Here is a 456154-nt window from a genome sequence, read left to right as displayed (position 1 = left end):
AACCTGCAACCTTCTGATCCGTAGTGGCATGAAGGCCGTCCGTGGGGTCCATGAGGACCATGGGGCGCTCGCGCGTACCAGGCCGTAGCACAGCGTCGGGCGCCAGCAGCACGGGGTCGAACTCGTCCGGGCGCAGCTCCTGCATCCAGCGCACGCCCCATGCGACCACCTGCTCTACATTTCGGGGCGGGCCGGTGTGAGCGTGAGCCGGTTGTCGCCGCCCGGCTTCTTCCAACTGACTGCGTTGGCGTGGACGATGAATGCCTCGCTGGTGTCGTCTTGGCCCTCAACGACTATCAGACGGCGACTTCCCCTGACCGCGCCATGATCGATCTGGGTGAAGTCAGGGAAGGAACGCAGTATGGGAGTGATGTAGCGGGTGCCGAAGATGTCGAAGACCTCGTACTTCTCCGTCGTGTTGCGCTTGAGGTAGGCCAGGCGGAGGTAGCGTGCTCCGGCGCCTTGGACGATCATGCGGTAGGCGGGGTGGTCCCGGACGGTGCCGAGGGTGGCGTTCTGGACGTTGCCCTTGTTGCCGGTCATACCGAACAGGGTCAGGCCGTCGATCAGGGGGGCGATGGGCTGGGTGCACCAGGAGTCGGCGTCGGTGTAGATGCCGCCGTACTGGGCGAGGAGTTCTAGGCGGAGAAGATCGGCCCGTACGGCGGGCGGCTGGTCGGCGAGGGCGTCGTAGACCCACTGGTTGTGCAGTGCGGGGAGGTTCTTGTCCGTCCAGAGCTGGACCTGGTAGTCGGGGTTGTGCTTCTTCCAGGTGCGGAAGTTGTCCCGGTAGGGGAAGGCCTTCTTGCCGATCCATATGACGTGAATCAGTTTGGGAATGCCGGCCTGCGTGGTGTTCGCCGATGTGGCCGTGGCGGCGGCAGTGTTGGACGTTCGAAACCTGTTGCGAATCACGGCGCCTCCCAGCGGACCATGGTGTTGAAGAAGTCGGCCGCCTGCGGTGCAGCGGTGATCGGCTCATAGCACTCGGCGATCCCGGCCGGGTCGAAGCACTCGGAGTCCTTGAGCACCGCACCCGCGCTCCGATGCTGCAGCGCCTTGTTGTTGATCAGTTCGAGCAGGCCCTCGGCGATGGCCCCGACGTTGCCGACCTGGACGAGACGTCCATCCACGCCGTTGTCGGTGATCTCCCCCGGGCCGTGCGCGCAGTCCGCGGCAACGACGGGCAGGCCGCAGCGTTTGACCTCGACCGTGGAGCGGTGCTCGGCGATGCGGCGGTCGGTGAGCACGCCGCACTTGCCGTAGCGGCCCTCCCCGTATGGCACCGAGGCGATCTCGACGTCGTGCTGCTTGGCAAGGTTGCACGTCGTCCGGATCGTGCCCACGATTCCGTAATCATTGTGTAACGCAGAGGAAACTTGCATGCGTCCCCGTATCTCCGTCTCATCCAGCTAACAGTGGGCTAGACCGGGGAGTTGGCGTAATGGTTGGGCTTGCTTACCATCTTGTTCTCGAACGGTTGGCCTATTGGTAACCGCTTTCGGGAACGCTGTGGCGCCGAGACGCATCAGGGCTCGCAGAACATCTGCGGTACGTCGAAGCACTCGTTGTTCGTGTCGCCCCGGCTCACCCATTCCCGGGTGCCCCCTAGGGCCACCAAGAGGCAGGTCCTGCGGGTCTTGGGTGGTGCGGGCAGCCGCTCGTACCGGACGGCCACCAGCGGCCGTCTGCCATGTACGGCTTCCCCGAGTCCATTCCCCGCGTCGGGCTTCTGGTGGATCTCCGCGGCGTCGCGACGCCCGGGACGCGCCCCCACCATCGAACCGGCTGCGCTCGGCTCGGGCGGGAGGATCCCCTTCGGCCCGTGCGGCAGCTCACCGATGAGGACGTGGAAGGGCGCATCGACTGGATGCTGACCAGCGCCAGGCGCTTTGGCGGGACGCCCGGCACGGGACTGAGCGTGCGGACCGTGGAACTGACGCTCGGTCGGCTGCGCACCGTGCTCGACCTCGGCGTCCGGCGCCGTGTGTTCGCGCCGGGGAGGACGTAGCACGGTACGTGACCATCGGGCGTTTCCGGGCCCGTCGGGCGAGGGAGGCCCTCGCCGCGGTGATGCCTTCGAGACGTCCGGCCGGGTGGTCGTCGACGGGCTGAGGCGCGCGGTCAGGACGGACTGGCTCAGGCGCCGGGCGTACAACCGGATGCGATCCGAGGTGTGCGCCGGGTCCGGCTGTACGGCACTCGCCATTCCTGCCTGTCGTGGATGCGAACAACGGCGTCGCCGACACGGTGGTGTCGGCGTGGGCCGGTCACGCGGACCTCGGCTTCACGAAGCGGACCTACGTGCGCCCCGATCCGCAGCCCCTGATGGCGGGTTCGGACAAGCTCGCCGAGCTGCTCAGCCAGGCAAGATCAACAGCGGATGTGAGGAATTGTGAGAGATCACGACGAAGGCCCCGACCCTCCGAAGAGGAATCAGGGCCTTGGCCTGGTACTTCCGTGTGCACTCGGCAGGATTCGAACCTGCAACCTTCTGATCCGTAGTCAGATGCTCTATCCGTTAAGCTACGAGTGCCTGTGTGTTCTGTTGTGTTGGCTCTTCCTGGCGGGCTTTTGGGCCCGGTCGGGGTTGCGGGAACAACATTACATGACTGGTGGCGCCTGGCGAAATCCGTTTAGCGGACCCTGCATGACCTGCGGAAACGGCCTTGGAAGGGCCGATGAACGACCGAAGCCCCGGCCAGTCGTGACCAGGGCTTCAGGATCATGAGGCGGAGGCGGAGGGATTTGAACCCTCGATGGGATTGAAGTCCCAAACCGCATTAGCAGTGCGGCGCCATAGACCGGACTAGGCGACGCCTCCAGCACAGCCTCCCGCGCGAGCGCGAGTGGTGCGTGCAGATGATGACACAGCCCAGCGGGGTGTCACCAATCGCCCCCCACGGTACTAGGCGGAAAGGGCGAAGGGCAAAGGCGTAACGCGGCGCAACGTCGCGGGACGGGCAGCGTTAAAGGGATGGGGCCTGCGCCCCGGACCAGCGATTCGACCACAGAACCGACCACAGCCCGATCATCCCGCCCCCCACCCCGTGGAGCCCCCCATGTTCCGCCGTGTCGCCCTCACCGCAGCCGCCTCCGCCGCCGCCTCCCTCGCCGTGCTCGCAGCGGCGCCCCCGGCCGCGTACGCCGAACCGCTTCCGTCAGCGCCGCTTCCACAGATGCCCCCGCCGGCTCCCGACAGCGACCACCTCACGGTGACGATCAGCGACGCGGGGGACGGGCTGGACGGGACGTACGAGCTGGAGTGTCACCCGCAGGGCGGTAGTCATCCCGACGCTGAGGGCGCCTGCGAGCGGTTGGACAGAGGGACGGGCTGGGGTGAGGACCCGTTCGCGCCCGTCGAGCCCAAGGGGATGTGCACGATGCAGTACGGCGGTCCGGCCACCGCTCGCGTCACGGGTACGTGGGCCGGTCGGCCGGTCGACGCCACGTACGAGCGCAGTGACGGGTGCGAGATCGCGCGGTGGGACGCCATGGTGCCCGTACTTCCGGGGCTCGGTTCCTGAGTGGCCCCCGGCCTGCTGAAGGGGAGGGCCGCGGACGAGGGCTGACGAGGAGGTCACAGCTTCTGCGTCTTCTCTACTTCTCTTCTGCGTGCGACCTCCCTCTCATCCGGCGTCGCGAGCGCAACCTCTGCCCGTAGACTCCCTCGCGTGACACGTCGCGGACCGGTTGGCAAGATGGCCTCCGCGGTCGGCAAGGTGCGGTAACAGGGAGGAAGCGTCTCGTGAGCAGCAGGCCATCCCGAGGCGCTGCTCGCCTCGCAGCCATACTGGACGCGCTTCCTGATGCGTTGGTGCTGGTCAACGCCAATGGGACCGTCGTCAACGCCAACACCATCGCCCTGGAGACCTTCGAGGCCCCGGGGACGGCTCTGGTCGGGCGCGGACTGCTCGATCTGCTGCCCGAGTTCGACTCCCGGCTGATCCCCGGGTCGATGCGCCGGCCCGACAGCATCGACCCGCGCGGCGGGACCAAGCCGCGGCGGATGATGGCCCGGCGCACCGACAGCAGCGAGTTCCCGGTCGAGGTCACGAGCGCGAATCTGGAGAACGGCCAGCAGGCGTACGACAGTTCCGGCTACACCAGCGATGAGCTGCTGATGCTTGTCGTACGCGACCTCTCCGGCACCGTCGACACCGAGGCCGAGCTTGCGCGTTCGCAGCGGCAGACGGAGATGATTCTGCGCGCCGCCGCCGAGGGCGTGGTCGGGACCGACACGGAGGGGCGAGTCGTCCTCGTCAATCCGGCCGCCGCGCAGATTCTCGGCTTCAGGGCCAGCGACCTGGGCGGACAGGAACTGCATCCGCTGACGCTGCACTCGCGCGCCGACGGCACCCCCTTCCCGTACGAGGAGTCGCCACTCGCCGACACTCTCCGCTCGGGGCGCAAGCACCGGGTGCGGGGACAGGTGCTGTGGTCCAAGAGCGGCGACCAGGTGCCCGTCGACCTGACGACCGCACCCGTGCGGGACGGGGACCAGCTCGTCGGCGCGGTGATGACCTTCACCGACCGGCGGGCGTACGACGCACTTGTCGATGAGAAGGACGCGGCTGCCCTGCGGCATCAGGAGGAGCTCGCGCGGGTCGCCGAGGAGCATGCCGCGGCGCTGAACGCGCTCCGGGACGAGCACGGCAAGGAGCTCGCCGGGCTGCGCGAGGCGCATGAGGAGGAGCTGGCCGCGGGCGACGACCGGTACGCGGCGCTCGCCGAGCGGGAGAAGGACCGGTACGAGGCGCTGGCCGCGCGGCACGAGCAGTTGCTTGCCGTGCTCGGGCAGTCCCTGCGCGGCCCGCTCGACCAGCTGCGCGGCGACCTGTCCGCCCTCGCCGCCGACGACGCCGGACAGCTGTGGCCCGAGGCCAACCAGGTACTGCACCACCTCGCGGCCGGCTACTCCCGGATCACCACACTCATCGACAACGTGCTCGGTTACCAGCGGCTCGACGCCGGGGCCGAGAACGTCGTACGCACGAAGGTCATGCTCGACGCGGTCGTCACGGCCGGTGTCGACGGAGCCGTCGAGCTGATCGGGCCCGGGCGGGTGCAGTTCGCCGTGCACGCGCCGCCCATCGAGGCCGAGGTCGACCCGCAGCGGCTCGCGACCGCGCTCGCGCACCTCGTCGCGGACGTCGCGGGCGTCGACTCGACGGGCAACGCGCCGGTCTCGGCCGGTGGCTACATGGACAACACGGTCGTCGTGGCGGCCGCCCAGCGCGGCGAGGTCGTACGGATCGAGGTGCGGGGGCCGTATGCCGGGGGAGACCCGGTGCACGAGCCGATCGTGCGCGGGATCGTGCGGGCGCACGGTGGAGTGCTGCAGACGCACGAGGTGCCGGGGATGAGCGGCAGTGCGTTTGTGCTCGAGGTGCCCATCGGGGGTGGGGCCGGGGCGGTTTCCACTCAGACTCCGGCGCCGGATCTTGGTGCGGATGTGGCGGCGGGCTCGGGTGCCCCGGCGGAGGGTGGGCCTGGTTCCGCGCTTGCGTTGCCCGAACAGGTCCCCGTGCAGGCGGGTGGCGGGCGACGGCGGGCTCGGCGGGCCTCGGTGGACGCCTTCCTGGAGAGTGATGTCACGCCCTCGGCCGAGGCGGGCACAGGGACGGCAACGGAGAGCGGGGCGGCGGCGCCCACCGGGCGGCGGCGCAGGCGGGCCGCGGCGAATGAATCGCAGACGGCGCAGGTGCCCGTTCCTGCGCAGGGGACCGGTGAGGGTTCCCAGGTGTCCGGGGGGACCGGGCGGCGGCGGGGGCGGCCGAGTCCCGCGGAAAGCGGCGGCGGGGTTGCCGAGGGTGCGGTCGTGACCGCAGCCGAGCATGCCGCGGGTGCTGCGGCCACCGGGCTCGGGCCGACGGTGCCTCCGCAAGGCGTGCCCGCGCCCGAGGGGCAGCGTCCGCGGCAGGTCGGCGGTGAGCGCCAGGCGCTGCCTGCCGCGCTGCCGTCGGGCCATGGCAGTGACGGAGCCGGCCGGCCGACCGGGCGGCGTCGGCGTGCGCTGGCCGCGGCGGCCGAACGACAGGCCGCTCAGGAGGCCGGGCCGCGCTCGGTGTTCGCGCTACCGCCGGCGGAGGCGGACCGCGGCCCTGGATACGCCGTTCAGCAGCCAGCCCAGGGGCAGACGGGGCAGGTGCAGGCTAGGCATGGGCAGACCGGGCAGCAGCAAGTCGGTCACGGCCAGGCCGGTCAGGTGCAGGCCGACGATGGGCGTCATGATGCGGCCCTGCACGATCCTGCCGAGGATCACACTCCGCCACAGCCGCATCCGGTGTCGGCTCCTACCGGGCGGCGGCGGGCCCGACAGGGGGACGCCACGGGGGCGGGGCAAGGTGTTCCCGGGCAGATGGCGCCCGCGCAGGCGGTGGCTCAAGGGGCTCCCGCACAACTGACTCCCGCTCAGGGGGTCCCCGCGCAAGGTGATGCTTCCGCCCAGGGCGTTCCCGGACAGCCCGTCGCCGCGCAAGGCGTCCCGGAGCAGGGAGCTCCCGGCCAGAGCGTCGCCGTTCCGGGGGCTACCGGGCAGGTCATGCCTCAGCCGATGATCCCGCCACAGGGCGTACCTCCCCAGGGGATTCCCGCGGAGGCCGCTGCCGCGACCACGCCTGCGGGCGGTGCGCCCGCTGCGGGTACGTCGCCGCAAGGCGCCGCCGTCGCGCAGAACTCCCAGCCTCAGCCTCAGCCGCAACCCCAGCCCATGGCGGCCCCGAGCCCTCAGTACCAGTCCCAGCCCTGGCCGGGCTCGGGCGAAGCCCCGGCGCCCCAGGCCGCAGCCCCCACCGCCGCCCAAGCCCCGACCCCGGCACCGGCACCGGCACCGGCCGAAGCGGACGGGCCTCGCACGGCCCAGCCGCTCCCCGCCGAAGCCCCACCCCCCGCGGCGCCCGCTGCCGCCGCGCCCGCCGTGGACCCCAACTCAACCCAGGGCCGCGCCTTCAGCGTCCGTACTCTCGGGCAGGGCGTCCCGTTCGGTCGCCGTATGAGCGACGCCCAGCAGCCCCAGCCGAACCAGCCCACGCCCCTGGCGGCTCCCCAGCCGCAGCCCCAGGCTCAGCAACTCCAGCCGCAGACGCAGCCCCAACCCCAAGCCCCGACGCCGCCCCCTCACGCGACCAACGGCTCCGGCCGCCGCCGCAAGCTCGGCAACCGTAACGAAGCCATCCCCGAGCCCGTCCCCGCGCCCGAATCCGCCGGCGAGCACCCGGAGACGGCGGCTCGCCCGCACCCGCAGCCGACCGCGGCGCCCCAGCCCCAACCGAACACGCCAGCACCCGAGCCCCGGCCGGCCGACGCCACCGAGGGCCCCGGCCGCTCGTACGCCATAGGGGCCCCGGACGAGAACGCCGACGAAGGTCCCGAGCCGCTCGACGGCCCCGGCGGCGCGGTCGAGGTCGCGAACCAGCCCCTGCCGCAGCCGATGGACGACGAGCTGCCCCCGGAGCCCCTGGACAATCCGCGCCGGCTACTGGTCTGGCCCGCGCCGGACGTCGGTACGCAGCAGGCGCTGAGCGACCGCGGTTACCGGCCGGTGATCGTTCACTCTCGCGAGGAGGTGGACGCGCAGATCGCCGCGTTCCCGGCCGCGCTGTTCGTCGACCCGCTGACCGGGCCTATCACGCGTACGGCGCTCCAGTCGCTGCGTACGGCCGCCGTCGCCGCCGAGGTTCCGGTGCTCGTGACGGCGGGACTCGGGCAGGCCACGCGCGAGGCGGCCTACGGCGCCGACCCTGCCGTACTCCTGAAGGCTCTGGCACCCCGCGACAGCGAGCAGCACCCACCGCGTGTGCTGCTCATCGAGGAGCATGCGGAGATCGCGCTGGCGCTGACCTCGGCGCTGGAGCGGCGCGGGATGCAGGTCGCTCGGGCCTCGTCCGACTCGGACGCTGTCACCCTGGCCGCGCAGATGCGGCCGAACCTCGTAGTGATGGACCTGATGCAGGTACGCCGCCGTCGTGCCGGAATCGTCGACTGGCTGCGCGCGAACGGCCAGTTGAACCGCACCCCGCTCGTCGTCTACACCGCCGCCGTCGACCAGTCCGAACTCCCGCGCCTAGCCGCGGGGGAGACGGTTCTGTTCCTCGCCGAACGCTCGACGAGCACCGAGGTGCAGAGCAGGATCGTGGAACTGCTGGCACGGATCGGCACGAACTGATCGGTTTCGCATATGTGAGCCGGGGCGCTGTTTCACGTGAAACAGCGCCCCGGCTCACATACCGACCAACTCACATAGCGGCGCTCAAAGCCGTCGGATCTGTCAGATCTGCGTGATGTCCAGATCGCCCGCGGCGTACTGCCTGCGCAGCACCTTCTTGTCGAACTTGCCAACGCTGGTCTTCGGCACCGCCTCGATGACCGTCCAGCGTTCGGGGAGCTGCCACTTGGCGATCCTGCCCTCGTCGGCGAGGAAGGCTCGCAGGGTGTTGAAGTCTGCGGTGGCGCCCTCCTTGAGGACGACAGTGGCCAGCGGGCGTTCGCCCCACTTCTCGTCGGGTACAGCGACTACGGCGGCCTCGGCGACGTCGGGATGGGACATGAGCGCGTTCTCCAGCTCCACCGACGAGATCCACTCCCCTCCCGACTTGATGACGTCCTTGGCGCGGTCGGTGAGGGTCAGGAAGCCGTCAGGGCTGATCGTGCCGACGTCACCGGTCTTGAGCCAGCCGTCCTCGCTGAACTTGTCGGCGGGGCGCAGGGCTTCCGTGGCGCCATGGCCGCCGTAGTACGCGCCCGCAATCCATGGACCGCGTACCTCCAGTTCGCCCGCGGACTCGCCGTCCCAGGGCAGCCGCTCGCCGCCGGGGCCGGTCAGCCGGGCCTCGACGCTCGCGGGGAAACGGCCCTGCGTGAGGCGGTATGTGAACTCCTCATCCGTACCGACGACATGGGCCGGCGGCCGGGCGATCGTGCCGAGCGGGGAGGTCTCCGTCATGCCCCAGGCGTGGCAGACGCGCATGCCCAGCTCATCGAAGGCCTTCATGAGGGAGGGCGGGCAGGCGGAGCCGCCGATGGTGACCTGCGTCAGCGAACTCACGTCCCGCGGCTTGGCCTTGAGCTCCCCGAGCAGCCCCTGCCAGATGGTGGGGACAGCGGCGGCGTGCGTCGGCTTCTCGCTCTCGATCATCTCGGCGAGCGGGCCCGGCTGGAGAAAACGGTCCGGCATCAGCATGTTCACACCGGTCATGAACGTCGCGTGCGGTACCCCCCAGGCGTTCACATGAAACTGCGGGACCACGACGAGGGACGTGTCCTGGTCGGTGAGGCCCATGGACTGCGTCATGTTGATCTGCATGGAGTGCAGATAGACGGAACGGTGGGAGAAGACGACACCCTTGGGGTCACCCGTCGTCCCCGAGGTGTAGCACATGGCCGCGCCACGGCGTTCGTCCAGCTCCGGCCAGTCGTACGTCTCGGGCTTGTCCGCGATCAGTTCCTCGTACTCGTGCACCTGGACCGACGCCCCGTCCAGCAGCGAACGATCTCCAGGCCCCGAGACGATCACATGCTCGACCGACTTCAGATGCGGCAGCAACGGCGCGAGCAGCGGCAACAGCGAACCGTTGGCGATCACCACGCGGTCGGCGGCGTGGTTCACGATCCAGGCCAGCTGCTCCGGGGGCAAACGGAGATTGAGCGTGTGCAGCACCGCGCCCATGGAGGGGATCGCGAAGTACGCCTCGACGTGCTCGGCGTTGTTCCACATCAAGGTGCCCGTGGGCTGTCCCTCTTCGACTCCGAGCTCCCGCAGGGCGTGCGCCAACCGGGCGGCCCGTGCTCCGATCTCGGCGAACGAACGCCGGTGCGGCTCCCCCTCGCCGGTCCACGTGATTACCTGCGATGAACCGTGGATGGTCGACCCGTGGGTCAGGATCCTCGAGATCAGCAGCGGTACGTCCTGCATCGTGCTCTGCACGGCGTCCTCCCGGGGCGACATTGCCTGCGCGGTGGCGTGAAAGGTTTGGGGCTGATTGTGCGCACATACCGCGCGGTATGTCACTAGTACCGGGATGATCGATCACGGGGGTGTGCAGGGCTTCCCTGGCGAGGCAGGGCTTGTGAGGCGGCCGAGCGCCATTCAGCCCGTTCGTGTCAGCCCGTCGTGGCGGAGAAGCCGAGAGCGGGGAGGCGAGGTCGAGCACGAGGCCGTCAGGCCGATACGGGGGCCAGGCGCCGAGCCCTGGCGACGACGCCGCACCCGTCAGCGAACAGGGTCCAACTCCGGGTCCTCTCGCAACTTGCCGAGCGCACGCGACACCGCCGACTTGACCGTGCCGACCGAAACACCGAGCACCTCCGCCGTCTGGGCCTCGCTCAGGTCCTCGTAGTACCGCAGGACGACCATCGCCCGCTGCCGCGCCGGCAACCTCATGATCGCGCGCCACATCGCGTCGTGAAGCGCCTGCTGCTCCGCCGGATCCCCGGCAGGCGGAGCCGGCGGCTCCGGCAGTTCCTCACACGCGAACTCGTCGACCTTCCGCTTCCGCCACTGCGACGTCCGCGTGTTCAGCAGCGCCCGGCGGACGTAACCGTCGAGCGCCCGGTGGTCCTCAATCCGCTCCCACGCGACATACGTCTTCGTCAGTGCGGTCTGCAGCAGATCCTCGGCGTCGCTGGGGTTCGCGGTCAGCGAGCGCGCGGTACGCAGCAGCACGGGCTGGCGGGCCTTCACGTACGACGCGAACGACGGATACGCGAGGGTCCCCGCCCTTGGCGTAGCGGCGTTCGAGGCGCTGGTGCAGACGGGTGTGGTCATGGCTCCACGCTAGGATCGCCCCCTACTCGAGCGGATCGGCCGGAGGTCCTGAAGCCTTGTCCGCCTCAGGTTGTAGGAGTGGCGCTACCTCCACCTCCTGGAGGTGGAGGTCACAGCCCGCACCCCTGAGGGTCCACCCCTGAGAGACCCCTCCCACAGGAGTAGTACAGGGCAGCGCCGTGCGGTTCCGTAGGAGTACGGAACGCTCAAGGACTCGGCAGTGGGGAGTAACCCCCGCGGGAATCGCCCCGTTTTCAGCCTCCGTCATCCGCCCCGAGGATCAGTCCGGACGTAGGAACCCCCGTGCCCGCCGTGACCAGCACCCGGCGGGCGCCGGATATCTGGTTCACGGACGTCCCACGCAGCTGTCGTACCGCTTCCGCCACGCCGTTCATTCCGTGCAGGTACGCCTCCCCGAGCTGTCCCCCGTGTGTGTTGAGCGGCAGCCGCCCCTCAGCGACAAAGTCCGCCGCCTCACCCGGCTTGCAGAACCCGAACTCCTCCAACTGCATCAGCACGAACGGCGTGAAGTGGTCGTACAGAATCCCCACATCCATCTCGGCCGCCGTCAGTCCGGATGTACGCCACAACTGCCTCGCCACCACCCCCATCTCCGGCAGCCCCGTCAGATCGTCCCGGTAGAAGCTGGTCATCTGCTCCTGTCTCCGGCCGGCGCCCTGGGCCGCCGCCGTGATCACCGCCGGCGGATGCGGCAGGTCTTGCGCCCGCTCCACGGAGGTGACGACCAGGGCCTGTCCGCCGTCGGTCTCCTGGCAGCAGTCCAGCAACCGCAGCGGCTCGACGATCCAGCGCGAGGCGGCATGGTCGGCGAGCGTGATCGGTCTGCCGTGGAAGTACGCCGCCGGGTTGGTCGCCGCATACTTCCTGTCCACGACCGCGACCTGCCCGAACGCCTCTGACGTCAGCCCATACGTGTACAGATAACGCTGCGCCGCCATCGCCACCCAGGAGGCAGGTGTGAGCAGCCCGAACGGCAGGCCCCAGCCGAGTGCCGCGCCCTCGGCCGACGGCTCCCGTCGCTGCACCCCGGACCCGAATCTCCGCCCCGACCGCTCGTTGAACGCGCGGTAGCAGACCACGACTTCGGCCACCCCCGTCGCCACCGCGAGCGCGGCCTGCTGAACGGTCGCGCAGGCCGCCCCGCCGCCGTAGTGGATTCGTGAGAAGAAGGACAGCTCCCCCATACCGGCGGCTTGGGCAACCGTGATCTCCGGGCTGGTGTCCATCGTGAACGTCACCATCCCGTCCACATCGGCCGCCGTGAGCCCCGCGTCGTCGAGCGCGGCCCGCACCGCCTCCACCGCCAGCCGCAGCTCACTGCGCCCCGAGTCCTTGGAAAACTCGGTGGCCCCGATCCCCACGACCGCCGCCCGTCCACCGAGCGTGTCCCTCGTCCGTACGCTCATGACCGGCCCACCCCGTCCGCACCGCCTGGGACCGTCACGGTCACCGTCCCCGTGACGTGCTTGCGTATGCCGTTGGCCCCGACCACCCTCACTGTGACCGTCTTGCCCGCGGCATCGTCGCCCTCGACCTCCGTGACCTCGTCGACCGTGCCGGTCAACGCCATCGTGTCGCCGGGGTAGTTGGGCACCCCCAGTCTGATCGCCACTCGGCGGAGAACCGCCGTGGGACCGAAGTGGTCCGTGATGTAGCGGCCGACCAGACCATTGGTCGTCAGGATGTTCATGAAGATGTCCGGCGAGCCCTTCTGCCGTGCGAGCTCCGCGTCGTGGTGCACATCCTGGTAGTCGCGCGACGCGATGGCCCCGGCGACGATGAGCGTACGGGTGATCTCGATCTCCAGCGGCGGCAGCTCATAACCGACACAAACCATCTGCCCGACACCGGCGCTCATGCCTCCACCGCCCCCGTTCCCTCTCCCTCGCCCTCTCCGTGCACGATCAACTCCCCCAGCTCCTGGAGAACTTCGCTCCCGCATCCCAGATACGCGTCCAGTTGCCGCCCCCACAGAAAGTGCCGGTGCACAGGATGGTCGAGGTCGGCCCCCATGCCGCCGTGCAGATGCTGGCCCGTGTGCACCACGCGCTGCCCCGCCTCCGAGGCCCACCACGCGGCGGTCAGCGCATGACTGGCGTACTCCAGCCTCTCGTCACGTCGCCAGGCCGCCTCGTACGCCGTGACCCGTATCGCCTCGGTGTCCATGTACGCATCCGCTGCCCGGAGTTGGACCCCCTGCTTGGCCGCGAGCGGCCGCCCGAACTGCTCGCGGGTGTTGGTGTGCTCCACCGCCCGAGCCAGCGAACCCGCGCACACCCCGGCCTGCAGCCCCGCGAAGGCGGTACGCGCGGTGGCGAGCACGTCGTCGTACGGCCTGCCCTCGTTCGCCCCGTCCCGGCGCACCCGGCTCTCGTACGCCCCCTCGCCGAGCCGCTCCGCCGGCGTGCCGTCCAGCGTCAGCCGCCCCGCAGACCAGGGCGCCGTCAGCTCGACGGGAGTGCACTCGGCGTCTGTGCTCCGCACCAGCCACAGTCGGCGCTTGTCGTCCACGACCAGGACATGCGTGGCGTCGCGGAGCCACGGCACTGCGGCGACGGTGCCGCTCAGCTCCCCGGGCCTTTCCTCCCGTACAGCCGCTTCGCACAGCGCCCCGCTCACCACCGCTGTCCCGTCCCCGATGCCCGGCAACAGCCGTTCCCGCTGCTCCGCCGAACCATGTGCCGACACCGCCAACAGCCCGTACACACAGCTCGCCGCGAACGGCACCTGGGCCGTCGTCCGCCCCTGTTCCTCCAACAGGAGCACCAGCCCGAGGAGCCCTATCTCCTCCACGGCGGCCACGAGCCCGGCCTCGCACAGCGCCTTCCACAGCTCGGCATCACTGCCCGTCCCGGCGGCGGCGAGCCGCTCGGGTGTGGACAGGTCGCCAAAGATCCGCGCGGCCAGCTCACGGGCCGCCGCCTGCTCCTGTGTGGGTGTGAAGTCCATGTCAGCCCTCACTCCCCTCGACGGCTCCGACAGGACGGAAGACCGGCAGCTCCAACTCTTCGTCCGCCCGCTCGTATTCGAGGCGTACCGGCATCCCGATCCGCACCTCGTCGTGCGGCACTCCCACCACGTTGCTGATCATCCGCACGCCCTCTGCGAGTTCGATCAGCCCGACCGCATGGGGAGAATCGAAGGCCGGGAAGGGCGGGTGGTGCATCACGACGTACGAGTACACGATCCCCTCCCCGCTCGCCTCGACCGTGTCCCAATCCAGTGACCCGCACTCGTTGCACCCCGGCAGCCAGGGAAAGCGCAGGGTCTCGCACCCGTCGCAGCGCTGGATCAGCAACCGGTGCCGGGCCACGCCCTCCCAGAAACCGGCGTTGTCACGGTTGACGACAGGACGGGGACGCCGGGGCCGTGACACCGTCGAGGCATCCGAAGCCGCCGCCTCGGTCGCCGGTGACGCATCTTCCGGAGCCCTTGGTTTCCGGATCGCAGGTGCGTATTTGAAGATCCGGAAGTGATGTGTCCCCGCCGGCTGGCCCCCTGCCCGTACATCCATTCGCGTCGTGACGAAATACCCCGTGCCCAGCTTGGTCGTCTTGCGCGCGGAGACCGATTCGACCACCGAGTCGAAGGTGATCTCGTCTCCCGGCCGCAGCGGGCGCAGATACTCCTGCTCGCAGTCGGTGGCGACCACGGAGGTGTAACCGGCGTCGTCGAGCAGACCGAGCAGTTCGTCGTACGCCTTCGACCTGCCCTGATGCCCGGACAGTCCGCCCATGGTCCACGCCTGGAGCATGGTCGGCGGCGCTATGGCATTCGGCCCCGCATACGCCGGGTTTCTGTCGCCCACCGCCTCGCACCAGTGCCGGATCATCGGCTCGTTGACCGGGTCCTTGCCCACGCCCGCTACCGCTGCCGCCCGTCCCTCGTACGCCTTCAGCCGTGCGTCGAGGTCCCCGCCGGACTCCTCGCTCACCGCCGCCCCCTCGTCATCCCGAGCCGCATCGTCGCCACGATCTCCCGCTGCACCTCGCTCACCCCGCCCCCGAACGTGTTGATCTGCGCCGCTCTGTTCATCCGCTCCAGCTCGCCGTCCCCGAACACGCCCGGCGAACCCGAGCGGATCAGCCCGTCCGCTCCCACAATTTCCTGACACATTCGATACACCGCGACCGTCGATTCGGTTCCCGCGAATTTCACGCCGCTCGCATCGCCGGGAGCCAGCCGGCCGGCCCCGACATCCCCCGCCAAACGCCAGTTGAGCAGGCGCGATGCCGCCAGCCGCGCATGTGCCTCGGCCAGTCTCGATCGCACCCACGGCTCGTCAACCCTGCGCCGCCCGGTCACCGGATCGGGCGTACGGGCCGCGGTCAGTGCGGCGGCGTAGAAGTCCTCGGCCTGCATGCCGATCGCCGCGAGCGCGACCCGCTCGTGGTTGAGCTGGTTGGTGATGAGGCCCCAGCCGCCGTTCTCCTCGCCGACGAGATTGCCCGCCGGAACGCGGATCCCGTCGTAGTACGTGGCCGTCGTGGTCAGCCCGCCCACCGTCTCGATCGGCGTCCATGAGAAACCGGGGGCGTCGGTGGGCACGAGCAGGATCGAGATGCCCTGGTGCTTGGGCGCGTCCGGGTCGGTGCGGCAGGCGAGCCAGATCCAGTCGGCGTTCTGCGCGTTGGAGGTGAAGACCTTCTGCCCGTCGACGATCCAGTCCCCGCCGTCGCGCACGGCGCGCGTCCGCAGCGAAGCGAGGTCGGTCCCGGCCGACGGCTCCGAGTACCCGATCGCGAACACGACGTCGCCGCGCAGAATCCGAGGCAGGAAGAAGTCCTTCTGCTCCTCGGTCCCGTACTTCATCAGCGTCGGCCCGACCGTGTTCAGCGTGACCATGGAGACGGGTGCGCCCGCCCGGTAGGCCTCGTCGAAGAACACGAACTGCTCATCGGCACCGCGCCCCTGACCTCCGTACGCCACCGGCCAGCCCAGCCCCAGCCAGCCGTCGGCACCGATGCGCCGAAGAAGCGCCCGCTGCCGATCCGAATCGGTGGCGCGGGGCGGCCCGTCAGGCATCAGGTCCCGGAAGTACGTACGGAGTTCGGCGCGCAGCCGTCGCTGGCGCTCGGTGGAGGCGAGGTGCACGACGACGGCCCTCCCGGACCTCGTACGAACAAGGATTTCTGACTGTCCGTCAGATCCTGGGGACTGTCAAGGTCATCGGAAACACCCCGTCGAAACCGAGGCCCAACCGCCTCTACGGGGCCACCCCCTCTTCCTTTTTTCGAACACCCGTACGAACATGGAGTCATGGCCACCATCGACCGGCAGGCCACGACGCTGGCCCTTGCACACGCGCTGTCAGCCGCCGAGCGCGGACTGGCCGTCATCCCACTGTCCCGAACCAAGCTCCCGGCGCTGCGCTCCCCGCACCGCGACGACCCGACAGCGCCGCCCTGCCACGGGGAGTGCGGTCGCTTCGGGCACGGTGTGTACGACGCCTCGACCGAACCGGAACGCATTCGCGAGCTCTTCGCCGCCGCCCCCTGGGCCACCGGCTACGGCATCGCCTGCGGTCTTGAGCCACACCACCTCATCGGCATCGACCTCGACACCAAATCGGGCACCGACTCCTCGGCGGCGCTGCGCGAACTCGCCCTGCGCCACCTGTTCACGATCCCGGAGACGGTCGTCGTCCTGACCCCCAGCGGCGGCCGCCACCTGTGGCTGTCCGGCCCACCCGACGTCGTCGTCCCCAACTCGGCGGGCCGTCTCGCCCCCGGCATCGACATCCGCGGCGCCGGCGGCTACCTCGTCGGCCCCGGCTCGCGCTCCGCGCACGGCGTCTACCGCACGGCTCCTGGTACTTCCCACCTGGCGCCCGCACCCTGTCCACGCGCCCTCCTGCGCCTGCTCACACCCCCGCCCAGGACGCACCACCCCACACCCTCCTCCTCAGCCTCAGCGGGCGGGCACGGCCAGGGCCTGGTCCAGTTCGTCGCCACCGCCCATGAGGGCCAACGCAACACCCGCCTCTTCTGGGCGGCCTGCCGGGCGTACGAGAACGGCATCGGCGACGAACTCGTCGAACCGCTGGTGGACGCGGCGCTCCAGGTGGGCCTTTCGGAACGGGAGGCAAGGTCGACGGTGGGGTCGGCCCGGAGGCTGGTGGGTGGCCGACAGGGGTGAGGGAGGGGCGGGGGGCTCCCGAAGGTGCACGCAGAAGGGTGTCCCTCCCAGAGAGACACCCCTTCAGGCCTCCGGCCGCTGAGCGGTACAGCAGCGAAGTACATTGAGAATCCGCCGACCTCATATCGATGTCGTGCTCAGGTCTCGCCAAGGGCCGGCCGGTGAGGCACCACGACAACTTGGTATTGATCTTCGTAGATGATCGTTCCAGGATCCGACGACTCAGCTCGCGCGCAGCCAACACCGTGTGCTGCAAGGATCTCCAGGTACCCATCCACGCGCTTGATGAGGTCGACAGATGAAATCTTGAACCACGCGACAGCGCCGGGGTTCAGATGAGGGTCATAGACGGTCGGGTCGGTTTCTGACGGGTTGATGTAGTTGGCGTCATACCAGTCGTTGTTGGTCCGCCGAAATCGCTCCTGCTCCTCAGACAGTCTGCCCTCACGAGCCAGACCGTTGACGAGGGCGAAGACCCCGGGGAAATGACCCCGCTCGCTTCGAGTGGTCCCCTGGAACCGCACGTACAACGCTTCCTGCAACAGAATGCCTCCACCTCAGACAGTCACCGGTGCGTCGGATCATCCCGTCGGCGTGCCCCTCGCGTGCCCGAACGAGAGGGAAACCGCGGGGAACAGCGGTCGTTCACGGACACCGGCAACGACGAAGGCCCCCGACTGACTTAGCTGGTCGGGGACCGTTCATCTGCGGTGGGTGTGGGATTTGAACCCACGGTGACATCGCTGCCACGACGGTTTTCAAGACCGTTCCCTTAGGCCGCTCGGGCAACCCACCCCGCGCCGACCAGAGATCGGCGCGGGATCAAGACTAACGGGTCAGCCGGCGTGGCGGGTCAGCTGTCGCCCTCCCGTTGGCCGAGGGTGACCTCGGTCGTGTTGGTCTTGCCGTCGCGGGTGTACGTGAGCGTGACGGTGTCGCCGGGCTGGTGGGTCCAGATCTCGCCGATCAGTGCGGGGCCGCTGTCGATCGCCGTGTCGTCGATCTTGGTGATGACGTCGCCCGGCTTGAGACCGGCCTTGTCGGCGGGGCCGTCCTGCTCGACCGGGTCCGCGCCGCCCGCGCCCTCCTCGGTGATCCTCGCGCCTCCGGTGCCCTCCTCGAGGGAGACCGATGCGCCGATCACCGGGTAGACCGGCTGGCCGGTCCTGATCAGCTGCTGGGCGACGTTCTTCGCCTGGTTGATCGGGATCGCGAAGCCCAGGCCGATGGAGCCGGACTGACCGGTGCCGCCCAGGCCGTTGCTCGCGGACTGGATGGCCGAGTTGATGCCGATCACCGAGCCCTTCGCGTCCAGGAGCGGACCGCCGGAGTTGCCCGGGTTGATCGAGGCGTCGGTCTGCAGGGCGCTCATGTACGAGGCCTTGCCGCTGGAGCTGCCGTCGCTGGAGGCCACCGGGCGGTTCTTGGCGCTGATGATGCCCGTGGTCACCGTGTTGGACAGACCGAAGGGCGCGCCGATCGCGATCGTGGAGTCGCCGACGGCCACCTTCTCGGAGTTGCCGATCGGCAGCGGCTTGAGGTCCGCGGGCGCGTCGTTGAGCTTGATGACCGCGACGTCGTAGCCCTGCGCGTTGCCGACCACCTCGGCGTCGTACTTCTTGCCGTTGGGGAAGGTCGCGGAGAGCTTGCCGCCGTCGACCGCCTCCGCCACCACGTGGTTGTTGGTGAGGATGTGGCCCTGCTTGTCGAAGACGAAGCCTGTGCCCGTGCCGCCCTCGCCGCTGCCGCTCTCCGACTCGATGGTGACGGTGCTGGGCAGCGCCTCGTTGGCGATGGCCGCGACCGTGCCCGCGTCGCGTTTGAAATCGCCGCCGCTCTGGGAGGCGGACACCGTAGTCGAGCCCGTGGAGGAGTCGTTGCTGTCGGCCGCCCAGTAGCCGATGCCGCCGCCCACACCGCCCGCGACGAGCGCGGCCACGAGGACCGCGGCGATCAGGCCGCCACGGCCGCCTCCGGACTTGGGCGCGGGCTGCTGGTACGCGGATCCCCAGCCGGCTCCCGAGCCGCCGCTCGCATACGCGGGCGTGGCCGGCGGAGGCGGAGGGGGCCAGGCGCCCGGCTCCGCACCGGGGGCGGCACTTGTGCCGTCGGGCGTTCCGGAGGGCACAGGCGGCAGCACGGCCGTCGGATCGCCCTCCTGAGATTCCGGATGGGGCCCCGGCCGCGGTGGAGCCCCGTGCTCCGGATGCCTGGAAGCAGCGGGAGCGTCCACCGGCACAGGAGGGGCGGACGGGGCGGGGGGTACCGCGTTGCCCTCGTTGTTGCCCTCGTTCTCGGTGCTCACAGCTCTTCCTCTCGATCCACCACTGCTGTTTCTTCCGGTCGCGCTCGGTATCGCTCACTCATACGTGCTCATACGGGAACGCGATCCGGCGCGATTCAGCTGTGCAGGTAACTTCCTTGTATGCCGTCAGCTTTTCCCACGGGACGTCAGGGCGCCATAAGCGGTGCCTGTGGGTCCGGGACCTTCCTTTGTACCTGAGGGCCCGGACTTCCTTCCCTTACATGGGACCAGTCCGACATAACCACCGCAGCTCCTGGGTCGCCACCTTCAGCGCGTACCCACGCGCGTGGGCAGCATGACGCAGCCACGCGCGCGCGGTGGCACCATGACGCGGTGACCCACGCACGACAGCACCTGATTCAGGTGATCGCCCATCGCGGCGCCTCCGAAGAAGCCCCGGAGCACACCCTGGCCGCGTACGAGAAGGCGATCGAGGACGGGGCGGACGCCCTGGAGTGCGATGTACGGCTGACCGCGGACGGCCATCTCGTCTGTGTCCACGACCGCCGCATCAATCGCACCTCCAACGGCCGCGGCGCCGTCTCCGCCCTGGAGCTCGCCGACCTCGCCGCCCTGGACTTCGGCTCCTGGAAGAACCGAGACGAGGCGCCCGACTGGGAGCAGCAGCGGCCGCCGTCCTGGGAGCAGCAGTCCGTCCTGACACTCGAGCGCCTCCTTGAGCTCGTCGCCGACGCCGGCCGCCCCGTGGAGTTGGCCATCGAGACGAAACACCCCACGCGCTGGGCGGGCCAGGTCGAGGAGCGTCTGCTGTACCTCCTGAAGCGCTTCGGCCTGGACGCCCCGGCCTCCGCCGCCGAATCGCCCGTACGCGTCATGAGCTTCTCGGCGCGCTCGCTGCACCGCGTACGGGCGGCTTCCCCGACGCTGCCGACGGTCTATCTGCTCCAGTTCCTCTCGCCCCGGCTGCGCGACGGACGCCTGCCCGTGGGTGTCCGGACCGCGGGCCCGTCCATGCGGATCGTGCGGAACCACCCGCCGTACATCGAGCGCCTGAAGCGGGCCGGACACCAAGTTCACGTATGGACCGTGAACGAACCCGAAGACGTCGACCTCTGCGTCGAGCTGGGTGTCGACGCCATCATCACCAACCGCCCGCGCGCGGTACTGCGCCAACTGGGCCGTTGACCTGCGAGGTCCGCGGGACTCGGCCAGACCGTCGAAATCCGGCCACGCCATTACGGGGAGTGCTCCGGCGCGTTCGGTCCGTGTTCGAGAGTTACGAGTGCGTCACTGCATGTGCATTGGCCGGTTTCCGGTCCAGTCCAGGGGGGCATCCACACCGTGGCGTGGGGCGAAGGAGGTCTCGGGGGTGGCGTTGGTGGTGGCACAGGAGGTGCCCACGTCGTCGAGCATGGCCGTACCCCATGGCCCTGCGGGCGTGGGGGAAGCAAGACAGCGGATGCGCGATCAGTTGCGCACCGGTGGCGTGGCGGAAGCGGTCATCGACGATGCCGTACTGATCCTTTCTGAACTGTTGAGCAACGCATGCCGGCACGGCCGGCCGCTGGGTGACGCGCTGGCGGGGGACGGGGATGTCCGGGCCGCATGGCGGGTGGACCCGGGCGGACGGCTGACCGTCGAGGTGACGGACGGCGGTGGTCCGACCCGCCCGGTTCCGGCCACGCCCTCGGTCACCGCACACGGCGGCCGTGGGCTGAACATCATCACCGCGCTGGCCGACGACTGGGGCGTCAGGGACGACGTCCAGGGCGAGGTCACGGTGTGGGTGGTCGTCCAGAAGGACGCACATGACGCACACACGGAGCGCCGGCGCAACGACTTCGCGGCGCGCATCACGGCTCCGGCGGTGTCGGCGATACCCGACCTGGACTTCGGGGACGCATTCGACGACTTGGGCTGAGGCGCCGGTCTGGCCGAAGCAGGTGTCGACTGAAACACCGGTTACGGGACGACTCGACAGGCCGGCAGGTTGTCCACAGGTTCCCGTCGGTCCTCGTACGAGCGACTAGGCTCGCGCCCGTACGAGACAAGCCGTAACCGGGAGAAACCCACGATGGCCAAGAAGCGATCCCAGACGAAGGCCAGGCAGCCGCAGCAGCAGGACGGCGACATCCCGGTTGTGGGAGCCCGTGAGCCCTGCCCCTGTGGCAGTGGCCGCCGCTACAAGGCGTGTCACGGGCGGAGCGCGTCGCATGCCGTGACCGAGCTGGTGCAGCGCCCGTTCGAGGGGTTGCCGGGCGAGTGCGACTGGGTCGCGTTGCGCGAGCTGGTGCCCGCAGCCACGGTCGAGCTGACGCTCAAGGGGTCCCTACCGGAGGGTGTTCCTTCGGTCACGCTCGCGACCGTTCTGCCGATGGCGTGGCCCGCGCTGCGCCGCGACGACGGCTCCGTGATGATCGGCCTCCAGAACGACACCTTTTCCGGCGACATCAGCCGCGACCTCGCCGACACCCTGCAGCGAGCGCTGACCGCCGAGCCCGGCACCCCGGTCCAGGGCAGGCGCGCCCCGGCGGACGGGCCGCGGCTGCAGGATCTCCTCGACCCCAAGGGCGCGTTCGATCCCGTGGTGCATTCGGGCTTCGAGTTCTGGGTCCCGGACTCGGAGAACGCGACCCCGGACGTGACCGCGTCCCTGGAGCGCGCCAACGCCGCCGCCATCCCGACAGTGAAGCTGTCGGGCGTCGACGCCGCGTACTGGTGCGAGACCCCGGACAAGAACCATCTGCGCTGGGTCATGCCGCACGCCGAGGAGCAGCTTTTGGACGCGCTCGCGCGGCTGCACGCGGCCGGCCGGTCGAGCCTCGGGGAGGGCACCCGTCTCGTGGGTTCCTTCCGAGCGCACGGCCTCACGGTGCCGGTCTGGGATCTGCCGACCGGTGTCACCGCGGAGGACATCGAGAAGCCGGCCACCGAATTCGCCGAGCGGCTCGCCGCCGCAATGGCCACCGAAGCACCGCTCACCACGGACGAGCGCCGGGCGCGTGGCGGCCTCACCAACCGCCAGGTCACGCTGAGTTGACGCCAGTTCGACACCCCGTCTGCGGCTGACCGACCGGTCAGCGCCAGGGATCTCGCGGAACCGGTGACTCCTGTCACAACCCCCTGTCGCGGCAGGAAGTTCGGTGTCCGAATAGCCGAGATCGAATTTGCGAACCGCCGATCTCTTGTTACCGTTCAATAGCCCGGTTGCTGGTGCATCCCCCGTCGCCAGCAACCGGGTCTTTCTGTTTCCGGATCCTGGCCCGTCCTCTGCAAGCGCCCCAACCCGCCCTCCCCACAGGCGAGTTGGCCCCTACGCAGCCGAGTCGCTCCCCGAGCGCAGCAACAGAGGTCCCTCGGCACTTGCCGCGAATTCCACGACCGCCGCGTACGCCCGCGTGTCCCCCACCGTGCGCTCCCGAGGCGTCTCGCACGCCCCCGGCTCGTCGTCCGCGCCCACCGCGCAGTGCATCCGGACGGTACGGCTGCCGGGTGCCATGAGGGTCAGTACGGCGGCAAGGTCGTCGCCGGTCGCGTTGCGGTAGTACGTACGCGCCCAGGTGTCCCGTCCCCGGGTCAGCACGCAGGTCTGCGCCTCGATGCCGTCGGGGGAGGCGAGTTCGGGCCCGCAGCGGGAGGTGCTGGCGGGATCCAGGCCGAGCCACTGCGGACTCTCGGCGGGGCCGCTGCGTGATGCGGCCGCCTTGCCGTCGACGTGTTCGGATGTACGTACGTTTGCGGGACTCTCCTTACCCGCAGGCCCGGCGGAGGCCACGGCCAGCGGCAGCGTGGCCGCGAGCGCGACGACGCCCGTCAGCGCCGGCAGACGAACTTTTCGGAAGCCCGGGGGTCGCCCTCCGGAGAAACGCAGCATGAAAGGGACGATAACGACCAAGAGGGGCGCTCGGTTCGCCGCGCGCCCGATTCCCCTACAACTCGGGTGCGCTCACACCCGGACGAGTGAGAGCCTCCACCACGGCGTCCACGACGGCCTCCACATCGGGCACCCAAGGCGCCGCCGAGCCGGGCAGCGGCGCCCGCTCCCAGCGGATCTGGCCCTGTCCGGTCTCGGACGGGGGAAGCGCGAGATAGCCGCCCTCTCCGTGGAAGCGCAGTGAGCCGGGCACGAAGTCCTTCGCGTACAGCAACTCACCCAGCTGCTCGAAGGAGTACGGCTTCACGAGCAGCGCCCAGCGCGTGGGGGAAGCGATCACCGGGCCGAGTCGCATGCCCATGTGGTCGAGCGCCCCGAGCGCGCGAGAGGCGGCGAGCGTCGGCAGGCTCACCGCGCAGGGTGCCTGGCCGCCGGTGGCGAGGACGATCGGCGCCGTGGGGCGGTTCGTCCACCACCAGCGCACCATGCGCTGGTCGGTGGTCGCCGCGAGGAGAGCGGGGTCGAAGGGGTGAGCACCTGGAACTGTGCATTCCGGATCTGGGCACCCGCAGCGGGCCCGCCCCTGCGGGTCCGGCGCGACGCCGGGGAGTACGGGCCACTGCCATGCGGTCGCGAATGTCAGGGCCGCGCCGAGCATCTCAGGCCTTCCATTGTTTCGCCTGGAAAGGAGCCTGCGTCGCCTTCCGAGGATCTCGCGCATGAGCGCTCGTTCCTTTCCGTTGCACGCCTGGCAACACCGAGGACCACATCACATCATGTGTCGATCACTTCACTGTGCGTACCTACTGGCGCATCACACCCCTGTCCAGGACAAGGGGAACCCCTATGGGTCAAGCCTTGAGTGCGTCCGCGTCCATACTGCGCCTATCAACAGCATGGGCATGGCGTGGGGGTGGCGGCGCCTGGCGATTACTGTCGCGCGTATTGCTTGCCGCCTCCGCCACGGGAGGATGGGGCACGGTCGTCGGTGGTTAAGACGCCCGGGTCCGTCGCCAGGTTCCGGGACGATCCCAACCACCCCTGGCCTTCACCGAGTACGTACCCATCACGACCGCTGTGACGCTCCGTCGAACAAGGCCAGTCGACCGCAATACACCGTAACCCGAGGCAGTTTTAAGCCAACTTTGCTTTTCTCAAGCTCCCCATAGGACACCAGGAATCCCAGCAGGACAATGCTGGACATCCCCTCACGAGTACGTGTACATGTGGAGACACTGCTAGCGGCGCAGAATGACATGGGGGTTTGCGATGCTTTTGAGCAATACGCACCGGTCGGAAAGCCGGACGCCATGAACGCCCCTCACCTTCCGAAAGTGGCCGGAATCGATTCAACTGTTCCGGGACCCACACACACTGTCGCGCCCGCGCCTGCCGCCCCGGGTACCTCTTCGGCCCCTGCTCCAAACCCCCCAGGAGCCGTTCTCCAGGACCGTCTCGCCGGCTGGGTGTCCGATCTCACGACGCTGCACGAGCTGACCGAGCGGATGGTTCGCACGGCATGCCTGAGTGACGCACTTCATGAACTAATGCGCGCGGGAGCCGCCCTCGTGGGTGCCCGGCGCGGACTCGTCGTCATGGAGCCGGGTGACGGCCTCGGCCCGGACGCGACCATCGGGCTGGGCCTCGCCCGCGCCGATCTCGGTCACATCGAGACGGTCCCGCGCAGCTGTATGTCGTACGGAAAGATCCTGGACGGACTGCCTGGTGGCGAGGGCGAGATCGCACAGCCCGATCTGCTCTCCGAGGACGGGCTCGATCCTCGTCACCGCGAGGTGGCCGCCCGGCTCGGCTATGCCGCGAGCTACGCGCTCCCACTGTCCACCGAGACGGCGGGCCGCCTTGGCGCCGCCGTCTGGCTGTACGACGAGCCCGCCGAGCCGGCCGAGCGGCAGCGGCACCTCGTGGGTCTGTACGCCCGGTCCGCGGCCGAGCACCTGGCCCGGCTGGTCGAACTGGAACGCACGCGCGCGTGCATGACGACGATCACCGAGGAGCTGCTGCCCTCTCGGCTGCCCCGGGTCTTCGGCGTCCAGCTCGCCGCCCGGCATCGCACCGGCCCGCGTGGCGGCGGCGACTGGTTCGACGCGCTGCCCCTGCCGGACGCCGCACTCGGTCTCGCGGTCGGGTCCGTCACGGGGTCGGGGCCCAGCGCGGTGGCCGCCATGGGACGGCTGAGGGCGTCCCTGCGGGCGTACGCCGTGATGGAGGGCGAGGACCCCGTCGCCGTCCTGTCCGATCTGGAACTGCTGCTCAGGTTGACCGAGCCCGCCCGTAGCGCCACCGCCCTGTTCGCGTACTGCGAGCCCGCCTCGCGCAAGATCACGATGGCCGGTGCCGGGCACTGCCCGCCGCTGGTGATCGGTGAGCGGCGCACGGAGTTCGTGGAGACGTCGCTGTCGGCGCCGCTGGGCATGCTCGCCTGCTGGGAGGCGCCGAGCGTGGAGTTCCGGGCGGCGCCAGGAGAGACGGTTCTGCTGTACACGGACGGTCTGCTGCAGCGCACCGGCGACCCCACGGACCGGGCCTTCGCGCGACTGCACGCGGCGGCGGCAAGCGTGCCCAGGGCGCTGCGTGCGGATCCGGGGGCGCTCGCTGACCATGTGCTGCGGACGGTGCTGCCGCAGGAGCTCGACGCAGCCGACGGACGGGAGGACGTCGTGCTGCTGGCGGCACGCTTCGAGTGAGTGCCCGTAGGCCACGCAAAAGGACTTCCGACCCGCTGGGCCCCCTCCCGTACGACCGTACGATGGAGGGGGTCCAGTGCCGTATCTAGGAGGATGATCGTGGCCGAAGAGCTCACTCCGGAGACTGGGGACGAGTCCGAAGAGCCGATCAAGCAGCGCAAGAACGGTCTGTACCCCGGCGTGTCCGACGAACTCGCCGAGAACATGAAGTCCGGCTGGGCCGACACCGAGCTGCACGGCCTGGAGCCCATTGCCCAGGCCGAGTACACCGCCGCCCGCCGCGCCGCGCTTTCAGCGCGCTTCCCGGGCGAGCGGCTGGTCATTCCCGCGGGCAACCTGAAGACGCGCTCGAACGACACGGAGTACCCCTTCCGCGCCTCCGTCGAGTACGCGTATCTCACCGGCAACCTCACCGAGGACGGCGTCCTGGTCCTGGAGCCCAAGGGTGACGGCCACAAGGCGACGATCTACCTGCTGCCGCGCTCGGACCGGGAGAACGGCGAGTTCTGGCTCTCCGGGCACGGCGAGCTCTGGGTCGGCCGCCGCCACTCCCTGGCCGAGGCCGGGCAGCTGTACGGCATCCCCGCCGCCGACGTCCGCGAGCTGCCCGACAAGCTGCGCGAGGCGGCCGGACCGGTCCGTGTCGTACGCAGCTACGACGCCGGGATCGAGGCGGCGCTCACCGACAAGGTGACCGCCGAGCGCGACGAGGAGCTGCGGGTCTTCCTCTCCGAGGCACGGCTGGTCAAGGACGCGTTCGAGGCCGGCGAGCTGCAAAAGGCCGTCGACTCGACCGTGCGCGGCTTCGAGGACGTCGTACGGGTCCTCGACAAGGCCGAGGCGACCAGCGAGCGCTACATCGAGGGCACTTTCTTCCTGCGCGCGCGGGTCGAGGGCAACGACATCGGTTACGGATCCATCTGCGCGGCCGGCGCGCACGCCTGCACGCTGCACTGGGTGCGCAACGACGGTCCCGTCCGCTCCGGGGACCTGCTGCTGCTGGACGCGGGCGTGGAGACCCATACGCTCTACACGGCCGACGTGACGCGCACGCTGCCGATCAACGGGACGTACAGCGAGATCCAGAGGAAGATCTACGACGCCGTGTACGAAGCCCAGGAGGCCGGTATCGCGGCAGTGAAGCCGGGCGCCAAGTATCGCGACTTCCACGACGCCGCGCAGCGCGTGTTGACCGGGAAGCTCGTCGAGTGGGGCCTGGTCGAAGGGCCCGTGGAGCGCGTGCTGGAGCTAGGACTGCAGCGCCGCTGGACGCTGCACGGAACCGGTCACATGCTCGGCTTGGACGTCCACGACTGCGCAGCGGCGCGGACGGAGACGTACGTGGACGGCACGCTGGAGCCGGGCATGTGCCTGACGGTCGAGCCGGGCCTGTACTTCCAGGCGGACGACCTGACCGTGCCCGAGGAGTACCGCGGCATCGGTGTCCGCATCGAGGACGACATGCTGGTCACCGAGGACGGCAACAAGAACCTCTCGGCGGGGCTCCCGCGCCGCTCCGACGAGGTCGAGGCGTGGATGGCCTCCCTGAAGGGCTGACTTTTCCCGAGTACCGCACGAGTACGTCACGCGGGGCCGAAATGGCCTCCCGATAAGGGCTGATACGAGAGTGATGGCCGGGTGCCCTTCTGGGTACCCGGCCTTTTGGTGTGCCTAGGGGGCGGCTTTGGTGAACGACTTCTGGTCGGGCGTCGGTGTTGATCTGCATCTGCAGCCGGACGCGTGGGCAGGGCGCCGGGCGGGTCTCGAGCGGGCTCTGCGGGATGCCGTACGCGACGGACGGCTTGCTCCGGGGACGCGGCTGCCCGCGACCCGGCGGCTGGCGGCCGAACTGGGCGTCTCGCGGGGGACCGCGAAGGCGGCGTACGACCAGCTGGTCGCCGAGGGCTATCTGACGGCTCGGCAGGGTTCGGGGACCGAGGTGGCGGCGCTGCCCACGACGTCCCTGGACGCGTCCGGGAACGGTGCACGCGCGCGTGCGCCCCGTTTTGATCTGCGGCCCGGCAGTCCGGACGTCGGTACGTTCCCGGCGGCGGCCTGGCTGCGGGCGTTGCGGCGGGCCATCGCGGCGGCGCCCTCCATGGCCTACGAATACGGAGATCCGCGCGGCCGCATCGAGCTGCGGACCGCCTTGTCGGGGTATCTGGGGCGGGCGCGCGGGGTGATCGCGCCGCCCGAGCGGATCGTGATCACGTCCGGTTACGTTCAGGGGCTCGCGCTCCTCACGCGCGTGCTGGGGCCGGGGGTGATCGCCATGGAGGACCCCGGGCTGCCCTTCCACCGGGACGTGGTGCGGTACAACGGCGGATCCGTAGCCCCTGTGAGCGTCGACGAACGGGGCGCCCGCGCCGAGGAGTTGGGCGACGCGGCAGCAGCCGTCGTCACGCCCGCGCACCAGTACCCGACCGGAGTAACGCTTCAACCGGAGCGGCGGCGGGCGCTGACGAACTGGGCACGCGCGCGTGGAGGGCTGATCGTCGAGGACGACTACGACGGGGAGTTCCGCTACGACAGACAGCCCGTGGGCGCACTCCAGGGGATGGCACCGGGACAGGTCGTCTACTTGGGGACGGCCTCCAAGACGCTCGGGCCCGCGCTGCGGCTCGGCTGGATGGTGCTGCCGCCGCACTTGGTCGACGCCGTCGCCGACGCCAAACTGCACAGCGATCATCACACCGAGTCCATCGGCCAGTTGGCGCTCGCCGAGCTGATCACCAGCCACGCCTACGACCGGCACATACGCGCCTGCCGACTGCGGTACCGGCGGCGGAGGGATCAGCTGCTGGACCGGCTGGGGGCGCGTCGGAATGTGCGCGGGATCGCGGCCGGGCTGCACGCGCTGGTGGACGTGGCGGACGAGGGCGCGGTACACGCACGGGCCGCCGAGGAGGGGCTCGCGGTGGGGTGCCTCGGGGAGCACTGGCACGGGGCGCGTGAGGGGCGGCCACAAGGGTTGGTGGTCGGGTACGGGACGCCTCGGGAGCGGGTCTATCCGGAGGCCTTGGAGGTGTTGGGGCGGGTGCTGGGGAGTTGAGGCGGGGCACGCACGTGCTGGAAGGCTGAGGCGGCGGGCATGCGAGTTCTGGAGGGCTGAGCCGGGGTACGCGGTCACTGGAAATTGGGTCACGAAGTATCAACGTGATTGGTTCTGTTGAGGGATCCACTGCGTCCATAGCGTTGTCCCCATGACCAACTCGCTTCTCCCGCCCGCGGGCCCGCAGCGCGTCCTGGCCCTGGCCCAGTTGAGCAACTCCGTCGGAGACGGTGCCTTCTACGTCACCTCCGCCCTGTACTTCACCCACGTCGTCGGACTCGCCCCCGCGCGCGTGGGCCTCGGGCTCACCATCGCGTGGGCGGCCGGGTCACTGGCGGGCGTGCCCCTGGGGCGGCTCGCCGACCGGCGCGGGCCCCGTGGTGCGGCGGTGCTGCTGGCGCTGGGGACCGGCCTCGCGGTGGCTTCCTTCCTCGTCGTACGCGGCTTTGTGCCATTCGTGCTCGCGGCGTGCGGCTACGCGGCGGCGCAGTCGGGGCTCGCGGCGGCCCGGCAGGCGCTGCTGGCCGGGGTGGTGTCCCGGGAGGAGCGGACCGGGCTGCTTGCACATCTCCAGTCGACGCTCAACGCAGGCCTGGCGATGGGGGCGGGGCTCGGCGGGCTCGCGCTGCATGTGGGGACCAGGGAGGCCTACCTCGCGGTGTTCGCGCTGGACGCGGTGAGCTTCCTGCTGTGCGCGGGGGTGCTGCTCCGGCTGCCGGTCGTGAAGCCCGTGCACGCGCGCGTGGGTGCCGATCAGGGCCGCGGACAGGGCGAACGGGGCGACGCTCTCGGAGTGCTGCGCGACCGCCCATACGCGCTCGTCACGCTGCTCAACACCGTGCTGCTGCTGCGAATGCCGCTGCTCAGCCTCGGCATCCCACTGTGGATCGCGGAGCGGACCGACGCCCCGGCCTGGCTGGTCTCCGCACTGTTCGTGCTCAACACCGGTGCTGTGATGCTCTTCCAGGTGCGGATGGCACGCGGGGTGACGGGCCTCGCGTCGGCCACGCGGGCGGTGCGGCGTTCGGGGCTGGTGATGTTGGGGTCGTGCGCGGTGTTCGCTCTGTCGGCCGGCGTCTCGACCTGGGTGGCGGTGGGCGTGCTGGTCGCGGGCGCGGTGCTTCAAGTCGTTGCCGAGATGCAGCAGTCGGCGGGTTCCTGGCAGCTCTCCTTCGATCTCGCCCCGGCCGACAGGATCGGCGAGTACCAGGGCTTCTTCGGTACGGGCGTAACCGTGGCGCGCACGGCGGGCCCGCTGGTGCTGACGGCACTGCTCGTTGGGTGGGGGACGCCGGGCTGGCTGGTCCTCGGCGGACTCATGCTGGCGGCTTCGTACGGGATGGGGCCCGCGGCGAGGTGGGCAGCCGGAAGACGGGCCACCGCACCGCAGGTCAGGCAACCCGTGACGGTGAACTGACCCCCACTGGAAGGAGGTCCCCCGCTCATGGGAGGTCTTCCCGCTTGAGCGGAGTCGAGAGTGAGGGAGAAGCCGAGAGTGGGGAAGAGTCCAGGAACAGGGCCCCGGCGAGCAGCCCGCTGCTTCCGCGGGGGCTCCACGCACGCGCGTGGAGGTCGTCGTCGAAGGCGGCGAGGGCCGCGCGGCCGGCCTCCGTGGACGTACCGCCCGCTTCCAGGACGCCACGAGCGCCCGCCTGGACGTGCCGCAGGCCGTGCGGACCCGCCGTGTACAGCAACTCCGTGTCCTGAAGGGTGGACATGACGGTGAGCAGGGCGTCGAGGCGGGCGTACTGCTCGGGAGCGCCCGCCGAGCGGGCCGTTGCCAGCGCGTCCAACGCCCGCCGTACGTGCGGGAACCCGGCCCGGGCCTCGCCTCGCGCCCCAGGAGCCCCGTACTTCGCCGAGACCGAGGAGCCGCGGGAGGGGCGTCGCGGCGCTTTCCGGTCGGGGTGTGCCGTGAGCAGCTTGGCGGTCGCGGCGAGGTCCCGGCCGGTGGCCCGGGGATCCAGGGCGGCCGCGGCGACCAGCAGGCCGAGCACCCACAGCGCCCCTCGGTGGCCGCCGCCCGCGAGCCCCACCGAGTGCTCGGTGGACCGCCCGATCGCGCCCAGTTCGGCGCGGAGTCCGGGCGTCGCCGAGCCGGTGCGGCGGGCGGCGGCCGCCATTGCCGCGAGACCGGGGGCCAGCGCCTTGGCCGACCAGCGCAGGGAGTTGTGGTCCTGTCCGGTGGCGCAGGCGCCGAGATCGCGTGGGTCGGGCAGTCCGGGCTTGGGGGCCAGCGCGAGTTGTCCGGTCAGGGCGGTCACGGCGGCCTGCGCCAGCGTTTCGTCCGGGGAGTTGCTCATCGACGTAAGCCTTTGCGTGAGCGTTTACGAGGAGGTGGCGGAGGACGCCGAAGCGCTCGGGGCGTCGCTGGGTACGTCACCCGGAGGCGTACCGCCGCCACCCTCGCCACCGCCTGCGCCGGTGTTCTCGGCGTCCGGGTCGATGCCCAGCGTGATGTACCCCTTGTAGCCCTTGGAGGCGTCCTTCTTGTGCACGGGCTCCAGGATGAGCAGGCCGCTGGACGCGCCACCTCCGTCGTACACCATGTCGTCGAGCCCGGTGTAGCTGCCGGAGTGCTGGGTGTACGGCTCCAGCTTGACGATCTGCTGGGCGATGTCGTCATCGAAGAAGAGCTGGCCGGTGAAGTTGACCGTGCCGCCCTCGTAGGTGCCGTCCTCCTTCTCACCGCCAGTGTGCACCTTGACGTGGATGTGGCAGGTACGCGGGGTGTACCAGCCGGGGAAGATCGTCTCGAACTTGACGACCCCGTTGGCATTCGCGATCTGGTAGCCGCGCAGATACGTCTTGTCGTTGGCGTTCGAGCCGTCCTCGCTCTCGGCGGGCGCGGAGCCGCCGGTGTTGGCGGTCGTGTAGCCGGAGTAGTAGCCCCAGGCGTCGCAGTGCCAGATCTCCACCGCCGCGCCGGCGACCGGGGCGCAGGACTCGGTGGTGTTCTGGACTGTGATGCGGAGGGTGAGCGGGACGCCGCTCTCACCCTCGGTGATGTCCTGTGGTTTCCCGTCATGCGCGGAAACCTAGGGAGGGCAGCCGTCAGAGAGCTGATGGGCTGCTGTGAGGACCCTGAGAGCCGCACGTTCCGGTACATCGGCTGGATGCAGCCGGTTCCGAGCGCGTGGTGCGGGTCAACCCGCACTTCTGGATCGACGAGTACAACTGGTACGACGGGACCACGAACAACGGCCATGACAAATGCGGAACAACAGCAGCAAGCGAGACATCGTGGACTGCGACTCATGGGTGAGCCGGGGTGCTGTTTCACGTGAAACAGCACCCCGGCTCACCTACAGCAGCGCTACACCGCCACCAGCGGAGTGTCCTTCCTCCACTTGAGGATCTTGTCGAAGCTGACCACCGCGCCGCCTCGCCCCGGCTTGTTGGCGATCTGGACGTGGTCGGCGAGCTCCTCGATCAGGCACAGGCCCCGGCCGTGCTCGGCGTCGCTGGGCGCGGGACGGAGAGGGGGGCGCCTGCGTCCGGAGGGAAAGCCTGGGCCGGAATCGGTCACTTCGATGCGGCACTTCTCCCCATCGAGATAGGCGGTGACCCGGAAGGCCTCGGCGGACTGCCCTTCGGGGGATTCGCCACCATGCTCGACGGCATTGGCGCAGGCTTCGCTCAGGGCGACGGAGAGGTCGTACGAGATATCCGGATCCACCCCTGCTGTCTCCATCGTGCCAATCAGGAGACGTCGGGCGAGCGGGACGCTCGCGGCTTCGCGCCGGAGATGGAGGGACCACCAGATGCTCATGCTCCAGCCTCCTGGCCGCGGCTCGACATACCGTTACGTATTGCCCCAAGGGGCGGACTGTAAGCGCGAGATTGACGTGACGCCGCCCATACGGCGGATGTTCCGCCGGCTGCGATCGGTGTAGATGCGGGCGCCTCCCGCCAGAACGTGACCTTCCGGGCCGTACGGAACCTTGCGGACCTGCCGTATGGAGCGGGTGGGCCCAGTGCGATGATGAGCCCGCAATGAGTGCCCCCCGACTACGTGCACGCACCGGAGGTGATCTCCGGGTTCCGAAGGCCGCGATGTTCGCCGCGGTCTGCGTCGTGCTGGCCGGGGCCGGGCACGCGGTCGCCTCCTGCGAGGGCGTTCCGCTGTGGTCGCTGGGGACCGGATTTCTCGCTGTCTTCGCCGTCGCGGCGCCGCTCGCCGGGCGTGAGCGCTCGCTGCCGGGCATCGCCGCGCTGCTGGCGGTCGCACAGACCGTGCTGCACACCCTCTTCGGGCTCGGGCAACACGCCACGGCTGTGGAGCCCGGGAGCGTGGACGCCTCGCTCGTGGCGCGGGCCGCGCGACTCGTGTGCGGCACGTCCGTCGCGGCGATCAGCCCGGCGCAGGCCCAGCGGATCCTCAGCAACGCGGGAATCGACCCGGGGACAGGTACAGGGGCGGGTGCGGCCGGCGCGGGGCACCTGGCGCACCAACACTCCGCGGAGGCCGTCACGGCCGCCGGGGACTCCTCGATGTCGGCGCTGCCCTCCCTGCCCATGCTGCTCGGCCACGTTCTCGCGGGCGTCGCCGCCGGGTGGCTGCTGCGCCACGGGGACCTCGCGCTGCGGCGCCTGATGCAGCTGTCGGCGCACGGCGAGGGGCCGGTCCGCGCGCTGCGCCGGGCACTCGCGCTCGTACGGGTCCTGCTGGCGGGACTTCCGAGTCCGCCCGAGGCGGCGATGTGCGCACTGCGCGCCACGCAGCCCGGGCCGCCGGTCCCTCGTGCGACCGTTCTCCAGCACTCGGTGATCAGACGCGGGCCGCCGTCGGACGCGGACCTCCTCCTCGCCGCCTGACGCGACGCACCACCACTCCTAGGGGTGCCGTCATGCGGCACGCGCGCCTGCCCGTCTTTTCGCACGCGCAACCCCGTTCTTTCAACGAACCACTGCTGAAAGTGGAGTGCTCCCTGCCATGAAGGCCCCCCATATCGCCGCCGCCGGTGTACTCGCCGCATCGGCCGTCCTCGTTCTGTCCGCCCCCGCCTTCGCGCACGTCACCGTGAATCCGGAGGGAACGGCCGCCAAGGGCGGATACGCGACGGTCAACTTCAAGGTGCCGAACGAGCGCGACAACGCCTCGACCACCAAGCTCGAAGTGAACTTCCCGACCGAGCACCCGCTCGCCTCGGTCATGCCGGCGCCCGTCGACGGCTGGAAGATCGAGGTCACCAAGTCCAAGCTCGCCAAGCCCGTCGAACTGCACGGCGAGAAGATCGACGAGGCCGTCAGCAAGGTCACCTGGACCGCCGACGGCAAGGGCATCGAGCCCGGCTACTTCCAGAAGTTCCCGCTGTCCATCGGTGCACTGCCCGAGAACACCGACGAGCTGGTGTTCAAGGCGCTCCAGACGTACTCCAACAAGGACGTCGTGCGCTGGATCGAGGTCCCGCAGGAGGGTCAGGAGGAGCCCGAGGCGCCGGCGCCGGTGCTCGCGCTGTCCGCCGCCGAGGACGGCCACCACGGCTCGGCCGCCTCCGACACCGAATCCGATGACGCCGCCGACGCTCAGGCGGCCGCCAACGAGTCGACCGAGCAGGCCTCCTCCCCCTCCGACACCAGCGACACCACGGCCCGCGTCCTGGGCATCGTGGGCATCGTCGTCGGCGTGGCGGGCGTCGCGTACGGCGTTCTGGCCGGCCGTCGGCGTTCCGAGGCCTGAGGACCAACACACCCCTGGTGCGTGCCCACGGGGTCGTACATCGCCGTACGACCCCGGTGTGGGCCGCAGCTCTCACATCTGGGACATTTTCCTATGCGCAAGAAGACGTTCGCCGCCGCCCTGGTCGCCGCGGTCGCACTGACCCTGACCGCCTGCGGCAGCAGCGACAACAGCAGCAGCTCGCCCGTGGCCGAGGTGTCCGCCGAGACCGGCTCAGAGAAGGCCGCGACGGTCCTCGACAAGCCGTTCGAGAAGCCGGACCTCGTCCTCACCGACACCCAGGGCAAGTCGTACGACCTCCGCAAGGAGACCAAGGGGCAGCCGACGCTGATCTACTTCGGCTACACCAACTGCCCCGACGTCTGCCCGCTGACGATGAACAACATCGCCGTCGCCAAGAAGCAGCTGCCCAAGGCCGAGCAGGACAAGCTCCGCATCGTGTTCGTCACCACCGACCCGGAACGGGACACGTCCTCGGAGCTCGGCAAGTGGCTCAAGGGCATCGACCCCGCTGTCGTCGGCCTCACCGGCTCCTTCTCCACGATCCAGGGTGGCGCCCGCCAGCTCGGCATCACCATAAACCCGTCCACGAAGGACAAGAGCGGCAAGGTCATCTCGGAGCACGGCACCCAGGTCGTCGCGTTCTCGCCGAAGACCGATGCGGGCTACGTGCTGTACGGGGAGGACGCCACTGTCGACGACTACACCAAGGACCTCCCCAAGCTGATCAAGGGACAGACACCGTGAGGCGTCCTGTCGCACCGGCCGTCGTCGTAGCGGGCTGTCTGGCCCTCACGGGCTGCGGCGGCTCGGCCGACGGCGCCGACTCGGCCCCCGACCTGTCGGTCCGGTCCGCCTACATGCCTCAGCCCGTCACGGACTCCCTGGCGGCCGGATACCTGACCGTCGTCAACAAGAGCGACAGCTCCGACGACCTCGTCTCTGTCACCAGCGATATCGCCGAGGACGTCAGCGTCCATGAGACGTCCGGTCAGACGATGAAGGCGGCCGGCCCGCTCAAGATCCCCGCCGGCGGTCGGCTCGTCCTCGAAAGCGGCGGCAACCACCTGATGTTCGAGAAGCTGAAGCACAAGCCCAAGGAGGGCGAGACGGTGTCCGTGAAGCTGCGCTTCACCAAGACCGACCCGATCACGGTCGAGATGCCGGTGAAGTCAGCCACGTACCGGCCGACGTCCGCGCAGTCCTCGTCGACGTCGCACCACTGAGGGAGGGACCCACCGTGAGGCAGGCCATCGCTCCCCGCGTGCGGATCCTGTTGTTGCTGCTCCTCGCCGTCGCCGGCGCACTGTTCGCCCAGGCCACGCCCGTCTCCGCGCACGCCGCGCTGACGGGGAGCGACCCGCAGCAGGGAGCGGTGGTCGACCAGGCGCCCTCCCAGGTGTCGCTGACCTTCTCCGAGAAGGTCGCGATGTCCGACGGCTCGGTGCGCGTTCTCGACCCGAAGGGCAAGCAGGTCGACACGGGCAAGACCACCGACCTGGGCAGCAACACGTACGCCGTGAATCTGCACGAGGGCCTGCCCGACGGCACGTTCACCGTCACCTACCAGGTGGTGTCGGCGGACAGCCACCCCGTTTCGGGGGCCTTCACCTTCTCCGTGGGCGCGCCCTCGAAGACCACCGTCTCGCTGTCCGACCAGGAGGCGGGCGGCGGAGTCGTGGGCGGGCTCTACGGTTTCGCACGCTATGTGGCGTACGCGGGATTCGTACTCTTCGTCGGCGGCGCGGCCTTCGTGCTCGCCTGCTGGCCGCGCGGTGCCGGCGTGCGGCCGCTGCAGCGGCTTGTGGTCTCCGGGTGGCTCGCTCTCACCGCGGCCACGCTCGCCATGTTGCTGTTGCGCGGCTCCTACGCCGGCTCCGGGAAGGTCGGGGACATCTTCGACCTGAATCTGCTCAGCCAGGTGCTGCAGACCAAGACGGGCGCTGCGCTGGTCTCGCGGCTGCTGCTGCTCGCCGCGGGCGCGCTGTTCATCGCCGTACTCTTCGGAGCCTTCGAGAAGCGCGAGGACGAGAAGGAGAAGCAGGACCTCACCTTCGGGCTCGCCATCGGCGGGTCCGTCGTGGCGGCGGGCCTGGCCGGGACCTGGGCGCTTGCCGAGCATGCCTCGACCGGCATCCAGACCGGGATCGCGATGCCCGTGGACGTCCTGCATCTGATGGCCGTCGCCGCCTGGCTGGGCGGCCTGACGGCGCTGCTGGTGGCGCTCTACCGCGCGCCGTCGATCGAGTCGTCCACCGTACGCCGCTTCTCCGGCGTCGCGTTCGGCAGTGTGGCCGTCCTCGCCGCGACCGGGATCTACCAGTCGTGGCGGCAGCTCGGTTCCTGGACAGCGCTCACCGGAACGTCGTACGGGCAGCTGCTACTCGTCAAGATCGGGCTGGTGGCCGTGCTCGTCGGCGTCGCGTGGATCTCCCGGCGCTGGACCGCCCGGTTGACGTCGGCTCCTGAAGCCCCGCTTGAAACCGAAAACCCCGAAGACCCTGCAGGCCCTGAAGACGCCGAGGAGCGTACGGACGAGAAGGAACCGGCCGCCGCACACGCGGGCGGCGGGAACAGCAAGCGTGCGGCTCAACTGGCCCGGCAGCGGGCCGCCGTGGCCACCGCACGCGAGAAGCGCGCCCGCGACGCCGATCCGCGTCGCTCGGGCCTGCGCCGCTCGGTGCTCGCCGAGGCGGGTGTCGCCGTGGTAGTACTCGCCGTGACAACCGCACTGACGTCCACCGAGCCCGGTCGCACGGTGGAGGACGCCAAGGCCGCCACCGCCGCCTCACAGCCGGAGTCCGCAGCACTGTCCCTGGAGATGCCGTTCGACACGGGCGGCCAGGACGGCAAGGGCGTCGCACGGCTCGAACTCGACCCGGCTCGCGTCGGCGGCAATGACATGCATGTCTACGTAGAGCGGCCCAACGGCAAGGCCTTCGACATCCCCGAGGTCAAGGTCGCCCTCACCCTCGAGGCGAAGGACATCGGACCCCTGCCCGTGGTCCCGGACCGTATCGCCACCGGACACTGGACGGCGAGCGGGGTGCAGATCCCCATGACGGGCAGCTGGAACATCGCAGTCACGGTGCGGACCTCCGACATCGACCAGGTGACCGTCGACAAGAACGCGCAGATCGGCTGAACGACACCATGGCTGAACAGTCCACTCCGGAGACCTCTCCCAAGGGGATCATTTCGCGACGGCGGCTGCTCGGCACCGCCGGTGCCAGCGGGCTCGCGCTCGGCGCGGCGGGCGGGGCCGCCGGTTATGCCGCGGCGCCCTCCGCCGACCAGGCCATGCCCCTCAGCTCGCTCGGCGCGGACGAGGTGATGTTTCACGGGAAACATCAGCCCGGCATCACCACCCCCCTCCAAGCACGCGGTCACCTCGTCGCCTTCGACCTGGCGGCGGGCGCGGGCCGCAAGGAGGCCGCCGCGCTGCTGCGCCGCTGGTCCGCCACGGCACAGCGGCTGATGACCGGCGAAGCGACCGACAGCAAGGACACGGATGTCGCCCGCGACGCGGGCCCGTCGTCCCTGACCGTCACCCTCGGTTTCGGGCACAGCTTCTTCACCCGTACCGGACTGGAGAAGCAGCGCCCCATCGCCCTCGACCCGCTGCCCGACTTCTCCTCGAACCACCTCGACAAGGCGCGCAGCGACGGCGACCTGTGGGTTCAGATCGGCGCGAACGACGCCCTTGTCGCCTTCCACGCCCTGCGCGCGATCCAGAAGGACGCCGGCTCCGCGGCCCGGATCCGCTGGCAGATGAACGGCTTCAACCGCTCTCCGGGCGCCACCGCGCAGCCGATGACGGCCCGCAACCTGATGGGCCAGATCGACGGCACGCGCAATCCGAAGCCGTCCGAAGCAGACTTCGACCAACGGATCTTCGTACCCGACTCGGGCGAACCCCCGTGGATGGCCGGGGGCTCCTACGCCGTCGTACGCCGTATCCGCATGCTCCTCGACGACTGGGAGAATCTCTCGCTCAAGGACCAAGAGGAGGTCATCGGGAGACGCAAGTCGGACGGGGCACCGCTGACCGGCGGCACCGAGACCACCGAGCCGAAGCTGGAGAAGACAGACGCCTCCGGCAAGCTCGTCATCCCGATCAACGCACATGCGCGCATCACGCGGCCCGACCAGAACGGCGGCGCCGCCATGCTGCGCCGGCCGTTCTCCTTCCACGACGGCTTCGACGCGGACGGCGTACCGGACGCGGGCCTGCTCTTCGTCTGCTGGCAGGCCGACCCGCTGCGCGGCTTCGTACCGGTGCAGCGCAAGCTCGACCGGGGAGACGCGCTGTCGGCGTTCATCCGGCACGAGGCAAGCGGACTGTTCGCGGTGCCGGGCGGGGCGGCGGAGGGGGAATACGTGGGGCAACGGTTGCTGGAGGGATGAGAAAGCCCCCTGGGGCGGCCGGGGCCAGAGGCGTGAGCCCTGGCCGCGTACGGCCCATTAGGGTGAAGCCATGCCAGCCAGCTACGCGTATCTCGGACCCGAGGGCACCTTCACCGAAGTCGCCCTGCGCACACTCCCGGAGACCGCCACCCGGGAACTCGTCCCGATGGTGTCCGTACCGGCCGCGCTCGACGCAGTCCGAGGCGGCGAGGCCGAGGCGGCTTTCGTCCCGATCGAGAACTCCGTCGAGGGCGGCATCACCACGACGCTCGACGAACTGGTCGCCGGCGAACCGCTGATGATCTATCGCGAAGTGCTGCTCTCGATCACCTTCGCACTGCTGGTCAGGCCGGGCACGAAGCTATCGGAGATCAAGACGGTGACCGCGCACCCGGCCGCCCAGCCGCAGGTGCGCATCTGGATGAAGAACAACCTCCCCGACGTGATCTGGGAGTCGGCGGCCTCGAACGCGGACGGCGCGCGCCTGGTGCAGGAGGGGCGCTACGACGCGGCCTTCGCGGGTGAGTTCGCGGCCCAGCGGTACGGCCTGGAGCCGCTGGAGACCGGGATCCACGACGCGGAGAACGCGCAGACCCGGTTCGTGCTGGTGGGCAAGCCCGCCCGGCCCGCGGCACCGACCGGCGCGGACAAGACGTCCGTGGTCGTCTGGCAGCGCGACGACCACCCGGGCGCCCTGCTGGAACTGCTCCAGGAGTTCGCCGTACGCGGCGTCAACCTGATGCTGCTGCAGTCCCGGCCGACCGGTGAGGGCATCGGCAACTACTGCTTCGCCATCGACGCCGAGGGCCATATCGCGGACCGCCGGGTGGGCGAGGCGCTGATGGGCCTCAAGCGGAGGTGTCCGCAGGTGCGGTTCCTCGGGTCTTATCCGCGGGCCGAGGTCGACGCCGGGGAGGTACGCGCACCGGGGGCGGGCACGTCCGACGGCGAGTTCGCGGCGGCCTCCGACTGGCTGGCCCGCTGCCAGGACGGCCGGTTCTAGCCCGTCCAAGCCGGTCCTACCAGCCGCTCTTCTTCATCCACAGAAGTTATCCACAGGACCTGTTCTCGACCTGGGGACAAGTCGACAACAGGGCGTGATGCAGTCGACAAATCGCCCTACGACCCCCAACTGGGACCACAGCACAGCAGGTCGCGCTCCGTCCGCCCGTTTCCCCCAGCCGACCCTTTGGGGTGAACCATTTCCACCCGAAAGTGGACGGAGAGAGGGTCAGGTCCGGGGGTTTTTCGTCCCGGCGTGCCACGTTCGGACCGATCACCTGCGAAGTCCACAGATCTTTCGCACAGCCTGTGGATAACTCTTCGAAGGGTGTGACTCCCTGTGGACAACCCACTCCGCAAGTCTCTTTTCCCGCAGGGGAATCGGGTCAACTCGCGGTATCCCTACTGCCCCATTCCGGGGAGTTGGGCTTCTTTTATTGACAGAGTTGATTAATTCCGGCATAACGGTCAGCAGCGACAGATCGGAATACCGGGTCGTGGGCCAGAACACCGCACCGGTAGCCTTGAGGGGTGATTGACCTTCGCCTGCTCCGTGAGGACCCCGACCGTGTGCGTGCGTCGCAGCGCGCCCGTGGAGAGGACGTCGCGCTCGTCGACGCCCTGCTCTCCGCCGACGAGCGGCGCAGGTCGTCCGGCGTCCGCTTCGACGAGCTGCGCGCCGAGCAGAAGGCCCTCGGCAAGCTCATCCCCAAGGCTTCCGGCGACGAGAAGGCCGAGCTCCTGAAGAAGACGGGGCAGCTCGCCGCCGACGTCAAGGCTGCCGATGCCTCGAAGGACGAGGCCGCGGCCGAGGCCCAGGAGCTGCTGCTCCAGCTGAGCAACCTCGTGCACCCCGACGTCCCGGTCGGCGGCGAGGAGGACTTCGTCACCCTGGAGACGCACGGCACGATCCGTGATTTCGCGGCGGAGGGCTTCGAGCCGAAGGACCACCTGGAGCTCGGTACGACGCTCGGCGCGATCGACGTCGAGCGCGGCGCCAAGGTCTCCGGCTCGCGCTTCTACTTCCTCACCGGCGTGGGCGCCCTGCTGGAACTCGCGCTGGTGAACGCGGCGATGGCGCAGGCCACGGCCGCCGGCTTCACGCCGATGCTGACTCCGGCGCTGGTCCGCCCGCAGGCCATGGCCGGCACGGGCTTCCTCGGCCAGGCGGCGCAGGACGTGTACCACCTGGACAATGACGACCTGTACCTGGTCGGTACCTCCGAGGTGGCGCTCGCCGCATACCACATGGACGAGATCATCGACGGCGACCGCCTCCCGCTGCGCTACGCGGGCTTCTCGCCCTGCTTCCGCCGCGAGGCCGGTTCGCATGGCAAGGACACGCGCGGCATCTTCCGGGTGCACCAGTTCGACAAGGTCGAGATGTTCTCGTACGTCGACCCGGCGGACTCGCAGGCCGAGCACCAGCGCCTGCTGGACTGGGAGAAGCAGTGGCTGACCTCGCTGGAGCTGCCGTTCCGGGTGATCGACGTGGCTTCGGCGGACCTGGGGTCCTCGGCGGCCCGTAAGTTCGACTGCGAGGCGTGGGTCCCGACCCAGGGCAAGTACCGCGAGCTGACGTCGACCTCGGACTGCACGGAGTTCCAGTCGCGGCGCCTGGCGATCCGTATGCGTGACGGCAAGCAAGTCAAGCCGCTCGCGACACTGAACGGCACGCTGTGCGCCGTACCGCGCACGATCGTGGCAATCCTGGAGAACCATCAGCAGGCCGACGGCTCCGTCCGGGTGCCCGAGGTGCTGCGGCCGTTCCTGGGTGGCCGGGAGATCCTGGAGCCGGTCGCGAAGGCCGCCAAGTGAGCGACTCCGCTCCCGCCTTCCCCTACAAACTCGTCGCGACCGATCTCGACGGAACGCTGCTGCGCTCCGACGACACGGTCTCGGAGCGCACACGTGAGGCGCTCGCCGCGGCCACCGCGGCGAGCGCTGCGCACATCGTCGTCACTGGGCGGGCGGTGCCGTGGACCCGCCACATCCTGGACGAACTCGGGTACGACGGGATCGCGGTGTGCGCTCAGGGCGCGCAGGTGTACGACGCGGGGGCGCACCGGCTGCTCACCACGCTGACTCTCGACCGGCAGCTGGCCGGCCTGGCGCTCGCCAAAATCGAGGCGGAGGTCGGCACGCTGGCCCTGGCCGCGAGCCGTGACGGCCTCGACGGCGACGTCCTGATCGGTCCCGGCTACCAGGTCCAGGGACTGCTGCAGGCCGTCCCGTTCACCGACCTCGCGGAACTGTGGGCCGAGCCGCTGACGAAGATGTACATCCAGCACCCGCGTCTGACCGACGACGAACTCGCGGACGCGGCACGTCAGGCGGCGGGTGGTCTGGTGTCCGTCACCATGGCGGGCGAGGGCATCGTCGAGATCCTCCCCCTCGGTCTTTCCAAGGCCACGGGCCTTTCGCTGGCGGCCCGCCGTCTGGGCGTCAAGGCGGCCGAGACGATCGCGTTCGGCGACATGCCCAACGACATCCCGATGTTCGGTTGGTCCGCCCACGGCGTGGCCATGGCCAACGCCCATGAGGAACTCAAGGCGGTCGCCGACGAGATGACCCTGTCCAATGAGGAGGACGGGATCGCGGTGGTGCTGGAGCGGTTGCTGAGCTGAGCGCCCAACGCTGCCGCTGTGACCTGGCATCAGGCATGTCACAGCGACAGCGTTCCGGCGAAGTCGGGAGGGGCGGCCCGCGCGTGATGCGCGCTCGAAGCGGCCGCCCCGGGCAGCTCCCCGTGCGGGGCGGACTCGACGGAGCGGTAGCTACTCCGGAGTGCGCCGCGGGCTGCCCTGCCGGGAGCTCGACGGACTGCTACTGATGGGCATCGTCGCGCTCCTCTCCCAGAATGCGGCGCCGGAGGAACCCGGCGACCTGGACATAACCACTCTGCCCGTACGCCGAGTTGGGCGCCACCGAATAAAGGTGCGCTCCGCGAGGGAGGCCCGGGAGCGGCTACCGGTTGCGGCGCCACTTGCGTCGTCGCGCCTTGCTGAAGAACCAGCCCGCGGGCGGTTCGTCGGACCGCCAGGGCTGCGGTTCGGGACCTCCATTGCGCCAGCGGGCCGCGAGCATACGAGCGCGTGCCGACGGCTCGGCCGTCTCGGCGGACCGTATGAAGTCCTCGTCCAGGACGAGGTCGTCCCAGGTGTCCTCGGACTCCCCCTGACCGTCGCTTCGCGGTGCCTGCCGTCCCATCCCCGTTCCTCCTTGCCGTGCATCCCTTTGGACAAGTGTGCCGTTGCCCGCGTAAAACCGATCTCAAGATCAAAAGAAGCCCCACGCGCGTGGACCCCAACAGCGAGTACACGCGCGTGGGGCCGCCCCGACTCCCCGGAGTGCCTACTCCTCGCCGGCCAGCGTCAGCGACCGCAACTTCTGCCCCGCGAACCATGTGGCGGCCACGGTCACCACGATCAGCAGCACCGTGCCCGTCGCAAGGCCCACATCGGAGGTGACAAGGTCCCCACCCGTGACCTCATGGGCCACGGCGAGCGACCACTGCTGAACGCTGAGCGTGCGCGCCCCGGACACAAGGGACCCGAAGAGGGCCTCCCAGACGAGGGCGTAGACGAGCCCGAAGACCACCGCGTGCCGGGTGACCGTGCCGAGCAGCAGGAAGAGGGCGGCGTACGCGATGGAGGCCACCAGCGCGGCCACGGTGTATGCGACGGCGATCTGCTGCCCGTTGCCGTTGAGGATCATCCCGGCGAGGAATGTCGGAATCGCGGAGAACGCCATGGTCACGGCGATCGCGACGATCAGCTTGGTGAAGATGATCGTGGGCCGCTTGATCGGCTTGGCGAGCAGGTACACCACCGAGCCGTCGTCGATCTCCGGCCCGATCGCGCCCGTACCGGCGATGACGCCGATGATCGGCACCATCGTGGCGAGCGCGAACCCGCCGAGGACGTTGGCGGCCACTTGGTCGTCGGTGCCGGTGAAGGCACGGACCGCCACGGAGATCACGATCAGCAGGACGGGCAGCGCGCCCAGGATGAGGGCCCGGCGGCGGCCGAGCAGGCCCCGGTAGGTGAGCCTGGCGACTGTGGGGTCGTACATCTTCGGCCTCCTACGCCGCGACGAGATACGAGAAGACGGACTCGAGGGACTCGTCCGAGGGCGAGACCGCCAGCAGGCGGATGCCGTGATCCCTGGCCACCCGCGGCAGCAGTGCCGTGAAGCGCCCGAAGTCGACCGCCTGAATGCGCAACGCGCCCTCTTGGAGGTCCACTTCGATGCCGGAGGTCGACGGGTCGGCGATGAGCGCGGCCGCGAGCGCGCGGTCGTCGCTGGAGCGCACGAGGTAGCGGTGCGGGCGGTCGGTCATCAGGCGCCGGATGCGCCGGAAGTCGCCGCTCGCGGCGTGCCGTCCGGCGACGATCACCTCGATGTGTGAGGCGAGTTGCTCGACCTCTTCGAGGATGTGCGACGAGAACAGCACCGTGCGGCCCTCGTCGCCCATGCGACGGAGCAGTTCCATCAGCTGCATGCGCTGGCGTGGGTCCATGCCGTTGAAGGGCTCGTCGAGCAGCAGCAGGGACGGCCCGTGGACGAGCGCGGAGGCCATTTTCACGCGCTGCCGCATGCCCTTGGAGTACGTCGAGATCTTCCGGTCCTGCGCGTACTCCATCTCGACCGTGGCGAGGGCCTTCTGAGCGGCCTTCTTACCGAGGCCGTGCAACTCGGCGTTCGCGACGACGAATTCGCGGCCGGTGAGGAAGTCGTACATCGCCTCGCGCTCCGGGACGATGCCGATCTTCTTGTAGATCTGTTCGTTGCGCCAGGTCGGCTCGCCGTCGAGTGTGACGGAGCCCGTGGAGGGGGCGAGGAAGCCGCCCATCATGTTGATGAGGGTGGACTTTCCGGCGCCGTTCGGGCCGAGCAGGCCGGTGACTCCCGGACCGACCGTCATCGTGATGTCGTTGACGGCCACCACGTTGCCGAACCAGCGCGATACGTGGTCGATGTTGAGCGTGGTCACAGTCCGACCTTTCGGTAGCGGCGCATCAGGAGGCCGTAGCAGCCCGCGATGAGGCCCAGGACGACAAGGAGGTAGACGACGCCCTCGCCGTTCGACGGGCCCACTTCTCCGGGGAAGGAGGACGAGGCGCCGAGGAAGGCGGTCTGTACTCCGTCGATGAGTGTGATGGGCGAGAAGAGGCCGAGCCAGGCGATCGCACCGGTGCTGTTCTGCTCGTACGCGATGGCCTGGACGGTGGACACCGCCCCGTAGGAGATGGTCAGCGTGGCGATGACGGCCGCGATGCCGAAGCCGCGGCGCGGGGTGACCGCCGAGATGACCAGGCCGATACCGGCGAAGAGCAGTGAAAGCAGTGCCACGGAGACGAGCCCTTGTGCGAAACCCTTGGTCTGGTCGGTGAAGTCAAGTTTGGCCAGCAGTGCGCCCACATAGAGCACGAGCAAGGGTGCGGCGGTGAGGATGAACATCGCCGATGCCAGCGCCGCGTACTTGGCGCGGACGTAGTCGGCGGTCTCGATGGGGCGCGAGAAGTACAGCGGTACGGTCTTGAAGCGCAGGTCGCGCGAGACGGACTGCGGTGCCTGCGAGGCCACGTACAGGCCGATGACCGCCTGCAGGAAGATCGCATAGCGCGTGTAGTCGACCGGCAGGTCCTTCGCCGTGGTGGCGACCGCGACGGCCACCATGATGGCCGCGGGCACGCACATCACCACGAAGAGCAGCATCGGCAGGACCTTGGTCTTGACCGAGCGGCCGAGGCCGTACGAGCCGCGCAGGGACTGCGAGTAGAGCGAGCGGCGGGCGTAGGCGCGGCCCAGGCGTGGGCCGTCGTAGTTGCGGTAGCCGATGTTGTGGATCCGGGTCTGCTCGCCGGCCCGGGCCGGGGTCTGCTCAACCGCCATGGCCGACCGCCTCCTTCCGCTCTTCGTCGCGCGCGTCGTCGGCGTCCTTGAAGACCTCCGAGATGTGGTGCCTGCGCTGTTCCATACGGACCAGGCCGAGGCCGAGGTCGGCGACGATGTCGCGTACGAGGTCGTACGTCTCCTCGCCGTCTGCCGTGAGCAGCAGGATGTGACCGGCGCCCGGCAGTCCGCTGCCGTCGTGAGTGTCGATCCCGCGCGCGTGCAGCACCTCGCGCACCGCGCGGGTGCCGTCCGGGTGGTCGTCGGTGTCGGTGACCTCGATCGCGAGGGTCGTCGTGGTCTGGGTGAAGTCCGTGGTGGAGCTGGACCGCAGGAGCTTGCCGCCGTCGATGACGACGACGTGGTCGCAGGTGCGCTCCAGTTCGCCCAGCAGGTGCGAGGTGACCAGGACCGAGATGCCGAAGTCGGTGTGGATGCGGCGGATCAGGCCCAGCATCTCGTCGCGGCCGACCGGGTCGAGGCCGTTGGTCGGCTCGTCGAGGAAGACCAGCTGGGGGTCGTGGACAAGGGCCTGCGCGAGCTTCACACGCTGCTTCATGCCGGTCGAGTAGCCGCCGATGGGGCGGTAGCGCTCCTCGTAGAGACCGACGTGGCGCAGCGTGTCCGCGGTGCGCTCGCGGGCTGCCGCCGGGGGCAGGCCGGACATGCGCGCCATGTGGACGACGAACTCGGTTGCCGACACATCGGGCGGCAGACAGTCGTGCTCGGGCATGTATCCGACCCGCTCGCGGATGTCGCCGCCCTTGGTGGCGACATCGAGGCCGAGCACTTCGGCGCGGCCCTCGGTGGCGGGGGACAGACCCAGCAGGATCTTGATCAGTGTGGACTTGCCGGCTCCGTTGGCTCCGACGAGTCCCGTCACACCGGGCCCGACGTCCACGGAGAGCCGGTCAAGCGCGGTCACCCTCGGGAACCGCTTGCTCAGGCTTTCGGTCGCGATCACAGTCACGGTTCGAAGGTAGTGGCGCGGGCCACAATGGGGCGTCACCCCAGGGAGCTGTATCGGTGTCACTCTCCGGTATTACGGGCCCGTAGGGGTCCGCCTGAGGTCGAACAACCGAGGGCGGCTGTCCACCCCGGCCGGCTTTCCACATTGGGCGAATTGTCCACAGGCCCCGCGCCTGCCGTTGACGCGGCTTCCAACAATTGGAACATTCGACAGGGCCCGGCACGCGATCGCTGACGGGCCTGGCCGGCGTGCGTAATTGGGGGGCGCGTGAGCAAGCGAGACCGTACGGGCAACGGGGGTCGCGTGGCAGGCGAAGGGCTGCTCAAGGGCGCGCGCGAACGGTGGGTGTGGACGGGCGGGGTCGAGTTGTGCGTCGCCGAACTGGGGGACCCCTCGCAGCCGACCGTCCTGCTCGTCCACGGCTATCCGGACACCAAGGAGGTGTGGTCCGAGGTCGCTCCACGCCTCGTCGAGCGCGGATTCCACGTGGTGCTTTACGACGTCCGGGGCCACGGCAGGTCGACCGCGCCGCAGCCGCTGCGCGGCGGTTTCACTCTGGAGAAGCTGACGGACGACTTCCTGGCGGTCGCGGACGCGGTCAGCCCTGACCGGCCGGTGCATCTGGTCGGGCACGACTGGGGATCGGGCCAGGGCTGGGAATTCGTCACGGTCGGGCGCACCGAAGGGCGGATCGCCTCCTTCACGTCGATGTCCGGGCCTTCCGTGGACCACTTCGGGCACTGGATCAAGAAGCGCAGGTCACGCCCGACCCCGCGCAGGCTCGGTCAACTCCTCGGCCAGGGAACCAAGTCCTGGTACATCTACGCGCTGCACATCCCCGTCCTGCCCGAACTTCTCTGCCGCGGCCCACTCGGCAAGCAGTGGCCGAAGATCCTTCGGCGGATCGAGAAGATCCCCACGGACGAGTACCCGACCGCCTCGCTGCCCTCGGACGCGGCAAACGGCGTATGGCTGTATCGGGACAACATCCGGCCGCGGCTGCGCAATCCGCGCCCTGACGCGTACGCACACGCGCCCGTGCAGCTCATCACCCCCCTGGACGATGCCTTCCTGTCCGAACGGCTCTACGACGACCTGGAGCAATGGGCCCCGCAGCTGGTCCGCCGCACGCTCCCGGCCAAGCACTGGATCCCGCGCACCCGACCGGATCAACTGACCACCTGGATCACCGAGTTCGTGACCTCCATCGACAGTGGAAGGCCCGCACCAGTGGCGACCGGCAAGTACGCGGACCGCTTCGGCGGGCAGCTCGTGCTGGTCACCGGGGCAGGCAGCGGCATCGGGCGGGCCACCGCCCTGGCGTTCGCCGAGGCCGGCGCACGCGTGGTGGCCGTCGACCGGGACGCACAGAGCGTGGCCCGCACCGCGGAGCTGTCCCGTCAGGGCGGGGCGCGCGAAGCGTGGGCCGAGACGGTCGACGTCGGTGACGAACAGGCCATGGAGAAGCTCGCCGACAAGGTCGCCGCCGAGTACGGGGTGGTCGACGTACTGGTGAACAACGCCGGGATCGGACTCTCCGGCTCCTTCTTCGACACCACGACGGAGGACTGGAAGAAGATCCTCGATGTCAACCTGTGGGGTGTGATCCACGGCTGCCGGCTCTTCGGCAGGCAGATGGTCGAGCGCGGGCAGGGCGGCCATATCGTCAACACCGCGTCGGCGGCGGCCTATCTGCCCTCGAAGGCGCTGCCCGCCTACAGCACCTCCAAGGCGGCGGTGCTGATGCTCAGCGAATGCCTGCGCGCGGAGCTGGCGGACCAGGGCATCGGCGTCTCGGCGATCTGCCCCGGCTTCATCAACACCAACATCACCTCGACCGCACACTTCGCGGGCGTCGACGCCGACGAGGAAAAGCAGCGCCGGAAGAAGACCGCGCGGCTGTACGGACTGCGCAATTACCCACCCGAGAAGGTCGCCGACGCCGTCCTGCGCGCGGTGGTCCGCAACCAGTCCGTGGTGCCTGTGACCCCCGAGGCCCGTGGTGCCCACCTCATGGCCCGCTTCACACCCAGGGCGCTGCGCGCGATCGGTCGGATAGAGCCACCGCTGTGAGGACATGCCGGAGGAAAACACCGAAAGAGACGGAGAGTTGTCCACAGGTACCGTCAACTTTCCCTGTGGATAACGCACTTGGCTGTGGATCAAACCTCCGCACACAAATAAAATGCGTGATCAGCGTCTCGCCAGGCACTCTGGCGTCATGAACGAATCCAAAACCGATGCCGAGATCGATGAGGAGATCCATTCCGCGATCGACTCCAAGATCGATGCACGCCGCACCGTGAAGGTGTCGAAGTACCTCTCGAAACACCTGCGGCATCAGCCCGAGCTGATCGGGCTCACGCTCGACGAGGGCGGCTGGGTCGAGATCGAGACGCTGATGGCCGCGGCGGCAGCCCACGGCTTCCGGTTCACGCGGGCCGAGCTCGACCACGTGGTGGCCACCAACGACAAGCGGCGCTTCGCGATCGAGGGCACCCGGATCCGCGCCAGCCAGGGCCATTCCGTCGAGGTGGATCTCGGTCTGGCCCCGGCGACGCCGCCCGCGTATCTCTACCACGGGACAGTCGCCCGCAACCTGGACGCGATCCGCACCGAGGGCCTCCGGCCCATGAACCGCCACGATGTGCACCTCTCAGCGGACCGCGAGACCGCGACCCGCGTCGGTGCCCGCCGCGGTCGTCCCGTCGTGGTGTCCGTGGACGCCGCCACCATGCACCGTGACGGCCACGTCTTCCGGGTCAGCGCCAACGGCGTCTGGCTCACTGCCGCCGTGCCGCCGGGCTACATCCGGTTTCCCGAGCCGCACTGACCTGCGGCCTCGGCGGGCCCCGGGCTGGCGTGGGGCCCGTGTGTGCGGGCCGTCGCACGGTCGTGCGCGCATCTGCGGGACAATGGCGGCGTGACCTCAGCGACCCGCCGGCCCCAGACTCCGGCCTCCACCGTTCCGCCCCGGCTGATCGCAACGGATCTGGACGGCACCCTGCTTCGCGACGACCATTCCGTCTCGCAGCGCACGGTCGCCGCTCTGGCCGCCGCGGAGGAGGCCGGCATCGAGGTCTTCTTCGTGACCGGCCGCCCCGCCCGCTGGATGGATGTCGTCAGCGACCATGTCCACGGCCACGGCCTCGCCATATGCGGGAACGGCGCCGCCGTGGTCGACCTGCACGGCGGCGCCGGCAACCACCGTTTCGTCAAGGTCCGGGAGTTGGCACGGGAGAACGCGCTCGATGCCGTGCGGTTGCTCCGCGAGGCCGCGCCGGGGACCGTGTTCGCCATCGAGCAGACATACGGCTTCTACCAGGAGCCGTCGTACCCGAAGATGCACATGGAGATCCCGGACACTCTCGCGCCCGCCGAGAAACTCCTGGCGCCGGACGGCCCCGGTGCCGACGAGCCGGTGCTCAAGATTCTCGCGTTCCACCACGAGATCGACCCGGACGACTTCCTGATGACCGCCCGCCTGGCCATCGGCGACCGCGCAGGCGTGACCCGCTCCAGCCCCAGCGCACTGCTGGAGATCAGCGGCCCCGGCGTCTCCAAGGCCAGCACGCTCGCGCTGTGCTGCGCCGAGCGCGGCATCTCGCACGAGGAGGTCGTCGCCTTCGGGGACATGCCGAACGACGTGGAAATGCTCACCTGGGCAGGCACGTCGTACGCGATGGGCAACGCACACCCCGACGTGATCGCCGCGGCCTCCGGACGCACAGTCGCCAACAACGAGGACGGGGTAGCGGTCGTGATCGAGCAGATGGTGGCTCTCTCCTAGTAGAGCCGCACCCCGCGCTCGGCCAGCCATCCCATCGGATCGACCCCCGAGCCGTGATACGGCGTCAGGCGCACCTCGAAGTGCAGATGCGGTCCAGTCGAGTTGCCGCTCGTGCCCGACTGGCCGACCCACTGCCCGGCCGCCACCCGCTCCCCCTGATCGACCGCGGCGGTCGCGAGATGCGCGTACTGCGTGTAGTAACCCCCGGGGTGCCGCACAACGACCTCGATACCGAACGGACCGCCGCACGACACCTTGACCACGCGCCCCTCGCCCACTGAGCGCACCGGCGCGCCGATGTCCACCGCGAAGTCCTGCCCCGTGTGCCGACTCGCCCAGCGCTCACCACCGCTGCCGAAGCTCGCGGAGAGTTCGTACGTCTTCAATGGCGCGACCCAAGCCGCCGCGAAGCCTGGCTCCGGCTGGTCGAGCCGGACCGCGGCCCGGCACGCACCCGCCGCGACCGAGGCGTCCGCCTGCCCCTGAAGCGTCGACTGCGCCGCTTCGAGCCTCTGCTCGATTCTCTGCTTCATCTCGGCGAGTCGGGCGTTGCGCCGTTCCAGGGCCTGCCAGGCCTTCGCGGCCTTCGCCTCGTCTGCGGCGAGCCGTGCCTCGGCGCGGCGGCTCTTGGTGACGGCGTTGTTGACCGCCAGGTCCGCCTGCCACACCGCACGCTGACCGCGCATCAACTCCTCGGGACTGTCCGCAAGCAGCAACTGCGCGGTGTGCGGAAGCCCCCCACCGCTGCGGTACTGGGCGCGCGCGATCCGGCCGAGGTCCCCGTGCAGTGCGGCAATGTTCCGCTGCTCCCGCTCGAGAAGCCGCTCCAGCCGCTGCGCCCGGGCCCGCTGCACCTCGGCCTCCTTGCGCCCTTCCTCGTATCGCTGCGTCGCGGCGGACGCCTCTTCGAAGAGCCGCACCACCTCGGTGCTCAGGCCACGGGGATCGCCCGCGTCCCCCTTGGCCGCCGTGGGCCCGGCCGCCAGAAGGGCCAGCGCGCACAGCAGCGCCGGTACGAGCAGGGGATGGCGGCGAAGTGGGCGCATACAACGGATCGTGTCCCGCGCCTGAGCCGCGGTCCTGTTCAAGTCGTACGCCTGGGGGACCGAATGCCTCGGACGGACCATTCCGCTGCTCCGAACAGGAGCCTGGTCCACGGCACTTGAATGGATCGTCAGCGGGGCGGCTTCGTAGGGCCGCTCGGCCGAGTCAGCGAACCGCTGCCAGCAGCTCCGACGCCTCCTCCCGCTCCCGCATCTCCCGCAGTGGACCGTCCACGGCAGTCAGTTCGCCGTACGGGCCCCGCTGTACCACGCGTCCGTCCGCCAGCACGATCACCTCGTCCACCGCCTCCACACCCGCCAGCCGGTGGGTGATCAGCAGCGTCGTACGGCCCTCGGTCGCGGCGAGCAGATCGGCGGTCAGCGCGTCGGCCGTCGGAAGGTCGAGGTGCTCGGCGGGCTCGTCGAGGACGAGGACCGGGAAGTCGGCGAGCAGCGCACGGGCCAGCGCCAGCCGCTGCCGCTGCCCACCGGACAGCCGCGCCCCGTGCTCGCCGATCAGCGTGTCGAGCCCCTCGGGGAGACCGTCGGCCCAGTCGAGCAACCGGGCCCGTCCGAGCGCGTCGCGCAGTTCGTCCTCGGTCGCCTCCTTCCGCGCGAGCAGCAGGTTCTCGCGCACCGAGCTGTCGAAGAGATGCGCGTCCTGCGCACACAGCCCGACCAGGCGTCGTACGTCGTCACTGTCCAGGTCGTACGCGTCCACGCCGCCCAGCATGTACGTCCCTGTCCCCGCGTCCAGGAACCGCAGCAGCACCTGCGCGAGGGTCGTCTTGCCGGACCCGGACTGCCCCACGACGGCGATCCTCTGCCCGCGTGCGAGCGTCAGGTCGATCCCGGCCAGCGCGTCCCGGTCCTGCCCATGGTGGCGGGCGGACATGCCTTGAAGAACGAGCGGGAACGGCGATGCCGGTGCCTCTCGTGGCCTCTCCGGTTCGCGTACGGGATCGGGGGCGTCCAGGACCTCGTACACGCGCTCCGCGCTCTTGCGCACCCGCTGCCGGTACTGGACCGCGAGCGGAATCCCCAGGACGGCCTCGAACGCGGCGAGCGGGGTGAGGACGACGACGGCCATCAGCACGCCGCTGAGGCGGCCGTCGGCGACCGCCTGGGCGCCGACGAGCGCGGTGACCGCCACGGTGAGCCCGGAGACGAGCGCGATGAGCCCGTCGCCGAGCGCGGTGGCGGTCGCGGTGCGCGACGCGATGCGAGTCAGCGCGGCATCGGCCTGCCGCGCTTCGGCGGTGCGCGCGGGCAGCGCACCGGCGACCGTCAACTCGGCCGTTCCTGTGAGGAGATCGGCCACGCGGGTCGCCAGGACGCCGCGGGCGGGGGCCAGCCTGCGCTCCGCGCGGTGCGCGAAGGCGCCGGTCACCAGTGGGACGCCGGCTCCGGCGGCGAGCAGCCCGATGGCGAGGGCGGCCCCGGCCTCAGGCAGCAGCCATGCCGTGAATCCCACGGATGCGGCCGACACGACGACCGCGGCCGAGGCGGGCAGCAGCCAGCGCAGCCAGTAGTCCTGGAGTGCGTCGACATCGGCGACCAACCGCGAGAGCAGGTCTCCGCGCCGGGCGGTCCGCAGCCCCACAGGAGCGAGCCGCTCGAGTCGCCGGTACACGGCGACGCGAGTGTCGGCCAGCATCCGCAGCACGGCATCATGCGACAGCAGCCGCTCGGCGTACCGGAAGACGGCCCGCCCGATCCCGAACGCGCGCGTGGCCGTGACGGCGACCATCAGATAGAGCACGGGAGGCTGCTGCGAGGCCCGCGAGATCAGCCACCCCGAGGTGGCCATCAGCCCCACGGCACTGCCGAGCGCGAGGCTGCCCAGCACGAGAGCGATCGCGAGGCGACCTCGCCGAGCTCCGGCCATGGCGCGGACGCGGGCGAGGACGCTGCCTCGCTCCTCAGTGGAGAGTGGCAGCTCGTCCTGGTCGGCTGGGGGCACTGCCGCTTCTGTGCGGCGCGCCTCCGTACCACCAGGGTGCGCGGATCCGGCTCCCGCGACGGGCACTGCGGACTCCAGCCGCACCACCCGATCCGCCACCCCCAGCAACGCCGGCCTGTGCACCACGAGCAGCACCGTCCGCCCCACCGCCAGGCGCCGGACAGCCTCCACGACCTCGGCCTCGGTCTCCCCGTCCAGCGAAGCCGTCGGCTCGTCGAGCAGCAGCACCGGTCGGTCCGCGAGGAACGCCCGGGCCAGCGCGAGCCGTTGCCGCTGGCCCGCGGACAGCCCGGCCCCGTCCTCCCCGAGTACGGTCCGCATCCCGTCGGGCAGCGCGTCCACGAACTCGAGCGCGCCGGCGTCACCCAGCGCCCTGGCCACATCGGCGTCGTCCGCGTCCGGCCGTGCCAGCCGTACGTTCTCGGCGATGGACCCCGCGTACAGATGGGGACGCTGCGGCACCCAGGCCACCTGCGAACGCCACGTGGCCAAGTCGGCCTCGGCAAGGTCGACTTCCCCGATCCGTACCCGGCCCGACGTGGGCTTCACAAATCCCAGCAGCGCGTTCAGCAGCGACGACTTGCCCACGCCGCTGGGCCCGACGAGCGCCACCGTCTCGCCGGGTTCGACCGCGAAGGACACATCCGACACGGCGTCGGACGACCGCTCTGGGTACCGGACCGTCACGCCCTCGAAGCGAATACCGCCGGAGGGCGGCACGATCGCGGTCCCGGAGTCCGGCACCTGCGTCTCCAGCACCGAGAAGATCTCCTCGGCGGCGGCGAGCCCCTCCGCCGCCGCGTGGTACTGCGCCCCCACCTGCCGCAGCGGCAGATACGCCTCGGGCGCGAGAACGAGGATGACCAGCCCCACGTACAGATCCATCTCGCCATGGACGAGCCGCATCCCGATGGTCACCGCGACCAGGGCAACCGAGATCGTGGCGAGCAGCTCCAGCGCGAAGGACGAGATGAAGGCGATCCGCAGGGTCCGCATGGTCGCCCGCCGGTATTCACCGGTGATCCGCCGGATCGACTCTGCCTGCGCCTTGGCCCGCCCGAACACCTTGAGCGTGGGCAGACCCGCGATCACGTCCAGGAAATGCCCCGAGAGTCGCGACAACAGCCGCCACTGACGGTCCATCTGGGACTGGGTGACCCAGCCGATGAGGATCATGAAGATCGGGATGAGGGGCAGTGTGCCGACGATGATCGCCGCCGAGACCCAGTCCTCCGTGACGATCCGCGCCAACACCGCCACTGGCACGACCACTGCGAGCCCCAACTGCGGGAGGTAGCGCGAGAAGTAGTCGTCGAGCGCATCGATTCCGCGGGTGGCGAGTGCGACCAGCGACCCCGTCCGCTGCCCGCTCAGCCATCCCGGGCCCAGCGCGCCCGCGCGCTCCAGCAGCCGCCCCCGCAGCTCCGACTTGACCGCTGCCCCGGCCCGGTGCGCGGCGAGTTCCGTGAGCCAGGAGACGAGCGCCCGACCACTCGCGACCGCCACCAGCAGCAGGAGCGGGGCGCGGAGTTCGGCGGCCTCCAGCCCGTGCTGGAAAGCGCCGACCACTATCTCGGCGATGAGCATCGCCTGGGCGATGACCAGCGTCGCCCCGGCAGCGCCCAGCATCACGACCGCCACCAGGAAGAGGCGAGTGGCGCGGGTGTACCGGAGCAGTCGCGGGTCGATCGGTTTCACGTGAAACACACCCTCGGGTCAAGCAGGTGTGTTTCACGTAAAACACACCTTCTCCTCAACAGGCATGTTTCACGTGAAACATGCCCCTGGATTCAGTGGCGATCGAACTCAGTGCACAGCCTCAGCGATGTGCTGCGTACCGATCCGTTTCCGGAACACCCAGTACGTCCACGCCTGGTAGACCACCACGACCGGTGTCGCAATCACCGCGCACCAGGTCATGATCTTCAGCGTGTACGGACTCGACGAGGCGTTGGTGACCGTCAGGCTCCAGTCGTCATTGAGCGAAGACGGCATGACATTCGGGAAGAGAGTCAGGAAGAGCATCGCCACGGCGGCCACGATGGTGATGCCGGACAGAGCGAATGCCCAGCCCTCACGCCCGGCCTGGTTCGCCCCGATCGCCGCGACCAGCGCGATCACCGCCATGATCAGCGCGGCCAGGCTCGTACTGTCGCCCTTGTCGGCCTGGGTCCAGCCCAGGAAGACCAACGCGAGCACAGCCGTCACCACACCGAGCCGCAGCGCCAGTTTCCGCGCCCGCTCCCGGATGTCGCCCAGCGTCTTGAGCGCGGCGAACACCGCCCCATGGAAGGTGAACAGCGTCAGCGTGACCAGACCGCCCAGGATGGCGTACGGGTTGAGCAGGTCCCACAGGTTGCCGACGTACTCCATGTCCCGGTCGATCTTCACGCCCCGCACGATGTTGCCGAAGGCCACGCCCCACAGGAACGCGGGGAGCAGCGAACTCCAGAAGATCGCGCTCTCCCAGTTGCGCTGCCAGCTCTCCTCGGGCCGCTTTGCCCGGTACTCGAAAGCGACTCCACGGACGATCAGGCAGACCAGGATGAGCAGCAGCGGCAGGTAGAAGCCGGAGAAGAGCGTGGCGTACCACTCGGGGAAGGCGGCGAAGGTCGCGCCGCCCGCGGAGAGCAGCCAGACCTCGTTGCCGTCCCAGACCGGCCCGATGGTGTTGATCAGCACCCGCTTCTCGGCACGGTCACGGGCGAGCAGCCTGGTGAGCACGCCGATCCCGAAGTCGAAGCCCTCCAGGAAGAAGTAGCCGATCCACAGGACGGCGATGAGGACGAACCAGACGTCGTGAAGTTCCATGACTCTGCAGCTCCCTGGGCCTAGTAGGAGAAGGCCATCGGCTTGTCGGCGTCACGGGAGTCGCCGCCGATCTTGGTGGGCGGATTGAGGTCGGCCTCGGTGAGTTCGGGCGGCCCGGCTTTGATGTACTTCGCGAGCAACTTGACCTCGATGACGGCGAGGATCGCGTAGAGAGCCGTGAAGACGATCATCGAAGTGAGGACCTCACCCTGCGAGACGCCGGGGGAGACCGCGTCGCGGGTCTGCAGCACGCCGTACACGACCCACGGCTGGCGACCCATCTCGGTGAAGATCCAGCCCCAGGAGTTGGCGATCAGCGGGAAGCCCAGGGTCAGGATCGCGATGCGCCAGTACCACTTGGTGAGCGTCGGGCCGAGTGCCTTCTTGGGCAACAGCACCAGATGCGGCACCTCGTCGTCACCCACACGCAGGTGCTGCGGTAGCAAGAACTTCTTCCGCGTCAGCCAGAGCCCGGCCAGACCGATGGCGAAGGACGTCATGCCGAAGCCGATCATCCAGCGGAAACCCCAGTACGCGACCGGGATGTTGGGCCGGTAGTCACCCGGGCCGTACTTCTCCTGTTCGGCCTTGTTGACGTCGTTGATGCCGGGGACGTACGAGCTGAAGTCGTCCTTGGCGAGGAAGGACAGCAGTCCCGGAATCTCGATGGCCACCTTGTTGTGGCCCTTGTCGACGTCCCCGTAGGCGAAGATCGAGAAGGGCGCTGGCGCCTCGCCGTCCCACAGCGCCTCGGCCGCCGCCATCTTCATCGGCTGCTGCTCGTACATGATCTTGCCGAGGACATCGCCGCTGATCGCGGTGAACATACCACCGATGACCACGGTGACCAGGCCGAGCCGCAGCGAGGTCTTCATCACGGGGATGTGCTTCTTGCGGGCCAGATGGAAGGCTGCGATGCCGACCATGAAGGCGCCACCGGTGAGGAAGGCCGCGGAGAGGGTGTGGAAGGCCTGGGCGAGCGCCGTGTTCTGCGTCAGGACCAGCCAGAAGTCGGTGAGCTCGGCACGGCCCCGCTGCTCGTTGATCCGGTAGCCGACGGGGTGCTGCATCCAGGAGTTGGCAGCGAGGATGAAGTACGCCGACAGGATCGTGCCGATCGAGACCATCCACATGCAGGCGAGGTGGATCTTCTTCGGCAGCTTGTCCCAGCCGAAGATCCACAGGCCGATGAACGTGGACTCGAAGAAGAACGCGATCAGCGCCTCGAAGGCGAGCGGGGCACCGAAGACGTCACCGACGAAGCGCGAGTAGTCGGACCAGTTCATGCCGAACTGGAACTCCTGCACGATGCCTGTCACGACACCCATCGCGATGTTGATCAGGAAGAGCTTCCCCCAGAACTTCGTCGCCCTGAGGTACTTCTCGTTCCCTGTGCGCACCCAGGCGGTCTCCAGGCCGGCCGTGAGCGCGGCGAGTGAGATGGTCAGGGGGACGAAGAGGAAGTGGTAGACGGTGGTGATGCCGAACTGCCATCGCGCCAGGGTCTCCGGCGCCAGAGCCAGGTCCACGTCGTCAGTCTCCTTACGTCGCCGTGGTCACAGCGGCAGTTTGCCCAGCTTGTCGCAGACATACGGGATCAACCGGGCAAGCTTGTGAACGCGTTCACATTCACAAGCAATTATGACGCATGACCGTTCGAGGCGTGAGAGGTGGGGGGTCCCTAAGGTTGGACCATCCGGCCTCTGGCGCGGAGGCGCAGGTCAGAGCGTTGTGACGCGAAGAGGGGACAGGAGACCCGCCGGCAGAGCCCCGTCCCCGACGGAACCCTGCCGGCCGCGGGAGGCTAGAGCTCCTTGCGGAACCCTTCCGTCGTCCTCAGGAAGATGTCGTTCGCCTCGGTCTCGCCGATCGTCACGCGCACGCCCTCCCCCGGGAAAGGCCGCACGACGACCCCGGCCTGCTCACAGGTCGCCGCGAAGTCGACCGTACGCTCGCCGAGCCGCAGCCAGACGAAGTTCGCCTGGGTCTCCGGCACCGTCCAGCCCTGCCCACGCAGGGCCTCGACGACGCGAATTCGCTCGCACACCAGCGAGCCCACCCGGCCGAGGAGCTCGTCCTCGGCGCGCAGCGAGGCGACCGCCGCGTCCTGCGCGAGCTGGCTCACACCGAAGGGCACGGCGGTCTTGCGCAACGCCGCGGCCACCGGCTCATGGGCGATCGCGAAGCCGACGCGCAGTCCGGCGAGTCCGTACGCCTTGGAGAACGTACGCAGTACGCAGACGTTCGGCCGCTCGCGGTAGATCTCGACGCCGTCCGGCACCTGGGGATCGCGGATGAACTCGCGGTACGCCTCGTCGAGGACCACGAGGACGTCGCTCGGCACCCGGTCGAGGAAGCGTTCCAGCTCGGCCCGGCGCACCACGGTGCCGGTGGGGTTGTTCGGGTTGCAGACGAATATGAGCCGCGTCCGCTCGGTGATTGCGTCCGCCATCGCGTCAAGATCGTGCACGTCCCCCGACGTGAGCGGCACCCGCACCGACGTTGCACCGCTGATCTGCGTGATGATCGGGTACGCCTCGAAGGACCGCCAGGCGTAGATGACCTCGTCACCGGGACCGCTCGTGGCCTGCAACAGCTGCTGGGCGACGCCGACCGAGCCCGTGCCGGTGGACAGATGCGTGAGCGGCACCGCGAACCGGTCCGCCAGCTCACTCATCAGCGCCGTGCACGCCATGTCCGGGTAACGGTTGAAGGACCCCGCCGCGGCGGCCACGGTTTCCATCACCCCGGGCAGCGGCGGATACGGGTTCTCGTTGGAGGACAGCTTGTACGCCACCCGCCCGCCGGCCGCGGCGGGCTTCCCCGGCTTGTAGGTGGGAATACCCTCCAGCTCGGCGCGCAGCTTGGGGCTCGTCTCGCTCACCGCAGTCCTCCTCATGACCACCACCGGCTTCCAATACTCCTCACCTTATGAGGATTCGGCGCCGCTGCGTATGGCTCGGGACCGACCACGTAGGCGGCCCCTGGCATCGGGCCCACGGAGGCGTACGAAGCGGGGGGCGCGCCGCCGTCCGGTTCAAGCGCCGGTGGCTCACGCCGTGGCGCGCATCCCCCATGCAGGTGAGTTGAGACCTCTTCGAAACATGACCCATTCGGCAGGCTCATGCGCCCCAACAAGTGACGTACTGTCATTGAATCGCTCAACTACCTTATTTTCCAAGGAAATTGAGGGCTATCGACCATGCAGAAACGTGCCTGTCAACGAGTGAATATGCGTCCGCACTACCCCACCGCATGAGCCCTACTATCGGCTCGCCATGACAGCAGCAGGGAAGCACCAGGTGAGCCGGGCGGAGACCTCCCGTCGAGGCAGTCGGCCGGGCCGGGCGGGCATCAGAGACGTGGCCGCCGCCGCCGGAGTCTCCATCACGACCGTGTCCGACGCACTCAACGGCAAGGGCCGGCTCCCGGACGCCACCCGACGCCATGTCCGCGAGGTCGCCGACCGGCTGGGCTATCGCCCCTCCGCCGCGGCCCGCACGCTCCGTACCGGAAAGTCGGGCCTCATCGGCCTGACCGTGACGACCTACGGGGATGAACCTTTCACCTTCACGGAGTTCGCGTACTTCGCGGAGATGGCCAGAGCCGCCACCTCGGCCGCGCTCGCCCGTGGCTACGCCCTGGTCATCCTCCCCGCCACCTCGCGCCACGACGTGTGGTCGAACGTGGCCCTGGACGGAACCGTGGTCATCGACCCCTCCGACCAGGACCCCGTCGTCAGCGAACTGGTCCGCCAGGGTTTGCCGGTGGTCTCCGACGGCCGCCCGGCCGGCTCGCTGCCGGTGACCGCCTGGGTGGACAACGACCACGAAGCCGCGGTCCTGGGCATCCTCGACCACCTGGCCGACGCGGGCGCCCGCCGGATCGGCCTGCTCACCGGGACCTCGACGGACACGTACACGCATCTGTCGACGACCGCGTACCTGCACTGGTGCGAGCGCGTCGGCCAGGAACCGGTGTACGAGGCCTACCCCGCGCACGATCCCTGCGCGGGATCCGCCGCCGCCGACCGGCTGCTCGCCCGGCCCGACCGGCCTGATGCCGTGTACGGACTGTTCGACCCGAACGGCACCGACCTCCTCACGGCCGCCCGCCGCTACGGTCTGCGCGTACCGGAGGATCTGCTGCTCGTGTGCTGCAGCGAGTCCGCGGTGTACGCCAACACCGAGCCTCCCCTCACCACGCTTTCACTCAAACCGCGCCACATCGGCACGGCCGTGGTCCAGCTCCTCATCGACGCCATCGAGGGGGTCGAATCGGACCAACCGGTCGAGCAGGTGATACCGACGGAGTTGATCGTGCGGACCTCCTCCGATCGGCGGCCGTCCCGTACTACCGTCAGCCCGCCCCGTTCACCGGAGGAGAGGTGACGTCAGGCGGTGGCATCCGGTGAGAAAGCTGCTCTCAATTCGGGAGAAAACCACGATGAACTGGGGTCCTGCCCCGATTCACCACCCCTGGGTCATCACATGGCGCGATCCGCATTCCTATGATGGGCGCACGACACCGCGGGCCGCTGCGACCAGGCAGTCCCGTGCGGTGCAGATGCGGCGCGATGGTGGTGGAGGGGTCGATGACTCAGGGGGCCGGTCAGGGACCCGAGGTGCGGACGCCGACGGTGCGCGACTTCCGTGTGCCCGCGTACGTCCACGAAGCCGATCCGTATGCGCAGCCCGGCCCGTACGCCCAGCCCGGGCCTCATCCGCAACAGCGCCCTCATGCGCAGCAGATGCCTCCCGGTGAGGGCACCAGACCGGTCGAGGACGCCGAGGGTTACACGCCGACGCAGCGCGATCTGCCCGTCATCAACCGCGGTGACACCCTTCAGGTGCCGGTCAGCCCCGAAGCCGCGACGCTCCCGCAGTCCACCGCCGGGCCGGGCCCGCTGTACGTTGTCGGCGACGTACACGGCTACCTCGACGAACTCGTCGCCGCACTGCGCGAGAAGGGCCTCATCGACATCGACGGCCACTGGTCGGCGGGCACGGCACGACTGTGGTTCCTCGGGGACTTCACCGACCGAGGGCCCGACGGCATCGGCGTCATCGACCTCGTGATGCGGTTGTCCGCCGAGGCCGCCGCGGCCGGCGGCTACTGCAAGGCGCTGATGGGCAATCACGAGCTGTTGCTGCTCGGCGCCAAGCGATTCGGCGACACCCCCGTCAACTCAGGTGCCGGTACGGCCACTTTCCAGGCCGCCTGGCTGCTCAACGGCGGCCAGAAGACCGATATGGAGCGCCTCGAGGATCACCATCTGCAGTGGATGGCCCGCCTCGACGCGATGGAGCTGGCGGACGGGCACCTTCTGGTGCACTCCGACACCACCGCCTATCTCGACTACGGCGACTCCATCGAAGCGGTCAACGACACCGTCCGCGAAGCCCTCACGCGCAACGACGCGGACGAATGCTGGGACCTCTTCCGCAAGTTCACCAAGCGATTCGCGTTCCGCGACGACGGGGGCGCACAAGCCGTGCGCGAACTCCTCGACATGTACGGTGGCTCTCGCATCGTCCATGGTCACAGCCCCATTCCGTACCTTCTCGGCGAGGTCGGCTCCGAGGAGAGCGACGATTCCGCGGGCCCTGTGGTCGAAGGACCGCATGTTTACGCGGACGGGCTGGCCATCGCGATGGACGGTGGCGTGACCATGGCCGGAAAGCTACTGGTCCAGCAACTGCCCCTGGATAGCTGACCCTTTTCCGGGCAGGCGTTCTTCCACCGAGGACGGGCCCTACCGAGGGGCAATTTCTGGAAACCCCCTGTCACCTCGTACCGTCCCCGCTCTACCATCGGCTTATCCGTAGCAGGCTCCCCTCCGTTTCTGCCCGACGGCTCGTCAGCATGCCGAGCCCCAAGCCCTACGGAGCATCGGGGGATGCACATGAACAGCGTTCCGCAGCACCTGTTGAGTGAGGACCGCCAAGAGTACGAGCGGGTCCTCGATGAGGCGCTGCGCTCCGCACCACACCGTCCGGAACTCGCCGCTGTCGGCCAGCGGCTCAACCCCGAACAACTGCGCACCATGGCGCTCAACGCCTCCGCGCTCATCACGGCGGCCGCGGCGACCGAATACCAGCACTACGTAAAGGTCCGCGAGCAACTGCGCCGGCCGGCGCCGCCCACGCCACGCGTCCACGAAGGATCCGGATCCACGGACCCGGGCACGAGCTCGGTGGGGCTCGCCGCCACGGTGGGGGAAGCCACCGAGCCCGCCGGGGCGGGCGCCGTCGCCGTCGCCGCGGTACTCACTCCTGTCCTCGCCGGCACCGCCTCGGCGATCTTCCTGGTCGTCGGCTACCTCCTGAAGATGCTCAACCCCGAGCCGGCGTTCGCCCGGACCCTCCTCACCACCGGGTGGGTCTTCGGCGCGGTGACCGCGGCCGCGATCCTGATCGCCGCGGTCGGTCTGCTGCTCACCGCCCTGCGCAACGGAGAGAGCTCGCTCGAGGCCGGCACGCGGGGTGAACGAAGCGAGGAACTGAGCCGGGCCAGGGAAGCCTGGCGCGAGGCCCTCCTGGAGCGCGGCATCATGCCGTTTCTCCGAGAGGCACTCGCCGACCCGGGCTCAGCGGCCCTCGGCCGTACGACGACACCGCCGCAGCCGACCAGCCGAATCCCACATCTCGGCTACAACCGCCCGGGCTTCAGCAGCCCCGACGGCGGCCCCGCGGCAGGCCCCCGCCCCAGCTACTCGAGCCCGGACTTCTCAAGCCCGGACTTCGGGGGACCGGAGCATCAGCCGGAGTAGGGGCGCGGCCGAGGCGAGACCAGAAGCAGCCGAACCGGGACCCCGAGCTCCGGCCGGACGGACGAGCCGCACAACCGCTCCGGCCCACGACGATGAAGTCGAGGGCCGGAGTCCGGAGCGGTGCGGCTGCCGCCGCGCCCGGATCAGGTCAATCGGCGAGCGGAAGATACACCCGGTCCCCCTCAGCCGCGAACTCTGCGACTTCTGCGCCATGCCTTCCTCGATCTCCGTCTGCGTATCGCCGTGTTCGCGGCGGATGTCTTGAGAGATTTTCATCGACGAGCGTCTGAACCGCCATGGGCAACGTCCATTGCCCTCTGGGCGTGGCCGTCATCGCGGTCATTCCGCCCGCGCATGAGGCTCTCTTACGAGCCGTCCCAGACTCCCCGTCGCCGCAAGCGCCGCTGACGCGCCCTCTCCCCCCGGGCAGTCAGACCGAAGATGGCGCCCATCAGAACGCCGCCCACGAGTACCGCCACGAGGTCCGACGGACGCGTCTCGCTTGTGAGCGCCAGCAACGCGAAAGCCCCGGACGCGAAGACACTGCCCACCATGCCGACCCGAAGCGGGTACCGCGCCGCCAACCGTTGCATGCTCGTTGGCGGCTGGTCGCCACCCAACGCACGGTCCATGGCCCAGAAGATCTCTGCCGAACGTGCGCGCAGCCGCCGCAATCTCCGGCTCCCGTCTGACATGGACGCGATCGTATCCCGTAACAGCAGGTTCTCCGCAGACGCGGAGAACCTCAGAGCGGGCCCCTCCGGCGCTGACGGAGAGGGGCCCGACTGAGCATGAGTTCGACGGCTCCTCAGTCCGCCAGCGGCAGGTACACCCTGTTCCCGCTGGCCGCGAACTCCTTCGACTTTTGCAGCATCCCCTCAGCGACTTCCTCGGCCGTCGCCCCCGCAGCAGCCGTACCGCCGAACTGCTCTGTGATGCTGTGGCTGATCTTCATCGAGCAGAACTTCGGCCCGCACATCGAGCAGAAGTGGGCCGTCTTGGCGGGCTCTGCCGGGAGGGTTTCGTCATGGAACTCTCGGGCCGTGTCGGGGTCGAGGGCCAGGTTGAACTGGTCCTCCCAGCGGAACTCGAAGCGAGCATCGGACAGCGCGTCGTCCCATTCCTGTGCACCTGGGTGCCCCTTGGCGAGGTCGGCTGCGTGGGCGGCGATCTTGTAGGTGATGACGCCGGTCTTGACGTCGTCACGGTTGGGCAGGCCCAAGTGTTCCTTGGGCGTGACGTAGCAGAGCATGGCCGTGCCCCACCAGGCGATCATCGCGGCACCGATGCCGGAGGTGATGTGGTCGTACGCCGGCGCGACGTCCGTCGTCAGCGGGCCGAGCGTATAGAACGGAGCTTCATCGCAGATCTCCTGCTGAAGGTCGATGTTCTCCTTGATCTTGTGCATCGGGACATGTCCCGGGCCCTCGATCATGGTCTGTACGTTGAAACGCTTGGCGATCGTGTTGAGTTCCCCGAGCGTCCTCAACTCCGCGAACTGGGCCTCGTCGTTGGCGTCCGCGATCGAGCCGGGCCGCAGCCCGTCGCCGAGCGAGTACGTGACGTCGTAGGCGGCCAGGATCTCGCACAGCTCTTCGAAGTTCTCGTAGAGGAACGACTCCTTGTGATGCGCCAGGCACCAGGCCGCCATGATCGAGCCGCCACGCGAGACGATGCCGGTCTTGCGGTTCGCGGTGAGCGGTACGTACGGCAGGCGCACGCCCGCGTGGACGGTCATGTAGTCCACGCCCTGCTCGGCCTGCTCGATGACCGTGTCCTTGTAGATCTCCCAGGTCAACTCCTCGGCACGGCCGTCGACCTTCTCCAACGCCTGATAGAGCGGCACCGTGCCGATGGGGACGGGGGAGTTGCGCAGCACCCACTCCCGGGTGGTGTGGATGTTCCGGCCGGTGGACAGGTCCATGACCGTGTCGGCACCCCAACGGGTCGCCCAGGTCATCTTCTCGACCTCCTCCTCGATGGAGGAAGTCACCGCCGAATTACCGATGTTGGCGTTGACCTTCACCAGGAACCGCTTGCCGATGATCATCGGCTCGATCTCCGGGTGGTTGACGTTTGCAGGCAGCACGGCCCGCCCCGCGGCGATCTCCTCACGTACGACCTCGGGGTCGACGTTCTCGCGGACTGCCACGAACTCCATTTCCGGTGTGATCTCGCCACGTCGTGCGTACGCGAGTTGTGTGACGGCCGTACTGCCTGTGCCCCGGCGCGGCTGGCGCGGACGTCCTGGGAAGACGGCGTCCAGGTTGCGCAGTCCGCCACGCGGCGAGGTGTGCTTGATCCCGTCGTCCTCGGGGCGGATGGGACGGCCCGCATACTCCTCTGTGTCGCCGCGGGCGATGATCCAGTTCTCGCGCAGCGGCGTCAGGCCCCTGCGGACATCGGTGTCGATGGCTGGATCGGTGTACGGGCCGGAGGTGTCGTACAGGGTGACTGACTGCCCGTTGGTGAGGTGGACCTGGCGGACCGGCACCCGTAGATCGGGGCGCGAGCCCTCGACATATGCCTTGTGCCAGCCGATGGATTTCCCGGCCTCGCCGTTCCCGGACGAGGCTGAGTCCTCGTCCGTCTCCTTGGAGGCAGGCGTGCGTACGTCCTTGTTGGTCATGAGACCTACTCCCTACGCCGGCATTACCCGGTAACAGGTTCAGCGGTCGACGCAGCGGTTTCCGTACGGCGATGTTCCACGTGAAACATCGCTGGGACGGAGGTCAGCGCCCTCTCAGCCCGGTGCTCCGAGCTCCCGCGTGTGCAAAAGGTCCCTCCACGCTAGCGTCATAGTGGGCGCGCTGAACAGTGGGCCCCTTCCGTTCTTGCGATGATCGGTCGGTGACTACAACGCATCAGCCCCCGCTTCCCCCCTCCGAGCCGCCGCACGGGCCCGGCCCCGGCGACAACCACGGCTCTGGTGACGGTCATGGTCACAGCCATGCGCATAGCCATGGCCATGGCCCTCCAGCCCCCGTGTCCAAACACTTGCGCAAGGTCATCGCCGCGGTGCTGATTCCCTTCGCCACGGCAGTCGTCGTAGGCCTGGCCGTGCTGTGGCCCGGCGGCGCCCCACCCCACGAACGCACCGGCGTCGGCTTCGACCGGCAGACGCAAGAGGCCACGGTGACCAAGGTCGACGAGGTGGACTGCAAGTCCGTCAACGCCTCCGGGGGCACCCCGACCGGCGACACCTCGACCGCGGAGGGCTCGTCCGCTCAGCAGCAGGCGACCGGCACCTGCAAGAAGGCGACGGTCCGGGTCGACACCGGCAAGGACAAGGGCCGTACCTTCACGGAGATCGTCCAGCCGGACTCGTCTCGGCAGCTGAGCCAGGGGCAGGATGTGATCGTGGCGTACGCGCCCGACGCTCCCAAGGACCTCCAGTACTCGGTCACCGACGTGAACCGAAGGCTCCCGCTGGCGCTGCTCGCCGGAATCTTCGCGCTCGCCGTGGTCGTGGTGGGCCGGATGCGCGGTGTCATGGCGCTGATCTCGCTGGCCGTCAGCTTCCTCCTCCTGACGTTCTTTATCCTGCCTGCGATCCTGCAGGGCTCGAACCCCTTGGTCGTGGCGGTCGTCGGGGCGAGCGCGATCATGCTGATCGCGCTCTACGCCTGCCATGGACTGTCCGCCCGAACATCGGTCGCGGTGCTCGGAACACTGCTCTCGCTGCTGCTGATCGGGGTGCTCGGCTCACTGTTCATCGGCTGGTCCGCACTCACTGGCAACACGGATGACAACACCGGTCTGATCCATGGCCTGTATCCGAGCATCGACATGAGCGGTCTGCTGCTCGCGGGCGTCATCATCGGTTCGCTCGGTGTGCTCGACGATGTGACGGTGACACAGACGTCGGCGGTCTGGGAGCTGCACGCGGCCAATCCGTCGATGGGCCGACGCGGGTTGTACCGGGCGGGCATCCGTATCGGCCGGGACCACATCGCGTCCGTCGTCAACACGCTCGTCCTCGCGTATGCGGGCGCCGCGCTGCCCCTGTTGCTGCTGTTCTCGATCGCTCAGAGCAGCGTGGGGACGGTGGCCAACAGTGAGCTGGTCGCTGAGGAGATCGTGCGTACACTCGTCGGCTCGATCGGCCTGGTCGCCTCCGTACCGGTCACTACGGCCCTGGCCGCTCTGGTGGTCTCAGCGGACCGCCCCGGATCCGGATCTGAGACGCAGACGCCTACGCAGGCACAGCCTCCGGAGCAGACCCAGGCGGGCGTCAGGACGCCGGTACTCGGGGGGAGGGGCCGCCGCCGCAAGCGCTGAAGCGTTACGGCACCCTGAGCACCGTACGATTCAGCCCGCACTCTGTTCCTCCGCCAGGATGCGGTCCAGGGCCTCGTCGAGATGTGTGTCGAAGTCGGCAAGGGAGTGCTCCTGGCCGAGTGGCACCAGCTTGTCCGTGCGGTCGAGGAACGCCACGAGCGGCACCGCTCCGCAGCGGAACAGCGCCTGGTCGGCGCCCACTTGGAGCCGGATCAGCACATCGCCGAACCCCTCGGAGCCGGCGGGCGCAATGTGCACATCGCCGACCCCACACGGCCGCCCCACCCCATCGATCAGCAGCTCCCGGCCAAAGGCCCAGGTCACCGGGGCATCACCGGGCAGGTGGAAGGTCAGACGCACGGCATAGGGATCACAGGTCGCGTATCGAAGCTCCACCGGAATACGGAAGGAGAGCTCCTCCGAGACGAGAAAGCTCATCATGATCTCTGCCTGTACTACTGACTCGCGCATCGCCTACCCCGCCGTCTGCCGTCGACTGGCCAGGAACCATCCACCTGACACTGCTGGCATCTTGCTGAACGTACACACCAGATCACAAGGAGTGATTTTTCAGATGCTGATAGAGACGGCGAGCGTCCCTGGCAGCCTGCCGATCTCCTTCTGCAACTGCCGTGCCGCGGGCAGCAGTCGGTCCGCCTGGTGAGCGGGCAGTGAGATGGCCATTGAGCCGACCGTGGTGCCCGCGGTGATCGGGATCGCGGCGCAGACTGTCCCCAACGCGTATTCCTGACGCTCGATCACGGGCTTCATGCATCTGGTCCCTTCGAGACGCCGCAACAGAAGGTGATCGTCACGCACCGTGTACGGAGTGATCGATTGCACGGGATATCGGTCGAGGTGGTCGCGACGGGCCTCCTCGTCGAGCTGGGACAGCAGGCACTGACCGATTGCGTGGGCGTGTCCGGTCTCGCGGAAGTCGGCCCATTCCTCGACCGCCGGATTGGCCGGGGTGTCGGCGACACACTGGACCTCGATCTCGCCCTCTCGGTAGACGGCGTAGTACACGGGCACACCGATGGAATCGCGCCACTGGGCGAGCGCGTCGACGACCGTGCTGCGACGTTTCTGCCGGGCAGCGCTGCTGCTGAGTCGCTCGGCCGCCTCGCCGAGGAAGAACAGACCCTTCTCGCGGCGCAGATACCCTTCGTGCGCCAGGGTGCGCAGCAGGTGGTACGCCGTGGGCAGCGCGAGGTGGGCCTCGCGGGCCAGCTGCTTGGCGGGCGCCCCGTGCTCGTGCTGGGCGGCGGATTCCAGGAGGCGCATCGCACGCTGCACGGACCCGATGAGTGTCGTGGGGTGCGGCTCGGTCGAGGGGGCGTTCGGTCCTGGGGTTGCGGTGTCAGCAGTGGCCAAGGGTCACTCCCTAAGCGCGAGGGGGCCACCCGTGCAGGGGTGTCACGGGAGGGGTCTGTGCGCCGCCCGCGGGAATCAACCCCGCGTCGAATTCCGGACTCTAACCGCCCGTCACCGCTCGCGGACGGCCTGCTCCGAAACTTCCCTCCCCCGAGGGAATGGTTGATTCCTTTTATTGCCGACCCGTTGTCGGCAACCCCCGGCGGAAGCCCCTCTGCCCGCTTCCGCCGCGTGCGACCTGCTCCACCAGGCGCTCTACCAGTCGCTTCGTGACGACGAGCTCGCCATGAACTTCCGTACGACGTACATGACTCCGCCGACCAGGGCCACGAACACCAGCACCTTGAAGAGCAGGCCGATCACGAACCCGACAACGCTCGCTATCACGCCGCCGAACACGACCAGAGCGATGACCGGCACCGCGACCCACTTCACCCACCACGGCATCCCCGCGAAGATTTCACGCATCGCCCTTGTTCCTTGTCTCTCTGCCCGCCGCCCCCCTGCTGAGGGGCCGACGAGTCTCGAATGTCCTGCCTTCGATGCTAGGCGCGGCAGGGGTCACGACGGGGGCCCGGCACCCCTTGTCCTCCCCTGATCGTTCCCCTAGGGAACCCTGAGGCGGGACCTCAGCTCTCGGGTGGAGAGAAGACCACCAGAACCCGCAGATCCTCGCTGATGTGGTGGAACTTGTGGGCCACCCCCGCGGGCACATAGACGACACTGCCGCGTGCCACCTGGGTCGTCTCCATGCCTACCGTGATGGCAGCACGGCCGCTCACGACGAAGTACACCTCGTCCTGGCGGTGGGGCTGCTGCGGGTCCTGCGTGCCCGCGTCCAGCGCGTACAGGCCGACCGACATGTTCTTCTCGCGTAGAAACTGGAGATACGCACCGTCGTTGGCGGCGCGCTCCGCCTCCAGTTCGTCCAGCCGGAATGCCTTCATCGCCCTCGTCCGCACTCGTTACCGATCTCGTCTGCCACGATCAGACACATGAAGAATTTCGTAGTCAAGACGATCGCCAACGCAGGCGCTCTCGCCGTCGCCGTTTGGATACTCGACAAGATCACCCTGACCGGCGACAGCACGGGCAAGGAGATCGGCACACTGCTTCTCGTGGCGCTGATCTTCGGCCTGGTGAACTTCCTGGTCAAGCCGATCGTGAAGGTGCTCACCTTCCCGCTGTTCATCCTCACACTCGGCCTGATCACCCTGGTGATCAACGCCTTGATGCTGCTGCTCACCTCGTGGTTCGCGGACAAGCTCGACCTGAGCTTCCATGTCGAGGGTTTCTGGACCGCCGTCCTGGGCGGCCTGATCATCTCGGTTGTCTCCTGGGCGCTGAACGTCGTCCTCCCCGACAAGGACTGAGCGACCCTGATGCCCTATCGCGTGTGCTTCGTCTGCACCGGCAACATCTGCCGCTCCCCGATGGCCGAATCCGTCTTCCGCGCGCGCGTGGCGGAGGCCGGGCTCGACGGACTGATCGAGGTGGACAGCGCCGGCACCGGCGGCTGGCACGAGGGGGACGCCGCCGACCCGCGTACCGTCTCCGTCCTGGAGGCGAACGGCTACGACAGCGACCACACGGCCCGCCAGTTCCGGGCCTCGTGGTTCTCCCGGCTCGACCTGGTCATCGCACTCGACAGCGGCCATCTAGAGGCCCTGCGACGCCTCGCGCCGACCTCGGCGGACGCGGAGAAGGTCCAGCTCCTGCGGTCGTACGCCCGCCCGTCGCCCGACCACCACCCCTCAACGGGTACTTCGCACGCCCCTGCTGAATCCGCAGGCCACGACCTCGACGTACCGGACCCCTACTACGGAGGCACGGACGGCTTCGAGGAGTGCCTTGAGATGGTGGAGGCGGCGAGCGTCGGTCTGCTCGCCGCGGTTCAGAAACACCTGGAGGGAGAGGCGGCATGACGAATGCCGTTACGGGGCCGGGCGACGGCACGCGCGCGGTGCGGGCCGGGCTGCCCGACCCTGTCAAGCACGAGCCGACCCTCCCGGGGCCGGTCTTCGCCGCTTACTACCACCTGCCGGGCGACCCCACAGGCCCGTACACCTACGGCCGCGACGAGAACCCGACCTGGACCCGCCTTGAGCGCGCCATCGGCGAGCTGGAGGCGCCTGGACAGGACGGCGTCGAAACGCTCGTCTTCGCCTCCGGCATGGCGGCCATCTCGGCGGTCCTCTTCTCGCAGCTGCGCGCGGGTGACGCGGTCGTCCTGCCCAGCGACGGCTACCAAGTGCTGCCACTCGTCCGCGAGCAGCTCGAGGGGTACGGCATCGAGGTGCGTACCGCGCCGACCGGCGGCAACGCCCAGCTCGATGTGCTCGACGGCGCGAAGCTGCTGTGGCTCGAAACCCCGTCGAATCCGGGACTCGATGTGTGCGACATCCAGCGGCTCGCTGCGGCGGCACACGCGCGTGGCTGCCTGGTCGCCGTCGACAACACGCTGGCGACCCCGCTCGGACAGCGCCCCCTGGAACTCGGCACCGACTTCTCGGTGGTCAGCGGCACCAAGCAGCTCACCGGGCACGGCGACATCGTCCTGGGATACGTCACTGGTTGCGACGCCTCGGCCATGGCAGCCGTAAGGCGCTGGCGCAAGATCGTCGGAGCGATTCCCGGGCCGATGGAGGCCTGGCTCGCACACCGCTCCATCGCCACGCTCCAGCTGCGCGTCGACCGGCAGAACGCCACCGCCCTGGCCCTGGCCGAGGCGCTGCGCGACCGGGACGAGGTGACGGGGCTGCGCTATCCGGGGCTGCCCGACGACCCCTCGTACAAGATCGCCTCGCAGCAGATGAGGCGCTACGGGTGCGTGGTGTCGTTTTCGCTGCCCACGCGCGCGCGTGCCGACCGTTTTCTCGAGGCGCTGCGCCTGGTGGACGATACGACGAGCTTCGGCGGGGTACGGTCCACGGCTGAGCGGCGCGGCCGGTGGGGCGGGGATGCGGTCGGGGAGGGCTTCATCCGGTTCTCGGTCGGCGCCGAGGATCCCGGGGACCTGGTGGCGGATGTGCTGCGTGCCCTCGATGAGTCGGCGCGGTGACGGCTTCCTGAGCAACCGGCCAATAACACGGATACGGACGACGGACGGTCCGAACCTCCCCCCTCGTGGCTCGGACCGTCCCGGTTCTGCGCGCGAAGAACCGCGCCAACAAGGCTAGTTGACTCTGTGTCAGTGTCCAATCACAGTAGCGACAGAGACCTATCGACTTATTTATAGTTGAGCGCTGCCGTGGGGCTGGAGAGAGGGGCGACACACCATGGATCTGGCCTTGCTACGGACCTTCGTGACCGTGCACCGGGCCGGCTCCTTCACTCGCGCCGCCGCACTGCTCGGCCTCTCGCAGCCGGCCGTCACCTCCCAGATCCGGACCCTGGAACGTCAGCTGGGGCGGCCCCTCTTCCTGCGTCAGGCCCGCGGCGTGACCCCCACCACCATCGGCGACGAACTCGCCCACAAGGCCGCCCCGCATCTGGACGCCCTTGTGGAGATCGCCGAGACCGGCCTCGACGAAGCCTCTTCTGTACGCACCCTTCACTTGGCCGGGCCGCCGGAGTTCACGGCCGAGCTCGCCCTGCCCGCGCTGACGGAGCTGGCCGGAGAGGATGGCCAGGGCCTCGCTCTGCGAGCCTCCTTCGGCAATGCCGAGGAGACACTGGAGGGACTCGCCGCCGGACATCACGATCTGGCCATCAGTACGGCCCGTCCACGCGGTGCCCTGCTCACGGCGACTCCGCTCTGCGACGAGGAGCACGTCCTGGTCGCCTCGCCGCGCTGGGAGGCCCGTATCGGCTCCGACAAGCTGCTGTGCGAAGGCGCGCCCGCCCTGGAGAACTTCCCCGTGGTGGAGGTGCACGAGTCGCTGCCGTTCGTCGCCCGCTACTGGGCCGCCGTCTTCGACTCGCGCCCGGCAGCGTCGGGCACCGTCATCGTCCCCGATCTGCGCGCGGTCCTCGCCTGCGCGATCACCGGCGCGGGGCTCGCGGTGTTGCCCCGCTATCTGTGCGCAACGGCTTTGGAGTGCGGGGACGTGGTGGCACTGCTCGAACCCGCGGTGCCACCGCTGCGTACCTACTTCCTGGTGGTACGCACGGGCACGCTCGCCACGCCGCATATAGCGCGGGCGCACGAATGGTTGCTTCAGGTCGCCACCGACTGGTCCTGAGAGAGATGTTTCACGTGGAACCAGCTGGGCCACATTTCTCCCATGACCGTCCGACCCGTGGTCAAGCGCACCGCCCGCGCCGTCCTGCTGGACGGCGATGACCTGATCCTGATCAAGCGAACCAAGCCCGGCATGGATCCTTACTGGCTGACGCCCGGCGGAGGGGTCGAGCCGGAGGACACAACCGTCGTCGACGCACTCCACCGTGAAGTGGACGAAGAGCTCGGCGCCAAGATCACCGACGTGGTGCCCTGCTTCGTCGACACCGTCGAGCACATCGGCGAGGACGGCGGCGCGACCGGCGTGAAAGTCCAGCACTTCTTCGTGTGCCGGCTGGAGTCCATGGACCCCTCCCAGCGCCATGGCCCCGAGATCGACGAGCCGAGCGGCGAGTACGAGATCGTACGCATTCCCTTCACCCGGGTGGGGATCGCCTCCGTCCATCTCGTACCGCTGTCGCTGCGGCACTACCTGGACGGCAACATCGAGGGCGTACTGGCAATGCACGCGCCTGACCTGGGCTGACGCTCCGCTCGTCGGGTGAGCAGCGGGGTCAGTCCACGGCAGCGACGAGTTCCTCCACCGAGTCGTGGCGTATCCGCTCCGAGGGGATGCCGATGTCTCTCAGCGTGTGCACACCGCTGCGGATCATGCCGGGTGGGCCCGAGAGATACGCGTCGAATTCGTTCCACGGCCCGTACTCCCGTATGGCGTCGGGGAGCTGGACATGCGCCTGATCGTCGACGATCGGGCGGACCGCGAGCCAGGGGTGGATCTGCTGGAGCCGCAGCATCGTGTCGATGTCGTACAGGTCGTGATCGGTGCGGGCGCCGTAGAAAACCTCGACGGGGCGCCGCTCACCGTGCTCGGCGACGTCCTCGACAAGTGCCTTGATCGGGGCGATCCCGGTGCCACCGCCCAGGCAGAGCAGCCCGCTGTCGGTGGTGTGGTCGACGGTCATCGAGCCCGCCGACGGGCCGAGCCGGATGATGTCGCCGGGCCGGGCATGGTGCACGAGCGCGTTGGAGACCCAGCCCGCCGGGACGGCCTTCACATGGAAGGACAGCAGCCCGTCGGAGCGGGGTGCCGAGGCGAAGGAGTAGTGCCGCCAGATCCGCGGCCACCAGGGAGTCTCCAGGCTGGTGTACTGCCCGGCGAGGAAGGGGTACGGCTGGTCGGGGCGGACCGTGATGACGGCGACGTCGGAGGTTCTGAGGTCGTGCGAGACGACCTCGGCGTGCCACCAGGCCGGCGCGAGCAGCTCGTCCGCGGCTGCGGCATCGATCATGATCTGCGAGATCGTCGTATACGTCCGGACCCAGGCGGCCTCGGTCTCATCGTCCCAGACTGCCGAGGCGTACCGGCTCAGGGAGCCGATGAGGCACTCGCCGACGGCCGGGTAGTGCTCGGGGAGGGTGCCGTACTTGCGATGCCCGCGGCCGAGGTTCTGCAGATAGGCGACCAGGACCTCGGTGTTGTCGATGTGCTCGGCCGCGGTCAGCAGCGCCTTGAGCAGCCGGTCCCGCTGGGTGTCCATCGCGGCCGGGAACAGCGGGCGCAGGTCGGGGTGGCGCACGAAGAGCAAGGCGTAGAAGTACGAGGTGACCTTGTCGGCTATGGGGGCCACCTCCGCCATGGTGCGGCGGACACGGACGGCGTCGGGGGACGCGGGCCGGGAGGGGGCTGACATCTGTTCGGGGACGCGGGGTTGGGGATCCGGCTGCGGTGGGGTGGGTGTGTCGCTCGGGGAGGCGTTGGCCGTGTCGGCTCTGGCCTCGGTAGCGCCGGCGTCGGCCGGGCCGGCTTCCACGACGGGAGATATTCGTTTCTGCGCTGCCTCGCCGCGATTCGTCGCGGGCCTGCCCACGGGGCGCAACGCGGCCAGACGGCTGCCCTCGGTCGTCTCCTGCTCGCCGCCCGCGGGCGGTTCCGGCTGCCTGCGCGGCGTGAACCAGCCGCCCTCGCCGCTGCCCCCCGAAGTGCCGTTGTCGGCCGACGTGGTGGTCGGAGCGTCCATGGTGTGCCTCGCCTCGAACATCTTTCGGTCGGTCTGCGCACTTCCTCGGTCGGAAGGTGCCTGCTTTCCCCCGCAGACGGCTTGTTTTTCCGTTCTGTCCCGCCGGCCAATTCGGGCACATTGAAACCCGAAATCCCGCCCCCTACGGACAAGTAAGGCAAGAATGTGACAATGGCCGCACCACCGCCATGGCAGCGTCTCACCCTTCACCCACACCCTGGCCGCATTACGGAGAATGCGGTTATTCGATCTCTCCGTCCCGTTAGGCTGCGTTGACCTGCGCTCGTTCCCTGGGGGACGCGTGCACGACACGCGCACACATCACACCGGAACCGGAGTCGACCCTACCGGTCACGGTCCGCCGCACAAGTCCCCAGCTCACTGCGCTCAAAATTGCGCGGGAGCGAACCATCAATTCCTTCAATTACCGGGAATGCCGGGTCAGTTGATAGGCATCCGCCAGATCACGCCCCACATAGGAGTGCGTGGCCAGACCCGTCAGATGCTGATCCGCATTGACGGCTACCGATACCGGAACCGCCTCGAACAGGTCCTTGTCCGACATCGAGTCGCCGTACGCAACACAGTCCGCACGCCCCAGTCCGTACTCCGCGCAGAGTCGGTCCGCGATCTGCACCTTGGCGGCAGCGCTCAGAATCCCCGCCGGATCCACGGGCTCGGTGAACGGCACGGCAGGGAAGCGTGAACCGTAGGCCGCATGCGCGCCCCATTCCGTCAACCGCTCCACGAAGAACGACGGCGAAAGCGAGACGACGGCGCAGTAATCGCCGCTCCCCCTGATCTCGGCCCAGACCTCCTCAATGCCGGACAGCCAGGGAGCCCCCGCGAAGGCCGCCGCCACATGTGCCTCGGTGAGTTCTGCCCAAAGGGCATGCACATGTGACGCGTACTCCAGCGGGCTTATGCGTCCCGCGCCGATCGCCTTGTCGAGGGCCACCGTCTGGGCTTCCAGGCCGAGTTGCCGGGAGATCTCCACGGGTGCCGAGCTGCCATGCAGCAACGTCCCGTCCAGATCGAAGAGATGAAGTCTCGCCATGTACGCCGAGGCTAGTACGTGGGGTTACTCCCGCTGTCAGACGTCCTCGCTGCTCCGGCCCGGCACGGTGTTTCACGTGAAACTAACCCGCCCCGCACGCCGGGCCACCCTCGTTGTCCATGTAGCTGCCTCCGCATGCTGGCTCGGGCTCACGCTCGGCCTGCTCGTGCTCGGGATCACCGCGACCATGACCGGTTCCGCAGTGACCGTGGAGGCTTCCGTCCGCGCCATGAAGCTCTTCGCCGACTGGCTCCTGCTTCCCCTGGCGTTCCTTACGTTCCTCAGCGGTCTGGTGCTGTCCCTGGGCACCCCTTGGGGTCTTGCGAGGCACCGATGGGTCTACACGAAGTTCTGGCTGACCCTGGCCACGATGACCGCCACAGTCTTCGCGCTGCGCCCCGGGGTCAACTCCGCGGTCGCCACCGTCTCCGCGGGCGGACCACTTCCCGACGTCAGCGAGGTATTGGCCGGGCCGATCGTCTCGCTGTCCGCGTATGTCTTCATGACGGTGATCTCGGTCCTCAAGCCCTGGGGACTGACTCGCCGTGGTCAGAATCTGCGCATCGCTCCCCGGAAATCGGTGGACGTCGAGGGCGCCCGTCAGACAGCCTGACCAGCGTGCCGACTCCTTCCCTCGCCGCCCTGCCCATCCGCCGTCTGACGCCTCGTGACCTCGCCGCATGCGCCGACCTGTCCGAGAACCGGGGCTGGCCCCGTGAGGAGCACAAGTGGGGTCTGCTATTGGCGGCGGGCAGAGGCTATGGGATCGACGACCCGGACGGCGGTCTCATCAGCGCCTGCGTCGTGACCTCGTACGGACCACAGGAGCGCCCCGGTCTGGCCGCGATCGGCATGGTGCTGGTCGCCGCACGACACGCACGGCAAGGCGTCGGCCGCCGTCTGATGCGGCATGTCGTCGCGGCACTCGACACCACCCCGCTGACCCTGCACGCGACGCCGTACGGCCGCCCTCTCTATGAGGAGTTGGGCTTGAAGACCACGGGCCGGGTCGAGATGGTCCGCGGGCACTTCACGCCCGGCGGACCGGAGCCGGAGGCCACCACGCGTGCGGCGACGGCCGAGGATCTTCCCGCGATCCTCCGGCTCGACCAGGAGGTCTTCGGCACTGACCGCACTCACGTGATCACGCGACTGCCGGCTTTCGCCGACCAACTGCGCGTCGCAGAGGAGGCCGGGCGGATCACCGGGTACGCGGCCGCCTGGCCCAATATGGACAACCAAGTCGTGGGCCCGCTGATCGCCCAGGACACGGAGACTGCTAAGGAGCTCATCGCCTCGCTGGCCGCCCATACCACCGACGCACTGCGCACCGATATCGACGTACGGCACGAGGAACTGCTGACCTGGGTCAAGGCCCGTGGCCTTGCCTCTGCCGGCTTCAACGCGGTCATGACGTACGGCATCCCGGAACTCCCGGGCGACTGGACGCGCCGGTTCGCTCCGCTGACGGTGGCGGCGGGCTGAGGCCTCTGTCGGAGGCACCTCAGCCGCGGATCAGTGGTGGACGGCGGTCTGCTGTCCGGCGGGCTCCGCGGCTGCCACGACGAGGCTCGAGCGTCGGCACGGCGCTCCATAGCGGCCGAACCTATGGCGAGCAGGAGGGCCGCGGCGGCCAGAGCGGCGCCGACCCAGTTGAGGCGGTGTGTAGCCCAGGCCGCCCGCGATGACGAGGCCTCCCAGCCAGGCGGACAGGGCGTTGCCGAGGTTGAGGGCTCCGATGTTCACTGCCGAGGTCAGCATGGGGCGCCGTGTGCCTGGTCGAGGACCCGCTTCTGCAGCGGCGGTACGTACATTCACACCCGTGCCCGCCCAAGACGCGCCATCGCCTTTGACGAGCCCGAATAGGCTGCCGCCATGGGAGACCTTGAGATACGACCCGCTGTCGAGGACGACGTCCCGGTCATCGTCGCCATGCTCGCCGATGATCCGTTGGGCGCCCAGCGCGAGTCACCGGACGACCTGTCCCCGTACCTGGCCGCGCTGGATCGCCTGAACGGTGACCCGAACCAGCACTTGGTCGTCGGCGTACGCGGAGGCCGTGTCGTCGGCACCCTCCAACTCACGATCATTCCCGGCCTGTCCCGCAAGGGAGCGACCCGCTCAATCATCGAAGGCGTACGCGTTCACGCCGATGAGCGCGGCAGCGGCCTGGGTTCCCGGCTCATCGAATGGGCCGTCGACCAATCCCGGTGCGAGGGATGCCAGTTGGTCCAGCTGACCTCCGACGCCACCCGCATCGACGCCCACCGGTTCTACGAACGGCTCGGGTTCACGCCCTCCCACGTGGGGTTCAAGCTTCCTCTCTGAGGCGGTGTATGCATCCCGCTGAGGCGTCGTGTTTCACGTGAAACACGACGCCTCCCGTCGCACGGAACGCTCTTGCTGAAAAGGAGCCCTGTCGCGCCCGGCGCCGCTCGTCCGACGCTACGGCCACCGAATCCCGCGCCACCCCTCCGGATCCACCCCGCCCGGCACCGGCGCCCCCTCGTCGTACGGCTGCCGCGTGAAGACGAACGACCCCAGGTCCAGATGACTCACCGCCCCGTCGGGGCGCCGTACGGCCCGCAAGAGCTCACCCGCGTAGTAGCCGTCGAGGCCCGTCCATGTCCCATCGCCATTGGGCCGGAAGCGCGAGCGACGGCCATCGCCGGACAGGGGTCCTAGCGAGACGCCTCCCTCGGCGGTGAGACGCAGCGCGGAGGCCTGTGTGCCCCAGTACCAGGGCCCCGCCAACTCCAGTACGGATGCGTCGACTTCAGACAACGGGCGCCACGGCTCGGGGACCCGGGGTTCAGCCTCGGCGACGATGCGTACGAGGTCCGCGGCAACCGTCATCACCAGCGGGCCTGAGGTGCAGTTGGCGAGCACGACGGAGGCCAGATCGTCCTCGACGCTGATCACAAGACCGGCGAGGAAACCTGGCAGGGACCCCGAATGCCCGACAAGGATCCGCCCTCCCCGGTGCTGAATCTGCATGCCGAGGCCATACGCCGTACCTGCCGCCACCTCCGCGGCCTCGGGCGGCGCCGCGGGCGTACGCATCTCCAGCACCGACCGCGCACTCAGCACCCGGTCGTCCCCCTCGGCCAGGAACCCTGCGAAGCGCGCCAGATCGCCTGTGGTCGACCAGAGCTGACCGGCCGGCGCCATCCGGCCCAGATCCTCTGCGGGCTCCGGCAGCATCACATCCGCCCAGGGGTGCACGGCCCAGCCGCCCGCGTGCGGTTCCTGTGGACGACTGCTCGTGCGGTGCAACCCCAGAGGTTCGAGGACCTCACGCCGCAGAACCTCCTCCCAGGGGGCGCCCTTCAGCTCCTCCACCAACGCGCCCAGCAACGTGTAACCGAGGTTCGAGTAATGGTGCCGCCGCCCCACGGGGTGCCGGTACGGCTGCTCGCCCAGCACGTCGGCGAGCTCCGGGCGCAGCGCCCCCGGCGTGCGCTCCCACCAGGGCGAGGGCGACTCTGCCGCCAACCCGCCCGTGTGCGCGAGCAGTTCGGCGATCGTCGACTCCCCCGCTCCGGTGTCCGGCAGATGCTTCTCCAGCGGATCGCCGAGGTCCAGCACTCCCTCGTCCCGCAACCGAAGCACCAGCACCGCCGTGAACGTCTTGGTGATCGACCCGATCCGGTACTGCACATTCTCGTCCGGCCCGTGCCCGTCCACTGAGGTACGCGCCCCGTGCCACACCGCCTCCCCGCCCCGTACGACCACCGCCGCCATCGACGGCGCCCGTCCCTCGGCCTGAGCGGTGGCAATACGGTGCAGCAGGGCCCGACGCGTACCGGGCAGCAGCTCTTCCTGAGGTGTCGTCATGGGCCCAGTCCACCTGACCGGCCGCCCGGCGTCGAGCGCCGACAGGAGCACGGCCGCGTTTACCGCAAGTAGGGGGCGGACACCAGGTCAAGCATGCCTGCCCTGGCGTGTAGAGTCTCGCGGTTCGTGCCCTAAGGCGGCACTGTGACCTGCGGAAACCATGCGCTGTCTCACGCCGTGTCGTAGTCGGTCTGTCTCACGGTCGTATCCGAATCCTCGAAGTGGCTACGGGGATCAAGCAGCTGATCTGCGGATGGGGAAGGGCCTCCCGGTGCGTGGCCGCGGGACTGAACCTGTCACTCGAACTGGCAGCTGACCCTGCCGCAGGGCGGGGCTATCCGTTGGGTGGCGGGTGGGACAGACTGGGCCGGCCTGGGCCTGCGACTACCACTTGGAGCACGTCGGATGAGCAGCAACGTACTGACCATGTACGGCGGGCCGAGACGAGTCGACGGCCAGGGTCAGGTGAAGGTGGCGGACATGGTCAGCTTCTCCGACGGGTCGGGGCCGACGCCGTCGGCCGTGTACGTGGAGCGCGAACTGCCGCCGGGAGGCACGTCCGCGTACCTTGCGGCCCGGGGCGGCGGGGCCCGTTCCTTCACCCTGTGGGCCGACGATCAACGCCGGGAGCGGGTGGCCACCGTGGTGACCCTGTCGGCCGGCGGCGTCGCGAGGTTTCAGGTGCTCGGCGCGCACGGCGAGGTCATCGGCACGCTCATGCGCGAGAAGGCGCTCCGCGGCAGGGGCCTGCGCACCCGCTGGACCGTGCACCAGCCCGGCGGCTCCGAAGCGGTCGGCTTCAAGGGGAGGATCGTATGGTGGTGGATGTGGTGGCTCTTGCTGCCCCTGATGGCGGTGGTCCTCGTGATCAGCGTCTTCGACAGCGTCCCTGGCAACGAGGGCGGCTTCGCACGCGCACCCCGGCGCATCCGGTGGCGCGCGAACGGGCAGGTCTCGCTGGAGTTCAGGTCCAAGGGCGACAAACTTCACGTACACGCACCCGGTGTGGACTGGCGGCTCGGGGCCGCGCTGATCGCCCTCCTGCGCAGCTTCAACGCCGGCGCGTGGGACTCGGTGAAGTAATGCCCCGGGGACGACGCTCCGGCGCGGTGCGTGCTGAGGCGGCAGAAGTTGGTGTTCCGGGGCCGCGCACCGCAGAACTGGGCCTCATGTCTGATCAGCGGCCAGCCCAACGCCCGGCGCCAAGGCCCTTGCCCGGTCCGCCTGGCGGGTACGGGGAGCTGAGCCACCGAGCACGAGGACTACATGCGAGTTCAGATCGCGCACCGATGAGTTTCCCGCGCCGCGCCGGTCTGTACGCGTGAGACCGACTCACGGAAGGCTGGCGCCATGCGGAAATTGATCTACGGCATGAACCTGACCCTGGACGGCTACATCGCCGCGCCCGGCGACGACATCGGCTGGAGCGTGCCGAGCGACGAGCTGTTCCAGTTCTGGTCCGACCAGTTGCAGGCGACCGACCTGACGCTGTACGGGCGCAAGCTGTGGCAGATGATGAGCTCCTACTGGCCGACCGGCGACCAGCAGCCCAACGCCACCCCGGCGGAGATCGAGTTCGCGCGCCGCTGGCGGGACATGTCGAAGGTGGTGTTCTCCTCGACGATCGACAAGGTCGACTGGAACACCCGCCTGGTCACCGGCGACGCGGTCGCCGAGATCACCCGGCTCAAGGCCGAGGACGGCGGCCCGATGGACATCGGCGGCGCAACGCTCGCCAGGGCGGCCATGCGGGCCGGGCTCATTGACGAGTACGTGCTGGCCACCGCGCCGGTCCTGGTGGGCGGCGGCACGCCGTTCTTCACCGCGCTGGACAGCTGGGTGAACCTGAACCTGGTGGAGACGCGGACGTTTCCCTGCGGCGTGATCCTGACCAGGTACGAGACGAGGCGCTGAGCGCCCGTCACGCGACTCGACCACCTGCCGGGTCCACGCAAACGTGAACGCCACCACTGGGGTGGAAAGCCGGCAGTGCGGCTTCACATCCACCACTACCGGACCCTGCTCAGTGGTCAAGATGTAATCCGGGATGTGCTTCAGGCACTGACGGGCGGAGCGGGCCGGAACCCTGCCATCCGAAAGGGTGAGAACCCCGACCAGCGAGTCTCACGATGACGGCATAAGTGCCGCCGATGTGCCATCGGAGATGAGACTGTGCCGCGAAATCTGAGACCCTGCACCAACAGTGTGGGTCAGGCCTGCATATCCACAAAGCGCGAGTAGTGGCCCTGGAAGGCGACCGTGATCGTCGCCGTTGGACCGTTACGGTGCTTGCCCACGATGATGTCCGCCTCACCCGCGCGCGGAGACTCCTTCTCGTACGCGTCCTCGCGGTGCAGCAGGATCACCATATCCGCGTCCTGCTCGATCGACCCGGATTCACGCAGGTCGGAGACCATGGGCTTCTTGTCCGTACGCTGCTCGGGGCCACGGTTCAGCTGCGACAGCGCGATGACCGGAAGCTCCAACTCCTTGGCCAGAAGCTTCAGGTTCCGCGACATGTCGGAGACCTCCTGCTGTCGGCTCTCGGCCCGCTTGGAACCGCCCGACTGCATCAGCTGCAGATAGTCGATGACCACCAGCTTCAGGTCGCTGCGCTGCTTGAGTCGACGGCACTTGGCACGGATTTCCATCATGGACAGGTTCGGGGAGTCGTCGATGTAGAGGGGAGCAGCCGAAACATCCGGCATCCGGCGCGCGAGCCGGGTCCAGTCCTCGTCGGTCATCGTGCCCGAACGCATGTGATGCAGAGCCACACGCGCTTCCGCGGACAGCAGACGCATCGCGATCTCGTTGCGGCCCATTTCGAGCGAGAAGATGACACTCGGCATGTTGTGCTTGATCGAGCAGGTCCGCGCGAAGTCCAGCGCCAGCGTGGACTTACCCATGGCAGGACGCGCCGCGATGATGATCATCTGCCCCGGGTGCAGACCATTTGTGAGCTGGTCGAGATCGGTGAAGCCGGTCGGCACACCGGTCATCTCCCCCGAGCGCGAACCGATCGCCTCGATCTCGTCGAGCGCACCTTCCATGATGTCGCCGAGCGGCAGATAGTCCTCCGTGGTGCGCTGCTCGGTGACCGCGTAGATCTCGGCCTGGGCGCTGTTGACGATCTCGTCGACGTCACCGTCGGCCGCGTACCCCATCTGTGTGATGCGCGTACCGGCTTCCACCAGGCGACGCAGCACAGCACGCTCATGAACGATCTCTGCGTAGTACTCGGCGTTCGCCGCCGTCGGCACCGTCTGAACGAGGCCGTGCAGATACGACACGCCGCCGACCTTGGTGATCTCGCCGCGCTTGGTGAGCTCGGCGGCGATCGTGATCGGGTCGGCCGGCTCCCCCTTCGCGTAGAGGTCGAGGATCGCGCTGTAGATGGTCTCGTGCGCCGGCCGGTAGAAGTCGTGTCCCTTGAGCAACTCGACGACATCGGCAATGGCGTCCTTGGACAGCAGCATGCCGCCGAGGACGGACTGCTCGGCGTCCAGATCCTGCGGCGGCACACGCTCGAAGGACGAACCTCCGCCGTCCCAGACTCCGTTGTCCCGTCCGCGATCGTGTTGCTCGTCGCGAACCCTGCCACCGTCACGGCGACGGGAGGCGGGCAGACGATCACTGGGACCGCTGTCGGCCCACGGGTCGTCCAAGGGCTCGGAAATACTCACCGAGCCACCTCCTCCCGTCCGCCGAGCGGACCTAGCCGTGCCTCATCTTTCTACGGCACGGCACTGACAAATGAGAGGCCCAACTCCGGTTCTCGCGCGTCGGTTTTGCGAGGTTTCCGAGTCCGAAAGAGGAGCGGGGCGCCGGACCACGTTAGGCCTGCGGGCACCGTCAGCCAATCTGGTTATCCACAGGCCATGTGGACGACCGCCTTGATGCTGTGGAGAACCTCGCAAAACCTGTGCACGACTCGGTGGACAGGCCTGTGAACAAGCCCGCGCCCCGATTTCCACACCTATCCTGACCTGCATATATCCCGTCCACCGGCTGTGCAGAAGAAAAACTTCCACAGTAGAACCAAGATCGTTACGAAGACCCCGCAACGACGCTTTCCACAGAAGGAGAAGTAAGGACCACGTGATTGTTGCGCCACTTACCTGTGGAAGATTAGATTGATGCGCATGACACAGGCTTCCGCGGCACCCAAGGCCGCCCGGCGTCGGCACGACCGAGAGATCGTCGCGCTAGCCGTTCCGGCCTTCGGCGCACTCGTCGTCGAGCCTCTCTTCCTCCTGGCCGACAGCGCCATCATCGGCCATCTCGGCACTCCGCAACTCGCCGGTCTCGGTGTCGCCTCCGCCCTCCTCACCACAGCCGTCAGCATCTTCGTATTCCTGGCGTATGCCACCACAGCCGCCGTCGCGCGCCGCGTCGGCGCGGGCGATCTGCAAGCCGCGATCCGGCAGGGTATGGACGGCATCTGGCTCGCGCTCCTGCTGGGGGCAGCCATCATCGCTGTCGTCATACCGACGGCCCCCGCCCTGGTGGGACTCTTCGGCGCCTCGGACACCGCCGCCCCCTACGCCACCACGTATCTACGGATCTCGGCGCTCGGCATTCCTGCGATGCTCGTCGTTCTCGCCGCATCCGGAGTCCTCCGCGGACTGCAGGACACAAAGACACCGCTGTACGTCGCCATCGCGGGCTTCATCGCCAACGGAGCCCTCAACGTCGGCCTCGTCTACGGCGCGGACCTCGGCATCGCCGGCTCTGCCTGGGGCACCGTCATCGCCCAGTGCGGTATGGCCGCGGTGTATCTCGCTGTCGTCGTCCGTGGAGCACGAAAGCACGGCGCCCCGCTGCGGCCGGACGCCGCCGGGATACGCGCCTGTGCCCAGGCCGGAGCGCCTCTGCTGATACGTACGCTCTCGCTGCGGGCCATCCTGATGATCGCCACCGGCGTGGCGGCCCGGCTCGGTGACGCGGACATCGCCGCACACCAGATCATCCTTGGGCTGTGGAGTCTGCTTGCCTTCGCCTTGGACGCGATCGCCATCGCCGGTCAGGCGATCATCGGCCGCTACCTCGGCGCGGGTGACGGCCAAGGCGCCCGCGAGGCCTGTCGCCGCATGATGGAGTGGGGCATCGCGGTCGGCGTCGCACTCGGTGTGCTGGTGATCGTCACCCGGCCGCTCTTCGTCCCGCTCTTCACCAGTGACTCTATGGTCAAGGAGGCGGCACTGCCCGCTCTCATCGTGGTGGCCCTCTCCCAGCCGGTCTGCGGCATCGTCTACGTACTCGACGGCGTCCTGATGGGCGCCGGAGACGGCCCTTACTTGGCACGGGCGATGCTCGTGACGCTCGCCATCTTCACGCCCGCCGCTCTGCTCGTACCTGTTCTCGGCGGCGGCCTGACGGCGCTGTGGGGAGCAATGACCCTGATGATGGCCATACGAATGCTGACCCTGTGGCTGCGCTCCCGCTCGGGTCGCTGGATCGTCACGGGTGCCACGCGCTGAGCAAAGCCGAACCTGCACTGGGTGATGTCGACCGCAACCAAGCTCGCTCTGTTTCACGTGAAACGGCGGACCAACTCGGGGACCGATGCACGCCGTTTCACGTGAAACGTGCCTTCCATGTGTCCCCACCGCCCACATGTTGGCCGCCAAGAGACCCGCTCGGCAGGCGAGGGGGACAAGCGTGTGGGGCCGCGCCCCGAAAGGCACGGCCCCACAATGCACTGCTTCAGCGAGCGCAGCGCTTAGGCGGCGACGACCTCGATGTTGACCTTGGCAGCAACCTCGGGGTGCAGACGCACGGACGTCTCATGGGCGCCCAGCGTCTTGATCGGCGCGCCCAGCTCGATGCGGCGCTTGTCGACCTCAGGGCCACCGGAAGCCTTGATCGCCGAGGCGATGTCGGCGGGGGTGACAGAACCGAAGAGCCGACCGGCGTCGCCCGAGCGTACGGCCAGGCGGACCTTGACGCCCTCGAGGCGGGCCTTGATCTCGTTGGCCTGCTCGATGGTCTGGATCTCATGGATCTTGCGAGCACGACGGATCTGCTCGACGTCCTTCTCGCCGCCCTTGGTCCAGCGGATCGCAAAGTTCCGCGGGATCAGGTAGTTGCGGGCGTAACCGTCCTTGACGTCGACGACGTCGCCCGCGGCGCCGAGGCCGGAGACCTCGTGGGTGAGGATGATCTTCATGTGTCGGTCACCCTTCCCTTATCGCGCGGTGGAGGTGTAGGGCAGCAGCGCCATCTCACGGCTGTTCTTGACGGCCGTGGCGACGTCACGCTGGTGCTGCGTGCAGTTGCCGGTCACGCGGCGGGCACGGATCTTGCCACGGTCGGAAATGAACTTCCGCAGCATGTTCGTGTCCTTGTAGTCCACGTACGTGACCTTGTCCTTGCAGAAAGCGCAGACCTTCTTCTTCGGCTTGCGCACAGGCGGCTTCGCCATGGTGTATCTCCTGTGTGATCAAGAAGTGTGGGTGCGAACCCGCCCTCAGAAGGGGGGCTCGTCCGAGTAGCCGCCGCCGGAGCCGGAGCCGCCGGAGCTTCCGCCCCAGCCGCCACCGCCGCCGCCCTGCTGGCCGCCGCCGGCCGGCGCACCGGTCGCCCAGGGATCGTCGGCTGGAGCGCCGCCGCCCTGCTGCTGACCGCCACCGGGACCTGAGCCCCAGCCGCCGCCCTGCTGGCCGCCGCCACCGCCGCCGTAACCACCCTGGCCGCCTCGGCCGGTGGTCTTGGTGACCTTGGCCGTGGCGCTGCGCAGGCTCGCGCCGACCTCGTCGACGTCGAGTTCGTAGACCGTGCGCTTGACGCCCTCACGGTCCTCGTAGGACCGCTGCTTCAGCCGGCCCTGCACGATGACGCGCATGCCTCGCTGAAGCGACTCGGCGACGTTCTCCGCCGCCTGACGCCAGACCGAGCACGTCAGGAACAGGCTCTCGCCGTCCTTCCATTCATTGGTCTGACGGTCGAAGGTGCGAGGAGTGGACGCGACACGGAACTTCGCGACCGCCGCACCGGAAGGGGTGAAGCGCAGCTCGGGATCGTCGACAAGATTGCCGACGACCGTGATGACGGTCTCGCCTGCCATTGGGAACCTCTCGGCGGGTTTACTGCTGGCTGCTTGCTGCTACTCGATGCCCGAGATCAACTGAGCGGGAGAGCTCAGTGCATCTCGGGGCGGAGGACCTTGGTCCGGAGGACCGACTCGTTCAGGTTCATCTGGCGGTCGAGCTCCTTGACGACCGCAGGCTCGGCCTGCAGGTCGATGACCGAGTAGATACCCTCGGGCTTCTTCTTGATCTCGTACGCGAGACGACGACGGCCCCAGGTGTCGACCTTCTCCACCTTTCCGTTGCCCTCACGGACAACGGAGAGGAAGTTCTCGATCAGCGGGGAGACAGCGCGCTCCTCGAGATCGGGGTCGAGGATGACCATCACCTCGTAGTGACGCATGTGGAACCCACCTCCTTTGGACTCGGCGGCCACGGTCGTTCCGTGGCAGGAGGGTTGTGATGCGTTAGCAACGGTATCGGCCACCACTGACAATCGGGCTCGTCACTCAGTGAACTGAGTGGGAGTCGCGTCATGGCATGGACAGACACCGGTGCAGACGGTACAGACTACCCGGACACCGGCTTCCGGTTGAAATCCGGGGGCGGTGGCCGTCAATCTGTACACATCGGGTGTGTATGGCGCTACGATGCGCCGTTTTCCGCAGGAGGTGCCCTATGGCACAGACAGTGCGCCCCCAAGTCGCCGGATCCCTGTTCGCCACCGATCACAAGCGCCACCCGCTCCAGGACACGCTGCTCGCCGTGACGCTGGTGCTGGGGGCGACGTCCTTCATCACGGCGATGTTCCATCACCTGCATCTGATCAGCTCCTGGACGGGGCTGGTGGGGATTCTCACGGGAGCGGCCGGACAGTTCGTTTCCGTGACGACGCGGGAGCGCTTCGGTCTGATTTTGGGGCTCGGTGCGGCGGGTGTCGGCTTCATGCTCGGCATGGCGCACGGCGGTCTCTTCGGCGGGGTCATCGGCTGAGCGATTCCCCGGCGGACGGGGATGTCGGCCAACGGCCTTCCCACTACCGGCTCGAGGGCCGGACACCCCTTCCGGACCTCCCGGCCGCGCATGCGCCGGGCCCAGGTTCCGTAGGGCCAGACGGGGCGCTCGCAAGGCGCAGTAGGCTTCGGCGCGAGAGCCGGAGCCCCTGTACCCATGGGGACACACCAGCCCGAGGAGCCCCCCATATGAGCCTGACCCTGAGGACCATCAGTCGAGAGCAGCATCTGGCGTACATCCAGAGCCTGCCCGCGGCGAGCCACATGCAGGTGCCGGCCTGGGCAGACGTCAAGGCGGAGTGGCGTGCCGAGAATCTCGGCTGGTTCGACGACAGGACGGGCGACATGGTCGGGGCGGGCCTCGTGCTGTACCGGCAGCTACCCAAGATCAAGCGCTACCTCGCCTATCTGCCCGAGGGCCCGGTCATCAACTGGTTCGCGCCGAATCTGACCGAGTGGCTGGATCCGATGCTCGCGCATCTCAAGCAGCAGGGCGCCTTCTCCGTGAAGATGGGCCCACCGGTCATCATCCGGCGCTGGGAGGCCGCTTCGATCAAGAAGGGCATCCAGGATCCGGACGTGAAGCGGTTGCGCGACATCGAGGCCGACTTCATCGAGCCGCGCGCTTTCGAGGTCGCCGACCGGCTGCGTCGCATGGGCTGGCAGCAGGGCGAGGACGGCGGGGCCGGCTTCGGCGACGTACAACCCCGCTATGTCTTCCAAGTACCGCTGGCCAACCGATCGTTGGAGGACGTCCACAAAGGCTTCAACCAGCTTTGGCGGCGCAACATCAAGAAGGCTGAGAAGGCGGGCGTCGACGTCGTCCAGGGCGGCTACCAGGACCTCGAGGAGTGGCAGCGCCTCTACGAGATCACGGCCGTCCGCGACCACTTCCGGCCCCGCCCGCTCTCGTACTTCCAGCGCATGTGGACGGCCCTCAACAACGAGGACCCCAACCGCATGCGGCTCTACTTCGCCCGGCACAACGGTGTGAACCTGTCCGCCGCGACGATGCTGGTCGTGGGCGGGCATGTCTGGTACTCGTACGGTGCCTCGGACAACATCGGGCGTGAGGTCCGGCCCTCGAACGCGATGCAGTGGCGCATGCTGCGCGACGCCTACGCGCTCGGTGCCACGGTCTATGACCTGCGGGGTATCTCCGACTCGCTGGACGAGACCGACCACCTTTTCGGCCTCATCCAGTTCAAAGTGGGCACGGGCGGGCAAGCCGCCGAATACCTTGGCGAGTGGGACTTCCCGCTCAACAAGCTGCTCCACAAGGCGCTCGACATCTACATGTCCCGCCGCTGACGCATCAGAATTTGCCTTCATACCTCTGATACACCGCTGCCACGAGAAAGGTTCCAGGTCCGGCCATGGCGCTCACGCTCTACGTCGACACCGCACGCTGGCGGGCGCACCACAAGCAGGTGTCCGAGCAGTTCCCCGGACTCGTCCCTGTGTGCAAGGGCAATGGCTACGGCTTCGGCCATGAGCGACTGGCGGACGAGGCCACGCGGCTGGGCTCGGACATCCTGGCCGTCGGCACGACGTACGAGGCCGCCCGGATCAAGGACTGGTTCGGTGGAGACTTGCTGGTGCTGACGCCGTTCCGGCGGGGCGAGGAGCCCGTGCCGTTGCCCGATCGCGTGATCCGCTCCGTGTCGTCGATCGACGGGGTCTACGGCCTCGTGGGCGCCCGTGTCGTCATCGAGGTCATGTCCTCGATGAAGCGGCACGGTGTGAGCGAGCGCGACCTGCCTCAGCTTCACGCCGCCATAGAGAACGTACGGCTGGAGGGCTTCGCGATCCATCTGCCGCTGGACCGCACCGACGGCTCGGACGCCGTCGAGGAGGTCATCGGCTGGATGGACCGGCTGCGTGCGGCCCGGCTGCCGCTGCACACCATGTTCGTCAGCCACCTCAAGGCCGAGGAACTCGCCCGGCTGCAGCAGCAGTTCCCGCAGACCCGCTTCCGCGCCCGCATCGGTACGCGGCTGTGGCTGGGGGACCACGAGGCGACCGAGTACCGCGGAGCCGTCCTGGACGTCACTCCCGTCGCCAAGGGGGACCGCTTCGGCTATCGCCAGCAGAAGGCCGCATCTGACGGCTGGCTGGTGGTCGTGGCGGGCGGTACGTCGCACGGGGTGGGCCTGGAGGCCCCGAAGGCCCTGCACGGCGTCATGCCGCGCGCCAAGGGCGTCGCCCGGGCCGGCCTCGCCACGGTCAACCGAAACCTCTCGCCATTCGTCTGGGGCGGCAAGCAGCGCTGGTTCGCGGAGCCTCCGCACATGCAGGTCTCGATCCTTTTCGTGCCCTCAGACGCCCCGGAACCGAAGGTCGGCGAGGAACTGGTGGCCCATCTGCGGCACACCACCACGCAGTTCGACCGAATCGTCGAGCGCTGACCGCCCGAGCCTCAGCGGAGAGGCCGTACACGGACTCCGTGTACGGCCTTTTGTGTAGCTGTCTACGCCTTGTTCGCTCAGGGCGAACCGGCACCCGCCGACGGGCCCCGGCTGCCCCACTCCACGTGCGGCCCGTCGAAGTGCGCCGCATGCTGCGGCGGATGGGCCGCGGCTCCCAGCACGAAGGCGTCCTCCGCGCCATCGAGTACCCCGCCCGACGGATCGTCGTCCCCGGACCGGCGTACCACGTCCCGTTCCGGCATGAGGATGTCGCGTACGACGACGGCACACAGGTAGAGCGTCCCCAACAGGTGGATGACGATGACGACGTGATAGCCGTCGGTCGGCAGTCCCTTGTGAGCGTCGCCACTGGTCGTGTACGCGAGGTACATCCAGATCCCGAGGAAGTACGCGACCTCGCACGCCTGCCAGATCAGGAAGTCCCGCCACTTGGGGCGGGCCAGCGCGGCGAGGGGGACCAGCCACAGCACGTACTGCGGTGAATAGACCTTGTTGGTGAGGATGAAGGCCGCAACGACCAGAAAGGCGAGTTGGGCGAAGCGCGGCCTGCGCGGGGCAGTCAGCGCGAGTCCCGCTACCCCCAGGCAGGAGAGCAGCATCAGCACCATGGCGAGCGTGTTGACAGTGTCGGTGGTGGGCGGGCTGTCCATGCGATGAGACAGGACGAGCCAGAACGAGCCGAAGTCGACGCCACGCTCCTGGCTGAATGTGTAGAACTTCGACCAGCCCTCTGGGGCGAGCAGCATCACAGGGAGGTTCACGACCAGCCAGGCGCCCGCTGCACCGCGCAGCGCGGTGCCGAACTCCCGCCACCTGCCAGCACGCCAGCACAGCACGAGCAGCGGCCCGAGGAGCAAAAAGGGATAGAGCTTGGCGGCCGTGGCAAGGCCCAGGAGGACGCCGAAGGCGAGCGGGCGGCTCCGCGCCCACATCAGCATCGCGGCGGCCGTCAGGGCGACGGCCAGCAGGTCCCAGTTGACGGTGGCGGTGAGCGCGAAGGCGGGTGCGAGGGCGACCAGCAGACCGTCCCAGGGCCGCCGGCGGTGAGTGCGGGTCACGCAAACGGCGATGACCGCCGCGCACACCATCAGCATCCCGGCGTTGACCATCCAGTAGACGTTTGCCTGGTCCTGGATGCTGCCGCTGCCCGGTGTCAGCCAGGAGGCGACCTCCATGAACACGCCGGTCAGCACCGGGTATTCGAGGTACTCCATATCGCCGCTGAGTTTGTCGAAGTACGGCACGAGACCCTCGGCGAAGCCGCGACCCTGGTAGAGATGCGGGATGTCGGAGTAGCACGCGTGCGTGTACTGCGAGCTGGCCCCGAAGAACCAGGCGCCGTCGTAGCACGGCAGCTTCTGCACCATGCCGAGGGCGAACATGCCGATCGCGACGAGCGCGATGACACGTACAGGGGTCCACCAGGACGTCCCGAGCAGCGCGCGCCGCCCGATGGGGCCACCGATCAGCTCGCTGCCGGTTGCGGCGACCGCGTCCTCCTTGGTCGGCCGTACCGGCTCCGGCTCATGCGAGCTCGCTCGCTTCGTCTCTGCACTGGGCATGCCGACCATCCTGCCGTACATAGCTGAGAGTGTGCTGGGGCGTCCTGTCGCCGTGGCCGTGGCTGGTCGCCTGACTGAAGGCCTTCGCCTCTGAGTACGACAAGGGCCGCCGCACCGTGTCGGTGCGGCGGCCCTTGTTTCACGTGAAACAGCCTGTTTCACCTGCAACACTCACAGTGTGGGCTACCCGGTGCCTCCCCCGAAGAGGCCTCCGTTGTCGTTGCCGCCGTTGTTGCCGGGAGGATCGGACTCCGTCGGTGAAGCACTCCCACCTCCATCGACTCCGCCGTTACCAGCACCACCGTTGCCCTCTCCGCCGTTGTTGTTGCACTCGAAGTCGAAGGCGTCACAGGTGTTGCTCGGCGAGGGCGAGGGACTCGTCGTCGGCTCACTTGGCGTCGGGCTCGGCGTCGGGCTCTCCTCCTCGGGCTCGGGCTCGGGGAGCGAGGGCGTCGGAGTCGGAGTCGGGATGTCGTTGACGACCTTACCGATGGGTTCGGGTGTCGGGAACTCCTCCGCGGGCTTGCCCTTGAGCGCGTCCTCCATGTAGTCGTGCCAGATCTCGGCCGGGAACGAGGCGCCATGGATCTTCTTCTGGCCACCCGTCCCGTACATCTCCAGGAACTTGCGCTTCTTGTTGTTCGCGTCGTCGTCCATGCGATACATGGAGATCGCCGTCGAGAGCTGCGGGGTGTAGCCGACGAACCATGCGGACTTGTTGCCGTCGGTGGTACCGGTCTTGCCCGCCACCTCACGGTCGTCGAGCGCCGCCGCAGTGCCCGTGCCGTCTTCCACGACGGTCTTCAGAACGTCGGTGACGTTGTCGGCGACCTCGGGAGTGAAGGCCGTCCTGGTCTTGGCGACGTCCGCGTGCCTGAAGACGATCCCGTCCGCGTCCTTGATCTCGGTGACCGAATACGGGTCGTTCTGCTTGCCACTGGCCGCGAAGGTGGAGTACGCACCTGCCATGCGGATCGCGCTCGGGTCGGACGTGCCGAGCGAGAAGGACGGATAGTTCGCGCTGGCCAGACTGCCCTCCAGGACGCCAGCGTCCAGCGCTGCCTCCCTGACCTTGTCCAGACCGACGTCCATACCGAGCTGCACGTAGGCGGAGTTCGCCGAGACCCTCATCGCCTCGCGGAGGTCGATCTGGTAGCTCGGCGCGTTGTACGACTCACCGCCGTCGTTCGTCTGCAGCCACTCCCTGCCCTTCTTGTCCTGCCAGACGTTGCCGTCGTAATCCTCGATCTTCAGCTTGTTCTTGCCGCTGTAGAGGCTCTTCGGTGAGACGATCGTCCGCTCGTCCTGCGCCTGGGTCTCGTCACCGTCGGGATTACGCACACCCCATGACATGGCCGACGCCAGCACGAACGGCTTGAACGTCGAACCCACCTGGGCGCCGGTCTGGTCGGCGTTGTTGGTGAAGTGCTTCGTCGCGTCCTCACCGCCGTAGATGGCCTTGATGGCGCCGTCCTCCGGGTCCACGGAGGCCCCGCCGAACTGGACGTACTTGTCCGTCTTGGGACGCTCGTCCGGCTTGATGTTCTCCTTCTGGACCTTCTTCACCGCCTCTTCGAGCTGATTGACCATCTTCTTCTCGAAGGTCGTCTGGATGGTGTAGCCGCCCCGCTGGAGTTTCTCGGCGGTGATCCCGGTCTTGTCGCTGTTGTTCACGATGTACGCCTTGGCGAGGTCGACGAGATAGCCGATCTGGCCACTCAGCGCGGTGTTCAGGCGCGGGTTCTGAGTCTTGGGGAAACCCAGCTTCCTGTACTTGGCGCCTTCCGAGGCCGGCAGATGACCGTCCTTGACCATTTCGCCGAGGATCCAGCTCCATCGCTCCGTGGCCCGCTTGCTGTTGGCCTCTCGAGTGGCGGCAGGGTCGATCGATTCGGAGCCCGCCGGGTCGTAGTACGTGGCTCCCTTGAGCACCGCCGCCAGGAAGGCGCACTCGCTGGCGTTGAGGTCCTCGGCCTCCTTGTTGAAGTACGCACGCGCCGCCGCCTGGATTCCATAAGCGCCGCGTCCGTAGTAGGCGGTGTTCAGGTAGCCGGCCATGATCTCCTGCTTGTCGACCGAGGCGCCGACCTTGATGGAGATGAACAGCTCCTTGAACTTACGCGTGAGCGTCTGCGACTGGTCGCCGAGCCTCGCGTTCTTCACGTACTGCTGGGTGATGGTTGAGCCACCCTGCGTATCGCCGCCCTTGGCCATGTTGAACAGGGCACGGCCGATGCCCATGGGGTCCACGCCCTTGTCGGTCTCGAACGTCTTGTTCTCGGCCGAGATGACGGCGTAGCGCATCTCCTCGGGGATCTGGGCGTAGCCGATGATCTGGCGGTTCGTCTCGCCGCCGGTGGCGACCATCGTGGTGCCGTCGGCCCATTTGTAGACGTTGTTCTGCGCCGTCGCCGCCTCGTCGACTTTCGGGACGCCCACCATGGCGTACGCGATGCCGGCCACGGCCATCATGCTGCCGAGGAAGCCGACAAATGTGCCCGTCACAAGCCTCCATGACGGCACCCATCGCGCGGCGCCGTACTTGCCCGCGCGCGGATAGTCGATGAGGCGCTTCTTGGGCGGCTCCGCGCCGCGGCCCCTGCCACGCCCGGGCCCGTTTGGCCCGCCAGGCCCGCCTCTGCGGCCGCCACCACCGTGGCCGCCACCTCCCGCGCCGTCGGCCGCTCTGCGCCGGCCGCCGCCGCTGGTACTTCTCTGGGCAGCCCTTCGGGCCTCCGCACGGCCACCGTACGGCCGTTCCTCACCCCCCGAGCCATAGGAGGCGGAAGGAGACCCGGTGACGCCTCGCGGTGCCGCGCGGCGACCGGGGGACGAGCCGGTAAGGCCGCGTCGGGCTGCGGCACGTCCGCCGCCTTGCGGCTGCGGCGGTTTACGACGGTGCTCGCTCATCGAACGGTTACTCCTCGGGCAGGCGCACCTTTGCGCGCCTGGAAACGGCGGCTGGTTTCCCGGTCCCCCCGAAGTACGGATGCGGTCGTTCTGTCATTCACCCGTACTGCACCGAGGACGAGGACGCCCCCAAACGTCACTTGGTTCCCGGTGATGTGCATGGCGCACAGACTACGCACCGGCAAAACCCACCGAGGGCCGAAGGTCACCCCAAAACAGGCAACCTGTGTCCCACGAATCGGTGATGTGACGCCGCTCACCATGCCCCCTCTTGTCGCATACGGATGGCCGTTCTATCGTGCTGATGTATCGAGTCGATACATCAGCTCGGCATAACGACCGTCACGGCAAGACTGCTGCAGAGAGGAGGCGACGATGAGCCGGCGTTCCGGGATCCTCGAGTTCGCCGTACTCGGCCTGCTCCGCGAGTCCCCGATGCACGGCTATGAGCTGCGTAAACGGCTCAATACCTCACTGGGCGTGTTCCGTGCCTTCAGCTACGGGACGCTCTACCCCTGCCTCAAGACGCTGGTCACCAACGGCTGGTTGATCGAGGAATCGGGAGGTGCCCGCGATGAAGCAGCTGCCGCTCCACTCGCGGGACGCCGCGCCAAGATCGTCTATCGGTTGACGGCGGAAGGTAAGGAGCACTTCGAGGAACTGCTCTCGCAGACGGGTCCCGACGCGTACGAGGACGAGCACTTCGCCGCTCGTTTCGCCTTCTTCGGGCAGACGTCGCGGGATGTACGTATGCGCGTCCTCGAAGGCCGCCGTAGTCGTCTCGAGGAGCGCCTGGAGAAGATGCGCGCCTCCCTGGCCCGCACCCGGGAGCGCCTCGACGACTACACCCTTGAGCTCCAGCGACACGGGATGGAGTCCGTGGAGCGCGAAGTGCGCTGGCTGAACGAGCTCATCGAGAGCGAGCGGGCCGGACGGGACCAGCGGCGTCCCGCCGCGGACGGCTCCGCTCAGCAGGACAGCACATCTGGAGAGTCGGGCGGCCTGCCCCGGCACGGGGACACCTCCCGGCCGGATCCGTCCGACGACACCGACACGTGAAGTCCGTTCAGGGCTTCACCGAGTACACACAGGGAGCAACCGGAATGGGTTCGGTTCGCGTAGCCATCGTCGGCGTGGGCAACTGCGCCGCCTCGCTGGTCCAGGGCGTCGAGTACTACAAGGACGCCGACCCGGCCGCCAAGGTCCCGGGTCTGATGCACGTCCAGTTCGGCGACTACCACGTCAGTGACATCGAGTTCGTGGCTGCCTTCGACGTCGACTCGAAGAAGGTCGACCTCGACCTCGCGGACGCCATCGGTGCCAGCGAGAACAACACCATCAAGATCTGCGACGTCCCGAACTCCGGTGTGCCCGTGCAGCGCGGCCACACCCTGGACGGGCTCGGCAGGTACTACCGCGAGACCATCGAGGAGTCGGCCGAAGCCCCGGTCGACGTCGTCCAGGTCCTCAAGGACCAGCGGGTCGATGTCCTCGTCTGCTACCTCCCGGTGGGCTCCGAGGACGCGGCGAAGTTCTACGCCCAGTGCGCCATCGACGCCAAGGTCGCCTTCGTCAACGCCCTTCCGGTCTTCATCGCGGGCACCAAGGAGTGGGCGGACAAGTTCACCGAGGCCGGTGTCCCGATCGTCGGTGACGACATCAAGTCGCAGGTCGGCGCAACGATCACGCACCGCGTGATGGCAAAGTTGTTCGAGGACCGGGGTGTGATCCTGGACCGCACGATGCAGCTGAACGTCGGCGGCAACATGGACTTCAAGAACATGCTCGAGCGTGACCGCCTGGAGTCGAAGAAGATCTCCAAGACCCAGGCCGTCACCTCCCAGATCCGCGACCGCGACATGGGTGCGGACAATGTCCACATCGGCCCGTCCGACTACGTGGCCTGGCTGGATGACCGCAAGTGGGCGTACGTCCGTCTCGAGGGCCGCGCCTTCGGTGACGTCCCGCTGAGCCTGGAGTACAAGCTCGAGGTCTGGGACTCCCCGAACTCCGCGGGTGTCATCATCGACGCCCTGCGTGCCGCGAAGATCGCCAAGGACCGCGGCATCGGCGGCCCGATCCTCTCGGCATCGAGCTACTTCATGAAGTCCCCGCCGGTCCAGTACTACGACGACGAGGCCCGCGAGAACGTCGAGAAGTTCATCAGCGGCGAGGTCGAGCGCTAAGAGCTTCGCTCAGAGGGATGTTGAGGGTCTCCGGGTCGTGTGCCCGGGGACCCTCCTCGTATGTGAGGCTGTGCCCCATGGCTGTCGTACGTGACCTGCGCGTACTCCTGCGCTTCCGGAACTTCCGGCGCCTGCTCGCCGTACGGCTGCTGTCCCAGGGCGCCGACGGTGTCTACCAGGTCGCGCTCGCCACGTACGTCGTCTTCTCGCCGGAGCGGCAGACCTCGGCGGCCGCGATCGCCTCGGCGATGGCGGTGCTCCTCCTCCCGTATTCGCTCGTCGGCCCCTTCGCGGGGGTGCTGCTGGACCGCTGGCGACGGCGGCAGGTCTTTCTGTACGGGAACCTCCTGCGGGCGCTGCTGGCCTCTCTGACGGCCGTGCTGATCGTGAGCGGCGTCCCGGACTGGCTCTTCTACGTCTCCGCACTGAGCGTCACCGCGGTCAACCGCTTCGTCCTGGCGGGTCTGTCCGCCGCGCTGCCGCGTGTCGTCGACTCCGAGCGCCTGGTGATGGCCAACTCACTGTCGCCCACGGCCGGGACACTCGCCGCGACCGCGGGCGGCGGCATCGCCTTCGTCGTACGTCTCGTCATCTCGGACTCCGATGCCGCGGTCGTCCTCGTCGGGGCGGCGCTCTATCTGTGCGCGGCGCTCGCCTCGCTGCGTATGGCGCGGGAACTGCTGGGTCCCGGCCAGGAGTTGGTGCAGCCACATCTGAAGGCGGCCCTGGCCGGTACGGCACGTGGCCTGGTGGCCGGCGTCCGCCATCTGGCCGAGCCCGCACGCCGCGAGGCCGCCTGGGCGTTGACCGCGATGACTCTGATGCGGTTCTGTTTCGGCGCCCTGACGGTCATGGTGCTGATGCTCTCTCGGTACGCCTGGTCGTCCGGCTCCGGGGAGGACGGTCTCGCTCTGCTGGGGCTGGCCGTGGGGATCTCCGGGGCGGGCTTCTTCGCGGCGGCGGTGGTGACTCCGACGGCAGCCGGGAAACTCGGACCGGGCGGCTGGATCGTCGTCTGCTCCGGATCCGCCGCAGTCCTGGAACCTGCGCTCGGTCTGCCGTTCGCCCAAGTACCCGTACTGATCTCGGCCTTCGTCCTCGGTCTCACCACCCAGGGCGCGAAGATCGCCACCGACACCGTGGTCCAGTCATCCGTCGACGACGGCTTCCGCGGCCGGATCTTCTCCGTGTACGACGTGCTGTTCAACGTCGCTTTCGTCGGCGCCGCAGGAGTGGCCGCCCTGATGCTGCCCCCTGACGGCCGCTCAGTCCCACTGGTGGTCACGGTGGCCGTTATCTACGCGGCAGTTGCTGCGTCTATGGCCCGCTTTGGGCGGCGTCGAGTGTCACATCAGTGACACAGAGCATCTCTGGAACACTGAGTTGCCAATAGGGGCCGATAGCTTACGTGGGTCTTATTTCGCGCAACGCGCTCCTACGTTCTAGGGGGACCCTCAAGTGACCACTCCGCCGCCGCCCCAGGGGCAGAACCCATACGCTCAGGGGCAGCCGCCTCAGGGCCAGAACCCGTTCGCCCAGGGCCAGACGACACCTCAGGGCCAGCCTCAGTTCCCCGGCCAGCCCGGCTACCCGCAGCAGCCGAACGCGCCGTACGCCCCGGTCCCGCCCCAGCAGCAGAAGCGCGGCTTCAAGTTCTACCTGCGCATCGCGATCGTCGTCGCCGCCCTCATCGCCGCGGGCATCGGCTGGGTGGCGAGCCGAGACGACGCGCAAGCCGCCAAGGTCGGCGACTGCATGAGCATCGGCAACCCGGACAGCACCACCAACCCGGAGCTTGAGGTCGTGGATTGCGGCGACTCCAAGGCCGCGTACAAGGTCGAGCAGAAGAAGACCGACGACTCCGGCTGCGACCGCACCAAGTACGCCGAGTACACCGAGACCGGTGGCAGCAGCGACTTCACGCTCTGCCTGTCGGAGTACTCCGCCAAGTAGAAGCTCATCTGACGCGCGAGGACCGTTGTTTCACGTGAAACAACGGTCCTCGGCGTATCCGGATCCAGTCGGTGCCAGGTCATGTTTCACGTGAAACATCGCCCGTTTCGCGACTCAGCTCTGCGCGGCCCACCACTCCTTGAGTGCCGACACCGCCGCATCGTGCTCCATCGGCCCGTTCTCGAGGCGCAGCTCCAGCAGGAACTTGTACGCCTGGCCGATGGCTGGGCCAGGTCCGACACCGAGGACCTCCATGATCTGATTGCCGTCGAGGTCGGGCCGGATGGCGTCCAGCTCCTCCTGCTCCTGGAGTTGGGCGATGCGCCCCTCCAGGCCGTCGTACGCACGAGAGAGCGCGGCGGCCTTGCGTTTGTTGCGTGTGGTGCAGTCGGAGCGGGTCAGTTTGTGGAGACGGTCGAGAAGCGGGCCCGCGTCCCGCACGTAGCGGCGGACCGCGGAGTCCGTCCACTCACCGGTGCCGTAGCCGTGGAAGCGCAGGTGCAACTCGACCAGTCGCGAGACGTCCTTCACAAGATCATTGGAGTACTTGAGAGCCGTCATGCGCTTCTTGGTCATTTTGGCGCCCACCACCTCGTGATGGTGGAACGAGACTCGACCGTCCTTCTCGAAGCGGCGCGTGCGCGGCTTTCCGATGTCGTGCAGCAGCGCGGCAAGTCGGAGCGTGAGGTCCGGACCGTCCTCCTCCAGCTCGATCGCCTGCTCCAGCACGATGAGCGAGTGGTCGTAGACGTCCTTGTGCCGGTGGTGCTCGTCACGCTCCAGACGCAGCGCGGGCAACTCGGGCAGCACATGCGCGGCGAGTCCGGTGTCGACGAGCAGCGTCAGCCCCTTGCGCGGGTACGCGGAGAGGATCAGCTTATTCAGCTCGTCCCGAACACGCTCGGCGGAGACGATCTCGATGCGCTCAGCCATGGCCTCCATCGCGGCGACGACGTCCGATGCCACCTCGAAGTCGAGCTGCGCGGCGAAGCGGGCCGCCCTCATCATCCGCAGTGGATCGTCGGAGAAGGACGCCTCGGGAGTGCCCGGGGTACGCAGCACGCGCTGCGCCAGGTCCCGCAGCCCGTCGTGCGGATCGATGAACTCCTTCTCCGGCAGCGCCACGGCCATCGCGTTGACCGTGAAGTCGCGGCGCACGAGGTCTTCCTCGATCGAGTCGCCGTACGACACCTCAGGCTTGCGTGAGGTCCGGTCGTACGCCTCCGAGCGGTACGTCGTCACCTCGATGTCGAAGCGCTGAACTGCGTCCCCGACACGGGCGTCCTTCTGCGCCCCTACCGTCCCGAAGGCGATCCCAACCTCCCACACGGCGTCCGCCCAGGGCCGCACGATCTTCAGTACGTCCTCGGGGTGGGCGTCGGTCGTGAAGTCCAGGTCGTTTCCGAGCCTGCCCAGAAGGGCGTCCCGGACCGAGCCACCGACCAGGGCGAGGGAGAATCCGGCCTCCTGGAAACGGCGGGCGAGATCGTCGGCGACGGGGGACACCCGCAGTAGTTCGCTCACCGCGCGGTGCTGCACCTGGCTCAGGGCATTGGGATTGTCTTCGTTGGCGTTCGGCACAACAGAAAAGGGTACGTGGCGCGGGCGACGGCGAGCGCCCCCATTACGCGTGCACAGGTGCTTCCCCCGTACCTGGTGGGGCGCCTCCCTCAATACGTGCACATAGGCGACAGCTCGGCCTGGCCCCCCGATCTTGTGGGGCGGACCGCGGCACTTCCCCTCAGCGCGCATCGTTACCATGCGTGGACGCACATTCCGACGACCACTGACGACGACGAGGGACGGGCGAGCGCGTGGCCGAGGCGGCAGACTTCCAGGGGACGAGTGCCTCACCTGCCCGCCGGTGGCTTCGGCGCACCGGAGCACTGCTCGCCGGAGCGCCTCTGCTGGCCGGCCTTCTCCAGCTGCCCGCCTCGCCCTCCGCGGATGCCGCCGAGCGCACCGCCGTGGCCGAGGCCACCGGCTCGAAGACGGTTGACGTCTCCTTGGACTCGCTCAGCCCCACCGTCCCCTCGGACGGGGACACGCTCACCGTCTCGGGCCGAATCACCAACAAGGGCAAGCAGTCGGTCACGGACGCCCAGGTCGGTCTGCGCGTAGGACCGACGATGAACGGCCGCTCGTCGATCGACACGGCCGCGAAGAACAACCCGGAGGCGGGCGCCGAAGTCGGCGGCTCGTACGTGCAGGATTTCGCCAAGCTGGCGCCGGGCGTCCCACAGAGCTTCAGTATTTCTGTCCCCGTAGACGAGCTGGACCTCGGCGCTGATGGCGTCTACCAGCTCGGGGTCACGCTCACCGGGGAGACTGCCGCCCAGCCGTACGAGCGCATTCTCGGGATCGAGCGAACCTTCCTTCCGTGGCAGCCGGAAGCGGCGGAGACGAAGACAAGGACGACGTACCTCTGGCCCCTGATCTCCACCCCCCATGTGACGGCCGAGACGGGTTCGAACGAGCAGCAGACCCCTGTCTTCAAGGATGACGACCTCGCCGCGGAGCTCGCGCCCGGCGGCCGACTGCAGCAGCTCCTCACTCTCGGCAAAGAGCTGGACGTCACATGGGTGATCGATCCGGACCTCCTGGCCTCTGTGGTCGCGATGACGAGCGGCTACGAGATCCAGACCAGTGCCGAAACCACCACTCCGGGCACCCACCAGGCGGTCGCCAAGCAATGGCTCGCCGAGCTGGAGAAGGCAGTCCAGGGCAAGGAGGTCGTCGCCCTCCCCTTCGCCGACCCGGATCTGGCGTCGCTGGCCCACAGGGGCACGAAGGTCACCGGGTCGCTGAGCCATCTCAAGGACGCCACGGAGGTGGCCGCCACCACGGTGGAATCGATCCTCCATGTGACGCCAAGCACGGACTACGCCTGGCCTGCGAACGGCGCGATCGACCCGTCGATCGTCAAGGTCGCCACCTCCGCCGGCGCCGACACGGTGATCTCCCGCAGTGACAGCCTCGACGAGACCGGCGGCCTGTCGTACACGCCCAGTGCTGCCCGCCCCATCGGCGGCGGCACCACGGCGGTGGTCGCGGACGCCCGCTTGTCGACGGCGTTCCAGGGCGACATGGCGGTGGCCGGCAACTCCACGCTCGCCGTGCAAGAATTCCTCGCCCAGACCCTGATGATCACTCTTCAGCAGCCGGGGAAGCAGCGCAGCATCGTGGTTGCCCCGCAGCGCATGCCGTCCGCCAGCCAGGCCCAGACGATGGCGCAGGCGCTCACAGCCCTCCAGAACGGGAACTGGTCGCAGTCGGCGGACCTGTCCGCGGCCACCGAAGCCAAGCCCGACCCCGGCGCCACCACGCGGGTCCCCTCGGCGTACCCCTCCTCACTGCGCAAGCAGGAACTGCCGCCGGAAACCTTCGAGCAGATCGAGAGCACGCAGCAGAAGCTCGACAAGTTCCGGGTGATCCTCACCGACGAGTCCCGCGTGGTCACCCCGTTCGGGCGGGCCCTCAACCGGGCGATGTCCACGTCCTGGCGCGGCCACGAAGCCGACGAGGTCGTGTACCGCAGCGGTGTGGAGACGTATATCGACGATCTCACCCAGCAGGTTGCACTGATCAAGAAGTCGGAGGCGAAGCTGTCGGGCCGCAGCGCCACCATTCCGATCACTGTGCAGAACAACCTTGTCCAGGGCGTCGACCATCTGGTGCTGCGCCTGACATCGGAGAAGCCGACGCGCCTGCGCATCGGTGAGCGTGCCTACCGAGAACAGCAGGTGGAGGTGTCGGGCGGGCACAGCCAGTCGGTGAAGTTCACCGCCAACGGCCGGGCCAACGGCCGGTACGCGGTGACCGCCCAGCTCTACACGGAGGACGGCCAGCCTTACGGCGACTCCATCACGTTCGACGTGAACGTCACCGAGATCACCCCCACGGTGATGCTTGTCATCGCCGGCGGTGTCCTGCTGCTCGTACTCGCCGGATTCCGGATGTACACCCAGCGCAAGCGCGCGGTTGCCCGGCAGGCGGAGGAGGGGCCGGACGACGGCCTCGAGGACGACGCCGAGGAAGGTCGTGAGGATGAGTCCCGCTCGGAGTCGGGGACGGCGTCCGAAGCGGAATCGGGTTTGGCGTCGCCATTGGAATCGGGGGCAGACGACCCGGAGCAGCCGAGTGACCCTTCACCGGACACCGCACCGGAAAGCACCGACCCGTCCGCCACGGGTGAGAGAGTGGACCGTTGAGCGAAGTCGTGGCCGGTGGGCCCGGGGACGATGAGGTGGGGTAACCATGAACGCGCCGTACGACGGTGACCGCGGTCAGGGCGCGGGGGGCTCCGGCTACCCCGACGACCCGCCGCAGGGACTGCCGGAGCCCGGCCAGGTGCCGCCACAGCCCCCCGCCGACACGTACCTTCAGGACGCCTACGGACAGGATCCGTACGGGGTTCGAGATCTCGCCGCCCAGGACCCGGTCGGTGAGGCGCTGTACGACCGCGCCGCACATCCCCCGCCCCCGCCCGGCACATACCCGCCGCCGCAGCAGCTCTACGCCCAGCCGCCGCAGTCGCCGTACGCTCCCGATCCACGTGTGTGGGCGCAGACCCCGGCGCCCGAGCCGGAAGGCCTGACGCAGCATCTTCCCTACGGTGACGACGCCCGCACGACCCAGTTCGTGGGCGTGGACGACCTGGTGACGCAGGCCGGCGAGGAACGCCACGAGCCGGATGCCTTCGCGTATCTCTTCCGTGACCAGCAGCAGGGCGGCACGTACCCTCCTGCGGGTCCGCCCGGTGTGCCTTCCCCGCCTGGTGTGCCCTCCCCCACACCCGAGCCGGCTCCCGCGGCCCCTCAGTCTCCGCCGCCTGCGAGCGCATCGGCGCCCACGCCCGCGCCGAAGAAGTCCGGGGGCCGCGCGTCGAGTCTGCTGAAGTCGAGCGCGGTCATGGCGGCGGGCACGATGGTGTCCCGCCTCACGGGATTCATCCGGTCCGCGCTGATCGTCGCCGCGCTGGGTACTGCCCTCCTGGGCGACACCTTCCAGGTCACGTACCAGCTGCCGACGATGATCTACATCCTGACCGTCGGAGGCGGCCTCAACTCCGTCTTCGTACCGCAGCTCGTGCGCGCCATGAAGGAGGACGAGGACGGCGGCGAAGCCTACGCGAACCGTCTGCTGACCCTTGTCATCGTCGCCCTCGGCGCGCTGACCCTGCTCGCGATGTTCGCCGCACCGCTCCTGGTCCGCATGCTGTCGAACTCGGTTGCCACCAACCCCGCGGCCAGCGAGGTCGGCATCACCTTCACCCGGTACTTCCTGCCCACGATCTTCTTCATGGGCATCCACGTGGTGATGGGACAGATCCTCAACGCCCGCGGCAGCTTCGGCGCGATGATGTGGACTCCGGTCCTCAACAACATCGTCATCATCGTGACGCTCGGCATGTTCATCTGGGTTTACGGCACCTCCGCTAACTCCGGGATGGCCGTCGGGAACATCCCACCGGAGGGCCAGCGGCTGCTCGGTATCGGTGTTCTGCTCGGCCTGGTCGTCCAAGCCCTCGCGATGATCCCGTACCTGCGCGAGACCGGGTTCCGGCTGCGGCTGCGTTTCGACTGGAAGGGCAACGGCCTCGGCAAGGCCGCGATGCTCGCCAAGTGGACGATCCTTTTCGTTCTCGCCAACCAGGCGGGCGCCGTCGTCGTCACCCAGCTGGCCACCGCGGCGGTCACGGACACGGGCACCGCCGGCACCGGCTTCAGCGCCTACGCCAACGCCCAGCTCATCTGGGGCCTCCCGCAGGCCATCATCACGGTCTCGCTGATGGCTGCCCTGTTGCCGAGGCTCTCGCGCTCGGCTGCCGAAGAGGATTCGGGCGCCGTCCGCGACGACATCTCCCAGGGTCTGCGCACCACCGCCGTCGCGATCGTGCCCATCGCCTTTGGATTCGTCGCACTCGGCATCCCGATGTGCACCCTGATCTTCGGCTCCTCAGGCACCGACGCGGCCACCAAGATGGGTTACATGCTGATGGCCTTCGGGCTCGGCCTCATCCCGTACTCCGTGCAGTACGTCGTGCTGCGCGCCTTCTACGCGTACGAGGACACCCGGACTCCCTTCTACAACACCGTCATTGTGGCCGCCGTAAACGCCGGCGCCGCGGCTCTCTGCTACGTCCTGCTGCCGCCCCTCTGGGCTGTGGCGGGCATGGCGGCCTCCTACGGTCTCGCGTACGCGATCGGCGTGGGTGTGGCCTGGCAGCGGCTGCGCAAGCGGCTGGGCGGCGACCTGGACGGGGCTCGCGTCCTGCGTACGTACGCCCGTCTCGGCATCGCCTCGGTACCAGCGGCGTTGCTGGCGGCCGCGGCCTGTTACGGAATCACCCAGGGGCTGGGGCAGGGCGTCCTTGGCTCCCTGGCCGCCCTCCTTGGCGGAGGCATCGCCCTGCTCGGCATCTTCTTCGTCGCGGCTCGGCGTATGCACATCGAGGAACTGAACGGAATGGTCGGCATGGTCCGGGGGCGCCTCGGGCGCTGAGGCGGGGTACGCGCACAACCATCGTCCGGGACCGCGTGTCGTGCATAGCGGCGGACTGTGGGCACAATTGGCTTTGGCGTCGAACAGCGGGCAATGGAGATGGGGAGGCAGGAGCGACGGTGGCGGAACGGAGCACGGCTGCCGTCGACGTGGCAGACAACAGCGGTGATGAGCCGCTGACCGCCAAGGCGGACCAGTCCACGGCCGACGGGGTGGCCCAGAACCGGGAGCGGGACACGAAAAGCTCGGACAGCGCAGAGGCACAGGGGAGCGGCGGGGACGAGAGCCCCGGCAGGACCTCACCGCCCGAGTTGCACAGCGGCCACAAGCTCGCCAGACGCTACCGGCTCGAAGAGTGCGTCACCCGTCTGGACGGTTTCAGTAGTTGGCGTGCCGTGGACGAGAAGCTGCGTCGTGCCGTCGGCGTGCACCTGCTGCCCGCCGATCATCCGCGGGCGCGCTCCGTCCTGGCGGCGGCCCGTTCCGCTGCCCTCCTGGGCGATCCCCGCTTCGTCCAAGTGCTGGACGCGGTCGAGGAGAACGACCTGGTCTATGTGGTGCAGGAGTGGCTTCCTGACTCCACGGAGCTGACGACGCTTCTGGCCGCCGGCCCGCTGGAGGTACACGACGCGTATCAGATGGTCAGTCAGGTCTCCCAGGCGATGGCGGCCGCGCACCGCGAAGGGCTGGCGCATCTGAGGCTGACCCCGGGCGCGGTGCTGCGCTCCTCGTCCGGCCAGTGGCGCATCCGCGGGCTCGCCGTGAATGCCGCGCTGCGCGGCATCAGCTCCGACACACCGCAGCGCACCGACACGGAAGGGATCGGCGCGCTCCTGTACGCCGCCCTCACCCAGCGCTGGCCGTACGAGAGCGACGCGTACGGCCTCTCCGGGCTGCCGAAGGGCGTTGGGCTCATCGCGCCCGACCAGGTGCGCGCCGGGGTGCACCGCGGACTGGCGGAACTCTCGATGCGCGCGCTCATCAACGATGGAGCGACGGCGTCCCGCCAGGAACCGCCATGCACGACGCCGGAGGAGCTGGTGAAGGCGATCGGCGAGATGCCGCGCATCCGCCCGCCGGAGCCCGCCTTCGCCGGGCCGCCGGACTACCAGCGCACCACGTACCAGCAAGGCTCCTACGGGCGTCAGACACCGGGGCCCGGAGCCACACAACCGGTGCCGACCCCGCCGCCCCCGTTGCAGAGCCGTACCGGCAAGGCCCTCAAGTGGGCCGTGTCCGCATTGCTCATCGCCGCACTGGGCCTTGGCAGTTGGCAGTTGGCGGACGCCCTCATGGAACGGGGCGGCAAGTCGTCCGACGACACGGGCACGAACCAGACACCAGATGACGACGGGAAGAAGAAACCTGTCGCCACGAAGTCTCTTCAGATCCATGACGCGCGTGAATTCGCTCCCAGCGGCGAAGGCATACAGGAGGACGAGGTACCACTTGCCCTGGACGGGAAACCGGACACGGCTTGGATCACTCCCCAGTACCGGGGTTACGCGAATTTCGGGAATCTGCCGAACCGCAGGGACGGCAGTGGACTGATCTTGGATCTTGGAAGTGTGCAGAGTCTCTCGGGTGTCGACATCAGCATGTATCGAAGCGGCCAGACCGTGGAAGTCCTGGCTGCTGACAATGACGCTTCGAGCCCGGCATCGCTGAGCGATTTCTCCCACCGCCTCACCAAGCTGGCGAAGGTGGGTTCGGTCCTCAAGGCCACCTTCAAGGAAGAGGTCCGTACCCGTTATGTGCTCATCCACATCACCGAGTTGCCGACCGATGGATCAGCGGAACAATTCAGGGGTGGCATTTCAGAAGTCAAGCTGATCGGCTTGCGTGATTCCTAGACCATATGGCTCTCGCTCTGTGCGTGTTGGGCGGAGCAGGGCGAGAGCGTAGGTCGTCAACCGCCGACGGAGCGCGCTTCCGTGAGGAGCTTCTCATGCGCTTCTGACAGACGGTCCAGTTCCTTTCGACTTTCTTTAATCATACTCTTTTGCATCTCGGCCTCCTGCCTACTCCAGATCCTCACCAAGTGAGTCTGGGTCTTGCAATCGACATCTGCCGTCGCAGCCGATATTTCGCGCTTTGTAATCTCTTCACCGGAGTTCTCTTCCGCAGCCAATGCTCGCAGCGGCGTACTGTACGAGAAACCCCTCTTCTTCATGCACTGCGACCACTCTTTTGTCGCTTTTCCCACGCTGGGCGCGGTCAGTGACTTCTCGAAGCTGCCCAAAGCGATCGACTGCGCCACCTCGACCCCTTCCTCATAAGCGTACTTGCCGCGGAGGTTCTTCTTGGCTTGTCCCAGGCAACCGCCCTCGGGAACTTCGACCCCGTTCAGTTCCAACGAAGTTCCCGGTTTCCCGTTCAACGCGAGGACCTCTTGCTCCGTAAGTTCGAGTTCGCTCGCAGCAGCGGTTGTCTCAGGGAAGTGGTACCCGTATGTCGCCACAACATCTGCGTTCATGACTCCATACCTGCGGTTGGTTCCCGGAATGTACTTCGCAGGACTGTCCGAAGCCGCTGCCTTGTACCTGAGGCCGTACTTTCGCATACAGGAGTCGGCCAGCTTCCGCTCGGCCTTGGAGATGACGTACAACTGGTCAGCACTGAACGAGTAGGCCTCTATGGGAAGTTTCAGGTAACTTTCCAGGGGTGAAGGTCGGAGGTTAGTGGCCGAGGCGCTGGGAGACGGTGCATCGGGACCTCCGGAAGACTCCTGTCCGTCCTGACCACTGCAACCGGTGATATACACAAGTGCAGCACAGGCCAGTGCAGTAATGTGCGTCCTTCTTCCCACGCTGATCATCCGATCCCCCTTGACTCAAAGAAAAAGTGCCGGACGCATCGCCTTTGCGCCCGGCACCCGATGAACTCTCAGAATTGGTAGCAGATACCTGCCGCCTGGCTTCCGTCAAATATCTTGAGGGAAGCATTGTTGTTGTAGGTCTTGTTCAGCTTGTTGGCCTGAGCCTGCTTGGAGCCCTGAGCCCACAGCTCGTCGCAGGGGCCGCCCTGGTTGCTGCTGTAATAGATCGCCGCGGTTTCGTCTGTGGTCTTCGCGATGAAGAAGGCAGACGCAGCGTTGTTCTTGACTGAAAGCCCCTTGCCGTTACCGCTCGTGGCGAACTCGTAGCCGGCCAGGTTATTAATCTTTCCGTACCCGACAAAGTTGGCTTCAGATCCCTTGAAATTCGAGTTGTAATAGAACCTGAGGCACGGGTAGGCGCCGCTGCAGTCCTTCCCGGTGTACGTGGTCGCTCCCGCCTGCGAAACGCCGGAGAGCGTCAGCAGGGCAACCGTGGCGCCGACTGCCGCAGCCCTCTTGAAGAATTTCATGCTTCCCCCTTCAGTGGCCGAAAAGTCGACATGGATATTACTTTCACGGCACGGGAGTGATCAACAGGATAAATGGATCATCCGTTCCCATCACCTCATACCGCGCGGTGACTTGAGTCACGTTTCCTTCGGAGCCCGAGTGCCCGGAACTCTGTGGGTCGTAGTTCTCCTGGCCGCCTCCACCCATCGCGTTCTGGCGGAGAAGTCCCGTAAGGTTGCCCCGAGGGGAGGGGCAGAGTGCGAGATGAGTCTTCGCTCACAGAAGTGAGCGATCAGGATCTCCTTGCCCGCCATGTGGAGGGCGACCAAGAAGCCTTCGGTGAGCTTGTGCGGCGCCACCGCGACCGGCTCTGGGCAGTGGCTCTGCGGACTCTGGGGGACCGCGAGGAGGCCGCCGACGCGGTCCAGGACGCTCTTGTCTCCGCCTACCGCGCCGCCCACACCTTCCGCGGCCAGTCGGCCGTCACGACGTGGCTGCACCGCATCACGGTGAACGCCTGCCTCGACCGCGCACGCAAGGCGGCCTCGCGGAAGACATCTCCCGTCGACGACACGGAACGTCTTGAGCAACTCCTGGAGCCGCACGAGTCGGCGTCCGCGCCGGCCGAGCGCAACGATCTGCACCGCGAGCTCCTCGAAGCCCTCGGCACCCTGCCGTCCGATCAGCGGGCCGCCCTCGTCCTGGTGGACATGCAGGGCTACCCCGTGGCGGAGGCCGCCCGCGTGCTCGACGTGCCGACCGGCACGGTCAAGAGCCGTTGCGCACGAGGCAGAGCCAGACTCCTCCCCCTGCTCAGGCACCTGCGTACGGACGCCAGAAGTGGCGAGGACAGCAAGAAGTCGGGCGAGGGACGGAACCGCACGCAGGGGACTTCCGTCCCACCCGCAGCGGGAGTACACGATGCAGGGCCAAGCGATCCAACTGCTGTGAAGGGCGGAGGTGGGCGAGCGTGACATCGACCGACACGGCCGAGCACCCGGAAGTCACGGAGATCTCCGACCTCACCGAAGGTCTGCTCCCGCCCTCCCGTACAGCAGATGTGCGTCGGCACCTCGACGACTGCGCGCTCTGTGCCGACGTGTACGCATCGCTGGAAGAGATCCGCGGCATGCTCGGCACGCTGCCTCGCCCCTCGCGTATGCCTGGCGACGTCGCGGAGCGCATCGATGCCGCTCTCGCCGCGGAGGCCCTGCTGAATGCCACGGAGCCGGACGCCGGTGCCGCGGACGCCCAGGAGCCCGTGGGTGCCTCCCCTCTCCTGGCAGGCGAGAGTGACGGCGCGCGTGTTTCACGTGAAACATCGCCCGCGGCCGACCGCCCCGCAGGACGCCCTCGCGCCGCCACCGGACCGGGTCGTACGAAGCGCACGCGCCGGGGCCGTCGCGGCACCGTCGTCCTCGGCGCCATGTTCACGGCTGCAGCGCTCGGGCTGGGCGGCCTGCTTCTTCAGTCGATGGGCGACGACACTCCGGGCACCACTCCAGAGCAGGATCGCGTCCACTCCGCGAACACCTTCACCGAGGGGAAGCTGGAAAGCCAGGTCGCGGATCTCCTCGCCGCGAGCGAAGGCAAAGACAGCGGCGGTGGCAACGACCAGTCACCCTGGGGCTCGGCGTCCGACCCCGACGAGCCGAGCACTCTGAAGGAACCCAAAGTCACGGTGCCCCCGTGCATCCAGCAGGGCATCGGTCGTAACGAAGCCGCTCTCGCCTACAAGACAGGCACCTACAAAGACGCAAAGGCCTATCTCGTGGTGCTGCCTGACGCCTCCAACGCCACCCGGGTCACCGCCTATGTCGTCGACTCCGCCTGCGTGGCCGAGTCTCCGGACTCGGCCGGCAAGGTGCTGCTGCGGCAGTCCTACGATCGACGCTGAGCGACCTCCACTCCGGTCCATGGCATCCGTGCTGTCGCCGTGCGGTCACGCGTCGCCGTGTGCCCGGACACACCGGACACAGTCGGGAATGCACGCCCCGTAGGATCCGTTGGGTGGGGTGAGAAGTCTGAGACAGGCTCCCACCGGTCGTACGAAGCAGTCTTCAGAGACGAGGAATCAAGCCGTGAGCGACGTCCGTAACGTGATCATCATCGGCTCCGGGCCCGCCGGCTATACGGCGGCGCTCTACACCGCGCGCGCATCGCTCAAGCCGCTGGTGTTCGAGGGCGCCGTCACCGCAGGTGGCGCGCTGATGACCACCACCGAGGTGGAGAACTTCCCCGGCTTCCAGGACGGCATCATGGGCCCCGAGCTCATGGACAACATGCGGGCCCAGGCCGAGCGATTCGGCGCCGAGCTCGTTCCCGACGACGTCGTCGCTGTCGACCTCAGCGGTGAGATCAAGACGGTCACGGACACCGCGGGCACGGTGCACCAGGCCAGGGCCGTGATCATCGCCACGGGTTCCCAGCACCGCAAGCTGGGTCTGCCCAACGAGGACGCGCTCTCCGGACGAGGCGTCTCATGGTGCGCGACCTGTGACGGCTTCTTCTTCAAGGACCAGGACATCGCCGTGATCGGCGGCGGCGACACGGCGATGGAGGAGGCCACCTTCCTCTCCCGGTTCGCCAGGTCGGTGACGGTCGTCCACCGCCGTGACACTCTGCGCGCCTCGAAGGCGATGCAGGAGCGCGCGTTCGCCGACTCGAAGATCAAGTTCGTCTGGGACAGCGAGGTCGCCGAGATCCAAGGTGACCAGAAGCTCTCCGGCCTGAAGCTGCGCAATGTGAAGACGGGGGAGCTCTCCGAACTGCCGGTGACGGGCCTCTTCATCGCGATCGGCCACGACCCGCGCACGGAGCTGTTCAAGAGCCAGCTCGACTTGGACGACGAGGGCTACCTCAAGGTCGACGCGCCCTCGACCCGGACGAACATCCAGGGTGTATTCGCCTCCGGTGACGTGGTGGACCACACCTACCGCCAGGCGATCACCGCGGCCGGCACCGGCTGCTCCGCCGCCCTCGACGCCGAGCGCTTCCTCGCCGCCCTCGCGGACGGCGAGGCCGTGGCCGAGCCCGAGAAAACCACCGTCTGACCTCCAATCACCTCACCGCACCAACCAGTTAAGGAGCCCGCAGTGGCCGGCACCCTGAAGCATGTGACCGACGACTCCTTCGAGCAGGACGTCCTCAAGAGCGACAAGCCCGTCCTGGTGGACTTCTGGGCCGCCTGGTGCGGTCCGTGCCGTCAGATCGCACCGTCCCTCGAGGCGATCGCCGCCGAATACGGCGACAAGATCGAGGTCGTCAAGCTCAACATCGACGAGAACCCGGGTACGGCCGCCAAGTACGGCGTCATGTCCATCCCGACCCTGAACGTCTATCAGGACGGCGAAGTAGCCAAGACCATCGTCGGTGCCAAGCCGAAGGCTGCGATCGTTCGCGACCTCGAGGACTTCATCACCGAGTAATCGGCTATGCCCGTTGCACAGACGCGGCGTTGTTTCACGTGAAACACGAATGGGCCAACCCGAAAGGGTTGGCCCATTCGCATGAGCGTTTAGAGCGGCCGCAGAGCAGGCTCCTTCTGCACCGCCCCCAAGAGCCGGTCGAGCGCCAACTCCACGTCTTCCTTCCAGGAGAGCGTTGTCCGCAGCTCCAGCCGCAATCTCGGGTACGTCGGATGGGGCCGTACCGTCTTGAAGCCCACCGCCGTCAGATGGTCGGCGGGCAGGACACAAGCCGGTTCCTTCCACCGGGCGTCTCCGAAGGCCTCGATCGCCTTGAAGCCCCGCCGCAGTAGATCCTTGGCGACCGTCTGGACCATCACACGTCCGACTCCCTGTCCCTGATAGCCCGGCACGATGAAGGCCGTCATCAGTTGCACCGCGTCAGGGGAGACCGGACTCGTGGGAAACGCCGTGGATCGCGGCACATACGCGGGCGGCGCGTAGAGCACAAAGCCCACCGGCACCTCGTCCACGTAGACGACCCGGCCGCAAGATCCCCATTCCAGCAGGACGGCGGAGATCCACGCTTCCTTCTCCAGCTCGGGTGTGCCCGCCTTTACCGCGGCCTGACCGCTGACTGGGTCCAACTCCCAGAAGACACACGTGCGGCAGCGCTTGGGAAGATCCTGGAGGTTGTCCAGCGTGAGCGGTACGAGCCGACGCCCCATGAAGGCAGTTCCTCGCTTCCTTCGCCCGCGGCATCACGAGCGGCTGTCAGAGCGCTCCTTTCCCTGAGCAGGCTGCCGACGAACCCGCCGACCGCGCCAAGCCCCAGGCCCGCGCTCACCAGTCCGGTGCGGTTCATCGCCCGCATGGCCCCCGCCTCCCCACAGAAGGTGCTGCCAGGTGGATGCGCCATACCCGATTGCATCGTATCCGCGATTCCATCGATACCGCCAGAAAGCAAAGAGTGGGCCGTGTTCCGGTACACACCGGACACGGCCCGCTCTCATGATCGGCCGATCGGATCGTGCCCACCCCTTGAGGCTCAGGCTTCAGACCCCTCAGAATCCCCAGAGTCGTCGTCCAAGAGGCTCTTCTGGAGGACCGGCCCCTCACCCGGGGCCAGCGAGCCGAGGATTCGTTCCAGATCATCTATTGAGGCGAACTCAACGGTGATCTTTCCCTTCTTCTGGCCGAGGTCGACCTTCACGCGGGTCTCGAAGCGGTCCGAGAGGCGCGTGGCGAGGTCGGTCAGCGCCGGAGAGACCCGCGTGCCGGCCCGCGGCCCCTTGGAGCGCGGAGCGGACTGCGGCCGCGACCCCATGAGGGTGACGATCTCCTCGACGGCCCGCACCGAGAGCCCTTCGGCCACGATGCGGTGCGCCAGACGGTCCTGCTCCTCCGAGTCATCGACAGAGAGAAGGGCCCGAGCATGGCCTGCGGAGAGCACCCCGGCGGCGACACGGCGCTGGACCGCGGGCGAGAGCTTCAGGAGACGCAAGGTGTTGGAGACCTGCGGACGGGACCGGCCGATCCGGTCCGCCAACTGGTCGTGCGTGCAGTTGAAGTCCTTCAGCAACTGGTCGTAGGCGGCTGCCTCTTCCAGTGGGTTCAGCTGAGCGCGGTGCAGGTTCTCCAGAAGCGCGTCCAGGAGAAGCTTCTCGTCCTCCGTGGCCCGCACAATCGCCGGGATGGCCTCGAGCCCTGCCTCACGGCAAGCCCGCCAGCGCCGTTCGCCCATGATCAGCTCGTAGCGAGCCGGGCCCAACTGTCGTACGACGACGGGCTGGAGAAGCCCGACCTCCTTGATGGAGGTGACAAGTTCAGCGAGAGCGTCCTCGTCGAACACCTCACGGGGCTGGCGCGGGTTCGGCGAAATGGAGTCGAGGGGCAGCTCGGCGAAGTGCGCCCCGACGGGAGCCGCCGGCACTTCCGCGACACCGTTCGCCGATGGCTCCGCGGTTTCATGTGAAACATTGCCCGGCGGAAGCGCGGCGACCTTCGCCGCCGCCACTCCGCGCTCCGCGGTGAGTACGGGCACCGCGGCTGGCGAGGTCGACGCCCCGCCCGCCGCCGGAGGTGCCGTCTTCTCCCCTGCCGGGGCCGCCGGGATCAGTGCGCCGAGACCACGGCCCAACCCCCTCCGTCGCTCGCTCACTGGATCCCCTCCACCATGCTCTGATCATTTTGTGCGCCCAAATGGGCATGCTGCGCGTCATACGTCACGCCGACGCCTCGCAACGCGATTTCCCGTGCCGCCTCAAGATAGGAGAGGGCGCCACTCGACCCCGGGTCGTAGGTCAGCACTGTCTGCCCATAGCTCGGCGCCTCGGAGATGCGGACCGAGCGCGGAATGCTCGTCCGCAGCACCTCCTCGCCGAAGTGGCTGCGCACCTCGTCCGCGACCTGGGACGCCAGTCTCGTCCGGCCGTCGTACATCGTGAGCAGGATCGTCGAGACATGCAGCGTGGGGTTGAGATGCCCTCGCACCAAGTCGACGTTCCGCAACAGCTGGCCCAGACCCTCCAGCGCGTAATACTCGCACTGAATCGGGATCAGGACCTCCGCACCGGCGACCAGTGCGTTGACCGTCAGCAGGCCCAGCGACGGCGGACAGTCGATGAGGATGTAGTCCAGCGGCTGCTCGTACGCCTGGATCGCTCGTTGCAGCCGACTCTCCCGTGCCACCAGAGAGACCAGCTCGATCTCCGCACCGGCGAGATCGATCGTGGCAGGTGCGCAGAAGAGACCCTCGACATCGGGGACCGGCTGGACGACCTCGGAGAGCGGCTTACTCTCGACCAAGACGTCGTAGACGGACGGAACTTCGGCGTGATGGTCGATGCCCAGCGCAGTGGACGCATTGCCCTGAGGGTCGAGGTCGATCACCAGGACTCGCCCTCCGTGCAGGGCAAGCGAAGCGGCAAGGTTGACCGTCGTCGTGGTCTTGCCCACCCCGCCCTTCTGATTGGCGACAACCATCACACGGGTCTGCTCAGGCCGTGGCAGGCCCTCGCCGGCGCGGCCTAGAGCCTCCACCGCCAGTTGGGCAGCACGACCGATGGGAGTGTCGTCCATCGGGGGCGGTGTTTCACGTGAAACATCGTCCCCCATCGACTCGGTACGGGGACCGGGGACCGGATCGGTCATCGGTCCCGCGATGTTGGCGTCGGACCGCAAGGATTCACTCTCCTCGACTTCAGGCTCGCAATGAACAGAGCCTCCCATGTCTTCGGGGTCGTGAACCAGCGAGGCCCGTTCTTCTGTGGAGAAATCCACCTCTGTGGACAACTCTGTGCCCTCCCCGGGGGACGTGTTGTTGCCCGCAGAGGGTTTTCCTCTGAGGGATCCGAGGGGATTGCGGTCGCGCGGTTCGGCCGCAGCGCGGCCCCGACTGATGATGCCATGCAGGGGTGAGCGACGTTTCACGTGAAACACGATGCACAGCGCCTGCGACGGCGCCCGCACGACACTCCGACATGCGTAGTCATGGCAGCTTGTGTGGAGTACGTCTCACCGTCAGGACGGTTCAGCGACGACGACGTGCCCGTCCGATCCGTGCAGCTTTGGCACGCTTGGCCGCGAAGCGCACCCCTCCGGGGCTCTCCCCGACCTCGACCCGAACCACGGTGGAGAGCGGACTCACCACACCCTCGCCAACATGGAGCACGGAGGTCTCCACGGCACCGAGCTTACTCAGCGCGGCCCCGGCGCCCTTGACTTCTTCCTCCGCGGTGTCGCCCTTGAGCAGAAGCATCTCTCCGTAGGGACGCAGTAGCGGCACGCCCCATGCTGCGAGGCGGTCCAGAGGCGCGACGGCCCGTGCCGTCACGACATGGACCGGAGGCAGCTTGCCCAGGACCTCCTCAGCGCGGCCGCGGACCACAGTGACATGGTCGAGGCCGAGCAGCTCGACGACCTCGGTGAGGAAGGTCGTACGCCGCAACAGCGGTTCAAGCAGCGTGATCTTCAGGTCCGGTCGGACGAGGGCCAGTGGGATGCCGGGCAGCCCGGCACCGGAGCCGACGTCGCACACGGTCACACCCTCGGGCACGACTTCCGAGAGAACCGCGCAGTTCAGCAGGTGCCGCTCCCACAGGCGAGGCACTTCGCGGGGACCAATGAGACCACGCCGCACTCCTGCGTCCGCCAGCAGTTCCGCGTACCGAACCGCGTCTGCGAAGCGATCGCCGAATACCGCCCGGGCCTGCGCAGGCGCAGGGGGGAGCTCCGCTGCCTCCGTCACGGGGAACCGTCCTTCCGTACCGCACAAGCGCACTGGGCGCTGATCACCAGGGCCACAAGGAACCAACAGGCACTATCAGGCTGACAAAGTCCGGCCCCGCCTGCGCAACAGACGGGGCCGGAGGAACGTACGTACCGATTCAGGCGGGAAGCACGACGACGAAGCGCTGCGGCTCCTCGCCCTCGGACTCGCTGCGCAGGCCCGCGGCCTTGACCGCGTCGTGCACGACCTTGCGCTCGAAGGGCGTCATCGGCTTCAGCTTCACGGCCTCTCCGGAGCTCCTGACCTCGGCGGCGGCCTTGGCGCCCAGCTCGGACAGCTCCTCGCGCTTCCTGGCGCGGTAGCCCGCGATGTCCAGCATCAGACGGCTACGGTCTCCGGTCTCCCGGTGAACGGCCAGCCGCGTGAGCTCCTGAAGAGCCTCGAGCACCTCGCCGTCACGGCCGACCAGCTTCTGTAGATCACGGCTGCCCGTGTCGCTGATGATCGAGACAGCGGCGCGATCGGCCTCGACATCCATGTCGATGTCACCGTCGAGGTCGGCGATGTCCAGCAGACCCTCGAGGTAGTCCGCCGCGATCTCACCCTCCTGCTCAAGGCGGGTCAGGGTGTCGCCACCCTCGGTGGCGGCGGAGGTGGTGCCTTCCGTCACGGGATGGGCTCCTTCTTACTTCTTGGAGGGGGACTTGGGCCGCTGCGGACCCTTGCGTCCGGACTGGGCCTTGCTGCGTGCGCCACCCGAGGCAGACTTGCCACCCGAAGCAGGCTTGCCGCCTGAGGCCGACTTGCCGCCCGCCGGCTTGGCATCCTGTGGCCCGTCGGACTTGCTCAAGGAGGTCTTCTCCTCGGAGTCACCCGTCGTCTTGGCGCCACTGGCGCCGCCCTGCGTGCCGCCCGACTGACGCCGGGACTTGCTCTGCCGCTTGGGCTGCTGGCGCTTGGGGGTGCTGGTCGCCGGGGCACCGTCCTCGGTCTCGGCGACGGTCGTGACCTCGCTCTTCACCACCGTGCCGTCGGCCTGAGCCGCAAGGCCCGCCTTGGTCAGACCGTTGATGAACTTGCGCTCGTACTCGTTGCGGTCACGGCCCTTGGCGACGATGGCCTTCACGATGGCGCGTTCACCGCGGCCGCGGGTCCCGCCGTGGTGCGTGACGCGCTTGTACAGACGGTCCAGGTAGGAGGACTGGGCCTTGCTGCCCGGGGTCGGGTTGTTGTGGATCACGTACATCTGCTGGCCCATCGTCCACACGTTGGTGGTCAGCCAGTAGACGAGGACACCGACGGGGAAGTTGATGCCGAAGACGGCGAACATGACGGGGAAGACGTACATCAGCATCTTCTGCTGCTGCATGAACGGCGTCTTCACCGTGGTGTCGACGTTCTTCGTCATCAGCTGGCGCTGCGTGTAGAACTGCGACGCCGACATCAGCACGATCATGACCGCGGTGACGACACGGACGTCCGTCAGCGAAGCACCGAGCGCCTCGACCTTGCTGGAGCTGTCCGTGAACTTCGCTGCCAGCGGGGCACCGACGATGTGTGCCTTCTGCGCGCTCTCCAGCAGCCGCTCGTTGATCACACCGACGGTGTCGTTCGACGCGATGCTGTTGAGCACGTGGTACAGGGCAAAGAAGAACGGGGACTGCGCCAGGATGGGAAGGCACGAGGAGAGCGGGTTGGTGCCCGTCTCCTTGTACAGCTTCATCATCTCTTCGGACTGACGCTGCTTGTCGTTCTTGTAACGCTCCTGGATCTTCTTCATCTCGGGCTGGAGCGTCTGCATGGCCCGGGTCGCCTTGATCTGCTTCACGAAGAGCGGGATCAGGCAGATTCGGATCAGGATCACCAGGGACACGATGGAAAGGCCCCAGGCCCAGCCCGTGTCCGGGCCGAAGAGAGCGCCGTACACCGAGTGGAACTGGACGATGACCCAGGAAACGGGCGTCGTGATAAAGCTGAAAATACTGGCAATCGTGTCCACTAATCAGGCTCCTTGAGCATGCGACGGGGTCTCGGCGGCCGGGCTCGAGGGCTGGTCGGACATACCGTGCCCTCCAATGGCCGGTTCGGCGGCGGAGTTCCCGCCCTTGCGTGCGCGCCAGGTGTTACGCAGCATTTCGTGCCACCGCGGACGCTTGCGCGGCGGGACATGGTCCACACCGCCCAGCGACCACGGATTGCACCGCAGGATCCGCCAGGCAGTGAGTGCCGTTCCCTTGATCGCACCGTGGCGGTCGATGGCCTGGTACCCGTAGTGAGAGCACGACGGGTAGTACTTGCACACCGGCCCGAGCAGCGGGCTGATGGTCCACTGGTACAGCTTGATGAGAGCCAGCAGTGGGTACTTCATCGCGCGCCCCCTCCCAGTAGCCGCCGCAGAGCGGCATCCAGGTCTTGGGCCAGCTGTGCATGGTCGGCGTCACCCGTACCGGGCAGCGCTCGTACGACTACCAGGCTACCGGGGGGCAGCAGGGCCATTCGATCGCGCATCAGATGACGAAGTCTGCGCTTCACCTTGTTGCGTACGACAGCGCCGCCCACCGCCTTGCTGACAACGAAACCCGCACGCGACGGGGGAGCGCTCTCCCCAGGCGCGTGCGGGTCCATTGCACCACTACGCAGGTGGACGACGAGAAGCGGGCGTCCGGCCCGGCGTCCCCGGCGTACCGCGGTCGCGAAGTCCTCGCGCCGCCTCAGCCGATTCTCGGTAGGCAGCACGTCATGACCTGTGCTGCGAAATCAGGCGGACAGGCGGGCGCGACCCTTGCCACGACGGGTCGCGAGAATCGCGCGGCCGGCACGGGTGCGCATACGCAGCCGGAAGCCGTGGGTCTTGGCGCGACGACGGTTGTTCGGCTGGAAGGTGCGCTTGCTCACTCGGGGGCTCCAGAAAGAATCGGTAGTTGCGGGGTGCCGTCATGGCTGTCACCGTGCGCCCACGAGTAGCTCGCTTACGCCCGAGTGCACCGCTTCCCGATCACTCGTACGTGATCTATGCCCATCGGAGGCAGGCGGCAGCAGCCATCGACAACTCGACCTGGCAACGGTACGCGCGGCTACGCCATCCGGTCAAACCAGCGGCGGCAGGAGACACTATCCACAGGCTGGGGACAACAACTTGAACCGCAGCGGTCGCCCTGACTACCGTGACGGGACTTCGATTCGTTCCCTTCTCCTTGACCCGTCTGAATCGTTCGCCCCGCCCGAACTGCCTCGTTCCACCCGCCCACCCGAGTGACATACCGATCCGTCCCGCGAACCACCCGTTCGAGGGACCCGTGAGAGAGCGTGCCCTGTGGCTGACGTACCTGCCGATCTTGCCGCAGTGTGGCCACGCGTACTGGAGCAACTCCTCGGTGAAGGACGAGGGCAGGGCGTCGAGGTGAAGGACGAGCACTGGATCAAGCGCTGCCAACCGCTGGCCCTGGTCGCGGACACCGCGCTGCTCGCCGTACCGAACGAATTCGCGAAGGGTGTGCTCGAGGGGCGCCTGGCGCCGATTGTCAGTGACACGCTGAGCCGCGAGTGCGGCCGTCCCATCCGTATCGCGATCACCGTCGACGACTCCGCCGGCGAGCCCCCGCCGACGCCCCCCGCCCAGCGCCGGCCGCGCTACGAGGAGACCGAACTCCCCTCGCAGAGCGGCAGAGACGGATACGAGGGACGGGACGGGAGGGACGGATACGAGGGGCGCGACGAATACGAGGGATACGGCCGCCACCGCGCGGACGACCGACCGCACGACCGCAACCACGACCACCCCCAGAGCCGCCCCGACCAGCTCCCCACCGCCCGCGCAGACCAGCTCCCCACCGCCCGCCCCGACCAGCTCCCCACCGCCCGCCCTGCGTATCCCGACTACCAGCCGCGCCCAGAGCAGGGCAGCTGGCCGCGGCCCTCGCAGGGCGACGACTACGGCTGGCAGCAGCAGCGACTCGGCTTCCCGGAGCGTGACCCGTACGCGACGCCTCCGCAGGACTACCGGCCGCAGTCCCTGGAGCGCCAGCGCTACGAACAGCAGCGGTCCGACTACGAGCAGCCACGCTCCGACTACGACCAGCGCCCGGACCGCCGCGAACTGCCCGAACAGCCTTTGCCATCCGGCAGCGGCCACGTCCACCGCGGCGGCCCCGTCGGCTCGGCCCTGCCCGCCCCCAGCGGCGCCCCAGGCCCGCTGGCCGCGCAGCCGGCACCCGCCACAGGTCCGGGCGAGCCCACTGCACGCCTCAACCCGAAGTACCTCTTCGACACCTTCGTCATCGGAGCCTCGAACCGCTTCGCGCACGCCGCCGCGGTCGCCGTCGCCGAGGCACCTGCCAAGGCGTACAACCCCCTCTTCATCTACGGGGAGTCGGGACTCGGCAAAACGCACCTGCTGCACGCGATCGGCCACTACGCCCGCAGCCTCTATCCGGGCACGCGCGTGCGGTACGTGAGCTCCGAGGAGTTCACCAACGAGTTCATCAACTCGATCCGCGACGGCAAGGGCGACAGCTTCCGCAAGCGCTACCGAGAGATGGACATCCTCCTTGTCGACGACATCCAGTTCCTCGCGGACAAGGAGTCGACTCAGGAGGAGTTCTTCCACACCTTCAACACGCTCCACAACGCCAACAAGCAGATCGTGCTGTCCTCGGACCGGCCGCCCAAGCAGCTGGTCACTCTGGAGGACCGGCTGAGGAACCGTTTCGAGTGGGGGCTGATCACCGACGTCCAGCCGCCCGAGCTGGAGACGCGCATCGCCATCCTTCGTAAGAAGGCGGTGCAGGAGCAGCTCAACGCCCCACCGGAGGTCCTGGAGTTCATCGCCTCGCGGATCTCACGGAACATCCGCGAGCTGGAAGGCGCGCTGATCCGCGTCACGGCGTTCGCCTCGCTCAACCGGCAGCCGGTGGACCTCGGCCTCACGGAGATCGTCCTCAAGGACCTGATCCCGGGCGGCGAGAACGCAGCCCCGGAGATCACGGCGACGGCCATCATGGCTGCGACCGCCGACTACTTCGGGCACACCGTGGAGGACCTGTGCGGAGCCTCGCGCAGCCGTGTTCTGGTGACGGCCCGCCAGATCGCCATGTACCTGTGCCGGGAACTCACCGACCTGTCGCTCCCGAAGATCGGCGCGCAGTTCGGCAACCGCGACCACACGACCGTCATGCACGCCGACCGCAAGATCCGCGCCCTGATGGCCGAGCGGCGCTCCATCTACAACCAGGTCACCGAGCTCACGAACCGCATCAAGAACGGCTGACAGCTCCTTCCATACGTCGCCGAAGGCGCCCCGGGACACTCCCCGAGGGCGCCTTTCGCTGATCTCGTACGGCTCCTGCCCGCTTCTGGCATGCCCTCTGCGGTCGTCCTCCGCCGTTGTGGACCGTGTTCCGCATCGAACCGCGGTCACCCTGGGAGCACCCGCTGTTCGAATACGCGCCGCGTTACGGCCATGCTCCACAGATTCCGGGACTTTCTCGCGTCCACACCCTGGGGACCCGGAAGTTGTCCAGACTGTGTCCACAGGGTGCGCTGCCAAAAGCGGATCACGCCAGGTCAGCCGACTGTGGATTCGTGGACAGACGATCTCCACAGTCTGTGGACGGCGAGAAGATCCACAGGCTGTGCGGAACGTTGTCCACTGGTGGCCCACAGGCTGAGGCCAGTTGTCCCCAGCGATCTCCGACTTCTCCACATCGCTGTCCACTGTTCGGCAACGTGACGTGCACTTTCACCGCCCGGAGTGAAAGGCGTCACACCAAGGTGTCCGGTGGGGCTGTGGGGAACCTGGGCAAACCTGGGGACGCCGCTGGGGAGAACTACCCCGATCCTGTGCATCGGGTGTGCAGAACTTTTCCCCGTCCACAGAACACCCGAGTTGTCCACCGCCTCCACCCACAGGACCAGTGGACAAAAAACCGGCGCTGACCTGCGCATACGAGGTTATCCACGGTATCCACAGCCCCTACTACTACTCCCAACTAGAGAGAGCTGGGAATTCGTTTCGAAGACGGGGCTGTGCACAACTCGCGCTCGGCGCCTCAGGTGCCGCTCGGAACGACTTGACCCCGAGGGGCACCGACTGTCAGTGCTGTGCGTCAGACTGGTTCCCGGTGTCCTTCCCCTGAGCGGACCGAGCGACACCAAGTCAGACGACGAACGCGAAGCAGGGCGAGAGCGCCGGCAACAGACGGAGGCGGCAACGGTGAAGATCCGGGTGGAACGCGACGTACTCGCGGAGGCAGTGGCCTGGGCGGCACGCAGCCTCCCGGCACGACCGCCGGCGCCTGTGCTCGCCGGCCTTCTGCTGAAGGCCGAGGAAGGCGCACTGAGCCTGTCCAGCTTCGACTACGAGGTCTCGGCACGCGTCTCCGTGGACGCCGAGGTCGACGAGGAAGGCACGGTGCTGGTCTCCGGCCGCCTGCTCGCCGACATCTGCCGTGCCCTGCCCAACCGGCCGGTGGAGATTTCCACAGACGGTGTACGGGCGACGGTGGTCTGCGGATCCTCGCGCTTCACGCTCCACACCCTGCCTGTGGAGGAGTATCCGGCGCTGCCGCAGATGCCGTCGGCCACGGGCACGGTCCCCGGTGAGGTCTTCGCCTCCGCCGCCGCTCAGGTGGCCATCGCCGCCGGCCGCGACGACACGCTGCCCGTCCTCACCGGCGTACGCATCGAGATCGAGGGCGACACGGTCACGCTTGCGTCCACCGACCGTTACCGCTTCGCGGTCCGTGAGTTCCTGTGGAAGCCGGAGAACCCGGAGGCGTCCGCGGTCGCCCTGGTGCCCGCCAAGACGCTCCTGGACACCGCCAAGGCCCTCACGAGCGGCGACAGCGTGATCCTCGCGCTGTCCGGTTCGGGCGCGGGCGAGGGGCTGATCGGCTTCGAAGGCGCGGGACGGCGTACGACCACGCGCCTGCTGGAGGGCGACCTCCCGAAGTACCGCACGCTGTTCCCGACGGAGTTCAACTCCGTGGCCGTCATCGAGACCGCCCCCTTCGTGGAGGCCGTCAAGCGTGTGGCCCTGGTCGCCGAGCGCAATACCCCGGTGCGGCTCAGCTTTGAGCAGGGTGTGCTGATCCTGGAGGCGGGCTCCAGTGACGACGCACAGGCTGTGGAAAGGGTGGATGCCCAGCTGGAGGGTGACGACGTCTCGATCGCCTTCAATCCGACGTTCCTGCTCGACGGACTCAGCGCCATCGACTCCCCGGTGGCCCAGCTCTCCTTCACGACGTCCACCAAGCCGGCGCTCCTCAGCGGCAAGCCAGCCGTGGACGCGGAGGCGGACGAGGCGTACAAGTACCTGATCATGCCGGTGCGGCTGAGCGGCTGACGAGAGTCCGCAGGTGAGGGCGTACGTCTGAGCGGCTATGCCCACAGATGTGCGGGAGCGTCCGGGTTTAGGCTCGGACGCAGGTACGAAAGTGCCCCTCACGTCACGTCGTCAGTGAAGGAACAGCTTGATGGAGCTCGGTCTCGTCGGTCTCGGCAAGATGGGCGGCAATATGCGCGAGCGCATACGCCGCGCAGGCCACACCGTCTTCGGATACGACCGCAATCCGGACCTCGCCGATGTCCACAGCCTCGAGGAGCTTGTGGGCAAGCTCGACGCTCCACGCGTGGTGTGGGTGATGGTCCCGGCCGGGGCGGCGACCCAGTCCACCATCGACGAACTCGCTGATCTCCTGGAGCCCGGCGACGTCGTTGTGGACGGCGGCAATTCGCGCTGGACCGACGACGAGAGGCACGCCGAGGAGCTGGCGGCCAGCGGCATCGGTTTCGTCGACTGCGGTGTCTCAGGCGGCGTCTGGGGCCTGGAGAACGGCTATGCGCTGATGTACGGCGGCGATGCCGAGAACATAGCCAAGGTGCGGCCGGTCTTCGACGCGCTCAAGCCGGAGGGTGACGCGGGCGCCGTGCACGCGGGCAAGGTCGGCGCCGGGCACTTCGCGAAGATGGTCCACAACGGCATCGAGTACGCGATGATGCAGGCCTACGCCGAGGGCTGGGAGCTCCTGGAGGCCGTCGACTCCGTCACCGACGTACGCGAGGTCTTCCGCTCCTGGCAGGAGGGCACCGTCATCCGCTCCTGGCTGCTCGACCTGGCGGTCAACGCTCTCGACGAGGACGAGCACCTGGAGCAGCTCAAGGGTTATGCACAGGATTCCGGAGAGGGCCGCTGGACTGTGGAAGCCGCGATCGACAACGCGGTTCCGCTGCCGGCGATCACCGCGTCGCTTTTCGCGCGCTTCGCCTCCAGGCAGGACGATTCGCCGCAGATGAAGATGATCGCGGCGCTGCGGAACCAGTTTGGCGGCCACGCGGTCGAGAAGAAGTAGTCCACCTCCTGGGTTCTCCATACCTGGGATGGCCCGGTTGTCCACAAGCAGGGGACAGGCTGGGGGCAACCGGAAGCATCACGTTGGGGAGGTCGGCGAACGACCATGCACGTCACGCATCTGGCGCTGGCTGACTTCCGCTCGTATGCCCGGGTCGATGTCGCGCTCGATCCGGGGGTCACGGCGTTCGTGGGCCCCAACGGGCAGGGCAAGACGAACCTCGTCGAGGCGGTCGGTTATCTGGCGACTCTCGGAAGCCATCGCGTCTCCTCCGATGCGCCTCTTGTACGGGTGGGGGCGGATCGCGCGATCATCCGGGCGCAGGTACGGCAGGGGGAGCGCCAGCAGCTCGTCGAGCTGGAGCTGAACCCCGGCAAGGCGAACCGCGCCCGTATCAACAGGTCGTCGCAGGTCAGACCCCGTGACGTACTCGGCATCGTACGAACCGTGCTGTTCGCCCCCGAGGATCTCGCGCTCGTCAAGGGCGATCCGGGCGAGCGCCGGCGCTTCCTGGACGAGCTGATCACCGCACGCGCCCCGCGCATGGCGGGCGTGCGCTCCGACTACGACCGCGTACTCAGGCAGCGGAACACGCTCCTCAAGTCGGCCGCACTCGCCCGCCGCCACGGTGGTCGTTCCATGGACCTGTCCACGCTCGACGTGTGGGATCAGCACCTCGCGCGCGTGGGCGCCGAACTGCTCGCGCAGCGGCTCGATCTGATCGCCGCGCTCCAGCCGCTGGCCGACAAGGCGTACGAGCAGCTGGCGCCCGGCGGCGGCCCCGTTGCCCTGGAGTACAAGCCCTCCTCGCCCGAACTCGTCGGCCACGCGCGCGAGGAGCTGCACGAGCAGCTGATGGCGGCCCTCGCGGACGCCCGCAAGCAGGAGATCGAGCGGGGCGTCACCCTGGTCGGCCCGCACAGGGACGAGCTGCTGCTCAAACTTGGCCAGATGCCCGCGAAGGGATATGCGTCACACGGCGAGTCCTGGTCGTACGCGCTGGCGCTGCGCCTGGCCTCGTACGACCTGCTGCGGGCCGAGGGCAACGAGCCGGTGCTGGTCCTCGACGACGTGTTCGCCGAGCTCGACACCCGGCGCCGCGAACGTCTCGCCGAACTGGTCGCGCCGGGTGAGCAGGTCCTGGTGACGGCGGCGGTCGACGACGACGTACCGGCCGTACTGACGGGGACTCGGTACGTGGTGGCGGAGGGCACGGTGGAGCGCGTATGAGCAAAAACACACCGGAACCGGAGCAGAGCCCCAAGCCTCCCGAGCCGTCCGGCGTCGACCTCGCGCGCGTGGCCCTGCGCGCGGCGAAAGAGCAGGCACGCGCGCGTGGAGACGCGGCGCAGCAGAAGAAGCAGGCGCGGCGCGGTGGCCTGCGCTCCGGTGCGCGCGCCGACGGCCGCGATCCGATGGCGCTCGGCTCCGCCATCAACCGGCTGATCACCGAGCGCGGCTGGGAGACTCCGGCCGCTGTGGGCGGGGTCATGGGCCGATGGCCGGAGATCGTCGGCGAAGTAATTGCCCTGCACTGCCGGCCGGAGCGGTACGACGAGGAAGCGCAAGAGCTGACGGTCCGCTGCGACTCCACGGCGTGGGCCACCGAGATCAGACTGCGTGCCCCGCAACTGGTGGCCCGCCTGAACGAGGACCTCGGCCATGGCACGGTGCGGCTGATCAAGGTGCACGGTCCCGGGGGCCCCGCCCGCCGCTTCGGACCCCTGCGCGCGCCCGGCAGCAAGGGTCCCGGCGACACCTACGAGTGAGCCAGACCGGGCGGTATGCCGTTCGTAGCGCGGGGTTGGCATCCCGAAGCGCTGAGTGCCGCTGTGAGCCTCTTGGACTCCCAGTCGACGTATGGGGAGTCGGCCGAGTCCGGTTCAGGGCGGCAGATGCGGACTCAGGTACCGGCAAACGCCCATCACTGTCGGCGCTACCGGTAGACTGGAGGCTAATCCCGCCCCACTTGTGGGACTCACCGAGCAACGCTGACTAAGGCTTACCAACGCAACACGCCGCAGCCGCTCCGGCCATCCGCTGAGAGCTTGTCCTGTGCTGTGCCAGAAAGGGCGCTTCGTGGCCGATTCCGGCAACCCCAACGAGAACATCCCGTCCACCGACGCCGGCGCGAACGGCGAGGTCACAGCCTCGTTGTACGACGCCAGTGCCATCACCGTCCTCGAGGGTCTGGACGCGGTCCGCAAGCGACCCGGCATGTACATCGGCTCGACCGGTGAGCGCGGACTGCACCACCTGGTGCAAGAGGTCGTCGACAACTCCGTCGACGAGGCGCTGGCCGGCCACGCGGACACCATCGACGTCACGATCCTCGCCGACGGCGGCGTGCGGGTTGTCGACAATGGTCGTGGCATCCCAGTCGGCATCGTCCCCTCCGAGGGCAAGCCGGCCGTCGAAGTCGTGCTGACGGTCCTGCACGCGGGCGGAAAGTTCGGCGGCGGCGGCTACGCGGTCTCCGGCGGTCTGCACGGCGTGGGTGTCTCCGTCGTGAACGCCCTGTCGAGCAAGGTCTCCGTCGAGATCAAGACCGACGGCTATCGCTGGACTCAGGACTACAAGTTGGGGGTCCCGACGGCCCCGCTTGCCAAGCACGAGGCCACGGACGAGCACGGCACCACGGTCACCTTCTGGGCCGACCCGGACATCTTCGAGACCACCGAGTACTCCTTCGAGACGCTCTCTCGGCGTTTCCAGGAGATGGCGTTCCTCAACAAGGGGCTGAGGATCAACCTCACCGACGAGCGCGAGTCGGCGAAGGCCACGGCCGGGGCGGACGAGGCGGGCGAGGACGAGAAGCACGAGGTCAAGAGCGTCTCGTATCACTACGAGGGCGGCATCGTCGATTTCGTGAAGTACCTCAACTCCCGCAAGGGAGACGTGGTGCATCCCACCGTGATCGACCTCGAGGCGGAAGACAAGGACAAGAGCCTTTCCCTCGAACTCGCCATGCAGTGGAACAGCGGTTACAGCGAGGGTGTGTACTCCTTCGCCAACATCATCCACACACATGAGGGCGGTACGCACGAAGAGGGCTTCCGTGCCGCGCTGACGAACCTGATCAACAAGTACGCGCGCGACAAGAAGCTGCTGCGTGAGAAGGACGACAACCTCACGGGCGACGACATCCGCGAGGGTCTGACCGCGATCATCTCGGTCAAGCTGAGCGAGCCCCAGTTCGAGGGCCAGACCAAGACCAAGCTGGGCAACACCGAGGTGAAGACCTTCGTCCAGAAGGTCGTCTACGAGCACCTCAACGACTGGTTGGACCGCAACCCGACCGAGGCGGCGGACATCATCCGCAAGGGCATCCAGGCGGCTACCGCGCGCGTGGCGGCCCGCAAGGCGCGCGACCTGACGCGCCGCAAGGGCCTGCTGGAGTCGGCGTCCCTGCCGGGCAAGCTCTCCGACTGCCAGTCGAACGACCCCACCAAGTGCGAGATCTTCATCGTCGAGGGTGACTCCGCCGGCGGCTCCGCCAAGTCCGGCCGCAACCCCGAGTACCAAGCGATCCTCCCGATCCGCGGCAAGATCCTCAACGTCGAGAAGGCGCGGATCGACAAGATCCTGCAGAACCAGGAGATCCAGGCGCTGATCTCGGCCTTCGGTACCGGAGTCCACGAGGACTTCGACATCGCAAGGCTCCGCTATCACAAGATCATTCTGATGGCGGACGCCGATGTAGACGGCCAGCACATCAACACCCTGCTGCTGACGTTCCTCTTCCGCTTCATGCGGCCGCTGGTCGAGGCAGGCCACGTCTTCCTGTCACGCCCTCCGCTCTACAAGATCAAGTGGGGCCGGGACGACTTCGAGTACGCGTATTCGGACCGCGAGCGCGACGCACTGATCGAGCTGGGCCGCCAGAACGGCAAGCGCATCCGCGAGGACTCGGTCCAGCGCTTCAAGGGTCTCGGTGAGATGAACGCCGAGGAACTGCGCATCACGACCATGGACCAGGAGCACCGCGTTCTCGGCCAGGTCACGCTCGACGACGCCGCCCAGGCCGACGACCTGTTCTCGGTTCTGATGGGGGAGGACGTCGAGGCGCGCCGCCAGTTCATCCAGCGCAACGCCAAGGACGTCCGGTTCCTCGACATCTGAGTCGGTCTCAGCTGACCGCACCAGAAAGGATCTTCACCAGCAATGACCGACGAGAACATTCCAGTCACGCCTGAGGACGAGGGCCTGGCCCTGCGCGTCGAGCCTGTCGGGCTCGAGACGGAGATGCAGCGCTCCTACCTCGACTACGCGATGTCCGTCATCGTCTCGCGCGCGCTGCCGGACGTACGGGACGGTCTCAAGCCCGTCCACCGCCGTGTGCTGTACGCCATGTACGACGGCGGCTACCGGCCCGAGAAGGGCTTCTACAAGTGCGCCCGCGTCGTCGGCGACGTCATGGGCAACTACCACCCGCACGGCGACTCCTCGATCTACGACGCGCTGGTCCGCCTCGCTCAGCCGTGGTCCATGCGGATGCCGCTGGTGGACTCCAACGGCAACTTCGGTTCCCCGGGCAACGACCCGGCCGCCGCCATGCGGTACACCGAGTGCAAGTTGATGCCGCAGTCCATGGAGATGGTCCGCGACATCGACGAGGAGACCGTCGACTTCACGGACAACTACGACGGCCGCTCACAGGAGCCGACGGTCCTGCCGGCCCGCTTCCCGAACCTGCTGATCAACGGCTCGGCGGGCATCGCGGTCGGCATGGCCACCAACATCCCGCCGCACAACCTGCGCGAGGTCGCGGCCGGCGCCCAGTGGTATCTGGAGAACCCCGACGCTTCCCACGAGGAGCTTCTGGATGCCCTGATCGAGCGCATCAAGGGACCCGATTTCCCGAGTGGTGCTCTAGTAGTGGGCCGGAAAGGCATCGAGGAGGCCTACCGCACGGGCCGCGGCTCCATCACGATGCGTGCGGTCGTCGAGGTCGAGGAGATCCAGAACCGCCAGTGCCTGGTGGTCACCGAGCTCCCCTACCAGGTCAACCCGGACAACCTCGCGCAGAAGATCGCCGACCTGGTGAAGGACGGCAAGATCGGCGGCATCGCGGACGTCCGCGACGAGACCTCGTCCCGTACCGGCCAGCGCCTGGTCATCGTCCTGAAGCGGGACGCGGTCGCCAAGGTCGTACTGAACAACCTCTACAAGCACACCGACCTGCAGACGAACTTCGGCGCCAACATGCTGGCGCTGGTGGACGGCGTGCCACGCACACTGTCGCTCGACGCGTTCATCCGCCACTGGGTGAGCCACCAGATCGAGGTCATCGTCCGTCGTACGCGCTTCAGGCTGCGCAAGGCCGAGGAGCGTGCGCACATCCTGCGCGGCCTTCTGAAGGCCCTGGACGCCATCGACGACGTCATCGCACTGATCCGGCGCAGTGACACCGTGGAGATCGCGCGAGAGGGCCTGATGGGCCTCCTGGAGATCGACGAGATCCAGGCGAACGCCATCCTCGAGATGCAGCTGCGGCGCCTCGCCGCCCTGGAGCGCCAGAAGATCGTCCAGGAGCACGACGAACTCCAGGCGAAGATCACCGAGTACAACGAGATCCTCGCCTCGCCGATCCGCCAGCGCGGCATCATCAGCGAGGAACTCGCCGCGATCGTCGAGAAGTTCGCCGACGACCGCCGGTCCAAGCTGGTGCCCTTCGACGGTGACATGTCCATCGAGGACCTCATCGCCGAAGAGGACATCGTCGTCACCATCTCGCGCGGCGGCTACGTCAAGCGCACAAAAACGGACGACTACCGCTCCCAGAAGCGCGGCGGCAAGGGCGTACGCGGCACAAAGCTGAAGGAAGACGACATCGTCGACCACTTCTTCGTGTCGACCACGCACCACTGGCTGCTGTTCTTCACCAACAAGGGCCGCGTCTACCGGGCCAAGGCGTACGAGCTGCCGGACGCCGGCCGGGACGCGCGCGGCCAGCACGTCGCGAACCTGCTGGCCTTCCAGCCGGACGAGGCGATTGCCGAGATCCTCGCGATCCGCGACTACGAAGCGGCGCCCTATCTCGTACTGGCCACCAAGGGGGGGCTGGTCAAGAAGACGCCACTTAAGGATTACGATTCCCCGCGTTCCGGCGGCGTCATCGCGATCAACCTCCGTGAAACGGAGGGCGGTTCCGACGATGAACTGATCGGTGCCGAACTCGTTTCAGCCGAGGATGATCTGCTTCTGATCAGCAAGAAGGCGCAGTCGATCAGGTTCACGGCGACCGATGACGCCCTCCGCCCCATGGGCCGTGCGACCTCGGGTGTGAAGGGCATGAGTTTCCGTCAGGGCGACGAGCTGCTCTCGATGAATGTTGTTCGAACGGGTACGTTCGTGTTCACCGCCACCGACGGTGGGTACGCGAAGCGGACGCCCGTCGACGAGTACCGCGTCCAGGGTCGCGGTGGCCTCGGCATCAAGGCTGCCAAGATCGTGGAGGACCGTGGATCGCTCGTCGGCGCGCTGGTGGTCGAGGAGACGGACGAGATCCTCGCCATCACGCTGTCAGGCGGTGTGATTCGTACGCGAGTCAACGAGGTCAGGGAGACGGGCCGTGACACCATGGGCGTCCAACTGATCAACCTGGGCAAGCGCGATGCCGTCGTCGGTATCGCTCGGAACGCCGAGGCCGGTCGCGAGGCCGAGGAGGTCGACGCTGTGGACGTCGACGAATCGGACGAGGCCGACACGGTCGTCGGCACAACGGACGAGGGCGACGAGTCCACGGCCGAGTAGGCGAGGAGTGAGTCATCGTGAGCGGAGCCACGGGCGCCGGATCGACCGGTACGGAGACGGACGGCGGCCGTGGCCCCGCCACGGACGCGAAGGACTCCCAAGCGTCCCATGACTCCCAGGGATCCCAGGGGGGAACCGTGACGGACACTCGAGGCGCGCAGACGCCGCAGTACGCGGCGGGCGCGGCGCCAGGCGGCGCGCCGGTGCCTCCGGCTCCCGGTTCGCCGTTGCCCGGCGAGCGGCAGCCTCAGCAGCCCGCTCAGCCGTACCACCCGCCGCAGGCGTACCCGACACAGCCGCCGCCGCCGGCGACCGCCGGTGCCGTTCGCCGGCCGCGCACCGGGGCGCGTACGACGCCCCGTACCCGCAAGGCACGCCTTCGGGTGGCCAAGGCCGATCCCTGGTCGGTGATGAAGGTCAGCTTCCTGCTCTCCATCGCGCTCGGCATCTGCACGATCGTCGCGGCCGCGGTGCTGTGGATGGTCATGGACGCCATGGGCGTCTTCTCCACGGTGGGCGGCACGATCTCCGAAGCCACGGGCTCGAACGAGTCCAACGGCTTCGATCTGCAGTCCTTCCTGTCGCTGCCGCGCGTGCTCATCTTCACGTCGATCATCGCGGTCATCGACGTGGTCCTGGCCACCGCGCTCGCCACCCTCGGCGCGTTCATCTACAACCTCTCGGCGGGTTTCGTCGGCGGCATCGAGCTGACGCTTGCGGAGGACGAGTAATCGTCGTCAGGGCCTCTTGACGGTCTGAGCGCATCCTGGTCAGGGATGCGCTCCAACACTGTCCGGGCCGGCAAGAGGCCACCTCGGATATCGATTTTGGGACTGACCCGGAGGTGCGCTAATCTTCAGAGGTCAGCGCGCGGGACGTACACCGCAGAGCGCGGCGGGGCTATAGCTCAGTTGGTTAGAGCGCATCCCTGATAAGGATGAGGCCACAGGTTCAAATCCTGTTAGCCCCACAGCAGTTAAGTGCCAGGTCAGAAGCCCGGTAGGTCCACAGGATCTACCGGGCTTCTACATTTGATGATCTTCGTAATCCAATATCTGTCCAGAACTCCCTAGTGGGAGCGGATGTCAGCACGCCCGTACTGATGTCAGCTCGCTCCGTCTACTCTGGACAGCACTGCGCCCCCTGCCGACTCACACGGCAGGGGGCGCTTGCGTTCCGGTCGGGACCTCCCGAACCCGACCGGGGTCCTTGATGCCGACAGGTCACCAGTGCGAGTCACCCAGCGGCGCATCGGCACCGCTGGGGGCCTCTGTGGCTTCCTCGGAGGCCGGCGCGGTCCAGTGGGAGTCGGAGGGGGTGGTGTCCGTGTCGTCGGCAACCGCCATCGACGGCAGCACGGCGATGGGAACGGCGATGATCAGGGGTGCAATGACCTTGCGCAGGCCGAACTTCTTCATCGTGAGATTCCTCCCAGGTGTGGCCGCTCGGTCGAACGCCGATCCGGTTTGGCTGTGGAACATAAGCTTCCCTGTGCAATGTGTGTGATCAAGGGGGGTCCCGGTAGGCATTTGCATCAGAGGCATATGCCTATCGGAGGAATGGGGGGAAAAGTGTGTGAATCATCCACAGTGGAGGCGTGGGATGCTCGGCCACTGTCCGATGCGGCGCTCAAGCTCTACGCGCGTCTCTCAGAAGGGGAGCGTGATGTGGACGCCGATAGTCCAGAACTGGCCGAGCTCAAGCACTACGGGCTCGTACGCCGCGGATACCTCGATCCCGGCGCCTTTATGGCCGTCGCGCCGTGGGATGCGGAGTCGGACCTGCTCGCCGCTGAGCTTCAGCGCATGCGGCACTCCTTAGCCAGGATGGGAGCGCTCCCAACCGTCATGGCCAAAGCCAACGAGGTGTTCGCTGCCGGTGGCTACTACACCAGCACGCGGACCCGGATCATCGAGAACCGGGAAGAAGTGAACGCGGCGATCGGGCGAGCCTTCGAGGGCGCTCGCGAAGAGGTCATCACAGCGCAGCCCGGCAGTCGGACTCGTACAGCGATGTCTGTCGCCGGCGCCCGAGATACCGCCGTCTTACAGCGCGGCGTGGCCATGCGCACGCTCTACCACCCGAGCAGTAGATCGAGCGGCCACGTGCAGCGCTACGTCAAGACCACCACGGGATTGGGAGCCCAAGTACGCACGTTGGGCAGGGACTTCCCGCGCATGGTCCTCGTCGACAGCCGGGATGCCTTCTTCGCCATCCAGTTGCCTGGGGCACCCGCGCACGGCGCGGTGCACACGACCGACCCTGTCATCGTGGCGTGGATTCGGTCGATTTTCGATGCCTTCTGGCCATTGGGTGAGGTGTGGGATCCCTCGGCGCAGACACCGGGCGTGGCCGCAGCGAACACGGAAACCAAGCGCATGATCCTCCAGCTCCTGGGCGAGGGCCACGCACAGAAGGTGATCGGCCCGCGCGTCGGGCTGAGCAAGTCCGGGATCGACAAAGCCCTTGCCGAGCTCAAGCGGGACTTCGACGCGACGAGCCTTTTCCAACTCGGCATGAAGTGGCGAGAAGCTCAGCGGGCAGAAGCCGACGCCACCTGAGCAATGGGAGAGCCGCGCCGCACCCGCGGGGGATCAGGGGCGGCGCGGCCGATCAGGGAAAGAGGGCGTGAGCCCTCGCCTACACGGGTCGCGCCCGCCAGTACGTCACCCAGTCATGGGCGTGCCGCGCCATGCCCTTTTTCCATGTCTGCGGGTCCTCGTTGGCGATCTCGTCCCACAGACGCGCGTTCGCCTCAGAGAATGCCGTGACGGCGTCGCGCCGGGCAGTTCGCCACGAGGGAATCTGCCGGGCGCAAGCGTCGGCGTCGGGTGCAGTGTGGCCGGCGTCCATGAGTCGCAGGATGAACACGGCCGGGTCGATCCACGCAGCGCCGAGTGTGGGCCAGGCCCAATCGATGATGTGGGCCCGGTCCGTGATCAGGATGTTGTCCCAGGCGAAATCGGTGTGCAGCAGCGTGTCGCCGGCCAGCTGCTCGACGCCAGCCGGGCCCGCGTAGCTGGACCACCGTTGTTCAGCCTTCTTGATGGGGAGGTCGGGGCATGGTGTCTGCTGAAGTTCCACCAGGGCGTCAGCCACGAGAGGGAGGTCGAGCGACCCAGGGGTGTAGTCGGCGTGGCGTCCCTCGATGCGTTCGTACCCGAGGAGGTCCCATCCGCCTGTCTGGACGCGCCAGAGTAGCCGGGGCGAGGCGTTGGGCAAATGGGGGTTGATGGCGGCCTCTAGCTCTTGGTGGCGAGCTTGGGCGTGGTCGGTGGGGATGCCTTTGACGAACAGCGTCGCATCGGTGGTGTGGAGCGTGGCGGCGATCCCGCTGTTCATTCCGGCCCTGGCTGTCGACGCTTCCAGTACGGCGCCGGTGTGCTGCTCGACTGCGGCGCGCGTGCTGGCCGGTAGGTCGTGCCAATCGATGCGGGGCATGGGCATGTTCGGTTCCTCGGCTGAATGGCGGGGCCGCCCCGACCCTACGCGGATCGAGGCGGCCCGTGGTGCAGGTGCTAGTACGGCTGGTCGTCGCCGGCGCTGCATGAACACATGACCGTCTCGACAAGGGTGTCAAGGTCGTCAACGAGCTCGACCTCGTCCTCGGCGAGCGGGCGCGTGGTGATGGCGACCGGTACCGGCTTGCTGACGGTGGCGGTGGGTGGTGCCATGGCGTTACCTCCCTCCGTGCTGGCAGTAGGTGTTTAGTGGTGCCTTCGCCTCCTGGTAGAGCTTGGCCAGCGGTCGGCATGTCCAGCAGGTGCCGGATAGCTGACAGCCGGAGCAACCACCGGTGCGAAGCATCAGAGAATCGGCGATGTCGCCGAGTCGGCGCAGTCCCTCGACGCCTTCCTCGATGAGCCGGATGTTGGGCTCTCGTCCGACCTTGCATATCGAGGCGACGCCGAACGGGTCGGCGTGGAAGAACGTGTGTCCGGCGTTGCAGCCAGTGAAGGGCTTCCGTTGGCGTAGGAAGTCCTCGGCCTGCGTGGGCAGCGGTTCGCCGCTCCCGTCGATGGTGGGCGAGATGTTGGTGTAGGTCTGGTGCGGGAAGCCGTACCGGTCTGCTAGGGCGCGCATGTCGTCGACCTCGTGCGCGTTGGTCGACGAGATGATCAGGTTCAGGCGTACGGGCAGTTCGGCCTCACGTGCGGCGAAGAGTCCGCGCGTGAAGCGGTCGAAGGCTCCTCGGTTGCGGGTGAATCCGTCGTACGTCTCGGCGGTGGCGCCGTAGACGCTGAGCGTGATCCTGTAGGGGCGCCGTTGCGTGAGGCAATCGAGGATGAGCGGCTTGGCGAGCTGCGAGCCGTTCGACGAGATCGCGACCATCATTCCGAGTTCATGCGCGCGGGCGTAGACGGCCGGGAAGTGCCGATCGATCAGAGGCTCGCCGCCAGTGATCTGAAGCCAGAGCACGCCGGCATCGCGCATGATCTCCAGTAACCGCGCCTTGTGCTCCCAGCTGAGCCCTTCGAACTTCTTCTGTCCGAGATAGCAGTGTGGGCAGTCGTAGTCACAGCCCTTGTTGATCTCGTACGAGGCGCGAGCGTAGCCGTAGGGGGAAGGCGCGCGCACAAGGATTGCCTCGCCCGCGGGCCGGTGGGCGAGGTCGAGCCCCCACCGGCGGCGAGCGGCCTCGACCAGCCATGCCGGCGGGGCGTCGCCGTTGTCCGCGCTCTGCTTCACCTCCAGGTACCGCGTTAGCGGGATCTTGACCCCGGAGGAGTGGCTGGGGCGTACGAGTAGGAAGTCAGTCAGGAACGGGCTTGCGATCAGGTCGTACATGGTTCCTCCGGAGCTCAGAGGGGACACGGGGTGCGGCGCGGCCCCGCCAGGGCGAGGACGGGAGCGGACACTGCCGCCGCGTACGCGAAAAGCGCGACGATCTGCCTCATATGTGCTCGCCGGTCAGGTTCGCGTAGTGGTCGCACAGGGCATTGAGAACGCGCGCGAGACGCCGGGCGTGGGCGATGCTCGCCGACGGTCCGGGGCGCGGCTCAATGCCCAGCTTCATCCGCGCCTCGCCGAGACAGGCCAGAGCGCAGTACCGCGGAATGCTCTCCTTCGAGAGGCCCAGGGCAACCCGTTCGACTTCGGGCATGAGCACTTGCAGGTGTGTGCGCAGCTGGAGAGTGAGCATCTCCAGCTCGTCAGCGGCCGGGGGCAGCGTCTCGGGGGTGGCGTCCGGATCGAGCAGACGGTCCACGACGGCGCGCATCGTCTCCAGGTCCGGCGGGTCCGCCTGACCCTGGTCGTGCTCCACGGTGAAGCGGCGGGGTGCCTTCATCGGACAGCCCCCGCCTTGCGGTGCTGGGGGCAGGCACACGCGGGGTAGCCGTTCGAGCCGATCGGCGGCAACGGCTCGGGGCCGTATGGGACAGACACGGTGGCGCGGGCCTCGCTCGCGACGCCGGCACTGCTGACCGTGTAGACCCGGATAGTCATCTTGGCGCGGTGCTCGCGCTCCCCGGTCGGGGTTGTAGCTTGCATGGTGTCGGCGCTCCTCAGTCGTCGGCCACACCCCGGGAGGCCGGCCGCCTCGCCGGGGTATTGCTTTAACCCCCGACGCTATGAGCGCAGCGTGCACACTCTCCAGGAATGTGCACCTATGTACACGCGACTTGTTTGTGCCCTTGACCAGCCAACTCCCACCAATGACGGTGGTGTACATCGCTGAACACGACAAGTTGCGGAGGCAGTCATGGCCCTACAGTTCATCGGGATCGACCCCAACACCGGCGACGGTGAAAGCCCCACCGTGTGGGTCGACCAGGAGAAGAATGAACTCGTGTTCCAGGGCTGGAAGCCGGGCCCCGAACTCGAAGCGGAATGTGCCGCGTTCGAGGTTCCCGGCCACGCCAAGGGGATCCCGGACCACGAGGCAGTGATCCGCATTCCGGCCAGGATGGTGGCCACGATCAGGGAGGCGTGCGATGCCGTCGAGCGTTCCGACATGGCCTGAGCTGCTGGGGTCAGCGCAGCACTCGGCCGTCCATCTGGAGATGCGCGACTCCTACGCCGTCGACTACGAGAAAGGGCCGTTCGCCCAGTGGCGCGCCGGCTTCCGTCACGACCCCGACGACCGGGCCTCATGGTGGCGTCCGTGGCTTGACTTGATCCAAGAGACCGTGGGCCGCGGGGTGGTCGTGCGCCGTGCCCGCATCGTGTCCGAGCCCGTCAGCGAGTACACCCGGTTCCTGTACGACGGCACGTTCACCAACGTCGCCGCCGGCGAACTGGTGCGCTGGCTGCCGCGGAGGCGTGCCTCGGACATCGCGCTGCCAGGCAACGACTTCTGGCTGATCGACGGCCGCCTGATCCGGTGGAACCACTTCACTGGTGAGGGCGCCTCCGCAGGCGGTGAGATCAGCGAGGATCCGGCCGCGGTGAAGCTGTGCGCCGACGCTTTCGAAGCGGTGTGGGAGCGTGCGGTCCCGCACGAGAACTACAAGATCAGCTAGCGCGGAAGGTGCTCCGGTCAGCTCATGTCCATCTCTCCATCCTCCTCGGCGCAGGCCGCCCGCGAGGCAGTCGCCGGGCGGCTGAAGGAACTCCGCGCCGACGCCGGGGTCACGGGGCCTGAGCTGGCCGCGCGCTGCGGCTGGAGCCATCCGAAGACGTACCGGATCGAGGGCGCCCGCACGCCCCCATCAGCCGACGACATCCGCCGCTGGTGCCAGGCGTGTGGTGTGGCTGACCAGGCCGAGGACATCATCGCGCAGTCCCGCAACGCCGAATCCATGTACGTGGAATGGAGGCGCAAGGTCCGTACAGGGCTCAAGCAGCTGCAAAACAGCTACGTGCCCCTGTTCCAGTCCACGCAGCTCTTCCGCGTCTACTCGCCCACCCTCGTTCCGGGTCTGCTCCAGACCGAGGGTTACGCGACGGGCCTGCTCTCCTCCATCGCCGAGTTCCGCGACATCCCCAACGACGTCGCCCAGGCCGTCGCCGCCCGGCTGGAGCGTTCCCGGATCATCCATGAACCCGGGCACCGCTTCGTCGTTGTTATCGAAGAGGCCGTGCTCTCCTACCAGTTGGGCGACGAGGACGCGATGGCCGCGCAGCTCGGCTACCTGCTGACCGCTGGGGCGCTGCCCCAGGTATCGCTGGGCATCATCCCCAGCGCGACCCGGGAGCGCCCTGTGTGGCCGCAGGAGCTGTTCCACGTGTACGACGACACCCTCGTGTCGGTGGAGCTGCTGTCTGCCCGTGTGCAGGTCACACAGCCATCCGAGATCGCCCTGTACGTGCAGGCGTTCGAGCAACTGCGCAGCATGGCGGTGTATGGGGCCGATGCGCGCGCCCTGATCGTGAAGGCGATTGACGCGTTGCGCTGACCGCGGACACGACGAAACGGCCCCCTCCCGCCCGAAGGCGAGAGGGGGCAACGTTTCATCGGCCGCCGAGGGCTTGCCACAGGGCCACTCCGAGAGCGCTGAGCGACGTCAAGGCGGCCAGGGACGGCAGCGGCCACCGGGCGCGCTCCAGAGCGTCGATACGGGCCTCGTGCTCGTCGAGTTTCTTGTCCGTCTGATCGCCACGCTGCACCAGAAGCGCCAACTGCCCGCGCTGCTCGGTGAACCCGACCTCCATCGTCCTCCGAAGCTCGGCGAGTTCGAGAGCGACGTCGCGCGACTCCGGGGGCGTCACTCGATCACCCCGCGCGGCGTGTGCTTCGCCTTCCACCCAGAAACGAACGTGATCGCCGCCGGGACAAGCGCGAGGACGAACGGCGCCAGCGCCGAGGGCATCCAGCTGACCAGCTCGGCATGGTCCTGGACGGCCTCCAGCCCGGCGAGCAGTGCGGTACTCCCCACGTACGTGCCCGCAGTCGCCGCGGTGACCTTCTTCTCTACAGATGCAGCCATGAGTTACTCCTTGACGTCGAAGCCGCGGCGAGCGCCGAGCTTGGTGAGTGAGGTCTTGCCGGGCTTGCCGTCGGCGTCCTTGCCGGTGAAGCCGCAGCGGCGCTGCCATCCGGCGTACGCGGGCGTGGTGGCCGTGCCCCAGTGCCCATCGGCGAGGCTCTTCGCGAGGAGGCCTTCCGCCACGAGGGCCGCTTCCACGACTTTCACGCCTGTGTACGACACGGGGGTCCCCGACTTTGGGGGGTCGGTCCGCACCGCGGCGAGGAGCTTCGAGAGGGACACGCTCGGCCGCGCCGGCGCTTCCGACTCGCCGCCCCTCGGCCGGGGCGCCCCTCGCTGCACCCACGCGTACAGCGGCCCACCGGGGCAGCTGCTCGCGTAGCCGTCGCGGTGACCCTTGATCTCGGTCCCGGCGCCGTTCTTGCGGAGCAGCTCGATGCCGTCGCGGATCGCGCCGAGCATCTCGTCTGTGGGCTGGGTGAGGCCGGAGGAGCCGACCAGTCCGAGGATTGCGTAGTGGGCGCGGTTGAGGGTCTGGCTGCCGTTGGCGCCGGTCCGGCGGCCGAGGCCGCGGCCCTCGATGAGGTATCCGTGGGCGCAGGCCGCGTAGTTGTACGCCACGTCCGAGTAGTTCTCCGCTACGTTGGCGAGGTGGGCGGCCCGGATGTCCCGCCACAAGTCCAGGCACAGGCTGTGGTCCTTCAGGAGCTTCGTCGAGACTGCGCCACCGGTGTAGTGAACCTTCACACCCTTCGCCGTGGGCTGGCTGGGCGCGGCCGACGCGGGCCAGCCCAAGGTCTTACGGGTCACGAGCTGCATAGGCCCTCCAGGGCATGAAGAAAGCCCCGGCCGGGACGGCTCGGGGCGGGGAAGAGACGGTTCGATCAGGTGGCGGGCTCGACGAGGATGTCCCGCATAGCGATGTCGGGCGTGGTCCCAGCGGTACCGAACTTGATCTGCATGCATCTCGCGTAGTACTGCTGACCAGGCGTCAAGTCAGTGAGCAGGCTGGTGTGCCCGGTGGTGCAGTAGTTGCTGGGGGACGCGATGCCGTCCGTACAGACGCCGCGGAACACGGTGGGCGCCAGGACCTCGATGCCACCAGCGTTCGTCTGGAACACCTGCACCGTCACGGCGACCCTGTCCGTGTTCGCGGCGTCGTTGCGCATGCTGGCACCAACGGAGATCTTCACCCTGCCCGTGGTGGGCGCGGTGAAGGTGACACCGACCTCTGGGATCCCGGGCTGGTAGTCGGTATTGGCGACGGCCAAGTTCGGGGTGGTGTCCTGGAGATACACCGTCTGCGGCGTGTCCAGCCCTCTCACGATCGTGCCAGCGAGCAGGTCCGGCATAGAACTCCTCCTTACAGAGCGCGGACGGTGGGCTGGGCCAGCCGCACACCGGTACCGGGGGGGTGTGGCTTGACGATGCCGTTGGCAGAGCGCTTGCCCGTGAACCGCTGCGGATTCAAGACCTGGAAGTTGTCGTACGAGACGAGCAGATTCGCGTTCGTGTTCGCGGTCTGCCGCACGCTGCGGCACCCGGCCAGCAACCCGCTGTTGAGGCTGTCGTCCGTGGCGCTCACCTGCCACACCGGCGGCTCCGCGCCGGAGGCCATCCAGACCCGCGCCTGCACCCGCGTGCCGACGATCTGGAGCCGAACGCGGTAGAAGGCGAACACGGCATGCGCCAGCCCGGTAGTGAAGGCAGCGAGCTGGGATTCGGTACCAGCCACGCGCTTACGGATACTGAGAACGATGGATCCCGACGTGCTGACGGCCAGCTGGGCCATGTACAAGTTGTCGCCGTCGATAGCCCGGCCGACCAGCGCCACCAGCTGCGGGCCGCCGGCAGCGAGCGCGCCGGTGGCCACATCGACCTGGACATCGATGTCCGCACTGCCCACGGTCATCAGGTCCAGGCGCGGGACGTCCACGCCCGTCAGCAGGTGCGCGGCCTCGCTGCCCTGGGTGTAGTGGTCGCCCGGGGCGCCGCCAGTCGACGCCCACGCCTGGCCGGTGTCGGAGGTGCCCCATCCTCCGGCGGTGTTGCGGGTGAAGGTGTCCCGCACGGCCGGAATGACGCTCGTTACGGCAATCTCCTCCCCGCCCGCCTGGATACGGAAGGGGAAGTCCGCGGGGCTGCCCCCAGCCGGACGCAGGGTGACCTGGTGGGCCCACAGCACGTCTGTGGCCGGCGGGAAATTCGCCACCGTCGCGGCCACGTTTGCCGTGACGGATCCGGCCGGGGCGGTCACGGTCTTCTCGAACCACCGCCACACCCCGGCGGTCACGGGCTGGTCATTGGGGCTGGTGTCCAGGTACGTGCCACCGGGTCCGAACCAGTTGACGTTCAGCGCTACTCCCCTGGTGACGGCGCAGCGGAGCCAGCCGGAGGCGACGTACTGCTGCCCGACCGTCACGGCCATCTGCGTGGTGCCGCCGTTGGGGAACTGGGCGACGCCGTCCGGGGTGAACTTCAGCGACCATTCCCCGTTGAAGGGAGCGGGCTGCGGGGCGGGAACGCGGTCGATGATGCCGCCGAGCGCACCCCAACCGTCCAGGCCCGTCTCGAAGTCCGGGTTGCTGTTGAGCGGCGGGTTGGCCCAGGTCCACCGCGGCCCCTTGGTGGTGAGGACGCTGATCGTCTTGTCGTCTGCGCCCACGGCGCCCACCAGCTGGCTGCCAGCCGTGTCTCGATGGTCCCTGTCGTACACGCCCACCGTCCACGGGGCGCCGGGCGAGCAGTTGAAGATGATGTCCCAGGCGTGCTCGTCGAAGGTTTCCTCGTAGCCCTGGACGATCAACTCGATGTCGCCTGGGGCCAGCCAGAACGGCGGGTTCTTGATGACGATCTTGTCGCCGACGTCGACCGCGAGGATCTGCTCCAGGAGCGCGGGACCTGCCTTGTGGACCATCACGCGTACCTGTGGATACCGGCGCCCCTCGTAGGTGCCCAGGTGCATCAGCCAGTACGCGATCGGCTCCGCCTGGGCGTCGGAGTGCAGGCTCCGCTGGAACGGCTTGGGATATCGGCCCACACCGTTCGGCGGGGCCTGGATGGAGAGCGGTCCCTCCTCGAGGACCGCGCGACCGCGGGACCCGTTGGTGCGCTGTACCTCGACGTCGTTGGCCGTGGCGTCGTCGTCCCCGGTGGGCTCCAGCGGTGTCGCAAGGCCCGGTGCCTCGTAGTCCAGCGTGAGGGCGGGTGCCTGGTTGTACATCGACGCCCGGTCCCGGTAGCGCAGGGCTGCCCGTTCCCGGTCCTCGTACAAGATCCCGCCGTCGGCGTCCGCCGCTTCCTCCAGCAGGCTCAGAATCGCGTCCGGGCGCTGCGCCCCCACCCGGGTCTGCTCGGCGACGTTCCCCGTGATGAAGACGGGGAGGTTCTCCTCGCCGGCGAGACGCCGCATGCGGGCGCCGGCGGTCTCGCCGGTCCAGGCGTCGATCGCGCCCTCGTAGGCGTCCGTGAGCGTCGTGGGCCAGGCGCTGATGTGGCCGAGTGCCATTCCGTCCAGGAGCGGGCTGTAGCCGTCCGAGGGTGAGGCGACGGCGGTGGGGCGGCCGATGCGGCCCGCGTAGGTGCCGCCGCGGCCTCCGGCCTCGCCTCCGACGTCGATCCAGTCGATGCGCCATTCGACGTTGCCGCCGTTCTGGGTCATCTTGAACTCGGTCCGCACCCACTGCCCGAACAGGTCGTTGCCGGTGGCGAGGCCCTGGTCGATCACGGTGTTTCCGTCGTTGTCCCGGCCGAGGATGCGGCTGCCGATGGATCCATCGGCCTGCTGGATGTACCACTCCGCGACGGTCCCGGTGGAGATGATGCGCATGAACGTGCGCAGGGCCGAGGGCGGGGTGTCGAGCCGGTAGACGTACTCGACCCGCCAGCCGGTGAGCGTGCCGGCCGCGGCGGGGATCTTCCCGTTCATCATGGGCAGGTTGCTGCCGCTGGAGGCGAGCGCGGGCAGGGCATCGGATGAGGGCAGGCTGTCCACCTGGGCCCAGTTCGCCCGCGTCAGCTTCAGCGGGGCCACACCAGCGATGGGCGAGTACGCCTGGACGGCCGATTCGCCGTCCTCCATCGGCCAGTACGCCAGCGGATTGAAGCTGGGGATGCGGCGGCGGAGGGTGGACTCCAGAGCCTGGTTGTTGCGGCCGATGCGCCGAAGGATGCCCGCGGTCTGCGCCTCCACCCACACGTGCTTGCCGGAGGAGTGCCAGCGGGTCGGGTACTCGGCGACCTCGTGCGACAGCCTCGTTCGGCGGTTGCTGATCGCCGCGCCGCCGTTCATGGTCCAGGTGCGGCCGACGGAGTCGACGAAGCTGGCCGCCCCGATGGTCTGCGCGGTGAAATCCGGACGGGCCACAACGGTGCCGTCGATTCCGGTCCGCAGTTCGAGGGCGTGCACGCGGCCCACGGGGCCCTCGAATCCGAGCGTGCTGATGTTGCCCACGACGACAGGAGCCGTGCTGTTGAAGACGGACGTGACGCCAGGCCGGGTCACGAGGTCGCCGAGCTGCGTCCAGGGCCCGGCCATGGTCGGGGCGGTGTAGAACCGCACCTCGTGCCCTCCGGCGCCGTTGTTGATGTCCAGCGTTGCGCGGACGGCGAGACGGCGGGAGGCGGGCACGGGGGCGGGCTGGGTCGACTGGCGCGCAAGGACGTCGACCCCGTCAGTGCTCCAGCGGAACACGAGGCGGTCGTCAGTGTTCACCAGGAGCAGCCACGAGCGCTGGTTCGTGGTGCTCTCGTATTTGCCCGCTACCTCACGCATGGTGGACCGCCCGGTCCAGGGGGTGAGCGTGGCGTCGATCCTGATGTCGAGATCGGCGGTGATGTCCAGAACGGCGGTGTCGGGAGTGGACGCGAAGTCGGTCGATCTGCCCGGCAGTTCAAGGGCTGGGCTGCCTACGGCGACGGTGACGCGGAAATTGGTGTTGCGGCCGAACTGGCCGTAGTACGGGGAGAGCGGGTTGTCCGGGCTGAACTGCCCGTTCGTGTTGTTGAACAACGGCCCGGCCGTGGACGGATCCGTACGGGCGCCCTGGTCCGGGCGCCCGCGCGTGTGCTTGAGCAGCTGCCGCTTGAGGATGTCTCCAGTGACGTCCGTCCACACGCCGCCGATCAGAAGCTCCCCGCGCACGTTGACCTTCACGCGACCCTCCTGTCCCCGAACGCGGCTTGGACAGAGCCGCCGCCGTCGTCCTTCACGATCTTCCGAATGAGGCGCTTGACCGCCTCCGGGCCGTCGAGCTCGATCCGTACGACCGTGACGCCGCCGCCAGCAACCGCAGCCGGAGCGCCGCCGAGCCCGCCCAACGCCATGCCGGGCACCTCACCGGTCAGGCCCTGCAACTGCGCGCGCAGCGCCGGGGTCTGGTCCGCGATACCGGACATGAAACCGCCGATGACCAGGCGGCCCGCGGGCCGCAGGATCCGCTTATCGACGTCCTCGGGACCCTTCAAGTCCGGCAGGCTGGACGTAATCCCACCGAGCACGCTCCGCACGGAGGGGATCTTGTCCTTGATGCCGTTGATGAAGCCCTGAATCAGCGACCGGCCCGCGGACGCCAGGATGCCGCCGAGGCTGCCGAGCGCGGACCTCGCCCGACCGGGCAGACTCCGGACCAATGCGATCGCTTCGGAGCCCTTCTGCCGGATCGCGGAAACGAGTTGGCGCCCCGCTTCGCTGGCGCGTGAGCGCAGGTACCCCGGGAGGGCAGACAACGCCGAGTTGGCAAGGCCGGGCATCCCGCGCAGGTAGCCGACCGCCGTAGCGACACCCTGAGCAACCACCACACCGAGCCGTACCGCCCCATTCTTGATCAGCCCAACTGCGTTCGTGACGGCCTGCTTCGCCAGATACCAGGCGTCGGAGAAGTCACCGGACAGCAGCGCGGCGACGATCCGCAGCGCGGGAATGACGACGGTCGTGATCACCCCGGTCGCGAGCCGCAGGAGAATCGAGGCGAGCTGTACCAGGGGCGGCAGGACGGCCACGAGGGGCGGCAGGATCTGACTCAGGAAGGCGAGCCCGAGGCTCATCAGCTGAGGGAGCAGCGGGGCGAGCTCCATGAGGATCTCGCCGAGAGACTGGCCGAGTTGGATCATGAACGGTGTCAGTGCCATGGCGGCTGCCGCTACTTGCGGTAGCAGTGCGAGGAGCTGGTCCCCGAATTGGGTGACGAGCTGGACCGCGATCTCGCCGAGCCCTTCCAGGACGGGCGCGAGGGTGGCATCCGCAGTCGCGGCCAGACCAGCAAAGACGGGCGCCAACTCGTTGAAGATTTCGCCCAGTTTGATCAGGATTGGGGTGAGTGGCCGGAGGGCGATAACGAGGAGATCCGAGAGGACGGGCAGGAAGGGGCGCGCGGCGTCGATCAGTACGCCGACTGCCGCCGCTGCCGCCCCGAGGATCGGCGACAGTTCCTCGATCACAGGCCCGAGGGCTGCACCAAGATCCTCGATCAAGCGCTGGACCGGCGGCCCCAGCGCCGTCAGAACCGGGGCGATCGCGGCGAGGGCGTGGCCGAGCAGCGGCGCCGCCGTCTGCGCCAGCGTCGCCATGGTCTGAAACAGCGACGTCAGGCCGTCCTGCACGGCAGGCGACGCGAACGCGTCCGCAAGGGCCCCGGTGACCTCCTGGAGGGTGCCGATCAGGCCCCCACCGGAGACGTCAGCCGCCTTGAAGACCGAGCCCAGGATCGAGCCGATATTGGCGCCGACCTCGGCCAGTTCCCCGACCAGGTCGATCGCGGTCTCGATGGCCTCCTGCATCCGGCCCGACTCGAACGCGCCGGAAAGCTTCTCGCCGATCCGGAACCCTGCATCCGCAGCCATCCCACTCAGCCGCTCAAAACTCGGCCCGGCCGCCGCGGCGATCTGCCCCAGCGCCGTGACCACGACCTCGGGCAGGCCGGAGAGGTTACTCAGCCCCTTGGAGGCGGAGCCCATCGCCCGGCCGAGCGTGCCGTTCTCCGCCAGTTCGCTCGCCGCGCCCATCGCGCCGGCCGCCATGTCACCCAGCGCGGTGGCGGTGTTGAACAGCTCCCGCCGCAGTACCGGCAGTACGGACTCCGCGGTTCGTGTGAGGTTCTCCCCCAGGCCGCGGAAAAGCTCGTCCTGGACCTCCTGCTGGAGTTGCTTCCACGCAGGTCCCAAGTCCCGTACGGCGAGGGCGAACGTCTGCGCCTCGGGCGAGAGCTTCTTGAGGGCCTCGTTGAACTCCTCAGCTTTGGAGGGGTCCAGGGCGGCCTTGAGGGCGTCGCCCATGCCCTGCGTGCCGAGCTTCACGGCGAAGGTGGCCTGCTTCAGCGCCAGCATCGCGGTGACGCCGACGGCGCCCGCCGGGGCGATGTTCGCCAACGTCGCGACCAGCCCGGCGGCGGCAGGTGCCGCGGCGCCGAGCATCGCAGCGATGCGGCCTACCGAACCCGCGACTCCGAGGAGACCACCCGCTGCGCCCGCGATCCGGCCCAGCGAGAAGCTGAACCGCTCGCCTGCGTCGGTGCCCTGACGCAGGCCCAGTGCGATCTGCTCGCCTGTGGTGGCGAAGCGGCCGTCGAGACGGCGGAGGCGCCCTTCGGTGTCGCGCTGAAAGCCGCGCATCCGCAGCTCGGCATCGGACAGTCCGCGCTGCATGCCGGAGTCGTCCGCGCGGACGAGACCGACGAGTTCGCCGATGTTGAGGGCCACCTGAAGCACCCCCTACCGCTGTACCGCTGTTCAGTTGTGCTGGATCAGGAGTGCAAGGCGGCTCGGATCTGCTCGGGGTTGTCGATGATGCTCAGCTCGTCGCCTGCCACGCGGCGGAACGTGGCCTCTGGCGACAGGCCCGTCAGGAGAGCCCAGAACTCACGGCGCCCTATGCACGCGAGCTCTTGCGACGTGATGCCGTACTCGCGGCGGAAGTCCGCGCGGATCGCCCACCAGTACTCGTGGACCGCGACTTCGACGCGGCTCGGCGGGCCTGCCGATTCGGCCTCGACGGGGCTTTTCCCTCGCCTGCCTCCTCGGCGCGCACCATCTCGAACGCCTCCATGAAGGAGACGCCCGCGCCAGCTGAGTGCGCCATGCCCCAGGCCAGGACGGTTTTGAACTCCATCGCGCCCATACCGTTCTCGATCCACCGGCCGAAGACATCGTCACCGAACAGCAGGGCGACCAGCTCGTGAAGGTCGTCCTCGGACTCCGACTCGCGCAGGTCGTTGAGACGCTGCTCCATGGCGAGCGGCACGTCCGTGGGGATGCGGACCTCGACGCCGCGAATGGTCTCGGTGCCGCCACCGAACGCCTCGGCCAGGAATGCCTCGTACGATCCGGGCGCGGGTGCCTTACGGGCCGTCATGCCTTCCCCGCCGTCGTCGAGGCGCCGGAGCGGGTGAACGTCGCCGACCAGGACACCTTGTCGTTGTTGCCGCCGCCCTGGTCACCCAGGGTCACGTGGGCAGTCCACTGCTCCCACGAGGTGTCGTTCTTGTGCGCGAACCGGAACCCGCCGAGGCCGTCCTCGCCCAGCAGTTCCGACAGCTCACGGACCAGCTCCTGACCAGGATCCGCAGGGTTTCTGATGTGGAAGCCTTCGATGGTCAGCTGCTTGCCGATCTGCATCTTCTGTGACTCGGCCTGGCCCTTGCTGGCGTAGGTGGTGGTGTCGGTCGTCTCCTCCTCGTGGCTTTTCGAGAAGGTGTTGAGGCCGCCGATCGCGACCCAGGTTCCCGGTGTGTCTGGGTCCTGCACCTGGAACTCGACGTCGCGGGCGTTGTACTTCGGCATGGCTGTTCCTCCGGGCATGACGAAATGCCCGCAGCGATACCGCTCGGGCTACAGGAAAATGGGGGATGGGCTCAGACGCGGTGCTTGGTCACCGAGCGCACTTCGAGCCGGTAGTTCGTGACGTGCTCGTGCCTGCCGAGCTGGTCGATGCCGATCGAGGCGGGGCCGGGCTGGTTCGCGAAGCAGGAGATCAGCACGGTGCCATCGGGCAGTGTTGTGTCACATAGGCCTTCAAGCTCGTCGTAGATCGCCTTACAGCGGTTCCGGGAGACACGCGGGTCCTTTGTGCCGCGCACGCGGACCTGAAGTGACGGTTCGTCGTAGCCGAGTTTCGAGTCCGGCTCCGGACCGCCGTACAGGGTGAGGACGACCACCACGTCCGGGCTCGACGGCATGGACTCCACGAAGCAGTCGCCGCCCGCACCGGCCGCCTTGTACGTGACGAGGCCCCGCTCCTGGAGGTGACGGGCCAGCCCGTCCAAGAGGTCAGCCACGCAGCCATCTCCGCAACGGCACGGCCATCAGCTTCAGCACGACGTCCCGCTCCGAGTTCATCGGGATCTCCAGGTACTTCGCGCTCCGGCCCGGGAGGTGCTTCCAGGTCAGTTCCTCGTGCTGCCTGCGCGCGTACACGGTGTCGTACGACACGGCCCCGTTCAGGCCGTCCACGTCGACCCGCCCTGACCGCTCCAAGGTCCCCTCATCGAGCGGCACGATCTTGCGGGACTCCGCGAGGACATGCTCCAGGCCGCGGCGCAGCCCGTCTGAGGCGAGGCGCCGACCTCGCGAGGTCCATTGGCGACGCCCGTCGAAGCGGAACCGCGTGTACTGCGTCATACGAGGCTCACCTCCAGGTGGTCGGGCGTGGGCAGTCCGCCGCCGTCGTGCCGGGCCTGGGAGATGACCGTGGTCTGGCGCCCGCCGGGAAGCGTCACACGGGAGTCCGGCGGCGCGTCCACGGCGCCGAGTCGGCAGCGGAACGTTGACGACGAGGTGACCTCGCGACCGTCCTTGTCGCGTACGAGGCGGTTCTTCTCCTCGAGGAAGCACCGCACCGTGACGGGGGCGGCGTAGACCGGCCCGTAAGCGGAGTCGCCCTCGTATGGCTCCACGACCACCTCGTGCCGCAGGAGGTAGCCGGGGATCACCATGCGACCACCAGGCCGAGACGGAAGATGTCCGGCGTGAGGTCTGGCGTACGGAGTGCCTCCAGTGCCGCGTCAGCGACCGTACGGCCGCCGACCGGGGCGGAACTTCCGGATGACGAGCCGGACCGCGAGAGGCTGACGGAGCCGATACTCACGCTGCTCCACTGCCCCGCCGTGCCCAGCTCGTCGCCGGTCTCCGCCCACCACTGCACCTGAGCGCAGACCGCATCGGCGAAAGCGGCCTTCACGATCGTGTTCGACGGGTGGCCGTCCTCGTGCACCTCGTACCAGCACAGCCGAAACACCTCGGCATCGAGGAATCGGCTCGCCCGGCCGAGCCGAGCCACGATGTCCGTCGGCGCGGTCTGCCCGGTGTACGCCTGGTAGTCCGCCGACGTGGCGTAGATCCTGGCCACCGGGCACCCCCCTACTCCGCTGCGCCGTACTGCTCGATCAGCCGCTCCTTGGTCATGGAGCTGTGGTCAACCGCCTCGTCCTGCTTGTCGGCGTAGGCGACCCAGTCGGCCTTGGACGCGGAACGGGCCGGAGGCTTGATCTCCTCCGGCCCGTCGCCGCCACCCGGTGATTCCTCGTCCGGCACGTCCACCAGCTCGATGCCAAACTTCCGGGCCAGGCCCTCCAGAGCCTTGATCTGCTCGTCGGTCGCCTCGGCGAGGCCGTCCGTGAACTGGACCCTCCCGGCCGGGGTATGCACCTGCAGCTGCGGGTACTGCTCGCACTTCAGCACAGCCATGCTCATCACTCCCGTCAGGCGGCCAGCAGGCCGGTGATCTTGCCGTGGGTGCGCTCGTTGCCGTACTTCAGGCCCACCTCGCCGTACAGCTGCGTACGGTCCTTCGCGCCCGTCCGCGCGAGCGGCTCAGCGAAGAAATGGCCCTTGCCCGGGATCTCCTGGTACACGGGCATGCACTGGTCCAGCGAGACGACCGCGATCTGATCGGCCGGCATGTGCCGGTCCAGCATGATGTTGAGCGTGCCGAAGTCCGTCTCGATCGTCTGGACCCGGACACCACCCACCGTGCGGGACTGCTCCTGGTAGTTCTTGTCCGTCACGAAGATCCTCGTGAGGTTCCGCTTCTGCGTGCTGTTCGTCAGCAACGTGGCGGTTTCCTGCTCCTGGATGCCGCCGTTGTCCCACGCCATCTGGAGCAGGTCCAGGACCATGTCCTCCGTCAGCGCACCCGCCGGGGCGTTCGCGATGACGTTCGTAGTGATGGCCTGGAGCAGGCCGCGGGTCCTGCGCGCGGTCGTGTTGTCCGCGGGCTTCAGATAGGTGCCCTGAATGAAGCTGAACTCGATGTCCCGCACCATCTGCTTCAGCATCTGCTCGACCTGCCAGTCAAGCTCGTTGAGGATGGTGTTCCGCTCCGCGTTGTTGATGCCGGCCTTCACCTGCGTCGCCGCGAGCTTCGTGTACGAGACGCCCACGGTCTCGTGCTGGATCTGGACGATGTTGTTGACGCTCGCCCGGACGCGCTCGCTCTCGGCCGGGGCGTCCGCGCCTTCGAGCTTGGTGTTCTGACCGGCTGCGCGCAGATCGTAGGTCTGCCACTCGAACTCGATCGAGTCAGTCTGCCCGCCGCCCGTCAGGCCTCCGATGGCGCTGAAGAACGGGGTATCCGACGGGGTGAGCTGGTGCAGGATGCCGGTGTAGTTCGGCAGGTTGTACGTGGTGCCCAGCGCGGTAATCCCGGCCATGGCCACTCTCCTTCACTGTGATGGGGCGCGGTCATGTGCCGGCCCGGGTTACTGCTGTGCTGCCTCCGCGGCGGCAAGCTTGGAGTTCTCCAGCTGCATCACCCGCCGCCAGTTGCCATCGGCTTTCGCCTGCGCGAGCTCCTTGTCCAGGGATGTGGCCTGGTCGCCGGAGCCGCCAGACAGGTCTGCCCCCGAGCGGCCGACGCCGCGGGCTCGAAGGCCTGGGTTGCGGCCCAGAGCGGCTTGGATGGCCTGCTCGACGGCGGCCGAGAACGCCGCGGTGTCGGAGCCCGGGTCGATGGCGTCGATCTGGTCGCAGAAAGCACGGCTGTCGAGGAGCGCGTCCGCGTCGGCGCCGAGCCGCTGAGCGGTCTTGTAGACGTGCAACTCGATGGCCGAAGAGGCGGCCTCCTCCTGGGCCTTGGTGAGCGCGCCGTGCGACTGGCGGAGTTGCTCGGTCAGCTCCTCCGGCGTCGGGGCCTTGTCGCCCTCGATCAGACCGAGGGCCTTCCCGATGTCCTGCGTGAGCTGCTGCCGCGCCTCGTTGGCCGCATTCTGCTTGGCGACGGTGCGGGCCTTACCCGCTTCCGCGCGCGCGTCCGTGATGAGCTTCTGCGCCCATTCAGGCAGGGACTTCACATCCTGGCCGTCACCGGTACCAGAGCCCGAGTCGGATACGGGCGGTGCGGGCTGCTGCCCAGCGGTCGCACTGTCACCGCCTGCGCTGCCGGATTCGGAGCCGTCGCCGTCCCCTCCGTCGGCGTACAGGAACGGTGCGAAAGGGCCGTGTCCGTAGGGGTGCGCCCAACCGGAGCTGTCGAGGCGGTGGCGGGCAAGGGTGCGCTTGTGCATGAGAGTTGCCCTCCAGGGGCGTAGGCGAGGCCCGCGCCAGGCGGACCGGATTTCGACATGCAAAAGGGCCCGCACTCGGCGGGCCCTGTAGGGGTGAAGCGGTCGGGTGGCTACTCGCTCGGCAGCGGCCGGGTCTTGGCGTAGCCGCGGAGCCAGGCGGAGCGCCGGAGGTCTGCCGGCTTGTATGGACAGGCGCTCGGGCGGTCACCGCGGCGTCCGGCCTCGGCTCCCTCGTTCAGCGCTTTCACGACCTGCTCGCGCGGCCCCATCATGCCCCCAGGGTCAGAGTCGGTTTTGCTGATCGTTGCGCGACTTGCGGGCCTTCTCTCCGGCCCTGCTGCGCTGCCCAGTCAGCTGCTCCTCGTATTCGGCCACGGTAGTGCGCGGGTTGTTCTGCCACCAGCGCTTCAGCTCCTCCGACGCACGCGCGTACGCGACGTGCGACGGACCCGTGAACAACGAGATCGGGTCGATACCGGCCGCGTCTGCCTCCCGCGACAACAGCACGCCGCGCAACTCGTCCTCCGCCGCGGCGTACTGCGCGTAGACGTGCTCGCGGTACATCTCGCGGACCTGCTCGCGGGAGTACGCCGCACGCGCGGACGCCTGCGCTTCCTCCCGGTCAGCCAGCCACCGCTCGGCGGCCGTCATGCTGTCCCGCGGATCGTCTGGAAGATCCGCGGTCAGGTGCGCCCACTCGTCCGGGTTGGAGCCCAACAGTTCGTCCATCGCTGCCCGGTCGGCGAGCTGCCCATCCACCGTGCCCGATCCGGACGCCTGCGGGAACGGCGTTGGCGGGTGCCGACGGTCCATCTCCGCGGCGATCCGCTCAGCCTCTTCCGGCCGGGCGTAGCGGATCGCCCACCCGAGGGTGTACTCGTCCAGCCCGGAGAGGTCATCGGCCAGGCTGCTGTCCGGGAACACCGAAGCGATCAGCTGCCTGCGGTCAGCCTCCTCAGCGATGGCGGCCAGCTCATCCCCCGATGCATCGCGCGCTCGTACGCTCAACTCGTCGTCGGAGAGGCCGATCAGGTCAGGGCGCGCTCCGGGGAGGCTGGCTGCGACGTCGCGCCGATCCAACTCCGCAGCGACTCGTGACGCTTCTCCCGAGGCCAGTTCGGGTAACGAGCGGCCGAGTTCGTCGTCCGAGAAGCCGGTGAGGTCACGGGAGATGCGGCCGGCGGGCCGGATACGGCTCATGAGTTGCCGCTGCTCTTGTGCGCGTTCTCGTCCTGCTCTCGCCAGCTTCTGGAACGCGGATTTGCCGAATTTCTGCCGCCCGATCCATGCCGCGAGTGCCTCCGGGTCGCGAGCTCCCTGCCTTGCCAGCTTGGAGACGAACGCTTTCCCCATGGAGACCTCCTCGGCGGTGGTCAGCGGTCTGAGGTGCTCCGCGAGCAGAGCAAGCAGCGCCGTCGTACGGTTGATGCATGAGCGGTTGGGATGACCGAAAGGGTCCGCAGCCGAACCTGCTGTGTCCGGAGTGCGACGAGCCGGTCTACTACACCGGCGATGTGGATACGACGGTGTGGGGCGATGCGGGTCGATCGCGGGTCCGAGGCGCCTACGTCTGCAAGAACATGGAGTGCCGTAAGTACGAGCAGCAGGTGGAGCCACGCCCACGTTAGCGAGCTGCGCCGATCTGCTCGCGCTGCGGCTTGCGGCGCAGGTCTGGGTGCGCGGCGACGTGCTCGCGTGCGGCCTTCTGCCACTTGCGGACGTACGCGCCCGCGCGACGGCGGGTCGGCTCGTCCATCGCGGCGGCCTGGCGGCGCTTCCACGCCCGGATGGTTCGCTCGATCTCTCGCTGCCGCTGTGTGTCCTCGTACGTCGTGCCCGGGGTCGCGTGGCGCGGTGGGCGCTTGGTCACGCCGGGTAGATAAGCGGCCAGCGAGTGGCGGCAGTTGGGATGGAACAGGCCTTTCCCCCGGGCTTCCACGAGGGATCCGGCAACGTGCACCGCGACCGTGCGGGTCGGAGCGAAGAGCCTGGTGGACTGGATCGCGTGCTCCGCGACGATCGTGTGCGGCCCCGACTGCGTGCCGAGGGTGAGGATCTCGCCCTCCCACGGTCGGCACAGCGGGCACTCCAGTGGGGCATCCGAGACGATAACGAGGCCTACGCCGATCTCGGCGAGAGCGTCAATGTGGCCCTCGACCGCCGCCCGCGCCGTGACCGAGCGGACCGCCATCTCGGCGTACGCGGCAAGCTCCCAGTTCCGGCCCGACCGGTCCCTGAAGCCGCTCACCCCACGCGCGGCGAACTGATCCAAGGCCCGCTGCGAGGCCTGACGGCGGGTCATGCTGCCGAGAAGCGTGGACGCTGATGCCCGGGCCACGACGTTCCGGTAGGTGTCGACGACCGCGCGGGTGATGCGCTGATACAGCGGGCGTGTGTCATTGGCGTACGACGCGGCCAGCCGGTCCACGGCCGGAGCGTTCGGCAGGACGCGGCGGGCCTGGAGCTCGCGGCCGATGTCCAGGGCGCCCAGCTCGGCGACGGCGGCTTGCCTGCCGCGCCCGTACGCCTCCGCGAGCGCCCGCGCGACGGCTCCGTTGGCGTCGGTCTGGAGCGCGTTGGTGATCTCCTCGACAGCTTCCCGGAGATCGCCGATGGAGCGGAGCTTGATCTCGGCCCACAACGGCGACTCGATGCCCTCTGCCAGGGCCTTGCGGAGGCGTTCGATGATGGCGAGCTCAGCGTCCTCGTACAGGACGGTGATGGCGGCGGCGAGGTCCTCGGCCATCGCGGGAGAGACCGGCATCGGCTACTCCTCCGGCTCACCCCCTGGTGTGGGGAAGCCCTCGCCACCCGTCAGGACTGGGTCGGCGAGCGCGGACTCTTCCTCGATACGGGCCACTTCGGTGGCGACTTGATCGTCCTGCCAGTCCGGATGGACCATGCGGACCAGCGTCTCCCGTGACGCAGCCTCGGCCCGCTTCAGGAGCTCGGCGGTTTCGGCGAGTTCCTTCGGGGAGTCGCTGACGCTGTCCTGGAACTCCACCTGCGGCCTGTCCACCTCCAGGCCGGGCACGCGGAAGCGTGCGCCAGCCTCGACGGCGAGGAGCGCCTCGACGATGTCCGCGATCCCGGGCCCCCAGTACAGGGCTTTGCGGCCCCGGGTGGTCATCGACCGCCGCTCGCGGGCCTTGATCTCCGTCGCGGTGACTGCGGCCCCGTCGCCCGTCTCGCCGAACGTGCTCGGCGAGTAGCCGGCCTGGCGTACGGCCTGCTCGATCAGCTCGGCGCAGGTGTCGCGGTGCTCCTGGACGCGGATCTCGAACTGCACGACTTCCAAGGGCGATGGGTCGCCAGGCCGTTGGAGCATGTTGAGGCCGGAGTAGACGCGGCGTTCCTCGTTCCACGCCGTGCCCTGCCCGGGTCCGAGGTTCTCAAGCATGGAGTTCGGGACGACGATGCGGCCCTTGCCGTTCTGCACGTCCCTCATCCACGAGCTGTACGTCTCGTCGAGGGCGTCCATGATGCCTTCGATGCCCTGGTAGTCGGACTGGCCCCAGCCGCGTGCGGCCGGGATGTTCCTCCAGGCCCGAGAGGGTCGGACATTGGGCACGTACGCGGCGGTGAGATGGTCGAGGGCTCCGGTGTCGATGCCGTCCTCGTTGACCAGGCGTGCGAGCGGAGCGGTTTCGGGGCGCTCGGTGAGCGGCACCAGCCGCCCCAGGGTGCCCGCGGTGCCCTCGTAAAGGCCGTGCAGGATCCGGCCCCGCTCGTGGTGCTCCAGGTGGCGCCACACGGTCTGGCCGTCGCTCTCCAGCACGGTCCAGAAGGTGACCTCACGCAGGCGCCCGTACGAGAACGTGGGAACCGCCATGTCCGCCGCCACAATGTCGATCCATGGCCGGTCAGAGACGTCCTGGTCCCACACCACCCGCAAGAACACCCCGCCGAGCGCCGCGCACACCTCCCCGCCCTCCAGCAGCGTCGGGTGCAGCCCGGTGGCGAGCAGCTCCTCCAGGCGCTCTTGGGTGCCGAGGTGGTCCACGGCGAGCGTCGGGGGCTCGCTGAACAGGAGATCGCTGGAGGTGCGGGCGATGTCTCCGGCCAGGGGGATGTGCAGCTTGTCGCGCTTCTCACCGGGCGCCGTCGGGTTGCCCCAGAACCAGCGGGCGAGCCTGCCCCAGACGCCGCCCCGGTACTGGGCCGGCCGGTTCTCCGGGAGTTCGCGGACGCCGCGGTTCTCGTACCGGTCGGTGAGCCGGTCCGGGTCGGAGGCGTACCAGGCGTCCCAGTCGGCGAGGGCGGTCTGTACGCACGGGTCGGTGGGCGGCCAGACGATGTCGCCACCAGCGGGCAGGGGCATTACGCGGCCACCTCCAGGAGCAGCGGGATGTGTGGCCGCCACAGGGCCTCTGTCGTACGTACGCCGTACCGGAGCGCGTCACAGGAGTGGTCATCCTGCTTGATGGGCTTGTCCTCGCCCTTCTCCGCCGCCTCGTCATCCCAGCTGTAGCCGGGGAGCTCATCGATGAGGCCGGTGCAGGAGCGATGGATACGCAGCCGGTCCCCGGCGAGCAGCGACGCCACGGTGCGGATCCCGTCCAACACCGTGTTCTCCGCGGGCACGACGCCGGGCGTGTTGTCGCGGTGCAGCTGCTCGATAAACGACGCTGCGGACGGGTCGACGACGGTGAACTCCGGCCGTACACCCCGCGCGGCCAGCCACTGGCGGCGCGCTGCGGAGTACTCGGCGTCGGTCATCTGCCGGCGCGCTGTGCGGGAGTCGTGCCGGTACTCGGACGTGACGTAGATCCGCTGGTCCGAGCCGAGGCCGATCAGCAGGTCCGCGAAGGGGTTGACGGTGCCGTAGTCGATCGCGTCGCACAGCCAGCGCTTGATCGTCGGGATCTCGTCGACGACGTGCCTGGTCGCGTCGAACGCCTCGTAGATGGCGCCCTCGGACATGACCCAGTGGCCGAGGATGTAGCGCCGGTACCAGAGGCCGGTGAACGCGGCCTTCATGCGCGCGACGTACTCGGGCGAGAGCGCCGGGTTGTCATCGAGGGTGAAGTGCCAGGAACGGATGCCCAGTTCAGCGGCCCTGTTCAGCCACTCCTTGCGCAGCCAGTGCCCAGGGTTGTCCGGGTTCGTGGTGCCGAAGATCAGCGCGCCGGGGACGCTCATGCGGTCGATGAGCCGCTTGAAGAACTCCTTGGGCAGGAGCGTCATCTCGTCCACGTACGCGCCGGCCCCGGTGAGCCCGCGGAGTCGGGCCTCTGCCTTGGCGTCGTTGGCGGTGATGACCTCGATCTGCTTGCCGAGGATCCAGGCGACCGAGGCCCCACGCGTGTACTTGATCAGCTTCGCAGCCTGGCCGAACAACGACGGGTCCGTGAGCGGGCCGAAGACGTTCCGGGCCACGGTGTCGAAGGTCTTGCCGACCACGACGAGTTCGCCACCGCTTGGCGCGTTCTCCACGTACATCAGCCAGCGCAGCAACGACGCGATCGTCTTTCCGCTGCGGACGCTGCCTTCCCAGACGTTGAGCCACGCCGTTGACTGCCCGATGGAGACCTCTTGCTTATCGGAGAGCTGTACCTCAGCCGTCCCCATGGCGGTCTCGCAGCTTGTCGAACAGCGACGTCAGCAGCGAGCCGACCTCCTCGGCGTCGTCCTGGTCCTGCGGCGGGACGAGCTTCAGCGACTTCTCAACGGCGATCCCGGCCGCCGACATGAGCGCCTTCTTGTCGATGGCAGGCGGCTCGTCGACGTACTCGAAGTTGAAGCTGTTGTCCTTGCCGCCGAAGTTGTAGATCGTGGCGGGCTGCCACACCTGCTCGGTGAGCTTGAGGGCGTCGTCGGTGAGGGCATCGGCGAGGATGGCGCGCTTTTCGGCGAGCTGGGCGACGCGGGCGCGGGTGGCGTCCTCCGTCATGGTGACGTCGAAGACGAGGCTCAGTTCAGCGGCGATGACGCTGACGGTGCGCTGTGCGCGGCCGATCTCGCGGGCGATGGCGTTGCGGCCCATGTCCAGCGCGTGCAGCTCGGCGACGCGGCGGTAGTCCTCTTGGGTGACGGGCCGGTGCTGATTCGGCATGGTCACCTCCGAGCATGCGGAAAGCCCGACCGCTGGTAGGGGTGCGGTCGGGCCTGGGTGGTAGCGGGGCTACTGGTGGGGCGGGTACTGCCCTGGGGGCTGCTGGTAGCCGTACGGCTGCGTCGCGCCGGGCGGCGGACCGTACTGCGGTGGGGGCTGCTGCCCGTACTGCTGTGGGGGGTAGGCCTGTTGAGGCGGGTATCCGTACGGCTGCTGCGGCGGGATCTGCGGCGGCGGTGGCGCGTACGTCGTCGTGACGGTCTTACGTCCCATGGCTGCGGCGATCGGCCATCCCGTGATCGCCCACAGTCCGCAGGTGATGATCGTCAGGAAGACGTGGAGCCCATGGTTCGCGCCCCGTTTCTGGACGTGGCGTTGTGGCTGCGGATGCATGCCTCTCCCCCCTGGAGTTGTGGGGGTCAGAATCGCATGGGGTGTGAGTGTTCGGTGGGGAAATGGTGAAGGCCCCCCCGTTGGTGGGCCTTCGGTGCTCCTGGGTCCGGGCACGCCGGACGTGGAGCCAGGATGCGGCATGATCCACGAGATTTCAACCACGCCCATAATTGGCGGCCTGGTGGCGATGTTGTAGAAGGCAAGGTGAGGGCCGGGCGCAGCCTCTACGGTTCCTGCGTGAGTGCTGCGAATTGGGGCGATGTGCCCACGTGGATGGCCGCGATCTTTGCTGGGGGCGCCGCCCTCTTCGCCTACCTGACGATCAAGAGCCAGCGGGAACAGATTGCCGAGCAGCGCCGGTTCATCGCCGAGCAGTCAGCCAACCTCGCATTGGAGCGTTCCGAGTTGCGCGCCGCCGCGGAGGACCGGAAGTGGGCGCAGGCCCGGCAGGTGTTCATGTACCACCGTCAGGAGGGGACGGAGAGGGACAACGAGGGGAACTTCGTTTGCTATGACCACTGGATCGTCCTCGTGGAGAACTCGAGCGACGCTCCGATCCACCAGCTTGAGATGCGGTTCGGTACGGCGTATATCGCGGCGGAGGTGTGGGAGTTGCCGCGCGCGCCCCGTGGCGAGGATGAGCGCTGCACGTATCCCCTGCACCTGCTGGGCCCCAAGCGGCGAGCGCGCTTCCTGTCTCAGCGCTGGTCCGAGGCCACCGTGCACAACAACCGGCCGACGCTCACCTTCACCGATGACAGCGGCGTCTGTTGGTCGCTGGATTCGCAGGGCAAGCTGGAGGAGGTCCCGGCCGACGGGGCGTCGTGACGGCAGTCGGCAAGTGTGTCACTGCCTGGTCGGCAGCCACTCCTCGAGGTAGCCGGGACAGTCGGCATAAACCGCCTGCATGAGGAGGGCCCCGCCAGAAACCCGGCGGGGTCCTCTCGCGAGCGCTACTTTACGCTCCCCGTGAAGATCGCCGCCTCCGACTCGTAATCCGGCGATACCTCGACCTGCAACACCGTCTCCCCCTTCGGCAACTCGCAGGCCCACGGCGTCGAGATCGAACGGCCAGCGAGAAGCTTCGTCGTCGGCGACCCATCCAGCCCCTCATCAAAGATCGACTCGCTCGTCTGCCCCTCCTCGCCGTACGAGCAACTCACCGTCAGGCCCGTGGTGTCCACCGTGCTCGAAGAACTGTTGACGACCTTCACGGTGAACTTCACGTACGGCGTGTTCTCCGGTGACGCGTACTCGGACGACGTTCCGCGCGTGAACTTCGACAGGCTCACGTCGACGTCGTGCTCGTACGACACTGTGTCTGAGAGGCCGAAGACGTCGGGACCAGTGTCCTCAGGAGTCGGCTCCGGCTCCTCCTCCGCCGTCACCGTGTCCTCGTTCAGCGGCGCCGAGTCCGCGGTCTCGCTGGCGCTGCTGCCGGTGTCGTCCTTGTCGTCCCCGGACTGCGCCACGAAGACGCCGGTGGCGACGATCGCGGCGATGACGGCGGCTGCGGAGCCGATGATGACCGCGTTACTGCGGCTCTTCTTCGGCGGCTGCGGTGGCGGGAAGCCGGGCATGGGTGGTGGCGTGATGTCGGTCATGGTCCCCCCAGGGCTTTGGTATGCAGGAGGGCATCATGCGCTCGGGTGAGGGTGGCGTGAAGGTGATGTGTCTGTGTTGTGACAACCGAAGTGGATCAATCCTGAGTCTGCCGGTAGCTGCGACGGGTCGTCAGGGCCGTCGTGACGGTCGCGTAGTACCAGCGGTTCACACCGCCCTCGGTGTCGTCCGGCTCGGGCCACCGGCCCCGAGTGAGGTCCGCACGGATCGTCCCGGCCTCGATGCCGATCCCGGCATCTTCCAACTGCTGAGCGGTGTAGAGCCGGCGGGGTTCGAGCTCGACGGCGCTCGTATGCAGTAGCTCCAGGCCTGGTTCGCTGATCACGGAGACGCCGCACAAGCTGCCGCCATGCAGCGCGCCCTGGATGCGTAGCCCACCGCATGACGGCGGCCCCGCCGGGGTCCCTTCACATCACGGCGACGCAGCCGCGCTCTCCATACCCTCCTCGAACGCCCGCCGCAGATCCTCCTTCGCCTGATCACTCCCCAGGTACTCGGAGACCACCTCGCCCGTGATCCGCTTCAGGGTCGCCTCGTCCAGCCCTGTACATGACGGGGGCGCCTCAGGTGTCGGCGCGTCCAGACCGGCGGCCATGGCTTCGCGGTAGTTCTCCGCCAGCGCGGTCTTGCAGGCGGCCGGGCTCGCGACCGAGCTGCCGTCATCGTTCATGAGCACCGCCACGCCGCCGCCGAGCGCGAACGCGGCAGCCGCGGCCCCACCCACCCACGCGGCGAACCGGCCCCATCTCGGCGGACGCGGCGGTAACGGCGGCCACCCGTGCCCGCGGTGCGGCGCGTACTGCTGGTTCATGGTCCCCCCTGGACTCGTGCTGTCCCGGGAATGTAGCCGACGTGTGAGGCATGTGAGGAGATCTCGGACAAGGTGACACCTGCCCAGGGGAACGCGAAGGCCCCACCACGAGGGGGGAATTCGTGGTGGGGTCAGAGTGCCGGGCGCTACCCGGGGCGCAGCCTCCAGTCGCAGGCCCGTCACTGGTGCGGGCACCCCTCGACCCACCACCCGCACTGTCCGCAGTAGGTCTTTGGCCCGAGCCGGGTGATGAACCGGCGCAGTCGTCTCGCCATGATGGTGGTCCTGTCTCTTCGTCGGGATGGGGACCGGGGCGGCCGGCGGCTTGGCGGCATGACGGCCGCCCCGGGGTCTATGAGCGCGTGCGGCGCAGTACGTGCCAGCGGCGCGGGTTCGCCTCGTCCTGGATGATCGACATCTCCTCTCGGGGCCCCTCCTCGCCGCTGTTGTTGCTGTTGTTGTTGCTGGTCAACGGCCCTGCAACAACGCCCTTCACGGCGGCTTCTGGAGAAGGGGAGGGAAGGGGCGGAAAGTCGTCTGCCCGTACGCCCGGGGAGACGGCCACCTTCCGGCCCTTCATCCGCACTCCACCGGAGACCGGGATGCCGGCCCCGTCGAGGCCCTCCCTCACGCGCTCGTTGGAGGTGCCCAAGTGCTCGGCCAGAGCGGTGATGTGCGCGTGCGGAGAGCCGATCGCGTGCAGGGCTGCGGCGAGCTCCTCGCGGGTGGGGAGAGCAGTCTCGGCGGGGGCCTCCTGCTCGGGCTTCTGCTGCTTCTCGGCAGCGGGCGCACGGAGGCCGAGGGCGATCGCCGCGCCGAGCCATCCGATGGCGAGTACGAGCACGATGTTCGTGGTCCAGGGCAGGCCCTTCACGAACCCAGCAACCACGCCGATGATGACCAGTTTGAGGGCGACTCCCCCAGCGATCCACGCCGCGATCGCCCGGCAGATGACCGTGGAACCAGCCCAGATGGCGATCCAGATGCGCATGTCAGCCGCCGATCATCATCAGGATCGCGGCGCCCAGCTCGGACGGAACCGCCCAGATGGTGCCGTCACCTGCCGCCGGCCAGACGATCCCGGCGATGAGGCCGAGGATTGCGCCACGCAACGGGCTCATCTCCCAGCACAGGATGAGGACCAGGAGCAAGGAGGCGACGGCGCCCATGCCCACGTTCCCGAATGGGCCGCTGCCGGTGCCGACGCCGAGGCCGGTCAAGCCCTGGCTGGCGATGCGCTCGGGGTTGGCCCAGATCTGCCCGGCCGCGGAGAACGCGGTGGAGGCGATGAACCCGCAGATGATGGCTGGGTTGTCTTTGAGCTTGACGCGGCCTTTGCCCTTGACGCCGAGGACCAGCAGGGCGGTCAGGACCAGGGAGAGGCCTCCGGCGCCGAGCGCTCCCAGGGCGGCGCCTTCGGCGGCTGCGAGGTACATCGAGGGCTCCTAGTTGAGGGCGTTGGGCGCGTGCAGCGCGACGGTGAGGAGGGCGGTGGAGAAGGGGATGCGCAGCGCCCATGCGGCGGCCGGCCGGGTGCGGGACGGCAGGATGCGCACGTACCGCTCGGTGGCGAACTCGGCGCCGAACCAGCCGAACCCGGCCAGGCACAGGCCTGCTCCTGGGGCGCCGGGGCCGAGGGTGTCGAGGAATGCGGCGATGGAGTGGTAGAGGCCGAACGACCAGCCAGCGAATGCGCCGGCGCCGTGGACGAGGAACCAGCGGCGGGCGCGGGCGCGCCGGTCGTGCGCGCGGGTGTCGACGGGCTCGGGTGTCGGGGTTGCCGGTGTGATGGTGACGTTGATGCCGGGTGCGACGGGGATGGTGGCGGGCTGATCCTCGTCGTACGGCTGGTCGCCGACGGACCACCAGTGGGGTTCCTCGTCGGGCTCCCCCGGGTCGGGTGTGACGCCCATCAGACGCCCCGTCGTACGGGCGTCGTACCGGGCGGGTGGGACGTCGTACGGGGCGTCGGATGCACCCGGTACGGCTGTGGGACGCCCTGCGTCTGCGCGCGCTCCTCGGGCGTCTGACCTGCGTCATACGGTGCGACAAAGAACCGCTCGATGACCGGCTGTACGCCCTCGGGGATCCGACCGCCCGCCCATACGGTCCGGTAGGTGCCGGCCACGACGCGGGCGACGGTGCGCACGGCCTCGGTCTGCGTCATACCGGTCGACATGAGTGTGACGAGGTCGTCGTACAGCGCTTGGTCGACCTTGACGGAGAGCGTCTTACCGACGGGCGGCGGGGTGCTCACGGTGGCTCCAAGGATGGTGGCCGGGCCGCGCTGGGGGATGTGCGTGACCCGGCCGGTCGGTGGGTCAGCGGGTTCCGGTGCCGTGGCAGGAGCCGCAGCTCTTCCAGCTCTCGCGGGTCACGCCGTCGCTGCTGGTGTCCACGACCGTGCCGCCGTCGCCGCTGCATGCTTCGCAGGGCGGTGGGCTGGGCTGGTCAGGGGGCTGGTCGATACGGTTGGTCACGGCCTGCCTCTTCGTCACGGTTGAAGGCGGGTCGCCCCAGGCCCAAAGGGCGCGCCAACGCCGGGCCTGGGGCTTGTTGTTGCCAGCTTCAAAGTACAGACCTTGTTGCCACGTGGCAACAAGGTCAGACAGGATGGTGACCATGGCCGAGGCCGAAGGGGGGCCGGACATGGTGTCATTTCGCGAGCTCGCGCGCAGACTCGTCGCCGACGGGATCGTTGAGACGATCTCTCATCAGCGACTGTCGAAGATTTCCCGCGAGGATCCGGACTTCCCGCCTGTGGTCAAGGTCGGCAGTTCGAACGCCGTTGACTACCGGCTCGCCGCGCCGTACTTCCGGAAGCGGATCACTCGGCCGGGGTGGCGTACGGACGTGAAGGGGAAGCTGCCGGCGGCCGAGGAGTAGCCAGACATGGGCCCCCGCCTCCAAGAGGTGGGGGGCTTGGTCTTAGCCGGGGATGAACCCGCCCAATCAAAGAACATGATGCCCGTGTAGCGCTCACAGGGCCGAACGCGCAGGCCTGCCACTTCTGCCGACCGGACACCGGACTCTGTGTAGGAGTAGGCCCCGCGTCACCTCGTCGCGAGGCGGCGCGGGTGCCTTCTTCACCTCGTCAGTGGTGATTCCACCAGTAGAGCGCGAGCGCAGCGGCTCCGCTCAGGCTCGCCTTCACTCCGGCCCGGAAGAGTTCATCCGTGGCAGAGCTCAGAAGGCGGCGGAAGTGGCGCCGTGCTGTGCTTTCCATGACGTGAGCGCATATGCGGTCACGCTTGCGGTGGAAGTGGCGCCGTGCTGGGCGTTCAGCGATGTGAGCGCGTTTGCGTTCACGCTTGCGGGTGGTGCAGACGATCTTCGGGGTGGGACGATGTCCGAGCTTGCGCCTATGCTTCCCGTTGCTGGGAATGTTGGCCTCCCTTGGTTGGCGTTCCTGACGGTGTTGGCGGCCTCCTGCGTAGGACCAGGGGGCCGCCGCCGTTTGAGGCGGGGGCCTTGTGGCCGCGTCGAACATTCTGCGGCACCGCACTGACAGTCGGTGCCCCTCGGGGTCAAACAACCCCCCTGCGAGACAGGGAAGTCCGTCCAAAACGCCGTGGGCGTTGCGGAAGAAGCAGGTGGTGGCCGGTCGGCCTGTACGGGATCCTGAAGGTGATCCGTAGGAAGTCTTGCAACCAGTTCGCTGTGGATGACCTTCCTGACCAGCGACTATCTGCTCCTGTACTTGTAGCCCTTGGGTTCACGTCGGTTCGCGAGCATGTTTCACGTGAAACAACATCCCCAATGCGAGCTCGTGCGCCGCGTAGATGAACTTGCCGCCGATGATGAGCTGAACATGTCGATCTCGAAGTCGACGCCCTTGTTGGCGAGCTCCTTCTCGCCCGCGTTGGTGAACTCCTTGGAGCCCTTCGCGGGGAACAGCAGCTTGAGATGCGCCATGTAGTCCACGAAGAGGTACTTCGAGTCGAACGGGTGCTCGGCGACCATGACACCCGTCACGGGACGACGCTTGGCGCCTCTGTCCATGTGCGGGCCGCGGGCCTACGGCGCCCTCAGCTCGACGGGTCCGGAGGTCGGTGTTTGAATCGAACACATGACCGATCTGCCGCCTGATCCACCCCGCCTCAGGGCGATCCTGGCGCACCTCGAACAGCAGATCGCGGAGAACGAGACCGTCCACACTTATCTGGAGCTCCAGCGGGATGGCGTTCTTCAGGCGCTGGACAAGGCGGAGGGAGGGGAGCCGCAGCGCGCTGAAACGCCGCCGCTCGCAGCTCGCACGTCCAATCCGCCGGCTCCCCAGTCTCGTCGGCGGCCGTCCAAGCCGTTCAAGCTGGGGCGTTCGCATACCCCTGACGGGCCGCTGCCCTCGTCTGTGCACTTGGCGGACTGCCACATGGCGGGCGCGCTCCCTCACTTTGTGCACGCGATGGAGGCACGACTCGCGATCACCGACGCGAACCTGGAGATTTGCCAGATCTGCCGCCCGGACACACTGCTGGACTTAGATCTCGACTGACCTGCGGTAACAGGAGTTATCCACAGGTCCAAGCGGGCTTCCGGACGCTCCCTTACCGTGGCTGCCCTGTGGATCACAAGGGGGCGTTATGCACAGGCACGGCACGGTGTTCGAGGAGCTCGCCGTGGAGGTCATGGCCCAGCTGCCGAACGACGAGGCGCGGCGTGAGGTGCTCGCGCTCATCGATGTCGTACGTACGAATCCGCGGGCGTGGCCGGACGTACGCGACCCCGGCAGCGTCGAGGAGATCCGCGAGGCGTGCGGGTCTCGTTGCTGGATCCAGTTCATGCGGTCATGCCGGGGCCATCGAGGTACGCGAGATCGGGTGGGCCGGGTGAGATGACGGAGCCCCCGCACTATGTGGGCGGGGGCTCGTCGTGGATGGGGTCTGGAGCCCTGCGACAGGGGCTAGAGTCCCGACATGAGTTGGGCAGATGTCCCCGGTTGGGGCGCGCTGGGGGTGTCCGCCGTGGCGCTGGGTATCAGTATCAGGGCGCTGAAGCATAGCGATCGCGCTGCGGCTGCCGCCGAGAGGTCCGCGGCTGCCGAAGAGGCCGCTCTGGCTGACCAGCGTGCTGCCGCTGCCCCGAAGGTCGAGCTCGTGCTGGAACCCCCAGGCGGCGGCCGTAAGTGGGGTGTCTTCCAGCTCCGCAACATTGGTGAATTGACGGCCACTGCGGTCACTGTTCTCGAAGAGGGATATCCCGCCACGAGCGAACGCCCTGTGGGCGTGACGCTTGAGCCCGGGGAAGCGCATACCTTCCTGCTGTCCCCCGGGATAAACGAACCACTACCAGCGCAGCTGAAAGTCGTGTGGGATGGTCAGTCGGACCCCGTGGCGATCCGGATCCCCTGACGCCATCCCTTCCTAGTTCTACGTTGCGGCGGTCTGCGCGGCCCATGTACGCCCGCACGAGGTGCATCGGGCGACGGGTGAGGCGCCAGCGCCTCCGTGCATCTCCAGCTGGCCGCTGCACTCTGGGCAGGGGCGCGCGATCGCGGCCTTGCGGGCGGCGATGTCGAGGGCGCGCTCGACACGCTCGCACGCGCCTGCGGCCACGTTCGCGATCAGCCGGTGTTCGCGGTCAGGGAGCGGCCGGAACGGGCCCGGGGCACCCTGCACGCGGGCGAGGAGCCACAGCGCGGTGTGCGGTGCCGTGTGTCGTCCCCCGAAGCGCCAGCGTCGCGGGTCCGCGGCGTCGGCGCGCGCCAGCTGGCTGCGGCGGGCACGGTCGGCGGCCGGCCACGAGCGCGGGGCGAAGGTCATGGGGGAGCGCTGGACGACGGCGGCGACCTGGTCCGCGGTCTCGACGAGCGCGGCCTCGACTGTGCGCATGGTGTCGAGGACGGAGATACGCAGCGGGGGCCGGGTCTCGCCGATCTGTGAGGGGTCGCGTTCCAGGGTGCGCAGGGCGAGGGCGCGGTGCCGCTCGGCTTCCAGCGCCTCGGCGTCGGCCTGGTCGAGGCTGGCGAGGTAGTCGCTCATGCGGCCGGCGGGTGGCCAGGTGGCGGTGCCGGTCGAAGCGAGGGCTTCGCGGAGGTCGGTCCAGCGGGTTGCGATGGTGCGCAGGTGCGTGGCGGTGGTGGTCATCGTGGGTGCTCCTGTGGTGCGTGGGGCGGTACGGTGATCAACACCTGGGGGCGTCCTGGTCTGGGGAGACTGTGAGGGCGCCCCTTCGTCGTGCTCGTGGGTCAGTCGCGGCAGTTGGGGCAGCGTTCGCCGTACGTGCAGGTACAGATGGCGTCGCCCTGGTCGCTGGTGATCGTGTCGACGGTCACGCGCTCGCTCACGCAGGGCCCTCGGGCTCGTGGTTGGTCAGGTCGAGGCTGGCGATCAGATCGTCGAAGCGGGCTCGCTCGGAGGTCATGAGTGCTTCGTCGTCGCAGCGGGCGCAGGCCCACACGCGGCGCGGCTGGGGGCGCACGAGAAGGCCTACGACGAAGCCGACGGAGAGAGCCAGGACGGCGGCGAGAACGGTGGTCACGGGCGTCTCCAGGGCGGATACATCCAGTGGGCGAGTAAGAGGCCGGCCGCGGAGACGACCAGGAGCACGAACGCGAGCACCTCGATCACGGCCGCTCCTCGTTGGGCTGCGGGCTGGAGTCGGCGGTGAGCGTCGGCAGGTCGAGGGCGATCGAGTCGGTCATGGTCGGGGTCCTGTCTGTGCGCGTGGGCGGGCGGAACCGGATGAGACGGCGGTCAGGCGGCTGTCTGGTCTGGCTGGTCTGTGATGAGGCGGAGGTGTCGGGGGGCGTCGCCGTGGTGCCAGCCGTCGAGGGCTTCGAGGAGTTCGGCGACGTGTTGGGCTTGCTCGTCTGGCGTCCAGGGACGGGTGGGGCGTGATGAGGATTGGTCGGGTGGGAGTGCGTGGCCGAAGGTGCCGGTGGGGATCTGCTCGGCCATGAGGCGCTCGTACGGCGTCATGAGGCGGTCCTCTCCGGGGCGGGTATTGGCTGGCATCCGGGGTGGGTAGTGCGGCCGTAGCGGGGGATGAGCGGTTGCTCGCAGCGGGCGCAGCGGATCCAGCCGGGCGGCGGTTCGGCGTCCTGCGCTGCTTCGTGGGATTCGTGATCTTGAGGGTCGGGGGGCCCTACTACCTGAGGTTGTGAAAAGACCTCAGCCCGCTCATGGGTAGAGACATGGGTACTACCTGGGTTGTTCGGGGGGCGGTCCCCCGAACCATTCGGGGGGCGGTCCCCCGAACTCATTCGGGGGGCGGTCCCCCGAACTTCGGTTTCCGTACCGGCGGTAAGTTCAGGGGTCGGTCCCCCGAACTCTGAGCCGGGAAGTTCAGGGGCCCGCCCCCCGAACCCCTCGGCCCACGGAGCCGCCTTCCGAGACGTCCCCTTCCGCGCAGCCCGCTCCTGCTTCGCCTCCTCGCGCAGCTGCTTCACGCCATCGAGGTAAGCGACCGCGGCGGACCAGTCCGGGCGAGGTTCGAGGGTGACCGCATACAGCGCGGGACGGCCCCGGCGGCGCTCACCCTTGACCACGACCACCCCCGCGAGCCGAGCGGCCTCCAACCGGTCCCGGATGTCCTTCTCATCCGCGCCGGCGGCCTTGGCGATGTCCTGGATCCGGATCGGTTTCCGGTCGCCGTGGAAGCGCAGCTCACCGTTCGCGTTGGCCATCGAGCGCAGGGCGTAGAGCAACGTGTGCAGCCCGGCGCGCTTGAGCGCCGACGGCATTTCGGGCACCCATCGCCACGCGAGGGCGTTCCCGTACGCGTGCGGGACGCTGCCGCTCGCGCGGGTGTCCTGCTCCCCGTTGCTCAACTGAGGCTCTTCTCCATGATGTTGCGGAACCGATACGGCAAGATCCGGTCATGGGGCGGCCATTCAGACCGCCCCATGACCGCCGGTCAGTTGCGCATGCCGCCGCGGGGACGGAGCTTGACCCCGGCCTCCAGGAGCAGCGTCCGCGTGTTGCCGTACGAGCGGCCGATCCGGTCCGCGGTGGACTGGATGGTGCAGCCCGCGAGGTACAGCTCCTTGGCCTTCTGAGTGGTCTTCTCGCGTTCGGGGCCCTTGAGGAGGGCACCAGGGGTGGGGATGGTCATGGTCAGGTTCCTTGGGTGTGGGCCGTGCATTCGGCCTGGTGGACGCGGTGGATGGTGGCGACGAACGCGCGGACGGCGTCGCCGGAGGCCGACTCGACTTCGCCGCACTGGCCGCACCGGTAGTCGGCGGTGGGGAAGCGGAGCCAGCGGGCCGCCCGCCGATCCCAGTGCCCCATGTCGATGTGGAGGCCTGGGAGTTCAGCGGGCGGCCACAGGGCGGGCATCACGGCGCCGAGCTCCCTGTGGTGGTGAGGCATTCGCCGCAGGTCCAGCCGTCCGTGTGCACCACGCCCGCGGTGTCCTTGTCGCAGCGCGGGCACGGGTTCCAGGCCTGGGTGATGACTCCGGCGACGGGCGGCGCGGCGAACTGCGGCCGGGGGCCGAGGAGGTCGTCGAGCGGCACCTTGATGCGCTCCGGGACGACGACCGCGCGGTGACGGCCCTTGCCACGGACGAGATGGCGGGTGGTGAGCTTCACGGCTTGGCCCCCGCTCCGGGCTGCCTCGCGGCCGGCCACTGCTCCCGGCCCTCGGTCGCGGACGCCTCGTGCGTGGGCTGGCTGGCCTGCTGCTCGATCTCCCCAACCGTGACGCGCTTCTGCGGGAACTCCTCATCCACGGTGACCTCACCGCGGCGGATCGACTCGAAGATGATCTGAAGCTGAGCGACGTCGAGGTTGGTCCACTTCTCGCTGACGCGGCCGCTGCGGCTCTCTTCGAGCTGGTCGACGGTGACGCCGATGTTCTCGAAGGCGGTGATGGCGTCCGCGATGCGCTGTGCGAGGGGCTTGTCGCCCGCGCCGTTCTCGAGCGTGTAGTTGGCGACCGACTTGGCCTCTTCCCGGTACCAGTCCGGCAGCACCGTGAAGATCATTTCCCTCAGCCTGCGGGAGCCGTTGTTCGTGTTGTTCTCGTAGACGTCCCGCGGGTCCTCCAGCGACTTCCGCCCGGACGTCTTGGTGAAGCGGACGTGCGGGACGATGAACGTCGTGCTCGCGCGCTCGTTGGACTCCAGGTCCCACGCCCACGCCTGCATCTCGGACTCGCCGGCCTCGTCGTCGCGACGCAGCTCATTCAGGCCGTGGTGGATGTTGCCCCAGCAGCGGGCCAGTTCTTTGGCGAACTGGATCGTCTCGCCGTTGACGTTGCCGTCGCCGCGGTTGAAGCGGAAGAACGACCGGGCGGCGAGGCTCTGCTGACGGAACGCGGAGCGCATCTTGCGGGTGGCCGCTGCCTCGTCACGAGGGAACTGGCGGGCGACGATGACCGCGGCCTGGACCTCGGCGACCGCGCGGGACTGCTCAACGGCCGTGCCCTGACCGACGAACGACGGAGCCGGGGCCGCGGGGGCGGCGAACTGCTGCTCGGCGGGGGAGTTCACAGGTACTCCAAGGTGTCGCGGGTCTCGGCATAGCCGGGCAGGGCGATGGGCTCGATGTCGTCGCTGTAGCCGGGCCAGTAGCCGGACGCCGTGCAATCGGCGAAGGTCTCCAGCGCGCGGCGGTTGCGGGCGGCGCCGATGCGGCGGGCCGTCGCGGTCACCTCGATGACGGTGATCACGTAGGGAGCGCTTTTCTCTTGGCAGACGAACACGAACGCGGCGTCGTCTCCCGCGATGCCGAGAGCCCGGCAGGCGGCGCGGTACCAGTCGTCTTGCTGGTGGTAGCCGTACTCGTCGATGTCCTTCGCGAGCTTCTCGGGGTTCGCCGACCGGCACGTCTTGTAGTCCGGGATGATCAGCCGTCCGGACCGCGGGTTCGGCAGCCAGTCAAGGCGTGCCCGTCGCATGACGCCTGTACGGTCGTCGCGCCAGAACAGAGACTGCTCGGGGGTGCCGCGCTCGGGGTCGAACAGCAGGGAAGCGACGGGGTGTCGGCGAAGAGCGTCCGCCATGTCGTGCACCTGCTCGTACTCGGCTCGCTTCAGCGGGATCGCCCCGGCGGCGCGGGCCTCGGCCACGTCCGCCTTCGCGGCCTTGGTGTCCCACCGCTCGTAGTCGACGAGCTGGAGGGCGGGCCCGTTGCCGAGGACGAGCTTGTGGGCGGCGTTGCCGATGTCCCACACCTTCTTCGACGGCTGCGGGTGGTCCTGCTCGTACCGGAAGATCGCCGGGCACGACGGCGGCAGCAGCTTCCGCGCGCCGCTGGAGGACAGGGCGTACCGGTGCGAGTGGTACTCGTCATTGGTCATCTCGTAGATGCCGGGCCCGGTGATGGGTGCCGGGCCGGAGGCCGGGGCCGAAGCCCCGGCCTGTACGGTCGTCGTCATCAGGCGCCGCCCTTCGGGGAGTTGAGGGTGTAGAAGCGGGCACCCGGCCGGTCGTGCAGCGTCATCAGCCCTTGGCGGGCCCGGCGCGACAGGAACCCACGGGCGTGCGACCGGAGCAGGCCGCGGCCGTTGCGGGCGAGGTAGAGGCGCTGGACGCGGCGGGTGTCCCACTCGCCGCCCCATGTGTGGATCGCGGTGTCCAGGACGTCGTCCCAGTCAGCGGGCCACTTCAGGGCGGGGCTAGTGGTCTCGGAAGCGGCGTTGCCGCTCGGCGCGGTGTCGGCGGGCTGCTCGTACTCGGCGAGCTTGGCCTCCAAATTGGCGACCCGGGCGCGCAGCTCGGCCGCCTCGTCGGTCGCGGCCTTGCGGGCGATCTGCGACGCGATGGTGGCGAACAGCATGTTCTGGAGGGCTTCCTGCCCTTCACGAGCGCGGGCTGCGTAGCGATCGGCGGCGCCTCCGGCGGACAGGGCGCGGGTGCGCGACATCCGCCACGCGGTGCGGTACCGGTCTCGCTCGGTCCGAATCCGCTCCTGCTCGGCGGCCGTCTCCGGCGTCATCAGCATCTGCGCCGACTCCAACGCCAACGCGATACCAGCAGCCGTACGGTTCTGTGCCTGCGCCGCAGTGATCACGCCCGACGCACTGTTCACGAGCCTCGTGTTCACGCGGACACCGCCGCGGCATCGTCCTGCTCACTGGGCAGCGCCAGGCCGAAGCCCGTCAGCCGGACCGCGACGCCCCGGAATACGCCGTCGGCGGCCAGCCACGCGTTCGTCTTGTTGTCGTGCGCCTCCACCGAATCCGGGGCGATCTGGAGCGCGGTACGCCACTGCTCGAACGCCGACGGCGAGTCGAGCTGAAGCCCCATGCCCTGCGAGAAGCGGTTGATCGTGATGTAAGGCCTCGGCAGGTGCCCGAACATCTGGCTCAGCTCGGCCAGCGCCTCGATAGCGGGCGCCTGCTCGTCGAACCGGGCGGTGTCCGGCACGCTGACCTGCGCGGTCGGTTCGGTAATCTCAATGGTCACGGTGACCTCTTCTTTCGTGTGGGTTGAGGTGCGCTGGGGGGCCGTTCCGGGTCGCATCCGGGGCGGCCCTGCGGGTGTCAGGCGGCGCTGCGCTGCTGCCGCATCCCGTCGAGGACGGCGTGCGGGTCGAAGCGGCGGGAGCTGCCGACGTAGATCAGGCCGGGCCAGAGCTCGTCGCGCTCGCGCGCCTCCTGGATCTGCTTGTCGATCCAGCTCATGGACTTGCGCAGGAAGCCGGCGAGCTCCCTCTGGTCCATTAGCCGCTCGGGCAGCGGCGATTTCTCCAGTCCGCCTGTCTGCGATCTCCGTGTAGATGTAGATTCTCGAAGCGTGAAAACAACCGGCTCGAACAGCTCGAAGACCCCCTTGCCGAGGGCGGTCGCGATCAGTTCTGCGGCACGGTCGCTGCACTCCTCGCGGGCGCTCTTGCCGCCGCCCACGATGAAGCCGACGTATGACCCGGAAAGGCCTTCGCCCGTGGGGTCGACTTCTTTCGTCTTGGCGGCGAGGCGCGGGATGTCCAGGCCGGCCGCCTTCATGGCGGCCCGCAGCGGGGCACCTTTGTCCAGTCGTCGCATGCTGATTCCTCCGGCGCATGGCCGAATTGGGTTTCGCCGATCCCGGTGACCTGCGATATCTACAATCTACGTGTAGATGCAGATCACGTCAAGGGATGTGCACAGGGGTGTGCATGAGCTGTACAGGGGCACACAGGGGCCATGTAGGCGCGCCGGAGTGCGCGCAGAACCAAGCCATTGACGACCGATCTACTTGCGCATGTAGATGCAGATGCCCGATCCTCATCAGGTGACCAGCCACCAGAACCACCCCGGCGAGCCTGACCCCGCCGAGGACCGCGCCCACCAGGGCGAGGACCTGGCGGCACTTCTCCAACGCCTCCTCGACCAGTCCCAAGGCAAAAACCAGAAGGACCTAGCCACTGCGGCGGGCATCTCGTACCAGACACTCAACGCGTGGATGAACCGCACCCGCGGGACCTCCCGCGTCGACCCAGAAACCCTGCGGTCGATGGTGGAGGTCTTCCGCAGTTGGGGCGTGAAGACGACACCGCGGGAGTTCTTCGAGGCCGTCGGCCGGCCAGTGCCCGGCCCGACGAACGAAGAGCGTGAAGCGCGGCTGCTGCGGATCTACCGTCAGCTTCCGGAAGGCAAGCAGCGCGACCTCATCACGGACGCCGAAGCGATGCTCAGGGTCAGCCGCGTCTCGTAGCGGTCACTCAGGGTTGCCTAAGGAGAGGGGAATTCCAGGCTTTTGGTCCGGCGGGAAACAAACCTTCGCTGAATATGCCAAGCCACCTCCACAACATCAACACACACAGGTACGATCAGTCACCCGCTGTCCTCCCGTAGCGGATCATCGTGCCGTCGTGCATCCCTGGGGGGATACCTGTGTGCATCCGCATCGCCGTGGCTGACGATCTTCCGAAGATCGCCACTTGGGACCCGGACGAGGTCACCATCCTCGTATCCAGGGGAACCCACCACCACGACCTGATCAGAGAACTGCATGCGGTCCTGACGGTCGACCTCGGCGCACCGACCACACCTGGCGCCGGCGTTCTCTGCTTCTGCGGTACGCGCGTAGAGCTCCCACGCGAGCTCGTCACCGTCGGCGCCACCGCGACTCTCTGATCCCGTAGGCAGGTCATCGTGGGGCGACCCATCTCGAACAACCCGCGCCCGGTTCCAAGCAAGAACTGTGGCTGTCCGCTGTGCCTGGAGAAGTTCCCGGAACCATCGCGGCGGAAGACCAAGGATCACACCGGCACCTGGCAGGCTCGCTACACCGGGCCCGGCGGCAAGCCGCTCTCCAAGAACAAGGACACGTACGACGAGGCTGTGGCGTTCCTCGAGCGCACGCGCACCGAGTTGAGGCAGCGCACATGGATCGACCCGGCCCGCTCGGAGATCACCCTATGTGCGTGGCATGAACTGTGGTGGCCCACGCAGGTCAAGCAGGAGCCAGGCGAACTCCGGCCTCACGACTGGAGCCAGTCCCAGGTACGCGATGACGGGATGTGGCGCAACCACATCACCCCGAAGTTCGGCAGCTACCGTCTGTTCGAACTCGGCTGGCTTGAGATCCAGACCTGGGTCAACGCTCTGCACGATGAGAACGGCGGCCCGCTTGCCGCGGCCTCCGTAACGAAGTGCTTCCAGGTCCTCGATCGCATGCTGAACGCGGCCAAGCTCGACAGGCGCCTTCCCTTCAACCCGGCAGACGGGATCAAGCTGCCGACGATCAAGAAGAAGCATCCGGAGGACCGGCGGCCCCCGACGTATGCCCAGCTCTGGCTGATCCGGCAGAAGCTTCCCGAGTACTGCCACGCGTTACAGATCGTCGCCCAGGAGACGGGCCTTCGCTGGGGCGAGTTGGCCGGACTGCGCTGGTGCAACATCGACTTCACGAAGCGCGTGATCCACGTCCGCGAGGTGCTGACCGAGACCCGCGGCCGGATCCGCCGTAAGGCATACCCGAAGAGCGATGCCGGCCTTCGCACCGTCCCTCTGACCGGGTTCGCGATCCGCGTCCTGAAGGAGCTCTTCGCGGAGGAAGACCACCCGAGCCTGAACGCCTCGCAGCCCTCGGACGGTCTGTGCGAAGACGAGCTGGTCTTCCACGGACGGAACAAGGTCAGCCGGAAGACACACCACCCGTACCGAGCGCCGATCCGCCGGTCGACGTTCCGGAACCTGTGGGTGAAAGCGATCCAGGCCGCTGGCGTCGCACGGCAGACGGTTAAGAAGGTGTGGGTCACGGTCAAGGACAAGGTGACCGGGCGGAAGCGCCAGGAGCTGAAGGATCGGATCGACTGGTGGCCGGACTTCCACGACCAGCGGCACACCTACGCCTCACGACTGCACGCGCGCGGGGTGCCGGAGGTCATTGCTCAGGAGATCCTCGGGCATGAGCGGGCGGGGGAGGTCACGTGGCTCTACACACACGCGGCTGCGGACTACGCGGGCCAGGTGCTGGCTGCTCTGGAGGATGGGAAGCCGGGAATGCGCAGGCTGAAGCTGGTGGCGTGAGTCCAGGCGGAGTCCAAAACTCGTCCAAGATCACGGTAAGGGGGATAGGGGTCTCGGGATGCGTGTAGATGTAGACCGGTGTAGGGGCTGGCAAGGGGGCTTGCGTCGGGACCTGCGGCAACGCGCTGACCTGCACTGTCCCTGATAAGGATGAGGCCACAGGTTCAAATCCTGTTAGCCCCACATCTGTTGTGCCAGGTAAGAAGCCCGGTGGGTCCACAGGATCTACCGGGCTTCTCCGTTTGTGGATCTTGTTACCCCCGCTACTGCCCCGTAACTTCTCGCGGGATTCTCCTTGCTGCCGAGCATGCTGTGACGCATGGGAGTCGCAGTATCGAGTTCGGCAAGGGGGAAGCAGGGTGACGCGCTGATTGTCGCGGTGCGATGTGAGGGCAAGGGGGCTGTGTCTGTCGAAGCGCCCTCGACCGTGCGCTGGTCCACGACCATCGGCCTAGGTGAGGCGGCGGCCGAGGAAGACGCTGGTTCGGGCGACGTCTGAACGAGGACGTACCCGGGCGTGCACGTTGTTTGTTTGTTTCATATGGCAGATCAGGGTGAGGCCACAGGTTCACATGCTGTTGGCCCCACACCACGAAGACCCCCAAGCAGGCATGGTTGGGGGTCTTTTTCGTTCGGTGGCGTACGCGAGTTCGCCCGGCTGTGGGGCTTGCGAGGGGGTCTCGGCGTCTACGTCAGGTCGTGCACGGGGCGGTGGAGTCCGCTTCCTCCTCGTCCTCGGACGGTGTGTCCACGTCTGTTGGCGGGCGGTGGCGGCAGCTGGGTGAGGAGCCGTGGGCCTCGGCGTGGATGCGTTGCTTCATCGTGGGAGGCAGGGTGCGGCTGAAGGACCAGGTCCAGTGGGACATCGTGGAGGCCGTGACCGCGGGGCTCGTCTTGCGGGCGGCTTCGGTCTGGGGTACTGCGGTGGCCGCATTCGCTGTGGTGACCAGTCCGAGCGCCGTGCACAGGGCGATGACGGCGGTGATGATGGCGGTCCACAGCTTCATGACCTTGTTCCTGGCCATGGTCCCTCACTTTCGGGTTGGGCGATTTGCGTACTTTCCTCATGATGTGTATGAGGGCCGCGAAGTGGTGGACCGACGCTCGTGCCGCGTCGCTCTTCAGATGAACACCACCCGGATGGACCCAAGAGATCCGTAAAGTGGAAACAGGCGCCGAAATTTGCAGAATGTAGCGAGTTGTCACTTTGCGGTCGGAGCCGAGGCGTCCGCTTCTACGGCCTTGTGCCGGGCGGGAGTTGAGGGCCGACGCAGGTCACCGATCGGTATCGGTCGGTGTGTATAGTCGGGCGCCAGAAGTCCCCTACGTCAAGGAAAGACGAGGTCGCGCGGTGAAGAAGCTTCTCCTGGTCGCACTGGCCGCCATCGGCGGGCTCCTCGTGTACCGCCAGATCCAGGCGGATCGCGCCGAGCAGGATCTGTGGACGGAGGCGACTGACTCCGTGCCCACGGGTTCGTGAGTACCGACGACAGTCTCAGTACAGACCCCGACCGCCCTCGCGGTCGGGGTTTTTCGTTGTCTCCATGTCTTCGAGTCCGCCTCTTCGAGCCCACGCACAGGAGGAAGCGCTTGTGTCGCCGAAGCGGGGATGGCGCGGCGGCGGGCGGGGCAGGATGGTCGGGGCTTCGCGGTGTTCGGGGCGCGATGATGCCGGTCCGCGGGAGCCCGGTGGGTGACGATCCGGGGCTACGACGAGGGGTGGCGCGTGATGGGGCGGCGCACGGTGTGGTGGCGCGGCCGTATGGTCATGACCTGCCTGGCGGCGCTGTGCGCGATCGCGGTGCTGCCCGGGCCGGCGCAGGGGCAGACACACGGCCAGGCGAGGGCGGCGGGGACGCCTGATCCATACGCCTTCGCCGAGGACGCCCAGCTGGTCGAGGGCGCGTCGAACGCGACCGAGGCCAAACAGCTGGCCCCGGGCGGGACCTATCGGAGCTCCGTCCAGAACAACGAGAAGGTCTACTACCGCCTCCGGCTCGACAGCGTCTCCAACACGTACGTCTCGGCCACCGCCCTCCCCAGGACGGGGACAAAGGTCGCCTCCTCCGACGGCATCAAGGTCTCCCTCCAGGACCCCGCCGGCCGCAGCTGCTTCTCCGGAGACGCCGAAGAAGCCCGGTTCGGGCCCACCGAGAGCCCGCGCCCCCTCACCGCCTGGGCGTCGCGCAGAGTCGGCCCCGACGAGTACGCCTGCCAGACGGCGGGGACGTACTCCGTGGTCGTGGAGCGCACCAGCCGAGCCGATTCCTCGCCGGACGAGTGGAGCCTGGAGCTTCAGTACGTGTCCGAGCCCGCCCTCAAGAAGACCGGCCCGACGACCGCCCCCGAGACCTGGAACTCCGCATCCCCAGAGCCCGTCAGCGGCACGGCGAAGCCCCGCAGGGGCGGCACGAGCTTCAACGACGCGCGCGCCCTCGAGCAGGGCATCTGGAAAGACGGCATCCGGGCCGGGCAGACACGCTTCTACCGGATCCCGGTCGACTGGGGACAGCAGCTCTACGCCACGGCCGAACTGGGCGCGGCCGACGGCGACGGCTTCCTGGGCAACGCCCTCGTCATCTCACTCCACAACCCGGTGCGCGCCTCCGTGGACGACGCTCGCACCGGATACGACGGCACACCGAAGTCGGCTGCCCTGGAGCCGCTGCCCGCGGTCGCTTACGAGAACCGGTACACCCTCGACGACCAGGTCAGCGGGATGCGGTTCGCCGGCTGGTACTACCTCGCCGTGCATCTCGGCGCCGAGGCGTCCGAAAAGTTCAGCGACGGGCCGATCGACCTGATGCTGAGTGTGCGGGTGAGCGGTGCGGCCGGCGCCGAACCGGCGTACAAGGGGGCGACCAGGCCTCGCGGTGTGTTCGATGTCACGGAGGAGGACAACGAGGCGGCGGCGAGCGGGGCCCGGGCGGCGGGCGGACGTGACGGCAGTGACAGCGACGCCACGATGAAGCTGGTCGCCGCGGGCGGGATCGGCGCGGGGAGCGTGCTCGTGCTGGGACTCGGGGTGTGGACTGTGATCGCCCGGCGGCGGGCGGGTGGTACGGCGGCGATGGCCGGCGGTGCGGTCGCGCGAGGGTACGAGCCGCCGCGGACCCGGTAGTTCGCCGACGCCAGGCCGGGCCTCACCGGCTCAGTACCGGGACTTGCGGGCTGTCGGGCTCAGATCCGAGTCAGGGCCCAGAACCCGACCGCGAAGCAGACCAGCGCGAGCAGCAGCACCGGAATGGCCACCTGCGCGGGCGGCCCGGGACGCCGGAGCGCGCGCCTGCCACGGTGTCGCGCAACTGGCTGTGGCTGAGGTGGAACCTGAATGTCGCGAGCGGTGTATGAAGCAGTAGAGGCAAATGCCTGCGGCTGCGACTCGGGGGTCGCGCCCTGGGGGGAGTTCACATGCACGGGTCCGTACGACGGAGCGTGGGCGGGAGCCGGGAGCGCGAAGGACCTGGGGGAAGTGGGGGCCTGCTCCGGCTGTGGATGAGCTGGTTGCTGGGGCTTTGGAGGGCGCTGTGGGTGGACTTGCGGCCGGTGCCGCTGCGTGTGAGAGGTGGCCGTATGCGGCTGAGGCGGAGGCGGCAGGTGGAAGCTGCCGGTGTCCGACATCGTGGACGTCGGGGACGGCTGTGGGGGTACGGCATTGGGGGCGAGGGGAGGCGGTTCGGTGTCGGGCATGGGCGTGCCGTCAGGGGGTACGGCGCCGGCGTGGGCCGCAGTCGGGATGGGACCCGTCTGCGGATGCGGCGGCGCGCTGCCCACGCTGGTGTCCTGAGACGCGTTGTCGAGGCCTGGGTTGCTGTGCTGAGGAGCGCTGTTGTGCACCCGGTCAGGCGTCTTCCGGAGCGGGCCGTCCGGGCCGGACTCCGTCGCTGGCTGACCGTCCGGCTCGGACCCCGCCGGGAGTGGACCCTCCGGGCCGAACCCCGGCGGAAGCGGGCCGAGTTGGTCGAAGATCTCGATCACTTCGTCCTCGGGGCCGGGGTCCGGCAGGAGCTCCCTGGCCGAGGCAAGGGCCTTGCGCGCCCCCGTGGCGGTGCGGAACCGCGCTTGTGGGTCCGGCTGCAGCAAGGCGGCCACGACCTGCCACAGCGGCTCGGGAACGCCCTTCGGCGCACCCGGGGTGCCATGCGCCGCGAAGTACTCGATGAGTGCCTTGGCATCGGGCTTGGCGCCCTCCAGCAGATAGAGAGCGACCAGACCCACGGCGAACAGGTCGGCGGGGAAGTCCGGATCTTCACCGAGCAGTTGCTCGGGTGCAAGATAACCGGGCGTTCCCACCACGTAGTTGGTCTCCGTCAGCCGTGGCTCGCCCAGACGCATCGCGATGCCGAAGTCGGACAGCCGCAGCCGCGGGCGGCCCGTCCCGGTCGCCTCCAGCAGGATGTTGGCGGGCTTGATGTCGCGGTGCACGACCCCCTCCGCGTGCACCGCGGCAAGCCCCGCCAGCAGCTGATCGAGCAGGGTGCAGACGAACACCGGCGGCAGGGGACCGTAGTCCCCGATCAGATGGACCAGCGAGCCTCCGCCGACCAGGTCCATGGTGAACAGAACCTTGTCGTCGTCGGCCGCCCAGCTGGCGGGAGCGAGCACATGCGGATGATCGATCCGCAGCGCCTGCTCCCGCACGAAGCGCAACAGCGCATGCGCGTCGCTCTGTTGCAGGACCTTGGCGGCCACATACCGGCGCCGCCGATGGTCCCAGGCACGCCAGACCGCACCGACTCCCCCACGTCCGATCGGATCGACCAGTTCATACCGGCCGGCGAAGACCTCACCCATGGTCGTGCGTCGCTCCCTCTACGGCGGTCGGCACGGCGGCCTCATCGAGAGGCCCGGCTGCCCCGCTCCCCGCATCCAGCAAGCTCAAAGACCCTACGGACACGGGGTGTTCAACAGCCGGGCGGCGGGCTCAGCTCTGGTGGGACTGGTAGTGCGAGACCGCGTCGGAAGTGCGGCCCGCCCCATACACCCGGAGGAACTCTGCCAGCTCCGGGTGGCTCGGGGCGAGGGTGTCAGCCGCCTCGATGATGTCCCCCGCAGCCGCCACGGAACGGAGCAGCGACTGTATCTCGCGTACCACGCGCTTGACCGTGGGCGCACCCGAACTGCTCGACGACTGCGTGCTGTTGCTGAGCACCGATCCCCCCTGCGACTTCTTGATCTCCTCCATGCGCTCGGTGGCCTCGGCCGCGCTCACACTGCCGTCGGCGACCTGCCCGGAGAGGTCCTGCAGCAACTGCACTCGCTGCACCACCGCCGGGTTGCCGATCTTGGCGCGCTGACCACTCATCAGCTGCGACAGCATCGGCGCGGACAGTCCCAATACCCCCGCCAGACGAGCCTGGTTGAGCCCCAGGTCGTCTATGAGCCTACGGAAGAGCGCCCCCAGCGGCTCCCCGTACCAATTCCGCTGCAGCTCCCGCGCTCTTGCGGTTGCTTCCTGCTGTGCGGCATCCATTCGCGTCTCCCCATCGCTTCGTACCGCGGTTCGCTGAAGCGAACCACGTCGAGCATCTTATGGAGAGTGGTCGTTCGCTGGGACCCCAATCCTTTTGCAGGATCCTGGGGGTAACCCGGTACTCTGGGCTGCGGCGCTCTTCGGGAGAAGGTTCTCCCGGCGGACGCTTCCCATCCGGGGCCTTAGCTCAGTTGGTAGAGCGCTGTCTTTGCATGGCAGATGTCAGGGGTTCGACTCCCCTAGGCTCCACCCCTTGAAGGCCCCTCCGACCTGCGGAAACGCGATCGGAGGGGCCTATCTGTAACGGCTGTGCCTGATTCCATGAGCCTCAATGGGCCCGGCAGCCTCCACCGGCCCACAAGTTCCACGCGAAACACCGCTGTGGGCGGAAGACCCCAGGCCTCCCGCCCACAGCGATGTTGAAACCAAACGATGTTGAAACCGGTGGAGCAAGCCGACACCAACCGGCGGCGTCAGCCGCGCTCGTCGCGCTCCGCCGCGGCCTGCTTCGCCTGAACCTCGGGGTCGAGCGCATCCTGACCACTGCCATCGACCGAAGTCAGCTGACCGTTGTCCGGCACCTCTGTGGCCGCCGGCGGCTCCACCAGCCAATCAGGGTTGGCCTGCTTGTCCCACCACTTCCAGGCGGCGAAGGCACCGCCCGCCAGGACACCAAGAACAGCCAGACCCTTCGCCAGACGCCCGACCCTGGCCCGCCGCTGATGCTTACGGACCAGCTTCTCGATCTCCTTCGGCGAAACCTGGCCACGCAGCGCCGCCAGCGCCGCCGCGCTACGGGCCGCGGCCTCCTCACGGACAGGCCCAGCCGCAGCCCTGGCCTGCTCGATCCTCGGCCGGGAGTAGTCGGTGGCCTGCCGTGCGGCGATGCGGGCGCGCAGCGCAGCCTCGTGGGCGGCGTAGTCGACCTTCGGCGGCACATGAGTGCGCGCCTGCTCCACACGCGGCGCGAGATGGGCGTCGTACTGCGTACGAGCCTGATCGGCGGCCTGGTGAGCGACGGCCGACACCTTCGGCGCGAGCCGTACGCGTGCTTCATGCGCATAGTGCGCGGCCCGGTCCTTGGCCGTGTCGGCGTAGGGCGCCACCGCTTCCGCGGCGTGCAGCACGCTGCCCTTCGCCGAGCCGGTCGCGGCGCGCACGCTGTCGATGCGGGTCACGGGATCATCCTCCTCGGTGGCGTACGGGGGGAATTGGGGAGATCCCCCAGAAAGACACAGTTCACCTTTCCACCCTTATCCGGATCATGCCTGTCGGAGCACTCCGGGGCATACGCGAGCGAGCATCCGGGTCATGCGCGTACCGACTTCATGCGCACTCAGGCCAATAATTGATCAATACGGTGCAACAAGGGCTTGCCGACGACAATGCCATGGATTCTCCTGCCATGCGCCCCTTTGGTACGAAGCAGCTCAGAACGGCGGCGACGCACGACGGGCAGCGCCGACCATGCGAGGATCGAGAAGTCACAAAGGACAACGGAAGGCAGATCGTGGCTGAGCAGCTCTACGCCACCCTGAAGACCAACCAAGGCGATATCGAAGTGCGGCTCCTGCCGAACCACGCGCCCAAGACGGTCCGGAACTTCGTCGAGCTCGCCAAGGGTGAGCGTGAGTGGACCAACCCCGAGACCGGGGAGAAGACCACGGACAAGCTCTACGACGGCACGGTCTTCCACCGGGTGATCAGCGGATTCATGATCCAGGGCGGCGATCCCCTGGGCAACGGCACGGGCGGCCCCGGCTACCAGTTCGAGGACGAGTTCCACCCCGACCTCGCCTTCGACAAGCCATACCTACTGGCCATGGCGAACGCCGGCCCGGGCACCAACGGCTCGCAGTTCTTCATCACCGTCTCCCCAACGGCTTGGCTGACCCGCAAACACACCATCTTCGGTGAGGTCACCGACGCCGCCAGCCAGAAGGTCGTCGACGCCATCGCCGCGACGCAGACCAACCCGCGCACCGACCGCCCCGTCAACGACGTGGTCATCGAGTCGGTCGTCGTCGAAACCCGCTGAGACCCGAACCTCCGCTCCGCTCAGAACCGACCTCCGCTGACGCCGGCCGCAGCCGAGGCCGGGCCCACCCGCCCGCACCCGCCGAAGTCAGGACGCGAGTCAGGGCTGAAAACCAAGGCCAGGGAACCAATGTGCCCCGCCCGTCCGTAGAAGGAAGGGCGGGGCGGTGCATTGGGGTACGCGTCCCTGGGACACCGCCGTGTGCCCGTCGTACGGAGAATGAGGGGACCCCATGGACCAGGTGCCAGGCAGCCCGCAGGGACCGCAGGACGCCCAGAGCCTGCCTACCTGCTACCGGCACCCCGACCGGGAGACCGGCATCCGCTGCACCCGCTGCGAGCGCTCCATCTGCCCCGAGTGCATGGTCAGCGCCTCCGTCGGCTTCCAATGCCCCGAGTGCGTACGAGGCGCCTCCGGCACAGGCCACTCACCAACCGCCAGCCAGCCGCGCACCCTCGCAGGCGGCACGGTCACCGAGGACCCCCGGCTCATCACCAAGATCCTCGTCGGCCTCAACCTCGCCTTCTTCCTGGTCCAGCTCTCCATCGGCGAACGCTTCGATGAACGCTTCGAACTCCTCGGGCTCGCCTACGTGCCGGGCCTCGGCAGCGTCGAAGGCGTCGCCGAAGGTCAGTGGTACCGCCTCGCCACAGCCATGTTCCTGCACGGCAGCGTCATCCACATCGCCTTCAACATGCTCAGCCTCTGGTGGATCGGCGGCCCCCTCGAAGCAGCCCTCGGCCGCGCCCGCTACATCGCCCTCTACGCAATCTCCGGCCTCGCAGGCAGCGGCCTCACCTACCTGCTCGCCGAACCCAACCAGCCCTCGCTCGGCGCCTCCGGCGCCATCTTCGGCCTCTTCGGCGCAACCGCCATACTCATGCGGCGGCTCAACTACGACATGCGCCCCGTCATCGCCCTGCTGGTGATCAACCTGATCTTCACCTTCGGGTGGAGCAACATCGCCTGGGAAGCCCACATCGGCGGCCTCGTCGGCGGCGTGGTGATCGGCTACGCGATGGTCCACGCACCTCGCGGACGGCGGGCCCTCATCCAGTACGGCGTCTGCGCACTGGTGCTGGTCGCGGTTGTGGTCATGACACTCATCAGGACCGGTCAGCTCACCTGAGGAGCCGACGTTGTCCACAGACTGTGCCGGATCTTGTGCATGCTGTGTGGGAACAGGTGTGCCCCCTGTCGCTGACCTGGGTTTCCCCAGGCAGGACAAGGGGCGAACAGGCATCCGGATCCCGGTAGGTCTGTCACACCGGAGTCAACGCTCAATGGGTTATCCACAGATCTTCGGACGTTTTCCACCGCTGTGGATAGCTGTGGATAACTCCAGTGGACAGCTTGAGTCGGGACTTGCCGTACAGCTTTCCGACACCTTGGGGCCGCGTTACTTCCACTGCGTCGAAACGGCGAATCCCGCGGCGATGAACCCGAAGCCGACCACGATGTTCCAGTTGCCGAAGGCGTCGATCGGCAGTGAGCCGTCCGTCACATAGAAAACGACGATCCAGGCGAGGCCGATGAGGAACATGGCCAGCATGACCGGAGCGACCCAGCCGCGGCTGGTCAGCTTGATATTGGTTGCCTGCTTCGCCGGGGGCGGCGTGTAGTCGGCCTTCTTGCGGATACGTGACTTCGGCACGAGGGTCTCTCCTGTCGATGCGCTGCGTGGCCGCGCAGGGAACGTTGGCTGGCTCCGGGGCAGCGTACAAGGGGACTCTTAGCGCTCCCCCGGGCGTCCGTTAGCGTAGTGCTTCCGCGGCGCCGAAGGAGATAAGGGTACGTTGAGCAATTCTGCCGACTCGCCCCAGGCGGGTTCCAGCCCTGCACGTATGGGGCGATTTCGGCCGGTGCGTGTGCTGACGGCGGCTGTGTTCGCTCTCGCCGGGTTGATCTTCTTCACTAGTTTCAATACGGCCAAGGGCACCAATATCCGGACGGATGCCTCGTTGCTGAAGCTGTCCGATCTCATTCAGGAGCGCAGTCACAAGAACGGTCGGCTCGACGAGAGCAACGCGACGTTGCGGGAGGACGTCGAGGCGCTGGCCGAGCGTGATGACGGCAGTACGAAGGCAGAGGACGACAGGCTGGCGGCTCTGGAGGGGAATGCGGGTACGCAGAGGCTCAAGGGCAAGGCGCTCACGGTCACGCTGAACGATGCGCCGCCGAATGCCACGGCCAAGCTCCCCGGCTATCCCGAGCCGCAGCCGGACTACCTGGTCATTCACCAGCAGGATCTGCAGGCTGTGGTCAATGCCATGTGGCAGGGCGGTGCCAAGGGGATCAAGGTCATGGATCAGCGGTTGATCTCCACCAGTGCCGTGCGCTGTGTGGGCAACACTCTGATCCTTCAGGGCCGGGTCTACTCGCCGCCGTACAGGATCACGGCGGTCGGTGATCCGGAGAAACTGCAGAGGGCCCTCACCGCGTCTCCGGCGATCCAGAACTACATGGTGTACGTCAATGTCTACGGGCTCGGCTGGAAAGTGGAGGAGGAAGGGGCAGTGACTCTTCCCGGCTACTCGGGCACAGTGGATCTCCACTACGCGAAGCCTGTGGAGTAAGCGCGCCGGGAGCCGCCGATGCGAGTGATCGTCAGGACGTTAAGCGAACTGTGTATCACTGTGGGCGGCGTGATCGTGCTGTTTGTCGCGTACGTGCTGTTCTGGACGGGTGTGAAGGCCGACAGCGCGATGGACGACCAGATCGACAGTCTTCAGAACCAGTGGTCGAAGGGAGCGGTCGCGGCCGAGGCTCCCGCGGTCGAGAATCCCGAGCCGCCGGCGGCGTACGAGGATGGCAAGCCGTTCGCGGTCATGTATGTCCCGAGGCTTGGTTTCACGTGGAACAAGCCCGTGCTCGAAGGTACGAAGACCGGCACCTTGAAGAAGGGGCTTGGTCACTACGCGAGTACGGCGCAGCTTGGCCAGGAGGGTAATTTCGCTGTCGCGGGCCATCGCCGCACGTACGGGGACCCGTTCAAGGACTTCCCCAAGCTGCGTCCCGGTGACGCGGTGGTGTTGACCGATGGCACGACCTGGTTCACGTACCGGATCGACAACAGGCCGTACAAGACGCTGCCCAGTGATATCGCGGTCATTGACCCTGTGCCCAGCAAGTCCGGGTATACGCGGCCGGGTCGTTATCTGACGCTGACGACCTGCGAGCCGGAGTGGGGGCGCAGTCACCGGCTGATCGTGTGGGCGCACCTTGATGCCACACAGCCCGTGGAGGCTGGGAAACCTGAGGCGCTGCGCCGTTAGTCTGGTGTGGTACGGCGACGGAAGGGACGGCATGTACGGCTGGATCTGGCGGCATCTGCCGGGAAACGCTTTGGTGCGGGCGCTGATTTCGCTCGTGCTTGTGCTCGCGGTGGTCTATGTGCTGTTCCAGTACGTCTTCCCGTGGGCCGAACCGCTGCTGCCCTTCAACGATGTGACGGTGGACAACCAGTGAGCGCGCGGATTCTCGTCGTCGACAATTACGACAGCTTCGTCTTCAACCTGGTCCAGTACCTGTATCAGCTGGGCGCCGAGTGCGAGGTGCTGCGCAACGACGAGGTGTCGACGGCGCATGCCCAGGATGGCTTCGCTGGTGTGCTGCTGTCGCCGGGGCCCGGCACTCCCGAGCAGGCGGGTGTCTGTGTCGACATGGTGCGGCACTGTGCTGCGACCGGTGTCCCCGTCTTTGGGGTCTGCCTGGGTATGCAGTCGATGCAGGTGGCGTACGGCGGTGTCGTGGACCGTGCGCCTGAGTTGCTGCATGGCAAGACCTCGCTTGTCGAGCACGAGGGGCGGGGTGTTTTCGCGGGGCTGCCGTCGCCTTTCACGGCGACGCGTTACCACTCGTTGGCCGCCGAGCCGGGGACCGTTCCGGCGGAGCTGGAGGTCACGGCTCGTACGCATGACGGGATCATCATGGGGCTGCGGCATCGTGAAGTGCCTGTGGAGGGTGTGCAGTTCCATCCCGAGTCCGTGCTGACCGAGCACGGCCATCGCATGCTGGCCAACTGGCTGTCCGAGTGCGGTGACCGGGGGGCCGTGGCCAGGTCGACGGGGCTTGCCCCGGTGGTGGGCAGGGCCACGGCGTGACCGCCCTGCGCCCCGAGCGCGACAGTGCCGCCCCGTACGGTGAGGACACCGTGCACGGGGCCGCTGGCGCGTATGGAGGCGCTGCCGGGCCGGAGCAGGAGTGGTACGACCCCGAGGGGTATGCGCGGGACTGGTACGGGGAGCAGAGGGTCTCGTCGTACGCGGAGCCGCGGTCTTCGCCTTCGTACGACGAGCCGTCCCACGGGGAGCCGTACGGAGAGGCGTGGCAGGAGGAGGCGTACCCCCAGCGGTACGAGCCTGCTCCGACGCCCGCTCCGATGCCCCCGATCGATGAAGAGACCGTCGCGCTGCGCGTACCGGACAGCGAGTCCCTGCGGGCGGCCAGGACTGCCACGCCCGCCGGCTCCTACGCCCCCGCCGCCGGTGGCCGTGCGGCCCGGCGTAAGGCCGCCAAGCGGCATGGGCGGCATGGCGGGGACGGCGGGCCGGGGCAGGAGCACCCGGCGGAGGAGCCAGGCGCGACGCCGCTCTCGCGGGTGGAGGCACGGCGGGCCGCGCGGGCGCGGCAGCCGGGGGCGGCGGTGATGGCCAGCCGGGCGATCGGTGAGGTGTTCATCACCACCGGTGTGCTGATGCTGTTGTTCGTGACCTATCAGCTGTGGTGGACGAATATCCGGGCGGAGGCGCAGGCGGGCAGTGCGGCGAGCAGTCTGCAGGACGACTGGGCGGCCGGTAAGCGGAAGCCGGGGGCGTTCGAGCCGGGGCAGGGCTTCGCTCTCCTGCACATTCCGAAGCTGGACGTGGTCGTGCCGATCGCCGAGGGCATCGACAAGAAGCGGGTGCTGGACCGCGGCATGGTCGGTCACTACGCGGAGGACGATCTGAAGACGGCGATGCCGGAGGAGAAGGCGGGCAACTTCGGGCTTGCCGGGCATCGCAACACGCATGGCGAGCCGTTCCGGTACATCAACCGGCTCCAGCCGGGCGATCCGATTGTTGTGGAGACGCAGGACCAGTACTTCGTCTACAAGATGGCGTCGATCCTGCCGGTGACGGCGCCGAGTAACACGGCTGTCCTGGACGCGGTCCCCAAGGGGTCGGGTTTCACCACGGCGGGCCGCTACATCACTCTGACGACCTGCACTCCGGAGTTCACCAGCAAGTACCGGATGATCGTCTGGGGCAAGATGGTCGAGGAACGGCCGCGCAGCAAGGGGAAGCCGGATGCGCTCGTCAATTAAGGACAGATGAAGAGTGGCAGCGACGACCGACCACGAAGAGCAGACCGCCGCGTCGGCGCACTCGCCCGCGCGGCGCCGCCGTCGCGGCCCCGGCCGGATCGCGATGGCCGTCAGCGTCTTCGGTGAACTCCTCATCACGACCGGCCTGATTCTCGGCCTGTTCGTGGCCTACTCGCTGTGGTGGACGAACGTCGTCGCGGACCGCAAAGCCGACAAGCAGGGTGACAAGGTGCGCGACCACTGGGCCGAGGACCGCGGTCCGATCGGCCTGGACACCAAGGACGGCATCGGTTTCCTGCATGTCCCCGCGATGAAGAACGGCGAGGTTCTGGTCAAGAAGGGCACCGCCGCCAAGTCCCTCAACGACGGCACCGCCGGCTACTACACCGACCCGATCAAGTCCGCGCTCCCACAGGACAAGAAGGGCAACTTCTCGCTGGCGGCGCACCGCGACGGGCACGGCGCGAAGTTCCACAACATCGACAAGCTGAAAAAGGGCGACCCGATCGTCTTCGAGACCAAGGACAAGTGGTACGTCTACAAGGTCTACGAGATCCTCCCCGAGACCTCCAAGTACAACGTCGAGGTTCTCGCCCCCGTCCCCAAGGAATCGGGCAAGAAGAAGGCTGGCCGCTACATCACGCTGACGACCTGCACCCCGGTCTTCACCTCCACCTACCGCTACGTGGTGTGGGGCGAGCTGGAGCGGGTGGAGAAGGTGAACGATGAGCGGACGCCGCCGGCGGAGCTGCGCTGAACAGTGACAGCCCTCCTGCGAGGAGGTCTGTCGCCTACTATGACGGAGGCCCGAAGCCGCAACTACGACTTGCGACTTCGGGCCCTTGCCCGTGAGGTGCCAGCAGATCAGCTCAAGGCGGGCAGTTCAGTACCGCTGCTCCATGCCTCTAGCATGCTGCGGTCCACCGGTGTGACGCCGCCATCGGCCGCGACGTTCATCGCATCGCGAGTGAAGGGGCATGTGGCCACATAGAGTGCCACGTCCGCCTTGTACAGGACCTTCGCCGACCCGATGAACTTCTGGACGTGGGAGCTGGTCACGGATACGTAGGGCGCGAATCTCTTGCACTGTACGGCGAGGTGTCGTCCGTCGGGGGTACGTCCCGTGATGTCTACGCCCCGGTCTCCACCTCCGCCTCGTACGACGACAGCGGTGCAGCCGTCACGGCGCAGCAGTTGGGCGACGTGCTCCTCGAACTCGCGCCCGTTCATGGCGTCCATGGAGGCCATGACTCCCGCGAGGGGCCGGTTCTCTCGGGGGCCTTCCAGCCGCTGCAGTCGGGCGTTGTGTTGTTGGAGCCGGCGCTCGATGCGCTGGACGCCGGCGCGCAGGGCGATCAGTTCCTGGCGGTGCTCGCTCGATGTCTCGATCAGGGCGTTGAACATGGGGACGACGGTTTTGCCGAGGACGTGGCTGATGCGTTGATCGATGCGGTCGTCGAGGGAGGGGGAGGCGGCGTCCCTGTGGACAGGGTTATCCACAGGCTGGGTGCGCGCCAGGTACTCCATGTCGAGGAGGTACGTACGCACCTGACGTGCGACTTCGCTGTCGCGGAGGAGCATGGCGACGTTGAGGACCGCGCGGCGGGAGAAGAGGGCGAGGGATGCTGTGCGCGACTGAATCCCACTGAGCTCCTTAAAGGAGCTCAGTTCTGAACCTGTCAAAACCCGGTAGCCGTTGGCTTCCAGTTCCTCGCGGTGGTCGACCACCAGAGAACGGATGGCCTTGATACCCACCTGGAAGTACGCGGCGACCATCGCCGTAGTCACATGCATGCCGTCCGGCAGCAGCGACAGGGCTTTGACTCTGTCGAGCACGTCCGTGCGCTCCAGCGCGCTGTCGCGCAGGGTCTTCGATTCCAGTAGAGCCGCTTCGTTGATCACGTTCTGCTCCATCTGCTCGTGGTCCGGCCGTACGGCCAGGGCGGAGCTCCGATGCCCCACCTCATCGATCAACGAGTCGTCACGTATGAAGACACGATCTACGTGCGAGCAGATGTTCAGTGAGGGCGTTCGGTAACACGTCACAGCCCCGGCACCCAAGTTCAACTTGGGTGCCGGGGCTCTGACGTGTGCGGTTGTACGCGGACGGGGCGGGCGTCAGTCCTCGTTTCGGGCGGAGGCGCCGTCGACGCCGCCGAAGAAGCCGCCGCCCCCGATGTCTCCGCCGCCGTTGCCGCCGTTGCCGCCGTTGTCCTGGCCGGTGGTGGTCAGGTTGACTGCGGTGTCCTCGGCGACTTGTTGGCCGGCGTCCGGGTCCTGATCCAAGACCAACGAGTTGCCGTCTTGAGAGTTGATGTTGCCGACATTCAGGCCCGCGTCCTTAAGGATCCGCTTGGCGTTGTCGAGGGTCTGACCGACCACGTTCGGGACCGGGACCTGCTGCTCCTCGTCCTCGGCCTCCTTGCCGATCTGGATGTTCACCGTGGAGTTCGGCTCGACCTGGGAGTTGGCCGCAGGATCGGTGGCGATGACCTTGCCGATCAGGTTGTCGTCCTCGGTCTCCACCTCGACGCAGACGCCTGCGAGGTTGTTGGCCTGCATCTGTTGCGTGGCCTCGTCACAGGTCCTGCCGGTGACGTCGGGGACGGTCGACTGTTCCCTCTCCTCGGCGATGGTGAGGGTGATCTTCGATCCCTTTTCCACTTCCTCGCCGAATACGGGGTCCGTCTTCAGGACGGTCCCGGGTTCCTCGTCCGACTCCTTGGTCTTCGTCTCGACGTCGAACAGGTAACGGTCGCCCTCGAGCTCCCTCGTGGCGGCCTCTTCCTTGTCCCCAATGACGTTCGGCACCGCCACCTTCGGCGCCCCCGTCGACACCGTCAGCGTGATCGTGTCGCCCTTGCTGACCTGGGCCTTCGCCTTGGGTGCCTGTTCGCAGACACTGCCCCTCGGGGTGTTCTCACAGGCCTTCTCGGTCGTCGTCACCTCTAGGTCGACGTTCGTCGCCATTTTCCTGGCGTCGGGCAAGGTCCGGTTGACGAAGTTGGGTGCCGGGAACGACTCGTCGCCTGTGCCGCCCGATTCGCTGAACACCCACCTCCCGATCAGGATCGCGCCCACCAGGACCAGGACACCTGCGACGACCAGCAGGATCGTAGAGGCGTTGCTCTTCTTGGGGCCGCGGCGGTTGCCACCGTCGTAGCCGTAGCCGCCGTCGTCCGGGTTCATCGGGGGGAGCATGGACGTCTGCTGGCCGCCGGGGGTGGCGCGCAGGGCTGTGGTCGGCTTGTCGTCGGGGTAGCCGCCGTAGCCTACGGAGCCGAGGGCCGCGGTGGCCGCGACGGGCTGGCCGTCGAGGCAGGCCTCGATGTCGACGCGCATCTCGTCGGCGGACTGGTAGCGGTAGTCCGGGTCTTTGACCAGGGCCTTGAGGACGATGGCGTCCATCTCGGGCGTGATCTCGGGGTCGAAGTTGCTCGGCGGCTGTGGCTCTTCGCGGACGTGCTGGTACGCGACGGAGACCGGGGAGTCCCCGACGAAAGGCGGCCGGACCGTCAGCAGCTCGTAGAGCAGACAGCCGGTGGAGTACAGGTCGGACCGGGCGTCGACCTGCTCGCCCTTGGCCTGCTCCGGAGAGAGGTACTGGGCGGTGCCGATGACCGCGGCGGTCTGCGTCATCGTCATGCCGGAGTCGCCCATGGCGCGGGCGATGCCGAAGTCCATGACCTTGACCTGGCCGTTGCGCGTCAGCATGACGTTCGCGGGCTTGATGTCGCGGTGGACGATGCCGTTGCGGTGTGAGTACTCGAGGGCCTGGAGGATGCCGATGGTCATCTCCATGGCGCGCTCGGGCAGCAGTTTGCGCCCGGAGTGCAGCAGCTCGCGCAGCGTGGACCCGTCGACGTACTCCATCACGATGTACGGGATGGAGATGCCCTCGATGTAGTCCTCACCCGTGTCGTACACGGCGACGATCGCGGGATGGTTGAGTGAGGCGGCCGACTGGGCCTCCCGGCGGAACCGGGCCTGGAAGGACGGGTCGCGCGCGAGGTCGGCGCGCAGCGTCTTCACCGCCACGGTGCGGCCGAGCCGTGTGTCATGGGCGAGATGTACCTCCGCCATGCCACCACGGCCGAGCACCTGGCCCAGCTCGTACCGGCCGCCGAGGCGACGCGGCTCTTCCATAGCTACCTACCAGCCCTCTCCGTCGGTTCCGACCGCACCCAGTTGTGTGGTCCGGCGGTGTGCTGCCCGGGCATACCGTACCCGGCTCGCCTTGACTGACCTGGCCACAACCGTCACCCGATACAGGACCGGTATCGCATCGTGCACCGATGTGAAGGGGACGTGAGCGGGGTCACTTGCTTTCGAGTACTGCCTTCATCACGTCCTTCGCGATCGGTGCGGCGAGACCGCCGCCGGAGATGTCGTCACGTTCGGCCTGGCTGTCCTCGACGACGACGGCGACGGCGACCGGTGAGCTGCCGTCCTCGCCCTTCGCGTAGGAGATGAACCAGGCGTACGGCGCCAGCTCGTTGTCGACGCCGTGCTGGGCGGTACCGGTCTTGCCGCCGACCTTGACGCCTGGGATCTGCGCGCGGGTGCCGGTGCCTTCCTCGACGACCGTCTCCATCATCGACTGGAGCTTCTGGGCGTTGTCCGGGGAGAGCGGCTCGCTCATCTTCTTCGATTCGTGCTGCTCGACGACGTCCACGTTCTGGCCCATCAGCCGGTCGACCATGTACGGCTCCATGAGGGTGCCGTCGTTGGCGATGGCCGCGGCCACCATGGCCATCTGGAGTGGGGTCGCGGCGGTGTCGAACTGGCCGATGGAGCTGAGCGCGGTCTGCGGCCTGTCCATGGCGGTCGGGAAGACGGAGGCGCTGGAGCGGACCGGTACGAACTGCTGCTTGTTGAAGCCGAACTTCTCGGCGGTCTCCAGCATCTTGTCCTTGCCGAGGTCGGAGCCGACCTTGCCGAAGACGGTGTTGCAGGAGTACCTGAGGGCGTTGCGGAGTGTGGCGTCCTTACACGGGATGTTGCCCTCGTTCGGCAGCTCCGTGGTGGTGTCCGGCATGGTCCACGGGTCCGGCGAGTCCGTCTTCGCGTCGGGGTCCGTGACGAGGCCGTGTTCCAGGGCGGCGGCCGCGGTGACGGCCTTGAAGGTGGAGCCGGGCGGGTAGGTCTCGCGCAGCGCCCGGTTGAGCATGGGGTCGTCGGGGTTCTGCTTCTTCTGGAGCTTGGTCCAGGCCTTGGTGTCGGTGTCCGTGGAGTTCCCGGCGAACGTCGACGGGTCGTACGACGGCGTGGAGGCGAGTGCCAGGACCGCGCCGGTGGACGGGTCGATGGCGGCGACTGCGCCCTTCTTGTCACCGAGGCCCTCGAAGGCCGCTTTCTGCGCGGCGCCGTTGAGGGTGGTGACGACGTTGCCGCCCTTCTGCTTCTTGCCGGTGAACATGTCGAGGGTGCGGCGGAAGAACAGCCGGTCGTCGTTGCCGGTGAGGATGCCGTCCTCGATGGACTCCAACTGCGTCGCGCCGAAGGCCTGCGAGGCGTATCCCGTGACGGGGGCCCACATCTCGCCGTCCTTGTAGGTGCGCTTCCACTTGAAGTCGCTGTCCGAGCTCTCGGTGGAGCCGGTGATCGGCTTGCCGTCGACGATGATGTCGCCGCGCGGCTGGGCGTAGCGCTCGATGGAGACGCGGCGGTTGTACTCGTGTTTCTGCAGCGAGTCAGCCTGGACGTACTGGATCCAGTTGTCCCGGATGAGCAGGGCCATCACGAGGAGCCCGCAGAAGATCGCGATGCGGCGCAGGGGCTTGTTCACGGGCGGACCACCTGGGTCATTTCGGCGTCGGGGTTGGAGGCGGGGGCCGGTGCCGGACGGCGTGCGGTGTCGCTGATGCGGAGCAGGATGCCGATGAGCGCCCAGTTGGCGATCACGGAGGAGCCGCCGGAGGCCAGGAACGGCATCGTCATACCGGTGAGCGGGATGAGGCCCATGACGCCGCCGGCGACGACGAAGATCTGCAGGGCGAAGGCGCCGGAGAGGCCGGTCGCGAACAGCTTGCCGAAGGGGTCGCGGGCGGCCAGGGCGGTGCGGATGCCCCGCTCGATAATCAGGCCGTACAGCAGCAGGAACGCCATGACGCCGGCCAGGCCGAGCTCCTCGCCGACGGTGGCGAAGATGAAGTCGGAGTTGGCGGCGAAGCCGATGAGGTCGGAGTTGCCCTGTCCGAGTCCGGTGCCGAGGACGCCGCCGGACCCGAAGGACATGATCGACTGGCCGATCTGCTCGCAGGCGCCGGACGTCTCGTAGCAGCCGAAGGGGTCCAGCCAGGCGTTGACACGGACCTGGACCTGGCTGGCGAAGGTGGAGACGACGACCGCGCCGCCGGCGGACATCAGCAGGCCGATGACGATCCAGCTGGTCCGCTCGGTGGCGACGTACAGCATGATCACGAACATGCCGAAGAACAGCAGCGATGTGCCGAGGTCGTTCTCGAAGATGAGGATGAGCAGGCTCACGGCCCAGAGGGTGAGGATCGGGCCGAGGTCGCGGCCGCGTGGCAGGTACAGGCCCATGAAGCGGCGGCTTGCGAGTGCCAGGGCGTCTCTCTTCACCATGAGGTACCCGGAGAAGAAGACCGCGATGATGATCTTCGCGAACTCGCCCGGCTGGATGGAGAAGCCGGCGATGCTGATCCAGATCTTGGCGCCGTTGACGTTGGCGCCGAGGCCGGGAACGAGGGGCAGGAGCAGCAGGACGATGGCGGCGACCATGGAGATGTACGTGTAGCGCTGCAGGATGCGGTGGTCCTTGAGCAGCATGAGGACCACCACGAACAGCGCGATGCCCAGTGCCGAGTAGAGCAGCTGCTTGGGGGCGTCCGGACTGAAAGATCCGAACAGGGATTCGGCACGCTGCTGGAGTCTGGGCGACTGGTCCAGGCGCCAGATGATCACCAGTCCGAGTCCGTTGAGCAGCGTAGCCACCGGGAGCATCAGCGGGTCCGCGTACGGTGCGAACTTCCGTACGACGAGGTGGCCGACGGCGGCGAGCAGGCCGAGGCCCAGGCCGTAGCCGAGCAGGCCGGAGGGGACCTGGTCGTTGACGGCCAGGCCCACGTTGGCGTAGGCGAACACCGGGATGACGACGGCGAACACCAGCAGCGCCAGCTCGGTGTTGCGCCGGCTGGGCGCGCCGATGGCGCCGATCGTGGACGTATGGTGCGTCGATGGGTTCGTAGTACTGCTCATCGTGTAACGGGGCCTCTCACAGCGTGCGTTGCTTACTGCTTACCGCACAGCGAGACCAGCTTCTGCTCTTCCTCCGAGAGGCTGGGACCGGGTGTGGGAGTGGGTGCGGTGGGGGACGGGTCGGCGGACGGTGACTGCGACGGATTCTGGGTCGGCGCCGGTGTCGCCTTCGACGCCACGGAGGTCCTTGTGGTTCCCGTGGTGCCGCCTGCTTCGCCTTCACCCGTCTGAGAGTTATTACGGCTCTCGGCCTGCCTGCGTTCGGCGTCTTTCTTGCAAGCCGACGCCTGCGTCGCCAAGTCCTCGATTTTCGACTTGGCGTCGGTGAGGCCGCCCTCGGCGATCGTGGCCTCGACCTGCTTCTGCTGATACGGCGGCAGGTACTTGAGTTCGATCTCGGGGTGGTCCTTCTCCACCTTCGACAGCGAAACCCAGGCCAGGTCCTGGCTGATACCGCGGTACAGCGCGACGTGCTCGCCCTTGGTGCCGACGTAGTACTGCGTCTGTGTCCAGCGGTAACCGCCGTACAGCCCGCCGCCGATGACGGCGAGTGCGAGCACGCTGTAGAAGGATCTCTTCAGCCACTTGCGTCCGCGGCGGGGTTTGACGAAGTCGTCGTCGGTGTAGTCGCCGAAGCCGTCCGTGGGTACGTACCCCGTCGTGTCGCCGCTGCCGGGCGGGCCGAACTCGCCGCCGCCTCCTGAGGGCGTGGGGCGGCCGAGGTTGGAGGCGCGGCCCGCGGGCGTCTGCATCGTGCCGTCGTCGTGCAACAACTGCTGCTGCTGGTTCTCGGCGACCGCGCCCACGACGACCGGGGTGTCGGACATCTGCCCCGCGAGGGTGTCCCCGCCGTCGATGTCGAGTACGTCGGCCACGATCACCGTGATGTTGTCAGGGCCGCCGCCCCGCAGCGCGAGCTCGATCAGCTGCTGCACGGTCTCCTGTGGCCCTTGGTAGCTGGCGAGGGTGTCTTCCATCGTCTGATGGCTGACCACCCCCGACAGGCCATCGGAGCAGATCAGGTACCGGTCGCCGGCGCGGACTTCACGGATCGAGAGGTCCGGCTCGACATGGTCGCCGCTGCCCAGCGCACGCATCAGCAGCGAGCGCTGCGGGTGCGTGGTGGCCTCATCCTCGGTGATGCGTCCCTCGTCGACGAGCCGCTGCACCCAGGTGTGGTCCTGGGTGATCTGTGTCAGCACGCCGTCCCGCAGCAGGTACGCGCGGGAGTCGCCGACATGCACGAGGCCGAGCCGCTGCCCGGTCCACAGCAGCGCCGTGAGGGTTGTGCCCATGCCCTCGAGCTGGGGGTCCTCCTCGACCATCAGCCGAAGCTGGTCGTTGGCGCGCTGTACGGCCGTGCCGAGGGAGGTCAGGATGTCGGAACCCGGCACGTCGTCGTCGAGCGCGACGATGGTGGAGATCACCTCGGAGCTGGCGACCTCACCGGCGGCCTGGCCGCCCATCCCGTCGGCGATCGCGAGCAGGCGCGGACCGGCGTAGCCGGAGTCCTCATTGCCCTCGCGGATCATGCCTTTGTGCGATCCGGCGGCGAAGCGCAGTGACAGACTCATGCGCACCTCGCCCGTCGGCTCCGGGTACATCCGCACGGTGCCCACCCTCCGGTCGGGAGCGCGCCGGGGTCCACCCAGTGGACCGCCGCTGCGTGCTCGCTCCGCTCGCTCATTGTCGTACTACTTCCGCAGCTCGATGACGGTCTTGCCGATGCGGATCGGCGCGCCCAGCGGAATCGGCGTGGGGGTCGTCAGCCGGTTCCGGTCGAGGTACGTGCCGTTGGTGGAACCCAGGTCCTCCACGATCCACTGGCCGTCACGGTCCGGGTAGATCCTGGCATGCCTGCTGGAGGCGTAGTCGTCATCCAGGACGATCGTGGAGTCGTGCGCACGCCCCAGCGTGATGGTCTGCCCCTGCAGCGCGACCGTCGTACCCGTGAGGATGCCCTCGGAGACGACGAGCTTGGTGGGCGCGCCACGGCGTTGACGGCCGCCGCCGCTCGCCTGCTGGCGCTGCTGCGGGGGCGCGGCCTGCTGCCGGGCGGCCGCTTGCGGCCGTCCGCTCTCCCGGCGCGAGCCGCGCTGTGTGACACGCGTTCCGAACAGATCGCTGCGGATGACCTGCACGGCCACGATCACGAACAGCCACAGTACGGCCAGGAAACCCAGCCGCATGACCGTGAGGGTCAGCTCTGACATTGCCCCCGCTTCACCCTTCGGCTTGCCGGTAAATGATGGTGGTGCTGCCCACGACGATCCGCGAGCCGTCGCGGAGCGTAGCGCGGGTGGTGTGCTGCCCGTCCACCACGATGCCGTTGGTGGACCCGAGATCCTGGATCGTCGAGGGCGTTCCGGTCCGGATCTCACAGTGCCGGCGCGAGACGCCGGGGTCGTCGATCCGCACGTCGGCGTCGGTGCTGCGACCCAGCACCAGCGTCGGGCGGGAGATCTGATGGCGGGTGCCGTTGATCTCGATCCAGTGCCGTACGCGCGCACCGGGCAGAGGGCCGGGCGCCGCGGCGCGGCCCTGGGCCATCGGCGACGCGGGGCCGGGACGGCCGCCGGGCGGTGGCGCGGACGGCATGGGGGGAGCGCCCGCCGACTGAGCGGCAGCGGACGGCGGGTAGCCGTAGCCCCCGGGACGGGCGGCCGGGCCTCCCGCGGGAGCGCGCTCCGGAGCCTGCTGGTTGGCGGAGGAGGCGAGCGTACGGCTGCGCACCCGGTACAGACCGGTGTCGAGGTCGTCCGCCTTCTCCAGATGGACCTTGATGGGGCCCATGAAGGTGTAACGCTGCTGCTTCGCGTAGTCGCGCACCATGCCGGCGAGCTCGTCGCCGAGCTGGCCGGAGTAGGGGCTGAGACGCTCGAAGTCCGGCGTGCTCAGCTCCACGATGAAGTCGTTGGGGACGACGGTCCGCTCACGGTTCCAGATCGTCGCGTTGTTGTCGCACTCGCGCTGCAGCGCTCCCGCGATCTCGACGGGCTGGACCTCGGACTTGAACACCTTGGCGAAGGTGCCGTTGACCAGACCTTCGAGACGCTGCTCGAACTTCTTCAGGACTCCCATGGGGCACCTCCTCCTTCGTTGCTGTCCTGGTACTGCTTACTGATCGTATCCACGCGCCGGGAAATCGGCTGGTTCCCCCTGTCGGCACCGTCGACGGATGTCGACGCCCACTGAAGTCCCCTCCCGAAGTTCCCTTCAGAGTTCCTCTTCGAACTCCCCCTGGGCACTCCCATGGGAAGGATCGTAGAGGCGGTTTCACCACAGTGTCCCGCACCCGACTGTGGACCCTGTCCCCCTCCTGGGGAGATGGCCGGGACCGGTACGAGGTTGATACGTGAACAGGTTCTGGCCGATACGAACGGGGTGGGTGTGGTGGGGCACAAGGCACCTTGAGGGGTGGCTGCGCAGGTGATGCCGGGGTCTGCCGCCTCGTCCCTGCCTCGTTGCTGCCCCCGGAAAGGGATGTGAATCTACCCTTGGCAGCGTGCTAATCTTCTGCATGTCGCCAGGCGCTCCCACCCATCGGTGAGAGACGGACGACACACCCAATGCGCGGGTGGCGGAATAGGCAGACGCGCTGGATTCAGGTTCCAGTGCCCGCAAGGGCGTGGGGGTTCAACTCCCCCCTCGCGCACAGAACAGATGAAGCCCCGCAGGTCTTGGACCTGCGGGGCTTTCGCGTTGTCCGGGGGCGGGGCTGGGCGGTCCGGGCCGCCTCGGGTTCGGCTCGGGTCGCGCCGGGTCGTCTCGGGTGAGGACAATCACAGGGCAGACCTGGGTGTTTTCCACAGGCGCGGAGTTGTCCACAGGGACTCACGCGGTTCGGCGCCCGGCGGTACCGTCGTGGCAAGTTGATGTTCGTGCACGGGGGAGGCGGTCCAAGTGAGCGAGAGCGGTAGCGCGGCGGCAGCGCGGGCTGAGCAGGCGGGACAGAGCAGGGTTGCCGGGGTGCGCGGGTTCGCGCAGTGGCCGGCTCAGGGGTCCCCCAAGGAAGAGGGCAAGGCGCTGCGGGACCGGGTGCCGCGGGCCGCACACGCCGCCCAGGGCGGAAACGGTGACCGGCCTGGCGCCGTGACCGCCGTAGAGGAGTCCAACCGCGGCCGCATCCCCGAGCTCACGGCGATACGGGTCGGCAGGATGGCGGCCACCCCCTTCGCCTTTCTGCGCGGCTCCGCCGGACTCATGGCGTACGACCTGGCGCGTACGCCCATGACGGGCATCGGTGCGCAGATCTGCGGGGACGCGCACGCGGCGAACTTCGGCCTCTACGCGGACGCGCGCGGCGGCCTCGTCATCGACCTGAACGACTTCGACGAGACGGTGCACGGGCCCTGGGAATGGGACCTCAAACGGCTCGCGACCTCGCTGGTCCTCGCTGGCCGGGAGGCGGGAGCGGACGAGGACACCTGCCGCAAGGCGGCGCACTACGCGACCGGCTCCTACCGGCGCACCATGCGGCTGCTCGCCAAACTCCCGGCCCTGGACGCCTGGAACGCCATCGCGGACGAGGAACTGGTCTCGCACACCGACGCCCACGACCTGCTGGGCACCCTGGAGCGGGTCTCGGAGAAGGCGCGGGCCAACACCAGCGGCCGCTTCGCCGCGAAGTCGACGGAGCCGGTCGAGGGCGGCGGGCGCCGCTTTGTCGACGCGCCTCCGGTGCTGCGGCGCATAACCGACGCGGAGGCAGCCGGGGTGGCGGCGTCACTGGAGCAGTACCTGACCACGCTCTCCGAGGACCGCCTCCCGCTCCTCGCGCGATACGCGGTGCACGACGTCGCTTTCCGCGTGGTCGGCACGGGAAGCGTGGGGCTGCGCTCGTACGTGGTGCTCCTGCTGGACCACCGTGGCGAACCTCTCGTCCTCCAGGTGAAGGAGACCCGCCCCTCCGCCCTGCTGCCGCACCTGAGGACGGCGGGCCTGACGGTGCCGGAGGCCGAGCACGAGGGCCGCCGTGTCGTCCTCGGTCAGAAGCGCATGCAGGTCGTGAGCGACATCCTGCTCGGCTGGACCTCGGTCGACGGGCGGCCTTTCCAGGTACGTCAGTTCCGCAACCGCAAGGGCAGCGTCGACCCTGCGGCCCTCGCCGCCGACCAGATCGACGACTACGCCCGCATGACAGGCGCCCTGCTGGCCCGCGCCCACGCCCACAGCGCCGATCCCCGACTGATCGCGGGCTACTGCGGCAAGAGCGAGGAACTGGACGAGGCGATCGTGTCCTTCTCGGTGGCCTACGCGGACCGCACCGAGGCGGACCATGCGGAGCTGGTGGGGGCTGTGAAGGCGGGGAGGGTCGTGGGGGAGTTGGGAGTTTGAGTGGGCCGTCGGCTCGTAACCTACGCTGGGTGGGTGATGACGCCGGAAGCTGAGCAGTCCCAGTCCGAGCCGCCTGCTGAGGAGGGGGCTGCGGCGCCGTCGGCGGATGGTGCTCCGCCGGCCGGGGACGAGGCATCGGCCGGAGGGGATTCCGCCGGCGAGGATTCCACGAGCGAGGATTCCGCCGGCGAGGGTGCCCGTGAGGAGCAGGTGCGGCCCGAGGAGCGGCTGGAGCGGGCCGTGCGTGCGGCTGAGCAGGCGTTGATCGAGTACGAGATCGCGGTGGAGACTTTCCGCATCGAGGTGGAGAACTTCTCCCGGTTGCACCACCAGAGGCTCGGGCCGATGTACGCGCGGCTCGACGAACTGGAAGCGCAGATCGCCGAGGCCCGGGCCGCCCGCACCGGCGACCCGGAGGACATGCGCAAGGCGCAGGAGGCGCGGGCCAGGGTCATGCCGATGCCGGGCGTCGAGGAGCTGTTCCACGACTGGCTCGACTCGGACGGGCTGTCCCCGGAGGCCTCGGCCATGCTGACCGATCAGCCGGTACGGCCACCGCAGCGCGTGCGCCCGAGCGACGAGGCCCGCAAGCTCTACCGCGAACTGGTCCGCAAGGCGCACCCCGATCTGGCGCAGGATGACGCCGAGCGCCAGCGGCGCGACGAGTTCATCGCCCGGGTCAACGCCGCGTACGCCCGCGGGGACGAGGCCCTGCTCCAGGAGCTGTCCGAGGAGTGGGCCGCCGGGCCCGTACCCAAGGAATGGCGTCCGAGCCGCGCCGAGGAGCTCTACGTTCGCCTCGAATGGCTCGCCGAGCGCAAGGAACTGCTCAGCCTCGTGGCCCGTGACCTGGAGGAGAGTGCGATCGGCGCGATGCTCAAGCTCGCCCCGGACGACCCCGACCGGCTGCTGGAGGAGATCGCCGAGCAGCTGCTGACGCAGGTGAGCGAGCGCGAGGCGGAGCTGTCGGGGTTGCTCGGCTAGCTTCACCGGGCTGCCGGTCGGCTTCACCCGGGGCGCGGCTCCCCGTGAGATGCCACGGCCACAGCGGTGGGCGGGTCGGGTAGCGTCGGGCGTATGCATTTCGGAGCTGGTGTGCCCACGGTCGAGGTCGGGGATCTCGCGGACGGAGCCTTTCTGCTGGACGTCCGGGAGGACGACGAGTGGCAGGCCGGTCACGCGGCGGGGGCGCTGCACATCCCCATCAGTGAATTCGTGGCGCGCTACGGCGAGTTGACCGAGGCGGCGCCACAGGACGGCAGGATCCATGTGATCTGCCGGTCGGGCAGTCGCTCCGCGCAGGTCGCGATGTACCTCGTCCAGCAGGGCATCGACGCGGTGAACGTCGCCGGCGGTATGCAGATCTGGGCCGCCACCGGCCGCCCCGTCGTAGACGACAAGGGCCAGCCGGGCTTCGTGCTCTAGCGCTCCGCTGGGTGAGGCGGTTTCCAAGCCGCGGGTTCGATGTGGCTGGTCGCGCCCGTGCGGCGGAGCCGCACATTGATACAGCCCCGCGCCCCTGAGAGGCCTGTGGCCTCCTGCGGGGCGCGGTGGCGCACCGGACAGCAGCAAGTCCGCTTAGCGAGGCGTCACCCATGCGCCTGGCGGAGCTCACGCGAGGCGCCCGGCCCTCAGCGACTCGGGCGACCACGCGTTGCCCTCCGCCGCTCACCCCAGTGCATGCGCCGCCAACAGATCGCCCAGCGTCTCCTCATGGGCTGCCGCCGGGCCGAGAGAGAGCTCCAGGTGCTTGGCCCAGGCGTGGTAGCGGTGCAGCGGGTAGTCGGTGTCGGCGCCGAAGCCTCCATGCAGATGCTGCGCGGTCTGTACGACGCGTCGTACGCCCTCGGAGGCCCAGATCTTGGCCACGGCGATGTCGCCGGACGCGGGCAGCGCCCCGCCCGCCCCCGTGCTGATCCGCCAGGCGGCCTGCCAGAGGGTCGCCTCCATCGCGCGCAGGTCGATATAGCGGTCGGCGGCCTGCACGGCCACCGCCTGGAACGTGGCGACCGGGAATCCGAACTGCTCCCGCTTGCTGGTGTATTCGCTCGTCATCCCGAGGACGCCCTCGCCCAGGCCGAGCGCCAGCGCACACGTTCCTGTGGCGAGCAGATCCCGTAGCGATTCCCAGGCGCCGTCGGTGTCGATGACGTCGCGGTCGGCGAGGCGTACGGAGTCCAGCCGGAGTTCGCCGAGCCGCTCACCCGTCGTGGAGACCTGCTCGGTGAGCACCGCGCCTTCGTGGCCGCGCGGTACGAGGGCGAGCACGGCGCGGCCCGAACCGGTGCTCAGAGCGGGTACGACGACAAAGTCCGCGTTGAAGACCCAGGGCACCGCTGTCTGCACCCCGTCCAGCAACCACACGTCGCCTTCCCGGCGCGCGGTGACGGCCTGTTCGGCACCGTCGTGTCCGGTACGGCCGTTCGCGGCGACGGTCAGCACCACTTCGCCCCGGCCGGCCCGCGCCAGCAGCTCCGCCTTCAACTCCTCACTGCCGTACGTCTGCACGGCCAGCGCCGCCGCACTGCTCTCCAGGAGCGGTACCCGCGCGAGCACCTTCGCCGACTCGCGCAGCACCCGGCACAGAGCGATGGCGTCCAGACCCGCCCCGTCGTAGCGCGCGTCGAGCAGCAGGCTCAGCAGGTCGGCGTCGGCGATCTTGGCCCACAGCGCCCGGTCGAAGTCGTCCGCGACGGCGCCCGCAGTGAGCGCGGGTGAGGGCACCCCGTCCGGTGCGACCCCGGCGAACACCGCCTTCGCCGCCTCCACGGCCGCCTGCTGTTCCTCGCTGAAGCTGAAGTCCACAGCCTGTCCTCCCACGTACCTGATCCATCGGACGGAGCTGATGGACCGACGATGGATCTGACGGAGCGTCAAGGTAGAACAGGTTCTATGAAAAGGGAACGGCGCGACAACAAGGGAGTCACCGGCGAGCGAAGCTCACCACCGCCGAAGCTCACCGGTCGAAGTCCAACTCCACCCTCTCCGTGGCCGGATGGGACTGGCACGCCAGTACATACCCCGCTTCCGTCTCCTCCGGCTCCAGCGCGAAGTTGCGGTCCATCCGCACCTCGCCGGAGACCAGGAACGCCCGGCAGGTCCCGCACACCCCGCCGCGGCAGGCATACGGCGCGTCGGGGCGGTTGCGCAGCACCGTCTCCAGGAGCGGCTCGCCGTCCCGCACGGGCCAGGTGCCCGCGCGCCCGTCGAGCCGCGCCGTGACCGTGCTGTGCGCGGGAGCCGGCACGGTGGCAGCCGGTGCGGCCCCGTCGTCGACATGGAAGATCTCCTCGTGGATACGGCTCCGCGACACCCCGAGATCGCGCAACACCCGCTCCGCCCCCTGCACCAGCCCGAACGGCCCGCACAGAAACCAGCCCGCCACCGCGTCGACCGGCAGCAGTGCCGGCAGCAGCTCCGTGAGCCGCTCCCGGTCGAGCCGCCCGGAGGGCAGGCCGGCCTGCTGCTCCTCCCGGGAGAGCACCGTCACCAGCTGGAACCGCTCCGGAAAGCGGTCCTTCAGATCGGCGACCTCTTCGAGGAACATCGTCGAGGCGGACGTACGGTCGCTGCGTATGAGGCAGAACCGTGCCTCGGGCTCCCGGGCCAGCAGCGTCGTGACGATCGACAGCACGGGTGTGATGCCACTGCCGCCGACCACCGCCGCGTACAGCCCGGCCGCCGGTTCGAGCGTGAAGCGTCCGGCCGGTGTCATCACCTCCACCTCGTCGCCCACGCCGATCTCCTTGAGCGCGTGCGTCGAGAAGGCCCCGCCCTCCACCAGCCGCACCCCGACCCGCAGCGTCCGGGGACCGGGGCCCTCCGCCGGGGCGGGCGCCCGCGAGCAGATCGAGTACGTACGCCGTATCTCCGCGCCATCGACCGTGTGCCGCAGCGCCAGGTGCTGGCCAGGTGCGTACCGGTACTCCTCGCGCAGCTCCGGCGGCACCGCGAAGGTCAGGGCGACGGAGTCGTCGGTGAGCCGGTCGACCGCGGCCACCGGGAGCGTGTGGAACCGGGCCATCACAACTCCTTGAAGTGGTCGAACGGTTCACGGCAGGACAGACAGCGCCGCAGCGCCTTGCATGCCGTGGACGAGAAGCGGCTGAGCAGCTCGGTGTCGGCGGAGCCGCAGTGCGGACAGCGCACGGGGTCCGGCTCCAGGCCTGCATCCGGTGGGGCGTCTGCCATCCTCCCCGGAGCGTGGGCGGCTGTCCGGGTCGGGCCGAGCGATATCGGAACCGGTCCCGTCGCTCGCTGCGTACGTGGCGGTGCTATCCCGAACTCCCTCAGCTTTCGGCGTCCTTCGTCCGAGATGTCGTCCGTCGTCCAGGCAGGGGACAGCACGGTCTGGACGGTCACCTCCGGCACCCCGTGCTCGTGCAGCACCCTCTCGATGTCCGCCGACATGGCCTCGACGGCCGGGCAGCCGGTGTAGGTGGGCGTCAGCTCGACCTCGACCGCACCGCCCCCACGGACATGGACCGCGCGGAGCACGCCCAGCTCCTCCAGGGTGAGGACCGGCAGCTCGGGATCCGGCACGGAACCGGCGAGCCTGCGCAGCTCCTCCTCGAGGAGCGTCTCCTCCTCTTGGAAGGGCGTCGTCCTGGTCACCATGACGCCCCCGGGTGGCTGCGGTGCAGATGCTGCATCTCGGCGAGCATCCGTCCGAAGGGCTCCGTATGCAGCCCCTGGCGTCCGGCGCCCGCGGTCCACGCCCCGGATCGCGGTCCTTCCGGCACGTCGAGGGTCGCCCGGCGCAGGACGGCCGAGACGGATTCCAGCCAACTGGTCTCCAAGTCCTTCCAGTTGACGTTCACCCCCTCGACCGGCTGGAACATCTCACCGGTGTACCGCCACAGCGCTTCGCCCGCCCGACGCATCCGCTGACGGCTCTCGGCCGTGCCGTCTCCCAGTCGCAGCGTCCACTGCTCGGCGTGGTCCTGGTGGTAGGTGACCTCCTTGACGGCCTTGGCCGCAAGCGGGGCGAACTCGCCGTCTCCGGCGGCCAGTTCCGCGTACAGCAGTCGCTGGTAGGTGGAGAAGTACAGCTGGCGGGTGATCGTGTGGGCGAAGTCGCCGTTCGGCTGCTCGACCAGCTGGACGTTGCGGAAGGCGCGCTCCTCGCGGAGGTATGCCAGCTCGTCCTCGTCGCCTGCCATCGACAGGAGTACCCGCGCCTGGCCCAGCAGGTCGAGGGCGATATTGGCGAGGGCCACTTCCTCCTCGAGGACGGGCGCCTTGCCCGCCCACTCCCCCAGTCGGTGCGAGAGCACCAGGGCGTCGTCGCCGAGGGCGAGGGCGGCCGCGGAACCGGCGGTGACCGTCACAGGTGCTTCACCCCTTCCGGGATGTCATAGAACGTCGGGTGGCGGTACGGCTTGTCGGCGGCCGGTTCGAAGAAGGGGTCCTTCTCGTCCGGTGAGGACGCCGTGATCGCGGCGGACGGGACGACCCAGATGGACACGCCTTCACCGCGCCGGGTGTACAGATCGCGGGCGTTGCGCAGCGCCAGCTCGGCGTCCGGCGCGTGCAGGCTGCCGGCGTGGGTGTGCGAGAGTCCGCGGCGCGAGCGTACGAAGACCTCCCACAGGGGCCAGTCGTTGGTGGTCATGCTCGAGCCTCCCCGTTGCCCGCGGCCTGTTTGCCGGCGTACGCCGCGGCCGCTTCCCGTACCCATGCGCCCTCTTCGTGTGCTTGCCTGCGCTGGGCTATCCGCTGTTCGTTGCACGGGCCGTTGCCCTTGAGAACCTCCCAGAACTCCGTCCAGTCGATCGCTCCGAAGTCGTGGTGGCCCCGCTCCTCGTTCCACTTCAACTCCGGGTCGGGGAGCGTGAGTCCGAGGGATTCGGCCTGGGGGACGCAGATGTCCACGAAGCGCTGGCGCAGTTCGTCGTTCGAGTGCCGCTTGATCTTCCAGGCCATCGACTGCGCGGAGTGAGCGGACTCGTCGTCGGGCGGGCCGAACATCATCAGCGAGGGCCACCACCAGCGGTTCACGGCGTCCTGCGCCATCTCGTGCTGCTCCGGTGTGCCGCGGCTGAGGGTCAGCAGCAGTTCGTATCCCTGGCGCTGGTGGAAGGACTCCTCCTTGCAGATGCGGACCATCGCGCGCGCGTACGGACCGTAGGAGCAGCGGCACAGGGGCACCTGGTTGGTGATCGCCGCGCCGTCCACCAGCCAGCCGATGGCGCCCACGTCCGCCCAGGTCAGCGTCGGGTAGTTGAAGATCGATGAGTACTTCTGGCGGCCGGTGTGCAGCTTGTCGAGCAGTTCGTCGCGGCTCGTGCCGAGCGTTTCCGCCGCGCTGTAGAGGTACAGCCCGTGTCCGGCCTCGTCCTGGACCTTGGCCATCAGGATCGCCTTGCGGCGCAGGGAGGGTGCGCGCGTGATCCAGTTGGCCTCCGGCTGCATGCCGATGATCTCCGAGTGCGCGTGTTGCGCGATCTGCCGGACCAGCGTCGAACGGTAGGCGTCGGGCATCCAGTCGCGCGGCTCGATGCGCTCGTCGGCGGCCACGGCGGCGTCGAAGACAGCCTCGTACGCCGCTGTCCGCGCGGCCTCGTCCGCCGTCCCGTCCGCCTGTGCCCGGGCGGTGCGGTGCGCGGCTGCTGTCGCCATGTGGTCCCCCTCGACCTCGATCAAGTGCTACCGACCGATCGTTCGGTTCGTTCGATTCAATGGTGGGACGAGGGCCGTAAGGTGTCAACCGCTGTGGATAACCCGCTGTGGACAACGTCACGGTTGTGGCCGCTGTGTTCGCCGGGGCTGTGCCGGGCGGGCGGCCTTAAGTACCGTGCCGGTGCGAACGTCGCGGCGCGGCACCCCGCAGGCGGTACGGCACCCGGCCGACCGGCGACAGGAATATGGCGGACATCGGGAAACGGGGCGGAATGGACGCGTACGACGAGGGCTCGAACCCCCGGCACGAGCCGCCGGACGAGCCCGAAACCGCCGCTGCCGACTCTCACCCGCCGAACGACCGCGAAACCCTCGCCGCACCCTCGCCGCACCACCCGCCGCCCCCGCAGTACGACCCCGCGTCCCCTCCCTCCACCGGCATAGCCGCCCTTTCCCTCCGCTACCAGATCGCCGTCGCCCTGGCCCTCGCCGTCGTCGCGGTCGCCGTCTGTGTGCATCTCGGCACGATGTTTCTGCACGTTGCGCCCTCGAACACGGTCACCAAGCAGCACGGACAGGCGATCGACGAGTGGGTCTACCCCGAGTTCGAGCAGAACTGGAAGCTCTTCGCCCCCAACCCGCTGCAGCAGAACATCGCGGTCCAGGTCCGCGCCGAGGTGCGGGCCGCGGACGGCGGCATCCGGACGACCCGCTGGTACGACCTCTCCGCGCGGGACGGCGCGGCCATCGACGGCAATCTGCTGCCCAGCCACACCCAGCAGAACGCCCTGCGCCGCGCCTGGGACTTCTACGTGGGCACCCGCGACAACGAGAACCGTCCCGACGGCCTGCGCGGCGCCCTCGCCGAGCGCTATCTGCGCCGCCTCGTGGTGCTGCGCCTGGACCGTGAGCAGGCGGGCGGCAGGGGCGCGGTCGTCCAGCAGGTCCAGGTCCGCTCCCGTACGACCAATGTGCCGCCTCCCGATTGGAGCACGGAGCAGGTCTCCGACAAGCCCGTCTTCCGTGAACTGCCCTGGTGGCCGGTGACCGAGGCCGACCGGGCGGCGGGCACGCGCGACGCGGGGACAGAGGCGGGGGCCCGGTGAGCATCGACGACCGCACCGGCACCCTCGAGAGCAAATCCCGCCTCGACCGGAAGCTCGCGCGCGGCATCTCCCGGATCACCGGATCGGCGCTCGGCCCGTACCAGACCGCCGTGATACGCATCGGCTTCGCCGCCACCTGGCTGCTGTTCCTGCTGCGGGAGTTCCCGCACCGCCGGGAGATGTACGGGCCCGACGGCCCCTGGAGCTGGGACCTCGCCCAGCAGCTCATCGCGGACAACCACGCCTTCACGGCCCTGATGTGGTCGGACAGCCGGACCTGGTTCGAGATCGTCTACGCACTGGCCGTGCTGTCGAGCGTCCTGCTGCTGCTGGGCTGGCGCACCCGCGCCATATCCGTGCTCTTCATGATCGGCGTGCTCTCGCTGCAGAACCGCAGCGTCTTCATGGGCGACGGCGGCGACAACGTCATCCACCTGATGGCGGTCTACCTGGTGTTCACGCGCTGCGGCCAGGTGTGGTCCCTGGACGAGCGGCGGAAACGTCGCGCGCGTGAGGCACGCGCGCGTGGAGAGGGTTCCGGCCCGGACAGGGTGGGACCCGCCCTGTGGGGTGTGCTCGGATTCCTGCTGGCCGCGGCCACGCTCGCGGGAAAGATCGACGGCGGGTTCCTGGGCGGCTGGCTGACGGTCCTGTGGGGGCTGTGGTGGGCGCAGGGCCTCTGGTGGGTGGTCTCACGCCGCGCGCGGACCGCCGAACCGCGGATCTTCCTGGACGTCCTCGCCAATCTCGTCCACAACGCCGCCCTGTTCGTGATCATGGCCGAGGCGTGCCTGATCTACGCAACGGCCGGCTGGTACAAGATCCAGGGTTCGCGCTGGCAGGACGGCACCGCCATCTACTACCCGCTCCACCTCGACTACTTCTCGCCCTGGCCCGCCCTCTCCGACCTGCTGACCGCGAACGGCACGCTCGTGATGCTGGTGACGTACGGGACGGTCGTCGTGCAGGTCGCCTTCCCCTTCACACTGCTCAACCGGCGGGTGAAGAACGTCCTGCTGGCAGCCATGATCACCGAGCACGCCGTGATCGCCGTGGTCCTCGGTCTGCCGTTCTTCTCGCTCGCCATGATCGCGGCGGACGCGGTCTTCCTGCCGACGTCCTTCCTGCGCCGCCTCGGCGGTTGGGCGGCACGCGCGCGCGTGCGGCTGTTTTCGCGCGGCCGCCCTACGCTCCCGGGGCCGCGTAAGGGCGATCAGCGCACCCCGGAGGAGGCGGAGCACACGCACGTAGGCTTCACCCCATGACGGCCCCCCACGACCCCGTACGCGCCTGGCACCGGCTCGCCGACACCTCCGTACTGCTCGACGGCTTCCACGCCCTCAAGCACGCCGCACGCTTCCACGCCGAGGTCCTGGTGGCCGTCACCGTCGACCGGCGGGCGGCCCTCGCGCTGGCCGAGGAGCTGGCCCCGGACGTACGGGACACGCTCGACGGGCTCCTGGCAGAGGTACCGGAGGACGTCTTCCAAGCCCTCGTCCCCCGGCCGCACCCCACCGCTGTGGCCGCTCTGGCGGTACGTCCCTCCCGTGCGGCCAACCTGGATGCGCTGGCCCGCGCTCCGCGCCCTGCCCCCGTCGTGGTGCTCGACAGTCCGCGCAACCTGGGCAACGCCGGAGCCGTGATCCGCCTCGCCGCCGGCTTCGGGGCGACCGGTGTGATCACCACGGGCACCCTCGACCCCTGGCATCCCACGGTCGTACGCGGCGGGGCGGGGCTGCACTTCGCGACGGCCGTGGAGCCGCTCGCCGTGCACGAACTGCCCCCCGGCCCGGTGTTCGCCCTCGACCCGGAGGGCGAGGACATCCGTGGCCTCAAGCTCCCGGACGACGCCCTGCTCGCCTTCGGCTCCGAACGCAGTGGGCTGTCACCCGAACTGCGTGCCCGCGCCGATCACTTGGTGTCCCTGCCGATGCGCTCCCAGGTCTCCAGCTACAACCTCGCCACCAGCGTGGCCATGACCCTGTTCCACTGGAGCGCCGCCGGGGGCGGAGCCGGCAGCGCGTCCGTGCCGGGCGGCCCTGACGTCCGCCCGGCCTGAGCGTCCGGAAGACGAAGACTCACGCCTCGCGGCGTAGCTCCACCACCCGGAAGCGGTTCGCCACGAATGCCCCGTCGCACAGCGCCGCGTTCGCCGCCGGGTTGCCGCCCGAGCCGTGGAAGTCCGAGAAGGCCGCCGTCTGGTTGACGTACACCCCGCCGGTCAGGTTCAGCGAGAGCTGGGCGCACTCCTCCAGGCAGGCCTCCTGGACGGCCTGCTCGACCTCCTGGGAGGTGGTGTACGCGCCGACTGTCATGGCGCCCTTGTCCCTGATCGTCCGGCGCAGCAGCTCCACGGCCTCCTCGGGCGAGTCGACCGCGACCGCGAACGAGACCGGCCCGAAGCATTCGCTCATGTAGGCCGCCTCGGCATCGGGCTTGGCGCCGTCGAGCTTCACGATCACGGGCGTACGGACGACCGCGTCAGGGAACTCCGGGTTGCGGATCTCCCGTGAGGCCAGGGCGACTTCGCCAAGACCCGACGCGGCCTCCAGGCGGGCCTTCACGTCCGGGTTCACGATCGCGCCGAGCAGGGCGTTCGCGCGGGCGTCGTCCCCGAGGAGGCCGCCGACCGATTTCGCGAGATCGGCGACCACCTCGTCGTACGACTTGGGGCCGTCCTCCGTACGGATGCCGTCGCGGGGGATCAGCAGGTTCTGCGGGGTCGTGCACATCTGGCCGCTGTAGAGGGACAAGGAGAAGGCGAGGTTCGACAGCATGCCCTTGTAGTTGTCGGTCGACTCCACGATCACCGTGTTGACGCCGGCCTTCTCCGTGTAGACCTCGGCCTGCCGGGCGTTGGTCTCCAGCCAGTCGCCGAACGCAGTCGAGCCCGTGTAGTCGATGATCCGGATCTCGGGGCGGGTGGCCAGGGTCTTGGCGATGCCCTCGCCGGGGCGCTCGGCGGCCAGGGCCACCAGGTTCGGGTCGAAGCCCGCCTCGGCGAGCACCTCGCGCGCCACCTGGACGGTGAGGGCGAGCGGGAGCACCGCGCGCGGGTGGGGCTTCACCAGGACCGGGTTGCCCGTGGCCAGGGAGGCGAACAGGCCCGGATAGCCGTTCCACGTCGGGAAGGTGTTGCAGCCGATCAGCAGGGCGATTCCGCGCGGCACCGGCGTGAACTGCTTGTTCAGTGCGAGGGGCTCACGCTTGCCCTGAGGCTTGGTCCACTCCGCGGTGTCAGGGGTGCGGACCTGCTCCACATACGCGTACGCCACTGCCTCCAGGCCGCGGTCCTGGGCATGGGGGCCGCCCGCCTGGAACGCCATCATGAAGGCCTGGCCACTGGTGTGCATGACCGCGTGCGCGAACTCATGCGTGCGGTCGCTGATCCGCTTGAGGATCTCCAGACACACCACCGCACGCATCTCCGCGCCCGCGTCGCGCCATGCGCGCTGCCCGGCCTTCATGGCGGGCAGCAGGACGTCGATGTCCGCGTGCGGATATGTGACACCCAACTCGGTGCCGTACGGGGAGACCTCGCCGCCCACCCAGTCGTCGGTGCCGGGCTGGCCCAGGTCGAGGCGGGTGCCCAGGAGGGCGTCAAAGGCGGCCTTGCCTTCCGCCAGGCTCAGGCTGCCGCCCTCGCCGTACGCCTTGGGGTGCTCGGGGTGCGGGGACCAGTACGCGCGCGTACGGATCGTTTCCAGCGCCTGGTCGAGGGTGGGCCGGTGCTGTGCGATCAGCTGGTGCGCGGTGAGTTCGGCGGCGGCCATCAGGGACCAACTCCTCGTCTCTAGAGCTCTTCGTTGAGCTCGCGACCTTGGCGGAAATATTGATAGGTGTGGCGCGAAGCGCCTCGTTCAGGGTGGTGGTGGGCGACGGGTGGGCAGTCAGAGTTAGAGTAACCGAACGATCGGTCGGGACAAGGGGGTCCGCCGAACCTGTGGAAAACCCCGTGCGGGAGGATCGCGAGCATGACAGCACTCGACCTCGCCGACCCGGTGGCCGTCGTCGGCACGGGCACCATGGGCCAGGGCATCGCCCAGGTCGCACTGGTCGCGGGCCACCCCGTGCGGCTGTACGACGCCGTCCCCGGCCGGGCTCAGGCCGCGGCCGAGGCCATCGGCGCCCGCCTCGACCGGCTGGTCGAGAAGGACCGTCTGACCGGCGCCGACCGGGACGCCGCGCGCACTCGCCTCAGCCCCGCCGAGAGCCCGGCCGAACTGGCCGACTCCCATCTCGTCGTCGAGGCCGTCCTGGAACGGCTCGACGTCAAGCAGCAACTGCTCCGGGAGCTCGAGGAGATCGTCACGCACGACTGCCTGCTCGCCACCAACACCTCCTCCCTGTCGGTGACCGCCATCGGCGCCGCCCTGCGAAACCCCGGTCGCTTCGTCGGCCTGCACTTCTTCAACCCCGCGCCGCTGTTGCCGCTCGTGGAGGTCGTCTCCGGTTTCGCGACGGACGTCACGTCGGCAACGCGCGCGTACGAGACGGCACGCGCCTGGGGTAAGACGCCGGTCGCCTGCGCCGACACCCCCGGCTTCATCGTCAACCGCATCGCGCGGCCCTTCTACGCCGAGGCCTTCGCGGTCTACGAGGCCCAGGCCGCCGACCCCGCCACGGTCGACGCCGTCCTGCGCGAATCCGGCGGTTTCAAGATGGGCGCCTTCGAGCTGACCGACCTCATCGGGCAGGACGTCAACGAGGCGGTCACCCGCTCCGTGTGGGAGGCCTTCTTCCAGGACGTGCGGTTCACGCCCTCGCTGGCCCAGCGGCGGCTCGTCGAGTCGGGCCGGCACGGACGCAAGACGGGACGCGGCTGGTACGCGTACGGGCACGACGCCGAGCGACCCGAACCGCACACCGCGGAGAAGGCCCAGCCGCCCGCGTACGTCGTCGTCGAGGGGGGCCTGGGCCCCGCGGCCGAACTGCTCCCGCTGATCCGCGAGGCGGGCATCCAGGTCCGCGAGGACGAGGAGGACAACGGCACCCGCCTGGTGCTGCCCAGCGGCGGGCAGCTGGCCCTCGCGGACGGACAGACCTCCGTCGAGTTCCGTGACGTCGTCTACTTCGACCTGGCGCTCGACTACCGGAAGGCGACCCGGATCGCCCTGTCCGCCTCGCAGGACACCCAGCCGGCGACCCTCGCCGAGGCCACCGGGCTCTTCCAGGCGCTCGGCAAGCACGTCAGCGTCATCGGGGACGTACCCGGGTCGATCGTCGCCCGCACCGTGGCCCGCATCATCGACCTGGCGCACGACGCGGTCACCAAGGGGGTGGCCACCGAGGAGGACATCGACACGGCGATGCGCCTGGGCGTCAACTACCCGCTGGGGCCCTTCGAATGGAGCCGCAAGCTCGGCAAGGGCTGGGCGTACGACGTCCTGGACGAGATGCATCTGCGCGACCCCTCCGGACGGTACGCGCCGTCCCTCGCGCTCTACCGCCACGCGTACGCCTCGGACAAGCGGGAGGGCACCACCTCATGACCACGGCCAAGCGCGACACGTACACGCCGGAGACGCTGCTCTCCGTCGCCGTGCGGGTCTTCAACGACCGCGGCTACGACGGCACGTCCATGGAGCACCTCTCCAAGGCGGCCGGCATCTCCAAGTCGTCGATATACCACCACGTCGCGGGCAAGGAGGAGCTGCTGCGTCGGGCCGTGAGCCGGGCGCTGGACGGCCTCTTCGGGATCCTCGACGAGGAGCACGCGTGCGTGGGGCGTGCCGTGCGGCGACTGGAGTACGTCACCCGGCGCATGGTCGAGGTGCTCACCGCCGAACTGCCGTACGTGACGCTCCTGCTGCGGGTGCGCGGCAACACCGGCACCGAGCGCTGGGCCCTGGAGCGGCGTCGGGAGTTCGACCACCGGGTGGCCGAGCTCATGAAGGAGGCGGCGGCCGACGGGGACGTCCGCGCGGACGTGGAGTTCGGGCTCGCCACCAGGCTGGTCTTCGGGATGATCAACTCGCTCGTCGAGTGGTACCGGCCCGACGGCCGGGGCGTGGGCGAGCGTGAAGTCGCCGACGCGGTCGTGCGGTTGGTCTTCGAGGGGCTGCGCAAGGAGGAGTGACAGCCGGGCCGCACGCCCCGAAGAACCGGGCCGCACGCCGCGAGTAGGGCACCGGGGTCAGCTCTCCGGCTCCACGTCCTCCTCCTCGAAGACCAGCAGGGTCCGGGTGCTGAGAACCTCCGGGATGGACTGGAGGCGGGTCAGCACCAGGTCGCGCAGATTCCTGTTGTCCGGCGTGTGCACCAGGAGCAGGACGTCGAAGTCCCCGCTGACCAGGGCGATATGGGCCACCTCGGGGAGCGCGCGCAGCTGTTCGCGCACCGTGCGCCAGGAGTTCTGCACGATCTTCAGGGTGATGTAGGCGGCGGCGCCCTTCCCTGCCCGCTCATGGTTGATGCGGGCGCCGAAGCCGAGAATGACGCCGTCCTCGATGAGCCGGTTGATGCGCGCGTACGCGTTGGCCCGGGACACATGCACGCGCTCGGCGACTGACCGTATGGACGCACGGCCGTCCGAGCGCAGCATCTGGAGGATGTCCTGATCGATGGCGTCCAGCGGACGCGGAGGAGTGTCGGCACGGCCGCCCTCCGGTCCCTCGGCCATTTGTTCAGGTGCCATGTCCCCCCGCCTCCATACCATGGACGTAATGCATCCATCCCAGGCTGTGGAGAACCGATTGTCCACAGCCTGGAGCTGCCTGTAGCCAAAATGTGCCGACGACCGAACAATCGGTAGGTGAGGCGCATCACATCCGGTGTGCCGCCGGACCACTCCCATGAGGAGGTGCCGTCATGACGGTCATGGAGCAGCGGGGTGCCTATCGGCCCACCCCGCCGCCTGCCTGGCAGCCCCGCACCGACCCCGCCCCCCTGTTGCCGGACGAGGTTCCGTACCGCGTCCTCGGCACGGACGCGGCGGCCGAGGCCGACCCGGGTCTGCTGCGTCGTCTGTACGGGGAGCTGGTGCGCGGTCGTCGCTACAACACGCAGGCCACCGCCCTCACCAAGCAGGGCCGGCTCGCGGTCTACCCCTCCTCCACCGGCCAGGAGGCCTGCCAGGTCGCCGCCGCGCTCGTCCTCGAAGAGCGCGACTGGCTCTTCCCCAGCTACCGCGACACGCTCGCCGCCGTCGCCCGCGGCCTCGACCCCGTCCAGGCCCTGGGCCTCCTGCGCGGCGACTGGCACAGCGGATACGACCCTCGCGAGCGCCGTATCGCGCCCCTGTGCACCCCCCTCGCGACCCAACTCCCGCATGCCGTGGGCCTCGCGCATGCCGCGCGTCTTCAGGGCGACGACGTGGTCGCGCTCGCCCTGGTCGGTGACGGCGGCACCAGTGAGGGCGACTTCCACGAGGCACTGAACTTCGCCGCCGTCTGGCAGGCCCCGGTCGTCTTCCTCGTCCAGAACAACGGTTTCGCGATCTCCGTTCCGCTCGCCAAGCAGACCGCCGCGCCCTCCCTCGCTCACAAGGCGGTCGGTTACGGCATGCCGGGCCGCCTGGTCGACGGCAACGACGCGGCCGCGGTGCACCAGGTCCTCGGCGAAGCCGTGGCCCACGCGCGCGCGGGAGGAGGGCCGACGCTCGTGGAGGCGGTGACGTACCGCATGGACGCCCACACGAACGCCGACGACGACAAGCGCTACCGCGGCGACGCAGAGATCGAGGCCTGGCGCGCACACGACCCGATCGCCCTCCTGGAGCACGCGCTGACCGAGCGCGGGCTCCTCGACGAGGCCGGCATCCAGGCCGCGCGCGAGGACGCCGAGGCGATGGCCGCGGATCTGCGCGAGCGCATGAACCAGGACCCGGCGCTCGACCCGATGGACCTGTTCGGGCACGTCTACGACCGGCCCACGACCCAACTCCTGGAGCAGGAGGCACAGTTGCGGGCCGAACTGGCCGCCGAGGAGCGGCATCACGAGTCGGAGGGAGCGCAGCGATGACCACGGTCGCCGTGAAACCGGCCACCATGGCGCAGGCCCTCGGCCGTGCCCTGCGCGACGCGATGGCCGCCGACCCGGCCGTCCATGTCATGGGCGAGGACGTCGGCACCCTCGGCGGTGTCTTCCGGGTCACCGACGGGCTCGCCGAGGAATTCGGCGAGGACCGCTGTACGGACACGCCGCTGGCCGAGGCGGGCATCCTGGGGACGGCCGTCGGCATGGCCATGTACGGGCTGCGGCCGGTCGTGGAGATGCAGTTCGACGCCTTCGCCTACCCCGCTTTCGAGCAGCTGATCTCGCATGTGTCGCGGATGCGCAACCGCACCCGCGGGGCGATGCCGCTGCCGATCACGATCCGCGTTCCCTACGGGGGAGGCATCGGCGGCGTCGAGCACCACAGCGACTCCTCCGAGGCGTACTACATGGCGACTCCGGGGCTCCATGTCGTCACGCCCGCGACGGTCGCCGACGCATACGGGCTGCTGCGCGCCGCCATCGCCTCCGACGACCCGGTCGTCTTCCTCGAACCCAAGCGCCTGTACTGGTCGAAGGACTCGTGGAACCCCGACGAGCCACCGGCCGTTGAACCGATAGGCCGCGCGGTGGTGCGGCGCTCGGGCCGGAGCGCCACGCTGATCACGTACGGGCCGTCCCTGCCCGTCTGCCTGGAGGCGGCCGAGGCGGCGCGGGCCGAGGGGTGGAACCTCGAAGTCGTCGATCTGCGCTCCTTGGTGCCGTTCGACGACGAGACGGTGACCGCGTCCGTACGGCGCACGGGGCGGGCCGTCGTGGTGCACGAGTCCGGGGGCTTCGGCGGACCGGGCGGGGAGATCGCCGCGCGGGTCACCGAGCGGTGCTTCCACTACCTGGAGGCGCCGGTGCTACGGGTGGCCGGTTTCGACATCCCGTACCCGCCGCCGATGCTGGAGCGGCATCATCTGCCCGGCGTCGACCGCATCCTGGACGCGGTCGCGCGGCTGCAGTGGGAGGCGGAGAACTGATGCCCCGGGTCCTCGAATTCAGGCTGCCCGACCTCGGCGAAGGGCTCACCGAGGCGGAGATCGTCCGTTGGCTCGTCCAGGTCGGCGACGTCGTCGCCGTCGACCAGCCGGTCGTCGAGGTCGAGACGGCCAAGGCGATGGTCGAGGTGCCCTGCCCGTACGGCGGCGTGGTCACGTCCCGCTTCGGCGAGGAGGGCACGGAACTGCCCGTCGGAGCACCGCTGTTGACGGTGGCGGTCGGAGCACCCGCCTCCGGTGACGCGGACGAGGGGTCCGGCAACGTACTCGTGGGGTACGGCACGGGAACGCCGCCCGCGCGACGCGGAAGGGTACGGCCGACCGGCCCGGGGTCTGCTGGGCGGAGGCCGCCGGGACGGCCCACGGAGGGGCCCGTCAGCGCGGACGTGGCGCCCGCCGCTCGCGCTGCGGACACGTCGGCCGCCGACCGGGGTACGGACAGCGGTGCCATGGGAACGGCGGCGCACGAGGCCGCCGCCCGCCGCCTCGCGCAGGACGTGGCCACCACCGAGGGCCGGCCGGGCGGCGGGGACGGACGCCGCGCCGATGGTCCGGTGCCGGTGATCTCCCCGCTCGTGCGGCGGCTGGCCCGGGAGTATGGCCTGGATCTGCGGGAGTTGGCGGGAACCGGACCCGACGGACTGATTCTGCGGGCAGACGTCGAGCACGCGGCGCGCGCCGCCGGTGCTCGCGGCCAGGCGATGGAGACCGGGGCTGTGTCGTACGCGCCGGCGGGGCCGGAGCCCTCAGCCGCCCCCCACGCGCGCGTGCATGCCGCGTCCGCCGGTGAGACCCCCGCGCGCGCGGCAAGCGCTCCGGCAGCCTCCGGTACCCGCATCCCCCTGCGAGGCATCCGCGGTGTCGTCGCCGACAAGCTGGCCCGCAGCCGCCGGGAGATCCCCGACGCGACCTGCTGGGTGGACGCCGACGCGACGGAACTCCTGCACGCGCGTGTGGCGATGAACGCAAGCGGCGGACCGAAGATCTCCCTCCTCGCGCTGCTCGCCCGTATCTGCACCGCCGCCCTCGCCCGCCATCCCGAGCTCAACTCCACGGTCGACATGGACGCCGGAGAGGTCGTACAGCTCGACGAGGTGCACCTCGGGTTCGCGGCGCAGACCGAGCGGGGGCTCGTCGTGCCGGTGGTGAAGGACGCGCACACGCGGGACGCCCAGTCGCTGAGCTTGGAGTTCGCTCGGCTCACCGAAGCGGCGCGGACCGGGACGCTCACCCCAGGGGAACTCACCGGCGGGACCTTCACGTTGAACAACTACGGCGTGTTCGGCGTCGACGGCTCCACGCCGATCATCAACCACCCCGAGGCGGCCATGCTCGGCGTCGGCCGGATCGCCCCCAAGCCCTGGGTGCACGAGGCCGAGCTGGCGGTGCGGCAGGTCGTACAGCTCTCGCTCACCTTCGACCACCGGGTGTGCGACGGCGGCACGGCGGGCGGATTCCTGCGGTATGTGGCGGACTGCGTGGAGCAGCCGGCGGTACTCCTGCGTTCCCTGTGATCGCCGTGGCACGCATACTCGTGGGGTGACCGCGTACCAGGCCCCCGGCGACTCCGGTGTCGATGTACACGACGCCGTCGTGCTCGCCGGAGGTGCCGCCCGGCGGCTCGGCGGCGCCGACAAGCCCGGTGTGCGCGTGGGCGGTCGCCCGCTGCTCGACCGGGTCCTGGCCGCGTGTTCCTCCGCCGCCACCACCGTGGTGGTGGCCGACCGCAGGGCCACCGCGCGCCCGGTGCTGTGGGCGCGCGAGGACCCGCCAGGCGCGGGTCCGCTGGCCGCGCTCGACGCGGGGCTCCGGCAGACCTCGGCGGCGTATGTCGTGGTGCTCTCCGCCGATCTGCCGTTCCTCGACGAGGAGACGGTACGACGGCTGCTGGCCGCCCTTCGGTCGACCGACAGCGAAGGCGTGCTGCTCACCGACCCCGATGGTCGCGACCAGCCGCTCGTGGCCGCGTACCGGAGTGCGGCGCTGCGCCGTGAGCTGGCGGCGCTCGGCGCCGAGCACGGGGGTCTGGCCGGGCTGCCGCTACGGCTGCTGACCGGTGCGCTCGACCTGACCCGTATCACCGACCCCGTCGCGTCCTTCGACTGCGACACCTGGGACGACATTGCTGCCGCCCGGGCACGTATCAGGGAGCATGGGCACGTGTTGGATGAATGGATTTCCGCAGTCAAGGAAGAGCTGGGCATCGACCTCGACGTCGACACCGGCATCCTGCTCGATCTCGCCCGCGACGCCGCACACAATGTGACCCGGCCCGCGGCTCCGCTGACGACGTTCCTCGTCGGATACGCGGCCGCCCAGGCCAAGGGAGGTCCCGAGGCAGTGGCCGAGGCCGCGCGCAAGGCGACAGCCCTCGCGCTGCGCTGGTCGGAGGAGGCCGAAGAGGCCTCGTCCGGCCCCGGTGCGGCCCCCGCCGCCGAGGCCCGCCCGGACGCCGGATGACCGCCCACGGGGAGTACGAGGACGTCGACCTCGACGTGGAGGAGGCCCTCGCCTTGGTGAAGGACAGCGATGCCCACCGGCCCGGCGAAGCCACCCCTTGGCCACAAGCACGCGCCACCGCCGCGCGAGCCCCCCGTACCCCCACCGCCCCCGTCTCCGTCCCGCTCGACGCCGCACTGGGCCTCGTCCTCGCCGCCTCCCTCACCGCCCTTACAGACCTCCCCTCGTTCGACACGTCCGCGATGGACGGCTGGGCGGTCGCCGGACCCGGCCCGTGGCACGTCCGGCCGGAAGGGGTGCTCGCCGGGCACGCCGAGCCGGCGCCGCTCACCGACGGCGAGGCGGTCCGGATCGCCACCGGCGCACGTATCCCGCAGGACGCCACCGCCGTCCTGCGCAGCGAGCACGGCCGCACCGACGACAAGGACCGGCTGCACGCGACCCGGGACGTCGTGCACGGCCAGGACATCCGGCCGCGCGGGCAGGAATGCCGCTCCGGTGACGCCCTCCTGCCTCCCGGGACGCACATCACCCCACCCGTCCTCGGGCTCGCAGCCGCCGCCGGATACGACACCGTCTCCGCCGTCCCGCGACCACGCGCCGAAGTCCTCGTCCTCGGCGACGAATTGCTCACCGAGGGCCTGCCCCACGAGGGCCTGATCCGCGACGCGCTCGGCCCGATGCTGCCGCCCTGGCTGCGCGCGCTCGGCGCGGACGTCATCGCGGTGCGCAGGCTCGGCGACGACGCCGAGGCCCTGCACAAGGCACTGCAGCACTCCGAAGCCGATCTCATCGTCACCACCGGCGGCACCGCCGCGGGCCCGGTCGACCATGTCCACCCCACCCTGCGCCGCATCGGAGCCCAGCTCCTGGTGAACGGCGTCAAGGTGCGCCCCGGGCACCCCATGCTGCTGGCCCGCATCAAGAGGAACCAGCACCTCGTCGGTCTCCCCGGCAACCCCCTCGCCGCCGTCTCCGGCCTGCTCACGCTCGCCGAACCCCTGCTGCGTACGCTCGCGGGACGTCCGGCCCCGGAGCCGTACACGCTGCCCCTCCAGGAGGCGGTGCACGGGCATCCGTACGACACCCGGCTGATCCCCGTCATGCTGCGCGAAGACCGGGCTGTGCCGCTGCACTACAACGGCCCGGCCATGCTGCGCGGCATCGCCGTGGCCGACGCGCTCGCGGTCGTCCCGCCCAGCGGTGGCCGCCCCGGCCAGGAGCTGGAGATCCTCGAGCTGCCGTGGGCGATGGCCGGGATGGAGGCAGGTCTCGCATGAACCAACTCGGGGTGACTCTCATATGAACCGGATCGGGGAGTGTTTCACGTGAAACTTCCGGGCCATGACGCGATCGCCCGCCAGGCCGACGAACGTCTCGTGACCCAGCGGGTGAGGCTTCCCCGCCGGACCGTGGAACACCCGTTTCGCCAGGTCGCCAAGCGCGTCGTCATGGCGCTGCTGATCCTGATCTCGACCGGCTTCCTCGTCTACTTCGACCGCGACGGCTACAACGACAGCTCGGACGGCGCGGTCGACCTGCTCGACGCCTTCTACTACGCGACGGTCACCCTCTCGACCACCGGGTACGGCGATATCACCCCGGTCAGCGACGCCGCCCGGCTCACCAATATTTTTGTGATCACGCCGCTGCGCGTGCTCTTCCTGATCATCCTGGTCGGCACCACTCTCGAGGTCCTCACCGAGCGCACCCGGGAGGAATGGCGACTGAACCGCTGGAGGACCGCTTTGAGGGAGCACACCGTTGTCATCGGCTTCGGGACGAAGGGGCGGTCGGCGATTCAGACCGTGTGTGCGACAGGGCTGAAAAAGGAGCAGGTCGTGGTGGTCGACCCCAGTACGAAGGTGGTCGACGCGGCGACGGCGGACGGGTACGCCGGTGTGGTCGGCGATGCCACGCGCAGCGACGTTTTGATCAGGGCCGAGGTGCAGAAGGCACGGCAGATCATCATCGCGACCCAGCGCGACGACACAGCCGTACTCGTGGCGCTGACGGCCCGGCAGCTCAATCGCGGGGCGAAGATCGTGGCTGCGGTCCGCGAGGAGGAGAACGCGCCGCTGCTGCGCCAGTCCGGTGCCGATGTCGTGATCACCAGTGCGAGCGCGGCCGGACGGCTCCTCGGGCTCTCGGTGCTCAGCCCCAGCGCGGGCATGGTCCTGGAGGACCTCATCCAGCAGGGCAGCGGGCTCGACATCGTTGAACGGCCCGTCGTGAAGGCCGAGGTGGGGCGTGGGCCACGGGACGTGGAGGACCTGGTGGTCAGTGTCGTACGAGGGCATCGCGTGCTCGGATACGACGATCCGGCTCTCGGGAAGCTCCAGTTGACAGACCGTCTGATCACCATCGTGCGGAAGACGCCGCATACGCAGGTCACGCCCGATACCAAGCGCCTGCCCGGGACCGAGCCATCGGCAAGAGGGGCTTTCGGTAGGCCGAAACCCCGGGAGTAGCCTCGCCGCATGCGTGCGATCACGATTCCTGAACCTGGTGGGCCCGAGGCGCTGGTGTGGGACGAGGTCCCGGATCCGGTGCCCGGAGAGGGCGAAGTGCTGGTCGAGGTAGTGGCCGGGGCGGTCAACCGCGCCGATCTCCTCCAGAGGCAGGGCTTCTACGATCCACCGCCCGGCACCTCCCCGTACCCCGGCCTCGAATGCTCCGGACGCATTGCCGAACTCGGCCCCGGCGTTTCGGGATGGGCCGTCGGCGACGAGGTGTGCGCGCTGCTCGCGGGCGGCGGATACGCCGAGAAGGTCGCCGTACCGGCCGGACAGTTGCTGCCCGTGCCCGAGGGCATCGAGCTTCAGCAGGCGGCCGCGCTGCCAGAGGTGACCTGTACGGTCTGGTCCAACGTCTTCATGATCGCCCACCTCCGGCCCGGCGAGACCCTCCTCGTGCACGGCGGTGCGAGCGGCATCGGCACCATGGCGATCCAGCTGGCCAAGTCCGTCGGTGCGAAAGTCGCCGTCACGGCGGGCAGCAAGGAGAAGCTGGCGTACTGCGCCGATCTGGGCGCGGACGTGCTGATCAACTACCGCGAGCAGGACTTCGTCGAGGAGATCAGGATCGCCACGGACGGGGCGGGCGCGGACGTCATCCTCGACATCATGGGCGCCAAGTACCTGGACCGGAACGTCAAGGCACTCGCCACCAACGGTCGCATCGCGGTCATCGGCCTGCAGGGCGGCGTCAAGGGCGAGCTGAACCTCGCCGCGCTTCTGGGCAAGCGGGCCGCCATCACCGCCACCTCGTTGCGTGCCCGGCCCATCGCCGAGAAGGCGGCGATCGTCGCGGCCGTTCGCGAGCACGTCTGGCCGCTGATCTCCGGCGGCCATGTGCGACCGGTCGTCGACCGTGAGCTGCCGATGAGCGAGGCAGCCGCCGCGCACCGCGTGCTGGAGGAGAGCGGGCACATCGGAAAGGTGCTGCTGACGCTCCCGTAAGGCCCTTCAGTGCGCTCCCGTACGGTGTCTCAGCCGCGCCGTACGCGCAGGCCGAGGAATGCGAGCCCCAGGCCGAGCCCGATGAGGACCAGGCCGCTGCCCAGGGGGAGGAGGCGTAGTACGGGCTGTGAGGAGGACGGCGGTGCGGCGTGCCGTGACGGCTCGGAGCTCACGTCGGAGCCGACGCCTGTCTCCGGGCCGACCGGGATATCCGGCACCTCGGGAACGCCGGGGTCGATCTCTGTGCGTATGGCGCCGGCATCCTCCTCCGGCGACGCCTGCCGTCCCGGCCTCTGACGCCCCACGCCCGCACTGCTGCCGGCGCGCGACTCGGTGGGGACGGGCTCGTCGGCATACGACTCGGTGTGCGGGGCGACGAACAAGGAGTTCGAGGCGGGCGACGCGTACGAAACAGGAGCGGGGACCGCCCCAAGGACCAGCAGCAGGCCGGCTGTACTCAGCGTGCGAAGCCACGGAGTCATGTCGATGACCCCCTCCCGGTGCTCGGGCGCCAAGACGCATCAAGCGTCACACGGGCCCCGCATTCCGGCATCTCGGTCACATTCGGTGACAAGCCTGGCGTTCACGGGACTGTCCGCCCGACGCGAACACCGATTCCGTACACGGTGGATCTCTTTTGTGAGGGGGCACCACGGTGATGAGGTGTACGGGTGCGAGAGAATGACGGCATGGAGATGCCGAGGAACGAAAGGTCGCCGGAGAACCCACAGATCCTGGTCGTGGGCCAGGATGGCATGGCTCTCGGCGGCGGAGGAGACGACGACTCCCGCGAGGTCCCGGTGACGGAGATGGTGGAGCAGCCTGCCAAGGTCATGCGCATCGGGAGCATGATCAAGCAACTGTTGGAGGAGGTGCGTGCGGCACCTCTGGACGAGGCGAGCCGGGTCCGCCTCAAGGAGATCCATGCCAGCTCGGTGAAGGAGCTGGAGGACGGTCTCGCTCCCGATCTCGTCGAGGAACTGGAGCGGCTCTCTCTGCCGTTCACGGACGACGGCGTCCCCTCCGACGCCGAGCTGCGTATCGCGCAGGCTCAGTTGGTGGGCTGGCTGGAGGGCCTCTTTCACGGAATCCAGACGACCCTGTTCGCCCAGCAGATGGCGGCTCGTGCCCAGCTGGAGCAGATGCGCCGCGCGCTGCCTCCGGGTGTCGGCGGCGAGGGCGACGAAGAGCCGCACCAGGGTGGCCGCTCGGGCGGGCCGTACCTGTAAGTGACGTACCTCTACGTGCCGTACTGGTGGATGCCGTACCAGTAAAGCCGTACGCGTAAAGCGGCAGCGCGCAGACGGCAGCAGACGAAAGGGGCCCGGCACGGATGCCGGGCCCCTTCGCTTGTCCGGAAGATCATGTCCGGAGAATCAGGCGGGATTGCCCGTCGAGACATCGAGCTGGATCTTGGGCATGTTGTTGGGGTCGACGTCCGTGTCGTCCGCGGGGAACTGATCCATGATCGTGCCGTCGCCGTAGGTGTTCTCGTCGACCGGCTTCTCTTCGTACTGCCAGCCCGCCTCCTGCAGGCACTTCTTCACCGAGTCGATGTTCTTGAAGGTGAAGTCGGGCAGTTTGATCTTGTTGGGGTCGTTGTACGACTCGTCCGGCTCCGTGCACTTCTCCGGCTCGATCGTCTTCGAGGGGTCCGGCGCCTTGTACCCGGCCTCCTGCTGCTTCGTCGCGGACGCGCTGGCGTCGTCGTCACCGCCAGGGTCGCCGCCCCCGCCCATGTTCAGCGCCAGGATCAGTCCGACGACTGCGGCGAGCGCGACGACGGCCGAGCCGATGATCACCGGCAGGTTGCTCTTGCGGCCACCGCCCGGGGAGGGGGCTGAGGGCTGCTGCGGGGAGATCGTGTAGGGCGGCGGGGTCGTCAGGCCCTGCTGCGGGGAGTACGCCGCGGTCTGCGGGGGCGTCGGGTAGCCGCCCTGCTGCGGATAGCCGTAGGCCGCGGACTGCGGCGTGGGAGAGGGGGTCGGTGGGCCGTACGGACCGGGTGTGTACGGCGTCTGGACGTTCCCCGCCGGGCTCGGGCCCGTCTGGCCGATCGGTGGGAAGACCGCGGAGCCGACACCGGCGCCGCTCGATGTCTGCACCCCCGGGACGATGCTCGGCGCGGCCGAGTGCAGCGACTGGGCCACGCGCTGGCACTCGTCGCGCATCGCCTCGGCGCTGGGGAAGCGCTCGTTCGGGTTCTTCTTCAGCGCGCGGGCGATCAGCGAGTCCACGGCCGGTGGCAGCGAGCGGTTGATCGAGGAGGGCGCGACGGGCTCCTCCTGCACATGTGCGTAAGCGATCGCGAGCGGCGAGTCCGCGTCGAACGGCAGCCGTCCGGTGACCAGCTGGAAGAGCATGATGCCGACGGAGTACAGGTCGGAGCGGGCGTCCACGCCGCGGCCCAGCGCCTGCTCCGGGGAGAGGTACTGCGGAGTGCCGACCACCATGCCGGTCTGGGTCATGGAGGTGACGCCGGACTGCATGGCGCGGGCGATGCCGAAGTCCATCACCTTGACGACGTTCCGCTTCGTCATCATGACGTTGCCCGGCTTGATGTCGCGGTGGACCAGGCCCATCTCGTGGCTGATCTCCAGTGCCGCCAGCACATCCGCGGTGATCTTCAGGGCCTTGTCGGAGGGCATCGCGCCGTACTGCGCGATGTCCGCCTCGAGGACGGAGCCGAGCGGCTTGCCCTCGATGTACTCCATGACGATGTACGGAGTGGTCGCGCCGTCAAGGTCGTCCTCGCCGGTGTCGAAGACCGAGACGATGTTCGTGTGGGTGAGTTTCGCCACTGCCTGGGCCTCGCGGCGGAAGCGCTCACGGAAGGCCTGTTCGCGTCCCAGCTCTGTGTGAAGTGTCTTGATCGCTACTTGTCGGTCGAGCACCGAGTCGTATGCGAGATGGACCGAGGCCATGCCGCCTTCGCCGAGCAGATCACGCAGTTGGTAGCGGCCGCCGGCGACCGCACGCCCCGCGTACCGGTCCTGTGCGCCGTCCTGGCTCATGTTCTGCGTCCCCCATCGGCGTGCGCCGTCGCGCGGGCGAAAGCTGCTGATGTGCTCCCGCGGTCGGTGATCCTTTGTCCATTCCCGGCCAAGTCTGCCCGAGGGCACTGACACGTCAAGCGCGGTGCCCGATCCGTGACCGTACGCGATAGAAGCGTCGCGGAAGCGTTACAGGTGACGTGCGGACGGTACACAGAATTTGCACCCGGAGACCCGCTACGGGTTTCATGGCCCGTCCATCTCGGACCGGCGCCTCATGCGGAGGCTGTAGCGTGGCCCGTTGGAGACCGTAACAACCACCGCGCGGACGCGGGCTGAAACGACGGCGAGGACTGATGGCACAGCAGCAGCGCGCTCAGGGCCCGTCCGACCCCGAGGCGACTGGCGGCGGTATGTCAGATGCGCCGGACATGTGGGGTAACGGCGGGCTTGTCGGGGATGGCCGGTATCGGCTGACCCGCAGACTCGGCCGGGGCGGCATGGCCGAGGTGTTCGCGGCCGAGGACGTACGCCTGGGACGTACGGTCGCGGTCAAGCTGCTCCGCTCCGACCTGGCCGAGGACCCGGTGTCCAAGGCCCGCTTCACGCGCGAGGCCCAGTCGGTGGCGGGCCTCAACCACCATGCGGTGGTGGCGGTCTACGACTCCGGCGAGGACGTGATCGCCGGCAACACCGTGCCGTACATCGTCATGGAGCTCGTCGAGGGCCGTACGATCCGCGATCTGCTGCTCAACGCCGAGGCCCCCGGGCCCGAGCAGGCGCTGATCATCGTCTCCGGTGTTCTCGAGGCCCTGGCGTACTCGCACCAGCACGGCATCGTGCACCGCGACATCAAGCCCGCGAACGTGATCATCACCAACACCGGCGCGGTGAAGGTGATGGACTTCGGTATTGCGCGCGCCCTGCACGGCGCGCAGTCGACGATGACCCAGACCGGCATGGTCATGGGCACGCCCCAGTACCTCTCGCCCGAGCAGGCGCTCGGCAAAGCCGTCGACCACCGCAGCGACCTGTATGCGACGGGCTGTCTGCTGTACGAACTTCTCGCGCTCCGGCCGCCGTTCACGGGTGAGACCCCGTTGTCGGTGGTCTACCAGCACGTTCAGGACATTCCGGTTCCCCCGTCCGAGGCCTCGGACGTGGCGCCGCCGGAGCTGGACGGCCTGGTCATGCGCTCCCTCGCCAAGGAACCGGACGACCGGTTCCAGACCGCCGAGGAGATGCGCGGCCTCGTCCAGTACGCGCTGCAGATGCTGTACGACCAGGGCGGCCACACCGGCGGCACCTGGAACACCGGTCCCGTGATGATGCACGAGGGCGGGAGCACTTCGGCGATGGGCATGGCGGGTACGAACGTCATGCCGCATCCGAGCGACTCGGGCACCACGCAGATCCCGTCACCGATTCTGCCGAACCGCGGGTCGAGCGACGATGGGGGCTTCGACGGTAACGGCAACCGGGGCAGCGGCCGCGGCAAGCTGTGGATCCTGGCCGTTCTCGCGGTGATCGCCATCGGGGCGGGCGTCGCGCTGGCCCTCCAGGGCAGGGGCGACAACGGCGGCGGGGGCGGCGACACCACGCAGTCGCCGACGACCTCGCAGACCGAGAAGGACCCGACGCCGAGCGAGAGCCCCTCGTCCGAGGCGACGGAAGAGGAAACGCAGGACGACGGCGCCGGCACGGGTGATGACCCGGACTACACGCCGCCGACGTACGAGCCGACGGACGAGCCGACCAAGGAGCCGACGCAGGAGCCGACCAAGCCCACGAACGAGCCTACGACGCCGGATCCCACCGAGACGGATCCGACGGAGGATCCGACCGAGGATCCGACTGAGGATCCGACTGATGATCCGTCGATCGATCCGACTGATCCCGTGACCCCGTAGCACTCTCCACGCGCGCGTGCGGCCCGAAAGCGGGCTCCACGCGCGCGTGGCGTTCGGCAGGCTCCACGCGCGCGTGCCCATCGGCCGCGCCTCACCCCACGAACGCCTCGCAGACCGCGGCGTACTCCTTCGTCCACCACACGGCGAGCGCGGAAGCCGCCGGGAACTGCGGGTCGGCGCGGGTGTCCCCCCGCTCGTAGTGCCAGCGCAGTATCCAGAAGTCGTTGAGCCGCTCCCACCACACGCGGTGCACGGCGGCCGAGAGTTCGGCCGGGGTGGCGTGTGCGGAACGCCGGTACGCGCGCGCGTAGGCCCGCACTTTCGCCAGATCGAGAGCGCCGTCGGGACGCACGAAGAAGATCACGGCGGCGCGTACTGCCTCCTCGGCCCGTGGCTGGACGCCGAGTCGGTCCCAGTCGACGATCGCGGCAGGAGCCTCCCCCTGGTACAGCACGTTGAAGGGATGGAAGTCCCCGTGCACCCAGCCCACCGAGCCGCCCTGCGGTGGGCGCCGGTCGGCGTGCCGCTCCAGGAGAGCCCGCCGTTCCAGGAGCCGGTGGCGGGCCAACTCATCGAAGGCGTCCGGCGGGCGGTGGCGGCGTACCCGGGCGAGCAGGTCGTCGATGAGCGCGAAGGTATCGGCGGGGTCGGCGCTCTGCGCTCGTGCTTCGGCCTGACGTTGCGGCATCACCCGCTCCAGGGACGCGTGTACGACTCCCAGGAGCGCGCCGAGGCGCCGGCACTGCTCGGTGGTGAGCTGGGCGCCGCCACGGTGGCGCCCCTCGATCCAGGGGTGCAGCGCGTAGGCGTGGCCGCCGATGACGGCGACCGTACGGCCGTCGGTACCGGTCAACGGTGGGGCGACCGGGATGCCGAGGTCGGCGAGGAGCCGGGTCGCGTGATGCTGGCGGGCGATCGCGGCCGGGTCGGCGGTCTCGGGGTCGAAGTGATGCTTGAGGAAATACCGGCCGTGGGTCGTGGCGAGCCGGTAGCCGCGATTGAGCAGCCCCTGGTCCACAGGTTCGCAGGCCAGCGGGGATCCGGCGGCGTACCGCCGCAACAGGGCGCCCAGCGGGGGCGCGGCAGAGGGCCCGGGGCAGGCAGAGGGGAGTACAGATGAGCGCGGCACGCGCCAGATGTTAGGTCACTGAACACGCCGTTGACCTTGCGTTTGTCACAGACGGTGCCCATGTGGTTCTGGTTCGCACCGCCGATCGGTCACAAATGCGCTCACTGTTCCACCGAGGCGAACCCTTCCCGTCCCCAGGGTGACCGGGATAACGTGCCGGTGTTCCGGCCCCCTGCAAGGCTGTGACCAGCGACTGTTCCCGACCGGCGCGATCTGTGCGGAAATCCGACCACAGGGTACTTGGATATCCAAGCAAAAACGCAGGTCAGGAAGGGTTTCCCACGGGTGTGGGGCACTGGGTAACGTGCTAGTTGCAGGGCGCTCGCCGGGGCACCTGTCACGCCTGTTCCCGGCCGAGGGCACCTACCCGTGCACGGGTACTGGAACAGGCGAGCCGCACTGGTCACCCGGCAACCCCGGGGGGCCGGACCGACGGAGGAGCACACGTGACCGTGGAGAGCACTGCCGCGCGCAAGCCGCGACGCAGCGCCGGCACCAAGCGCGCCAGCGCCAAGAAGCCGCCGAGCCGGGACACCGAGCTCGTGCAGCTGCTGACGCCGGAGGGCAAGCGCGTCAAGCATGCCGAGTACGACCCGTACGTCGCCGACATCACCCCCGAAGAGCTGCGCGGTCTGTACCGCGACATGGTGCTCACCCGCCGCTTCGACGCCGAGGCGACCTCGCTGCAGCGTCAGGGTGAGCTGGGCCTGTGGGCCTCGCTGCTGGGCCAGGAGGCCGCCCAGATCGGCTCCGGGCGGGCCCTGCGCGACGACGACTACGTCTTCCCGACCTACCGTGAGCACGGCGTCGCCTGGTGCCGCGGAGTCGACCCGACCAATCTGCTCGGCATGTTCCGCGGCGTGAACAACGGCGGCTGGGACCCGAACGGCAACAACTTCCACCTCTACACGATCGTCATCGGCTCGCAGACCCTGCACGCCACCGGCTACGCGATGGGCGTGGCCAAGGACGGCGCGGACTCGGCCGTGATCGCGTACTTCGGGGACGGCGCCTCCAGCCAGGGCGATGTTGCCGAATCGTTCACCTTCTCCGCCGTCTACAACGCCCCCGTGGTGTTCTTCTGCCAGAACAACCAGTGGGCGATCTCCGAGCCCACCGAGAAGCAGACCCGCGTCCCGCTCTACCAGCGCGCCCAGGGCTATGGCTTCCCGGGCGTACGCGTCGACGGCAATGACGTACTGGCCTGCCTCGCGGTCACCAAGTGGGCCCTGGAGCGGGCCCGCAGGGGCGAGGGACCCACGCTCGTCGAGGCGTACACGTACCGCATGGGCGCGCACACCACCTCCGACGATCCGAGCCGCTATCGGCACGACGACGAGCGGATCTCATGGGAGGCGAAGGACCCGATCCAGCGCCTGCGCAGCTATCTGGCGTCCGAAACTGACACGAATGAGGGATATTTCGGGGAACTCGAAGCCGAGAGCGAGGCGTTGGGCAGGCGAGTGCGCGAAGTGGTACGTGCCATGCCGGACCCGGACCACTTCGCCATCTTCGAGAACGTGTACGCGGACGGGCACGCGCTCGTCGACGAGGAGCGGGCCCAGTTCGCCGCCTACCAGGCGTCGTTCGTATCGGAAGGGGAGGGCGAGTAGCGATGGCCGCAGAAAAGATGGCGCTGGCCAAGGCGATCAACGAATCGCTGCGTACGGCCCTCGACGCCGACCCCAAGGTCCTGATCATGGGCGAGGACGTCGGCAAGCTGGGCGGTGTCTTCCGGGTCACCGACGGTCTGCAGAAGGACTTCGGCGAGGACCGGGTCATCGACACCCCGCTCGCCGAGTCGGGCATCGTCGGCACGGCGATCGGCCTCGCACTGCGAGGCTATCGCCCGGTGGTGGAGATCCAGTTCGACGGCTTCGTGTTCCCCGCGTACGACCAGATCGTCACGCAGCTGGCGAAGATGCACGCGCGAGCGCTCGGCAAGATCAAGATGCCGGTCGTCATCCGCATTCCGTACGGCGGCGGAATCGGCGCCGTAGAGCACCACTCCGAGTCCCCGGAAGCGCTGTTCGCGCATGTGGCGGGCCTGAAGGTGGTCTCGCCGTCCAACGCGAGCGACGCCTACTGGATGATGCAGCAGGCCATCCACAGCGACGACCCGGTGATCTTCTTCGAGCCCAAGCGGCGCTACTGGGACAAGTCCGAGGTCGACGCCGAGGCGATCCCCGGGCCGCTGCACAAGGCCCGTGTCGTGCGCGAGGGAGGCGACCTGACGCTTGCCGCGTACGGCCCGATGGTGAAGGTCTGCCAGGAGGTCGCGAACGCCGCCGAGGAGGAGGGCAAGTCGCTGGAGGTCCTGGACCTGCGCTCGGTCTCGCCGATCGACTTCGACACCGTCCAGGCCTCGGTCGAGAAGACCGGCCGCCTGGTCGTGGTTCACGAGGCCCCGGTGTTCTTCGGCTCCGGTGCGGAGATCGCCGCCCGCATCACGGAGCGGTGCTTCTACCACCTGGAGGCACCCGTTCTGAGGGTCGGCGGCTATCACGCCCCGTATCCGCCGGCGCGCCTGGAGGACGAGTACCTGCCGGGCCTGGACCGGGTGCTCGATGCCGTCGACCGCTCGCTTGCGTACTGAGGAGAGGGTCGTGACGACGATGACGGAAGCGTCCGTGCGGGAGTTCAAGATGCCCGACGTGGGCGAGGGACTCACCGAGGCCGAGATCCTCAAGTGGTATGTGCAGCCTGGTGACTCCGTCACGGACGGGCAGGTGGTCTGCGAGGTCGAGACGGCGAAGGCGGCCGTCGAGCTGCCGATTCCGTACAACGGGGTGGTGCGGGAGCTTCGGTTCCCCGAAGGGGCGACGGTCGACGTGGGCACGGCGATCATCACGGTCGACGAGGCCGGTGGGGATTCCGGGGCCGGTGAGGCCGGTGGTGCCGCTTCGGTCGCGGAGTCCGAGACTCCGGCTCCGACTCCGCCCGCACCGGAGGCGCCGAAGCCCGAGGGGCGCAAGCCGGTCCTGGTCGGGTACGGCGTGTCCGAGGCGTCGACGAAGCGTCGTCCCCGTAAGGGAGTTCCGGTTCAGCAGGCCCAGGCCCGAGTCCAGGCCCAGCAGCCCGAGGCGGCGGCCGCGGTCCAGGGCGAGCTGAACGGGCACACCTCGCCGGTGGACCGTCCCTCTCCGGTGAGCGGTCCGCCTGCGGTCGGCAGTGCGACTGCAGTGGGGGGCCGCCCGCTGGCGAAGCCGCCGGTGCGCAAGCTGGCCAAGGACCTGGGAGTGGACCTGGCCACGGTCACTCCGTCGGGGCCGGACGGGATCATCACGCGCGAGGACGTGCACGCGGCGTCGGCGCCTCCGGCTCCCGAGCCGGTGCAGTCTCCCGTAGCCGCTCCATCACCGGCGCCGGCACCGGCGGCGGTGTCGCACGAGGGCGCCCGTGAGACCCGTATCCCCATCAAGGGCGTCCGCAAGGCGACGGCGACCGCGATGATCGACTCGGCGTTCACGGCACCGCATGTCACGGAGTTCGTGACGGTCGACGTGACCCGCACGATGAAGCTCATCGAGGAGCTCAAGCAGGACAAGGACCTCGCGGGCCTGCGCGTGAACCCCCTGCTGCTCATCGCCAAGGCCCTCCTTGTGGCGATCAAGCGGCATCCTGAGGTGAACGCGTCCTGGGACGAGGCGAACCAGGAGATCGTGGTCAAGCACTACGTGAACCTCGGCATCGCGGCGGCCACTCCCCGCGGCCTGATCGTCCCGAACATCAAGGACGCCCACACCAAGACCCTGCCCGAACTGGCCGCCGCACTCGGCGAGTTGGTGTCAACGGCCCGTGAGGGCAAGACGTCACCCGCAGCCATGCAGGGCGGCACGGTCACGATCACCAACGTAGGCGTCTTCGGCGTCGACACCGGCACACCGATCCTCCCTCCCGGGGAGTCCGCGATCCTCGCCGTCGGCAACATCAAGCTCCAGCCGTGGGTCCACAAGGGCAAGGTGAAGCCGCGCCAGGTCACGACACTGGCGCTGAGCTTCGACCACCGGCTGGTGGACGGCGAGCTGGGCTCCAAGGTGCTGGCGGATGTGGCGGCGATCCTGGAGCAGCCGAAGCGGCTGATCACCTGGGCGTGAGGCCGTCGGCCGGATGGGTCCGACGATGAAGGGGGCGCCGCAGGTTCGGATTGCGGCGCCCCCTTTGCCTCCCTGTCGTCAGCCTTCGCGGGACGCGATCAGGGGTTCGCGGGTGGCCCCGGAGCCGCCGGCCGGCGCCGGGGTTCGGAGAGGGCCCGCCGCAGCCGTGTAGGCGCTGGCGGGCCCTCTCCGTCGTACCTCTGGAGCCGACGCACTTGCGTCGGCCTCCCAGAGCGACCTATCGCCTGAAGGCGTAATCCATCAGCTTCTTCGCGTCCGTTGCGCGGTTCGTCGACGAAGTCGACGCGAGCACCGTGCCGATGACCGTCTTCCCGTTGCGGGTGGCGGCGAAGACCAGACAGTACTTGGCCTCCGGGCCGGAGCCGGTCTTGACGCCGATGGCGCCGGTGTAGGTGCCGAGGAGGGGGTTCGTGTTCGTCCACGGCGCCATCGTGCGGGTGCCGCCGGTCCTCGTGGTCGTCTTCGCCGTGTACTTCTTCGTCTTGACGATCGAGCGGAACGTGGAGTTCTTCATCGCACTGCTGGCCATCTTCGTGAGATCGCGCGGCGTGGAGTAGTTCGCGCCCCTGCCGATGCCGTCGAACGAGTCGAAGTGAGTGTTCGCCAGGCCGAGGTCCCTGGCCTGCTTGTTCATCTTGCCGATGAACGACTTCACGCGGGCGGCCCGCGTCGAGCCGGAGCCGAACTTGTCGGCGAGCGCGTACGCGGCGTCGCAGCCGGACGGCAGCATCAGCCCGTACAGCAGCTGACGGACCGTGACCTTGTCGCCGACGATCAGCTTGGCGTTCGAGGCCCAGTTGTTCTGGACGATGTAGTCGCTGTACGCCTTCTGGATCGTGACCTTGGCGTTCAGGTTGAGATTCGGCTGCGACAGCACGACCTTCGCGGTCATGATCTTCGTGGTTGAGCCGGTGGAGCGGCGGGTGTCCGCGGCCTTCGTGTAAAGCGTCCTGCCGGTGCCGTTGTTCATCACGTAGCCGCCCTTGGCGGCGATCGTGGGCACGGTGAGGGCCGTTGCGGGCGCCGCGGTGAGGGCTCCGGTCGCGAACATGGCTCCGGCGGTGATGATCACGGCGGCAGCTCTGCGGACCCGTACGCCCTTAATGCCGGTTTTCAAGTCAAGTACCCCGATTACGTCGTATGCCCCAAACGCCCTTGAGGGGCGGCCACTTGGCGGCGACTCGAGCGAGCCGCCTGCTCCTGCGACACGTATGACACGTAAGTAGCACAGGAGGTTGTGGCGTCTGCGAGGCGGGGTGCCTTTAACGCCGTGCGTCCGCATCTTGGACGACCCGCGACGATGCGTACGTGTTGTATCTATGCTGTGCGCATGCGTGCAGCGCCCTCCCCGACTTCGAGCAAGACCGCGTCCGGACCAGCCAAACAGCAACTCGCCAAGCAGCCTCCCGCCGCCGAGCGCGTCTACGCCCACGTCAAGCAGGGAGTCCTGGAGCGCCGGTACGAGGGCGGGACGCTGCTCACCGAGGGCGAGCTGGCCGAGGCGGTCGGGGTGTCACGCACCCCCGTTCGCGAGGCGCTGCTGAAGCTCGAGGTCGAGGGGCTGATCAGGCTCTACCCGAAGAAGGGCGCACTGGTCCTGTCCGTCTCCGCGCAGGAGATCGCTGACGTCGTGGAGACCCGGCAGCTCGTCGAGGAGCACGCGATCCGCAAGGCGGTGCCGGCCTCGCCCGCGCTCATCGAGCGCCTCACCGAACTCCTGGACAAGCAGCGGGAACAGGCCGAGGCGGGCGACCTGGCGGCAGCCGCCGTCACCGACCGCTGCTTCCATGCCGAGATCGTCCGCAGCGGAGGGAACGAAATCCTCTCGCGGCTCTACGACCAGCTCCGCGACCGGCAGTTGCGCATGGGCGTCGCCGTGATGCACGCCCACCCCGACCGCATCACCAAGACGCTCACCGAACACCGCGAGATCCTTGATGCGCTGCGCTCCGGCGACGCGGAGGCGGCCGTCGACCTGGTCCACCGGCACGTCAGCTGGTTCTCCAGCCTCGCGCGGGGTGATGTCCGATGACCACTCGGGCACGCTCCACGCCCGCGGCCCTCCCCGGCGACCCGCCCGGCGGTCGTCGCGCCGTTCTCGTCTGGTCCGTCGGCGTCTCCGTCTACTTCGTCGCGGTCATCTTCCGGACATCCCTGGGGGTGGCCGGACTTGACGCGGCCAACCGCTTCGACGTGGGCGCCTCCGCCCTGTCCACCTTCTCCATCCTCCAGCTCCTCGTCTACGCGGGCATGCAGATACCCGTCGGCCTGCTGGTGGACCGGCTCGGCACCAAGAAGGTGCTGACCATCGGCGTACTGCTGTTCACGGCGGGTCAGTTGAGCTTCGCCTTCTCGCCCTCGTACGGGATGGCCCTGGCGTCGCGCGCGCTGCTCGGCTGCGGTGACGCGATGACGTTCATCAGCGTGCTGCGGCTCGGGGCGCGCTGGTTCCCGGCCCGGCGCGGCCCGATGGTCGCTCAGCTGGCGGGCCTGGTGGGCATGGCGGGCAACCTCGTCTCGACGCTCGTCCTGGCCCGGCTGCTGCACGGCGTCGGCTGGACCGCCGCCTTCGCGGGCAGCTCGCTCGCGGGCGTCCTCGTCCTCGTGCTGATGCTGCTGTTCCTCAAGGACCATCCCGAGGGGCACGAGCCGGAGCCGTTCCCGCACCGGGGCGGCGCGTATGTGCGCCGGCAGATCGTCGCGTCCTGGCGGGAGCCCGGAACGCGGCTCGGGCTGTGGGTGCACTTCACGACCCAGTTCCCGGCGATGGTGTTCCTGCTGCTGTGGGGCCTGCCGTTCCTCGTCGAGGCACAGGGCCTCTCGCGGGCGACGGCCGGCGAGTTGCTGACGCTGGTCGTGCTCTCCAACATGGTCATCGGCCTGGTGTACGGGCAGATCGTCGCCCGGCACCACGCGGCGCGGCTTCCGCTGGCGCTCGGCACGGTGCTGTCGACGGCGGCCGTCTGGGCCGCCACGCTCGCGTACCCCGCCGACCACGCGCCGATGTGGCTGCTGATCGTGCTCTGCACGGTGCTGGGCGCCTGCGGCCCCGCCTCGATGATCGGCTTCGACTTCGCACGGCCGGCGAACCCGCCCGAGCGTCAGGGCACGGCCTCCGGAATCACCAACATGGGTGGTTTCGTCGCCTCGATGACGACGCTGTTCGCGATCGGTGCGCTGCTGGACGCCACCGGTGACGACTACGGCGTCGCCTTCTCCGCGGTGTTCGTGCTCCAGGCGCTCGGCCTCGGCCAGATCCTGAGGCTGCGCCGCCAGGCGGCCCGCCGTGAGCGCGAACGGCTGGTCGCGAGCCGGGTGGAGACGGTGCACGTTCCCGCGTGACGCGGGAGGGTTGTCCGTAACTGCCCTTCACAGCCGAGGTGGCTCTGCGACCACATCACCGAGGACCGCTGGGCCCCGGCCGCTGACCGTGACCGTACGACGGCGGGCCTCCCACGGCGGGCCACGACCGTACGATGACGGGCCTCCGCACGGCGGGCCGCGAGGCGAATATTCCGCGCCCGCCGGGGCCCGATCCCCGCGCGGGCGTCCGGCGCACCCGCGGCCCTCGCCGGTGGTGCGCTACTGCGTGACCACGAAGTGCCGCAGGATCGCCGCCGCCAGCTCCGGATCGCCCTCCGTCTTGATGCGGTCGGCCACCGAGTCGACGGTGACGCGGCCGCAGGCCAGCCGGAAGTACGTCTCCCAGTCGAGCGTGAGGGTGACCGCCGGACCGAGCGACGGCGCGCCGTCTATCGTCCCGTGGCCCTCGGCGTCGACGCGGACCGTGCGCAGGAAGTCGACCGGTCCGTTCACATCGAAGACGACCGCGGAGTTCGCGGGCGCGCCCGCTTCCTTGGCGACTACCTTCGGCAGTACGGCGAGCAGCTCGTCGCGCACGATGTACGCACCCGGCGAGTCCAGATTGCCCGGCCGGCCGAGCGCGGTGCGCAGGTCCTGCTCGTGCACCCAGACGTCGAACGCGCGGTACCGCATGGACTGTTCGAGGGTGATCTCCGAGCCCAGCGGACCGCGCACCTTGGCGTGTGGTTCGCGCGACTCGTTGCGCAGCTGCCGGTTGCGGCGGATGATCGTGTACTCCAGCTCGGACGTCATCTCCGGTGCCGTGTGGTGACGGCGTACGTCGACCTGCATCTCCATGTACCGCTGGTGCTCGTTCGACACGTGGTACAGATCGCGCGGCAGCGTGTGGATCGGGCGGGGGTCGCCGAGCATCTCGCAGTCCAGACCGATCACATGCGAGACGATGTCCCGGACGGACCAGCCTGGGCAGGGTGTCCGCCGGTTCCACTCACCCTCCACGAGCGGCTGCACCAGCTCGGATATCGCTTCCACGGAGTGGGTCCAGGCGTCGGCATAGGTCTGAAGGCTGGGATGGAGACTCACGGGACCCCTCGGGCGGTTCGTGCGCGGGCATGGGTGTCTTGGACCGCTAAGTTACGCTGCTCCAAGGCACCCCGGCAGTGCTTTCGTGTGACGATCGTAGGCCCGTTTCGCAGTTCGAATGCCAGGACGGTGGTAGTGTGCGCGCCTCCCTCATCCAGATCGGTGTATACGACGACGAAGGGGGCGAATCGATCGGCGCGCGCCGAGAGCGTGTGGCCGCCCTCGTCCGCGAGCAGGCCGGTGCCGATCTGGTCGTGCTGCCCGAACTGTGGACAACGGGGGCGTTCGCCTACGAGTCGTTCGGCACTCAGGCCGAGCCGCTTCAGGGGCCTACGTACGACGCGATGGCCAAAGCGGCGAGCGACGCGGGCGTATGGCTGCACGCGGGCTCCATCCCCGAGCGGACTGTGTCCGGCAGCGGCTCCGCCGCGGGCGACGGGCTCCTCTACAACACCTCACTCGTCTTCTCCCCCTCCGGCGAACTGGCCGCCTCGTACCGCAAGATCCACCGCTTCGGCTTCGACAAGGGTGAGGCGGTGCTGATGAGCGCGGGCACGGATGTCGTCACCGTACGGCTGCCGTCGACCACGCTCGGCCTCGCGACCTGCTACGACCTTCGCTTCCCCGAACTCTTCCGCCGCCTCGTCGACGCCGGCGCCGAAACTCTCGTCATCCCCGCCGGCTGGCCCGAACGCCGTCGCTCCCACTGGACGCTCCTGGCCCAGGCCCGCGCGGTGGAAAACCAGTCGTACGTCCTGGCGTGTGGAACGGCCGGTACGCATGCGGGGGTTCCGCAGGCCGGTCACTCGATCGTGGTGGATCCCTGGGGCGAGGTACTGGCCGAGGCGGGCCCGGACGAGGAGGTGCTCACGGTGGAATTCGATCCGGGGAAGGTGGGCGTGACGAGGGACCAGTTCCCGGCACTGAAGGACCGGGTCCTGTGAAGGTGCCTCCGGCGGCCTGGCGGGTGCGTTCGTTGTCGGGTGCGCGTTGTGGGTCGCTGGTCGCGCCTCTGGCGACCTGAGTCAGCTCGCCGGCGACCAGCGACCCCGCCCGCCACGTTCACCGGCAGAGGATGACGATCAGATGCCGTAACCGTCGCTGTATCCATCCCGGCGGCTGTGGTGCCGTTCATCGTCGATTACCGGAGTTGTGGGCGGCACCACCACGCGCCTGCGCCTCGCGACGCTGCTGAACGTCGCGACGCCGATCAGGCCGACGATGATCAGGATGATTCCGACCAGGTCGAGGTTGACTCCCTGCATGTCCCAGTCGGTCGCGAACGTGAGGATGGCCCCCACCGCGATCAGAATGATGCAACCACCAAGACCCATGAGTCCGGCCTCCCTGTGCTGTCCGTTTTCAACGGCTGTTGCGGACCCGGGCCGGGTACCCTCCGCCGGACCGGCCATGCGGAGGCGAGCACTTACTTCCTGCAGAAGCTTGGAGAACTATCCCTCCAGGAACGCCACCAACGCGTTCCCCAGCAGGAACGGGTCCTCCGTGGCGCATAGTTCGCGGGCGCTGTGCATGGAGAGGATGGCCACGCCGATGTCGACCGTCTTGATGCCGTGGCGGGCGGCGGTGATGGGGCCGATGGTCGTGCCGCAGGGCATCGAGTTGTTGGAGACGAAGGACTGGAAGGGGACGCCGGCCTTCTCGCAGGCGGCGGCGAAGACCGCGCGGCCCGAACCGTCCGTGGCGTAGCGGTTGTTGACGTTGACCTTGAGGATGGGGCCCCCGCCCGCGCGCGGGTGGTGCGTCGGGTCGTGGCGCTCGGCGTAGTTCGGGTGGACCGCGTGGCCCGTGTCGGAGGACAGGCAGACCGTGCCGGCGAAGGCGCGCGCCCTGTCCTCGTACGTACCGCCGCGCGCGAACACCGAACGCTCCAGCACACTCCCGAGCAGCGGACCGTCCGCCCCCGTGTCCGACTGCGAGCCGTTCTCCTCGTGGTCGAACGCCGCGAGCACCGGGATGGACAGGAGGGCAGCGTCACCGGTCGCGACGGCCGTCAGCGCGGCCGTACCCGCGTGCACGGACAGGAGGTTGTCCATGCGCGGGCCGGCGACCAGCTCCTTGTCCCGGCCCAGGTACGACGGCGGCTCGATGGAGTGCGTCATCAGGTCCCAGCCGGTGACCTCGCCCTCGGCCACCCCGGATTCCCGCTCCAGGAAACGGATCAGGTCGCCGTCGCGTACGTCGTTGCCGAGGCCCCAGATCGGCTGGAGATGCCGCTGCTTGTCGAGCTTGAGACCCTCTGAGGTGACCGAACGGTCCAGGTGGATGGCGAGTTGGGGAACTCTCAGCAGGGCGCGGTCGATGTTCACGAGGTGGCTCGTGCCGTCGCGCAGTGAGAGCCGGCCGGCGAGGCCCAGGTCGCGGTCCAGCCAGGAGTTGAGCAGCGGGCCGCCGTAGATCTCGACCGCGACCTGGCGCCAGCCGTGCGCTCCGCTGTCCGGCCGCGGCTTCACGCGCAGATTGGGGGAGTCGGTGTGGGCCCCGACGATCCGGAACGGCGTGTGCGGCTCGGCGCCCTCGGGCACGTACCAGGCCACGATCGCGCCCCCGCGCACCACGTACTTCCCGCCGTGTGCCCCCTCCCACGCGTCCGTCTCGGCGACCTGCCTGAAGCCGGCCTTCTCCAGCCGCTCGGCCGCGTTCGCCACCGCGTGATACGGGGACGGGCTTGCCGTCAGGAAGGACATGAGGTCGTCGGTATGGCCGCGATCAAAGCGTGGGGGTGTGCGCATGGGTTCACCTTAACGACGTACGAGGGCCCGTTCCCGGCGATGGGGAACGGGCCCTCGTAAGGGGGATGTGGAGGGGGCTGCCGACCCGGAAGGTGACTTTCCGGTAGGGCTCCGGTATGTACGTAGACGCTCTCCTGGAAAGGCCGCCTCGTATGTGCTGAAGCGTACGGAAGCGTTCCTAGAAGGCCGCTTCGTCGAGCTCCATCAGCTCCAGGTCGGTGCCCTCGGCGAGCTTGCGCGCACCGGTGACGCCCGGCAGGACGTTCGCCGCGAAGAACTTGGCCGCGGCGATCTTGCCCGTGTAGAAGGCCCTGTCCTTGGCGGGTGCCGTCTCCAGCTTCTCGGCGGCGACGGCGGCACCCTTCAGCAGCAGGTAGCCGACGACCACGTCACCGGAGGCCATCAGCAGGCGGGTGGTGTTGAGCCCGACCTTGTAGATGTTCTTGACGTCCTGCTCGGTCGCCGCGAGGTCCGTGAGCATCAGGCCGACGATGGCCTCCAGATCGACGGCCGCCTTGGCGAGCTGCTCGCGGGCCGCCGACAGCTCCTCGCCGCCCGTACCGATTGCCAGGAACTTCTTGATGTCCTCGGCGAGCGAGTTCAGTGCCGCGCCCTGGTTGCGGACGATCTTCCGGAAGAAGAAGTCCTGGCCCTGGATCGCGGTGGTGCCCTCATAGAGGGTGTCGATCTTGGCGTCCCGGATGTACTGCTCGACCGGGTACTCCTGCAGATAGCCGGAGCCGCCGAACGTCTGCAGCGACTGCGACAGCTGCTCGTACGCCTTCTCGGAGCCGTAACCCTTCACGATCGGCAGAAGCAGGTCGTTCAGGGCCTCGAGGGCGGCGGTGTCCTCGCCCGCGGCTTCCCTGACGAGGATCTCGTCCTGGATCGAAGCGGTGTACATGACGAGGGCGCGCATGCCCTCCGCGTACGCCTTCTGCGTCATCAGCGAGCGGCGGACGTCCGGGTGGTGCGTGATGGTGACCTTGGGGGCGGTCTTGTCCATGAAGTTCGCGAGGTCCGGGCCCTGGACGCGCTCCTTGGCGTACTCAAGGGCGTTCAGGTAACCCGTCGACAGCGTGGAGATCGCCTTCGTGCCGACCATCATCCGGGCGAACTCGATGATCCGGAACATCTGGCGGATGCCGTCGTGCTTGTCACCGATCAGCCAGCCCTTGGCGGGGTGGCGGTCGCCGAACGTCATCTCGCACGTGTTGGAGGCCTTGAGGCCCATCTTGTGCTCGACGTTCGTCGCGTACACGCCGTTGCGCTCGCCCAGCTCGCCGGTCTCGAAGTCGAAGAGGTACTTCGGTACGAGGAAGAGGGAGAGGCCCTTGGTGCCGGGACCGGCGCCCTCGGGACGGGCCAGCACGTAGTGAAGGATGTTCTCCTCCATGTCGTGCTCACCGGACGTGATGAACCGCTTCACGCCCTCGATGTGCCAGGATCCGTCCTCCTGCTGAACCGCCTTGGTGCGCCCGGCGCCCACGTCCGAGCCCGCGTCGGGCTCGGTGAGCACCATGGTCGATCCCCAGGTCCTGTCCACGGCTATCTGGGCGATCTTCTTCTGGGCCTCGGTGCCCTCGTCGAAGAGGATGCGGGCGAACGCCGGGCCGGAGGAGTACATCCAGACCGCCGGGTTCGAGCCCAGGATCAGCTCCGCGTACGACCAGATCAGGGACGGCGGGGCGGTCGTGCCGCCGAGCTCCTCGGGCAGGCCGAGCCGCCAGTACTCGGAGTCCATGAAGGCCTTGTAGCTCTTCTTGAAGCTGGCGGGTACGGGCGCGGTGTTGGTCTCCGGGTCGAAGACCGGCGGGTTGCGGTCCGCGTCCGCGAAGGACTCCGCCAGCTCGTTCTCCGAAAGTCGGGTCAGTTCTTCGAGGATGCTCTTGGCGGTCTCGGTGTCCATCTCCGCGAACGGGCCGCTGCCGTACAGCTTGTCGCGCCCGAGCACCTCGAAGAGGTTGAACTCGATGTCGCGGAGATTCGACTTGTAGTGCCCCATGGCGACGGCTCCGTTAAGGGATCGGGTGAGGTTGTGATTCCTCGGACCTAGGTTCGTGTACCAGCAAGTAGCCACGATGATGCTACCCGTGGGTAATAAGAATCAACCCCTAGCGGCTCAAGTGTGAGTTAACCCTCCGGGTTCGGACGGGGCGGGTTTGTGGGGGTTGGTCCGGTTCTCGGGTGGGGGTGGATGGTGGGGTTCCGCCGGTGAACAAGCGCGGGTCCATGGTGGCCCGAGCGTGAGTGGAGCCGCAGGTTTTTCGGGGGCACGCGGCTGTGACACAAGCGGCTCCGCTGCGGGCGCGGCAAGCCACGATGAACCCGCACTCGCCAACGAATCGAACCCACCCTCCCGGAAGGCGCCCCCGCCCAACTGCCGGAGGCAACGGCTACTCTGGCCCCCATGTACGGCTACGACCAGACCGCGGGCCCCGGCCAGCAGCAGTATGCGCAGCCTCAGCCGCCGCCCCAGCCCGGAGGGTATGGGCCGCAGAGCGGACCTCTGTACCCGGAGCCGTCGCCGCCCTCGCTCGCGGACGCGGTGCGCGCGTTCACCACGGGGGCGATCTCTGCCGAGGACTTTCAGCAGGTCTTCGCCACGTCCAAGGTCTACTGCCCGCGCGGTGACAACCCCGGCTTCCTCGCGCTGCACAACACGCAGCAGCCCGTGATCCCCATGTTCACCTCGCTCAAGGAGCTGCGCCGGTACGCCGGCAAGGAGTCCAAGTACTTCGTGATCACCGGTGCCGAGGTGATCGACCTGCTCCCCACCGGCTACGGCTTCGTCCTCGACATGGAGGGCGAGCACCGCATGGTCTTCGACGCGAAGGCGGTCGAGCAGATGGTCGACTTCGCGATGCGCCGAATGTACGGCTGACGTGCCCGACACCGCGCGACGCCCGGAGGGAATTCCCTCCGGGCGTTCTCTGTTCCGGGTAGCAGGAAGTTCAACAATCAACTAAACTCGGAGCACAAGGAGGTACCGACATGCCTGCAGTGACCGTCGAGAACCCGCTGACCCTGCCCCGTGTGGTGGCGTCGGCCGAGGCCGTGGCCCGCCCGGTGCTGGCGGTGACCGATGCGCCGAGCGGCTTCGAAGGCGAGGGCTTCCCGGTCCGCCGCGCCTTCGCCGGCATCAACTACAAGTACCTCGACCCGTTCATCATGATGGACCAGATGGGTGAGGTGGATTACGCGCCCGGGGAGCCGAAGGGCACCCCCTGGCACCCCCACCGCGGATTCGAGACCGTCACGTACATCATCGACGGGATCTTCGACCACCAGGACTCCAACGGTGGTGGCGGCACCATCACCAACGGCGACACCCAGTGGATGACCGCGGGCTCGGGGCTGCTCCACATCGAGGCGCCGCCGGAGTCGCTCGTCATGTCCGGTGGGCTCTTCCACGGCCTCCAGCTGTGGGTGAACCTCCCGGCCAGGGACAAGATGATGGCCCCGCGCTACCAGGACATCCGTGGTGGTCAGGTGCAGCTCCTCAGCACGCCCGACGGCGGTGCACTGCTGCGCGTCATCGCCGGTGAGCTGGATGGTCACAACGGTCCCGGTATCACGCACACGCCGATCACGATGGTGCACGCGACGCTGGCGCCGGGCGCCGAGATCACCCTGCCCTGGCGTGAGGACTTCAACGGCCTGGCGTACGTGCTGGCGGGCAAGGGTGCCGTGGGTGCGGAGCGCCGCCCGATCCACCTGGGGCAGACCGCGGTCTTCGGCGCCGGGTCCTCGCTGACCGTCCGTGCGGACGAGAAGCAGGACTCTCACACGCCTGACCTGGAGGTCGTCCTCCTGGGTGGGCAGCCGATCCGTGAGCCTATGGCGCACTACGGGCCGTTCGTGATGAACACCCGAGAGGAACTGCAGCAGGCCTTCGACGACTTCCAGAAGGGACGACTGGGTACGATTCCGGCCGTGCACGGGATGACCGAGGGCGGTCTCTGACCGTACGGAACGGAAGGACGACGGGCATGGCGCAGGAGAATCCGGAGTTCCACTTCGTGTTCCATCCCGTCGCCGGGGAGCCGTTGGCCGTCAGGAGCCGTGACTACGAGTCGTTGGAGTCGGCGGTGGACAGCGCCACCTCGGCGCTGGAGCAGGGGAACACCCTGCGCTTCGAGCTGAACGGCGGTGACGCCGGTGACAGTGGAGCCGCGCTGGTCAACTGTTCCAACGTCGTCGCGGTCAAGGTGCGGCCGGTGTCGGCGACAGACGCCGACGACGGCCAGTACCTCTGATCACGTACCGGTGATCGTCTCGACGAGATCGCCGGTGCCGTCCGGTTCGTAGAGCTCGAACCAGATGCTCTTGCCCTCGCCCCGCGGGTCCACTCCCCAGGCGTCCGAGAGCAGCTCCATGAGCATCAAGCCCCGCCCGGAGGACGCCAGTTCTCCGGGCTGACGCTTGTGCGGCAGGGCGTCGCTCCGGTCGGTGACCTCGACCCGGATCCGGCGGGAGCCCGCCTCGCCCGTCATCTCGGCGACGAGCAGCGCTTCGGCCTCCGTGTGCACGAGTACGTTCGTGACCATCTCCGAGACCAGGAGCACCGCCGAGTCGATCTGGTCGTCGGACGCCCAGTCGTGCAGCAGTTCCCGGAGCTGGTTTCGGGCGTCCGCGACCCGCTCGGGCTCGGCCTGTGCCACGGTCAGCACGGTGCGGCGTACGGACGTCCTTGCCGCCAGGGGTTCGCCGCAGCCGCAGCCCTCCCCCTGCCGGCACAGCAGCAGGACCGCGATGTCGTCCTCGCGGCGGTCCACCAGCGGCCCGGTCATGTGGTGCGAGGAGGGTCCGTGCACGGCCTGGACCAGTGCGTCGGCCAGCGCCTCCAGGTCGCTCTGCTCGCCGTCGTGGCTCTCCAGGATCTTGCGGATCCTGAGCCAGCCCGTGTCGAGGTCATGCCCGCCGGTCTCGATGAGCCCGTCCGTGCAGATCAGCATGGTCTCGCCGGGTTCCAGGGCGAGCCGTGTCGTCGGATAGTCCGCGTCCGGGTCGATGCCGAGCGGCAGTCCGCCCGCGGTCGGCCGGGTCAGTACAGTCCCGTCGGCCATCCGTATCGCCGGGTCCGGATGCCCGGCGCGGGCGATGTCCAGTACGCCGGTCGCAGGGTCGACCTCCACGTACAGGCAGGTCGCGAAGCGCAGGTCGGCGGCCTCCTCGTCGGACGTCATCCCATACAGGAACCGCGAGGCGCGCGACAGCACGGCGTCCGGGCGGTGCCCTTCGGAGGCGTACGCCCTGAGCGCGATCCGCAGCTGGCCCATCAGCCCCGCGGCGCGTACGTCATGGCCCTGGACGTCGCCGATGACGAGGGCGAATCTGCCTCCTCCGGGCTGCGCCGGGGAGGTGCCCCCGGGGAGCGGGATCATGTCGTACCAGTCGCCGCCGACCTGGAGTCCGCCGCCGGTGGGCACGTATCGCGCGGCAACCGTCATGCCCGGGATCTGCGGCCCAAGGTTGGGCAGCATCGAGCGTTGGAGGCCGTCGGTCAGCTCGCGCTCGGACTCGGCGGTACCGGCGCGTGAGAGAGCCTGCGCGAGCATGCGGGCCACGGTGGTGAGGACGGAGCGTTCGTCGGGGGTGAAGGAGACGCGGTAGGTGAAGGCCGCCATCCACGCGCCGATCGTGCGGCCCGCGACGACGAGCGGCAGAAACGCCCACGACTGCCGGCCGAAACCCTGGGCGAGTGGCCACCAGGCGGGGAAGCGTTTCCGGTAGTCCTTCGGGGAGGAGAGATAGACGGCACGGCCGGTGCGTACGACCTCCGCGGCCGGATGGTCCGTGTCCACGGACATCGCGGAGGACGGCCCCTCGTCGTCGGACTGGTGTCCGTGGTGGCCGATGAGCGTCAGCCGGTCGCCCTGAGTGCCGTAGACGGCCAGTCCGTCCGGGGAGAACCCGGGCATCGACAGGCCTGCCGCGACCCGCAGCACCTCCGCCGTGGACCGGGCCTCTGCCAGTGCGCGCCCGGCGTCCAGCAGGAACGCCTCGCGGGAGCGGCGCCAGTCACCGGTGACAGGCGTGCGGGCGGCGGCGCCCGGCGGTGGCTCCGAGACCTCCTGAAGGGTGCCGACCAGCTGGTAGGAGCGCGATTCAGTGTCGTACGACGGCTTGGAGCGGCTGCGGACCGTACGCAGTACGCGCCCCTGACCGTCCATGACCCGCATCCGGAGTTCGGCGATGGTGCCCTCGGAGGCGGCGAGTTGGACGACCGGTTTGACCTCGTTCCAGTCGACCGGGTGGAAGCGGGCGCGGGCGCCGGCCTCCGACAGGGTGATCGGCTCGGAGGGAAGTCCGAGCAGCCGTGCGGCCTCGGCGTCCAGAGTGACCAGTTCGGCCGCGTTGTCCCAACGCCACAGGCCGGTCGCGAGGGCGGCCAGGACGTCCCCCACGGCGGGCAGGGGCTCACCAGTGCGCATTGCGCCACTGTAGGAAGAGGTGATCGTGAGAAGCCACCAAAGGTGAAAAGGCCACCCTTCGGAGGGCCGGACCGTGACCGGCCCGTGATGGTCGTGACCCGCTCGTAATGATGGGGAGGCGGGCTTTGGCTCCCCGGTACGCTTGGGTCTGTGTTTCACGTGAAACACAGACCGTGACAACACAGGCCGTGGCATAGGCCGTGACACACAAACCCCGATCCGCGAAGACTGGATGAACGACGATGCATCGGTACAGGTCCCACACCTGCGGCGAGCTCCGCGCCTCTGACGTCGGCAGCGACGTCCGGCTGAGCGGCTGGCTGCACAATCGGCGCGACCTGGGCGGCATCCTCTTCATCGATCTGCGCGATCACTACGGCATCACGCAGCTGGTCGCCCGCCCCGGCACGGCCGCGTACGAGGCGCTGGACAAGCTCTCCAAGGAGTCGACCGTCCGCGTCGACGGCCAGGTCGTCTCGCGCGGCGCCGAGAACATCAACCCGGACCTGCCGACCGGCGAGGTCGAGGTCGAGGTGAGCGAGGTCGAGCTGCTCGGCGCCGCCGCCCCGCTGCCCTTCACGATCAACACCGAGGATGGTGTGAACGAGGAGCGGCGCCTGGAGTACCGCTTCCTGGACCTGCGCCGCGAGCGCATGCACCGCAACATCATGCTGCGTACGGCGGTCATCTCCGCGATCCGCAACAAGATGACGACTCTCGGCTTCAACGAGCTGGCGACCCCGATCCTCACCGCCACCTCGCCCGAGGGTGCCCGCGACTTCGTCGTCCCGTCCCGTCTGCACCCGGGCAGGTTCTACGCCCTTCCGCAGGCGCCGCAGCAGTTCAAGCAGTTGCTGATGATCTCCGGCTTCGACCGCTACTTCCAGATCGCGCCCTGCTTCCGCGACGAGGACGCGCGCGCCGACCGTTCGCCGGGCGAGTTCTACCAGCTCGATGTGGAGATGAGCTTCGTCGAGCAGGAAGACGTGTTCCAGCCGATCGAGCAGCTGATGACGGAGCTGTTCGAGGAGTTCGGGAACGGCCGCCATGTCACCTCCCCCTTCCCGCGGATCCCGTTCCGCGAGGCGATGCTGAAGTACGGCTCCGACAAGCCGGACCTGCGGGCCCAGCTGGAGCTGGCCGACATCACCGACATCTTCGAGGGCTCGGAGTTCAAGGCCTTCGCGGGCAAGCACGTACGGGCGCTGCCGGTGCCGGACGTGTCCTCGCAGCCCCGAAAGTTCTTCGACCAGCTCGGTGACTACGCCGTCTCGCAGGGCGCGAAGGGCTTGGCGTGGGTGCGGGTCGCTGAGGACGGCTCGCTCACCGGCCCGATCGCGAAGTTCCTGACGGAGGAGAACGTCGCGGAGCTGACGAAGCGGCTGTCTCTCGCTGCCGGTCACGCGGTGTTCTTCGGTGCGGGTGAGTTCGACGAGGTCTCGAAGATCATGGGTGCGGTGCGGGTCGAGGCCGCTCGTCGCTCGGGTCACTTCGAGGAGGACGTCTTCCGCTTCTGCTGGGTCGTCGACTTCCCGATGTTCGAGAAGGACGAGGAGACGGGGAAGATCGACTTCTCCCACAACCCCTTCTCGATGCCGCAGGGCGGTATGGAGGCCCTGGAGACGCAGGACCCCCTCGACATCCTGGCCTGGCAGTACGACATCGTCTGCAACGGAGTCGAGCTGTCCTCCGGCGCGATCCGGAACCACGAGCCGGACATCATGCTCAAGGCCTTCGGCATCGCGGGCTACGAGGCGGAGACCGTCGAGCGCGAGTTCGCCGGCATGCTCCGCGCGTTCCGCTTCGGCGCGCCCCCGCACGGCGGCATCGCGCCGGGCGTCGACCGGATCGTGATGCTCCTGGCCGACGAGCCCAACATCCGCGAGACGATCGCCTTCCCGCTCAACGGCAACGCCCAGGACCTGATGATGGGCGCGCCCACGGAGCTGGAGGAGGCGCGGCTGCGGGAGCTGCACCTTTCGGTACGGAAGCCGCAGCCGAAGTAGCCCTGTCCAGTGGCCGTCTGTGGCCCGGAACCGACGCCGGTTCCGGGCCGCTTTCGTGTGTACGGGCAACCTGTGAGAGCCACGTGGAATCCCACAGCCCGTACCGATGTTGCTGACAGGCACCGTCCCTAACGTCCTGCCCATGACTGGGACCGAGACTCACAGGACTCAACAGCCGCAGCACAAACGGAACATGACGCGACGCAAGGTCGTCGTGGCGGGCGGCGCGGCCGTGGCCGCGGTGGGCGTCGGCGGCGGTATCGCCGCGACCGCGAACGCGGGCCAGACGACCAGCACGGGCAAGGGTGCCACCGCGAAGGCCGCCGGCAGCACCGTGGAGGAGTGCTACAAGCTCACCTCCGAAACCACCGAGGGCCCGTACTACATAGACGCGGACAAGATCCGCCGAGACATCACCGAGGACAAGGAGGGCATCCCGATGACCCTCCGCATCAAGGTGATCGACTCCGAGAGCTGCAAGCCGGTCCGGAACGCGGCCGTCGACATCTGGCACTGCGACGCGCTGGGCATCTACTCCGGTTACGAGGACGCCTCCACCGGGGGCGGTGGCGGCGGTACGCCGCCCAGCGGCACCCCCTCCGGCGTCCCGTCCGGTACGCCGACGGGTTCCCCGCCGGAGGGCGGCGGTGGGGTCCACGAGGAGCCCACCGACGACGAGCGCTATCTGCGCGGCACCTGGCGGACGGACAAGCAGGGCTTCGTCACCTTCAAGACGATCTTCCCGGGCTGGTACCGGGGTCGCTGTGTCCACATCCACACCAAGGTGCACGTCAACGGCGAGTGGACCGACGCCGGTTACGAGGGCGGCAACACCTGCCACACCGGCCAGTTCTTCTTCGACGAGGAGTCCGTGCTCGCATCCGCCGAGGTCGAGCCGTACTCGACTTCGACGACGGAGCGCACGACGCTCGAAGCGGACACGATCTACGACCAGAGCGGCACGACGGGCGGTCTGCTCAAGCTGAAGTACAAGAAGGACAACATCGCCAAGGGCGTCATCGGCACCATCACGGTGGGCGTGGACCCGGAAGCGACGAACACGGGCACGGACGACCCGGCCCAGCCGGGGGCGTCGGCGTCCGCTTCGGCGAGCTGACGGACGTACGGCTCGCTTGTCACGGGTCCAGAACCCTCCCGGTGTTCTGGACCCGTTCTCCCGTTCACGCCGCCGCCGTAGTTCCCGTCGGCCGCAAGCTCACGTGACGCTCCACAGAAGCCGGTAGAAATCCGTCCGCTCCGGGTCGGGAGCGATGCCGTACGCGTCGAGGAGGGTGTTGTCCCAGCCCGGGCCGTAGTTCCACTCGGTGCTCCAGGTGGCTACGGCCAGGTCGGCCCAGCGGTCGGCGAGGCCCAGGGCGCCCATGTCCACGTGGGCGGACCAGGAACCGTCGTCGTGCAGCAGGGTGTTCGGGGCGCAGGGGTCGCCGTGGCAGATGACGAGGAGGTCGACCGGCGGGGGTTCGGGCAGGTCAGACGGTACGTCGAGGCCTGACAGCCGGGCGCGTTCCAGACGGTGCTCGACGGACCAGCTGAACGGGCAGTCGCCCACGGGAAGTTGGTCGTGCAGGGCTCGCAGCCCCGCCCCCAAGGCTCGTACCGCCGTGGCGGGATCCGCCTGCCACCGGGGAGTGACGGCACTTTCGCCGGGCAGTTCGTACGTGACGAGCCAGGCTCCGTCATCGTTGGCTCCGTACTCTCGGACGCGAGGTACGGGCGTGAAGTTCCCGGCCCAGCGGAGCCGTTCCACTTCGGCGGGCAGGTCCAGGCCGGAGCCCGTCGGCGCCCACTTGGCGAACAGCCGCCCCTGACCGTCGTCGCCGCCTATCCGGAAGGTCAGGCCGCCCAATTGGTTCTGCCATACGGGCAACAGCGGCCGGTCTCCGGCCAGTTCGGCGATCGGTGCGGGCACGCGTACGGCTGAGGTCGGCGGTCCGGCGTTGGGCATGTGCGCATGGTGCCCTGAGTACGTGCTGACGGGCGAGCGGTTTTCCGACCGGCCCCCGACACCCCGGTTGGTCGCCGCCTTCCTCGGCGCGAACGTCGGGGTACTTGCCGTGGCGATGTCGCTCAGTTCCGCCTCGGTGGGGATCGGCCTTGGAGTGGGGGCTGTTCGGGGTTCTGTCGATCATCCGGCTGAGGTCGTACGGGATGGCGCAGCACGAGATCGCGTAGGGCGGACAAGATCGCGACGGTGACGGCGGGCGAGGCGCCGGAGGGGGCTTCGGCTGGCGATGACGCCAACTCACGCCCTGTCTCGGCCACTTGACGGCAACCTTTCTTGCGTCCGTGACCACAGATGAGTCAGGAGCCCCGTTCGCGCGGGGCTCCAAGAACCTCGTGCACGTTCCACATCGCGTGCACCTGAACCCCGTAAGGACTCATCCGTGGCATCCACTTCCCACCGCCGGTCCCTTCGGAGGCGGCGCACCGCGCTGGTGTCTGCCGCCGCCGTGGCGGCCGCCGGGCTCGGCGCGGTTTCCTTTGTGATGAACGCGAACGCGACCCCCGTCGAGCTGGCCCGTCAGTCGCTGCCCGCCAAGGACGGCTGGGCGGCGAGCGGTTCCGGTACGACGGGCGGCTCGAAGGCCGACTCCGCACATGTCTACACCGTCAGCACCCGCGCCCAGCTGGCGAAGACGCTCGGCAACGGTTCCGACTCCACGCCGAAGATCATCAAGGTCAAGGGCACGATCGACGCGAACGGCGGCAAGAGCTGCGCCGACTACGCGGCCGGTACGGGTTACTCGCTCGCCGCCTACCTCACGGCGTACGACCCGAAGACGTACGGCAAGAAGATGCCGTCCGGCACCCAGGAGACGGCCCGCGAGGCCGCCGAGACCAAGCAGAAGAAGAACATGGTCTTCAAGGTGCCCGCCAACACCACCATCGTGGGTGTCCCCGGCACGAAGGCCGGCATCAAGGGCGGCAGCCTCCAGGTTCAGGACGTGAAGAACGTCATCATCCGCAATCTCACCTTCTCCGCCACCGAGGACTGCTTCCCGCAGTGGGACCCGACGGACGGCTCGTCGGGCGAGTGGAACTCGAACTACGACTCGGTGACCCTGCGCGGCGCGACGAACGTCTGGGCCGACCACAACACGTTCACGGACGCGCCGAACTTCGACAAGTCGCTGAAGACGTACTTCGGCCGCAAGTACCAGATCCACGACGGCGCCCTCGACATCACCAACGGCTCCGACCTGGTGACCGTGGAGCGGAACAAGTTCACCAACCACGACAAGACGATGCTGATCGGCAGCAGCGACTCCGACACCAAGGGCAAGCTGCGCGTCACCATCCACCACAACGTGTGGCAGGGCATCACCCAGCGCGCCCCACTGGCCCGCATCGGCCAGATCCACCTCTACAACAACTTCTACGACACGACGACCGTCAACGGTTACGCCCCCAAGTACAGCCTCGACTCCCGCGCAAAGGCCCAGGTCGTCGCGGAGCACAACGCCTGGACGGTGCCCTCCGGCGGCAAGATCGCCAAGTTGCTGAGCGGCGACGGCACGGGTTCGGTCGCGGGCAGCGGCAACCTGGTCAACGGCAAGGCGACCGATATCGTCGCCTCGTACAACGCCGCGTCGTCGAAGAAGATCAAGACGACGGTGAACTGGAAGCCCTCGCTGACGGCGGGCCTCCAGACCTCGGCGAAGAGCCTGCCGGTGGGGCTGCTGAAGACGACGGGTGCGGGGGTTCTCAACTGACCTCGTGCTGAACCCCGCTGCGGGGGCAGGCAGTTGCGAAAAACGTGAACGCTCTCCCGGAGAGTGTTCACGCTTTTCACGTCGGCCTTCTGCGGCGGGGGCCGTGAACGGGGAACGCCCGGTCCGTTCTGGGCGTTGTCATCTGTGTTGAGTTCCGGCTACCGGTCCCGAGTGCCATGTCCCGTTCCCGAGTTTTTTCCGTCGCGTTCTCGGGCGCTGTCATCGTCGTGCTCGTCGGCTGCTCCACCGGCGGCGCGGATGCGGACGCCGATGCGCGCGCCCCGAGTCCGCCGTCCACGGCGACCGAGTCGACGACCACCCCGACCGAGCCCTCACGGAACAGCACCTCTCCCACGCCGACTCCGTCCAAGCCCGGCACCCGGGTCCAGACCGCGTCGCTCACCATCCCGGAGATCGGCCTCAAGGACCTCCGGGTCGTCCCGTACGAGGGGACGACCGACGACTGGCCGGGGACACGCATCCAGAACGAGGGCGTTGCCGCCAGCCCGTACGGCAGCCGTGGTGGCGTAGGCCCCGGCGACGTCGGGAACTACCTCGTCACGGCCCATCGCCTCTCCGCCGGCGGACCCCTGCGTGAGCTTCCGTCTCTCGACGAGGGGGACACGGTGACCGTCACGGCGGGCAGGACGGTCTACGAGTACGAGATCACCGACACCAGAAGCACGTCCTTCCGCTCCGAGCGCTCCCTGGCCGAACAACGGGCCGTCGTCCCGGGCCACCCGGGCCGCCGGCCCACCGAGGCCATGATCACCATCTCCACCTGCGCGACTCCCGAGGACAACGCGGCGGGAAACTTCTGGCGCGACGACAAGGGCAACCCCGAACACCGCATCGACAAGATCGGCGTGCTGACTTCGACGACGCCTGCAGCGACGTAAGCGGTTACTCGGGCGGTGCGCCGCCGACGCGCTCCTTGTAAGGAAAGGCCCGTCGACCAAAGACCGTGCCTCAGAACCCCGGATGGGTGATCTGGACGACGTAGACCCGCTCGCTACGCACACGACTCGCGTACTTGATGCCCTCGTTCAGAACGGCGCTCAGCTCCTGCAGGGCTTCCTGTGCGACGACGGGATCGTCGTGCTCCAGGTTGCCATTCGCACGGGCACGGCGGGCGGACAACTCGGGACGGGGATCAACTCATGTCCGTGATCGGCCTGGGTGCTCATGGTGTCCTCAGAGGGTGCCCCGGCCGGAGTGGCCGGCATTTCCACCGAGATCCGTGGTATTCACCCGCAGGGGTGAGCCTGCGGCGTTTCGTCAGATGGCCGTGAGGGCGGATGGCCGGAGCTCGCGGCAGTCGCGGCAGCGTGCGCCCGGTTCGAGTGAGCGAAAGGCGCGGTCGCAGCCGTCGCAGTTGCGGAGGGGGTGCCTGACAGAGAGGGGTGGTTCTGAGGCTCTGTACGGAGGCAGCGGCGGGAGTTGGGCTGTGAGGCGGTGGGCCAGGAGCGCGGCTGGGCGGCGCAGGGGCTCGGGTGGGAGATCGGTGGTCAGGGCTTCGAGCCGGCCTTCCCCCAGGTCTTGATCCACCTGTTGATGGTGTCTCTCGTCGTTGAGTACTCGGGAACCTCGATCGGCTGGTTCGCCACCAGTTTGTCGTAGCCAGAGACAGCAGGCGAGTTTGAGGAACGCTTCGTGCATGTCGGTCGCGCATCGGCAGCGGTTCCTGGCGGGGCAGGGGTACGCGTGCCGGATCGTGGACGCGACCGAACTGCTGGCGGAGGAGGCCTGATCCGTCATGGTGAGGGGATCGTGAACACCAGGACGATCACGAGCACCGACGGGGCGACGGTGGCGATGGCGGCCCAGCGGCGCAGGTTCCAGTAGCGGACCTTGCGGGGCAGCGACCAGGCGGTGACGAGCGCGGTGAGCGAGAGCACGCCGCCGACGAGGATCGTGCCGTAGATCAGGTACAGCCAGGTCGTGAGAGCCGTCGGGCAGTCGGTGCCGCAACTGTCGGTGGCCATCACGGACAGGCCGCCGAGGAAGAGTGCGGCGGGACCGAAGACCGCCAGCAGCACCGTGGCGACCAGCGGGGCGGTCGAGGTCCGGTGGTCGTAGTCGTCGGGTCCGGGGACCGGATACGGGGCGTAGCCGCAGTACGGCGGGCCCTGTTGGCGGCCCGGGTGGTTCGGTGTGGAGTACGGCCCGTGCTGCGGTCCCGGCGGGGGATACGGCCCGTGCTGCGGCGTCGTCATACCCCGAGCATGCCGGTGGGCGGGACGGGCGGGCATCGGCGCGGGTACTCATCCGGATGCCCCGCGTACTCAGACCAGGCAGGGGACCAGCCGGTGCTTCCGGCGGAGTTACCTGCGGCGCACTGGGTAGGGCCCGCGTGAGGCGACTTCGGAGGTCTCCAGAGTGAGTGACTGCGCGTTCTGCAGGATCGGGCAAGGCGAGATCGATGAGGACTTGGTCGCCTACCGCTCGGAAAACGTCTTCGTCGTCCCTGCGCTCAAGCAGCGGCAGAACAACCCTGGTCACGCCCTTGTTCTGCCTGTGTCACACGTCACCGACCTGCATGACGTACCAGCTGATCTCCTGCATGAGATCTTCGAGGTCACAGCCAGAATGACCTCGGCGGTGAAGGACGCCTATGGGGCTGTCGGAAGCACGGTGACACAGAACAACCACATCCCAGGTCAGGTGCTTCATCACGTGCACGTTCACGTCGTCCCCCGGTTCGAGGACGACGGTTTTCGTATGCCGGACCCGGCACTGCGTGAAGCACCACGAGACGTACGACTTGCCCGAACCGCTGCCCTCAGGAAGGCATTGCAGCTGGGAGCATGAGCCTGGCAACGGTTGAGGTGGGCCGCCGACCGTGAGGTCGGCGGCCCACCCAGAGATCGGTCGTCCAGGCACTGGGTCAGGGGGTTCTGCGGAGAGGGATCACGTCCGGTCCGCCGGGCACGGCGGGCCGGACGGCTTCCGGGGTGGCCAGCAGGACGAGGTTCTCCCGACGCCCTGGCCGCGAAGGTCCCGAAGCGGGCCTGGCAGAAGCTGTCGGCCGGGGCCCGTGCCAAGGGTCACCGCTTCTACTTCTACGACTGGGCCGTCATCGACCTACCCGAAGTGCGGCCCTGCAGCCACCAGCTGCTTGTCCACCGCAACCGCACGACCGGTGAACTCGCCTACTACCGCTGCTTCTCGCCAGCCCCGGTGCCCCTGGCCACGCTCGTCCGCCTCGCCGGGGCACGATGGCGGGTGGAGGAGACCTTCCGGTCCGGAAAGGGCCTGGCCGGACTCGACGAGCACCAACTCCGCCCTTCACCTCATGGTCTCGCTGGGTCACCCTGGCCATGCTCGCTCACGCCTTCCTCGCCGTTGTCCGCGCCAACGAACACACCCGTCACCCCGCCCGAACGGGCTGAACCCGCTCACCTGCAAGAGATCCAACGCCTGTTCACGACGCTTGTCGTCCGCCCGTGCACGATGTGGCCCAGCGGCTCCGCCGGCCGTCTGCCACTGGCGGAAACTCAGGCGGCCTCAGCGCACGATCTGGGTAGAGTCGGGCGATGCCCGAGCTGAAGCGGCTGCATGCCGGCCACGCCCCGGCGGTCCTGGCCTTCGAGCTGGCGAACCGCACCTACTTCGCTGCCTCTATCCCCGACCGCGGCGACGACTTCTTCGACCAGTTCACCGACCGGTACAACGCCTTGCTGGCCGAGCAGGAGGCCGGCAGCTGCGCCTTCTACGTGATCGTCGCCGAGGACGGCTCGGTACTCGGCAGGTTCAACCTGTACGACTTGGAGGACGGCACTGCCAGACTCGGCTACCGGGTCGCGGAGCAGGTCGCCGGTCGCGGCGTGGCGACGACGACCGTCCGGGAGCTGTGCCGGACGGCGACAGCGATGCACGGCCTGCGCACACTGCGGGCGGCCACCTCCCACGACAACGCCGCGTCTCAGAAAGTCTTGACCAAGGCCGGGTTCGTCCCGGTTGGCCCTGCCACCCCGGCCGATCTCGGCGGCAAGTCAGGCACCTGGTACCGGCGCGACCTCCGGTCATAAACCTTGATCTTGCTCGTGGGTCGGCTGAGGGAAGGCTGCGGCCACCGCTGATCACCGAGATCGCCGCCACCCCCGCCAGGGTCGACGTCCGCGACTCCAAGAACATCGAAGGCCCCCAGCCGGCGCTGACGCCGGACGCGGGGGCGGACTTCGTCACGTACGCCTCAGGAAGCTGATCCTTCAAACGCAAGGGCCCGGTTACGTCGTAGTACGCAACCGGGCCCTTGCGCTGGTTACTCCGCTGCGCCGCCGAAGCGCTCCTTGTACGTCTCCAGGTCCTCGTCCGTGATCTTCGCGAAGAGGACCGGCGGGACGGTGAAGGGGGTGCCCGCCGGGACGGCGATCAGGGCGTGGGCTTCCTCCGGAGCGACCCACGCTGCCGTGTCGTCCGGCAGCGAGAACGCCGAGCGCATGGCCTTCGCCGATCCCGGGATGAAGGGCTCCGAGACCACCGAGTAGAGGTGGATGAGGTTCATCGCCGTGCGGAGGGTCAGGGCCGCGCCCTCCGGGTTGGTCTTGATCTCAAGCCAAGGGGCTTTTTCCTCCAGGTACGAGTTGCCGGCCGACCAGAGGGCGCGCAGGGCTGCCGCCGCCTTGCGGAACTGGATGGCCTCCATCTGCTCCTCGTACTCCGCGAGCAGGCGGGCGATCTCGTTGCCCAGCTTGGCCTCCGCCTCGCCGGGCTCGCCGCCCGCGGGGACGTCGTCGCCGAAGCGCTTGCGGGAGAAGGACAGGACGCGGTTGACGAAGTTGCCGAGGGTGTCCGCCAGGTCCTTGTTCACCGTGGCAGTGAAGTGCTCCCAGGTGAAGGACGAGTCGTCCGACTCCGGGGCGTTCGCCATCATGAAGTAGCGCCAGTAGTCGGCGGGGAGGATCTCCAGGGCGTCGTGGGTGAAGACACCGCGGTGCTGCGAGGTGGAGAACTTGCCGCCGTAGTAGTTGAGCCAGTTGAAGGCCTTGATGACGTCGACCTTCTTCCACGGTGCGCGGGTGCCCAGCAGGGTCGCCGGGAACATCACGCTGTGGAAGGGGACGTTGTCCTTGCCCATGAACTGCGTGTAGTGGACGTCCGCGTCGGACTCCCACCACCACGAGCGCCAGTCACGGTTCTCCGGGTCCTTGTCCGCCCACTCCTTCGTCGCGCCGATGTACTCGATCGGGGCGTCGAACCATACGTAGAAGACCTTGCCCTCGGCGGCCAGGTCCGGCCAGGTGTCGGCCGGGACCGGGACGCCCCAGTCCAGGTCACGAGTGATCGCGCGGTCGTGCAGGCCCTCGGCCAGCCACTTGCGGGCGATGGAGGAGGCGAGGATCGGCCAGTTGTCGGCACGCTCGTCGACCCAGGACTCGACCTCGCCGGCCAGTGCGGACTGGAGGAGGAAGAGGTGCTTGGTCTCGCGGATCTCCAGGTCGCTGCTGCCGCTGATCGCCGAGCGCGGCTCGATGAGGTCGGTCGGGTCCAGTACGCGGGTGCAGTTCTCGCACTGGTCGCCGCGGGCCTTGTCGTAGCCGCAGTGCGGGCAGGTGCCGATGATGTAGCGGTCCGGCAGGAAGCGGCCGTCCGTGTTCGAGTACACCTGGCGGATGGCCCGCTCCTCGATGAACCCGTTGGCCTTCAGCTCGCGGGCGATCTCCTGCGTGATGTCGCGGTTCTGCGGGGAGGAGCTGCGGCCGAAGTAGTCGAAGGCCAGCTGGAAGCCGTCGTAGATCGCCTTCTGCTGGTCGTGCGCCTGCGCGCAGAACTCGTCGACCGGGATGCCCTGCTCCTTGGCCGCCAGTTCGGCCGGGGTGCCGTGTTCGTCGGTCGCGCAGATGTAGAGGACGTCGTGGCCGCGCTGGCGGAGGTAGCGGGAGTACACGTCCGCCGGGAGCATGGACCCCACCATGTTGCCCAGGTGCTTGATCCCGTTGATGTACGGAAGGGCGCTGGTGATGAGGTGTCGAGCCATCGGGGGCTGCTCCCAAGTCGCTACAGAGGGTGACGACGGTGACATTTGGGGTCGTCGGGGTCGTCTATGGAACCTTGAAATCGTAGCCGACATGAGTGGGCCGCCCGCCTCCCGTTTTCACGGTGGGAAGCGGACGGCCTGGGCGGTGCGGGGTGATTGGTGCGGGGTGGGCCTCCGTCGGTTACGGGCGCCAGTTCGCCAGTACGCCCTCGTAGAGCTCCTGGTCGGTCAGCTCGCGCGGGGTCTCGCCGGCCAGGAAGTGGGCCGTGTTGTCCGTCTTGAGCTTGCGGAGGTAGTCGAAGGCCTTGTTCTCCGGGTCACCGAAGGCGACGAAGGAGAAGAAGACGGCGGGGTACTTCTTCGCCGCGTCCGTGAGGGACTGGGTGGCGGGGGTCCTGGCGTCCGGGGCGCCGTCCGTCTGGAAGATCACGAGGGCGGGGTCCTTGGTGCCGGACTTCTCGTAGTGGCCCACGACCTCCTCGACCGCCGTGTGATAGCTCGTACGGCCCATGCGGCCGAGGCCCGCGTGGAGGTCGTCGATCTTGTTCTCGTGGTCGGTGACGGTGAGTTCGCCGGTGCCGTCGAGTTCCGTGGAGAAGAAGACGACGTGGACCTTCGCCTCGGGGTCGAGGTGGGCGGCGAGAGCCAGGGCCTGCTCGCCCAGGGCCTGGGCGGAGCCGTCCTTGTAGTACGGGCGCATGGACGCGGAGCGGTCCAGGACGAGGTAGACCTTGGCGGTCGTGCCGGTGAGGCTGTGGGCGGCGAGGGTTTCGCGGGCGGCGTTGTAGGCGGTGAGGAGGGTCGCAGGAACGGGTTCGCCTCCGGCTGCGGGTTCGCTGGTCTTGACGGCCTCGGCTTCGCCTTCGGCCTTGTCGTTCCCACCCGCACCACGCGTGGCGCTTTCGTTGTCAGGTGCGGGTGGCCCCTGTGGGGCCTGGTCGCCGTCGGCGGCTGCGGGTTCGTCCGCCTGGGCGGCGACCGGGGTCGGCTCGGCGGCGGGGGCTACCTCGGCAGCGGCGGCGGCCGGCTCGGGCTCCGGGCTGACATCTGCGACGACCGCCTCCGGCGCGGGCGCAGGTGCTGGGGTCGCCTCGGCGGCGACGGGCTCAGGCTTGGACTCGGCTTCCGCTGTTGCCCCAGCGGCGACCGGCTCCGGTGCCGGTGTCGCCTCGGCGACGACAGGCTCGGGCGCGGGCTTGGCTTCGGTCTCCGGCTCGGCTTCCGGTGTCGCCTTGGCCGCGGCGGGCTCCGGCTCCGCCTCAGGCGCGGGCGTCTGTGTCGGCTCGGCGGCGGGCGCGGGTTCGGCTTCCGGCTCGGGCTCCGGTGCCGCCTCAGCGACGACCGGCTCGGGCTCAGGCGCAACGGGCTCGGGCTCCGGCTCGACGACGGGCTCGGGCTCCGGTGCCGCCTCAGCGACGACCGGCTCGGGCTCCGGCTCGACGACGGGCTCCGGCTCGGCCTCAGCTGCCGCAGGTTCCGGCTCGACGACGGGCTCGGGCTCTGCCTCAGCCGCCGCAGGCTCCGGCTCCGGCTCGGTAGCCGCCTCGACCACCGGCTCCTCAGCGGCAGCCTCAACCTCGGGCTCCGCCTCTGCCACCGGGGCCTTCTCCGCAGCGGGCTCCGGCTGCACCTCCGGCTCAGCCTCACGCTCCTGCTCTCGCGCCGCAGGTGCCGCCGGCACCGAAACGTTGTCGAACGCCGCCGACACCAGGTCATCCACAGCGGAGCCCTTGGGCTCAGCAGCCGGTGCCGGTGCCGGTGCCGGCACCGAAGCCTCCGCCTCGGGAGCCTTCCGTTCAGCCGCCGGAGGCACCGGCTCGGAAGCCGTCCGCTCCGACGCCGGAGTCACCGGTGCCGGCTCTGCAGCTGGAGCCGGCACCGAAGCCGAAGCCTCCCGCTCAGCTGCCGCAGGCACATCGGCACCCTCGGACGTACGCCCCTTGCGTGACTTTCCGAATGCGTTTCGCAGGAGGTTGAGAATGCCCATGAGCGCAACCCTTCACATGAGTTGTTTCCGTCAATCCCTGGCCAGGACGGACACGTAAGGTTAGCCGCCAGATTTGGAGATCTTCTTCAGGCCCGGAACTCGATCAGGCCTCGACCAGATCTCAACTTGAACCGACGACGTCGGCGCACGGTCAGCACCCGGCCAACGGACGTTCAACTCCCCCACATTCACTCTGTGTTCACCTATCGGCAGTGTTGCCGAACGCGCGTGCCCCTAGCGTCACGGCCGACCCAGGAAATATTGGGAGGGACCGTGCGCAACCTGCTGCCACTGATCGGCTCGACCGGCTCGCACCCCGGTGGCCGTTCGGCGATGACTTGTAGATTCCGGTGTGGTGACGCCTGCTTCCATGAGGTGCCCAACACCACCACCAACGAGTACGTCGGCGATGTCATCGCCGGTGCGCTCAGCCGCCGTTCCATGATGCGGGCCGCCGCCGTGGTGACGGTCGCGTCGGCAGCCGGGGGTGCGGTCATCGGCGCCGGCGCCCCGGAGGCCGCCGCGCAGGCCGGCGAGGGCGCCGCCCCCGCTGCGTACGAGAAGGGCAACGGCAAGGGGGCGCGCGGCCTCAGGTTCACGCCTGTCGCGCCGAACACCGCCGACACCGTGACGATCCCGGAGGGCTACGCCCAGAACGTGGTCATCCGCTGGGGCGAGCCCATCCTCCGCGGCGCCCCCGCCTTCGACCCGGACAAGCAGAGCGCCAAGGCGCAGGCGGGCCAGTTCGGCTACAACTGCGACTACCTCGGTCTGCTTCCGCTGCCGGAGCCCGGTCGTCAGCTTCTCGTGGCGAATCACGAGTACACCGACGAGATCCTGATGTTCAAGGGCTACGACTCCGCCAAGCCCACCCGCGAGCAGGCCGAGATCGCCTGGGCGGCGCACGGCCTGTCCGTCGTCGTTGTGGAGGAGGACCGCAAGAGCGGCAAGCTCACCGCCGTTCCCCGTCATCACCTCAACCGGCGCGTCACCGCTACCACCGAGTTCAAGGTCAGCGGTCCGGCCGCCGGGTCCGACCTTCTCAAGACCTCCGCCGACCCGACCGGCACGAAGGTCCTCGGCACGCTCAACAACTGCGCGGGCGGCGAGACCCCCTGGGGCACGACGCTGCACGGCGAGGAGAACTTCAACCAGTACTTCGCCAACGGCAGCCGGGCGACGGACAAGCGCTACGGCATCGGCACCGCCGCCTCCGAGCGCAAGTGGGAGCTGTTCGACAAGCGTTTCGACGTGGCCAAGGAGCCGAACGAGGTCCACCGCTTCGGCTACGTCGTCGAGCTCGACCCGTACGACCCCACCTCCACGCCCCGCAAGCGCACCGCGCTCGGCCGCTTCAAGCACGAGGGCGCGACCGTCCGCCTCACGAACGACGGCCGCCCGGTTGTCTACTCCGGTGACGACGAGCGCTTCGACTACTTCTACAAGTTCGTCGGCAGCAAGCGGATGGCCCACGGCCACAGCCGCCGGGCCCGCGAGCACAACCTGACGCTCCTCGACGAGGGCACGCTGTACGTCGCCAAGCTCACCGGCGACTCCCCGGCGATCGAGATCGACGGCACGGGCAAGCTGCCGAACGACGGCGAGTTCGACGGCAGCGGTACGTGGATACCGCTGGCCACCGCCACCGCGAAGGGAGCCGTCTCGCACGTCGAGGGCATGACCGCCGAGGAGGTCTTCGTCTTCACGCGCCTCGCCGGTGACAAGGTCGGCGCGACCAAGATGGACCGGCCCGAGGACATCGAGCCGAACCCGCACACCGGCAAGGTGTACGTCGCCCTCACCAACAACAGCAACCGCGGTGTCGGTACGAACGCCAAGGCGGACGAGGCCAACCCGCGCAACGCCAACAAGCACGGCCACGTCCTGGAGCTCACCGAGCGCTGGAACCGGCCGGAGAGCACGAGCTTCGCCTGGTCGCTGTTCCTCGTCGCGGGCGACCCGAAGGACCCGGCGACCTACTTCGCGGGCTTCCCGAAGGACAAGGTCAGCCCGATCTCCTGCCCGGACAATGTGGCCTTCGACCGGTACGGCAACCTGTGGATCTCCACGGATGGCGCCCAACTCGGCTACCACGACGGTCTGTTCGGCGTAGCTACGCGCGGCGACCGGCGCGGTGAGCTGAAGCAGTTCCTCACCATGCCGAATGGAGCCGAGACCTGCGGCCCGATCGTCCAGGACCGCCGCGTCCTGGTGGCGGTCCAGCACCCGGGCGAGATCGACGGCGCTACGGTCGAGAAGCCCGCGAGCACCTGGCCCGACGGCCCGGGCACGTACGTCCGCCCGTCCGTGGTCGCGGTGTACCGCAAGGACGGCCGCGACATCGGCGTCTGAGCGCAACGTCAAGTTCTGACGGGTACGTGCGTGGGGCGTCCTTCTCCGGACGGGCGCCCCTCTTTTTCGGTTTTCCCGGTCGTTTCCAGCCACTCCCGATAGCCGGGCGCCTGCAGGGCGACCTCCTCGTACGCCTCCTCCAGTTCCGGATAGACGGAGTCCAGCTCCTCCTGTGTACGGGCCGCGAGGAGCAGACGTACGCCGAGGGGGTCGCCGTGGATGCGGCGTACCGCGGCCTCGGGGCGGGGCTGGGCGGTCGGCTGGACGACCGTGACGACCTCGCCGGTGGCGACCAGGGAGGCGGCGGTGTGGTAATCGCCGTGCAGGACACGGGGGTTGAGGCCGGCCGAGCGCAGCATCCGGTAGACGGCGTCCCACTCGCCGTCGACGGTCGGGTCGATCATCCAGCGGTCTTCGGCCAGTTCGGAGAGGCGGACCACGGGATGCGCCGCCGCCGGATGGTTCGACGGCAGCGAGACGAACTGCGGTTCCCTTTCGACCAGTACGCGCAGCCGCAGCCCGTCCGGGATGCGCAGCGGGCTGCCCTCCACCTCGTGAACGAAGGCGATGTCGAGTTGTCCGTCGGCGAGCATGCGCAGCAGCGCGTTCGGCGAGACGTCCATCTGGAGGACCGGTTCCTGGCTGCGGGCGCGCAGTCGGCGCAGCCAGCCCGCGAGGGCCCGGCTCGCGGTGGAGCCGATACGGAGCTGGGGTCCGTCCACCGCGGCGGCAGTTCGGGCCTCCGCCACCAGGGCGCGCATTTCGGCCACCAGCGGGCGGGCCCGGCCGAGTACGACGCGGCCGAGCGGGGTCGGGCGGCAGCCGGTGCGTTCGCGGGTGAACAGGGCGCCGCCCAGCTCCTGTTCGATCCGGCGCAGCTGGGTGCTCAACGAGGGCTGGGCGACACCGAGTTGGCGTGCGGCGCGGTGCAGGCTGCCGGTGTCGGCTATGGCGCACAGCGCACGGAGGTGCCTGACCTCAAGCTCCATGGGGTGAGCGTAGGACGCACGTCTCGGTCACACCAGACGCACAAATCGCATCTGAAGTGGGCGAGTTGGTGCGGAAAACGACCGGTGACGACCGCAACCACCACCTGATAGCTGCGTCCTATCACCACTTGCCATCATCACAGCCGCCGCACAGGCGTCGACACTCACCGATGACGACGACTCACCCCCCACTCAAGGAGTCATCATCGTGCGACTGTCCCTGCCCAAATCCAGAACGGTGCTGTCAGCCACCGTCGGACTCGGCCTCGCGGCCGGTGCGTTCGGCGCGGTCCCCGCCTCGGCGGCCTCGACCTCCGCCCCCGCCACCTCGACGACCTCCGTCACCGGCTACCACGGCTCGTCCGAGGAGGCCAAGGCCAACGAGGCGTTCTTCCAGGCCGTACTGAAGTCCGTGGCCGAGAAGCGGGCCGCGAACCCGGGCGCCGCCGCGGTCACCGTCGTCTACGACGCCTCCGACGCGCCCACCTTCGGCGCCCAGATAGACCGTTCCACCTCCATCTGGAACAGCTCGGTCGCGAACGTCCAGCTCCAGGAGGGCTCCAACGCCGACTTCGAGTACCGCGAGGGCAACGACCCGCGCGGCTCGTACGCCTCTACGGACGGCCACGGCGGCGGCTACATCTTCCTCGACTACGCGCAGAACGAGGAGTACGACTCCACGCGCGTGACCGCCCACGAGACCGGCCACGTCCTCGGTCTGCCGGACCACTACGAGGGCCCGTGCAGCGAACTCATGTCGGGCGGCGGCCCCGGCCCGTCCTGCACGAACGCGAACCCTGACGCGAACGAGCGCGCCGAGGTCGAGCAGCTGTGGGCCAACGGCCTCGCGAAGGCCCTGCAGAAGGTGAACCAGGACCGGTAGTCCGCGTACGGCCCCATCAGCCCCGTACCGAAAATCGAAAACCCATAGTCCGCAAGTCGCCACCCCCCACTGGTGTGGGCCGCCCCTCCTGCACAGGGGCGGCCCACACCGCGTTTCAGTCGTCAGTCGCGCTCGTGGAGGGTCACGTCGAGGAGGAAGGAGCGGTGGTCCGAGTTCTTCAGGTCCAGGAAGCGGGCCCTGTCCGCCGCGAAGTCCTCGGAGACCAGGATGTGGTCGATCTGAGCGCCGAAGGCCGGGACCGTTCTGGCCGGCCAGGTCGGGATGCGGGCGTCGCCGGTGAGCCGGGCGCCGTCGCGCAGGCCCGTGTCCAGGATGCGGCGGAACGCGGCGTGGTCCTGGGAGGCGTTGAAGTCACCCGCGAGGATGGTGGGGCGGGTCTTGTCCGCGGCGGCGTAGTCGCGGAGGGCGCGCAGTTCCCTCTGCCAGTCGTCCACGTGGGCCGGGAGCGGGGGCATGGGGTGGGCGAGCTGGACCCTCACCTCGCGGCCCTTCACGTCGGCGGTCGCGCCGGGCATGCCCATGGTGCCCCGTACGCCGGGGGCCGGCTTGAGGGGGTACCGGCTGAGGATGACGGAGCCGTCTGAGCCGTACCCTTCCACGGCCTGGCGGTAGGGGTACGTGCCTCTTGCCCCCTGCGCCTGGTCGCTGCCGAAGGCCTGTGTCAGCTTCTCGTCGCAGGTGGTCTCGCACTCCTCGACGAACACGAGGTCCGGCTTTTCGCTCCGTACGATCTCGATCAGTTCATCGGTGGCCTGGCCGAACTCCACGTTCGACGTCAGCACCCGCAGCTCCGCGACCGGGGTTCCTTTCGGCTCGCTCGTCTTCCCGTACGGCTCGACGAACCAGGCGACCGCCGCTGCCGCGAGCACGCCCCACACGAGGCCGACGCGCCAGCGGGCGAGGCCGGCGAGGAGGAGGGCGAGGGCGGTGGGGGCGAGCAGCCAGGGCAGGAACGCGATGATTTGCGGTACGGGGGTGATGCCGTCCGTGTCGGCGATGCGGCACCCTACGACGATGCTCACGCCGAGGAGCAGCAGGCCGGCGATCCAGGCGCCGGCTGCGTGCCCGGGCCGACGCGTCACCGGGTCGTCGGCCCACTCGTCCGCCTCAGTCGTAGCAGTACCCAAGTCCGTACCTCCCGTTCTGCCTGGATCCTCCCTCAAAGACGGGGTGAGTGGGGGGAGGGTTCATTTCCTGCGCCTCCACGCGCCCGGTTGTCGCCGAGACGAACGAGTACGGTCGGCCGCCGGGCTCCAGGGCGGACTGGAGAGCAGGTTGGCCCCTACGACTTGCCCGCTCCGCTCCCCAGGTGTGCTCTGGAGGCAGGGGCGAGGAGAGAGGAGTGGGGTCATGGCTCACGCAGCACCTCGTGCCGCTCGGTGGCACGGCAGCCCCGCACGGGTCGCATCGAAGCTCACCGCCCCCGTGCTCGGGGGGATCGTCTTCGGCCTGTGGGCCGCCGCCATCGGACGGGACGCGGGGCCGATCACCGGCTGGAACGTCCTGCTGGGCTTCGTGTCCGCGTTCGCCTTCGTGGCCGCGTACCTCGGGCTGCGTCTGCTCGGCACGCACCTGCCGCGCGAACTGCGCGCCGCCGCGTGGGCGGGATTCGCCGGTGTCGCGGTCGGGTTCCTGCACGGCCTCACCGGCTCGAGCGTCCTGAGGTCGGCGGCCGTGGCGTTCGCGGTGGCGGCGGGCGCCTTCGCGGTCGTGTTCTACCGCTTCTACACGACGGAGAAGTGACCGGAGACCGAGGGCGACACGGCGACACCGGCAACGAGAGCAACGACGGCAACGACAGCAACGACGAAAACGACGACAGTGCAGACCAGGCCCAAGCGGACAAGATCTGACCTATAGGCCCGCTACCTTCACGGCATGACTTCTGCCAAGGACTGCCGCCCGGAGGAGTACCCCGGACCGAGCGCGGGACTAGGACAAAAAGCCCACGACGGATCCAGTGCCGAAACCTACGATGAGTTTGCTGCCCGGTGGGGGTCTACATCTCAACGACAGCTCAGCACTCGTAGAGGACTGGATGGGGCGGACATGAAAAGCGATCACCTGGCCGGAGGGCCGGCCATCGAGACCGCCGGCCTGGTGAAGACCTTCGGCGACAACCGCGCCGTGGACGGCGTCGACCTGCGCATTGAGAGGGGCACGGTGTACGGCCTGCTCGGTCCGAACGGCGCGGGCAAGACGACCACGGTGCGGATGCTGGCGACCCTGCTCCGCCCCGACGGCGGCGAGGCCCACGTCTTCGGCCACGACGTCGTACGGGAGGCGGACGCGGTGCGCAGCCGGGTCAGCCTCACCGGGCAGTACGCCTCCGTCGACGAGGACCTCACCGGCACCGAGAACCTCGTACTGCTGGCCCGTCTGACGGGCCACAGCAAGAAGGCCTCGTACGACCGCGCGGCCCAACTCCTCGCCGCCTTCGGCCTGTCGGAGGCCGCGGGCCGCCAGGTGAAGAACTACTCCGGCGGCATGCGGCGCCGTATCGACATCGCCGCGTCGATCCTCAACACCCCGGACCTGCTGTTCCTGGACGAGCCGACGACGGGCCTGGACCCGCGCAGCCGCAACCAGGTCTGGGAGATCGTGCGAGCCGTCGTCGCCCAGGGCACGACGGTGCTGCTGACGACGCAGTACCTCGACGAGGCCGACCAGCTGGCGTCCCGGATCGCCGTCATCGACAAGGGCAAGGTCATCGCCGAGGGCACCAAGGGCGAGCTGAAGGCCTCGGTCGGCGCCGGCGCCGTGCACGTACGGCTGCGGGACGCAGACCAGCGCCCCGACGCCGAGCTGCTGCTCAGGCAGGCCCTCGACGCGGACGTACAACTGGAACCCGACCCGGTGGCCCTGACCGCCCGGGTCGGCGGCAACGGCGAGGGGAACGGCTGCGGCCCCTCCGAGAAGGCTTCCCGCGCCCTCGCCGAACTGGCCCGCGCGGGCATCATCGTCGACAACTTCTCGCTGGGACAGCCGAGCCTGGACGAGGTGTTCCTGGCCCTCACCGGCAGCCCGACCGACCACGACCGGACGACCGAGGCACAGACGAAGGAGGCCACGGCATGAGCACCGCGACCCAGACCACCGAGAGCACGGAACTCGCCCCGGTCCGCACCGAGAGCCTGGCCGAACTGCTCGTCGCCCGGGAGCGGCCGCCGAGGCCGAACGCGCTGCAGACCTCGCTGACGTTCGGCTGGCGGGCGATGCTCAAGATCAAGCACGTACCGGAGCAGCTGTTCGATGTGACGGCGTTCCCGATCATGATGGTGCTGATGTACACGTACCTGTTCGGTGGCGCCCTGGCCGGCTCCCCCAGCGAGTACATCCAGTATCTGCTGCCCGGCATCCTCGTGATGTCCGTGTCCATGATCACGATGTACACGGGCCTCGCGGTCAACATCGACATCGAGAAGGGCGTCTTCGACCGCTTCCGTTCGCTGCCGATCTGGCGGCCGTCGACCATGGTCGGCTATCTGCTCGGTGACGCCGTGCGCTACGCGCTCGCGTCGATCGTGATGCTGACGGTCGGCCTGATCATGGGCTTCCGCCCGGACGGTGGTTTCACCGGCGTGGTGGCGGGCGTGGTGCTGCTGATCGTCTTCTGCTTCGCCTTCTCGTGGGTGTGGACGATGGTCGGTCTGCTGATGCGCACGGAGAAGGGCGTGATGAGCGTCAGCATGATGGTGCTGTTCCCGCTGACCTTCCTCAGCGACATCTTCGTCCGCCCCGAGACGATGCCGGGCTGGCTGCAGGCCTTCGTCAACAACAACCCGATCACCCACGTCTCCTCGGCGGTCCGCGACCTGATGGGGGGCTCCTGGCCGACCGAAGAGATCGCGTGGACGCTGGGCTGGGCCGCGGCGTTCGTGGCGGTCCTCGGGCCGGTGACGATGCGGCTCTATAACCGCAAGTGATCAATCCATCACGCGGAGCGATCCAGGGGAGAGTCTCCCGGATTCATCCGGGAGAGAACTTCAAAACCGCAAGTAGCAGTTGCGCGCGTGCGCGTTGCGGGGGCCGCCCCTGTCCCTCGGAAGAACGCAATCCACGTCCGGATGCAGTCACCCCGGCCGTGCCCCGAAGGCTTCTGGGCACGGCCGGGGTCCTTTCTTGAGCTGTGCGGAAAGTCCTTTCGGCGGTACTGATCGTCCTCGGCTGTCTCCTCGTGCCGCTCGGCGGGCTCTCGATGTGGGCGACCTACGAGATCGGCGACACCCGGCGGTACGTCGCCACCATGGGGCCGCTCGCCACCGGGTCCGAGGTACGCGGGGCGGTCACGGACACCGTCACCGACGGGATCATGACGAGGGTCGAGGCCAGGTCGCTCGAGGGCGAGGTCCGGCGGTTCGTGCGCGAGGCGGTGCAGTCCTTCACCGGTACGCCGGCCTTCCGCGCCGCCTGGGACACCGCGAACCGGGCCGCACACGAGGCCGTCCTACGGGCCCTGCGCGGCGAACGCGACGACGCGGTCACCCTCGACCTCGCACCGGTCACGCGGCAGCTCAAGGACCGGCTGGCCGACGACCGCGTGCCGTTGGCGCACCGTATCCCCGTTACACACACCGAGATCACGGTTCTCGAGGGCCGGGAAGTGGCCACGCTCCGGAAGGGTTTCCGCATGCTGGAGTTCGCGGGTTTCTGGCTCCCGATCGCTGCGCTGGCACTGGCCGTCGGCGGCATCCTCCTCGCGGTGCACCGCCGCCGCGCGATCATGGCGACGGCCCTGGGCACGGCGCTGGGTGCTGCTCTCCTCGCCCTGGCGACGGCAGTGGGCCGCGCCCTGACACTCGCCGACCTCCCGCCCCACGTCTCCCGCGTCGCGGCAGGCACGGTCTACGACGCCCTCACGTCCACACTCCGCACGGCGACGTGGATCATCCTCGCCCTCGGCCTCACGGTGGCGGCGACGGCCTGGCTCACGGGCTGTGTCGCGCGACATCGCGCACGATGCTCAGAGCTTCCTCCAGCACCGGCACAGAAACAGACGCGAGCCCGAGCCTGACGGCATCCGTCGCGGAGCCCGGCGTGGCGGGACGCGCGGCCGGCGTGCGCTCGCCCAGGGGCGTGCGCTGGGGCTCCACGGCGAACGCCCGCCCCGGCGTGAGGGCCACCCCGCGTGCCGCTGCCGCGGCCGTGAACGTATCCGCGCGCCAGGGCGGGGGCAGCTGCCACCAGGCGTAGTACGCGTACGGATCGGCCCGTACGGCGAACTCCCCCAGCCACTCCTCGACGACCCGCTGCCGCGCCCGCGCGTCCGCCCGCTTGGCCGCGACGAGCCGCTCGACCGTCCCGTCACCGATCCACCGCACCGCGGCCTCCAGCGCGAACCGTCCCGCCGTCCACCCGCCCGACCTCAGCGCCTCGCCGACCGCGTCCACCCGCCCCCGCGGCACGACGAGGAAACCGACCGTGAGGCCGGGTGCGACGCGCTTGGACAGCCCGTCGACGAGGTATGTGCGCTCGGGGGCGTACGAGGCCAGGGGAGTGGGGCCCGCCTGGCCGTCCCGGAGGAAGGACCAGATCCGGTCCTCCACGACCGGAAGGTCCAACTCACGCAGCGTGCTGGCCAGTTCGCGCCTTCTCCCGTCCCCCATCGTCACGGAGGTGGGATTGTGAAGCGTCGGCTGGACGTAGACGGCGGACAGCGGCGCGGCGCGATGGGCGGCGACGAGGCCGTCGGCCCGCAGTCCCTCATCGTCCATCGCGAGCGGTACGAGGGTGATGCCGAGCCGTGCTGAGATCTCCTTGACCAGCGGATACGTCAGCGCCTCCACGCCGACGCGCCCTCCGGGCCGTACGAGTGAGGCGAGGGCGCCCGCGATCGCCTGCCGGGCGTTCCCGGCGAAGAGGACCCGCTCCGGAACGGGCCGCCACCCCGAACCGCCCAGCAGCCCGGCGGCGGCTTCGCGTGCGGCGGGCGTGCCGGTGGCGGACGCCGTACGCGTCGCCTCCGCCAGCACGTCGGCCCGCAGCAGCGGCGCGAGCCCGACGGCGAGCAGCTCCGACTGCCCTTCCGCGAAGGGGTAGTTGAGCTCCAGATTGATACGCGGCCCAGCGGCCTTGCCCTGCTCCTTCCCCTCCTCCTCGGCCAGCGCCCGCCCCGACGGCACCGGCCCCGCCCGCACGAACGTCCCCCGGCCCACCTCGCCGACCACGAGCCCTCGCCGCACCAACTCCGCGTAGACGCGCCCGGCCGTGGACCCGGCGATACGGCGCCGTCGCGCGAACACCCGTTGCGGCGGCAGCCGTTCACCGGGCTTGAGCCGCCCGGTGAGGATCTCCTCGGCCAGCCGGTCGGCGATCCGCCGGTAGTCCTCCACGCGCGCACCTTTCCCATCGCCCTCAGGATTGCACCGAGGGCAAAGTTTTCATTGCACCGAGTATGCGATGCGACCTAGGGTCCACTCATGGCTCCCTTCCTCGCATACGAGGACAAAGGCGCGAAACTCTCAACTCCCCTGCCTCTTGTCCTGATCCACGGCCACCCGTTCGACCACACGATGTGGAGGCCGCAGGTCACGGCCTTATCAGCGACGCGCCGGGTGATCGCCCCGGACCTGCGTGGTTACGGCGCGTCGCCGGTCGTCCCCGGTGTCACGCCACTGTCCACGTTCGCCGAGGACATAGCGGCTCTCCTGGACGAACTGCACGTGGAGCACTTCGTCCTGGGCGGCCTGTCGATGGGCGGCCAGATCGTCATGGAGTGCTACGCCCGGTTCCCGGACCGTATCCGGGGCCTGATCCTGGCCGACACCTTCGCCTCCCCGGAGACTCCGGCCGGAAGGAAGTCCCGCAACGAGATGGCTGACCGGCTCCTGAGGGAGGGCATGCGGGGTTACGCGGACGAGGTCCTCCACAAGATGGTCGCGCCGTACGCCGATGCCGCCGTGGCCGCCCACGTCCACGGCATGATGACCGCCACGTCGCCGCCGGGCGCGGCAGCGGCACTGCGCGGGCGGGCGGAACGCCCGGACTACCGCGAGCTTCTGACTCAGGTCACGGTTCCGGCCCTGGTGGTGGTGGGAGAGGACGACGAGTACACCCCCGTCCCGGACGCGAAGGCGATGGCCGAAGCCCTTCCCGACTCCACGCTCCACGTCATCCCCCGAGCGGCCCACATGCCGAACCTGGAACGTCCGGGGGAGTTCAACGAGGTCCTGACGAGGTTCCTGGACTACGTCGACGGCTCTGCTTGAGCAAGATCAAGAGGCTGCGGGCGTCCGGTTTACTTGGATGGTTGCGGTGACTCAGGAAGAGGTCTGGAAGGGCAGCACCTCGCGGACTTCCGTGTTCTTCGATCCCGAAACCGGCTACCCGATGGGAAGCGAAGAGGCCCTTTTCGGGAATCCGCGCAAGCTGAACATCCGGGTTCCGGCCACGCTGGCAGTGACCGAGACATTGAAGCGCCGGGCTGTGTCCACCACGGAGGAAAGGCCCTGAAAATGGCCGGGAGGAACCCCGCGCTCACCACCCCGTATGGAACAGGTGGTTGATCGTCAGCGCCACCGTCACCTGGGCGACAAGCCACCCCCGCTGCCCGCCTCGCGGCAAGAGCGCCGTCGCGGGCAGCAGCCAGAAGGCGAACGGAAGCCAGATGCGTTCCGTCTCCGCCTTGCTCATGCCGGAGAAGTCGGCGACGAGCACCATGAGGAGCCCGGCGAGGACCAGACCGAGAAGCCGGTCGATGGAGGTTGGGGCGCCGGCACGCAGGCGGCGGAAAGCGGCCGGCACGGTGGCAATCGTGCGGCGCAGCCCCGCCACCCCCGCCAGTCCCACGAGTAGCACCGTGCACGCGAGGTTCGCCCACACGAAGTACCAGTACGGCCGGATGGCGGCCGCGCCCTGGTAGTACCGCTCGACCAACAGGTGATACGCCTCCCACCAGTTGAAGCCCGCGAGCGTGAAGGCGACCGGCACGACGGCCACCCCCGCCAGCAGCGGGAGGAGAAGCGTGCGCGGCCACTGGCGCCAGGTCAGCAGCAGCACGGCGACGGCGATGATCGAGAACAGGGTCAACCCGTACGACAGATAGCCGGTGAAGCCCAGCAGCACTCCGGAACCGAACCCGCAACCGTAGGCCGGAACCCTGCGCCCACGGGTCGCCGCCAGCGCCAGCAACGCCACTGCCCACGCCGCCACCGCCGCGAAGTAACCGTCCGCCGAGGCCCCCACCCAGACCGCCGCCGGCGCCAGGGCGACGAACGGAGCGGCCCGGCGGGCCAGTGTCTCGTCGGCGAGGGCACGTACGGCGATGAGGACCGCCGCGGCGGCGGAAGCGCCGACCGTGATGCAGAAGACGCCCGCCCAGCCCCCGCCACCGAGGCCGATCCGGTCCAGCCAGACGAAGGTGAGCGTCGCGGCGGGTGGATGGCCGGCGATGTGCGGGGGCCAGTGGTCGGGCGAGTCGATCAGGATGTGCTGGGTGAAGCCCCGCAGGGTCGCGCCGATGTCGTCGAAGCGGTCGATGACCGTCAGGTACTCGTAGCGTGTGGTGAGCCGCCGCTCGATTCCGTAGTGCCAGCCGTCGATCAGCGCGAGCGACCACGTCCAGGCCATGGCGACGAACCAGGTCACCGGCACGAGCGCCCGCCACGGCAGTCGGGCCGCGAGAGAGGGACCGTACGCGATCACCGCCACGGCCACCGTGATCGCGGCCGGAGTACCGGGCCCCACCTGAGGCGACCACCAGGCGTACAGCGGCGCCCAGGCGAGGTGCAGGGAGCCGTTGGAGTTCTCGATGGCGTGGCCGACGACGGCGGCCGTGGCGAAGAGGAGCACCGCGACCCCGGCGGCGTACAGGTCAGGGCGCAGGCCCCGACGGGAGCCACGGCCGACGTCCTGCCCGACGTCCTGGTCGGTTCCCAGGCCGATGTCCTGGCGGAGGTCATCACGGTCATCACGAAGGCCGTCGCGGTCGTCCTGGTGCCGGTCCCGGTGCCGGTTCTGGCCAGGGTTCCGGAGAAGGTCACGGTTCACAGCGGAAACGCTAGGGCCGAGGCCACCCCTCGGCGCCCCGGCCAGCACGAACGTCAGCCTTTCGTCATGAGTCGATCCCCCCTCGGCCCGCCCGCACCGGCCTACCGTCGGGGCATGAGCGAACGGCTCCCCACCTCCCCCGCCTTCTGGCGCAGCCCACTGCGCGGCCCCCGGGTCACCTCGCTGCTCGGTGTCGTGCTGCTCGCCGGGATCACCATCCTCTTCGTGACGGGCCTCGTGTCGTACGCCGCGTACAACCCGAACCTCTCGCCCGTGAACGACAAGACCCCGGACAAGGGCCTCCTCGGCTTCTACCTCTTCGCCTGGCCCACCGACCCGCCCTGGCTGTACCGCCTCAACCAGGGCACGCACGTCACGCTCGGCATCGCCCTGATCCCCGTACTCCTCGCCAAGCTGTGGTCGGTCGTGCCGAAGCTCTTCGAGCTGCCGCCCGCGCGCTCGCTCGGACACGCCCTGGAACGGCTCTCGCTGCTCGTGCTGGTCGCAAGCGCCCTGTTCGAGTTCGTGACAGGAGTGCTGAACGTCCAGCTCGACTACGTCTTCCCCGGCTCCTTCTATCCCCTGCACTTCTACGGCGCCTGGGTGTTCTTCGCCGCCTTCGTCGCGCACACGGTGCTGAAGACGCCGACGGTGTTGCGCAACATCCGACGCGAACGTGGCGAAGGGGAAGGAGAAAAAGGGGAGTTGGTGTCGCCCCGGCCCGACCCGCCCACCGTCTCCCGGCGCGGCGCGCTCCAACTGGTCGGCGGTTCTTCGCTGTTCCTGCTCGCCACGACCGTGGGCCAGAACTTCGACGGGCCACTGCGCCAGACGGCGGTTCTCGCGCCGCACGGCGGCTCGGAGCCGGGCTCGGGACCCGGCGGCTTCCAGATCAACAAGACGGCCGCGGCGGTGGGGATCCGGGCGGACGAGACGAGTGACGAGGCGTGGCGGCTCGTCGTCGAGGGGCGCCGCACGGTCCGTCTCAGCCGGGCGCAGCTCCATGAGCTGCCCCTCTACAGCGCCGCGTTGCCCATCGCCTGCGTGGAGGGCTGGTCGACGGGCAACCAGTGGTGGCGTGGCGTACGGCTGCGGGATCTGGCGGAGTTGGCGGGGTACGACCAGGGCCAGGCGCCCGATCTGTTCGTGGAGTCCCTTCAGCGGCGGGGTGCATTCCGGCGGGCCGCCCTGCGCGACAACCAGGTCCGCGACCCGCGCTCGCTGCTCGCCCTGTACGTCAATGGCGAGTCGCTGACCCCCGACCACGGCTACCCGGCGCGCATCATCGTCCCCGCCGCGCCCGGAGTGCTGAACACCAAGTGGGTATCCCGGCTGACGTTCGGAGACCTGTGATGGACGTACGAATGCGCGGACGCATGACGACCGTACGGAACCGGTGGCGCCGCTGGTACGGCGAGGGCCCCCTCCAACTACTGCTTCTGGCCTGCTCGTTCGCGCTCGTCGCGTATGCCGGCGTACAGCTGCTCGCGGGGGACTGGTGGGGCGTACTGATGTGGATGGTCGGGGCGGCGCTGCTGCATGACCTCGTGCTGCTGCCGTTGTACGCCGCTGCCGACCGGGTCGTCCGGGCGGTGCTCGGTGCGGTCGGGCGCCGGGAGTGGCTGATGTTCGTCCGTGTCCCGGCGGCCCTGTCCGGACTGCTCCTGCTGGTGTGGTTCCCGCTGATCAGCGGGCGGGTCGAGCGGCGTTACGAGGCGTCCACCGGCTCGTCCGGCGAGGGCTTCCTGGCCCGCTGGCTGCTGATGACGGCCGTGCTGTTCGGGGTGTCGGCGCTGTGGATGCTGATCCGTTCGGTGCGGGCGCGGCGCAGGGCCACGAAGCAGCGGCCGTCCGCCGTCCACTGACCGTCCGTACGCCAGCCGAGCCGGCGTGCGCGCTTCAGCAGGGCACGGCTGCCGAGCCGGGCCCAGGGGAACGGGGCTCCGGCGGCTCCCTGGGCGTCGGTGACACGGACCTGGACCTGCTCATCGACGTCCACGGGTGCGGTCTCGGCGATCAACAGGCCGCTCGGGGCGAGGAGTTGGGCGATCCGGCGCAGCAGGGCGTCCGGGTCGCCGCCGATTCCGATGTTCCCGTCGATGAGCAGTGCCGTGTTCCAGCGGCCCTCCCCCGGCAACGGTTCGAACACCGACCGGCGCAGCGCCTGCCCGCCGAGCTCCACGGTGTGGTTGACGGCCGCCTCGCTGACGTCGATCCCGAGCACGGTCCGGCCCCGAAAGGCGAGGTCCGCGACCAGCCGCCCCGGTCCGCAGCCCACATCCAGTACGGCCCCTTCGCACCACCGCAGCGCGGACAGATCGGCGGCGTCGGCCCGCGCACACCACCGCTCGATCTCCAGCGGGAGCAGCCATCCGTCGGTTCGGCGAAGGAAGAGCGGGCCACGCCCGTCGCGGAGGGCGTCCGCGTACGGGTCGACGCACCACGCGGTCGCCGTACCCGCCGCGGTCGCAGTACGCGCCGTATCCGCAACGCTCATCGCCCCACAACCGATCGCTCGACGACGGATCGCTCGGCGAGGGATCGCTCGACTTCCGATCGCCGCACGCCCGCTGCCAGCCGGTCGAACTCCGCCGCGAACCGGCCGCCCTGCCCCTGGACCATGACCTGCTCGGCGACCAGCCAGGCGTCGTACGCCGTGTCGACGTCCCGCAGCCGTGGCAGATCGCGTACGCGCAGTCCGGCGGTGGTGAGCCGGGCCCGCTGCACGGCGCCTGTCGTGGGCGTCGACATCGGTACGCCACGCAGCAGCGCGGGGTCGGGTTCGGCGAGCCCCAGCGCCCAGAAACCGCCGTCCTCCGCGGGCCCGAACCAGGCGTCGCAGTCCGTGAAGTCGGCCCCGAAAGCGAGGAGTTCGGCGGTCACCTGAGGGGTGTCCATGCCGATGAGCAGCGTCGGTCCCGCGCAGCCCGCGAACGCCGCGGCCAGCCGCTCGTCGAGCCCGCCCGCGCACTGCGGGACCACCTCGACGCCGGGCGGCAGCCACGGCCCCGGCTCCCCGTCGAGCACCAGGACCCGCCGGTCCGCGGGCGTCGCGAGCACCGCGCTCAAGGTGTCGGCCAGCGCGGCCTCCGCGAGCGCCGCCGCCTCCTCGGGCGTGAACGGCGGGGTGAGCCGGGTCTTCACACGTCCGGGTCGCGGTTCCTTGGCGATGACGAGCAAGGTGGTCATCGGTGGGCTCCTCCTTGGAAGGGTCCATGTGCGGTTCCTCGGCCGGAGTCCGGGGGTGTTCCTCGGCCGGGGCCTTGGCCGGTGCCTTCGGCGGTTCCTTGGCTGGTGGCGTACGCCGGCTCCGTCAGCACCCGGCGCATGTCCCGTACCGCGTGCCAGGTTCCGCGCCAGGTGCCGGTGACCTTGGAGGTGCCGGTGCGCGGCAGATACGGGACGTCGTGCTCGGCGATGCGCCAGCCGGCGTCGGCGGCGCGGACGACCATCTGCAGGGGATAGCCGCTGCGGCGGTCCGTGAGGCCGAGGCCGATCAGGTCCTCGCGGCGGGCGGCGCGCAGAGGGCCGAGGTCGTGCAGGCGTACGCCGGTGCGGCGGCGGAGCATCCGGGACAGCGCGAGATTGCCCGCGCGGGCGTGCGCCGGCCAGGCGCCACGGCCCTGCGGGCGCCGCCGCCCGAGCACCAGGTCGGCCTCGCCGTCCCGGATCTCGCGTACGAAGGGCACGAGCAGGGACGGATCGAGCGAGGCGTCGCAGTCGCAGAAGCAGACGATGTCCGCGGTGGCGGCGAGCAGCCCCGCGTGGCAGGCCGCCCCGAAGCCGCGCCGCTCCTCATGGACGACGGTTGCGCCGAGATCGCGGGCCACGTCGGCGGAGCCGTCGGTGGAACCGTTGTCCACGACGAGCGCGCGCCAGCCCTCGGGGATGAAGGCCAGCACCCAGGGGAGCGCGGCGGCTTCGTTCAGGCACGGAAGGACGACATCGACGTCGGGTTTCGTGGTGGGGTTGGGATACACGGCTTTCACAGTACGAACGGGAAGCGGGCATTTTGGGCAGCGGCTCCTTACGAAACGGGGACGTCGTCCGCAGACTCGTAGTCCGCTCGCATCTCCTTACGAATCAAGGACGGGCGAGGTCTCCGGGCCCCGGACGCGAGACAGCCGTGCGCCCCTGGTGCGACCCTGACGTCATGCACCAGCCGCAGCCGTACGACAGCACCTCCGGCACCCGAGTCCTCGTCGTCGACGACGACCCCACCGTCGCCGAGATCGTCTCGGGCTACCTCGACCGCGCCGGATACGTCGTGGACCGGGCCGTCGACGGCCCCGCCGCGCTCGCGCAGGCCACCGCGCACTGGCCTGACCTGGTCGTACTGGACCTCATGCTGCCCGGCATGGACGGCCTGGAGGTGTGCCGCCGGATGCGCGGGCGGGGGCCCGTACCCGTGATCATGCTGACCGCCCGAGGCGACGAGGACGACCGGATCCTCGGCCTGGAGGTGGGCGCCGACGACTACGTCACCAAGCCGTTCAGCCCTCGCGAGCTGGTCCTGCGTGTGGAGTCCGTACTGCGCCGCAGCAGGCCGTCCGCCGAGCCGCGCGGGCTGCTGCGAGCGGCCGGCCTCAGTGTGGACGCGGAGGGCCGCCGCGCCACCAAGGACAGTACGGAACTGGCCCTCACCGTCCGCGAGTTCGACCTCCTCGCCTTCTTCCTGCGGCACCCCGGTCACGCGTACAGCCGTGAGGAGCTGATGCGGGAGGTCTGGGGCTGGGACTTCGGCGACCTCTCCACGGTCACCGTCCACGTCCGCCGCCTCCGCGCCAAGATCGAGACCGACCCGGCGCGGCCCGAGCTGATCCAGACGGTGTGGGGGGTGGGGTACCGCTTCGACGCGGCCGGTGCTGACGCGGCCGGCGCTGACCCGGCCAGTGCTTCCGACGGCGGGGAGGGCTGATGGCCATGGAGGAGATACCCCCCATGCAGGACATACTCCTCATCGCTTTCTTCGCCTTCCTCGGAGCGGCGGCCGCCGGGCTGTTCGGGGCGCTCACGCTGTGGCTCGTCCGGCGGCGGTCCCTGACCGTCTCGCTGTCCGTGGTCACCGCCGTCGCCGTGACCGCGATGCTCGCCGGAACACTGGCAGTGGCGCAGGCGATGTTCCTGAACGATCACGACCTCACCGTCGTGACGACGGTCGTCGCGATGGCGGCCGTGGTCTCCCTGGCGACGGCGATGCTTCTGGGCCGCTGGGTGGTCGCCCGCAGCCGGGCTCTCACGCTCGCCGCCCGCTCCTTCGGCGACGGCGGTGACTTCGCCGCGCCCGCAGGGCACGCGACCGCCGAACTCGACGCACTGAGCCGGGAGCTGGCGGCCACCAGCGCGAAGCTCCACGAGTCCCGGGACCGCGAACGCGCCCTGGAGGCCTCCAGGCGCGAACTCGTCGCCTGGATCTCGCACGACCTGCGCACCCCGCTGGCCGGACTGCGCGCGATGTCGGAGGCGCTGGAGGACGGGGTCGCGGCGGAGCCAGAACGCTATCTGCGGCAGATCCGTACGGAGGTCGAGCGGCTCAACGACATGGTCGGCGACCTCTTCGAGCTCTCCCGCATCCATGCGGGCGCGCTGGCGCTGAGCCCGTCACGGATGTCGGTGTACGACCTGGTCGGGGATGCGCTCGCGGGGGCGCACGCGCTTGCCCGTGAGCACGGCGTGCGGCTGGTGGGGGCCGGGATCGATCCGGTGCCGGTGGAGGTCGATGGCAAGGAGATGAGTCGCGTACTCGGGAATCTGCTGGTCAACGCGATTCGGCGGACGCCGTCGGATGGGACGGTGGCCGTTTCCGCGCACCGGTCCCCGGAGGGGGTTGTGTTGTCGGTGACGGATGGGTGCGGGGGGATTCCTGAGGAGGACCTGCCACGCGTCTTCGATACGGGGTGGCGGGGGACCCATGCGCGGACGCCTCCGGCCGGAGCGGGGCTTGGCCTCGCGATCGTGCGCGGGATCGTGGAGGCCCACCAGGGCCGGGCGATCGTACGAAATGTGTCGGGGGGCTGTCGTTTCGAGGTGACATTGCCGACCGTTGATGCGTAAGAGCGCGGGTCGTTCGCAGGCTGCGGGTGGTGGGTGGCTGGTCGGTCCCCACTCTCGGCTTCTCCCGCACTCTCGGCTCCGCTCGAGCGGGGACTCCCATGAGCGGGGGAACCCCCATCGCGGCGGAGCCGCGCATCGATACAGCCCCGCGCCCCTGACGGGGCGCGGGGCCATGTCAAATCGCCCGCGTGCTCAGCAGTCGCCGGGGCCTGTCTCCGCCTCGCGGAACACAGGGCTCTCGCCGTACGTGTTGTCGGGGTCGATGCCGGTCATCGTCACGTTGTTGACGTACCAGATGTAGTGGCCGTAGTAGCGGTCGCCGAAGTTGAGCTGGTAGTAGCCGTGCGACTTGACCTTGTGCGCCCGGTGGGTGAGCCAGCCCTTCTTGTGCGGGCCGATCCACAGGCTCTCGGTGTGCGTCTCGGTGTGGGACTGCTCCCAGGTCTTCCCGGTGGCGCTGCTGAACCCGGCGGTGAAGGCCTCGAAGGCCCCGCCGAACTCTATGGTCTGGGTCGTCGAGGTACCGGTCGTCGTGGTGTCCGACCATGTCTTGGATATGTTCTGGTTGACGCTCGTGCAGTTGTACGCGTCGGAGGTGACCCGCTGCTCCGGGCCGAGGTACTTCTCGACCGACTCGACGTGGAACTCGCACCGGTCCGTGCCGTTGTTGCACTGCTCGAGGAGCTGCGCGACGGTCGGCTGCTCCTCGTGGTCGGCCATGGCGGTGCCGGGGGTGGCCACGACGAGGGCGGCCAGGGTGATCGCGGACCCGAGGACGGCCGCGACTTTTTTCCGTACGGAAGACATGCTGCTGTGCTCCCTGTGGGGGTGGGAAAGAAAGGAGGCAGCCCCGAGCAGAGGCCGAGGTCCCAGTGAAGCGAGCGCGGATCCGGAACCGCTCCGTACGGGATAAGGATTTGATGAAGGTTGCGGCGCGACGCGGACTTCGGCGGTCAGGCCGCGGACAGCCGGTAGCCCACACCGCGGACGGTACGGATGAGTGACTGGCCCTGGTCGCCGAGCTTGCGGCGCAGGTAGTAGACGCAGGTGTCCACGATTCCGGAGCTCTCGTCGCGGTGGTTCCAGACGCGCTCCTGTATCTGGGAGCGGGTCAGCACCCGGCCGGAGTTCTCCATCAGGTAGCGCAGCAGGGCGAATTCGGTGGGAGTGAGCCGGACCGGGCGCCCGGCCGCCCACACCTGGTGTGCGTCGGGATCGAGTTGCACATGACCGACGCTCAGACAGCGGCGCCGCATGGGCGCTTCGGCAGTGCGGCGCAGCAGGGCGCGGATGCGAGCCGCCACCTCCTTCAGCTCGAACGGCTTGGTGATGAAGTCGTCGCCGCCCAGGTCGAGTCCGCGTACCCGGTCGTCGACCGCGCTGCGTCCGGAGAGGAACAGCACGGGCATGGTGAGGTCCCGTTCGCGCAGGGTCCGGCAGACCTCGAAGCCGTCGACGTCGGGGAGGTTGACGTCGAGCAGGACCAGATCGGGAGCGCGCCGTGTGACGAGGCGCAGGGCCTGGTGGCCGGTGGCGGCGCAGGTCACCTCGAAGCCGAGGAGTTCCAGGGCCATGGTGAGCACATCGCGGACGCCGACGTCGTCGTCCACCACGAGGAGATGGGCGGCGGCGCCCGAGGGGGCGGGTGGCGAGGAGGGCGAGGAGACAGCGGTTGTGGGGGAGTTGGGGACAGGGTGGGTCATGTCCTGTTCCTTTGCTGGCCTTGGTACTTCTGCCGACCGTGATGCTTCAGGTTTCACAGGCGTCCCCATGGTCACACGTACCCACAGGTAGGGTCAGCGGCTTCGTCCGCTTGCTCGAATCCGCTGTCGTGGCACGGCCGTTGCCTTCCCCACGGCCCAGACATCCTCATGGCTCCCTCTGTCCCCGCTTTGCACGCGCAGCGGTTACGGTGCTGACGTGCTGATCGATGGAGAGGGGGCCGGAACGATGCCTGGGACCGTGCTGCTGCTAGCGGCTGCGCCGGTGGGCAAGGGGTCTCTGGTGGACGCGGCGTCGGTGCTGCCCGTGCTCGCGGCGGTGTCGCCCGCGGTGCTCTCCGGCACGGACACCGCGAACGTCGTCGAACTCGCCGACCCCTTGGAGCCGCAGGCCGTCCTGACCCGCCTGCGAGCCGCCGCGACGGCCCCCGGCCCGCTGACGGTCTTCGTCACCGGCCAGCTCCAACTCGACCGCCGCCAACGGCTTCCGCACCTGGCTCTGGCCCGTACGACCCCGTCGACCGTCCGCTACACCGGCTTCCCCTGGCACTGGATCCGCGAGGAGCTGCGGCTGCGCGCGCCCGGGGGTACGACGGTGTTCGTCGACCTGCACGCCGACGCGGAGACCTGGCAGCACCTGGTCACGCAACCGCTCGGCGTCGGGCCGGGAATCCGGCTGTACGGCCGGGTCGCCCCGCCCCCGCCCCGGCGGACGCTCGCGATGCCGACGTACATGAAGTCCGTCGCGACGATCCTGCGCAGCGGTCACCGTCCGGAGCCGGGCCAGTTGCACCAGCAGGCGCTGACGCGGGTGTCGGGGGAGGAACCGGATGCGGTGCGGCGGGACCTCGTGCTGGCGGTGGCGTCGGGGGCGTCCGAGGGGTCCGCGCCCTTCGCGCCCACCCCCGCCGTTCCCACGCCCTTCATCCCCGCCGGCTCACCGCCCGAGGCGCCCGCGCCCTTCATCCCCGCCGCGCCGTCGGAGGCATTCGCGGCATCCGTGGCCTTCGCCCCCGCCGCCCCGCTGCCGGAGGCGCCCGTACCCTCCGTACCCTCCGTACCCCCCGCCCCCTCCGACCCCCACACCGAGATCGCCTCCGCCGTGGAGGCCGGGCGGCACGGTGACGCCGACGGGATGGCCGCGCGCTGGGAGCAGGACGCGCTGCGTACGTATGGGCCCGGTTCGGACGAGGTCGTGCACTGGATGGAAGTACGAGCCGACTTGGCCATGTTCGCCGGGGACGCCGTGCGCAGCTGCCGGACCTGGCTGGCCGTGGCCGATGCCCGGCTCGGTGCGGGGCAGTCCCCGGACGCATCCGGTGTCGAGGCGGCCGTCGACCGGGCCCACCACCAGTGGGGCCGTATCGCCGAAGCGGCCCGGGCCCGCGAACTCGGCGCCGCTCTCGCCGAGTTGCGCGCCCGCGTACCGGGCCGCCGCAAGGGCGCGCTCCAGCACGTACACCAGCGCCTGGAGCAGTTGAGGGCGACGCAGCAGGTGGGCTGACGAACGACCCGGTCGTTACCCCGTCAGACGGGATCCCTCAGCCCCGCCGCCGTGGCGAACTCCCGGACCCCCTCCTCGAAACCGACCTCCGGCTTCCACCCCAACTCCCCCCGCACCCGCGCCGAATCCGCCGTGATGTGCCGTACGTCGCCGAGCCGGTACTCCCCGGTGACGACGGGCGCGGGCCCGCCATGGGCGGCGGCCAGTGCATCGGCCAGCTCACCCACGGTGTGCGGATCGCCGCTCCCCACGTTGTAGGCAGTGAAGGGGGCGGCGTCCGAAAGGGCCTCCAGAGCCAGGACATTGGCGAGAGCCACATCACGCACATGCACGAAGTCCCGCCGCTGTCCGCCGTCCTCGAAGACCCTGGGCGACTCCCCGCGCGCCAGCGCGGAACGGAAGAAGGAGGCGACCCCGGCGTACGGAGTGTCACGCGGCATCCCCGGCCCGTACACGTTGTGGTACCGAAGCGAAACCGTCCGCCCGCCCACCGCACGGGCCCAGGAGGAAGCCAGATGCTCCTGGGCGAGCTTGGTCGTGGCGTACACGTTCCGAGGATCGACGGGAGCGTCCTCACGAACGAGCCCCGGCGCCAACTCGTCTCCACACTCAGGACAGTTGGGCTCGAACCGTCCCGCATCCAGATCGGCGACATCCCGAGGCCCCGGCCGCACCACCCCATGCCGCCCGCACTCGTACCGCCCCTCCCCATAAACGACCATCGACCCGGCGAGCACCAGCCCCCGCACCCTCGCGTCCGCCATGGCCGACAACAACACGGCGGTCCCGAGATCATTGCTGCTCACATACGCGGCCGCATCCTCGAACCCCTTCCCCAGCCCCACCATGGCGGCTTGATGACACACGGCATCCACCCCGTCGAGCGCCCGCCCCACGGCGTCCCGGTCCCGCACATCGCCCCCGGACACGAGGTCGTAGACGACCCCCTCATGCCCCCGCGCCCGAAGCGCCGCCACAACCGCCGATCCGATGAACCCGGCTCCGCCGGTGACCAGTACTCGCATACGAGAACGCTAGGCCCGCGCCCCACCGAACGGCGCTTCCGTGCCCGGCATGTCACCCCTCCGTAAGAAGCGCGCGGTGCCCGCGGCCGACGCAGGCGATCACCGTGGACGAAGCAAGGTCAGCGTTCGGCAGTCCGTGGAAACGACGGAATCGCTCCCAGAGAAAGCGCGTCAGATACGTGCTTCAGGCAGGTCGCGAGATCGTCACTGGCTATTTCAGCTGCTTGCTCGGCCTTGCCGGGCAGGCGCAGCCGGCGGATGCGCTGCGGGTCGACGCTCATGCTGAACTCCACGAAACCGAGTCTGCGGCGCAGCCTCGGAGGCTCACGCAGTTCCGCCGACTTCATCAGCTCAAGGATGACGAGCAGCCTGGGAGATTCAGCTGCTTCCCACCAACGGGACCACTCCGGAGAATCCTCGATGAGATCTATGAGTCGCTCGACCGATTTCTCATAGACGGGCGGGACGGTGAAGTCCGATCCGAAGCTGACACCCAGCCAGCCTGTCCCCTCGGGGAGTTCAGGAAGCCCCTGGAGGAACTCAAGCACCTCGGGTGCCGTCTGCTCAAGAAGAATTGCCTCTTCGCAGTCCCACTCGCCTTCGTGGAACTTTTCCGGCTCACTCAGAATGCGTGTGTACACACCCCTCCCGGCGGCCACCACCGCGCAAGCTTCCGCTTCACCCAGGGGATAACCGGCTTCTTCTGCCCGCCGGCGGAGTTCGGAAAGGTGTCTCACAAGATGTCGTTGAAACGCGGCGACATCCTCGTCGTCCTCTCCCATGAGGAGTTCATGGAGTTCATGGACAGAGGCTTCGTCGGCGCATCCTTCCAGTTCGTCGATGGTGGCCCAGAACTGGGATTCCTTCACCGGTCGTTCCTCTCACCCGAGTCACCGCCCCGCCAGCATCTCCAGCGCCCCCGACACCAGTGTCCGTACCCCCGGCCCCACCGTCGCCAGGTCGGGTGCGAAGTGTGGGCTGTGGTTGCTGGGCACCGCCGCGAGTTGTTGCATCAGGTCGCCGGCCGTGGCTGCCGCGTTCCATACGTCGGTGGGGGTGCTCGTCACGAACCAGTACGCGTACGGAAGGCCGCCGTCGGCGAGGACAGGGAAGTCCTCGCTGCCCATGACGGGGCCGAAGTCGAGGATCGTTTCCGCGCCGAAGACCTCGCCGTGGACGGTGGCGATGCGGCGGTCGGTTTCCAGGTCGTTCACCGTGACCGGGAAGCTGCTGCCGACCGTGACCGTGGGTTCGCTCGGGCAGCCCGCCGCCGCGCACTCGCCCAGCGCGATGCGGCGGATCGAGGCGAGCATCCGGTCGCGTACGGCGGCGGACTGGGTGCGGAGGTTGAGGGCGATGTGGGCCTCGGACGGGATGATGTTGTGCCGGGTGCCCGCCTCGATGCGGCCGACCGTCAGGACGGCGGACTCGCGGGCCGCCACCTCCCTTGATACGACGGTCTGGAGACGGGTCACGATGTACGCGGCCGTCACCACCGGGTCGACCGTCGCCTCGGGACGGGACCCGTGGCCGCCCACCCCGTGCACGACGATGTCGACGTCCGTCGCGGCGGACATGATCAGGCCGGGCGAGTGCGCGTACAGCCCGGCCGGACCGGGCGTCGCGTGCTGGGCGAGCAGGACGTCGGGGCGCGGGAAACGTTCGTACAGCCCGTCCCCGATCATCGCCGCCGCCCCCTCGCCGGTCTCCTCGGCGGGCTGGCCCACCACGAGCAGCGTGCCGGACCAGGTGTCCCGCCCCTCGGCCAGCGCGGACGCGGCGCCCGCCAGCCAGGTGACGTGCAGGTCGTGCCCGCAGGCGTGCATGACGCCGGGCGCCTGGGAGGCGTACGGCAGCCCGGTCTCCTCGGCGACCGGCAGCGCGTCCATGTCGCCGCGAAGGAGGACGGTCGGGCCGTCGCCATTGCGCAGCAGGCCCACCACGCCCGTACCGCCTACGCCCTCGGCCGTCTCGTACCCGGCCGCCCGCAGCCGCTCCGCGAGCCGCCCCGCCGTGCGGTGCTCGGCGAGGGACAGCTCCGGGTGGCGGTGCAGGTCGCGGTAGAAGGCCTCAAGCGCGGGGAGCGGGAGGTCGGCAGTGAGGTCCAGCGCGGTGCGGGCGGCGGCAGAGGTCACGAAGTGCAGCGTACGGTCATGTCCTCACGTCTGCGCCTTGGCGTCGCGCTCGAACCACACGGTCTTGCCGGTACGGCCGCCGGTCAGCGGCTCCCAGCCCCAGCGGTCCGCGACCGCCTCGATGATCAGCAGGCCCGGCCGCCCTCCGCCAGTTCGTCCACAGCTGTGGACAACGGCGGCGAGGTGCAGGCGCCCGTCACCTCCACCCGCACCCCCTCCGGGCGTCGCAGCATCAGCAGTGAGCAGCGGCGCCCCGGTACGTGCCGTACGACGTTCGCGATCAGCTCCGTGAACGCGAGGCCCGCCGCGTCGATCAGTCCGGGAATCTGCTCACGCCGGCGCCTTCGTCACCTCGCTGTAGGCGGCCCTCGGCGGCCTTACCCCTCGGCGGCCTTACCCCTCAGCGGCCCCGTACGTCCCGTACTCCGGAAGCCCCGTCGATTCGTAGACGACGATCGTCAGTCCGCCCGGTGTCGTCTCGTTGCTCAGGAGCCGCAGGCCCGCCGGGGCGCCGCCGTCCGGGAACAGGCGGCGGCCGGTGCCCACGACGACCGGGGCGATCGCGAGGCGCAGCTCGTCGATCAGGCCGGCGGCCAGGAGCGACTGGCCGAGGCGGGCGCTGCCGTGAATCTGGAGCTCGCGGCCGGGCTGCTGCTTCAGTTCGGCGACCTGGGCTGGGATGTCGCCCGACAGGATCGTGGTGGGGTTCCAGTCGGCTCGGGTGAGGCTGTGGGAGGCGACGTACTTCGGCAGACCGTTCAGGATGGCGGCGGACGGGTGCTCGGTCATCTTCGGCCAGTCCCGTGCGAAGTTCAGGTAGGTACGGCGGCCGAAGAGGAACGCGTCCGCCCGTTCCAGCCACGTGCCGGCCAGCCGTTCGAACGCCTCGTCCAGATGCGGCACGAACCAGCCGCCCTGCGTGAATCCGTCGCTCGTGTCCTCGTCCGGGGCGCCGGGGCCCTGGGAGACGCCGTCCAGCGACAGGAACTCCTGCAGCACCAGTCTCATCACGCATCACTCCCGCTTCGGTATTCGGTATTCGGCAGGGGACGCAATCCGCACCCTCTCCTTCAGACCGTATGCCGCGCGGAAACTCACCGGTCCGAACCGATCGGTTCGAGAACCGTCAGTGATGCGGCCCCGCCGCCCCCGCGGTGATCAAGGCCGCGCAGGCGACAACCGCGGCGCACAGGGCCGTGAGGTAGCGGACCGAGACATGGCGGGCCGTGACGTGGAGCGCCGAGACATAGCGCGTGGACATGCGTCGGAACACGGCGACAACCTCGCATCTTCAGTGCGTTAAGTGGGGGCAATCGTAGGTTTAACGCGCCGCTTAACGTAGAGCGGAACGGGTCGAGAGGCAAGAGGTGCCGGGATTCTCCTGCCCGCTTCTCGTGAGCATTAACTGGCTTGTTGTGAGCGGAAGTTGCCTTGCCAGTAGAGGTAAGTCGACTTACTGGCATGCTTGGCCCATGGCCGAGCGTGACGACCCGGGAATCATCGGGCGCCGAGTCCAGCAGCTGCGTACCGAACGTGGGCTGACACAGAAACAGTTGGCGGAAGGGGCGTACACGCCGGCCTATATCTCCACGCTGGAGGCGGGGCGCGTACGGCCCTCGGAGGAGGCGTTGCGGCACATCGCCGCCCGGCTCGACGTCGCCTACGAGGAACTGGCCACCGGCCGGCCCGCCCACCTCGCCACGAACCTGCGGCTGCGGCTCACCGACGCGCAGCGCACCCTCGCCACCGGTGAGGCGGAGGCCGCGGCCGAGCAGTACGCGGCGCTGCTGGAGGAGGCACAGGCGCACGGGCTCGACGCCGAGTGCGCCGCCGCGCTGCTGGGGCTCGGCGAATGCGCCCTGGAGTCCGGCGACCTGGTCGTCGGGCGGCTCCGGTTCGAGCAGGCGGAGAAACGGCTCGCGGACGCGCCGTTACCGATCCGGGTGCCCGCCCTGCGAGGACGCGCGGTCGCCCACTACCTGGCGGGCGAACTCCGTTACGCCTGCTACCTCCTGGAGTCCACCCTGGACGAACTCAACCGCACCGGCCTGCACGACCCCGGTGCCCTGGTCCTCCTCTACGCGAGCGTGATCGCCCCGTACATGGACATGGGCGCCCACGCACGCGCCGCCCAGGCCGCGGAGTTCGCCCTCGCGCTGGCCCCGCAGGTGCAGGATCCGGCACTGCTGGCCCGTATGCACCGCTCGGTCGCCCGTACGCTGCTCGCCGAGGGCCGGACCGCGGAGGCGGACGCGTCCCTGGGGAAGGCGGCGGAACTGTACCGCCAGCTTCAGATCCGTACGGAACTCGCCAACTGCCACTGGATGCGCGGCTACGTGTACGCCCAGAACGGCCGACTGGACCGCGCCGAGAGCGAGTTGCGCGAGGCCCGGGCGATGCTCGCCGCCAAGCGCGCGACGCTCTACACCAGCCAGGTGGCGGTGGAGCTGGCCGACGTCCTGCACCGGCGCGGCAAGTCGGAGGAGGCGGCGGAGCTGCTCCGTGAGGTGCTGGGGGATCTGAGTTCGGAACGGGGCGTCGTGCACTCCGCGGCGGCCCATCGCCTGCTGGGGATCATCGCCGAGGACGCCCGCGACACCGAGACGGCCGAGGAGCACTACGTGCGCGCGCTGAGCCTGTTGGAGAGGGCGGGCGCGGCGGGCGACCTGGCCGACCTGTGCCGGCTGCTGGGTGACCTGTTCCGGCGTACGGGCCGGGTGGAGGCGGCGCTGGACGCGTACCGGACGGGTCTGGGCCACCAGACCGCGCCGGGGACCACGACGCTCGGTCCGTCACCGGCCCACCCGCCACTGTGAGGGCCGCGAGACGCCGCTTCAGAAGCCGTGCCTGCGGTTCATTTCCTCCATGTCCGGATGACTTCGCCGTCCGCTTCCGGCTCGCGCCAGTCCAGAAACCCTTCATCGTCCGCGACTGGCTCCCATTCCCCCCAGATATCAAGGATCCCGTCGTCCAGGGCTTGGGCGACGCACTCCAGCAACGCCGTGACCGACGTGAACGCGGGATGCCGACCGAACGACCCACCGCCGTCCTTCTCATAGACCCCCACCCGACGGAAGGTCTCGTCGTCGCGCCGACTGACGAACAGGCTGTTCCCGCACTCGTCATAGGCGAACGGAACCCAGCCGGGATCCCAGGAGGAGAAGATTTCCCGGCTACGCGGATACTCGTCACCGATCATCCGCACACCACTGAGCCGATGCGCGACCGGCAGCACGAACTCCCCGCCCCCGTCGTGTCGCGACAACAAAGTGACCAGTTCCTCGGGGAGGGGAAAGCCGAGCGCGTCCTCCGCGGCCCGGATCGCCACCGGGTCGGCCGCCTCCGGAAGCGACGCATAGCTGGCCGGAGCATTACTCCGAAGCCACGCCTCGATCCGCTCCCAAGCCCCCTCAACCGTCATGCCCGACAGCATCGCGGCGACACACGCCCCAGTCCAGGCCCTGCAAGAGCCCACGGCTCGGGGGATCTTGAGCTTTCGGCTTCGCCCTGGGCCGGCGGACGGAGCACGGCCCGTCACCGTCGGGTTCGGGCGAGGGAGGACCCCGCACAAAAACCGGTTAATCTGCCCGGACGTACGGATGTACGGGCGTACGACCGGGTGAGGCGGGAAGCAAGGGGCGTGGAGGAGCGAGGGAGTCTGGGGGACGGGGCGCGGCTTGTTGCGCGGGGGGTCGTGTCTCTCGTCGTCGGGGGTATTGCCCTCGTCGCGATCGTCACCGTCGGGTCCGTGCTCGGGCCGATGTTCGCGCTCGATCTCGCTACGCCTGCCATGGGGGCCTGGTGGACCGTCTTCACGGCCATCGCCGTGCAGGGGATGCCTTTCCTGTTGCTGGGTACGGCGGTGTCCGCGGCGATCGGGGCGTTCGTGCCGGAGCGGGTCTTCAGCCGCGTACTGCCCAGGAAACCGGCGCTCGCCGTGCCCGTCGCGGGGGCGGCCGGGGTGGTGCTCCCCGGGTGCGAGTGCGCTTCCGTGCCGGTGGCCGACAGCTTGATGCGGCGCGGTGTCGCGCCCGCCGCCGCGCTGGCCTTTCTGCTGTCCGCGCCCGCCATCAATCCGGTCGTGCTCGTCGCCACCTCCATCGCCTTCCCCGGGAACCCGGCCATGGTCGGCGCCCGGCTCGTCGCCTCGCTCGCCACCGCCGTGGTGATGGGCTGGCTGTGGATCCGGTTCGGGAAGGAGGAGTGGCTGCCCCGGCGGCGTACGAGCGGGAAGGGGGCGTCCCCTACCGGGTGGCGCGGGTTCCGGGACGGGCTGCAGCACGACTTTCTGCACGCGGGCGGCTTCCTCGTCCTGGGCGCGGCTGCCGCGGCGACCTTCAACATCCTCGTGCCGCGCTCCGTGCTGGACGTCTTCACCGGCTCGCCCTGGCTGTCGGTGCTGCTGCTCGCCGTACTCGCCGTCGTGCTGTGCGTCTGCAGCGAGGCCGACGCCTTCGTCGCGGCCTCGCTGACCGGGTTCTCGCCCACCGCGCGGCTCGCGTTCATGGTCGTCGGGCCGATGGTCGATCTGAAGCTGTTCGCCCTCCAGGCGGGGACCTTCGGGCGGGCCTTCGCCATCCGGTTCTCGTCCGTGACATGGGTCGTGGCCGTGGCGAGCAGTGTGGGTGTGGGGTGGTGGCTGCTATGAGGTTCCGTACGCAGGGGGTGCTGCTGCTTCTGTGCGGGGCGGCGCTGCTGAGGGTGTCCCTCTTCAGCGAGCTGTATCTGCGGTATGTGAAGGAGGGACTGCGGCCGTATCTGATTATCTCCGGGGGGCTGCTGCTCGTGCTCGGAGTACTGGGCCTCGTCAGGCGTGGAAACGGTGACGGTGGCAGTCGTGATCATGGCGACGGTGACGGCGACCACCGGGGCGGCGACCACGGGCACGAGGACCGTCACGATCACGGTCACGATCACGCCCGCAGCCCCCGTATCGCCTGGCTCCTCGCCGCACCCGCCCTCGCCCTCCTCCTCTACCCGCCGCCCGCCCTCGGCTCGTACAGCGCCGAGCGCGAGGAGGCGAAGGTCGCGGCACAGGGCGTCGGGACCTTTCCGAAGCTCCCGGTGGGGGACCCGGTCGAGCTCACGCTGAACGCGTTCGCGTCGCGCGCGCAGTGGGACAGCGGCGCCTCCATGAAGGGACGCACCCTCCGGCTGACCGGCTTCGTGACGAAGGACGACGACGGCGCATGGTACGTCGCCCGCCTCTTCGTCAACTGCTGCGCCGCCGACGCCCAGCCCCTGAAGGTCCAGGTGCGCGGTGCCGAGGCGCCCGCCCGCGACACCTGGGTCACCGTCACCGGCACCTGGCACCGCACCGGCAGCCCCGGTTCGGACGAGGCTCGCCCGGTCCTGAACGCCACGTCCGTGGAACGCGTCGACCAGCCGTCGAACCCGTACGAGAAGCGCTGATCCCGGCTGCCCCTCGGTCAACTCCTGTGTTGTGCTTCGATGTATGCGACCCAGGGACCCGTACACCCGACCCAGGGACCCGTACACGCGGCAGAGACGACCGGGCTGCACGGCGTCCCGCAGACTCCGGCGGGGGCATGACCGAGGAAGAGTTCGACGCGTTCTACGCCGCCGCGTTCCCGCGGCTGACTGGCCAGCTCTATGCCTTCACCGGGGACCACGGCGAGGCGCAGGACGTCGTCCAGGAGGCGTTCGTACGTGCCTGGGACCGGCGGCGGGAGTTCCTGGCCGAAGGGGCTCCCGAGGCGTGGATCCGTACCGTCGCGATGCGGCTCGCGGTGAGCCGCTGGCGGCGGGCGAGGCGTTGGCTGGAACTGGTGCGCCGCACTGCGCCGCCGGAGCACATGCCGGAGCCGGGGCCCGAACGCACCGCGCTGGTCCAGGCATTGCGGGAGCTGCCCGAGGCGCAGCGCCGAGCCGTCGTACTTCACCATCTGTGCGACCTCAGTGTCGAACAGGTAGCCTCCGAAACCGGTGCGCCCGTGGGCACGGTCAAGGCCCGGCTGGCCCGTGGCCGCGCGGCGCTGGCGCGGTGGCTGAGCGAGGCCGACGAACTGGCTGAGAGGGAGGACGACCGTGTCCGATGAGCCCCGGCCCGCCGAGTCCCACCGCAAACTGGCTCTCGCTCTCCACGAGTGGGCCGACGATCACGAGAGCCCGCCCCCCGTCCCGGGGGCCGAGATACGCCGTCGTGCCGTGCGCCGCCGACACCGCCGTCACGCTTCCCTGGCCACGGTCGGCGCCAGTGCGGTGGCGGCCGTATCGGTGGTCCTGAGCATGGCGTTCATCGGCGGAAAGGAGGGCCACTCCAGTCCGCCCGCCGCCACGCTCAAGGCGCCGGGGCCGTCGTCCGCCGCCGCCTCGGTGCCCGCCGCGACCGTCAACCTCTCCCGGCGTGAACTGGTCGTCGGGGGGCGCGTCCTGCCCATCTCCGCGGGGGCGGCCAGGACGCCGACGCCGACGGGCCGTATGACGGTCACCGGCAAGTACGAGGTCGCAGTCCTGCCCACCGACACGCTCGGACTCGGGCGACGGTACGAGACGAAGGCGCCGTGGGTGATCCGGCTGCGCACCCCCCAGAACCGTACGAACTACATCGTCGCCTTCACCGTGGACGAGAAGGCGCCCGGCAACTACGACAGCACCACGGGGTGGATCGGGCTGCGCCGCAGCGACGCGGAATGGTTGTACCGGCGGCTTGATCCGGGTGCGGTGGTGGCGGTGGTGGGGGCGGCGCCCACGACGTCGGCCCCTGCGGCGCCGACTCCGGTGCGGACGGGGCCGGCCGGTACGGCGCCGTGAGGAATGCCTGTGTCAGTACGTACCTCAGTGCCCGTGCCCGTGGGGGATGAGCCGGTCGACCATACGGCGGGCCGCTCCCGGACGTGAGGCGGGGACCGGCGGCAGTTCCGCGGGGCGTTCCCAGTCGCAGGGCGGGGACAGGCGGAGCCGCGGATCCTCGCCGTGCTCGTCGCTGTGTTCCTTCAGTGCGACGCTCACGAGGCCCAACAGGAGTTCTATGTCCGCGTCGCAGTCGAGGAGGACGGTGATCCAGGACGCGCCGGGGCGTACACGGATGGCGCTGCTGTGGCGGAGCTGGGGGAGCAGACGTTCGACCGCCGTGCAGGTGAGGTGGAGGTCGGCGGAATCAGCGGTGTGGAAATGGACGATCTCGTGTCCCGCCGAAGCGAAGGCATGCCCAACGGCGCACTTGGGCGGGCCACTTACCAGGTTCGGCCAGCTCTCCAGGAGAGCCATGGCGCGATGGGCCGCGGTCATAACCACATCCTTGCGCACACGTCACCTGGATGACTACCCCCGGCTTCCGGTGGTTCGGCCGCTCAGCCGGCGGGCCGATCATGTGCCGGATCGATCACCCGGCGGACGGAGACCAACTGTCCCGACGGCGCGGGCGTCCTGACCGCTCCGCTCCCGACAGTTCCGGGACCGCCCGTCTACTCCGCCCGTCTACTCCGCCCGTCCCATGGTCACCGTGCGCGTGCCCGGAGTGAAGTCGGCGAAGGACTGGTCCCAGGTCTCGGTGGGCCAGTGGTAGGTGACCTGGCCCTCGGTGGGGCGGTAGTGGGCGGTGTAGACGGTGCCCATGCCCGTGTCGTACGCGGAGTTGTACAGCGGTGGCTTCAGCAGCGCCGGGAGGTCCGGGCCCGCCGCCCGGACCGTGGCCAGGCGCTCTTGGGTCCGGCTCTGCTGTTCCTGCTCATCGGGGACCGGCAAGTGCTGGTGGTTGGTGGCGCAGGCGTCCGGGGCCTCGGTGAGGGGGATGTCGGGGCCGACATACACCGTCATGGCGCGGTCGGCGTCGACGAGGGTGACGTTCTGGGGGATGGCGATCGGTATCGAGCGCAGCCTGTCCACGGCCTCGTCGACCGTCTCGCAGGTCTCCAGGAGATAACGCAGCACGATGAGGATGGCGAAGCCGGGGCCATGCACGAAACGCCCCCCGAAGGTGAGCGAGACGGCGAGCCCGGCGTCGTTCATACCGTCCAGCAGGCCCCAGCCGGCGTCCTGCATCCCGATCACGGGCCGGAGGAAGTGCGAGGAGACGATGGTGCCTTCGCAGTCGGCAGGGTCGAAGTCGTAGTTGCGCAGCAGGGTGCCGCCGGCTCCGATCTGGCTGCAGCCCGCGAAGAACGGCCGTATGCCGGCGAGGGTGAGGAAGGTTTCGCCTCCGGGGCGGTCGAGTCGGGCTGCCAGCCGGTCGAGTACCGGTACCAGTTCCGGCATATGGGCCTCGAACAACTCCCGCGCGCGGGCCGCTCCCTGCGGGGTCCTGCTCTCCTCGGTCAGCCACCCGTCCGCGGCCGGCCACAGGGTCTGCGTATGGGCGGCCCAGGTTCCGTTGGTGCCGTCACCGATATCCATGGCGCGAAAGGTCTTCTGCTGCTGGGGCACGGCTGCGGACTCCCTCGTGGGGTGGGGCGGGGTGGCGTGGCGTGGGGTGAAGTGCGGTCAACTTATCGAAATTCAGGGCGAATTCACCAGGGTTCCGGTCCGGTCGCGGTCTGGGGGTGGCCGGGCCCGCGCCTTGCGTATAGGGCATACAGTGTTGCTCATGGCGCAAGACGATCACGGCGAACTCGACAGCCTCGTACGCAAACGGATCCGCGCACTGCGCCTGGCACAGGGCTGGTCCCTCGACGAACTGGCCACCCGCGCCCGGCTCAGCCCGTCCACGCTCAGCCGCATCGAGAACGGTCGGCGCCGCCTCGCGCTGGATCAGCTCGTCACCCTCGCCCGCGCCCTGGACACCTCGCTCGACCAGCTGGTCGAGACCGCCGCCGCCGACGTCATCTCCAGCCCGATGATCGACGCGACCCACCAGCGGATGCAGTGGCCCGTCCGTGCGGACCCGGGCATGACCGTCATACGTCAGCGCATGACAGACCCGCCGCCCGACAGCCCCTCGCGTATGCGCGCCCACCCCGGCCGTGAATGGCTCGTCGTCCTCTCCGGCACCGCCGTCCTGCTCCTTGGCAACCGGCGCTTTCGCGTGGAGACCAACCAGGCCGCCGAGTTCCCGACGATGCTCCCGCACGCCATCGGCGCCGAGGGCGGGCCGTGCGAGGTCCTGGGCATCTTCGACCGTGACGCCCGGCGCGGCCACCTGCGCAACGAGGGCACTGATTGACGGGTTTCTTGCGCAGTCGGCAGGCCAAGTGGCCATCGTCTTGCTCTTTCGGGAAGCGGCCGCGCCACGCACCCGTGATCCTCTTAGCGTCGTCGGCATGACTCACACATCCCAGCGCGCATCGCACGACCACGCAGGGCACGCCGCCCACCAGCAGGGAGCGGACCACAACGAAGACGGCCAGGCGGAGATCCTCGATCTGGACGCCGAGGTACTCGCCGAGCACATCGCCTCCATCACCGCTTGGCTGCCCGTCGGAGCCGACCCGCGTCACATCGTGGATCTGGGCTGTGGGACCGGAACCGGCACCTTCGCACTGCTCAAGCGGTTCCCCCATGCCGAGGTGACCGCCGTCGACACCTCGGCCGGCCACCTGCACCGCCTGCTCGAGAAGGCCACGACAGAAGGCCTGGCCGACCGGGTGCACACCGTCCAGGCCGACCTCGACGCGACCTGGCCCGACCTCGGCACGCCCGAGCTGGTCTGGGCGTCAGCCTCCATGCACCACATGGCCGATCCCGGCCGCGCCCTGCGCCAGGTCCGCAACATGCTTGCGCCGGGCGGGCTGTTCGCCGTCGTCGAACTGGCCGGCTTCCCCAGGTTCCTGCCAGAAGACGCCCCCGAAGAGCGTCCCGGTCTCGAGGAACGCTGCCACGCCGCGCTTGCGAGGCACCATTCCGAACGAGTGCCGCACCGCGGCGCGGACTGGGGAGCCAAGCTCGCCGCCACCGGCTTCATCGTCGAGGCCGAACGCACGGTCACCGTGAACATCGGCCCACCCCACACCGACGCGGTCGGCCGCTACGCACTGACCAGCCTGCGCCGCCTGCGCAGCGGTGTCGCCCAGACGCTGGCTGCCGAGGACCTCGCGGCCCTCGACCGGCTGCTCGACACCGAGGGCCCTCACAGCATCCTGCGCCGGGGCGACCTGACTGTGCGCACGGAGCGCATGATGTGGGCAGCGCGGCGCGCCTCCGGCGGTTGAGCGGGGCGCCTACGAGGGTGGTTCGTTTGGTTCGTGGGCGGGTGCGGGTGCGGATGCGGATGCGGGTGCGGGTGCGTTGTGGCTTGTCGCGCCCCGCGGCGGAGCCGCTTATGTCACAGCCCCGCGCCCCTAACGGGGCGCTCCCGGAGCCGCCAGCCACCACGCACCCGCAGCTTCCCACCGGCGGGAGGGTACGTGGGCCGGTGCGTCGTATGCCCGTCGCTTGGGTCTGTCTCGGAGAACCAGGACCTTGTACCAGGCCAGGGGCGTATGCCCGGCCTGCGACGGGCTGACGCACCGGCCCACGGCCCCGACCCCCCACGCGCCCAAGGGGCGCGGGGAACTGCGCGACCAGCCACACACAACCCGCACCCGAAAACGAACCCAACCGCGCTCAACCGCCGGAGGCAGCCGCGCGGACCATCACGCAGTCGAACTCCACAACCCGCCCCGTAGCCGGTTCCCGGGTCACCGGGTACATGCCCGTGATCTCGAAGCCCGCCTCCTCGTACACCGCGACAGCCTCGTGCATTTGCGGGCTGCCCTCGTACAGCCGGAGGAGGGCGACCTCCGACTGCATGCCGACGAAGTCGTCGATGCGCTTGCCGGCGCCCGCGAAGACCTCCAGGTCGTAGCCCTGGGTGTCCATCTTCAGGTAGGGCCGCGGATCGGTGAGGCCGTCCAGCGCCTCGTCCATCACCTCGTCCAGGCGACGGATCTCGATCTGCTCCATGGTCGACTTGGCGAACCGCTTGTAGCGGCCCTTGCCGTACTCGGTGGGCGGGAGAAGGGAGTTCATGGAGTTCCAGTTGGCGTGGATCTCCATGGTGGCTTCTTCACGGCCGAGGCCGCAGTTGTAGACGTGCCAGTCCGGGTCGTTCTCCGCCTTCTTCTGCAGCTTGGCGAAGTGCTCGGCGGTCGGCTCGAAGGAGACGATGCGGCCGGTGTAGCCGTGGCGGCGCAGGCGGCTGCCGTACTGGCCGGCGTTGGCGCCCACGTCGAAGACGCAGTTCACCTGGTACTTGTCCAGCAGCCCGTTCACATGGTGGGCGCACAGGTAATCGGCGGCAGCCAGCTGGAGGACGCGTTCGTCGCCCTTCGACGCAGCCGGGTCGAGCAACAGATGCGCCCCGGTCTGCCCGAGCGCGACGCTCTTCCATTTCGCCGTCTTCGGCTTGGCCTTGGACCCCTCCGTGCGACCGCGGGCCACCAGCCACGCGTCCGCGCCCACGGGCGTCACCGCGTAACCGCTGCTTCGGCGGCCCAGCAGATCCGCCCCCGGCTCCAGTGAGGTCCGGGCACGCCCGCGCCGCCGGGAGACCAACGCCTCTCCCGGACCAAGATCGAGTACCTGCACCCCGAGCTTGGGAAGCAGCTTGAGTAGTCGCCTGTAAAGGGTCTGCATCCGGACACCTTTACATGCGAGCAGCCGTTCGTTGAAGCGATCGCATAACTTCCTGTTCAAGTAACTTTCTGTTCACGCGGTGTCGGAGGCGAACCCCGGCAAGCGCTCACACAGAGTGCTCACGCCCTGACACCCGCATGCCCACTCCCCACACCCTCAAGCCCTCGGCCCCTGTCCCGCCGGCTCGCGCGCCCCCTCCGCCTCGGGCGGCGTCACCGCCGGCCGACGGCGACGGACAGCCGCGGTCAAACGCGTGCCCAGCGGCTCCGTGAAGCGAGCCGTCAGCGGACCGAGTACGACCAGGATCAGGACGTACGCCGTGGCCAGCGGTCCGAGGGACGGTTCGATGCCCGCCGTGACCGCGAGGCCGGCGATCACGATCGAGAACTCGCCGCGCGCCACCAGCGTGCCGCCCGCCCGCCAGCGACCCTTGGTCGAGATCCCGGCCCGTCCGGCGGCCCAGTAACCCGTGGCGATCTTCGTGACGGCGGTGACCAGGGCCAGAGCGAGCGCGGGCAGCAGTACCGGCGGAATGCTGGCCGGGTCGGTGTGCAGGCCGAAGAAGACGAAGAACACGGCGGCGAACAGGTCCCGGAGCGGGGAGAGCAGATTGTGCGCGCCCTCCGCCACCTCCCCGGACAGCGCGATGCCGACGAGGAACGCGCCCACCGCCGCCGAGACCTGGAGCTGCTGGGCCAGCCCGGCGACCAGCAGGGTCAGGCCGAGTACGACCAGGAGCAGCTTCTCGGGGTCGTCGCTGGAGACGAAACGGGAGATGAGGCGGCCGTACCGCACCGCGACCACCAGGACGAGCGCCGCCGCACCGAGCGCGATGGCCAGCGTGACACTGCCCGAGGCGAGGCCCGCGCCCGCCAGCAGGGCGGTGATGATCGGCAGATAGACGGCCATCGACAGGTCTTCGAGCACCAGGATGCTGAGGATCACGGGAGTCTCGCGGTTGCCCAGCCGCCCCAGATCGCCGAGGACCTTGGCGATGACTCCGGAGGAGGAGATCCAGGTGACTCCGGCCAGGACCACGGCGGCCACCGGACCCCAGCCGAGCAGCAGCGCCATGGCCGCACCGGGCAGGGCGTTCAGGACGGCGTCGACCAGGCCCGCCGGGTACTGGGTCTTGAGGTTCGAGACCAGATCGCTCGCCGTGTACTCGAGCCCCAGCATGAGCAGCAGCAGTACGACCCCGATCTCGGCGCCGATCGCCACGAACTCCTCGCTGGTGCCCAGCGGCAGCAACCCGCCCTTCCCGAAGGCGAGTCCGGCGAGCAGGTACAGCGGGATGGGCGAGAACGAGAACCGCCCGGCGAGGCGGCCCAGCAACCCCAGGCCGAGGATGATGGCGCCGAACTCGATCAGAAAGACCGCGGAGCTGTGCACTGCCGGTTCACTCCCGTCCGAGGATCGTCGCGGCCGTCTCCACGCCCTCGCGGGTGCCGATCACGATGAGGGTGTCCCCGCCGGCCAGTCGGAAGTCCGGCGGGGGTGACGGGATCGCCTCCGCCCGGCGCAGCACGGCGACGATGGAGGCGCCGGTCTCCGTACGCATCCGGGTCTCGCCGAGATGCCGTCCGTTCCAGTACGAGGTGCCGGACAGTTCAAGGCGTTCGGCCACCAGGCCGAGCTCGGTGGTGGACAGCAGATTCGGACTGTGATGCGTGGGCAGTAGGGCGTCGACGAGGGCCGCCGCCTCCTTCGGCGTCAGATGAACGGACAGCGAGCAGGCGTCCGGGTCGTCCGTGCGGTAGGCGCTGAACGTCCGGTCGCCGTCGCGGTGCGCGACCACCGAGAGGCGGCGCCGCTCGCGTGTCGTCATGTCGTAGCGCACCCCGATCCCCGGCAACGGCGTACTGCTCAGGCGTGGTGTGCTCATGGCTGATCCCCTGTCCGGTCCACACGTACGTGTCCACGGGGCTGTCTCCGCCCCACATACGCACCGTACGCAACCCGCATGGAGGCCGGCGCTCCCGGGCGGAACGCCGGCCTCCATGGTCAGCCGGTCACTTCGATCTTCCCGTTGGCCGCCTCCGCGGGTACGGCCGTCTTGCCCGCCGTGATCCCCTTCAGCAGCTCGGCAAGGTCAACTCCCGTGGTGGAGCTGAGGAGTTCCATGCCCTGCGCGACGTTGTCGGCGACCGTGCGCGACAACTGGCTGGCGCCGTCCGTCGAGATCACCGTCATCTTGTCCACCGCGGAGAGCGGCTCGGACGCCTTGGCGACGACCTGCGGCAGCACCTCGACAAGCATCTGGAGCACGGCCGCGTCGCCGTACTGCGCGAACGCGTCCGCCTTCTTGCGCATGGCCTCCGCCTGAGCGGCACCCGTCGCCCCGATCGCGGCGGCCTCCGCCTCACCCTCCAGCCGGACCGCCTCCGCGATCGCGGCACGCCGGGACCGCTCGGCCTCACCCTGCTTGAGGCCTTCGACGGCCTCCGCCTCGGCCAGCGCGGAGCGGCGCTGCTTCTCGCCCTCACCCGACAGCCGCGCCCGCTCGGCCTCCGCCTGGGCGGCCGCGATGGCGGCCAGCCGCTCGGCCTCGGCCTGCTTCACGCGGGCCACCCGCTTGGCCTCCGCCTCCTGCTCGGCCTCGTACCGCCGGGCGTCGGCGGGCTTGCGCACCTCGGTGTCGAGCTGACGGTCCTTCAGCGCCGCCTGGCGCTCGGCAACCTTCTCCTGCTGGATCAGGACGTCCTGCTGACGGGCGGCCTCGGCGAGCGGTCCCGCCGCGTTGGCCTGCGCGGCCGCCGCGTCCGTCTCGGCCTTGATCTCGGCCTGCTTGAGGGCGAAGGTCCGCTGCGCGATCGCGATCTCCTCCTCCGCCTTCAGCCGCGCCTGCTCGGCGGCCCGGCGGGCCACCGCCTCCGCGATGTCGGCCTCCTGCTTGGCCCGCGCGGCCTCCGGGCGGCCCAGGTCCTCCAGGTAGGAGCCCTCGGTGGTGATGTCCTGGATCTGGAAGGCGTCGAGCACCAGGCCCTGCCCGGACAGGCTCGCCTCGGCCTCCTCCGCCACCTGCCCGGCGAACGCGGCCCGGTCCCGGATGATGTCCTCCACCGACATCCGGCCCACGATGGACCGCAGTGCGCCGGACAGCACCTCCTGGGTGAAGCCGACGATCCCGCCCTGCTGCATCAGGAACCGCTGGGCCGCGGCGCGGATCGAGTCCTCGGAACCGCCGACCTTGACGATGGCCACGCCTTCGAGGTTGGCCTTCACCCCGCGCAGCGTGACCGCGCCGCGCACCGAGATCGGAATGTGCCGCGAGGACAGGTCGAGGGTGAACTTCTGCTGCACGAACGGCACGACGAACACGCCGCCGCCGACCACGACCTTCTGGCCGCTGTTGTCGGTGAAGATGCGGCCGGTTTCCGGGTCGGTGGACTTCTTGCCGCGCCGCCCGGTGACGATGAACGCCTGGCTCGGCCCGGCCACCTTGTAGCGGGTGACGACGACGAGCGCGAGCAGCACGAGGAGTACGACGACTCCGACGACGGAGATGAGGACTGGACTCATGATGACTTCCCCCCTGCCGGCCCGTGGACGGCAGATCGGTGCGTACGAATGAAGTGCGGGGTGTTGTTTGCGCCCGGGCTGTTGGGGGGGCAAGGCCGCCCGTGGCCGTCCGGTCAGCGCTCGACCTGGCGGACCTTCACCGACGTCGTCGACAAGGTCCCCTCGACCCAGATCTCGGCCCCCCGCGCGATGGGAACGGCACTCTTGGCCGCGTACTTAACCGGCTGGCCCGCGAGATACAGCAGCACCTCGCCATAGCCGTCGGCCGGGATCGCGGTGACCACGGAGCCCGAGGAGCCCACCAGGTCCTCGCTGCGCGGGGTGACGGCGGGCTCGCCCCGCATCAGGGCCCGGCTGAACCTCCAGGTCAGCCAGCCCGCCCCGGCACCCGCGCCGACGCCCACGGCGGTGGCGGGTCCGGCGCCGAGGCCCGTCGTCCCGAGCACGATCGCCCCGCCGAAGCCGAGCATCGAGATGAACCCGGCAATCACCGGCAACGACAGCAGCCCGTCGAACAGCCCGTCCAGCACCCCGGCCCCGTCGAACAGCCCTTCCAGCACCCCGTCGAAGACGAGCGCCAGGACGAGCAGAACGATCCCCGCGATGCCGAGACCGAGAAAGAAGGTCATGCGGTACACCTCCCCCGAGTCCCCCGTGCACGCCGACCACCTCGGCGTGCGGGGATCATCTCAGACGTGCGCCTTATCGCACATTGCTGTACTCCGGCAGTCTTTACGCCGTCTTGATGCCGGTTCCAGCCCATGCACCGGGCTCCGTCCGCGGGCCAGGATGGCGGGGCAGGAAACAAGGAGAGCACGGGGGAGCTACGGGGGACGGATACGGGCCCCGGTGCCGCGGTGTCGAGGGGGAAGACACCAGCACCGGGGCCCAGTCCTGCGCCCTGCTCCGGCAGTGAACCGCTCCCTGGCGGTCCACCCCAGCCGCGTATGCGTTAGAAAGGCGTCAACGGTTTGATGATGTATCCGGGGGCGCTGATGGCGGGGCGGGACGTACTCGAGGAGTATCTCGACGGCTTGGCCGTCATCCTCGCGGACGCCTCCGCGACCGGACGCCGGCTGACCCGCGACGAACTCGACTCCCGCCGGGCGCTGGGCGAACGGGCCGCCGAGGCCGGGTACGGGCTCCGCGCCCTCGTCGGCGCGCATCTTGCCGCCGCCCGCGTCCACTGGCCGGCCGCGGGCCTCGCCTCCACGGACAGCGTGCTCGCCGCCGTCGAGCAGATCGTCGACGCCTTCGCGGAAGGGTACGAGCGGGCCCAGCGTCAGGCCGTACGCCAAGAGGAGGCGGCGCGGCGGGAGTTCATCGACGACCTGCTGTACGGGCGCAGCGACCTGGGCCGGCTCGCCGAACGTGCCGAACGCTTCGGGCTGCGCCTCTCGCATGCACACGCCGTCGCCGTGGGGCAGGGCAGGGCCGGGTACGACGAGGGGGACGCCGTCTCCGGTGAGGTGGAGCGTGCGCTGATCGGCCGGTTCGGTGACCGCAGCATCCTCATGACCACCAAGGACGGGCGGCTGGTCTGCATCGCCCCCGGCGACCAGGACGACGTCCTCTCCTTCTTCGCCAAGCAGGCGTACGCCGCGACCGACGGCGGCCAGGTCGCCATCGGCCGCCCGCAGCCCGGGCCCGGCGGGGTCGTCCAGTCGTACGAGGAGGCCCTGAACGCCCTCGCCCTGGCCGAGCGCCTGGAACTCGACGCCCCCGTACTCCGCGCCGCCGACCTCCTCGTCTACCCCGTCCTCACCCGCGACCGCCAGGCCATGGCGGACCTGGTACTCAATGCCCTGGGCCCGCTGCGGCAGGCCCGCGGCGGAGCCCGGCCCCTCCTCGACACCCTCACCGAGTACTTCGCCGCGGGCTGCGTAGCCGCGGAGGCGGCCCGCCGGCTGTCGCTGAGCGTGCGGGCTCTCACGTACCGGCTGGACCGGATTCACCGGCTGACCGGCGCGAATCCGGCCGACCCGGTGCACCGGTACACGCTGCAGACGGCGGTGATCGGGGCGCGTCTGCTGGACTGGCCTGAAAAGGATTTCTGAGCAGGAGCCCTGAGGACGACGCCTGGGGGAGTCGTCGCCCGCAGCCCCGTACGGCAGGATTCGGGCCATGACCGAGCGAGCCACGACCGAGCGAGACCGCCCCATCCGCGTCCTGATCGCAGACGATCAGGACATGGTGCGTACCGGCTTCCGTTTCTTCCTGGACGCGCAGCCGGACATCACGGTGGTCGCCGAGGCGGCGGACGGGGAGCAGGCCGTCGCGCTGGCCCGTGAGGCCCGGCCGGACGTGTGCCTGTTCGACATCCGCATGCCGAAGATGGACGGTCTGGAGGCGACGCGGCTGCTGGCGGGCCCGGAGGTTCCGGACCCGATGCGGGTCGTCGTGGTCACCACCTTCGACCTCGACGAGTACGTCTACGGAGCCCTCCGCGGCGGAGCCTGCGGTTTCCTCCTCAAGGACTCCGGCCCCACGCTGCTCGCGGAGGCGGTACGTGCGGCCGCGGCGGGCGACTCCCTGGTCTCCCCCTCCGTCACGGTCCGCCTCCTCAAACACGTCACGGCCTCCACGGCGCCCCCCACACAGGCCGCACCACCCCCGGCTCGGCCCCAAGAACCGCTCACCGACCGCGAGTTGGACGTTGTACGCCTGGTCGCCCTGGGCCGCACCAACGCCGAGATCGCCGCCGACCTGTACGTCTCCCTCTCCACGGTCAAGACCCACCTGGCCAGCGTCCAACTCAAACTGGCCGCGAGGAACCGCGTCGAAATCGCGGCGTGGGCCTGGCAGACGGGCCACGCGACGGCCTCCGGCGGTTGAGCGGTCGGTTCAGTCCGCGATCTTCGTTGGGGCGTTCGGAGGCGAGCCGTGAGGCTCGTGGTCATGACGAAGACCAAGCGAAACGCAGCCCAGATCGCCGCCTCCGCCGTTGTCCTGGGGATCAGCGCACCGCTGACCGTGGCGTCCGGACTCAACCTCCGCTTCCCCCAAGGCACTTGAAGACTCCCTCGAGTGCACGAAGTGCGCGGGCACCGGCTGGGAGCGGCCCGGGCGGGATGTCTACTGCGACTGACGTCCGAGCCCGCGTCAGATGACCTTCGCGGTGCGGAGGTCTTCGATGGCCTCCGCGCTGTGCCCCAGTTCGCCCAGGATCCGCTCCGTGTGCTCCCCGACCGCGGGGACCGGGTCCATACGGGCGGGCGTGCCGGCCAGGTCCACCGGCGGCAACAGCGCCGGCACCGCCCCGCCGCCGGGAAGGCGCACGTCCTGCCACCGCCCGCGCGCGCCAAGAACGGGATGGGCGAGGAACTCCTCGACGTCATTGACCCCGGCGTTCGCGATCCCCGCCGAGTCCAGCAGCTTCGACACCTCGCCGCTGCCGGACCGGCGAAACCGCTCGGCGACGATCGCGTTGATCTCGTCGCGGTGCGCCACCCGGTCGGATCCGGTCGCGAAACGCGGGTCGTCGACGAGCTCCGGACGCTCCAGGAACCGCTCGCACAGCGAGACCCACTCGCGTTCGTTCTGGATCGAGAACAGCACGTCCTTGCCGTCGGCCGCGGTGAACGCGCCGTACGGGGCGATGGTGGCGTGCTGGGTGCCGATGCGGGGCGGCTGGGTTCCGCCGTGGCGTGTGTAGTAGGCGGGCTGGCTCATCCACTCGGCCAGCGCCTCGAAGAGGGAGACTTCCACGGCGCGGGCGACTCCGGTGGTCGCGCGGGTGTAGAGGGCGGTGAGGATGCCCGAGTACGCGTACATCCCCGCGGCGATATCGGCGACCGACACCCCCGCGCGGGCCGCTCCGTGCTCGTTCCCGGTCAGTGAGACCAGCCCGGTCTGGCACTGCACGAGCAGGTCGTAGGCCTTTCGGTCCGCCCACGGCCCGCTGCTCCCGTAACCGGTGATGGAGCAGGGGATGAGGGAGGAGTGCCGTTCGGCCAGGTGTTCCGCGCCGAATCCCAGCCTGGCGGCCGCACCCGGGGCGAGATTCTGTACGAACACATCGGCCCCGCCGAGCAGTTGCTCCAGGATCTCCCGCCCCTGTGCCGACTTCAGGTCGAGGGTGAGGGATTCCTTGGAGCGGTTGAGCCACACGAAGTAGCTGGATTCTCCGTCGACCGTGGTGTCGTACCGCCGGGCGAAGTCCCCCTCCCCCGGCCGTTCCACCTTGATGACCCGCGCCCCGAGATCGGCCAGCTGGCGCGTGGCGAAGGGGGCGGCCACGGCCTGCTCGACGCTCACGACGGTGACGCCGGTGAGCGGGAGTGGTGCGGGGTGGCCGGTCACGGGACGATCCTGTCCGGCGACTCGTCCGGCTGCCGGTCGGCGTCCGCGAGGCCCGGCAGCAGGCCGCACAGGGCCGCGCGCTGCTCGGGTCCGAGGGCACGGGTGACGGCGTCGGTGATGGCGTGCGCGAGAGGGGGCGAGGTGTCCTTCAGAAGCCGGCGCGCCTTCTCGGTGAGGGTCACTTCGATGCCGCGCCTGTCGCCGCAGACCGACCCTTTTGTGATGAGTCCGGCGTGCTGGAGGCAGGCGACCTGATACGTCAGCCGCGTCTTGGGGCGGCCCAGAAGTTCGGCGATGCGGGTCATCCGCAGCCCGCCTCCGGGCTGGTCGGCCAGCAGGCACACGATGAGGAACTCGTCGTGCGAGATCCCGAGGGCGTCCTTGACCCGGGAGCGCAACTGCTGCTCGACCGTTCCGGCCGCGGCCAGCAGATGCATCCAGGCGCGGAGCTCCCCCGGCAGCAGCCCGCTCTCGCCCGAGGGACCGCGCTCCTCCGAGGGATCGCGTTCGGGCAGGTCGGTGGGTGCGGTGGAGTCGGCCATGATGCTCCATCCTACCGGTTGTCCAAATTTGGATGACACGCTAACGTGTGACTGTCCAATTTTGGATAACTGCATTTGTGACCCAGCCATGCACGCCCCCGTCAGGAGAAACCTCATGTCCGTCGCAGTCGAAACCGGTCTCTGGCAGCTCGACCCCGCCCGCTCCACCGTCGCCGTCCGGCAGAAGACGATGTGGGGCATGGTCACCGTGAACGGCACCTTCGCGGGGATCACAGGCGAGGGCGAGGTCCGCCCCGACGGTTCCGCCAGTGGCACGGTGACTGTCGACGCCGCCTCCCTGGACACCAAGCACACCAAGCGCGACACGCATCTGCGCTCCGCCGATTTCTTCGACGTCGACCGGCACCCCGCCATCACCTTCGCCGTAAGCAGCTGCGTCCCGCGTACGGACGACACTGTCGAGGTCTCCGGCCGGCTGACCGTACGCGGCGTCAGCCGCCCGAAGTCCTTCACCGCCAGCGTCACCGACTCGACAGCCGACGCGGTCACCCTGGCCGCGGAACTGACCGTCGATCGCACCGAGTTCGGCATCTCCTGGAACCAGATGGGCATGATGCGCGGCCTGACCACCATCACCACCACCCTCCGCTTCGCCCGCGCGGCGGCGTGACGGGCAGGAGGGAGTAGGCAACCATTGCCCGCCCCGTGACGACCTGTGAGTGAACCCCCGTCCCCCACCGGGAGGAATCACCATGGGCAAGTACCTTGTGCGTCTGGTCGCCGTGTTGGCCGTGCTCGTTGCGGCGGCCGGCGCGTTCGCTCCCCGTACCGAGGCTGCCGAGGAGTGGGATCCGCCCGCGGATCTGGTGCAGCCGCTGGGTGAGGTGTGGAACCACGTCGAGTCGACCTATCCCGACCTGTACGGCTTCCGCAATTACGGGTGGGACCAGGTCATGGCCAACAAGGGCAGCGTCAACTACTGCGTTCGCTGGGAGTCCGACGCCCCCGTCAACGCCGCGTTGCGCGACCGGATCCACGGCGCGCTGAAGAAGCAGTTCGGGAAGTGGATGGCCGCCATGGTCGACGGCGGTACGGGGCACAACGCGTGGCCGTACACCGAGGTCCCCGTCAACATCGTCGGCTGGGCCGTCAAGGACCGCTCCACCCTCCAGTGGACCGACGACTCCGTCGACATCCACACCGGCGTCCTGGACGAGGGCGGAGCCCCGCAGTGCGCGCCCGACTGCGGCCGCTTCTTCCACCAGGACGGCGACTACTCGCAGTGCCCCGGCGGCCCTGCCCGCCACTACGACCAGTCACTGTGGCTGACCAAGGGGTTCCAGGGCGGGGCCGGCGGTGACTGGGGGCAGCGGGTCGGGCAGGAGTACTTCACCGGTGCCCTCGACCAGGAGAACATCCACATCTACCTGCACGAGGTCGGCCACACCTTCGGCCTCGACGACTTCTACGACTGGACCCCGACCGGCCAGTGCTGCTTCCTGATGAAGGCGGGCGGCGCCAGCCGGATCACGGAGTTCGACCAGTGGATGCTGCGCGATTTCTGGCGGCATCTGAAGAGCAGGTACGGCTACTAGAGGCGGACGGTGCCGCGGTCGTCAGCTGCCGGTGAGAGCGATGACCAGACAGATCACCGTACGCGTGCAGCTTTGCCCTTGCGTTCGGTCGAACTACTCGCCTTCGTGAACGAGTTCGATGTCGTGGCCGTCCAGGCCGCCGCCGGAGACGGTGACCGCGGTGGCCTTCGGCGGGTAGCCGGTGGCCATGACCGTGTAGGCGCCGCTGTTCAGGTCGGAGAAGGCGTACGCCCCGTCGACGCCGGTCGTCGTCGTGGCGACCACGTTGCCCGCGGCGTCCATCAGCGTGACCCGCGCGTTGCTCAGCGGAGCACCCGCGCCGAGCACCGTGCCCCGTACGTGCGCACCGGGGTGCAGCTCGACCTCGACCCGCGTGACCCCGGCGCCGATCTCGACGGGCAGGGCCAGCGGCCGGTGCTTGGCCGAGTTGACCGCGAGGGTGACCGTCCCCGGCACCAGGTCCGAGACGGTGAACTCGCCCATGGCGTCCGTCTCCCCACTGGCCAGCACACCCCCGTGGACATCGGTCACGATGACCACGGCCCCGGCGACCCGCACCCCGCTGTCCGCCGACCGCACCACCCCGGCAAGCCCGCTGGTGCCGCTCAGCAGGACGTCGTACGTCACCGGGGCATCCCCTACGACGACGGTCGAGGCTTGCGGCTGGTAGCCGTCGGCCGCGGCGATCAGGACGTACGAACCGGCGCCCGGCGCCTGCACACCGTACGAGCCGTCGCCCTGCGCGACCGCCTGGCCGAGCTGCCGCCCCTCGAGGGAGATCAGCGTCACCGCGGCACCGGAGACGGGCGCGCTCTCCGCCCCGCGGACATGGCCGCGGACGGGGACACCGCTCGCTCCGTCGTCGTCCAGTTTCCCCGCGTCCAGGGGCAGCCGGGGCCGCGGAAGGGTGACCGACGCGCTCGACGCGCCTGCCTCTGCGGTAGCGGGGATGGCCGGTGCGGTGGCGTCGTCCGTGTCCTCGTCCCCGGCGGGCGTCCCGGACATCCCGTCCGCCGGCGGTTGCCGCCGCGGAATGAACGAGGCGACGACGAAGGCGAGAAGGGCCGCGCCGACCCCGATGCCCAGGACCGCCCTGAAGCCGTCCTCGGAGGGGAGGGCGGTGGAGCCGAAGGTGGTGGTCATCTGCGCCAGGATGACCCCGGCGACCGCGCTGGCGACCGACGTACCGATGGACCGCATCAAGGTGTTGAGGCTGTTCGCGGCGCCCGTCTCGGACGCGGGCACGGCGCTCATGATCAGCGCGGGCATCGAACCGTACGTGAAGCCGATACCGGCGCCGATGACGCAGGACACCAGGATGAAGTGCCAGACCTCGTCCATCAGCACGATGTTCAGTCCGTAGCCGCCGGCCACGATCAGGGAGCCGATCATCAGCGTCACCTTCGGGCCCTTGGCCTTGGAGACGGCCGCGGACACCGGGGCCAGGGCCATCATCACCAGGCCGGACGGCGCCATGACCAGACCGGCGGCGAGCAGCGACCGGCCCAGACCGTATCCGGTCGCCTCAGGCAACTGCAGGAGCTGCGGAATGACGAGGGACATCGCGAACATCGCGAAGCCGACGGCTATCGAGGCGAGGTTGGTGAACAGCACCTGACGGCGCGCGGTGGTCCGCAGGTCGACCAGCGGTTCCTTGGTGCGCAGCTCGATCAGGCCCCACACCAGCAGGATCACGGCGGACGCACCGAACAGGCCGAGGGTGGTGCGGCTGTCCCAGCCCCAGTCCCCGCCCTTGGAGATCGCCAGCAACAGGCAGACCAGCCCCGCCGCCATCCCGATCGCGCCGATCAGGTCGAACCGCCCTCCGGTCCGCACCTGCGATTCCGGTACGAGGGCAGGTACGAGCAGCAGGGCGACGGCGCCCATGCCGGCCGAGGCCCAGAACAGCACGTGCCAGTCGAAGTTGTCGGCGATGAGCGCGGCGGCGGGCAGACCGAGGGCACCGCCGACGCCGAGCGATGCGCTCATCAGCGCGGTGGCGGAACCGAGCCGTTCGGCGGGCAGTTCGTCGCGCATGATGCTGATGCCGAGCGGGATGACACCGGAGGCCAGACCCTGGAGCGCACGCCCGACGATCATCGGGCCCAGAGAGTCGCTGAGCGCGGCCGTGATCGACCCGGCCACCAGCATGACCAGACTGACCAGCAGCATCCGGCGCTTGCCGTACATGTCGCCGAGCCGCCCCATCATCGGCGTAGCGACTGCGGCGGCGAGCAGGGTGGCGGTGACGGCCCAGGCGGTGTCGGACGCCGGTGCGTTCAGGAGGGTGGGCAGCTCTGGAACGATCGGGATGACAAGGGTCTGCATCAGCGAGACCACGATCCCGCCGAAGGCCAGCACCGCGACCACGACGTTCGGCCGCGGCGGGGCTGTCGCCCCGGTGGTGGCGGTGCGGGGTTGTGCGTGGGACATGGTCGGGCCTCCGGGTGGGCGGTCGGGTATGCGCGACGAAATAAAATGTAAGTACGTTGATTTAGTTAAGCAAGTTAAGCCTGCTCGGGGTGGGAGTGCTTGGTGAAGATCTGGGGCGGCGGTGCTTGTCGCGGAACCGCATGAGAAAAGCGGGACCCGTGACGGATCCCGCTTCTCGCCGAGCGTTTCGCTCACATGCCGCATTCCGGAACGTCCGGCAGCTTGTCGGCCGGGTGGTCGACGTAGTAGCTCGCCATCCAGCCGAGCATGTCGCCGCGCTCGACGAGCACCCACCACTCGTTGCCGCCGACGACCTGACCCTGGTTCTGGCAGACCGCCTCGAAGGGCTGGTTCGGCTGCAACTGCCCGACGACGCGCGGGCAGTTCGCGGTCGACGGGTTGTTGTCGCAGGTGGCGACGTCGTTCGGGTTGTCGCGGACGTTCACGTCCGTCGCCCAGACGGTGTAGGTGGCCTGGGCGCCCGTGTCGGCCGCCGTCGCGGGTCCGGCCCCGGCGACGGAACCCGCCACGAGCGCCGCGGCGGCTGCCGCCCCGGCAAGTGCGGTGCGTACCTTCATGTGCTTCTCCCCGTTGGTCGTCGGTCATTGGCCATGTGTGCCTCGCGCACGGGACACGACGGGGGAGGGCGCTTCGTATGACAGGGGTGGATGTGACGTGCGTCACTTTTCGATGAGAGAGGGCTCGTGGTCCGGCTGACCTTGACACAGCGGGGCCACAGGGGGTTCACCTGATTCTTGCGAGGGTGCCCCGGCGTTCACGCCGGGGAGGAATCGCAGCCCGTGACGGCGACGCGGAGTGTCGCCGTGTCCGGTCTCCTGGGGCGCGGAGCGCCCGCAAAGCCACAGGGGGAACTCTCGTGTGGGGTGGGGCGTTCGAGCGGAGAGAGTTCGGGAGCTGGGCTCGATCTGGTTCTCGACGCCTCCAAGTGCACTACCAGTTCGCTGAGTTGCCGAGTTCGCAGAGTTTCACCCCCACCTTCATGGAGGCCCGAAACCATGTCCCCGAACCAAGCCCGGCCGTCCCGGCGCACCGTTCTCGGCGGGGCCGCCGCCGCGCTCACGCTGGCCGCCGGTGCCGGCACGGCCAGTGCCGCCGCCGGAACCGTAAAGAGTGCGTGGCCGACCGAGTTCCCGCTCCCGAACGGCTGGCTGCCCGAGGGCATCACCATCGGCAGAAAGCCCTACGCCTACATGGGCTCCCGCGCGAACGGCGCCGTCTACCGCACCGACCTGCGCACCGGCAAGGGCGGCGTCCTCTTCGAGGGAGCCACCGGTACGGCGTCCATCGGGCTGAAGCTGGACCACGACGGTCTGCTCTACCTCGCCGGAGGCGCCGGCGGCACCGCGCGCATCGTCGACTCCCGCAGCGGCAAGCTCAAGGCCACGTACCAACTGACCGACAGCACCGCCACGTTCATCAACGACGTCATACTCCTCGGCGACCGCGCCTGGCTCACCGACTCCCGGAACGCCGTGCTGTACGGCGTACCCCGCGGCCGTGGTGGCGAGGTACGCAGTCTGCCGCTGGGCGGTGACTGGGTGCAGACGCCCGACGTGATCAACGCCAACGGCGTCGTCGACACCCCCGACGGCCGCGGTCTGATCGTCGTCAAGAGCACACCGGGCGAGCTCTACAACGTGAACATCAAGACGCGTGAGGCGAAGAAGATCGCGCTGGAGGGACAGGCCGATGTCGCAGGCGGCGACGGTCTGCTCCGTATAGGCAGCACGTTGTACGTCGTGCAGAACCGGCAGAACCTGATCAGTGTCTGGGACCTCGACTCGAAGGTCACCACGGCCACGCTGAAGCGGACGATCACCGATCCCCGGTTCGACGTGCCGACGACGGCCGCACGCTGGGGTGACCGGCTGTATCTCGTCAACGCCCGGTTCACCAGCCCTCAGACGCCCGAGACGACGTTCAACGGAGTTGCTGTTCCTGCCTAGTTCATACCGTCTGGTTCAAACCTGGTGTCGGCGGTCAGGCGCGGCGGCGTACGTCCTCCAGATAGTGGAGGACAGCGGCGACGCGCCTGTCCACCTGGTCGGTGGGGGACAGGTCGAGCTTGGCGAAGATGCTGCGGATGTGCTTGTGGACGGCGCCGTCCGTGACGACGAGGCGTTCGGCGATGGCGGAGTTGCCGAGGCCCTCGGCCATCAGGGCGAGTACGTCGCGTTCGCGGGGGCTGAGGCGTTCCAGGCGGGAGTCGTGGCGGCTTCGGGTGAAGAGCTGCGCGACGACCTCGGGGTCGATGGCGGTGCCTCCGGCCGCCACCCGCCGCAGGGCGTCCAGGAACTCCTCGACCCGCCCGACCCGTTCCTTCAGCAGATAACCGAGGCCGGTGACGCCGCCGGTGAGCAGTTCCGTGGCGAAGCTCTGCTCGACGTACGCGGACAGCACGAGCACGGCCAGGTCGGGCCGGCGGCGTCTGGCCTCGACCGCCGCGACGATGCCCTCGTCCGTGTGGGTCGGGGGCATCCGTACGTCGAGAATGGCGACGTCGGGCTTGTGTACGTCGATGGCGTCGAGGATCCCGTCGGGTGTACCGGCGGTGGCCACCACGTCGAGCGACTCCGCCCGCAGCAGCAGCGCGAGCCCTTCGCGCAGCAGTGGGTCGTCCTCGGCGATCACGATCCGCATGGGAGGTCCACCTCGAGGGTTGTGGGCCCGCCGGGCGGGCTGGTGAGGGTGAGGGTGCCGTCGTGGGCCGCTATGCGGCGGCGCATACCGGTCAGGCCCGAGCCGCCGGCTTCGTCCGCGCCGCCCCGGCCGTCGTCCTTGATCCGCAGGTGCAGTCGGCCGCCGTGGCTGCGGACGGTGACGGTGGCGTGCTGGGCCCGGCTGTGCTTGGCGATGTTGGTCAGGGCTTCGGCCACGATGAAGTAGGCGGTCGCCTCGACGGAGGCCGCGCACCTCGCGGGCGTCTCGACGTCGACGCGGCAGGGCACCGGGCAGTCCGCGGCCAGCCCGGCCAGCGCGCCTTCGAGTCCCCGGTCGTCCAGGACCGGAGGCAGGATGCTCCGGGAGACCGAACGCAGTTCGGCCAGCGCCCCCTCGGCGGCGCTCTGCGCGCGTTCGAGGAGTTCGTCGGCGCCCGCCGGGTCGCGGGCCACCATACGGCGGGCGGCGCCGAGCAGGACGGTGACGTTGACGATCCGGTTCTGGGTGCCGTCGTGCAACGACCGCTCGATACGGCGCAGTTCGGTCGCGTGGGCGTCGAGGGCGGCGGCCCGGGTGGCGGTCAGCTCCGCGACCCGTAGGGACAGGTCCGCGTCGGGTCCTGCCGCCAGCAGCCGGCGTCCCGGCCGCGCCTGCAACCGCGCCATGCCCGGTCCGAGCCCCACGAGGATGGCGATCCAGGCCAGGCCCAGCGGGGTCACGGCGAGGGCGTCCAGCCAGGTGTGCGCGGTCCCGAGCCCGATGGACGTGCTGTTCGCGTCCTCGGGTGCGAACGGCCACAGCAGCGGGAACGCGGTGTCGCGGATCGCGACGACCGGCAGCAGGACGCCGATCAGGCCCAGCAGCAGCCCCAGCGTCGCGTGCGTGGCCAGCCAGCCCAGCTCCCGCCGGGTGGTGGGGTCGGCAAGGGCCGGGCGCAGCCGGGTCGGTGCGGGGTCTGGACCGATCAGCTCCGGGCCCCACCGGGTGAGTCGGTCGCGTTCGCGGTCGGCGACGGCATGGAGGGCGCGCAGTGCGAAGGGCGCGATCAGCAGTCCCACTCCCACCAGGGAGGCCACGGCGATGACGGTCACCAGGAGGAGGACGATCAGCGCCAGTACGGCGGTACCGAATCCGCCGGCGAGTTTTTCGAGCGCGACGAGGGCGGCGCCGGCTGACCGGACAACGATGTCCCGGATACGGGTTCCTGGGGCGCCATCAGGCGCGTACCGCTGGCTCGACATGGAGTCCTCCTCGGGCAACGACCCTAAGGCGCTGATCAGTTGGCCGTCAGCTCAAGAGGTGAGAAGTACAGCCTGCTGTACCTCGAACCGGGCGGCAGGCGGGCTCGGCCGCGGGGGGTCGCGATTCATAGCGTCGGTGACCGACAGCGGAGCCCTCCGCAACCCCCGCAGCCCTCCGCGGCAGCCGGAACAGGAGCAGGAAAATGACCGACCCCTACCGCCTCACCACCGGCCCCGGGACACACACCGACACGTACTCCGAGACCGCCGGCGAGCCGCTCCCCGTCGTCACCGGGGCCGGAGTCGCGCGCACCGTCCTCTGGGCGCTGCTGGTGATCAGCGCGATCGGCAACATGGTGGCCTCGTACGCCGCCCTCGGTACGCCGGCGCACCTCGCCTGCGGCTCAATCACTGCCCTCTGCCTGACCGCACTGGTCGTTCAGCGCCTGCGGAGCCGTCGATGAGCAGGCTCCTGAAGGCGGTCGAGGCCTCCTCGGCGGCCCCGGACCACACCCCCGCCATCGCGCTGGCGCACCTCGGCAAGACGTATCCCGGGGGCGTACGCGCTCTCGACGACGTGTCCCTGACCGTCGAACGCGGCACCTTCCTTGCCGTGATGGGTCCTTCGGGGTCCGGCAAGAGCACGCTCATGCACTGTGCGGCGGGTCTGGACGCACCGACCGCGGGCAGCGTCCGTATCGACGGGCACGAGATCGCGGGCCTGAACGAGACCCGACGGACCGAACTGCGCCGAGAGCGCGTCGGCTTCGTGTTCCAGTCGTACAACCTGGTGCCCTCGCTCAGCGTCGCTGACAACATCACGCTGCCGCTGCGCCTCGCGGGCCGGGCCCCGGACCCGGAGTGGCTGCGGACGCTGATCGAGCGCGTCGGGATGGCCGACCGGCTGACGCACCGGCCTGCCGAACTCTCCGGCGGACAGCAGCAACGGGTCGCGATCGTACGGGCGTTGGTGGCCCGACCCGCCGTCGTGTTCGCCGACGAGCCGACCGGCGCACTGGACCTGCGCAGCGCCCACGAGGTCCTGAACCTGCTGCGTGACCTCGTCGACGAGCTACGCCAGACAGTGGTCATGGTCACCCACGACCCGGCCGCCGCCGCCCAGGCCCACCAGGCCCTGGTGATGGCCGACGGGCGGGTCGTGGACACGCTGCACACGCCCACCGCCGCCGATCTGGCCGCCCGTCTCGTCGCACTCGGAGAGGGCTGAAGGCCATGTGGTATCTCGCGGTGCGTATGGCCCGGCACCGGGTCGCCGCGTTGGTGGCGGTGGCGTGTGCGGCCCTCGGGGGTGCGGTGCTGGTCACCGGTACCGGAGTGCTGGCCGAGTCCGGGTTGCGGTCGCAGCTGCCGGCCGGGCGGCTTGGCGGGGTGGACGTCGTGGTGTCGGCGGATCAGACCTTCCGGCCGGGCGGGGATCTGCCGATCGCGTTGCCGGAGCGGGGGACGGTTCCGGCGCGGTGGGCCGGCCGGCTGGGCGAGTTGCCCGGGGTCACCGGCGTGGTCGGTGACGTCAGCTTCCCCGCGGCCCTCGTTGACGCGCGCGGCCGGGTCGTACCGGGCGAGGATCCCAGCACGGCGGGGCATGGCTGGTCCTCCACCGGGCTGCTTCAGGACGCCCCGGTCGACGGCGGGAAGCCGGGCGATTCCCGTGAGGTCGCCGTGGACCGCGACATGGCCGCCGCCGCGGGGGTCCGGGCGGGCGACCGGGTCGAGGTCGTCGCGGCCGGCCGGGACGTCGCCGAGTACCGCGTCTCAGGGGTGGTCGACGCGCCGGGAGCCGGAGTCTTCTTCGCCGATCCGACGGCTGAGCAGTTGGCCGGACGCGACAGCGGACCCCGCGCCGGGACCGTCGACCTCATCGGGCTGCGTACCGAGGCCGGCGCCACCGACTCCGTCGCCGCAGCCGTCCGCGATCAACTGCGCGGCACGGACCTGCTGGTGGCCACCGGCCAAGACCGGGGTGACCTGGCGGCGCCCGACGCCGTGGCAGCGCGGTCACTGCTCATCCTGCTGGCGGGCTCGCTCGCCGGGATCATCGTGCTGATCACCGGGTTCGTCATGGCCGGCGCGCTGGGCGTGTCGATCGCCGGGCAGCGCCGTGAACTGGCCCTGATGCGGGCCGTCGGCGCCACTCCGAAGCAGATCCGCCGGCTCGCCACCGCCCAGGCCACGGTGATCGCGGCCGTGGCGCTCGTGCCCGGGGCGGCCCTCGGCTATCTGCTGGCCGGATGGTTCCGGCAACAGCTGGTCGAACGCGGTGTGCTCCCCGAAGCCCTGCCCCTGACGTTCAGCCCGCTGCCCGCGCTCGCCACCGCCCTCCTGCTGGCCGGCGCCGTCCAGGTGTCGGCGAGGGGCGCGGCATGGCGTACGTCGCGGATGCCGGCCACGGAGGCGGTCGCCGAGTCGCGCACCGAACCCCGTAACCCGTCCCGCATCCGGACCCGTGCCGGACTGCTGCTCATCCTCGCCGCGACGACTCTCTCGGTCGTACCGCTGCTGTCGAGGACCGTGCTCGGCGCGGCGGCCGCCTCCATGGCCGGTGTCATCGGCGCGATCGGCCTTTCGATGGCGGGCCCCGCCCTGGTCCGGCGTGCCGGCGACACACTGGCCCGGCGTCTGCGGCCCGGCGTGTCCGCGCCGACGTGGCTGGCCGTGTCCAACGTCCGCGGTTACGCCCTGCGCATCGCCGGCGTCGTCAGCACGCTCGCCATGGCGGTCGTGTTCGTCCTGACGTACACCCTCGCCCAGACGACGGTGATGACCGCCACCTCCGACGACGTCCGCACCGGCACCCTCGCCCAGGAACGCCTGAGCGCACCGGCCCTCGGCGGACTGCCCGAGGGCACGCTCGACGCGGTACGGGAGACCTCCGGCGTACGGGCGGCAGCTCCTGTCGGCAGCACGACCGTGATCTGGCCCTACAAGGTGTTCGGCGAGGACGAGGTGGAATCCGCCTCCGCGATGATCCTGACTCCGGCCGCGCCGACCGTCCTGGACCTCGATGTACGGTCCGGCAGTCTGGCCGGGCTCACCGGCGACACCATCGCGGTCAGCAGCGATGTCGCCCGCTCCCGTGGCGCCGGACTGGGCAAGCGGGTCGGCCTGATCCTCGGCGACGGCACCCGCGTGAACGCAAAGGTCGTCGCCGTCTACGCCCGCGGACTCGGCTTCGGCCCGGTCGCTCTCTCCCGGGACCTCGCGACGGGCCACACCACGACGGGCCTCGACGAGAGCGTCCTCGTCCGCACGGACGGCACGGCGACGGCGCAGCGCGAGCTCGCGGCGCTCGCCGAGTCCCGGCCGGGCCTGACGGTGGAGCCCACGGACACGGGAACGGACGGCAGCCTGACCGAGGCCCCGCCCGAGGTGTGGGTCAATCTGGCCACCATCGTCGTACTCCTCGGCTACCTCCTCCTCAGCATCGCCAACAAGCTCGTGGCCACCACCGCCCAACGCCGCGGCGAGATCGCCACCCTTCGTCTGAACGGCACCACCCCGCGTCAGATCCGCGCGATGATGCGCCGCGAGGCCGCGGTGATCGGCACCGCCGCCCTCACCACGGGCCTGGCCCTGGCCGCGATCCCGCTCACCCTCCTGGGCATCGGCTTCCTGCACCGCCCCTGGCCCGCGGGTCCCCTCTGGCTGCTGCCCGCCACGGCGCTCACGATCGTCAGCCTCGCCTTCGTCACCATCGAGGTGCCCACCCGGCGGGCCCTGCGTACGGCTCCCGCTGAAGCACTCGCCGGTCGTGAATAGTGCCGAGTCCGTCATTCCCGACTCCGTTGTCAGTGCGCAGCCCTACGGTGGTGTCTGGGCCGAGGAGCCGATCGTGGGCTGAGGAGGGGGAGACGCGTGCGCAGGGTGCCACTGGACATGTTCCGGTTCACTACGGGCGACCGGGCCGACTTGTACGGGGCGATCCTGCGGGCGTTCGGAGCGGCCAACGAGCGCCTGGAGACGGCGCTGGGGCTGGATGAGGTCCGTACGCGCCTGCGCACGGTGGGTTGGCCGGCCGCGATCGACGACGAGGATCTGCACGAGGCACTGAAGCAGCTGCGCCGCTGGGAGCTGCTGGACGTCGTCCAGAACCACGCGGAGAACTACCGCACGGCCGAGGAGTACGAGCGGCGCAACCTCCAGTACTCCCTGACCCGGCGCGGCGAGGCCGCCTTCGCGGGCGTCGAGCACGCGCTGACGGTGCTCGCTTCGACGGGCGCCCTGCAGACGGCCGTACTGGAAGCGATCACCGACCGGCTCGACGAGTTGTACGGACTGGCAGGTGAACCCTCCTCGGCCTCGGTGGACCGACGGATCTTCAGCACACTGCAGGAGCTGGAGGGACATCTCGAGGCCCTGTTGGACAACACCAAGGCGTTCAACGGGGAGCTTCAGCGGCTGCTGCGTGCCGAGGGCGCCGATCTGGGTGTGTTCCGGGAGGTGAAGGCGGCCACCGTTGCGTATCTTCAGGAGTTTCTGGTCAACCTTGATCAGCGCGGGCACGGCGTCGCCGAGGCCGTGGCCCGGGTGGAGGAGCGCGGGATCGCCGCTCTGCAGGTGCGGGCGCTGCGTGGAGCGGAGTTGCCGCCGGTGTCCGAGGAGGATCCGGGGACGGCCTGGCTGGAGCGGAGGCGGGCGCGCTGGGCGGGGCTGCGGGCGTGGTTCCTGCCGGTGGACGGGGCCCGGCCGCGGGTGGACCAGCTGCACGACGTCGCCCGGAGGGCCATCGTCTCGCTGCTTCAGGTGCTCGACCGGATCACCGAGTCGCGCCGCCGGTCCTCCAGCGCCGTACAGGACTTCCGGGAGCTGGCGCGCTGGTTCGCGGCGGCTCCCGGGGAGGACGGTCTCCACAGGCTGTGGACGGTGACCTTCGGGCTCGGCCCCGCCCGCCATGCCCACCTCGCCCACCCCGACCCGGAGTTGGTCCCTTCGTCCCATACGTGGGACGAGGCTCCGCCGGTCGAGGTGTCGGCGCTGTTGCGTACGAGTGGTCGTACGGAGCGTTTCACCCGCACGGGCCGGGTGCGGGATGTCACCGCCGTCAAGGCCGCGCGGGCGGAGCAAGCCCGGCGGGAGCGGGCGGAACTCCAGGAGGCGTGGCGGACCCTGCGGACCGATGACGGTCCGTTGCGGCTGTCCGACTTCGGGGTGTTGGACGAAGCGTCGTTCGAGCGGTTGCTCGATCTGCTCGGCAGGGCGTTGTCGACGCGTCCGGATCGTTCGGGGGCGCGGCGGGCCGGGACATCGGACGGGCGTGTGGAGATCACCTTGACGCCGCCCGCCGACGGAAGGATCGCTGAACTGCGGACGGAGAAGGGGGTGTTGAGAGGGCCGGACTATCTGGTGCACATCGACACGGTGTCCGGAAGAGGCCCGGCTTCTGCGCCGATCCTGCGGCAGAGCCGCCGGGAGGCCGCGGGACGCCATGAGGCCGCCGGATGAGCACCCTCGCCAACCAGCTGGTCGTCGCGGAGCGGGAGGAGGTCGCCCGGGGGATTCGTCTCCTGCTGGCGCGGCCGTTGATCACCGAGCGCGCCGACCCGGCCGCCTTCGACGTGATCCGCCGCCGCAAGGAGCCGCTGACCAAGTGGTTCGACTACACCTGCGGCTGGAGCCTGGTGGTCGAACCGAGGCGTGGTTACGCGCGGCTCGTCAAGGTCCGCTCCACCGCCGACGCCTCGCGTCCGGCGCGGCGGCTGCGCTCAGGGCGGGCGCCGTTCGACCGCCGGCGCTATGTGCTGCTGTGCGTCGTGGCCGCCGAGTTGCTGTCCGTGCCGGTGACGACGATAGGGCTGCTCGCCGATCGGGTCGTCCAGGCCACCGCCGCCGATCCGGCACTCCCGTCCTTCGACACGGTCGGCAAACAGGAGCGAATGGCCTTCGTCGACGTACTGAAACTGCTGGAGTCGTACGGAGTACTGCTGGCCGTGGACGGGGTGACGGACTCCTTCGTCGACTCGGCCGACGCCAAGGTGCTGTACCGCGTGGACGCCACGCTGCTGATGCGGCTGCCGGCGGCGCCCATCGGGGCCTCACGGCTGTCCGTACCGCCGGACGAGGTGCCGTTGCGTTTCGAGGAGTTGATGACGGGGCTGACCAGGGAGCGGCGTTATGGCGGGGTGGCGTCCGGGGGCGAGCAGACCGTCGCCTCCGAGACGCAGCGGAACCTGTGGTTGCGGCACTCCGTACTGCGCCGCCTCTTCGACGACCCCGTCCTCTATCGCGAGGACCTCACCGAGGACGAGCTGGCCTATCTGGCCTCCCCGACGGGCCGGCAGATCATGCGCCGCTCGGTCGAGCAGGCGGGATTCGTGCTGGAGGAGCGGGCGGAGGGTTTCCTGCTCATCGACCCGGATGCCGTCGCCACCGACGCCAAGTTCCCCGACGATTCGTCCACGGCCAGGGTCGCCGCGTTGCTGCTGCTGGAGCGGATCCATGACATGCCCGGCGGGGCGACGCCCGAGCAACTCCTCGCGATCGGCTCGGAGTTGCTGCGCCGGTTTCCACGGTGGGCGAAGGCGTACCAGTCGGCGGACGGGGCCCTGCGGCTGGCCGACGACGCGGTGCGGGTCCTGTGCGACTTCGGTCTGGCGCAACGCGTCGGTGAGCGTACGGTCGTGCGTCCGGCGGCCTCGCGGTACCGGGTCGTGGGGGCCACGACGACGGCCAAGGAGGGGCCGGCCGATGCGGCCGGCACAGCCGGATCGGGTGAGGGCGGATCTGTCGGTGTCGAGGGAGGCTCGGGTTGAGCGTCACTGATCTTCCGGTGCGCGGTGCGGGCGCCTCGGCCGAAAAGGCCGGGGAAGTCGGGGAGCACGCTCCCCGCTTCCGGCACCGCTGGCAGCCGTATCGCGCGGGCATCCTGAACGTCTGGCGCTACTACGACGAGACGTTCACCTTCCACCAGGGACGTCTGCTGCTGCGCGGGCAGAACGGCACGGGCAAGTCAAAGGCCCTGGAGCTGCTGCTGCCCTTTCTCTTCGACGCGAACCTGAGGCCCAACAGGCTGTCCACCTTTGGTGGTTCGGAACGCACCATGCACTGGAACCTCATGGGCGAGGGGGCGTCCGGCAAGACGAGGGTGGGCTATGTGTGGATGGAGTTCGGCCGCCCTGCCGAGAAGGGCGGCGACGGTGGCACCGACTGGTTCACCTGCGGAGCCCGCCTCCAGGCCAGCGTCCACACCAGCGGTGCGCAGGCCGACTACTTCACGACCACCCGGCGCATCGCCCGGCGTGGAGGGCTGTTCCTGGCCAACGAGTCCGGTCAGCCGTTGACGAGGGCCGCCCTCGCGGACGCCCTGCAAGGGCACGGGGAGATCCACGCCTCGGCCGACAGCTACCGGACCACGGTCCGCCGGGCGCTCTTCGCGGGCATGGGCGAGCAGCGGTACGAGGCCCTGATCATCGCCCTGCTGCAACTGCGCCAGCCCAAGCTCTCCGAACGCCTCGACCCGTCCCTGCTCTCCTCCCTGCTGTCCCGGGCCCTGCCCCCGCTCGGGGAGGGCGAGATCAGCGAACTCGCCGAGGGCTTCGAGCGGCTGGACCGGCAGCGTGAGCAGTTGAAGCAGCTGGACGAGGAGGTCACGGCGGCGGGCACCATCGCGCACCGCCAGCGCGGTTATGCCCGGCGGGTCCTGCGCGCAGGCGCCGCGACCCTGATCTCGGCCACGACCGAGATGGACAACCTCACCCGGGTCGCGAAGGAGAGCACGGAGCAGCACGAAGAGGCCCTGCGCGACCAGGAGTCGGCAGCACAGGTGCAGGAGGAGTGCGAGCGGCGCGGGCAGCAGCTGGAGGCGGGCATCGAGGGCCTGGTGAACAGCGACGCCTACCAGCAGGGCGAGGAGCTCAGCCGGCTCCGCCGCAGTACGGAGGACGCGGAGCTGAAGGCGCGCCGCCTGCGCGCCGCCGCTGAGACCAAGCAGCGTCAGGCGGACGACGACCGGGAGCTCGCCGCGGAGGCCGCGGAGCACGCCGACGCGGCCGAAGATCACGTGCAGGAGGCGTCCGAGGACGCGCGGCAGGCGGCACGTACAGCCGGTCTGGAGTCGGTGCACCTGGAAGCCGCGACGATGTTCGGCGCACCGACCGCCGCCGATTCCGCGGGGGCGGCGGGCTCCGCCGGCGAGGACCGCGTCCGGCGGCCCCGTCGGCTGCTGCGGGGTGCGGTCAGGGCCCGGCGGGACCAGGTCACCGAGGTCTCGGCCGCCATCGACCGTCACGAACGGGCCGTGAGAGACCGCACGGCCGCCGAGACGGCGCTGGACGAGGCCCGTCGTGCTCTCGCGGCGGCGGTCGTACGCAGGGACGAGGCGGCCAGTGCGTACGAGGAAGCCCTGACCCGGCAGGCGGAGGGGCTGCGCGAGTGGGCCACCGGCTGCGTGGAGCTGCGGATCGACGACGTCGAGGAGCTGGTCTCCCGGACGGCGGTCGAGAGCGACGTGATGTCCCTCGTCGAGTCCGCCGTACGCGGTGTGGAGCGGGAGATCGCCGAACAGCAGACGCGTATGGAGGCCGCCCGCGAAGCCGCGGTGGCCGAGCGGTCCGCTCTTACCGGCACCCTCGACACGCTGCGCCGCGAGGCCGACCTGCCCCCGGCCGTACCACCCACCCGGACCACGGACCGTTCGACCATGATCGGTGCCCCGCTGTGGCGCCTTGTGGCCTTCCACGAGGACGTGCCGGCCACCGTCCAGGCAGGCGTGGAGGCGGCGTTGGAGGCGTCCGGGCTGCTGGACGCGTGGGTGAGCCCGTACGAAGGCATTGAGCTTCCCGGCCACGACACGCTGGCCGAGGCCGCCTGGGCGGTGCCCGCGCCGGGACCATCCCTTCTGGACGTACTGCGTCCCGAGGCCGGGGTCCCGGCGCCCGTGGATGCGATCGCCAGGCTGCTCGGCGGTATCGCGTACGGGCCGCGGCTGCCGGACCGGCACATGGCCGCGGTCGGCGCCGACGGCAGCTGGCGGCTGGCCTCCGCGACGGGGACGTGGAGCAAGAAGGAGCCCGCTCACATCGGCTCCCTCGCGCGGGAGCGGGCGAGGCGGCGGCGGATCGCCGAACTCACCGAGCGGCTTACCGAGGTGAACGGCTCGATCGCCGCCCTGGACGCGTCGGTGCGTGAACTCCACGAGCGGCGCAGGCGGTTGGACGCCGACATCGCGGCCCGTCCCCGGTACCGGAACCACGATGAGCGGCGGCGGGACTGGGACCGGGCGGAGGAGGGGATCGGCGTCCGCGACGACGCCGTACGGACTGCTGCCGGACTCCTGGAGGAGCGGGAGGCAGCGGCCCAGCAGGCCCTGCGTGCGCTGAGCCGGCTCTCCGCGGAGCACGGGCTGCCCACGGACAGCGGGCTGCTCGGGAATCTGTCGGCGGCCGTCGACGCCTTCCGCGATCTGGCCGACGCCTGGGCGGACGCCCAGCTGCACTGGGCGTCCGCCGTCGGGCGGGCCGCCTCTGCCCGCGCCCAGGCCGAGCGCTCGTCCGAGGCCGCGCGCGAGCATTCACACGAGGCCGAGGCCGCCGCGTCCGAGGCGGCGGGGCTCAGGGCGACGCTGGAGGCGGTGGAGAGCACCGTCGGCGAGGACTTCCGCCAGGTGGCCGCCCGGATCAGCGAGCTGAGGGGCCAACTGCGCCTCAGCCGCGAGGAGTTCAAGGTCAAGGCCCGTGAACTGCTGGAGCTGGAGCGGCGTATCGGCACGCTGACCGCGACGATGGCGCAGGACGCGGAGAAGCGTGACCAGGCCATCGCCTCCAGGGACGCGGCGGGGCGGAGACTGCGGCGCCTGTGCCTGCTCGGCCTGCCCCAGGACGCGGGGATCGATCTGGAGCTCAGCGGGGAGGACGGCACGCGCGCCACCCTGGAGGCGGCCCGCGCGGTGGCGGCGGAGTGGGCGAGCGTCCCGCACGAGCCCCGTAACCTCGGTGACGCCGTGAACCGGCTGTCCGAAGCCGTGCACGAGGCCCGGCAGTTCCTCGGCCGCCGCGCCGATCTGGACCTGGAGGCCGACGACGACGTGCAGGTCTTCACGGCCACGATGGACGGCGTACGCATCGGGGCGACGGAACTGCTCCAGACCCTCACGGCCGAGCGGGACAGCAGCCGCGACGACATCACCGCCGCGGAACGGCGCCTGTTCGACCAGACGCTCACCGGGGACACCCGGCGCCATCTCGCCGCCCGGATCCGTCAGGCGGGCGAGCTGGTCGACCGGATGAACGCTCACCTGGAGCGGGTCCGCACCGCGTCGAACGTCGCCGTCCAGCTGGTGTGGCAGGTCCACCCGGACCTCCCGCCCGGCACCCGTACCGCCCGCGAGCTGCTGCTCAAGGACCCCGGGCGGGTCACCGAGGCCGACCGAGAAGCGCTGCACGCCTTCTTCCGCGGCCGTATCGAGGAGGCCAAGGCCCGTAACACGGCGGCCACTTGGGAGGAGCAGCTCGCCGAGGTGCTCGACTACACGGCCTGGCACCAGTTCGTGGTCAGGCTCGACCGGGCGAACGGCGCGGGCTGGCAGCCGCTGACCAAGAAGCTGCACGGGGCGCTGTCCGGCGGGGAGAAGGCGATCGCCCTGCATCTGCCGCTGTTCGCCGCCGTCGCGGCCCACTACGAGGCCGTGCCCGACGCACCCCGTCCGATCCTCCTCGACGAGGTCTTCGTCGGTGTCGACACCGTCAACCGCGGACAGGTCTTCGCCCTGCTCAGCGCGCTCGACCTCGACCTCATGCTGACGTCCGACCACGAGTGGGGCACCTACCGGGAGCTGCCCGGGATCGCCATCCACCAGCTGATCACGGGGGCGGACGGAGACGACGCGGTGACCAGCGCGCGCTTCGTATGGAACGGAGTGGGTGTGGAGCCGGACGAGGCGGGAGCCCCTGGGCGGGACAAGGAAGGAGCCTCCGGGTGAGCGGCATGAGGACGGGAGCCGCCCCGTGAGCGGCGCAAGGAGCGGTGTACTGCGGCGCCCCGAGCTGCGTCCCCTCTGGCTGGCTGTCCATGACCGGCTGTCCTCCGGGCGGCCCGTCAGCCGGGTGCGCATCGGCCTGCTGGACGACGGCCAGCGGGCGGCGCTGGCCGACCTGCTGGGCCTCGACCGGCTCCCCGACGCCCGGCCCTTCGTGGCGCTCGCCCGCCTCGAAGAGGCGGTCGCCGAGGTCGACGGCCGTACGGTGCGCGAGGTCGTCGCCGATCTCGTCGGCCCGCTGGACGACCGCGCGGCCGAGCGGCAGCGCGAGCAGGGGGAACGGGCGGCGCTGTGGACCTGGCTGGCAGCCCACGAGACGGTGCGTTCGCAGCCGGCGCTCGCCGACTGGGCCGCGTACTGCCGAAGCGTCGGCCTCGTCGACGGCTCGGTCGCCCGCACCCGTGACCTGCTCGCTTCGGCGCTGGCGGTGCTGGCCGCCCTGCCCGCCGAAGGAGAGCCGCTGTCGGTCTTCGCGGCACGCCTGCTGCACGGCGACTCCCACGCCCTCGACGACGGCACCCGGCTGTCCACCCTCGTCCTACGGGCCTTGTCGGCGATCTACGGCATCGACGCACCGGACAGCGCCCGGCAGCGACGTACGCTCTGGGCCCGTGCGGGCATCGCCGACGACGAACTCTCCGCCACCGTCCTCGCCGCCGGGCTCCGCCCCGCCGGGGACGGCCTGCTCAGCCGTATCACGGGCCTCTGCGCGGACTCCGGACACGCGGCGTCTCTCACCTTGGCCCAACTCCGGTCCGCTGCGGGGGACTTCGGCTTCCCGGCTGCCGTACCCGTGCACATCACGGAGAACCCCAGCGTCCTGGCCCTCGCCCTGCGCCGCTTCGGCCCGCGCTGCCCGCCCCTGGTGTGTACCTCGGGATGGCCCAACAGCGCGGCCGTCCATCTGCTGCGGATGCTCGCCGACCAGGGAGCCGCCCTGCGTTACCACGGTGACTTCGACGGCGAGGGCGTACGCATCGCCGCGTACATCCTGGACAAGACGCCCGCCACCCCCTGGCGCATGACCACCGAGGACTACCGCCGGGCCCTCGCCCGTGCCCCGCACGGACCTCCTCCGGGCAGGCTGACCGAGGCCCCGTGGGACCCGGGGCTGACCCCCGCGATGGCCGAACACGGCACGTCCGTACTGGAGGAAATGGTCGCCGATGCCCTCCTCGAGGACCTGAGCGTTCCGTTGGAAACACAGTGATGAACCCGCGGGTCGGTGGGGGCTGGTCGCGCCCGCGCGGCGGAGCCGCAAATGGATACAGCCCCGCGCCCCTATCGGGGGCTGCGGCCCCTCAAGTGCGCGCGGTACCGCACCGGACGTGATCACGCGACGCGCGTGCCTACCCTGGAGGTGTGGCCCGTTCCAACGACGAGGTCGCCGCGCTCTTCCAGGAGTACGCGGATCTGATCTCGATCACCGGAGGAGACGCGTACAGGATGCGCGTCTACGAGAAGGCCGCGCGCTCGATCGGCGGCTTCCACGCCGACGTGTCCACCCTCGACACCAAGGGCCTCCAGGAGATCCCCAACGTCGGCAAGTCGACCGCCGAGAAGATCGTCGAGTACTTCCAGAGCGGCAGCGTGTCCGCCGTCGAGCAGCTGCGGGCGAAGATCCCCGCCGGGGTCCGGCGGCTGACGGCCATCCCCACGCTCGGCCCGAAGAAGGCCTGCGTGCTGTACGAGGAGCTGGGCATCTCCTCCGTCGAGGAGCTGGCCGACGCCATCCACGAGGAACGACTGCGCGACCTGAAGGGCTTCGGTCCGAAGACGGAGGAGAACATCCTCCACGGCATCGAACTCCTCCAGTCCTCCGGCGACCGTGTCCTGCTCGACGTCGCCATGGACCTCGCCGACGACATCGTCACCGAGCTGTCCCGGGTCACCGGCTGCCGGCGGTGCACCTACGCTGGTTCGCTGCGCCGCTTCCGCGAGACGATCGGCGACATCGACGTGCTCGCCGCGGCGGGGAGTTCGGCGCGGCTGATGCGGGCGTTCACCGAGCTGCCCTACGTCTCCGAAGTCATCGCGCACGGCGAGAAGAAGACGTCGATCCGCACCACCAAGGGCCTGTCCGTGGACCTTCGCGTCGTACCGCCGGACTCGTGGGGAGCGGCCCTGCAGTACTTCACCGGCTCGAAGGCCCACAACATCCGCACCCGCGAACGGGCCGTGCACCAGAAGCTCAAGCTCTCCGAGTACGGGCTGTTCGACGCCGAGAGCGGGGAGAAGATCGTCTCCGAGACCGAGGAGGAGGTGTACGCCCGGCTCGGCCTGCCGTGGATCCCGCCGACGCTGCGCGAGGACCGCGGCGAGATCGAGGCGGGGCTGCACGGTGAACTGCCCGACCTGGTCGAGGAGCCGGACATCAAGGGCGACCTGCACACGCACACCGACCTCACCGACGGACTCGCGCCGTTGGAGGAGATGATCGAGGCGGCGGCCGGACGCGGTTACGCGTACTTCGCGATCACCGACCACGGACCGAACCTCTACATGCAGCGGATGACCGACGAACGGATGCTGGCGCAGCGGGAGCGCGTACGGGAGCTGGACGGCACGTATCGCACAAGGGGGCGGCGCGGCGGTCTGCGCCTGCTGCACGGAGCCGAGCTGAACATCGATCCCGAGGGAGACGTGGACTGGCCCGCGGACTTCCTCTCCGGCTTCGACCTGTGCGTGGCCTCCGTGCACTCGCATTTCAACCAGGGGCGCGAGGCGCTGACCCGACGCCTCGTCCGGGCCTGCGAGAACCCGTACGTGAACATCATCGGCCACCCCACGACCCGCATCATCGGCAAACGGCCGGGCATCGACGCCGACCTCGACGCGGTCTTCGCCGCCTGCGCGCGCACCGGCACAGCCCTGGAGATCAACGCCCATCCGGACCGGCTCGACCTGCGGGACGAGGACATCCTGCGGGCACGGCGGCACGGGGTGAAGTTCGCCGTCGACAGCGACGCCCATGCCACTCTCCACCTGGCCAACATGCGTTACGGCGTGGGCACGGCACAGCGGGGCTGGCTCACCAAGGACGACGTGATCAACACGTGGCCGGAGGCCCGGCTGCGGCGGTTCCTGCGCAAGGAGGCGGCGGGTCGCTGACGCGATCGCGGACGTCGTGGGCGGCGCAGCCCCCGCCCTCATGGTGGAGCCAGCCCTACCTTCGGTTCGGGAGTGGGCGTCATCGTGCTCGTGAGCCGGTGGCGGCAGGGTTGGAGCAGTTGATCCCAGGTGTTCACCGCTCCCACCTGCCGGAAGGAAACCGCCATGAACGCGGCCGACATACGCCCGAGTTCGGCCGCATCCGTATCCCCCGTAACCCCCGGCCCCATCGCTTCCTTCGCCCGGTTCGTCCTGTGCGGCGGCGGGGTCGGGATCCTCTCCAGTGGTGCCGTGGGCCTGCTGGCCGCGCTGATGCCCTGGGCGGTGGCGAACGCCCTGATCACCGTCGGCTCCACCCTCCTGTGCACGGAGCTGCACGCGCGCTTCACCTTCGGGGCCGGACGGCGGGCCGGACGGCGTCAGCACTGGCAGTCCGCGGGGTCGGCCACGGCGGCCTATCTGGTGACCTGCGCGGCGATGTTCGGCCTCCACATGGTGCAGTCGTCACCCGGGATGCTGACCGAGCAGGCCGTGTACCTCAGTGCTTCCGGGCTCGCCGGAACCGGGCGCTTCCTGGTGCTGCGGCTGTACGTGTTCGCCTCAGCCCGTCGTGGTGAAGCCGTTCCTGACCTTGTCGAAGACGGGGCGGTAGGTGGCCCATTGGGCGTCCGGGGCCGAGAGGTAGATGTCGTACTCCTTGGCGCCCTCCCGGCCGTAGCCGAGGTCGATGGCGCGGAACGCCCGGGCGCGGCCCTGGAACGTGAACTCCCAAACCGCCGCGGGCTGTCCACGGAACGAGGTCTTCTGCATGCGCAGCTTCCGGTACGACGTCGGGTAGTTGACCTTGGTGTTGGCCTCGATGTTCTTGAAGTGCTCGACGGGGTGGGAGCCGGCGGGGTCCACGACGCCTACCGTGATGCCGGCCAGCTTGGTCGGGTCCGCGTAGGTGATCTCTTCGGTGGTTTTCGTGGTGACCTTCCAGCCGTCCGGCACGGGGAAGGCGACGCCGAGGCGCTTGTCGCGGACCAGGTGGTAGCCCTCGGGCATCGGCGGGGGCTTGTACGTCGGTGCGGCGCTCGGACCGGGGTTCCGCGCGCCGTCATCGGTCGCCCCGCCCCCGTACGTCGTCGCGTAGAGGGTGCCTGCCACGGCCGCGCCCACCACCGCCGTCGCCAGGGTGCTCCAGAGCAGGGCGCGGCGCTTGCGGCTCCGGGCGCGGCCGGCCCTGCCGTCGTCGGCCCTGCCGGGTACGCCCGGCGCGTCCGGCACCCCTGACGCGTCCGGCCCCCGGACCTGACCGCCCGCTGAGCCCGTCACCGAACCTGCCGTCGAACCAGTGACCGAGCCCGTCCGCGTCCCCGCGAACGCCGCAGCCCGACGCACCTCCGTCGGCTCCCCGGCCCGTATCGTCCGCAGCGCCCGCTCCGTCTGCTCCGCCGAAGGCCGCTCGTCCGGGTCCTTGACCAGCAATGCCCCGATGAGCGGTTCCAGCGGACCGGCCTGCGTCATCGGTCCCAGGGGGTCGGTGGCGATGGCGTACGCCGTCTCCATCGCCGTGTCCTTGCGGAACGGTGGCCGTCCCTCCATCGCCTGGTGGAGGGTGGCGCCCAGCGCCCACAGGTCCGAGGCCGGTCCGGGGGTGAGGCCCCGCATCCGCTCGGGCGCCATGTAGTCGATCGAGCCGACCATCTCGCCGGTCTTCGTCAGCGTCGAGGTGCCGTCCGTCATCGCGATGCCGAAGTCCGTGAGGACCACGCGGTCGTCGGAGGCGAGCAGTACGTTGCCGGGCTTGACGTCGCGGTGCAGGACTCCGGCGGCGTGGGCGGCGCGCAGGGCGGCGATCATGCCCAGGCCGATCCGGGCCGCCTCCTCGGGCGACAGGGTCCGGTCGCTCTTGAGTACGTCGCCGAGTGTGACCGAGGGCACGTACTCCATGACGATGCAGGGGAGCCCTCCGTCGTCCACGACGTCGTGCACGACGACCACGTTGGGATGGGCGATCCGGGCCGCACTGCGCGCCTCGCGCCGCATGCGCTCGTACAGCGTGGCCAGTTCGTCGTCGGACAGGTGGTGGTGCGCGTGCAGTTGCTTCAGCGCGATCTGGCGGCCCAGGACCTCGTCCTCGGCGCGCCACACCGTGCCCATGCCACCACGGCCGATCCGCTCGGCCAGCCGGTACCGCCCGGCAACGAGCCGTCCCTCGTCCGACACGTCCCAGCCTCCGCCAAGTTTGCTCACGTACATCACGTTCGATTTGCTCCGCCACGATAGCTGTCGCGCATGACGGGGCGACGACCGTGAGCACGTGGCCAACAGCACGCAACCGGCGGGCTCCCGCGACCGTCAGGGCTTCGCAGTCACCGCAAGTGCGGGTCGTCGGCACCGGCCTCGGCCGAATGGCCGAGGAGCCGCCGCGCGAGCCTGGCCCTTCTGACCGTTCGGCCGAGGCGCGCGCCCGGGCCCGCGGGCGAGGCTGGAGCCACTTCCTCCCCACCACGGCCGACAGTGACCTGTCATCAGGCCAACTGGGGCCCCACTCCTCCGACTTCAGGAGTACCTGATGCAGCGCAACCTTCTCGTCAGCCTCATCGGCGGGGCGACCGCCGTGGTCGCCGTCGGCGGTGTCGGCACCTATCTGCTGTCCGGCACCGAGTCCACCACCGGCCTCGACCACCCGGTGCTGGACGCGAAGGTGGACGGTCACGAGGCGCTGGACGGCACCATCGTCGCCGCCCGCACCCAGAACAAGTACCACCCGCTGCCCTGGGTCGGCAGCGAGGTGTCCAAGGTGCGCTGCCCGGACCTCAAGGCCGTCGCCGGGACGAAGGTGACCTGCACCGGCAAGGGCGACGGCGGCGAGAGCGTGTCCATTCCCGTGACCGTGGTGAAGGCGGCGGACTCCTCCGTCACCTGGAAGTTCGAGCGCTGAGAAGCCGGCCGAGAAGCCATCCGAGAGAAGGCAGACACATCATGAGCACCGTCCTGGCCGGTCACGGCCTCACCAAGAAGTACGGCTCCACCACGGCCCTCGCGGGCGTGGACGTGGAGGTCCGCGAGCGCGACTCACTGGCGATCATGGGCCCGTCCGGCTCCGGCAAGTCGACGCTCCTCCATGTCCTCGCCGGCGTCATCCGCCCGGAAGGCGGCCAGGTGCTGCTGGGCGGCGAGCGCATCGACAACCTCGGCGAGAACCGGCTCAGCGCCCTGCGCCGCAAGCGCTTCGGCTTCGTCTTCCAGTTCGGCCAGCTGCTGCCGGAGCTGCCCGCAGAGGAGAACGCCGCGCTGCCGCTGATGCTGGAGGGCGTACCCCGTAAGGCAGCCGTCGAGCGGGCCCGCCGCTGGTTCGCGTCGCTCGGCCTCGAGGGTCTGGAGCGCCGCCGCCCCGGGCAACTGTCCGGCGGCCAGGCACAGCGCGTCGCCATCGCCCGCGCGCTCGTCGTCGAACCGGACGTGGTGTTCGCCGACGAGCCGACCGGCGCACTGGACCAGAACACCAGCACCGAGGTCATCCAGCTGCTGACCTCCGTCACCCGCGCCCAGGGCGCCGCCCTCGTGATGGTCACGCACGACGCGGACGTCGCCGCCCACTGCCACCGGATCCTCCAGGTACGGGACGGCCGGATCAGCAACTACAGCCAGTACACGGTCGCTTGAGCCGACCCCTCCCGGATACCGCCCGTATCCGGTCGCCCGACCCCGCCATCCGTCGCGGACTGCGGGGGCCCTTGCCCCCGCAGTCCCGTCACGGTTGCCGCGTCAACTCGCACTCCAACACGGAGGTTGGGGTTCCCCTCGGTACGCCCGCGCAGCACGCGGTACGCCCCGCCTCGAGCCTGGCCGGCCGCGGGTGCAAACCTCCGGGTGCCCGGTCGGTGGTGTGTTCGGGGGCGTGACGAGGCGTCACATGCGCTCGCGCGGTGGGCACGGCAGTGGTCGCACCCCCTGCGCTCGCACGTTCAGGTGATCAACTGGGATCGCGCTGTCGGGCGTGCGCCAGGGCGCCTATCCAGGACGTATGGATGAACTCCGCACCGCAGCCAGTCCCCATCGTCCTTTCCCCCGGCGGCAGTTCACGGCCGTGGTCGGTGCCGCCGCGACCGTGACGGCGCTCGGTCCGGCCACAGCGGGCGAGGCCGTCGCGGCGCCCGCCCACCCTCAACACGCGCCATCCGAGCCTCGACAGGCGCCCTGCCCGCCGAGATCCACCGCCGACCGGGCCACCTGTCTCGCCGTCGCCCGCGCGCTGCTGGTGGTCGACGACGACAACCGGCCGCTGGTGCCGACGTACAAGAAGATCCTCGGCTCCGGTCTGCCCCGCCCGAAGACCAAGGGGGCCAAGAAGATTCTGGTGGTCGGTGCGGGCCCGGCCGGGCTTGTGGCGGCCTGGCTGCTCAAGCGGGCCGGGCACGAGGTCACGTTGCTGGAGGCCAACGGCAACCGTGTCGGCGGCCGGATCAAGACCTTCCGTGCTGGCGGGCACGAGCAGGCGGCGCAGCCGTTCGCCGATGCGCGGCAGTACGCCGAGGCCGGTGCCATGCGCATTCCCGGCAGCCATCCGCTGGTGATGAGCCTCATCGGCCAACTGGGCCTCGAAAAGCGGCGGTTCCACCTCGTGGACGTCGACGGCGAGGGCAAGGCCGTCAACCATGCCTGGCTGCACGTCAACGGCATCCGCGTACGCCGCTCCGAGTACGCCAAGGCGCCGCGAAAGGTCAACCGGTCCTTCGGGGTGCCGCGCAAGTACTGGGACACGCCGTCCGGCAAGATCCTGCGCGACGCCCTCGACCCCGTCCGCGACGAGTTCAGCACGGCCGGTCCTGACGGCAAGCGCGTCGACAAGCCCATGCCCGAGCGGGTGCGGGGCTGGGCGCGGGTGATCCAGCGGTACGGCGACTGGTCCATGTACCGGTTCCTGACCGAGCGGGCAGGTCTCGACGAGCGCACCATCGACCTGGTCGGCACCCTGGAGAACCTGACCTCACGGCTGCCGCTGTCCTTCGTCCACAGCTTCATCAGCCAGTCGCTGATCAGCCCGGACACCGAGTTCTGGGAGCTGGCCGGAGGTACGGCCACGCTCCCGGACGCGCTGCTGCGGGAAGTACGCGACCTGCTGCGTCTCGACCGGCGTGCGACGCACATCGAGTACTGGGATCCGGACCGGCACAACGACCCGTCACATGTCCGCGCCGGTGGCCCGCACGTATGGATCGACACGGTGTCCGAGGGGCGGGACGGCAGGGTCGTACGGGAGGAGTTCACCGGCGACCTCGCGATCGTCACCGTGCCGTTCTCCGGGCTGCGGCAGGTGCAGGTCAGGCCGCTGATGTCGTACGGCAAACGCCGTGCCGTCGCCGAGCTGCACTACGACAGCGCGACCAAGGTGCTGCTCGAATTCGCCCGCCGCTGGTGGGAGTTCGACGAAGGTGACTGGAAGCGGGAGCTCAACGCCGTACGCCCCGGGCTGTACGACGACTACCGCCAAGGCAAGGCGCCCGCCGACGGGAGTCTGCTGGGCGCGCACCCCTCCGTCCCGGACGGGCACATCAGCGACGCGCAGCGCGCCCACTACGCGGCCAACCGCTGGGCCGGCCGCGACCAGCCCGAGGCGGCGCACATCATCGGCGGCGGCTCCGTCTCCGACAACTCCAACCGCTTCATGATCAACCCCTCCCACCCGGTCCCCGGCAGCAAGGGCGGCGTCGTCCTCGCCTCCTACAGCTGGGCCGACGACGCCTCCCGCTGGGACTCCCTCGACGACGACGCCCGCTATCCGCATGCGCTGCGCGGGCTCCAGCAGGTGTACGGCCGGCGCGTCGAGGTCTTCTACACGGGGGCGGGCCGCACGCAGAGCTGGCTCCGCGATCCGTACGCGTACGGCGAGGCGTCCGTTCTCCTGCCCGGCCAGCACACCGAACTCCTCGCCGCCATCCGTGCTCCCGAAGGTCCCCTCCACTTCGCCGGCGACCACACGTCGGTGAAGCCGTCGTGGATCGAGGGGGCGCTGGAGTCGGGCGTACGGGCGGCGCTCGAGGTGCACATGACGTGACTACTGGCAGGACAGTGCACTCAGCGGCGGCGCATCAGGATCGCCGTGAACTGCTGGGACGTGCCCCAGGGGGTGACATGTTCTTCGCCTGCGGTGTCGACGAGTTCGTAGCCGGGGAACTCGTCGGCCAGCTCCGTGTGGGTGTAGCGGACGATCGGGAGGCCGCTGCAGGTGGTCGGGCCGTCAGGGCCGAAGGTCGCCACTACGAGCCGGCCACCCGGGTGCAGGGAGCGGTTCAGGGAGGTCAGGTAGTCGGCGCGTTCGTCGGGCTCGGTGAGGAAGTGGTAGACGGCGCGGTCGTGCCACAACGCGTACTCGCGGCCCATGCGCAGGTCCAGTACGTCCGCCACGGTGAGGGTGACGTCCGCGCCTGCCGGGCCGAGGCGGTCGCGGACCGTCTGGAGGGCTGTGGTGGACAGGTCCACGGCCGTCAGGTCGCGGTAGCCGCGTTCGAGCAGGTGGTCCACCAGGGTCGACCAGCCGGCGCCCACGTCGATGATCGGCTCGTCGAGGCCGAGTCCGGCCTTGTCGACCAGGCCCAGGGAGAGTCCCGGGACCGACTGCCACCAGGAGACTCCGTCGACGTCCTTGCTGTGGTGGACCCCTTCCCAGAACTCCGTCCGGGCCGCCGGGTCGTCGGGGCGCTGGATGCCGTGGTCGGTCATGGTTCGACCGTAGACCCGATGGGTGGGCCTCGGCACCACGGACGGGCGTCGTCATGGTTCGGTAAGGATCCAGCCACTGCCTGTCCTGCCCGGTCGTGGCTACGGTCGGAAGCATGGTCGAAGTGACAGGTGTGGATCGGGTGCCGAGTCCGTCGAATCCCCTCGGTGAAATCGACGCTCTGGTCGACGGCGGCGACATGGACTGCGGCAGCGGTCTGCTGCTGCTGATCACACGCGCGATGCGGCGGCTGCAGCCCGGTCAGCTGCTCGGGGTGCGCAGCGCGGAGGCGAGCGTCGACGTCGATCTGCCGGTCTGGGCCGAGCTGGTCGGACATGACGTCGTCACCCGGGTGGCCGAGTCGGACCAGGGGCCATGGTGGTTCGCCGTGAGCAAGTCCGGCGGGAGAGACAAGGGCGGGCGTACGGAGCGGCCGGGCACCGTTTTCAGCCAGGGTGCGCGGACGCCCGTAGGCCGGCGGCTGTGGATCTACACCAACTTCGACTGCAACCTCGCCTGCGGCTACTGCTGCGCCGAGTCCTCCCCGAAGGCCGCCGCCCGGCGCTTCGAACCGGCCCTCGCCACCGCGGTGTTCGACGAGTTCAGGGCCCAGGGCGGTCGCGAGGTGTTCCTCACCGGCGGCGAGCCCTTCATGCACCCGGAGTTGGGCGCGCTGGTCGACGCGGCGGATGGTCTGGAACGCACCGTACTGACCAACGGAATGATCTACGCGAAGGGCACCCGCCGGAAGACCCTCGAGAGCCTGGACCGAGACGTCGTCCTCCAGATCAGCCTCGACTCGGCCACCCCCGAACTGCACGACCGGCAGCGGGGCGCGGGCTCGTGGGCGCGGGCGTTCGACGGCATCGAACTGGCCCGCTCGCTCGGGTTCCGGGTGCGGGTGGCCGCGACGCTGTACGACGAGGACCCGAAGGGCGCCGAGGCGCTGCACCGGCGCCTCGACGACGCTCACATCGCCCCGCCGGACCGGATCATCCGGCCGGTGGCCCAGGAGGGCTTCGCCGACCAGGGCGTACATATGGCGCTGGAGAACCTGGAGCCGGAGCCCACGCTCACCGTGGACGGCGCCTGGTGGCATCCGGTGGCGGTCACCAACCCGCATCTGCGGATCGCCGACGCCCCGTTGCCGCTCACCGAGGTCTTCGGAGTCGTACGGGACACGATCGCGGTGCAGGACGCCGCCGACCGGTCGGGACGCGAGGTGTTCCGCTGTGCCTGACACGCCCCAGGCTGAGAGAACTCGTACGCCCGGACTCGCGCTCGTGCGCTGGTTCTTCGCCCCCGCGACCGACCCCGTCCCTCGTCAACAGGCCGTCGCCGCCGCCTTCCTGCGCATCCTGCTCGGGCTCATGTGGCTCTACAACGTGGCGTGGAAACGGCCCCCGGACTTCGGGGAGGACACGAACACAGGGCTCTACAAGTTCACCGCCTTCGCCGTGAGCGACCCGGTGCTCCCGCCGTACAGCTGGATCGTGGAGCACGCCGTACTGCCCAATATCGAGGTCTTCGGCTGGGGGGTGCTGATCTCCGAGACCGCGCTCGCCGTGCTGCTGCTGACGGGTGCCTGGGTGCGGCCGGCCGCGCTGCTCGGCGTGGCCCAGTCCCTGGCCATCGGCCTGTCGGTCGCCTATGGGCCGCACGAATGGCCATGGGCGTACTGGCTGATGACCGGCGGCCATGTGGTGATCCTGTTCTCCTCGGCGGGGCGGGCGTTCGCTGTCGACGCGGTGCGCTCCCGCACGGGTTCGGCCCGGAGCCTCGGCCTGGTGTGGGGCGCGGTCGCGGTGGTCGCCGGCGCCGTCACCGTGCTGGGCACGGCCGGCGACGATCCGCTCGACCCGCGCGGCTACGTCCTGGGTTCCGCCGATCCGTCGGTCAGCCTCGGCGCGTACAACCTCGTCGGCGGCATCGTGCTGCTGGTGGCCGGCGCACTGGTGCTCGTCGCCACTCTCGGCCGGGTCGCCTTCCTCGGCTGGGCGGCGGCACTCGTCGGGGTGGGCGCCGCGCTGTCCCTGTACGCCCAGATCGGCTTCAACGACCCCTCCCTGGGCGGCACCGCGACCTCGGCGGCCTTCCTGTTGTCCGTCGCCGTGGTCGCCGTGACAGTCGCCGCCGCGCAGGGACGGACGTCGCCGTCGCCGCGCGACTGAGCCCACCACCAAGCCCACCCAGACCGATCAGCAACGTCAGGAAGGCCAGAAGTGTCCATCCTTGTGCGACCGATGACCCGTCGTACGTTCCTCCTCGGCGCCGGAGCCACCGGAGCGACGGCCCTGCTGAGCGCCTGCGGCGGCGGCGCGAGCGGAAGCGGCAACGGCTCGCGTGCGCGACAACTCGGGATCTCCGCCATCCCCGATCAGGACCCCGAGTTGCTGAACCGGCTCTATCCTGCCGTGGCCGAGCGGTTCGCCGACGCGACCGGCCTGAAGGTCACCTACCGCCCCGTCACCGACTACACCGCCGTCGTACGGGCCTTCGAGATCGGCGACATCCACCTGGCCTGGATGGGCGGGCTGACCGGCGTACAGGCACGCGAGCGCGTTCCGGGCGCCGACGCCATCGCCCAACGCGACATCGACGCCGACTTCCACAGCCTGTTCATCGCCCACAAGGACTCGGGGCTGCGGCCGTTCGCCAAGGCCGACGGCCTGCGCGGCCTCGCGGGGCACACGCTCAGCTTCGGCAGCGAGACGTCCACATCCGGGCGGCTGATGCCCCAGTACTTCATGCGGCAGGCCGGGCTGAAGCCCAGCGAACTGCGGGGGAAACCGGGGTTCTCCGGCTCCCACGACGCCACCATCGAGGTCGTCGCCCAGGGCAGCTTCGAGGTCGGGGCCGTCAACGAGCAGGTGTGGAAGGCCACGGTCGAGGCGAAGGAGGCCGACCTGAGCAAGGTGGTCGTGCTGTGGCGCACCCCCGGCTACGCCGACTACCACTGGCTCGTGCGTCCCGATCTCGACGACACCTTCGGCGCCGGTACGCGAAAGAAGGTGCTGGACCTGCTCCTCGGGCTCGACCACCGGAACGCCGAGGATGCCGAGGTGCTGAAGCTCTTCGGCGCCAAGTCCTTCGTACCGGCCAGGAACTCGGCGTACGACCGGATCGAGGACGTGGCCCGTGACCTGAGGCTGCTGCGGTGAGCGGGAGGGCAGGTGTGCCCGTCGTCCAACTCCGCGGTGCGGGGCACCGGTTCGGCTCGCACGAGGCGCTGCGCGAGCTGGACCTGACGATCCATGCCGGCGAACGGGTCGCGGTGCTCGGTACGAGCGGCGCCGGCAAGAGCACGCTCCTGGCCCTGCTCAACGGCTCGCTGGAACCGACCACGGGCACGGTGGAGGTCTTCGGTGAGGAGCTCGCGCGCGTGACTGCCGCGCGGCGCCGGCTCCTTCAGCGGCGTATCGGTTCGGTGAGCCAGCACCTCGCTCTGATCGAGCAGGTCCGGGTACTGCACAACGTCAACGCGGGCAGGCTCGGCCAGTGGAGCATCGCCCGAGCGCTGGCCTCGCTGCTTTGGCCGCGCTCGCTCGACGTGGTCCGGGACGCGCTCGACCGGGTCGACCTGGGCTGGGCCCTCCACGAACGCACCGAACGCCTCTCCGGTGGTGAGCGGCAGCGGGTGGCGATCGCCCGGCTCCTGGTGCAGTCGCCGGAGCTGGTGGTGGCCGACGAGCCGGTATCCAGCCTCGACCCGGTACGGGCCGCGGGGATCCTCGACCTGCTCGGCACCACCTCGTCGACCAGTACCCCTCCTACCTCACCGCCCCTGCGGACGCTGGTCGTCAGCCTGCACCAGCCCGCGCTCGCCCGCGAACACTGCACACGCGTGGTGGGCCTGCGCGAGGGACGGATCGTCCTCGACCGCCCGGCCGCCGAGGTGCGGGACTCGGCCCTGCACGATCTCTACGAGCTCGTATGACGCTCCAGCTCGACGCCCCGTCAACGCCACCGAGCGCGTCGTCGTCCGCGCCGGTGCGAAAAGCCGTGAGCGGTCGGAGGGTACGGCTCCGAAGGCTTGTGACGCTGGTCGCCGTGGCCGCGCTGCTGGCCTGGGCGACGCTGCGCGCCGTCCCCTCCGGCGCCGAGCTGGTCAACCGAGGCGGTCTGGCCCTGCTCGACGACGTCGCGGCGAGTGCGCTGCACCCCTCCCTGGAGGCCGAGTTCCTCTCGGTGGTGCTGGAGGCGACGGCGACGACGCTGGCCCTGGCGCTGCTCGGGACGTTGGGGGCGCTGGTGCTGGGCCTGATCGGCGGCCTGGTGCTGAGTGATGTGGCATGGGGTGGCCGACTTCCCTGGACTGTACGTGCGGGGCGGCTCGTCCTGCGCGGCGTACTGGTCGCCGTCCGTTCCGTCCACGAGCTGGTGTGGGCGCTGTTCTTCGTCAGCGTGCTCGGGCTCGATCCGCTCGTCGCCGTCCTGGCGCTCGCCCTGCCCTTCGGCGCGCAGAGCGCCCAGGTCTTCGGCGAGACCTTCGACGCCGTGCCGGACGCCCCGCTGCGTTCGCTGCGCGCGGCCGGCGCCAAGCGGTGCTCCGCGTTGGTCTACGCCCTGCTGCCGGGCACCGCCCCGCTGCTCCTGTCGTACTCCTTCTACCGGTTCGAGTGCGCCCTCAGGTCCGCGGTCGTGCTCGGGGTCGCGGGCGTCGGCGGCCTGGGATTCGAGCTGACGGTGAGCCTTCAGTCGCGAAACTGGGACGAGGTCTGGACGCTCGTCGCGGCCCTGCTGACCCTCGCGGCGGCCGTCGAGCTGTGGAGCAGCCGTGTTCGGTCCGACGTCGCGGTGGTGACCTGCGCGGACTGGTCCGTGGGACGTGAGCGCTCGCGCGAGACGGGCGGGTCGGTTGTACACGAGCCGTCCCGAGAGGCGGGCCCGTCGGTCGGGCGCGAGCGCTCCCGCTCCCTTGGAGGTGAGCGCTCCCGCGAGGTCGGCCGGTCACCGCGCGGCCTGTCCCGTACGACGCGCTGGTCGCTGGCCATGGTGGTGCCGGCGATCGCGGTCGCCTGGTGGTGGTCCGGCCTCTCGCCGGCCGGGCTCGCCTCGGCCCGCACCCGGGAACTCGGCGGCCGGCTGCTGGCCGACCTGTGGCCGCCCGCACTCCCCGAGGGCGGCTGGCGGACGCTGACCGGCGCCGTCTTCGACACGGTGGCCATGGCCGTGCTCGCCATGGTCGTGGCGGTCGTGGTCACCCTGATGGTGGGCCCTTGGGCCACCCGCCCACGAACCGGCCGACGCGGCGCGGACGGCCGGATCTGGGCGCGCTGGGCGCGGCGGGCTCTCTGGTGGACGACCCGCCTCCTTCTCCTGATCCTGCGGTCGATCCCCCCGACGGTGTGGGCGATCGTCGCACTGCTGGCGCTCTTCCCGGGCGTACTGCCCGGCGCCCTCGCCCTCGGCCTCTACACCGGCGGCATCCTCGCCCGCCTGGTCGCCGAGGCCTGGGAAACCATGGACCTGGGCCCCCGTGACTCCCTGCTGGGCTCCGGCGTCCCCCGCGCGGTCGCGTCCGTAGCCACCATGGCCCCGCCGTCCGCGAACCACCTGATCACCTACACGCTCTACCGCTTCGAGATCTGCGTACGCGACACCGCCGTGGTCGGCGTCGTGGGCGCCGCAGGCCTGGGCGTCCTCCTCGGTGACCGCCTCGCGTCCTTCGACTTCCAGGTGGTGACGAGCGTCCTGCTGGCGTCACTCCTGGTCAGCGTCGGCGTCGAGCTGCTGGGCCGCCGACTGCGCCGAGGTCTCCGGACCTGAGCCCACCCCACCTCCACAATCTTCAAAAAACCTTCGCACTCGCGTATCCATCCGTATCCGTCACAATCCGGAACCGGTGGAGCCGCTTGTCTCATCTGTGCCCTCGCCGACACGGACCGTCGCCCCTAAACTGCGCCGTTCCGGCCCGAAACAGTGGCCTGTGCGCACGTTTGGCATATGCCCTGGCCCGCCGTATCGCAGGGAGAAACGCATGATCACCCTGACCATCCCAGCCATGATCACCTTTGGAGTGTTTCTGATCGCGATGGTGATGATCGGGGTGATGGCCCACGGGGAGACCAGCACCTTCGAAGACTTCTCCGTCGGCGGACGCCGGCTCACCGCCCCGGTGGCCGCCCTGTCCGCCGGCGCCAGCGACATGTCCGGCTGGCTGTTCCTGGGCCTCCCCGGAGCCGTGTACATGACCGGGATAGGGGCGACATGGATCGCGGTCGGCCTGATCATCGGTACGTATCTGAACTGGCGGCTCGTCGCGCCCCGGCTGCGCACCTACACCGAGCAGGCCGGTAACTCCGTAACCCTGTCCTCGTACCTGGAGGAACGTTTCGAGGACCGCAGTCACGTGCTCCGGTCGCTCTCGGCCGTCGTCACGGTCGTCTTCTTCACCGTCTACGTCGCCAGCGGCCTCGTCGCCGGCGGCCTCCTCTTCAACGAGATCTTCGGCTCCGACTTCGGGACCGGGCTCACCATCTTCGCCGTGGTGATCGTCGTCTACACCATCCTCGGCGGTTTCACGGCCCTGAGCATCACGCACTCCATCCAGGGCACGCTGATGTTCCTCGCGGCGATCGCCCTCCCTCTGATCGCCCTCTGGAAGGCCGGCGGCCCCGGCGCCCTGCACGACGCGATCACCGACGCGAGCCCGGCCCTGCTCGACCCGGCCGCCGAGGCATCGTTCGCGGACAACGTCTGGAAGACCGGCGGCCCGCTCGGCACCGTCGCGATGATCTCGCTTCTCGCCTGGGGCCTCGGCTACTTCGGCCAGCCCCACATCCTGAGCCGCTTCATGAGCATCCGCAGCGCCGGTGACATACCGCGGGCCCGCCGACTGGGCGTGAGCTGGGTGGTCGTCGTACTGGCGGGCGCCTCGTTCATCGGCCTGGCCGGGATCGCCGTGCTCCCCGACCCGCTCGACAACCCCGAGACGGTCTTCATCGAACTGGCCACCCGGCTGGTCAACCCCTGGATCGCCGGAATCCTGCTGGTCGCGGTACTGGCCGCGATCAAGTCCACGGTGGACAGCCAGCTGCTGGTCTCGGCCACGTCCCTCACCGAGGACTTCTACCGGGCGTTCCTCAACCGCCGGGTCTCCGACACCTCACTGCTGCTGATCGGACGGCTGAGCGTGGTGGCCGTGGCGGTCGTCGCGTACGTGATCGCGCTGAGCGGAGGCGCCGTGCTCGACATCGTCGCGTACGCCTGGGCCGGATTCGGCGCGGCCTTCGGCCCAGTGGTCCTCCTGTCCCTGTACTGGCCGGGAATGACGGCGGCCGGAGCGATGGCGGGCATGGTGACCGGCGCGCTGACCGTGTTCCTGTGGGACGACATCGACCCGCTCCTCGGCCCGCTGGAGACGGGCATCTACGAGATGGTGCCCGGCGTAATCGCCGCCACCGTCGCGGCCCTGGTCTTCGGCACGTACGTCGGCCGTCCCCCGGCCCGCACCTGGAAGGGCACGATGGAGCACGCGACGCCGACGCCGCGGGCGACGGAGCGGGAGACGGCGACGGCTTACGACACGACGGGCGGGTACGGCACGGCGGGGGGTCATGGCACGGCGGGTGGTTACGGTCTGGCGGGTGGCTATGGCACGGGGGCGTACGGGGCGCCGGGTTACGACGCTTCGCAGGGGGCGCCGCAGGGCCAGGAATGGTGGCGCTCGTAACGGTTTGCGCTGACTCGGGAACCGGTCCGGCGGGGGCGCAGTCCGTATCTATACGGGACCTTTCGGTTCTTGGCGCACGGGGGAGAAGCGCTGATGAAGCTCACATGGCCATTACTTGGTTGGGCCCTTTTTGCCCTGTTCTGCGCGGCATGGGTCGCGTTCCTCGTGCTGGGCGTGTTGGACGAGGTGGGGGTCATCGACATCTCCTGGATGCCGAAATCGGAGGAGTCGTCCGGCGACGTCGATCCTGGTGGGTACAACCAGGGGCCCAATCAGGTGCCCGTTCGCCCGGGCCCGCCCGCCGGGGGTGCGCGTGGTCGCTGAGGGCCACGCCCCTGACGTTGGGGCGTTTCCTGTCACGGCGGCCGAACGCGAGCGTCCCCGGGCTCAGGGCAGGTCGTCGCCCGTGAGTTGCTCGTGTCACGTGCGGCGCGGTGGGCGTCCGCCTCCGCCTGGCGGGCGGTCTTCGCGGACGCGCCGCCTTCGCCGCGGACGCCTCCGCGTCCTTGGCGGACTGGCGGACCTGCTCCGCGTACGTGCCGGCCTCCTTGGCGGACGCCGGACAGTAAGCCGTCGATGTGACAGGCACAGCCGAGGCCGGCGACCGATTCGGTGCGAAGGTGTCCGCCGTCAACACGTCGCCGAACGCGGTGAGCACTGCCGCCGGTCTGCGCCTGGCGGTCGGCATACCGGTCGCCGCCGGAACCCGGCTCTACATCGGCATGCCCAACGGCCCGCCACCCACGGCGCCGTGCACGCCCTGCCCTGGGCGAGCCCGATCGGGACGACCGGAGCGGTGACGACGTACCAGCCCGGCCAGAACGGTCTGTCCGCCGCAGGACAGGCTTTCGGTACGGCCATCCGATAGCTGCGCCTGCCTCTGCCGCCGCCTCCCCGGTCACGTCCACGGACGTGACCGGGGAGGTTCGGCCTCCGCCGGACTGAAGGCGCCAGTATGGCATTGTCAATGCCATACTGAGGTCATGGCTGACGATGACGACTTCCCTCCCGGTGACGGCCCCAGCAGCGGGATCTCCGTCACCCTGACTGCCGGGACCCTCCATGCGATCCGTGAACGTGTCGGCAAGCGCGGAGTGTCCGCATACCTGGAGCGGGCGGCTCAGCGGCAGATCGAGCGCGACAACCTCGATGAGTTGATCGCGGACTTCGACAAGGTGCACGGGCCGGCCGACCCTGCTGCTGTGGCGGCCAAGCGGGCCCGGCTCACGGGCAATGCGGATGGCGCGGGGGCGGCTGCGTGAGCGGTGCGCTCGTGCTCGACAGCGAAGGTCTCGCCAAGGCGGTGCAGCGGGACCGGGAGGTCCATGAGTGGCTTACAGCGGCGCGTGAGGCTGACTTTCCCGTGGTCACCTCTGCCGCGGTGCTGGTCGAGGTCATCCATCCCAAGATCAATGATGCCGCCCTGAAGTGGACGCTGTCCCGGCTCCACGTGGAGCCGGTCTCGCAGGCCGTGGCCCAGTCGGCGGCCACCCTGCTGCGGGGAGCCGGGCTGCACGGCCACAAGTACGCCATCGACGCCATACTCGGTGCGACGGCCGTGCAGTATTCCGGCCGGGTGACGATCCTGACGTCCGATGTGGAGGACATCGGGATACTTCTCGCCGATCATCCGCGGGTGGCGGTTGAGAAGGTCTGAGCGCGGTCACCGGGGAGCGGCGGCACGCACCGGCGCGGCGTCGGTGACGTGCCGGGTGGAATGGACGAGCAATCAGTGAATGACGTCATGCGGACGCCGGAGACGGCCTGCCGGGTGTGCGGGCTGGATGACGGCGAGGTGCTGTGGAACGAGTTCGGTGAGCCGCAGTACGTTCGGACGTTCTCCGGGCTTGCTTCCTACGGCACTTCACCTGTTCCTGGTCGGAGGCGCGGAAAGCGTTACAGACGCTGTGTGGCGGGCGCGTAAGCCTGCGCGGTAAACGGCGTTGCCCCACTCCTGTGCTGGTCACTAGGGTCGGTCAGGTGACTGCCGGGTCGGCCATGGGCCATGCACGAGTGAGGGTCCCGGCCTCGGCGTGAGCTTGCGGCGGGCGAGAGGCCCGCCCCCTTCTCCGCGTCTTCGCTCCCGGCGCCCTCCGCGGTGCCCCGTCCCAGCGGATCCCAAGACCCGGAGACACACACCGATGTCCTACGACCAGGAGTCCCCGCACGAATCCGAGCTGCCGGCGGCCACCGTCCAGCTCAACCACACCGTCGTCTACGCCGGCGACCGGCAGCTGTCGGCCGAATTCATCGCCGCGATCCTGGGCCTGAAGGTCGGCGCCCCGTTCGGGCCGTTCCTGCCCGTCGACCTCGGCAATGGCGTGACGCTCGACTACTACGAGAAGCGCGACGAGCCGATCCAGGCGCAGCACTACGCCTTCCTCGTGCCCGACGCGCAGTTCGACGCCATGATCGCCCGTCTGGAGGCGGTCGGCGTCACCTATTACGCCGACCCCAGCCACACCGAACCCGGCCGGATCAACCGTCTGTTCGGCGGTCGCGGCGCGTACTTCGACGACCCGGACGGCCACAACATGGAGATCATGACCCGGCCCTACGCGCGCCCGTAGCAGGAATGGACAAGCCGGCAGGGAGCCGTATCGGCTCCCTGCCGGCTTGTTGTGCAAGGGCACACGGAGGGCTTTCGTTTCGTGTACTGATCACGGTCGTCTCTGAGTTGTAGCGAAACGGAGTCGTTCAACAGCAACATCCACAGGCCAGTGAGAGTTATTCGTGTCAGATTCTTGACGTCCGTTTTACAGATGGCACATACTCCCGGGCATCGGTGACCTCCGCTCAAGAGCCGTACAGGATGGTGGTGGCAATGACGCCAGGAGACGTCCGTTCCAGAAGCCGCAGTGAACTCACGGTCTTGGGGCTGTGCTTTGCGGTGATCATGTTCGACGGGTATGACCTGATCGTTTACGGGGCCACGGTGCCGGCCCTGATGCAGTACGAGCCCTGGGGGCTGACCGCGCCCGAGGCCGGGGTGATCGGCAGTTACGCCCTCGTCGGGATGCTGGTCGGCGCACTGGTCGCCGGTGTGGCGACCGACGCCGTCGGCAGGCGGAAGGTGCTGCTGATCAGCGTGAGCTGGTTCTCGCTGGCCATGGCGGCCTGTGCGATGGCGCCGAGTGCCGAGCTCTTCGGGCTGTTCCGGCTGCTCGGCGGGCTCGGTCTCGGCGGTGTGATGCCCACCGCGATCGCTCTGACCGCCGAGTACTCGGCGGCCCACCGGCGGAGCCTGAACAACGCGCTGATGTTCGCCGGCTACCCGGTCGGCGGCATACTCGCCGCCGCGCTGGCGCTGGCCCTCATGCCGGCGTTCGGCTTCCGGATCATGTACTGGATCGGCGCCGCCCCGCTTGTGATCGTCGTCCCGCTGCTGTGGCGCCACCTGCCGGAATCCCTGAGCTACCTCGTCGCCAAGGGCCGTACGGACGAGGCCGCGCGACTGGCCGAAAGGCTGGGCACACCCCTGCCCGCCGCGGTGTCCCCCGCGTCCGGGCAGCGCGCGAAGAGCCCGGTCGCCGCCCTGTTCAGCAGGCGCCACTTCGGGCCCGCCATGCTCTTCGCCATCACCAGCTTCTTCGGTCTGCTGCTGGTGTACGGGCTCAACACCTGGCTGCCGCAGATCATGAAGTCGGCGGGCTATCCGCTGTCGAGCTCGCTGCTGTTCCTGGTGATGATGAACGTCGGCGCGGCGGTCGGGTCCATCCTGGTGGCGCCGGTCGGCGACAGACTGGGCATGAAGCCGGTGACCGCGGTCACGTTCGTCGCGGCGGCCCTGTCCATCTACCTGCTGAGCTCGCCGACGGCCTCCTGGGTGATGTACGGGCTGGTGGCGGTAGCCGGGTTCGGCACCATCGGCACGCAGATCATGGTCAACGCGTACGTCGCCATGCACTTCCCGCCCGAGGTCCGCGCGACCGCGCTGGGCTGGACTCTGGGCATCGGACGGCTCGGCGCGGTCGTAGGGCCGACCTTCGGCGGAATCCTGCTCGCCTCCGATCTGGCCACGGAGTGGAACTTCTACGCCTTCGCCATCCCGGCCGCCGCCGGGGCACTCATGGTCCTCCTGCTCCCCAAGGGACGGCGGGCCGCCGCCCCCATGCCGGACGCGGTGCCCGTACGAGCCTGAAGCACACTCCACGCAAACCGCCCCGGCTGCATCCGTGCAGCCGGGGCGGTTTCCTTTACGGTTGCGTGTCACTCACGCCTTGAGCAGCGCGGCCGTCAGCTCGTCGGGCCGGGTGAACTGGGCCTCGTGGGTGCCGGCGTACTCGATGACGGGAGTGTCGGTGCCGAGGCGCTGCGGGAAGCGAGGCGTCCAGCCGTACTCGCCCGGCGGGAGGGCCAGGTCTTCGGTACCGACGACATAGGAGGCGGGGACGCCGAGCGCGGTCGGGTCGATGGGGGTGACCGTCTCGGTGAAGTAGCGCAGGGGCTGCGGCACCAGCAGTTCGTGGACCAGGCGCTGGGTGCTCTCGTCGCCGTCCTGCATGAAGGCCGCCGTGAAGACCTCGTACGGAAAGACGATGCCGTCGTTGCCGGAGGCGGCGGCGACCTGCCGGAACATATCGGCGTAGTGCGGCGGGACCTCGTCCAGCAGACATCGCCCCTCCGCCGGGACGAACGCGCTCCAGTAGATGAGTTTGCGCAGCCGGGGGGCCAGTCGTGGTGCCGCGGCGGTGAGTGGGTAGCCGCCCCAGCTGTGTCCGACCAGGGTGACGTCGCGCAGATCGTGCCGTTCGACGAGGTCGACGATGAAGTCGCCGACGTCGGCCAGGCTGTGCGCCCGGGGGTCGGCGCCGTCGGTGAGACCGGGCAGGTCCGGGGCCAGTACGCGGTGACCGGCGGCACGCAGCCGTTCGGCGACCAGGCGCCAGGTCCAGCCGCTGTGGCCGGCGCCGGAGATGAGGACGAAGGTGTCTGCCATGGCGTCTCCTTTGACGCGAAGGGTGCCGCCACGGTGACGGCCGTCGTATGGGTGAAATATCCTTCGCCTGTGAGACGATCGTCAAGAGGTTGACACATATAGGGGCAGGGCCCGCTCGGGTCCCAGGAGGTGCTTGTGAAACCGCGGTCGCTGGTCTTCGACCTGTTCGGCGACTATCTGCGCTACCGGGGCGGCGAGGCCCGGCTGCGTGTTCTGGTCGCGCTGATGGACTGCTTCGACGTCCCCGAGAGCACGGTCAGGGTGGTCGCCGCCCGGATGCGCAAGGAGGGCTGGCTCGATGCTCGCAGGGAGGGCAGGGAGACCGCCTATGTCCTCACCGACGCCTCGTGGCGGCTCCTCGACGAGGGCCGGGAGCGGATCTTCGCCCGGGCGCCCGGACCGTGGGACGGCCAGTGGCACATGGTCATCTATTCGGTGCCCGAGGCCGACCGGGCGCTGCGCGAGCAACTGCGCAAGAAGCTGTCCTGGCTGGGCTTCGGCATGCTGTCGGCATCGGTGTGGATCAGTCCGCACGACCGGATCGCGGAGGTGAGGGAGAGCTTCGCGAACGAGTCCGCGGTGCGGATCGACGCGCTGCACGCCCGTTCCGAGTCCGCCGCGGCCGACCGGGACATGGCGGCCCGGTCCTGGGATCTGACGGGCCTGAACAAGGAGTGCGGCGAGCTGCTCGACCGCTACCGGCCCCGCCTCGCCGACTACCGCGCCGGGGTGCCGCGCGGCCGGGACGCGCTGGTCGAGCGTATGCGCCTGATCCACGACTACCGCCTGCTGCCGTTCCGGGACCCGGACCTGCCTCCCGAGCTGCTCCCCGAGGACTGGGCCGGCCGCCGCCTCCATGAGGTGTTCCTGGAGGCCCATGGACTGCTGCGGGCGGAGGCGGAGGGGTACGTCGACGAGGTGATCGGCGCGGCGGGCGGCTGAACGGGTGCGCGCCGCGAGTAAGTGTGTCGGCGAAGTTATGTGTTTCGGAATCTAGACGACCGTTGTTCAAATGTCGTACGTTGGGCTCAGGCATCCCGAAGGAGTGAGTCCGCCCGTGACGATCAACGACGAACGCGCCGCGCTGGAGAGGCTCTACGCCGACTTCGAGGCCGCGCATCCGACACCCGCGTGCCGTAACACCCTGGTGAGGGGCTGACCATGCGTATCGCAGTCGTCGGCGGCGGACCGGGCGGGCTGTTCTTCGCCGCCCTCATCCGACAGGCCGACCCGTCCGCCGAGGTGACGGTCTTTGAACGCAACCGGGCCGACGACGCGTTCGGCTTCGGTGTGGTGTTCTCCGACCGGACGCTCGCCGGAATCCACGAGGCGGACCCCGTGCTCCGTGAGGCGCTGGACGCGCACGGCCGGCACTGGGAGGACATCGAAGTACGGCTGAAGGGCGAGCGGATCCGCTGCGGCGGCAACGGCATGGCCGCGATCGTCCGCCGTACCCTGCTCGGACTGCTCCAGGAGCGGGCCCGTGATCTGGGCGCGGAACTGCGGTTCGAGACGGAGGGGTCGCTGTCCGACCTGGAGGGTTACGACCTCGTGGTCGCCGCCGACGGCACGGCGTCGCGGATCCGTACGGCGATCGAGGAGCGTTTTGAGCCGTCCGTCGAGACGGCGACGGCCAAGTTCATCTGGTTCGGCACGGACTACATGTTCGACGGGCTCACCTTCGTCCACGAACGCGGTCCCCACGGCGTGTTCGCGGTGCACGGCTACCCGATCAGCGAGGACGTGAGCACGTTCATCGTGGAGACCGACGAGACGACGTGGCGGGCGGCGGGGCTGGGCGCGTTCGACGTGACGCAGCCGCCCGGCCCGAGCGACCTGGCGACGAAGGCGTACCTGGAGGAGCTGTTCGCCGAGCAGATCGACGGACGCCGGCTCCTGGTCAACAACTCCCGCTGGGGCAACTTCCGCACCCGGCGCACCCGCCACTGGTACGTCACCGGGCCTCGCCCGGTCGTCCTGCTCGGCGACGCCGCGCACACCGCGCACTTCTCCGTGGGCTCCGGCACGAAGATGGCCATGGAGGACGCGATCGCGCTCTCGGCCGCCCTCGCCAAGCACGGCGACGACCTCCCGGCCGCGCTCGCCGTGTACGAGGCCGCCGCCCGCCCTTCGGTGGAGGCCATCCAGAACGCCGCCCGGCCCAGCCTGGGCTGGTGGGAACACTTCGGCGAGTACCACGAGGCCTTCGAGCCCTGGCAGTTCGCGTACCACTTCCTGTCCCGCAGCATCACGGACGGCCGCCTGGCGCGACGGGCGCCGGACTTCGTACGCGCAAGTCACGACCGGTGGCAGGTGCGGCACGGCGGTTCCGATCCCCTGGACACCCCGTTCGACCTCGGTACGTGGCAGCTGCCCAGCCGGGTCATGCTGGTGGAGCCCGACGGCACCGCTGCGGTGGGCGGCACCGGGGATCCGCTGCCGCTGCGTGTGTCGGCGCCGGACGCGCCGGGGCTCTGGGGGGCCCGGATCACGGCTCCGGACGACGAATCAGGCCTGGCCGCCGCGTACGCGCGACTGGCTTCCCTGGCGGAGGCGGGTCCCGTCCTCGCCGCCGTGAACGGAGGCACGGCCCACACCCGCGCCCTGCTCACGGAGCGTGCCCGCCTGCACCACGGGCTGCCCGCACTGCTCGTGGACGACACGCTGGACCGCGACCGCGCGGTCACGGCCGTGCTGTCCGGGCGGACGGATTTGGTCGGCGCTGCTGCCGACGCCGTGGCGGCCTGGGAAGTGACCCGGTGAAGGGGGCAGAGGGAGGTGGGCCGGTGAACGGGGCAGCGAGAGGTGTGCCGGAGGCGACGGCCGCCACGGCGGCTGGGATGGCGACGGCGAAGGCCGTTGCCAGGCCGTCCGTGACGGTGGCGCCTTCCGCCCGCCCCGGCCCGGTCGCGAGTCCGGGCCAGAGCCGGATCCCGGGCGAGGCGGTCCCCGAGTCGTCCGACGGACTCGGCGGACTCGGCCCGCTCTTCGCCCCCCGCGGCATCGCCGTCATCGGTGCCTCCCGGGACCCGGCGAAGCTGGGGGCCGCGCTGGCCCGTTCCGTTGCCGGATTTCCCGGGTACGTGGCGCTCGTCAACGCGCGTGATCCGGAGCCTGCCTCCGGGATCTACGGGTCGGTGGAGGAGGCCGCCGAGCACGGGCCCGTGGATCTCGCCCTGGTCTGCCTGCCGGCCAGGGTGTGCGCGGACGCCGTTGCCGAGGCTGCCAAGGCCGGGGCGCGGGCCGCCGTGGTCTACGGGGGCGGGTTCGCCGAGGCCGGAGCGGACGGGGAGCGGTATCAGCGTGAGCTGGCCGACGTGGTCGAGCGCACCGGGATCCGGCTGCTCGGGCCGAACACCTCCGGGTTCCTCGCGCCCGGCGGGGGACTCACCGCCAGCTTCGTGCCCGGTGCCGCCGACGTGCCGTCCGGCCGGGTCGCCGTCGTCGCGGCCAGCGGGGGCGTCAACCACGCGCTGGCGTTCCTGCTGAGCGAGGCAGGGTACGGCGTGAGCCTCGCCGTGGGGCTCGGCAACGGCGTCGACGTCACGGCCGCAGATGTGCTGGAGCACCTGGCCGGCGACCCGCAGACCGGCGCCGTCGCCCTGCACATCGAGTCCGTTGCCGACGGGCGCCGGCTGACGGGCGCGGTCGCCCGGCTCGCCGCCATCCGTCCGGTGGTCGCGCTCGTCGTCGGCCGCCACGATGTCGGCGCCTTCGCCGCTTCCCACACCGGCGCCCTCGCCACCTCCTGGCGCACCACCCGCGCGGCCCTCGCCCAGGCCGGTGCCGTGCTCGTGGACGACGAACGCGAACTGGTCGACGCGGTGGGCGCGTTGTCGCTCGTACGACTTCCCGCGGCCGCCGACTCGGGGGTGGGCGTGGTGACGGCTCAGGCCGGCCCTGGCCTGCTGCTCCTGGACGACCTGCGCGGGCGCCGCGCCGCCGTGCCCGAACTGACCGCGGACACCCGGCGCGCGTTGGCCGAGGTGCTGCCGCCGCTGACGTACCAGGCGAACCCGGTCGACACCGGCCGGCCCGGCCCCGGTTTCGGCGCCGTACTGGACACGGTGGCCGCCGACCCGGCCGTGGACCTCATCGCCGGGTACGCACTCCACGAACCGGCCGCCTTCGACCTGGTCGAGGCCGTGGACACGGCCGGGTACAGCGTGCCGCTGCTGCTCGGAGTCGGCGGCGCGGGTGACGCCGTACGACGGGTACGCCGCGCCCTGCTGGAGCGGGGCGTACCGGTGGCGGGCGACCCGCACGGGCTCGCCGCCATGACCGCCGCGCTGCTGGCGGACGCCCGCGCCCGGCACCGTGCGACGGCCTGGTCGACCAGGGCGGGGGCGCCTCGGGTGGCGATGGCCGTGGAGCCAGGCCCGGGCCCCTGGGACGAGGACCAGGCCAAGACGATCCTGGACCGGCTGGACGTACCGACCATGCCTCGCCGGGCCTTCGCCGACCGCGCCGCCGCCCACCGGGCGCTGGCCGAACTGCCCGGCCCGGTGGCGGTCAAGCTGCTGGACGCGGCCGTACTCCACAAGACCGAGATCGGCGGAGTCCGGCTCGGCGTACGCACCCCGGCCGAGCTGGACGCGGCCCTCGACGCGATCGAGGAGGCGGCCAGGCGGGTCACCGTGGCGAGCGGCGGGGGTGCCGAGGGTCGCAGTGGCGCCGGAGGCGACGGAGCGCCAGTCCGCCTGGCTGCCGTGATCGAGGAGGCGGCCACGCGCGTTGCCGTCGCGGGCGGCGGGGCGGCCGATGGCCGCAGCGCCGCCGTGCCCGTAGGCCCGTCGGACGGCCTCGCCGCCGTGGGGGAGGGCGGGATGCCCATGCCTGCTGGCACGCCGGCCCGCCCCGCCCTCGCGGCGGAGGGCGCCGTGGCTGCCGAAGACGACCACGGACCCACAGCCGTCGATGGCGATCAGGCCCCACAGGGGCCACCGGCACCCCGCAACGAAAGCAGTACGGGTGGTGCGGGCGGGAAACACACCGAGGCTGAAGGCGAAGCCGAAGCCGAGGTGACACCCACCCAAGCTCCGCAGGTACTGGTGGAGTCGATGGCCCCGGCCGGCGTGGACCTCGTGGTCGGCGCCCGGAGGGACCCCGTGTTCGGCCCGGTCGTCCTGGTCGGCCTCGGCGGCACCACCGCCGAGGCCCTGGCGGACGTGAGCATCCGGCTCGCCCCGCTCACCCCGACGGAAGCCGCGACCATGCCGGCCGACCTGGCCGGATGCGCCCTACTCGACGGCTGGCGCGGCGGCCCCGTGCTGGACCGAGCCGCCCTCGGCGAGGTGACGGCGGCCCTCGGCGACCTGCTTGCCGCCCACCCCGCACTGGCCGAGATCGAGATCAACCCACTACGGATCACCGCTCACGGCCTCGTGGCGCTGGATGCTGTGTGTATCGCTGCTGGAGCTGCCGAAATGGCACAAGAAGAAGGTGGTGACTGATGGCCGCACCCATCAGTGAGGGCACCGTCCCCTGGCCGAAGCCCGACGCCGACCGCTACACGGCGGCCGGATACTGGGCCGGCCGCCCGCTGGGCGACCTGCTGCGCGAGAGCTCCGACCGTACGCCCGACGCGACCGCGCTCGTCGACGGCGGGCTCCGCCTGACGTACGCCGAACTCGCCGACCGCGCGGACGCGTTGGCGATACGGCTGCTCGACCGCGGACTGGCCCCCGGCGACCGGATCGTGGTCCAGCTGGCCAACGGCTGGGAGTTCACCGTCCTGACCTGGGCCTGTCTGCGCGCCGGGATCGTGCCGGTGATGGCGCTGCCCGCGCACCGCCGCCTCGAACTGACCTACCTGGCCGCGCACTCCGAGGCCGCCGCCATCGCCGTACCCGACCGGCTGCGCGACTTCGACCACCAGGCGCTCGCCCACGAGCTCGGCAAGGAGGTCCCGGGCCCCTGGCACGTACTGGTCGCCGGAGAGGACATCGGCCGGGAGGAAGCCGGCCCCGGCAGCCTGGACCTGCGCGCCCTGTGCGCGCCCGGCACGGACCCCGCCGCCGACCGGGCCCGGCTGGACGCCGCCGCCCCCGGCAACCGCGACGTCGCGGTGTTCCTGCTCTCCGGCGGCACCACCGGCCTGCCCAAACTGATCGCCCGCACCCACGACGACTACGCCTACAACGCCCGCGCCAGCGCCGAGGTCAGCGGCGTCGACGCCGACACGGTCTACCTGGTGAGCCTGCCAGCCGGGCACAACTTCCCGCTGGCCTGCCCCGGAATCCTGGGCACCCTGCTGGCCGGCGGCCGGGTGGTGATGGTCCCGAGCCCGGAACCGGTCCGGGTCTTCGCCACCGTCGCCGCGGAGCGGGTCACCCACACCGCGGTTGTGCCCGCGGTCGCCGGACGCTGGCTGGAACACGCCGAGCGGCACGGGGCCCAGCAGATGGACAGCCTGCGCGTGCTCCAGGTCGGAGGATCCCGGCTCGCCGACGAACTGGCCCGCCGCATCCGCCCCGTACTCGGTACGACACTCCAGCAGGTGTTCGGCATGGCCGAGGGCCTGCTCAACTACACCCGCCTCGACGACCCCGAGGACGTCATCTGCACCACCCAGGGCCGCCCCGTGTGCCCCGACGACGAGGTACGGCTGGTCGACGAACTCGATCAGGACGTACCCGACGGAGAGCCTGGCTCCCTGCTCACCCGCGGCCCCTACACCCCGCGCGGCTACTACCGCGCCCCCGAGCACAACAAGCGGGCGTTCACGGAGGACGGCTGGTACCGCAGCGGCGACATCTGCCGCCGTACACCCGAGGGCAATCTCGTCGTCGAAGGCCGCGACAAGGACATGATCAACCGGGGCGGCGAGAAGGTCTCCGCGGAGGAAGTCGAGAACCTCGTCTACGAGTTGACCGACGGCGTCAGCCAGGTGGCGGCCGTGGCCATGCCCGACCCCGTCCTCGGCGAGCGCGTCTGCCTCTACGTCGTACCCGGACCCGGTCGCTCCGCCCCGACCCTGGACGCGATCCGCGCCGCTATGGAGGGAACCGGGGTCGCCCGCTTCAAACTGCCCGAACGCCTTGTGTGCGTAGAGGAGTTGGCCGCCACCAAGGTCGGCAAGATCGACAAGAAGGCACTGCGCGCGGACATCGCGGCCCGCCTCGCGGCCCCTGAAGGCCGTACGCCATGACCAGTCCGTACGCCACGACCAGTACCACTCGCCACGAACTCGCCCTCACCCTGCCCTGGATGCCCGAGCGCACGGCCCAGCCGCAGGGCGCGACCGACCGCCTCACCGACCTCGATCCGCGCGCCCCCAGAGCCCTCCCCGGCTGGACCCGCGCGCCCACGACGGCCGCGGCCCCGGCTGTGACCTCGGCCGTCGTCGGGGCCCCGGCCGCGGAGCTGCCTGCCTGGACCACCGGCCGGGCGGCCCGAGCCGAGCGGCGGTGACCCTGCCACGCCGGCTGTGACCGTCCGCCCGTAAGGCGTCGTCAGAGGCCGAACTCCTGGGCGGACAGCCCGAGTACCGAGCACGCCTCACGCAGGACCTGCTCCTCGGCGGGTGCGATGTATCCGTCCGCACCCGCGACGACGAAGCCGGTCTGCACGACCGCCCGGGCCTCCGCCGGCTTCTTCGCGGCCTTGGCGATCTCCTGCAGGACCTCGGCCTTGCCCTGCTGGAAGTTGAACGCGAGCTGGTCGACATGCTTGTTGAAGCGCTGCCGCAGCTGCTCGGGCGGGAAGTTCTGCAGGACGTCGTTCTGGACGATCAGCCCCTCCACATGCTGTCGCTCGGCGGGGTCGACGCTCCCGTCGGCGGCGGCGACCAGGGCGCACATCGCCATGCTGGCGTCCCGGTAGGAGCCGCTCTTCAACTCCGTCTTGAGGGACGTGAGCTGGGACTTGAGCATGCTCACCATCTGAGCCTTCGACCCTCCGGAGGACCGTGCGCCGCTCCGCCCGTGTCCACCGGCGCTCCTGGCTCCCTGCGCCTGCTGCAGACCCTTGGCCTGGTCCTTGATCTTGTCCCACATAGCCATCCGTGCCACCTCGGCCTAAGCCCATGTCGTTTGTCGCTACGGTCGTCCGCGTGCGTTCCGCACGTCCTTATCGCCAACTCCTCCCCGCCCGGCGAAGTTCCACGGCTTGACTCGGATGGCAGCGGCGTAACGATCTCAATGCTTGAGACTTCACCCTCCCTGGCTGAATTTTGGTAAGGCTTGCCTTATATGCTGGCGCGGCCCTGCCGCCGCAAGCCGTATGCCATGCGCCGGGGCCTGCCCCGTCCTCCCGCCCGACAGGACCCACCATGCGCACCACCTCCCGCGGCCTCCTCGCGGCGCTCGCCCTCGGCCCGTTGCTGACCGGCTGTTTCGTGTCGGACGAGGGCGGTTCGGCCACCGATGGCGCGGGGGGATCGGGCGGCCGGCTGAAGGTCGCCCTCGCGGTGCCGCCGGTGCAGGCCCTGTCCCCGTACAGCAATGACGCCACCGTGCTGAGCAAGCTCTCCGTGGCCGAAGGCCTCACCGCTCTGGACAAGGAGGGAGCCGCCGCGCCCGCGCTGGCGAAGTCCTGGAAGCAGGTGAACGCCACGACCTGGGCCTTCGAGCTGCGCAAGGCCACGTTCCAGGACGGCACCGAGGTCACCGCCGAGTCTGTGGTCAACGCCCTTGACCGCGCGGGCCAGGCCGAGCCCAAGCCCCGCGTCCTCAGCGATGTGACGCTCACCGCCAAGGCCGACGACGCCGACACCGTCACGATCACGACCAAGGCCGCCGACCCGGTGCTGCCACTGCGGCTCGCCAGTCCCGCGCTGGGCATCCTCGCCCCGAAGGCGTACGCGGAGGACGGCACCGTCAGCCCGGTCGGCACCGGAACCGGACCCTTCGAGATCACCAAGCTCGCCGGTAAGAGCAAGGCCGCGCTCGACCGCTTCGACGACCACTGGGGCGGCAAGGCCAAGGCGCCCGGCGTCGACGTGACCTGGATCGCCGACGGCACCGCCCGCGCCAACGCCCTGCGCGGCGGCGACGTCGACATCGCCGAGTGGATCCCCACCGCCCAGGCGAAGCTCCTGGACAAGGACACCCGTCACGAAGTGCCCTCCGTACGGACCGACAGCCTGGTCCTCAACACCGGAAGCGGCATCTTCACCGACGCCACGCTGCGCGCTGCCGCCCGCCAGGCCGTGGACGGCGGCGCCCTCGTCGACTCGGTCTTCGGCGGATACGCCGACTCCGCCCAGGGCCTGTTCGGGCCAGCCGTCCCCTGGGCGGCCGACAACCGGGTGGCCGTGAGCGGGCGCGCCTCGGCCGCGACCTCCGCCGACGTCAGGACGAAGACCAAGGGCAAGACCCTGCGCCTGGCCACCTACACCAACCGCACCGAACTCCCCGAGGCCGCCACCGTCCTGCAACAGCAGCTGGAAAGGGCCGGGTTCACCGTCAAGCAGGACGTACGCGAGTACACGCAGATGGAGGCCGACCTCCTCGCGGGCAAGTACGACGCGCTCGTCTTCTCCCGCGTGACCCTGCTCGACACCGGCGACGCGGTCGCGTACCTCGCGAGCGACTACACCAGCGACGGCGTCTACAACATCGCCGGGCTGAAGGACCCGAAGGTCGACCAGGCCATCAAGTCCGCTGCCGGGGAAGGCGACACGGAGCGGCGGCAGCAGAAGATCATGCGCGCCGAGGCGGAGATCCTGCGTACCGACGCGGTCGTACCTCTGGTGTACGAGAAGGTCGTCCAGGGCATCGCCACCGACGTCGAGGGCGTGCTCCTCGACCCGCGCGAGCGGTCGTTGGTCGACCTCGACACCCATGTGAAGTAGATGAGCGTCACTTCGGCCGGTGCCGACTCCCGCCCGTCCCGGTGGCGCGCGGGGGCCGGCCGCCTCGTCGCCGGGACCGCGCTGCTGACGGCCGTCGCCCTGCTGCCCTGGCTGTCCGGGACCGACCCCGCGCTGACGGTCCTGCGCGCCCGCTCCGCAGACGCGGATCCGACACCGGCGCAACTGACCGTCGTACGAGAGCAACTGGGCCTGGACAAAGGCCCGTTCACGCATCTTGCGCAGTGGCTCGGTGGACTGCCGCGCGGCGACGCGGGAACCTCGTGGGTGTCGGGCGAACCGGTCCTGCCGCAGGTGACGACCGCCTTCGCGGTCTCCCTCACGCTGATGCTCGGCGCCCTCGTGGTCACCATCGCTGTGGCCGCGCTGGTCTGCGCCCGGACCCTGCACCTGGGCTCCCGGCGACAGTTGCGGCAGGGCCGGGCGGGCACCCTGGCGGCCGTCCTCGCCGCACTGCCCAAGTTCCTGCTCGCCTCCCTGCTCGCCACCGTGTGCGGGGTATGGCTGGGCTGGTTCCCGTCGAGCGGCTGGGCGGGACCGATGGCGATGGTGCTGCCCGCACTCGCCCTCGGCGTACCGTCCGGGGCGGTGATCGGCAGCCTGCTCGACCAGTCGCTGCCCGCCGCCTACCAGGAGCCGTGGGCGCGAACCTGGCACGCGTACGGGTTCTCGCCCGGCCGTATCGCCCGGCACGCGCTGCGCCGCACGCTGGCCGGTGTGCTCCCGCAACTCCTGCCGACCGTCGTGGCCCTGGTCGGCGGGGCGGTCGCGGTGGAGAAGATCTTCAACATTCCGGGGCTCGGCCGACTCGCCCTGGACGCCGCCATCGCCCAGGATCTCCCGCCGTTGCAGACCGCGACGCTGGTCCTCGTCCTGCTCGGAGTCGCCGCCGGCCTGCTCATCCAGGCCGTACGTCGCGCGCTCCTCGGCCCCGCTCTGCGGGACGGCGCCCTGCCCGCCCTGCGCCCGCCGTCCCTTCCCCGGCCGCGCTCGCTGCCCTGGATCATCGGATTCTGCACTGTCACCCTGCTCACCCTGGTCGTGGCCGGACTGCTGCGCGACCCCTTGCAGGTGGACACGGCGGCCCGCCTGCTGCCGCCATCAGCCGCGCACCCGCTGGGCACGGACTCGCTCGGCCGTGATCTGCTGGCCCGGCTGGGCCACGGGGCGCTGCGTACGGCGGGCGTGGCTCTCGCGGTGAAGGTGGTCAGCGTTGTCCTCGGGCTGCTGCTCGGCATGGCGACCCAGGTGGGTGCGGGCCTGACCGAAGTGGTGTCGACGCTGCCGGCCGTACTCGCCGGACTGCTGACGACCGCGGTGACCGGACCGTCCGTGTGGGGCGCCGCGCTGGCTGTGTGCGTGGTCGCCTGGAGCCCGTACGCCGCCCAGACCGCGGCGCTGCTCGAACAGGAACGGGCCAGCGGTCACATGCTCGCGTCGATCTCCTTCGGAGCCGGACCGCGGTACCTGGTGCGCCACCACTACCTGCCCGCCGTACTGCCGTCCGTACTGCGCAACGCCCTGCTGCGGCTGCCCACCACGGTCCTCGTCCTGGCCTCCCTCGGTTTCCTCGGCCTGGGCGAGCAGCCGCCCACACCGGAGTGGGGCCGCCTGCTGTCGGAGAACCAGCCGTACGTGGAACTGGCGCCCTGGACGGTACTCGGCCCGGCCTGCGCGCTCGTCCTGCTCTCGGTGCTCGCCGTGTCCGGTTCGGCTTCGGGACGCGGCAGGTCCCGAAGCCGGACCGGAAGGCGCGACATACGCCTCGGACAAGACGTTCGTCCCGGAAAAGGGGAGACCTACTCGCCCGCGTAGGCGATGTCCGGCCGGGGCGGGGTGGCCATGCCGGCCCCGAGGAAGTAGTCGGGATGGTGGGACTGCATGTAGCCCTTGAACGTCATGGCGTTCCGGTAGGCGGGGTTGTGGGCCGGCGTGTAGAGCCGGGTGTTCGTCGGCTGGTTGGTGGAGAAGATGATCAACTCGTCGTAGTCCGCGTTGGTGTACACGGCCTCCTCGCGCCAGTCGCCGAGGATGTCGCCGACGAAGGTGGGCTGCACGCCCTGGGAGGCGTCGACCGCGCCGTAGTTCCAGGTGCTGACCAGCCGGGGCAGGCTGCCGCTCGGCGTCGGGCGCGCCGGGTCCCACTTCTCGATCTTGCCGTCGTTGAGCAGCTCCATGGTGAGGTCGCCGTCCCACCACAGGCCCAGCTGTGGCCACGGACGCAGTGACGCGTTCGGCTCGGTGAGTCTGTTGGTGGGCGCGTTGTACAGGCCCGAGAAGGACCAGACCTCCATGCCGGGGAAGCGCGGGTCGACGTCGCCCGCCATACCGCGTCCGACGTCGGCGGGGCCACCGTTGTGCTTCCAGACGACGGAGCCGTTCGCGGCGTCGTAGTAGTACTCGAGCAGTCCGCTCGGGTTGTCCTGCTGTACGCCGTAGCCCTCCAGGCCGGGACGGCTCGGGTCCATGTCCGCGATGTGGAATCGGTCGCCGTGGATGATGCCCTGACGTGCCATCGAGTAGCGCAGGGAGCCATTCCCGTTGAGTACGAACCCGATCTCGGCGACCTCGTCCGTCCCGTCACCGTTGACGTCGATGGCACGGGTGTTGTGCCCGTCGGGCGCGTCCTGGTTGCCGCGCTGCCACGTCCACTCCTGCCTCAGCGCACTGCCGGTGAACCTCCAGGCGCCCATCATCAGGTTGAAGGCCCCGTCGTCGCGCCGGTTCTTCATGAAGGCGACCAGGCTCGGCGTGGTGCCGTTGAGATACGCCACCCCGAGGCGCGCGGCCATCGGCCCGTCGCCCAGGTAAGTGGTGGGTATGGCGGACCAGTTGCGCAGTGCTCCGGTACGGCCGTCGAGGACGGCCATGAACTGACGTGAGTCGTCCGCGTGCGTCCAGGTCGCCCCGTCCCCGAACCTGACGCCGTCAGCGATCCGCAGGGCGACCTCCGCGCGGCCGTCACTGTCGAAGTCGTAGACCGTGACGCCGTCCCAGTGGCCCAGGTCGATCGCGGACGACCCCGGTTCGATGTTGTCCTGGTTCTGGCTGTTCGGCCCCATGTCGACCTCCCAGAGGAACTCGCCATTGCTGCTGTAGGCCTCGAGCTTCTGCGGGGAGGTCTGCCGGTCCAGTACGTAGTCGTACTCCCCGTCACCGTCGAGGTCGCCGACCCAGACGAACTTCACCGGACCGCCGGACCGCAACGGCACGCGGACCACGGGCTCCGCGGCGTGGTTGGCCGTCAGGGTGAAGGACGCGCTGGGTGCTTGCTCCTGGCCGTTGGTGACCGGGGCCACGCGGTAGCTGTTGGAGCGCGTCAAGTCGGCTGTGGAGTCCGTGTAGTTGGTCCCTCCGGTCAGGACACTGGAATTGAGCTTGGTGTACGGGCCACCGCCGGTGGACCGGTACACGTTGAAGCCGATGCCCTCCGGGTCGAGTCCCAGCAGCCGCCAGGAGACGAGGACCTGGGTGTTGCTGGAGCGGACCGCCACGACTCCGCGACCGAGGTTCTCCATCACGCGGGTGGCCTGAATCTTCGGGTCGCCGGCCGTGGCCGTGGACGCGCTGGACGAGGTGGGGCTCGCGGGGCCTACGGCCAGTGTGGCGCAGACGGCCAGGCCGGCCGTGATGGTGAGGGGCACCCGATGGGCGGCCCGCCATCTTAATCTCATGTACATGTCAACCTCCTCTTGACAGGGCGGCTCGCGGTTGCTGTGCGGGGGTGTGCGGACCGGGTGTTCGTCCTTGGCCCGGGCTGGAGACCCTGGAGATTTAAAACGTTTACACGGTTGCGATGGAAGCATCGTGATGAGTACGCGTCAAGGTGCCGGAGTGACAACGTCTTTGGAGTTCACCGGTGTTGGCCGGGTGATGGTATGCCTGGCCCCAGGGAGCGGAAACGCTTCCAGAAAACTGCGGTATCAGCGATTACGCGGGGCCACCAGGCCGGATTCGTAGGCGAGGACCACGAGTTGGGCGCGGTCACGGGCGTGGAGCTTGGTCATGGCCCGGTTGATGTGGGTCTTGGCGGTCATCGGGCTGATCACCATCCGGTCGGCGATCTGGTCGTTGGACAGGCCCTGCGCGACCAGGGCGACGGCCTCGCGTTCGCGGTTGGTGAGCTCTTCCAGCCCTGTACCGACATCGGTGTGGAGCGGCTGGGTGACGTACCGGTTGATCAGCTTGCGGGTGATCGACGGTGCGAGCAGGGCGTCGCCGCGTGCGGCGACGCGTACGGCGTGCAGGAAGTCCTCCGGCACGATGTCTTTGACGAGGAATCCCGCTGCGCCTGCGCGCAGCGCGTCGAAGACGTATTCGTCGAAGCCGTAGTTGGTGAGGATGACGACGTGCACCCCGGCCAGGTCCGGGTCCGCGGCGATGCGCCGGGTCGCCTCGATGCCGTCGACGACCGGCATCCGGATGTCGATGAGCACGATGTCGGGCAGGTGTTCTTTCGTGAGGGCCAGGCCCTCCTTCCCGTCGGCGGCCTCGGCCACCACCTCGATGTCGTCCTCGAGGTCGAGGAGCGCGCGGAATCCGCTGCGCAGGAGCGGCTGGTCGTCGACCAGCAGGACACGGATCATGATGTGTGGCCCACGGGGAGTTCGGCTTGGACGTCCATGGGGAGTTCGGCTTGGACGTCCACGGGGAGTTCGGCCTGGACTGTGAAGCCGCCCTCGCCACGCGGCTCCGCGCGCAGTCGGCCGCCGAGTGCGGTGATGCGTTCGCGCATCCCGAGCAGACCGACGCCGGGGACCGGGGCGGTGCCTGGTGTGGCCTTGCCGTCATCGTCGACTCGTATCACCAGCGCGTCCGGACGGTGGTCGATCCGGACCGACGCCGTGGCGGCGTCCGCGTGACGGGCGATGTTGGTGAGCGACTCCTGCACGATCCGGTAGGCGGTACGGGCCACCGCGGCCGGTACGTCGTGCGGTCGCCCTTCGATCGTCAAAGTGGCGTCCAGGCCGATGGTGCGGGCCCGTTCCACCAGTTCCGGGACGTGGTCGAGCCCACGCGGCGGGGTCGTGTCGTCGTCGCGCAGCGCCTCCAGGGTCGCCCGCAGTTCGCGGGTCGCCTCCCGTCCGGCCTGCTGGATCGCCAGCAGGGCATCCGGTACCTGTTCGCCGCGCTTGCGGGCCACGTGGACGGCGACTTCGGCCTGCACCTTGATGATCGAGATCTGGTGGGTGAGCGAATCGTGCAGCTCGCGCGCGATGTGCAGCCGCTCCTCGTCGGCGCGGCGCCGCGCGGTCTCCTCCCGTGTGCGCTCGGCTTCTTCCGCCCGCCGCTCGGCCTGCCGCAGCGCTTCACCGGCAGCGCCGGCCGCGATCAGCCAGGCCAGCTCGAGGGCGCCTCGGGCCTGCGCGAACGCCTCGCCCGTGTCGTGCTGGCCGGAGGCCAGGGCCGCGAGGGGGAGGGCGGCCACCATGGTCACGGACGCCGCGATCGTGAGGGTGCGGTGTCCGGCCCGTACGGCGGCGTACACCGCGAACAGGTACGCCACGGCGGGCACGTCGAAACCGGCCGCCTGGTAGCCCACCGCGCACAGCCCGGTGACGGCCAGCACGGGAATCGGGGCCCGGCGGCGCGCGGCCAGCGCCAGGCCGCCGGCCACCAGCAGCGCGTAGCCGAGCAGGTCGAGTCTCGTAGCGGTGTGCTGCCCGGACAGCCCGGTGACCAGCAACGGCGCCGCTACGCCGACGGCGATCGCCCAGTCTCTGACACGGGGCCTGATGCCGGGCCGTTTTGTCCACATGCGCGCACCCTAGCCGGATGCTGCCGCGGGCGGGTCCCGCTGCCGGAGGAGCGGTCGGCTACCGCGCACGCGGTATCTCCGCGGTTTCTGCGGCATCCGCGGCAACGGGGTGCGCCGTCGGCGGCAGCGTGAAGTGTCTGCGTCTGCGGGACGACCGGCGGTGCGCTCGCGGGAGACGCTCAGTCGACATCCGGACCTCGGAATCGAGACGGACGACAGACACGAAAGAAGGAGAGGGACATGAACTCATCAGGATCCGTGAGGTGGTCGGTCCGACGTGTGCCTGCCATGGCCGGAGCCGCCCTGCTCGGGGTGGTCCTGCTTGCCGCACCGGCGGCCGCGCATGCCTCGGTCCAGCCGACCGCCGCCAGTGTCACCGACATGAGCGCCGGGCGACTCGGGGCCGGCGTGGCCGGCGTACTGGGGCTGATCGGCGCGGTCATCGGGGGGCTGGCTCTGGCCCGTCCTGCCGGTCGTTTCGGCGCTGGGTCCGGGCGGCTCGGAACCATCGTGCCCCTGGCGGCGGGGCTGACCGCCATGGCCCTCGGCGCTCTGGTCGTGGCCACCTCCGATGGAGGCATCGGCACCGGAAACGGGCTGGGCGGGGCCATCGTCGCCCTGGTGGCGGGGCTCATCGCCGTGGTTCTCGGAGGGCTGGCTCTGGCCCGGTTCCGCCGCACCGGTCCCGCTCCCGCCGTACCGGCTCACCGGCCATGATGCCGGTTCAGCGCCCGAGTTCCTGGTGTTCCGGGCCCTGCCCGACGATCTGTCGCTCCGACGCGGGCTTGCAGTATCGAAGTCCCGGCCGCCCGGAGGGACTTCGGGAGTACCGGGGCGACCACGCCCGTCTCGTGGCCGGACCCGGACCAGTTACGCCGTGTCGTTGAGGCCGCCCATCACCTCGTGCCCATCACCTCGTACAGCGGCTGCGAGGTCAGCGGGCCGGTGGGAAGCGGGTGGGCGGCTTCGGTGCCCGCGTTCGCGTCACGCCGTTACGGCGCCACGGGCGTCCCGTTCTTCGTCCTCGACCGCGCCCACGGTCTCTCGGGCGCCAAGCCGGCCGACACCTTCCTCTCCGCCCTGCGCACCGCGCACGCGGACGCCGCCCCGGCGACCCGCTGAGCCGGATCGGCTCCACCTCGAGTGGCAGAGAGCGTGGCACAGTACCCGCGGCACCGAGAGTTCCGAAGAAGGGTGAGCAAGGTGAAGATCGTGGTGGACGACCTCTCCGGCTCAGAGATAGCCGGGTTCCTGGACGAGCACGTCCAGCAGATGCGGTCCATCACCCCTCTGGAAAGCAAGCACGCACTCGATCTCGACGAACTCCGCAAGCCCGAGATCACGTTCTGGTCGGTCATCGACGGTGACACCGTGGTGGGCTGCGGTGCGATCAAGAGGCTTGATGAGGGTCACGCGGAGCTGAAGTCGATGCGCACCACTCCGGCGCGTAAGCGAAGCGGGATCGCGTCCCTGCTGCTGGAGCACATCATCGCCGAGGCCAAGCGCATGGGATTCACCCGGCTGAGCCTCGAGACCGGCGCGGCCGAGTTCTTTCTGCCCGCCAGGAAGCTGTACGAGAAGTTCGGCTTCGTCCACTGCGAGCCGTTCGCGGACTATCAGCCCGACTCCAACAGCACATTCATGTCGAGGGCCCTCTGACGATCTCGCGCTGCGGTCGCCGGCGTCAGCGAACCCTTTTGTGCGCACCACATGCGCAGACCCCCGCCCTTGCCCCCAACCAACAGGTTTCCTTAGCGTTCACGTGTGAGCAGCGCGACCGCACGAGGAGGAAACCTCCCGGCGGCCTTCACAACGTTCGTGGGCAGGCGGCGGGAGATGACGGAGATCCGTCGCCGGCTCGGTTCGGCACGGCTGCTGACGCTCACCGGTGTGGGTGGGGTGGGCAAGACGCGGCTGGCGCTGGAGGTGGCGGCGGCCTCCCGTAAGGGCTTTGCCGACGGGGTGTGGCTGGTGGACCTGGCGCCGGTGCGGGACCCGGCGGCCGTCGCGGCCGTCACCACCACCGCCCTCGGCATACCCGACCTGTCCGCCAGACCGCCGCTGGAGCAGCTCGCGGACCACTTGGCCGAGCGGCAGTGCCTGATCGTGCTCGACAACTGCGAGCACCTGGTCGACGCCTGCGCCGAACTGGCGGTCGCACTCCTCTCCGCAGCCCCCGATCTGCGCATTCTCGCGACCAGCCGCCAGACGCTCGGTATGTCCGGCGAGCACGTCTTCACCGTGGCCCCCCTGTCCGTACCGGACGAGGCGGTGGAGCTGCTGCGGGACCGGGCCGCGGCGAGCCGGCCGGAGTTCGACGTCACCGACGCCAACCGCGCCGCCGTAACCCGGTTGTGCGCCCGCCTGGACGGGCTGCCCCTCGCGATCGAACTGGCCGCCTCCCGCCTGCGCACCCTGACCGTCGACCAGGTGGCGGAGCGTCTGGAGGACCGCTTCGCCCTGCTCACGGGCGGCAGCCGCACCGCCCGCCCTCGCCAGCGCACCTTGCGCGCGCTGATCGACTGGAGCTACGAGCTGTGCACCCCGGCCGAGCGGTTGCTGTGGAACCGGCTGTCGGTGTTCGCCGGCGGCTTCGGCCTGGACGCGGCGGAGAGCGTCGGCGCGGGCGAAGGCATCAGCGCGGCCGAGAGTGTTGGTGCGGGCGGAAGCCTCAGCGCCGCCGAGGGTGTCGGCGTGGCCGAGGGCGTCGGCACAGGCGCGGGCATCACCCGCCGGGAGGTTCTCGACCTCCTCGACCGCCTGGTCGCCCAGTCTGTGGTGCTCATCAACGAGCGCGAGGGGCAACCCCGTTACTGGATGCTGGAGACCATCCGCCAGTACGGCGCCCAGAAGCTCGCCCAGTCCGGCGAGGAACAGCACGTCCGCCGGGTCCACCGCGACTTCTACCGCCGCCTCGCCGAGCGGATCGCCGACGACTGGTACGGCCCCGGCCAGGAGGAGGGCCTGGCCCGGCTGCGCGCCGAACACGGCAATCTCCGTACGGCACTGGAGCACAGCGACCCGCAGACGGCGCTGGCGCTGGTCGCGGCCCTGCGTTTCCACTGGTGCGCCGACGGGTTCCTCGGCGAGGGACGCCGCTGGCTCGACCGGGCGCTGGCGGCGGCTCTCGAGCCCACCCCCGCGCGGGCCAGGGCCTTGTGGGTGGCCGCCTGGGCCGGGCTGCTCCAGGGCGATCATCCGGCGGCGGACCGGGCCCTGACGGAGGCCGGAGAGCTGGGGGAGCGGCTCGACGACCCGGTGGTGTGCGCGTACGTCGAGGGCTTGCGCGGCACATCGGCGCTGTTCCGGGGCCATCTGGACGATGCCGTCTCCCGGTACGAGCGGGCGGTGGCCGCGCACGAGGCGGTCGGCGACGGGCCGGGCGCCCTGTTCTCGCTGTTCCAGCTGGCAGTCGCCCAGGCGCACACCGGCGACCCGCGCGCGGAGCGCACCGGGCGGCACACCGTGGCCACCGCCGAGGCTCACGGGGAACGCTGGTGCCGTTCCTACGCGCTCTGGGCGCTGGGTCACGACGCCTGGGTGCGCGGCGACGCGGAGACCGGCCTGGAGCTGACGCGGGCCGGGCTCGACATCCAGCGGGGCTTCGACGACTACGCCGGTACGGCGCTGATGATGGAGCTGCTGGCCTGGATCACCGCCTCGGAGGGCGACCACAAGCGGGCGGCATGGCTGCTCGGCTCGGTCCGTTCCCTGTGGCGGCACGTCGGCACCACCATCGCCGTGTTCGGCCCGCATCTGGCCGAGCGGAACGACCAGTGCGAACGGTCGGTGGCACGGGCCCTTGGCGAGGAGGCGTACGAGGCGGCCCTCACCGAAGGCGGTGCGTACGACCGGCCGTCCCGGGCCATCGCCTACGCGCTGGACGCCCAGCCGATGTCGACCTCCGCCGCCGAGCCGGCGCCAGGCCCGCTGACCCGGCGTGAGCGCGAGGTCGCCGCCCTGGTCGCCCAGGGGATGAGCAACCGGCGGATCGCCGCCGCGCTCGTCCTGTCACCGCGCACCGTGGACGGCCACGTGGAGCACATCCTGGCCAAGCTGGGTTTCGGCTCCCGTACGCAGGTCGCGGCCTGGGTGGCGGAGAACCAGGTACCCAACCCGTAGGAACCGGGTACCGACCCCGTAGTTCCACCCATAGCCCCGGGCGGGTCCCGCGCCGAGGGTGGCCGCATGGTGCACATCGAAGTGGACGAGAGCCGCTGCGACGGCTTCGGATTCTGCGAACAGGCCGCGCCCGAGGTGTTCGGGCTCGACGACGACGGCGTCGTCACCGTCCTGCTGGACGACATCCCGGCCGAGCTGACGGACAAGGCCGAGGCAGCTGCCCGGGCCTGCCCGGTGGCGGCGCTGCGGACCGGCCGATGAGAGCGGTCGTGGTCGGTGGCTCGCTCGCCGGAGTGACCGCCGTCGACGAACTGCGGCGACAGGGCTGGGACGGCTCGATCACCCTCGTCGGAGAGGAGCCGCGGGCCGCGTACACCCGCCCGCCCCTGTCCAAGGGAGTACTGAAAGGCACCGAGGACGCCGACTCGGTCGCCCTCCCGAAGCTCGGCCCCGACGTCGAGGTCCTCACCGGCGTCCGGGCGGCGGGCCTGGACCCGGACGCCCGGCTGGTGCGGATCGAGGACGGTATCGCGGGCGGTACGGAGAACCCGTACGACACGGAGATCCCGTACGACAAGCTCGTGATCGCCACGGGGGCGCGGGCCCGCACCCTGGGAGAACACGGGCTCGTCCTGCGCACCCTGGACGACGCCCTGCGCCTACGGGCCGAACTCGCTCGCGCCGGCAGCGTGTTGGTGGTGGGCGGCGGTTTCCTGGGCATGGAGATCGCCTCCGTCGCCGCCGAACTCGGGCGCCAGGTCACGGTCGTCGACGTACAGGCCCCGTTCGTGACGACGCTCGGTCCCTTCCTCGCCGGACTGTTCGAGCGGGCGACGCGGGATCACGGCGTACGGACCGTCATGTGCCCGGACGGCGTGACGCCGACGCCGTACGGTGCTCAACTCGCCGACGGCAGGCGCCTGGAGGCCGACCTCGTCGTGACCGCCGTCGGCTGCCGCCCCAACTCCGAATGGCTGGAGGGTTCAGGGCTCGCTCTGCTGGGCGGGGTCGTCGTCGACGAGCGCTGCCGGGCCGGCGCCCCGGACGTCGTCGCGGTCGGGGACGTCGCCGCCTTCCCCACCGGGAACGGCCGCTTCCGCCGCACCCCGCACTGGGACGCCGCGATCAGTCAGGCACGGTCGGGCGTCGCCGCACTGCTGCACGGCGACGCGGCGCCGCCGTACACCCCGCAACCGTACTTCTGGACGGAGGCGTTCGGCCTGGCCGTCAAGCTCGCCGGAACCCTGCCCGCCGCCGGGGAACCGACCGTCCTCAAGGGCTCACTGGCCGGCCGTTCCGCCCTGCTGCGCTGGGACCACCCGGACCGGTCCGTGACCGCCGCCGCCCTCAACCACCGCATTCCGGTGGGGCGTTTGCGCGCGCTGGCCGCGTGACGTCTGCGGCCGTCCGCCGTATCCCCCCTGATCAGCCGGTTTTCCGTACCCCCTGATCCGCCGGTCCGCCCTTCCTCTCCGCACCCCCAACATCCTTGGCATCCCCCGACATCCCCCGATCAAAGGAGATCGATCGTCATGACCACCACGACCCCCCTCACCTCCGACCTCGACCTCTTCAGCGACGAGGCGCTCGCCGACCCCTACCCCCGCTACAAGGCACTGCGCGACGCCGGCCCGGCGGTCTACCTCAGCCGTTACGGCCTGTGGTTCATCTCCCGTTACGAGCAGGTGCGTTCGGCCCTCGAAGACTGGGAGACCTTCTCCTCAGGACAGGGCATCGGCCTCAACGACGGCTTCAATGAAGCCTGGTCCAGCGCCCTGATCCACATGGACCCGCCCGCACAGACCGAGCAGCGCAAACTGTTCACCGAACGCTTGTCGCCCCGAGCGCTGCGCCCGGTCGCCGAGACCATCGACCGCCGGGCCGGGCAACTGGCCGACGAGTTGATGGGGCGGGGTTCCTTCGACGCGGTCACAGACTTGGCGCAGGACCTCCCCATGCACGTGATCATGGACCTGATCGGCTGGCCCGAGCAGGGCCGCGACCAGCTGCTCGACATGGCCGACGGCTGGTTCGACTCGGCCGGCCCGGTCTGCCCGCGTACGGCCGCCGCGGTACCGCGGGTCGAGGCCCTCATGGGCTACCTCGCCGAGGTCGTGGCCAAGGAGAACCTCGTCCCCGGCGGCTTCGGCTGGACCCTGCTGGAGGCGCACAAGGCGGGCCAGATCCCCGTCGAGGGCGCGATCGGCCTGCTCGCGGGCTATGTGGTGGCTGCCTTCGACACCACGATCAGCACGATCAGCAGCGGCATGTGGCTGTTCGCCCGCCACCCCGAGCAGTGGGAACTGCTGTGTTCCGACCCGTCGTTGGTGCCCTCCGCCTTCAATGAGATCGTGCGGATCGAGAGCCCCATCCAGGTCTTCTCCCGGACCACCACCCGCGAGGTGAACCTGGGCGAAGGGGTGGTGATCCCGTCCGGCGCCCGCGTCCTGCACAGCTACGCCGCCGCCAACCGCGACGACCGCCACTTCCCCGACCCCGACCGCTTCGACATCCGCCGCAACCCCGTGGACCACCTCGGCTTCGGCTACGGCAACCACGCCTGCGCCGGCCAGGGCCTCGCCCGTCTCGAAGTCCACGCGGTACTCAAGGCGTTGGCCTCACATGTCCAGCGGATCGAACTGACCGGCGACCCGGTCCGAGCCCTCAACAACATCACGCGCGGCTTCCGGAGCCTGCCGGTGCGCGTCAGCTGACGCGGGGAAGTACGCCTGAGGCCCCGCTGAACCCGGTTAGGATCCAGCGAGCGGGCCGTCCATGCGCCTCTGCGCCGGCCCGGCGGGCAGCGCCACCGCCCCGGAGCCGGGGAAGAGCGGCTGACCTCGCGGCCGGAGAGCGGCTCGTGCCGGCGAAGAGTTCCGGGCTGAACTCCGTGGCCCGACTCGGAGCCGTACAGCGGGGAACCCGCCATCGCACCAGGCGCCGCCAGCTCACAGCGAGGGCGGGGCGGTCGTGCCCCGGACGACGAGGCGAGGGGTGATGACGTCCTCCCCGGCGGGGGGGCCCTCGCCCTCCAGGCGTGCGACGGCCCGGCCGACGGCGAGGTGGGCGAGGCGAGGGATGTCCTGTCCGACGGTGGTGAGGTCGATGTGGGCCAGCCGGGCCAGGTGGCTGTCGTCGAACCCGACGAGGGAGATGTCGCCGGGGACCGTGACGCCGGAGCGGAGGAAGACGTCGAGAACGCCGGTCGCACAGCGGTCGTTGAAGGCCATCACGGCGGTGGGGCGCGGGTGGGCGGCCGACAGGGTTCGGGCGGCCGCGGCGCCTTCCTCCTCCGTGAGCCCGCCGGGGAGGATGCGGATGTGTTCGGCCAGGCCGTGGCGGTTCATGCCGGTGCGGTAGCCGCGGCGCCGGTCGGCCGCACCCGGTGCCCGACCGCCGTCGATGTGGACGATGTCGCGATGGCCCAGAGCGACGAGGTGGTCCACCGCCTGCCGGGCACCCTCGTCGTCGGCGGTCCGTACGACCTCCAGGCCGGGGATGGAGGGCCGTAGCCGACGGGCCACGGAGACGACCGGCAGCTGCCCGGCCAGTTCCGCGAGCCGCGCGGCCGGGGCCTGCGGGCCGAGCAGGATCAGCGCCTCGCAGCGGTCGGCGAGCAGTGTCTCGACGGCGCGCTGCTCGCCGCGCCCGGCGGCCACGGCGCTCAACGCGATCTCGTAGCCGGCCGGTTCGGCCGCCGCGTAGAGGCCCTCCACCAGATCGGTGTGGAAGGGGTGCTGGAGGCCGAACTGCACGCCGAGCAGCCGGGAACGCTGGCTGCGCAGCAGCCGCGCCCGGGCGTCGGGACGGTAACCGATCTCCCGCGCGGCCTGGAGGACACGCTCGCGGGTGGCCGCGCCGGCGCCCTTCGCGTCGCGCATCACGATGGAGACCAGCGCCGTGGACACGCCGGCCCGCGCCGCCACGTCCGCGAGTGTCGGTCGCTTTCCGGCGGGGACCGCCGGGGTTCCTGGCACCTGTCCTCCCTGGTCGGAGTCGCCTCTCGAGAGCCGACTATAGAACGTTCTAGCCTTCGCAGGCGCCGAAGTCTTGACAGGTCTGCTCGGCGACTGGCGTACTGCTGCTCACAGACAGCGCTAGAACGTTCTAGTCACTAGAACGTTCTAGGTATCGCGGTACGGGAGAAAGGGTGGGTGGCGATGTACACACTGGCGGTCTGCGCCGAAATGGTCTTTCTGGATCTGCCGATCGACGAACGGGCCCGGCGCATCCACGACGCCGGCTTCCAGGTCGAGATCTGGGACTGGACCCGGCACGACCTCGACGCCCTGGCCCGGACCCCGGCCGAGTTCTCGTCCATGACCGGATACATCCGGGGCAGTCTGACCGACGAGGACGGAGCGGCCGAACTCCTGCGCACCGCCGAGGAGTCGCTCCGGGCGGCCGAGCAACTGGGCTGTCCCAGGCTGAACCTGCACGGCACCGGACTGGACGACAAGGGCCTGCCGGTGGTGCCGGTGACCGGAGCGGCCACCGGAGCGATGTGGATCGCCGCCCACCGCACGCTCACCCGCCTCGGCGAACTGGGCGAGAGCACCGGGGTGGTCTTCACGCTGGAGAACCTCAACACGGCCGTCGACCATCCAGGTGTGCCGTTCGCGACGGCCGCCGACACGATGGCCCTGGTCCAGGCGGTGGGCCGGCCCGGACTGCGGATGAACCTGGACCTGTACCACGCCCAGATCGGCGAGGGGAATCTGATCGAGCTGGTCCGCAAGGCCCATGCCCTGGGCCTGATCGGTGAGATACAGGTGGCCGACGTCCCCGGCCGCCGAGAACCCGGAACCGGCGAGATCAACTACCCCGCCGTCGCCCGCACCCTCAAAGAGCTCGGCTACGAAGGCACGGTCGCCATGGAGGCCTGGGCCTCCGGTGAAAGCGAGCTCGCCCTGGAGCGCTTCCGCTCGGCGTTCACCCTCTGACGCCCCTGCCGCCTGCCTGCCCCCCCCGTCCCCTGCCTCTGCCTGCCTCGTCGGGATCCGACGATCCTGGCGGCCTCCGACCATGACGTATGGAGCCCCATGACCACCCCCATGACCACCCATCAGCCTCTCGCCGTCGGCCTCATCGGCGCCGGACGCATGGGCGCCTTCCACGCCGAGACCCTCGCCCACCGCCTCCCGGGCGTCCGGCTCGCCGCCATCGCCGACCCCGCCCCGGGCACCGCGCGGAGCCTGGGCAACCGGCTCGGCTGCACCGCCGCCTACACGGACATCGGCGACCTCCTCGCCAGCCCGCACATCGACGCGGTGGTGATCGCCACCCCGGCCCGCACCCACGCCGACCTCGTCGAAGCGGCGGCCAAGGCAGGCAAAGCGGTCTACAGCGAGAAGCCGATGGCCGTCACCCTCGCCGAGGCCGACCGCGCCATCAAGGCCGCCGCCGACGCAGGCGTGCCCCTCCAGGTCGGCTTCAACCGCCGCTACGACCCGGGCTTCCGGGCCGCCCACGAGAAGATCATCGCCGGCACCATCGGCACACCCCAGCTGCTGCGCTCGCTCACCCGTGACCCCGAACTCGCCGACCCGGCCCGTATACCCCCGTGGACGATCTTCCTGGAGACACTCATCCACGACTTCGACATCCTGCGCCACCTCAACCCCGGCGCCGAACCCGTCGAGGTCTCCGCGTTCGCGGACGCCCTGATCCGCCCCGACTTCAAGGACCACGGCCTGCTCGACACCGCCGTCGTCACGATCCGCTTCGACAACGGTGCCCTCGCCACCGCCGAGGCCAGCTTCCAGGCCGTCTACGGCTACGACGTACGCGCCGAAGTCCTCGGCTCGGCCGGCATGCTCACCCTGGGCGACCTCCGCCGTACCCACCTGACCGCATACGGCCCAGACGGAGCCACCGGCGAGTGCGTCACCTACGACCAACACCTCTTCCACGACGCCTACGTGGCCGAACTCGCCGACTTCACCGACAGCGTCCGCACCGGCCGCACTCCCACCGCCGGCGGAGAGGACGCCCGCGCGGCCCTGTCCATCGCCCTCGCCGCCATCGACTCCGTCACCACCGGCGGCTCCGTCCGCATCGACCAGCTGAAGGGTCTCTGACGCGCCGAACGCCCCCGACCGGTCAGCCGCGCGAGTAGCCGGGCCTCGCGCCGAGAGCCGGGATGCTGCTCGCACCGCCCGCGGCGCAGCTGTCAACCGCTGCCCGCCGGGCGCTCAGCCGGGAATGTTGGGTTCGTACTCATCCCGTCGCCACTCGGAGCCTCCGAGCGGATAGTTGTACGCGGGCCGCCCCACCGTGCTCCCGAGGCGCGGACCGGTCAGGTCCGCGCCTCCAGTTCGCGTTCGACGGCCGAGGCCGTCGAGGCCAGGGCGCTCACCCAGTGGGGGAGACGGTCCCGTCGGAAGCGCGCCGTCGGTATGGCGATCGCCACGGCTGCGACCAGGCCGTGCGAAGGGGCCCGGACACGGACTCCGATCGCGGTCAGCCCCGTCTCGGTCTCCTGGTTGTTGAGGGCGAAGCCCCGCTTGCGCACCCGGGCCAGTCCGCGCCGCAGCCGGGGCAGGTCGACCTCGGTGTCGCCGGCGTAGAGCGCGGTGAGGTCCTCGGTGGGAAGGGCGGCGAGGATGGCCTTGCCGCCCGAGGTCAGGTGAGCGGGCAGTGACCGGCCGGCCCGGGTGCCGACCCGCAGGATCTGCGGGGACCGGGACTCCGCCGTCGCCAGGAACCGGGCCTCGGTGCCGGCCAGGACGATGAGGTTGACCGACTCCTCCTTGGCGTCGGCCAGTTCCTGCATATGGGGCAGCGCCACCTCTCTCAGCAGCGTCACCGGAGCCTGGGTGGTGACGGTGGGGCGCAGGACCTCGCCCGCCTGGTAGCGCCGGTCGGGCCGCTGCTCGGCGAAGTCCCGGTAGACGAGCATCGCCAGCAGGCGGTGCGCGGTGGACGGCGAGACGCCCAGACGTTCCGCGGCATCACTGACCCGCATCGGGCCCTCCTGCTGAAGCAGCGTCGCCAGGTGCAGCGCGTGGTCGACCGAGGCGATCGGATACGGCGGCTCGTTCTTCATAGCAGAAAAACGTATCCCCCTCAGCAGAACACTGGCAATGTCGCCGGTATCAACCCGTACCAAGTCGTCCCGCTGAGGACTGGGAGTACAGGCATGACCACCATCCCGTCTCCGGTGACCATCCGCGCCACCGACGGCCCGGGACAGCCCGAGCGCACCCCCCAACTCGAATCGCTCTACCGGCAGTTCGAGTCGGAACTGCTCGTCCCGCTGTGGGCCGAGATCGGCGAACTGATGCCGACCGAGCCCCACTCCAAGGCCCTGCCGCACCTGTGGCGCTGGCGCAACCTGATGCCGATGGCGGAACAGGCCGGGAGCCTGGTCCCCGTGGGACGCGGCGGCGAGCGCCGTGCCATCGCGCTGGCCAACCCGGGCCTGGGCGGGCGCCCGTTCGCCACGCCGACGCTGTGGGCGGCGATCCAGTACCTCAAGCCGCACGAGGACGCACCGGTCCACCGGCACACCCAGAACGCGTTCCGCTTCGTGGTCGAGGGCGAGGGCGTGTGGACCGTCGTCAACGGCGACCCCGTGGCCATGCGCCGCGGCGATTTCCTGCCGCAGGCCGGCTGGCACTGGCACGGCCACCACAACCGCAGCGACCGGCCGATGGCCTGGATCGACGGGCTGGACATCCCCTTCCAGCACTACACGGACGCGACGTTCTTCGAGTTCGGCACCGACGACGTCGGCACCCGCGAGGCCCCGGAACGCTCCCGCTCGGAGCGGCTGTGGGCCCATCCGGGCCTGCGCCCGCTCACGCACCTGACGCCCACGCCGGCCACTCCGCTGCTCGCCTACCGCTGGGAGTACACCGACCGCGCGCTGTCCGACCAGCTCGCGCTGGAGGCCGAGGGCTGCACGGCGACGGTCGAGCCGGGACACGCAGCGGTCCGCTACACCAATCCGACCACGGGCGGCGACGTCCTGCCGACGCTCCGCACCGAGTTCCACCGGCTGGCGCCGGACACGGCGACCGCCGCCCTACGGGAGGTCGGCTCGTCGGTCTTCCAGGTCTTCGACGGCACGGGCGAGGTCACGGTGGGCGAGGCCCGCTGGACCGTCGAACGCGGCGACCTCATCGTCGTCCCTTCCTGGACCACGCTCAGCCTGGCCACCGACACCGGCCTCGACCTCTTCCGCTTCAGCGACACCCCCGTCTTCGAACGGCTCCACCTCGACCGCACCTACCAGGAAGGCCTCCACGCATGAAGCTGGCGACCGTACGCACGGCCGACGGACTGCGCACCGCCCGCGTCGAGGACGGACAGTACGTCGACCTGGGCCCGGGCGACGTGGGCAGCCTGCTCGCCCACGACGACTGGCGCACCCGTGCCGCGGCCACGGGCGGAGCGACCCTCGCCGTCGAGCCCACCGACCTCGCTCCGGTGATCCCGCACCCCGGCAAGATCGTGTGCGTGGGCCTCAACTACCGCACCCACATCACCGAGATGGGTCGCGACCTGCCCGAACACCCCACTCTGTTCGCCAAGTTCACCGAAACACTTATCGGTCCCCACGACACTCTCACCCTGCCGCCCGAGTCCCCCACGGTGGACTGGGAGGCCGAACTCGTCGTGGTCGTCGGCAAGCGGGTGCGGCGTGCGGACCGGGCCACCGCGGAGGCGGCCATCGCCGGATACACCGTCATGAACGACGTCTCCATGCGCGACTGGCAGTTCCGCACCAAGGAGTGGCTCCAGGGCAAGAGCTGGGAGGCCAGCACCCCGCTCGGCCCCTGCCTGCTCACCGCGGACGAACTCGCGCCGGACGCCGCGATCAGTTGCGAGATCGACGGGGAGTCCCTGCAGAAGTCCACCATCGCCGACCTGCTGTTCGACGCCGCCGACCTGGTCTCGTACATCTCGACCATGATCACCCTCAACCCCGGCGACCTCATCGCCACCGGCACCACCGGCGGCGTGGGCCACGCCCGCAAGCCTCCCCGCTACCTCCAGGACGGCCAGACCCTGGTCACGACCGTCGAGGGCATCGGCGCCCTGTCGAACCCGGTACGGCGCGCCCCGGAAAGCACCTCCGCATGACCACGGGCACGCCGACTCGCTGCCTTCGCTGGATGGCGGAGGGGCACGCGTACTTTCTCTCTCAGCTCAAGGCGGTGGGCGACGAGGAGCTACGAGGCCCAAGCCGCCTGGCCGGCTGGTCGGGCCGGCACCTGCTCTCCCACGTCGGGCACAACGCCAAGGCCCTGGGACGGCTGGCCCACTGGGCGGCGACGGGCGAGCCCACACCGATGTACCCGAGCCCGGACGCACGGGCCGAGGAGATCGAGTCCGGCGCCGCGTGGCCCGTGCCGCGCCTGCGCGCCTTCGTCGAGGCCGAGCACGACCGGCTCGCCGCCGCCCTGGACCGCCTCACCGCCCCGAAGTGGGACGCCGAGGTCGTCACCGCCCAGGGCCGCACCGTCCCAGCGCGCACCATCCCCTGGCTGCGCAGCCGCGAAGTGTGGATCCACGCCTGCGACCTGCCGTCCGACGGCGACTTCTCGGCCTTCCCGGAGGACTTCGTCGACGCTTTGATCGAGGACGCGCTCACGCGTCGCCGTACCGCGCAGGGCCTACGGCTCCCATTGCGGGCGACCGACCGGGACGGCCGTACCGACGAAGGCCCGGCCGTCGTCGAGGGAGCCGCAGCCGACCTCGCGCGCTGGCTCACCGGACGCGGCACATCCGTACGACTTCATACGACGACGGGGGCGCCGCTCCCCGAGCTGCCGCCCTGGCTGTGACCACACGCAGAACGAACACCGTCGCCACCGGGCTGTGCCGCACGACCTGAGCGTGCGCCGCCAGGCCACGCCCTTCCCGCTGCCCGCCGCGCTCGGCCACGAGGGGGGCGGGTGTCGTGGAGTCCGTCGGCCCGCAGGTCGGCGGATTCGCGCCCGGCGACCGCGTGGTCCTCGCCTGCACCTCCTGCACCTCCTGCGCAGGCTGCCGGGCGCGCCGCCCGGTCTGTCCAGCGCACGTGCCGGCGCGGCCAGCCGGTCGTCCCACCTGTTCAGGCGGCTTCAGGCGGCGGACCTGGACCCGGCCGTGCGTCGCCGGAGCGCCGGCGTGGTGAGCGAGGGCGGCGTCCAGATGCCGTCCGGGGGATAGACGTCGGCTCCGGGGCCACATGCCCGCGCCGATGCACTCAGCTGGAAGCGTCGGGCTCTTCCTTCGCGGCGCGGCGGTACTCGGCGTTGATGCGCTGCGCTTCCTCAAGCTGGTCCTCAAGGATGACGATGCGGCAGGCAGCTTCGATCGGGGTCCCCTGGTCGACGAGTTCGCGGGCGCGAGCGGCGATCCTCAGCTGGTAGCGGGAGTACCGCCGGTGCCCGCCTTCCGAGCGGAGCGGAGTGATCAGACGGGCCTCACCGATGGCCCGGAGGAAGCCGGGGGTGGTGCCGAGCATTTCGGCGGCCCGGCCCATCGTGTACGCGGGGTAGTCGTCGTCGTCCAGACGACCACTGAGCGGAGTATCTGCTGTCATTTACACCTCGTTGTACGACGCGTCGAGGGGCCCTGGTGCCGTACGGCACCAGGGCCCCGAAGGGATTGAACACCATCTGTCGGCCCTACTGCTGTGCCGACCTGCTGTTTCCGCTACCCGGCCCGGGAGAGGGCCGGGTATGCGGGGATCGCGGATTCGTGACCGGGGACCACCTTCCAATCCGGGGTCTTGCGGTACCCGGCCGAATGCTTCCTGGGCCGGGCGATCCTGATGGCGTCTGCTCCCTCCTTCCTTTCCTCTGAATGATGCGAACTGCTGGTGTTGCTGTCGGCGGCCCCTCAACCTGCGAGCCGCCCAGTGCGACTGTCAGTCCCGTCACCGTCCTGCGAACAACGTGGCTTCGGAACTCCACAGTCACCCTGACCTGCGAACTTCGTGTACCGCTGCCCTGCAGTTCGTGTCTGCCGGGCTTCCTTGACCGTGTCTACGAAAGGAACCTTAACTAGATCACCAGCCAATGTCTACTCTGGCGAGTACAGATTTCGGAGCTCTCGAGGCGTAAGTATTTTGCGCCAGCCGACAGCGGCGGCACGGTGGGCCATGCGCTCCAGCGCCCCGGTCCCTCACCGCGTCGGTGCGCCGGCCGCACATCGGCGCCCGAGGTCACGTACGGGAAATGAGCACAGAGGACCGACCACTGCATAAAATCGGCTCTCATGTCGAAACCTGACGACCTGCTCGCGGACATCGCCGCCAAGGTGGAGTCCGCGCAAAGCAATCAGATGTCGCTGACTGTGGTTGTCGGCGGTGCTGTCATCACCGGCCGACTGGCGCCCGAAGCCGTGTGGAGGGAGCGAGTGTCGGAGGTACTGAAGGACTCGGACCGTCTCGGCCAGTTCTCCGGTGTCTTCGCGGCCGACCGGACAGAGGACCGAACCGACCGCGGCGACGTGCCCACACATCTGCACTTCCATCTCGCCCGGATCCTGCAGGGCAGTGTCGGGATCCCTGAGACGGGTGGAATGTACCGAGTCGCGATCAGCGATGTCAGTGCCTGGACCGTGGGCGACTTCAGTTACTCCGAACCGTGAGACGCCCCACGACGAGGGCCCTGCCGACGTGTGTCGGCAGGGCCCTCATCGTTGTTCTGTCGTTGTTCTGTCGCTGTTCCGGTGCCGGCTTCCGCCGGTCCTCATGGTTTCAGGAGACGGGCCTGCCGAGCAGGGCCGATGCGGTCTGCAGCGGTGTGAGGACGCGCGCGGCGGGTGCGCTCTCCTCGCCGTTGCGGCAGGTGAAACCGAGGCGGCTCATGGCCCGGGTGACCTCCCCGCTGGTGAAGTCGCGGCGGTCCTGCCGGGTGATGACTTCGCCCACTTGCTTGACGGGATAGTGGCGGCGGCCGATGAGCACGGACTCACCCGTGACGGCCTCGGGCTTGATGCCCTTCATGGAGGCCAGCACCTCGTGCTTGGTGAGCTCGAACGGGAACCGGGCGATGACACAGCGCATGATGCCTCACAGGGATGGAGTACGAGTCGGGGCTGACCTGCTGAGGCGGGTCAGGGGGAGAGGGCGAGCACGCACGGTGGTCGACCGGCGCCGAGGAGATCCCGTAGACGGATCCGGTCCGTGTAGGCGGAGCTGTCGCGCACGACGGCGAGCTGGGCCCGGGTGATCGAGCTGGTGAACTGCTCGTCCTTGTCACACAGCAGCAGATGCTCGACATGTGCACCGGCCATGACGGACAGGGCCACCTCGACGGTCATGTCGTCAGGGACCCGCAGTCCGGATACGCCGACGACCTCGGCCAGGGCCGGGAGCGCGGAGGCAGGCTCCGCAGGGCGATGCAGCAGCTGAGCCGGCGTCAAGGTGGAGCCTCCTGCAAGGACGGGCCTGAGAAGTCGGGTGAGGTTTCTGCCCACGAGGGTTCAGGCCGCCGGGTTGGAGGCGGCCGGCCGCTGTGCCGCGCGGCGTGCCGCCTCGCCGGTGGACCGGCCCTGGCCGGCGCGGCCGCGGCGGCGGCCACGGGACGGGGACGAGGAAGAGGCGCCGCGCCGGGGGCGTTCCACGGCCGGCACTGTGATGACGACCGGGACGCCCGAGGGTGCCTGAGCGCCTGTGATGCGGGTCAACTCCGCCTCACCCGAGTTCACCTGGGTTGTCTGCGGGGTGATGCCGGCGGCGGCCATCAGCCGGCTCATGTCGCGGCGCTGGTTGGGGGTCACCAGGGTGACCACACTGCCGGACTCACCGGCGCGCGCCGTGCGGCCGCCACGGTGCAGATAGTCCTTGTGGTCGCTGGGCGGATCGACGTTCACCACCAGATCGAGGTTGTCCACGTGGATTCCGCGCGCCGCGACATTGGTCGCCACCAGTACCGTCACATGCCCGGCTTTGAAGCGGTTCAGGGTCCGTGTGCGCTGCGGCTGGGACTTGCCACCGTGCAGCGCGCCGGCGCGGACGCCGCTGTTCAGCAGATGCTCGGTCAGCCGGTCCACCGCGTGCTTGGTGTCCAGGAACATGAGCACCCGGCCCTCGCGTGCCGCGATCTCGGTGGTGGTCCGGTGCTTGTCCGCGCCGCGTACGTGGAGTACGTGGTGCTCCATGGTGGTGACCGCACCCGCGGACGGGTCGACGGAGTGGACCACCGGGTCGTTCAGATAGCGGCGGACCAGCAGGTCGACGTTGCGGTCCAGGGTGGCCGAGAAGAGCATCCGCTGCCCCTCGGGACGCACCTGGTCGAGCAGCGCGGTGACCTGGGGCATGAAGCCCATGTCGGTCATCTGGTCGGCCTCGTCGAGGACGGTGATGGCGACGCGGTCCAGTCGGCAGGCGCCCCGGTCGATGAGGTCCTTGAGCCGGCCCGGCGTGGCGACGACGACCTCCGCACCGCCACGCAGTGCCCCGGCCTGCCTGCCGATCGACATCCCGCCGACCACTGTGGCCAGTCGCAGCCGCACAGCTCGGGCGTACGGAGCGAGCGCGTCGGTGACCTGTTGGGCGAGCTCGCGGGTGGGTACGAGGACGAGGGCCAGCGGCTGCTTGGGCTCGGCGCGCTGACCGGCCGTACGGGCGAGGACCGCGAGGCCGAAGGCGAGCGTCTTGCCCGAACCGGTGCGGCCACGGCCGAGTACGTCGCGGCCCGCGAGGGAGTTCGGCAGAGTCGCCGCCTGGATCGGGAACGGTGCGGTCACGCCCTCGTGGCCGAGCGCGGCCAGCAACGGCGCAGGCATGGCGAGATCGGCGAACGTCTCGACGGCACCGAGCGCGGGGGTGATCGTCTTCGGCAGCGCGAACTCGCCCTGAGGAGCGGCCTGTCGACGTCCATGACCTTCGGGGCGGCGCGGAGCACCGGAGCGGCCGGGGACTGCGGTTCCTACCCCGGCTCCGTAGCGGCTGCCGCCCCTCTTGGAGCCGGAACCTCCGGCGCGAGTGCGGACGAAGCGATCGTTTGTACGCGTGCGGTTCATGCGGACCTTCCTTGATATGGCACGAATCAAGGAATTCCCGCAGCAAATGAGCAGCGCAGAGAATCGCGAGAACGAGCCGAAAACGATGCGGAATCGAATGGGATCCCGAAGGGAACGTGCAGGGAATGCGCAGGTGACGCGCGTGGGATTTTTCTCTCACGAGAATGGTGAGATCCCGGCGGCAGGTTCAATGGAGCCAATGACCATGGCCCCTGGATAACGCTGCGGCTGAAGTTGTGGTTGTCAGGTACGGTCGGGCAGGCCGCCCGCGCCTTGAAAACCGATCAGCTGGGGCCCGCACCCCACGGTGCGGGCCCCAGCTGCGACGTACGTGTCAGCGTCAGGCGGGAACGATGTTCTCGGCCGTCGGGCCCTTCTGGCCCTGCGCGATGTCGAAGGTCACCTTCTGGCCCTCCGACAGCTCACGGAAGCCCTGAGCGGCGATGTTCGAGTAGTGAGCGAAGACATCGGCGCCGCCGCCGTCCTGCTCGATGAAGCCGAAGCCCTTTTCCGCGTTGAACCACTTCACGGTGCCGGCAGCCATATTGAATCTCCTTTGGGGCGGTGTTCGGAGTCCACACTGCGCGGACTCCGCGTCGTCGAGATGATCACCCCGCCGGAAAATAACCGGAAATGTAAGGAGCGCTACCGGCGTATGAAACCGGTGAGGCACTCCCAAGCGTTCGGGAACCACAACTGCAACTGGGGCCGACAGTATCACGGTGCGATCGACCGTGTGCGTTGAATAGTTCTGCTCCGTCTGTCGAGTAAGGAACCTTCATCGAGCGTTGCGTCTATTTCTCATTTCGCGGCCACAGATATTGACTCGCCCGGACCCCAGCGTTTCTGGCCGACGGGCGCCGCACGGCGAATGCTGAAGTGGTCGACGGCGCGGCCCACCGCCGGCGGCCGCGACGCAAACCGACCTCCCTCCGCGGTTGCCGGCTCTTACGGGCACGCCGCTGCGGGCACGGACGCCACCAGCAGCCGGGCCATGCATACCTGCGCGCGAACGGCGTGGCCGGATCGCAGCGAGCCACGCGTCCATCCCACAGCATCACCGACGGGACGCGGACTCGCCGGACCTCGCTGTGTCACGCAGTCAGACGCGTCACTCCTTCCACCGATTGGAGTTATGGAACATGTCCATTGAGGTGTGGGGGCATATCGAGAGGCAACACTGATGCACAGGTCTGCATACGAGCAGATGGAACTCTGCGTGAAGGAGTACATGCCGACGAATCGGCGGCACCGGGTCGTGGATCTGGGCTCGCGCGTGTCAGACAAACAGAGTGTCACGCATAAAGACTTGCTGGGTCAGCACGACATCGACTATGTGGGCGTCGATGTGCTCGACGGACAGAATGTGGATGCCGTCATGGCCAACCCGTACCGCATTCCAGTGAAGTCCAACAGTGCGGACTTTGTGCTCTCGGGTCAGGCATTCGAACACATCCCGTTCTTCTGGGCAACGATGATGGAGATCGCGCGCGTGCTGAAGCCCAGGGGAATGGCATTCATCACGGCACCGTCGCGCGGCCATGTGCACGACGCACAGGATTGCTGGCGCTACTACCCGGACGGGTTCCGGGCGATGGCTGCGTACTCGGGACTTGAATTGCGCGAGGCCTACACAGATTTCCCGCCGATGACGGGAATCCGGCACGATTACGCGGCCATTGACGCCAGACATGCCTACTGGGGTGATTCCGTCGGGGTCTTCCAGAAGCCCCGCCGCTACCGGCGACTGCCGATGTTCTTCGTACGCGAACTGACTGTCTGGTGGGCCAACCGCGTTGGGGGTATCCAGAACACGCCCCTGCTCAAGCCAGTCGAAGGGCGTGCGCTCTGCGGCCGCCCTGCGGACGTGCCGGAGTGATGACCGCGGTGGAGGTGAACTGGCGGCCGAAGCCGCGCGAGGAGCCGGTGATGCGCCCCTGGCCGGCCCGGCAAGGTCACCTACTGGCAGGACCAACGTCGCTTCCGTTGATTGATCTTGGTTGGGCAGGGTCTCCTGTTCGTGGCACGTGATCACATAGCCGGGGACACTTTCCCGGAGCGGGTCCGGATGAGACTGCTGACCAGGACGTTCACGCCGGAGCTGGTGCACGAGGCGGTCGAGGAGACCGGGGCGTGGGAAGAGCGCACGAAGGCGCTGCCGAGCACGCTGATGGTGTACTTCACGCTGGTGATGTGGCTGTTCACCGGGCAGGGCTATGGAGGCGTGCTGCGCGAGTTGCTGGAGAACATCCCGCGTCGGCCGGGTGAGAAGTGGACGCGTCCGGCCCGGACGGGCTCGGTCACCAAGGCGCGTGCCCGGCTCGGGGCGGCGCCGCTGCGCTTGCTGTTCGGGTCGCGTACCTCGCCCTCCGTCGAACGCCGCGCCGTTCTCCGTGATCACCGAGCATCCAGGCGGGGCAGACCGTCGTGGCGAAGGTGCTGGTAGAACCGCTGGGAGTTGCCGTAGATCATCGCGTTGAACAGACCGCCGGCGCTGTCCAGGTAGGCGACCTTGCCGGCCTCGTTCGCGGACTTGAACTTCTCACCGGCCTTCACGTACTTCGGGTCTTCAACAGAAGGCGGCGAAGCCGATGGTCATCGCGGTGGCGAACGCCCGGCCGTCACCGCCATCGAGCGGCGCCTCGGCATCCCGCACGCCACCTTCCTCCGTCACTACGCCGACCTGATCGACACCCGCTTCCGGCCCCGGATCCTGGTGCTCTGCGCCGGACCCTCGCCCTGTATGAGAAGGCCATCCTGATCTGGCCCCATCCGGGGCACTCAACGCGCACGATGAGGCGGCACCACGTAGATGTGATGGTGGCCCTGACTCCTCCAATCCAGCCGATGCTCGCCGAAGCGCGGAGGCAATGGGTCGCGGAACAAAAGACGCAGGCCACTGCCGCCGCGGCGGCGACCCTTCGTGCCGCCCTTGCCCTCTTCTACTCGGCCATCGACGACGCCTGGCATGCGGCCGGCACCAGCGATGCGGTCCCGCTCGATCTCCGCACGGGCCTGCGCCTGGCCGCCACTCGCACTGCTCGCACCTCCGTAGAAGTCGAAACGTGAAAGGTGCCGCTCGGTGGCACCTCGCGGCTGGACGAGACGTCCGGCACGGTCGCCCACCGCTCGGGTCAGGCCGCTGACGGAACGGCCAACGGCACAGGCAAGGCCTGAACGGACCGAGCGATGATCTCGGCACATCAGCAACGCCCCGGCAGACGAGTGCACTTCGGCCGGTGGCGGGGCTCCGGCTCGCCGCGCGCCTGCCTGACCAAGCACTACCGGTGTCACGCCACCTATTGACGCACCGCGAACCCGGCCATAGCCTCCCGCTACCGTTCGGCATACGGACAATATTTCGCACAGCGCACACAATCGTCAGGAGGAGCCCATGCGAAGAGGCATCATTGGGCTTGCCATAGCAGCGGTCACGTTCACAGCCGCGACCGGATGCGGATCCTCGTCTTCTGCGACGGGCAGTTCCTCGCCCTCGGACGGGGGCAAGGCAACGCAGGTCAAGGTAGGGGTCATTCCCATCGTCGATGTGGCGCCGCTGTATCTGGGAGAGAAGAAGGGCTTCTTCAGCAGTCGCGGCATCGAGCTGGAGTTGGTGACCGCCCAGGGTGGTGCCGCGATCATCCCCGGTGTCGTCAGCGGCGAGTTCCAGTTCGGGTTCAGCAATGTCACCTCGCTGATGATCGCGCAGTCCAGGGGTGTGCCGGTCAAGTCCGTGGTCAACGGTGTCGCCTCCACCGGCGTCACCGGGAAGGACGTCACCGGAGTCGCGGTCAAGAAGGACAGCAAGGTCAAGTCCGCGAAGGACCTCGCCGGGAAGACAGTGGCTGTCAACACCCTCAAGAACATCGGGGACACCACCGTCCGCGAGTCGGTGCGCAAGGACGGAGGAGACCCCTCGAAGGTCAAGTTCGTCGAGTTGCCGTTCGACCAGATGCCGGCCGCGCTGGACAGCGGACGGGTCGACGCCGCCTGGATGGCCGAGCCGGCGCTGGCCATCGCCAAGGGCCAGGGCGCCCGCGTCGTGGCCTCCCCGTTCGCCGACACCGACCCGAAGCTCACCGTCGCGACGTACTTCGCCTCCACCAAGCTGGCGCAGGAGGACCCCGAGCTGGTGAAGAAGTTCACCGAGGCGATGACCGAGTCCCTGGAGTACGCCGCCGGACACCCCGACGAAGCGCGCCAGATCCTCACCACCTACACCAAGATCAGCGGTGAGGTGCTGAAGAACCTGACGCTGCCGAGCTGGACCGCGGAGTACGACATGAAGTCCCTGGAGAAGCTCGCCTCCCTCGGCGAGAAGGACGACATCTTCGGCGGCAAGAAGCCCGACCTGGACGCCCTGTTCTCATGAGCGGTTCCCAGAGCACCTCTGTGCTGACGAAGAGCGTCGGCGCCGTCGGGACCGTCAGCGGTCCCGACGGGCCGGACACGCGACGTGTCCGGCGCTCTCCGGGGAAGGCCGCCACTTTGTGGCGTGGGGCAGCGGGCCTGGTGGGCCTGGTGGTCCTGCTTCAAGTGCTGCCCCACACCGGTCTGGTCTCCGCCGACTACCTCCCGCCCGCGTCGGAGATGGGCCGGGCCCTGTGGCAGGTGCTCGCCGAGGACGCGTTCTGGACCGCGCTCGGCGACACCTTGACCGGGTGGGGTATCGGACTGGCCATCGCCGTCATGGCGGGCGTGACGGCGGGCATCGTGATCGGATCGGTGCCCGTCCTGCGGGCGGCCACCGCCTCGACCATCGAGTTCCTGCGGCCCATCCCGTCGGTGGCTCTGATCCCGGTGGCCGTACTGCTCTACGGCACGGACCTGAGATCGAAGCTGCTGCTGGTGGTGTACGCCTCCTTCTGGCAGGTCCTCGTCCAGGTGCTGGCCGGGATGCAGGACGTCGACCCGGTCGCCGACGACACCGCCCGCAGCTACCAGCTGGGCACGTGGGGACGGGTGCGCCACGTCATGTGGCCCACCGCGCTGCCGTATGTGATGACGGGCGTACGGCTGGCCGCCACCGTGGCGCTGGTCCTGGCGATCACCGCCGAACTCGTCATCGGCTCGCCGGGGCTGGGCAACCAGATCGCCGTCGCCCAGACCTCCGGCGCGGTACCCGACGTCTACGCCCTGGTCCTGGTCACCGGGTTGCTGGGCATCGCGATCAACCTGGTGGCCCGGGCCGTCGAGCGGCGGGCGCTGCACTGGCATCAGTCCATCCGCAGGGAAGGGTAGCCGGATGATCCGGACGACTGTCCTCAACGTGGCCCGTCGCGCCTCGCTGGTCCTGGGCCTGCCCCTGGTCCTGTTCGGAGTGTGGTGGTCCCTCACCGCCGGCAGCACCGACGTCTACAGCCCTCCGCTCTCCACCATCCTGGGGAAATTCGCAGACGTCTGGACGGGCGAGCGGCTGACATCCGACGTGGTGCCCAGCGTGATTCGGCTGACCGCCGGCTATCTGCTGGCCATCATCGCCGGAGTCGGGCTGGGGCTGGTGATCGGCATGAGCCGCCTCGTGCGTGACTTCCTGGAGCCGGTCATGGAACTCTTCAGGGCCATACCGCCCCCGGTGCTGGTACCGATCATCATTCTCTTCGCGGGCATCGGCGACACCATGAAGGTGCTCGTCATCGTCAGCGGGTGCATGTGGCCGATTCTGCTCAACACGGTCGAGGGTGTCCGTGCCGTCGACGAGGTGCTCAGCGACACCTGCCGCTCGTACGGCATCACCGGCACTCGACGCCTGTGGCACCTGGTACTGCGCTCGGCGAGCCCGCAGATCGTCACCGGCATGCGTCAGTCCCTGTCGATCGGCATCATCCTCATGGTCATCAGCGAGATGTTCGCGGCCAGCAACGGACTCGGGTTCGCCGTCGTGCAGTTCCAGCGGTCCTTCGCCATCCCCGAGATGTGGAGCGGCGTCCTGCTGCTCGGCCTGCTCGGTTTCGTCCTGTCGCTGCTCTTCCGGTTCACGGAGAACCGGGTCCTGGCCTGGTACCACGGCTTGCGCCGGGCTCAGCGCAATCCCTGACAAGGAGACGTCGATGCTCGACGTACGCAATCTGCAGAAGATCTACACCGGACGCAACCGCAGCGTCGAAGCTCTGCGGAACCTGACCTTTCATATCGCTGCCGGAGAACTGGTGTGTCTGGTCGGACCGTCGGGGTGCGGCAAGACGACTCTGCTGAAATGCATGGCGGGGCTGCTCGACCCCACCAGCGGCGAAGTCCGTCTGGAAGGTCGTCCCATCGCGGGACCGCCACCCGCCATGGCCGTCGTGTTCCAGGAGTACGGACGGTCCCTGTTCGCCTGGATGAACGTGCGCGACAACGTGGCCCTGCCGCTTCGCCGCAAGAAGCTGGGCAAGGCCAGGGAGAAGGAACTGGTCGACCACGCGCTGGAGGTGGTCGGTCTCGCCGATGCCCACCGTGCCTACCCCTGGCAACTCTCGGGAGGAATGCAGCAGCGCGTCGCGATCGCCCGCGCCGTCGCGTTCGAACCGAAGGTGCTGCTGATGGACGAGCCGTTCGCGGCCGTCGACGCACAGACGCGCGCCGAGCTGGAGGACCTCATCAGGCGCCTGTGGCACGAGCTGGGCGTCACCGTCCTGTTCGTCACCCATGACATCGATGAAGCGGTCTACCTCGGCCAGCGGACCATCATCCTGTCCAAGTCGCCGACCGTCGTGCAGGAGGATCTGACCATCGATCTTCCCGACGAGCGCGACCAGTTGCACACCCGCTCCAGCACGCGATTCGCCGAACTGCGCGCGCACGTCTACGAACAGATCCAACGCGCGAAACACCTCAGCGGCGACACGGACACAGAGGCGCCCGACCGCAGCAAGGACTTCGCCTCACAGGAGGCCGGGGCCTGACACACCGCACGACACGGGCCCGTGACACCGCACGCACCCCTCGTGATGCGCCATGAGGTACGGCGGCGCGCGCGGTGGTCGGTTCGGTGCTCTCCGCCCCTCCAACCTGTCATTCAAACCGTGAAGAAGTGGGCAGCGCCATGGCGTTCAGTTCAAGAGTCCAGGCCAGAGGCATCCAACTGCTGCTCGGCCGCATGATGACCCGCGTGCACCAGGACCTGCGCTTCACCGACGTCCCGAAGCGCACCGAAACCCTCCGGGTGGAGACCGGGGCCGGCCCGGTGACCTGCACCGTCTACCGCCCGCCGGCCACGACCGGAGCCGCCGCTCCCGTGTACGTCAACTTCCACGGCGGTGGTTTCGTGGTCGGCCGCCCGGAGCAGGACGACCACATCTGCCGCTACATCGCCGCCACGGCCGGCTGTGTAGTGATCAACGTGGACTATGCCGTCGCCCCGCAGCGGCAGTTCCCCGTCCCCGTGACCCAGGCGTACGACGCCACCGCGTGGGTCGCCGAGAACGGTCCCGAGGGCGGCTGGGACGGTTCACGCCTTGCGGTGGGCGGGCACAGTGCCGGAGCCAACCTGACCGCTGCGGTCTGTCGCCTGGCCCGGGACCGCGGCACGTTCGCGCCCCGCCTCCAGATCATCGACTCCGCACCGCTCGACCAGCTCGCCGACCCGGCCACCAAGCAGTCCCTCATAGCCAAGCCGCTGCTCAGCCCTCAGCTCATGCGGATCTTCACCGCCGCCTACGTCCCGGATCCCGCCGACCGTGCGCATCCTTTCGTCTCTCCCGCACTCTCCGACGACCTCGCCGGACTTCCTCCCGCCCTGGTCATCACCGCGGAGAACGACCGCCTGCGCGACGAGGGCGACGCCTATGCCAAGGCTCTGGAGGCCGCCGGCGTCCCGGTCACCCACCGTGTCTTCGAGGGGGTCGACCACTACTTCACCCACACCGGCCCGGTACCGGCAGCGAAACAGGCCATCGATCTGATGGCCACCACCTTGCGCACCGCACTCAACGACTGACACCGGCGCTCCGGTCGGCGGCGAATTCAGGGATGAGCGGGCGGGGACGGGCTCCCGCCCATCGACGGTCCAGGCAGGCCAGGTCGATCTCGTCGAACCGGTGGATCACCTCCCGGAACACACACTCATGTCAGGGATTCCTGCTTCGCCGGTTTCCGATCGAACCAACCGCGCTCCGTCGTCCGTTCCTGGCGGAGCGACGCGGACTCCCAGGCCCTCTGGAGGACTGATCGGCTACTGTTGCCTGCACCGAAGCAAGGAGTGACGGCATGACGGCCGAGGTCGCTGCCAGTGAGGTGGACGGCGCCGCAACGGAGCAGGTGCCCACCGAGGCGGTCGGCCCTCTGATACGTGGGATCGCCGTCCTCAAGGCTCTTGCGGACGCCGGCGGGCAGGAGGATCTGCAAGAGCTCGCGAACCGCACAAGCCTCGCACGGGCCACCCTCGACCGCATCACCGTCACCCTCGGCGCCATGGGCTACGTCCACATCGAGGGGCGTAGGGCCGTGCTGGCCCCGCCACTGATGGAGCTGGGCAACGCTTACCTGACTGCCGTCAGGATTCCCGAACTCCTGGGACCACGGGCCGACGCGCTGGCCGAGGAACTGGACGAGGGGGTCACCCTGACCGTGCCGGACCAGCACGGCGCCCATTTCGTCCACTCTGCGGAGCGCGACCGGCGGATGGGAATCGTCTGCAGCATCGGCGACAGGCTGCCACTCGACGCCTCGGCGCCGGGCGCGCTGTTGGCCGCCACCTGGAGCCACGCCGAATGGGAACACCACCGGGCGCACCACCCCTGCGTGCGCGGCGCGAAACTCATCGAGGCGTGTACGGACGATCTCCGCGAACGCGCCGCCGCCGCGAAAGCCAACGGCTGGTCCCTCGACGACCAGTGGCTGGAAGCCGGCCTGATCGCCCTCGGCCACCCCGTCCATGCCCCGGACGGGGACCTGGTGTGCGTGGTGAACGTGGTCAGCCTCATCGGACGCTACCCGAGCGCGGAAGCGCTGGCACGGGCCGCGCTGCCCGCTGTGCGGAGCGCCGTGGCAGACATGGAACTACAACTGCGCACACCGCCGCCGGAACCACCGGCCGCGGCGGTCAGACCACCGCTCGATACCGAAGTCTCCAAGCCCGGGCGGGGAATCATCGAGTCCCTCGCCCGCGGCCTGAGCGTGCTGACCGCCTTCGGCCCGGGCCGCGACGCCCTCAGAAATGCCGAGATAGCCCGTCTCACCGGCTTGCCACGGGCAACCGCACGGCGCGCGCTGATCACGCTGGACCACCTCGGGTATGTCACTGGTCAGGACGGGCTGTACCGGCCCAATGCCGCGATCCTCTCGCTGGGCTACGCTCCGTTGTCGCGTCTGTCGCCGGCGCAATTGGCCCAACCTCATCTCACGGCCCTGTCCCACCGGCTCTCCGACTCCGCGTCCATGACAGTGCTCTCCGGTTCGGAGATCCTTTACGTCGCCCGCGCTGCCCCCGCCCGCCTGATGACGGTCCACGCCACAGTGGGCACACGACTGCCCGCGTACGCCACCGCGATGGGCCGCGTGCTGCTCGCCGGCCTGCCCAGGAGCGAATGCGCCGCGATCCTCGCCTCCTCAGCTCCGACGTCCCTCACCGCGCAGACGGTGACGGATGCCAATGAACTGATCCGGCTTGTCGCACAGGCCGACGACGACGGATACGCCCTGGTCGACGGGGAACTCGAAGTCGGTCTGCGCTCGATGGCCGTGCCGGTCCGCAGCCGGGACGGCAAGGTGCGCGCCGCGATCAACGTCGCCATGCACTCCAGTCGGCGTTCGGTCACCGAATGCCTCGAGGAGGTCCTGCCCGCGCTCCGCGCCGCGGCGGCGGATATCGAACGTGACCTGGGGCCGGTTTCCTCGATCAAGACCTGACGGCGCCACCGCCGCGCGACGGCCGGGGTGTTCGCGCAGGATCGCGTGAGCGCCGGGGCGCACCCCCGCCCGCGACGTGCGCCCGTCACTGGCCGGGCGAGGGCAGCCGAAGCCCTCGCCGTGGCGCTGTCGCCGGCCCGCAGCTGGTGGGTCGTGAACCCGTGCATCTTCACCACCATTGACACCCGCTCGGTGTCGGACTCAAACTCATGCCAGCCGTGCAACGAATTAAATTTCGTCAGGCGAACGCGTTTCATCTGCTCCAAGTAGTCCGGCCATCCCGGCTGTTCGGCATCCGAGCCGTCGGCCGCTTCCCACTCGAAGAGGAGTGAGCATGAGGATCCGGCATCGACGACCTACGCGGTTGCGTATCGGTCGCGTTCTCATGGCGCTGGCGGCATCTGCCATCGCCTTGGGGGTCGCCATGGCCCCCGGTTACGCGGCCCCCGCCCCGGGACCCGACGAGGTGAGAGTGGCCAGGGACATCGCCTACGCGCCGGCCCAGCCAGCCGACAGCCAGGGCCACCTGTTGGACCTGTACATCCCCCGGTCGCAGCGGCCGGTTCCGTTGGTGATCTTCACGGGAGGCTCGGCGTGGCTGGCCGACAACGGCCGACAGGGCGCTGACCAGGTCGCCGCCCAGCTCAACCCGCATGGGTTCGCGGTGGCGGGTGTGTCGGTCCGTTCCAGCTCACAGGCCGAGTTCCCGGCCCAGCTCCACGACATCAAGGGCGCCATACGCTGGCTGCGGGCGCACGCCCAGGTTTACCACCTCGACCCTCGACGCTTCGCGATCATGGGTGATTCCTCGGGGGGCTGGACCTCGGCGATGGCCGCGGTCACCGGAGACATCCCGAGGCTGGAGGGAGACATCGGTGTGCGCGGTCCGTCCAGCGCGGTGCAGGCGGCCGTGCCGTTCTACCCGCCGACTGATTTTTCCCAGATGGATGCGCACATGCTGGACAACTGCAAGGTGTTCAACGACTTCCTGGGGACGACCGACTGTCACTCGGACGCACGCTCGCCCGAGTCGCTGCTGCTCGGCTGTCCCATCAATGACTGCCCGGACAAGGTCGCGGCCGCGAACCCTCTCACCTACGTCACCGACCGGCCCCTGCCCCCGACGCTGATCTTCCACGGCGGGCAGGACCCCTTGGTGCCTTACCACCAGGGCCGACTGCTGCGCGATGCCCTGGCCTCCGCCAAAGCCAATGTGCGCATGATCTCCCTCCCGCACGCCGGTCACGGTCCGATTTCCAGCATGCTGGGCGACCCCGACACCCGACGGGACGCCTACGAGGAACACGCACGGCACGGTCACACCACGCCGCCTCTTCCCGTGACACCGTCGTGGCAGACCATCGTCTCCTTCCTGACGTCCGAGTTGCGTCCCGCGGCGAGGTAGGCCCACCGCGAGGCGACCTCACGATGCACACCGCATTCCGCGGTCCAAAGCCGCGTACAGCGCACCGTGCCCGCGCCGGTGCTCGACTGCCAGCGACAGCTCGACCAGGGTCTTCACCGGCCCGTCCGCGCACAGCACCGCGTCATTGAGCTCGAAGAGCGCATCCGCGCGAGCGCAGAGGCATTCGTGGAACTCGACCCGAAAGCGGGACAACACGTCCAACGCCTGGCCTGCGGGCGCATCGACAGACAACTCATACACGGCGGCCGTTCTCTCGTGCTTTGTGACTCGACATCTCGAAGCGTGGGAGAACGGCCGTCTCCGCTGTCCTGGAAAGAAACCGCAGATCAGCAAGAAGCGACGTTGCCGGCAGGACAGCGTCACTGACGCCCTGACCTGGTGAACGCGGACGGGGGCGGGGCACGGTCCTAACCGGCGCGTGCGGCGGTCCAGGTGATGTGCGGGGGCTCGACGCGTGCGCACAGAGGCCCGCCCTGTGCGTCGGTCAGGCCGAGGCGTCCGACCAGCAGCCCGTCGCGTGCGGCGGCGGCGAGTACGTCGGCGGGGATGACGTCGAGCATCAGCTTGGCGCGGCGGAACATCGTGAAGGTGCCCGACTCGTCGACCGTGCCCCACGACAGGTAGATGAACCGTCGGCCCAGACGGTCCTGTACGTAGGGGCCTTTGACATCGGTGCCGGTCGGCGAGGCGCTCGTGGTGCACTCCAGGGTCCATGTCGCGGACGGTGCGTCGCCGGGTTGTGGCTCGAGGAGTTCGGCCGGACGGTCGCGGCGTTGCACGGCGACGTGGATGTTGCCGTACGCGGGGATTTTGCCGTCGACAGGGGCGGGGCGGGTGAGGCCGGGCAGGTCGACGGCGTCGATGCGGATGCGCATAGCGCCGATCATCCCGCCATCGTCCGCGCAGAGGTCAGCCGGCCTCGAACTGGGGTGGGCCCGGCAGCGGCGACCTCGTCACTCGGTGCTGGCCCCCCCTCTGCAGCGGCCTCCTCGCCGACCCCCGCCCACCCGTATCGGTCGGCGCCCCGTCGCCGCACCTCGTCGGCGTCCGGCGTGGCGCATTGCGGCCGGCCTGCGGCTCAGTGGTCGTCGCGGATGGTGGTCGCGATGCCGTTGCTGATCACGACCTCGGCGGAGAAGCCTTTCTTGGCGGCCGTCTCCAGTTCGGCCTCGGTGCACTCGATGCCGCCCTGGCCGCCTTCGCCCGTGTTCGTGTCACCGCAGATGTCGCCGTAACCCCAGATCTCGGTGTCCTCGGCGACGAGGAACTGCTGCTCGACGCCCTTCATGTCGGAGACCGTGTACTTGCCCGGCGCCAGGTAGGAGACGTTGCCGAACCAGGTTCCGTTGACACCCTTGCCCTTGTTGATGCCCTCGACGACGGTCTCGCGGGTGCCGGAGTCGGAGTCGGAGTCGGAGTCGGTGTCGGAAGAGCCGGAGCCGGTGTCCTGCTGGGCGGCGCGTCGCTCGGTCACCAGGGCCGCGATACCGTCCTTCATCTTCACGTCGGCGTTCACGGCGCCCTTCTTGGTGGCCGTCTCCAGCTGGTCCAGCGTGCACGGCGCGTCCACCTTGGACCCCGCCTCGCCGCATATCGTGCCGACGCCGTAGACCTCGGTGTCCTCGGCGACCAGGAACTGCTGGTCATCCTTGCCCGGTACGGACACGATGTACTTGCCCGGGGCGAGATAGGTGACCTTGCCGTTCTTGAACGAGCCGCTGACGCCCTTGGAGTTCTTGGCGTCCGACGCCTTCTCCGCGACCGCCACCGTGTCGGTCCCGCTCGCGCCGGACGAGCTGTCGTCGGTGCCGTTCTGGCACGCCGTCATCAGCACCCCGGCGGTGATCGCGGCGGTGACGACGACGGCCTTGCGCAGGTGGCGGTTCATCACGGGAAGTTCCTTCCGAAGTGGGGAGCAGCAGGCGCCCGGCGGCGTTTCCGCCGGTTCCCGCCCTGTGCCGACTATGAGGAGCCCCAGAGCCCTCAGGTCACGCCCGTCTTCCCTTCAGGACACCGCCGTGGCACAGCCGTGACACAGCAACACATCGGCTCGGCGGCGTCGCCGTCTTCGGGTGGGTAGCGGTGTGAAGAGCGCTGGAGTGGCAGCGGCAAGGGCCCGATGCCCCAGGCCGTTGACCTGGGGCTTCAAGACGAGCGGGTAACGAGATCGAACTCTCGCTCTCAGCTTGGGAAGCGACGGCGCTTCCCAGGTCACGCGGCTTCTGACCTGGGGATACGTTGTTCAGGTGGCAGCCTTGACCGAGGCCGAAGGAGCCGCTGTTGGCCGTTGTGCGGGTGCGCGCGGTGCTGCACGTGACCTGCCCAGGAGACACCATGTTCTGCGGGAGGCCGCGGCCGGACCGAGAGCGTGGATCTTCGCGTGAGAGAGGACGCACCCCATGCCTGAGCTGCCAGACGTCGAGGGTTTCCGGAAGGTGCTCGAGTCCTGCGCGAAGGGCAAGACCATCCAACGCGTCGACGTGCGCGACACGGGCGTACTGCACGGGGTGAGCACGCGGCAGCTGCGTGACGCGCTGGAAGGCCGGCGTTTCACGGAGCCGGAGCGGCACGGGAAGTGGCTGCTCGCGCGCACCGGCGGCCCCACCCTTGTGCTGCACTTCGGCATGACCGGCCAATTGGTCTGCAGCCATCCCGACGACGCGGCCGAGGCGCACGACCGCGTCCTGTTCACCGTGGCCCGTGACCGCCAGCTCCGCTACCGCGACCAGCGCAAGCTCCAGGGCCTCTGGCTGGCCCACGACGAGTCGGAGGTCGCACGGCTCCTGGAACGCCAGGGACCCGACGCGATGGCGGTGAATCGTAAGGAGTTCGAGGCCGCGCTCACCGCACGCCGCGGCAGCGTCAAAACGGCCCTCACCGACCAGTCCGTCCTGGCCGGACTCGGCAATCTACTGGCCGACGAGATCCTGTGGCGGGCAGGACTGCGTCCCACGAGACCGGCGGGCGATCTCACCGAGGACGACTGCGGTCGCCTGTACACGCACATGCGCCGCACCCTGCGCTCCGCGGTCGCCGCCGGCTGCGTCCCGCCGCGGGACTCCTGGCTCACCGGTAACCGCGACGACCCCGCTCCCACCTGCCCGCGCTGCGGCAACCCCCTACGGCGGTCCCGCCTGGCAGGCCGCGGCACGGTGTGGTGTCCGCAGTGCCAGTGATACGGACCCTTGAGCCACCGGCCGTGCCCGCATCGCTGCCACTGCCTGCCCGGACCGACCCGACGGTCTCAGGGGCGGGACAGCGACAGAGCCCCTCGGCTTTCCAAGTCTGTTCGAGGAGTGCTGGGCCGTGTGCAGGGCCGTTCTGGCTTTGTCCACGAGTCCGTACAGCACCTGGGTGGCCCTCCTCGGTGGCTGCCAGGTGGCGCCCCGGATGATCTAGAGTTCCCGCGGCGGGCAGTTGGCCCGCCGCGCAGACACTCGACTCAGGTGCTGACTACGTAGACGTCAACTAAGTCTCCAGGGCGTCCTCGACCTGCGTCTCGGTCGCCGCGTCTGACCGCGCAGCGCGAAGGCCCGTCTCCGGCGGGCATTCCGCACGCCGGACACGATGCCCACCCCTGCCCGACCGGAGTGCCGACCACCGGGTGCTGCCCATGCTCGTGAACAGCGAGTGCGTCTGGGATCGAGCGCCGCCCGAAGTGCTGAACAACCGCTGTCGGCACTCGCGAACGGAACCAGCCGTTCCCCTGTCTCAGCAGCGGTGAGCAGTGGCTTGCCGGGTGGCTGTCTCACCCGTGGTGGCTGTGGTGAACGCGACGACCCGCCTTGCGCTGTGCCAGCCACAGGGCGACCGCCTCCGAGATCGGCTGCCCGGTCTCCAGTTCGACGAAGCCGAACTGGCCGCTCTGGTTGCACTCGAGGAACCACCAGAAACCCTCCTCGTCTTCAGCGAAGTCGAAGGCGGCGTAAGCCAGTCCAGCCATGGCGACGTACTCGTGCACCGACTTGCCGACGCGGTCGGGCACCGGAACCGCCTCCCAGGTGTGCTCGGTGTCGCCGTAGCGCCCGTCGACCTGGTCCGGCTCGGCCGTCTTCCGTGCGGCGAACAGCCGGGTGCTGACACAGGTCAGACGAATGTCGGCACGTTTGGATATGTACCGCTGCAGCAGCGCAGGACCTGCCGCGACGCCGGAGAAGTCCGAGTCGGGTCCGATCAGGGTGGTGGGCAGGGCCAGCGTGGGGTCACCGGGGGGTGGCCCCGAGGCGGACTTCACCACCACCTCCCGGTGTTCCTCGGCGAACTGCCGTGCCAGGCGTGGGGAGGTGGTGATGACAGTCGGTGGTACGGCGAAGCCGCTGAGATGAGCGGCCCTCAACTGCCAGGGCTTCAGGCGGGCTTGGTCGGCGTTGCGCGGATGGTTCATCCATCGGGTTGAGGCGGAGTAGAGCATTCCGAACAGCGCCTGGCGGGTCTCGGCGGTCAACCACGCCGAGGGGTGTGCCGCGTGCGCGGCCGGTTCACCGGGCCTGCGCACCCATACGGACCGCAGGCCTCCCATGGTGACCACATGTCCGTTCACCGACAGGTGACCCTCGAAGTCGCCATGGGCGTAATGCGCGGACAACACCGCCTTGCCCGGCAGATCGGCAGGGTCCAGCCGCATCACGGGAGCCCCCGCCTCGTGCAGCTTGGCCACCACCATGTCGGCGGTGACGTCCTCCTCGGACGTGAGGATCAGTATGGTCATTCGGTTACGAATCGTCAGTCGTCGAAGTGTGTCTGGGAACCGGCGGTGGACGTCGTCGTACCGGCCGCCAGGAGGAGGTCAGGGTCGGTGACGGCCGGGCGGCCGTCGGGAAGCACGTTCAGTTGAAGCGACTCGTCGAAGCGGTATGGCGTCACCACGGTCGCAAGCGGCCTGGGGAAGGCGTAGTTGAGGGTGAACGGTCGCACTCGAAACCTCCAAGTTCGCACGCTGCCTGCGTGCAGTCCCCTCGCGCGTTCCTTGCGCAAGATTTCATCGCTTCTGCCACATCCGATGGGGTCATCACCTGTCCATCGCCTCACCAGTCTCTTCTGCATCTCTGACACCAATAGCTCTTAATTTCCCCACCACTTACACATCGAAAGAGGCGCTGCAAACGTCACAGGGGCATGCCTACGGCTACTGGCTCACGTGAGGTACGAAGAGCGACGACGGCCGTGCATGTCCGATCTCGTCGGCCATGCTCTTTCCCGGTCCGAGTCCGCGCCCGGAACAGTGCGCCCGGACCATGACGCGGGCACCACGAAGCACGAACGAGACCGTGGCGGCCCGAGCGTCGAGCGGCCCGGCCGGTGGGCGCAGAGGTTACCCGTGGTTCCCGCCGCTTGCCGGGCCGTTGCCGGCCGCATCGTCGGCGCCACCGGGGCCGTTGCCGGCCGCATCGTCGGCACCGCCGGGGTCGCTGCCGGGATTGCCGTTGCCCGACGTGCCGGTGTTCCCCGCCGTCCCCGTTCCGGCGTCTGCGGCACCCGCGCTGGAGTTGCCCCTGTCGCCGGATCTGCTCGGCGTGACTGTCACCCGTGCCAACTGCTGGGCGCAGTACGCGTCGACCTTGCTTTCGCCGCCTGCCGCCGCCACGAGCCGCTGCCATGCCGTCGCGTCGAGCGTCTTGCCGCGGTCCTTGACCTGTTCGTAGGCGCGGCAGTGGGCCTCGGTGTCCTGGGCGGAGGACGAGCCGTCGCCCGGTCCGGGGCCGGAGGATGCCGGCGAGGTCTCTCCGCCCGGCCGGGTCGGGGCGGTCACCGAGGGGTGCGGGGTCTTCTGGTCGGTACCGTCCGCGGACGAGCCGGCAGAACCGATGGCCGCGACGGCGACACCGCCCAGGGCGAGGCTGGTGAACACAGCGGCGAACGTCGTCTTCACAGGGCGCCGGGCACGTCGCTCCGCGGGCACCCGCCAGTCGTCGCGGCGCCGGGTACGCGCCCGGTGCGCCCGCGCGCCGCGGGCGGCCCGGAAGGCGGCCACGGCCCGCTGCTCAGCTTCGGGGTCGAGATCGCTTGCGAGCACGGCGGCGGCGAGCGCCGTCTGCAGCGCGGCGTCGTCACGCAGGTCCCACGAGCCGGGAACGGCGTCGCCGGGGTGCAAACGTCGACGGCCCGTGACTCCGTCGCCGCTCAGCCGATCACCCATGTCCGTTTTCCGTTCTCGCCCGTCCTGTTGGACGCATCCGGCGTGTCGGGTCCTGATGCCTGTCTGCCCGTCCACTGACGCCGTCGTGACTCATGTCGACTCCCCCAGCGTCCGGGAGGCTTCATCCGTCACACCCTCTCCCGCCTCCCTCCCGACGCCCAACTGGTGGGCGAGGCGTTTCAGGCCCCGGTACGTGGCGGTGCGCACCGCACCGGGACGCTTGCCGAGGACACGCGCGGCGGCGGGGCTGTCCAGGCCGACGACAACGCGCAGGAGAACGGCCTCGGCCTGGTCCTGCGGCAGCCCGCGGACCAGTTCCAGGGCCCGCTCGGTGGAGAGGGACTCCAGCGCCTGTTCATGGGTGCTGTGGGGACCTGGCAGGTCCAGTACGTCCTGTTCGATCGCCCCCGGCCGGGGCCGCACGCGCTGGCGACGCAGATGATCCAGTGCCCGGTGCCGGGCGATGGTCGCCGTCCAGCCGCGGAAACCCGCCCCGTCTCCCTTGAACCGTCCGAGATCACGGGCGATCTCCAGCCAGGCGTCGGACGCCACGTCCTCCGCGTCTTCGCCGACGAATCCGCGCAGATAGCCGAGCAGGCCCGGCTGCACGATCCGGTAGGCGACCGCGAACGCGTTCTCGTCCCCGTCCTGGGCCCGTGCGACGGCCGCGCTCAATTCCCCGTCATGGGCCTGTGCGTAGCGGGGTTGCCGTTCCTGGCCCAAGACCGTCCTCGTTCGCACCGGGTTCATTGCGAGTCCGTGCCGTCGGTCGCGCCCCGTGCGCTTCGACGGCCCCATGGTGACAAGCGTGCGAGCACACAGAAGTGTCACAACGCATCAGGCGTCCTTCACGTCTTCTCCGGATCCCTGGCGCACAGCCGGCGAAGGCACGAGACCATCGATCGCTCCAAGAGACCGGCCGCATACGGACGTTGAGCCGACGCGTGCGCCGGGCGCCCGACGGCGTGACGTTTCGTCAACATCGGCGGGTCCGGGGTTCGGACACCAGTGCGCGACCGGCACCGTCCCGTCCGGGTGACGTTTCGCGCCGACCGTGCGCTGTGTGAGTGCCGAGTCCACGCTGGACAGGCCGACGGCGACCGCCCGACCGGACGTCGACGACGCAAACCACTCCCCGAAACCCTGTCCGAGCCACCCCTGACTCCCCGCGGGGGGAGGGGCACGGACAGGGAAGGGGCGGCCGGGCCTCCGCCCACTGCACGAAGGCCCGGCCGCCCCAGACCCGTCGGACCGAACAGCATGCGGTCAGGCGCGGATCACGGACCTCACAGGGGCCGCCGATCCAGGGCTTCGTGTGCGCCGGTCGTCGCGTCGCGGCACAGCAGCCGCAGCGAGCCGTGCCCGGCGAAGCAGTGGCGGGCCTCGTCGATGGGGTTCCACAGTCGTCCGTCGCCGGTGCGGACCCAGTGGTCGCCTCCCGCCGCCCACCACTCGCCGCCCGCCTGGCGGATGATCACCTCACCCGCGTACGCCCCGAAGCCGCGCAGCTCGCTCTCCACCGCGGCGTAGGGCGTTGCCTCCCGCCGCAGCTCGTCGATCATCCGGTCGACGTGCCAGAGGCTCGTCGCCGAGTAGTCGAGGCGCGACCGCGCCCCCTCCCGGATCGTCGCAACCGTGTCCGCCGCCCATCGCACGGGCTTGGCCGCGGCTTGGGGTCTCGATTCCTGCCTGGTCGTCATATAGGAAGAAGCGAGGCCGGCAGCCGATCCGTCACCTGGTCCCCCCGGATTCCGGCAACTGGCGCAGAACCGCCGCCCACCTCGTTGCACGACGGCCGGGAGAGCTCCCCCGGAACAGGCGTCCGCCGGGCCGGAGTGACGCTCCTGAGTCCCTGTGCGCTCCTTCTGTGATGAGCACCTACTTCCATCTGCGAGCTGTGCCGCCCCCGGCACTGCGCAACAGCGTGACCTGGCTGGAACGACTGTTCGGGGACGACTGGGATACCGTCCGGCGCCGCGTCGACCGACGTCGCGAGGAGGTGCTGGACATGCGTTATCGGGATCAGCAGCTGCTCTACGCCGCCGATCCTCCGCATCGCGCGGGGGACCGGCCCCAGGCCCAGGTGGTGCTCGGCGGTCGGCCGGTGTTCCACCCCGACTCCGACAAGCCGCCGTTCCTGCTGCTGACGGCGGGCCGGGCGCGCCGGGTGGCCGGGTTCCTGACGATGGTGGACTTCGACGCGCTGTGGGGTTTCGCCCGCGACGAGCTGCTCCCGCGCTACGGCGGCGTGACGGCGGAGCCCGACACGCGGGACATTTTCGCGGCGGCACACCGGGACCTGACGGAGTTCTACGCGCAGACGGCCGAGTGCGGAGACGCGGTGGTGAAGTGGCAGCCGACCTGAGGCACCCAGCTCGGAAGCCGGAGCCCGCCGCCCTCCGGCGGAAGCCTCCGCGCGTCGACTGGCTGAGGCGCCACGCCTGTCCAGCGTCAGGGTGAAGCACGCGGGACGGTCTCCGACCGGCCGGTCAGCCCTTCTCCTCGACGCTCACCCGGCCGGCACCGTCGCACCCGGCGTCGTCCTCAACCGAGCGAAACGTGTCCGCGTCACGATGCTCACCCGCCGCCCTCCTCCTCGTCGCCCAGGCCCGCCACGCCGGGCGGTGTGGTCGTCCTCACGGTCATACGGTTGAGTGCGGCGGCCAGGTCCGGGGCTTCGCCGAGCACGAGCGCGGCACCGCCGAGCGCGCCCACCCGCGCCCCGATCCCCAGTTCGGCCGGGACCACGTCCACGTCGCGGACCAGCGACAGCGCGTACCGGCGGATCGCCGCCTTCATGGGTTCGAGCAGCACCTCTCCGGCCAGGGACAACTCGCCGCCCACCACGATGCGTTCGGGGTTGAGCAGGTTGCACAGATTGGCAAGCACCTGGCCGACCACGGTACCTACGTCGGAGAAGACGCCCTCCCCTGCCCGGTCGCCTGCCGCGGTGCGGGCCAGCATCTCGTCCAGTCCGACACCTTCTCCGAAGGCCGGTCGCAGCGCAGCGAGCACGGCCGGTATGCCGGCGTGCAGGACCAGGCAGCCGCGGTTGCCGCATCGGCACGTCGGCCCGTCGAGGCTCACCGACACATGTCCCAGTTCCCCCGCCGCCCCGATCGCGCCGCGGTGGAGCCGTCCGTCGAGGATCAGACCGGCGGCGATGCCGTTGGACAGCCCGACGTACAGCAGATTCTGCGCGCCGCGTCCGGCCCCCCAGCGCGCCTCGGCGACGGCCTCCAGGCGAGTGTTGTTCGCCACGGCGACGGGCATGCCGAGCGCTCGTTCGAACTCCTGGACCACGTGGATGTGCGACCAGGGCTGCCCCGGCAGGGAGACACCGACCACGCCGGTCGTGTGGTCGATCGGACCGGGCACGCCGATGCCCGCCCCGATGATCTGGCCGGGCCGCAGCCCGTGATCGTCCAGGAGTTCGTGCAGGATGCCGACGCCGGCGGTGATGCGTTCGTCGGGACCGCACGAGGGGTCCAGGGCGACGCCCCGGCTCCCGATCTCCTGTGAGGAGAGATCACGGAGATGGACCCAGACGCCGTCGAACGTGTGGTTCATGCCGGCCACGGCGGCCGCGCGCGGGTGGACCGAGAGGAGGTCCCGGGCCCGTCCGTCGTGGCCTTCGTCGGGCTCCTCGTCGGACTGGACGACCAGTCCACGGGCCATCAGGTCGTTGACGATCGTCGAGACCGTGGTCCGGGAGATGTCCGCCTGGCGCGCGAGAGCGGCACGGTGCAGTGGGCCGCAGGCCAGTAGGAGGGCCAGCAACTGCTCCTCGTTGGTGCGGCGCAGACTGTGCAGTGATCCTCCGAGCTTTTGACTCATGGGGCCCGAGGCTACCGAATTGTTTCGAAAGTTAGTCAACAGTCTTGACGCTCATTTCCGTATTACCGCACTATCAGCCCACCCCAGCGCCATATCTGTGAAAGGTGGGGCTTCGTCTGCTCGTTCCGGCGGTCGTCCGCGCAGGGCGGCTGCAGCGCAGGACTCTCCACCTCCGGACACAGGCGGCCACCCATCCGTGTTTCGTTCAAGGAGTCCCCATGAGCTCGTCCCTGTCCCGCCGGTCCACCCTCCAGGCCGCCGGCGTCATCGCTGCCGCCGGCTTGGTCAGCAGCATCGCGGGTACCGCGCAGGCCGCTGATGCCACGACGCAGGAGGCAGACGCCGTCGAAGACATCGTTGTCATCCACCCGACCCTTCCGCAGGTGCCTGTCAACACCGCCTTCACCGTCAAGATCCGGGCGGGCGGCGGCAGTTGGCAGAGACTCGACGTCTATCGGGCCAGGCTCGCGCTGATCAACGCGACGACCGGCAGCAACGGAGCCCAGAACTCCTCCGTGGCCATGTTCGACTTCTCCGGCACCGTCGAGGTCGAGGTCACCTACAACCCCGGCGGCATCGAGAAGTTCCGCGTCCGCCCGGACTCGTACGACATCACACCCGAGGTGCTCGGCAGCACCGCCCGCTTCACCCTGGACCGGCCCCGCAACGTCGTCGTCCAGGTCGACGACAAGATCTTCGACTGCCTGCACCTGTTCGCGAACCCGCTCGAGCAGGACGTGCCCGCCGAGGGCGACAAGAACGTCATGTACTTCGGGCCCGGTTTCCACACCCCCACCGACGGGGTGCTGAAGGTGCCCAGCAACACCACCGTCTACCTGGCCCCCGGTGCGGTCGTCCAGGCACACGTGAACATCGAGGGGGTGGAGAACTCCCGGATCATCGGCCGCGGGGTGCTCTACAACTCCAAGTGGGGCGCGATGTTCATCCGCAAGTGCGAGAACGTCACGATCGACGGCGTCACGATCCTCAACCCCCGGTACGAGAACGTCAGGGTCGCCGAGTCCACGAACATCACCATCAAGAACCTGCGCGCCTTCAGCCACCAGGGCTGGGGCGACGGCATCCAGCTCTACTGCTCCGAGAACGTCACGATCGACGGCTGCTTCCTGCGAACGTCCGACGACAGCATCGCCCTCTACACCCACCGCTGGGACTTCTACGGCGACACCCGCAACATCACCGTCAAGAACTGCTCCCTCTGGGCCGACGTCGCCCACCCGATCAACATGGGCGTGCACGGCAACACCGACAACCCGGAGATGCTGGAGAACCTGAACTTCGAGAACATCGACATCCTCGACCACCGTGAGCCGCAGGTGACCTACCAGGGCGCCATCGCCTTCATGGTCGGCGACAGCAACCTCGTCCGGGACGTCAAGTTCGACAACATCCGCGTGGAGGACTTCCGCTGGGGCCAGCTCATCCACATGCGGGTCGAGTACAACCCGAAGTACAACACCTCGGCCGGCCGCGGCATCGAGGGCGTCTATATCAAGGACCTCAACTACAACGGTAAGAACGCCGACCTGTCGATCATCGCCGGTCTCGACAAGGACCACGTCATCAAGGACGTCACCTTCGAGAACCTCCGCGTCAACGGCAGGGTGATCGCCGACAGCACGGGCAAGCCGAGGTGGTACCTGGCCTCGGACGGCGTGCCCATGTTCGTCAACGAGCATGTGCAGAACCTCCGCTTCCTCACCACCGCGGAGGCCGCAGCCCTGTAGCTGCCGACGGCCGGCCCCGGCGTCCCCTCCGGAGGGGACGCCGGGGCCGGCCGCACGACTGCGGCGCGGCACCGCGCCGCTGGGCGGCGCCTGAGGGTTCCGGCCGCCGTACGCGTCACGCGGCCTGCCATCCGTACTGCTCCGCATCGCCGCGCAGCAGGCTCCGGGTCCGGCCTGCGGCGGAGGGGTGTCGGCGCCCGGTGGGCGGGCGACTGGTTCCACGGGGTTCCTTGTGGTGCCCCGTGGTATCCCCGCAGGATCCGGCACAGATCTGGCACCGCCGGATTCTCGGCCGGGAGAGGTGTGCGCCGTGAGGCCCTGCCGTCCCGGGAGACCTCAGGCGATCGACGTGCCGGCCGGTTCAGGCGGACGGGGCGGGGACGGTTCTGGTCGCGCCAAGCCCGGGGCGAGACGCCGTAGGCCTGTCTGAACACTTTGCTGAAATGGGCCGCGTCCACGAAGCCCCAACTCCGGCCTATCGCCGCGATGGTCCGCAGCCGGCCGTTCGGGCCGGCCAGCTCACGTCTGCATTCCGCCAACCGGTGCGAACGTATCCAGTCGCCAAGACTGATACCCGAACGGGCCAGCACTGTGTAGAGGTGACGGACCGAGATGCCGTGCACGGCGGCGATCCTCGCGGCCGACAGGTCGGCATCGGCCAGGTGCGCTCGGATGTACTCAGTGATCCGCAGGTTGAGCGTTGCCTCCATCGGCGCTCCTGCAAGGCTGGAGTTTCCGAGCTGGGACGCCACGGGTGCGTATTCCTGTTCTTTTCTCATCACTTACCAATAGAGGGACATAATGCGCTATACGGGGCGTAAAAAGAGGATTGCGGCCGCGGCTGCGCTGGGCGCACTGACGGTGCTTCTCGCCACCGGATGCTCCTTGAGCATTGGCACCGCAGAGAAGAAGAATGAGGCGACGGCCAGCGAGGGCGCAGCCGCTGTCGAGGAGGACCCGGCCAAGGAGCAGCCGACGGCCGAGGAGAAGCCGGTCGGCGACAAACCCGCAGAGCCCGGGAACACGGGCGTCAGCGAGGAGGGGGCCGTCCACAAGTCCCGAGTCGCACTGACGATCGCCGACAAGATCGCCGCGGACCACCGGCAAGCGTCCCAAGTTGGTCACCTGTGCTGAGCACCTCCCGGCCCGGGTCGGCGCCACGATTCGCTGCCAGGTCACCACCGACAGCGACACCATCGGTGTCACCGTCACTGCCACCGCGGTCAACGGCACCCGGGTCAGTTACAACCTCAAGGCCGACAGCAAGGTCGGGTAAACACAGAGCCCGCGCGACGCGTTCGGGAAACGGAAGGCCCAGGTCGGAGATCCGGTCCGTGCTCGGGACGGCGGACCCGCGCGACGAAACAGGGCGCTTGGCAGGCATCAGACCAGGTCAGGCGCCCTGCTCGGGTTGTTGGAAGAACCCGGCTCCTATGCGGTGGTCGCCTCTGGCGCTTCCGTTGCCGCCGTCCTCGTGGTGAGCGGGCTCCTGCCCCCGCTCAAAGCGAAGCGAGCCCACACCGATGCCGATGAGGAACTTGAAGGTGTTGCCCGCGACGAGGAACAGACTGGCGGCAAGGAAGTAGCCGTACAGACTGTGCACGTCCGAGGTCCAGACGTTGAAGATGCTGAAGGCGCCCCACTTGCGCTCGGTGGCGGGGGCGAGGTCCGCGTTGTAGAGACGGGGGGAGTACTCCGGCGGTGTGGCGGCTCTGTCAGAGCCCGCACTGTCCGTGGCCGTCATGTCTTGCTCCTCCTTGCTGTGCCCCATCCCCTCCCGGCGTGGCGCCGGACGGTTGATGTGTCAGGGAAGGGAACGGCCCGGATATTGCACCGGGATGCCGCGTGCGTAACAGACCCAACAACGGGTGAACCGGATTCCCGCGGCAGTGCGGCTGGTTACGAGGGCGGCCGGCTGCGGCTGCATGATGCGGCGTACTCCTGTCGCTGCTGCCGTCGACGAGTCCGACCGCATGAATCGGCGATGACAAGTCAACCTTGCAGGACCGGAGTTGCTCTGTCTGCGGCCGTCGTGACGGTGACGCCGGTTCACGCCGTGCCGCCGTGCGGCCGAGGACACGGCAGGCAGGCGGTGAACGCGGAGCTGCCGACGGGCGGCTGGTCAACTCCCGTGTGCGGTTGCTCGTCGCGCGACGTCTTACCTCCGTGACGACGCGACCCAGGGCGGCTCGATGTCGTCTCGGCCGTGCGGATTCCGCTCGGCCTGTAATAACCCGGCTGTCACGCGCATTCCTCAGTGACAGAGCCCGATACGAGGAGACGGCGCGTGACTCAAGTCCAACGCTTCCGGGACGTCTATGAGGAGTGCTATCCGCGTGTACTCGCCTATGCCACGAGCCAGGTGGGACGGCAGATCGGTGAGGACATCACCAGCGAGACCTTCACAGTCGCGTGGCGGCGGATGCGGGACGTTCCGCAACCCGCGCTGCCCTGGCTCCTGGGCGTGGCCCGCAACCTGGTGCGGGAGCTGCGTCGCCGGGACAGCCACCAGTACGCACTCGCCGCACAGGAAGCACAGCGCATCAGTACCGGCGCCCGGACCGAGGCGCAGGACGTGGCCACACACGTGACCGATCGAGAAGCGGCGCTGCAGGCCCTGGCGAGCCTGTCCGGCGCCGACCGGGAACTGCTGACCCTGATCGCCTGGCACGGGCTGAGCCCCAAGCAGGCCGCACGTGTCCTGGGCTGCACCACCGCGACCCTGACCGTCCGGCTGCACCGGGCCCGTCGACGGCTGGAACGTGCCGTGGAGGCCGTGTCCGTACCCCCCGCACCGGCAGTGCGCCGCACTGACGGCCGCACCGACCGTGAAGGAGCAATCGCATGAGGAAGACGTACGAAGGGTCCACGCGGCGGCGAGACGTCATGAAGGTGCTCGCGGACGCCCGGCCCGCCGAGCTGGACCCGTCCCTGTTGGCGGGCTCCCGTCGGCAGCGCGAGGACCTGGCCCGGATCACGGCCGCCACGCAGGAGGGGCCCATCCGAGGCCCCCTGGCATGGCTGCGTCCCCGGTTCCTGCCGCTCGGGGCCGTCGCGACCGTCGCGGCGTCCGCGATCGTGGTCGGCACCCTCGTCCAGCAGGAGTCGCGCGGAACCACGAGCGCGCAGCCGGGCACCCGCCCGCCGTCGGCCACCGCGACGGGGCTGGACGGCCGGATGGAGCTGCTCGGCGCGGCGAAGGCGGCGGAGGCTTCGACTGCCGAGGGACCGTACTGGCAGGTGACCACGCGGGCGGAGAACGTGGACGTCGTCGGTGAGCCGGGACGGCGCTTCGCCGTGCGCAGCACCGAGACGCAGGAGTGGTCGGTGGGGGTGCGCCCGGGAACCCGGAGCCTGATGGTCATCGGTCTGGACGCCGAGACCGAGCCCCGCACCGCGGCGGACGAGGAACGCTGGCGGGCCGCCGGGGCACCACGGCAAGTGGAGAGCCCGGCAGACGCTGACGGTCGGATGAGGGTCGCGATGACGATCGGAGCACGCGGGCGGCCCACGGTCATGCGCACCGACAGCGACAACAAGATCTACGCCCTCGGCCCGGACAACGTCTCCTACCAGGATCTGCGGAAACTGCCCACCGACAGCGCGCAGTTGCGCCGAAAGTTCCAGCGGCTGTACGAGCGGGACCGCGGTGGCGAGAACAGCGGCGACCGTACGGCCTGGATGCTGCGCCAGGCGGCCGACGTCATCACCATGCCGGTGAAACCCGGCACCCGAGCCGCCGCGTACCGCCTGCTCGCGGACCTGCCGGGCATCCGCGTCCAGGGCTCTGCCACCGACCCGCTGGGCCGTAAGGGCATCGGCATCACGCTCCCCGACTACGCGGAGACCCCGCTGGGGAGTGTGGAGCAGCGGCTGGTCGTGGACCCGTCCACCGGCGCTCTGCTCGCCGAGCTCGTCGTCCTGGCCGAACCGTCGGCCACCGCGCGACAGGCGGGGCTGGACGCGGGCACGACGGTGACCTACTCGGCGACCACCCGGATGGAGTGGGCGCAGCGGCAGATCACCGTGCCGAAGAACGCCCGGCACTGAACTCCCCCGCGCGGGCCGGGCACCGCCGGGCCTGTCACGCAAACACACCTCCAGAAGGAGCGACTTGATGAGAACCCCCGCACAAGGCTCTGCCTCACGCGGCCTCTGCGTGGCCACCGTCTTCGCGGCCTGCGCCCTCGCCCTCACACCGTGGGTCGCCCAGGCGCAGACCGAGACGCAGGCCCAGGCGGAGACGCCCTGGAAGCTCGCGTTACCGCTTTCCGAGGCGGCTTCCAGTGACTTCATGGATGTCGACGCGAGGAGCAGGACCGACGCTTGGGCGGTCGGCCGGAAGACGGACGACTCCTTCTCGGTGGCCCCGCTGGCCAAGCACTGGGACGGCAGGCGGTGGAGCGACGTTCGGCTCGCGGCGACGGGAGGCAGGCCCGCGCAGCTGGAGGCGGTGGCCGCCTCCGGCCCCGACGACGTCTGGGCCGCCGGGACGTACACCGATGTGGAGATCCCCTCCGCCTCCTCGGCCAAGCTGCCGGACCGCCTTGCGGACCGCCTTGCGGGCCGTCTGCCCGACTCTCCGGCGGACCGGTCCCGCGGCGGCGCCGCGCGTCCCGCGACGGCCAGCCCTGTCGTGCTCCAGCACTGGGACGGCACCCGATGGAAGCGGGTGCAGCGTCCGGCGCCCGCCGAGGGCTGGATCCGCTTCGTCGGCGAACTGACCTCGGTGGGCCGGGACTCCGTGTGGCTGACCACCATGGACTGGAACCCGGTGACGGGCGCGTACACCGGACAGCTGGAGCAATGGGACGGCCGCACCTGGCGGCGGACGGCCCTTCCTCCGGCACCGGACGGCAGCCCGGTACAGCCCTGGGACATCACCGGCACCGGCCCCGACGACGTGTGGGTCACCGCCGACGCCGACGCCGACGGTACCGCGAGGCCCCTGCTCTACCACTTCGACGGCCGGCGCTGGACGACGGACAGCATCCCCGTCCCTTACGAGTACGGCGCCGGCTGGGTGGCCAACCATGTCGTGACGACGAAGCGCGGAACGGTCCATGTGTTCGGCAAGACAAACGACCCGGCGGTGTCCGACGGACTCCTGGCCGCGCGATGGGACGGCCGCACCTGGCGGCCGCTCCCCGCGCCCGACGTCGAAGAGGTGAACGCCTCGGGCACGGACGGCTCGGGAACGGTGTGGATCGCGGGCTGGCCCGTGGGCGGCAGCCATGCGGTGGTCTCCCGCTGGGACGGCGCCTCCTGGACCGAGGAGGGACTTCCGGAGGAGATCTCGACCACCGTGGGCAGTTCACTCCTCGGCATAGACGGCGTTCCCGGCACTCGGGCCGTACTGGCCGCGGGAAACGTCGCCTGTGAGAGCACGACGGGCGCGTGCGGTCTGGTGGTTTCGCGCAAGATCGGCTGACGGTTCGAGCAGGCGGGAAGGCCTACTCGAACCGGCCCGCGTCCCTCACCGCAACGACCGCCTGGGGCCCGCAGCGTCCGCTGCGGGCCACAGGCGGTGGGGCGTTGGGGTCAGGACGGGTCGCCGTACTGGAGGCCGCGTCCGTTGGTGCCGACATAGACGCGCCCGTAGGTGTCGGGGTCGCCGGTGACGACGCCGACGCCGCCGATGCTGCCCCACTGGTGGGCGTCGTCGTTGACGCGGAGCCAGGTGGCGCCCTTGTCGGTGGAGCGGAAGACGCCGGTGACGTCCTTGACGGTACCGATCAGGTACAGGGCCTGATAGGCGGCGCCCGGCGCGGCTTTGCCGAAGCCGAGGGCGGAGGCCGACTGCACCGTGGTGAGCGTGGTGAAGGTGCGGCCGCCGTCGGTGGAGTGCAGCAGCCCCTTGGCACCGTCGGCGATCCACAGGTCCCCGGCGATGCCGGGGACGGCCGTGAGCTCGCCGGAGGGCAGGTTGGTGGCGCGGGCGGTGAACGTCGCGCCGCCGTCGGTGCTGGCATAGAGCGTGCCGCCGGCCAGTGAGTAGAAGGTCTTGGCCGAGGAGCGGTCGGCGACGACCACGGCGCCGTTGCCCAGGCCGCTGACCTTCGACCAACTCGCCCCCTTGTCGGTCGAGCGGTACGGGGCCTGACCGGCCTCGGTCCAGACGATGGTGGTGCCATCCGCCGCGAGCGCGACATGACCACTGTCGGCGCTGCCCACCGGCTCTGCCTTGAAGCCGCTCCAGCTGCTGCCGCCGTCGGTGGAATAGGCGCCGTCCTGCGCGCCACCACGGCCGACGCGGACCATCACCGCGGGGTCGGACTGGGCGAAATCGATGTCGGTGCTGGTGATCATCATCGGGTTCTCCAGCCGCCCGGCGGGCACCCTGGTCAGCGAGTCGTGGCGGAAACCGCCCAGGTCACCCATGGCGGTGATGGCGGTGGCGCCGCCGGGCGGGGCGATCACGTCCATCAGCGCGGTCTCCTCCAGCCCTCGGGCCCCCACGGTCCAGTGGCTGGTGCCGCCGCTGTCGGTTGCGGTGGCGTCCTTGCTGCGCCAGATGCCGCTGCCGGTGCCGTACAGCACGTGCCCGGAGTTGAAGGGATCGATGGCCAGGGCGGTCATCCAGTGCCCGGTGCCGGTTCCGACGTAAGGAGCGGCGGATGCGTCCCGCTCCGATTTCGCGGCCTGCGCCTTCCAGGTCGTGCCGCCGTCGGTGGTCCGGTAGAGCTCGTCCTCGGGCCACCAGCGGTCGAGGGTGGTGACCATCACCGTGGAAGGCTTCTGCGGGTCGACGGCCAGACCGGAGAACCCGTAGCTGCCCTGGGACGGGGAGACGTTCTTCCACGCCCCGCCGGCCGGCGTGTACTTCCACACCGAACCCGCCGTCGCGCCGCTGGGGCCGACGGAGTTGGCGTACGTCAGGTACAGCGAGCCGTCACCGGAGAGCACGCCGTGCTGCGGCATCTGGCCGGTGGGCTGGCCGGAGACGGCCTGCCAGGTGCTGCCGCCGTCGGTGGAGCGGTACAGGGAGGTGGACTTGTCGGCGACGCCCACATAGACCGTCTTGCTTCCGGCCGGGCCGTACGTCACGAAGGAGATGCCCGCGCCGCTGCTCGCCCCGTCCTTGACGGGGAACGAGGAGACCTGACTCCATGTCACGCCGTGGTCGGTGCTGCGCCACAGGCCGTTCTTGCGGGTGCCCAGCAGCAGGGTGTCGTTGTCCCCGGGGTTGATCGCCAGCCGTTCGCCCGCCCCGCGGCCGTCCTCGTTGGCGCCCAGCTTGAAGGGCAGATCGGTGCGCTGGAAGGTGCGGCCACGGTCCGTGGAGCGCAGGATCGCGCCGTTGCCCGCCCAGCTGTTGGTGTAGGTGCCCGCCGCGAGGTAGAGCCGGTCGGGGTCGACGGGGTCGGTGGCCAGCGAGTCGATGCCCAGCAGGTTCCAGTCCTTCTCGCCGACCCAGTCGGTCAGCGGGATCCACTGCTCGGCCGCGACGTCCCAGCGGTAGGCGCCGCCCATGTCGGTGCGCGCGTACAGCAGGCCCTTCTCCCGCGGGTTGAACACCAGCCCGGTGACGTAACCGCCGCCCACGACCTGGGCGTTGTTCCACACATACGGTCCGGCCGCGGCCGTGGTCTGCGCTCCGCCTGCCCCGGCCGCCTGAGTCTCGGCCGCCTGGGTCTCGACCGTTTTCACCAGCTTCCACTGCTGGTTGGTGCTGCCCTTGCCGGGATACTGGATGACTGCCGCGCCGTCGGCCGTGGAGCCCCCGGAGACGTCCAGGACCTGGCCGCTCCTGCGGGAGGTGAAGGTGACGGCGTCGGAACCGCTCACCTCGTCGATCCGCCACTCCTGGGAGGTGGAGGAGCTGTCGGTCTGCTGCTCGGCGGCAGCTGCCTGGGCGGTCGAATCGCCCGCCGTGCCCAGCACTTTGCCGCTGTTGCGGTTCACCAGCTCGTAGTAGCCGTCCCCGGTGGGTCTCAGCTTCCACTGCTGGTTGGCGGTGTTCTGGTCGGTCCACTGCTGGATGCGGGTGTGGTCGGCGGTGGAGAAGGCGTTGACGTCCATCGCCTTGCCGCTGCGTACGGAAACCAGCCGGTAGTAGGCGTCGCCGTCGACCGTCGCGGCCTGCGAGTCATCCTGCGCGAACAGGAGATACGGCACGACGATGGCGGGCACGCCGAGCAGCAGACCGGTCGCGGTCCAGCGACGGCGGTGACGCCCGCGGCGCCCGCCTTTCGTGGGGTTTTCCATGGGGAGGTGTTCTCCTTGCATGCCGTTCACCGGAGGAGTGGCGGAATCAGGCACCGAATGGCCGGATCCGACTCCTTGTGGTCACAGGCTCCGCAAAGGGTTGCCCCGAGCCGGAAAGTTCTTTCACCCGCCCCCCGCCGATCAGCGGGGGGCCGGTCGGCCGACCGGCGGGACAACTCCCGTAACCCGTCGGATGGTTGACCGCGCCCCCGCCTCGGCAACGTTGTCCCAGTGACTGAGATCGAAAGCGCCGACAAGGCGCCTCCGCGGCCCTTACCCGCCCCCGAGTCCGCCACGGCGACGGCACGCCCAGCGCCGATGGCACGGCTCGTCGGGGTGGACCTCGCCCGTGCACTGGCCGTGTTCGGAATGTTCGCCGTGCACGTCGGCCCCTTCCCCTCGCCCGGGGGCGGCGTTGGTGACTGGTTCCTGGGCCTGGCGAGCGGCCGGGCCTCGGCGCTGTTCGCCACCCTCGCCGGGTTCTCGTTGATGCTGATCGCCGGCCGCCGTGAGCCGAGGACCGGACTGGCCGGCAGGCAGGCGAGGGCCCGGATCGTGATCCGGGCCGTGATCCTGCTGGTGCTGGGCAGCGCGTTGGCGATGACCAACTTCGGCGGCGCCGGAATCCTCAACTTCTACGCGTTGTACTTCCTGCTGTCCCTGCCCCTGCTGCGGCTGCGGGCCAGGACGCTCGCGATCACCGCGGTCGCGCTCGCGGTCGTCACGCCGCAGGTGGCGTTCGGCCTCAGAGCACTGCTCACCGAGTCGATCGTGAACAGCATCGACGCGTACGACCCGATCGCGCGACTCTCCGGCGTGGGCGTGCTCGACCTCCTGCTCACCGGCCTCTACCCGGCGATCACCTGGATGACGTTCGTGGTCACAGGCATGGCGTTGGGCCGGCTGGATCTGACCTCCGGCGCGGTGCAGCGGCGGCTGGCCGTGGTCGGTCCCGCGCTGATCGGGTTCGGATACGGCGTCTCGTGGCTGGTGCTGCGGTTGTCCGGCGGAACTCAGAAGATCACGGCCGGGATGCCTGACATGAAGGACCCCGGTGCCATGAAGGACTCCGGTGCCATGCCGGACCCCGGCATGACATCGGGATCCTTCGACATGCCGGTCGGGGGTGGGCTGTGGGGCCCCGACGCGTGGGGGTTGCTGGCAGCCGAGCCGCACAGCGGTTCCACGTTCGACCTCATCGGCAGCATCGGGATCGCGATCACCGTGCTCCTGTGCCTGACGGTGGCGATGGACCGACTGCCGTGGCTGCGTCGGCCGGTAACTCCGATCATCGCCGTCGGCACGATGTCCCTGACTCTCTACGTGGGCCACATCCTGGTCATCCTCGCCCTGCCCGGCGAAGCGGCCACCCCGCCGCAGTCCGCCTCCGCCGCGCTGCTGCTCTCGTTCATCGTCGGGGCCACCCTGTTCGCGGCGATCTGGTCCCGCTTCTTCCGCCGCGGACCTCTGGAGTACCTGCTCAACGGCGCCACCAAACTGGCGAAGCACGTCCGATGAGCCTCTGCGCCGCCGAGCGCACAACGGGTCGGTCTGCCGGAGGCCGCGCTTCCGGCAGACCGACCTGCTCAGCGAAACGCGGGCTGGTGGAGGACGTGCTGGAAGTGGCCCGACTGGACTCCCAGGTGGCGGCGGTGGAGTCCGAGGAACGTGAGGTGAGCGCGATGGCCCGGCGTGCGGTAGCCGGCCTCGACGGCGTACGGGTGGAGGTCACGGCGGACGCGGTCGTGGCGACCGACCCGCGCCGCGTCGAACGCATCCTGACCAACCTGGCCGCCAACGCCCTGCGGCACGGCGCCCCGCCCGTGGAGATGGAGGTCGACGGCCCCGTGGTCCGGGTCCGCGACCACGGCCCCGGCTTCCCGCCCGATCTGCTCGTCGTGCTGCACACCTCCGGCCCCCCCAGCGCTTCAGCACGGGCTCCCGGTCCGGCGGCACCGGCCTCGGCCTGACCATCGCAACCGGCCAGGCCCGCCTGCTCGGCGCCCGCCTGACCTTCCGCAACCGTCCGGAGGGGGGCGCGGAGACGGAGCTGCGGCTGCCGAAGGACTGATCCGCCGGAGGCGGGTTGAGCGGCCGGGTCGGCTCACCCACCTCAGCCCCGGAAAGTGCGCCACCGCCCGCTACCTGCCCGTACGCCCCGCTGACCGCGAAGGCCTTCGAGTCGCTGATGGGCGCGGTTGGGGCCGTCGTTGTAAGCGTTCATGCTCTTCCATAGCCGTCTGATGGTGGATGGCGGTGGTGCCCGACTGGTCGGACACCACCGGGAGGCATCCGGTTGCTGAAGCCTCTTTTCAGCCGGCTTCCTGGCGCTGCCGGAGATCATGGACGCTGGCCGTGAGGGTACCGTCGTGCTGTTCGTAGTGGGACAGGGCGACGCCGAGGCCGAAGAATGTGGGAGCCCACTCGCCCACGAAGATGCCCCACCGGTCGGCGCGGGCGAGTCCGGTGCCGGGTTCGGCTTTGAGGCTGGTCATCCAGGCGACAACGGTGAGGCCGATGGACGTGAAAGCGGCCATGTAGGCATGCTCGCTTCGGATGCCCATCTCGTGCATTTTCTTGACGATCATGGTGTCTCCCGGTCATGGGCCGGTAGTGGGGTGGTTTCCTGAGCCCCTGGCAGCGGCCGGTCTTACGCCGGGGTGAGCCCGAGCCGATCGACAATGCCGCAGACACCCGTTGCCCTCGTCACCCTCTCACCTGATGTGGCAGCGTCATGGCTCGATGAGCCGAGCGGCGACAGGGAAATGACGATGGGGTCGTGCCCGGGATTCCGCACATGGCGTCCCCTGATCTCAGCGGTGTCCAGGACCTCAGCAGGCGCTGCCTGGACCTGAGAGTGCCCCTTTTTCATGAGCAAACACGCAATCTCCAAGGAATCCCCCATTTTTTTTGTTTGCCGATTCAACATGCCAAGCAGTCAGTCGACGGCTTGAGCTTGCCGGAATGGGGCGGGTTCCACCTTGCGTCGATGGGGCTGAGCTGCGTACGCCGATGCTGTTGGTCGACCAGGTGGTGTGGTTATTTGCGCCGGGCGCGGTACTCGCAGGCAGGAGCCGTTTGCTGATGCTGACTCATCATCAGCATGACAGTGAGGATCCACGACCATGACCGCACATACGCGCCACCCAACCGCCCGCACCTCCGTACAGCAGGCCGCCATTCTGGTGGGATCCGTATTCCTGTTGGCGGGCATACTGGGCTTCATCCCCGGCATCACCACGAGTTACAGCGACATGGAATTCGCCTCGCACGAGTCGGGTGCCAAGCTGTTCGGGATCTTTCAGATTTCCATCCTGCACAACCTCGTACACCTGGCTTTCGGCGTTGCCGGTCTGGCACTCGCCCGCACTGCCTCCGGTGCGTACTCCTACCTGCTGGGCGGCGGGGCCGTCTACCTGGTGCTGTGGATCTACGGTCTGGCCGTCGGCCGCGATAGTGACGCCAACTTCGTGCCTCTCAACACTGCCGACGACTGGCTTCACTTCGCGCTGGGCATCGCCATGATCGGTCTTGCTCTTCTCCTCTGCCGACGCACCCCCCGCACCGACGATCGTTAGAGGCCGGCCTCACGGCATGCAGACTTTCTTGCCCTATCCCGACTTCAGGGCCTCGTCCCTGGTCCTGGATCGTCGCCGACTCGGCAAACAGCGGGTCGAGGCGTTGCAGGTTCTCCGCGGCCTTGTCGTGCCGGGTTACGGGTGGCGTCGCCATCCAGCAGTGCTGATGTGGGCTGGATACGAGGAAGCACTGGTCCGCTATGGCCTTGAAGTCTGCAAGGTATGGCGCGAACACGGTCATCAAGACAGCTGTGCGGCCACACTCATCGCTGACCTCCTCGCATTCCGTCCCGGTGCACCAGTTCGTCACCAGGTGCAACTGGCGGCCGCCGGGGAACTGCCTCCATGGCTCGGCGACGATGCTTTCCACCGCAGCCACCGGTCGGCACTGGTGCGCAAAGACCCGAACACATACGCACCACTCTTCCCCGACGCGCCGAACGATCTCCCATACATTTGGCCGACGTCGGACCGGTCAGACGACCCACTTTCCGAGGAGTGAAGGTGGAATCCGCAACTGGTCTCGTGTGGCGATGAGGTCGAGCCTTTGGCCACCGGGACCAGGCCGGCGGCGGAGGCGAGGTGGCCTGCGTCGGGGTAGGCGGCCAGGTCGCCTGTGGCGACGAGGAACTCTGCTCCCAGGATCGGGCCCATGCCGGGCATCGACTCGATGACGGTGGCCTGCGGGGTGGGTGCGGAAGGCGTCGCGGAGAACAGGCCGCCGAGCACTACCCCCGCCTCAGCCGCGGTGCTCAGCGCCCGCACCGGCCGGGCGCGGGATGCCCGCTCTTGGTGCGGGAGCTCGAGCGGCTGAGGAGCACGGTGAACGCCACCGGCCGGCCACCGCCGCCGGGGTCGTAGAAGCAGCCGACGGGGTCAGGTGAGCGGTGGCGACGCGGGCAGGCGCTGGTCGGCGGCCCAGGAGGCGAGGATGCGCAGCCGTTCGTGGGTGGGGGAGCCGGGGGCTGCGGTCCAGACGGTCAGGTTCTGGTCGGGGTCGGTGTTGGCGGTGAGGGTGTCCCAGTCCAGGACGAGTTCGCCGACGACCGGATGGTTGAGGGTCTTCGTGCCCACGGTGCGGGCGGCGACGTGGTGTTCGCTCCACCATCGGGCGAACTGCTTGTCGCGCATGGACAGTTCACCGACCAGCTCGATCAGGCGGGGGTCCTCGGGATACTTCGCGGCCTCCATGCGCAGCTGGGCCACGGCGATCTGCGCGGAGGTCTCCCAGTCGGCGTACAGGGTGCGCATGGCCGGCTCGGTGAAGATGGTCCGGGGATAGTTGCGCTGCTTTTCCGGGATGCGGGAGAAGTCGGTGACAAGGGCGGCGGCCAGCGCGTTCCAGGCCAGGATGTCTCCGCGTCGGCCCTGCACGATGGCGGGGGTGGCGGTGAGGTCGTCCAGGACCCGTTGCAGCTGCGGTTGCACCTTCTGCCGACCGCGCCGCCGGGTGCGCGTGGTGGTCTTGCCCGCGAGCTGGAAGAGGTAGCCGCGTTCGTCGTCGTCCAGATGGAGTACACGGGCGAGGACGTCCAGCACGGGCGCCGATGCCTGCATGCGGCCCTGTTCGAGGCGGGTGTAGTAGTCGGTGCTGATGCTGGCGAGCTGGGCGACCTCCTCGCGGCGCAGCCCGTCGACCCGGCGGGGCCTGTCGCTCTCGGGTAGTCCGACCGTGCGCGGGCTCAGCTCCGAGCGGCGTTTCTTGAGGAATTCTCCCAGCTCATTGAGGGGGACGTTGGCGGTCATGCTTCCCAGCATGACACCGGTCGCACCTGGGGAAGGGGGGAGAATTTACTCCCAGGATGTTCCCCTCCCAGGATGGATTTCTCCGCTTCTCGCGCTTTCCCTCGCGTGCGAGGCTCGCTGTCGAGCAGCCGATCACGACCGCCGACTGCTGCACACGACCCTCGCACCCAAAGGAAGCACCCCCATGCGCGGAGCAGTCATCCACGCCCCCGGCGATGTGCGTTTCGAGGCACTCGACGACCCGAAGATCCTCAAGCCGACCGACGCGGTCATCCGTACGGTCGCCACCTGCGTGTGCGGCTCGGACCTGTGGCCCTACCGCGGCGCGGAACCTGTCGACGAACCCCATCCGATGGGGCACGAGTACGTGGGCATCGTCGAGGAAGTGGGCAGCGAGGTCGCGGGCGTCAAGCCGGGCCAGTTCGTGGTCGGTTCGTTCGCCACCTCGGACAACACGTGCGTGAACTGCCTGAACGGCTGGCAGTCCTCCTGCCTGCACCGGGAGTTCATGAGCACCTGTCAGGCCGACTACGTCCGCATCCCCAACGCGCACGGCACCCTGGTCGCCACGGACGAGCACCCGGACGGCGAGATGGTGCCCGGCCTGCTGGCCGTCTCCGATGTGATGGGCACCGGCTGGTACGCCGCCCTCGCCGCTGAAGTGAAGCCCGGTACCACGGCCGTGGTCGTGGGTGACGGTGCGGTCGGCCTGTGCGGCGTGATCGCCGCGAAGGAGCTCGGCGCGGAGCGGATCATCGCCATGAGCCGCCATGAATCCCGGCAGAAGCTCGCCCTCGAATTCGGTGCCACCGACATCGTCGGCGAGCGCGGCGAAGAAGGCATCGTCCGCGTGAAGGAGCTGACGAACGGCATCGGCGCCGACTCTGTGCTGGAGTGCGTCGGCACCCCGGAGTCCATGCGGCAGGCCCTGCACTCCGCCCGGCCCGGCGGCAACGTCGGCTTCGTCGGTGTCCCGCACGAGGTGGCGCTCGACGGCGAGGAGCTGTTCTTTTCCCAGGTCGGCCTGCGTGGCGGCCCCGCCCCCGTACGCCGCTACCTGCCCGATCTGATCGACCGGGTCCTTTCCGGGCGGATCAACCCGGGCAGGGTCTTCGACCTCACGCTCCCCCTGGAGCAGGTCGCCGAGGGCTACAAGGCGATGGACGAGCGCCGCGCCATCAAGGCCCTCCTCAAGCCCTGACCGCACACGTCCACACAGGGGCCGCACCCAGGCGGTGCTGCCCCGGACCGGGGACCACAACCGCTCGTACGAGGACCAACTATGACGACCTTCGCCCTCGTCGGCGCCGGCCCCGGCCTCGGGCTCGCCACCGCCCGCCGCTTCGGAGCCGCCGGCCACACCGTCGCTCTGATTGCCCGCGACGCGCAGAAGCTGGACGAGCTGACGGCCGAACTCGCCCGTGACGACATCCAGGCCCGCGGCTTCACCGCTGACGTCCTCGACATCGAGTCGCTGACCGCGGCCCTGTACGCGGCCGCGGCAGCCTGGGGGCCCATCGAGATCCTCCAGTACAGCCCGGTGCCGCGCGCCGACTTCATGAAGCCGGTCCTCGACACGAGTGCCGATGACCTCGACGCGCCGCTCGCCTTTTCCGTCAAGGGTCCCGTCACCTGCGTGAACGCCGTTCTTCCCGGCATGCGCGAGCGGGGCCGCGGCACCCTGCTGTTCGTCAACGGCTCCAGCGCCGTACGACCCAACCCGAACGTCGCCGGCACATCGATCGCCTTCGCCGCCGAAAGCGCCTACGCCCGCATGCTCCACGACGCCCTCGCCCCGGAGAACATCCACGCCGCCCAGCTGATCATCCCTGGCGCAATCCGGCCCGACGCCGAGCACAGCAGCCCCGACGTACTGGCCCGGCGACTGTTCGACATCCACCAGCAGCGGGACGGCTTCCGTCACTACTCCGAGCCCCTGCCCGACCAGCCACTGGACGACCCGTGAACCTCACCCCCCTTCGCGCCCTCGCCCGCGTGGTCCCGGCCGCCGCCCTGCTGCTGGTCATGACCGCCTGCGCCGACGATTCCCCGCCCTCCTCCTCCGTCTCCTCCTCCGAGCCCGCGTCGCCGCAGGCTTCGACGGCCCCGGCAGCCACCACACCGACCGGCAGGACAACCGCGATGAACATCCGGCTCACCCTCGACGGCCAACACATCGCCGCCACCCTGAACGACAGCCCCACCGCCCGCGACTTCGCCGCCCAGCTCCCCCTGACCCTGTCCCTGCGCGACCTCAACCAGGCCGAGAAGATCGCCGATCTGCCCCGGAAGCTGTCCACCTCCGGCGCCCCGGAAGGCGCCGACCCAGAGGTCGGTGACCTGGCGTACTACGCGCCCTGGAACCAGCTCGCCACTTACTACCGCGACGCTCCCTACGCGGCCGGCCTGGTCATCCTCGGGCACATGGCCGACGGCGGTGCCGAGCAGCTCGCCACCGCCGACGAGATCACCATGGAAGCCGCGCCCTGATCCGCCCCACCGCTCGCCCCTGCACGAAGGAGGGCGGAGATTCTCCCCTTTTCGGTCCGGTTCGCTGCATGGAACCGTCGAAGACGTGGCCGCGCCGTCCGCTGTCCCGCCGCGACGGCTTCAGCCGCCCCCCCCTCGCTCGAAGGGACAACCCGACGTGAATCCCAGCTACGACTTCACCAGCCAGGTCGCTTTCGTGACCGGGGCCGGCGCCGGTATGGGCCTGGCGACCGCCCGCGCGTTCGCCGCCTCCGGAGCCGCCGTCGCCCTCACCGACATCGACGAAGCAGCCCTGAACGCGGCCGCGAAGGAACTCACCGACGCCGGCCACCGGGTCCTCGCCCTCACCTGCGACGTCAGCGACGAGGACCAGGTCGCCGCCGCGGTCGACGGCACTGTCGAGACGTTCGGCCGCCTCGACATGGCCTACAACAACGCCGGCATCCAGATCCCGCCCAGCGACGCCGCCGACGAGCCCGCCGAACGGTTCGACCGCGTCAACGCAATCAACCTCCGGGGCGTGTGGGCCTGCATGAAGCACGAGCTGCGGCACATGCGGGCCCAGGGCAGCGGAGCCATCGTCAACTGCTCCTCCCTCGGAGGCCTCGTCGGTCTCCCCGGCCGAGCCTCGTACCACGCCTCCAAACACGGCGTGATCGGCCTGACCACCAGCGCCGCCCTCGAATACGCCCCGCGCGGCATTCGGATCAACGCCGTGTGCCCCGGCACCATCGACACCCCCATGGTCAGCGACATGATCGCCAAGGGGGAGCTCGACCGTGCCGAGGCCGAAGCCAACCAGCCCGTCAACCGACTCGGCACCGCCGACGAAATCGCCCAGGCGGTCCTGTGGTTGTGCAGCCCCGGAGCCGGCTTCGTCGTCGGCGTCGCCCTCCCCGTCGACGGCGGCTACGTCGCCCGCTAGAGACAGCCCACGCACGAAGGAGAGCTGAGAGACACCATGGAATTCATCAAGCAGCAGCCCAGCAGCAAGGCCCCGGTGGACTGGTTCACCGGCGACGTGTGGTGGGACGTCATCGTGGCCGGCCAGGAGCCGTCCAGGATGCGCGCCAACCTGGTCCGCTTCTCGCCGGGCGCCCGCACCAACTGGCACTCCCACGCCCTGGGCCAGACCCTGCACGTCGTGGCCGGCATCGCCCTGATCGGAACCCGGGACGGCACCGTCTTCGAGGCCCACCCCGGCGAGACCGTCGCCTGCCCGCCGAACGAGGAACACTGGCACGGCGCCGCCCCCGACCGGTTCATGGAGCACATCGCCATGTGGGAGGGCACAGGTGACGGCACCCCCGAGACCACGTGGGCCGAGCCGGTCGCCGACCAGCAGTACAACGGCTCCCGCACCCGCAACCACTAGCCCCGGCCAGTCGATCACATGACCCGGGCTCACTCAGGACGGCACGGCGTCCCCGACGAGGGCCGTGTCAGGGACCTGCCCGAAGCGGTCGATCAGTCCGCCACGCACAACGAAGTGGTGAGTGACGCGGACGCACCCAACAACCGGGCGGCGGCGAGGCTCTGGCCTCCTCTCCCCGTGCGAAAGGCCCACGATGATGTCGGTCAGTGGGTCCTGACGGAGCGTAAGGGGGGAGGAAAGTCTCCCTGTCACGAGCGTTGCCGGTGGTGCAAGACTCCCCGTGCGACCAGTCGCCGCTGCCAAGGCGCGCGGTGGCCCAGTTCCCCGCGGTGACGAAGGTCCAGTCTCCCGTCCCGCCGTTGTGTACGGCCGATCCGTCCGCGATACGAAGGCGTACGTATGTCCACTGAACTCCCTGAGTCTGCCGTTCCATCCCCCACCGGAGCCGGCGAGTCCTCCCCGGCGCCCACTCGGCGCACCTTCATCGCCACCAGTACCGCGGTCGGTGGTGCGGTCGTCGCGGGCGGGGCGATCGGAGGGGCATTCCTCGGGGCTCCGGAGGAGGTGGCCGCCGCCGAGGCGCCGCCCTCCGGCCGCGTGTCCCTGACGGTCAACGGCACCCGCCGCACCGTGACGGTCGACAACCGCACGTCGCTGCTGGACCTGCTGCGCGAGCACTTCGACCTGCCCGGCTCGAAGAAGGGCTGCAACGCCGGTGCTTGCGGAGCGTGCACCGTGCTGGTCGACGGGCGGCGGGTCAACTCCTGTCTGACGCTGGCGGTGCGACTGGAGGGCGCCGAGGTCACCACCGTCGAGGGCCTGGCCGACGGCGACCAACTGCACCCGCTGCAGCAGGCGTTCATCGACGAGGACGCCTTCCAGTGCGGCTACTGCACACCCGGCCAGATCGTCTCCGGTGTCGGCTGCATCCACGAGGGCCACACGGGCTCGCCGGAGGAGATCCGCGAGTGGATGAGCGGCAACATCTGCCGCTGCGGCTGTTACGTGAAAATCGTGCGCGCGGTCGAGCAGACCGCCGCCCGGAAGTAAGGAGCGGCCGTCATGCATCCCTTCACCTACACGCGCGTGTCCGACACGCGAGAAGCCCTCAACGCCGGTCGTCGCGGCGGGCGTTACATCGCCGGCGGCACCACGCTGGTCGACCTGATGCGGGAAACCGTCGAGCGTCCCGAGGCGTTGGTCGACATCAGCGGTCTGCCGCTGGGCGAGGTCACCGTCACCGGGCGCGGCGGGCTGCGTATCGGTGCGCTGGTGACCATGTCCGAGGCCGCGGCCCACCGCAAGGTGCGCACCCTGTTCCCGGTCATCTCCGAGGCGCTGGAGCTGAGCGCGTCGGCCCAGCTGCGGAACATGGCCACCATCGGCGGCAACATCATGCAACGCACCCGGTGCACGTACTTCCGTGATGTGACCGCCGACTGCAACAGGCGCGAGCCCGGTTCCGGCTGCGCGGCGCTGGAGGGCGTCAACCGTACGCACGCCATCCTGGGCACCTCCGACGCCTGCGTGGCCACTCACCCCTCCGACGTCGCCGTGGCGTTCGCGGCGCTTGAGGCGCAGGTGCTCCTGCTGGGCCCGGACGGGGAGCGCCAGGTCGCCTTCGTCGACTTCCTGTTGCGGCCGGGCAGCACCCCGAACCGTGAACAGGCCCTAAGGAAGGGCGAGTTGATTACCGCAGTGGAGATCCCCGCGTTGTCGCGTCCGCTGAAGTCGGGTTACCTGAAGGTGCGTGACCGGCAGTCCTACGAGTTCGCCCTGACCTCGGCGGCCGTAGCGCTGCATGTGCGCGGCGGGGTGATCCGCGAGGCGCGAGTGGCCGCCGGAGGGGTGGGCACGGTGCCGTGGAAGCTGCCGGCCGTCGAGCGGCACCTCGTCGGCGAGCGCCCCTCGGACTCGTTGTGGACGGCCGCTGCCGCCAAGGCGGCGGAAGGCGCCCGTCCCCTTCAACACAACCGGTTCAAGGTCGAGTTGCTCCAGCGGACCGTCGAACGCCAGCTGCGCATCGTAGGAGGTACGAAGTGAGCCCCCAGCCGCAGGCAGCCGTGGGTGCGCCGCTGTCCCGGGTGGACGGCCGGCTGAAGGTCACGGGCAAGGCGCAGTACGCCGCCGAATTCGATGTCGACGGGGCGGTGCACGCCGTCATCGTGGATGCGAGCATCGGCCGCGGCCGCATCACATCGATCGACACCGACACCGCCGAAGCCCAGCCGGGCGTGCTGCGGGTGATCCACCACGACAACGCACCGAAGCTGCCGTACCGTGACAACGCCGGGTCGAACAACCCGCCGGGCCGGCGGCAGCGGGTCTTCCAGGACGACCGGGTGCTCTTCCACGGCCAGCCGGTCGCCGTCGTGGTCGCCACCACCCTGGAGGCCGCGCAGCACGGCGCGAGTCTGGTGAAGGTCGAGTACGACGCCGAACGGCCCTCGACCGACCTGCACGAGGCGGAACGGGACAAGCCGACGGACTACGCGCGCGGCGATGCGGAAGCGGGCCTGCGCGGCTCTCCCGTACGGCTGGATCTGACGTACGAGCTGGCGCGCAACCACCACAATCCGATGGAGCCGCACGCCACCATCGCCCGCTGGGACGGCGACGAGCTGACCGTGTGGGACAAGACGCAGTGGGTGATGGGCACGCATGACGAGCTCGCGGCCGTGTTCGACCTGCCCGCGGAGTCGGTGCGCGTCATCAACCCGTTCGTCGGCGGCGGCTTCGGCAGCGGGTTGCGCTGCTGGCCGCACAGCGTCGTCGCCGCCCTGGCCGCGCGGGAGACGAAGCGTCCGGTCAAGCTGGTGCTGAGCCGCAAACAGATGTACTTCGGAACCGGCTTCCGGCCGTCGTACGCGTACCGGCTGCGCCTCGGCAGCGACCGGCGCGGCCGGCTGACCGCCGCGATCCACGAGATCGACGCCGAGACCTCCTCGTACGAGACGTTCACCGAGGCCGTCATGGGCGCGGGGCAGATGCTCTACAGCATGCCGAACGTCAGCCAGGCGTACCGGACGGCCCCCCTGGACGTGAACACCCCGATCTGGATGCGTGGCCCCGGCTTCGCCTCGGCGTCGTTCGTGATCGAGTCGGCCATGGACGAACTCGCGCACAAGCTGGGCGTCGACCCGATCGAGCTGCGCCGGCGCAACGAACCGAACGAGGACGAGTCGAACAACCTGCCGTTCTCCACCCGTCGGCTGCGCGAGTGCTACACCGTCGGCGCCCGCGAGTTCGGCTGGCAGCGCCGCTCCGCCCGGCCACGTTCGAGGCGCGAGGGCGACTGGCTGATCGGCCTGGGTATGGCCGCCGGTGTCTACGACCCGGGGCGTTACCCCGCACAGGCCCGGGCCCGCCTCGATGCCGACGGCACCGCCGTGGTCGAGGCGGCCACCAGCGACATGGGGCCGGGCACCTACACCTCCCAGACCCAGGTCGCGGCCGACGCCCTCGGGCTGACCATGCGTACGGTCACCTTCCGGCTCGGCGACTCCCTCTACCCGCCGACCTCGCCGCACGGCGGCTCGGCGACCATGGCCAGCGTCGGCACCGCCGTCCACGACGCCTGCAACCAGGTGCGGCGGCAGGCGATCAAGCTGGCCGTCGAGGACCGCGAGTCACCGCTGTACGGGGTGAAGGCGGACGACGTGGTCGTACGCGGCGGCCGGCTGCACGAGCAGGGCAACCCGACCCGCGGCGAGACGTACCGGACGCTACTGGCCCGCAACGACCGCACCCACCTCGAAGCGGGCGGCTCCTACACCGGGCCGCCCAGTCCCGAGCGGCATTCCTACCACGCCTACAACGCCACCTTCGCCGAGGTCGCCGTCGACGCGACCCTGGGCCTCGTACGGGTCAGGCGCATGCTCGGCGTGTACGACGCGGGCCGCATCATCAGCCCCAAGCTCGCCGACAGCCAGGCGATCGGCGGCATCGTGGGCGGCATCGGCACGGCCCTGCTGGAACACACGGCCACCGACCACCGCGACGGCCGGATCGTCAACGCCAACCTCGCCGACTACCTCGTCCCCGTCAACGCCGACGTCCCCGACGTCAGGGCGATCTACCTGGACGGCGAGGACAACGACGGCAACGCGCTCGGCGTCAAGGGGCTCGGCGAGGTCGTACAGGTGGGTGTGGCGGCCGCGATCGGCAACGCGGTCTTCAACGCCACCGGTCGCCGCATCCGCGAACTGCCCATCACCGCCGAGGCCTTGCTCTGACCCATGCGCTTCGGTCCGGCGCAGTGCACACCGCTCGTCCGGCAGCTCGCGCCTCGTCCGGCCGCCGGACCTCCCAGGGCCGCCGCCGCATGACGCTTTCCCCGGCGTCGTGGCGGCGGCCCGCTCACTTCCGATCCTGGTCCTGCCGTGGAGAACTGCCATGCTCAACATCGCGGACACACTGCACCTCTGGTGCCGTGAAGCACGCCCCTTTGCCCTGGCCACCGTCGTCGACGTGCACGGCAGCGCACCCCTGCCGGTCGGTACGTCGGTCGCGGTGGACGAGGACGGCACCGCGATCGGCAGCATCTCCGGCGGCTGCGTCGAGGGCGCGGTCTACGAACTGTGCCAACAGGTGCTCCGCGACCGGGGCGCTCCGCAGCGGGCCTGGTTCGGCTACTCCGACGACGACGCCTTCGCCGTCGGCCTCACCTGTGGCGGCGAACTCGACGTCCTCGTCCAGCGCATCGATCCCGCAGCCCAGCCGCACCTGGCCACGGCCCTCTCCGAGATCACTCAAGGGCGACCGGTCGCCGTGGCACAGGTCGCGGACGGCCCGGAGCGCCTCCTCGGCTCCACGCTGAGCGTGCTCGGCGGTGGCCATGCCACCTACGGGCGCGTGGACGACGGCCCGGCAGACCGGGTGGTCGCAGACCAGGCCAAGGCCCTGCTGCGGGCCGGCCGCACCGCCCGCGTCGACATCGGCGGGACAGGGGACGAATGCCCCGAACGGCTGTCCGTCCTCGTCCACGTGCACGCGCCCCGGCCGCGCCTGCTGGTCTTCGGAGCGGTCGACTTCGCCGCAGCCCTCAGCCAGGCCGGCCGCTTCCTCGGCTACCACGTCACCGTCTGCGACGCCCGCCCCGTCTTCGCCACGACAGCACGCTTCCCTCACGCGGACGAGGTGGTGGTCGACTGGCCCCACCGCTACCTGGAACGCACCGAGGTGGACGAACGTACCGCCGTATGCGTCCTCACCCACGACGCCAAGTTCGACGTCCCCCTGCTGCGACTGGCCCTCGAACTGCCCGTCGCCTACGTGGGGGCGATGGGCTCCCGGCGCACCCACGACGAGCGCCTGCGGCTCCTGCGCGAGGAGGGCGTGACGGAGGACCGGTTGGCGCGGCTGCGTTCCCCGATCGGCCTCGACCTCGGAGCTCACACGCCCGAGGAGACGGCCGTCTCCATCACCGCGGAGATCATCGTCCAGGCCAACCAGGGCACCGGCCTGCCCCTGACCCAGATCACCGGCCCGATCCACCGGCCGGGGGCTGCAAGGCAATGGACGAGGCCCGCGCCATCAAGACCCTCCTGAAGCCCTGACCGGACACGTTGGCCACAGCCTGGTCATCCTCGCCCTGCCCGGCGAAGCGGCCACCCCGCCGCAGTCCGCCTCCGCCGCGCTGCTGCTCTGGTTCATCGTCGGGGCCACCCTGTTCGCGGCGATCCGGTCCCGCTTCTTCCGCCGCGGACCCCTGGAGTACCTGCTCAACGGCGCCACCAAACTGGCGAAACACGTCCGATGAGCCTCGGGCGGACATCCCGGGAAGGTCAGCCCGAGACCGCAACGACACTCTTCGACAACGGGTCTGACCCGGAGACGGGCCTACTCGCTCCCGCTCAGGGCCGCTTCGCGTACGGAGCGGCCAGGGCCCCCGGCGGCGGATGCTTCGGGTCGATGCCGGCACAGTCGGGGACGCCGGGCGGTACCAAGGAACAAGCCGCTCACTCTGCGCGCCCAGTTCACCGACACCCGCCTCTCCTGCACCAACGTCGACCTGGACGCGCCGAAGATCGACACGGCCAGGTGCTGTCCGGCCCCCCGCCGGAAGGCGAGTATCGGTCTCACGTGTGATCTTTTCAGTCATCCACGATTCACTCCGCAGCCGCGGCAAAAGCGGCAGGAAACGGGTCGAACCGGTCGCGCACCCGCGTGGGACGCGGGCCGTGCACCGGACTGTTACCGGCGTTCCGGGCCGATCTGTACAGGCTCTGAGGCACTATCCAGTGGTGCTCCCTTCGATCCCGGCTGCCGGTGTCCGGAACGGGGGTACCGGATGCCGCACCGCAACCGCAGTGGCTGAAAACGTGTCTTTGGATGCGTGGCCGAAGCTCCGGAGCGGGTGAGTTTCCGGTAGCACGTGCGGCCTTGGGGGGCTGGGATGAACACATGGGGAGTGCCCGGATACACCGAGTCACAGGAGCTCGGATCAGGGGCGAGCGGGCGGGTCGTCCTGGCCGTGCACGAGGAGACGGGCGTGCCGGTCGCGGTGAAGTACCTCAGCGAGTCACTGCGCACCCGGCCGGGCTTCGTACGCGACTTCAGGGCGGAGGCGCGGCTGCTCGGCGGCCTGGAGAGCCCGTACGTCACCGGGTTGTACGAGTACGTCGAGAGCCCGGACGGCGCCGCCATCGTGATGGAGCTGGTGGACGGTGTCTCGCTGCGGACCCTGCTGACCAGGGAGAGTCCGCTCGGTCCCGAGGCCGCGCTCGTGGTCCTCAAGGGGTCGTTGCTCGGCCTGGCCGACGCGCACCGCATCGGCGTCGTCCACCGCGACTACAAACCGGCGAACGTCCTGGTCGTACCGGACGGATCGTCCAAGCTGGTCGACTTCGGGATCGCGGTGGACGCCGGCACCAGCGTCGGCGTGGCGGGAACCCCCGCCTACATGGCCCCGGAGCAGTGGACCGGCGCGCCCGCCTCTCCCGCAGCCGACGTGTACGCGGCCACGGCCACCTTCTTCGAGTGCCTGACGGGCCACAAGCCGTACTCGGGTGACAACCTCGCCGAACTCGCGCTGCAGCACGTCGACGCGCCCGTCCCCGCCGAGGAGGTCCCCGAGGCGGTGCGGGAGCTGGTCCGGCGTGGTCTGGCCAAGGCCCCGGGGGAACGGCCCCTACACGCCGAGGAGTTCGTCACGGAACTGGAGGCAGTGGCCGGCGCCGCCTACGGGCCCGACTGGGAGGAACGCGGCCGCGGTCGGCTCGCCGCGCTGGTGGCCCTGCTGCCTCTGCTGCTGCCCTCGGCCCGTAGTGCCCCACGTACCACGACGGACACCGCACGCACGGTCCTGAGCCGTGAACCGGGCCTCGGCTGGGCGCAGTCGTGGCGTCCCGGCCGGCCAGGGATGCTGGTGGCCGGTGCGGCCGCGCTTCTGGCTGTCGTCCTGACCTACGGCATCCAGCACACCCCGCTGGGAGCGGATCCGCAGCAGGCGGCGCAGGCCCTGGCCACCACCAGAGCCCAGCCCGGTGTGGAGTCGGGAGAGCTCATCGCTCCGCCGAGCGCGTCGGCGAACTCGTCCCCGACGCCCCCGACGTCCACCGTGTCCCCCAGTCTGTCGCCCTCGGACTCGGCGACGGCCGGCACCGGCGAGCCCTCGGCATCCGCGGCCACCACGGACCCGGACCCCGGGACGACGACACCCGGCGCGGCGACCACCGAGGCGACGCCGACGACGACCCCCACTGCGCCGGCCGCCCCCACCGCGCCGGCCGCCCCCACCGCGCCGGCCGCCCCCACCGCGCCGACTGCCCCCGCTGCGCCGGCCGCTCCCGCCGTCAAGGACGTCGCGGTGTCGGGCTTCCAGCAGACGGGTCCGACGACCGCCTCGGCAACGATCGACATCACCACGGACGGCACCGGACCGCTCTCCATCACCGTCTCGTGGTCCACGGGCGACACCGGGGGACAGCTCGGCACCCCGGACGGTGCGTCCCAGACGTTCGAGCGCAGCGGCGCCACCCAGTACACGCTCACCGTCGACCACACCTTCCAGGGCAACGGCTGTTACTGGACGGTGCAGGCCACGACCACTCCGGCCTCCGCCGACGGCGGCGCCTCGCAGCAGCTTCTGACCAGGCGGTGTGTCCTCCGATGAGCGCTCACAACGACCGAACTCCCGCGTCGTCTGCCGAGGACTGGGAGCCCACCCAGGTGTTCGGCTCCGCCGACGAAACCCGGGTGCTCGACCCGGCCGACGATCACACCTCCACCCTCCACCTCGGCCCCACCGACGAACACGCCCCGAGCGACGAACCAGGCTCCGCCGACGCCGAGTACAGCGCCACGGTGCTGGCCAGCCACTGGATCCAGAGGCCCGAGCCGGACACCACCCCTGTCGGGCCGCCCTCCACGGGGATCCTGCCGCCGCCGACACTGCCCGACCGTGCCGAGGGCACCGTGCTGCGTTTCGGCCCGGGGGTGACAGCCGCCGTCGCGCACCGTACTCACAGGACGCTGCCCGCGGTGCCGCCGCCTCGCGTGCCCCCGCGCCGACGTCTGCGAAGACACGCTCTGCCCGCGCTCGTACTGATCGCCGTCATCGCCTTCCTCGCCTGGCAGCGCCTCGGGCCCTCCGTCGCGGTGCATACGGCGGCGGTCACGGCCCGGCCGACGGATCTGGGATGCGGCGGCACAGCGGACATAGTCGCCCTCGTCGCCACGAACGGCCGGCCGGGCACGCTCTCCTACCGCTGGACCCGAAGTGACGGCACCGCCTCGGGCGTCCTGCGCGAAGTGGTGGTCCGGGGCCAGAGACAGGCACGTCTGCACCTGCTGTGGACCTTCCAGGGCAAGGGCCACTACACGGCAGAGGTCGAACTACGGATCCAGTCCCCCACCCACCACACGGTCACCACCCACTTCACGTACGACTGCCCCTGAAGAGACCTCCGTTTCGTCAACCGTGGCCCGGCCCCACACAGCGCTGCTGCCCGCTCCTTCAGACCCCGCAGATTCCAGAACTCACATGCAACCCTTCGCCCCCACCGCGAGTCTCCTGAAAGCCAACTGTTCGCAAACCCCAGGTAAATCCCAGGCATATGTGGACGGTGTGCCGCTTCATCGACCGCGATACCCGCCTGCCCCAGGAGAACCCGCATGCACAGACGCATCCGTACCGCTCTGGCCGTGGCCACGGTCGCCGCCCTCACGGGCGGACTGGCCGTGACCGCCACGGGCACGGCCTCGGCGGCCGACACCCGGACCATCGCCCAGGCCGACTTCAACGCCGACGGCTACGGTGACGTGGCCGTCTCCGCCGGGCCCGCCCATGTCAACGGCCGGTCGGGAGCCGGAACGGTCACGGTCGTCTACGGTGGTGCCTCCGGCAACCGCTACGCCACCATCAGTCAGAACACCTCCGGCGTCCCGGGCACCGCCGAGCAGGGCGACTACTTCGGAGCGGACACCGCGTACGGAGACTTCGACGGCGACGGCTACGACGACCTGGCCGTGGGCGCCCCGGGCGAGGACGTCGGCGGGGACACCGACGGCGGCACCGCGGCGATTCTCTGGGGCTCGGCGAGCGGCCTGGAGGGCGGCACCACCCTCACCGACCCGCGTCCGACCAAGCACGACTACTTCGGCCGCACGCTGGAGGCCGGCGATTTCGACGGCGACGGCAAGGACGACATCGCCCTCGGCTCCAGTGGCTCGACCATCGACATTCACCGTGGCGGCTTCGGCCGCACCAGTGGCACCACGGGCGGGCGCTACACCGCACAGGCACCCATCTACGCCGGTGCCGCCGACGGGGGCGGCCCGCTCAACCTGCACTCCGGCGACATCAACGGAGACGGCACCGACGACCTGATCGTCAACGGCTATGCCACCGACGACGACTACAACGCCAACTACTGGCTGCCCGGCGGCGCGAGCGGCGCCACAGGGAACGGCGCGCAGAGGCTGCCCGCCGGCATCATCACCGACATCGGTGACACCGACGAGGACGGCTACGGCGACATTGTCATCGGCATCCGCTGGGACGAGGGTGTCGCGGGCGCCAACACGGGCGGCACGGCGCACATTGTGCACGGCACCGCCGACGGCCCGGCCTACGGCGACACGCGGACGTTCACGCAGGACAGCGCGGGCGTCCCGGGCGCGAGCGAGTCCGGCGACTCCTTCGCCGACGAGATCGACCTCGGCGACATCAACGGCGACGGCCACCTCGACCTGGTCGTCGGCGCCCCGGGCGAGAACCTCGCGGGGGTGGCCGACACCGGCGCGGCCACCGTCCTGTACGGCGCGGCCGACGGTTCCGGCATCACCGGCCAGGGCGCGAGGTTCCTCAGCCAGGACACCCCGGGCGTACCCAACTCCAACGAGACGAACGACCTCTTCGGCTCCGACGTCCGCCTCACCGACCTCGACGGCGACGGCCGCGCGGACGTGGTCGTCGGCGCGTTGGGCGAGAACGGCGGCAACGGCGCGGTCTACGCCCTGCGCTCCGGCGCCGACGGCTCCCTGTCCGCCTCCAGCGGCATCTACACCTCCACCGTGGGCATCTCGGCCAGCGGGGCCCCGCAGTTCGGCCACAACTTCGCCGACTGACCGTCCACTTCCCGACAGGCCCGTCTGCTCACGGTCGGGCCTGTCTGCGTATCCGGAAACCGAAGGAGCCGTGCGCCAGTGCTCTGACCGGATGGGTTCGCCGTAAGCTCGCGGTGTTCGGCATGGACGGGCCTCGCCGATCCTCCGTAGGCTGGTGATCGCCTACGAAGGGGGCGGGGTGAACGGCAATCCGCTGTACCACTGGATAGCGCTGGCAGTGTCCACGGCGCTCGTGCTGCCGTTGTCGGTGGCGATACTGGCAGGGTGGACACCGCCGTGGATGCGGCAGCGACAGGGCGGGCTGCGGCTTCGCGCCTACGGCCTTCTGTGCATCTACGCCCTCATGCTCGTCAACGGCATCCCCCGGATCGCCGACGCCTCCATCGAGACGGTCATGGTCTGCATGAACGTCGGCTTCGGCTTCACCGCCGCCGCGGCGGTCCTGTTCCTGCTCGCGGCACGCAAGGATTCAGGTGCCCGGAAAGCCTGCCCAGTCGAACCTCGGGAAGGCTGAGGGACGCTTTGCCGCGCATGCCGCGTCACGGGTTGGTCAGGCTGCAGGAGTGAAGGTGACATGTTGGGAGGTCCGCTCCCCTGCAGGACAGCCCATGTTCCGGGTCGAGAAGCGCCGCGCCGGGAAATCCGTGCCGGAGCTGGTGGTCTGGGACCCTTCCGGTAACGGTCACGTCATCCGCAGCGCCGACAAGGACTCGCCCGGCCACTACACGCTGCTGGCTTTCGACGGAACACCGGTGGGCACCGTCGAACCCTTCACCGGTACGAAGTGGGGCGCCTACGAGTTCAAGGACATCCGGGGCACGGTACGGGCTCGGAGCGCGTGCCGCATGCCCGAATGGGTGGTACGCCTGGAATCCGGTACCCCACCGCCCTTTCCCCGGCTCGCACTCGCCTTCACCACCGGGCACCGTCGCCGGCTCCAGGGGAGTAGTGCGCACCCTGAAGGTGCGGGTCATGGGTCTCTAACAGTTACGGGTTATGTCGTGCACCTGCTTGTGCGGTGTGCGGCAGCGTTCCGGCCCGCAACACTGCCGGGATCGGGTCCGTCGTGGAGCCCGGTTCACCGAGTCTTGCGCGGTTACCGAAACGGGTCCGTGGGGTTTCCGGTGTGCGGCTCACTCATGGGCACCGAGCTGCTGACCAGGAATTTCATCGAACCGGATAAGTATACGATCAAAGTTATACATCCTGAAGCTGGTCCTTTTGTCCTGCACCCGGTGCACTGCTGTCTCTCGCGACGCGTGAAACCCCCGGAGAGGCAGGATCGGCGAATGACGGACAACAACGGCGGATTCCTCAGAGTGCTCGGCAGAGGAGACGTTCTGGCACTGGCCTTCGGGGCCATGATCGGTTTCGGCTGGATCGTTCTCACCTCCGGCTTCATCAGTGACGCGGGGCCGGTGGGCGCGGCGATCGCCATCACCATCGGCGGCGTGGTCGTCACGCTCGTCGGGCTGGCGTACGCGGAGCTGGTCTCGGCCATGCCGCACGCCGGCGGGGAGCACCACTACGCGCTGCGCGCGCTCGGTGGCCGGGGCGCCTTCCTGGCCTCCTGGGCCATGGTCCTCGGCTATGTGTCGGTCGCCGCGTTCGAGGCCGTCGCGCTGCCGCACAGCATGGTCAACCTCTTCCCCGACATGCTCGTGGGCCGCATGTGGACGATCGCCGACTACGACGTCTACGCGAGCTGGGTCGCCGTCGGCGTGATCGCCGCGATCGCGATCACGGCCGTGAACTACATCGGCATACGTCCCGCGGCGGTGTTCCAGACCATCGCCGTGCTGTTCCTGCTCTGCGCGGGCGCCGCGCTGCTCGTCGGAGCCCTCAAGGGCGGTTCCGCCGACAACATGGAGCCGATGGTCAGCGGGGGCATGGACGGGATCTTCACGGTGCTGGTCGCCGTGCCGTTCCTCTTCGTGGGCTTCGACGTGATTCCGCAGTCAGCCGGCGAGATCAAGCTCCCGTACCGCCAGGTGGGCAGGCTCCTGGTGATCTCCGTGCTCTGTGCGACCGCGTGGTACGTCATGATCATGCTGACCGTGGGCTCCGGTCTCAGCGCCTCCGCCCTCGCCGAGTCCAACCTCGCCGCCGCCGACGCCATGGCCGCCCTGTGGAACAGCCAGGCCATGGGCAACGTCCTGGTCATCGGTGGCATCGCGGGCATCCTGACGAGCTGGAACGCCTTCCTCATCGGCGGCAGCCGACTGCTGTACGCCATGGCCGAGTCCCGCATGATCCCTGCCTGGTTCGGCAAGATGCACCCGAAGTACCGCACCCCGGCCAACGCCGTGCTCTTCATCGGCGCTCTCTCGGTACTGGCCCCGTTCTTCGGACGGCCGATGCTGGTCTGGCTGGTCGACGCGGGCGGCATCAACATCGTCGTCGCCTACGTCGTCGTCGTGCTGTCCTTCCTGGTGCTGCGCCGCCGGGAGCCGGGCATGGAGCGCCCGTTCCGCACCCCGGCCGGACCGGCCGTCGGTGTCGCCGCGCTGGTGTGCAGCCTGGGGCTCGGCGTGCTCTACCTGCCCGGTATGCCCGCGGCCCTCATCTGGCCCTCGGAGTGGGTGATCGTCGGCGTGTGGTGGCTGGTCGGCGCGTTCTTCATGTGGCGGCTGCCCAAGGTGGCGGCGGGCGAGGACGCCGAACAGCGCCTCATCGCCGCCGTCGCCGCCCGCTGACCGCGGGATCCCTTCGTGCCCGGTAACGACCGGGTGCGAAGGAGGCCGCGGGTGCTTCGGACCATGCGGCAGCCGGAGTGCCACTCCCGTGTGAGTGCCGCTTGCGCGGCCGGAGCAAGGCGGAACGGCCCGAACAGGACTGGACAACGACCTGAGTCCCCGCCCGCGCCGTGGTCACCTGCCACCTCCCCTGACGCGCGGTGGAAAGTCGCAGGTCCACTGATCAGCCCTCCGGCCGACCAGCAGGAGTGAAGACGCCCACGGCGCTGACGGGTTCGGGTGCCGTGGGCTTCCGCCGTCGTCGGTCATCACGTTCCCGCCCTGCGCCGCATGGAAGACCGTGGGGGCGCGGGCGTCCTCGGACGCTTGGTGCGAGTGATCGTGGCGGGTGTCCCCTGCCACCCTTCCCACCACTTCCCCAGCTCCCGTCACGCCACCAACCGGTCGGCTCCTGCGAACGGCGCCTCCGTCATCTCGGAGCCCGAGCCGCACCACAGGGAGGAGGCCGGAAGCCAACGGTGCGGTTGTGGTGCACGACTGGCCCACCGGTCCAGCCGGCCTCGCGCTTTCACGCGGTAGGCGGTCCGGCTACCGCCTTGGTCCCGCGAAGGCGTAGGCCGCGGTGCCGGCGACCGTGAGGACCAGGGCCGTCCAGGTGCCCGCTGCCGTGCCGGGTGGCAGCAGCATCCAGGTCGCCACCTGCATCGGCGCACTCGTCGGGGGCGGGGCGAAGGCCGAGAACGAGAGCCAGGCGAACGGCAGCGTCCATGCGTACTGGCCGTCCGACAGCGCCGCGCCCAGGGCGACCAGTCCCATCAGACCCGCGCTGTCCCGGACGACGAACGCGGTGGTGGCCATGTCCTTCCCCATCGTCTGCGCCGTCAGTAGCACGGCGGCGACGACCGCGCCGGCGAGCAGCACGTGCGCCGCCCTGCGGGTCACCCAGCAGATCGCGGCCGTCCGGTCCAGCGCGAGGTCCTGCCCGCTGAGCCCGATCGAGGCTGCCATCGCCCCCGTAGTGAGGACGAGTACGGGCAGCAGCGGATCACCGGCTCCCTCGCCCCCGTCCCAGGCGAGTGCCCACGCCGCCAGCGTGCTGATCACCACCGCGGCGAGCGAGGCGGGTACCTGACGCGATCGCGCGTACAGCATCAGCCATCTCACCCGGACGCACCGTCTTTCAGCGCGTCGTACACGTCGCCCTTGCAGGAGAGCGCGGCGGCGCGCATCGCGTTGATCCGCGAGAGCTGTTCGGCCCGCGGCAGCGCCTTGAGTTCCTTCCAGATCGGGCGGGCCTCGGCGTCGACCTCGCGGCCCGGGCTTGCCGACTGTGTGCCGGGCAGCGACCTGAGGTCCCCGACGACCCAGCCCACCGCGACGGTCTGCGCTACGCCGTCTCCCGCGCCGAACCAGCCGACGGGGGTGCACCCTGGCACCATGCCTTTGGCGATCAGGGCCCAGGTCAGCTCCTCGCCCTTCGCGGCGGCGATGATGTCGTCGTCGAAGTCGAAGAGCACGGTCCTGCGGGACCACTGAGGCGTGGAGCCTTCCGGCAGTACGGCGGAGTTCTCCCGGACCGAGACCGGCGCCCGGCCGCCCAGTGCGCCGTGCAGCAGGCGCAGCGCCTCCTTACCGGGATCCGCCAGGTCGGCGAGTCGCGCCTGCTGCGCCTTGGTCACGCACACCGGCCCGTCGCACACCAACTCCGCGGCGGCCTCGTCGACGACATACATCCGGCGTGGGTCGGAGGGGAGGACGAGCAGGGCGAGCGTCGCGCCCGCCAGGACGGGCGCCAGGGCGATCAGCCGGGCGCGCGAGGTCGCGGCGACCAGCAGCGCGAAACCGGTCGCGGCCATGCCGAGCAGCCAGATCGTCTGCCCGACGTGCACGGAGGCGGAGAGGGTGACGAGCACATGGGGTACCTCCACCTCCGGTGACAGCAGCGAGACCTGGTTCGGCTCCGTCCTCGGGATCCCCATCGCCGTGTCCGTCTCCGTCCGGCCCAACGACATGTGCATGAGGGCCGTGAACACGAAGGCGCTGATGGCCAGCGCGGGCGGTGTGAGCACGGACGGCAGGGCCCGCCCGGCCCCCATGCCCAGCACGGCCCCCGCGACGAGTGAGAGTGCCCCCACCAGCGAGATCGGCAGCCACCCGAGGTGCGTGTACTCGGTGTTGGCGGGCACCTGGACCGCGCCCACGAGGACGAGGAGCGCAAAGGCCGAGGCCAGCGTGACCGCCGTCGTGCCCGCCAGCGCGGCCGCGCGGTGCCGGGCGGGCCGGGGCGTGCTCGCCAGCAGCTCGGACATCTTCGAGCGGTGGTCGCGCAGGCCCTGCAGCGCCCCGAGCCCCACGGCGAGCGGCCACAGGTAGAACAGCAGGGAGCGGGTCCACAGGGCCATGGACGTCCACTGGGCCGTCCACGCCGTGGTGCCCCTCCACCACTCGGCGTTCACCAGGTACAGGAAAGCCAGTGCGCTCGTCAGGACCACGGTGCCCGCCCATGGGGCGACGGAGCGTCTCAGCTCGATGCGCAGAACACGGACGTTCACCAAGTGCCCCTTCCCTGCTTGGGGTTGAGCAGCATGGCCGAATAGCCGCGCTCCAGCGGGCTGCCACCCTCGTGCTCCGGGCCGCCCACCGAGGCCAGTTCGTCCGGCGGGCCCTGGAAGACCAGCCGCCCCTCGGCGAGGAGGACCACGTCGGTGCAGGCGGCGGCGACGTCCTCGACCAGATGGGTCGAGACGACCACGCAGGTGTCCGTACCCAGCTCCAGCAGCAGCTCGCGGAAGCGCAGCCGCTGCGCGGGATCGAGGCCGACCGTCGGTTCGTCCAGCAGCAGGATCGACGGATCGTTGACGATGGCCTGAGCGATGCCCACCCGCCGCACCATGCCGCCCGACAGCGACTTCATCCGGTCGTCGGCGCGGTCCGCCAGACCCACCCGCTCCACGGCGCGCTGTACCGCCGCCGGTATGTCCGCCTTGGGCACCTCCTTCAGCCATGCCATGTACTCGACGAACTCGCGCACCGTGAAGCGCTTGTAGTAACCGAACTCCTGCGGCAGATAGCCGATCCGGCGGCGCAGCGCACGATGGTCGCCCATGCCGCCCGCGGACTCGCCGAGCAGCTCCAGGGTGCCCGCGGCGGGGCGCAGCACGGTGGCCAGGGCCCGGATGAGAGTGGTCTTGCCCGCCCCGTTGGGTCCGAGCAGACCGTGTACGCCGGTGCCCAGCGACAGGTCGAGCCCGTCGACGGCCATCCGTTTCCTGCCGACCCTGACCTTCAGCCCGGTGGCCTGGATCTCCGAGGCGTAGGTCGTCGGTGCGATGTCGGCCGCGTTCACCGCGGATGTCATGTGGTGTTCCTTTCCGACGGTCATCGATGGGCTCCCAGCACGCAGTACGCGCCCCTGCGGGCGACCACGACACCGACGCCGAGCCCGAGGATCAGCCCCCACACAGGCAGAACCCCCGTCTGCAGGGCGAAGGTCATACGGCTGGCGGCCAGGGTCGGCGCCACGACCACGGCGGCCCACACGGCGGCCAGCACGACGGCGGCGCGGGTAATACCGACGACACCGCCGAGCGCCAGGGTGGTCGCGGTGAAGGCCAGACAGGGCAGCAGCCACTGGGCCACCATCACCCCCGTCGCCCATCCACCGACCAGCAGCGCGGGGACCACCACACCGAGCACGGACGCCGTGCGCCGCAGGACCAGATAGAGCCCGGCCCTGGGCACCGAGGCCGTCAACTCATACGCCGGGTCCAGACCGCGCGACCACGACACCGCCACGCCGAGCACGGGCAGGACCGGCGCGAACAGCAGCACCAGCGACACCTCGCCGGAACCGGTGTCGACCAAGTCGAGCAGCAGCGCCAGCAGCGTCACGCCCACGACCATGGCCAGCCACGGCACCATCGTGGGCGTCATCCACCTCGACAGCCGCGCCGACCAGCGCCGTTCGCGCGGCATCGTGGCGGTGACCGCCAGCTGGGGTTCGAGGCCGGACCACACGGTGTCGACCAGCGACGCCACGGCCGGCACCTCCGCACCGACAGCGGCAGACAGCCGGTCACGGCACACCCGGCACGTCTCCAGATGAGCCTCTACGGCCCACACCTCGTCGGTGGCGAGGTCCGTGCCGCCGCGCGCGTAACCCTCGATGACCCGCATCGATGCGTGTTCAACACTCATGCCAGCGCCCTCCGCATCGCGATCCGTGCCCGGCGGGCACGGGTCTTGACCGTGCCCTCGGGCAGCCCGAGCAGGACCGCGGTCTCCCGGACGGACAACCCGTCGAGCACCATGGCCTGCAGTACCTGCCTGAGTTCCGGTGCCAGGCGCCGCAGCGCGTCACCGACGTCCCCGTCGACGGTCGCCGCGAGCGCCTCCTCCTCGGCGGCGGGCGCCGCGTCGGGGAGAGCGGCGGCCGGCGGCGGCTCGGCATGGTGGGCCCTGCGCCGGAAGGCGTCGACGAGGCGGCGAGCCGCGATCGTCCACAGCCATCCGACGGCCGTCCCGCCCACCGAGGCCCCCGCGAACGCGCCCGCCGCGCGCCACACCGCCAGATACGTCTCCTGCATGACCTCGGCGACGATCTGCTCGTCTGCACAGCGACGGCGCAGGCGCACCGCCATCCACGGCGCGGTGCGCCGGTACAGCTCCTCGAACGCCGCGCGGTCACCCGTGGCCACCAGCTGGACGAGACGCTCCTCGTCCAGCTCGCCCGGTGCCTTCCTGACTGATCTCACACCCGCTAGACGCCGGGCCCGGACTGTCGGTTTTCCCCTTTACGTGATCCCCGTCACATGCTCGGCCGCGCACACCTCGGCGCGCACACCTCGGCCCGACGGCCGTGCAGCGCGCCGAGTTCCTCTCCAGTGCCTGCGACAGACAAAAGGACGACGAGGGGAACTGCGGCGCGGACGTGGAGATGTCTCGCGGACGGATCGCAGGTGTCCGCGCGGGCGGCAGCCCCTTGGCGACGGCGACGGCGACGGCGACGGCGTCGGCGGCCGGTGGCCGCGGCCCCGAGTGCGGTCGGGCCGTGCCCGTTCACTGTGCAACGTCCAGTGACGTGCCACCGAGGCCCTCGCCCGCGGTGGTTCGAGACCGGGCACCGTCCGCGACGCCGTCGGATCGGTCACACCGGGCCCGTGAAGGCCCACTCCCCGTGCCCGACACGGAAGACGACGAACGCGGGGTCGCTGCGCAGGAACTCCGCGCCATCCGGCGCGGCCACCCGGGCGCGCGCCCCTCCCGGCACATGTACCTCGGCCGTCGAGCCCACCGGCACCCGCACCGACAGCCGCAGCTCCCGGTCCAGCCGTGACCAGGACACGGCGGCCTCTCCGCGCACCGTACGGATCGAGGTACGGGCCCAGTTCACTCCCGTACGGGCGTCGGGGCGCACCGAGAAGGTGCGGTAGCCGGCGTCCCCGGGACGCAGCCCGGCCACGTTCTCGTACAGCCACTGCGCGACCGTGCCCAGGAAGTAGTGGTCGCGGGAGCGGGAGTCCAGCGGCCACATCTCCCACATGGTGTCGGCGCCGTTGGCCTGCCAGTACCCCCAGCTCGGATAGGTCCGCTGCGTCGCGACGGCGTGTGCCACGTCGGGGCGACCGTGGGCACACAGCACCCTCAGCAGCACACTCGTGCCCAGGCAGCCGGTGTTCAGATGGTTGCCGCGCGCCTCGATGTCCGCGACCAGGCTGTCCACCACGGAGGCGCGGGCGCCGGCCGGTACGAGGCCGAAGGCCAGCGGAATCGCGTTGGACGTCTGCCGGTAGCCGGGGTCCTTCGCCGTACGGTAGTGGCCCTCCGGACTCAGGAACGCCTCATTGAACGCGGTCTTCAGCTTCTCGGCCGCCTCCCGGTACCGCTTCACGGCCTCGCCGTCACCCAGCACTTCGCCCAGTTCGGCGGCGTTCAGCAGCGCCCGGTGGAGGTACGCGGTCGCGGTCAGCCGGGTGTCCTCCGGGGGAATCTCGTAACCGGGCGCCACCCAGTCGCCGAGCGCCGTGACCGCCAGCCCGTCCCGCAGCCGGGCCAGCTCCCAGTCCAGATACCGGGTCAGCGTCGCCCAGTGCTCGCGGGCGGCACGCTCGTCCCCGTACACCCGGTACAACTCACGCACGACGAACGGGTGGACGGTCGTCCACTCGGGGGAGGGGGCCAGCTCCTGGTATCCCCAGCCGCCGCTCGGCACGATCACCGGCAGCTGCCCCTCGCCGTTCTGGCTGTCCGCCAGATCGCCCAGCCACTTGGACAGGAAGCGGTGCACCCCGAAGGCGTACGCCATCACCGGCGCCCCGACCTGGGCGTCGCCGGTCCAGCCGTTCTTCTCGTACATGGGGGTGTCGGTCGGGATGCCGTGCAGGTTGTTGAGGAGCGTGCGGCGCATGGCACCGTCCAGCCACTCGTAGAACGGCTCCGAGCAGGCGAAGGAGCTGACCTCCTCGACACGGGTGTGCACCAGCCGCCCCAGTACCTGCTTCGGGGACGGGCGTGCGGGCAGGCCGTGGATCTCCACATAACGGAAGCCCTTGTACGAGAACTTCGGCTCCCAGACCTCATCCTCTCCGCCGCCCGCGCAGATGTACTCGTCGGTCTGGAAGCGGCCGGGGACATGGCCGGTCTCGGCTTGCACGCTTCCGTCGGCCTTCAACTTCTCGCCGTGGACGAGGCGGACGGCGGTGCCCGCCTTGGCGCCGCGGACGGTGAGGCGGGTCCAGCCCGCCATGGTGCGGCCCATGTCCACCACGTACACCCCGGGGCGGAGCTCGGAGATGCCCGTCGGCCGTACCGTCTCGGCGATCTCGATCGGATCGTGCGGCTGCGCCCTGAGCGCGCCCCGGGGAGCCTGCTGCACACCCGCCGTCCGCCAGCCGCTGTCGTCGAAGCCGGGACGGGACCAGGCGCGCGGGGCCCGGCGAGCGTCGTATGTCTCGCCCGCGTAGAGGGAGTTGGACAGGGTCGGCCCCTCGGTGATCCGCCACTCGCCGTCCGAGGCGACGGTGGTGCGGGAGCCGTCGGGGTGGTCGATCTCCAGCTGGGCCAGCAGCCGGGGCTCGCCGTGCCACGGCGGGCGGTGCCAGTTCCAGACGTTGGGCGTGGTCATGCCGAAGAAGCCGCGGCCGAGGGTGACGCCGATGGCGTTCTCGCCGCGCCTGAGCAGTTCGGTGACATCGTGGACGGCGTACAGCACGGTCTCGTCGTAGTCCGTGAAGGCGGGGTCGAGCACCTGCCGGCCGACCCTGCGTCCGTTGATCTCGGCCTCGTAGTAGGCGAGTCCGCTGATGTAGAGGCGGGCCCGGGAGATCCGCCGCCGCACGGTGAAGGCACGGCGCAGCAGCGGCGCGGGCTGCTCCGGCACGGCGACGCTCACTCCGCTGCCCCAGGGCCCCTGCCCGTACGGGGCGAGCACGGCGGCCTCGGCCCAGGCCGCGTCGTCGAACTCCGGGTGCTGCCAGCCCTCTTGGGGCTCGTCCACGGAGACGCGCCAGCCGGGCCCGGTGACCAGTTCGTGCGGGCCGCCGTCCTCCGTCTCGACGACCAGCCGGACCAGCAGGCCTCCGGGATTCACGGAGGCGCCGGGGCGGTTGGTGGCACGGGCGGCGAGCACCACGAGACCACCGGCGGCACGGACCTCCTCGGTGACGTCGGCCGCACGGCCGGTGCGCCAGCCGTCCTGCTGCTCCGGTGCGTGCAGCACCTGCCGGCCGTCGAGATGGAGAGTGAAGTCGTCGTCGGCGGTGGCGACCACCGTGGCCCGCCGCACTGCCGTGCCCTCGGGCAGTCGCAGTCCCGCCCGGAACCAGCACGGCCCCACGGGGGCGTCGGAGGAGTTGGCGTCTCGCGACCAAATCCATGAGGCCCCGGAGAGGGCGGGTGGCTGCGGCGGCGGATCCGCGCCGATCCAGCGGGCGCCCGCGGCCTGCCAGTCGGCGTCCGACAACGTTGTCTCCCACCAGCCGGTCCCGCTCCAGCGCGAAGCCCGCCCGGCACCGTCCCAGACCCGCACCCGCCAGTGGTAGCGGGTACGGGGGCGCAGCTCGGGCCCCTCGTAGGGGACGCCCACGCTGCGGTCGGACGCCACCTTCCCCGAGTCCCAGGCCAGCCCGGCCCCGGCCCAGGCGCCTTTCGCCGGCTCCCCGGGGCCGAGGGCCACCTGGATCTGGTACGCGCTCTGCCGGGCGCCGCGCCCCGGAGCGGACAACTCCCAGCCGAGGCGGGGGTGTTCGACGTCGGTGCCCAGGAGCCGCTCGGTGTACTCGACGGTGGTGCGCTCGACGCGGAGTGCTCCGGCGCGGTCGCCCTCCGCCTCCGGCTCCGCTGGGCCGGCGGCCGTCGCCGGGGCGGCCGACAACGCGGTTAACCCGGCACCCGCGCCCGCGGTCGTACCTTTCAGGAAGAGTCTTCGGTTCCAGGACTGGCCCATGCGTTCCTCGCTCGCTGTGTCGTCGCGGACAACGAAACTGTGCTTGAAACGATTCAAATCTCTTGTCGGCAATGTTATGTACGCGAGTGGCGCCCAACAAGGTGTGTTACAGCGGAGGTTGGGGGAACGGTCAGTGCCGTGTGCCTGGAGGGGCGGTAGGAGACGCTCCCCGCCAGGGCGTCGCGGCGTCCGGTCATGTCGTGGCGAGGCCTTCCCCGAGTGCCGCCGGTGGCCTGACTGCCGGGATCGTTGGTGAATCGAGCGCTGAGGGCGTCGAGCCCCTCGCGACCGTGATTGCCGGATCGGCAAGAGAAATGGCGTCCTTGGCGGGCGTGGCGCACGGTGTGCGCATGACTGCACAGAAGGCTTCTGAGGAACTGGACGTCCTGGTGGTGGGAGGGGGAGTCGCCGGGCTGTCGGGTGCGCTGACTCTGGCGCGCGCCCGTCGCTCCGTACTGGTCGTGGATTCCGGTGAACCGCGCAACGCGCCCGCCGCGGCGGGGCACGGTCTGCTGTCCCGGGACGGCATTCCGCCGCTTGAGCTGTTGCGACTCGGCCGGGCGGAGGTTGTCGGCTATGGCGGGCAGATCGTGTCCGACCGGGCGGTGTCCGCCCGGCGCGTGGAGGGCGGCTTCGTCGTCGAGACCGGGAGCGGTCGCAGCTTCAGGGCGCGACGTCTGCTGGTGACGACAGGTCTGGTCGATGAGCTGCCCGAGGTGCCGGGGCTGCGGGAGCGGTGGGCACGCGATGTACTGCACTGCCCGTACTGCCATGGCTGGGAGGTTCGCGACAGGCCGATCGGCGTGCTCGGTGGCAGCCCGATGTCCGTGCACCAGGCGCTGCTGTTTCGACAGTGGTCGCCGGAGGTGACGTTGTTCCTGCACACCGGCGAGGACTTGGCCGAGGAGCAGTGGGAACGTCTGGCGGCGCGCGGGATCGCGGTGATCGACGGCGAGGTGACCGGTCTGACCGTGGTGGAGGACCGTCTGACCGGAGTCCGGCTGGCCTCAGGCCGGGAGGTGCCGGCGGAGGCGCTGGCGGTTGCACCGCGGTTGGCGGCGCGCAGTGAGCTGCTCTCCGGTCTCGGCCTGGGCTCGGTGGAGCACCCCATGGGGGTGGGGACGTATGTGCCGTCGGACCCGAGCGGGCTGACCGAGGTGGCCGGGGTGTGGGTGGCGGGCAACGTCACCGACTTGATGGCCCCTGTCCCTGTCGCGCAGGCGGCCGGGCTGCAGGCTGCGGCGGCGATCAACGCGGACCTGGTCAACGCGGACACCGATGCCGCCGTGGCCCGCCGCAGGGCAGCCGCCTCCGGAGGCGTGTTCGGTCCGGCCGGTGAAGCCGAGGTCTGCGCGCGGGTCCTGGACGAACGCCGTCACGGTCTCGACTCGCTGCTGCACTCCGAGGAACCCGCGCGGCCGTAGCGGTGGGGCAGCCTGTCCTGGCGCGGGCTGCTGGAGATCAGCTGGGGCGGGCGCGCAGATGGGCGCGCTCGCCCTGCTGCCCGAAGATGACGAGGAGTTCCACCGGCTTGTCGTCGTCGGGAGCGAGCCAGTGCGGGAGGTGGGTGTCGAACTCCGCCGCCTCGCCGGGGGCGAGGACGAGGGAGCGGTCGCCGAGGAGGAGGCGCAGGCGGCCGTTGAGGACGTAGACCCACTCATAGCCCTCGTGCGTCTTCAGTTCGGGTTCGCCGACGCTGGGCCGGATGACGAGTTTATGGGCGTGCAGGCCTGCGGCGCGGCGGGTGAGCGGCACGTACGTCATGCCGCCGCGCGTTACGGGGCGCAGGTGCACGCGGGGATCGCCGGTTTGCGGAGCGCCGACGAGTTCGTCCAGGGGCACACCGTAGGAGCGGGCGAGCGGGAGCAACAGCTCCAGGTGGGGTTTGCGTCCACCGCTCTCCAGCCGGGAGAGCGTGCTCTCCGAGATGCCGGTGGTCGCGGCCAGGGCGGCCAGGGTGATGCCGCGCTCGCGGCGCAGTTCCCGCAGCCTGGGGCCCACTGCCGCCAGCACGTCGTTGAGCTCGTCCACCCCCACATCTTGCCGAATCAGCATGATTCCTTGCAATCGGAGCGGACGCGGTCGCACTCTCCTGGCCTCACGGGCGCCGCCCCCCCCGGGTGCCCGCGTCCCGGGCCCAGTCGCCACATCCGATGATCTGAACGGAGCCCCAGGCCATGAGCGACAACATCCACGACCACGACGCCGTCGGCGAAGCCGCACGGTTCTGGGAGAACCACTACAGCGGCCACGACAGAGTGTGGAAGGGCACCCCCAACCCGCTGCTCGCCGACACCGCCGGCCGGCTGACTCGCGGCAGGGCCCTGGACCTCGGCTGCGGTGAAGGAGGCGACGCCATCTGGCTGGCCACCCAGGGCTGGCAGGTCACAGCCGTCGACATCGCACCCACCGCCCTGGCACGCACCGCACGCCACGCCGCCGAAGCCGGTGTCGCCGACCGCGTCACCACCGAGCGGCACGACCTCGCCGCCACCTTCCCCGACGGGACCTTCCACCTCGTCTCCGCCCAATACCTGCACACCCCGTTCGACCTGCCCCGCGCCGACGTCCTGCGCCGGGCCGCCCACGCTCTCTCCCCGGGCGGGCTCCTGCTCATCGTCGATCACGGCTCGGTACGTCCCTGGGCATGGAACCCCGACCCGGACACCCATTTCCCCACCCCGGAGGACATCTACGACGGCCTCGCCCTCGACCCCGCGGGGTGGACGCCCGAACGCCTCGACCGGCCCCGGCGCGAAGCCACCGGCCCGGGCGGGCAGACCGCCACCGTGACCGACACCGTCATCGCCGTGCGCCGCACCGGCTGACCCCGCACCCGTCACATGAAACGCCGCACCACAACCGTGGTGCGGCACAGCACCCGCACAAGGAGACATCTTCCATGCCAGGCCTGTTCGACCCGGTGACCGTCGGCAAGTGGACGCTCAACAACCGCATCGTCATGGCGCCCATGACACGCAACCGGGCCACCGCCGACGGCGTGCCCACGGACATCATGGCGACGTACTACGGGCAGCGGGCCACCGCGGGCCTGATCATCACCGAGGGCGTTCAGCCCAGCGCGGCAGGCCAGGGCTACATGAACTCCCCTGGCCTGCACACCTTCCAGCAGATCGAGGGATGGCGCAGGGTCGCCGACGCCGTACACAGCAGAGGCGGCCGCATCGTCGCCCAGCTCATGCACGCCGGGCGCATCGGACACCCGGACAACAAGCGCGGCGCGGAAACCGTCGCCCCCAGTGCCCTCGCCTTCCCCGGCGACATATTCACCCCCAACGGACCTCGGCCCCACCCCACGCCCCGCGCTCTGCGGACCGATGAAATCCCCGCCATCGTGGAGGAGTTCGCGCTGGCGGCTCGGGCGGCCCTCGACGCGGGCCTCGACGGTGTCGAACTGCACGCCGCCAACGGCTACCTGCCCCACCAGTTCCTCGCCCCCACCACCAACGAGCGCACCGACGCCCACGGCGGCACCGCCCGGGCCCGCGCCCGATTCGTCATCGAGGTCGCCGAGGCCCTCGCCGAGACGATCGGCAGCGAACGAGTCGGCATCCGGATCTCTCCCGGGATCAATCTCCATGGAGCCCTGGAGAACGACCCGGCCGAGACCGCCGCCACCTACCAGGCAATGATCGACGCCCTCGCGCCGATGGGGTTGGCCTACCTGCACACCATCGGAGACCCGACCAGCCCGCTCCTGAAGGACCTCACCACCCGCTTCGGCGGCCCGCGCATCGTCAGCAACGGCTGGGACCCCGTCACGGACGCCACCATCGCACGTGGCCTCGTCGAAACGGGCCAGGCCGACCTCGCCGCCGTCGGCAGAGCCTTCATCGCCAACCCCGACCTGGTACGGCGCTGGCAGGACAACTCCCCCCTCAACCAGCCCGACGCCACCACCTTCTACGGCGGGGACCACCGCGGCTACACCGACTACCCCACCCTCACCGACGCATGAACCGGCGGGAGGCGTCGAGCTGTCGTACGTGCGGCGAGTGCAGCCTTGGGCGATGCCGCGGGTGTGCCCGAAACGGGTGGTCGGCCACCGCGCCACGGAGCCTGTGACGCTCGGGCCTGCCGGTTCGCTGGACAAGGTGGCTGCGGGGAAGTGCGTCCGCACGCATGCCGGGCAAGCAGAGGGAAAGAACGGCGTTGACGACGATCCAGCACAGCCGGGCGGGAAGACGGCAGGCCATGCGTCGGATCCGGCCCCGGCGTTCCCCCGCGGCACCCCTGCTGGTGCTGGCCTGGACGGGCGCCGCCGCCGTGCTGTGGCTGTGGTGGCGGGGCACCCCCGCCGTCGCCGCGACCACCGCCGACCGGCTGGTGAACGCGGGCCGGATCACCGGACTGCTCGCCGGTTATGTGATCGCCCTGGTGATCGCCCAGATGGCGCGCGTGCCGGCCCTGGAACGCCGGGTCGGGTCCGACCGTGTGGTGCGCTGGCACGGGCGAAGCGGCCGCTACGCGCTGAGCCTGACCCTCGCCCACGTCGTGCTGATCCTGTACGGATACGCGCTGCAGGCGGACACCGGCATCGTGGCGCAGACGGTCTCCGTCGTCACCGAGTACCCGAGGATGATCGAAGCCGCCATCGGCATGGCGCTGCTGCTCCTGGTCGGCTTCGTCTCCGCCGGCGCCGTACGCCGCCGTATGCGCTATGAGCTCTGGTACTACCTGCACCTGCTCACCTACGCCGCGGTCTACTTCGCCTTCTGGCACCAACTCGCCACGGGCAATGAGTTCATCGGCAACACCACCGCACGCGCCGCCTGGTACGCCCTGTACGTCACGGTCGGCGCCCTGCTGCTGTGGTACCGCGTGCTCACCCCGGTACGGCTCAACCTCCGGCACCGCATGCGGGTCGAGTCGGTCGTGCAGGAGGCGCCGGGTGTGGTCTCCGTGCTGATCCGGGGTCGGCGGCTGCACCGTCTGGGCGCCGAGGCGGGGCAGTTCTTCCGCTGGCGGTTCCTCACCAAGGGGCTGCGGTGGAGTGTCAACCCGTACTCGCTGTCGGCGCCGCCCCGCCCCGACCTGCTGCGGATCACCGTCAAGGCCGTCGGCGGGCACAGCGCGGCGCTGGCCGGACTGCGGCCGGGCACACGCGTGTGGGCGGAAGGGCCGTACGGGGCGATGACCGCCGCCCGCCGCAGTCGAGGCAAGGTACTGCTGCTCGCGGGAGGGGCAGGCATCACCCCGCTTCGCGCCCTGTTCGAGACGCTGCCCGGCGCACCCGGGGACCTGACGCTGCTCTACCGCGCCCGTACCGCGGAGGAACTGGCGCTGCGGGACGAACTGGAGGCGATCGCGGACGAGCGCGGGGCCCAGCTGCTGTACGCGGTCAACAGTCCTGACGGGCGACGGCCTGCGATCACCGCGAAGGTGCTGCGCAGGATCCTGCCGGACATCGCGCGTCACGACGTGTACCTGTGCGGGCCCCCGGGGCTGGCCGAGGAGTCGTACGCCGCCCTTCGCGAGGCAGGTGTCCCGCACCGCCGCATCCACCACGAGTCCTTCGAGTTCTGAGGCCGACCGTGACACTTCGTACCGCTGACGAGTTCTGAGGCGGGCCGTGACAGCCGTGACACTTCGTACTGCTGATGCGCTGGTGCTTCCGTGAGGAAGAAGCACCCGTTCCGCCACGCCCTGCTGGCCACGGTCGGCACCGTCTCCGGCATCGTGCTGCTGCTGGCGCTCAAGCCGACCACGGACCCTTCGCTCGCGCAGGCCGAGCCCGCGATCACGTCGAGCGCCGCCGCGCCCGCTTCCCCGTCGGCGTCCGCGCGTTCCCCGTCCGCGTCACCCTCGCCGTCGAAGACGCCCCAGAGGAAGCACACACCGGCCGCTCCCTCGACGAGCGCGCAACCGTCGCGCACCACTTCAGCCGCCCCGACGAGAACCAGCAGCGCCCCCTCCGCACCACAGACCACTGTGGCCGCACCCGCCCCAGCCCCCACCCCCACCACCCGCACCGTCACCGGGGCCACCGCCGAGACGAAGTACGGCCCGGTCCAGGTACGGGTCACTCTCACCGGTAGCAGAATCACCGGGGCGACCGCCGTCCAGTCGCCCGACGAGACGGCGCGGAGCAGGGACATCAACTCCACGGCCGTCCCCAAACTCAACCAGGAGACGCTGCAGGCACAGAGCGCGGACATCGACACGGTGTCAGGCGCCACGTACACCAGCGCGGGCTACAGACAGTCGCTGCAGAGCGCCCTGGACCGGGCCGGCATCTGAGGGTCCGGGGCGGGGTCGGTTCCCGCGGGGTGCGTACATGATCACGGCTGTGCCGGCGAGGCGCCGCGGCAGGCCCCTGCCGGCGCCGGGGGGTCAGGCCGCCTGGGGCAGCGCACATCTGCCTACGCGGCTATCCGAGTTGAGCGCGGACAAGCTACCTGGTCCCTCATGGCTGACAACCGCTCTACTCGCGACTGGGAACAGGTTAAGGAAAAGCTGGAGCAATTCTCCAAGGTCCCGGCGGAGGTTGACCTACTGCAACTCGGGCAGTTGATGCTGAAACAGATAGAGAGCAATGCAGATGGGATCATGTTATTAGTGCCGTGACTGGAAACCTCGCCGGTTGGTGTTCGTGGCTCTGCAACTGCCCGGTCGGCATCACGAAGCACCTCACAGAATCGGCTCCATGCTCTGATGCCCGCTTGACTGTGGCTACTTCCCTCGGAGTAGGGCACAGATCCTCCACCCGACGGATGCCCTGCATACCCCTCAGGGGCATGGTGGACGGCACGGCGACAGCCGCTCACAGGACAGGAGGACGGGATGCTGCTGATCGAGTTCTTCGTGCCCAGGGACGCTTTGAGCGAAGAGGAGCGGGAAGCGCTGGGGCACCGGGCCATCGACCGGCTCATGGTCGAGGACGACAGCCACGCCATGGACATCATCAACGCCCAGCGCGCGATCACGCAGGTGCTCGTGCACGAGCCCAGCACGTGGGTTCTCGGCCAGAGGCCGACGGCCGACCCCGCAAACCCGCCGCGGTATCTCGTGCGGGTCACCGTTCCGGCCTCGTGGCGCAAGGAAATGAGCAGCCACGTCGTGGAGATCCTTACCGATGTCCTGGCCGAGACCGAGCGTGCCGCCGACCGTGACCCCGAGCGGGTACGGCGCGAACCCCACGCCGTGATTCTCGTGGATGGCATCTCCGAGGGAGGCATCGGCATCCACGGAAACGCCATGAGCAGCCTGGACCTCACGGAACTCATCAGCCGGCCGTACCGCGACAACACCAGCATCCACCCGGCACCCAAGCCGCCGCAGGGCAAACTGATCGACCCGATCTGCGGCATGAGCGTGGATCTCAACGCCTCCACGCTCACCTTGGTGCACCAGGGGACTCTGTACGGCTTCTGCCATGGCTTATGCCGAAGGGCTTTCGCGGACGAGCACGGAGTGCCGCTCAGCAACCAGGTGTGGTGACCGCAGAGGTTCGCCGGGCCGGCTCAGGCTGCGGTTTTGAGAGGGCGTCCGCCCCAGAGGATGCTCTTCTCGCTGCGGATGCAGCCGCGTTCCCGCCATCGCGCCCGGCTCCCCGGTCGCCTGTGTATCGAGGGTCTGTCCTGTGTCGGACGATCCTGTGTCGGACGGGGCCATGTTGGCCTCGCCCCCGCACTCGCGGAGTGCTCAACCGCTCGCCGTCCCGACCGGATGAAACGCCTGGTGCACCAGTCCAGAAGCCTGGAGGGTGTTGGGCGCTCAGGCACGGCCCGAACGCAGGCGTAGAGTTGCTCAGGGCGAGCGGCCGGCTGGCCGGTCCGATCGCGTGATTGTTCGCAACACCGATATCGATGGGGGATACCCGCTCACTCGATCGGAGTGGGCACCGAGGTGGTACTGCACGACCTCGGGCTCTGCGACCGGATTGACCAGTTGGTCGCGGTGGGGCCGTACAACGTGCGACGGACACCCGTCGCCGTAGGTCACGAACCACGGAATCAACATGCCTCACGCACCTGTCGACGACTGCGTCCGGTTGCCCTACGGGCAGGCAGGCTCCGGTCCCGCCCTGCTGCCCGCCCGCGGAACTCGCCGAAGATCCCACCCGGCTCACGCCGGTCGGATATTGCGTGGGCGACGCCGTCAGCCTCACGGCTGTGGGGAGTGCGGCGTTCGTGTCTGAGCAAGGATGGCTGGGGGCCGGCAGGTACCGGCTGGTGGAGCGCATAGGCCGGGGCGGCATGGGTACCGTGTGGCGTGCCCGGGACGAGTTGCTCAACCGCGAGGTAGCGGTCAAGAGGCTCCACCACTCCTCTCTGGACGACGACGTCGACAGGCTCCTTGAGCGCACACGCCACGAGGCGCGCCTCGCCGCCCGGCTCAGCCACCCCAACGTCGTCGTGGTGCATGACGTCGTGGACGACGGGGGATCGCCCGCGATCGTCATGGAATACGTGCCGTCCGTCACCCTCGCCGAGGTGATCAGGAAGCTCGGGCCGGTCCCGCCGGAGGAGGCCGCCCGCATCGCAAGCGGGGTGATCGCCGCGCTGCGCGCCGCTCATGACGCCGGGGTGGTGCACCGCGACATCAAGCCCGGCAATGTCCTGCTCGGAAGTGACGACCGCGTGGTGCTGACGGATTTCGGCATCGCCGTGGCCCCGGATACCTCCCCGCTCACCATGACCGGCCAGCTCATCGGTTCCATCGACTACTGCTCGCCGGAACGGCTCGGCGGCGGCACGCCGGGCCCGGAGTCCGACCTGTGGGCGCTCGGCGTGCTGCTCTACGAGGCGGTGGAGGGCGAGCCACCGTTCCGCCGGGAGACCGGGATCGAGACGGCGTACGCCATCGTGTGGACGCCGGTGCCGTCCGCGCCCGCCGCCGGGCGCTTGGCTCCGCTGATCGAAGGGCTGCTGGTCAAGGACCCCGGCGGGCGGCTGACCGTCGAGGATGTGGAGCGGATGCTCCAGGCACCGCAGTCGACAGCCGCAGGCGCGGCAGTCCCAGCCCGTCGCACGGCCGCCGGACCGGGGACATCCGTGCCGCCCGCCGGGAAGCCGCTCGCCGGGATCCGGCGCAGATCGGCCGGAGTCGCCAAGGGCCTCCGGCTCCGGAACAGAAGAGCGCGGTGGCTCGCCGCGACAGCGGCCGTCGTCGCCATCGTGTCATGCACGGTGATCATGGTCGACTGGATGCGCGGCGAGACGGATCGGTCCACCCATCACGCAAGGACGGAAATCATGCCGGGGGTCTCCTCTCCGTCGCCTTCATCGTCCGAGACCGCAGCTACCTCCACGCCCCGTCCCACGGAGAGCACCCTGCAGGCGCCCCCGGCGGCGGAGACCGAGTACGGGCCACTGTGGTCGGACGGAACGATCGACCCGGGCAGCAATGAGTACTGGGCGCAGAGCGATATCACGGTCAGGACGACTGAGACCCTGACGTCGCTCACCGTCGAGCTGCGTGTCGCACAGACCGGCGGTGTCTCCTCGACCGGCTCCTGGCGGACCCGGCCCGAAGAGGACTTCACCGTCAACGTGGTGAAGACAGACGGCTTCCTCGTCTACCGCTGGACACTCAAGGACGGGCGGACGGTGCCGGCCGGTGAGCACATGTTCGCGGGACAGTACAACCACGAGACCGGCAACCGGGACGTCGGCGGCGACTCGTATGTGGCCACCGCCACGGCGGACGGCGAAACGTACTCGGTGCACGGCCCCTTCACGTCGGCCTCCACCGACTGACGCAGCGCTGGGGCTGCCGCTGGATCCATATGTGCACACTGTGGACCTGCCTGGCAAAGCACGACGTTGGGGCCATGATCTTCGAGGCTCGCGCCGAAGTGGCTCCGTCAAAGCTGTGGAGCCGACCGCCCAAGCCACGACGTACCCCTTCTACGGCGAGCGGAGCGAGCCGACTCGAACCAGTAGAGAAGGGTTGTAACTCAGTCTTGGGCGTGGGGCTTTGCGTCGTCCTGTCGATACGGATCGCCGTGGCGGTGGACGGCCTTCCAGACGCCGTCTTCCCGGCGGAAGATCGTGGTCGCTCGCAAGGCGTACGACGTCGGGGTGCCGTTGACCGTGGCGGTGATCCGCTCGATGGCGACGAGGTATGCGAGGTCGCCGCTTGCGCCGGCCGCGAGGAGCTCGTACTCCAGCGACGCGCATTCGGTGAAGCGGGTGGCGACCCACTCGAAGGTGGGACCCAGTTCGGACCAGCCGATGCGGTCGGCACGGACGGCTCTCCCGGTTCGGCTCGGCTGCGGCGCTACAGCGCCACAAGGGTCAGCGGTTCCACGCCGCCGCACAGCGATGGCGCTGGATCCAGCTTGCCGTCCGCCACTGACAATGCCCCTTCCGTACGTGTCGGTTCGTCCGGTTAGCGGAGGCGAAACCTCACGGAAATCCCTTGTGGGACAAGGGCCCTACGCTGGAACCGAGCGCTTGGAGCCGCATTTTCTGCGGCCCGGAACGGGAGGTGAGCCGGTGGTCGACGTCCCACGACAGCGCCCGCGGCGCATCAAGCGGCTGCGCCCGGTGGGCGACGGAGAACTACGGCTGCACCACCGCGTCGTGCACGGCTACCGCCGTGCCTACCGCATGGCCGGCCAGGGCCCGGTACTCGTCCTGATCCACGGCATCGGCGACTCCTCGGCGACCTGGGCCGAGCTCATCCCCGACCTCGCCCGCACCCACACGGTGATCGCCCCTGACCTGCTCGGCCACGGCGCCTCGGACAAGCCCCGGGCCGACTACTCGGTCGCCGCGTACGCGAACGGGGTGCGCGACCTGCTGTCCACGCTCGACATCGAACAGGCCACGCTGGTCGGGCACTCGCTCGGCGGCGGCGTCGCCATGCAGTTCGCGTACCAGTTCCCGGAGCGCACGGAGCGGCTGATCCTGGTCAGTGCGGGCGGCGTGGGCGGCGAGGTGAATCCGGTCCTGCGGGCGGTGTCGCTGCCCGGCGCCCATCTGATGCTCTCCGCGCTGCGCTTGCCCGGCATGGGTGTGCAAGCACGCCTGTTCGCCCACCTGATGCGACTCCTCAACACCGATCTGGGCCAGGACGCACCGGAGTTGCTCACCCTCGTGGACGCGCTTCCCGACGAGACCTCGCGCAGCGCCTTCATCCGTACCCTGCGCGCCGTGGTCGACTGGCGCGGCCAGGTGGTGACCATGCTCGACCGCTGCTACCTCACCGAGGGCATGCCCACGATGCTGATATGGGGCGACCGGGACAGCGTGGTGCCCGTACGGCACGCGTACGGGGCGCACGAGGCGATGCCCGGCAGCCGCCTGGAGATCTTCGAGGGGGCCGGGCACTTCCCGTTCCACACCGACCCCGCGCGGTTCCTCTCCCTCGTCGAGGAGTTCACGAGTACCACCGGCCCGGCCGACTGGAGCCGGGAGACCTGGAGCGGACTGCTCCGCGCCGGACGTCCGGGCAGCGCGGCGGGACAGCCGGACACCGCGCAGAACCGGGCCGTGGAGCGGGACATGAGAGAGGCGAGCGAGCGCAGCGCGACGTGATGCCGCGCGGCCCGGTCTCCTCAGAGGGCGTTCTCCTCAAGAGGTGGGTGTTTCCTGACGCCCGGCGTCAGCCCTCCCGTGTTCCCGACGGTTCCGGCGCACCGAGGACCGCGTCCCGCTCCTCGTTCGCCGAGGAACTCCTTGACGAGAATCGAACTCGCGCTCTCAGCTTGGGAAGGTGAGCGGCCCGGCCGAGGAGGTAGATGGCGTGATCGCGCTGGGTGTGCATGGCGTCGCTGGTGACGACGACTCCTGCCAGGTCGGCGCAGATCATCAAGAACCGGGCATCACGCGACGAAGCCCTGGCCCACGTCATGCCGCTCACGCCGGGCGGCGCCAACCGCGGCGGTATCGGTCGAACGGTCGAGGGGCACCGCCCGAACCCTGGCCGAATGGCCGAGGCGCGCGCTCGTGGCCGCGGGCGAGGGTGGAGCCACTTCCTCCGCCCCGGCCCCGGGGCGGAGGAAGTGGCTCAAGCCTCGCCCGCGGACACCGCCGCCCGCCTCGGCCGAACGGTCACGCTTCCGGGCCGGGCTCCTCGGCCATTCGGCCGATCCCGCGGACGCCTCGGCCATTCGGACAGCCCCACCGCGGATGCCGGCCTGGACCAGGACGTCGCCGTGCGGAGCAGTAGGCCAAAATGCGCTGAATTTACGGCTGCCCGGCGCGAGGCATGTGGCACGCAACGAGGCACTCCGCATGCCTACGCCCTTGCGGCAGGTGTGGAGCACGCCGAAGAGCTGTTGGCTGGCATCACCCAGGAGGAACTGCGCGGCATGCTGGCGGTCCTGGGTATCAAGCCACCCGGCACCAAGCGGCAGCGACTCGCGGCTCTGGTGGAGCATCACAGTGACGCGGAACGGGTCGCCGCGTTGGTGGCGCTCCGATCAAGCAACTCCCGTGTGGCCGCCGGTGCTTGAGCCAGGTCCACGCCGCGTCAGTCACTGTTCGTCTCCACCGTCTTCGCCCCGCTCGCCGAGCACTTGAGCTGGCGCACCACCTACGCGGTCCTGGCCGTGCAGGAGGTGGTGGCGGTCACGAAGACGCCGAACGTCGCCGCTCTTCGCTGAGGCGTTCACGCCGGGTTGAGCGAAGGCATCCGCCCGGCGCCCACGCGACCGCCACCACGACATACGCCGAATCGTCCGCCGCTCTGATGCGAGGCGTCAGTCGCCAGGCAACGTTTAGACGTCACGGTCCAGCCCTCGAACAGCACGGCGAGGTTCATGGCTCCCCGCAGCACCGTTAACAAGGAATTACTGAGCCCTTCGGATTGTTGTCGGGGGGTGGTGACGTGTGGTGATCCCTGCGGTAGGCCGGTGGTATGCGGTACGCGCAGGGTGGCGGCCTGA

427 protein-coding genes, 6 tRNA genes, 13 pseudogenes and 1 riboswitch are annotated in these 456154 nt (G+C 69.3%); of the genes and pseudogenes, 234 read left to right on the top strand and 212 right to left on the bottom strand.

The window, feature by feature from the left end:
• Window positions 1-174: 174 nt before the first annotated feature.
• Together ACFYO0_RS15300 and ACFYO0_RS15295 are read right to left on the bottom strand one after the other, a co-directional pair.
• Window positions 175-915, bottom strand: a complete 741-nt coding sequence (locus ACFYO0_RS15300; protein ID WP_388675147.1) for a glycosyltransferase family 32 protein — start codon at window positions 913-915, stop codon at window positions 175-177.
• The gene (locus ACFYO0_RS15295; protein WP_388675144.1) at window positions 912-1346 is read right to left on the bottom strand and encodes a glycosyltransferase; all 435 of its coding nucleotides are present in this window, start codon (window positions 1344-1346) and stop codon (window positions 912-914) included. The genes ACFYO0_RS15300 and ACFYO0_RS15295 overlap by 4 nt, the downstream gene beginning before the upstream one ends.
• Window positions 1347-1825: 479 nt before the next feature.
• On the opposite strand from ACFYO0_RS15295, the gene ACFYO0_RS15290 reads away from it, so the two are divergent.
• A complete protein-coding gene (locus ACFYO0_RS15290) occupies window positions 1826-2011 on the top strand; it encodes a hypothetical protein (RefSeq protein ID WP_388675142.1) in 186 nt (61 codons plus the stop codon).
• Window positions 2012-2463: 452 nt separating this feature from the next.
• On the opposite strand, the gene ACFYO0_RS15285 is transcribed toward ACFYO0_RS15290, so the two are convergent.
• A tRNA-Arg gene (locus tag ACFYO0_RS15285) sits at window positions 2464-2536 on the bottom strand.
• Between the two features lie 197 nt (window positions 2537-2733).
• Window positions 2734-2824, bottom strand: a tRNA-Ser gene (locus ACFYO0_RS15280).
• 238 nt (window positions 2825-3062) lie between these two features.
• Between ACFYO0_RS15280 and ACFYO0_RS15275 the strand changes: the two genes are divergently transcribed.
• Both ACFYO0_RS15275 and ACFYO0_RS15270 read left to right on the top strand, forming a co-directional pair.
• A complete protein-coding gene (locus tag ACFYO0_RS15275; protein WP_388675140.1) occupies window positions 3063-3527 on the top strand; it encodes an SSI family serine proteinase inhibitor in 465 nt (154 codons plus the stop codon).
• Between the two features lie 221 nt (window positions 3528-3748).
• Entirely contained in the window at window positions 3749-8167 is a 4419-nt protein-coding gene (locus ACFYO0_RS15270) for a PAS domain-containing protein (protein WP_388675137.1), read from the top strand.
• Between the two features lie 102 nt (window positions 8168-8269).
• Here the strand turns inward: ACFYO0_RS15270 and ACFYO0_RS15265 are convergent, their stop codons facing one another.
• The 7 genes from ACFYO0_RS15265 to ACFYO0_RS15235 all read right to left on the bottom strand — a co-directional run bounded on the left by ACFYO0_RS15265 (window position 8270) and on the right by ACFYO0_RS15235 (window position 15880).
• Entirely contained in the window at window positions 8270-9946 is a 1677-nt protein-coding gene (locus tag ACFYO0_RS15265; RefSeq protein WP_388675134.1) for a long-chain fatty acid--CoA ligase, read from the bottom strand.
• A gap of 264 nt (window positions 9947-10210) precedes the next feature.
• Entirely contained in the window at window positions 10211-10765 is a 555-nt protein-coding gene (locus tag ACFYO0_RS15260) for a SigE family RNA polymerase sigma factor (RefSeq protein ID WP_388675131.1), read from the bottom strand.
• 254 nt (window positions 10766-11019) lie between these two features.
• Window positions 11020-12192, bottom strand: a complete 1173-nt coding sequence (locus ACFYO0_RS15255) for a lipid-transfer protein (protein WP_388675128.1) — start codon at window positions 12190-12192, stop codon at window positions 11020-11022.
• The gene (locus ACFYO0_RS15250; RefSeq protein ID WP_388675125.1) at window positions 12189-12644 is read right to left on the bottom strand and encodes a MaoC/PaaZ C-terminal domain-containing protein; all 456 of its coding nucleotides are present in this window, start codon (window positions 12642-12644) and stop codon (window positions 12189-12191) included. Before ACFYO0_RS15250 ends, ACFYO0_RS15255 begins: the two co-directional genes overlap by 4 nt.
• Entirely contained in the window at window positions 12641-13735 is a 1095-nt protein-coding gene (locus ACFYO0_RS15245; protein ID WP_388675122.1) for an acyl-CoA dehydrogenase family protein, read from the bottom strand. The genes ACFYO0_RS15250 and ACFYO0_RS15245 overlap by 4 nt, the downstream gene beginning before the upstream one ends.
• Before the next feature lies 1 nt (window position 13736).
• The gene (locus tag ACFYO0_RS15240; protein ID WP_388675119.1) at window positions 13737-14720 is read right to left on the bottom strand and encodes a bifunctional MaoC family dehydratase N-terminal/OB-fold nucleic acid binding domain-containing protein; all 984 of its coding nucleotides are present in this window, start codon (window positions 14718-14720) and stop codon (window positions 13737-13739) included.
• Window positions 14717-15880, bottom strand: a complete 1164-nt coding sequence (locus tag ACFYO0_RS15235; RefSeq protein WP_388675116.1) for an acyl-CoA dehydrogenase family protein — start codon at window positions 15878-15880, stop codon at window positions 14717-14719. The genes ACFYO0_RS15240 and ACFYO0_RS15235 overlap by 4 nt, the downstream gene beginning before the upstream one ends.
• Window positions 15881-16045: 165 nt before the next feature.
• Between ACFYO0_RS15235 and ACFYO0_RS15230 the strand changes: the two genes are divergently transcribed.
• Entirely contained in the window at window positions 16046-16924 is an 879-nt protein-coding gene (locus ACFYO0_RS15230; RefSeq protein ID WP_388675113.1) for a bifunctional DNA primase/polymerase, read from the top strand.
• Window positions 16925-17061: 137 nt separating this feature from the next.
• Here the strand turns inward: ACFYO0_RS15230 and ACFYO0_RS15225 are convergent, their stop codons facing one another.
• The 3 genes from ACFYO0_RS15225 to ACFYO0_RS15215 all read right to left on the bottom strand — a co-directional run bounded on the left by ACFYO0_RS15225 (window position 17062) and on the right by ACFYO0_RS15215 (window position 19229).
• Window positions 17062-17466, bottom strand: coding sequence for a hypothetical protein (locus tag ACFYO0_RS15225; RefSeq protein ID WP_388675110.1), 405 nt, complete (start codon window positions 17464-17466; stop codon window positions 17062-17064).
• A gap of 166 nt (window positions 17467-17632) precedes the next feature.
• Window positions 17633-17719 (bottom strand) — tRNA-Ser (locus ACFYO0_RS15220).
• A 58-nt stretch (window positions 17720-17777) separates the two neighbouring features.
• Window positions 17778-19229, bottom strand: a complete 1452-nt coding sequence (locus tag ACFYO0_RS15215; RefSeq protein WP_388675107.1) for a S1C family serine protease — start codon at window positions 19227-19229, stop codon at window positions 17778-17780.
• A 333-nt stretch (window positions 19230-19562) separates the two neighbouring features.
• Here ACFYO0_RS15215 and ACFYO0_RS15210 point away from each other — a divergent pair, with 333 nt between their 5' ends.
• From ACFYO0_RS15210 to ACFYO0_RS15200, 3 genes are all read left to right on the top strand, one after another.
• Complete coding sequence (locus ACFYO0_RS15210; protein WP_388675105.1) at window positions 19563-20375, top strand: glycerophosphodiester phosphodiesterase; 813 nt, start codon at window positions 19563-19565, stop codon at window positions 20373-20375.
• Between the two features lie 184 nt (window positions 20376-20559).
• Window positions 20560-21111, top strand: coding sequence for an ATP-binding protein (locus ACFYO0_RS15205; protein ID WP_388675102.1), 552 nt, complete (start codon window positions 20560-20562; stop codon window positions 21109-21111).
• Window positions 21112-21264: 153 nt separating this feature from the next.
• Window positions 21265-22230: a DUF5926 family protein gene (locus ACFYO0_RS15200; protein ID WP_388675099.1), complete on the top strand. Its 966-nt coding sequence runs from the start codon at window positions 21265-21267 to the stop codon at window positions 22228-22230.
• Window positions 22231-22503: 273 nt separating this feature from the next.
• On the opposite strand, the gene ACFYO0_RS15195 is transcribed toward ACFYO0_RS15200, so the two are convergent.
• Together ACFYO0_RS15195 and ACFYO0_RS15190 are read right to left on the bottom strand one after the other, a co-directional pair.
• A complete protein-coding gene (locus tag ACFYO0_RS15195) occupies window positions 22504-23064 on the bottom strand; it encodes a hypothetical protein (protein WP_388675096.1) in 561 nt (186 codons plus the stop codon).
• 55 nt (window positions 23065-23119) lie between these two features.
• The gene (locus tag ACFYO0_RS15190; RefSeq protein ID WP_388675093.1) at window positions 23120-23785 is read right to left on the bottom strand and encodes a bifunctional DNA primase/polymerase; all 666 of its coding nucleotides are present in this window, start codon (window positions 23783-23785) and stop codon (window positions 23120-23122) included.
• A 472-nt stretch (window positions 23786-24257) separates the two neighbouring features.
• Here ACFYO0_RS15190 and ACFYO0_RS15185 point away from each other — a divergent pair, with 472 nt between their 5' ends.
• The 4 genes from ACFYO0_RS15185 (at window position 24258) to ACFYO0_RS15170 (ending at window position 30238) form a co-directional block, all read left to right on the top strand.
• Window positions 24258-25769 carry a PP2C family protein-serine/threonine phosphatase gene (locus ACFYO0_RS15185; protein ID WP_388675091.1) on the top strand — a complete coding sequence of 504 codons (1512 nt, stop codon included), beginning with the start codon at window positions 24258-24260 and terminating at the stop codon, window positions 25767-25769.
• A 99-nt stretch (window positions 25770-25868) separates the two neighbouring features.
• Window positions 25869-27326: an aminopeptidase P family protein gene (locus ACFYO0_RS15180; protein ID WP_388675088.1), complete on the top strand. Its 1458-nt coding sequence runs from the start codon at window positions 25869-25871 to the stop codon at window positions 27324-27326.
• A gap of 130 nt (window positions 27327-27456) precedes the next feature.
• Window positions 27457-28821, top strand: a complete 1365-nt coding sequence (locus ACFYO0_RS15175) for a PLP-dependent aminotransferase family protein (protein WP_388675085.1) — start codon at window positions 27457-27459, stop codon at window positions 28819-28821.
• A 151-nt stretch (window positions 28822-28972) separates the two neighbouring features.
• On the top strand, window positions 28973-30238 hold the full coding sequence (locus ACFYO0_RS15170; RefSeq protein WP_388675082.1) for an MFS transporter: 1266 nt from the start codon (window positions 28973-28975) through the stop codon (window positions 30236-30238).
• A gap of 25 nt (window positions 30239-30263) precedes the next feature.
• Here the strand turns inward: ACFYO0_RS15170 and ACFYO0_RS15165 are convergent, their stop codons facing one another.
• The 3 genes and pseudogenes from ACFYO0_RS15165 to ACFYO0_RS15155 form a co-directional block, all read right to left on the bottom strand.
• Window positions 30264-31124: a triphosphoribosyl-dephospho-CoA synthase gene (locus ACFYO0_RS15165; RefSeq protein WP_388675080.1), complete on the bottom strand. Its 861-nt coding sequence runs from the start codon at window positions 31122-31124 to the stop codon at window positions 30264-30266.
• Between the two features lie 24 nt (window positions 31125-31148).
• Window positions 31149-31835: pseudogene (locus ACFYO0_RS15160) on the bottom strand (intradiol ring-cleavage dioxygenase); the annotation flags it as partial.
• Window positions 31836-32137: 302 nt separating this feature from the next.
• Window positions 32138-32593, bottom strand: coding sequence for an ATP-binding protein (locus ACFYO0_RS15155; protein WP_388675077.1), 456 nt, complete (start codon window positions 32591-32593; stop codon window positions 32138-32140).
• Window positions 32594-32817: 224 nt separating this feature from the next.
• Here ACFYO0_RS15155 and ACFYO0_RS15150 point away from each other — a divergent pair, with 224 nt between their 5' ends.
• The 9 genes from ACFYO0_RS15150 to ACFYO0_RS15110 all read left to right on the top strand — a co-directional run bounded on the left by ACFYO0_RS15150 (window position 32818) and on the right by ACFYO0_RS15110 (window position 42540).
• Window positions 32818-33639: a hypothetical protein gene (locus ACFYO0_RS15150; RefSeq protein WP_388675074.1), complete on the top strand. Its 822-nt coding sequence runs from the start codon at window positions 32818-32820 to the stop codon at window positions 33637-33639.
• Between the two features lie 118 nt (window positions 33640-33757).
• The gene (locus ACFYO0_RS15145) at window positions 33758-34504 is read left to right on the top strand and encodes a YcnI family protein (protein WP_388675071.1); all 747 of its coding nucleotides are present in this window, start codon (window positions 33758-33760) and stop codon (window positions 34502-34504) included.
• A 93-nt stretch (window positions 34505-34597) separates the two neighbouring features.
• Window positions 34598-35251: an SCO family protein gene (locus ACFYO0_RS15140; protein ID WP_388675068.1), complete on the top strand. Its 654-nt coding sequence runs from the start codon at window positions 34598-34600 to the stop codon at window positions 35249-35251.
• Window positions 35248-35730: a copper chaperone PCu(A)C gene (locus tag ACFYO0_RS15135; RefSeq protein ID WP_388675065.1), complete on the top strand. Its 483-nt coding sequence runs from the start codon at window positions 35248-35250 to the stop codon at window positions 35728-35730. The genes ACFYO0_RS15140 and ACFYO0_RS15135 overlap by 4 nt, the downstream gene beginning before the upstream one ends.
• 14 nt (window positions 35731-35744) lie before the next feature.
• Window positions 35745-37649: a copper resistance CopC/CopD family protein gene (locus tag ACFYO0_RS15130; RefSeq protein ID WP_388675062.1), complete on the top strand. Its 1905-nt coding sequence runs from the start codon at window positions 35745-35747 to the stop codon at window positions 37647-37649.
• An 8-nt stretch (window positions 37650-37657) separates the two neighbouring features.
• On the top strand, window positions 37658-38911 hold the full coding sequence (efeB, locus tag ACFYO0_RS15125) for an iron uptake transporter deferrochelatase/peroxidase subunit (protein WP_388675059.1): 1254 nt from the start codon (window positions 37658-37660) through the stop codon (window positions 38909-38911).
• A gap of 70 nt (window positions 38912-38981) precedes the next feature.
• Window positions 38982-39914, top strand: a complete 933-nt coding sequence (pheA, locus tag ACFYO0_RS15120) for a prephenate dehydratase (protein WP_388675057.1) — start codon at window positions 38982-38984, stop codon at window positions 39912-39914.
• 530 nt (window positions 39915-40444) lie between these two features.
• Window positions 40445-41731 carry a serine--tRNA ligase gene (gene serS, locus ACFYO0_RS15115; protein ID WP_388675054.1) on the top strand — a complete coding sequence of 429 codons (1287 nt, stop codon included), beginning with the start codon at window positions 40445-40447 and terminating at the stop codon, window positions 41729-41731.
• A complete protein-coding gene (locus tag ACFYO0_RS15110) occupies window positions 41728-42540 on the top strand; it encodes an HAD family hydrolase (RefSeq protein ID WP_388675052.1) in 813 nt (270 codons plus the stop codon). Before serS ends, ACFYO0_RS15110 begins: the two co-directional genes overlap by 4 nt.
• Before the next feature lie 340 nt (window positions 42541-42880).
• Here the strand turns inward: ACFYO0_RS15110 and ACFYO0_RS15105 are convergent, their stop codons facing one another.
• The 5 genes from ACFYO0_RS15105 to ACFYO0_RS15085 all read right to left on the bottom strand — a co-directional run bounded on the left by ACFYO0_RS15105 (window position 42881) and on the right by ACFYO0_RS15085 (window position 46775).
• A complete protein-coding gene (locus ACFYO0_RS15105; protein WP_388675049.1) occupies window positions 42881-43123 on the bottom strand; it encodes a hypothetical protein in 243 nt (80 codons plus the stop codon).
• Window positions 43124-43267: 144 nt separating this feature from the next.
• Complete coding sequence (locus ACFYO0_RS15100; protein ID WP_388675046.1) at window positions 43268-43987, bottom strand: ABC transporter permease; 720 nt, start codon at window positions 43985-43987, stop codon at window positions 43268-43270.
• A 10-nt stretch (window positions 43988-43997) separates the two neighbouring features.
• Entirely contained in the window at window positions 43998-44909 is a 912-nt protein-coding gene (locus ACFYO0_RS15095) for an ABC transporter ATP-binding protein (protein WP_388675043.1), read from the bottom strand.
• The gene (locus ACFYO0_RS15090; protein WP_388675040.1) at window positions 44906-45811 is read right to left on the bottom strand and encodes an ABC transporter permease; all 906 of its coding nucleotides are present in this window, start codon (window positions 45809-45811) and stop codon (window positions 44906-44908) included. The genes ACFYO0_RS15095 and ACFYO0_RS15090 overlap by 4 nt, the downstream gene beginning before the upstream one ends.
• Window positions 45801-46775, bottom strand: coding sequence for an ABC transporter ATP-binding protein (locus ACFYO0_RS15085; RefSeq protein ID WP_165338765.1), 975 nt, complete (start codon window positions 46773-46775; stop codon window positions 45801-45803). Before ACFYO0_RS15085 ends, ACFYO0_RS15090 begins: the two co-directional genes overlap by 11 nt.
• Before the next feature lie 273 nt (window positions 46776-47048).
• Between ACFYO0_RS15085 and ACFYO0_RS15080 the strand changes: the two genes are divergently transcribed.
• The 3 genes from ACFYO0_RS15080 (at window position 47049) to ACFYO0_RS15070 (ending at window position 50571) form a co-directional block, all read left to right on the top strand.
• A complete protein-coding gene (locus ACFYO0_RS15080; RefSeq protein WP_388675038.1) occupies window positions 47049-48854 on the top strand; it encodes an SDR family oxidoreductase in 1806 nt (601 codons plus the stop codon).
• A 211-nt stretch (window positions 48855-49065) separates the two neighbouring features.
• The gene (locus ACFYO0_RS15075) at window positions 49066-49614 is read left to right on the top strand and encodes an RNA 2'-phosphotransferase (RefSeq protein ID WP_388675474.1); all 549 of its coding nucleotides are present in this window, start codon (window positions 49066-49068) and stop codon (window positions 49612-49614) included.
• Window positions 49615-49704: 90 nt separating this feature from the next.
• Window positions 49705-50571 carry a Cof-type HAD-IIB family hydrolase gene (locus ACFYO0_RS15070; RefSeq protein WP_388675035.1) on the top strand — a complete coding sequence of 289 codons (867 nt, stop codon included), beginning with the start codon at window positions 49705-49707 and terminating at the stop codon, window positions 50569-50571.
• Here the strand turns inward: ACFYO0_RS15070 and ACFYO0_RS15065 are convergent.
• From ACFYO0_RS15065 to hisC, 5 genes are all read right to left on the bottom strand, one after another.
• Window positions 50568-51617, bottom strand: a complete 1050-nt coding sequence (locus tag ACFYO0_RS15065; protein ID WP_388675032.1) for a peptidoglycan DD-metalloendopeptidase family protein — start codon at window positions 51615-51617, stop codon at window positions 50568-50570. The two genes, ACFYO0_RS15070 and ACFYO0_RS15065, sit on opposite strands and share 4 nt — an antisense overlap.
• 163 nt (window positions 51618-51780) lie before the next feature.
• Window positions 51781-55284, bottom strand: a complete 3504-nt coding sequence (cydD, locus tag ACFYO0_RS15060) for a thiol reductant ABC exporter subunit CydD (RefSeq protein WP_388675029.1) — start codon at window positions 55282-55284, stop codon at window positions 51781-51783.
• 99 nt (window positions 55285-55383) lie between these two features.
• A complete protein-coding gene (gene cydB / locus ACFYO0_RS15055; RefSeq protein ID WP_388675026.1) occupies window positions 55384-56388 on the bottom strand; it encodes a cytochrome d ubiquinol oxidase subunit II in 1005 nt (334 codons plus the stop codon).
• 20 nt (window positions 56389-56408) lie between these two features.
• Complete coding sequence (locus ACFYO0_RS15050) at window positions 56409-57917, bottom strand: cytochrome ubiquinol oxidase subunit I (protein ID WP_388675023.1); 1509 nt, start codon at window positions 57915-57917, stop codon at window positions 56409-56411.
• A 275-nt stretch (window positions 57918-58192) separates the two neighbouring features.
• Window positions 58193-59272: a histidinol-phosphate transaminase gene (hisC, locus tag ACFYO0_RS15045; RefSeq protein WP_388675020.1), complete on the bottom strand. Its 1080-nt coding sequence runs from the start codon at window positions 59270-59272 to the stop codon at window positions 58193-58195.
• A 394-nt stretch (window positions 59273-59666) separates the two neighbouring features.
• Between hisC and ACFYO0_RS15040 the strand changes: the two genes are divergently transcribed.
• The 3 genes from ACFYO0_RS15040 (at window position 59667) to ACFYO0_RS15030 (ending at window position 63160) form a co-directional block, all read left to right on the top strand.
• Complete coding sequence (locus ACFYO0_RS15040; RefSeq protein ID WP_388675017.1) at window positions 59667-60779, top strand: LacI family DNA-binding transcriptional regulator; 1113 nt, start codon at window positions 59667-59669, stop codon at window positions 60777-60779.
• Between the two features lie 188 nt (window positions 60780-60967).
• Window positions 60968-62104 (top strand): metallophosphoesterase, encoded by a 1137-nt coding sequence (locus ACFYO0_RS15035; RefSeq protein ID WP_388675471.1) that lies wholly within the window; start codon window positions 60968-60970, stop codon window positions 62102-62104.
• Between the two features lie 183 nt (window positions 62105-62287).
• Window positions 62288-63160: a hypothetical protein gene (locus ACFYO0_RS15030; protein ID WP_388675014.1), complete on the top strand. Its 873-nt coding sequence runs from the start codon at window positions 62288-62290 to the stop codon at window positions 63158-63160.
• 148 nt (window positions 63161-63308) lie between these two features.
• Here ACFYO0_RS15030 and ACFYO0_RS15025 read toward each other — a convergent pair.
• Both ACFYO0_RS15025 and thiC read right to left on the bottom strand, forming a co-directional pair.
• Window positions 63309-63439 (bottom strand): annotated as a pseudogene (locus ACFYO0_RS15025) (thiamine biosynthesis protein ThiC); the annotation flags it as partial.
• A gap of 529 nt (window positions 63440-63968) precedes the next feature.
• Complete coding sequence (thiC, locus tag ACFYO0_RS15020) at window positions 63969-65789, bottom strand: phosphomethylpyrimidine synthase ThiC (protein ID WP_388675011.1); 1821 nt, start codon at window positions 65787-65789, stop codon at window positions 63969-63971.
• Window positions 65782-65938: riboswitch (TPP riboswitch) on the bottom strand. (Overlaps the previous gene by 8 nt.)
• A 72-nt stretch (window positions 65939-66010) precedes the next feature.
• Here thiC and ACFYO0_RS15015 point away from each other — a divergent pair.
• On the top strand, window positions 66011-67441 hold the full coding sequence (locus tag ACFYO0_RS15015; RefSeq protein ID WP_388675008.1) for a YibE/F family protein: 1431 nt from the start codon (window positions 66011-66013) through the stop codon (window positions 67439-67441).
• A 30-nt stretch (window positions 67442-67471) separates the two neighbouring features.
• Here the strand turns inward: ACFYO0_RS15015 and ACFYO0_RS15010 are convergent, their stop codons facing one another.
• The 4 genes from ACFYO0_RS15010 to ACFYO0_RS14995 form a co-directional block, all read right to left on the bottom strand.
• Window positions 67472-67912: an SsgA family sporulation/cell division regulator gene (locus ACFYO0_RS15010; RefSeq protein WP_388675005.1), complete on the bottom strand. Its 441-nt coding sequence runs from the start codon at window positions 67910-67912 to the stop codon at window positions 67472-67474.
• Between the two features lie 99 nt (window positions 67913-68011).
• Window positions 68012-68815: an IclR family transcriptional regulator gene (locus ACFYO0_RS15005; RefSeq protein ID WP_388675002.1), complete on the bottom strand. Its 804-nt coding sequence runs from the start codon at window positions 68813-68815 to the stop codon at window positions 68012-68014.
• A 255-nt stretch (window positions 68816-69070) separates the two neighbouring features.
• Entirely contained in the window at window positions 69071-69283 is a 213-nt protein-coding gene (locus ACFYO0_RS15000) for a DUF5326 family protein (RefSeq protein WP_386340166.1), read from the bottom strand.
• A 161-nt stretch (window positions 69284-69444) separates the two neighbouring features.
• A complete protein-coding gene (locus tag ACFYO0_RS14995; RefSeq protein WP_221348887.1) occupies window positions 69445-69762 on the bottom strand; it encodes a cupin domain-containing protein in 318 nt (105 codons plus the stop codon).
• 48 nt (window positions 69763-69810) lie between these two features.
• Between ACFYO0_RS14995 and ACFYO0_RS14990 the strand changes: the two genes are divergently transcribed.
• From ACFYO0_RS14990 to ACFYO0_RS14970, 5 genes are all read left to right on the top strand, one after another.
• The gene (locus ACFYO0_RS14990; protein WP_388674998.1) at window positions 69811-70188 is read left to right on the top strand and encodes a phage holin family protein; all 378 of its coding nucleotides are present in this window, start codon (window positions 69811-69813) and stop codon (window positions 70186-70188) included.
• 9 nt (window positions 70189-70197) lie between these two features.
• A complete protein-coding gene (locus tag ACFYO0_RS14985; RefSeq protein ID WP_388674995.1) occupies window positions 70198-70740 on the top strand; it encodes a low molecular weight protein-tyrosine-phosphatase in 543 nt (180 codons plus the stop codon).
• The gene (locus ACFYO0_RS14980) at window positions 70737-71876 is read left to right on the top strand and encodes a cystathionine gamma-lyase (protein ID WP_388674992.1); all 1140 of its coding nucleotides are present in this window, start codon (window positions 70737-70739) and stop codon (window positions 71874-71876) included. Before ACFYO0_RS14985 ends, ACFYO0_RS14980 begins: the two co-directional genes overlap by 4 nt.
• A gap of 217 nt (window positions 71877-72093) precedes the next feature.
• The gene (locus tag ACFYO0_RS14975) at window positions 72094-72999 is read left to right on the top strand and encodes a LysR family transcriptional regulator (RefSeq protein ID WP_388674989.1); all 906 of its coding nucleotides are present in this window, start codon (window positions 72094-72096) and stop codon (window positions 72997-72999) included.
• Window positions 73000-73041: 42 nt separating this feature from the next.
• A complete protein-coding gene (locus tag ACFYO0_RS14970) occupies window positions 73042-73524 on the top strand; it encodes an NUDIX domain-containing protein (protein WP_388674986.1) in 483 nt (160 codons plus the stop codon).
• Between the two features lie 28 nt (window positions 73525-73552).
• Here ACFYO0_RS14970 and ACFYO0_RS14965 read toward each other — a convergent pair whose 3' ends face one another.
• Together ACFYO0_RS14965 and ACFYO0_RS14960 are read right to left on the bottom strand one after the other, a co-directional pair.
• Window positions 73553-75016 carry a globin domain-containing protein gene (locus tag ACFYO0_RS14965; RefSeq protein WP_388674983.1) on the bottom strand — a complete coding sequence of 488 codons (1464 nt, stop codon included), beginning with the start codon at window positions 75014-75016 and terminating at the stop codon, window positions 73553-73555.
• Between the two features lie 424 nt (window positions 75017-75440).
• On the bottom strand, window positions 75441-76073 hold the full coding sequence (locus ACFYO0_RS14960; RefSeq protein WP_388674980.1) for an HAD family hydrolase: 633 nt from the start codon (window positions 76071-76073) through the stop codon (window positions 75441-75443).
• A gap of 76 nt (window positions 76074-76149) precedes the next feature.
• Here ACFYO0_RS14960 and ACFYO0_RS14955 point away from each other — a divergent pair, with 76 nt between their 5' ends.
• Window positions 76150-76686 carry a DUF2269 domain-containing protein gene (locus tag ACFYO0_RS14955; protein ID WP_388674977.1) on the top strand — a complete coding sequence of 179 codons (537 nt, stop codon included), beginning with the start codon at window positions 76150-76152 and terminating at the stop codon, window positions 76684-76686.
• A gap of 5 nt (window positions 76687-76691) precedes the next feature.
• Window positions 76692-77558, top strand: coding sequence for a GNAT family N-acetyltransferase (locus tag ACFYO0_RS14950; protein WP_388674974.1), 867 nt, complete (start codon window positions 76692-76694; stop codon window positions 77556-77558).
• A 30-nt stretch (window positions 77559-77588) separates the two neighbouring features.
• On the opposite strand, the pseudogene ACFYO0_RS14945 reads toward ACFYO0_RS14950, so the two are convergent.
• Window positions 77589-77881 (bottom strand): annotated as a pseudogene (locus ACFYO0_RS14945) (MFS transporter); the annotation flags it as partial.
• A 67-nt stretch (window positions 77882-77948) separates the two neighbouring features.
• Here ACFYO0_RS14945 and ACFYO0_RS14940 point away from each other — a divergent pair.
• The gene (locus ACFYO0_RS14940) at window positions 77949-78401 is read left to right on the top strand and encodes a GNAT family N-acetyltransferase (RefSeq protein WP_388674971.1); all 453 of its coding nucleotides are present in this window, start codon (window positions 77949-77951) and stop codon (window positions 78399-78401) included.
• 117 nt (window positions 78402-78518) lie between these two features.
• Here the strand turns inward: ACFYO0_RS14940 and ACFYO0_RS14935 are convergent, their stop codons facing one another.
• Window positions 78519-79910, bottom strand: a complete 1392-nt coding sequence (locus ACFYO0_RS14935; protein ID WP_388674969.1) for a serine hydrolase domain-containing protein — start codon at window positions 79908-79910, stop codon at window positions 78519-78521.
• A gap of 405 nt (window positions 79911-80315) precedes the next feature.
• Here ACFYO0_RS14935 and ACFYO0_RS14930 point away from each other — a divergent pair, with 405 nt between their 5' ends.
• Both ACFYO0_RS14930 and ACFYO0_RS14925 read left to right on the top strand, forming a co-directional pair.
• Entirely contained in the window at window positions 80316-80993 is a 678-nt protein-coding gene (locus ACFYO0_RS14930) for a hypothetical protein (RefSeq protein ID WP_388674967.1), read from the top strand.
• A gap of 267 nt (window positions 80994-81260) precedes the next feature.
• Window positions 81261-81824 (top strand): dihydrofolate reductase family protein, encoded by a 564-nt coding sequence (locus ACFYO0_RS14925; protein WP_388674964.1) that lies wholly within the window; start codon window positions 81261-81263, stop codon window positions 81822-81824.
• A 296-nt stretch (window positions 81825-82120) separates the two neighbouring features.
• Here the strand turns inward: ACFYO0_RS14925 and dnaB are convergent, their stop codons facing one another.
• Window positions 82121-83593 (bottom strand): replicative DNA helicase, encoded by a 1473-nt coding sequence (dnaB, locus tag ACFYO0_RS14920; RefSeq protein WP_388674962.1) that lies wholly within the window; start codon window positions 83591-83593, stop codon window positions 82121-82123.
• 435 nt (window positions 83594-84028) lie between these two features.
• Between dnaB and ACFYO0_RS14915 the strand changes: the two genes are divergently transcribed.
• The gene (locus tag ACFYO0_RS14915) at window positions 84029-85390 is read left to right on the top strand and encodes an MATE family efflux transporter (protein WP_388675469.1); all 1362 of its coding nucleotides are present in this window, start codon (window positions 84029-84031) and stop codon (window positions 85388-85390) included.
• 242 nt (window positions 85391-85632) lie between these two features.
• Here the strand turns inward: ACFYO0_RS14915 and rplI are convergent, their stop codons facing one another.
• From rplI to rpsF, 4 genes are all read right to left on the bottom strand, one after another.
• A complete protein-coding gene (gene rplI / locus ACFYO0_RS14910) occupies window positions 85633-86079 on the bottom strand; it encodes a 50S ribosomal protein L9 (protein WP_165342781.1) in 447 nt (148 codons plus the stop codon).
• 18 nt (window positions 86080-86097) lie between these two features.
• Complete coding sequence (rpsR, locus tag ACFYO0_RS14905) at window positions 86098-86334, bottom strand: 30S ribosomal protein S18 (RefSeq protein ID WP_003949403.1); 237 nt, start codon at window positions 86332-86334, stop codon at window positions 86098-86100.
• Window positions 86335-86379: 45 nt separating this feature from the next.
• Window positions 86380-86976, bottom strand: a complete 597-nt coding sequence (locus ACFYO0_RS14900; protein ID WP_388674959.1) for a single-stranded DNA-binding protein — start codon at window positions 86974-86976, stop codon at window positions 86380-86382.
• 74 nt (window positions 86977-87050) lie between these two features.
• The gene (gene rpsF, locus ACFYO0_RS14895) at window positions 87051-87341 is read right to left on the bottom strand and encodes a 30S ribosomal protein S6 (RefSeq protein WP_033321285.1); all 291 of its coding nucleotides are present in this window, start codon (window positions 87339-87341) and stop codon (window positions 87051-87053) included.
• Window positions 87342-87616: 275 nt separating this feature from the next.
• On the opposite strand from rpsF, the gene ACFYO0_RS14890 reads away from it, so the two are divergent.
• From ACFYO0_RS14890 to ACFYO0_RS14880, 3 genes are all read left to right on the top strand, one after another.
• Window positions 87617-87931: a hypothetical protein gene (locus ACFYO0_RS14890; protein WP_388674956.1), complete on the top strand. Its 315-nt coding sequence runs from the start codon at window positions 87617-87619 to the stop codon at window positions 87929-87931.
• Between the two features lie 209 nt (window positions 87932-88140).
• Entirely contained in the window at window positions 88141-89262 is a 1122-nt protein-coding gene (gene femX, locus ACFYO0_RS14885; RefSeq protein WP_388674954.1) for a peptidoglycan bridge formation glycyltransferase FemX, read from the top strand.
• Between the two features lie 65 nt (window positions 89263-89327).
• Window positions 89328-90359: an alanine racemase gene (locus ACFYO0_RS14880; RefSeq protein ID WP_388674951.1), complete on the top strand. Its 1032-nt coding sequence runs from the start codon at window positions 89328-89330 to the stop codon at window positions 90357-90359.
• Window positions 90360-90436: 77 nt separating this feature from the next.
• Here the strand turns inward: ACFYO0_RS14880 and ACFYO0_RS14875 are convergent, their stop codons facing one another.
• Together ACFYO0_RS14875 and ACFYO0_RS14870 are read right to left on the bottom strand one after the other, a co-directional pair.
• Entirely contained in the window at window positions 90437-91951 is a 1515-nt protein-coding gene (locus ACFYO0_RS14875) for a glycosyltransferase family 87 protein (RefSeq protein WP_388675466.1), read from the bottom strand.
• Between the two features lie 174 nt (window positions 91952-92125).
• Entirely contained in the window at window positions 92126-94852 is a 2727-nt protein-coding gene (locus ACFYO0_RS14870) for a transglycosylase domain-containing protein (protein ID WP_388674949.1), read from the bottom strand.
• Window positions 94853-95227: 375 nt separating this feature from the next.
• Here ACFYO0_RS14870 and ACFYO0_RS14865 point away from each other — a divergent pair, with 375 nt between their 5' ends.
• The 4 genes from ACFYO0_RS14865 (at window position 95228) to ACFYO0_RS14850 (ending at window position 98991) form a co-directional block, all read left to right on the top strand.
• A complete protein-coding gene (locus tag ACFYO0_RS14865; RefSeq protein WP_388674946.1) occupies window positions 95228-95911 on the top strand; it encodes a PadR family transcriptional regulator in 684 nt (227 codons plus the stop codon).
• Window positions 95912-95955: 44 nt separating this feature from the next.
• Window positions 95956-97038, top strand: coding sequence for an inositol-3-phosphate synthase (locus ACFYO0_RS14860; RefSeq protein ID WP_388674943.1), 1083 nt, complete (start codon window positions 95956-95958; stop codon window positions 97036-97038).
• Window positions 97039-97115: 77 nt separating this feature from the next.
• Complete coding sequence (locus ACFYO0_RS14855; protein WP_388674941.1) at window positions 97116-98396, top strand: MFS transporter; 1281 nt, start codon at window positions 97116-97118, stop codon at window positions 98394-98396.
• A gap of 100 nt (window positions 98397-98496) precedes the next feature.
• A complete protein-coding gene (locus ACFYO0_RS14850) occupies window positions 98497-98991 on the top strand; it encodes a hypothetical protein (protein ID WP_388674939.1) in 495 nt (164 codons plus the stop codon).
• 114 nt (window positions 98992-99105) lie between these two features.
• On the opposite strand, the gene ACFYO0_RS14845 is transcribed toward ACFYO0_RS14850, so the two are convergent.
• Window positions 99106-100572, bottom strand: a complete 1467-nt coding sequence (locus tag ACFYO0_RS14845; protein ID WP_388674937.1) for a CCA tRNA nucleotidyltransferase — start codon at window positions 100570-100572, stop codon at window positions 99106-99108.
• A 233-nt stretch (window positions 100573-100805) separates the two neighbouring features.
• Here ACFYO0_RS14845 and ACFYO0_RS14840 point away from each other — a divergent pair, with 233 nt between their 5' ends.
• The 3 genes from ACFYO0_RS14840 to ACFYO0_RS14830 all read left to right on the top strand — a co-directional run bounded on the left by ACFYO0_RS14840 (window position 100806) and on the right by ACFYO0_RS14830 (window position 107348).
• Entirely contained in the window at window positions 100806-103202 is a 2397-nt protein-coding gene (locus ACFYO0_RS14840) for a DUF6049 family protein (protein ID WP_388674934.1), read from the top strand.
• Between the two features lie 46 nt (window positions 103203-103248).
• Window positions 103249-105495, top strand: coding sequence for a murein biosynthesis integral membrane protein MurJ (murJ, locus tag ACFYO0_RS14835; protein WP_388674931.1), 2247 nt, complete (start codon window positions 103249-103251; stop codon window positions 105493-105495).
• Window positions 105496-105614: 119 nt separating this feature from the next.
• Complete coding sequence (locus ACFYO0_RS14830; protein ID WP_388674928.1) at window positions 105615-107348, top strand: protein kinase family protein; 1734 nt, start codon at window positions 105615-105617, stop codon at window positions 107346-107348.
• A 56-nt stretch (window positions 107349-107404) separates the two neighbouring features.
• Here the strand turns inward: ACFYO0_RS14830 and ACFYO0_RS14825 are convergent, their stop codons facing one another.
• Together ACFYO0_RS14825 and ACFYO0_RS14820 are read right to left on the bottom strand one after the other, a co-directional pair.
• Window positions 107405-108313, bottom strand: a complete 909-nt coding sequence (locus tag ACFYO0_RS14825; protein ID WP_388674925.1) for a hypothetical protein — start codon at window positions 108311-108313, stop codon at window positions 107405-107407.
• A gap of 68 nt (window positions 108314-108381) precedes the next feature.
• Window positions 108382-108843: a hypothetical protein gene (locus ACFYO0_RS14820; RefSeq protein WP_388674923.1), complete on the bottom strand. Its 462-nt coding sequence runs from the start codon at window positions 108841-108843 to the stop codon at window positions 108382-108384.
• Window positions 108844-109080: 237 nt separating this feature from the next.
• On the opposite strand from ACFYO0_RS14820, the gene sigM reads away from it, so the two are divergent.
• The 4 genes from sigM (at window position 109081) to trxA (ending at window position 112251) form a co-directional block, all read left to right on the top strand.
• Window positions 109081-109797, top strand: coding sequence for an RNA polymerase sigma factor SigM (sigM, locus tag ACFYO0_RS14815; RefSeq protein ID WP_388674921.1), 717 nt, complete (start codon window positions 109081-109083; stop codon window positions 109795-109797).
• Entirely contained in the window at window positions 109794-110720 is a 927-nt protein-coding gene (locus ACFYO0_RS14810) for an anti-sigma factor family protein (RefSeq protein WP_388674919.1), read from the top strand. The genes sigM and ACFYO0_RS14810 overlap by 4 nt, the downstream gene beginning before the upstream one ends.
• 184 nt (window positions 110721-110904) lie before the next feature.
• Window positions 110905-111876, top strand: coding sequence for a thioredoxin-disulfide reductase (gene trxB / locus ACFYO0_RS14805; RefSeq protein ID WP_388674916.1), 972 nt, complete (start codon window positions 110905-110907; stop codon window positions 111874-111876).
• Between the two features lie 42 nt (window positions 111877-111918).
• The gene (trxA, locus tag ACFYO0_RS14800) at window positions 111919-112251 is read left to right on the top strand and encodes a thioredoxin (RefSeq protein WP_386340070.1); all 333 of its coding nucleotides are present in this window, start codon (window positions 111919-111921) and stop codon (window positions 112249-112251) included.
• Between the two features lie 89 nt (window positions 112252-112340).
• Here the strand turns inward: trxA and ACFYO0_RS14795 are convergent, their stop codons facing one another.
• The 9 genes from ACFYO0_RS14795 to rpmH all read right to left on the bottom strand — a co-directional run bounded on the left by ACFYO0_RS14795 (window position 112341) and on the right by rpmH (window position 119356).
• Window positions 112341-112958, bottom strand: a complete 618-nt coding sequence (locus ACFYO0_RS14795; RefSeq protein WP_388674914.1) for a GNAT family N-acetyltransferase — start codon at window positions 112956-112958, stop codon at window positions 112341-112343.
• 320 nt (window positions 112959-113278) lie between these two features.
• Entirely contained in the window at window positions 113279-114391 is a 1113-nt protein-coding gene (locus ACFYO0_RS14790; RefSeq protein ID WP_388674912.1) for a ParB/RepB/Spo0J family partition protein, read from the bottom strand.
• Window positions 114388-115461, bottom strand: a complete 1074-nt coding sequence (locus ACFYO0_RS14785) for a ParA family protein (RefSeq protein ID WP_388675463.1) — start codon at window positions 115459-115461, stop codon at window positions 114388-114390. Before ACFYO0_RS14785 ends, ACFYO0_RS14790 begins: the two co-directional genes overlap by 4 nt.
• A 301-nt stretch (window positions 115462-115762) precedes the next feature.
• On the bottom strand, window positions 115763-116479 hold the full coding sequence (rsmG, locus tag ACFYO0_RS14780) for a 16S rRNA (guanine(527)-N(7))-methyltransferase RsmG (RefSeq protein ID WP_388674909.1): 717 nt from the start codon (window positions 116477-116479) through the stop codon (window positions 115763-115765).
• 139 nt (window positions 116480-116618) lie between these two features.
• On the bottom strand, window positions 116619-117131 hold the full coding sequence (locus tag ACFYO0_RS14775; protein WP_344394543.1) for a R3H domain-containing nucleic acid-binding protein: 513 nt from the start codon (window positions 117129-117131) through the stop codon (window positions 116619-116621).
• Between the two features lie 15 nt (window positions 117132-117146).
• Window positions 117147-118460 (bottom strand): membrane protein insertase YidC, encoded by a 1314-nt coding sequence (gene yidC, locus ACFYO0_RS14770; RefSeq protein ID WP_388674905.1) that lies wholly within the window; start codon window positions 118458-118460, stop codon window positions 117147-117149.
• A gap of 3 nt (window positions 118461-118463) precedes the next feature.
• The gene (gene yidD / locus ACFYO0_RS14765) at window positions 118464-118829 is read right to left on the bottom strand and encodes a membrane protein insertion efficiency factor YidD (RefSeq protein ID WP_033321307.1); all 366 of its coding nucleotides are present in this window, start codon (window positions 118827-118829) and stop codon (window positions 118464-118466) included.
• The gene (rnpA, locus tag ACFYO0_RS14760; protein WP_388674902.1) at window positions 118826-119197 is read right to left on the bottom strand and encodes a ribonuclease P protein component; all 372 of its coding nucleotides are present in this window, start codon (window positions 119195-119197) and stop codon (window positions 118826-118828) included. Before rnpA ends, yidD begins: the two co-directional genes overlap by 4 nt.
• A 21-nt stretch (window positions 119198-119218) precedes the next feature.
• Window positions 119219-119356, bottom strand: a complete 138-nt coding sequence (gene rpmH / locus ACFYO0_RS14755; RefSeq protein ID WP_030354375.1) for a 50S ribosomal protein L34 — start codon at window positions 119354-119356, stop codon at window positions 119219-119221.
• 418 nt (window positions 119357-119774) lie between these two features.
• Here rpmH and dnaA point away from each other — a divergent pair, with 418 nt between their 5' ends.
• The 9 genes from dnaA (at window position 119775) to ACFYO0_RS14710 (ending at window position 132535) form a co-directional block, all read left to right on the top strand.
• Complete coding sequence (gene dnaA / locus ACFYO0_RS14750; protein WP_388674899.1) at window positions 119775-121727, top strand: chromosomal replication initiator protein DnaA; 1953 nt, start codon at window positions 119775-119777, stop codon at window positions 121725-121727.
• Between the two features lie 945 nt (window positions 121728-122672).
• Window positions 122673-123803, top strand: coding sequence for a DNA polymerase III subunit beta (gene dnaN / locus ACFYO0_RS14745; RefSeq protein WP_386340050.1), 1131 nt, complete (start codon window positions 122673-122675; stop codon window positions 123801-123803).
• Window positions 123804-123933: 130 nt separating this feature from the next.
• Complete coding sequence (gene gnd / locus ACFYO0_RS14740) at window positions 123934-124809, top strand: phosphogluconate dehydrogenase (NAD(+)-dependent, decarboxylating) (protein ID WP_388674897.1); 876 nt, start codon at window positions 123934-123936, stop codon at window positions 124807-124809.
• A 105-nt stretch (window positions 124810-124914) separates the two neighbouring features.
• Window positions 124915-126039, top strand: a complete 1125-nt coding sequence (gene recF / locus ACFYO0_RS14735) for a DNA replication/repair protein RecF (protein ID WP_388674893.1) — start codon at window positions 124915-124917, stop codon at window positions 126037-126039.
• A complete protein-coding gene (locus ACFYO0_RS14730) occupies window positions 126036-126578 on the top strand; it encodes a DUF721 domain-containing protein (RefSeq protein WP_388674890.1) in 543 nt (180 codons plus the stop codon). The genes recF and ACFYO0_RS14730 overlap by 4 nt, the downstream gene beginning before the upstream one ends.
• 310 nt (window positions 126579-126888) lie before the next feature.
• Window positions 126889-128931, top strand: a complete 2043-nt coding sequence (gyrB, locus tag ACFYO0_RS14725) for a DNA topoisomerase (ATP-hydrolyzing) subunit B (protein WP_388674887.1) — start codon at window positions 126889-126891, stop codon at window positions 128929-128931.
• A gap of 42 nt (window positions 128932-128973) precedes the next feature.
• Window positions 128974-131565: a DNA gyrase subunit A gene (gyrA, locus tag ACFYO0_RS14720; protein WP_388674884.1), complete on the top strand. Its 2592-nt coding sequence runs from the start codon at window positions 128974-128976 to the stop codon at window positions 131563-131565.
• A 17-nt stretch (window positions 131566-131582) separates the two neighbouring features.
• Window positions 131583-132296, top strand: a complete 714-nt coding sequence (locus ACFYO0_RS14715; protein ID WP_388674881.1) for a DUF3566 domain-containing protein — start codon at window positions 131583-131585, stop codon at window positions 132294-132296.
• A gap of 165 nt (window positions 132297-132461) precedes the next feature.
• A tRNA-Ile gene (locus ACFYO0_RS14710) sits at window positions 132462-132535 on the top strand.
• A 253-nt stretch (window positions 132536-132788) separates the two neighbouring features.
• Here ACFYO0_RS14710 and ACFYO0_RS14705 read toward each other — a convergent pair.
• Window positions 132789-132983: a hypothetical protein gene (locus ACFYO0_RS14705; RefSeq protein ID WP_388674879.1), complete on the bottom strand. Its 195-nt coding sequence runs from the start codon at window positions 132981-132983 to the stop codon at window positions 132789-132791.
• Window positions 132984-133232: 249 nt separating this feature from the next.
• On the opposite strand from ACFYO0_RS14705, the gene ACFYO0_RS14700 reads away from it, so the two are divergent.
• Complete coding sequence (locus tag ACFYO0_RS14700) at window positions 133233-134126, top strand: hypothetical protein (protein ID WP_388674877.1); 894 nt, start codon at window positions 133233-133235, stop codon at window positions 134124-134126.
• Between the two features lie 79 nt (window positions 134127-134205).
• Here the strand turns inward: ACFYO0_RS14700 and ACFYO0_RS14695 are convergent, their stop codons facing one another.
• From ACFYO0_RS14695 to ACFYO0_RS14675, 5 genes are all read right to left on the bottom strand, one after another.
• On the bottom strand, window positions 134206-135012 hold the full coding sequence (locus ACFYO0_RS14695) for an aminoglycoside phosphotransferase (RefSeq protein WP_388674875.1): 807 nt from the start codon (window positions 135010-135012) through the stop codon (window positions 134206-134208).
• A gap of 71 nt (window positions 135013-135083) precedes the next feature.
• Window positions 135084-135239: a hypothetical protein gene (locus ACFYO0_RS14690; protein WP_388674873.1), complete on the bottom strand. Its 156-nt coding sequence runs from the start codon at window positions 135237-135239 to the stop codon at window positions 135084-135086.
• A 4-nt stretch (window positions 135240-135243) separates the two neighbouring features.
• Entirely contained in the window at window positions 135244-136353 is a 1110-nt protein-coding gene (locus ACFYO0_RS14685) for a radical SAM protein (RefSeq protein WP_388674870.1), read from the bottom strand.
• Window positions 136354-136459: 106 nt separating this feature from the next.
• Window positions 136460-136855: a DUF6415 family natural product biosynthesis protein gene (locus ACFYO0_RS14680; protein WP_388674869.1), complete on the bottom strand. Its 396-nt coding sequence runs from the start codon at window positions 136853-136855 to the stop codon at window positions 136460-136462.
• The gene (locus ACFYO0_RS14675) at window positions 136852-137058 is read right to left on the bottom strand and encodes a hypothetical protein (protein WP_388674866.1); all 207 of its coding nucleotides are present in this window, start codon (window positions 137056-137058) and stop codon (window positions 136852-136854) included. The genes ACFYO0_RS14680 and ACFYO0_RS14675 overlap by 4 nt, the downstream gene beginning before the upstream one ends.
• A 211-nt stretch (window positions 137059-137269) precedes the next feature.
• On the opposite strand from ACFYO0_RS14675, the gene ACFYO0_RS14670 reads away from it, so the two are divergent.
• Genes ACFYO0_RS14670 through ACFYO0_RS14660 form a run of 3 tightly spaced genes read left to right on the top strand, consistent with a single transcriptional unit; the run spans window position 137270 to window position 138905 of the window.
• Entirely contained in the window at window positions 137270-137530 is a 261-nt protein-coding gene (locus tag ACFYO0_RS14670; RefSeq protein WP_388674864.1) for a hypothetical protein, read from the top strand.
• Window positions 137502-138029 carry a DUF6879 family protein gene (locus tag ACFYO0_RS14665; protein ID WP_388674862.1) on the top strand — a complete coding sequence of 176 codons (528 nt, stop codon included), beginning with the start codon at window positions 137502-137504 and terminating at the stop codon, window positions 138027-138029. The genes ACFYO0_RS14670 and ACFYO0_RS14665 overlap by 29 nt, the downstream gene beginning before the upstream one ends.
• A 24-nt stretch (window positions 138030-138053) precedes the next feature.
• Window positions 138054-138905: a helix-turn-helix domain-containing protein gene (locus ACFYO0_RS14660; RefSeq protein WP_388674859.1), complete on the top strand. Its 852-nt coding sequence runs from the start codon at window positions 138054-138056 to the stop codon at window positions 138903-138905.
• 55 nt (window positions 138906-138960) lie between these two features.
• Here ACFYO0_RS14660 and ACFYO0_RS14655 read toward each other — a convergent pair whose 3' ends face one another.
• From ACFYO0_RS14655 to ACFYO0_RS14575, 17 genes are all read right to left on the bottom strand, one after another.
• Window positions 138961-139161: a hypothetical protein gene (locus ACFYO0_RS14655; protein WP_388675460.1), complete on the bottom strand. Its 201-nt coding sequence runs from the start codon at window positions 139159-139161 to the stop codon at window positions 138961-138963.
• A gap of 53 nt (window positions 139162-139214) precedes the next feature.
• Complete coding sequence (locus ACFYO0_RS14650; protein WP_388674856.1) at window positions 139215-139436, bottom strand: holin; 222 nt, start codon at window positions 139434-139436, stop codon at window positions 139215-139217.
• A gap of 3 nt (window positions 139437-139439) precedes the next feature.
• Window positions 139440-140255 carry an N-acetylmuramoyl-L-alanine amidase gene (locus ACFYO0_RS14645; protein WP_388674853.1) on the bottom strand — a complete coding sequence of 272 codons (816 nt, stop codon included), beginning with the start codon at window positions 140253-140255 and terminating at the stop codon, window positions 139440-139442.
• Window positions 140256-140320: 65 nt separating this feature from the next.
• Complete coding sequence (locus tag ACFYO0_RS14640) at window positions 140321-140788, bottom strand: hypothetical protein (protein WP_388674851.1); 468 nt, start codon at window positions 140786-140788, stop codon at window positions 140321-140323.
• Window positions 140789-140799: 11 nt separating this feature from the next.
• Window positions 140800-144591 (bottom strand): hypothetical protein, encoded by a 3792-nt coding sequence (locus ACFYO0_RS14635; protein WP_388674848.1) that lies wholly within the window; start codon window positions 144589-144591, stop codon window positions 140800-140802.
• Entirely contained in the window at window positions 144588-147131 is a 2544-nt protein-coding gene (locus tag ACFYO0_RS14630) for a hypothetical protein (protein WP_388674846.1), read from the bottom strand. The genes ACFYO0_RS14635 and ACFYO0_RS14630 overlap by 4 nt, the downstream gene beginning before the upstream one ends.
• A gap of 169 nt (window positions 147132-147300) precedes the next feature.
• Window positions 147301-147783 carry a hypothetical protein gene (locus ACFYO0_RS14625; RefSeq protein WP_388674843.1) on the bottom strand — a complete coding sequence of 161 codons (483 nt, stop codon included), beginning with the start codon at window positions 147781-147783 and terminating at the stop codon, window positions 147301-147303.
• Window positions 147780-148211 (bottom strand): phage tail tube protein, encoded by a 432-nt coding sequence (locus tag ACFYO0_RS14620; RefSeq protein ID WP_388674840.1) that lies wholly within the window; start codon window positions 148209-148211, stop codon window positions 147780-147782. The genes ACFYO0_RS14625 and ACFYO0_RS14620 overlap by 4 nt, the downstream gene beginning before the upstream one ends.
• A 71-nt stretch (window positions 148212-148282) precedes the next feature.
• Window positions 148283-148705 (bottom strand): minor capsid protein, encoded by a 423-nt coding sequence (locus tag ACFYO0_RS14615; RefSeq protein ID WP_388674837.1) that lies wholly within the window; start codon window positions 148703-148705, stop codon window positions 148283-148285.
• Entirely contained in the window at window positions 148698-149048 is a 351-nt protein-coding gene (locus ACFYO0_RS14610) for a minor capsid protein (RefSeq protein ID WP_388674835.1), read from the bottom strand. Before ACFYO0_RS14610 ends, ACFYO0_RS14615 begins: the two co-directional genes overlap by 8 nt.
• Window positions 149045-149362 carry a hypothetical protein gene (locus ACFYO0_RS14605; protein ID WP_388674832.1) on the bottom strand — a complete coding sequence of 106 codons (318 nt, stop codon included), beginning with the start codon at window positions 149360-149362 and terminating at the stop codon, window positions 149045-149047. The genes ACFYO0_RS14610 and ACFYO0_RS14605 overlap by 4 nt, the downstream gene beginning before the upstream one ends.
• The gene (locus ACFYO0_RS14600; RefSeq protein ID WP_388674829.1) at window positions 149356-149775 is read right to left on the bottom strand and encodes a hypothetical protein; all 420 of its coding nucleotides are present in this window, start codon (window positions 149773-149775) and stop codon (window positions 149356-149358) included. The genes ACFYO0_RS14605 and ACFYO0_RS14600 overlap by 7 nt, the downstream gene beginning before the upstream one ends.
• A gap of 11 nt (window positions 149776-149786) precedes the next feature.
• Window positions 149787-150113, bottom strand: a complete 327-nt coding sequence (locus ACFYO0_RS14595) for a hypothetical protein (RefSeq protein ID WP_388674826.1) — start codon at window positions 150111-150113, stop codon at window positions 149787-149789.
• A gap of 14 nt (window positions 150114-150127) precedes the next feature.
• A complete protein-coding gene (locus ACFYO0_RS14590; protein ID WP_388674824.1) occupies window positions 150128-151078 on the bottom strand; it encodes a DUF5309 family protein in 951 nt (316 codons plus the stop codon).
• Window positions 151079-151126: 48 nt separating this feature from the next.
• A complete protein-coding gene (locus tag ACFYO0_RS14585; RefSeq protein WP_388674821.1) occupies window positions 151127-151930 on the bottom strand; it encodes a hypothetical protein in 804 nt (267 codons plus the stop codon).
• Between the two features lie 110 nt (window positions 151931-152040).
• On the bottom strand, window positions 152041-152202 hold the full coding sequence (locus ACFYO0_RS14580) for an Rmf/CrpP fold protein (protein WP_388674819.1): 162 nt from the start codon (window positions 152200-152202) through the stop codon (window positions 152041-152043).
• Between the two features lie 10 nt (window positions 152203-152212).
• Window positions 152213-153283, bottom strand: coding sequence for a hypothetical protein (locus tag ACFYO0_RS14575; RefSeq protein WP_388674816.1), 1071 nt, complete (start codon window positions 153281-153283; stop codon window positions 152213-152215).
• Window positions 153284-153360: 77 nt separating this feature from the next.
• Here ACFYO0_RS14575 and ACFYO0_RS14570 point away from each other — a divergent pair, with 77 nt between their 5' ends.
• The gene (locus tag ACFYO0_RS14570; protein WP_388674813.1) at window positions 153361-153558 is read left to right on the top strand and encodes a hypothetical protein; all 198 of its coding nucleotides are present in this window, start codon (window positions 153361-153363) and stop codon (window positions 153556-153558) included.
• Here ACFYO0_RS14570 and ACFYO0_RS14565 read toward each other — a convergent pair.
• The 5 genes from ACFYO0_RS14565 to ACFYO0_RS14545 form a co-directional block, all read right to left on the bottom strand.
• Window positions 153555-154694, bottom strand: a complete 1140-nt coding sequence (locus ACFYO0_RS14565; RefSeq protein WP_388674810.1) for a phage minor capsid protein — start codon at window positions 154692-154694, stop codon at window positions 153555-153557. The two genes, ACFYO0_RS14570 and ACFYO0_RS14565, sit on opposite strands and share 4 nt — an antisense overlap.
• 3 nt (window positions 154695-154697) lie before the next feature.
• The gene (locus ACFYO0_RS14560; protein ID WP_388674808.1) at window positions 154698-156251 is read right to left on the bottom strand and encodes a phage portal protein; all 1554 of its coding nucleotides are present in this window, start codon (window positions 156249-156251) and stop codon (window positions 154698-154700) included.
• Entirely contained in the window at window positions 156251-157501 is a 1251-nt protein-coding gene (locus ACFYO0_RS14555) for a PBSX family phage terminase large subunit (RefSeq protein WP_388674806.1), read from the bottom strand. Before ACFYO0_RS14555 ends, ACFYO0_RS14560 begins: the two co-directional genes overlap by 1 nt.
• Window positions 157488-157985 (bottom strand): hypothetical protein, encoded by a 498-nt coding sequence (locus ACFYO0_RS14550; protein ID WP_388674803.1) that lies wholly within the window; start codon window positions 157983-157985, stop codon window positions 157488-157490. The genes ACFYO0_RS14555 and ACFYO0_RS14550 overlap by 14 nt, the downstream gene beginning before the upstream one ends.
• Window positions 157986-158054: 69 nt before the next feature.
• A complete protein-coding gene (locus tag ACFYO0_RS14545) occupies window positions 158055-158378 on the bottom strand; it encodes a hypothetical protein (RefSeq protein ID WP_388674800.1) in 324 nt (107 codons plus the stop codon).
• Between the two features lie 237 nt (window positions 158379-158615).
• On the opposite strand from ACFYO0_RS14545, the gene ACFYO0_RS14540 reads away from it, so the two are divergent.
• Window positions 158616-159206, top strand: coding sequence for a hypothetical protein (locus ACFYO0_RS14540; RefSeq protein ID WP_388674797.1), 591 nt, complete (start codon window positions 158616-158618; stop codon window positions 159204-159206).
• Window positions 159207-159331: 125 nt separating this feature from the next.
• Here the strand turns inward: ACFYO0_RS14540 and ACFYO0_RS14535 are convergent, their stop codons facing one another.
• The 8 genes from ACFYO0_RS14535 to ACFYO0_RS14500 form a co-directional block, all read right to left on the bottom strand.
• On the bottom strand, window positions 159332-159982 hold the full coding sequence (locus tag ACFYO0_RS14535; RefSeq protein ID WP_388674796.1) for a hypothetical protein: 651 nt from the start codon (window positions 159980-159982) through the stop codon (window positions 159332-159334).
• A gap of 95 nt (window positions 159983-160077) precedes the next feature.
• Window positions 160078-160326 (bottom strand): hypothetical protein, encoded by a 249-nt coding sequence (locus ACFYO0_RS14530; protein ID WP_388674793.1) that lies wholly within the window; start codon window positions 160324-160326, stop codon window positions 160078-160080.
• 87 nt (window positions 160327-160413) lie between these two features.
• On the bottom strand, window positions 160414-160812 hold the full coding sequence (locus tag ACFYO0_RS14525) for a hypothetical protein (RefSeq protein WP_388674791.1): 399 nt from the start codon (window positions 160810-160812) through the stop codon (window positions 160414-160416).
• Between the two features lie 352 nt (window positions 160813-161164).
• Window positions 161165-161803, bottom strand: coding sequence for a hypothetical protein (locus ACFYO0_RS14520; protein WP_388674788.1), 639 nt, complete (start codon window positions 161801-161803; stop codon window positions 161165-161167).
• Window position 161804: 1 nt separating this feature from the next.
• Window positions 161805-162248, bottom strand: a complete 444-nt coding sequence (locus ACFYO0_RS14515; protein ID WP_388674785.1) for a hypothetical protein — start codon at window positions 162246-162248, stop codon at window positions 161805-161807.
• Window positions 162249-162257: 9 nt separating this feature from the next.
• Window positions 162258-162725: a hypothetical protein gene (locus ACFYO0_RS14510; protein ID WP_388674783.1), complete on the bottom strand. Its 468-nt coding sequence runs from the start codon at window positions 162723-162725 to the stop codon at window positions 162258-162260.
• Window positions 162725-163069, bottom strand: coding sequence for a hypothetical protein (locus ACFYO0_RS14505; protein ID WP_388674780.1), 345 nt, complete (start codon window positions 163067-163069; stop codon window positions 162725-162727). Before ACFYO0_RS14505 ends, ACFYO0_RS14510 begins: the two co-directional genes overlap by 1 nt.
• A gap of 64 nt (window positions 163070-163133) precedes the next feature.
• A complete protein-coding gene (locus tag ACFYO0_RS14500; RefSeq protein WP_388674778.1) occupies window positions 163134-163310 on the bottom strand; it encodes a hypothetical protein in 177 nt (58 codons plus the stop codon).
• Between the two features lie 124 nt (window positions 163311-163434).
• Here ACFYO0_RS14500 and ACFYO0_RS14495 point away from each other — a divergent pair, with 124 nt between their 5' ends.
• Both ACFYO0_RS14495 and ACFYO0_RS14490 read left to right on the top strand, forming a co-directional pair.
• A complete protein-coding gene (locus ACFYO0_RS14495) occupies window positions 163435-163698 on the top strand; it encodes a hypothetical protein (protein WP_388674775.1) in 264 nt (87 codons plus the stop codon).
• Between the two features lie 65 nt (window positions 163699-163763).
• Window positions 163764-163916, top strand: a complete 153-nt coding sequence (locus ACFYO0_RS14490) for a DUF6233 domain-containing protein (RefSeq protein ID WP_388675457.1) — start codon at window positions 163764-163766, stop codon at window positions 163914-163916.
• Here the strand turns inward: ACFYO0_RS14490 and ACFYO0_RS14485 are convergent.
• Window positions 163907-164038 carry a hypothetical protein gene (locus tag ACFYO0_RS14485; RefSeq protein WP_388674773.1) on the bottom strand — a complete coding sequence of 44 codons (132 nt, stop codon included), beginning with the start codon at window positions 164036-164038 and terminating at the stop codon, window positions 163907-163909. The two genes, ACFYO0_RS14490 and ACFYO0_RS14485, sit on opposite strands and share 10 nt — an antisense overlap.
• Before the next feature lie 512 nt (window positions 164039-164550).
• Window positions 164551-164787 (bottom strand): hypothetical protein, encoded by a 237-nt coding sequence (locus ACFYO0_RS14480; protein WP_388674771.1) that lies wholly within the window; start codon window positions 164785-164787, stop codon window positions 164551-164553.
• 94 nt (window positions 164788-164881) lie between these two features.
• Between ACFYO0_RS14480 and ACFYO0_RS14475 the strand changes: the two genes are divergently transcribed.
• From ACFYO0_RS14475 to ACFYO0_RS14465, 3 genes are all read left to right on the top strand, one after another.
• Complete coding sequence (locus ACFYO0_RS14475) at window positions 164882-165307, top strand: DUF6233 domain-containing protein (protein ID WP_388674769.1); 426 nt, start codon at window positions 164882-164884, stop codon at window positions 165305-165307.
• A gap of 88 nt (window positions 165308-165395) precedes the next feature.
• Window positions 165396-165650 carry a hypothetical protein gene (locus tag ACFYO0_RS14470; RefSeq protein ID WP_388674766.1) on the top strand — a complete coding sequence of 85 codons (255 nt, stop codon included), beginning with the start codon at window positions 165396-165398 and terminating at the stop codon, window positions 165648-165650.
• 78 nt (window positions 165651-165728) lie between these two features.
• Entirely contained in the window at window positions 165729-166163 is a 435-nt protein-coding gene (locus ACFYO0_RS14465; RefSeq protein ID WP_388674763.1) for a hypothetical protein, read from the top strand.
• Between the two features lie 18 nt (window positions 166164-166181).
• Here the strand turns inward: ACFYO0_RS14465 and ACFYO0_RS14460 are convergent, their stop codons facing one another.
• From ACFYO0_RS14460 to ACFYO0_RS14410, 11 genes are all read right to left on the bottom strand, one after another.
• Window positions 166182-166898: a hypothetical protein gene (locus tag ACFYO0_RS14460; protein ID WP_388674761.1), complete on the bottom strand. Its 717-nt coding sequence runs from the start codon at window positions 166896-166898 to the stop codon at window positions 166182-166184.
• 196 nt (window positions 166899-167094) lie between these two features.
• Entirely contained in the window at window positions 167095-167292 is a 198-nt protein-coding gene (locus ACFYO0_RS14455) for a hypothetical protein (RefSeq protein ID WP_388674759.1), read from the bottom strand.
• Window positions 167293-167507: 215 nt separating this feature from the next.
• Window positions 167508-167768, bottom strand: a complete 261-nt coding sequence (locus tag ACFYO0_RS14450) for a hypothetical protein (RefSeq protein WP_388674757.1) — start codon at window positions 167766-167768, stop codon at window positions 167508-167510.
• Window positions 167769-168669: 901 nt separating this feature from the next.
• Complete coding sequence (locus ACFYO0_RS14445) at window positions 168670-168867, bottom strand: helix-turn-helix domain-containing protein (RefSeq protein WP_388674755.1); 198 nt, start codon at window positions 168865-168867, stop codon at window positions 168670-168672.
• 2 nt (window positions 168868-168869) lie between these two features.
• A complete protein-coding gene (locus ACFYO0_RS14440; protein ID WP_388675454.1) occupies window positions 168870-169091 on the bottom strand; it encodes a hypothetical protein in 222 nt (73 codons plus the stop codon).
• Entirely contained in the window at window positions 169091-169345 is a 255-nt protein-coding gene (locus ACFYO0_RS14435; RefSeq protein WP_388674753.1) for a hypothetical protein, read from the bottom strand. Before ACFYO0_RS14435 ends, ACFYO0_RS14440 begins: the two co-directional genes overlap by 1 nt.
• Entirely contained in the window at window positions 169342-170247 is a 906-nt protein-coding gene (locus ACFYO0_RS14430) for a hypothetical protein (RefSeq protein WP_388674751.1), read from the bottom strand. Before ACFYO0_RS14430 ends, ACFYO0_RS14435 begins: the two co-directional genes overlap by 4 nt.
• Window positions 170244-171134: a PD-(D/E)XK nuclease-like domain-containing protein gene (locus ACFYO0_RS14425; protein WP_388674749.1), complete on the bottom strand. Its 891-nt coding sequence runs from the start codon at window positions 171132-171134 to the stop codon at window positions 170244-170246. Before ACFYO0_RS14425 ends, ACFYO0_RS14430 begins: the two co-directional genes overlap by 4 nt.
• The gene (locus ACFYO0_RS14420; RefSeq protein ID WP_388674747.1) at window positions 171134-171802 is read right to left on the bottom strand and encodes a hypothetical protein; all 669 of its coding nucleotides are present in this window, start codon (window positions 171800-171802) and stop codon (window positions 171134-171136) included. The genes ACFYO0_RS14425 and ACFYO0_RS14420 overlap by 1 nt, the downstream gene beginning before the upstream one ends.
• Window positions 171799-172164: a hypothetical protein gene (locus ACFYO0_RS14415; protein ID WP_388674745.1), complete on the bottom strand. Its 366-nt coding sequence runs from the start codon at window positions 172162-172164 to the stop codon at window positions 171799-171801. Before ACFYO0_RS14415 ends, ACFYO0_RS14420 begins: the two co-directional genes overlap by 4 nt.
• A 77-nt stretch (window positions 172165-172241) precedes the next feature.
• Entirely contained in the window at window positions 172242-172742 is a 501-nt protein-coding gene (locus ACFYO0_RS14410; protein ID WP_388674743.1) for a hypothetical protein, read from the bottom strand.
• Between the two features lie 229 nt (window positions 172743-172971).
• Between ACFYO0_RS14410 and ACFYO0_RS14405 the strand changes: the two genes are divergently transcribed.
• The 3 genes from ACFYO0_RS14405 (at window position 172972) to ACFYO0_RS14395 (ending at window position 175214) form a co-directional block, all read left to right on the top strand.
• Window positions 172972-173394: a helix-turn-helix domain-containing protein gene (locus ACFYO0_RS14405; RefSeq protein ID WP_388674741.1), complete on the top strand. Its 423-nt coding sequence runs from the start codon at window positions 172972-172974 to the stop codon at window positions 173392-173394.
• A gap of 197 nt (window positions 173395-173591) precedes the next feature.
• The gene (locus tag ACFYO0_RS14400; protein WP_388674739.1) at window positions 173592-173816 is read left to right on the top strand and encodes a hypothetical protein; all 225 of its coding nucleotides are present in this window, start codon (window positions 173592-173594) and stop codon (window positions 173814-173816) included.
• Between the two features lie 18 nt (window positions 173817-173834).
• The gene (locus tag ACFYO0_RS14395; RefSeq protein WP_388674737.1) at window positions 173835-175214 is read left to right on the top strand and encodes a tyrosine-type recombinase/integrase; all 1380 of its coding nucleotides are present in this window, start codon (window positions 173835-173837) and stop codon (window positions 175212-175214) included.
• Between the two features lie 692 nt (window positions 175215-175906).
• Here the strand turns inward: ACFYO0_RS14395 and ACFYO0_RS14390 are convergent.
• Window positions 175907-176239 (bottom strand): DUF6344 domain-containing protein, encoded by a 333-nt coding sequence (locus ACFYO0_RS14390; RefSeq protein ID WP_388674735.1) that lies wholly within the window; start codon window positions 176237-176239, stop codon window positions 175907-175909.
• A gap of 326 nt (window positions 176240-176565) precedes the next feature.
• On the opposite strand from ACFYO0_RS14390, the gene ACFYO0_RS14385 reads away from it, so the two are divergent.
• Window positions 176566-176694, top strand: a complete 129-nt coding sequence (locus ACFYO0_RS14385; protein WP_003999697.1) for a DLW-39 family protein — start codon at window positions 176566-176568, stop codon at window positions 176692-176694.
• A gap of 213 nt (window positions 176695-176907) precedes the next feature.
• Complete coding sequence (locus tag ACFYO0_RS14380; protein ID WP_388674733.1) at window positions 176908-178335, top strand: hypothetical protein; 1428 nt, start codon at window positions 176908-176910, stop codon at window positions 178333-178335.
• A gap of 59 nt (window positions 178336-178394) precedes the next feature.
• On the opposite strand, the gene ACFYO0_RS14375 is transcribed toward ACFYO0_RS14380, so the two are convergent.
• On the bottom strand, window positions 178395-180008 hold the full coding sequence (locus ACFYO0_RS14375) for a protein kinase (protein WP_388674731.1): 1614 nt from the start codon (window positions 180006-180008) through the stop codon (window positions 178395-178397).
• 130 nt (window positions 180009-180138) lie between these two features.
• Window positions 180139-180687: a DNA-binding protein gene (locus ACFYO0_RS14370; RefSeq protein WP_344394530.1), complete on the bottom strand. Its 549-nt coding sequence runs from the start codon at window positions 180685-180687 to the stop codon at window positions 180139-180141.
• Window positions 180688-180863: 176 nt separating this feature from the next.
• On the opposite strand from ACFYO0_RS14370, the gene ACFYO0_RS14365 reads away from it, so the two are divergent.
• Window positions 180864-180936, top strand: a tRNA-Ala gene (locus tag ACFYO0_RS14365).
• Window positions 180937-181160: 224 nt separating this feature from the next.
• Here the strand turns inward: ACFYO0_RS14365 and ACFYO0_RS14360 are convergent.
• On the bottom strand, window positions 181161-181865 hold the full coding sequence (locus ACFYO0_RS14360; RefSeq protein ID WP_388674729.1) for a DUF5324 family protein: 705 nt from the start codon (window positions 181863-181865) through the stop codon (window positions 181161-181163).
• 332 nt (window positions 181866-182197) lie between these two features.
• Between ACFYO0_RS14360 and ACFYO0_RS14355 the strand changes: the two genes are divergently transcribed.
• Complete coding sequence (locus tag ACFYO0_RS14355) at window positions 182198-182725, top strand: peptidylprolyl isomerase (protein WP_388674727.1); 528 nt, start codon at window positions 182198-182200, stop codon at window positions 182723-182725.
• Between the two features lie 232 nt (window positions 182726-182957).
• Complete coding sequence (locus tag ACFYO0_RS14350) at window positions 182958-183854, top strand: rhomboid family intramembrane serine protease (RefSeq protein ID WP_388674725.1); 897 nt, start codon at window positions 182958-182960, stop codon at window positions 183852-183854.
• A 270-nt stretch (window positions 183855-184124) separates the two neighbouring features.
• Here the strand turns inward: ACFYO0_RS14350 and crgA are convergent, their stop codons facing one another.
• The gene (gene crgA / locus ACFYO0_RS14345; RefSeq protein ID WP_388674723.1) at window positions 184125-184379 is read right to left on the bottom strand and encodes a cell division protein CrgA; all 255 of its coding nucleotides are present in this window, start codon (window positions 184377-184379) and stop codon (window positions 184125-184127) included.
• 142 nt (window positions 184380-184521) lie between these two features.
• On the opposite strand from crgA, the gene ACFYO0_RS14340 reads away from it, so the two are divergent.
• Genes ACFYO0_RS14340 through ACFYO0_RS14315 form a run of 6 tightly spaced genes read left to right on the top strand, consistent with a single transcriptional unit; the run spans window position 184522 to window position 188787 of the window.
• Window positions 184522-185301 (top strand): DUF881 domain-containing protein, encoded by a 780-nt coding sequence (locus ACFYO0_RS14340; protein WP_388674721.1) that lies wholly within the window; start codon window positions 184522-184524, stop codon window positions 185299-185301.
• 18 nt (window positions 185302-185319) lie between these two features.
• Window positions 185320-186000, top strand: coding sequence for a class E sortase (locus ACFYO0_RS14335; protein WP_388674719.1), 681 nt, complete (start codon window positions 185320-185322; stop codon window positions 185998-186000).
• A 31-nt stretch (window positions 186001-186031) separates the two neighbouring features.
• Window positions 186032-186193, top strand: coding sequence for a hypothetical protein (locus ACFYO0_RS14330; RefSeq protein ID WP_206440922.1), 162 nt, complete (start codon window positions 186032-186034; stop codon window positions 186191-186193).
• Entirely contained in the window at window positions 186190-186828 is a 639-nt protein-coding gene (locus ACFYO0_RS14325; RefSeq protein WP_388674717.1) for an aminodeoxychorismate/anthranilate synthase component II, read from the top strand. The genes ACFYO0_RS14330 and ACFYO0_RS14325 overlap by 4 nt, the downstream gene beginning before the upstream one ends.
• Window positions 186825-188030: a class E sortase gene (locus tag ACFYO0_RS14320; protein WP_388674715.1), complete on the top strand. Its 1206-nt coding sequence runs from the start codon at window positions 186825-186827 to the stop codon at window positions 188028-188030. Before ACFYO0_RS14325 ends, ACFYO0_RS14320 begins: the two co-directional genes overlap by 4 nt.
• Window positions 188031-188043: 13 nt before the next feature.
• On the top strand, window positions 188044-188787 hold the full coding sequence (locus tag ACFYO0_RS14315) for a class E sortase (RefSeq protein WP_388674713.1): 744 nt from the start codon (window positions 188044-188046) through the stop codon (window positions 188785-188787).
• A 107-nt stretch (window positions 188788-188894) separates the two neighbouring features.
• Here ACFYO0_RS14315 and ACFYO0_RS14310 read toward each other — a convergent pair whose 3' ends face one another.
• From ACFYO0_RS14310 to ACFYO0_RS14280, 7 genes are all read right to left on the bottom strand, one after another.
• Window positions 188895-189992, bottom strand: coding sequence for a restriction endonuclease (locus tag ACFYO0_RS14310; protein ID WP_388674711.1), 1098 nt, complete (start codon window positions 189990-189992; stop codon window positions 188895-188897).
• A 156-nt stretch (window positions 189993-190148) separates the two neighbouring features.
• A complete protein-coding gene (gene pknB, locus ACFYO0_RS14305) occupies window positions 190149-192176 on the bottom strand; it encodes a Stk1 family PASTA domain-containing Ser/Thr kinase (RefSeq protein ID WP_388674709.1) in 2028 nt (675 codons plus the stop codon).
• A 172-nt stretch (window positions 192177-192348) separates the two neighbouring features.
• Window positions 192349-193818 (bottom strand): peptidoglycan D,D-transpeptidase FtsI family protein, encoded by a 1470-nt coding sequence (locus ACFYO0_RS14300; RefSeq protein WP_388674707.1) that lies wholly within the window; start codon window positions 193816-193818, stop codon window positions 192349-192351.
• Window positions 193815-195251 carry an FtsW/RodA/SpoVE family cell cycle protein gene (locus tag ACFYO0_RS14295; RefSeq protein ID WP_388674705.1) on the bottom strand — a complete coding sequence of 479 codons (1437 nt, stop codon included), beginning with the start codon at window positions 195249-195251 and terminating at the stop codon, window positions 193815-193817. Before ACFYO0_RS14295 ends, ACFYO0_RS14300 begins: the two co-directional genes overlap by 4 nt.
• 32 nt (window positions 195252-195283) lie before the next feature.
• The gene (locus ACFYO0_RS14290; protein WP_388675452.1) at window positions 195284-196855 is read right to left on the bottom strand and encodes a Stp1/IreP family PP2C-type Ser/Thr phosphatase; all 1572 of its coding nucleotides are present in this window, start codon (window positions 196853-196855) and stop codon (window positions 195284-195286) included.
• A 90-nt stretch (window positions 196856-196945) separates the two neighbouring features.
• Window positions 196946-197464 (bottom strand): FHA domain-containing protein, encoded by a 519-nt coding sequence (locus tag ACFYO0_RS14285; protein WP_388674703.1) that lies wholly within the window; start codon window positions 197462-197464, stop codon window positions 196946-196948.
• A 10-nt stretch (window positions 197465-197474) separates the two neighbouring features.
• Window positions 197475-198332, bottom strand: a complete 858-nt coding sequence (locus tag ACFYO0_RS14280; protein WP_388674701.1) for an FhaA domain-containing protein — start codon at window positions 198330-198332, stop codon at window positions 197475-197477.
• A gap of 490 nt (window positions 198333-198822) precedes the next feature.
• Here ACFYO0_RS14280 and ACFYO0_RS14275 point away from each other — a divergent pair.
• The 4 genes from ACFYO0_RS14275 (at window position 198823) to ACFYO0_RS14260 (ending at window position 202013) form a co-directional block, all read left to right on the top strand.
• Window positions 198823-198906 (top strand) — tRNA-Leu (locus ACFYO0_RS14275).
• A gap of 248 nt (window positions 198907-199154) precedes the next feature.
• Window positions 199155-200588 carry a DUF2252 domain-containing protein gene (locus ACFYO0_RS14270; protein WP_388674699.1) on the top strand — a complete coding sequence of 478 codons (1434 nt, stop codon included), beginning with the start codon at window positions 199155-199157 and terminating at the stop codon, window positions 200586-200588.
• 33 nt (window positions 200589-200621) lie between these two features.
• Complete coding sequence (locus ACFYO0_RS14265) at window positions 200622-201572, top strand: J domain-containing protein (protein ID WP_388674697.1); 951 nt, start codon at window positions 200622-200624, stop codon at window positions 201570-201572.
• A gap of 111 nt (window positions 201573-201683) precedes the next feature.
• Window positions 201684-202013, top strand: coding sequence for a rhodanese-like domain-containing protein (locus tag ACFYO0_RS14260; protein ID WP_386340534.1), 330 nt, complete (start codon window positions 201684-201686; stop codon window positions 202011-202013).
• A 243-nt stretch (window positions 202014-202256) separates the two neighbouring features.
• Here ACFYO0_RS14260 and ACFYO0_RS14255 read toward each other — a convergent pair whose 3' ends face one another.
• The 6 genes from ACFYO0_RS14255 to paaA all read right to left on the bottom strand — a co-directional run bounded on the left by ACFYO0_RS14255 (window position 202257) and on the right by paaA (window position 207209).
• Entirely contained in the window at window positions 202257-203393 is a 1137-nt protein-coding gene (locus tag ACFYO0_RS14255) for an acyl-CoA dehydrogenase family protein (RefSeq protein WP_388675449.1), read from the bottom strand.
• A gap of 151 nt (window positions 203394-203544) precedes the next feature.
• Window positions 203545-204612, bottom strand: coding sequence for a 2Fe-2S iron-sulfur cluster-binding protein (locus ACFYO0_RS14250; RefSeq protein ID WP_388674695.1), 1068 nt, complete (start codon window positions 204610-204612; stop codon window positions 203545-203547).
• Window positions 204612-205205 (bottom strand): 1,2-phenylacetyl-CoA epoxidase subunit PaaD, encoded by a 594-nt coding sequence (gene paaD, locus ACFYO0_RS14245; protein ID WP_388674693.1) that lies wholly within the window; start codon window positions 205203-205205, stop codon window positions 204612-204614. The genes ACFYO0_RS14250 and paaD overlap by 1 nt, the downstream gene beginning before the upstream one ends.
• Complete coding sequence (gene paaC, locus ACFYO0_RS14240) at window positions 205199-205918, bottom strand: 1,2-phenylacetyl-CoA epoxidase subunit PaaC (RefSeq protein ID WP_388674691.1); 720 nt, start codon at window positions 205916-205918, stop codon at window positions 205199-205201. Before paaC ends, paaD begins: the two co-directional genes overlap by 7 nt.
• Window positions 205915-206202 (bottom strand): 1,2-phenylacetyl-CoA epoxidase subunit PaaB, encoded by a 288-nt coding sequence (gene paaB / locus ACFYO0_RS14235; RefSeq protein WP_033320367.1) that lies wholly within the window; start codon window positions 206200-206202, stop codon window positions 205915-205917. The genes paaC and paaB overlap by 4 nt, the downstream gene beginning before the upstream one ends.
• Window positions 206199-207209, bottom strand: a complete 1011-nt coding sequence (paaA, locus tag ACFYO0_RS14230; protein WP_388674688.1) for a 1,2-phenylacetyl-CoA epoxidase subunit PaaA — start codon at window positions 207207-207209, stop codon at window positions 206199-206201. Before paaA ends, paaB begins: the two co-directional genes overlap by 4 nt.
• Window positions 207210-207481: 272 nt before the next feature.
• On the opposite strand from paaA, the gene ACFYO0_RS14225 reads away from it, so the two are divergent.
• The 3 genes from ACFYO0_RS14225 to ACFYO0_RS14215 are packed head-to-tail and all read left to right on the top strand — an operon-like array spanning window position 207482 to window position 210374.
• A complete protein-coding gene (locus ACFYO0_RS14225; RefSeq protein ID WP_388675446.1) occupies window positions 207482-208315 on the top strand; it encodes a DUF5819 family protein in 834 nt (277 codons plus the stop codon).
• Window positions 208316-208317: 2 nt separating this feature from the next.
• Window positions 208318-209580, top strand: coding sequence for an HTTM domain-containing protein (locus ACFYO0_RS14220; protein WP_388675444.1), 1263 nt, complete (start codon window positions 208318-208320; stop codon window positions 209578-209580).
• A complete protein-coding gene (locus ACFYO0_RS14215; RefSeq protein ID WP_388674686.1) occupies window positions 209577-210374 on the top strand; it encodes a TrmH family RNA methyltransferase in 798 nt (265 codons plus the stop codon). Before ACFYO0_RS14220 ends, ACFYO0_RS14215 begins: the two co-directional genes overlap by 4 nt.
• A 19-nt stretch (window positions 210375-210393) precedes the next feature.
• Here ACFYO0_RS14215 and paaN read toward each other — a convergent pair whose 3' ends face one another.
• Complete coding sequence (gene paaN / locus ACFYO0_RS14210) at window positions 210394-212088, bottom strand: phenylacetic acid degradation protein PaaN (protein WP_388674684.1); 1695 nt, start codon at window positions 212086-212088, stop codon at window positions 210394-210396.
• 201 nt (window positions 212089-212289) lie between these two features.
• On the opposite strand from paaN, the gene ACFYO0_RS14205 reads away from it, so the two are divergent.
• Window positions 212290-213807, top strand: a complete 1518-nt coding sequence (locus ACFYO0_RS14205; protein ID WP_388674682.1) for a 3-hydroxyacyl-CoA dehydrogenase — start codon at window positions 212290-212292, stop codon at window positions 213805-213807.
• Window positions 213804-214394, top strand: a complete 591-nt coding sequence (locus tag ACFYO0_RS14200; RefSeq protein ID WP_388674680.1) for a TetR/AcrR family transcriptional regulator — start codon at window positions 213804-213806, stop codon at window positions 214392-214394. Before ACFYO0_RS14205 ends, ACFYO0_RS14200 begins: the two co-directional genes overlap by 4 nt.
• Before the next feature lie 57 nt (window positions 214395-214451).
• Here ACFYO0_RS14200 and ACFYO0_RS14195 read toward each other — a convergent pair whose 3' ends face one another.
• Complete coding sequence (locus ACFYO0_RS14195; RefSeq protein WP_388675441.1) at window positions 214452-214937, bottom strand: Lrp/AsnC family transcriptional regulator; 486 nt, start codon at window positions 214935-214937, stop codon at window positions 214452-214454.
• A gap of 188 nt (window positions 214938-215125) precedes the next feature.
• Between ACFYO0_RS14195 and pdhA (ACFYO0_RS14190) the strand changes: the two genes are divergently transcribed.
• The 7 genes from pdhA (ACFYO0_RS14190) to ACFYO0_RS14160 are packed head-to-tail and all read left to right on the top strand — an operon-like array spanning window position 215126 to window position 223217.
• On the top strand, window positions 215126-216277 hold the full coding sequence (pdhA, locus tag ACFYO0_RS14190; protein ID WP_388674678.1) for a pyruvate dehydrogenase (acetyl-transferring) E1 component subunit alpha: 1152 nt from the start codon (window positions 215126-215128) through the stop codon (window positions 216275-216277).
• Window positions 216274-217278 carry an alpha-ketoacid dehydrogenase subunit beta gene (locus ACFYO0_RS14185; RefSeq protein WP_388674676.1) on the top strand — a complete coding sequence of 335 codons (1005 nt, stop codon included), beginning with the start codon at window positions 216274-216276 and terminating at the stop codon, window positions 217276-217278. The genes pdhA (ACFYO0_RS14190) and ACFYO0_RS14185 overlap by 4 nt, the downstream gene beginning before the upstream one ends.
• A complete protein-coding gene (locus ACFYO0_RS14180; RefSeq protein ID WP_388674674.1) occupies window positions 217278-218810 on the top strand; it encodes a dihydrolipoamide acetyltransferase family protein in 1533 nt (510 codons plus the stop codon). Before ACFYO0_RS14185 ends, ACFYO0_RS14180 begins: the two co-directional genes overlap by 1 nt.
• A 25-nt stretch (window positions 218811-218835) precedes the next feature.
• Window positions 218836-219756 carry an NTP transferase domain-containing protein gene (locus tag ACFYO0_RS14175; RefSeq protein ID WP_388674672.1) on the top strand — a complete coding sequence of 307 codons (921 nt, stop codon included), beginning with the start codon at window positions 218836-218838 and terminating at the stop codon, window positions 219754-219756.
• Window positions 219753-221036, top strand: coding sequence for a molybdopterin molybdotransferase MoeA (locus ACFYO0_RS14170; protein ID WP_388674670.1), 1284 nt, complete (start codon window positions 219753-219755; stop codon window positions 221034-221036). Before ACFYO0_RS14175 ends, ACFYO0_RS14170 begins: the two co-directional genes overlap by 4 nt.
• A gap of 39 nt (window positions 221037-221075) precedes the next feature.
• Complete coding sequence (locus ACFYO0_RS14165; RefSeq protein ID WP_388674668.1) at window positions 221076-222227, top strand: potassium channel family protein; 1152 nt, start codon at window positions 221076-221078, stop codon at window positions 222225-222227.
• A 9-nt stretch (window positions 222228-222236) separates the two neighbouring features.
• The gene (locus ACFYO0_RS14160) at window positions 222237-223217 is read left to right on the top strand and encodes an NAD(P)H-quinone oxidoreductase (RefSeq protein ID WP_388674666.1); all 981 of its coding nucleotides are present in this window, start codon (window positions 222237-222239) and stop codon (window positions 223215-223217) included.
• 29 nt (window positions 223218-223246) lie between these two features.
• On the opposite strand, the gene ACFYO0_RS14155 is transcribed toward ACFYO0_RS14160, so the two are convergent.
• Window positions 223247-223699, bottom strand: a complete 453-nt coding sequence (locus ACFYO0_RS14155; protein WP_388674664.1) for a hypothetical protein — start codon at window positions 223697-223699, stop codon at window positions 223247-223249.
• A 207-nt stretch (window positions 223700-223906) separates the two neighbouring features.
• Here ACFYO0_RS14155 and ACFYO0_RS14150 point away from each other — a divergent pair, with 207 nt between their 5' ends.
• On the top strand, window positions 223907-224446 hold the full coding sequence (locus tag ACFYO0_RS14150; RefSeq protein WP_344394455.1) for a bacterial proteasome activator family protein: 540 nt from the start codon (window positions 223907-223909) through the stop codon (window positions 224444-224446).
• Window positions 224447-224593: 147 nt separating this feature from the next.
• Here ACFYO0_RS14150 and ACFYO0_RS14145 read toward each other — a convergent pair whose 3' ends face one another.
• A complete protein-coding gene (locus ACFYO0_RS14145; protein ID WP_388674662.1) occupies window positions 224594-226231 on the bottom strand; it encodes a protein kinase in 1638 nt (545 codons plus the stop codon).
• A gap of 335 nt (window positions 226232-226566) precedes the next feature.
• Between ACFYO0_RS14145 and ACFYO0_RS14140 the strand changes: the two genes are divergently transcribed.
• Window positions 226567-228120: a protein kinase gene (locus ACFYO0_RS14140; RefSeq protein ID WP_388674660.1), complete on the top strand. Its 1554-nt coding sequence runs from the start codon at window positions 226567-226569 to the stop codon at window positions 228118-228120.
• Window positions 228121-228211: 91 nt separating this feature from the next.
• Here ACFYO0_RS14140 and ACFYO0_RS14135 read toward each other — a convergent pair whose 3' ends face one another.
• Complete coding sequence (locus ACFYO0_RS14135; RefSeq protein ID WP_388674658.1) at window positions 228212-229249, bottom strand: phosphotransferase; 1038 nt, start codon at window positions 229247-229249, stop codon at window positions 228212-228214.
• A gap of 446 nt (window positions 229250-229695) precedes the next feature.
• Here ACFYO0_RS14135 and pdhA (ACFYO0_RS14130) point away from each other — a divergent pair, with 446 nt between their 5' ends.
• From pdhA (ACFYO0_RS14130) to ACFYO0_RS14120, 3 genes are read left to right on the top strand one after another with little or no spacing between them, the layout of a single operon-like run.
• Window positions 229696-230862 (top strand): pyruvate dehydrogenase (acetyl-transferring) E1 component subunit alpha, encoded by a 1167-nt coding sequence (gene pdhA, locus ACFYO0_RS14130; protein WP_388674656.1) that lies wholly within the window; start codon window positions 229696-229698, stop codon window positions 230860-230862.
• Window positions 230863-230864: 2 nt separating this feature from the next.
• A complete protein-coding gene (locus ACFYO0_RS14125; protein WP_388674654.1) occupies window positions 230865-231845 on the top strand; it encodes an alpha-ketoacid dehydrogenase subunit beta in 981 nt (326 codons plus the stop codon).
• A gap of 10 nt (window positions 231846-231855) precedes the next feature.
• Entirely contained in the window at window positions 231856-233346 is a 1491-nt protein-coding gene (locus tag ACFYO0_RS14120; protein ID WP_388674652.1) for a dihydrolipoamide acetyltransferase family protein, read from the top strand.
• Between the two features lie 238 nt (window positions 233347-233584).
• Here the strand turns inward: ACFYO0_RS14120 and ACFYO0_RS14115 are convergent, their stop codons facing one another.
• Window positions 233585-234484, bottom strand: coding sequence for a D-alanyl-D-alanine carboxypeptidase family protein (locus ACFYO0_RS14115; RefSeq protein WP_388674650.1), 900 nt, complete (start codon window positions 234482-234484; stop codon window positions 233585-233587).
• Between the two features lie 213 nt (window positions 234485-234697).
• On the opposite strand from ACFYO0_RS14115, the gene ACFYO0_RS14110 reads away from it, so the two are divergent.
• Complete coding sequence (locus tag ACFYO0_RS14110; protein WP_388674648.1) at window positions 234698-235399, top strand: GntR family transcriptional regulator; 702 nt, start codon at window positions 234698-234700, stop codon at window positions 235397-235399.
• Window positions 235396-236709: a nitrate/nitrite transporter gene (locus tag ACFYO0_RS14105; RefSeq protein WP_388674646.1), complete on the top strand. Its 1314-nt coding sequence runs from the start codon at window positions 235396-235398 to the stop codon at window positions 236707-236709. The genes ACFYO0_RS14110 and ACFYO0_RS14105 overlap by 4 nt, the downstream gene beginning before the upstream one ends.
• Before the next feature lie 240 nt (window positions 236710-236949).
• On the opposite strand, the gene ACFYO0_RS14100 is transcribed toward ACFYO0_RS14105, so the two are convergent.
• Window positions 236950-237774, bottom strand: a complete 825-nt coding sequence (locus ACFYO0_RS14100) for a maleylpyruvate isomerase family mycothiol-dependent enzyme (RefSeq protein WP_388674644.1) — start codon at window positions 237772-237774, stop codon at window positions 236950-236952.
• Window positions 237775-237911: 137 nt separating this feature from the next.
• On the opposite strand from ACFYO0_RS14100, the gene ACFYO0_RS14095 reads away from it, so the two are divergent.
• Window positions 237912-238718 (top strand): carbon-nitrogen family hydrolase, encoded by an 807-nt coding sequence (locus tag ACFYO0_RS14095; protein WP_388674642.1) that lies wholly within the window; start codon window positions 237912-237914, stop codon window positions 238716-238718.
• A 138-nt stretch (window positions 238719-238856) separates the two neighbouring features.
• Here ACFYO0_RS14095 and ACFYO0_RS14090 read toward each other — a convergent pair whose 3' ends face one another.
• From ACFYO0_RS14090 to ACFYO0_RS14080, 3 genes are all read right to left on the bottom strand, one after another.
• Entirely contained in the window at window positions 238857-239108 is a 252-nt protein-coding gene (locus tag ACFYO0_RS14090; protein WP_388674640.1) for a DUF6458 family protein, read from the bottom strand.
• Between the two features lie 117 nt (window positions 239109-239225).
• Window positions 239226-240524, bottom strand: coding sequence for a M18 family aminopeptidase (locus tag ACFYO0_RS14085; protein WP_388674638.1), 1299 nt, complete (start codon window positions 240522-240524; stop codon window positions 239226-239228).
• A 178-nt stretch (window positions 240525-240702) separates the two neighbouring features.
• A complete protein-coding gene (locus tag ACFYO0_RS14080) occupies window positions 240703-242529 on the bottom strand; it encodes an acyl-CoA dehydrogenase (RefSeq protein ID WP_388674636.1) in 1827 nt (608 codons plus the stop codon).
• 405 nt (window positions 242530-242934) lie between these two features.
• Between ACFYO0_RS14080 and ACFYO0_RS14075 the strand changes: the two genes are divergently transcribed.
• The 3 genes from ACFYO0_RS14075 (at window position 242935) to ACFYO0_RS14065 (ending at window position 244783) form a co-directional block, all read left to right on the top strand.
• The gene (locus tag ACFYO0_RS14075; RefSeq protein WP_165338906.1) at window positions 242935-243408 is read left to right on the top strand and encodes an SseB family protein; all 474 of its coding nucleotides are present in this window, start codon (window positions 242935-242937) and stop codon (window positions 243406-243408) included.
• Window positions 243409-243518: 110 nt separating this feature from the next.
• A complete protein-coding gene (locus ACFYO0_RS14070) occupies window positions 243519-244490 on the top strand; it encodes a pirin family protein (protein ID WP_388674634.1) in 972 nt (323 codons plus the stop codon).
• A gap of 26 nt (window positions 244491-244516) precedes the next feature.
• Window positions 244517-244783 (top strand): hypothetical protein, encoded by a 267-nt coding sequence (locus ACFYO0_RS14065; RefSeq protein WP_388674632.1) that lies wholly within the window; start codon window positions 244517-244519, stop codon window positions 244781-244783.
• Here ACFYO0_RS14065 and ACFYO0_RS14060 read toward each other — a convergent pair whose 3' ends face one another.
• Window positions 244784-246961, bottom strand: coding sequence for a SpoIIE family protein phosphatase (locus tag ACFYO0_RS14060; RefSeq protein WP_388674630.1), 2178 nt, complete (start codon window positions 246959-246961; stop codon window positions 244784-244786). It lies immediately after the preceding gene.
• A 242-nt stretch (window positions 246962-247203) separates the two neighbouring features.
• Here ACFYO0_RS14060 and aspS point away from each other — a divergent pair, with 242 nt between their 5' ends.
• Both aspS and ACFYO0_RS14050 read left to right on the top strand, forming a co-directional pair.
• Window positions 247204-248967, top strand: coding sequence for an aspartate--tRNA ligase (gene aspS / locus ACFYO0_RS14055; RefSeq protein ID WP_386339867.1), 1764 nt, complete (start codon window positions 247204-247206; stop codon window positions 248965-248967).
• Window positions 248968-249160: 193 nt separating this feature from the next.
• Window positions 249161-250084 carry an intradiol ring-cleavage dioxygenase gene (locus ACFYO0_RS14050; RefSeq protein ID WP_388674628.1) on the top strand — a complete coding sequence of 308 codons (924 nt, stop codon included), beginning with the start codon at window positions 249161-249163 and terminating at the stop codon, window positions 250082-250084.
• A gap of 99 nt (window positions 250085-250183) precedes the next feature.
• Here ACFYO0_RS14050 and ACFYO0_RS14045 read toward each other — a convergent pair whose 3' ends face one another.
• Entirely contained in the window at window positions 250184-250933 is a 750-nt protein-coding gene (locus ACFYO0_RS14045; protein ID WP_388674627.1) for an aminoglycoside 3'-phosphotransferase, read from the bottom strand.
• A 439-nt stretch (window positions 250934-251372) separates the two neighbouring features.
• Between ACFYO0_RS14045 and ACFYO0_RS14040 the strand changes: the two genes are divergently transcribed.
• Window positions 251373-252701 (top strand): polysaccharide lyase family 1 protein, encoded by a 1329-nt coding sequence (locus ACFYO0_RS14040; protein ID WP_388674625.1) that lies wholly within the window; start codon window positions 251373-251375, stop codon window positions 252699-252701.
• 176 nt (window positions 252702-252877) lie between these two features.
• On the top strand, window positions 252878-253600 hold the full coding sequence (locus ACFYO0_RS14035) for a class E sortase (protein ID WP_388674623.1): 723 nt from the start codon (window positions 252878-252880) through the stop codon (window positions 253598-253600).
• Between the two features lie 70 nt (window positions 253601-253670).
• Here the strand turns inward: ACFYO0_RS14035 and ACFYO0_RS14030 are convergent, their stop codons facing one another.
• The 3 genes and pseudogenes from ACFYO0_RS14030 to ACFYO0_RS14020 form a co-directional block, all read right to left on the bottom strand.
• Entirely contained in the window at window positions 253671-253841 is a 171-nt protein-coding gene (locus ACFYO0_RS14030; protein WP_388674621.1) for a hypothetical protein, read from the bottom strand.
• A gap of 138 nt (window positions 253842-253979) precedes the next feature.
• Window positions 253980-254216 (bottom strand): annotated as a pseudogene (locus tag ACFYO0_RS14025) (helix-turn-helix domain-containing protein); the annotation flags it as partial.
• Between the two features lie 239 nt (window positions 254217-254455).
• The gene (locus ACFYO0_RS14020; RefSeq protein ID WP_388674619.1) at window positions 254456-254917 is read right to left on the bottom strand and encodes a hypothetical protein; all 462 of its coding nucleotides are present in this window, start codon (window positions 254915-254917) and stop codon (window positions 254456-254458) included.
• A gap of 163 nt (window positions 254918-255080) precedes the next feature.
• On the opposite strand from ACFYO0_RS14020, the gene ACFYO0_RS14015 reads away from it, so the two are divergent.
• From ACFYO0_RS14015 to ACFYO0_RS14005, 3 genes and pseudogenes are all read left to right on the top strand, one after another.
• Window positions 255081-255512, top strand: a complete 432-nt coding sequence (locus ACFYO0_RS14015; protein WP_388674617.1) for an HIT family protein — start codon at window positions 255081-255083, stop codon at window positions 255510-255512.
• A 150-nt stretch (window positions 255513-255662) separates the two neighbouring features.
• A pseudogene (locus ACFYO0_RS14010) lies at window positions 255663-256145 on the top strand (IS701 family transposase); the annotation flags it as partial.
• A 92-nt stretch (window positions 256146-256237) separates the two neighbouring features.
• Window positions 256238-256732: a GNAT family N-acetyltransferase gene (locus ACFYO0_RS14005; RefSeq protein ID WP_388674615.1), complete on the top strand. Its 495-nt coding sequence runs from the start codon at window positions 256238-256240 to the stop codon at window positions 256730-256732.
• Window positions 256733-256965: 233 nt separating this feature from the next.
• On the opposite strand, the gene metG is transcribed toward ACFYO0_RS14005, so the two are convergent.
• Both metG and ACFYO0_RS13995 read right to left on the bottom strand, forming a co-directional pair.
• Window positions 256966-258681: a methionine--tRNA ligase gene (gene metG, locus ACFYO0_RS14000; RefSeq protein ID WP_388674613.1), complete on the bottom strand. Its 1716-nt coding sequence runs from the start codon at window positions 258679-258681 to the stop codon at window positions 256966-256968.
• A gap of 181 nt (window positions 258682-258862) precedes the next feature.
• On the bottom strand, window positions 258863-260668 hold the full coding sequence (locus tag ACFYO0_RS13995; protein ID WP_388674611.1) for a VWA domain-containing protein: 1806 nt from the start codon (window positions 260666-260668) through the stop codon (window positions 258863-258865).
• Between the two features lie 273 nt (window positions 260669-260941).
• On the opposite strand from ACFYO0_RS13995, the gene ACFYO0_RS13990 reads away from it, so the two are divergent.
• Window positions 260942-263020 carry a PhoX family protein gene (locus ACFYO0_RS13990; RefSeq protein WP_388674609.1) on the top strand — a complete coding sequence of 693 codons (2079 nt, stop codon included), beginning with the start codon at window positions 260942-260944 and terminating at the stop codon, window positions 263018-263020.
• Between the two features lie 8 nt (window positions 263021-263028).
• Here ACFYO0_RS13990 and ACFYO0_RS13985 read toward each other — a convergent pair whose 3' ends face one another.
• On the bottom strand, window positions 263029-264009 hold the full coding sequence (locus ACFYO0_RS13985; RefSeq protein WP_388674607.1) for a LysR family transcriptional regulator: 981 nt from the start codon (window positions 264007-264009) through the stop codon (window positions 263029-263031).
• 208 nt (window positions 264010-264217) lie between these two features.
• On the opposite strand from ACFYO0_RS13985, the gene snpA reads away from it, so the two are divergent.
• A complete protein-coding gene (gene snpA, locus ACFYO0_RS13980) occupies window positions 264218-264892 on the top strand; it encodes a snapalysin (protein ID WP_388674605.1) in 675 nt (224 codons plus the stop codon).
• Window positions 264893-265014: 122 nt separating this feature from the next.
• Here the strand turns inward: snpA and ACFYO0_RS13975 are convergent, their stop codons facing one another.
• Window positions 265015-266040: an endonuclease/exonuclease/phosphatase family protein gene (locus ACFYO0_RS13975; protein ID WP_388674603.1), complete on the bottom strand. Its 1026-nt coding sequence runs from the start codon at window positions 266038-266040 to the stop codon at window positions 265015-265017.
• Between the two features lie 223 nt (window positions 266041-266263).
• Here ACFYO0_RS13975 and ACFYO0_RS13970 point away from each other — a divergent pair, with 223 nt between their 5' ends.
• The 4 genes from ACFYO0_RS13970 (at window position 266264) to ACFYO0_RS13955 (ending at window position 269927) form a co-directional block, all read left to right on the top strand.
• A complete protein-coding gene (locus ACFYO0_RS13970) occupies window positions 266264-266656 on the top strand; it encodes a hypothetical protein (RefSeq protein ID WP_388674601.1) in 393 nt (130 codons plus the stop codon).
• 306 nt (window positions 266657-266962) lie between these two features.
• Window positions 266963-267991, top strand: a complete 1029-nt coding sequence (locus ACFYO0_RS13965; protein ID WP_388674599.1) for an ATP-binding cassette domain-containing protein — start codon at window positions 266963-266965, stop codon at window positions 267989-267991.
• On the top strand, window positions 267988-268839 hold the full coding sequence (locus ACFYO0_RS13960; protein ID WP_388674597.1) for an ABC transporter permease: 852 nt from the start codon (window positions 267988-267990) through the stop codon (window positions 268837-268839). The genes ACFYO0_RS13965 and ACFYO0_RS13960 overlap by 4 nt, the downstream gene beginning before the upstream one ends.
• Window positions 268840-269042: 203 nt before the next feature.
• A complete protein-coding gene (locus ACFYO0_RS13955; RefSeq protein ID WP_388674595.1) occupies window positions 269043-269927 on the top strand; it encodes a hypothetical protein in 885 nt (294 codons plus the stop codon).
• Here the strand turns inward: ACFYO0_RS13955 and ACFYO0_RS13950 are convergent.
• Complete coding sequence (locus tag ACFYO0_RS13950; protein ID WP_388674593.1) at window positions 269842-271245, bottom strand: PLP-dependent aminotransferase family protein; 1404 nt, start codon at window positions 271243-271245, stop codon at window positions 269842-269844. The genes ACFYO0_RS13955 and ACFYO0_RS13950 overlap by 86 nt on opposite strands.
• A gap of 87 nt (window positions 271246-271332) precedes the next feature.
• On the opposite strand from ACFYO0_RS13950, the gene ACFYO0_RS13945 reads away from it, so the two are divergent.
• Both ACFYO0_RS13945 and ACFYO0_RS13940 read left to right on the top strand, forming a co-directional pair.
• Window positions 271333-272121, top strand: coding sequence for an alpha/beta fold hydrolase (locus tag ACFYO0_RS13945; protein ID WP_388674591.1), 789 nt, complete (start codon window positions 271333-271335; stop codon window positions 272119-272121).
• Window positions 272122-272167: 46 nt separating this feature from the next.
• Window positions 272168-272365: a hypothetical protein gene (locus tag ACFYO0_RS13940; RefSeq protein WP_388674589.1), complete on the top strand. Its 198-nt coding sequence runs from the start codon at window positions 272168-272170 to the stop codon at window positions 272363-272365.
• 24 nt (window positions 272366-272389) lie between these two features.
• Here ACFYO0_RS13940 and ACFYO0_RS13935 read toward each other — a convergent pair whose 3' ends face one another.
• The gene (locus ACFYO0_RS13935) at window positions 272390-273796 is read right to left on the bottom strand and encodes a hypothetical protein (RefSeq protein WP_388675438.1); all 1407 of its coding nucleotides are present in this window, start codon (window positions 273794-273796) and stop codon (window positions 272390-272392) included.
• Window positions 273797-274015: 219 nt separating this feature from the next.
• Here ACFYO0_RS13935 and ACFYO0_RS13930 point away from each other — a divergent pair, with 219 nt between their 5' ends.
• Window positions 274016-275254 (top strand): molybdopterin-dependent oxidoreductase, encoded by a 1239-nt coding sequence (locus tag ACFYO0_RS13930; protein ID WP_388674587.1) that lies wholly within the window; start codon window positions 274016-274018, stop codon window positions 275252-275254.
• Between the two features lie 355 nt (window positions 275255-275609).
• Here ACFYO0_RS13930 and ACFYO0_RS13925 read toward each other — a convergent pair whose 3' ends face one another.
• From ACFYO0_RS13925 to ACFYO0_RS13915, 3 genes are read right to left on the bottom strand one after another with little or no spacing between them, the layout of a single operon-like run.
• Entirely contained in the window at window positions 275610-276398 is a 789-nt protein-coding gene (locus ACFYO0_RS13925) for a class I SAM-dependent methyltransferase (protein ID WP_388674585.1), read from the bottom strand.
• Complete coding sequence (locus tag ACFYO0_RS13920) at window positions 276395-277090, bottom strand: DUF2064 domain-containing protein (protein ID WP_388674583.1); 696 nt, start codon at window positions 277088-277090, stop codon at window positions 276395-276397. Before ACFYO0_RS13920 ends, ACFYO0_RS13925 begins: the two co-directional genes overlap by 4 nt.
• The gene (locus tag ACFYO0_RS13915) at window positions 277087-277890 is read right to left on the bottom strand and encodes a glycosyltransferase family 2 protein (protein ID WP_388674581.1); all 804 of its coding nucleotides are present in this window, start codon (window positions 277888-277890) and stop codon (window positions 277087-277089) included. Before ACFYO0_RS13915 ends, ACFYO0_RS13920 begins: the two co-directional genes overlap by 4 nt.
• A gap of 164 nt (window positions 277891-278054) precedes the next feature.
• On the opposite strand from ACFYO0_RS13915, the gene ACFYO0_RS13910 reads away from it, so the two are divergent.
• Window positions 278055-278819, top strand: a complete 765-nt coding sequence (locus ACFYO0_RS13910) for a response regulator transcription factor (RefSeq protein WP_388674579.1) — start codon at window positions 278055-278057, stop codon at window positions 278817-278819.
• A 23-nt stretch (window positions 278820-278842) separates the two neighbouring features.
• Entirely contained in the window at window positions 278843-279955 is a 1113-nt protein-coding gene (locus tag ACFYO0_RS13905; RefSeq protein ID WP_388674577.1) for a sensor histidine kinase, read from the top strand.
• A 192-nt stretch (window positions 279956-280147) separates the two neighbouring features.
• Here ACFYO0_RS13905 and ACFYO0_RS13900 read toward each other — a convergent pair whose 3' ends face one another.
• Together ACFYO0_RS13900 and ACFYO0_RS13895 are read right to left on the bottom strand one after the other, a co-directional pair.
• Window positions 280148-280762: a hypothetical protein gene (locus ACFYO0_RS13900; RefSeq protein WP_388674575.1), complete on the bottom strand. Its 615-nt coding sequence runs from the start codon at window positions 280760-280762 to the stop codon at window positions 280148-280150.
• Window positions 280763-280908: 146 nt separating this feature from the next.
• Window positions 280909-281658, bottom strand: coding sequence for a response regulator transcription factor (locus ACFYO0_RS13895; protein ID WP_388674573.1), 750 nt, complete (start codon window positions 281656-281658; stop codon window positions 280909-280911).
• 247 nt (window positions 281659-281905) lie between these two features.
• On the opposite strand from ACFYO0_RS13895, the gene ACFYO0_RS13890 reads away from it, so the two are divergent.
• On the top strand, window positions 281906-283180 hold the full coding sequence (locus ACFYO0_RS13890; RefSeq protein ID WP_388675436.1) for a hypothetical protein: 1275 nt from the start codon (window positions 281906-281908) through the stop codon (window positions 283178-283180).
• A gap of 23 nt (window positions 283181-283203) precedes the next feature.
• Here the strand turns inward: ACFYO0_RS13890 and ACFYO0_RS13885 are convergent, their stop codons facing one another.
• The 5 genes from ACFYO0_RS13885 to ACFYO0_RS13865 form a co-directional block, all read right to left on the bottom strand.
• Window positions 283204-284205: an NAD-dependent epimerase/dehydratase family protein gene (locus tag ACFYO0_RS13885; RefSeq protein WP_388674571.1), complete on the bottom strand. Its 1002-nt coding sequence runs from the start codon at window positions 284203-284205 to the stop codon at window positions 283204-283206.
• 119 nt (window positions 284206-284324) lie between these two features.
• Window positions 284325-285074: a hypothetical protein gene (locus tag ACFYO0_RS13880; protein ID WP_388674569.1), complete on the bottom strand. Its 750-nt coding sequence runs from the start codon at window positions 285072-285074 to the stop codon at window positions 284325-284327.
• A gap of 21 nt (window positions 285075-285095) precedes the next feature.
• A complete protein-coding gene (locus tag ACFYO0_RS13875) occupies window positions 285096-286340 on the bottom strand; it encodes an amidohydrolase (RefSeq protein ID WP_388674567.1) in 1245 nt (414 codons plus the stop codon).
• Between the two features lie 393 nt (window positions 286341-286733).
• Window positions 286734-287348 (bottom strand): dihydrofolate reductase family protein, encoded by a 615-nt coding sequence (locus tag ACFYO0_RS13870; RefSeq protein ID WP_388674565.1) that lies wholly within the window; start codon window positions 287346-287348, stop codon window positions 286734-286736.
• 118 nt (window positions 287349-287466) lie between these two features.
• A complete protein-coding gene (locus tag ACFYO0_RS13865; protein WP_386342401.1) occupies window positions 287467-287613 on the bottom strand; it encodes a hypothetical protein in 147 nt (48 codons plus the stop codon).
• A 199-nt stretch (window positions 287614-287812) separates the two neighbouring features.
• On the opposite strand from ACFYO0_RS13865, the gene ACFYO0_RS13860 reads away from it, so the two are divergent.
• Complete coding sequence (locus ACFYO0_RS13860; RefSeq protein ID WP_388674563.1) at window positions 287813-289156, top strand: helix-turn-helix domain-containing protein; 1344 nt, start codon at window positions 287813-287815, stop codon at window positions 289154-289156.
• Between the two features lie 38 nt (window positions 289157-289194).
• Here the strand turns inward: ACFYO0_RS13860 and ACFYO0_RS13855 are convergent, their stop codons facing one another.
• Complete coding sequence (locus ACFYO0_RS13855) at window positions 289195-289761, bottom strand: SMI1/KNR4 family protein (RefSeq protein ID WP_388674561.1); 567 nt, start codon at window positions 289759-289761, stop codon at window positions 289195-289197.
• Between the two features lie 237 nt (window positions 289762-289998).
• Here ACFYO0_RS13855 and ACFYO0_RS13850 point away from each other — a divergent pair, with 237 nt between their 5' ends.
• From ACFYO0_RS13850 to ACFYO0_RS13835, 4 genes are all read left to right on the top strand, one after another.
• A complete protein-coding gene (locus tag ACFYO0_RS13850) occupies window positions 289999-290988 on the top strand; it encodes a permease (protein ID WP_388675434.1) in 990 nt (329 codons plus the stop codon).
• On the top strand, window positions 290985-291752 hold the full coding sequence (locus ACFYO0_RS13845; protein ID WP_388674559.1) for a TIGR03943 family putative permease subunit: 768 nt from the start codon (window positions 290985-290987) through the stop codon (window positions 291750-291752). The genes ACFYO0_RS13850 and ACFYO0_RS13845 overlap by 4 nt, the downstream gene beginning before the upstream one ends.
• Before the next feature lie 137 nt (window positions 291753-291889).
• A complete protein-coding gene (locus ACFYO0_RS13840) occupies window positions 291890-292399 on the top strand; it encodes a SigE family RNA polymerase sigma factor (RefSeq protein ID WP_388674557.1) in 510 nt (169 codons plus the stop codon).
• Window positions 292389-293114, top strand: a complete 726-nt coding sequence (locus ACFYO0_RS13835) for a L,D-transpeptidase (protein WP_388674555.1) — start codon at window positions 292389-292391, stop codon at window positions 293112-293114. Before ACFYO0_RS13840 ends, ACFYO0_RS13835 begins: the two co-directional genes overlap by 11 nt.
• A 24-nt stretch (window positions 293115-293138) precedes the next feature.
• Here the strand turns inward: ACFYO0_RS13835 and ACFYO0_RS13830 are convergent, their stop codons facing one another.
• Both ACFYO0_RS13830 and ACFYO0_RS13825 read right to left on the bottom strand, forming a co-directional pair.
• On the bottom strand, window positions 293139-293591 hold the full coding sequence (locus ACFYO0_RS13830) for a luciferase family protein (RefSeq protein WP_388674553.1): 453 nt from the start codon (window positions 293589-293591) through the stop codon (window positions 293139-293141).
• Window positions 293592-293780: 189 nt separating this feature from the next.
• The gene (locus tag ACFYO0_RS13825; protein WP_388674551.1) at window positions 293781-294725 is read right to left on the bottom strand and encodes a C45 family autoproteolytic acyltransferase/hydolase; all 945 of its coding nucleotides are present in this window, start codon (window positions 294723-294725) and stop codon (window positions 293781-293783) included.
• 160 nt (window positions 294726-294885) lie between these two features.
• Between ACFYO0_RS13825 and ACFYO0_RS13820 the strand changes: the two genes are divergently transcribed.
• Window positions 294886-295461 (top strand): helix-turn-helix domain-containing protein, encoded by a 576-nt coding sequence (locus ACFYO0_RS13820; protein WP_388674549.1) that lies wholly within the window; start codon window positions 294886-294888, stop codon window positions 295459-295461.
• Between the two features lie 97 nt (window positions 295462-295558).
• The gene (locus tag ACFYO0_RS13815) at window positions 295559-296446 is read left to right on the top strand and encodes a class I SAM-dependent methyltransferase (protein WP_388674547.1); all 888 of its coding nucleotides are present in this window, start codon (window positions 295559-295561) and stop codon (window positions 296444-296446) included.
• Window positions 296447-296840: 394 nt separating this feature from the next.
• Here ACFYO0_RS13815 and ACFYO0_RS13810 read toward each other — a convergent pair whose 3' ends face one another.
• The 5 genes from ACFYO0_RS13810 to ACFYO0_RS13790 all read right to left on the bottom strand — a co-directional run bounded on the left by ACFYO0_RS13810 (window position 296841) and on the right by ACFYO0_RS13790 (window position 302002).
• A complete protein-coding gene (locus ACFYO0_RS13810) occupies window positions 296841-297851 on the bottom strand; it encodes an FkbM family methyltransferase (protein WP_388674545.1) in 1011 nt (336 codons plus the stop codon).
• A 156-nt stretch (window positions 297852-298007) separates the two neighbouring features.
• On the bottom strand, window positions 298008-299243 hold the full coding sequence (locus tag ACFYO0_RS13805) for a cation:proton antiporter (RefSeq protein WP_388674543.1): 1236 nt from the start codon (window positions 299241-299243) through the stop codon (window positions 298008-298010).
• 7 nt (window positions 299244-299250) lie between these two features.
• On the bottom strand, window positions 299251-299736 hold the full coding sequence (locus ACFYO0_RS13800) for a cation:proton antiporter regulatory subunit (protein ID WP_388674541.1): 486 nt from the start codon (window positions 299734-299736) through the stop codon (window positions 299251-299253).
• Between the two features lie 119 nt (window positions 299737-299855).
• Window positions 299856-301373 carry a flotillin family protein gene (locus tag ACFYO0_RS13795; protein WP_388674539.1) on the bottom strand — a complete coding sequence of 506 codons (1518 nt, stop codon included), beginning with the start codon at window positions 301371-301373 and terminating at the stop codon, window positions 299856-299858.
• A 113-nt stretch (window positions 301374-301486) separates the two neighbouring features.
• The gene (locus ACFYO0_RS13790) at window positions 301487-302002 is read right to left on the bottom strand and encodes a hypothetical protein (RefSeq protein WP_388674537.1); all 516 of its coding nucleotides are present in this window, start codon (window positions 302000-302002) and stop codon (window positions 301487-301489) included.
• A 366-nt stretch (window positions 302003-302368) separates the two neighbouring features.
• On the opposite strand from ACFYO0_RS13790, the gene ACFYO0_RS13785 reads away from it, so the two are divergent.
• Window positions 302369-303430: a PucR family transcriptional regulator gene (locus tag ACFYO0_RS13785; RefSeq protein ID WP_388675432.1), complete on the top strand. Its 1062-nt coding sequence runs from the start codon at window positions 302369-302371 to the stop codon at window positions 303428-303430.
• Window positions 303431-303497: 67 nt separating this feature from the next.
• Complete coding sequence (locus ACFYO0_RS13780) at window positions 303498-304208, top strand: response regulator (protein WP_388674535.1); 711 nt, start codon at window positions 303498-303500, stop codon at window positions 304206-304208.
• Window positions 304209-304475: 267 nt separating this feature from the next.
• On the opposite strand, the gene ACFYO0_RS13775 is transcribed toward ACFYO0_RS13780, so the two are convergent.
• On the bottom strand, window positions 304476-305675 hold the full coding sequence (locus ACFYO0_RS13775; protein ID WP_388674533.1) for a CaiB/BaiF CoA transferase family protein: 1200 nt from the start codon (window positions 305673-305675) through the stop codon (window positions 304476-304478).
• Entirely contained in the window at window positions 305672-306217 is a 546-nt protein-coding gene (locus ACFYO0_RS13770) for a MarR family winged helix-turn-helix transcriptional regulator (RefSeq protein ID WP_388674531.1), read from the bottom strand. The genes ACFYO0_RS13775 and ACFYO0_RS13770 overlap by 4 nt, the downstream gene beginning before the upstream one ends.
• A gap of 115 nt (window positions 306218-306332) precedes the next feature.
• On the opposite strand from ACFYO0_RS13770, the gene ACFYO0_RS13765 reads away from it, so the two are divergent.
• Window positions 306333-306848: a YceI family protein gene (locus ACFYO0_RS13765; RefSeq protein WP_388674529.1), complete on the top strand. Its 516-nt coding sequence runs from the start codon at window positions 306333-306335 to the stop codon at window positions 306846-306848.
• 82 nt (window positions 306849-306930) lie between these two features.
• Window positions 306931-307773, top strand: a complete 843-nt coding sequence (locus ACFYO0_RS13760) for a hypothetical protein (protein ID WP_388674527.1) — start codon at window positions 306931-306933, stop codon at window positions 307771-307773.
• Window positions 307774-307866: 93 nt separating this feature from the next.
• On the opposite strand, the gene ACFYO0_RS13755 is transcribed toward ACFYO0_RS13760, so the two are convergent.
• The gene (locus ACFYO0_RS13755; protein ID WP_388674525.1) at window positions 307867-310206 is read right to left on the bottom strand and encodes an MFS transporter; all 2340 of its coding nucleotides are present in this window, start codon (window positions 310204-310206) and stop codon (window positions 307867-307869) included.
• Window positions 310207-310397: 191 nt separating this feature from the next.
• Entirely contained in the window at window positions 310398-310784 is a 387-nt protein-coding gene (locus ACFYO0_RS13750; RefSeq protein WP_388674523.1) for a hypothetical protein, read from the bottom strand.
• Between the two features lie 438 nt (window positions 310785-311222).
• On the opposite strand from ACFYO0_RS13750, the gene ACFYO0_RS13745 reads away from it, so the two are divergent.
• Entirely contained in the window at window positions 311223-312173 is a 951-nt protein-coding gene (locus ACFYO0_RS13745) for a superoxide dismutase (protein WP_388674521.1), read from the top strand.
• Between the two features lie 34 nt (window positions 312174-312207).
• Here ACFYO0_RS13745 and ACFYO0_RS13740 read toward each other — a convergent pair whose 3' ends face one another.
• Together ACFYO0_RS13740 and ACFYO0_RS13735 are read right to left on the bottom strand one after the other, a co-directional pair.
• Window positions 312208-312867, bottom strand: a complete 660-nt coding sequence (locus tag ACFYO0_RS13740; protein ID WP_388674519.1) for a response regulator — start codon at window positions 312865-312867, stop codon at window positions 312208-312210.
• Window positions 312855-314129, bottom strand: coding sequence for a sensor histidine kinase (locus tag ACFYO0_RS13735; protein WP_388674517.1), 1275 nt, complete (start codon window positions 314127-314129; stop codon window positions 312855-312857). The genes ACFYO0_RS13740 and ACFYO0_RS13735 overlap by 13 nt, the downstream gene beginning before the upstream one ends.
• A 203-nt stretch (window positions 314130-314332) precedes the next feature.
• On the opposite strand from ACFYO0_RS13735, the gene ACFYO0_RS13730 reads away from it, so the two are divergent.
• The 9 genes and pseudogenes from ACFYO0_RS13730 to ACFYO0_RS13690 all read left to right on the top strand — a co-directional run.
• On the top strand, window positions 314333-314593 hold the full coding sequence (locus ACFYO0_RS13730; protein WP_388674515.1) for a hypothetical protein: 261 nt from the start codon (window positions 314333-314335) through the stop codon (window positions 314591-314593).
• Window positions 314590-315357: an ABC transporter ATP-binding protein gene (locus ACFYO0_RS13725; RefSeq protein ID WP_388674513.1), complete on the top strand. Its 768-nt coding sequence runs from the start codon at window positions 314590-314592 to the stop codon at window positions 315355-315357. The genes ACFYO0_RS13730 and ACFYO0_RS13725 overlap by 4 nt, the downstream gene beginning before the upstream one ends.
• 5 nt (window positions 315358-315362) lie before the next feature.
• Window positions 315363-317906 (top strand): ABC transporter permease, encoded by a 2544-nt coding sequence (locus ACFYO0_RS13720; protein ID WP_388674511.1) that lies wholly within the window; start codon window positions 315363-315365, stop codon window positions 317904-317906.
• A gap of 117 nt (window positions 317907-318023) precedes the next feature.
• Complete coding sequence (locus tag ACFYO0_RS13715) at window positions 318024-319589, top strand: TIGR02677 family protein (protein WP_388675429.1); 1566 nt, start codon at window positions 318024-318026, stop codon at window positions 319587-319589.
• Entirely contained in the window at window positions 319586-320896 is a 1311-nt protein-coding gene (locus ACFYO0_RS13710; protein ID WP_388674509.1) for a TIGR02678 family protein, read from the top strand. Before ACFYO0_RS13715 ends, ACFYO0_RS13710 begins: the two co-directional genes overlap by 4 nt.
• Window positions 320893-325059, top strand: a complete 4167-nt coding sequence (locus ACFYO0_RS13705; protein WP_388674507.1) for a TIGR02680 family protein — start codon at window positions 320893-320895, stop codon at window positions 325057-325059. The genes ACFYO0_RS13710 and ACFYO0_RS13705 overlap by 4 nt, the downstream gene beginning before the upstream one ends.
• Window positions 325060-325084: 25 nt before the next feature.
• The gene (locus ACFYO0_RS13700) at window positions 325085-326326 is read left to right on the top strand and encodes a TIGR02679 family protein (RefSeq protein ID WP_388674505.1); all 1242 of its coding nucleotides are present in this window, start codon (window positions 325085-325087) and stop codon (window positions 326324-326326) included.
• A gap of 152 nt (window positions 326327-326478) precedes the next feature.
• Window positions 326479-328227, top strand: a complete 1749-nt coding sequence (gene polX, locus ACFYO0_RS13695) for a DNA polymerase/3'-5' exonuclease PolX (RefSeq protein ID WP_388674503.1) — start codon at window positions 326479-326481, stop codon at window positions 328225-328227.
• A gap of 165 nt (window positions 328228-328392) precedes the next feature.
• Window positions 328393-328839, top strand: a pseudogene (locus tag ACFYO0_RS13690) (hypothetical protein); the annotation flags it as partial.
• Here ACFYO0_RS13690 and ACFYO0_RS13685 read toward each other — a convergent pair.
• Window positions 328828-330438 (bottom strand): protein kinase, encoded by a 1611-nt coding sequence (locus ACFYO0_RS13685; protein WP_388675427.1) that lies wholly within the window; start codon window positions 330436-330438, stop codon window positions 328828-328830. The pseudogene ACFYO0_RS13690 and the gene ACFYO0_RS13685 sit on opposite strands and share 12 nt — an antisense overlap.
• A gap of 349 nt (window positions 330439-330787) precedes the next feature.
• Here ACFYO0_RS13685 and ACFYO0_RS13680 point away from each other — a divergent pair, with 349 nt between their 5' ends.
• From ACFYO0_RS13680 to ACFYO0_RS13670, 3 genes are all read left to right on the top strand, one after another.
• Window positions 330788-331156: a DUF4333 domain-containing protein gene (locus tag ACFYO0_RS13680; RefSeq protein ID WP_388674501.1), complete on the top strand. Its 369-nt coding sequence runs from the start codon at window positions 330788-330790 to the stop codon at window positions 331154-331156.
• 41 nt (window positions 331157-331197) lie between these two features.
• Complete coding sequence (locus ACFYO0_RS13675; protein ID WP_388674499.1) at window positions 331198-331881, top strand: ABC transporter ATP-binding protein; 684 nt, start codon at window positions 331198-331200, stop codon at window positions 331879-331881.
• Between the two features lie 361 nt (window positions 331882-332242).
• A complete protein-coding gene (locus ACFYO0_RS13670) occupies window positions 332243-334273 on the top strand; it encodes an FAD-dependent oxidoreductase (RefSeq protein ID WP_388674497.1) in 2031 nt (676 codons plus the stop codon).
• A 20-nt stretch (window positions 334274-334293) separates the two neighbouring features.
• On the opposite strand, the gene ACFYO0_RS13665 is transcribed toward ACFYO0_RS13670, so the two are convergent.
• The gene (locus tag ACFYO0_RS13665) at window positions 334294-334938 is read right to left on the bottom strand and encodes a class I SAM-dependent methyltransferase (RefSeq protein ID WP_388674495.1); all 645 of its coding nucleotides are present in this window, start codon (window positions 334936-334938) and stop codon (window positions 334294-334296) included.
• A 113-nt stretch (window positions 334939-335051) separates the two neighbouring features.
• On the opposite strand from ACFYO0_RS13665, the gene ACFYO0_RS13660 reads away from it, so the two are divergent.
• From ACFYO0_RS13660 to ACFYO0_RS13610, 11 genes are all read left to right on the top strand, one after another.
• Entirely contained in the window at window positions 335052-336176 is a 1125-nt protein-coding gene (locus ACFYO0_RS13660; RefSeq protein ID WP_388674493.1) for a radical SAM protein, read from the top strand.
• Complete coding sequence (locus tag ACFYO0_RS13655; protein ID WP_388674491.1) at window positions 336169-337107, top strand: DoxX family protein; 939 nt, start codon at window positions 336169-336171, stop codon at window positions 337105-337107. Before ACFYO0_RS13660 ends, ACFYO0_RS13655 begins: the two co-directional genes overlap by 8 nt.
• Window positions 337108-337179: 72 nt before the next feature.
• On the top strand, window positions 337180-338097 hold the full coding sequence (locus ACFYO0_RS13650) for a putative selenate ABC transporter substrate-binding protein (protein WP_388674489.1): 918 nt from the start codon (window positions 337180-337182) through the stop codon (window positions 338095-338097).
• Complete coding sequence (locus ACFYO0_RS13645; RefSeq protein ID WP_388674487.1) at window positions 338094-338873, top strand: phosphonate ABC transporter ATP-binding protein; 780 nt, start codon at window positions 338094-338096, stop codon at window positions 338871-338873. The genes ACFYO0_RS13650 and ACFYO0_RS13645 overlap by 4 nt, the downstream gene beginning before the upstream one ends.
• 113 nt (window positions 338874-338986) lie before the next feature.
• Window positions 338987-340705, top strand: a complete 1719-nt coding sequence (locus ACFYO0_RS13640; protein ID WP_388674485.1) for a PhnE/PtxC family ABC transporter permease — start codon at window positions 338987-338989, stop codon at window positions 340703-340705.
• Between the two features lie 211 nt (window positions 340706-340916).
• Window positions 340917-342611, top strand: a complete 1695-nt coding sequence (gene putP / locus ACFYO0_RS13635; protein WP_388674483.1) for a sodium/proline symporter PutP — start codon at window positions 340917-340919, stop codon at window positions 342609-342611.
• A gap of 93 nt (window positions 342612-342704) precedes the next feature.
• A complete protein-coding gene (locus ACFYO0_RS13630) occupies window positions 342705-342935 on the top strand; it encodes a hypothetical protein (RefSeq protein ID WP_388674481.1) in 231 nt (76 codons plus the stop codon).
• 659 nt (window positions 342936-343594) lie between these two features.
• Window positions 343595-343873 carry a hypothetical protein gene (locus ACFYO0_RS13625; protein WP_388674479.1) on the top strand — a complete coding sequence of 93 codons (279 nt, stop codon included), beginning with the start codon at window positions 343595-343597 and terminating at the stop codon, window positions 343871-343873.
• Window positions 343870-344268, top strand: a complete 399-nt coding sequence (locus ACFYO0_RS13620; protein ID WP_388674477.1) for a type II toxin-antitoxin system VapC family toxin — start codon at window positions 343870-343872, stop codon at window positions 344266-344268. The genes ACFYO0_RS13625 and ACFYO0_RS13620 overlap by 4 nt, the downstream gene beginning before the upstream one ends.
• Window positions 344269-344752: 484 nt before the next feature.
• Complete coding sequence (locus tag ACFYO0_RS13615) at window positions 344753-345181, top strand: VOC family protein (protein ID WP_388674475.1); 429 nt, start codon at window positions 344753-344755, stop codon at window positions 345179-345181.
• A gap of 254 nt (window positions 345182-345435) precedes the next feature.
• A complete protein-coding gene (locus tag ACFYO0_RS13610; RefSeq protein WP_388674473.1) occupies window positions 345436-346752 on the top strand; it encodes an MFS transporter in 1317 nt (438 codons plus the stop codon).
• Window positions 346753-346824: 72 nt separating this feature from the next.
• Here the strand turns inward: ACFYO0_RS13610 and ACFYO0_RS13605 are convergent, their stop codons facing one another.
• Window positions 346825-347550: an alpha/beta fold hydrolase gene (locus ACFYO0_RS13605; RefSeq protein WP_388674471.1), complete on the bottom strand. Its 726-nt coding sequence runs from the start codon at window positions 347548-347550 to the stop codon at window positions 346825-346827.
• A 135-nt stretch (window positions 347551-347685) separates the two neighbouring features.
• Between ACFYO0_RS13605 and ACFYO0_RS13600 the strand changes: the two genes are divergently transcribed.
• The 5 genes from ACFYO0_RS13600 to ACFYO0_RS13580 all read left to right on the top strand — a co-directional run bounded on the left by ACFYO0_RS13600 (window position 347686) and on the right by ACFYO0_RS13580 (window position 354963).
• Window positions 347686-348492 (top strand): PaaX family transcriptional regulator C-terminal domain-containing protein, encoded by an 807-nt coding sequence (locus tag ACFYO0_RS13600; protein ID WP_388674469.1) that lies wholly within the window; start codon window positions 347686-347688, stop codon window positions 348490-348492.
• Between the two features lie 219 nt (window positions 348493-348711).
• A complete protein-coding gene (locus ACFYO0_RS13595; RefSeq protein ID WP_388674467.1) occupies window positions 348712-350313 on the top strand; it encodes an FAD-dependent monooxygenase in 1602 nt (533 codons plus the stop codon).
• 23 nt (window positions 350314-350336) lie between these two features.
• Window positions 350337-353003 (top strand): acetate--CoA ligase family protein, encoded by a 2667-nt coding sequence (locus tag ACFYO0_RS13590; RefSeq protein WP_388674465.1) that lies wholly within the window; start codon window positions 350337-350339, stop codon window positions 353001-353003.
• Window positions 353003-354700 (top strand): (2,3-dihydroxybenzoyl)adenylate synthase, encoded by a 1698-nt coding sequence (locus ACFYO0_RS13585; RefSeq protein WP_388674463.1) that lies wholly within the window; start codon window positions 353003-353005, stop codon window positions 354698-354700. Before ACFYO0_RS13590 ends, ACFYO0_RS13585 begins: the two co-directional genes overlap by 1 nt.
• Window positions 354697-354963: a hypothetical protein gene (locus tag ACFYO0_RS13580; RefSeq protein ID WP_388674461.1), complete on the top strand. Its 267-nt coding sequence runs from the start codon at window positions 354697-354699 to the stop codon at window positions 354961-354963. Before ACFYO0_RS13585 ends, ACFYO0_RS13580 begins: the two co-directional genes overlap by 4 nt.
• A gap of 41 nt (window positions 354964-355004) precedes the next feature.
• Here ACFYO0_RS13580 and ACFYO0_RS13575 read toward each other — a convergent pair whose 3' ends face one another.
• Window positions 355005-355553 carry a tellurite resistance TerB family protein gene (locus ACFYO0_RS13575; RefSeq protein WP_388674459.1) on the bottom strand — a complete coding sequence of 183 codons (549 nt, stop codon included), beginning with the start codon at window positions 355551-355553 and terminating at the stop codon, window positions 355005-355007.
• Window positions 355554-355822: 269 nt separating this feature from the next.
• On the opposite strand from ACFYO0_RS13575, the gene ACFYO0_RS13570 reads away from it, so the two are divergent.
• The gene (locus ACFYO0_RS13570) at window positions 355823-357346 is read left to right on the top strand and encodes an ABC transporter substrate-binding protein (protein WP_388674457.1); all 1524 of its coding nucleotides are present in this window, start codon (window positions 355823-355825) and stop codon (window positions 357344-357346) included.
• Entirely contained in the window at window positions 357347-359179 is a 1833-nt protein-coding gene (locus tag ACFYO0_RS13565; protein ID WP_388674455.1) for an ABC transporter permease subunit, read from the top strand.
• Here the strand turns inward: ACFYO0_RS13565 and ACFYO0_RS13560 are convergent.
• The 3 genes from ACFYO0_RS13560 to ACFYO0_RS13550 form a co-directional block, all read right to left on the bottom strand.
• Entirely contained in the window at window positions 359164-361044 is a 1881-nt protein-coding gene (locus ACFYO0_RS13560; protein ID WP_388674453.1) for a hypothetical protein, read from the bottom strand. The genes ACFYO0_RS13565 and ACFYO0_RS13560 overlap by 16 nt on opposite strands.
• Window positions 361045-361287: 243 nt before the next feature.
• Window positions 361288-361950 (bottom strand): response regulator, encoded by a 663-nt coding sequence (locus tag ACFYO0_RS13555; RefSeq protein WP_388674451.1) that lies wholly within the window; start codon window positions 361948-361950, stop codon window positions 361288-361290.
• The gene (locus ACFYO0_RS13550; RefSeq protein ID WP_388674449.1) at window positions 361947-363122 is read right to left on the bottom strand and encodes a sensor histidine kinase; all 1176 of its coding nucleotides are present in this window, start codon (window positions 363120-363122) and stop codon (window positions 361947-361949) included. Before ACFYO0_RS13550 ends, ACFYO0_RS13555 begins: the two co-directional genes overlap by 4 nt.
• Window positions 363123-363362: 240 nt before the next feature.
• Between ACFYO0_RS13550 and ACFYO0_RS13545 the strand changes: the two genes are divergently transcribed.
• The 7 genes from ACFYO0_RS13545 to ACFYO0_RS13515 all read left to right on the top strand — a co-directional run bounded on the left by ACFYO0_RS13545 (window position 363363) and on the right by ACFYO0_RS13515 (window position 369958).
• Window positions 363363-363839 (top strand): DUF6223 family protein, encoded by a 477-nt coding sequence (locus ACFYO0_RS13545; protein ID WP_388674447.1) that lies wholly within the window; start codon window positions 363363-363365, stop codon window positions 363837-363839.
• A 186-nt stretch (window positions 363840-364025) separates the two neighbouring features.
• On the top strand, window positions 364026-364244 hold the full coding sequence (locus ACFYO0_RS13540; RefSeq protein WP_388674445.1) for a hypothetical protein: 219 nt from the start codon (window positions 364026-364028) through the stop codon (window positions 364242-364244).
• 81 nt (window positions 364245-364325) lie between these two features.
• Entirely contained in the window at window positions 364326-364781 is a 456-nt protein-coding gene (locus tag ACFYO0_RS13535) for a GNAT family N-acetyltransferase (protein WP_388675424.1), read from the top strand.
• Between the two features lie 105 nt (window positions 364782-364886).
• Entirely contained in the window at window positions 364887-367244 is a 2358-nt protein-coding gene (locus tag ACFYO0_RS13530; RefSeq protein ID WP_388674443.1) for an ATP-binding protein, read from the top strand.
• A gap of 66 nt (window positions 367245-367310) precedes the next feature.
• The gene (locus tag ACFYO0_RS13525) at window positions 367311-367505 is read left to right on the top strand and encodes a ferredoxin (protein WP_388674441.1); all 195 of its coding nucleotides are present in this window, start codon (window positions 367311-367313) and stop codon (window positions 367503-367505) included.
• Window positions 367502-368638 carry an NAD(P)/FAD-dependent oxidoreductase gene (locus tag ACFYO0_RS13520; RefSeq protein ID WP_388674439.1) on the top strand — a complete coding sequence of 379 codons (1137 nt, stop codon included), beginning with the start codon at window positions 367502-367504 and terminating at the stop codon, window positions 368636-368638. The genes ACFYO0_RS13525 and ACFYO0_RS13520 overlap by 4 nt, the downstream gene beginning before the upstream one ends.
• 138 nt (window positions 368639-368776) lie before the next feature.
• Window positions 368777-369958, top strand: a complete 1182-nt coding sequence (locus tag ACFYO0_RS13515) for a cytochrome P450 (protein WP_388674437.1) — start codon at window positions 368777-368779, stop codon at window positions 369956-369958.
• A gap of 234 nt (window positions 369959-370192) precedes the next feature.
• Here ACFYO0_RS13515 and ACFYO0_RS13510 read toward each other — a convergent pair whose 3' ends face one another.
• Window positions 370193-371221: a LacI family DNA-binding transcriptional regulator gene (locus ACFYO0_RS13510; protein ID WP_388674435.1), complete on the bottom strand. Its 1029-nt coding sequence runs from the start codon at window positions 371219-371221 to the stop codon at window positions 370193-370195.
• A 183-nt stretch (window positions 371222-371404) separates the two neighbouring features.
• On the opposite strand from ACFYO0_RS13510, the gene ACFYO0_RS13505 reads away from it, so the two are divergent.
• Window positions 371405-372187: a TIM barrel protein gene (locus ACFYO0_RS13505; RefSeq protein WP_388675422.1), complete on the top strand. Its 783-nt coding sequence runs from the start codon at window positions 371405-371407 to the stop codon at window positions 372185-372187.
• Window positions 372188-372286: 99 nt separating this feature from the next.
• Entirely contained in the window at window positions 372287-373324 is a 1038-nt protein-coding gene (locus tag ACFYO0_RS13500) for a Gfo/Idh/MocA family oxidoreductase (RefSeq protein WP_388674433.1), read from the top strand.
• Between the two features lie 218 nt (window positions 373325-373542).
• Here ACFYO0_RS13500 and ACFYO0_RS13495 read toward each other — a convergent pair whose 3' ends face one another.
• Window positions 373543-374292: an IclR family transcriptional regulator gene (locus ACFYO0_RS13495; protein WP_388674431.1), complete on the bottom strand. Its 750-nt coding sequence runs from the start codon at window positions 374290-374292 to the stop codon at window positions 373543-373545.
• 93 nt (window positions 374293-374385) lie between these two features.
• Between ACFYO0_RS13495 and ACFYO0_RS13490 the strand changes: the two genes are divergently transcribed.
• The 4 genes and pseudogenes from ACFYO0_RS13490 to ACFYO0_RS13475 form a co-directional block, all read left to right on the top strand.
• Window positions 374386-375501 carry a cupin domain-containing protein gene (locus ACFYO0_RS13490; protein ID WP_388674429.1) on the top strand — a complete coding sequence of 372 codons (1116 nt, stop codon included), beginning with the start codon at window positions 374386-374388 and terminating at the stop codon, window positions 375499-375501.
• Window positions 375498-376334, top strand: coding sequence for a fumarylacetoacetate hydrolase family protein (locus ACFYO0_RS13485; protein WP_388674427.1), 837 nt, complete (start codon window positions 375498-375500; stop codon window positions 376332-376334). The genes ACFYO0_RS13490 and ACFYO0_RS13485 overlap by 4 nt, the downstream gene beginning before the upstream one ends.
• A 32-nt stretch (window positions 376335-376366) precedes the next feature.
• Window positions 376367-377038, top strand: a complete 672-nt coding sequence (locus ACFYO0_RS13480) for a maleylpyruvate isomerase family mycothiol-dependent enzyme (protein ID WP_388674425.1) — start codon at window positions 376367-376369, stop codon at window positions 377036-377038.
• A 116-nt stretch (window positions 377039-377154) separates the two neighbouring features.
• Window positions 377155-377265 (top strand): annotated as a pseudogene (locus ACFYO0_RS13475) (alcohol dehydrogenase catalytic domain-containing protein); the annotation flags it as partial.
• Window positions 377266-377442: 177 nt separating this feature from the next.
• On the opposite strand, the gene ACFYO0_RS13470 reads toward ACFYO0_RS13475, so the two are convergent.
• Window positions 377443-377781: a MerR family transcriptional regulator gene (locus tag ACFYO0_RS13470; RefSeq protein WP_388674423.1), complete on the bottom strand. Its 339-nt coding sequence runs from the start codon at window positions 377779-377781 to the stop codon at window positions 377443-377445.
• Window positions 377782-378458: 677 nt separating this feature from the next.
• Between ACFYO0_RS13470 and ACFYO0_RS13465 the strand changes: the two genes are divergently transcribed.
• Window positions 378459-378833, top strand: a complete 375-nt coding sequence (locus ACFYO0_RS13465; RefSeq protein ID WP_388674421.1) for a hypothetical protein — start codon at window positions 378459-378461, stop codon at window positions 378831-378833.
• A gap of 109 nt (window positions 378834-378942) precedes the next feature.
• On the opposite strand, the gene ACFYO0_RS13460 is transcribed toward ACFYO0_RS13465, so the two are convergent.
• The 4 genes from ACFYO0_RS13460 to ACFYO0_RS13445 all read right to left on the bottom strand — a co-directional run bounded on the left by ACFYO0_RS13460 (window position 378943) and on the right by ACFYO0_RS13445 (window position 381756).
• Window positions 378943-379251, bottom strand: a complete 309-nt coding sequence (locus ACFYO0_RS13460; RefSeq protein ID WP_388674419.1) for an SCO5918 family protein — start codon at window positions 379249-379251, stop codon at window positions 378943-378945.
• 50 nt (window positions 379252-379301) lie between these two features.
• Complete coding sequence (locus tag ACFYO0_RS13455; RefSeq protein ID WP_388674417.1) at window positions 379302-379610, bottom strand: hypothetical protein; 309 nt, start codon at window positions 379608-379610, stop codon at window positions 379302-379304.
• A gap of 60 nt (window positions 379611-379670) precedes the next feature.
• Window positions 379671-381212: a DEAD/DEAH box helicase gene (locus ACFYO0_RS13450; protein WP_388674415.1), complete on the bottom strand. Its 1542-nt coding sequence runs from the start codon at window positions 381210-381212 to the stop codon at window positions 379671-379673.
• 340 nt (window positions 381213-381552) lie between these two features.
• A complete protein-coding gene (locus ACFYO0_RS13445; protein WP_030872951.1) occupies window positions 381553-381756 on the bottom strand; it encodes a cold-shock protein in 204 nt (67 codons plus the stop codon).
• A gap of 639 nt (window positions 381757-382395) precedes the next feature.
• On the opposite strand from ACFYO0_RS13445, the gene ACFYO0_RS13440 reads away from it, so the two are divergent.
• Together ACFYO0_RS13440 and ACFYO0_RS13435 are read left to right on the top strand one after the other, a co-directional pair.
• On the top strand, window positions 382396-383091 hold the full coding sequence (locus ACFYO0_RS13440) for a methyltransferase domain-containing protein (RefSeq protein ID WP_388674412.1): 696 nt from the start codon (window positions 382396-382398) through the stop codon (window positions 383089-383091).
• Window positions 383092-383280: 189 nt separating this feature from the next.
• Entirely contained in the window at window positions 383281-383658 is a 378-nt protein-coding gene (locus tag ACFYO0_RS13435; RefSeq protein ID WP_388674410.1) for a transposase domain-containing protein, read from the top strand.
• Here the strand turns inward: ACFYO0_RS13435 and ACFYO0_RS13430 are convergent.
• On the bottom strand, window positions 383610-383768 hold the full coding sequence (locus ACFYO0_RS13430; protein WP_388674408.1) for a hypothetical protein: 159 nt from the start codon (window positions 383766-383768) through the stop codon (window positions 383610-383612). The genes ACFYO0_RS13435 and ACFYO0_RS13430 overlap by 49 nt on opposite strands.
• Before the next feature lie 291 nt (window positions 383769-384059).
• On the opposite strand from ACFYO0_RS13430, the gene ACFYO0_RS13425 reads away from it, so the two are divergent.
• The 6 genes from ACFYO0_RS13425 to ACFYO0_RS13400 all read left to right on the top strand — a co-directional run bounded on the left by ACFYO0_RS13425 (window position 384060) and on the right by ACFYO0_RS13400 (window position 389130).
• A complete protein-coding gene (locus ACFYO0_RS13425) occupies window positions 384060-384281 on the top strand; it encodes a hypothetical protein (RefSeq protein ID WP_388674406.1) in 222 nt (73 codons plus the stop codon).
• Between the two features lie 325 nt (window positions 384282-384606).
• A complete protein-coding gene (locus tag ACFYO0_RS13420) occupies window positions 384607-385584 on the top strand; it encodes an ABC transporter substrate-binding protein (protein WP_388674404.1) in 978 nt (325 codons plus the stop codon).
• Complete coding sequence (locus ACFYO0_RS13415; protein WP_388674402.1) at window positions 385581-386453, top strand: ABC transporter permease; 873 nt, start codon at window positions 385581-385583, stop codon at window positions 386451-386453. The genes ACFYO0_RS13420 and ACFYO0_RS13415 overlap by 4 nt, the downstream gene beginning before the upstream one ends.
• Before the next feature lie 4 nt (window positions 386454-386457).
• Window positions 386458-387249, top strand: coding sequence for an ABC transporter permease (locus ACFYO0_RS13410; RefSeq protein WP_388674400.1), 792 nt, complete (start codon window positions 386458-386460; stop codon window positions 387247-387249).
• 13 nt (window positions 387250-387262) lie between these two features.
• Window positions 387263-388096: an ABC transporter ATP-binding protein gene (locus ACFYO0_RS13405; RefSeq protein ID WP_388674398.1), complete on the top strand. Its 834-nt coding sequence runs from the start codon at window positions 387263-387265 to the stop codon at window positions 388094-388096.
• Window positions 388097-388236: 140 nt separating this feature from the next.
• A complete protein-coding gene (locus ACFYO0_RS13400) occupies window positions 388237-389130 on the top strand; it encodes an alpha/beta hydrolase (protein ID WP_388674396.1) in 894 nt (297 codons plus the stop codon).
• A gap of 25 nt (window positions 389131-389155) precedes the next feature.
• Here ACFYO0_RS13400 and ACFYO0_RS13395 read toward each other — a convergent pair.
• Window positions 389156-389251 (bottom strand): annotated as a pseudogene (locus ACFYO0_RS13395) (IS630 family transposase); the annotation flags it as partial.
• 148 nt (window positions 389252-389399) lie between these two features.
• On the opposite strand from ACFYO0_RS13395, the gene ACFYO0_RS13390 reads away from it, so the two are divergent.
• Window positions 389400-391040, top strand: a complete 1641-nt coding sequence (locus ACFYO0_RS13390; RefSeq protein WP_388674394.1) for an IclR family transcriptional regulator C-terminal domain-containing protein — start codon at window positions 389400-389402, stop codon at window positions 391038-391040.
• A 334-nt stretch (window positions 391041-391374) separates the two neighbouring features.
• Window positions 391375-392445: an alpha/beta hydrolase fold domain-containing protein gene (locus tag ACFYO0_RS13385; RefSeq protein ID WP_388674392.1), complete on the top strand. Its 1071-nt coding sequence runs from the start codon at window positions 391375-391377 to the stop codon at window positions 392443-392445.
• Window positions 392446-392481: 36 nt separating this feature from the next.
• On the opposite strand, the pseudogene ACFYO0_RS13380 reads toward ACFYO0_RS13385, so the two are convergent.
• From ACFYO0_RS13380 to ACFYO0_RS13370, 3 genes and pseudogenes are all read right to left on the bottom strand, one after another.
• Window positions 392482-392667, bottom strand: a pseudogene (locus ACFYO0_RS13380) (transposase); the annotation flags it as partial.
• Between the two features lie 206 nt (window positions 392668-392873).
• Complete coding sequence (locus ACFYO0_RS13375) at window positions 392874-393341, bottom strand: DUF5990 family protein (protein WP_388674390.1); 468 nt, start codon at window positions 393339-393341, stop codon at window positions 392874-392876.
• Between the two features lie 203 nt (window positions 393342-393544).
• Window positions 393545-394354, bottom strand: coding sequence for a hypothetical protein (locus ACFYO0_RS13370; RefSeq protein WP_388674388.1), 810 nt, complete (start codon window positions 394352-394354; stop codon window positions 393545-393547).
• A 511-nt stretch (window positions 394355-394865) separates the two neighbouring features.
• On the opposite strand from ACFYO0_RS13370, the gene ACFYO0_RS13365 reads away from it, so the two are divergent.
• The gene (locus ACFYO0_RS13365) at window positions 394866-395642 is read left to right on the top strand and encodes an Fpg/Nei family DNA glycosylase (RefSeq protein WP_388674386.1); all 777 of its coding nucleotides are present in this window, start codon (window positions 394866-394868) and stop codon (window positions 395640-395642) included.
• Window positions 395643-396214: 572 nt separating this feature from the next.
• Here the strand turns inward: ACFYO0_RS13365 and tgmB are convergent.
• The 5 genes from tgmB to ACFYO0_RS13340 form a co-directional block, all read right to left on the bottom strand.
• The gene (gene tgmB, locus ACFYO0_RS13360; RefSeq protein ID WP_388674384.1) at window positions 396215-397174 is read right to left on the bottom strand and encodes an ATP-grasp ribosomal peptide maturase; all 960 of its coding nucleotides are present in this window, start codon (window positions 397172-397174) and stop codon (window positions 396215-396217) included.
• A gap of 14 nt (window positions 397175-397188) precedes the next feature.
• A complete protein-coding gene (gene tgmA / locus ACFYO0_RS13355) occupies window positions 397189-397380 on the bottom strand; it encodes a putative ATP-grasp-modified RiPP (RefSeq protein ID WP_033328160.1) in 192 nt (63 codons plus the stop codon).
• 397 nt (window positions 397381-397777) lie between these two features.
• Complete coding sequence (locus ACFYO0_RS13350) at window positions 397778-398602, bottom strand: hypothetical protein (RefSeq protein ID WP_388674382.1); 825 nt, start codon at window positions 398600-398602, stop codon at window positions 397778-397780.
• Window positions 398603-398692: 90 nt separating this feature from the next.
• A complete protein-coding gene (locus ACFYO0_RS13345) occupies window positions 398693-399325 on the bottom strand; it encodes an RNA polymerase sigma factor (RefSeq protein ID WP_388674380.1) in 633 nt (210 codons plus the stop codon).
• A 563-nt stretch (window positions 399326-399888) separates the two neighbouring features.
• Window positions 399889-400302, bottom strand: coding sequence for a hypothetical protein (locus tag ACFYO0_RS13340; RefSeq protein WP_388674378.1), 414 nt, complete (start codon window positions 400300-400302; stop codon window positions 399889-399891).
• 170 nt (window positions 400303-400472) lie between these two features.
• On the opposite strand from ACFYO0_RS13340, the gene ACFYO0_RS13335 reads away from it, so the two are divergent.
• A complete protein-coding gene (locus ACFYO0_RS13335) occupies window positions 400473-400967 on the top strand; it encodes a DUF1877 family protein (RefSeq protein WP_388674376.1) in 495 nt (164 codons plus the stop codon).
• A 212-nt stretch (window positions 400968-401179) separates the two neighbouring features.
• Here the strand turns inward: ACFYO0_RS13335 and ACFYO0_RS13330 are convergent, their stop codons facing one another.
• Entirely contained in the window at window positions 401180-402439 is a 1260-nt protein-coding gene (locus ACFYO0_RS13330) for an ROK family transcriptional regulator (protein WP_388674374.1), read from the bottom strand.
• 218 nt (window positions 402440-402657) lie between these two features.
• On the opposite strand from ACFYO0_RS13330, the gene ACFYO0_RS13325 reads away from it, so the two are divergent.
• Window positions 402658-404187 carry a glycosyl hydrolase family 28 protein gene (locus tag ACFYO0_RS13325; RefSeq protein WP_388674372.1) on the top strand — a complete coding sequence of 510 codons (1530 nt, stop codon included), beginning with the start codon at window positions 402658-402660 and terminating at the stop codon, window positions 404185-404187.
• Between the two features lie 371 nt (window positions 404188-404558).
• Here the strand turns inward: ACFYO0_RS13325 and ACFYO0_RS13320 are convergent.
• Window positions 404559-404945 (bottom strand): annotated as a pseudogene (locus ACFYO0_RS13320) (helix-turn-helix transcriptional regulator); the annotation flags it as partial.
• A 127-nt stretch (window positions 404946-405072) separates the two neighbouring features.
• Here ACFYO0_RS13320 and ACFYO0_RS13315 point away from each other — a divergent pair.
• On the top strand, window positions 405073-405321 hold the full coding sequence (locus tag ACFYO0_RS13315) for a hypothetical protein (RefSeq protein WP_388674370.1): 249 nt from the start codon (window positions 405073-405075) through the stop codon (window positions 405319-405321).
• Window positions 405305-405463, top strand: a complete 159-nt coding sequence (locus ACFYO0_RS13310) for a DUF4333 domain-containing protein (protein ID WP_388674368.1) — start codon at window positions 405305-405307, stop codon at window positions 405461-405463. The genes ACFYO0_RS13315 and ACFYO0_RS13310 overlap by 17 nt, the downstream gene beginning before the upstream one ends.
• A gap of 117 nt (window positions 405464-405580) precedes the next feature.
• Here the strand turns inward: ACFYO0_RS13310 and ACFYO0_RS13305 are convergent, their stop codons facing one another.
• The gene (locus ACFYO0_RS13305; RefSeq protein WP_388674366.1) at window positions 405581-405931 is read right to left on the bottom strand and encodes a hypothetical protein; all 351 of its coding nucleotides are present in this window, start codon (window positions 405929-405931) and stop codon (window positions 405581-405583) included.
• A gap of 543 nt (window positions 405932-406474) precedes the next feature.
• On the opposite strand from ACFYO0_RS13305, the gene ACFYO0_RS13300 reads away from it, so the two are divergent.
• The 3 genes from ACFYO0_RS13300 (at window position 406475) to ACFYO0_RS13290 (ending at window position 409618) form a co-directional block, all read left to right on the top strand.
• Window positions 406475-407035 carry an RNA polymerase sigma factor gene (locus ACFYO0_RS13300; protein ID WP_388674364.1) on the top strand — a complete coding sequence of 187 codons (561 nt, stop codon included), beginning with the start codon at window positions 406475-406477 and terminating at the stop codon, window positions 407033-407035.
• The gene (locus ACFYO0_RS13295) at window positions 407032-408237 is read left to right on the top strand and encodes a CU044_5270 family protein (RefSeq protein WP_388674362.1); all 1206 of its coding nucleotides are present in this window, start codon (window positions 407032-407034) and stop codon (window positions 408235-408237) included. The genes ACFYO0_RS13300 and ACFYO0_RS13295 overlap by 4 nt, the downstream gene beginning before the upstream one ends.
• A gap of 67 nt (window positions 408238-408304) precedes the next feature.
• Complete coding sequence (locus ACFYO0_RS13290; RefSeq protein WP_388674361.1) at window positions 408305-409618, top strand: hypothetical protein; 1314 nt, start codon at window positions 408305-408307, stop codon at window positions 409616-409618.
• Between the two features lie 110 nt (window positions 409619-409728).
• Here ACFYO0_RS13290 and ACFYO0_RS13285 read toward each other — a convergent pair whose 3' ends face one another.
• The gene (locus ACFYO0_RS13285; RefSeq protein WP_388674359.1) at window positions 409729-412395 is read right to left on the bottom strand and encodes an RICIN domain-containing protein; all 2667 of its coding nucleotides are present in this window, start codon (window positions 412393-412395) and stop codon (window positions 409729-409731) included.
• 231 nt (window positions 412396-412626) lie between these two features.
• Here ACFYO0_RS13285 and ACFYO0_RS13280 point away from each other — a divergent pair, with 231 nt between their 5' ends.
• Window positions 412627-413913, top strand: a complete 1287-nt coding sequence (locus tag ACFYO0_RS13280; RefSeq protein ID WP_388674357.1) for a DUF418 domain-containing protein — start codon at window positions 412627-412629, stop codon at window positions 413911-413913.
• A 56-nt stretch (window positions 413914-413969) separates the two neighbouring features.
• Window positions 413970-414466, top strand: a pseudogene (locus ACFYO0_RS13275) (sensor histidine kinase); the annotation flags it as partial.
• A 241-nt stretch (window positions 414467-414707) separates the two neighbouring features.
• Here the strand turns inward: ACFYO0_RS13275 and ACFYO0_RS13270 are convergent.
• Window positions 414708-414983: a hypothetical protein gene (locus ACFYO0_RS13270; RefSeq protein WP_388674355.1), complete on the bottom strand. Its 276-nt coding sequence runs from the start codon at window positions 414981-414983 to the stop codon at window positions 414708-414710.
• A gap of 537 nt (window positions 414984-415520) precedes the next feature.
• On the opposite strand from ACFYO0_RS13270, the gene ACFYO0_RS13265 reads away from it, so the two are divergent.
• Entirely contained in the window at window positions 415521-415973 is a 453-nt protein-coding gene (locus tag ACFYO0_RS13265) for a DUF4383 domain-containing protein (protein WP_388674353.1), read from the top strand.
• 16 nt (window positions 415974-415989) lie between these two features.
• Window positions 415990-416475 carry an MSMEG_6728 family protein gene (locus ACFYO0_RS13260; protein WP_388674351.1) on the top strand — a complete coding sequence of 162 codons (486 nt, stop codon included), beginning with the start codon at window positions 415990-415992 and terminating at the stop codon, window positions 416473-416475.
• A gap of 38 nt (window positions 416476-416513) precedes the next feature.
• Here ACFYO0_RS13260 and ACFYO0_RS13255 read toward each other — a convergent pair.
• Window positions 416514-416660, bottom strand: a pseudogene (locus tag ACFYO0_RS13255) (transposase); the annotation flags it as partial.
• A 189-nt stretch (window positions 416661-416849) separates the two neighbouring features.
• Window positions 416850-417731, bottom strand: a complete 882-nt coding sequence (locus ACFYO0_RS13250) for a helix-turn-helix domain-containing protein (protein WP_388674349.1) — start codon at window positions 417729-417731, stop codon at window positions 416850-416852.
• Window positions 417732-417903: 172 nt separating this feature from the next.
• Here ACFYO0_RS13250 and ACFYO0_RS13245 point away from each other — a divergent pair, with 172 nt between their 5' ends.
• From ACFYO0_RS13245 to ACFYO0_RS13225, 5 genes are all read left to right on the top strand, one after another.
• Window positions 417904-418920, top strand: a complete 1017-nt coding sequence (locus tag ACFYO0_RS13245) for a zinc-dependent alcohol dehydrogenase family protein (protein WP_388674347.1) — start codon at window positions 417904-417906, stop codon at window positions 418918-418920.
• A gap of 81 nt (window positions 418921-419001) precedes the next feature.
• Complete coding sequence (locus tag ACFYO0_RS13240; protein WP_388674345.1) at window positions 419002-419685, top strand: SDR family NAD(P)-dependent oxidoreductase; 684 nt, start codon at window positions 419002-419004, stop codon at window positions 419683-419685.
• Entirely contained in the window at window positions 419682-420209 is a 528-nt protein-coding gene (locus tag ACFYO0_RS13235; protein ID WP_388674343.1) for a cyclophilin-like fold protein, read from the top strand. The genes ACFYO0_RS13240 and ACFYO0_RS13235 overlap by 4 nt, the downstream gene beginning before the upstream one ends.
• A 157-nt stretch (window positions 420210-420366) precedes the next feature.
• The gene (locus ACFYO0_RS13230; RefSeq protein WP_388674342.1) at window positions 420367-421134 is read left to right on the top strand and encodes a glucose 1-dehydrogenase; all 768 of its coding nucleotides are present in this window, start codon (window positions 420367-420369) and stop codon (window positions 421132-421134) included.
• Between the two features lie 36 nt (window positions 421135-421170).
• Window positions 421171-421584 (top strand): cupin domain-containing protein, encoded by a 414-nt coding sequence (locus ACFYO0_RS13225; protein ID WP_388674341.1) that lies wholly within the window; start codon window positions 421171-421173, stop codon window positions 421582-421584.
• A gap of 33 nt (window positions 421585-421617) precedes the next feature.
• On the opposite strand, the pseudogene ACFYO0_RS13220 reads toward ACFYO0_RS13225, so the two are convergent.
• Window positions 421618-421716, bottom strand: a pseudogene (locus ACFYO0_RS13220) (DUF4440 domain-containing protein); the annotation flags it as partial.
• A gap of 267 nt (window positions 421717-421983) precedes the next feature.
• On the opposite strand from ACFYO0_RS13220, the gene ACFYO0_RS13215 reads away from it, so the two are divergent.
• From ACFYO0_RS13215 to ACFYO0_RS13175, 9 genes are all read left to right on the top strand, one after another.
• On the top strand, window positions 421984-422634 hold the full coding sequence (locus ACFYO0_RS13215) for a (2Fe-2S)-binding protein (protein WP_388674340.1): 651 nt from the start codon (window positions 421984-421986) through the stop codon (window positions 422632-422634).
• A gap of 12 nt (window positions 422635-422646) precedes the next feature.
• Window positions 422647-423627, top strand: coding sequence for an FAD binding domain-containing protein (locus ACFYO0_RS13210; protein ID WP_388674338.1), 981 nt, complete (start codon window positions 422647-422649; stop codon window positions 423625-423627).
• Complete coding sequence (locus ACFYO0_RS13205; RefSeq protein WP_388674336.1) at window positions 423624-425819, top strand: xanthine dehydrogenase family protein molybdopterin-binding subunit; 2196 nt, start codon at window positions 423624-423626, stop codon at window positions 425817-425819. Before ACFYO0_RS13210 ends, ACFYO0_RS13205 begins: the two co-directional genes overlap by 4 nt.
• A 160-nt stretch (window positions 425820-425979) precedes the next feature.
• Window positions 425980-427134 (top strand): XdhC family protein, encoded by a 1155-nt coding sequence (locus ACFYO0_RS13200; RefSeq protein ID WP_388674334.1) that lies wholly within the window; start codon window positions 425980-425982, stop codon window positions 427132-427134.
• 847 nt (window positions 427135-427981) lie between these two features.
• Entirely contained in the window at window positions 427982-429700 is a 1719-nt protein-coding gene (locus tag ACFYO0_RS13195) for a serine/threonine-protein kinase (protein WP_388674332.1), read from the top strand.
• Window positions 429697-430485, top strand: a complete 789-nt coding sequence (locus tag ACFYO0_RS13190; RefSeq protein WP_388674330.1) for a hypothetical protein — start codon at window positions 429697-429699, stop codon at window positions 430483-430485. Before ACFYO0_RS13195 ends, ACFYO0_RS13190 begins: the two co-directional genes overlap by 4 nt.
• A gap of 216 nt (window positions 430486-430701) precedes the next feature.
• Complete coding sequence (locus ACFYO0_RS13185; RefSeq protein ID WP_388674328.1) at window positions 430702-432156, top strand: VCBS repeat-containing protein; 1455 nt, start codon at window positions 430702-430704, stop codon at window positions 432154-432156.
• Between the two features lie 154 nt (window positions 432157-432310).
• A complete protein-coding gene (locus tag ACFYO0_RS13180; protein WP_388674326.1) occupies window positions 432311-432670 on the top strand; it encodes a hypothetical protein in 360 nt (119 codons plus the stop codon).
• Window positions 432671-433445: 775 nt separating this feature from the next.
• Window positions 433446-434852, top strand: coding sequence for an APC family permease (locus ACFYO0_RS13175; RefSeq protein ID WP_388674324.1), 1407 nt, complete (start codon window positions 433446-433448; stop codon window positions 434850-434852).
• Between the two features lie 588 nt (window positions 434853-435440).
• Here ACFYO0_RS13175 and ACFYO0_RS13170 read toward each other — a convergent pair.
• The 6 genes from ACFYO0_RS13170 to ACFYO0_RS13145 all read right to left on the bottom strand — a co-directional run bounded on the left by ACFYO0_RS13170 (window position 435441) and on the right by ACFYO0_RS13145 (window position 443295).
• Window positions 435441-436016: a hypothetical protein gene (locus tag ACFYO0_RS13170; protein WP_388674322.1), complete on the bottom strand. Its 576-nt coding sequence runs from the start codon at window positions 436014-436016 to the stop codon at window positions 435441-435443.
• Complete coding sequence (locus tag ACFYO0_RS13165; RefSeq protein WP_388674320.1) at window positions 436013-437404, bottom strand: hypothetical protein; 1392 nt, start codon at window positions 437402-437404, stop codon at window positions 436013-436015. Before ACFYO0_RS13165 ends, ACFYO0_RS13170 begins: the two co-directional genes overlap by 4 nt.
• A complete protein-coding gene (locus ACFYO0_RS13160; RefSeq protein WP_388674318.1) occupies window positions 437401-438234 on the bottom strand; it encodes an ABC transporter ATP-binding protein in 834 nt (277 codons plus the stop codon). Before ACFYO0_RS13160 ends, ACFYO0_RS13165 begins: the two co-directional genes overlap by 4 nt.
• Window positions 438231-439049 (bottom strand): zf-HC2 domain-containing protein, encoded by an 819-nt coding sequence (locus ACFYO0_RS13155; RefSeq protein ID WP_388674316.1) that lies wholly within the window; start codon window positions 439047-439049, stop codon window positions 438231-438233. Before ACFYO0_RS13155 ends, ACFYO0_RS13160 begins: the two co-directional genes overlap by 4 nt.
• Complete coding sequence (locus tag ACFYO0_RS13150; protein WP_388674314.1) at window positions 439046-439606, bottom strand: RNA polymerase sigma factor; 561 nt, start codon at window positions 439604-439606, stop codon at window positions 439046-439048. Before ACFYO0_RS13150 ends, ACFYO0_RS13155 begins: the two co-directional genes overlap by 4 nt.
• Before the next feature lie 392 nt (window positions 439607-439998).
• The gene (locus ACFYO0_RS13145; protein ID WP_388674312.1) at window positions 439999-443295 is read right to left on the bottom strand and encodes a family 78 glycoside hydrolase catalytic domain; all 3297 of its coding nucleotides are present in this window, start codon (window positions 443293-443295) and stop codon (window positions 439999-440001) included.
• Between the two features lie 350 nt (window positions 443296-443645).
• Between ACFYO0_RS13145 and ACFYO0_RS13140 the strand changes: the two genes are divergently transcribed.
• Window positions 443646-444719, top strand: a complete 1074-nt coding sequence (locus ACFYO0_RS13140) for an NAD(P)/FAD-dependent oxidoreductase (RefSeq protein WP_388674310.1) — start codon at window positions 443646-443648, stop codon at window positions 444717-444719.
• Window positions 444720-444756: 37 nt separating this feature from the next.
• Here ACFYO0_RS13140 and ACFYO0_RS13135 read toward each other — a convergent pair whose 3' ends face one another.
• Window positions 444757-445350 (bottom strand): helix-turn-helix domain-containing protein, encoded by a 594-nt coding sequence (locus ACFYO0_RS13135; protein WP_388674308.1) that lies wholly within the window; start codon window positions 445348-445350, stop codon window positions 444757-444759.
• A 122-nt stretch (window positions 445351-445472) separates the two neighbouring features.
• On the opposite strand from ACFYO0_RS13135, the gene ACFYO0_RS13130 reads away from it, so the two are divergent.
• From ACFYO0_RS13130 to ACFYO0_RS13100, 7 genes are all read left to right on the top strand, one after another.
• Window positions 445473-446123, top strand: a complete 651-nt coding sequence (locus ACFYO0_RS13130) for an SAM-dependent methyltransferase (RefSeq protein WP_388674306.1) — start codon at window positions 445473-445475, stop codon at window positions 446121-446123.
• 74 nt (window positions 446124-446197) lie between these two features.
• Window positions 446198-447274: an alkene reductase gene (locus tag ACFYO0_RS13125; protein ID WP_388674304.1), complete on the top strand. Its 1077-nt coding sequence runs from the start codon at window positions 446198-446200 to the stop codon at window positions 447272-447274.
• 236 nt (window positions 447275-447510) lie between these two features.
• Window positions 447511-448842 carry a ferric reductase-like transmembrane domain-containing protein gene (locus ACFYO0_RS13120; protein ID WP_388674302.1) on the top strand — a complete coding sequence of 444 codons (1332 nt, stop codon included), beginning with the start codon at window positions 447511-447513 and terminating at the stop codon, window positions 448840-448842.
• Window positions 448843-448932: 90 nt separating this feature from the next.
• Entirely contained in the window at window positions 448933-449556 is a 624-nt protein-coding gene (locus ACFYO0_RS13115; RefSeq protein ID WP_388674300.1) for an FMN-binding protein, read from the top strand.
• Window positions 449557-449724: 168 nt separating this feature from the next.
• Complete coding sequence (locus ACFYO0_RS13110) at window positions 449725-449883, top strand: hypothetical protein (protein WP_388674298.1); 159 nt, start codon at window positions 449725-449727, stop codon at window positions 449881-449883.
• Window positions 449884-450099: 216 nt separating this feature from the next.
• Complete coding sequence (locus ACFYO0_RS13105) at window positions 450100-450756, top strand: hypothetical protein (RefSeq protein WP_388674296.1); 657 nt, start codon at window positions 450100-450102, stop codon at window positions 450754-450756.
• A gap of 692 nt (window positions 450757-451448) precedes the next feature.
• Complete coding sequence (locus tag ACFYO0_RS13100) at window positions 451449-453017, top strand: protein kinase (protein ID WP_388674294.1); 1569 nt, start codon at window positions 451449-451451, stop codon at window positions 453015-453017.
• A gap of 200 nt (window positions 453018-453217) precedes the next feature.
• Here ACFYO0_RS13100 and ACFYO0_RS13095 read toward each other — a convergent pair whose 3' ends face one another.
• Window positions 453218-453580: a nuclear transport factor 2 family protein gene (locus tag ACFYO0_RS13095; protein WP_388674292.1), complete on the bottom strand. Its 363-nt coding sequence runs from the start codon at window positions 453578-453580 to the stop codon at window positions 453218-453220.
• Between the two features lie 178 nt (window positions 453581-453758).
• Between ACFYO0_RS13095 and ACFYO0_RS13090 the strand changes: the two genes are divergently transcribed.
• The gene (locus tag ACFYO0_RS13090) at window positions 453759-454802 is read left to right on the top strand and encodes an alpha/beta fold hydrolase (protein WP_388674290.1); all 1044 of its coding nucleotides are present in this window, start codon (window positions 453759-453761) and stop codon (window positions 454800-454802) included.
• A gap of 67 nt (window positions 454803-454869) precedes the next feature.
• Here ACFYO0_RS13090 and ACFYO0_RS13085 read toward each other — a convergent pair whose 3' ends face one another.
• Window positions 454870-455127 (bottom strand): hypothetical protein, encoded by a 258-nt coding sequence (locus tag ACFYO0_RS13085; protein ID WP_388674288.1) that lies wholly within the window; start codon window positions 455125-455127, stop codon window positions 454870-454872.
• 397 nt (window positions 455128-455524) lie between these two features.
• On the opposite strand from ACFYO0_RS13085, the gene ACFYO0_RS13080 reads away from it, so the two are divergent.
• The gene (locus ACFYO0_RS13080; RefSeq protein WP_388674286.1) at window positions 455525-455722 is read left to right on the top strand and encodes a hypothetical protein; all 198 of its coding nucleotides are present in this window, start codon (window positions 455525-455527) and stop codon (window positions 455720-455722) included.
• Between the two features lie 155 nt (window positions 455723-455877).
• Here ACFYO0_RS13080 and ACFYO0_RS13075 read toward each other — a convergent pair.
• On the bottom strand, window positions 455878-456154 hold a 277-nt coding region (locus tag ACFYO0_RS13075; protein WP_388674284.1), incomplete at its 5' end, for a hypothetical protein.

Origin of the sequence: Streptomyces sp. NPDC006365, from assembly GCF_042870755.1 — a bacterium.
Lineage (GTDB): Bacteria > Actinomycetota > Actinomycetes > Streptomycetales > Streptomycetaceae > Streptomyces > Streptomyces xiangluensis.
Note: the sequence above shows the minus strand (reverse complement) of the source record. Positions and strands in the feature narration are given on the sequence as shown.

Coding starts and splice junctions, on each gene's coding strand:
- ACFYO0_RS13965 (WP_388674599.1), top strand. CDS start 266,963: ATGAAAAGCGATCACCTGGCCGGAGGGCCGGCCATCGAGACCGCCGGC.
- ACFYO0_RS13595 (WP_388674467.1), top strand. CDS start 348,712: ATGCGTATCGCAGTCGTCGGCGGCGGACCGGGCGGGCTGTTCTTCGCC.
- ACFYO0_RS13730 (WP_388674515.1), top strand. CDS start 314,333: ATGACCGACCCCTACCGCCTCACCACCGGCCCCGGGACACACACCGAC.
- ACFYO0_RS13425 (WP_388674406.1), top strand. CDS start 384,060: ATGCTCGCCGAAGCGCGGAGGCAATGGGTCGCGGAACAAAAGACGCAG.
- ACFYO0_RS15170 (WP_388675082.1), top strand. CDS start 28,973: ATGACCAACTCGCTTCTCCCGCCCGCGGGCCCGCAGCGCGTCCTGGCC.
- ACFYO0_RS13970 (WP_388674601.1), top strand. CDS start 266,264: ATGGCTCACGCAGCACCTCGTGCCGCTCGGTGGCACGGCAGCCCCGCA.
- ACFYO0_RS15230 (WP_388675113.1), top strand. CDS start 16,046: ATGGCCACCATCGACCGGCAGGCCACGACGCTGGCCCTTGCACACGCG.
- ACFYO0_RS13650 (WP_388674489.1), top strand. CDS start 337,180: ATGACCCGTCGTACGTTCCTCCTCGGCGCCGGAGCCACCGGAGCGACG.
- ACFYO0_RS14335 (WP_388674719.1), top strand. CDS start 185,320: ATGCGAGTGATCGTCAGGACGTTAAGCGAACTGTGTATCACTGTGGGC.
- ACFYO0_RS14585 (WP_388674821.1), bottom strand. CDS start 151,930: ATGCACAAGCGCACCCTTGCCCGCCACCGCCTCGACAGCTCCGGTTGG.
- ACFYO0_RS14960 (WP_388674980.1), bottom strand. CDS start 76,073: ATGGCGAGACTTCATCTCTTCGATCTGGACGGGACGTTGCTGCATGGC.
- ACFYO0_RS15000 (WP_386340166.1), bottom strand. CDS start 69,283: ATGCGTGAAATCTTCGCGGGGATGCCGTGGTGGGTGAAGTGGGTCGCG.
- ACFYO0_RS14650 (WP_388674856.1), bottom strand. CDS start 139,436: ATGGCTGCATCTGTAGAGAAGAAGGTCACCGCGGCGACTGCGGGCACG.
- ACFYO0_RS14645 (WP_388674853.1), bottom strand. CDS start 140,255: ATGCAGCTCGTGACCCGTAAGACCTTGGGCTGGCCCGCGTCGGCCGCG.
- ACFYO0_RS14685 (WP_388674870.1), bottom strand. CDS start 136,353: ATGTACGACCTGATCGCAAGCCCGTTCCTGACTGACTTCCTACTCGTA.
- ACFYO0_RS13735 (WP_388674517.1), bottom strand. CDS start 314,129: ATGTCGAGCCAGCGGTACGCGCCTGATGGCGCCCCAGGAACCCGTATC.
- ACFYO0_RS13190 (WP_388674330.1), top strand. CDS start 429,697: ATGAGCGCTCACAACGACCGAACTCCCGCGTCGTCTGCCGAGGACTGG.
- ACFYO0_RS13350 (WP_388674382.1), bottom strand. CDS start 398,602: ATGGGTGATCGGCTGAGCGGCGACGGAGTCACGGGCCGTCGACGTTTG.
- ACFYO0_RS14005 (WP_388674615.1), top strand. CDS start 256,238: ATGCCCGAGCTGAAGCGGCTGCATGCCGGCCACGCCCCGGCGGTCCTG.
- ACFYO0_RS15265 (WP_388675134.1), bottom strand. CDS start 9,946: ATGTCGCCCCGGGAGGACGCCGTGCAGAGCACGATGCAGGACGTACCG.
- ACFYO0_RS13520 (WP_388674439.1), top strand. CDS start 367,502: ATGAGAGCGGTCGTGGTCGGTGGCTCGCTCGCCGGAGTGACCGCCGTC.
- ACFYO0_RS13525 (WP_388674441.1), top strand. CDS start 367,311: ATGGTGCACATCGAAGTGGACGAGAGCCGCTGCGACGGCTTCGGATTC.
- ACFYO0_RS14940 (WP_388674971.1), top strand. CDS start 77,949: ATGGGAGACCTTGAGATACGACCCGCTGTCGAGGACGACGTCCCGGTC.
- ACFYO0_RS14555 (WP_388674806.1), bottom strand. CDS start 157,501: ATGGGGACGGCTGAGGTACAGCTCTCCGATAAGCAAGAGGTCTCCATC.
- ACFYO0_RS13625 (WP_388674479.1), top strand. CDS start 343,595: ATGGCTGACGATGACGACTTCCCTCCCGGTGACGGCCCCAGCAGCGGG.
- ACFYO0_RS14880 (WP_388674951.1), top strand. CDS start 89,328: ATGGCGCTCACGCTCTACGTCGACACCGCACGCTGGCGGGCGCACCAC.
- ACFYO0_RS14695 (WP_388674875.1), bottom strand. CDS start 135,012: ATGCCCATGCCCCGCATCGATTGGCACGACCTACCGGCCAGCACGCGC.
- ACFYO0_RS14980 (WP_388674992.1), top strand. CDS start 70,737: ATGACGAATGCCGTTACGGGGCCGGGCGACGGCACGCGCGCGGTGCGG.
- ACFYO0_RS13585 (WP_388674463.1), top strand. CDS start 353,003: ATGGCCGCACCCATCAGTGAGGGCACCGTCCCCTGGCCGAAGCCCGAC.
- ACFYO0_RS14665 (WP_388674862.1), top strand. CDS start 137,502: ATGCCGTCGAGCGTTCCGACATGGCCTGAGCTGCTGGGGTCAGCGCAG.
- thiC (WP_388675011.1), bottom strand. CDS start 65,789: ATGACCAACAAGGACGTACGCACGCCTGCCTCCAAGGAGACGGACGAG.
- ACFYO0_RS14465 (WP_388674763.1), top strand. CDS start 165,729: ATGAGTTGGGCAGATGTCCCCGGTTGGGGCGCGCTGGGGGTGTCCGCC.
- ACFYO0_RS14495 (WP_388674775.1), top strand. CDS start 163,435: ATGGCCGAGGCCGAAGGGGGGCCGGACATGGTGTCATTTCGCGAGCTC.
- gyrA (WP_388674884.1), top strand. CDS start 128,974: ATGACCGACGAGAACATTCCAGTCACGCCTGAGGACGAGGGCCTGGCC.
- ACFYO0_RS13920 (WP_388674583.1), bottom strand. CDS start 277,090: ATGACCACCTTGCTCGTCATCGCCAAGGAACCGCGACCCGGACGTGTG.
- murJ (WP_388674931.1), top strand. CDS start 103,249: ATGAACGCGCCGTACGACGGTGACCGCGGTCAGGGCGCGGGGGGCTCC.
- ACFYO0_RS13390 (WP_388674394.1), top strand. CDS start 389,400: ATGACGGCCGAGGTCGCTGCCAGTGAGGTGGACGGCGCCGCAACGGAG.
- ACFYO0_RS13330 (WP_388674374.1), bottom strand. CDS start 402,439: ATGAGTCAAAAGCTCGGAGGATCACTGCACAGTCTGCGCCGCACCAAC.
- ACFYO0_RS14580 (WP_388674819.1), bottom strand. CDS start 152,202: ATGATGGGGCCGCGCGAGCAGGTCGTGAAAGCGCTGAACGAGGGAGCC.
- ACFYO0_RS13885 (WP_388674571.1), bottom strand. CDS start 284,205: ATGCGAGTACTGGTCACCGGCGGAGCCGGGTTCATCGGATCGGCGGTT.
- ACFYO0_RS15010 (WP_388675005.1), bottom strand. CDS start 67,912: ATGCGCGAGTCAGTAGTACAGGCAGAGATCATGATGAGCTTTCTCGTC.
- ACFYO0_RS13765 (WP_388674529.1), top strand. CDS start 306,333: ATGTCCGTCGCAGTCGAAACCGGTCTCTGGCAGCTCGACCCCGCCCGC.
- ACFYO0_RS14350 (WP_388674725.1), top strand. CDS start 182,958: ATGGACCAGGTGCCAGGCAGCCCGCAGGGACCGCAGGACGCCCAGAGC.
- ACFYO0_RS13725 (WP_388674513.1), top strand. CDS start 314,590: ATGAGCAGGCTCCTGAAGGCGGTCGAGGCCTCCTCGGCGGCCCCGGAC.
- ACFYO0_RS13755 (WP_388674525.1), bottom strand. CDS start 310,206: ATGTCCCACGCACAACCCCGCACCGCCACCACCGGGGCGACAGCCCCG.
- ACFYO0_RS15100 (WP_388675046.1), bottom strand. CDS start 43,987: ATGTACGACCCCACAGTCGCCAGGCTCACCTACCGGGGCCTGCTCGGC.
- ACFYO0_RS13615 (WP_388674475.1), top strand. CDS start 344,753: ATGTCCTACGACCAGGAGTCCCCGCACGAATCCGAGCTGCCGGCGGCC.
- ACFYO0_RS13855 (WP_388674561.1), bottom strand. CDS start 289,761: ATGACGGTTGAGGGGGCTTGGGAGCGGATCGAGGCGTGGCTTCGGAGT.
- ACFYO0_RS13710 (WP_388674509.1), top strand. CDS start 319,586: ATGAGCACCCTCGCCAACCAGCTGGTCGTCGCGGAGCGGGAGGAGGTC.
- ACFYO0_RS15150 (WP_388675074.1), top strand. CDS start 32,818: ATGAGTGCCCCCCGACTACGTGCACGCACCGGAGGTGATCTCCGGGTT.
- ACFYO0_RS13580 (WP_388674461.1), top strand. CDS start 354,697: ATGACCAGTCCGTACGCCACGACCAGTACCACTCGCCACGAACTCGCC.
- ACFYO0_RS14375 (WP_388674731.1), bottom strand. CDS start 180,008: ATGGGTGAGGTCTTCGCCGGCCGGTATGAACTGGTCGATCCGATCGGA.
- ACFYO0_RS14510 (WP_388674783.1), bottom strand. CDS start 162,725: ATGGGCGTCACACCCGACCCGGGGGAGCCCGACGAGGAACCCCACTGG.
- ACFYO0_RS15140 (WP_388675068.1), top strand. CDS start 34,598: ATGCGCAAGAAGACGTTCGCCGCCGCCCTGGTCGCCGCGGTCGCACTG.
- ACFYO0_RS14795 (WP_388674914.1), bottom strand. CDS start 112,958: ATGGGGCGTCGGCTCGTACCGCTCACGCTGGACAACCTCCAGGATCTT.
- ACFYO0_RS14870 (WP_388674949.1), bottom strand. CDS start 94,852: ATGAGCGAGCACCGTCGTAAACCGCCGCAGCCGCAAGGCGGCGGACGT.
- ACFYO0_RS14145 (WP_388674662.1), bottom strand. CDS start 226,231: ATGAGCCAGGACGGCGCACAGGACCGGTACGCGGGGCGTGCGGTCGCC.
- ACFYO0_RS14670 (WP_388674864.1), top strand. CDS start 137,270: ATGGCCCTACAGTTCATCGGGATCGACCCCAACACCGGCGACGGTGAA.
- ACFYO0_RS13405 (WP_388674398.1), top strand. CDS start 387,263: ATGCTCGACGTACGCAATCTGCAGAAGATCTACACCGGACGCAACCGC.
- ACFYO0_RS14625 (WP_388674843.1), bottom strand. CDS start 147,783: ATGACGGCCCGTAAGGCACCCGCGCCCGGATCGTACGAGGCATTCCTG.
- ACFYO0_RS13905 (WP_388674577.1), top strand. CDS start 278,843: ATGCAGGACATACTCCTCATCGCTTTCTTCGCCTTCCTCGGAGCGGCG.
- ACFYO0_RS13985 (WP_388674607.1), bottom strand. CDS start 264,009: ATGGAGCTTGAGGTCAGGCACCTCCGTGCGCTGTGCGCCATAGCCGAC.
- ACFYO0_RS13830 (WP_388674553.1), bottom strand. CDS start 293,591: ATGACCGCGGCCCATCGCGCCATGGCTCTCCTGGAGAGCTGGCCGAAC.
- ACFYO0_RS15260 (WP_388675131.1), bottom strand. CDS start 10,765: ATGACCACACCCGTCTGCACCAGCGCCTCGAACGCCGCTACGCCAAGG.
- ACFYO0_RS13200 (WP_388674334.1), top strand. CDS start 425,980: ATGCTCAACATCGCGGACACACTGCACCTCTGGTGCCGTGAAGCACGC.
- ACFYO0_RS14425 (WP_388674749.1), bottom strand. CDS start 171,134: ATGACGACGACCGTACAGGCCGGGGCTTCGGCCCCGGCCTCCGGCCCG.
- ACFYO0_RS14965 (WP_388674983.1), bottom strand. CDS start 75,016: ATGGACGCTCCGACCACCACGTCGGCCGACAACGGCACTTCGGGGGGC.
- ACFYO0_RS14675 (WP_388674866.1), bottom strand. CDS start 137,058: ATGCAAGCTACAACCCCGACCGGGGAGCGCGAGCACCGCGCCAAGATG.
- ACFYO0_RS14445 (WP_388674755.1), bottom strand. CDS start 168,867: ATGACCATCCCCACCCCTGGTGCCCTCCTCAAGGGCCCCGAACGCGAG.
- ACFYO0_RS14460 (WP_388674761.1), bottom strand. CDS start 166,898: ATGACCACCACCGCCACGCACCTGCGCACCATCGCAACCCGCTGGACC.
- ACFYO0_RS13270 (WP_388674355.1), bottom strand. CDS start 414,983: ATGATCGTCAAGAAAATGCACGAGATGGGCATCCGAAGCGAGCATGCC.
- ACFYO0_RS13945 (WP_388674591.1), top strand. CDS start 271,333: ATGGCTCCCTTCCTCGCATACGAGGACAAAGGCGCGAAACTCTCAACT.
- ACFYO0_RS13465 (WP_388674421.1), top strand. CDS start 378,459: ATGTCGAAACCTGACGACCTGCTCGCGGACATCGCCGCCAAGGTGGAG.
- paaA (WP_388674688.1), bottom strand. CDS start 207,209: ATGGCGACAGCAGCCGCGCACCGCACCGCCCGGGCACAGGCGGACGGG.
- ACFYO0_RS13305 (WP_388674366.1), bottom strand. CDS start 405,931: ATGACGGCCACGGACAGTGCGGGCTCTGACAGAGCCGCCACACCGCCG.
- ACFYO0_RS15065 (WP_388675032.1), bottom strand. CDS start 51,617: ATGCGCCCACTTCGCCGCCATCCCCTGCTCGTACCGGCGCTGCTGTGC.
- ACFYO0_RS14890 (WP_388674956.1), top strand. CDS start 87,617: ATGGCACAGACAGTGCGCCCCCAAGTCGCCGGATCCCTGTTCGCCACC.
- ACFYO0_RS14825 (WP_388674925.1), bottom strand. CDS start 108,313: ATGATCAGCGTGGGAAGAAGGACGCACATTACTGCACTGGCCTGTGCT.
- ACFYO0_RS13215 (WP_388674340.1), top strand. CDS start 421,984: ATGTCCACTGAACTCCCTGAGTCTGCCGTTCCATCCCCCACCGGAGCC.
- ACFYO0_RS14820 (WP_388674923.1), bottom strand. CDS start 108,843: ATGAAATTCTTCAAGAGGGCTGCGGCAGTCGGCGCCACGGTTGCCCTG.
- ACFYO0_RS14590 (WP_388674824.1), bottom strand. CDS start 151,078: ATGGCCGGGATTACCGCGCTGGGCACCACGTACAACCTGCCGAACTAC.
- ACFYO0_RS13410 (WP_388674400.1), top strand. CDS start 386,458: ATGATCCGGACGACTGTCCTCAACGTGGCCCGTCGCGCCTCGCTGGTC.
- ACFYO0_RS13810 (WP_388674545.1), bottom strand. CDS start 297,851: ATGCAGACCCTTTACAGGCGACTACTCAAGCTGCTTCCCAAGCTCGGG.
- ACFYO0_RS13485 (WP_388674427.1), top strand. CDS start 375,498: ATGAAGCTGGCGACCGTACGCACGGCCGACGGACTGCGCACCGCCCGC.
- ACFYO0_RS13125 (WP_388674304.1), top strand. CDS start 446,198: ATGCCAGGCCTGTTCGACCCGGTGACCGTCGGCAAGTGGACGCTCAAC.
- ACFYO0_RS13745 (WP_388674521.1), top strand. CDS start 311,223: ATGTCCCCGAACCAAGCCCGGCCGTCCCGGCGCACCGTTCTCGGCGGG.
- ACFYO0_RS13250 (WP_388674349.1), bottom strand. CDS start 417,731: ATGCTGGGAAGCATGACCGCCAACGTCCCCCTCAATGAGCTGGGAGAA.
- ACFYO0_RS13660 (WP_388674493.1), top strand. CDS start 335,052: ATGGTCGAAGTGACAGGTGTGGATCGGGTGCCGAGTCCGTCGAATCCC.
- ACFYO0_RS14050 (WP_388674628.1), top strand. CDS start 249,161: ATGACGCGACGCAAGGTCGTCGTGGCGGGCGGCGCGGCCGTGGCCGCG.
- paaN (WP_388674684.1), bottom strand. CDS start 212,088: ATGGCCGCCGCCGAACTCACCGCGCACCAGCTGATCGCACAGCACCGG.
- ACFYO0_RS14520 (WP_388674788.1), bottom strand. CDS start 161,803: ATGCGCATCTGGATCGCCATCTGGGCTGGTTCCACGGTCATCTGCCGG.
- ACFYO0_RS13480 (WP_388674425.1), top strand. CDS start 376,367: ATGGCGGAGGGGCACGCGTACTTTCTCTCTCAGCTCAAGGCGGTGGGC.
- ACFYO0_RS14930 (WP_388674967.1), top strand. CDS start 80,316: ATGAGCAGCAACGTACTGACCATGTACGGCGGGCCGAGACGAGTCGAC.
- ACFYO0_RS14935 (WP_388674969.1), bottom strand. CDS start 79,910: ATGACGACACCTCAGGAAGAGCTGCTGCCCGGTACGCGTCGGGCCCTG.
- ACFYO0_RS13570 (WP_388674457.1), top strand. CDS start 355,823: ATGCGCACCACCTCCCGCGGCCTCCTCGCGGCGCTCGCCCTCGGCCCG.
- ACFYO0_RS14990 (WP_388674998.1), top strand. CDS start 69,811: ATGAAGAATTTCGTAGTCAAGACGATCGCCAACGCAGGCGCTCTCGCC.
- ACFYO0_RS13420 (WP_388674404.1), top strand. CDS start 384,607: ATGCGAAGAGGCATCATTGGGCTTGCCATAGCAGCGGTCACGTTCACA.
- tgmB (WP_388674384.1), bottom strand. CDS start 397,174: ATGACCATACTGATCCTCACGTCCGAGGAGGACGTCACCGCCGACATG.
- ACFYO0_RS14390 (WP_388674735.1), bottom strand. CDS start 176,239: ATGGCCAGGAACAAGGTCATGAAGCTGTGGACCGCCATCATCACCGCC.
- ACFYO0_RS13375 (WP_388674390.1), bottom strand. CDS start 393,341: ATGCGCATCCGCATCGACGCCGTCGACCTGCCCGGCCTCACCCGCCCC.
- ACFYO0_RS13260 (WP_388674351.1), top strand. CDS start 415,990: ATGCAGACTTTCTTGCCCTATCCCGACTTCAGGGCCTCGTCCCTGGTC.
- ACFYO0_RS13815 (WP_388674547.1), top strand. CDS start 295,559: ATGACTCACACATCCCAGCGCGCATCGCACGACCACGCAGGGCACGCC.
- ACFYO0_RS13780 (WP_388674535.1), top strand. CDS start 303,498: ATGACCGAGCGAGCCACGACCGAGCGAGACCGCCCCATCCGCGTCCTG.
- ACFYO0_RS13285 (WP_388674359.1), bottom strand. CDS start 412,395: ATGGAAAACCCCACGAAAGGCGGGCGCCGCGGGCGTCACCGCCGTCGC.
- ACFYO0_RS13670 (WP_388674497.1), top strand. CDS start 332,243: ATGGATGAACTCCGCACCGCAGCCAGTCCCCATCGTCCTTTCCCCCGG.
- ACFYO0_RS13505 (WP_388675422.1), top strand. CDS start 371,405: ATGTACACACTGGCGGTCTGCGCCGAAATGGTCTTTCTGGATCTGCCG.
- ACFYO0_RS13515 (WP_388674437.1), top strand. CDS start 368,777: ATGACCACCACGACCCCCCTCACCTCCGACCTCGACCTCTTCAGCGAC.
- ACFYO0_RS14640 (WP_388674851.1), bottom strand. CDS start 140,788: ATGCCGGACCTGCTCGCTGGCACGATCGTGAGAGGGCTGGACACGCCG.
- ACFYO0_RS13890 (WP_388675436.1), top strand. CDS start 281,906: ATGCCTGGGACCGTGCTGCTGCTAGCGGCTGCGCCGGTGGGCAAGGGG.
- ACFYO0_RS13845 (WP_388674559.1), top strand. CDS start 290,985: ATGAGGTTCCGTACGCAGGGGGTGCTGCTGCTTCTGTGCGGGGCGGCG.
- ACFYO0_RS14195 (WP_388675441.1), bottom strand. CDS start 214,937: ATGGCCGAGGGACCGGAGGGCGGCCGTGCCGACACTCCTCCGCGTCCG.
- ACFYO0_RS14975 (WP_388674989.1), top strand. CDS start 72,094: ATGGATCTGGCCTTGCTACGGACCTTCGTGACCGTGCACCGGGCCGGC.
- ACFYO0_RS13435 (WP_388674410.1), top strand. CDS start 383,281: ATGAGACTGCTGACCAGGACGTTCACGCCGGAGCTGGTGCACGAGGCG.
- ACFYO0_RS13740 (WP_388674519.1), bottom strand. CDS start 312,867: ATGCGGATCGTGATCGCCGAGGACGACCCACTGCTGCGCGAAGGGCTC.
- ACFYO0_RS13155 (WP_388674316.1), bottom strand. CDS start 439,049: ATGAGTGTTGAACACGCATCGATGCGGGTCATCGAGGGTTACGCGCGC.
- ACFYO0_RS14045 (WP_388674627.1), bottom strand. CDS start 250,933: ATGCCCAACGCCGGACCGCCGACCTCAGCCGTACGCGTGCCCGCACCG.
- ACFYO0_RS13495 (WP_388674431.1), bottom strand. CDS start 374,292: ATGAAGAACGAGCCGCCGTATCCGATCGCCTCGGTCGACCACGCGCTG.
- ACFYO0_RS13120 (WP_388674302.1), top strand. CDS start 447,511: ATGCGTCGGATCCGGCCCCGGCGTTCCCCCGCGGCACCCCTGCTGGTG.
- ACFYO0_RS14680 (WP_388674869.1), bottom strand. CDS start 136,855: ATGAAGGCACCCCGCCGCTTCACCGTGGAGCACGACCAGGGTCAGGCG.
- ACFYO0_RS14475 (WP_388674769.1), top strand. CDS start 164,882: ATGACCGATCTGCCGCCTGATCCACCCCGCCTCAGGGCGATCCTGGCG.
- ACFYO0_RS13450 (WP_388674415.1), bottom strand. CDS start 381,212: ATGAACCGCACGCGTACAAACGATCGCTTCGTCCGCACTCGCGCCGGA.
- ACFYO0_RS13795 (WP_388674539.1), bottom strand. CDS start 301,373: ATGAGTCCAGTCCTCATCTCCGTCGTCGGAGTCGTCGTACTCCTCGTG.
- ACFYO0_RS13560 (WP_388674453.1), bottom strand. CDS start 361,044: ATGTACATGAGATTAAGATGGCGGGCCGCCCATCGGGTGCCCCTCACC.
- ACFYO0_RS15200 (WP_388675099.1), top strand. CDS start 21,265: ATGGCCAAGAAGCGATCCCAGACGAAGGCCAGGCAGCCGCAGCAGCAG.
- ACFYO0_RS14785 (WP_388675463.1), bottom strand. CDS start 115,461: ATGGGAGGCTCTGTTCATTGCGAGCCTGAAGTCGAGGAGAGTGAATCC.
- ACFYO0_RS13370 (WP_388674388.1), bottom strand. CDS start 394,354: ATGAACCGCCACCTGCGCAAGGCCGTCGTCGTCACCGCCGCGATCACC.
- ACFYO0_RS13460 (WP_388674419.1), bottom strand. CDS start 379,251: ATGCGCTGTGTCATCGCCCGGTTCCCGTTCGAGCTCACCAAGCACGAG.
- ACFYO0_RS13790 (WP_388674537.1), bottom strand. CDS start 302,002: ATGACCTTCTTTCTCGGTCTCGGCATCGCGGGGATCGTTCTGCTCGTC.
- ACFYO0_RS13385 (WP_388674392.1), top strand. CDS start 391,375: ATGAGGATCCGGCATCGACGACCTACGCGGTTGCGTATCGGTCGCGTT.
- ACFYO0_RS13770 (WP_388674531.1), bottom strand. CDS start 306,217: ATGGCCGACTCCACCGCACCCACCGACCTGCCCGAACGCGATCCCTCG.
- ACFYO0_RS15245 (WP_388675122.1), bottom strand. CDS start 13,735: ATGGACTTCACACCCACACAGGAGCAGGCGGCGGCCCGTGAGCTGGCC.
- ACFYO0_RS13415 (WP_388674402.1), top strand. CDS start 385,581: ATGAGCGGTTCCCAGAGCACCTCTGTGCTGACGAAGAGCGTCGGCGCC.
- ACFYO0_RS14690 (WP_388674873.1), bottom strand. CDS start 135,239: ATGGCACCACCCACCGCCACCGTCAGCAAGCCGGTACCGGTCGCCATC.
- ACFYO0_RS13400 (WP_388674396.1), top strand. CDS start 388,237: ATGGCGTTCAGTTCAAGAGTCCAGGCCAGAGGCATCCAACTGCTGCTC.
- ACFYO0_RS13210 (WP_388674338.1), top strand. CDS start 422,647: ATGCATCCCTTCACCTACACGCGCGTGTCCGACACGCGAGAAGCCCTC.
- ACFYO0_RS14170 (WP_388674670.1), top strand. CDS start 219,753: ATGACCGCCCACGGGGAGTACGAGGACGTCGACCTCGACGTGGAGGAG.
- ACFYO0_RS13325 (WP_388674372.1), top strand. CDS start 402,658: ATGAGCTCGTCCCTGTCCCGCCGGTCCACCCTCCAGGCCGCCGGCGTC.
- ACFYO0_RS14855 (WP_388674941.1), top strand. CDS start 97,116: ATGGCTGTCGTACGTGACCTGCGCGTACTCCTGCGCTTCCGGAACTTC.
- ACFYO0_RS15185 (WP_388675091.1), top strand. CDS start 24,258: ATGCTGGACATCCCCTCACGAGTACGTGTACATGTGGAGACACTGCTA.
- ACFYO0_RS15030 (WP_388675014.1), top strand. CDS start 62,288: ATGCACATGAACAGCGTTCCGCAGCACCTGTTGAGTGAGGACCGCCAA.
- ACFYO0_RS13630 (WP_388674481.1), top strand. CDS start 342,705: ATGAAGCTCACATGGCCATTACTTGGTTGGGCCCTTTTTGCCCTGTTC.
- ACFYO0_RS14610 (WP_388674835.1), bottom strand. CDS start 149,048: ATGACGCAGTACACGCGGTTCCGCTTCGACGGGCGTCGCCAATGGACC.
- ACFYO0_RS13110 (WP_388674298.1), top strand. CDS start 449,725: ATGGCTGACAACCGCTCTACTCGCGACTGGGAACAGGTTAAGGAAAAG.
- ACFYO0_RS13555 (WP_388674451.1), bottom strand. CDS start 361,950: ATGATCCGTGTCCTGCTGGTCGACGACCAGCCGCTCCTGCGCAGCGGA.
- cydB (WP_388675026.1), bottom strand. CDS start 56,388: ATGGAACTTCACGACGTCTGGTTCGTCCTCATCGCCGTCCTGTGGATC.
- ACFYO0_RS14250 (WP_388674695.1), bottom strand. CDS start 204,612: ATGGCCCGGTTCCACACGCTCCCGGTGGCCGCGGTCGACCGGCTCACC.
- ACFYO0_RS14570 (WP_388674813.1), top strand. CDS start 153,361: ATGAGCGGTTGGGATGACCGAAAGGGTCCGCAGCCGAACCTGCTGTGT.
- ACFYO0_RS13545 (WP_388674447.1), top strand. CDS start 363,363: ATGAACTCATCAGGATCCGTGAGGTGGTCGGTCCGACGTGTGCCTGCC.
- ACFYO0_RS14280 (WP_388674701.1), bottom strand. CDS start 198,332: ATGGGAGTCCTGAAGAAGTTCGAGCAGCGTCTCGAAGGTCTGGTCAAC.
- ACFYO0_RS14565 (WP_388674810.1), bottom strand. CDS start 154,694: ATGCCGGTCTCTCCCGCGATGGCCGAGGACCTCGCCGCCGCCATCACC.
- ACFYO0_RS14225 (WP_388675446.1), top strand. CDS start 207,482: ATGGACGCGTACGACGAGGGCTCGAACCCCCGGCACGAGCCGCCGGAC.
- ACFYO0_RS14140 (WP_388674660.1), top strand. CDS start 226,567: ATGGCACAGCAGCAGCGCGCTCAGGGCCCGTCCGACCCCGAGGCGACT.
- ACFYO0_RS13145 (WP_388674312.1), bottom strand. CDS start 443,295: ATGGGCCAGTCCTGGAACCGAAGACTCTTCCTGAAAGGTACGACCGCG.
- ACFYO0_RS14085 (WP_388674638.1), bottom strand. CDS start 240,524: ATGCGCACACCCCCACGCTTTGATCGCGGCCATACCGACGACCTCATG.
- pknB (WP_388674709.1), bottom strand. CDS start 192,176: ATGGAAGAGCCGCGTCGCCTCGGCGGCCGGTACGAGCTGGGCCAGGTG.
- ACFYO0_RS14575 (WP_388674816.1), bottom strand. CDS start 153,283: ATGGGGAAAGCGTTCGTCTCCAAGCTGGCAAGGCAGGGAGCTCGCGAC.
- ACFYO0_RS15040 (WP_388675017.1), top strand. CDS start 59,667: ATGACAGCAGCAGGGAAGCACCAGGTGAGCCGGGCGGAGACCTCCCGT.
- ACFYO0_RS13715 (WP_388675429.1), top strand. CDS start 318,024: ATGTTCCGGTTCACTACGGGCGACCGGGCCGACTTGTACGGGGCGATC.
- ACFYO0_RS14330 (WP_206440922.1), top strand. CDS start 186,032: ATGTACGGCTGGATCTGGCGGCATCTGCCGGGAAACGCTTTGGTGCGG.
- ACFYO0_RS13610 (WP_388674473.1), top strand. CDS start 345,436: ATGACGCCAGGAGACGTCCGTTCCAGAAGCCGCAGTGAACTCACGGTC.
- ACFYO0_RS15155 (WP_388675077.1), bottom strand. CDS start 32,593: ATGAGCATCTGGTGGTCCCTCCATCTCCGGCGCGAAGCCGCGAGCGTC.
- ACFYO0_RS13135 (WP_388674308.1), bottom strand. CDS start 445,350: ATGCTGATTCGGCAAGATGTGGGGGTGGACGAGCTCAACGACGTGCTG.
- ACFYO0_RS13175 (WP_388674324.1), top strand. CDS start 433,446: ATGACGGACAACAACGGCGGATTCCTCAGAGTGCTCGGCAGAGGAGAC.
- ACFYO0_RS13335 (WP_388674376.1), top strand. CDS start 400,473: ATGAGCACCTACTTCCATCTGCGAGCTGTGCCGCCCCCGGCACTGCGC.
- gnd (WP_388674897.1), top strand. CDS start 123,934: ATGGAGCTCGGTCTCGTCGGTCTCGGCAAGATGGGCGGCAATATGCGC.
- ACFYO0_RS14020 (WP_388674619.1), bottom strand. CDS start 254,917: ATGACGACGCCGCAGCACGGGCCGTATCCCCCGCCGGGACCGCAGCAC.
- ACFYO0_RS13500 (WP_388674433.1), top strand. CDS start 372,287: ATGACCACCCCCATGACCACCCATCAGCCTCTCGCCGTCGGCCTCATC.
- ACFYO0_RS14985 (WP_388674995.1), top strand. CDS start 70,198: ATGCCCTATCGCGTGTGCTTCGTCTGCACCGGCAACATCTGCCGCTCC.
- ACFYO0_RS14035 (WP_388674623.1), top strand. CDS start 252,878: ATGTCCCGTTCCCGAGTTTTTTCCGTCGCGTTCTCGGGCGCTGTCATC.
- ACFYO0_RS14370 (WP_344394530.1), bottom strand. CDS start 180,687: ATGGATGCCGCACAGCAGGAAGCAACCGCAAGAGCGCGGGAGCTGCAG.
- ACFYO0_RS14470 (WP_388674766.1), top strand. CDS start 165,396: ATGCACAGGCACGGCACGGTGTTCGAGGAGCTCGCCGTGGAGGTCATG.
- ACFYO0_RS14090 (WP_388674640.1), bottom strand. CDS start 239,108: ATGGGTCTTGGTGGTTGCATCATTCTGATCGCGGTGGGGGCCATCCTC.
- ACFYO0_RS13675 (WP_388674499.1), top strand. CDS start 331,198: ATGAGCACCGTCCTGGCCGGTCACGGCCTCACCAAGAAGTACGGCTCC.
- ACFYO0_RS13720 (WP_388674511.1), top strand. CDS start 315,363: ATGTGGTATCTCGCGGTGCGTATGGCCCGGCACCGGGTCGCCGCGTTG.
- ACFYO0_RS13295 (WP_388674362.1), top strand. CDS start 407,032: ATGAGGAAGACGTACGAAGGGTCCACGCGGCGGCGAGACGTCATGAAG.
- ACFYO0_RS13820 (WP_388674549.1), top strand. CDS start 294,886: ATGGCGCAAGACGATCACGGCGAACTCGACAGCCTCGTACGCAAACGG.
- ACFYO0_RS13895 (WP_388674573.1), bottom strand. CDS start 281,658: ATGACCCACCCTGTCCCCAACTCCCCCACAACCGCTGTCTCCTCGCCC.
- paaD (WP_388674693.1), bottom strand. CDS start 205,205: ATGGTGACCAGGACGACGCCCTTCCAAGAGGAGGAGACGCTCCTCGAG.
- ACFYO0_RS15105 (WP_388675049.1), bottom strand. CDS start 43,123: ATGGGACGGCAGGCACCGCGAAGCGACGGTCAGGGGGAGTCCGAGGAC.
- ACFYO0_RS13840 (WP_388674557.1), top strand. CDS start 291,890: ATGACCGAGGAAGAGTTCGACGCGTTCTACGCCGCCGCGTTCCCGCGG.
- ACFYO0_RS14925 (WP_388674964.1), top strand. CDS start 81,261: ATGCGGAAATTGATCTACGGCATGAACCTGACCCTGGACGGCTACATC.
- ACFYO0_RS13265 (WP_388674353.1), top strand. CDS start 415,521: ATGACCGCACATACGCGCCACCCAACCGCCCGCACCTCCGTACAGCAG.
- ACFYO0_RS14180 (WP_388674674.1), top strand. CDS start 217,278: ATGCCCCGGGTCCTCGAATTCAGGCTGCCCGACCTCGGCGAAGGGCTC.
- ACFYO0_RS14080 (WP_388674636.1), bottom strand. CDS start 242,529: ATGGGGCACTACAAGTCGAATCTCCGCGACATCGAGTTCAACCTCTTC.
- ACFYO0_RS15190 (WP_388675093.1), bottom strand. CDS start 23,785: ATGCGCGAGATCCTCGGAAGGCGACGCAGGCTCCTTTCCAGGCGAAAC.
- ACFYO0_RS14560 (WP_388674808.1), bottom strand. CDS start 156,251: ATGCCCCTGCCCGCTGGTGGCGACATCGTCTGGCCGCCCACCGACCCG.
- ACFYO0_RS14205 (WP_388674682.1), top strand. CDS start 212,290: ATGACAGCACTCGACCTCGCCGACCCGGTGGCCGTCGTCGGCACGGGC.
- ACFYO0_RS14105 (WP_388674646.1), top strand. CDS start 235,396: ATGACCACTCGGGCACGCTCCACGCCCGCGGCCCTCCCCGGCGACCCG.
- ACFYO0_RS14450 (WP_388674757.1), bottom strand. CDS start 167,768: ATGCCAGCCAATACCCGCCCCGGAGAGGACCGCCTCATGACGCCGTAC.
- ACFYO0_RS14070 (WP_388674634.1), top strand. CDS start 243,519: ATGCCTGCAGTGACCGTCGAGAACCCGCTGACCCTGCCCCGTGTGGTG.
- ACFYO0_RS14620 (WP_388674840.1), bottom strand. CDS start 148,211: ATGCCGAAGTACAACGCCCGCGACGTCGAGTTCCAGGTGCAGGACCCA.
- ACFYO0_RS13900 (WP_388674575.1), bottom strand. CDS start 280,762: ATGTCTTCCGTACGGAAAAAAGTCGCGGCCGTCCTCGGGTCCGCGATC.
- ACFYO0_RS13605 (WP_388674471.1), bottom strand. CDS start 347,550: ATGGCAGACACCTTCGTCCTCATCTCCGGCGCCGGCCACAGCGGCTGG.
- pdhA (WP_388674678.1), top strand. CDS start 215,126: ATGACGGTCATGGAGCAGCGGGGTGCCTATCGGCCCACCCCGCCGCCT.
- ACFYO0_RS14995 (WP_221348887.1), bottom strand. CDS start 69,762: ATGAAGGCATTCCGGCTGGACGAACTGGAGGCGGAGCGCGCCGCCAAC.
- ACFYO0_RS14295 (WP_388674705.1), bottom strand. CDS start 195,251: ATGAGCAGTACTACGAACCCATCGACGCACCATACGTCCACGATCGGC.
- femX (WP_388674954.1), top strand. CDS start 88,141: ATGAGCCTGACCCTGAGGACCATCAGTCGAGAGCAGCATCTGGCGTAC.
- recF (WP_388674893.1), top strand. CDS start 124,915: ATGCACGTCACGCATCTGGCGCTGGCTGACTTCCGCTCGTATGCCCGG.
- ACFYO0_RS14155 (WP_388674664.1), bottom strand. CDS start 223,699: ATGACTCCGTGGCTTCGCACGCTGAGTACAGCCGGCCTGCTGCTGGTC.
- ACFYO0_RS15195 (WP_388675096.1), bottom strand. CDS start 23,064: ATGCTGCGTTTCTCCGGAGGGCGACCCCCGGGCTTCCGAAAAGTTCGT.
- ACFYO0_RS13290 (WP_388674361.1), top strand. CDS start 408,305: ATGAGAACCCCCGCACAAGGCTCTGCCTCACGCGGCCTCTGCGTGGCC.
- ACFYO0_RS14900 (WP_388674959.1), bottom strand. CDS start 86,976: ATGGCAGGCGAGACCGTCATCACGGTCGTCGGCAATCTTGTCGACGAT.
- ACFYO0_RS14110 (WP_388674648.1), top strand. CDS start 234,698: ATGCGTGCAGCGCCCTCCCCGACTTCGAGCAAGACCGCGTCCGGACCA.
- ACFYO0_RS13365 (WP_388674386.1), top strand. CDS start 394,866: ATGCCTGAGCTGCCAGACGTCGAGGGTTTCCGGAAGGTGCTCGAGTCC.
- ACFYO0_RS14150 (WP_344394455.1), top strand. CDS start 223,907: ATGGAGATGCCGAGGAACGAAAGGTCGCCGGAGAACCCACAGATCCTG.
- ACFYO0_RS13760 (WP_388674527.1), top strand. CDS start 306,931: ATGGGCAAGTACCTTGTGCGTCTGGTCGCCGTGTTGGCCGTGCTCGTT.
- aspS (WP_386339867.1), top strand. CDS start 247,204: ATGCATCGGTACAGGTCCCACACCTGCGGCGAGCTCCGCGCCTCTGAC.
- ACFYO0_RS13440 (WP_388674412.1), top strand. CDS start 382,396: ATGCACAGGTCTGCATACGAGCAGATGGAACTCTGCGTGAAGGAGTAC.
- ACFYO0_RS13665 (WP_388674495.1), bottom strand. CDS start 334,938: ATGACCGACCACGGCATCCAGCGCCCCGACGACCCGGCGGCCCGGACG.
- ACFYO0_RS13470 (WP_388674423.1), bottom strand. CDS start 377,781: ATGACAGCAGATACTCCGCTCAGTGGTCGTCTGGACGACGACGACTAC.
- ACFYO0_RS13550 (WP_388674449.1), bottom strand. CDS start 363,122: ATGTGGACAAAACGGCCCGGCATCAGGCCCCGTGTCAGAGACTGGGCG.
- ACFYO0_RS14655 (WP_388675460.1), bottom strand. CDS start 139,161: ATGGAGGTCGGGTTCACCGAGCAGCGCGGGCAGTTGGCGCTTCTGGTG.
- ACFYO0_RS13995 (WP_388674611.1), bottom strand. CDS start 260,668: ATGGGCATTCTCAACCTCCTGCGAAACGCATTCGGAAAGTCACGCAAG.
- ACFYO0_RS13750 (WP_388674523.1), bottom strand. CDS start 310,784: ATGAAGGTACGCACCGCACTTGCCGGGGCGGCAGCCGCCGCGGCGCTC.
- ACFYO0_RS14200 (WP_388674680.1), top strand. CDS start 213,804: ATGACCACGGCCAAGCGCGACACGTACACGCCGGAGACGCTGCTCTCC.
- metG (WP_388674613.1), bottom strand. CDS start 258,681: ATGGCTCGACACCTCATCACCAGCGCCCTTCCGTACATCAACGGGATC.
- ACFYO0_RS13925 (WP_388674585.1), bottom strand. CDS start 276,398: ATGAGCGTTGCGGATACGGCGCGTACTGCGACCGCGGCGGGTACGGCG.
- ACFYO0_RS14285 (WP_388674703.1), bottom strand. CDS start 197,464: ATGTCAGAGCTGACCCTCACGGTCATGCGGCTGGGTTTCCTGGCCGTA.
- ACFYO0_RS14065 (WP_388674632.1), top strand. CDS start 244,517: ATGGCGCAGGAGAATCCGGAGTTCCACTTCGTGTTCCATCCCGTCGCC.
- ACFYO0_RS14075 (WP_165338906.1), top strand. CDS start 242,935: ATGTACGGCTACGACCAGACCGCGGGCCCCGGCCAGCAGCAGTATGCG.
- ACFYO0_RS13860 (WP_388674563.1), top strand. CDS start 287,813: ATGGCCGAGCGTGACGACCCGGGAATCATCGGGCGCCGAGTCCAGCAG.
- ACFYO0_RS14545 (WP_388674800.1), bottom strand. CDS start 158,378: ATGCATCCGCAGCCACAACGCCACGTCCAGAAACGGGGCGCGAACCAT.
- ACFYO0_RS13565 (WP_388674455.1), top strand. CDS start 357,347: ATGAGCGTCACTTCGGCCGGTGCCGACTCCCGCCCGTCCCGGTGGCGC.
- putP (WP_388674483.1), top strand. CDS start 340,917: ATGATCACCCTGACCATCCCAGCCATGATCACCTTTGGAGTGTTTCTG.
- ACFYO0_RS13160 (WP_388674318.1), bottom strand. CDS start 438,234: ATGACCGTCGGAAAGGAACACCACATGACATCCGCGGTGAACGCGGCC.
- ACFYO0_RS14160 (WP_388674666.1), top strand. CDS start 222,237: ATGCGTGCGATCACGATTCCTGAACCTGGTGGGCCCGAGGCGCTGGTG.
- ACFYO0_RS14875 (WP_388675466.1), bottom strand. CDS start 91,951: ATGGTCGGCATGCCCAGTGCAGAGACGAAGCGAGCGAGCTCGCATGAG.
- pheA (WP_388675057.1), top strand. CDS start 38,982: ATGCCAGCCAGCTACGCGTATCTCGGACCCGAGGGCACCTTCACCGAA.
- ACFYO0_RS15255 (WP_388675128.1), bottom strand. CDS start 12,192: ATGAGCGTACGGACGAGGGACACGCTCGGTGGACGGGCGGCGGTCGTG.
- rpsR (WP_003949403.1), bottom strand. CDS start 86,334: ATGGCGAAGCCGCCTGTGCGCAAGCCGAAGAAGAAGGTCTGCGCTTTC.
- ACFYO0_RS14485 (WP_388674773.1), bottom strand. CDS start 164,038: ATGGAAAGCACAGCACGGCGCCACTTCCGCCGCCTTCTGAGCTCTGCC.
- paaB (WP_033320367.1), bottom strand. CDS start 206,202: ATGACCACCAACGACTGGCCCCTGTGGGAGGTCTTCGTACGCTCGCGC.
- ACFYO0_RS14595 (WP_388674826.1), bottom strand. CDS start 150,113: ATGGCTGTGCTGAAGTGCGAGCAGTACCCGCAGCTGCAGGTGCATACC.
- ACFYO0_RS14290 (WP_388675452.1), bottom strand. CDS start 196,855: ATGTACCCGGAGCCGACGGGCGAGGTGCGCATGAGTCTGTCACTGCGC.
- ACFYO0_RS14705 (WP_388674879.1), bottom strand. CDS start 132,983: ATGAAGAAGTTCGGCCTGCGCAAGGTCATTGCACCCCTGATCATCGCC.
- ACFYO0_RS14515 (WP_388674785.1), bottom strand. CDS start 162,248: ATGTACCTCGCAGCCGCCGAAGGCGCCGCCCTGGGAGCGCTCGGCGCC.
- ACFYO0_RS13225 (WP_388674341.1), top strand. CDS start 421,171: ATGGAATTCATCAAGCAGCAGCCCAGCAGCAAGGCCCCGGTGGACTGG.
- ACFYO0_RS14970 (WP_388674986.1), top strand. CDS start 73,042: ATGACCGTCCGACCCGTGGTCAAGCGCACCGCCCGCGCCGTCCTGCTG.
- ACFYO0_RS13130 (WP_388674306.1), top strand. CDS start 445,473: ATGAGCGACAACATCCACGACCACGACGCCGTCGGCGAAGCCGCACGG.
- ACFYO0_RS13910 (WP_388674579.1), top strand. CDS start 278,055: ATGCACCAGCCGCAGCCGTACGACAGCACCTCCGGCACCCGAGTCCTC.
- ACFYO0_RS14865 (WP_388674946.1), top strand. CDS start 95,228: ATGAGCCGGCGTTCCGGGATCCTCGAGTTCGCCGTACTCGGCCTGCTC.
- ACFYO0_RS15275 (WP_388675140.1), top strand. CDS start 3,063: ATGTTCCGCCGTGTCGCCCTCACCGCAGCCGCCTCCGCCGCCGCCTCC.
- ACFYO0_RS14125 (WP_388674654.1), top strand. CDS start 230,865: ATGGCCGCAGAAAAGATGGCGCTGGCCAAGGCGATCAACGAATCGCTG.
- ACFYO0_RS14860 (WP_388674943.1), top strand. CDS start 95,956: ATGGGTTCGGTTCGCGTAGCCATCGTCGGCGTGGGCAACTGCGCCGCC.
- efeB (WP_388675059.1), top strand. CDS start 37,658: ATGGCTGAACAGTCCACTCCGGAGACCTCTCCCAAGGGGATCATTTCG.
- ACFYO0_RS15165 (WP_388675080.1), bottom strand. CDS start 31,124: ATGAGCAACTCCCCGGACGAAACGCTGGCGCAGGCCGCCGTGACCGCC.
- rpsF (WP_033321285.1), bottom strand. CDS start 87,341: ATGCGTCACTACGAGGTGATGGTCATCCTCGACCCCGATCTCGAGGAG.
- ACFYO0_RS14185 (WP_388674676.1), top strand. CDS start 216,274: ATGACCACGGTCGCCGTGAAACCGGCCACCATGGCGCAGGCCCTCGGC.
- ACFYO0_RS15145 (WP_388675071.1), top strand. CDS start 33,758: ATGAAGGCCCCCCATATCGCCGCCGCCGGTGTACTCGCCGCATCGGCC.
- ACFYO0_RS13490 (WP_388674429.1), top strand. CDS start 374,386: ATGACCACCATCCCGTCTCCGGTGACCATCCGCGCCACCGACGGCCCG.
- ACFYO0_RS14440 (WP_388675454.1), bottom strand. CDS start 169,091: ATGCCCGCCCTGTGGCCGCCCGCTGAACTCCCAGGCCTCCACATCGAC.
- ACFYO0_RS15090 (WP_388675040.1), bottom strand. CDS start 45,811: ATGGCGGTTGAGCAGACCCCGGCCCGGGCCGGCGAGCAGACCCGGATC.
- ACFYO0_RS13680 (WP_388674501.1), top strand. CDS start 330,788: ATGCAGCGCAACCTTCTCGTCAGCCTCATCGGCGGGGCGACCGCCGTG.
- ACFYO0_RS13930 (WP_388674587.1), top strand. CDS start 274,016: ATGAGCGAACGGCTCCCCACCTCCCCCGCCTTCTGGCGCAGCCCACTG.
- ACFYO0_RS13785 (WP_388675432.1), top strand. CDS start 302,369: ATGGCGGGGCGGGACGTACTCGAGGAGTATCTCGACGGCTTGGCCGTC.
- ACFYO0_RS14730 (WP_388674890.1), top strand. CDS start 126,036: ATGAGCAAAAACACACCGGAACCGGAGCAGAGCCCCAAGCCTCCCGAG.
- ACFYO0_RS13140 (WP_388674310.1), top strand. CDS start 443,646: ATGACTGCACAGAAGGCTTCTGAGGAACTGGACGTCCTGGTGGTGGGA.
- ACFYO0_RS13800 (WP_388674541.1), bottom strand. CDS start 299,736: ATGAGCACACCACGCCTGAGCAGTACGCCGTTGCCGGGGATCGGGGTG.
- ACFYO0_RS13445 (WP_030872951.1), bottom strand. CDS start 381,756: ATGGCTGCCGGCACCGTGAAGTGGTTCAACGCGGAAAAGGGCTTCGGC.
- ACFYO0_RS13870 (WP_388674565.1), bottom strand. CDS start 287,348: ATGAGACTGGTGCTGCAGGAGTTCCTGTCGCTGGACGGCGTCTCCCAG.
- ACFYO0_RS13960 (WP_388674597.1), top strand. CDS start 267,988: ATGAGCACCGCGACCCAGACCACCGAGAGCACGGAACTCGCCCCGGTC.
- ACFYO0_RS13195 (WP_388674332.1), top strand. CDS start 427,982: ATGAACACATGGGGAGTGCCCGGATACACCGAGTCACAGGAGCTCGGA.
- ACFYO0_RS14605 (WP_388674832.1), bottom strand. CDS start 149,362: ATGGTGATCCCCGGCTACCTCCTGCGGCACGAGGTGGTCGTGGAGCCA.
- ACFYO0_RS13185 (WP_388674328.1), top strand. CDS start 430,702: ATGCACAGACGCATCCGTACCGCTCTGGCCGTGGCCACGGTCGCCGCC.
- ACFYO0_RS14525 (WP_388674791.1), bottom strand. CDS start 160,812: ATGAACCAGCAGTACGCGCCGCACCGCGGGCACGGGTGGCCGCCGTTA.
- ACFYO0_RS13105 (WP_388674296.1), top strand. CDS start 450,100: ATGCTGCTGATCGAGTTCTTCGTGCCCAGGGACGCTTTGAGCGAAGAG.
- ACFYO0_RS13575 (WP_388674459.1), bottom strand. CDS start 355,553: ATGGCTATGTGGGACAAGATCAAGGACCAGGCCAAGGGTCTGCAGCAG.
- ACFYO0_RS13245 (WP_388674347.1), top strand. CDS start 417,904: ATGCGCGGAGCAGTCATCCACGCCCCCGGCGATGTGCGTTTCGAGGCA.
- ACFYO0_RS14550 (WP_388674803.1), bottom strand. CDS start 157,985: ATGCCGAATCAGCACCGGCCCGTCACCCAAGAGGACTACCGCCGCGTC.
- ACFYO0_RS15250 (WP_388675125.1), bottom strand. CDS start 12,644: ATGAGCGCCGGTGTCGGGCAGATGGTTTGTGTCGGTTATGAGCTGCCG.
- ACFYO0_RS13340 (WP_388674378.1), bottom strand. CDS start 400,302: ATGACGACCAGGCAGGAATCGAGACCCCAAGCCGCGGCCAAGCCCGTG.
- ACFYO0_RS14215 (WP_388674686.1), top strand. CDS start 209,577: ATGACGGCCCCCCACGACCCCGTACGCGCCTGGCACCGGCTCGCCGAC.
- yidD (WP_033321307.1), bottom strand. CDS start 118,829: ATGAAGTACCCACTGCTGGCTCTCATCAAGCTGTACCAGTGGACCATC.
- ACFYO0_RS14535 (WP_388674796.1), bottom strand. CDS start 159,982: ATGACCGACATCACGCCACCACCCATGCCCGGCTTCCCGCCACCGCAG.
- ACFYO0_RS13240 (WP_388674345.1), top strand. CDS start 419,002: ATGACGACCTTCGCCCTCGTCGGCGCCGGCCCCGGCCTCGGGCTCGCC.
- ACFYO0_RS14660 (WP_388674859.1), top strand. CDS start 138,054: ATGTCCATCTCTCCATCCTCCTCGGCGCAGGCCGCCCGCGAGGCAGTC.
- ACFYO0_RS14410 (WP_388674743.1), bottom strand. CDS start 172,742: ATGCGACGACTGGACAAAGGTGCCCCGCTGCGGGCCGCCATGAAGGCG.
- ACFYO0_RS14060 (WP_388674630.1), bottom strand. CDS start 246,961: ATGCGCACTGGTGAGCCCCTGCCCGCCGTGGGGGACGTCCTGGCCGCC.
- rplI (WP_165342781.1), bottom strand. CDS start 86,079: ATGAAGATCATCCTCACCCACGAGGTCTCCGGCCTCGGCGCCGCGGGC.